Source organism: Arthrobacter sp. TJ-58 (assembly GCF_058269295.1).
Genome location: NZ_JBZCNM010000003.1, coordinates 171,274 through 632,646 on the forward strand (window position 1 = coordinate 171,274; position 461,373 = coordinate 632,646).

General features: G+C 65.1%; 402 protein-coding genes, 5 tRNA genes, 2 pseudogenes and 3 riboswitches (2 of these 412 cut by a window edge). Of the genes and pseudogenes, 270 read left to right on the plus strand and 139 right to left on the minus strand.

All coding sequences use genetic code 11. The features are described 5' to 3' along the window. The 3 genes in view from dmpG to AC4D2W_RS11195 are tightly spaced (at most 2 nt apart) and all read right to left on the minus strand, a layout consistent with a single transcriptional unit that may run on beyond the window. Positions 1 to 193: the beginning of a 4-hydroxy-2-oxovalerate aldolase gene (gene dmpG / locus AC4D2W_RS11185; RefSeq protein WP_490926982.1), read on the minus strand. The gene continues 815 nt to the left of window position 1, outside the view; the window shows 193 of its 1,008 coding nt (coding positions 1-193); its start codon is at positions 191 to 193; its stop codon lies off the left edge, out of view. A 2-nt stretch (positions 194 to 195) separates the two neighbouring features. Further along, the gene (locus AC4D2W_RS11190) at positions 196 to 1,170 is read right to left on the minus strand and encodes an acetaldehyde dehydrogenase (acetylating) (protein ID WP_490926983.1); all 975 of its coding nucleotides are present in this window, start codon (positions 1,168 to 1,170) and stop codon (positions 196 to 198) included. After that, positions 1,170 to 1,985, minus strand: coding sequence for a 2-keto-4-pentenoate hydratase (locus tag AC4D2W_RS11195; protein WP_490926984.1), 816 nt, complete (start codon positions 1,983 to 1,985; stop codon positions 1,170 to 1,172). Before AC4D2W_RS11195 ends, AC4D2W_RS11190 begins: the two co-directional genes overlap by 1 nt. A gap of 254 nt (positions 1,986 to 2,239) precedes the next feature. Here AC4D2W_RS11195 and AC4D2W_RS11200 point away from each other — a divergent pair, with 254 nt between their 5' ends. Then, on the plus strand, positions 2,240 to 3,055 hold the full coding sequence (locus AC4D2W_RS11200) for an IclR family transcriptional regulator (protein WP_490926985.1): 816 nt from the start codon (positions 2,240 to 2,242) through the stop codon (positions 3,053 to 3,055). 19 nt (positions 3,056 to 3,074) lie between these two features. Here the strand turns inward: AC4D2W_RS11200 and AC4D2W_RS11205 are convergent, their stop codons facing one another. From AC4D2W_RS11205 to AC4D2W_RS11215, 3 genes are all read right to left on the minus strand, one after another. After that, complete coding sequence (locus AC4D2W_RS11205; RefSeq protein ID WP_490926986.1) at positions 3,075 to 3,530, minus strand: nuclear transport factor 2 family protein; 456 nt, start codon at positions 3,528 to 3,530, stop codon at positions 3,075 to 3,077. Positions 3,531 to 3,620: 90 nt separating this feature from the next. Beyond that, a complete protein-coding gene (locus tag AC4D2W_RS11210; RefSeq protein WP_490926987.1) occupies positions 3,621 to 4,547 on the minus strand; it encodes a VOC family protein in 927 nt (308 codons plus the stop codon). 45 nt (positions 4,548 to 4,592) lie between these two features. Continuing rightward, positions 4,593 to 5,777: an acyl-CoA dehydrogenase family protein gene (locus AC4D2W_RS11215; protein WP_490926988.1), complete on the minus strand. Its 1,185-nt coding sequence runs from the start codon at positions 5,775 to 5,777 to the stop codon at positions 4,593 to 4,595. A gap of 222 nt (positions 5,778 to 5,999) precedes the next feature. On the opposite strand from AC4D2W_RS11215, the gene AC4D2W_RS11220 reads away from it, so the two are divergent. Further along, on the plus strand, positions 6,000 to 6,902 hold the full coding sequence (locus AC4D2W_RS11220; protein ID WP_490926989.1) for an alpha/beta fold hydrolase: 903 nt from the start codon (positions 6,000 to 6,002) through the stop codon (positions 6,900 to 6,902). Beyond that, positions 6,899 to 7,945 (plus strand): 2Fe-2S iron-sulfur cluster-binding protein, encoded by a 1,047-nt coding sequence (locus AC4D2W_RS11225; protein ID WP_490926990.1) that lies wholly within the window; start codon positions 6,899 to 6,901, stop codon positions 7,943 to 7,945. Before AC4D2W_RS11220 ends, AC4D2W_RS11225 begins: the two co-directional genes overlap by 4 nt. Before the next feature lie 95 nt (positions 7,946 to 8,040). Here AC4D2W_RS11225 and AC4D2W_RS11230 read toward each other — a convergent pair whose 3' ends face one another. Both AC4D2W_RS11230 and AC4D2W_RS11235 read right to left on the minus strand, forming a co-directional pair. Further along, positions 8,041 to 8,322: a hypothetical protein gene (locus AC4D2W_RS11230; protein ID WP_490926991.1), complete on the minus strand. Its 282-nt coding sequence runs from the start codon at positions 8,320 to 8,322 to the stop codon at positions 8,041 to 8,043. Continuing rightward, positions 8,322 to 9,479 (minus strand): 3-ketosteroid-9-alpha-monooxygenase, oxygenase component, encoded by a 1,158-nt coding sequence (locus tag AC4D2W_RS11235; protein ID WP_490926992.1) that lies wholly within the window; start codon positions 9,477 to 9,479, stop codon positions 8,322 to 8,324. Before AC4D2W_RS11235 ends, AC4D2W_RS11230 begins: the two co-directional genes overlap by 1 nt. A 195-nt stretch (positions 9,480 to 9,674) precedes the next feature. Between AC4D2W_RS11235 and AC4D2W_RS11240 the strand changes: the two genes are divergently transcribed. From AC4D2W_RS11240 to AC4D2W_RS11250, 3 genes are all read left to right on the plus strand, one after another. Then, positions 9,675 to 11,228: an FAD-binding protein gene (locus tag AC4D2W_RS11240; RefSeq protein WP_490926993.1), complete on the plus strand. Its 1,554-nt coding sequence runs from the start codon at positions 9,675 to 9,677 to the stop codon at positions 11,226 to 11,228. Positions 11,229 to 11,412: 184 nt separating this feature from the next. Beyond that, positions 11,413 to 11,961: a DUF421 domain-containing protein gene (locus AC4D2W_RS11245; RefSeq protein ID WP_490926994.1), complete on the plus strand. Its 549-nt coding sequence runs from the start codon at positions 11,413 to 11,415 to the stop codon at positions 11,959 to 11,961. A 206-nt stretch (positions 11,962 to 12,167) separates the two neighbouring features. Continuing rightward, complete coding sequence (locus tag AC4D2W_RS11250; protein ID WP_104055090.1) at positions 12,168 to 12,371, plus strand: cold-shock protein; 204 nt, start codon at positions 12,168 to 12,170, stop codon at positions 12,369 to 12,371. Positions 12,372 to 12,530: 159 nt separating this feature from the next. Here the strand turns inward: AC4D2W_RS11250 and glsA are convergent, their stop codons facing one another. Continuing rightward, positions 12,531 to 14,402, minus strand: coding sequence for a glutaminase A (glsA, locus tag AC4D2W_RS11255; RefSeq protein ID WP_490926995.1), 1,872 nt, complete (start codon positions 14,400 to 14,402; stop codon positions 12,531 to 12,533). Between the two features lie 212 nt (positions 14,403 to 14,614). On the opposite strand from glsA, the gene AC4D2W_RS11260 reads away from it, so the two are divergent. Beyond that, a complete protein-coding gene (locus tag AC4D2W_RS11260; RefSeq protein WP_104055094.1) occupies positions 14,615 to 14,818 on the plus strand; it encodes a cold-shock protein in 204 nt (67 codons plus the stop codon). Positions 14,819 to 15,115: 297 nt separating this feature from the next. On the opposite strand, the gene AC4D2W_RS11265 is transcribed toward AC4D2W_RS11260, so the two are convergent. From AC4D2W_RS11265 to AC4D2W_RS11275, 3 genes are read right to left on the minus strand one after another with little or no spacing between them, the layout of a single operon-like run. After that, positions 15,116 to 16,918: an ABC transporter permease gene (locus tag AC4D2W_RS11265; protein ID WP_490926996.1), complete on the minus strand. Its 1,803-nt coding sequence runs from the start codon at positions 16,916 to 16,918 to the stop codon at positions 15,116 to 15,118. A 10-nt stretch (positions 16,919 to 16,928) separates the two neighbouring features. Beyond that, positions 16,929 to 17,942, minus strand: a complete 1,014-nt coding sequence (locus AC4D2W_RS11270; protein WP_490926997.1) for an ABC transporter ATP-binding protein — start codon at positions 17,940 to 17,942, stop codon at positions 16,929 to 16,931. A 14-nt stretch (positions 17,943 to 17,956) separates the two neighbouring features. Beyond that, positions 17,957 to 19,006 carry an extracellular solute-binding protein gene (locus AC4D2W_RS11275; protein WP_490926998.1) on the minus strand — a complete coding sequence of 350 codons (1,050 nt, stop codon included), beginning with the start codon at positions 19,004 to 19,006 and terminating at the stop codon, positions 17,957 to 17,959. 213 nt (positions 19,007 to 19,219) lie between these two features. Between AC4D2W_RS11275 and AC4D2W_RS11280 the strand changes: the two genes are divergently transcribed. From AC4D2W_RS11280 to AC4D2W_RS11335, 12 genes are all read left to right on the plus strand, one after another. Next, positions 19,220 to 20,749 (plus strand): ABC transporter substrate-binding protein, encoded by a 1,530-nt coding sequence (locus AC4D2W_RS11280; RefSeq protein WP_490926999.1) that lies wholly within the window; start codon positions 19,220 to 19,222, stop codon positions 20,747 to 20,749. Between the two features lie 6 nt (positions 20,750 to 20,755). Beyond that, on the plus strand, positions 20,756 to 21,703 hold the full coding sequence (locus AC4D2W_RS11285; RefSeq protein WP_490927000.1) for an ABC transporter permease: 948 nt from the start codon (positions 20,756 to 20,758) through the stop codon (positions 21,701 to 21,703). After that, positions 21,700 to 22,527, plus strand: a complete 828-nt coding sequence (locus AC4D2W_RS11290) for an ABC transporter permease (RefSeq protein ID WP_490927001.1) — start codon at positions 21,700 to 21,702, stop codon at positions 22,525 to 22,527. The genes AC4D2W_RS11285 and AC4D2W_RS11290 overlap by 4 nt, the downstream gene beginning before the upstream one ends. Next, complete coding sequence (locus AC4D2W_RS11295; protein WP_490927002.1) at positions 22,527 to 24,365, plus strand: dipeptide ABC transporter ATP-binding protein; 1,839 nt, start codon at positions 22,527 to 22,529, stop codon at positions 24,363 to 24,365. Before AC4D2W_RS11290 ends, AC4D2W_RS11295 begins: the two co-directional genes overlap by 1 nt. A 49-nt stretch (positions 24,366 to 24,414) precedes the next feature. Continuing rightward, positions 24,415 to 24,538, plus strand: a riboswitch (SAM riboswitch). Positions 24,539 to 24,568: 30 nt separating this feature from the next. Beyond that, positions 24,569 to 24,745 carry a hypothetical protein gene (locus tag AC4D2W_RS11300; RefSeq protein ID WP_490927003.1) on the plus strand — a complete coding sequence of 59 codons (177 nt, stop codon included), beginning with the start codon at positions 24,569 to 24,571 and terminating at the stop codon, positions 24,743 to 24,745. A 17-nt stretch (positions 24,746 to 24,762) separates the two neighbouring features. Beyond that, entirely contained in the window at positions 24,763 to 25,131 is a 369-nt protein-coding gene (locus tag AC4D2W_RS11305; RefSeq protein ID WP_490927004.1) for a PIN domain-containing protein, read from the plus strand. Between the two features lie 127 nt (positions 25,132 to 25,258). After that, complete coding sequence (locus tag AC4D2W_RS11310) at positions 25,259 to 26,560, plus strand: Nramp family divalent metal transporter (protein ID WP_490927005.1); 1,302 nt, start codon at positions 25,259 to 25,261, stop codon at positions 26,558 to 26,560. Positions 26,561 to 26,743: 183 nt separating this feature from the next. After that, positions 26,744 to 28,150, plus strand: coding sequence for a serine/threonine-protein kinase (locus tag AC4D2W_RS11315; RefSeq protein WP_490927006.1), 1,407 nt, complete (start codon positions 26,744 to 26,746; stop codon positions 28,148 to 28,150). Next, complete coding sequence (locus AC4D2W_RS11320; protein ID WP_490927007.1) at positions 28,147 to 28,452, plus strand: hypothetical protein; 306 nt, start codon at positions 28,147 to 28,149, stop codon at positions 28,450 to 28,452. Before AC4D2W_RS11315 ends, AC4D2W_RS11320 begins: the two co-directional genes overlap by 4 nt. 53 nt (positions 28,453 to 28,505) lie before the next feature. Then, positions 28,506 to 28,919, plus strand: a complete 414-nt coding sequence (locus tag AC4D2W_RS11325; protein ID WP_490927008.1) for a YchJ family protein — start codon at positions 28,506 to 28,508, stop codon at positions 28,917 to 28,919. 76 nt (positions 28,920 to 28,995) lie between these two features. Further along, positions 28,996 to 30,051 carry a zinc-dependent alcohol dehydrogenase family protein gene (locus AC4D2W_RS11330; protein ID WP_490927009.1) on the plus strand — a complete coding sequence of 352 codons (1,056 nt, stop codon included), beginning with the start codon at positions 28,996 to 28,998 and terminating at the stop codon, positions 30,049 to 30,051. Positions 30,052 to 30,187: 136 nt separating this feature from the next. Then, positions 30,188 to 31,231, plus strand: coding sequence for a zinc-binding dehydrogenase (locus AC4D2W_RS11335; RefSeq protein WP_490927010.1), 1,044 nt, complete (start codon positions 30,188 to 30,190; stop codon positions 31,229 to 31,231). A gap of 72 nt (positions 31,232 to 31,303) precedes the next feature. Here AC4D2W_RS11335 and AC4D2W_RS11340 read toward each other — a convergent pair whose 3' ends face one another. Beyond that, positions 31,304 to 31,981 carry an NADPH-dependent F420 reductase gene (locus AC4D2W_RS11340; RefSeq protein WP_490927011.1) on the minus strand — a complete coding sequence of 226 codons (678 nt, stop codon included), beginning with the start codon at positions 31,979 to 31,981 and terminating at the stop codon, positions 31,304 to 31,306. A gap of 91 nt (positions 31,982 to 32,072) precedes the next feature. On the opposite strand from AC4D2W_RS11340, the gene AC4D2W_RS11345 reads away from it, so the two are divergent. From AC4D2W_RS11345 to AC4D2W_RS11365, 5 genes are all read left to right on the plus strand, one after another. Then, positions 32,073 to 33,728 (plus strand): glycoside hydrolase family 13 protein, encoded by a 1,656-nt coding sequence (locus AC4D2W_RS11345; RefSeq protein ID WP_490927012.1) that lies wholly within the window; start codon positions 32,073 to 32,075, stop codon positions 33,726 to 33,728. A gap of 74 nt (positions 33,729 to 33,802) precedes the next feature. Continuing rightward, positions 33,803 to 34,444 carry an ABC transporter permease gene (locus AC4D2W_RS11350; protein WP_490927014.1) on the plus strand — a complete coding sequence of 214 codons (642 nt, stop codon included), beginning with the start codon at positions 33,803 to 33,805 and terminating at the stop codon, positions 34,442 to 34,444. Positions 34,445 to 34,493: 49 nt separating this feature from the next. Next, complete coding sequence (locus AC4D2W_RS11355) at positions 34,494 to 35,633, plus strand: betaine/proline/choline family ABC transporter ATP-binding protein (RefSeq protein ID WP_490927015.1); 1,140 nt, start codon at positions 34,494 to 34,496, stop codon at positions 35,631 to 35,633. Between the two features lie 68 nt (positions 35,634 to 35,701). Continuing rightward, positions 35,702 to 36,448, plus strand: coding sequence for an ABC transporter permease (locus tag AC4D2W_RS11360; RefSeq protein ID WP_490927427.1), 747 nt, complete (start codon positions 35,702 to 35,704; stop codon positions 36,446 to 36,448). Then, a complete protein-coding gene (locus tag AC4D2W_RS11365) occupies positions 36,449 to 37,453 on the plus strand; it encodes a glycine betaine ABC transporter substrate-binding protein (RefSeq protein ID WP_490927016.1) in 1,005 nt (334 codons plus the stop codon). Here the strand turns inward: AC4D2W_RS11365 and AC4D2W_RS11370 are convergent. Together AC4D2W_RS11370 and AC4D2W_RS11375 are read right to left on the minus strand one after the other, a co-directional pair. Continuing rightward, positions 37,450 to 38,430, minus strand: a complete 981-nt coding sequence (locus AC4D2W_RS11370; RefSeq protein WP_490927018.1) for an alpha/beta fold hydrolase — start codon at positions 38,428 to 38,430, stop codon at positions 37,450 to 37,452. The genes AC4D2W_RS11365 and AC4D2W_RS11370 overlap by 4 nt on opposite strands. A gap of 65 nt (positions 38,431 to 38,495) precedes the next feature. Continuing rightward, a complete protein-coding gene (locus AC4D2W_RS11375) occupies positions 38,496 to 39,059 on the minus strand; it encodes a hypothetical protein (RefSeq protein ID WP_490927019.1) in 564 nt (187 codons plus the stop codon). Positions 39,060 to 39,302: 243 nt separating this feature from the next. Between AC4D2W_RS11375 and AC4D2W_RS11380 the strand changes: the two genes are divergently transcribed. After that, a complete protein-coding gene (locus tag AC4D2W_RS11380; RefSeq protein ID WP_490927020.1) occupies positions 39,303 to 40,199 on the plus strand; it encodes a phosphodiesterase in 897 nt (298 codons plus the stop codon). 56 nt (positions 40,200 to 40,255) lie between these two features. On the opposite strand, the gene AC4D2W_RS11385 is transcribed toward AC4D2W_RS11380, so the two are convergent. Continuing rightward, positions 40,256 to 40,693 carry a pyridoxamine 5'-phosphate oxidase family protein gene (locus AC4D2W_RS11385; protein ID WP_490927021.1) on the minus strand — a complete coding sequence of 146 codons (438 nt, stop codon included), beginning with the start codon at positions 40,691 to 40,693 and terminating at the stop codon, positions 40,256 to 40,258. A gap of 144 nt (positions 40,694 to 40,837) precedes the next feature. Between AC4D2W_RS11385 and AC4D2W_RS11390 the strand changes: the two genes are divergently transcribed. Continuing rightward, positions 40,838 to 42,514 (plus strand): catalase, encoded by a 1,677-nt coding sequence (locus AC4D2W_RS11390; protein WP_490927428.1) that lies wholly within the window; start codon positions 40,838 to 40,840, stop codon positions 42,512 to 42,514. Positions 42,515 to 42,601: 87 nt separating this feature from the next. On the opposite strand, the gene AC4D2W_RS11395 is transcribed toward AC4D2W_RS11390, so the two are convergent. Further along, positions 42,602 to 44,047, minus strand: a complete 1,446-nt coding sequence (locus AC4D2W_RS11395) for a stealth family protein (protein WP_490927429.1) — start codon at positions 44,045 to 44,047, stop codon at positions 42,602 to 42,604. Positions 44,048 to 44,413: 366 nt separating this feature from the next. Here AC4D2W_RS11395 and AC4D2W_RS11400 point away from each other — a divergent pair, with 366 nt between their 5' ends. From AC4D2W_RS11400 to AC4D2W_RS11410, 3 genes are all read left to right on the plus strand, one after another. Next, on the plus strand, positions 44,414 to 45,061 hold the full coding sequence (locus tag AC4D2W_RS11400) for a hypothetical protein (RefSeq protein ID WP_490927022.1): 648 nt from the start codon (positions 44,414 to 44,416) through the stop codon (positions 45,059 to 45,061). 132 nt (positions 45,062 to 45,193) lie between these two features. Beyond that, the gene (locus AC4D2W_RS11405; protein ID WP_490927023.1) at positions 45,194 to 45,901 is read left to right on the plus strand and encodes a DUF6318 family protein; all 708 of its coding nucleotides are present in this window, start codon (positions 45,194 to 45,196) and stop codon (positions 45,899 to 45,901) included. Between the two features lie 66 nt (positions 45,902 to 45,967). Continuing rightward, positions 45,968 to 46,804: a hypothetical protein gene (locus tag AC4D2W_RS11410; RefSeq protein WP_490927024.1), complete on the plus strand. Its 837-nt coding sequence runs from the start codon at positions 45,968 to 45,970 to the stop codon at positions 46,802 to 46,804. A gap of 275 nt (positions 46,805 to 47,079) precedes the next feature. Here the strand turns inward: AC4D2W_RS11410 and AC4D2W_RS11415 are convergent, their stop codons facing one another. Together AC4D2W_RS11415 and AC4D2W_RS11420 are read right to left on the minus strand one after the other, a co-directional pair. Continuing rightward, a complete protein-coding gene (locus AC4D2W_RS11415; protein ID WP_490927025.1) occupies positions 47,080 to 47,874 on the minus strand; it encodes an MSMEG_6728 family protein in 795 nt (264 codons plus the stop codon). A 394-nt stretch (positions 47,875 to 48,268) separates the two neighbouring features. Next, on the minus strand, positions 48,269 to 48,904 hold the full coding sequence (locus AC4D2W_RS11420) for a DUF1684 domain-containing protein (protein WP_490927026.1): 636 nt from the start codon (positions 48,902 to 48,904) through the stop codon (positions 48,269 to 48,271). Between the two features lie 22 nt (positions 48,905 to 48,926). Between AC4D2W_RS11420 and AC4D2W_RS11425 the strand changes: the two genes are divergently transcribed. Further along, entirely contained in the window at positions 48,927 to 49,679 is a 753-nt protein-coding gene (locus AC4D2W_RS11425; protein WP_490927027.1) for a TSUP family transporter, read from the plus strand. A gap of 122 nt (positions 49,680 to 49,801) precedes the next feature. Beyond that, a complete protein-coding gene (locus tag AC4D2W_RS11430) occupies positions 49,802 to 51,046 on the plus strand; it encodes a cell division protein PerM (RefSeq protein WP_490927028.1) in 1,245 nt (414 codons plus the stop codon). On the opposite strand, the gene AC4D2W_RS11435 is transcribed toward AC4D2W_RS11430, so the two are convergent. Both AC4D2W_RS11435 and AC4D2W_RS11440 read right to left on the minus strand, forming a co-directional pair. Then, positions 51,004 to 51,453 (minus strand): signal peptidase I, encoded by a 450-nt coding sequence (locus tag AC4D2W_RS11435; RefSeq protein WP_490927430.1) that lies wholly within the window; start codon positions 51,451 to 51,453, stop codon positions 51,004 to 51,006. The two genes, AC4D2W_RS11430 and AC4D2W_RS11435, sit on opposite strands and share 43 nt — an antisense overlap. A gap of 92 nt (positions 51,454 to 51,545) precedes the next feature. Continuing rightward, positions 51,546 to 51,983, minus strand: a complete 438-nt coding sequence (locus AC4D2W_RS11440) for a hypothetical protein (protein ID WP_490927029.1) — start codon at positions 51,981 to 51,983, stop codon at positions 51,546 to 51,548. Positions 51,984 to 52,022: 39 nt separating this feature from the next. On the opposite strand from AC4D2W_RS11440, the gene purN reads away from it, so the two are divergent. Continuing rightward, a complete protein-coding gene (gene purN, locus AC4D2W_RS11445) occupies positions 52,023 to 52,607 on the plus strand; it encodes a phosphoribosylglycinamide formyltransferase (RefSeq protein WP_490927030.1) in 585 nt (194 codons plus the stop codon). A gap of 48 nt (positions 52,608 to 52,655) precedes the next feature. Here purN and AC4D2W_RS11450 read toward each other — a convergent pair whose 3' ends face one another. Further along, positions 52,656 to 54,008 carry an MFS transporter gene (locus tag AC4D2W_RS11450; protein ID WP_490927031.1) on the minus strand — a complete coding sequence of 451 codons (1,353 nt, stop codon included), beginning with the start codon at positions 54,006 to 54,008 and terminating at the stop codon, positions 52,656 to 52,658. A gap of 303 nt (positions 54,009 to 54,311) precedes the next feature. Here AC4D2W_RS11450 and AC4D2W_RS11455 point away from each other — a divergent pair, with 303 nt between their 5' ends. The 3 genes from AC4D2W_RS11455 (at position 54,312) to AC4D2W_RS11465 (ending at position 59,496) form a co-directional block, all read left to right on the plus strand. After that, complete coding sequence (locus tag AC4D2W_RS11455; protein ID WP_490927032.1) at positions 54,312 to 56,159, plus strand: HNH endonuclease; 1,848 nt, start codon at positions 54,312 to 54,314, stop codon at positions 56,157 to 56,159. A gap of 308 nt (positions 56,160 to 56,467) precedes the next feature. Then, entirely contained in the window at positions 56,468 to 58,081 is a 1,614-nt protein-coding gene (purH, locus tag AC4D2W_RS11460; RefSeq protein ID WP_490927033.1) for a bifunctional phosphoribosylaminoimidazolecarboxamide formyltransferase/IMP cyclohydrolase, read from the plus strand. 155 nt (positions 58,082 to 58,236) lie between these two features. After that, entirely contained in the window at positions 58,237 to 59,496 is a 1,260-nt protein-coding gene (locus tag AC4D2W_RS11465) for an NADP-dependent isocitrate dehydrogenase (RefSeq protein WP_400926975.1), read from the plus strand. Between the two features lie 81 nt (positions 59,497 to 59,577). On the opposite strand, the gene AC4D2W_RS11470 is transcribed toward AC4D2W_RS11465, so the two are convergent. From AC4D2W_RS11470 to AC4D2W_RS11480, 3 genes are all read right to left on the minus strand, one after another. Beyond that, a complete protein-coding gene (locus AC4D2W_RS11470) occupies positions 59,578 to 60,144 on the minus strand; it encodes an Hsp20/alpha crystallin family protein (protein WP_490927034.1) in 567 nt (188 codons plus the stop codon). Positions 60,145 to 60,333: 189 nt separating this feature from the next. Beyond that, entirely contained in the window at positions 60,334 to 61,803 is a 1,470-nt protein-coding gene (locus tag AC4D2W_RS11475) for a glutamate-cysteine ligase family protein (protein ID WP_490927035.1), read from the minus strand. A gap of 94 nt (positions 61,804 to 61,897) precedes the next feature. Next, positions 61,898 to 62,437 carry a hypothetical protein gene (locus AC4D2W_RS11480; RefSeq protein ID WP_490927036.1) on the minus strand — a complete coding sequence of 180 codons (540 nt, stop codon included), beginning with the start codon at positions 62,435 to 62,437 and terminating at the stop codon, positions 61,898 to 61,900. Between the two features lie 262 nt (positions 62,438 to 62,699). Here AC4D2W_RS11480 and AC4D2W_RS11485 point away from each other — a divergent pair, with 262 nt between their 5' ends. From AC4D2W_RS11485 to AC4D2W_RS11495, 3 genes are read left to right on the plus strand one after another with little or no spacing between them, the layout of a single operon-like run. Next, entirely contained in the window at positions 62,700 to 63,506 is an 807-nt protein-coding gene (locus AC4D2W_RS11485) for a hypothetical protein (RefSeq protein ID WP_490927037.1), read from the plus strand. Then, complete coding sequence (locus AC4D2W_RS11490) at positions 63,506 to 63,925, plus strand: phage holin family protein (protein ID WP_490927038.1); 420 nt, start codon at positions 63,506 to 63,508, stop codon at positions 63,923 to 63,925. The genes AC4D2W_RS11485 and AC4D2W_RS11490 overlap by 1 nt, the downstream gene beginning before the upstream one ends. Beyond that, positions 63,922 to 64,530 carry a DUF3618 domain-containing protein gene (locus tag AC4D2W_RS11495; protein ID WP_490927039.1) on the plus strand — a complete coding sequence of 203 codons (609 nt, stop codon included), beginning with the start codon at positions 63,922 to 63,924 and terminating at the stop codon, positions 64,528 to 64,530. Before AC4D2W_RS11490 ends, AC4D2W_RS11495 begins: the two co-directional genes overlap by 4 nt. 64 nt (positions 64,531 to 64,594) lie before the next feature. On the opposite strand, the gene AC4D2W_RS11500 is transcribed toward AC4D2W_RS11495, so the two are convergent. The 3 genes from AC4D2W_RS11500 to purU all read right to left on the minus strand — a co-directional run bounded on the left by AC4D2W_RS11500 (position 64,595) and on the right by purU (position 67,319). Then, a complete protein-coding gene (locus AC4D2W_RS11500; protein ID WP_490927040.1) occupies positions 64,595 to 65,623 on the minus strand; it encodes a Gfo/Idh/MocA family protein in 1,029 nt (342 codons plus the stop codon). A gap of 266 nt (positions 65,624 to 65,889) precedes the next feature. Next, a complete protein-coding gene (locus AC4D2W_RS11505; protein ID WP_490927041.1) occupies positions 65,890 to 66,414 on the minus strand; it encodes a gamma carbonic anhydrase family protein in 525 nt (174 codons plus the stop codon). Positions 66,415 to 66,458: 44 nt separating this feature from the next. Beyond that, the gene (gene purU, locus AC4D2W_RS11510) at positions 66,459 to 67,319 is read right to left on the minus strand and encodes a formyltetrahydrofolate deformylase (protein WP_490927042.1); all 861 of its coding nucleotides are present in this window, start codon (positions 67,317 to 67,319) and stop codon (positions 66,459 to 66,461) included. 46 nt (positions 67,320 to 67,365) lie between these two features. Here purU and AC4D2W_RS11515 point away from each other — a divergent pair, with 46 nt between their 5' ends. Next, a complete protein-coding gene (locus tag AC4D2W_RS11515) occupies positions 67,366 to 67,908 on the plus strand; it encodes a GNAT family N-acetyltransferase (protein WP_490927043.1) in 543 nt (180 codons plus the stop codon). On the opposite strand, the gene AC4D2W_RS11520 is transcribed toward AC4D2W_RS11515, so the two are convergent. Beyond that, positions 67,833 to 68,954: an NAD(P)-binding domain-containing protein gene (locus tag AC4D2W_RS11520; protein ID WP_490927044.1), complete on the minus strand. Its 1,122-nt coding sequence runs from the start codon at positions 68,952 to 68,954 to the stop codon at positions 67,833 to 67,835. The two genes, AC4D2W_RS11515 and AC4D2W_RS11520, sit on opposite strands and share 76 nt — an antisense overlap. 133 nt (positions 68,955 to 69,087) lie before the next feature. Further along, a riboswitch (ZMP/ZTP riboswitch) is annotated at positions 69,088 to 69,175 on the plus strand. Between the two features lie 47 nt (positions 69,176 to 69,222). Here AC4D2W_RS11520 and glyA point away from each other — a divergent pair. From glyA to AC4D2W_RS11545, 5 genes are all read left to right on the plus strand, one after another. Continuing rightward, on the plus strand, positions 69,223 to 70,506 hold the full coding sequence (gene glyA / locus AC4D2W_RS11525; protein WP_490927045.1) for a serine hydroxymethyltransferase: 1,284 nt from the start codon (positions 69,223 to 69,225) through the stop codon (positions 70,504 to 70,506). Positions 70,507 to 70,616: 110 nt separating this feature from the next. Further along, positions 70,617 to 71,510 carry a bifunctional methylenetetrahydrofolate dehydrogenase/methenyltetrahydrofolate cyclohydrolase gene (locus AC4D2W_RS11530; protein ID WP_490927431.1) on the plus strand — a complete coding sequence of 298 codons (894 nt, stop codon included), beginning with the start codon at positions 70,617 to 70,619 and terminating at the stop codon, positions 71,508 to 71,510. A 99-nt stretch (positions 71,511 to 71,609) separates the two neighbouring features. Then, a complete protein-coding gene (locus AC4D2W_RS11535) occupies positions 71,610 to 72,575 on the plus strand; it encodes an ABC transporter ATP-binding protein (RefSeq protein WP_490927047.1) in 966 nt (321 codons plus the stop codon). Beyond that, positions 72,568 to 73,473, plus strand: a complete 906-nt coding sequence (locus AC4D2W_RS11540) for an ABC transporter permease (RefSeq protein WP_490927048.1) — start codon at positions 72,568 to 72,570, stop codon at positions 73,471 to 73,473. Before AC4D2W_RS11535 ends, AC4D2W_RS11540 begins: the two co-directional genes overlap by 8 nt. After that, entirely contained in the window at positions 73,470 to 74,318 is an 849-nt protein-coding gene (locus AC4D2W_RS11545; protein WP_490927049.1) for an ABC transporter permease, read from the plus strand. Before AC4D2W_RS11540 ends, AC4D2W_RS11545 begins: the two co-directional genes overlap by 4 nt. On the opposite strand, the gene AC4D2W_RS11550 is transcribed toward AC4D2W_RS11545, so the two are convergent. Next, on the minus strand, positions 74,281 to 74,835 hold the full coding sequence (locus tag AC4D2W_RS11550) for an O-acetyl-ADP-ribose deacetylase (protein ID WP_490927050.1): 555 nt from the start codon (positions 74,833 to 74,835) through the stop codon (positions 74,281 to 74,283). The genes AC4D2W_RS11545 and AC4D2W_RS11550 overlap by 38 nt on opposite strands. 195 nt (positions 74,836 to 75,030) lie before the next feature. Here AC4D2W_RS11550 and AC4D2W_RS11555 point away from each other — a divergent pair, with 195 nt between their 5' ends. The 6 genes from AC4D2W_RS11555 to AC4D2W_RS11580 all read left to right on the plus strand — a co-directional run bounded on the left by AC4D2W_RS11555 (position 75,031) and on the right by AC4D2W_RS11580 (position 79,385). Next, complete coding sequence (locus AC4D2W_RS11555) at positions 75,031 to 75,783, plus strand: SDR family NAD(P)-dependent oxidoreductase (protein WP_490927051.1); 753 nt, start codon at positions 75,031 to 75,033, stop codon at positions 75,781 to 75,783. A gap of 78 nt (positions 75,784 to 75,861) precedes the next feature. After that, positions 75,862 to 76,224 carry a VOC family protein gene (locus tag AC4D2W_RS11560; protein WP_490927052.1) on the plus strand — a complete coding sequence of 121 codons (363 nt, stop codon included), beginning with the start codon at positions 75,862 to 75,864 and terminating at the stop codon, positions 76,222 to 76,224. Positions 76,225 to 76,285: 61 nt separating this feature from the next. Continuing rightward, positions 76,286 to 76,801, plus strand: coding sequence for a hypothetical protein (locus tag AC4D2W_RS11565; RefSeq protein ID WP_490927053.1), 516 nt, complete (start codon positions 76,286 to 76,288; stop codon positions 76,799 to 76,801). 109 nt (positions 76,802 to 76,910) lie between these two features. After that, on the plus strand, positions 76,911 to 77,759 hold the full coding sequence (locus AC4D2W_RS11570) for an exodeoxyribonuclease III (RefSeq protein ID WP_490927054.1): 849 nt from the start codon (positions 76,911 to 76,913) through the stop codon (positions 77,757 to 77,759). A gap of 12 nt (positions 77,760 to 77,771) precedes the next feature. After that, positions 77,772 to 78,806, plus strand: coding sequence for a tryptophan--tRNA ligase (gene trpS, locus AC4D2W_RS11575; protein WP_490927055.1), 1,035 nt, complete (start codon positions 77,772 to 77,774; stop codon positions 78,804 to 78,806). A gap of 21 nt (positions 78,807 to 78,827) precedes the next feature. Then, on the plus strand, positions 78,828 to 79,385 hold the full coding sequence (locus AC4D2W_RS11580) for a 2'-5' RNA ligase family protein (RefSeq protein WP_490927056.1): 558 nt from the start codon (positions 78,828 to 78,830) through the stop codon (positions 79,383 to 79,385). Here the strand turns inward: AC4D2W_RS11580 and AC4D2W_RS11585 are convergent. The 5 genes from AC4D2W_RS11585 to sdhC form a co-directional block, all read right to left on the minus strand. Further along, a complete protein-coding gene (locus AC4D2W_RS11585; protein WP_490927057.1) occupies positions 79,382 to 80,176 on the minus strand; it encodes an alpha/beta hydrolase family protein in 795 nt (264 codons plus the stop codon). The genes AC4D2W_RS11580 and AC4D2W_RS11585 overlap by 4 nt on opposite strands. A 100-nt stretch (positions 80,177 to 80,276) precedes the next feature. After that, positions 80,277 to 81,053, minus strand: coding sequence for a succinate dehydrogenase iron-sulfur subunit (locus tag AC4D2W_RS11590; protein ID WP_490927058.1), 777 nt, complete (start codon positions 81,051 to 81,053; stop codon positions 80,277 to 80,279). Beyond that, positions 81,053 to 82,819 carry a succinate dehydrogenase flavoprotein subunit gene (gene sdhA / locus AC4D2W_RS11595; RefSeq protein WP_490927059.1) on the minus strand — a complete coding sequence of 589 codons (1,767 nt, stop codon included), beginning with the start codon at positions 82,817 to 82,819 and terminating at the stop codon, positions 81,053 to 81,055. The genes AC4D2W_RS11590 and sdhA overlap by 1 nt, the downstream gene beginning before the upstream one ends. Positions 82,820 to 82,907: 88 nt before the next feature. Then, complete coding sequence (locus AC4D2W_RS11600) at positions 82,908 to 83,387, minus strand: succinate dehydrogenase hydrophobic membrane anchor subunit (RefSeq protein WP_400926909.1); 480 nt, start codon at positions 83,385 to 83,387, stop codon at positions 82,908 to 82,910. Between the two features lie 3 nt (positions 83,388 to 83,390). After that, a complete protein-coding gene (gene sdhC / locus AC4D2W_RS11605; protein WP_400926906.1) occupies positions 83,391 to 83,771 on the minus strand; it encodes a succinate dehydrogenase, cytochrome b556 subunit in 381 nt (126 codons plus the stop codon). A gap of 235 nt (positions 83,772 to 84,006) precedes the next feature. Here sdhC and AC4D2W_RS11610 point away from each other — a divergent pair, with 235 nt between their 5' ends. The 18 genes from AC4D2W_RS11610 (at position 84,007) to AC4D2W_RS11695 (ending at position 104,060) form a co-directional block, all read left to right on the plus strand. Continuing rightward, positions 84,007 to 85,143 (plus strand): mannose-1-phosphate guanylyltransferase, encoded by a 1,137-nt coding sequence (locus AC4D2W_RS11610; protein ID WP_490927060.1) that lies wholly within the window; start codon positions 84,007 to 84,009, stop codon positions 85,141 to 85,143. A gap of 153 nt (positions 85,144 to 85,296) precedes the next feature. Continuing rightward, positions 85,297 to 86,463, plus strand: coding sequence for an amidohydrolase (locus tag AC4D2W_RS11615; RefSeq protein ID WP_490927432.1), 1,167 nt, complete (start codon positions 85,297 to 85,299; stop codon positions 86,461 to 86,463). Positions 86,464 to 86,761: 298 nt separating this feature from the next. After that, positions 86,762 to 87,844 (plus strand): BMP family lipoprotein, encoded by a 1,083-nt coding sequence (locus AC4D2W_RS11620; protein ID WP_490927061.1) that lies wholly within the window; start codon positions 86,762 to 86,764, stop codon positions 87,842 to 87,844. Between the two features lie 168 nt (positions 87,845 to 88,012). Beyond that, a complete protein-coding gene (locus tag AC4D2W_RS11625; protein WP_490927062.1) occupies positions 88,013 to 89,557 on the plus strand; it encodes an ABC transporter ATP-binding protein in 1,545 nt (514 codons plus the stop codon). Then, complete coding sequence (locus tag AC4D2W_RS11630; RefSeq protein WP_490927063.1) at positions 89,554 to 90,915, plus strand: ABC transporter permease; 1,362 nt, start codon at positions 89,554 to 89,556, stop codon at positions 90,913 to 90,915. The genes AC4D2W_RS11625 and AC4D2W_RS11630 overlap by 4 nt, the downstream gene beginning before the upstream one ends. Next, on the plus strand, positions 90,912 to 92,195 hold the full coding sequence (locus tag AC4D2W_RS11635) for an ABC transporter permease (RefSeq protein WP_490927064.1): 1,284 nt from the start codon (positions 90,912 to 90,914) through the stop codon (positions 92,193 to 92,195). The genes AC4D2W_RS11630 and AC4D2W_RS11635 overlap by 4 nt, the downstream gene beginning before the upstream one ends. 49 nt (positions 92,196 to 92,244) lie before the next feature. After that, positions 92,245 to 92,670, plus strand: coding sequence for a cytidine deaminase (locus AC4D2W_RS11640; protein ID WP_490927065.1), 426 nt, complete (start codon positions 92,245 to 92,247; stop codon positions 92,668 to 92,670). Continuing rightward, positions 92,667 to 93,956, plus strand: coding sequence for a thymidine phosphorylase (locus tag AC4D2W_RS11645; protein WP_490927066.1), 1,290 nt, complete (start codon positions 92,667 to 92,669; stop codon positions 93,954 to 93,956). Before AC4D2W_RS11640 ends, AC4D2W_RS11645 begins: the two co-directional genes overlap by 4 nt. Before the next feature lie 125 nt (positions 93,957 to 94,081). Continuing rightward, the gene (locus tag AC4D2W_RS11650) at positions 94,082 to 94,804 is read left to right on the plus strand and encodes a DedA family protein (protein ID WP_490927433.1); all 723 of its coding nucleotides are present in this window, start codon (positions 94,082 to 94,084) and stop codon (positions 94,802 to 94,804) included. Positions 94,805 to 94,865: 61 nt separating this feature from the next. Beyond that, positions 94,866 to 96,047, plus strand: coding sequence for an adenosine deaminase (locus AC4D2W_RS11655; protein WP_490927067.1), 1,182 nt, complete (start codon positions 94,866 to 94,868; stop codon positions 96,045 to 96,047). After that, positions 96,040 to 96,732: a MazG nucleotide pyrophosphohydrolase domain-containing protein gene (locus AC4D2W_RS11660; RefSeq protein ID WP_490927068.1), complete on the plus strand. Its 693-nt coding sequence runs from the start codon at positions 96,040 to 96,042 to the stop codon at positions 96,730 to 96,732. The genes AC4D2W_RS11655 and AC4D2W_RS11660 overlap by 8 nt, the downstream gene beginning before the upstream one ends. Before the next feature lie 159 nt (positions 96,733 to 96,891). Further along, positions 96,892 to 98,175 (plus strand): phosphopyruvate hydratase, encoded by a 1,284-nt coding sequence (eno, locus tag AC4D2W_RS11665; protein WP_490927069.1) that lies wholly within the window; start codon positions 96,892 to 96,894, stop codon positions 98,173 to 98,175. Between the two features lie 144 nt (positions 98,176 to 98,319). Next, a complete protein-coding gene (locus AC4D2W_RS11670; protein ID WP_490927070.1) occupies positions 98,320 to 99,186 on the plus strand; it encodes an FtsB family cell division protein in 867 nt (288 codons plus the stop codon). A 125-nt stretch (positions 99,187 to 99,311) separates the two neighbouring features. Further along, the gene (locus AC4D2W_RS11675) at positions 99,312 to 99,986 is read left to right on the plus strand and encodes a DUF501 domain-containing protein (protein WP_490927071.1); all 675 of its coding nucleotides are present in this window, start codon (positions 99,312 to 99,314) and stop codon (positions 99,984 to 99,986) included. A 20-nt stretch (positions 99,987 to 100,006) separates the two neighbouring features. Continuing rightward, a complete protein-coding gene (locus AC4D2W_RS11680; RefSeq protein WP_490927434.1) occupies positions 100,007 to 101,002 on the plus strand; it encodes a Ppx/GppA phosphatase family protein in 996 nt (331 codons plus the stop codon). A 62-nt stretch (positions 101,003 to 101,064) separates the two neighbouring features. Continuing rightward, positions 101,065 to 102,450: a S8 family serine peptidase gene (locus tag AC4D2W_RS11685; protein WP_490927072.1), complete on the plus strand. Its 1,386-nt coding sequence runs from the start codon at positions 101,065 to 101,067 to the stop codon at positions 102,448 to 102,450. 31 nt (positions 102,451 to 102,481) lie between these two features. Continuing rightward, on the plus strand, positions 102,482 to 103,870 hold the full coding sequence (locus AC4D2W_RS11690; protein WP_490927073.1) for an NAD(P)/FAD-dependent oxidoreductase: 1,389 nt from the start codon (positions 102,482 to 102,484) through the stop codon (positions 103,868 to 103,870). 117 nt (positions 103,871 to 103,987) lie between these two features. After that, positions 103,988 to 104,060: transfer RNA gene (locus AC4D2W_RS11695), tRNA-Leu, on the plus strand. Between the two features lie 9 nt (positions 104,061 to 104,069). On the opposite strand, the gene AC4D2W_RS11700 is transcribed toward AC4D2W_RS11695, so the two are convergent. Then, a complete protein-coding gene (locus AC4D2W_RS11700; protein WP_490927074.1) occupies positions 104,070 to 104,342 on the minus strand; it encodes a hypothetical protein in 273 nt (90 codons plus the stop codon). Positions 104,343 to 104,632: 290 nt separating this feature from the next. Between AC4D2W_RS11700 and AC4D2W_RS11705 the strand changes: the two genes are divergently transcribed. From AC4D2W_RS11705 to AC4D2W_RS11730, 6 genes are all read left to right on the plus strand, one after another. Then, positions 104,633 to 105,622, plus strand: a complete 990-nt coding sequence (locus tag AC4D2W_RS11705) for a LacI family DNA-binding transcriptional regulator (RefSeq protein WP_490927075.1) — start codon at positions 104,633 to 104,635, stop codon at positions 105,620 to 105,622. Then, entirely contained in the window at positions 105,619 to 107,151 is a 1,533-nt protein-coding gene (locus AC4D2W_RS11710; RefSeq protein WP_490927076.1) for a sugar ABC transporter ATP-binding protein, read from the plus strand. Before AC4D2W_RS11705 ends, AC4D2W_RS11710 begins: the two co-directional genes overlap by 4 nt. Continuing rightward, a complete protein-coding gene (locus tag AC4D2W_RS11715; protein WP_490927077.1) occupies positions 107,148 to 108,161 on the plus strand; it encodes an ABC transporter permease in 1,014 nt (337 codons plus the stop codon). Before AC4D2W_RS11710 ends, AC4D2W_RS11715 begins: the two co-directional genes overlap by 4 nt. Positions 108,162 to 108,208: 47 nt before the next feature. After that, complete coding sequence (locus tag AC4D2W_RS11720) at positions 108,209 to 109,150, plus strand: substrate-binding domain-containing protein (RefSeq protein WP_490927078.1); 942 nt, start codon at positions 108,209 to 108,211, stop codon at positions 109,148 to 109,150. Further along, the gene (gene rbsD, locus AC4D2W_RS11725) at positions 109,147 to 109,530 is read left to right on the plus strand and encodes a D-ribose pyranase (protein ID WP_490927079.1); all 384 of its coding nucleotides are present in this window, start codon (positions 109,147 to 109,149) and stop codon (positions 109,528 to 109,530) included. Before AC4D2W_RS11720 ends, rbsD begins: the two co-directional genes overlap by 4 nt. Positions 109,531 to 109,703: 173 nt before the next feature. Beyond that, entirely contained in the window at positions 109,704 to 111,104 is a 1,401-nt protein-coding gene (locus AC4D2W_RS11730; protein ID WP_490927080.1) for an ABC transporter substrate-binding protein, read from the plus strand. A 123-nt stretch (positions 111,105 to 111,227) separates the two neighbouring features. Here the strand turns inward: AC4D2W_RS11730 and AC4D2W_RS11735 are convergent, their stop codons facing one another. The 4 genes from AC4D2W_RS11735 to AC4D2W_RS11750 form a co-directional block, all read right to left on the minus strand. Continuing rightward, complete coding sequence (locus tag AC4D2W_RS11735; protein ID WP_490927081.1) at positions 111,228 to 111,974, minus strand: ABC transporter ATP-binding protein; 747 nt, start codon at positions 111,972 to 111,974, stop codon at positions 111,228 to 111,230. Continuing rightward, positions 111,971 to 112,918, minus strand: a complete 948-nt coding sequence (locus AC4D2W_RS11740; RefSeq protein ID WP_490927435.1) for an ABC transporter ATP-binding protein — start codon at positions 112,916 to 112,918, stop codon at positions 111,971 to 111,973. Before AC4D2W_RS11740 ends, AC4D2W_RS11735 begins: the two co-directional genes overlap by 4 nt. Before the next feature lie 107 nt (positions 112,919 to 113,025). Continuing rightward, positions 113,026 to 114,006 (minus strand): branched-chain amino acid ABC transporter permease, encoded by a 981-nt coding sequence (locus tag AC4D2W_RS11745; RefSeq protein ID WP_490927082.1) that lies wholly within the window; start codon positions 114,004 to 114,006, stop codon positions 113,026 to 113,028. Between the two features lie 13 nt (positions 114,007 to 114,019). After that, a complete protein-coding gene (locus tag AC4D2W_RS11750; protein ID WP_490927436.1) occupies positions 114,020 to 115,348 on the minus strand; it encodes a branched-chain amino acid ABC transporter permease in 1,329 nt (442 codons plus the stop codon). A gap of 353 nt (positions 115,349 to 115,701) precedes the next feature. On the opposite strand from AC4D2W_RS11750, the gene AC4D2W_RS11755 reads away from it, so the two are divergent. The 6 genes from AC4D2W_RS11755 to AC4D2W_RS11780 all read left to right on the plus strand — a co-directional run bounded on the left by AC4D2W_RS11755 (position 115,702) and on the right by AC4D2W_RS11780 (position 121,586). Then, positions 115,702 to 116,550, plus strand: a complete 849-nt coding sequence (locus AC4D2W_RS11755; protein WP_490927083.1) for a Bax inhibitor-1/YccA family protein — start codon at positions 115,702 to 115,704, stop codon at positions 116,548 to 116,550. Between the two features lie 198 nt (positions 116,551 to 116,748). Then, positions 116,749 to 117,483, plus strand: a complete 735-nt coding sequence (locus AC4D2W_RS11760) for a GAF and ANTAR domain-containing protein (protein ID WP_490927084.1) — start codon at positions 116,749 to 116,751, stop codon at positions 117,481 to 117,483. Positions 117,484 to 117,502: 19 nt separating this feature from the next. Continuing rightward, positions 117,503 to 118,459 carry an aldose 1-epimerase family protein gene (locus AC4D2W_RS11765; RefSeq protein WP_490927085.1) on the plus strand — a complete coding sequence of 319 codons (957 nt, stop codon included), beginning with the start codon at positions 117,503 to 117,505 and terminating at the stop codon, positions 118,457 to 118,459. A 53-nt stretch (positions 118,460 to 118,512) separates the two neighbouring features. Beyond that, a complete protein-coding gene (locus AC4D2W_RS11770) occupies positions 118,513 to 119,742 on the plus strand; it encodes an AI-2E family transporter (protein ID WP_490927086.1) in 1,230 nt (409 codons plus the stop codon). After that, a complete protein-coding gene (gene ilvA, locus AC4D2W_RS11775; protein ID WP_490927087.1) occupies positions 119,739 to 120,980 on the plus strand; it encodes a threonine ammonia-lyase in 1,242 nt (413 codons plus the stop codon). Before AC4D2W_RS11770 ends, ilvA begins: the two co-directional genes overlap by 4 nt. Positions 120,981 to 120,983: 3 nt before the next feature. Further along, positions 120,984 to 121,586, plus strand: a complete 603-nt coding sequence (locus tag AC4D2W_RS11780; RefSeq protein WP_490927088.1) for a rhomboid family intramembrane serine protease — start codon at positions 120,984 to 120,986, stop codon at positions 121,584 to 121,586. Between the two features lie 11 nt (positions 121,587 to 121,597). Here the strand turns inward: AC4D2W_RS11780 and greA are convergent, their stop codons facing one another. Together greA and AC4D2W_RS11790 are read right to left on the minus strand one after the other, a co-directional pair. After that, positions 121,598 to 122,089, minus strand: a complete 492-nt coding sequence (greA, locus tag AC4D2W_RS11785; protein ID WP_490927089.1) for a transcription elongation factor GreA — start codon at positions 122,087 to 122,089, stop codon at positions 121,598 to 121,600. A gap of 236 nt (positions 122,090 to 122,325) precedes the next feature. Continuing rightward, complete coding sequence (locus tag AC4D2W_RS11790) at positions 122,326 to 122,790, minus strand: DUF4307 domain-containing protein (protein WP_490927090.1); 465 nt, start codon at positions 122,788 to 122,790, stop codon at positions 122,326 to 122,328. A gap of 60 nt (positions 122,791 to 122,850) precedes the next feature. On the opposite strand from AC4D2W_RS11790, the gene mca reads away from it, so the two are divergent. The 3 genes from mca to AC4D2W_RS11805 are packed head-to-tail and all read left to right on the plus strand — an operon-like array spanning position 122,851 to position 126,362. After that, the gene (gene mca / locus AC4D2W_RS11795; protein ID WP_490927091.1) at positions 122,851 to 123,768 is read left to right on the plus strand and encodes a mycothiol conjugate amidase Mca; all 918 of its coding nucleotides are present in this window, start codon (positions 122,851 to 122,853) and stop codon (positions 123,766 to 123,768) included. A gap of 48 nt (positions 123,769 to 123,816) precedes the next feature. Further along, entirely contained in the window at positions 123,817 to 124,143 is a 327-nt protein-coding gene (locus AC4D2W_RS11800) for a hypothetical protein (protein ID WP_490927092.1), read from the plus strand. An 8-nt stretch (positions 124,144 to 124,151) separates the two neighbouring features. Then, positions 124,152 to 126,362: a thioredoxin domain-containing protein gene (locus tag AC4D2W_RS11805; protein WP_490927093.1), complete on the plus strand. Its 2,211-nt coding sequence runs from the start codon at positions 124,152 to 124,154 to the stop codon at positions 126,360 to 126,362. 67 nt (positions 126,363 to 126,429) lie between these two features. On the opposite strand, the gene trhA is transcribed toward AC4D2W_RS11805, so the two are convergent. Continuing rightward, the gene (gene trhA / locus AC4D2W_RS11810; protein ID WP_490927094.1) at positions 126,430 to 127,170 is read right to left on the minus strand and encodes a PAQR family membrane homeostasis protein TrhA; all 741 of its coding nucleotides are present in this window, start codon (positions 127,168 to 127,170) and stop codon (positions 126,430 to 126,432) included. Positions 127,171 to 127,355: 185 nt separating this feature from the next. Between trhA and AC4D2W_RS11815 the strand changes: the two genes are divergently transcribed. Both AC4D2W_RS11815 and phoH2 read left to right on the plus strand, forming a co-directional pair. Further along, the gene (locus tag AC4D2W_RS11815; RefSeq protein WP_490927095.1) at positions 127,356 to 128,117 is read left to right on the plus strand and encodes an isoprenyl transferase; all 762 of its coding nucleotides are present in this window, start codon (positions 127,356 to 127,358) and stop codon (positions 128,115 to 128,117) included. Positions 128,118 to 128,287: 170 nt separating this feature from the next. After that, complete coding sequence (gene phoH2 / locus AC4D2W_RS11820) at positions 128,288 to 129,661, plus strand: RNA 5'-3' helicase PhoH2 (RefSeq protein ID WP_490927437.1); 1,374 nt, start codon at positions 128,288 to 128,290, stop codon at positions 129,659 to 129,661. Between the two features lie 18 nt (positions 129,662 to 129,679). Here the strand turns inward: phoH2 and AC4D2W_RS11825 are convergent, their stop codons facing one another. Beyond that, a complete protein-coding gene (locus tag AC4D2W_RS11825) occupies positions 129,680 to 130,606 on the minus strand; it encodes a DUF1206 domain-containing protein (RefSeq protein WP_490927096.1) in 927 nt (308 codons plus the stop codon). A 135-nt stretch (positions 130,607 to 130,741) separates the two neighbouring features. Here AC4D2W_RS11825 and AC4D2W_RS11830 point away from each other — a divergent pair, with 135 nt between their 5' ends. Then, positions 130,742 to 131,254: a prepilin peptidase gene (locus AC4D2W_RS11830; protein WP_490927097.1), complete on the plus strand. Its 513-nt coding sequence runs from the start codon at positions 130,742 to 130,744 to the stop codon at positions 131,252 to 131,254. 4 nt (positions 131,255 to 131,258) lie between these two features. Next, on the plus strand, positions 131,259 to 131,729 hold the full coding sequence (locus AC4D2W_RS11835; RefSeq protein WP_490927098.1) for an NUDIX hydrolase: 471 nt from the start codon (positions 131,259 to 131,261) through the stop codon (positions 131,727 to 131,729). Positions 131,730 to 131,820: 91 nt separating this feature from the next. Here AC4D2W_RS11835 and AC4D2W_RS11840 read toward each other — a convergent pair whose 3' ends face one another. The 5 genes from AC4D2W_RS11840 to AC4D2W_RS11860 form a co-directional block, all read right to left on the minus strand. After that, positions 131,821 to 133,584 (minus strand): MDR family MFS transporter, encoded by a 1,764-nt coding sequence (locus tag AC4D2W_RS11840; protein ID WP_490927099.1) that lies wholly within the window; start codon positions 133,582 to 133,584, stop codon positions 131,821 to 131,823. Then, on the minus strand, positions 133,581 to 134,252 hold the full coding sequence (locus tag AC4D2W_RS11845; RefSeq protein ID WP_490927100.1) for a TetR/AcrR family transcriptional regulator: 672 nt from the start codon (positions 134,250 to 134,252) through the stop codon (positions 133,581 to 133,583). The genes AC4D2W_RS11840 and AC4D2W_RS11845 overlap by 4 nt, the downstream gene beginning before the upstream one ends. Positions 134,253 to 134,407: 155 nt before the next feature. Continuing rightward, positions 134,408 to 135,829 (minus strand): class II fumarate hydratase, encoded by a 1,422-nt coding sequence (locus AC4D2W_RS11850; RefSeq protein ID WP_490927101.1) that lies wholly within the window; start codon positions 135,827 to 135,829, stop codon positions 134,408 to 134,410. A 109-nt stretch (positions 135,830 to 135,938) separates the two neighbouring features. Beyond that, a complete protein-coding gene (locus AC4D2W_RS11855) occupies positions 135,939 to 136,601 on the minus strand; it encodes a carbonic anhydrase (RefSeq protein ID WP_490927102.1) in 663 nt (220 codons plus the stop codon). 35 nt (positions 136,602 to 136,636) lie between these two features. Beyond that, positions 136,637 to 137,221: a DUF4245 domain-containing protein gene (locus tag AC4D2W_RS11860; RefSeq protein WP_490927103.1), complete on the minus strand. Its 585-nt coding sequence runs from the start codon at positions 137,219 to 137,221 to the stop codon at positions 136,637 to 136,639. A gap of 165 nt (positions 137,222 to 137,386) precedes the next feature. On the opposite strand from AC4D2W_RS11860, the gene glpX reads away from it, so the two are divergent. Beyond that, positions 137,387 to 138,427 (plus strand): class II fructose-bisphosphatase, encoded by a 1,041-nt coding sequence (glpX, locus tag AC4D2W_RS11865; protein WP_490927104.1) that lies wholly within the window; start codon positions 137,387 to 137,389, stop codon positions 138,425 to 138,427. A 117-nt stretch (positions 138,428 to 138,544) separates the two neighbouring features. Here the strand turns inward: glpX and AC4D2W_RS11870 are convergent, their stop codons facing one another. After that, the gene (locus tag AC4D2W_RS11870) at positions 138,545 to 139,393 is read right to left on the minus strand and encodes a TspO/MBR family protein (RefSeq protein WP_490927105.1); all 849 of its coding nucleotides are present in this window, start codon (positions 139,391 to 139,393) and stop codon (positions 138,545 to 138,547) included. 77 nt (positions 139,394 to 139,470) lie between these two features. On the opposite strand from AC4D2W_RS11870, the gene AC4D2W_RS11875 reads away from it, so the two are divergent. Then, on the plus strand, positions 139,471 to 140,499 hold the full coding sequence (locus AC4D2W_RS11875) for a lipid II:glycine glycyltransferase FemX (protein WP_490927106.1): 1,029 nt from the start codon (positions 139,471 to 139,473) through the stop codon (positions 140,497 to 140,499). 410 nt (positions 140,500 to 140,909) lie between these two features. Here the strand turns inward: AC4D2W_RS11875 and manA are convergent, their stop codons facing one another. The 4 genes from manA to AC4D2W_RS11895 all read right to left on the minus strand — a co-directional run bounded on the left by manA (position 140,910) and on the right by AC4D2W_RS11895 (position 145,682). After that, a complete protein-coding gene (manA, locus tag AC4D2W_RS11880; protein WP_490927108.1) occupies positions 140,910 to 142,262 on the minus strand; it encodes a mannose-6-phosphate isomerase, class I in 1,353 nt (450 codons plus the stop codon). A gap of 74 nt (positions 142,263 to 142,336) precedes the next feature. Further along, positions 142,337 to 143,977, minus strand: a complete 1,641-nt coding sequence (locus AC4D2W_RS11885; protein ID WP_490927109.1) for an LCP family protein — start codon at positions 143,975 to 143,977, stop codon at positions 142,337 to 142,339. Positions 143,978 to 143,985: 8 nt separating this feature from the next. Beyond that, positions 143,986 to 144,513 carry a 5-(carboxyamino)imidazole ribonucleotide mutase gene (purE, locus tag AC4D2W_RS11890; protein WP_490927111.1) on the minus strand — a complete coding sequence of 176 codons (528 nt, stop codon included), beginning with the start codon at positions 144,511 to 144,513 and terminating at the stop codon, positions 143,986 to 143,988. Then, a complete protein-coding gene (locus AC4D2W_RS11895; protein WP_490927112.1) occupies positions 144,510 to 145,682 on the minus strand; it encodes a 5-(carboxyamino)imidazole ribonucleotide synthase in 1,173 nt (390 codons plus the stop codon). The genes purE and AC4D2W_RS11895 overlap by 4 nt, the downstream gene beginning before the upstream one ends. Positions 145,683 to 145,869: 187 nt before the next feature. Here AC4D2W_RS11895 and AC4D2W_RS11900 point away from each other — a divergent pair, with 187 nt between their 5' ends. Next, positions 145,870 to 146,463 (plus strand): GtrA family protein, encoded by a 594-nt coding sequence (locus tag AC4D2W_RS11900; RefSeq protein WP_490927113.1) that lies wholly within the window; start codon positions 145,870 to 145,872, stop codon positions 146,461 to 146,463. On the opposite strand, the gene AC4D2W_RS11905 is transcribed toward AC4D2W_RS11900, so the two are convergent. Then, positions 146,441 to 147,169: a TIGR03089 family protein gene (locus tag AC4D2W_RS11905; RefSeq protein ID WP_490927114.1), complete on the minus strand. Its 729-nt coding sequence runs from the start codon at positions 147,167 to 147,169 to the stop codon at positions 146,441 to 146,443. The genes AC4D2W_RS11900 and AC4D2W_RS11905 overlap by 23 nt on opposite strands. Positions 147,170 to 147,498: 329 nt before the next feature. Here AC4D2W_RS11905 and AC4D2W_RS11910 point away from each other — a divergent pair, with 329 nt between their 5' ends. The 3 genes from AC4D2W_RS11910 to AC4D2W_RS11920 are packed head-to-tail and all read left to right on the plus strand — an operon-like array spanning position 147,499 to position 153,571. Beyond that, positions 147,499 to 148,029: a WhiB family transcriptional regulator gene (locus tag AC4D2W_RS11910; protein WP_490927115.1), complete on the plus strand. Its 531-nt coding sequence runs from the start codon at positions 147,499 to 147,501 to the stop codon at positions 148,027 to 148,029. Between the two features lie 29 nt (positions 148,030 to 148,058). After that, a complete protein-coding gene (locus AC4D2W_RS11915; RefSeq protein ID WP_490927116.1) occupies positions 148,059 to 151,550 on the plus strand; it encodes a glycosyltransferase family 2 protein in 3,492 nt (1,163 codons plus the stop codon). Beyond that, complete coding sequence (locus AC4D2W_RS11920) at positions 151,550 to 153,571, plus strand: DUF5719 family protein (RefSeq protein WP_490927117.1); 2,022 nt, start codon at positions 151,550 to 151,552, stop codon at positions 153,569 to 153,571. Before AC4D2W_RS11915 ends, AC4D2W_RS11920 begins: the two co-directional genes overlap by 1 nt. A gap of 11 nt (positions 153,572 to 153,582) precedes the next feature. Here AC4D2W_RS11920 and AC4D2W_RS11925 read toward each other — a convergent pair whose 3' ends face one another. Further along, positions 153,583 to 154,092, minus strand: coding sequence for a metallopeptidase family protein (locus AC4D2W_RS11925; protein WP_490927118.1), 510 nt, complete (start codon positions 154,090 to 154,092; stop codon positions 153,583 to 153,585). A 109-nt stretch (positions 154,093 to 154,201) separates the two neighbouring features. Between AC4D2W_RS11925 and AC4D2W_RS11930 the strand changes: the two genes are divergently transcribed. The 4 genes from AC4D2W_RS11930 (at position 154,202) to AC4D2W_RS11945 (ending at position 157,749) form a co-directional block, all read left to right on the plus strand. Next, positions 154,202 to 154,582, plus strand: a complete 381-nt coding sequence (locus AC4D2W_RS11930; RefSeq protein WP_490927119.1) for a DUF3499 domain-containing protein — start codon at positions 154,202 to 154,204, stop codon at positions 154,580 to 154,582. A 94-nt stretch (positions 154,583 to 154,676) separates the two neighbouring features. Further along, positions 154,677 to 154,859: a hypothetical protein gene (locus AC4D2W_RS11935; RefSeq protein ID WP_490927120.1), complete on the plus strand. Its 183-nt coding sequence runs from the start codon at positions 154,677 to 154,679 to the stop codon at positions 154,857 to 154,859. A gap of 32 nt (positions 154,860 to 154,891) precedes the next feature. Further along, positions 154,892 to 156,370, plus strand: coding sequence for an adenosylhomocysteinase (gene ahcY, locus AC4D2W_RS11940; RefSeq protein ID WP_490927121.1), 1,479 nt, complete (start codon positions 154,892 to 154,894; stop codon positions 156,368 to 156,370). Between the two features lie 140 nt (positions 156,371 to 156,510). After that, positions 156,511 to 157,749 (plus strand): L,D-transpeptidase, encoded by a 1,239-nt coding sequence (locus AC4D2W_RS11945; protein ID WP_490927122.1) that lies wholly within the window; start codon positions 156,511 to 156,513, stop codon positions 157,747 to 157,749. 21 nt (positions 157,750 to 157,770) lie between these two features. Here the strand turns inward: AC4D2W_RS11945 and AC4D2W_RS11950 are convergent, their stop codons facing one another. Further along, positions 157,771 to 158,574 (minus strand): RDD family protein, encoded by an 804-nt coding sequence (locus AC4D2W_RS11950; RefSeq protein WP_490927123.1) that lies wholly within the window; start codon positions 158,572 to 158,574, stop codon positions 157,771 to 157,773. Positions 158,575 to 158,639: 65 nt separating this feature from the next. On the opposite strand from AC4D2W_RS11950, the gene AC4D2W_RS11955 reads away from it, so the two are divergent. Then, entirely contained in the window at positions 158,640 to 159,635 is a 996-nt protein-coding gene (locus AC4D2W_RS11955; protein WP_490927124.1) for a stage II sporulation protein M, read from the plus strand. 190 nt (positions 159,636 to 159,825) lie between these two features. Further along, complete coding sequence (locus tag AC4D2W_RS11960) at positions 159,826 to 161,574, plus strand: TIGR01906 family membrane protein (protein ID WP_490927125.1); 1,749 nt, start codon at positions 159,826 to 159,828, stop codon at positions 161,572 to 161,574. Between the two features lie 103 nt (positions 161,575 to 161,677). Here AC4D2W_RS11960 and AC4D2W_RS11965 read toward each other — a convergent pair whose 3' ends face one another. Beyond that, entirely contained in the window at positions 161,678 to 163,492 is a 1,815-nt protein-coding gene (locus AC4D2W_RS11965; RefSeq protein WP_490927126.1) for an AMP-dependent synthetase/ligase, read from the minus strand. Positions 163,493 to 163,533: 41 nt separating this feature from the next. After that, on the minus strand, positions 163,534 to 165,171 hold the full coding sequence (locus AC4D2W_RS11970; RefSeq protein WP_490927127.1) for a dolichyl-phosphate-mannose--protein mannosyltransferase: 1,638 nt from the start codon (positions 165,169 to 165,171) through the stop codon (positions 163,534 to 163,536). A 69-nt stretch (positions 165,172 to 165,240) separates the two neighbouring features. Here AC4D2W_RS11970 and rsmI point away from each other — a divergent pair, with 69 nt between their 5' ends. Together rsmI and AC4D2W_RS11980 are read left to right on the plus strand one after the other, a co-directional pair. After that, a complete protein-coding gene (gene rsmI / locus AC4D2W_RS11975; RefSeq protein ID WP_490927128.1) occupies positions 165,241 to 166,167 on the plus strand; it encodes a 16S rRNA (cytidine(1402)-2'-O)-methyltransferase in 927 nt (308 codons plus the stop codon). A 156-nt stretch (positions 166,168 to 166,323) separates the two neighbouring features. Further along, positions 166,324 to 167,805, plus strand: a complete 1,482-nt coding sequence (locus AC4D2W_RS11980; protein WP_490927129.1) for an NAD-dependent succinate-semialdehyde dehydrogenase — start codon at positions 166,324 to 166,326, stop codon at positions 167,803 to 167,805. 43 nt (positions 167,806 to 167,848) lie between these two features. Here the strand turns inward: AC4D2W_RS11980 and AC4D2W_RS11985 are convergent, their stop codons facing one another. Genes AC4D2W_RS11985 through AC4D2W_RS11995 form a run of 3 tightly spaced genes read right to left on the minus strand, consistent with a single transcriptional unit; the run spans position 167,849 to position 172,965 of the window. Beyond that, positions 167,849 to 170,398, minus strand: a complete 2,550-nt coding sequence (locus tag AC4D2W_RS11985) for a transglutaminase TgpA family protein (RefSeq protein ID WP_490927438.1) — start codon at positions 170,396 to 170,398, stop codon at positions 167,849 to 167,851. A 5-nt stretch (positions 170,399 to 170,403) separates the two neighbouring features. Further along, positions 170,404 to 171,840 carry a DUF58 domain-containing protein gene (locus AC4D2W_RS11990; protein ID WP_490927130.1) on the minus strand — a complete coding sequence of 479 codons (1,437 nt, stop codon included), beginning with the start codon at positions 171,838 to 171,840 and terminating at the stop codon, positions 170,404 to 170,406. 48 nt (positions 171,841 to 171,888) lie between these two features. Beyond that, positions 171,889 to 172,965 (minus strand): AAA family ATPase, encoded by a 1,077-nt coding sequence (locus tag AC4D2W_RS11995; protein WP_490927131.1) that lies wholly within the window; start codon positions 172,963 to 172,965, stop codon positions 171,889 to 171,891. Positions 172,966 to 173,103: 138 nt separating this feature from the next. Between AC4D2W_RS11995 and AC4D2W_RS12000 the strand changes: the two genes are divergently transcribed. Beyond that, positions 173,104 to 174,006 (plus strand): TatD family hydrolase, encoded by a 903-nt coding sequence (locus tag AC4D2W_RS12000; RefSeq protein ID WP_490927132.1) that lies wholly within the window; start codon positions 173,104 to 173,106, stop codon positions 174,004 to 174,006. 371 nt (positions 174,007 to 174,377) lie between these two features. Continuing rightward, positions 174,378 to 175,544, plus strand: coding sequence for a resuscitation-promoting factor (locus AC4D2W_RS12005; RefSeq protein WP_490927133.1), 1,167 nt, complete (start codon positions 174,378 to 174,380; stop codon positions 175,542 to 175,544). Between the two features lie 84 nt (positions 175,545 to 175,628). On the opposite strand, the gene AC4D2W_RS12010 is transcribed toward AC4D2W_RS12005, so the two are convergent. After that, positions 175,629 to 176,873 carry a hypothetical protein gene (locus tag AC4D2W_RS12010; protein WP_490927134.1) on the minus strand — a complete coding sequence of 415 codons (1,245 nt, stop codon included), beginning with the start codon at positions 176,871 to 176,873 and terminating at the stop codon, positions 175,629 to 175,631. A 254-nt stretch (positions 176,874 to 177,127) separates the two neighbouring features. Here AC4D2W_RS12010 and rsmA point away from each other — a divergent pair, with 254 nt between their 5' ends. The 3 genes from rsmA to AC4D2W_RS12025 all read left to right on the plus strand — a co-directional run bounded on the left by rsmA (position 177,128) and on the right by AC4D2W_RS12025 (position 181,031). Then, positions 177,128 to 178,057, plus strand: coding sequence for a 16S rRNA (adenine(1518)-N(6)/adenine(1519)-N(6))-dimethyltransferase RsmA (gene rsmA / locus AC4D2W_RS12015; RefSeq protein WP_490927135.1), 930 nt, complete (start codon positions 177,128 to 177,130; stop codon positions 178,055 to 178,057). Positions 178,058 to 178,123: 66 nt separating this feature from the next. Continuing rightward, positions 178,124 to 179,104, plus strand: coding sequence for a 4-(cytidine 5'-diphospho)-2-C-methyl-D-erythritol kinase (locus AC4D2W_RS12020; RefSeq protein WP_490927136.1), 981 nt, complete (start codon positions 178,124 to 178,126; stop codon positions 179,102 to 179,104). 61 nt (positions 179,105 to 179,165) lie between these two features. Then, positions 179,166 to 181,031 carry an ABC-F family ATP-binding cassette domain-containing protein gene (locus AC4D2W_RS12025; RefSeq protein WP_490927137.1) on the plus strand — a complete coding sequence of 622 codons (1,866 nt, stop codon included), beginning with the start codon at positions 179,166 to 179,168 and terminating at the stop codon, positions 181,029 to 181,031. Positions 181,032 to 181,472: 441 nt separating this feature from the next. Here AC4D2W_RS12025 and AC4D2W_RS12030 read toward each other — a convergent pair whose 3' ends face one another. Both AC4D2W_RS12030 and AC4D2W_RS12035 read right to left on the minus strand, forming a co-directional pair. Continuing rightward, positions 181,473 to 181,907, minus strand: coding sequence for an NUDIX hydrolase (locus AC4D2W_RS12030; protein WP_490927439.1), 435 nt, complete (start codon positions 181,905 to 181,907; stop codon positions 181,473 to 181,475). 3 nt (positions 181,908 to 181,910) lie between these two features. Beyond that, a pseudogene (locus tag AC4D2W_RS12035) lies at positions 181,911 to 182,498 on the minus strand (TetR/AcrR family transcriptional regulator); the annotation flags it as partial. Between the two features lie 199 nt (positions 182,499 to 182,697). Between AC4D2W_RS12035 and AC4D2W_RS12040 the strand changes: the two are divergent. The 14 genes from AC4D2W_RS12040 (at position 182,698) to AC4D2W_RS12105 (ending at position 206,582) form a co-directional block, all read left to right on the plus strand. Further along, positions 182,698 to 182,769 (plus strand) — tRNA-Gln (locus tag AC4D2W_RS12040). Between the two features lie 72 nt (positions 182,770 to 182,841). Continuing rightward, entirely contained in the window at positions 182,842 to 184,353 is a 1,512-nt protein-coding gene (gene glmU / locus AC4D2W_RS12045) for a bifunctional UDP-N-acetylglucosamine diphosphorylase/glucosamine-1-phosphate N-acetyltransferase GlmU (protein ID WP_490927138.1), read from the plus strand. After that, complete coding sequence (locus AC4D2W_RS12050) at positions 184,353 to 185,336, plus strand: ribose-phosphate diphosphokinase (RefSeq protein WP_400926514.1); 984 nt, start codon at positions 184,353 to 184,355, stop codon at positions 185,334 to 185,336. Before glmU ends, AC4D2W_RS12050 begins: the two co-directional genes overlap by 1 nt. Before the next feature lie 295 nt (positions 185,337 to 185,631). After that, the gene (locus tag AC4D2W_RS12055; protein WP_490927139.1) at positions 185,632 to 186,240 is read left to right on the plus strand and encodes a 50S ribosomal protein L25/general stress protein Ctc; all 609 of its coding nucleotides are present in this window, start codon (positions 185,632 to 185,634) and stop codon (positions 186,238 to 186,240) included. A gap of 66 nt (positions 186,241 to 186,306) precedes the next feature. Then, positions 186,307 to 186,891, plus strand: a complete 585-nt coding sequence (gene pth, locus AC4D2W_RS12060) for an aminoacyl-tRNA hydrolase (RefSeq protein ID WP_490927140.1) — start codon at positions 186,307 to 186,309, stop codon at positions 186,889 to 186,891. A 396-nt stretch (positions 186,892 to 187,287) separates the two neighbouring features. After that, the gene (locus AC4D2W_RS12065) at positions 187,288 to 189,906 is read left to right on the plus strand and encodes a helix-turn-helix transcriptional regulator (protein ID WP_490927141.1); all 2,619 of its coding nucleotides are present in this window, start codon (positions 187,288 to 187,290) and stop codon (positions 189,904 to 189,906) included. A 34-nt stretch (positions 189,907 to 189,940) separates the two neighbouring features. Beyond that, positions 189,941 to 192,646, plus strand: a complete 2,706-nt coding sequence (locus AC4D2W_RS12070) for a helix-turn-helix transcriptional regulator (RefSeq protein WP_490927142.1) — start codon at positions 189,941 to 189,943, stop codon at positions 192,644 to 192,646. Positions 192,647 to 192,845: 199 nt separating this feature from the next. Beyond that, positions 192,846 to 195,590: an AAA family ATPase gene (locus AC4D2W_RS12075; RefSeq protein ID WP_490927143.1), complete on the plus strand. Its 2,745-nt coding sequence runs from the start codon at positions 192,846 to 192,848 to the stop codon at positions 195,588 to 195,590. A 243-nt stretch (positions 195,591 to 195,833) separates the two neighbouring features. Next, entirely contained in the window at positions 195,834 to 198,710 is a 2,877-nt protein-coding gene (locus tag AC4D2W_RS12080; RefSeq protein ID WP_490927144.1) for a helix-turn-helix transcriptional regulator, read from the plus strand. Next, positions 198,707 to 201,511, plus strand: coding sequence for an AAA family ATPase (locus AC4D2W_RS12085; RefSeq protein WP_490927146.1), 2,805 nt, complete (start codon positions 198,707 to 198,709; stop codon positions 201,509 to 201,511). The genes AC4D2W_RS12080 and AC4D2W_RS12085 overlap by 4 nt, the downstream gene beginning before the upstream one ends. Before the next feature lie 472 nt (positions 201,512 to 201,983). Next, entirely contained in the window at positions 201,984 to 203,516 is a 1,533-nt protein-coding gene (locus AC4D2W_RS12090; RefSeq protein ID WP_490927147.1) for a sugar transferase, read from the plus strand. A gap of 49 nt (positions 203,517 to 203,565) precedes the next feature. Further along, complete coding sequence (locus tag AC4D2W_RS12095; protein ID WP_490927148.1) at positions 203,566 to 204,534, plus strand: NAD-dependent epimerase/dehydratase family protein; 969 nt, start codon at positions 203,566 to 203,568, stop codon at positions 204,532 to 204,534. Between the two features lie 3 nt (positions 204,535 to 204,537). Further along, positions 204,538 to 205,914, plus strand: coding sequence for a glycosyltransferase (locus AC4D2W_RS12100; RefSeq protein ID WP_490927149.1), 1,377 nt, complete (start codon positions 204,538 to 204,540; stop codon positions 205,912 to 205,914). After that, the gene (locus AC4D2W_RS12105; protein WP_490927150.1) at positions 205,911 to 206,582 is read left to right on the plus strand and encodes an LbetaH domain-containing protein; all 672 of its coding nucleotides are present in this window, start codon (positions 205,911 to 205,913) and stop codon (positions 206,580 to 206,582) included. The genes AC4D2W_RS12100 and AC4D2W_RS12105 overlap by 4 nt, the downstream gene beginning before the upstream one ends. Positions 206,583 to 206,602: 20 nt before the next feature. On the opposite strand, the gene AC4D2W_RS12110 is transcribed toward AC4D2W_RS12105, so the two are convergent. Further along, positions 206,603 to 207,385, minus strand: a complete 783-nt coding sequence (locus tag AC4D2W_RS12110) for an SGNH/GDSL hydrolase family protein (RefSeq protein ID WP_490927151.1) — start codon at positions 207,383 to 207,385, stop codon at positions 206,603 to 206,605. Between the two features lie 100 nt (positions 207,386 to 207,485). Here AC4D2W_RS12110 and AC4D2W_RS12115 point away from each other — a divergent pair, with 100 nt between their 5' ends. The 5 genes from AC4D2W_RS12115 to AC4D2W_RS12135 are packed head-to-tail and all read left to right on the plus strand — an operon-like array spanning position 207,486 to position 212,931. Then, on the plus strand, positions 207,486 to 208,322 hold the full coding sequence (locus AC4D2W_RS12115) for a glycosyltransferase family 2 protein (protein WP_490927152.1): 837 nt from the start codon (positions 207,486 to 207,488) through the stop codon (positions 208,320 to 208,322). Continuing rightward, a complete protein-coding gene (locus AC4D2W_RS12120) occupies positions 208,315 to 209,445 on the plus strand; it encodes a glycosyltransferase family 4 protein (protein WP_490927153.1) in 1,131 nt (376 codons plus the stop codon). Before AC4D2W_RS12115 ends, AC4D2W_RS12120 begins: the two co-directional genes overlap by 8 nt. After that, on the plus strand, positions 209,435 to 210,913 hold the full coding sequence (locus AC4D2W_RS12125; protein WP_490927154.1) for a hypothetical protein: 1,479 nt from the start codon (positions 209,435 to 209,437) through the stop codon (positions 210,911 to 210,913). Before AC4D2W_RS12120 ends, AC4D2W_RS12125 begins: the two co-directional genes overlap by 11 nt. Further along, positions 210,910 to 211,698 carry a CDP-alcohol phosphatidyltransferase family protein gene (locus tag AC4D2W_RS12130; protein ID WP_490927155.1) on the plus strand — a complete coding sequence of 263 codons (789 nt, stop codon included), beginning with the start codon at positions 210,910 to 210,912 and terminating at the stop codon, positions 211,696 to 211,698. The genes AC4D2W_RS12125 and AC4D2W_RS12130 overlap by 4 nt, the downstream gene beginning before the upstream one ends. Beyond that, a complete protein-coding gene (locus AC4D2W_RS12135) occupies positions 211,699 to 212,931 on the plus strand; it encodes an MATE family efflux transporter (RefSeq protein WP_490927156.1) in 1,233 nt (410 codons plus the stop codon). It abuts the gene before it with no gap. 242 nt (positions 212,932 to 213,173) lie between these two features. Here the strand turns inward: AC4D2W_RS12135 and AC4D2W_RS12140 are convergent, their stop codons facing one another. The 3 genes from AC4D2W_RS12140 to AC4D2W_RS12150 all read right to left on the minus strand — a co-directional run bounded on the left by AC4D2W_RS12140 (position 213,174) and on the right by AC4D2W_RS12150 (position 218,686). Continuing rightward, on the minus strand, positions 213,174 to 214,649 hold the full coding sequence (locus AC4D2W_RS12140; RefSeq protein WP_490927157.1) for a tyrosine-protein kinase domain-containing protein: 1,476 nt from the start codon (positions 214,647 to 214,649) through the stop codon (positions 213,174 to 213,176). A gap of 56 nt (positions 214,650 to 214,705) precedes the next feature. Further along, on the minus strand, positions 214,706 to 215,461 hold the full coding sequence (locus AC4D2W_RS12145) for an Rv1352/Rv1906c domain-containing protein (RefSeq protein ID WP_490927158.1): 756 nt from the start codon (positions 215,459 to 215,461) through the stop codon (positions 214,706 to 214,708). A 111-nt stretch (positions 215,462 to 215,572) separates the two neighbouring features. Then, complete coding sequence (locus AC4D2W_RS12150) at positions 215,573 to 218,686, minus strand: CBM96 family carbohydrate-binding protein (RefSeq protein ID WP_490927159.1); 3,114 nt, start codon at positions 218,684 to 218,686, stop codon at positions 215,573 to 215,575. Positions 218,687 to 218,933: 247 nt separating this feature from the next. Here AC4D2W_RS12150 and AC4D2W_RS12155 point away from each other — a divergent pair, with 247 nt between their 5' ends. Together AC4D2W_RS12155 and AC4D2W_RS12160 are read left to right on the plus strand one after the other, a co-directional pair. Next, entirely contained in the window at positions 218,934 to 219,386 is a 453-nt protein-coding gene (locus AC4D2W_RS12155; RefSeq protein ID WP_490927160.1) for an FAD synthase family protein, read from the plus strand. Continuing rightward, on the plus strand, positions 219,383 to 220,873 hold the full coding sequence (locus AC4D2W_RS12160; RefSeq protein ID WP_490927161.1) for a glycerophosphodiester phosphodiesterase: 1,491 nt from the start codon (positions 219,383 to 219,385) through the stop codon (positions 220,871 to 220,873). Before AC4D2W_RS12155 ends, AC4D2W_RS12160 begins: the two co-directional genes overlap by 4 nt. Here the strand turns inward: AC4D2W_RS12160 and AC4D2W_RS12165 are convergent. Further along, a complete protein-coding gene (locus AC4D2W_RS12165) occupies positions 220,866 to 221,291 on the minus strand; it encodes a VanZ family protein (RefSeq protein ID WP_490927162.1) in 426 nt (141 codons plus the stop codon). The two genes, AC4D2W_RS12160 and AC4D2W_RS12165, sit on opposite strands and share 8 nt — an antisense overlap. Before the next feature lie 99 nt (positions 221,292 to 221,390). Continuing rightward, positions 221,391 to 223,640, minus strand: a complete 2,250-nt coding sequence (locus AC4D2W_RS12170) for a LamG domain-containing protein (RefSeq protein WP_490927163.1) — start codon at positions 223,638 to 223,640, stop codon at positions 221,391 to 221,393. 298 nt (positions 223,641 to 223,938) lie between these two features. Between AC4D2W_RS12170 and AC4D2W_RS12175 the strand changes: the two genes are divergently transcribed. From AC4D2W_RS12175 to AC4D2W_RS12185, 3 genes are all read left to right on the plus strand, one after another. Further along, positions 223,939 to 225,255, plus strand: a complete 1,317-nt coding sequence (locus tag AC4D2W_RS12175; protein ID WP_490927164.1) for a cysteine desulfurase — start codon at positions 223,939 to 223,941, stop codon at positions 225,253 to 225,255. Beyond that, positions 225,256 to 225,720, plus strand: coding sequence for a Fe-S cluster assembly sulfur transfer protein SufU (gene sufU, locus AC4D2W_RS12180; RefSeq protein ID WP_490927165.1), 465 nt, complete (start codon positions 225,256 to 225,258; stop codon positions 225,718 to 225,720). A gap of 127 nt (positions 225,721 to 225,847) precedes the next feature. Continuing rightward, complete coding sequence (locus AC4D2W_RS12185; protein WP_490927166.1) at positions 225,848 to 225,985, plus strand: hypothetical protein; 138 nt, start codon at positions 225,848 to 225,850, stop codon at positions 225,983 to 225,985. 32 nt (positions 225,986 to 226,017) lie between these two features. Here the strand turns inward: AC4D2W_RS12185 and AC4D2W_RS12190 are convergent, their stop codons facing one another. From AC4D2W_RS12190 to AC4D2W_RS12210, 5 genes are all read right to left on the minus strand, one after another. Then, positions 226,018 to 226,221, minus strand: a complete 204-nt coding sequence (locus AC4D2W_RS12190; RefSeq protein WP_490927167.1) for a hypothetical protein — start codon at positions 226,219 to 226,221, stop codon at positions 226,018 to 226,020. 303 nt (positions 226,222 to 226,524) lie between these two features. Further along, positions 226,525 to 227,082, minus strand: a complete 558-nt coding sequence (locus tag AC4D2W_RS12195; RefSeq protein WP_490927169.1) for an LPXTG cell wall anchor domain-containing protein — start codon at positions 227,080 to 227,082, stop codon at positions 226,525 to 226,527. Positions 227,083 to 227,324: 242 nt separating this feature from the next. Next, positions 227,325 to 229,211, minus strand: a complete 1,887-nt coding sequence (locus AC4D2W_RS12200; RefSeq protein WP_490927170.1) for a DUF4012 domain-containing protein — start codon at positions 229,209 to 229,211, stop codon at positions 227,325 to 227,327. Positions 229,212 to 229,245: 34 nt separating this feature from the next. Beyond that, positions 229,246 to 230,721 carry a sugar transferase gene (locus AC4D2W_RS12205; protein ID WP_490927171.1) on the minus strand — a complete coding sequence of 492 codons (1,476 nt, stop codon included), beginning with the start codon at positions 230,719 to 230,721 and terminating at the stop codon, positions 229,246 to 229,248. Then, the gene (locus AC4D2W_RS12210) at positions 230,721 to 232,187 is read right to left on the minus strand and encodes a tyrosine-protein kinase domain-containing protein (protein WP_490927172.1); all 1,467 of its coding nucleotides are present in this window, start codon (positions 232,185 to 232,187) and stop codon (positions 230,721 to 230,723) included. Before AC4D2W_RS12210 ends, AC4D2W_RS12205 begins: the two co-directional genes overlap by 1 nt. Positions 232,188 to 232,823: 636 nt before the next feature. Between AC4D2W_RS12210 and AC4D2W_RS12215 the strand changes: the two genes are divergently transcribed. The 5 genes from AC4D2W_RS12215 to AC4D2W_RS12235 are packed head-to-tail and all read left to right on the plus strand — an operon-like array spanning position 232,824 to position 238,439. Further along, positions 232,824 to 233,954, plus strand: a complete 1,131-nt coding sequence (locus tag AC4D2W_RS12215) for a hypothetical protein (RefSeq protein WP_490927173.1) — start codon at positions 232,824 to 232,826, stop codon at positions 233,952 to 233,954. Then, positions 233,923 to 235,023: a glycosyltransferase gene (locus AC4D2W_RS12220; protein WP_490927174.1), complete on the plus strand. Its 1,101-nt coding sequence runs from the start codon at positions 233,923 to 233,925 to the stop codon at positions 235,021 to 235,023. Before AC4D2W_RS12215 ends, AC4D2W_RS12220 begins: the two co-directional genes overlap by 32 nt. Before the next feature lie 18 nt (positions 235,024 to 235,041). Continuing rightward, a complete protein-coding gene (locus tag AC4D2W_RS12225; RefSeq protein WP_490927440.1) occupies positions 235,042 to 236,139 on the plus strand; it encodes a glycosyltransferase in 1,098 nt (365 codons plus the stop codon). A 19-nt stretch (positions 236,140 to 236,158) separates the two neighbouring features. Then, positions 236,159 to 237,430 (plus strand): hypothetical protein, encoded by a 1,272-nt coding sequence (locus tag AC4D2W_RS12230; RefSeq protein WP_490927175.1) that lies wholly within the window; start codon positions 236,159 to 236,161, stop codon positions 237,428 to 237,430. Then, positions 237,417 to 238,439 carry an acyltransferase family protein gene (locus AC4D2W_RS12235; RefSeq protein ID WP_490927176.1) on the plus strand — a complete coding sequence of 341 codons (1,023 nt, stop codon included), beginning with the start codon at positions 237,417 to 237,419 and terminating at the stop codon, positions 238,437 to 238,439. Before AC4D2W_RS12230 ends, AC4D2W_RS12235 begins: the two co-directional genes overlap by 14 nt. Positions 238,440 to 238,453: 14 nt before the next feature. On the opposite strand, the gene AC4D2W_RS12240 is transcribed toward AC4D2W_RS12235, so the two are convergent. Next, on the minus strand, positions 238,454 to 240,121 hold the full coding sequence (locus AC4D2W_RS12240; RefSeq protein WP_490927177.1) for a sensor histidine kinase: 1,668 nt from the start codon (positions 240,119 to 240,121) through the stop codon (positions 238,454 to 238,456). A gap of 115 nt (positions 240,122 to 240,236) precedes the next feature. Here AC4D2W_RS12240 and AC4D2W_RS12245 point away from each other — a divergent pair, with 115 nt between their 5' ends. After that, positions 240,237 to 241,097 (plus strand): response regulator transcription factor, encoded by an 861-nt coding sequence (locus tag AC4D2W_RS12245; protein WP_490927178.1) that lies wholly within the window; start codon positions 240,237 to 240,239, stop codon positions 241,095 to 241,097. A gap of 842 nt (positions 241,098 to 241,939) precedes the next feature. On the opposite strand, the gene AC4D2W_RS12250 is transcribed toward AC4D2W_RS12245, so the two are convergent. The 5 genes from AC4D2W_RS12250 to AC4D2W_RS12270 all read right to left on the minus strand — a co-directional run bounded on the left by AC4D2W_RS12250 (position 241,940) and on the right by AC4D2W_RS12270 (position 248,048). Then, positions 241,940 to 244,000, minus strand: coding sequence for an acyltransferase family protein (locus AC4D2W_RS12250; protein WP_490927179.1), 2,061 nt, complete (start codon positions 243,998 to 244,000; stop codon positions 241,940 to 241,942). Between the two features lie 512 nt (positions 244,001 to 244,512). Further along, the gene (locus tag AC4D2W_RS12255) at positions 244,513 to 246,216 is read right to left on the minus strand and encodes a sensor histidine kinase (protein WP_490927180.1); all 1,704 of its coding nucleotides are present in this window, start codon (positions 246,214 to 246,216) and stop codon (positions 244,513 to 244,515) included. A 100-nt stretch (positions 246,217 to 246,316) separates the two neighbouring features. Further along, positions 246,317 to 246,679, minus strand: a complete 363-nt coding sequence (locus tag AC4D2W_RS12260; protein ID WP_490927181.1) for a hypothetical protein — start codon at positions 246,677 to 246,679, stop codon at positions 246,317 to 246,319. A gap of 242 nt (positions 246,680 to 246,921) precedes the next feature. Continuing rightward, on the minus strand, positions 246,922 to 247,476 hold the full coding sequence (locus tag AC4D2W_RS12265) for a VanZ family protein (RefSeq protein ID WP_490927182.1): 555 nt from the start codon (positions 247,474 to 247,476) through the stop codon (positions 246,922 to 246,924). Beyond that, positions 247,473 to 248,048 (minus strand): arsenate reductase/protein-tyrosine-phosphatase family protein, encoded by a 576-nt coding sequence (locus AC4D2W_RS12270; RefSeq protein WP_490927183.1) that lies wholly within the window; start codon positions 248,046 to 248,048, stop codon positions 247,473 to 247,475. The genes AC4D2W_RS12265 and AC4D2W_RS12270 overlap by 4 nt, the downstream gene beginning before the upstream one ends. Positions 248,049 to 248,343: 295 nt before the next feature. On the opposite strand from AC4D2W_RS12270, the gene AC4D2W_RS12275 reads away from it, so the two are divergent. From AC4D2W_RS12275 to AC4D2W_RS12300, 6 genes are all read left to right on the plus strand, one after another. Then, positions 248,344 to 248,892: an alternate-type signal peptide domain-containing protein gene (locus AC4D2W_RS12275; RefSeq protein ID WP_490927184.1), complete on the plus strand. Its 549-nt coding sequence runs from the start codon at positions 248,344 to 248,346 to the stop codon at positions 248,890 to 248,892. Positions 248,893 to 248,975: 83 nt separating this feature from the next. Then, positions 248,976 to 249,533: a hypothetical protein gene (locus tag AC4D2W_RS12280; protein WP_490927185.1), complete on the plus strand. Its 558-nt coding sequence runs from the start codon at positions 248,976 to 248,978 to the stop codon at positions 249,531 to 249,533. 20 nt (positions 249,534 to 249,553) lie between these two features. Further along, positions 249,554 to 250,303, plus strand: a complete 750-nt coding sequence (locus tag AC4D2W_RS12285) for a signal peptidase I (RefSeq protein ID WP_490927186.1) — start codon at positions 249,554 to 249,556, stop codon at positions 250,301 to 250,303. Beyond that, positions 250,303 to 251,241 (plus strand): hypothetical protein, encoded by a 939-nt coding sequence (locus AC4D2W_RS12290; RefSeq protein ID WP_490927187.1) that lies wholly within the window; start codon positions 250,303 to 250,305, stop codon positions 251,239 to 251,241. The genes AC4D2W_RS12285 and AC4D2W_RS12290 overlap by 1 nt, the downstream gene beginning before the upstream one ends. Beyond that, the gene (locus tag AC4D2W_RS12295; protein WP_490927188.1) at positions 251,234 to 251,755 is read left to right on the plus strand and encodes a hypothetical protein; all 522 of its coding nucleotides are present in this window, start codon (positions 251,234 to 251,236) and stop codon (positions 251,753 to 251,755) included. Before AC4D2W_RS12290 ends, AC4D2W_RS12295 begins: the two co-directional genes overlap by 8 nt. Before the next feature lie 139 nt (positions 251,756 to 251,894). Further along, on the plus strand, positions 251,895 to 252,758 hold the full coding sequence (locus AC4D2W_RS12300; protein ID WP_490927189.1) for a hypothetical protein: 864 nt from the start codon (positions 251,895 to 251,897) through the stop codon (positions 252,756 to 252,758). A 25-nt stretch (positions 252,759 to 252,783) separates the two neighbouring features. Here the strand turns inward: AC4D2W_RS12300 and nhaA are convergent, their stop codons facing one another. From nhaA to AC4D2W_RS12320, 4 genes are all read right to left on the minus strand, one after another. After that, on the minus strand, positions 252,784 to 254,193 hold the full coding sequence (nhaA, locus tag AC4D2W_RS12305) for a Na+/H+ antiporter NhaA (RefSeq protein WP_490927190.1): 1,410 nt from the start codon (positions 254,191 to 254,193) through the stop codon (positions 252,784 to 252,786). A 69-nt stretch (positions 254,194 to 254,262) separates the two neighbouring features. Beyond that, positions 254,263 to 254,496, minus strand: coding sequence for an SCO4848 family membrane protein (locus AC4D2W_RS12310; protein WP_490927191.1), 234 nt, complete (start codon positions 254,494 to 254,496; stop codon positions 254,263 to 254,265). A gap of 12 nt (positions 254,497 to 254,508) precedes the next feature. Next, on the minus strand, positions 254,509 to 255,006 hold the full coding sequence (locus AC4D2W_RS12315) for a DUF2505 domain-containing protein (RefSeq protein ID WP_490927192.1): 498 nt from the start codon (positions 255,004 to 255,006) through the stop codon (positions 254,509 to 254,511). Positions 255,007 to 255,152: 146 nt separating this feature from the next. Continuing rightward, on the minus strand, positions 255,153 to 255,881 hold the full coding sequence (locus tag AC4D2W_RS12320) for a hypothetical protein (protein WP_490927193.1): 729 nt from the start codon (positions 255,879 to 255,881) through the stop codon (positions 255,153 to 255,155). A gap of 339 nt (positions 255,882 to 256,220) precedes the next feature. On the opposite strand from AC4D2W_RS12320, the gene AC4D2W_RS12325 reads away from it, so the two are divergent. Next, positions 256,221 to 257,936 (plus strand): M28 family peptidase, encoded by a 1,716-nt coding sequence (locus AC4D2W_RS12325; protein ID WP_490927194.1) that lies wholly within the window; start codon positions 256,221 to 256,223, stop codon positions 257,934 to 257,936. A gap of 122 nt (positions 257,937 to 258,058) precedes the next feature. Continuing rightward, on the plus strand, positions 258,059 to 258,187 hold the full coding sequence (locus AC4D2W_RS12330) for a hypothetical protein (protein ID WP_490927195.1): 129 nt from the start codon (positions 258,059 to 258,061) through the stop codon (positions 258,185 to 258,187). A 200-nt stretch (positions 258,188 to 258,387) separates the two neighbouring features. Here AC4D2W_RS12330 and AC4D2W_RS12335 read toward each other — a convergent pair whose 3' ends face one another. Next, positions 258,388 to 259,980: a carboxylesterase/lipase family protein gene (locus tag AC4D2W_RS12335; RefSeq protein ID WP_490927196.1), complete on the minus strand. Its 1,593-nt coding sequence runs from the start codon at positions 259,978 to 259,980 to the stop codon at positions 258,388 to 258,390. A 612-nt stretch (positions 259,981 to 260,592) separates the two neighbouring features. Between AC4D2W_RS12335 and mfd the strand changes: the two genes are divergently transcribed. Continuing rightward, on the plus strand, positions 260,593 to 264,222 hold the full coding sequence (gene mfd / locus AC4D2W_RS12340; protein WP_490927197.1) for a transcription-repair coupling factor: 3,630 nt from the start codon (positions 260,593 to 260,595) through the stop codon (positions 264,220 to 264,222). A gap of 98 nt (positions 264,223 to 264,320) precedes the next feature. Here the strand turns inward: mfd and AC4D2W_RS12345 are convergent, their stop codons facing one another. The 3 genes from AC4D2W_RS12345 to AC4D2W_RS12355 form a co-directional block, all read right to left on the minus strand. Next, complete coding sequence (locus tag AC4D2W_RS12345; protein ID WP_490927198.1) at positions 264,321 to 264,572, minus strand: hypothetical protein; 252 nt, start codon at positions 264,570 to 264,572, stop codon at positions 264,321 to 264,323. Between the two features lie 39 nt (positions 264,573 to 264,611). Next, positions 264,612 to 265,286, minus strand: coding sequence for a deoxyribose-phosphate aldolase (deoC, locus tag AC4D2W_RS12350; protein WP_490927199.1), 675 nt, complete (start codon positions 265,284 to 265,286; stop codon positions 264,612 to 264,614). A 110-nt stretch (positions 265,287 to 265,396) separates the two neighbouring features. Then, positions 265,397 to 265,537, minus strand: a complete 141-nt coding sequence (locus tag AC4D2W_RS12355; protein ID WP_490927200.1) for a hypothetical protein — start codon at positions 265,535 to 265,537, stop codon at positions 265,397 to 265,399. A gap of 219 nt (positions 265,538 to 265,756) precedes the next feature. On the opposite strand from AC4D2W_RS12355, the gene AC4D2W_RS12360 reads away from it, so the two are divergent. The 3 genes from AC4D2W_RS12360 (at position 265,757) to AC4D2W_RS12370 (ending at position 268,895) form a co-directional block, all read left to right on the plus strand. Further along, positions 265,757 to 266,797, plus strand: a complete 1,041-nt coding sequence (locus AC4D2W_RS12360; RefSeq protein WP_490927201.1) for a hypothetical protein — start codon at positions 265,757 to 265,759, stop codon at positions 266,795 to 266,797. Between the two features lie 102 nt (positions 266,798 to 266,899). Next, positions 266,900 to 267,337 carry a SpoIIAA family protein gene (locus AC4D2W_RS12365; protein ID WP_490927202.1) on the plus strand — a complete coding sequence of 146 codons (438 nt, stop codon included), beginning with the start codon at positions 266,900 to 266,902 and terminating at the stop codon, positions 267,335 to 267,337. Continuing rightward, on the plus strand, positions 267,330 to 268,895 hold the full coding sequence (locus AC4D2W_RS12370; RefSeq protein ID WP_490927203.1) for a putative bifunctional diguanylate cyclase/phosphodiesterase: 1,566 nt from the start codon (positions 267,330 to 267,332) through the stop codon (positions 268,893 to 268,895). The genes AC4D2W_RS12365 and AC4D2W_RS12370 overlap by 8 nt, the downstream gene beginning before the upstream one ends. A gap of 24 nt (positions 268,896 to 268,919) precedes the next feature. Here AC4D2W_RS12370 and AC4D2W_RS12375 read toward each other — a convergent pair whose 3' ends face one another. After that, entirely contained in the window at positions 268,920 to 270,680 is a 1,761-nt protein-coding gene (locus tag AC4D2W_RS12375) for a phospho-sugar mutase (protein WP_490927204.1), read from the minus strand. Positions 270,681 to 270,733: 53 nt separating this feature from the next. Continuing rightward, a complete protein-coding gene (locus AC4D2W_RS12380; protein ID WP_490927205.1) occupies positions 270,734 to 271,534 on the minus strand; it encodes a purine-nucleoside phosphorylase in 801 nt (266 codons plus the stop codon). Positions 271,535 to 271,628: 94 nt separating this feature from the next. On the opposite strand from AC4D2W_RS12380, the gene AC4D2W_RS12385 reads away from it, so the two are divergent. Then, positions 271,629 to 273,032, plus strand: a complete 1,404-nt coding sequence (locus tag AC4D2W_RS12385; protein WP_490927206.1) for an NAD(P)H-quinone dehydrogenase — start codon at positions 271,629 to 271,631, stop codon at positions 273,030 to 273,032. Positions 273,033 to 273,749: 717 nt separating this feature from the next. Continuing rightward, positions 273,750 to 275,147: an MFS transporter gene (locus tag AC4D2W_RS12390; RefSeq protein WP_490927207.1), complete on the plus strand. Its 1,398-nt coding sequence runs from the start codon at positions 273,750 to 273,752 to the stop codon at positions 275,145 to 275,147. A gap of 71 nt (positions 275,148 to 275,218) precedes the next feature. Here the strand turns inward: AC4D2W_RS12390 and AC4D2W_RS12395 are convergent, their stop codons facing one another. Next, entirely contained in the window at positions 275,219 to 277,099 is a 1,881-nt protein-coding gene (locus AC4D2W_RS12395; protein WP_490927208.1) for an acetyl/propionyl/methylcrotonyl-CoA carboxylase subunit alpha, read from the minus strand. A 494-nt stretch (positions 277,100 to 277,593) separates the two neighbouring features. Here AC4D2W_RS12395 and AC4D2W_RS12400 point away from each other — a divergent pair, with 494 nt between their 5' ends. Next, positions 277,594 to 278,262 carry an endonuclease domain-containing protein gene (locus AC4D2W_RS12400; protein ID WP_490927209.1) on the plus strand — a complete coding sequence of 223 codons (669 nt, stop codon included), beginning with the start codon at positions 277,594 to 277,596 and terminating at the stop codon, positions 278,260 to 278,262. A 181-nt stretch (positions 278,263 to 278,443) separates the two neighbouring features. On the opposite strand, the gene AC4D2W_RS12405 is transcribed toward AC4D2W_RS12400, so the two are convergent. The 5 genes from AC4D2W_RS12405 to AC4D2W_RS12425 form a co-directional block, all read right to left on the minus strand. After that, entirely contained in the window at positions 278,444 to 279,079 is a 636-nt protein-coding gene (locus AC4D2W_RS12405; protein ID WP_400926312.1) for a Maf family protein, read from the minus strand. 93 nt (positions 279,080 to 279,172) lie between these two features. Continuing rightward, positions 279,173 to 280,528, minus strand: a complete 1,356-nt coding sequence (locus AC4D2W_RS12410; RefSeq protein ID WP_490927441.1) for a dicarboxylate/amino acid:cation symporter — start codon at positions 280,526 to 280,528, stop codon at positions 279,173 to 279,175. Between the two features lie 260 nt (positions 280,529 to 280,788). Then, positions 280,789 to 282,513: a DUF885 domain-containing protein gene (locus AC4D2W_RS12415; RefSeq protein ID WP_490927210.1), complete on the minus strand. Its 1,725-nt coding sequence runs from the start codon at positions 282,511 to 282,513 to the stop codon at positions 280,789 to 280,791. A gap of 84 nt (positions 282,514 to 282,597) precedes the next feature. After that, positions 282,598 to 282,858, minus strand: coding sequence for an acyl-CoA carboxylase subunit epsilon (locus AC4D2W_RS12420; protein WP_490927211.1), 261 nt, complete (start codon positions 282,856 to 282,858; stop codon positions 282,598 to 282,600). Further along, positions 282,855 to 284,450 carry an acyl-CoA carboxylase subunit beta gene (locus AC4D2W_RS12425; protein ID WP_490927212.1) on the minus strand — a complete coding sequence of 532 codons (1,596 nt, stop codon included), beginning with the start codon at positions 284,448 to 284,450 and terminating at the stop codon, positions 282,855 to 282,857. Before AC4D2W_RS12425 ends, AC4D2W_RS12420 begins: the two co-directional genes overlap by 4 nt. A gap of 876 nt (positions 284,451 to 285,326) precedes the next feature. On the opposite strand from AC4D2W_RS12425, the gene AC4D2W_RS12430 reads away from it, so the two are divergent. From AC4D2W_RS12430 to AC4D2W_RS12450, 5 genes are all read left to right on the plus strand, one after another. Continuing rightward, positions 285,327 to 286,175: an SDR family oxidoreductase gene (locus AC4D2W_RS12430; RefSeq protein WP_490927213.1), complete on the plus strand. Its 849-nt coding sequence runs from the start codon at positions 285,327 to 285,329 to the stop codon at positions 286,173 to 286,175. Between the two features lie 143 nt (positions 286,176 to 286,318). After that, positions 286,319 to 287,203 (plus strand): biotin--[acetyl-CoA-carboxylase] ligase, encoded by an 885-nt coding sequence (locus tag AC4D2W_RS12435; protein WP_490927214.1) that lies wholly within the window; start codon positions 286,319 to 286,321, stop codon positions 287,201 to 287,203. After that, positions 287,200 to 287,775 (plus strand): PH domain-containing protein, encoded by a 576-nt coding sequence (locus AC4D2W_RS12440; protein WP_490927215.1) that lies wholly within the window; start codon positions 287,200 to 287,202, stop codon positions 287,773 to 287,775. The genes AC4D2W_RS12435 and AC4D2W_RS12440 overlap by 4 nt, the downstream gene beginning before the upstream one ends. Next, a complete protein-coding gene (locus AC4D2W_RS12445) occupies positions 287,768 to 288,955 on the plus strand; it encodes an adenylate/guanylate cyclase domain-containing protein (protein WP_490927216.1) in 1,188 nt (395 codons plus the stop codon). The genes AC4D2W_RS12440 and AC4D2W_RS12445 overlap by 8 nt, the downstream gene beginning before the upstream one ends. Before the next feature lie 131 nt (positions 288,956 to 289,086). Continuing rightward, complete coding sequence (locus AC4D2W_RS12450; protein WP_490927217.1) at positions 289,087 to 289,890, plus strand: PP2C family protein-serine/threonine phosphatase; 804 nt, start codon at positions 289,087 to 289,089, stop codon at positions 289,888 to 289,890. Positions 289,891 to 289,919: 29 nt separating this feature from the next. Here the strand turns inward: AC4D2W_RS12450 and eccCa are convergent, their stop codons facing one another. From eccCa to AC4D2W_RS12470, 4 genes are read right to left on the minus strand one after another with little or no spacing between them, the layout of a single operon-like run. Further along, positions 289,920 to 293,993 (minus strand): type VII secretion protein EccCa, encoded by a 4,074-nt coding sequence (eccCa, locus tag AC4D2W_RS12455; RefSeq protein WP_490927218.1) that lies wholly within the window; start codon positions 293,991 to 293,993, stop codon positions 289,920 to 289,922. Beyond that, positions 293,990 to 295,069, minus strand: coding sequence for a hypothetical protein (locus AC4D2W_RS12460; RefSeq protein ID WP_490927219.1), 1,080 nt, complete (start codon positions 295,067 to 295,069; stop codon positions 293,990 to 293,992). The genes eccCa and AC4D2W_RS12460 overlap by 4 nt, the downstream gene beginning before the upstream one ends. Next, the gene (eccD, locus tag AC4D2W_RS12465) at positions 295,066 to 296,406 is read right to left on the minus strand and encodes a type VII secretion integral membrane protein EccD (protein ID WP_490927220.1); all 1,341 of its coding nucleotides are present in this window, start codon (positions 296,404 to 296,406) and stop codon (positions 295,066 to 295,068) included. Before eccD ends, AC4D2W_RS12460 begins: the two co-directional genes overlap by 4 nt. Positions 296,407 to 296,411: 5 nt before the next feature. Further along, positions 296,412 to 296,654 (minus strand): hypothetical protein, encoded by a 243-nt coding sequence (locus AC4D2W_RS12470; protein WP_490927221.1) that lies wholly within the window; start codon positions 296,652 to 296,654, stop codon positions 296,412 to 296,414. Positions 296,655 to 296,795: 141 nt separating this feature from the next. Between AC4D2W_RS12470 and AC4D2W_RS12475 the strand changes: the two genes are divergently transcribed. Next, complete coding sequence (locus AC4D2W_RS12475; protein ID WP_490927222.1) at positions 296,796 to 297,113, plus strand: DUF6457 domain-containing protein; 318 nt, start codon at positions 296,796 to 296,798, stop codon at positions 297,111 to 297,113. Between the two features lie 66 nt (positions 297,114 to 297,179). Here AC4D2W_RS12475 and AC4D2W_RS12480 read toward each other — a convergent pair whose 3' ends face one another. Further along, positions 297,180 to 299,522, minus strand: a complete 2,343-nt coding sequence (locus AC4D2W_RS12480) for an FdhF/YdeP family oxidoreductase (protein WP_490927223.1) — start codon at positions 299,520 to 299,522, stop codon at positions 297,180 to 297,182. Positions 299,523 to 299,882: 360 nt separating this feature from the next. On the opposite strand from AC4D2W_RS12480, the gene AC4D2W_RS12485 reads away from it, so the two are divergent. From AC4D2W_RS12485 to AC4D2W_RS12500, 4 genes are all read left to right on the plus strand, one after another. Beyond that, the gene (locus AC4D2W_RS12485; RefSeq protein ID WP_490927224.1) at positions 299,883 to 300,218 is read left to right on the plus strand and encodes a hypothetical protein; all 336 of its coding nucleotides are present in this window, start codon (positions 299,883 to 299,885) and stop codon (positions 300,216 to 300,218) included. A 50-nt stretch (positions 300,219 to 300,268) separates the two neighbouring features. After that, positions 300,269 to 300,574, plus strand: coding sequence for a pore-forming ESAT-6 family protein (locus AC4D2W_RS12490; RefSeq protein ID WP_490927225.1), 306 nt, complete (start codon positions 300,269 to 300,271; stop codon positions 300,572 to 300,574). A 130-nt stretch (positions 300,575 to 300,704) separates the two neighbouring features. Continuing rightward, the gene (gene ligA, locus AC4D2W_RS12495) at positions 300,705 to 302,942 is read left to right on the plus strand and encodes an NAD-dependent DNA ligase LigA (RefSeq protein WP_490927226.1); all 2,238 of its coding nucleotides are present in this window, start codon (positions 300,705 to 300,707) and stop codon (positions 302,940 to 302,942) included. Next, positions 302,939 to 303,739 carry an inositol monophosphatase family protein gene (locus AC4D2W_RS12500; RefSeq protein ID WP_490927227.1) on the plus strand — a complete coding sequence of 267 codons (801 nt, stop codon included), beginning with the start codon at positions 302,939 to 302,941 and terminating at the stop codon, positions 303,737 to 303,739. Before ligA ends, AC4D2W_RS12500 begins: the two co-directional genes overlap by 4 nt. A gap of 60 nt (positions 303,740 to 303,799) precedes the next feature. Here the strand turns inward: AC4D2W_RS12500 and AC4D2W_RS12505 are convergent, their stop codons facing one another. Together AC4D2W_RS12505 and AC4D2W_RS12510 are read right to left on the minus strand one after the other, a co-directional pair. Then, positions 303,800 to 304,564: a class I SAM-dependent methyltransferase gene (locus AC4D2W_RS12505; RefSeq protein ID WP_490927228.1), complete on the minus strand. Its 765-nt coding sequence runs from the start codon at positions 304,562 to 304,564 to the stop codon at positions 303,800 to 303,802. A 68-nt stretch (positions 304,565 to 304,632) separates the two neighbouring features. Continuing rightward, positions 304,633 to 304,965: an ArsR/SmtB family transcription factor gene (locus AC4D2W_RS12510; protein ID WP_490927229.1), complete on the minus strand. Its 333-nt coding sequence runs from the start codon at positions 304,963 to 304,965 to the stop codon at positions 304,633 to 304,635. A gap of 163 nt (positions 304,966 to 305,128) precedes the next feature. Between AC4D2W_RS12510 and AC4D2W_RS12515 the strand changes: the two genes are divergently transcribed. The 18 genes from AC4D2W_RS12515 to AC4D2W_RS12600 all read left to right on the plus strand — a co-directional run bounded on the left by AC4D2W_RS12515 (position 305,129) and on the right by AC4D2W_RS12600 (position 323,917). Beyond that, positions 305,129 to 306,742 (plus strand): ABC transporter substrate-binding protein, encoded by a 1,614-nt coding sequence (locus AC4D2W_RS12515; RefSeq protein WP_490927230.1) that lies wholly within the window; start codon positions 305,129 to 305,131, stop codon positions 306,740 to 306,742. A 3-nt stretch (positions 306,743 to 306,745) separates the two neighbouring features. Next, positions 306,746 to 307,762, plus strand: a complete 1,017-nt coding sequence (locus AC4D2W_RS12520; protein WP_490927231.1) for an ABC transporter permease — start codon at positions 306,746 to 306,748, stop codon at positions 307,760 to 307,762. Further along, complete coding sequence (locus tag AC4D2W_RS12525) at positions 307,755 to 308,636, plus strand: ABC transporter permease (protein ID WP_490927232.1); 882 nt, start codon at positions 307,755 to 307,757, stop codon at positions 308,634 to 308,636. Before AC4D2W_RS12520 ends, AC4D2W_RS12525 begins: the two co-directional genes overlap by 8 nt. Further along, positions 308,633 to 309,541, plus strand: a complete 909-nt coding sequence (locus tag AC4D2W_RS12530) for an ATP-binding cassette domain-containing protein (RefSeq protein ID WP_490927233.1) — start codon at positions 308,633 to 308,635, stop codon at positions 309,539 to 309,541. Before AC4D2W_RS12525 ends, AC4D2W_RS12530 begins: the two co-directional genes overlap by 4 nt. After that, complete coding sequence (locus tag AC4D2W_RS12535; RefSeq protein ID WP_490927234.1) at positions 309,531 to 310,169, plus strand: ABC transporter ATP-binding protein; 639 nt, start codon at positions 309,531 to 309,533, stop codon at positions 310,167 to 310,169. Before AC4D2W_RS12530 ends, AC4D2W_RS12535 begins: the two co-directional genes overlap by 11 nt. 190 nt (positions 310,170 to 310,359) lie before the next feature. After that, on the plus strand, positions 310,360 to 310,806 hold the full coding sequence (locus AC4D2W_RS12540) for a TraR/DksA family transcriptional regulator (RefSeq protein WP_490927235.1): 447 nt from the start codon (positions 310,360 to 310,362) through the stop codon (positions 310,804 to 310,806). Positions 310,807 to 310,941: 135 nt separating this feature from the next. Continuing rightward, complete coding sequence (locus tag AC4D2W_RS12545) at positions 310,942 to 311,436, plus strand: GNAT family N-acetyltransferase (RefSeq protein WP_490927236.1); 495 nt, start codon at positions 310,942 to 310,944, stop codon at positions 311,434 to 311,436. A 220-nt stretch (positions 311,437 to 311,656) separates the two neighbouring features. Next, on the plus strand, positions 311,657 to 311,953 hold the full coding sequence (gatC, locus tag AC4D2W_RS12550) for an Asp-tRNA(Asn)/Glu-tRNA(Gln) amidotransferase subunit GatC (RefSeq protein ID WP_210230431.1): 297 nt from the start codon (positions 311,657 to 311,659) through the stop codon (positions 311,951 to 311,953). Between the two features lie 8 nt (positions 311,954 to 311,961). Beyond that, entirely contained in the window at positions 311,962 to 313,464 is a 1,503-nt protein-coding gene (gatA, locus tag AC4D2W_RS12555) for an Asp-tRNA(Asn)/Glu-tRNA(Gln) amidotransferase subunit GatA (RefSeq protein WP_490927237.1), read from the plus strand. Continuing rightward, on the plus strand, positions 313,464 to 314,981 hold the full coding sequence (gene gatB, locus AC4D2W_RS12560) for an Asp-tRNA(Asn)/Glu-tRNA(Gln) amidotransferase subunit GatB (RefSeq protein WP_490927238.1): 1,518 nt from the start codon (positions 313,464 to 313,466) through the stop codon (positions 314,979 to 314,981). Before gatA ends, gatB begins: the two co-directional genes overlap by 1 nt. A gap of 119 nt (positions 314,982 to 315,100) precedes the next feature. Further along, complete coding sequence (locus tag AC4D2W_RS12565) at positions 315,101 to 316,006, plus strand: aminoglycoside phosphotransferase family protein (protein ID WP_490927239.1); 906 nt, start codon at positions 315,101 to 315,103, stop codon at positions 316,004 to 316,006. A gap of 35 nt (positions 316,007 to 316,041) precedes the next feature. Beyond that, positions 316,042 to 317,115, plus strand: coding sequence for an NAD(P)/FAD-dependent oxidoreductase (locus AC4D2W_RS12570; RefSeq protein ID WP_490927240.1), 1,074 nt, complete (start codon positions 316,042 to 316,044; stop codon positions 317,113 to 317,115). A 220-nt stretch (positions 317,116 to 317,335) separates the two neighbouring features. Further along, positions 317,336 to 317,971 carry a hypothetical protein gene (locus tag AC4D2W_RS12575; RefSeq protein WP_490927241.1) on the plus strand — a complete coding sequence of 212 codons (636 nt, stop codon included), beginning with the start codon at positions 317,336 to 317,338 and terminating at the stop codon, positions 317,969 to 317,971. Between the two features lie 359 nt (positions 317,972 to 318,330). Then, positions 318,331 to 319,872, plus strand: a complete 1,542-nt coding sequence (locus AC4D2W_RS12580; RefSeq protein ID WP_490927242.1) for a glycoside hydrolase family 3 N-terminal domain-containing protein — start codon at positions 318,331 to 318,333, stop codon at positions 319,870 to 319,872. Next, entirely contained in the window at positions 319,869 to 321,068 is a 1,200-nt protein-coding gene (locus AC4D2W_RS12585) for an anhydro-N-acetylmuramic acid kinase (protein ID WP_490927243.1), read from the plus strand. Before AC4D2W_RS12580 ends, AC4D2W_RS12585 begins: the two co-directional genes overlap by 4 nt. After that, entirely contained in the window at positions 321,062 to 321,973 is a 912-nt protein-coding gene (locus AC4D2W_RS12590) for an N-acetylglucosamine kinase (protein WP_490927244.1), read from the plus strand. The genes AC4D2W_RS12585 and AC4D2W_RS12590 overlap by 7 nt, the downstream gene beginning before the upstream one ends. Beyond that, positions 321,966 to 322,913 carry an N-acetylmuramic acid 6-phosphate etherase gene (gene murQ / locus AC4D2W_RS12595; protein ID WP_490927245.1) on the plus strand — a complete coding sequence of 316 codons (948 nt, stop codon included), beginning with the start codon at positions 321,966 to 321,968 and terminating at the stop codon, positions 322,911 to 322,913. The genes AC4D2W_RS12590 and murQ overlap by 8 nt, the downstream gene beginning before the upstream one ends. Next, on the plus strand, positions 322,913 to 323,917 hold the full coding sequence (locus AC4D2W_RS12600) for a MurR/RpiR family transcriptional regulator (protein WP_490927246.1): 1,005 nt from the start codon (positions 322,913 to 322,915) through the stop codon (positions 323,915 to 323,917). The genes murQ and AC4D2W_RS12600 overlap by 1 nt, the downstream gene beginning before the upstream one ends. Here AC4D2W_RS12600 and AC4D2W_RS12605 read toward each other — a convergent pair. Both AC4D2W_RS12605 and hutH read right to left on the minus strand, forming a co-directional pair. Beyond that, on the minus strand, positions 323,818 to 324,114 hold the full coding sequence (locus AC4D2W_RS12605; RefSeq protein WP_490927247.1) for an acylphosphatase: 297 nt from the start codon (positions 324,112 to 324,114) through the stop codon (positions 323,818 to 323,820). The two genes, AC4D2W_RS12600 and AC4D2W_RS12605, sit on opposite strands and share 100 nt — an antisense overlap. A 5-nt stretch (positions 324,115 to 324,119) precedes the next feature. Continuing rightward, positions 324,120 to 325,694 (minus strand): histidine ammonia-lyase, encoded by a 1,575-nt coding sequence (hutH, locus tag AC4D2W_RS12610; RefSeq protein ID WP_490927248.1) that lies wholly within the window; start codon positions 325,692 to 325,694, stop codon positions 324,120 to 324,122. 87 nt (positions 325,695 to 325,781) lie between these two features. Between hutH and AC4D2W_RS12615 the strand changes: the two genes are divergently transcribed. The 7 genes from AC4D2W_RS12615 to AC4D2W_RS12645 all read left to right on the plus strand — a co-directional run bounded on the left by AC4D2W_RS12615 (position 325,782) and on the right by AC4D2W_RS12645 (position 335,172). Further along, a complete protein-coding gene (locus tag AC4D2W_RS12615; RefSeq protein WP_490927249.1) occupies positions 325,782 to 326,606 on the plus strand; it encodes an IclR family transcriptional regulator in 825 nt (274 codons plus the stop codon). 131 nt (positions 326,607 to 326,737) lie between these two features. Continuing rightward, positions 326,738 to 328,423 (plus strand): urocanate hydratase, encoded by a 1,686-nt coding sequence (hutU, locus tag AC4D2W_RS12620; protein WP_490927250.1) that lies wholly within the window; start codon positions 326,738 to 326,740, stop codon positions 328,421 to 328,423. A gap of 4 nt (positions 328,424 to 328,427) precedes the next feature. After that, positions 328,428 to 329,735, plus strand: coding sequence for an allantoate amidohydrolase (locus AC4D2W_RS12625; protein ID WP_490927251.1), 1,308 nt, complete (start codon positions 328,428 to 328,430; stop codon positions 329,733 to 329,735). Beyond that, positions 329,732 to 331,126, plus strand: coding sequence for a formimidoylglutamate deiminase (locus tag AC4D2W_RS12630; RefSeq protein ID WP_490927252.1), 1,395 nt, complete (start codon positions 329,732 to 329,734; stop codon positions 331,124 to 331,126). The genes AC4D2W_RS12625 and AC4D2W_RS12630 overlap by 4 nt, the downstream gene beginning before the upstream one ends. After that, positions 331,123 to 332,439 carry an amidohydrolase family protein gene (locus AC4D2W_RS12635; protein WP_490927253.1) on the plus strand — a complete coding sequence of 439 codons (1,317 nt, stop codon included), beginning with the start codon at positions 331,123 to 331,125 and terminating at the stop codon, positions 332,437 to 332,439. The genes AC4D2W_RS12630 and AC4D2W_RS12635 overlap by 4 nt, the downstream gene beginning before the upstream one ends. 89 nt (positions 332,440 to 332,528) lie before the next feature. After that, entirely contained in the window at positions 332,529 to 333,317 is a 789-nt protein-coding gene (locus tag AC4D2W_RS12640; RefSeq protein WP_490927254.1) for a CPBP family intramembrane glutamic endopeptidase, read from the plus strand. Positions 333,318 to 333,351: 34 nt separating this feature from the next. After that, entirely contained in the window at positions 333,352 to 335,172 is a 1,821-nt protein-coding gene (locus AC4D2W_RS12645) for a glycoside hydrolase family 2 protein (RefSeq protein ID WP_490927255.1), read from the plus strand. A gap of 110 nt (positions 335,173 to 335,282) precedes the next feature. Here AC4D2W_RS12645 and AC4D2W_RS12650 read toward each other — a convergent pair whose 3' ends face one another. Then, positions 335,283 to 336,227, minus strand: a complete 945-nt coding sequence (locus AC4D2W_RS12650) for a hypothetical protein (RefSeq protein WP_490927256.1) — start codon at positions 336,225 to 336,227, stop codon at positions 335,283 to 335,285. Between the two features lie 170 nt (positions 336,228 to 336,397). Beyond that, entirely contained in the window at positions 336,398 to 337,048 is a 651-nt protein-coding gene (locus AC4D2W_RS12655; protein ID WP_490927257.1) for a VOC family protein, read from the minus strand. 205 nt (positions 337,049 to 337,253) lie between these two features. Further along, positions 337,254 to 337,369: riboswitch (SAM riboswitch) on the plus strand. A gap of 70 nt (positions 337,370 to 337,439) precedes the next feature. On the opposite strand from AC4D2W_RS12655, the gene AC4D2W_RS12660 reads away from it, so the two are divergent. The 4 genes from AC4D2W_RS12660 to AC4D2W_RS12675 all read left to right on the plus strand — a co-directional run bounded on the left by AC4D2W_RS12660 (position 337,440) and on the right by AC4D2W_RS12675 (position 340,877). Beyond that, the gene (locus tag AC4D2W_RS12660) at positions 337,440 to 338,756 is read left to right on the plus strand and encodes a bifunctional o-acetylhomoserine/o-acetylserine sulfhydrylase (protein WP_490927258.1); all 1,317 of its coding nucleotides are present in this window, start codon (positions 337,440 to 337,442) and stop codon (positions 338,754 to 338,756) included. 92 nt (positions 338,757 to 338,848) lie between these two features. Next, the gene (metX, locus tag AC4D2W_RS12665) at positions 338,849 to 339,961 is read left to right on the plus strand and encodes a homoserine O-acetyltransferase MetX (RefSeq protein WP_490927259.1); all 1,113 of its coding nucleotides are present in this window, start codon (positions 338,849 to 338,851) and stop codon (positions 339,959 to 339,961) included. Positions 339,962 to 340,056: 95 nt separating this feature from the next. After that, entirely contained in the window at positions 340,057 to 340,488 is a 432-nt protein-coding gene (locus AC4D2W_RS12670; protein ID WP_490927260.1) for an SRPBCC family protein, read from the plus strand. Between the two features lie 65 nt (positions 340,489 to 340,553). Then, a complete protein-coding gene (locus AC4D2W_RS12675; protein WP_490927261.1) occupies positions 340,554 to 340,877 on the plus strand; it encodes a hypothetical protein in 324 nt (107 codons plus the stop codon). On the opposite strand, the gene AC4D2W_RS12680 is transcribed toward AC4D2W_RS12675, so the two are convergent. Then, complete coding sequence (locus tag AC4D2W_RS12680; RefSeq protein WP_490927442.1) at positions 340,874 to 341,650, minus strand: SGNH/GDSL hydrolase family protein; 777 nt, start codon at positions 341,648 to 341,650, stop codon at positions 340,874 to 340,876. The genes AC4D2W_RS12675 and AC4D2W_RS12680 overlap by 4 nt on opposite strands. A gap of 224 nt (positions 341,651 to 341,874) precedes the next feature. Here AC4D2W_RS12680 and AC4D2W_RS12685 point away from each other — a divergent pair, with 224 nt between their 5' ends. Further along, positions 341,875 to 342,525, plus strand: coding sequence for an alpha/beta hydrolase (locus tag AC4D2W_RS12685; RefSeq protein ID WP_490927262.1), 651 nt, complete (start codon positions 341,875 to 341,877; stop codon positions 342,523 to 342,525). A 92-nt stretch (positions 342,526 to 342,617) separates the two neighbouring features. On the opposite strand, the gene AC4D2W_RS12690 is transcribed toward AC4D2W_RS12685, so the two are convergent. Further along, positions 342,618 to 342,848: an RNA-binding S4 domain-containing protein gene (locus tag AC4D2W_RS12690; protein WP_490927263.1), complete on the minus strand. Its 231-nt coding sequence runs from the start codon at positions 342,846 to 342,848 to the stop codon at positions 342,618 to 342,620. A 70-nt stretch (positions 342,849 to 342,918) separates the two neighbouring features. Between AC4D2W_RS12690 and AC4D2W_RS12695 the strand changes: the two genes are divergently transcribed. The 3 genes from AC4D2W_RS12695 (at position 342,919) to AC4D2W_RS12705 (ending at position 346,424) form a co-directional block, all read left to right on the plus strand. Further along, positions 342,919 to 343,902 carry a DMT family transporter gene (locus tag AC4D2W_RS12695; RefSeq protein WP_490927264.1) on the plus strand — a complete coding sequence of 328 codons (984 nt, stop codon included), beginning with the start codon at positions 342,919 to 342,921 and terminating at the stop codon, positions 343,900 to 343,902. A gap of 225 nt (positions 343,903 to 344,127) precedes the next feature. After that, on the plus strand, positions 344,128 to 345,516 hold the full coding sequence (locus tag AC4D2W_RS12700; protein WP_490927265.1) for a glycine--tRNA ligase: 1,389 nt from the start codon (positions 344,128 to 344,130) through the stop codon (positions 345,514 to 345,516). Then, positions 345,516 to 346,424 (plus strand): GNAT family N-acetyltransferase, encoded by a 909-nt coding sequence (locus tag AC4D2W_RS12705; protein WP_490927266.1) that lies wholly within the window; start codon positions 345,516 to 345,518, stop codon positions 346,422 to 346,424. Before AC4D2W_RS12700 ends, AC4D2W_RS12705 begins: the two co-directional genes overlap by 1 nt. 151 nt (positions 346,425 to 346,575) lie before the next feature. Here the strand turns inward: AC4D2W_RS12705 and AC4D2W_RS12710 are convergent, their stop codons facing one another. Further along, positions 346,576 to 346,896, minus strand: coding sequence for a hypothetical protein (locus AC4D2W_RS12710; protein ID WP_490927267.1), 321 nt, complete (start codon positions 346,894 to 346,896; stop codon positions 346,576 to 346,578). 23 nt (positions 346,897 to 346,919) lie between these two features. Beyond that, a pseudogene (locus AC4D2W_RS12715) lies at positions 346,920 to 347,039 on the minus strand (TetR family transcriptional regulator); the annotation flags it as partial. Positions 347,040 to 347,183: 144 nt separating this feature from the next. Here AC4D2W_RS12715 and AC4D2W_RS12720 point away from each other — a divergent pair. After that, a complete protein-coding gene (locus tag AC4D2W_RS12720; RefSeq protein WP_490927268.1) occupies positions 347,184 to 348,539 on the plus strand; it encodes a YibE/F family protein in 1,356 nt (451 codons plus the stop codon). Positions 348,540 to 348,596: 57 nt separating this feature from the next. Here AC4D2W_RS12720 and AC4D2W_RS12725 read toward each other — a convergent pair whose 3' ends face one another. The 3 genes from AC4D2W_RS12725 to AC4D2W_RS12735 all read right to left on the minus strand — a co-directional run bounded on the left by AC4D2W_RS12725 (position 348,597) and on the right by AC4D2W_RS12735 (position 352,140). Beyond that, on the minus strand, positions 348,597 to 349,169 hold the full coding sequence (locus AC4D2W_RS12725; protein ID WP_490927269.1) for a TetR/AcrR family transcriptional regulator: 573 nt from the start codon (positions 349,167 to 349,169) through the stop codon (positions 348,597 to 348,599). A gap of 179 nt (positions 349,170 to 349,348) precedes the next feature. Further along, positions 349,349 to 351,472 carry a YhgE/Pip family protein gene (locus tag AC4D2W_RS12730; protein WP_490927270.1) on the minus strand — a complete coding sequence of 708 codons (2,124 nt, stop codon included), beginning with the start codon at positions 351,470 to 351,472 and terminating at the stop codon, positions 349,349 to 349,351. After that, entirely contained in the window at positions 351,472 to 352,140 is a 669-nt protein-coding gene (locus AC4D2W_RS12735) for an ATP-binding cassette domain-containing protein (protein WP_490927271.1), read from the minus strand. The genes AC4D2W_RS12730 and AC4D2W_RS12735 overlap by 1 nt, the downstream gene beginning before the upstream one ends. Positions 352,141 to 352,318: 178 nt before the next feature. Between AC4D2W_RS12735 and dusB the strand changes: the two genes are divergently transcribed. The 5 genes from dusB (at position 352,319) to AC4D2W_RS12760 (ending at position 361,155) form a co-directional block, all read left to right on the plus strand. After that, on the plus strand, positions 352,319 to 353,491 hold the full coding sequence (gene dusB / locus AC4D2W_RS12740) for a tRNA dihydrouridine synthase DusB (RefSeq protein WP_490927272.1): 1,173 nt from the start codon (positions 352,319 to 352,321) through the stop codon (positions 353,489 to 353,491). 6 nt (positions 353,492 to 353,497) lie between these two features. After that, entirely contained in the window at positions 353,498 to 354,781 is a 1,284-nt protein-coding gene (locus AC4D2W_RS12745; protein ID WP_490927273.1) for a deoxyguanosinetriphosphate triphosphohydrolase, read from the plus strand. A gap of 374 nt (positions 354,782 to 355,155) precedes the next feature. Next, positions 355,156 to 358,857, plus strand: a complete 3,702-nt coding sequence (locus AC4D2W_RS12750) for a thioester domain-containing protein (RefSeq protein WP_490927274.1) — start codon at positions 355,156 to 355,158, stop codon at positions 358,855 to 358,857. A 143-nt stretch (positions 358,858 to 359,000) separates the two neighbouring features. After that, positions 359,001 to 361,019 (plus strand): DNA primase, encoded by a 2,019-nt coding sequence (gene dnaG, locus AC4D2W_RS12755; RefSeq protein ID WP_490927275.1) that lies wholly within the window; start codon positions 359,001 to 359,003, stop codon positions 361,017 to 361,019. A 63-nt stretch (positions 361,020 to 361,082) separates the two neighbouring features. Then, a tRNA-Asn gene (locus AC4D2W_RS12760) sits at positions 361,083 to 361,155 on the plus strand. A gap of 68 nt (positions 361,156 to 361,223) precedes the next feature. Here the strand turns inward: AC4D2W_RS12760 and AC4D2W_RS12765 are convergent. Further along, on the minus strand, positions 361,224 to 364,862 hold the full coding sequence (locus AC4D2W_RS12765; RefSeq protein WP_490927276.1) for an endo-1,4-beta-xylanase: 3,639 nt from the start codon (positions 364,860 to 364,862) through the stop codon (positions 361,224 to 361,226). Between the two features lie 295 nt (positions 364,863 to 365,157). On the opposite strand from AC4D2W_RS12765, the gene AC4D2W_RS12770 reads away from it, so the two are divergent. From AC4D2W_RS12770 to AC4D2W_RS12810, 9 genes are all read left to right on the plus strand, one after another. After that, positions 365,158 to 365,230, plus strand: a tRNA-Asn gene (locus AC4D2W_RS12770). A gap of 270 nt (positions 365,231 to 365,500) precedes the next feature. Beyond that, complete coding sequence (locus AC4D2W_RS12775) at positions 365,501 to 366,928, plus strand: sugar porter family MFS transporter (protein WP_490927277.1); 1,428 nt, start codon at positions 365,501 to 365,503, stop codon at positions 366,926 to 366,928. 123 nt (positions 366,929 to 367,051) lie between these two features. Further along, positions 367,052 to 368,488 (plus strand): sugar porter family MFS transporter, encoded by a 1,437-nt coding sequence (locus AC4D2W_RS12780; RefSeq protein WP_490927278.1) that lies wholly within the window; start codon positions 367,052 to 367,054, stop codon positions 368,486 to 368,488. A 97-nt stretch (positions 368,489 to 368,585) separates the two neighbouring features. Continuing rightward, positions 368,586 to 369,368, plus strand: coding sequence for a phage holin family protein (locus AC4D2W_RS12785; RefSeq protein WP_490927279.1), 783 nt, complete (start codon positions 368,586 to 368,588; stop codon positions 369,366 to 369,368). 31 nt (positions 369,369 to 369,399) lie between these two features. Beyond that, a complete protein-coding gene (locus tag AC4D2W_RS12790; RefSeq protein WP_490927280.1) occupies positions 369,400 to 370,014 on the plus strand; it encodes a CDP-alcohol phosphatidyltransferase family protein in 615 nt (204 codons plus the stop codon). Continuing rightward, positions 370,014 to 370,955 (plus strand): DMT family transporter, encoded by a 942-nt coding sequence (locus AC4D2W_RS12795; protein ID WP_490927281.1) that lies wholly within the window; start codon positions 370,014 to 370,016, stop codon positions 370,953 to 370,955. The genes AC4D2W_RS12790 and AC4D2W_RS12795 overlap by 1 nt, the downstream gene beginning before the upstream one ends. Next, entirely contained in the window at positions 370,952 to 372,151 is a 1,200-nt protein-coding gene (locus tag AC4D2W_RS12800) for a glycosyltransferase (RefSeq protein ID WP_490927282.1), read from the plus strand. The genes AC4D2W_RS12795 and AC4D2W_RS12800 overlap by 4 nt, the downstream gene beginning before the upstream one ends. A gap of 99 nt (positions 372,152 to 372,250) precedes the next feature. Continuing rightward, a tRNA-Ile gene (locus AC4D2W_RS12805) sits at positions 372,251 to 372,324 on the plus strand. A gap of 135 nt (positions 372,325 to 372,459) precedes the next feature. Further along, positions 372,460 to 373,671: an acyl-CoA dehydrogenase family protein gene (locus AC4D2W_RS12810; protein ID WP_490927283.1), complete on the plus strand. Its 1,212-nt coding sequence runs from the start codon at positions 372,460 to 372,462 to the stop codon at positions 373,669 to 373,671. Positions 373,672 to 373,765: 94 nt separating this feature from the next. On the opposite strand, the gene AC4D2W_RS12815 is transcribed toward AC4D2W_RS12810, so the two are convergent. Then, entirely contained in the window at positions 373,766 to 374,305 is a 540-nt protein-coding gene (locus AC4D2W_RS12815; RefSeq protein ID WP_490927284.1) for a M23 family metallopeptidase, read from the minus strand. 550 nt (positions 374,306 to 374,855) lie between these two features. Between AC4D2W_RS12815 and rpsB the strand changes: the two genes are divergently transcribed. The 6 genes from rpsB to AC4D2W_RS12845 all read left to right on the plus strand — a co-directional run bounded on the left by rpsB (position 374,856) and on the right by AC4D2W_RS12845 (position 380,174). After that, complete coding sequence (gene rpsB, locus AC4D2W_RS12820) at positions 374,856 to 375,737, plus strand: 30S ribosomal protein S2 (RefSeq protein WP_490927285.1); 882 nt, start codon at positions 374,856 to 374,858, stop codon at positions 375,735 to 375,737. 133 nt (positions 375,738 to 375,870) lie between these two features. Beyond that, a complete protein-coding gene (gene tsf, locus AC4D2W_RS12825) occupies positions 375,871 to 376,710 on the plus strand; it encodes a translation elongation factor Ts (protein ID WP_490927286.1) in 840 nt (279 codons plus the stop codon). A 135-nt stretch (positions 376,711 to 376,845) separates the two neighbouring features. Continuing rightward, the gene (gene pyrH, locus AC4D2W_RS12830) at positions 376,846 to 377,577 is read left to right on the plus strand and encodes a UMP kinase (RefSeq protein ID WP_400926088.1); all 732 of its coding nucleotides are present in this window, start codon (positions 376,846 to 376,848) and stop codon (positions 377,575 to 377,577) included. A 380-nt stretch (positions 377,578 to 377,957) separates the two neighbouring features. Beyond that, the gene (frr, locus tag AC4D2W_RS12835; RefSeq protein ID WP_490927287.1) at positions 377,958 to 378,515 is read left to right on the plus strand and encodes a ribosome recycling factor; all 558 of its coding nucleotides are present in this window, start codon (positions 377,958 to 377,960) and stop codon (positions 378,513 to 378,515) included. A gap of 74 nt (positions 378,516 to 378,589) precedes the next feature. After that, on the plus strand, positions 378,590 to 379,507 hold the full coding sequence (locus AC4D2W_RS12840) for a phosphatidate cytidylyltransferase (protein WP_490927288.1): 918 nt from the start codon (positions 378,590 to 378,592) through the stop codon (positions 379,505 to 379,507). Positions 379,508 to 379,595: 88 nt separating this feature from the next. Next, positions 379,596 to 380,174 (plus strand): DivIVA domain-containing protein, encoded by a 579-nt coding sequence (locus tag AC4D2W_RS12845; protein ID WP_490927289.1) that lies wholly within the window; start codon positions 379,596 to 379,598, stop codon positions 380,172 to 380,174. A 9-nt stretch (positions 380,175 to 380,183) separates the two neighbouring features. Here the strand turns inward: AC4D2W_RS12845 and AC4D2W_RS12850 are convergent, their stop codons facing one another. The 4 genes from AC4D2W_RS12850 to AC4D2W_RS12865 are packed head-to-tail and all read right to left on the minus strand — an operon-like array spanning position 380,184 to position 384,035. Continuing rightward, positions 380,184 to 381,650: a sodium/solute symporter gene (locus tag AC4D2W_RS12850; protein ID WP_490927290.1), complete on the minus strand. Its 1,467-nt coding sequence runs from the start codon at positions 381,648 to 381,650 to the stop codon at positions 380,184 to 380,186. An 18-nt stretch (positions 381,651 to 381,668) separates the two neighbouring features. After that, positions 381,669 to 382,061, minus strand: a complete 393-nt coding sequence (locus AC4D2W_RS12855; RefSeq protein ID WP_490927291.1) for a DUF485 domain-containing protein — start codon at positions 382,059 to 382,061, stop codon at positions 381,669 to 381,671. Continuing rightward, positions 382,058 to 382,810, minus strand: a complete 753-nt coding sequence (locus AC4D2W_RS12860; protein ID WP_490927292.1) for a LytR/AlgR family response regulator transcription factor — start codon at positions 382,808 to 382,810, stop codon at positions 382,058 to 382,060. The genes AC4D2W_RS12855 and AC4D2W_RS12860 overlap by 4 nt, the downstream gene beginning before the upstream one ends. A 19-nt stretch (positions 382,811 to 382,829) precedes the next feature. Further along, positions 382,830 to 384,035, minus strand: coding sequence for a sensor histidine kinase (locus AC4D2W_RS12865; protein ID WP_490927293.1), 1,206 nt, complete (start codon positions 384,033 to 384,035; stop codon positions 382,830 to 382,832). 254 nt (positions 384,036 to 384,289) lie between these two features. Here AC4D2W_RS12865 and AC4D2W_RS12870 point away from each other — a divergent pair, with 254 nt between their 5' ends. Together AC4D2W_RS12870 and AC4D2W_RS12875 are read left to right on the plus strand one after the other, a co-directional pair. Continuing rightward, entirely contained in the window at positions 384,290 to 384,661 is a 372-nt protein-coding gene (locus AC4D2W_RS12870) for a DUF485 domain-containing protein (protein ID WP_490927294.1), read from the plus strand. Positions 384,662 to 384,744: 83 nt separating this feature from the next. Further along, positions 384,745 to 386,301 carry a solute symporter family protein gene (locus AC4D2W_RS12875; protein WP_490927443.1) on the plus strand — a complete coding sequence of 519 codons (1,557 nt, stop codon included), beginning with the start codon at positions 384,745 to 384,747 and terminating at the stop codon, positions 386,299 to 386,301. Between the two features lie 126 nt (positions 386,302 to 386,427). Here the strand turns inward: AC4D2W_RS12875 and AC4D2W_RS12880 are convergent, their stop codons facing one another. Beyond that, positions 386,428 to 386,898 (minus strand): Lrp/AsnC family transcriptional regulator, encoded by a 471-nt coding sequence (locus AC4D2W_RS12880; RefSeq protein WP_490927295.1) that lies wholly within the window; start codon positions 386,896 to 386,898, stop codon positions 386,428 to 386,430. 166 nt (positions 386,899 to 387,064) lie between these two features. On the opposite strand from AC4D2W_RS12880, the gene pdhA reads away from it, so the two are divergent. From pdhA to AC4D2W_RS12895, 3 genes are read left to right on the plus strand one after another with little or no spacing between them, the layout of a single operon-like run. Beyond that, positions 387,065 to 388,243, plus strand: a complete 1,179-nt coding sequence (gene pdhA / locus AC4D2W_RS12885; protein ID WP_490927296.1) for a pyruvate dehydrogenase (acetyl-transferring) E1 component subunit alpha — start codon at positions 387,065 to 387,067, stop codon at positions 388,241 to 388,243. After that, a complete protein-coding gene (locus AC4D2W_RS12890) occupies positions 388,240 to 389,283 on the plus strand; it encodes an alpha-ketoacid dehydrogenase subunit beta (RefSeq protein WP_490927297.1) in 1,044 nt (347 codons plus the stop codon). Before pdhA ends, AC4D2W_RS12890 begins: the two co-directional genes overlap by 4 nt. Beyond that, a complete protein-coding gene (locus AC4D2W_RS12895; RefSeq protein ID WP_490927298.1) occupies positions 389,280 to 390,707 on the plus strand; it encodes a dihydrolipoamide acetyltransferase family protein in 1,428 nt (475 codons plus the stop codon). Before AC4D2W_RS12890 ends, AC4D2W_RS12895 begins: the two co-directional genes overlap by 4 nt. A 248-nt stretch (positions 390,708 to 390,955) precedes the next feature. Here the strand turns inward: AC4D2W_RS12895 and AC4D2W_RS12900 are convergent, their stop codons facing one another. Both AC4D2W_RS12900 and AC4D2W_RS12905 read right to left on the minus strand, forming a co-directional pair. Beyond that, positions 390,956 to 391,423: a GNAT family N-acetyltransferase gene (locus AC4D2W_RS12900; protein ID WP_490927299.1), complete on the minus strand. Its 468-nt coding sequence runs from the start codon at positions 391,421 to 391,423 to the stop codon at positions 390,956 to 390,958. 37 nt (positions 391,424 to 391,460) lie between these two features. After that, a complete protein-coding gene (locus AC4D2W_RS12905; protein WP_490927300.1) occupies positions 391,461 to 392,159 on the minus strand; it encodes a TetR/AcrR family transcriptional regulator in 699 nt (232 codons plus the stop codon). Between the two features lie 159 nt (positions 392,160 to 392,318). Between AC4D2W_RS12905 and AC4D2W_RS12910 the strand changes: the two genes are divergently transcribed. From AC4D2W_RS12910 to AC4D2W_RS12955, 10 genes are all read left to right on the plus strand, one after another. Beyond that, a complete protein-coding gene (locus AC4D2W_RS12910; protein WP_490927301.1) occupies positions 392,319 to 393,923 on the plus strand; it encodes a carboxyl transferase domain-containing protein in 1,605 nt (534 codons plus the stop codon). A 7-nt stretch (positions 393,924 to 393,930) separates the two neighbouring features. Further along, positions 393,931 to 396,051, plus strand: coding sequence for an acetyl/propionyl/methylcrotonyl-CoA carboxylase subunit alpha (locus AC4D2W_RS12915; RefSeq protein WP_490927302.1), 2,121 nt, complete (start codon positions 393,931 to 393,933; stop codon positions 396,049 to 396,051). After that, positions 396,038 to 397,213 (plus strand): acyl-CoA dehydrogenase family protein, encoded by a 1,176-nt coding sequence (locus AC4D2W_RS12920; protein ID WP_490927303.1) that lies wholly within the window; start codon positions 396,038 to 396,040, stop codon positions 397,211 to 397,213. The genes AC4D2W_RS12915 and AC4D2W_RS12920 overlap by 14 nt, the downstream gene beginning before the upstream one ends. 82 nt (positions 397,214 to 397,295) lie before the next feature. After that, on the plus strand, positions 397,296 to 398,069 hold the full coding sequence (locus tag AC4D2W_RS12925) for a CoA transferase subunit A (RefSeq protein ID WP_490927305.1): 774 nt from the start codon (positions 397,296 to 397,298) through the stop codon (positions 398,067 to 398,069). Position 398,070: 1 nt separating this feature from the next. Beyond that, entirely contained in the window at positions 398,071 to 398,712 is a 642-nt protein-coding gene (locus tag AC4D2W_RS12930; RefSeq protein WP_490927306.1) for a 3-oxoacid CoA-transferase subunit B, read from the plus strand. A gap of 31 nt (positions 398,713 to 398,743) precedes the next feature. Continuing rightward, the gene (locus AC4D2W_RS12935; RefSeq protein WP_490927444.1) at positions 398,744 to 399,238 is read left to right on the plus strand and encodes a MaoC family dehydratase; all 495 of its coding nucleotides are present in this window, start codon (positions 398,744 to 398,746) and stop codon (positions 399,236 to 399,238) included. A gap of 62 nt (positions 399,239 to 399,300) precedes the next feature. Next, positions 399,301 to 400,098: an HpcH/HpaI aldolase/citrate lyase family protein gene (locus AC4D2W_RS12940; RefSeq protein WP_490927445.1), complete on the plus strand. Its 798-nt coding sequence runs from the start codon at positions 399,301 to 399,303 to the stop codon at positions 400,096 to 400,098. Positions 400,099 to 400,164: 66 nt separating this feature from the next. Further along, positions 400,165 to 400,839 carry an SDR family oxidoreductase gene (locus tag AC4D2W_RS12945; RefSeq protein ID WP_490927307.1) on the plus strand — a complete coding sequence of 225 codons (675 nt, stop codon included), beginning with the start codon at positions 400,165 to 400,167 and terminating at the stop codon, positions 400,837 to 400,839. Positions 400,840 to 401,244: 405 nt separating this feature from the next. Then, positions 401,245 to 402,489 (plus strand): 1-deoxy-D-xylulose-5-phosphate reductoisomerase, encoded by a 1,245-nt coding sequence (gene dxr, locus AC4D2W_RS12950; protein WP_490927308.1) that lies wholly within the window; start codon positions 401,245 to 401,247, stop codon positions 402,487 to 402,489. 39 nt (positions 402,490 to 402,528) lie between these two features. Then, positions 402,529 to 403,875, plus strand: coding sequence for a M50 family metallopeptidase (locus AC4D2W_RS12955; RefSeq protein WP_490927309.1), 1,347 nt, complete (start codon positions 402,529 to 402,531; stop codon positions 403,873 to 403,875). A gap of 65 nt (positions 403,876 to 403,940) precedes the next feature. Here AC4D2W_RS12955 and AC4D2W_RS12960 read toward each other — a convergent pair whose 3' ends face one another. Further along, positions 403,941 to 404,483 (minus strand): HAAS signaling domain-containing protein, encoded by a 543-nt coding sequence (locus AC4D2W_RS12960; protein WP_490927310.1) that lies wholly within the window; start codon positions 404,481 to 404,483, stop codon positions 403,941 to 403,943. Next, entirely contained in the window at positions 404,476 to 404,826 is a 351-nt protein-coding gene (locus tag AC4D2W_RS12965; protein WP_490927311.1) for a PadR family transcriptional regulator, read from the minus strand. The genes AC4D2W_RS12960 and AC4D2W_RS12965 overlap by 8 nt, the downstream gene beginning before the upstream one ends. A 127-nt stretch (positions 404,827 to 404,953) precedes the next feature. Here AC4D2W_RS12965 and AC4D2W_RS12970 point away from each other — a divergent pair, with 127 nt between their 5' ends. From AC4D2W_RS12970 to AC4D2W_RS13005, 8 genes are all read left to right on the plus strand, one after another. Further along, positions 404,954 to 405,622: a MarR family transcriptional regulator gene (locus tag AC4D2W_RS12970; protein WP_490927312.1), complete on the plus strand. Its 669-nt coding sequence runs from the start codon at positions 404,954 to 404,956 to the stop codon at positions 405,620 to 405,622. Next, positions 405,622 to 406,119, plus strand: a complete 498-nt coding sequence (locus tag AC4D2W_RS12975; protein ID WP_490927313.1) for a hypothetical protein — start codon at positions 405,622 to 405,624, stop codon at positions 406,117 to 406,119. Before AC4D2W_RS12970 ends, AC4D2W_RS12975 begins: the two co-directional genes overlap by 1 nt. Positions 406,120 to 406,144: 25 nt before the next feature. Next, complete coding sequence (locus AC4D2W_RS12980; protein ID WP_490927314.1) at positions 406,145 to 406,435, plus strand: YciI family protein; 291 nt, start codon at positions 406,145 to 406,147, stop codon at positions 406,433 to 406,435. A gap of 131 nt (positions 406,436 to 406,566) precedes the next feature. Further along, positions 406,567 to 407,733: a flavodoxin-dependent (E)-4-hydroxy-3-methylbut-2-enyl-diphosphate synthase gene (gene ispG, locus AC4D2W_RS12985; protein ID WP_490927446.1), complete on the plus strand. Its 1,167-nt coding sequence runs from the start codon at positions 406,567 to 406,569 to the stop codon at positions 407,731 to 407,733. Then, positions 407,696 to 408,610 (plus strand): GNAT family N-acetyltransferase, encoded by a 915-nt coding sequence (locus tag AC4D2W_RS12990; protein WP_490927447.1) that lies wholly within the window; start codon positions 407,696 to 407,698, stop codon positions 408,608 to 408,610. Before ispG ends, AC4D2W_RS12990 begins: the two co-directional genes overlap by 38 nt. Positions 408,611 to 408,656: 46 nt before the next feature. After that, positions 408,657 to 409,406: a hypothetical protein gene (locus AC4D2W_RS12995; protein ID WP_490927315.1), complete on the plus strand. Its 750-nt coding sequence runs from the start codon at positions 408,657 to 408,659 to the stop codon at positions 409,404 to 409,406. 193 nt (positions 409,407 to 409,599) lie between these two features. Beyond that, entirely contained in the window at positions 409,600 to 411,399 is a 1,800-nt protein-coding gene (locus AC4D2W_RS13000) for a proline--tRNA ligase (protein ID WP_490927316.1), read from the plus strand. Between the two features lie 9 nt (positions 411,400 to 411,408). Continuing rightward, complete coding sequence (locus tag AC4D2W_RS13005; RefSeq protein ID WP_490927318.1) at positions 411,409 to 412,206, plus strand: sulfite exporter TauE/SafE family protein; 798 nt, start codon at positions 411,409 to 411,411, stop codon at positions 412,204 to 412,206. A gap of 12 nt (positions 412,207 to 412,218) precedes the next feature. Here the strand turns inward: AC4D2W_RS13005 and AC4D2W_RS13010 are convergent, their stop codons facing one another. Together AC4D2W_RS13010 and AC4D2W_RS13015 are read right to left on the minus strand one after the other, a co-directional pair. Further along, complete coding sequence (locus AC4D2W_RS13010; RefSeq protein WP_490927319.1) at positions 412,219 to 413,169, minus strand: aminoglycoside phosphotransferase family protein; 951 nt, start codon at positions 413,167 to 413,169, stop codon at positions 412,219 to 412,221. A gap of 2 nt (positions 413,170 to 413,171) precedes the next feature. Continuing rightward, positions 413,172 to 414,389 carry a DUF4439 domain-containing protein gene (locus AC4D2W_RS13015; RefSeq protein ID WP_490927320.1) on the minus strand — a complete coding sequence of 406 codons (1,218 nt, stop codon included), beginning with the start codon at positions 414,387 to 414,389 and terminating at the stop codon, positions 413,172 to 413,174. Between the two features lie 88 nt (positions 414,390 to 414,477). Here AC4D2W_RS13015 and rimP point away from each other — a divergent pair, with 88 nt between their 5' ends. The 5 genes from rimP (at position 414,478) to rbfA (ending at position 420,271) form a co-directional block, all read left to right on the plus strand. After that, on the plus strand, positions 414,478 to 415,107 hold the full coding sequence (gene rimP, locus AC4D2W_RS13020) for a ribosome maturation factor RimP (RefSeq protein WP_490927322.1): 630 nt from the start codon (positions 414,478 to 414,480) through the stop codon (positions 415,105 to 415,107). Then, a complete protein-coding gene (gene nusA, locus AC4D2W_RS13025) occupies positions 415,108 to 416,079 on the plus strand; it encodes a transcription termination factor NusA (RefSeq protein WP_490927323.1) in 972 nt (323 codons plus the stop codon). It abuts the gene before it with no gap. Positions 416,080 to 416,128: 49 nt separating this feature from the next. Continuing rightward, on the plus strand, positions 416,129 to 416,506 hold the full coding sequence (locus AC4D2W_RS13030) for a YlxR family protein (protein ID WP_490927324.1): 378 nt from the start codon (positions 416,129 to 416,131) through the stop codon (positions 416,504 to 416,506). A gap of 146 nt (positions 416,507 to 416,652) precedes the next feature. Then, positions 416,653 to 419,595, plus strand: a complete 2,943-nt coding sequence (gene infB / locus AC4D2W_RS13035) for a translation initiation factor IF-2 (protein ID WP_490927325.1) — start codon at positions 416,653 to 416,655, stop codon at positions 419,593 to 419,595. A gap of 199 nt (positions 419,596 to 419,794) precedes the next feature. Further along, positions 419,795 to 420,271, plus strand: a complete 477-nt coding sequence (gene rbfA, locus AC4D2W_RS13040) for a 30S ribosome-binding factor RbfA (protein WP_490927326.1) — start codon at positions 419,795 to 419,797, stop codon at positions 420,269 to 420,271. A gap of 459 nt (positions 420,272 to 420,730) precedes the next feature. On the opposite strand, the gene AC4D2W_RS13045 is transcribed toward rbfA, so the two are convergent. Further along, complete coding sequence (locus AC4D2W_RS13045; protein ID WP_490927327.1) at positions 420,731 to 421,948, minus strand: pyridoxal phosphate-dependent aminotransferase; 1,218 nt, start codon at positions 421,946 to 421,948, stop codon at positions 420,731 to 420,733. 64 nt (positions 421,949 to 422,012) lie between these two features. Between AC4D2W_RS13045 and truB the strand changes: the two genes are divergently transcribed. The 9 genes from truB (at position 422,013) to AC4D2W_RS13090 (ending at position 430,764) form a co-directional block, all read left to right on the plus strand. After that, positions 422,013 to 422,954, plus strand: a complete 942-nt coding sequence (gene truB, locus AC4D2W_RS13050) for a tRNA pseudouridine(55) synthase TruB (RefSeq protein WP_490927328.1) — start codon at positions 422,013 to 422,015, stop codon at positions 422,952 to 422,954. Continuing rightward, positions 422,955 to 423,329 carry a hypothetical protein gene (locus AC4D2W_RS13055; RefSeq protein ID WP_490927329.1) on the plus strand — a complete coding sequence of 125 codons (375 nt, stop codon included), beginning with the start codon at positions 422,955 to 422,957 and terminating at the stop codon, positions 423,327 to 423,329. Further along, the gene (locus tag AC4D2W_RS13060) at positions 423,326 to 423,784 is read left to right on the plus strand and encodes a hypothetical protein (RefSeq protein WP_490927330.1); all 459 of its coding nucleotides are present in this window, start codon (positions 423,326 to 423,328) and stop codon (positions 423,782 to 423,784) included. Before AC4D2W_RS13055 ends, AC4D2W_RS13060 begins: the two co-directional genes overlap by 4 nt. A 114-nt stretch (positions 423,785 to 423,898) precedes the next feature. Further along, complete coding sequence (locus tag AC4D2W_RS13065; RefSeq protein ID WP_490927331.1) at positions 423,899 to 424,630, plus strand: DUF4345 family protein; 732 nt, start codon at positions 423,899 to 423,901, stop codon at positions 424,628 to 424,630. A gap of 106 nt (positions 424,631 to 424,736) precedes the next feature. After that, positions 424,737 to 425,741 carry a bifunctional riboflavin kinase/FAD synthetase gene (locus AC4D2W_RS13070; protein WP_490927332.1) on the plus strand — a complete coding sequence of 335 codons (1,005 nt, stop codon included), beginning with the start codon at positions 424,737 to 424,739 and terminating at the stop codon, positions 425,739 to 425,741. A gap of 134 nt (positions 425,742 to 425,875) precedes the next feature. Further along, positions 425,876 to 426,145: a 30S ribosomal protein S15 gene (rpsO, locus tag AC4D2W_RS13075; protein ID WP_104055387.1), complete on the plus strand. Its 270-nt coding sequence runs from the start codon at positions 425,876 to 425,878 to the stop codon at positions 426,143 to 426,145. Positions 426,146 to 426,461: 316 nt separating this feature from the next. Further along, complete coding sequence (locus AC4D2W_RS13080; protein ID WP_490927333.1) at positions 426,462 to 428,687, plus strand: polyribonucleotide nucleotidyltransferase; 2,226 nt, start codon at positions 426,462 to 426,464, stop codon at positions 428,685 to 428,687. Continuing rightward, positions 428,688 to 430,085, plus strand: coding sequence for a M16 family metallopeptidase (locus AC4D2W_RS13085; protein WP_490927334.1), 1,398 nt, complete (start codon positions 428,688 to 428,690; stop codon positions 430,083 to 430,085). 157 nt (positions 430,086 to 430,242) lie between these two features. Beyond that, positions 430,243 to 430,764 carry a MarR family winged helix-turn-helix transcriptional regulator gene (locus AC4D2W_RS13090; protein WP_490927335.1) on the plus strand — a complete coding sequence of 174 codons (522 nt, stop codon included), beginning with the start codon at positions 430,243 to 430,245 and terminating at the stop codon, positions 430,762 to 430,764. Positions 430,765 to 430,767: 3 nt separating this feature from the next. On the opposite strand, the gene AC4D2W_RS13095 is transcribed toward AC4D2W_RS13090, so the two are convergent. From AC4D2W_RS13095 to AC4D2W_RS13105, 3 genes are read right to left on the minus strand one after another with little or no spacing between them, the layout of a single operon-like run. Then, positions 430,768 to 432,444 (minus strand): AMP-binding protein, encoded by a 1,677-nt coding sequence (locus AC4D2W_RS13095; RefSeq protein ID WP_490927336.1) that lies wholly within the window; start codon positions 432,442 to 432,444, stop codon positions 430,768 to 430,770. Positions 432,445 to 432,479: 35 nt separating this feature from the next. Beyond that, a complete protein-coding gene (locus tag AC4D2W_RS13100) occupies positions 432,480 to 433,673 on the minus strand; it encodes an acyl-CoA dehydrogenase family protein (protein ID WP_490927337.1) in 1,194 nt (397 codons plus the stop codon). A gap of 29 nt (positions 433,674 to 433,702) precedes the next feature. Further along, positions 433,703 to 434,914 (minus strand): acetyl-CoA C-acyltransferase, encoded by a 1,212-nt coding sequence (locus AC4D2W_RS13105; RefSeq protein ID WP_490927338.1) that lies wholly within the window; start codon positions 434,912 to 434,914, stop codon positions 433,703 to 433,705. Positions 434,915 to 435,041: 127 nt separating this feature from the next. On the opposite strand from AC4D2W_RS13105, the gene AC4D2W_RS13110 reads away from it, so the two are divergent. The 5 genes from AC4D2W_RS13110 to AC4D2W_RS13130 all read left to right on the plus strand — a co-directional run bounded on the left by AC4D2W_RS13110 (position 435,042) and on the right by AC4D2W_RS13130 (position 440,636). Next, positions 435,042 to 435,938: a 3-hydroxyacyl-CoA dehydrogenase family protein gene (locus AC4D2W_RS13110; RefSeq protein WP_490927339.1), complete on the plus strand. Its 897-nt coding sequence runs from the start codon at positions 435,042 to 435,044 to the stop codon at positions 435,936 to 435,938. Next, the gene (locus AC4D2W_RS13115; protein ID WP_490927340.1) at positions 435,935 to 436,744 is read left to right on the plus strand and encodes an enoyl-CoA hydratase-related protein; all 810 of its coding nucleotides are present in this window, start codon (positions 435,935 to 435,937) and stop codon (positions 436,742 to 436,744) included. The genes AC4D2W_RS13110 and AC4D2W_RS13115 overlap by 4 nt, the downstream gene beginning before the upstream one ends. Then, positions 436,741 to 437,181 (plus strand): PaaI family thioesterase, encoded by a 441-nt coding sequence (locus AC4D2W_RS13120; protein WP_490927341.1) that lies wholly within the window; start codon positions 436,741 to 436,743, stop codon positions 437,179 to 437,181. Before AC4D2W_RS13115 ends, AC4D2W_RS13120 begins: the two co-directional genes overlap by 4 nt. Beyond that, positions 437,178 to 438,500, plus strand: coding sequence for an MFS transporter (locus tag AC4D2W_RS13125; protein WP_490927342.1), 1,323 nt, complete (start codon positions 437,178 to 437,180; stop codon positions 438,498 to 438,500). Before AC4D2W_RS13120 ends, AC4D2W_RS13125 begins: the two co-directional genes overlap by 4 nt. 165 nt (positions 438,501 to 438,665) lie before the next feature. Next, positions 438,666 to 440,636 carry an FAD-binding monooxygenase gene (locus tag AC4D2W_RS13130; RefSeq protein ID WP_490927343.1) on the plus strand — a complete coding sequence of 657 codons (1,971 nt, stop codon included), beginning with the start codon at positions 438,666 to 438,668 and terminating at the stop codon, positions 440,634 to 440,636. A 116-nt stretch (positions 440,637 to 440,752) separates the two neighbouring features. On the opposite strand, the gene AC4D2W_RS13135 is transcribed toward AC4D2W_RS13130, so the two are convergent. From AC4D2W_RS13135 to AC4D2W_RS13145, 3 genes are all read right to left on the minus strand, one after another. Continuing rightward, on the minus strand, positions 440,753 to 441,829 hold the full coding sequence (locus AC4D2W_RS13135; protein ID WP_490927344.1) for an alcohol dehydrogenase catalytic domain-containing protein: 1,077 nt from the start codon (positions 441,827 to 441,829) through the stop codon (positions 440,753 to 440,755). 86 nt (positions 441,830 to 441,915) lie between these two features. Next, the gene (locus AC4D2W_RS13140; protein WP_490927345.1) at positions 441,916 to 443,295 is read right to left on the minus strand and encodes an NAD-dependent succinate-semialdehyde dehydrogenase; all 1,380 of its coding nucleotides are present in this window, start codon (positions 443,293 to 443,295) and stop codon (positions 441,916 to 441,918) included. A 290-nt stretch (positions 443,296 to 443,585) separates the two neighbouring features. Continuing rightward, positions 443,586 to 444,311: a FadR/GntR family transcriptional regulator gene (locus tag AC4D2W_RS13145; protein ID WP_490927346.1), complete on the minus strand. Its 726-nt coding sequence runs from the start codon at positions 444,309 to 444,311 to the stop codon at positions 443,586 to 443,588. 190 nt (positions 444,312 to 444,501) lie between these two features. Between AC4D2W_RS13145 and AC4D2W_RS13150 the strand changes: the two genes are divergently transcribed. Then, positions 444,502 to 446,856 (plus strand): alpha/beta fold hydrolase, encoded by a 2,355-nt coding sequence (locus tag AC4D2W_RS13150; protein WP_490927347.1) that lies wholly within the window; start codon positions 444,502 to 444,504, stop codon positions 446,854 to 446,856. A gap of 173 nt (positions 446,857 to 447,029) precedes the next feature. On the opposite strand, the gene AC4D2W_RS13155 is transcribed toward AC4D2W_RS13150, so the two are convergent. Together AC4D2W_RS13155 and moaA are read right to left on the minus strand one after the other, a co-directional pair. Beyond that, complete coding sequence (locus AC4D2W_RS13155; RefSeq protein ID WP_490927348.1) at positions 447,030 to 447,290, minus strand: MoaD/ThiS family protein; 261 nt, start codon at positions 447,288 to 447,290, stop codon at positions 447,030 to 447,032. Then, a complete protein-coding gene (gene moaA, locus AC4D2W_RS13160) occupies positions 447,291 to 448,493 on the minus strand; it encodes a GTP 3',8-cyclase MoaA (RefSeq protein ID WP_490927349.1) in 1,203 nt (400 codons plus the stop codon). It abuts the gene before it with no gap. 38 nt (positions 448,494 to 448,531) lie between these two features. Here moaA and modA point away from each other — a divergent pair, with 38 nt between their 5' ends. From modA to AC4D2W_RS13205, 9 genes are all read left to right on the plus strand, one after another. After that, positions 448,532 to 449,308 carry a molybdate ABC transporter substrate-binding protein gene (gene modA, locus AC4D2W_RS13165; protein ID WP_490927351.1) on the plus strand — a complete coding sequence of 259 codons (777 nt, stop codon included), beginning with the start codon at positions 448,532 to 448,534 and terminating at the stop codon, positions 449,306 to 449,308. A 91-nt stretch (positions 449,309 to 449,399) separates the two neighbouring features. Continuing rightward, on the plus strand, positions 449,400 to 450,200 hold the full coding sequence (locus AC4D2W_RS13170) for a molybdate ABC transporter permease subunit (RefSeq protein WP_490927352.1): 801 nt from the start codon (positions 449,400 to 449,402) through the stop codon (positions 450,198 to 450,200). A 44-nt stretch (positions 450,201 to 450,244) separates the two neighbouring features. Beyond that, complete coding sequence (locus AC4D2W_RS13175; protein WP_490927353.1) at positions 450,245 to 451,837, plus strand: molybdopterin-dependent oxidoreductase; 1,593 nt, start codon at positions 450,245 to 450,247, stop codon at positions 451,835 to 451,837. Positions 451,838 to 451,865: 28 nt separating this feature from the next. Further along, positions 451,866 to 453,224: a molybdopterin molybdotransferase MoeA gene (locus AC4D2W_RS13180; protein ID WP_490927354.1), complete on the plus strand. Its 1,359-nt coding sequence runs from the start codon at positions 451,866 to 451,868 to the stop codon at positions 453,222 to 453,224. A gap of 77 nt (positions 453,225 to 453,301) precedes the next feature. Next, positions 453,302 to 453,790, plus strand: coding sequence for a cyclic pyranopterin monophosphate synthase MoaC (gene moaC / locus AC4D2W_RS13185; protein ID WP_490927355.1), 489 nt, complete (start codon positions 453,302 to 453,304; stop codon positions 453,788 to 453,790). Continuing rightward, complete coding sequence (locus AC4D2W_RS13190; RefSeq protein ID WP_490927356.1) at positions 453,787 to 454,308, plus strand: MogA/MoaB family molybdenum cofactor biosynthesis protein; 522 nt, start codon at positions 453,787 to 453,789, stop codon at positions 454,306 to 454,308. Before moaC ends, AC4D2W_RS13190 begins: the two co-directional genes overlap by 4 nt. Then, complete coding sequence (locus AC4D2W_RS13195) at positions 454,298 to 454,789, plus strand: molybdenum cofactor biosynthesis protein MoaE (RefSeq protein WP_490927357.1); 492 nt, start codon at positions 454,298 to 454,300, stop codon at positions 454,787 to 454,789. Before AC4D2W_RS13190 ends, AC4D2W_RS13195 begins: the two co-directional genes overlap by 11 nt. 16 nt (positions 454,790 to 454,805) lie before the next feature. After that, positions 454,806 to 455,573, plus strand: coding sequence for a 4-hydroxy-tetrahydrodipicolinate reductase (gene dapB, locus AC4D2W_RS13200; RefSeq protein WP_490927358.1), 768 nt, complete (start codon positions 454,806 to 454,808; stop codon positions 455,571 to 455,573). A 66-nt stretch (positions 455,574 to 455,639) separates the two neighbouring features. Then, entirely contained in the window at positions 455,640 to 456,101 is a 462-nt protein-coding gene (locus tag AC4D2W_RS13205) for a hypothetical protein (RefSeq protein WP_490927359.1), read from the plus strand. Positions 456,102 to 456,141: 40 nt separating this feature from the next. On the opposite strand, the gene AC4D2W_RS13210 is transcribed toward AC4D2W_RS13205, so the two are convergent. Continuing rightward, a complete protein-coding gene (locus AC4D2W_RS13210) occupies positions 456,142 to 457,305 on the minus strand; it encodes a heparan-alpha-glucosaminide N-acetyltransferase domain-containing protein (RefSeq protein ID WP_490927360.1) in 1,164 nt (387 codons plus the stop codon). Positions 457,306 to 457,454: 149 nt separating this feature from the next. Here AC4D2W_RS13210 and dapA point away from each other — a divergent pair, with 149 nt between their 5' ends. The 3 genes from dapA to AC4D2W_RS13225 all read left to right on the plus strand — a co-directional run. Beyond that, complete coding sequence (gene dapA / locus AC4D2W_RS13215) at positions 457,455 to 458,387, plus strand: 4-hydroxy-tetrahydrodipicolinate synthase (RefSeq protein ID WP_490927361.1); 933 nt, start codon at positions 457,455 to 457,457, stop codon at positions 458,385 to 458,387. Between the two features lie 6 nt (positions 458,388 to 458,393). Then, positions 458,394 to 460,085, plus strand: a complete 1,692-nt coding sequence (locus AC4D2W_RS13220) for a ribonuclease J (RefSeq protein ID WP_490927362.1) — start codon at positions 458,394 to 458,396, stop codon at positions 460,083 to 460,085. Between the two features lie 102 nt (positions 460,086 to 460,187). Continuing rightward, positions 460,188 to 461,373, plus strand: the 5' end (the start) of a protein-coding gene (locus AC4D2W_RS13225) for an FtsK/SpoIIIE family DNA translocase (protein ID WP_490927363.1). It continues 1,763 nt past the right edge of the window; the window shows 1,186 of its 2,949 coding nt (coding positions 1-1,186); the start codon lies at positions 460,188 to 460,190; its stop codon lies off the right edge, out of view.

The following is a 461,373-nucleotide window of genomic DNA, read 5'->3' on the forward strand; positions in this document are numbered from 1 at the left end:
GGTCGGTATGGGCGCCGAAGCCGTAAACACAGGAGGACCCGTTGATGCCGTCTCCGTGCGCCACCTCGATGGAGGCGACGCCGGCGTCGTCCAGGGCGGTGGCGATCGCCACTGCCTGGTCCACGGTGTACTGGTGCTTGATCGCATGCATGCCGTCACGAAGCGTGACGTCGGAAATGTAGAGCCTGCTCATGGTTATGCCTCCTGCATCGCCGCGGTGACGGGCTGTTCGGGGACCCCTGCGCGTTCTGCCCAGCGGTCGGCAACGGCCATGGCTGCGGAGGTCATGATGTCCAGGTTCCCTGCATAGGCAGGGAGGTAGTGCGCGGCGCCGGTCACTTCCAGCATCACCGTGACGCGGGTGCCTTCAAAGCGGCCGGTGCCTGGGATGTGAAGTGCGTTCTCCGGACCGAAGGTTTCAAACTGCACGTCCTGCTTGAGCTTGTAGCCGGGAACGTACTTCTGCACCTGCTCCGCCATGGACAGGACGGATGACTCGATGGCGGCGTGGTCCGGGGAGCCCTCCACCAGGGCGTACACCGTGTTGCGCATCAGCATCGGCGGTTCGGCTGGATTCATGATGATGATGGCTTTACCTGTCGCGGCGCCGCCCACCTCCACCAGTGCCCGGGAGGTGGTTTCGGTGAACTCGTCGATGTTCGCCCGGGTGCCGGGGCCTGCGGAGCGTGAGGCCACGGAGGACACGATCTCGGCGTAGCGTACCGGCGCCACCCGCGAGACGGCGGCCACCATGGGAACGGTGGCCTGCCCGCCGCAGGTGACCATGTTCAGGTTGGGTTCCTCAAGATGCTCCTCAAGGTTGACCACCGGCACGCAGTAGGGGCCAACGGAGGCCGGCGTCAGGTCCAGGACCCGGACGCCGGTGTCCTTGAGCAGCTCCCAGTTGCTCAGGTGCGCCGAGGCGCTGGTGGCATCAAACACCACCCTGATGTCCTTGAAGTTCGGGAGGTTGAGCAGGCCCTGAATGCCGTCGGAGGTGGTGGGGATGCCCATGCCCGCGGCCCTCCGAAGCCCGTCGGACTCCGGATCAATGCCAACCATGGCACCCATTTCCAGCCGTCCGGATCCGCGCAGCACCTTGATCATGAGATCCGTGCCGATGTTTCCGGAGCCGATGATTGCCACTGGCCAGCGTCTGTTGGATTCCACTATTTCTCCTCATGTGTGATGCGGACCTGTCCGAGTCCCTGAATGTGTGCAACTGCGTGGGAGCCCGGACCGAAATTCACCATGGGCCCAAGGGCTCCGGTCATCAGAATGTCGCCGGCGTGCAGGGGTCTTTCCAGTTCGGCCATGCGCCGAACCAGCCACAGTGCCGCCCGGTACGGATGGCCCAGGCACGCGGCGCCGGAGCCCACGGAGGCAACCGCTCCGTTGACTTCCATGACCATGCCGGCGGCCGCCAGATCCAGGGCCGCGGGGGATACGGGGCGTGTTCCGGTGACGATTTTTCCGCTGGAGGCGTTGTCCGCGATGGTGTCCAGAATGGAGATGTTCCAGTCCCGGATCCTGGAACCCACAATTTCGATGGCAGGCAGCAGATAATCCACGGCTGCGATGAGTTCGGGCAGGGTGGTGTCCGGTTCGGGCAGGTCCTTCTTCAGGACCAGCGCCACCTCGGCCTCCACCCGGGGCTGCAGAACGTCCCCGGCTCCCAGGGTTTCGCCGTCCGCGAGGCACATGTCAGCGAAGAGGACCCCGAAATCCGGCTGGTCAACACCCATTTGGGCTTGCACCGCCTTGGAGGTGAGGCCGATCTTGCGTCCGACGACGCGGCGGCCGGCGGCAATCCAGAGGTCTTCGTTGGCGCGCTGCACTGCATAGGCGGCAGCAATTCCGCCGTCTTCAAGTGCTTCCCGGATCGGGTCAACTGCGACGCCGTCGCGTTCGGCGCGGCGCAGGCGTGCGCCCAGTCCTGCAAGCGTCTCCGCGGAAGCGGGTGCTGTGGTGATAGGTGAAGCCATTAGTCCTCCCAAATGAGGCTTCAGTATTGCGCGGAGGCTGCAGGCCGGGCCGGGCAGTCCCGCAGAGCGGGATGGAACGGAGCGGCGGCCGCTATTGCCGCAGTCCTGTAGTGATGTGTACAGTGAAGCCACGATGTGGTTCAGTTCACATTGTTCCGTTTTAGGTTGTTGTGCCAAGGAGGTCGCTCAGCCATGTATCAGTTCCAACAGATGCCCCAAACGCTTTCAGCTGGTCCGGTTCCGGGGGAGGACCGATGAGTATTTCAACAGGTTCCCGGCGGACCGTGGCCTGGCCCTCCGCGGCCGGAACCCTGGCGCCCGTTCCCGAAGGCGGGCTGCCGCCCTCCATGGCGGGCCGGATGACGCTGATCATGGAAGCGTTCGATGCGCGCGATGTCCGGCTCCTGCTGGACGAGATTGCCACCCGGACCAGCCTGCCCCGGTCAACCACACACCGGATTCTGGACCAGCTGGTTCAGCTGGGCTGGCTCGAGCACACGCCGGAGGGATACGGCATGGGCTGGCGGTCGCTGCAGTTCTGCGGCCTCGACGACGGCCACAGCCGCATCCGCGCCGAAGCTGCGCCGTTGCTGCACACCCTGGCCATGCGCACGGGAATGGTGGTGCACCTCGCGGTCCTTAAAGGTCCCAGCATCCATTACCTGGATAAGGTTGGCGGCCGCGCTGCGGCAGCGGTTCCGTCCCGTGTGGGCGGCAGCGCTCCGGCGCATGCAACCGCGCTGGGCAAGTCCATGCTCGCCTGGATGACCCCGGAGCAGCTTGATGAGCTCTTCAAGAACGGGCTGCATCCCCATACCGGCCGGACCATCAGTGACCCCCAGAGCCTGTACGCCGAACTTCACCGCATCCGGCAGCGGGGCGGTCTGGCCTACGAGGCCGGCGAAAGCTACGAAGGCATTGCCTGCGTGGGGGCGGCGATCCGCGGCCGGCGCAGCAAGCCCGTGGCAAGCATTTCGCTGGTGGGCCGCAGCGAGGACCCTCTGGAGCGGATGGCTCCGCTGGTGATCGACGCCGCCCGCCAGATATCCGCCGCTCTGTTCCCCTGCTGATCCCGTTCACCGGCCGGCGCTAGCCCTCGGACGCCGGTGGATTCAGCACGGCCCGGACGGATCTGCGGCTGAATTTCCATTCCGAACCGATGCGCACAAACTGATCCGTGTACAGGCCGAGGGAGTCCTTCCGGGTGCCCTCCGGGTTCAGGCCGAAGGCTTGAAAATACGCGGTGGCGGAGGCGGTGTCTGAAGCTACGTCAATAATGTGGTTGAAGACCAGATGGACTGTGCCCGAACCCGCGTGGGCATTGATGGTGGCTCGGAAGAACGCACGCAGGTCTGCCCTGCCCGAAATCTCCGCGAGCCCCCACGCACTGCCGTCCCACACGCCGTCGTCCGCGAACAGGGAGACCAGCTCATCCAGCCGTCCGTTGTCCAGGCATGCGGAATACCGGTGCATCAGCTTCTGGAGCTGTTCGACGTCGGTGGCAGCAGTGTGGGTTGCCGCTGGCTGCGCCGGGAGAGTATCCATCGGGTTCCTTCGGGGAAAGGGAAGCGGAGGCCGGCGGCGGAGGTGCATCTGAGGGCTCCTCAGCCGCCGGCCTGATCTGCAGGTCGGTTCCTAGAGCGCGGCCACTGCCTGCGGCGGGGTGAAGGCAGCCAGGGGCTCACCGGCGGAATGGTCATGGCCCCAATAGCTTTCGGAGGTGATTTCCTCAGCCGTGTAATAGGACTCGTCCACGAGCATGCCGGCGGTGCCGAACTCGATGTCCCAGCCGCCGGGTGCGCGGACGTAGAAGGACACCATCTTGTCGTTGGTGTGGCGGCCCAGGGCAGCCGAGAGGCTGAAGCCCAGCTTGGTGACCTTGTCCAGTGCGCGGCCAACCGTGTCCAGGTCCTCAACCTCCACCATCAGGTGAACCAGACCCGGCTCTTCGCCGTGCGGGGCCGGGCCGATGGCCAGGCTGTGGTGGCGCTGGTTCACACCGAAGAAACGGAACCGGACGGCGGGCCGGCTCGGGCCCAGCCGTACGGCACCGCGCGGTAGGAAGCCCAGGACGTCGGTGTAGAACGACGTCGTTTCCGCCATGGCGGTGGTGGGCAGCACCACGTGGCCCATGCCCTGGGCGCCGGTGACAAACTTCTGCGCGTAGCCGGTGATCAGCGGGCTGTGGTCCAGGCGCGGACCGAAGAAGACCTCCACGGGTGTGCCGCCGGGATCGGTGAAGGTGATGACCTGCTCCAGGCCCCGCTGGTCATTTTCCTCCTCGGTCAGCCAGGTGACGCTGATGCCGGCGTCCTCCACGGCCTTGGCCACGGCAGCCAGGCCAAACTGGTCGCGGACCTCCCAGCCAACGGCCACTACTGCGTCCTTCTCGCCGGGAAGGACGATCAGGCGGGATTCCCGTTCATCCATCCGCAGGTACAGGCCGTCCGGGTCGGGGCCCACGGTCTCGGCAAAGCCAAGACCTTCCACAGTCAGTTCACGCCAGCGGTCAATGTGCTTGGTTTGGACCTTCAGATAGCCCAGTCCCTTGATGTGAGTCATGTGCTTCCTCGCTTTACTGTTGGGGGTTGATGTCATCCGGAAGTTTTAGACCATCGACGTCAGGTTGGCGGGCGGTTCCATCCCCAGTTCGGTGAGGACAGCCGCGTGGTAAGTGGGCCCGGGTACGTGGATGGCGTGGGCAAGGCCCATGTGGGCGTCGCGCCAGAAACGCTGGATGGGGTTATTCATGCGCAAACCGTTTCCGCCGGAGCGGGACAGGATGGTATCGACGGCGGCAGTGGCCCGCCACGCGGCCTGGATCTGCGTCCGGCGGCCCACGGCCCGCTGCTCCAGGGAAACGTCGCGGCCCGCAGCCACCGTGTCGTAGATGCGGCTGATGTTGTCCAGCAATGCTGCGCGTGACGCCCGGATTTCGCCGGCGGCCTCGCTGACGGCATACATGCTGTACGGGTCCTGCGTGCTCTTGGTGCCGTTGCCCTGCTGGCGGTTGCGCTGGTACTCCAAGTGGGAATGCAGGGCACCCTCGGCGATGCCGATCACGGCTGAGGTGAGCCCCAGCGGGAACAGGCAGTAGAAGGGGATGCGGTGGATGGGTTCGGTCTTACCTGCCTCGCGGGCCGTCTTGCCTTCAAAGAGCTCGGACTGCAGCACCACCCGGTATTCGGGGACAAAAGCGTCCTTAATGATGACGTCCTTGCTGCCGGTGCCTTTCAGGCCCACCACGTCCCAGGAATCTTCAACAATGGTGTAATCGGCGCGGGGAACCACAATGTGCACGGACTGGACCGGCTTCAGCGGCTTACCCTCGGCATCGCCGATGAAGGCTCCCAGAATGACCCAGCTGGCATGATCGGTGCCCGTGGAGAACTGCCAGTGACCGTTGACCTTGTAGCCGCCGTCGACCGGGGTGGCCACCCCCATGGGGGCGTAAGGGGAGGAGACCCAGGTGTCCTCGTCCCGGCCCCAGATTTCCTCCTGCAGCTTGGGGGACATGATGTCCAGTTCCCAGGGGTGGACGCCGACGACGCCGGAAACCCAGCCCGCAGCGCCGTCGAGGGCGGCGATCTTCATGACCGTCTCGGCGAACTCGGCCGGGTGCGCCCGCGTGCCGCCGTATTCCACCGGTGCAAGCAGCTTCATGACCCCGCTTTGGCGCAGGATGTCCACGGTACCGTCGCTGAGTTTGCCCAGGTCTTCGTTTACCTGGCCATAGGAGCGAAGCTCCTCACCGCGCTCGGTCAGCACATCTGAACTTGCAGTAATGGTCATTGCACGCATCTCGCTTTCTCTTCGGGGCATTTCCGCCGCCGCTGGTGAAAACCTAGGCGTGCTGCTCCCGGGGAGCCTTGAATGTCTCGGTCACTGGGATTGCCGGGCGGGCGGGTGAACAGGGCCATTCATCCCGGTGATCGGGACCTGCGCCGCTGCCGGCAGGGGTGCTGATTATGGTTTTGACAGACCTACGTAACTCGTCCATCGAGGAGCCATAAAATGACCACGGACCTTCGCCATGAAACGGGTAAAGCGGATCTCCCCAGCGCGGACATTTCCCTGCAGGAGCTGCAGACCGAACAAGGGGTGCTGCGCTACCACGAGGCAGGCGACGGACCGCCGCTGGTTTTCCTGCACGGCTCCGGACCAGGGGTTACCGGCCTGGGGAATTTCGGCGGCATTCTGAAGTCCTTCGCCGAGCACTTCCACTGCTACGTGCTGGAATTCCCGGGCTTCGGTGTCAGCGATCCCAGCGACCAGCATCCAATGCCGGCGGGCATCCAGGCAGTCACGGACCTGCTCGACGGCCTGGGCCTGGGCCAGGTGGACATCATCGGCAATTCGATGGGCGGGATGGTCGGTACACGGTACGCGATCGCCCATCCGGAACGGGTCCGCCGGCTGGTGACGCTGGGCGGCATGGGCGTGAACCTTTTCAGTTCCTCCCCGTCCGAAGGCATCAACCTGCTGGTCGCCTTTACCGAGGACCCCACCCGGGAACGGCTCATCCAGTGGCTGCAGTCCATGGTGTATGACCAGTCCCTGGTGACCGAAGAACTGATCAACCAGCGCTGGGAACAAGCCACCGACCCGCAGGCCCTGAGCAGTGCGCGGAAAATGTATACCCGGGCGGCCATGAAGGCGGCCGCAGCAGGTGCTGCGGCTTCCGACGCGGCGCCCGCCTGGGCCCAGCTCCACCGGCTCAAGGCCAAGACCCTGATCACCTGGGGCCGTGATGACCGGGTCTCCCCGCTGGACGGAGTTCTGGTGCCCATGCGGACCATCCCGGACGTGGAACTGCACGTTTTCCCCAATTGCGGCCACTGGGCCATGATCGAACAGAAAGACGCCTTTGAAAGCACGGTTCTTGCTTTCCTGCGGCGGAAAGAGGCAGAACAGTGAGCAGTTCAGCAACAGTCACCCCGCTGCGGGTGCGCGTCGTCGAGGTCATCCGGGAGACAGCGGACGCCCACACCCTGGTTCTGGAACCCGAAGGCGAAGACCACGCACCTTTCAGCTATAAGCCGGGACAGTTCCTGACCATCCGGATCCCGAGCGAACGCGACGGCGGTGCAGCCAGATGCTATTCGCTGTGCAGCACGCCGGTGCACGACGAGAAGCTCAAAGTTACCGTCAAGCGCACCAGGGAGGGCTACGGCTCAAACTGGCTTTGCGACAATGCCGTGGAGGGCAACCTCCTGGAGGTGCTCCGGCCCGCCGGAACCTTCACCCCGCGCTCGCTGACCGACGATTTCCTTCTCTTTGCCGGCGGCAGCGGAATTACTCCGGTGATGTCCATCCTCAAATCAGTGCTGGCCGCCGGAACCGGCCTGGTAACCCTGATCTACGCCAACCAGGATGAAGCATCGGTGATCTTCCGCGAGGAGCTCATTGCCCTCGGCAAGGCACATCCGGGCCGGCTCACAGTCATCCATTGGCTGGGGACCGTGCAGGGCTTGCCCGATGAAGCGGCTCTTGGCGCACTCTCCGCGCCCTATCTGAACCGCGAAGTCTTCATCTGCGGCCCGGGGCCGTTCATGGACTGCGTCGGGAGGGCACTGGAAGGCCTGGGCATGCCGTCCGGGCAGATCCATATTGAACGCTTTGCCTCGCTTGGTACCGATCCCTTTGCGCCGGTGGAAACGGCGGTCAGCGACGGCTCCGGAACAGACACAGTTGTGGATGTTCAACTCGACGGCGTCAGCCGCACCGTGCCCTGGTCCGGCGGAAACCGGCTGCTGGATGTTCTGCTCAACGCCGGACTGGATGCACCGTACTCCTGCCGGGAGGGGGCCTGCAGCGCCTGCACCTGCCGGGTTCTCCAGGGTGAAGTCCGCATGGAAAACAACGAGGTGCTGGACGCAGCGGACCTTCGGGACGGGTACGTGCTGGCGTGCCAGGCTGTGCCCGTCGCCGGGCCCGTTAAGATCACGTACGACGAATAAGGTTCGCCGGCCACAGGGCGTAAAGTTCGCCGAGCACAGAGCATAAGGAAGGAGAGCCGTTTCCGGCTCTCCTTCTTTATGCTCTGTGCGGGAGGTTAGTTCTCCGCGACGTCCCGGTTGATGACGTCAATGGTGCCCTCAAGCGAGGCAGAACGAATGCTCTCCGCCAGCGTCTGACAGCCGGGAAACTGCACCGGGGATTTCTCCCCTTGGCAGGTGAGGGCACGCTCCCTGCAGGCCTTCTGCGCCGTCTCATTCCACTGGATACTGGTCTGCTGCCAGTTCGACTTGCGGACCAGGACCGAAGCGGTGCATCCGCGGCAGCCCAGCGGCTGCATGGGGTTGTCGATGAGCCGGACATCGGTGGGGGACATCATCAGATCAGCTGCTCCTCTGCGGCCTTGCGCACTGCCACGTTCTCAGCCACCTGCCTGCGCCAGCTTTCCACCGGCTTGGTGGTGTCCAGTTCATGTTCAAAGCGGTCCGTCATCTCCGGCAGGACGTCGGCGGCGTCCACGAAGAACTGCTCGTACCAGCGGCGGATCTGGTACACGGCTCCGTCTTCCTCGCACAGGAGCGGATTGTCGACGCGGGCCTTGTTCTGCCAGATCTGCACGTCTTGGTTGAAGCCGTTCAGGATCCATTTGGCCTGGTTGCTGGCGATCTGGTCCGGGTCGCCGGGCAGTTCCGGTTTCTTCTCCACGATGATGCCGGACATGAGGACGAACGAGTCCTCATCAATGGGGTAATGCGCGTTGATGAGGACGGTCTTCATGGTGAAGGTCTCATAGGTGTAGCTGAGGTCGTCAATCATGAAGGAGGGTCCGTAATAGGACGCCACCGAACTTGTCTTCTGCATCTTCGGAGCATTGGGATCGGGGTTCGCGGGAGTGACGTCCTCGCGTGCAATTCCATCGAAATACTGGGTCGCCACATGACCTTCGAAGACATTCTTGAAATAGGTGGGGAAGTTGTTGTGGATGTAGAAGAAGTGGGCCATATCCACGATGTTGTCCATAATTTCGCGGGTGCTGGTATTGACCACCAATTCGGTCCAGACCCAGTTGGTCCAGCCCTCGTCCTCTGCACCCTCAATCCGGGGGATGACAACGCCTTCGGGCGGCGGGTTGCCTTCGGGATCATTCCAGACGAACAGGAGACCGTCCTGCTCGAGGGTCTGCCAGGTGCTGGTCCGGGCACGCATCGGAACCCTGCGCGCATAGGGAACAGCCTTGCAGCGTCCGTCGCCTCCCCACCGCCAGTCATGGAACGGGCAGGCAATTTCGTTTCCCTTGACGGTGCCCAGCGACAGGTCTCCGCCCAAGTGCCGGCAGTACGCATCCAGGACATTGACCAGGCCGTCAGACCCGGAAAAAATCACCAGCTTCTGGCCGAAGGCCTTCACCGTGTGCGGCTTGCCGTCCTTGTACTTGTCCACCAAACCGAGGCAGTGCCACCCGCGCGCGAAACGTGAGCGGGTCTGGCCCGCTTCAATCTGCCTGATTTGATCCTGATCTGACTCAACAATGCTCATGCGGAATCCGTCCCTTCAGATGCGCCTATTTGGAGCCGAACTTCTTGACGCGAATCTACGCACACATGGGCGGTGAACGGGGCCAGTCCCGATGTATGGGACAGGAGCAGACTGGCGATTTCCCTCCTGCAAGTCTTGGCCGAGGGCCCGGGGCGGACGTCCAGGGGTGGGGGCCCGGCAACGAAAAGGAAAACGATGACAATCGGGCAGATAAACGTGCAGGATTGGGACAGCGAGTACGACGTCATTGTGGTGGGTTCCGGCGCCGGAGCCATGGCCGGTGCTTTCAGCGCTGCTTCCCGTGGATTCAAAACGCTGCTGGTGGAAAAGATGCCTCTCCTCGGAGGCACCTCGTCCTACTCCGGAGCCTCCTGCTGGCTGCCTGCCACACAGGTGCAGGAGCGGGCCGGCGTGGCCGATTCCGTTGATGCTGCCCGGGCCTACCTGCAGTCCCTGCTCGGAGAGGCTGAAGCTGACCGGCGCGAAGCCTTTTTGGCCAGTGCCCCCGAACTGGTCAAAGCCCTAGAGCACGACCCGGCCATTGAATTCCGCTGGACCGCCTTCCCCGACTACTTCGCGGGCCCGGGAAGGATGGATGCCGGCCGGTCCATGATGCCGGTGGATCTTCCGCGCAGCGAGATCGGCAGCCTGGCCGATCTGGTGCGGCCGAACATTGAGAGCGACCAAAAAGGCGAATCACATCCTGTCGGTCCGTTGACTGCCGGCCAGGCACTAATCGGCCGCCTGCTGCTGGGATTCATGAATACCGGCAACGGCTCCGTACGCACCGAAACCGAGATGACCGATCTCCTCGTCGAGGACGGGAGAGTCGTAGGAATCAGTGTGGTAACCGCCGCAGGGCCGCGCACGCTGAAGGCTGCAGCGGGAGTGCTGCTGGGCGCCGGCGGATTTGAATCGAACACCCGGATGCGCACCGAGAACGGAACACCCGGTTCCGCGGAGTGGACCATGGCTCCGCGCGGTGCGAATACCGGCACCGCTATCCGAAGCGCGCAGGCTGCAGGGGCCGCAGTGGAACTGATGGATGAGGGCTGGTGGTGCCCCGGAGTTTTGCAGCCCTCCGGCGGAAGCGCCTTCACCCTGGGTTTCCGGGGCGGGTTGATGGTGAGCGGGGACGGACGGCGGTTCGCCAACGAGTCCCTGCCCTATGACCGGATGGGCCGCCAAATGGCCTTTGCCGCGGAAGACCGGATTCCCTCCTGGTTTGTGTTCGATTCCCGGTCCGGCGGCGCGCTGCCGGCCATCATGCGCCCGGACAATACCTCGCCGCAGGAGCACCTTGCCGCCGGAACCTGGGTCCAGGCTCAAACCCTCGACGAACTGGCCGAACGCACCGGGTTGCCTGCCACAACCCTGAGCCAAACAGTGGAGCGGTTCAATGGTTTTGCCGAATCCGGAGTGGACGAAGACTTCCACCGCGGTGAGGACCCCTATGACCTCTTTTTCACGGATCCTTCGCACGGGCCCAATCCGGCGCTGGTGGCGCTGGACCAGCCGCCGTACTTTGCTGCGCGGATGGTGCTCAGCGACCTGGGTACCAAGGGAGGCTTGTGTACCGACCCCGATGCACGTGTTCTCCGTGCCAACGGGGAACCCATCCCCGGGCTCTACGCTGTGGGCAACTCGAGCGCATCCTTCTCCGGCCGTTTTTATCCCGGCCCGGGCGTCCCGCTGGGCACTGCGATGGTCTTCGCTTACCGGGCAGTCCAGTCCATGACTGCCGGGTAGCGGACCGGGGAGGCTCTGCGAGCCTGTCGGAACCACAGCGCCGCGGCTAACATTTTTCTTATCGTCCAGGCGGCTGCCGGTGCCATCCTCAGTTTTTCAGCCCTGGCTGGGCCTGCCTCTCCAATCAGGCTGAAGGTCCGGGACCGGAATAAGGTCCCGTCCTTGCCCTGTAAGGAGAACGCCCGTGTGGTCCCATAATCTCGGAATTACGCCCTTGGAAGCCCTCTGGGTCATCCTGTCTGCCATTGGTATTTACGGCGCCTTTTTCATACTGATCCGGACGGCGGGCCAGCGGGCGCTGGCGAGCTGGTCCACTATGGACAAGGCCATTGTCATAGCCTTTGGTTCAGTGCTGGGGCGCGTCGTCTTGGGGTACACGCCCACCTTGGCGGCCGGCGTCATCGGGTTGGCCACCATGTTTGCGCTCTTCCGTTTGGAAGCGGTCCTGCGCCGGAGCAAGCGGGGCGCCTATTTTTCCAGCAAGCCGATTCTGCTGATGGCGGGGGACCAGGTTCTGCAGCCCGGACTGCGTGCAGCCAGGATTGTGGAGGATGAGCTGTACTTCAAGCTTCGGCAGGCCGGCATTCGAAACTTCTCGGAAGTGGCGCTTGTGATCCTGGAACCCACCGGCGACATTTCGGTCCTGCGGCGCGGGGAGCTCATCGACCCGCTGCTGCTGCGCAGGATCCCGAACAGGGACAGCATTCCGGCCCATCTGGTGTTGCCCGGATGACCGCATCCGTGCCCCGGGAGGGGGCCGGTTTCCCCTTCTGCCATATCTCGTGTAGAGTCTTACTCAGTTGTTGGTTGTTGCGCATTTTGTATTTCAAGTGGCGAAACCCAAACGGGCTAGCCGCTTTTCTGTAAAAGCGGTAAGGAACACCGCGACTGAAGCTACCCGAAAGTCGGGATCTGCTTCAATCCAGAAGGAATATTAAAATGGCTACAGGTACAGTAAAATGGTTTAACTCCGAAAAGGGCTTCGGCTTCATCGAACCCGATGACGGAAGCGCCGATGTGTTCGCTCACTACTCCGCTATCAACTCCAATGGTTACAAGTCCCTGGACGAGAACCAGAAGGTTAGCTTTGATACCGAGCAGGGCCCCAAGGGTCCCCAGGCTACGAACATCCAGGCGCTCTAATTTAGAGACTTCGGTTCAGTACTTGTACTGAATTGCCTTACAAAAGCAGGACGGGTTTCCCGTCCTGCTTTTGTGTTTAAGCAGCGTCCCTGAGCTGGCACGTCCGTTAGGAAAGGCGGCGCCGCAGAGGGTTCCGCGGCGCCGCCTTTTGCGTGCGGATTAGTCGCGGGCGCGGAGGGCGCTCTCGCGGATGTATTGCTCCACCCTCGTGTAGGCATCCCGTGTGAGCGCCTTCCACAGTTCCACGGCAAGACGCGGATTTTCCTCTTCAAGGGATTCCATGGCTTCGGCGGTGAGAACCTTAAGCCGGACCGGCCCGCTTGCCTTTACCGTTGTCTCCTGGCGTTTGTCCGTGGCCAGTGCCATTTCACCGAAAGTCATGCCCGGCCCGAGCGTGGTGAGCTTGATCCGGGTTCCGTCCTGAGCCGGCATGGACGTGTCGATGGCACCGGAGACAATGAAGAACACCCCGCCAAAACGCTGGCCCACGCGGCGGACCACATCGCCGTCCTCATACACGCGTTCCTCCATCAGGTCCTGGACAGTCCGGGCATCCTGAGGATCCAGCTGGTTCAGAGCGGGGGAATCAACGGGTTCCATAGTGTCCGGGAGGACCAGCTCGCTGCCATAGGCGTCGATCAGCTGTGTCTCACAATATTCCACGGCTGCATTGCGGGTAACGAAGGACGGTACCTCCCGGCCGCGCTCAACCAGATCGCTGGTAACGGTTCCCTCGCCGTCCACCAGGACCAGCCCGCGGCCGTTCTGTGCCAGCATGTCTGCGGATTCGGCGAACAGGCGCAGGGCCACTTCGGACACCTCGTCCACGCTCCTCAAATCCAGGACCACCATTTCGACGTCGTCGTCCAGGTTGGAGAGCGCGCGCACCACCGATTCGGCTCCGGCGAAGAGGAGGTCCCCGTTCAGCTCCAGGACCTGGGCGCGGTGGCCGTGGCTGCGCAGCACTTCAACTGCCTCATCGGTGCGGCGGACGCCGGAGGGGGCAGCGGTGATGTCATAGACGTTGCGGATGGCGGAACGGCCGGTGCGGGCGGCGCGGACAAAGTGCAGCTGCATGTCGTGGGAGATCCGCTGGCTGGTGGCCACACCGCGGACACTGGATCCGTGCGCATCCAGCGGCGGGGAATAGACGGCCAGGCCGATCTGGCCGGGCAGGACGGCAATGGTGCCCCCGCCGACGCCGGATTTGGCCGGCATGCCGACGCTGGAAAGCCAGGCGCCGGCGTCGTCGTACATCCCGCAGGTGGCCATGACGGACAGAACCCGTTCCACCGATTCGATGTCCAGCACCTGGTCGCCGGAAAGGGGGTTGCAGCCGCTGTTGGCGAGCGTGGCGGCCATCAGGGCCAGGTCGCGGGTGTTGACCATGACCGAGCACTGCCGGAAATAGTCCTTAATGACCGGGGCGGGATCGGACTCGATGATGTCGAAAGACCGCAGCAGGTAGGCCAGCGCGTGGTTGCGGTGGCCGGACTTCAGCTCCGAGCGGTAGATCCGCTCGCTCACCGAGAGCTGGCGGCCGGCAAAAGCGGAGTACGTGTTGAGGATGCGGTTGAAACGGGTGACGCCGCCCGCGCTGCGGACCAGTGAAGTAGCGGTAAGGGCACCGGCGTTGATCATGGCATTGGCCGGGCGGCCGGTGCCCTCGGCGAGGGAAATCTCGTTGAAGGAATCTCCGGACGGTTCCACGTCCACCTTGGCGTCAACCGCATCCATGCCCCTGTCAGCCAGGGCCAGCCCGTAGGTGAACGGCTTGGAGATGGACTGGATGCTGAATTCCCTGCGGGTGTCGCCCACTTCATAGACGTAGCCGTCAGCCGTGGCCAGGGCAATGCCGAAGTTGTTCGGGTCCACGTTCGCCATGGCGGGAATGTTGCTGTAAGGCTTACCGTCCTTCAGTTCAGCAATTTCAGCGTGGATCCGCCGGAGGTAAGTTTCGATGGGGGAAGAGGCGGAAGCGGATTCAGAGGACAGGGCCGGTTCGGCCGGTACAGGGGCTGTGGAACGCATGTATCCAGCCTAACGAGTAGGTGGAGAGAAGGGGTGACGCTGCCGGGGGTGCTGTGTATACTGGACGCAGTTGCAGTGTTGCGCATGTTGAAGTCCAAGCGGCGAAACCCACATCAAGGGCAAGCCGCTTTTTCTGTAACATGCCGTCTACGGCACAGCAACGTGAAACTCCCCGAAGGTCGGGGGTGGTTTCTTTAGAAGGATGATTAAAAATGGCAACAGGTACCGTGAAATGGTTCAACTCCGAAAAGGGCTTCGGCTTCATCGAGCCCGATGACGGAAGCGCCGACGTTTTCGCTCACTACTCCGCTATCAACTCGAGTGGCTACCGCTCGCTCGAAGAGAACCAGAAGGTTAGCTTCGACACCGAGCAGGGCCCCAAGGGTCCTCAGGCCGTCAACATCCAGGCCCTCTAAATATAGACTTTGGATTCCCTCGGGAATCGGCTTGAATAAGTAGCAGGACGGGAAGAAATTCCCGTCCTGCTACTGCGTTAAGGCCTCTTTCGGCGGCATCCGTGAACTGGAGCAGGCCGGCCGCTTACCCCGCCCGACGGCGGGCCATACTGTTTGGCGACTCTGCTGAAGTGTCATGAGCACCGGGTCCGCGCAGGGCTTGGAACAGCGGCTGTTTGCCTTCAAAGGTGCGGGTCCGGTAACTGCCCGCATCTTCAGGGAATGGATCCCCAAGCAGGACAACGGGACTGCTGAGGCTTACAACTTGGTCAACTGTCCGCCTTCCGGCGCCGGAGCCGGCTGCACCGCGGTGGCAGGCTGCGCCGGTGCGTCCGGCAGTACGATCGCCCGGCGCCGCTTCTTGGTCTTCACCGACCGTCCGTACACCAGGTACATGGTTGCACCCATGATGATCATCAGCAGCACCGTGTAGACGAAGGTCAGGGCCATGGCGTCGCTGATGTTCTCACCCTGAGTGCTGTTCTTGATCACGATGCCCAGGGGTTCATACAGCGGGTGGTACAGGAACACCGCGGTGTCATAGTCATCCAGCAGACTGTTGAAGTTCAGGGCAGTAATGGCCGCGGCCGTTGGCAGCACAATCGGCAGCAGGACCCGCCGGAACGTGTAGAGCGACTTCGCCCCGAGGATCGCCGCGGCGTCCTCCAAGGAATCACTGATCGAGTAGAACGCCGCCTTGAGCATGCGCAGCGTGAACGGAATCTTGATGATGATGTACGCGGCCAGCAGCACCCAAACGGTTCCGGTAAGGACCTGGCCGCCGATGAACGCCGAGGGGCGGTCGAAAGTCATGATCAGGCCGAGCGCAATCAGGGTGGAGGGCAGGATCCAGGGAATGTGGAGCAGATATTCGGCTGCAACGGTGACCGGGTTCCGGAATTTCTGGACCATGCGTGCCACGAACAGCAGTCCCAGCACGACGACGACGGCCGCCACCGCGCTGTAGATGACGCTGACGGCAAAGGGCCGGAACGCGGACTCATCGGTGAACACCGTGATGTAGTTGTCCAGAGTGAAGCGGTCCAAGGCCAGGGTGGCCGAAGAAATGCTGGCGGTGTCCGTGAAGGAAAAGACCACAATCAGCAGGATCGGAAGGGAATACACCAGGAACAGAGCGTAGGCGGCAATGTGCACCAGAACGTTGGCCACCGGGTTTTCGATCTTCTGCTTTTTCATTCCGGCAGAGACCTTGGCGACCGAGAAATACGTGCCGCCGCGTTCCACCCGGCTCATGATGGCCAGCATCACCACCGTTGCCAGTCCCAGGATCAGCGCCAGGAGTGCTGCAATGTCACGGGAGGTTGAGGTCCCGGAGAAGGTCAGAATCATGGGGCTGATGGTCTGGAAGTTTTCCCCGCCCAGCACCTGCGGAGCCGTCAGCGCGCTGAGGCCGCCCAGGAACACCAAAATGGTGATGGCAAAGAGCATGGGCCGCAGCATGGGCAGCACAATCCGCCACAGGATCCGCAGCGTTGACGCTCCCATATTCCGCGCAGCTTCGATGGTTTGGTAATCCACCTTGTTCAGGGCAGAGGACAGGAAAAGCATGTGGTTGGACGTGGTGGAGAACGTCATGACGAAGACCACCGCAAAGAAGCCGCTGAACCACCCCGGGTCCATCTCCGGGAACCAGCCCAGCAGCAGGTTGGTGACAAACCCGTTCTGGCCGTAGATGAACTTGTATCCGGCCACCAGGACGATACCGCCGTAAATGAGCGTGGTGGCATAGCCCAGCCACAGGATCCGGGCGCCCCTAATGTCGAAGTACTGGGTGACCAGGACAATGAAGATGCCAACGGCGTTGACAGTCACTGACAGCACCACGGCCAGAATGAAACTGTTGGCCAGGCTCTTCATGGCCCGGTCCGAACTCAGGAGCTTCTCCACGGCCCGCCCGGAGAACTCACCCCTGGGGAAAAAGGTTTCGGCCAGCAGGCTGATGTTGGGCAGGATCAGGAACGTGCCGATGAACCACACCAGCACCACTGAGGTCACCACCACCAGAGGGGACCGCCACATGCTCTTGACTGAAGTTTGCACGGCGTAATTCCTAATATTGCAGGACGTTGGCGGGATCGATGAACAGGTCCACTCCGGTGCCCACGTCCATGCGGGTAAGGCCGTTCTCCGTGACCAGAGCCTTGATCCGGTTCTGGCCGGCGTCCACGGTGTACCGGCTGTGCATCCCGTGGTAGCTGCGGGCGGACACCACACCGTTGACCTTCACTGCACCGGCACCGGCCGTGAGCGGATCCAGGGACACCTTTTCGACGCGCAGGTAGGAATTCTTGGCCGGGTCCAGGGCAGCAGGGGAGTGCTCATTGAGGCGGCGGACCAGTTCCTCGTCCAGGACGTTGATGTCTCCGATGAAATTACAGACAAACTCCGTCGCAGAGCGCTCGTAAATCTCCTGGGGAGGCCCCACATGTTCCACTACACCCTTGTTGAACACGGCGATGCGATCTGACATGGTCAGTGCCTCGTCCTGATCATGCGTGACATACACGGTGGTGATACCGAACTGGCTCTGCAGGTCCTTGAGCTGTCCGCGCAGCTGGACCCGCAGCTTGGCGTCCAGGTTGGACAGCGGCTCATCCAGCAACAGAATCTTGGGCTTCAGGACCAGGGCACGGGCAATGGCAACCCGCTGCTGCTGCCCGCCGGAGAGCTCCGAAACGTTCTTGTGCAGCTGCTCTTCGCTGAGCTCCATCTGCTCCGCAATATCCGCCACCAGCCGTGCCGTATCGGTTTTTGACTCCTTGCGGACCTTGAGCCCGAAGGCGATGTTCTCCCACACGTTCATGCTTGGAAAGAGCGCGTAATTCTGGAAGACCATGCCAATGCTGCGCTTGTCACTGGAGAGGTGGGTAACTCGTTTGCCGTCAACAAAGACATCGCCGCCGCTGGGGCTGATGAAGCCCGCCAGCGTGCGCAGCGCCGTCGTCTTCCCGCACCCCGATGGTCCCAGGAGGGTGAAGAACTCACCCTCCCGGATCTCCAGGTCCAGATGCGGAATGGCCACGAAGTCGTCGAACGTCACCTCAATGTTTTCGTACCGGATCATTGGTCTTTGTCCTGTCAGGGCATGTATTCGAGCTCGATTTTTTCCACCCACTGGGAGATGTTGTCCCGGATGAACAACCAGTCCAGCTCCTGCGGGGGAATGGCCTCATACGACTTGAGGACCTCGGGATCCGTCTTTTCCAGCGCTTTTTGGTTGGCGGGAAGGCTGGCGAATTCGGCAGCAAAGTCGCCTTGGACTTCACCGCTTCCAAACCAGTTAATGAAGCGCTCCACCTCTTCCTTCTTGTCCGTGCCCTTGATAATGCCCACCTGCTCCACGGCGTAGGGGACGCCGCCCTCTGGTGCCATGACCCCGGCCGTCACGCCGTACTGCTCTTCACGGGCCGGGATGCCGCTGATGGTCATCTGCCCCATGTCCACGGAGCCGGCAGCCATGCGGGCGAAGAGGTCTTCGCCTTCCACGGCCTTGAATCCGTTTTCGAAGTAACCGCGGACCTGCTCCCAGCCTTCATCCGAAATGCCCAGATCACCCGAATCGTCCCGGTAACGGGTCAGGATGCTGGCCATCACGATCTGCTGCGTGGCACCGGCCAGGGTGCTGACGGATTCGTACCGCCCCTTGAACCGGTCATCGGTCCACAGGTCGGTCCAATCGGCCGGTGCCTCGGCTTCCGGAACGGCGGCAGTGTTGTACGCCAGCACAATGCCCTGCTGCACGATCGGCCAGAACGTCTCACCGTCACCCAGGCTTTCGTCGACGTCGGCGGACCACTCAGGGGTATAGGGCTCCAGCAGGTCTTCGGCCTTGATCTGCTCGAAGTACATGTTGTTCAATCCGAAGACCACATCCGCAACCGGGTTGCCTCCCTCAGCGATGATGCGGTTGGTCAGGTCCCCGCCGCCCAGGCCCACGATTTCAAGGTCGAATCCGGCCTGCTCGGCCTGCGCCTCAAGCCATTCGCCCTTCCCGTCCGAGTTCGAGTTGGTGTAGACAACCAGGGTTGCGCCTTCAGAGCTCCCTTCGTTGCTGGATTCCGTTGAACCCCCGCAGGCGGTCAGCAGCAGCGTTGCTGCCAGCCCGGCTCCGATCAATTTATTGCGCACGTCATCGTGTCCTTTCAGATCCCCCGGCCCGGCGCCGCGATGGCCTGAACTTATCCTCATTGGCCCCTTCAGGCAACACCTGTCCCAGTTGGCCGGACGACCCAATTTCCGCTCTGTTCCTGAGCGCGTCCATACTATGTAGGACAACAATTGGCGCGGACTTCTGTCCGCAGCCGCGCGGGCACCGCCCGCCCCACCGATGGAGACCCCCAGATGCGTCGAATTCCCGTCCGCTCGTCGGCTGCCCTGCTGCTGGCAGCGTTGACCCTCAGTGCCTGCTCCGCAGGTTCAGGCGGCGGGCAGTCCAGCGGCCAGGGCGGCGCCGGCGCGCAGCCGGACAACGCCGTCGTCGTCGCACTGACCGGGGAACCCGCGAACCTGGACTTCACCACCACTGCCGGTGCTGCCATTCCGCAGGCGCTGATGTCCAATGTGTACGAGGGCCTGGTGGAGATCGACCAGGACGGACAGATCCAGCCGCTGCTCGCCAAGTCCTGGGACATCAGTGAAGACCGCACTGCCTACACCTTCACGCTCCAGCCGGGGGTGACGTTCTCCAACGGGGAAGCATTCACCGCCGAGGACGTAAAGTTCAGCCTCGAACGGGTGAAGTCCGATGCCTGGCTCTCCAGCCTGAAAACCAAGATGGATGTGGTGGACAGCGTCACCGTCCTGAGTGACACCGAGGTACGGGTGCAGCTCTCCCGGCCCTCCAACGCCTGGCTCTTTGATCTGGGCACGCCCGTGGGTGCCATGTTCGATGAAAGCGGCGTTGCCGACCTGGCCTCCACGGCCATCGGCACCGGGCCCTTCACCGTGGAAGCCTGGAACCGCGGCGAATCCATCGAACTGGCCGCGCGCTCCGACTACTGGGGTGAAGCACCCCAGGTGGAAACCGCAACGCTGCGCTACTTCGCGGATGCCGTGGCCACCACCAACGCCCTGCGCTCCGGGGACGTTGACGTGGTTTACAACATGCAGGCACCGGAGCTGCTGCCCACCTTCACCGGCGATGACTCCTTCCAGGTCCTCGAAGGAACCTCCAACGGCGAGGTCATGCTGTCCATGAACAATGCCCGGCCGCCGTTCGACGACGTGCGGGTCCGGCAGGCAGTGCTTCACGCGATTGACCGCCAGGCCGTCCTGGACACGGCGTGGAGCGGCTACGGCACACTCGTCGGTGCGCCCGTGCCGCCCACCGACCCGTATTACGAGGATCTCAACGGCGCTTACGCCTATGATCCGGAGAAGTCCCGCGCGCTGCTGGCCGAGGCCGGTGCAGAAGATCTGAACATCACCTTCACCGTACCCACGCGCCCCTACGCCACGGCCGTGTCCGAAATCGTGGTGTCCCAGCTGGCCGAAGTGGGCATCAACGCCACCATCGAGTCGGCAGAATTCCCCGCTGTCTGGCTGGACAAGGTCTTCACCAGTCACGACTACGACATGTCGGTGGTCCTGGCCGTGGAAAGCCGTGACCTGCTGACCATGTTCAACAACCCCAACTACTACCTGGGGTATGACAACGCGAAGATCAAGGACGAAGCCGCCGCTGCCGATGCGGCAGACGAGGCCGGGTACGTATCCGGCATGCAGAAGGTGGTCCGCACCATCAACGACGACGCCGCCGCTGACGTCCTGTTCCTGTTCCCCAACATTGTGGTGGCCAAGTCCGGTGTCACCGGCCTGCCAGCCAACTCGGTCACGGAAGCGCTGGACCTGGGCTCAGTAGGCTGGCAGTAACAGACCGTGGGAATCCGCCTGCTTATTAACGCCGCCCGCTTTGCCGTCACCTTCCTGGTGGCCACTGTGGCGGTGTTCCTCTTCATGCGGGCCATCCCCGGGGACCCGGCCCAGATAGCCCTCGGAGTCAACGCGACCCCCGAGCTGCTGGAGCAGACCCGCCGGGAATTCGGCACGGACCGCCCGCTGCCGGTGCAGTACTTCGACTGGGTGTCGGGACTGCTCCGCGGGAACTTTGGGGTTTCCTACGTCACCCGGCAGGACATCAGCCCCCTGCTGCTGGACCGGCTGCAGGTCTCGCTGATCCTGGTGGGACTGGCCATGGCCGTTGCACTGGCTATCGCCGTGCCGTTCGGAACCGTTGCCGCACTGCGCCACCGCAAGCCCAGCGGCGTCCTGCTCAGCGGGCTGAGCCAGCTCGGCGTGGCCGTGCCGGGCTTCCTCGCGGCCATCATGCTAGTGGTGGTTTTTGCCGTCGGACTGGGCTGGTTCCCGGCCAACGGCTGGACCCCGCCGGGTGTGGACTTTGCCGACTTCCTGCACCGGGTTACCCTGCCGGTGCTTGCCCTGGCCTCGGTGCAGGGCGCCGTCCTGACCCGTTACGTCCGGTCCGCCGTGCTGGAAGTGATGAGCGAGGACTACCTGCGCACGGCCCGGGCCAAAGGCCTGGGCAAGCTGGAGGCACTGGTCAAGCACGGGCTGCGCAATGCCGCGGTTCCGGTGCTCACCGTCGCCAGCGTCCAGCTGGCCGCCCTGATCATCGGCGCCGTCGTCATTGAACGGGTCTTTGTCATTCCCGGACTCGGATCCATGCTCCTGGACGCAGTGGGCAACCGGGACCTGCTCACCGTGCAGTCCGTGGTGATGGTGCTGGTGGCCCTCACCCTGATCATCAACCTCGTGGTTGATGTCCTTTACACGATTGTTGATCCCCGCCTGAGGAAACGCGCATGAGCTCCGAACGCAGGCTTTCTCCGACGCTGCTGGCCGGAGCCATGCTGGTCGCGGTGGTCGTGCTGGCGGCGCTGGTCTCCTTTTTCTGGACCCCCTACGATCCGCTGCAGGCCGTCCCCGCCGACCGGCTCCAGGGCTCCAGCAGCGCACACCTGATGGGCACCGACCGCTACGGGCGAGACGTTTTCTCCGGCATCCTTTACGGCGCCCGGATTACCCTGTCCGTCGGACTGGTGGCCGTGGGCATCGCCGCGCTTATCGGCACCCCGCTCGGTGTCCTGGCCGGCATGCGCCGCGGAGCGGTGGAGGAAGTAACCATGCGCGGCGCGGACATCCTGCTGGCGTTCCCCGCGCTGTTGCTGGCGATCATGTTCGGAGCGGTCTTCGGCGGGGGAACGACGACGGCGATGGTCGCCATCGGGATCGGCTCCATCCCCGGCTTTGCCCGCGTGGCCCGCTCCGGCACCCTGCAGGTCATGAGCACCGAATACGTCCTGGCCGCGCGGGCCGCCAGCCAGCCCGGGCTGCGGATTGCCCGCCGCCACGTGCTGCCGAACATTGCCGGAATGGTGGTGGTGCAGTGCTCGGTGACCTTCGGACTGGCCGTCCTTGCCGAGGCCGCACTGTCCTTCCTGGGCCTGGGCACACCGCCGCCGGTACCGTCCTGGGGCCGGATGCTGCAGGAATCCCAGCAGTTCCTGAGCACCTATCCGTCGCTGGCGATCTGGCCCGGTGCGGCGATTGCCGTGGCGGTGCTGGGCTTCAACCTGCTGGGCGACGGCCTGCGGGACCGCTTTGATCCCCGACTGAACGGAACACGCTGATGTCCGCGCCGTACTCCGTGCCCGGTTCTGCCAACGGCCGTGCATCTTCCTTGCCTTCCTTCCTGCCTGCGCCGGTGTCCGCCGCCCACGCCCAGCTGCTGACGGTCACCGGGCTGCAGGTCACGGCCGGAAACCGGGTCCTGGTGCAGGACTTCGCGCTGTCCCTGGCCCGGGGTGAACGGGTCGGCCTGATCGGGGAATCGGGATCCGGAAAGTCCGTCACCGCGGCCGCACTGACGGGATTGTTGCCGGAAGGCCTGCACGTCACCGGATCCGTCCGCCTCGACGGCGTCCCTCATGACCTGGTGGGCGCCACCGACCGCCAGATGAGCCGCATCCGGGGCAGGCGGACGGGCATGGTGTTCCAGGAACCCCTGAGTGCCCTGAACCCGCTGATGCGGGTGGGCCGGCAGGTGGCTGAGGCGCTGACCCGGCACGGAGCCGCCCGCGGGCGGGCAGCCGAGGTCCGCAGTGTTGAACTGCTGGCATCGGTGCAGCTTCCGGATCCGGCGGAGGCTGCCCGCGCGTACCCCCATCAGCTTTCCGGCGGCCAGCGGCAGCGCGTCATGCTGGCCATGGCACTGGCCAATGATCCGGACCTGCTGATCTGCGATGAACCAACCACCGCACTGGACGTGAGCGTCCAGCGCCAAATGCTGGAGCTGATCTCCGACGGTGTGGCCCGGCGGGGGAGCGGGCTGCTCTTTATCACCCATGACCTGGCCGTTGCCGCGAGTATTTGCGACCGGATCCTGGTGATGCGCAAGGGCGTCCTGGTGGAACAAGGCCCCACCGCTGACGTTTTTTCCCGGCCACGGCATGAGTACACGCGCGGACTGCTGGCCGCCTCGGATCTGGAAGCCACCGATGCCGCCGGCAGGCTGTTCACGGTTTCCTCAGCAGCGGGTTATGTTCCGGGCGGTGCGCGCGCTTCCGGTGCCGTGACCCCCGCCGTCGTCGTGCCCGAACCGCAGCCCGCGGCCGCCCTTTCTGTTCCCGCCCCCGCGCAGTCCCTGCCCGAACCCCTGATCCGGGTGCGCGGACTTCACCGGACCTACCGCCGCGGACGCAGCTCGCTCTTCCGCGCCCCGGCCGAAGTGGCGGCGCTTCAGGACGTGTCCTTCGACGTGGCCGCAGGGCAGCGGTTCGGAATTGTGGGCGAATCCGGGTCCGGCAAATCCACGCTGCTGCGGATCCTCGCCGGACTGGATCTGCCGACGTCGGGCTCCGTAAAGGTGGCAGGCAATGAAGTGGCCGGCTCTCGGGAGGGTCAGCTGCTGGAGCTGCGCCGGCAGCTGCAGATAGTTTTTCAGGACCCCATGGGATCGCTCGATCCGCGGATGCGGGTGCGGGACCTCGTGGCCGAACCGCTGCTGCTTCCCGGGGAGCCCGTCGGTGCCCGCCACCATGCTGCCCGGATTGCTGAAATGCTCCACGCCGTCGGGCTGCCGGAGGACGCCGCGGACCGTTTCCCGCACCAGTTCTCCGGAGGCCAGCGGCAGCGCATTGCCATAGCCCGCGCCCTGATCTGTGAGCCGCGCATTCTGGTGGCCGATGAACCGGTGAGCGCCCTGGACGTTTCCGTGCGGGCGCAGGTACTGAACCTGCTGTCTGACCTGGTGGACAAATACCAGCTCACGCTCGTGTTCGTTTCCCATGATCTGGGTGTGGTTAAGCACCTCTGCGACACAGTGGCGGTAATGCACCGGGGGCGCATCGTGGAGTCCGGTGCCACCGAACAGGTCTATGCCGCGCCGCAGCATGACTACACCAAACAGCTCGTGGCGTCCTCGCTCTCTCTGCACGCCACCCCGGGTGCAGAAGCGAAGAAGACATAATCAGCAACACGGCGGGGGAGCCCGGATAGCTGGCTATACTTCCAAACAGCTTCAAGAACTGCGGCCGCCAAGCTCCGACTTGGCCGCATACCAACCCTGCGCTCGTTGGGTGGTTCGGATGAAGAAGTGGCCTGCACTCGCCTCACGGCACCCGGTGCGGGCAAGAGCACGCTGAAAGGACCGGCGCCCGGCGCCGTACTCCCATGGACAATGCCTCCTACCCCAATGACCGCCCGGCCGGCACCCGGCCCGCCGACGACGCCGTGCCTCTTCCCGGCCTGAAACCGCGGGCTGTTTCCCTGCAGGATTACCAGGTCATCACCCGCGCCCGGGAAGAGTTCCTCGAATTCCTGCTCGCCGGCACCGGGCACCCCGAGTGAACGGACAGTCGGGGCTCTTGCTGGACACCCCTGTGCTGGCCGAAATCCGCAGTTCCCGCTGCAGTTCCGTCCTGACGGATTTCCTGCGCCGCCGCAGCTCCCTCCGGATTTTCATCTCGGCGCTGACGCTGGGTGACCTGCCCTGTCCGGACAGCTCCTGGCTGCAGGAGCTCGCCGGCCGTTTCGGGTGCCATATTCTGCCGGTGGACCAGGGCGTCGTCCTTGCCTCGGCAGGGTTGGAGCGCGACGCCGGCACACTCACGGTGGTGCTGGCCGCCACGGCGCTGCGCAGCGATCTGACCGTAGTGACGGACCGCCCGGACGATTTCCGCCGGCTCGGAGCTCCCGCCGTCAACCCCTGGACCGCCGGGAGAACACAGGAATAACCCGAAGTACACGGCAGGTAACGGAGCAGGCTTCAGGAAGGGGCCGTGAGAAGATGCCTATGTCCCGTGACCGACAGCACATACGGCTTTCGGCTGCCCCAAACACTGACGTAAGGATTGCTGGCCCATGGCCGACGAAGGCACCATTCCCCGACCAAGAATCGCGCACGCCGACCGGATAGATGACGACGGCGGGGCACCCGCCAAGTGGAAGGTCGTTGGCCCCGGGCTGGTGGTGGCTGCCACCGGTGTTGGCGCCGCGGACATGGTTGCCACCCTGGTGGCCGGATCCAAATACGGCTACGGCCTGCTGTGGGCCGTGATTCTCGGCGTCATTCTCAAGATCATCCTGGTGGAGGGTGCCGGCCGCTACACGCTCGCCACCGGCAAAACCATTTTTGAGGGCTGGCGCTCGCTCGGAAAATGGACCACGTGGTACTTCGGTCCCTACATCATGGTTTGGGGCTTCGTCTACGGAGCCACCGCCATGTCTTCGGCGGCCCTGCCGCTGGCAGCACTGTTTCCGGCCATCGATCTGTGGATCTTTGCCATCCTGATGGGCCTGGCCGGCCTGGGCATGGTGTGGTTCGGGAAGTATGCCACCTTCGAAAAGATCACCGCCGCGCTGGTGGGCATCATGTTCGTCACCGTGGTGGGGCTGGCCGTCATTGCGGCTCCGAACATCCCGGAGATGATGTCCGGGCTGGTTCCGCTGATTCCCGAAGGCGGAGTGGTCTACACGCTGGCGCTGGCCGGCGGCGTGGGCGGAACCATCACGCTGGCCGCCTACGGCTACTGGCTGAGGGAAAAGGGCTGGTACACGCCCAAGTGGATGAAGGTCATGCGGATCGACAATTCCATGGCGTACGTCATGACCGGCATCTTCGTGATCGCCATGCTGATTGTCGGTGCCGAAGTTGTCCGTTCGGCCGGTGTCTCCCTCAGCTCCGGTGACGAAGGCCTGCTGGACCTTTACGACGTGCTCAAGGCCGAGTACGGCGATGTTGTGGGAACCGGATTCCTGGTTGGTTTCTGGGCTGCCTCCTTCTCGTCCATCATCGGCGTCTGGAACGGCGTCTCCCTGATGTTCGCGGACTTCTGGGGCAACATGCGCGGCAAGGAGTCCGGACACGAGGACACCCGCGTCGGCGGAAAGTACTTCAAGTTTTACCTTCTGTGGCTGACCTTCCCGCCGATGCTGCTGTTCCTGCTGGGCAAGCCCATCGGGCTGATCCTGGCCTACGGCGTCCTGGGTTCGCTGTTCATGCCGTTCCTGGCCGTGACGCTGCTGGGGCTGCTTAACGGCCGGCGCGTGCCCAAGGCCTGGGCGAACAAACTGCATACCAACCTTGCCCTCGGCATCACGGCTTTGCTGTTCATTGTGCTGGGCATCCAGCAGGTTGTGGACGCCATCATCAAGGCATTCTGACCTTCTCGGCCGCTGCCGAATCCCACCTGAAACTGCCCTGCCGCGCTCCATCGCGGCAGGGCAGTTTAGCGCACAGGGAACGCTTACGGGAGGTGCTCCACAGGGGGTAAAAAAACTCGTTCCGCGCCATCTACGCCATGTTCCCCCCTCGGCTACGCTTGAAAGGCGAGAAGAGGTTGCAGCATGGAAAGTTTCGCGTCAGAGGGGCCTCACAGGCTCATTTCAGGGCGTTACCGACTCAATGAACCCATAGGCCACGGTGGCATGGCCACCGTCTATCGTGGACAGGACGAGGCTCTCGGCCGCGACATTGCCGTGAAACTCTTCCGGGCCAGCGCCGTCGCCCCAGACGACGTCGGCCGCCAGGAAACAGAAATGCGTTTACTGGCGTCTCTTTCCCATCCGGGCCTGGTAACACTGTTTGACGCCGGCAAGGACGACGCCGGCCGGGACGACGGCGAAGCCGGCGAACCCCGTGCCTTTCTGGTGATGGAACTGGTGGAGGGGCCGGACCTGCGCAAACGCCTGCGCGAGGAGGAGCCGCTCAGCCCCGCCGACGTTGCATACATTGGAGCTGAGCTTGCGGGCGCGCTGGCCTATATCCACGGCCGCGGCGTCATCCACCGCGATGTAAAGCCCGCCAACATCCTTCTTCCACCGATCATCGCCGGCACGCTGCCGCGGGCCAAGCTGACTGACTTCGGCATCGCCCGGATGCTGGACGGTGACAGGCTGACAGCGGCAAACGCGACGCTGGGCACTGCCAACTATCTGAGTCCGGAGCAGGCCAGCGGCCAGGAGGTGGGTTTCTCCAGCGATATCTACTCCCTTGGCCTCGTGCTCCTGGAAGCCGTAACCGGGCACATTGAATACGGGGGCAGCGCGGTGGAAGCGGCGCTTGCCCGGCTCAGCCGCAGCCCCGATGTGCCCGAAGCGCTGGGACACCACTGGTGTTCCCTGCTGACGGCAATGACCGCCCGCGATCCCGATCAGCGGCCCACGGCGGCGGAAGTCTCCGCCGGGCTGCTCGAGTACCGCTGGTCTTCCCTGGATGTGTCGGCGCCGGTGCAGTCTCCCCGTGTGCGGGAAGAAGGCACGCGGGAGGATATGGGGGAAGCCACGGGGGAAGACACAGGGGAGGCCACGGGTGCTGAGACCAGCGGGCTCGACGACGGCGGGCCGGCAACCGTGGACAGCGGGGCGGCGGTCCCGGAAGATCCGATTGTCCACGAGCCGGCAGCAGAGATCGCTCCGGAGCCGGAGCCGGAGCCGGAGCCGGAACCGGTGGAAGTGAAGCCGCCCTCCGGACCTGTGATCCTCGTTCCGCCGCAGATGCCGCCCAAGATCGGACCCGGGAGACTGCAGACCGCAGCTGGCCGGGCGGCATCGCTGGCCATTCCCAGACGGCCGTCAAACCTCGCCCTGGCCGGACGAACGCTGCTCGGCCTGGTTGCCGTGGCAGTCCTGGCCATGACCATCATGGTCGTCGCCGACAGGATGGGGATCTTTCCGCAGGACCAGGGCTATCCGGCCGTTCCCGGACAACTCGGTGAGCACCTGCGCGAACTGCAGGAAAGTGTCACTCCGTGATGCGCCTGCGCCTGATTCCGGCGGCGGCGGCCCTGCTGGCAGCCGGCGCGTTGTCCGGGTGTGAAGTTCCGGGGATCGATTCGGGCGCCGCCCGGGAGCTGCAGGGTCAGGTTGCCGAGGTGGCCGAGGCCGCCGCAGCAGGGGACTACGAAGCAGCGCTGGAGGACCTGGACGGCTTGGCGGCCCGCTTGGAGACGGCAGTCAAGGACGGGGAAGTATCCGAGCGCCGGCAGGAACGGATCAGCGCGGCCATCGAAGCAGTGCGCCAGGACCTCCAGATGGAACTCGGCCTGCGGAAATAACCGTGTCCGGCGCCGGCACCCGCGCCGCAGGGAGGACCGGGGATAATTGCCTCATGACTTCAGTCTCCGACGCCCTGCCCTCCGTTCCTGCACCGGATGAGCGCTGCCCCTGCCTGAGCGGTGAAACGTATTCCGCCTGCTGCGGCAAGTACCATTCCGGAATCCGGAACGCTCCCACTGCCGAGGCATTGATGCGCTCCCGGTATTCCGCGTTCGCCGTCGGCGACAAGGCTTATCTGCTGAAAACCTGGCATCCCTCCACCCGCCCTTCAACCCTCGATCTGGACGCCGGATTGCAGTGGCGCCGACTGGACATCGTGGAAACGTCCGCCGGCGGTCCGCTGGACGAGACGGGAGTAGTACGCTTCAGGGCGCACTACCGGGACGGAGCAGGGCGCGGTGTCCAGGAGGAGACCAGCCGGTTTGTCCGCGTCGGCGGAGTCTGGCTCTATGTGGACGGTGAATAGGCTGGGGCCCTTCCGCAGCTTCCGCCTCCGCTTCTAGGCTGAAGGGGACCTATCAGTCTGAGCAGGCGAGGACACCATGAAAGCACTCGTGTATGAAGGCCCCGGACAAAAAGCATGGAAGGACGTTCCGGATCCGACTATCCAGGAGCCGCGGGACGCCATCGTAAAAATCGATTCCACCACCATCTGCGGCACGGACCTGCACATCCTCAAGGGTGATGTCCCGGCCGTAACCCCCGGCCGGATCCTCGGGCATGAAGGTGTTGGCACCATTACCGAAATCGGCAGCGGCGTCAGCAACTTCAAAGTGGGGGATAAGGTCATCCTGTCCTGCGTATCTGCGGACGGATCCTGCATCTTCTGCCGCGACGGGCTGTACTCCCACTGTCTGGGCGAGGAAGGCAGCGCGGGCATCGGCTGGATCTTTGGCCACCTGATCGACGGCACGCAGGCGGAATATGTGCGGGCACCCTATGCGGATACTTCCCTGTATCTCCTGCCGGAGAGCGTTTCCGACGAGCACGGTGTGCTGCTGAGCGACATTTTCCCCACCGGGTTTGAGATGGGGGTGCAGTACGGGCAAACGAAACCCGGGGACGTGGTGGCCGTCGTCGGCGCCGGTCCGGTGGGGCTTGCGGTTATTGCCACGGCAAAGCTCTACGGCGCGGCAAAGATCATTGCGGTGGACCTGGACGCAAACCGGGTGGAGCAGGCCCGGAATTTCGGCGCCACGCACGGGGTGAATTCCGGGGACGCTGATTGGCGCGAGCAGATCATGGCTCAGACCGATGGCTGGGGAGTGGACGTGGCCGTGGAAGCGGTGGGCATCCCCGCAACCTTCGAAATGTGCACCAACATAGTCCGACCCGGCGGCAACGTGGCGAACGTAGGTGTGCACGGGAAACCTGTCAGCCTGGAGCTGGACCGGCTGTGGATCGAGAACATTGACATCAGCATGGGGCTGGTGAACACCAACACCCTGCCCATGCTGCTGAAACTCGTGGCAGAGGGAAAGCTTCCGGCGGAGGAATTCATCAGTCACCGCTATCCGTTGCACGACATCATCCAGGCCTATGACACGTTCTCCCGCGCAGCTGAGACGAACGCGCTGAAGGTGATCCTGCAGGCCTAGAGCGGGCACGGCAACGGGGCGGGCGGAAACCGGACAGGTTGCCGCCCGCCCCGATTTTCGTGCAGTTGCTGCGCGGGCAGATAATGAAAACCGCGGCCGCGTCTGCTCCCGCAGTTCAACGCTAAAGAGGTTTTCAATGTCTAACAGCACCCCGTCCAACGGTACGTCCAGCGGCACCATGATTGCCGGACGTCTCAATGTTGAAACCGGAACTTTCGCCATGAAGGAAGTTCCCATCCCTGAGCCGGGCCCCGGATTCGTCCGGATCAAGGTCGGTGCGGCAGGGGTTTGCCTGTCCGATGTCCACCTGATCCAGGGACTGCTGCGTCCCCAGTTCCTCAAGGGCAGCGAGGTCACCCTCGGCCACGAGGTCGCAGGCACCGTGGACCTCCCCGGTGCGGGCGTCACCTCCGTGGCACCCGGTGACCGCGTCGTGGTCCAGGCCGGCTATGAATACAACGGGGTCACGCTCACCATGGGCGTGGATTACGACGGCGGCTGGGCCGAGTATCTGGTGGTCCCGGCAGGCGTGCTGGTTCCGCTGGGGGAGGACATTCCCTTCGACCAGGCCTCCATCATTCCCGACGCCGTGTCCACCCCGTGGGGTGCCATTGCCTCCACCGGCGATGTCCGCGCCGGTGAAGCAGTCGGCGTGTGGGGTATCGGCGGCCTGGGCGCACACGGCGTCCAGCTGCTGCGCCTGATCGGTGCTGCGCCCATCATCGCCGTTGATCCCCTCCCCGAAGCCCGGGAACGGGCGCTCGAATTCGGCGCCGACATTGCCCTGGATCCGATGGCCGAGGACTTCGCGGAGTCCATGAAGGCCGCCACCGGCGGCCGGGGACTCGACGTCGCACTGGACTTCGCCGGTGTGGACGCCGTCCGCACCCAGGCCATCAACTCCTTGGGCCTGCGCGGCCGCCTGGTGCTGGTGGGTCTGTCCGGCAAGCCGATGACCATCAGCGACAGCACCGGTTTCTCCTATGCCCGCAAGCAGATCCGCGGCCACTACGGCTCCGAGGCGCACCACGTGCCGCAGCTGGTGAACCTCACCCGTATGGGCCGCCTGGACTTCGCCAAATCTGTGAGTGCGCGCATTCCGCTGGCCGAAGCCGAGCGTGCCGTCAAATCCCTTGATGCCAAGGAAGGCAACCCGATCCGCCTCGTGCTGATCCCGTAGCTTTTGAGGGGCACAGAACCCTCCCGCTGATTCAGCGGGAGGGTTCTGCTGCTTTGGCTGCCCGGTTTCGAATCAGGGCATATCCGCGTACCGCACTGTGCCGGCCAGGGCCTCTTCCATTCCCTTGGCGTCCAGCGCCGTGACGTAGGCCGGGGTGTCGCGCTGCCAGCGCCAGCCCTCGGACAGCGGGCCGGCGTCCACCACGTCGAATCCGAACTCGTTGATGAGCGAGGCCACCGTCTCCTTGGCCGCTGCGTCGTCGCCTGCAATGGGCAGCGCACGGCGGCTGGCCGTGCCGGCGGGGGAGCCCTGTGTGGTCAGGTGGTCGGCCATGATGTTGTTGAATGCCTTCACCACATGTGAGTCCGGAAGGTGCTTCTGAAGCAGTTCACTGGTGGTGGTGGACTCGTCGTCGAGCTCGGCAATGTTCCCGTCCCGCTGCGGGTAGTAATTCATCGTGTCAATGACCGTCTTTCCCGCAAGGGGCCGGACCGGGACGTCACGGTAGTTCTTCAGCGGGATGGAGACGACGACGACGTCCCCGGCCTCCGCCGCCTCCGCCGGGGTGGCGGCGCGGGCGTGGTCCCCGAGTTCCATGATGAGTGCCTGCAGGGTTTCGGGACCCCGCGAGTTGCTGAGAATGACATCAAAGCCCTGCTTAACCGCGAGGCGCGCCAGCTGGGACCCGATGTTCCCGCTGCCGATGAAGCCAATGGACCGAACCGATGGGGCGCTCTCTGATGTGCTCATGGTCACTTACAACCGCGCAGCGGGCAGAATATTCCGGAGAAGCGGTCAACACATGGTCCGACCAGCACGAGGAAAAAGGGGTAACCAGTCCGTGCAGAATCTCTTCAGCACCCGGCCCGAGGAGACGCCATGGTGGCGGGACGCGCTGATCTACCAGGTGTACGTGCGCAGCTTCGCGGACTCCAACGGCGACGGGATCGGAGACCTGCCGGGGGTGAGGGCCAAACTGGACTACCTTTCCGGACTGGGCATTGACGCCCTGTGGCTGACACCTTTCTTCCCCTCCCCGCAGGCCGACGGCGGCTACGACGTCAGCGACTACCGGGACGTGGACCCGATGTACGGCACCCTGGCGGACTTCAGGGAGCTGCTGGACGCCGTGCATGAGCGGAACATCCGGATGATCGTGGACATTGTGCCCAACCACTGCTCCGACCAGCATCCGGACTTTCAGGCAGCACTGGCCGCGGGACCCGGCTCTCCGGAACGGGAAAAGTTCATCTTCCGGAACGGAGGCGGGGAGAACGGCGAGCTGCCGCCGTCGGACTGGCAGTCCAAATTCGGCGGCCCGGCCTGGGAGCAGGTGCCGGACGGACAGTGGTACATGCACATCTTTTCCCGGGAACAGCCGGACTTTAACTGGCATCATCCCGAAGTCCGGGCCGACTTCGAACGGACCCTGCGCTTTTGGTCCGATCTGGGGGTCGACGGCTTCCGGATTGATGTGGCGCACGGGCTGATCAAGGACCTGTTCTTGCCGCTGCGCAACACCAACGGGTCAGACTCCGCACCCCTGCTCTCGCCTCCGGAGGGGGATAACCACCCCTTCTGGGACCGGGACGAAGTGCACGGCATCTACCGCCAGTGGCGGAAAATCCTGGATGAGTACGATCCGCCGCGCCTGGCCGTGGCCGAGGCCGGGGTGAGCCTGGAACGCCTGCCGCTGTACGTCCGCCGGGATGAACTGGACCAGGCCTTCAACTTCTTTTATCTGCGCAGCCCCTGGAACCGGGACGCGTTCCGCACGGTCATTGAGGCAGCGCTCGCGGGTGTCGCGAAGGTGGATGCGGCCACCTCCTGGGTCCTTTCCAACCACGACGTGGTCCGCCACCGCACCCGCTACGGACTGCCCGCGGGAACCGACCTGCTCCGCTGGCTGGCAACCGGCGGCACGGACCCGGTGCCCGACGACGCCGCGGGCCGGCGCCGTGCCCGGGCGTCCCTGCTGCTGACCTTGTCGCTGCCGGGGGCGGCCTATCTGTACCAGGGTGAGGAACTCGGGTTGCCGGAAGTTCCGGATCTGCCCGCGGCCTCCCTGCGCGACCCGATCTTTGAACGTACCGGGGGAACGGAGAAGGGCAGGGACGGCTGCCGCGTGCCGATTCCCTGGGACGCCGCGGCACCGGGGCTGGGCTTCACCGACGGCGCCCCCTGGCTCCCGCAGCCCCGGGACTGGAGCAAATATGCCGCCTCGGAGCAGGAGCACGACGCCGGGTCCTTCCTCACGCTGTATCGGCAGGCGGCCGCCGCCCGCCGCAAGATGCTGGCGCTCTCGCCGGGGCCGCAGATCATCTGGCAGGACCTCGGCGAGAAGATCCTCGCCTTCCGCCGCGGACGGCTGCTGTGCCTGCTGAATTTCGGAACCGATGAACTGCCCCTGCCGGCCGGGGAACTTCTGCTGGCCAGTGAACCGGGTGTCAGCACCGTGCTGGGAACCGACGTGTCCGCCTGGCTGCTGGTGCCCTAAGCCCTGCCCATCTGCGGAGGGCCGGTTTAGGCTGGAAGGACAGCGGGCCACCCAACATATGAAGTGGGTTTGGTGTGAATGACTTCATCGCGCAGCGTTTCAACGACATCCTGTTTTCCAGCTGGCAGCACTTCAGCCTGGTCCTGCAGTGCCTGGTGGTCGCAGCCGTCCTGGCGGTACTGATAGCGGCGCTGACCTATCGGCAGCCCTGGCTGCGGTCAGCAGTGGACAGCATCAGCGCGGTGGGACTGACCATTCCGTCCTTCGCCCTGATCGGCCTGCTCATTGCGCCGCTGGGCTTCGGAGTCCTTCCGGCCGTCGTCGTCGTGGGCTTTTATGCCCTGCTGCCCATTCTCCGCAACGCCGTCGTCGGCCTGACCGGGGTACCGGGCAGCACCGTGGAAGCCGCCCGCGGCCTGGGCATGGGAAGAATCCGCATCTTCTTCCGGATAGAACTGCCCCTGGCCTGGCCGGTGATCCTGACCGGAATCCGGGTTTCCGGGCAGATGGTCATGGGGATAGCCGCCGTGGCCGCCTACGCCCTTGGACCGGGCCTGGGCGGTTATATCTTCTCCGGGCTGTCCCGTCTGGGCGGAGCCAACTCCCTTGAGTCCGTGCTGACCGGCGTGGTGGGCGTGGTGCTGCTGGCAATCATCCTGGACCTGCTGCTGATCGTCGTCGGCCGCCTGAGCATACCGAGAGGCATCCGTGTCTGAAACGCCATTTTCCTCCGCCCCGCACGCCGCAGGAATCCTGCTCCGGGACGTGACGAAACAATTTCCCGGCCAGGACCGCCCGGCCGTGGACAGCCTGAGCATGGAGATTCCGGCCGGTGACATGGTCATGCTGGTGGGTCCCTCCGGCTGCGGAAAGACCACCACACTGAAAATGATCAACCGGCTTATCGAGCCGACGTCGGGCCAAATCCTGCTGGGCGGGGACGACATCACTGGAGTTGATGCCGACCAGCTGCGCCGCGGCATCGGGTATGTCATTCAGGCCGGGGGGCTCTTTCCGCACATGACCGTGGCAGCGAATATCGCCGTCGTGCCCTCCATGCTCGGCTGGGACAAGGCCCGCACGGCCCAGCGGATCGATGAACTGCTGGAGCTGGTCTCGCTGGATCCGGCGCGGTACCGCGACCGCTATCCCAAGGAACTCTCCGGCGGCCAGCAGCAGCGCGTGGGAGTGGCGCGCGCACTGGCGGCCGACCCGCCGGTACTGCTGATGGACGAACCGTTTGGTGCCGTGGATCCGATTGTCCGGGAGCGGCTGCAGGACGAGCTGCTCAGCATCCACGCGAACCTGCACAAGACAGTGGTTTTTGTGACCCATGACTTCGACGAGGCCGTGAAGCTCGGGGACCGGATCGCCGTATTCGCCGAGGGCGGCCACCTCGTCCAATATGACACCCCGGAGCGCATCCTTACCCACCCCGCCAATGACTTTGTGCGGCAGTTCATCGGTTCCGGAGCAGGCCTCAAACAACTCGGCCTGGCCCGCGTCAACGATGTTCCGGCCCTGCCCGTAGTCAGCGGCACCCCCGGTGAGACCCCGCGGAACCTGCTGGCGCGGACACTGTCCGCCGGGCAGGACGCTGCGGCAGTGGTCGACGGCGCCGGGAGGCCGCTGGCCTGGCTGTCCGTTGCTGAGCTGGATGGGCTCAGCCGGCTGCCCGCGGAACGGAGTCCGCAGCTGGCGGTCGTTGCGCACGATGACACCCTCGCCGAAGCCCTGAACACCGTCCTGATATCGGACCGGGGTGCGGTGCTGGTCACGGACAACGAAGGGCGCCTGGCGGGAAGGATCGACGCACCCTTGATCCTGCAGGCCGTGCGGACGCGGCGGCTGGGAATCAACCGCGAGCAGGAAAGCGGAATGATCAGGGAAGCAGGACGGCCATGAGCAGTGTGGCGGGTGCACGGGGAACGCCGGGAGCAGCGGATCCGGCGAGTGACCACCTGTTGGGCGAGATGGATGCCGTTTCCGCCGTGCGGGAAAGCTCACCCCGGGGCCTTGTCTGGCAGCTGGCCGGGATTGCCGCCGCGTTGGGGATCCTGCTGTTTTGGCTATCAGCTGCAGAACTGACGCAAACCGAACTGACGACGCTGGATCCGGCCACCCTCTGGGCCTACACGCTGGAACACCTGCGGCTGACGGTTCTGGCAGCCGTCATCGTGCTTGTGGTGGCCCTCCCGCTGGGCGTGCTGCTGACGCGCCGGCCCCTGCGGTTCCTGACCGGTCCGGTGCTGGCCGTGGTCAACATCGGCCAGGCGGCACCGGCCATTGGACTGGTGGTGCTGCTGGCCTTCTGGCTGGGCTTTGGTTTCCGGACCGCGGTGGTGTCTCTGGTTCTGTACGCCCTGCTGCCCGTGCTGCGCAACACGATGGTGGGACTGGACAACGTGGACCCGCGGCTGGTGGAGGCCGGCCGCGGCATGGGCATGAGCGCCGTGCGGGTGCTGTTTCGGGTGGAGCTTCCCCTGGCCGTGCCGCTGATGCTGGCTGGAATCCGCACCGCCCTCGTGCTTTTGGTGGGAACGGCCGCCCTGGCCACCTTCATCAACGGCGGCGGACTGGGCGTGCTGATCACCACCGGCGTGAACCTGAACCTTCCCCGGGTGCTCATCAGCGGTGCCGTCATGGTGGCCCTGCTGGCGCTGACCGTGGACTGGCTGGGACGGGTCGTGGAGTATCTTGCCCGCCCGAAGGGGCTCTGAATGAGAGACGCGAACCAGATGCTGCGAGCCCGGGCCGCTGCCGCGCTGACGGCACTGCTTGCCGCCGTCCTGCTGCTGGCCGGATGCGGACTGCAGCCGGCCGGTTCCTACGTTCCGCCGGTGTCCCCGGGCAGCATTCAGCCCATTGAAGGGCTGCCGGACGGTGCAGCCGTGACGGTAACTTCCAAGAACTTCACAGAGCAGCTCATCCTCGGCAAGATGTCAGTGCTGGCTTCGAAGGCCGCAGGGTTTGAGGTTACGGACTTGAGTAACGTGCCGGGCAGCCTTCCTGCCCGCGAGCTGCTGCGCAGCGGCCAGGCGGACGTGATGTGGGAATACACCGGCACCACCTGGCTGACCTATCTGGGCAACGAACTCGGTATCCCGGATCAGCAGGAACAGTGGCAGGCGGTGCATGATGCAGACCTTGCCAACGGCCTGACCTGGGGAGCGCCGGCGGAACTGAACAACACCTATGCGCTGGCGATGAGCCGGCAACGGGCCGGAGAGCTGGGCATCACCAGCATCTCAGACCTGTCAAAGCTTCCGCCGGAAGAGCTGACCTTCTGCGTGGACGCAGAATTCAACTCAAGGCAGGACGGGTTCAATCCGCTGCTTGAGCTGTACGGTCTGCCCCGGGGCAGTGTGGTTCCGGAGCAGAACGTGGGCATCTATGACACCGGTGCCATCTACGGCGCGGTGGACCAGGGACAGTGCACCGTGGGCGAAGTCTTCGCCACCGACGGCCGGATCGCGGCTCTGGACCTGCTCGTCCTGGAGGATGACCTGAACTACTTTCCGGCATACAACGCCGCCCCGGTGATCTACACCGAAACACTGCAGAAGTACCCGGAACTGGAAGCTGTCCTTGAGCAGGTGGCCGACAAACTCAACGATGAAACCATGCGGTCGCTCAACCTGAAAGTGGACGTACAGGGCGAGGAACCGGAGCAGGTGGCCTACGACTGGATGGTGTCCGAGGGGCTCGTCAGCCCGGCGGACTAGGCCCGGTGGAAGAAACCGCGGATTTCCTCCAGGACATCCTCCGGAGCTTCCTCGGGCAGGTAATGCCCGGCATCCACGGCTCGGCCGGTAACTCCCGGGACTGCCTTTTCCCAAAGCGCCAGCGGATCAAACTGCGCCTCGATGACTCCGTGCCGCCCCCACAGGACCCGCAAAGGCACCTCAGGCGTGAGGCCGGCATCGCGGTCCGCAGAATCATGTTCCAGATCGATGGTGGCCGCGGCCCGGTAATCCTCACACATGGCGTGTACAGCCCCGGGGGAGGACAGCGCGGAAACGTAGGCATGCAGCACCTCGGAAGGAAACGGACCCAGCCCGGCGTAGCGGCTGCCGATGATGTTTTCCACGTAGGCCCGCGGACTGGCTTCGATCAGGGCTTCCGGCAGCGGCTCCGGCTGGATCAGGAAAAACCAGTGGAAATAGGCCTCAGCAAAGTCCCGGTCCGTTGCTGCGTACATGTCCACTGTGGGAGCAATGTCCAGAAACATTGCCTGTGACACCAGGCCCGGGTAGTCGGCCAGCATCCGATGCCCCACCCGGGCCCCGCGGTCGTGGGCACACAGCGCAAAGCTGCTGAAGCCGCGTTCGGCACCGAAATGCTCCATCAGCAAAACTGCGTCTTTCGCCATCTCGCGCTTGCTGTACGTGGAGTGATCCGCTTCCCCGGCCGGCTTGGAGGAGCCGCCGTATCCGCGCAGGTCCGGAGCTATGACCGTGAAGTCTTCAGCCAGGGCATCGGCAATCCGGTGCCACATCAGGTGAGTTTCCGGATGCCCGTGCAAGAGAAGCAGCGGCGGTCGGGCTTCGGCATTACCGCTTCCCTCACCGCCGCCCCCGGCGGTATCACCGCTGCCGCCCCCGCCGTCGTCGTCCCGGGATATTCGCCCGGTGACCGTAATGCCGTTGACTTCCACAGCAAACGGTTCAAACCGGGTAAACCCGGGCACGCCCTCGGCCATTGTGTTGTTTCCTTTGATTGTGTTCCCTGTGAGCAACTGTTCCGGGCGTCCGCTCCGGCCGATGCCTACTGGGACTTTTTGCCGTGTTTGCCGCGCTTGTCATCCTTGCCGCGGCTCTTGTGGCCCTTGACATCCTTTGCCACCTTGATGGCGGCAGCTGCCGCCCCGGCCTTGACCGGAGCAGGCACCTTGACTTCCTTGACCTTGGTGACTTCCTTAACCTTGGTCCGGTTCTTCCGGTCCAGGATCAGGGAGGCAGCGATGCCGGCCATCCAGATGTCCTTCGCCAGCGGCGTGCCCTGAGCGGTGGGCCGGATGCCGTCCTCCTCGGTGAGCCCGGGAGTCTTGAGATACATCGTCACCATGCCGCCGGAGAAGGCGCCGAGCACCAAACCGGCGAGCCGGCTTGGAATGATGGGGATCAACAGGGTCAGCCCTACGGCGATCTCCGCTGCACTGAGCAGTTTTCCGAACCGGACAGGGTCCAGGTCCATCACCTGGGGAAAGGCGTTGCCGGCCATTTGCTGCAGCCCGGCGGCGGATTCCTCGTCCAAGTTGCGCTTGCCCAGGCCGGAGTTGAGGATGTAGGCGCCGGTGGTTAGGCGCAGCGGAATGTGGCTGATTCTCATGAGGGGTCCTCCCGTGAAGTCACTGACATCCCTGAGCCTACGGGCGACGGGGGCAGCACGCCAGAGCAGGCAATCCAACGAGTGAAAGGAATCGGGCATGGTAACCGCGTGCACTGCCTCAAGCAGCTACCTGTGCCGCCTAGCGCGGAACACGCGCCGTATGGTTCACCCTCAGCCGGAAACTCTGCTTTGATGGAAAGGAAGGAACGCAGGAGCAGCTGTCGTCGACACTAGAAGGTCTTCATGGATTTCCTCCCGGCCGAACATCCCCGGCCGCGACATTTCATTCTTCATCTCAGCGACACGCACCTGGTCGCCGGACCGGATCCCCTGTACGGGGCGGTGGACAGCCGGGGCAGACTGGCGGAACTCTTCGCCAGACTGGAAACATCCGGGCAAAAGCCGGAGGCCATTGTCTTCACGGGAGACCTGGCAGACAAAGGCGAACCGCAGGCATATGCCAAACTCCGCGACATTGTGGCCCCCGTGGCCGAGCGCATGGGAGCCCGCCTGATCTGGGCCATGGGTAACCACGACAACCGCGAACATTTTAAGAGCGGGCTGCTGGATGAGGCTCCGGACATGGCACCGGTTGACCGCGTTTACATGGTCAACGGCCTGCGGATCATCACCCTGGATTCCACGGTGCCGGGATACCATCACGGCGAGCTGAGCGGGGCGCAGCTGGACTGGCTTCGAAACGTGCTGGAGACGCCGGCCCCGGACGGAACGATCCTGGCCCTGCATCATCCGCCGGTTCCGAGCGTCCAGGACCTGACCGTGCTCGTGGAGCTGCGCCATCAGCGGGACCTCGCAGCAGCCCTTAAGGGTTCCGATGTCCGCTCCATTATTGCCGGGCACCTGCACTACTCCACCTTCGCCACGTTCGCCGGGATTCCCGTGTCCGTGGCCTCGGCAACCTGTTACACACAGGATCTGTCCACACCGGGCAGCCGGGGCCAGGATGCCGGGCAGGGGTACAACATGGTCCACGTCTACGCGGATTCGGTGGTGCACTCCGTGGTTCCCATAGCTGCGGACAAGACCGTCGGGGAGCGCGTAGACGAGGCAGAAACCGCCCGCCGCCTGAAAGCAGCGGGCGTACGGATTGTGGATGCCCAGCAGCTGACCTCAGCGTAGGGCGCGGTCCGGACTGAGACTGCGCCCCATCGCCTGCGCGCCATCGCCGCAGCGGCTCAGGCTTCTTCGGGATACCGTTCCGGCTCCGGGCCCAGGTTGAAGAACCGGCCTTCAACACTCTCCGGCTGGATTTCCACGTACCGGTACTTCAGCGTCCGGACCCACGGCCGCAGCGGAAGCTCATCGGCGGCGTCAATCTCACTTTGCTTTTCGAGGTGGCGCGTGGTGCCCTTGACCACCACAGACCAGGCCTGGTCGCTGAGGATCCCGTCCGCCTCAAACGCAACATGGTCATTCACCGTAAGCTCCGCCAACTTGGTGCCGGGGCTCGTGCGGAACAGGATGACGCCGTCGTGTGCGTAGTAGTTCAGCGGATAGATACTCGGCCGGTTGGCCACGCTCACCGCCAGCCGTCCGTGGTACGTCTTCTCCAAATACTTCCAGCACTGCTCGGGGCTGAGTTGCACAACGGGCGGCCGCTCTTCGGTAGTCATGGGCCCCAGTCTGCCAAGGACCCTGCGATGCCGCCAGCGCTTCGCCTGCAAACCCCGCTTGACTAGTGATGCGGGCCACCATAAGAGTGGATGAAGGAATACCCTCACCCTGATCAGCTAGGACTCCGGAAAGAGAGCACCGTGATGACAGACGCAGAGAATCCGAACCCCGCAGAAGCCGACAGTGACGGACAGGACGCCGCCCGGCATCTGACCACCCGCCAGGGGCACCCGGTCTACGACAACCAGAACAGCCGGACCGTGGGACCCCGCGGGCCGGCGACGCTGGAGAACTACCCCTTCCTTGAAAAGATCAGCCACTTTGACCGTGAACGTATCCCCGAACGCGTGGTCCATGCCCGCGGCTTCGTGGCCTACGGTGAGTTTGAGGCCTCCGGCAAGTGGGGCGACGAGCCGATTGCCCGCTACACCCGGGCCCGGCTGTTCTCTGAGCCGGGGAAGAAAACCGACCTTGCCATCCGCTTTTCCACGGTGATCGGCGGCCGGGACTCGTCCGAAACCGCCCGCGATCCGCGCGGTTTCGCCGTGAAGTTCTACACCGAGGACGGCAACTGGGACCTGGTGGGCAACAACCTCGGCGTTTTCTTCATCCGTGATGCCATCAAGTTCCCGGACGTGATCCACTCCCTGAAGCCGGATCCCATCACCTTCCGCCAGGAACCGGCCCGGATCTACGACTTCATGTCCCAGACCCCCGAGTCCATGCACATGCTGGTCAATCTCTTCAGCCCGCGCGGCATCCCGGCGGATTACCGCCATATGCAGGGCTTCGGCGTCAACACCTACAAGTGGGTGAACGAGCAGGGTGAGACCAAGCTGATCAAGTATCACTGGTTGCCGCAGCAGGGCGTGAAGTCGATGACGGAAGAGGACGCCGCCAACATCCAGGCCGGGGACCTCGGCCACGCGTCGAAGGACCTCTACGAGGCCATTGAGAGCGGCAACTATCCCAAGTGGGACCTCTATGTGCAGATGATGGATGACCACGACCATCCGGAATTGGACTGGGATCCGCTGGATGACACCAAGACCTGGCCGGAGCAGGACTTCGAGCCCAAGTTCGTGGGCACCATGACCCTGAATCGGAACATCACCGACCACCACAATGAGGCCGAGCAGATTTCCTTCGGCACCGGTGTGCTCGTGGACGGGCTGGACTTCTCGGATGACAAGATGCTGGTGGGCCGGACCTTCAGCTATTCGGATACCCAGCGCTACCGGGTGGGACCGAACTACCTGCAGCTTCCAGTGAATTCACCCAAGCATGCCCCGGTAGCCACCAACCAGCGCGGCGGACAGATGTCCTACTTCACCGATCTGGCTCCGGGACAGAATCCGCACGTGAACTATGAGCCGTCCATCACCGGCGGAGTTCCTGAAGCGCCCAAACCGGCCCACGAGGAGCAGGGCCCGGATCTCACCGGAAAACTGACCCGGGCACGAATTCCGCGAACCAATGACTACCTCCAGGCCGGCCAGCGCTACCAGCTGATGGAGCAGTGGGAGAAGGATGATCTTGTGGGCAACTTTGTTGCCAATATCGGGGAAGCGGTACGCGCGGTCCAGGAGCGCATGCTGTGGCACTTCTACATGTGCGACGACGAACTCGGCTCGCGCGTGGGCGAGGGCCTGGGCATCGGGCTGGACGAGGTCCGGGATCTGGGTCCCCTGGCCACGCAGACCCTGTCCGAGGCCGAGAAGGACTGGATGAAGAACCTGGGATCCAACGGCCCCCGGAACGTGGAGGGGCTGACCATGACACATTGTGTTCCCAACGAGCACGTGGTGGTCACGCGCTAAGGGCCCCGGCCGGAAAACGACGACGGCGGGGCCCACCTCAGGCGGGCCCCGCCGTCGTCGTTCCGGCGCTTGATTCTGCTGGAACCCCTATTTCTCCCAGGGGGCCTTGATCGGGAAGAACTTCTCCAGGAAGTCAGTGACGCGCTCGGCGCGTTCCTGGGCCGGAACCTCCGGGAAGCTGCCGTCATTGAGGCAGAACAGATCCATGTTCCGTTTGGCCAGCAGCTTGTCCATCATTTTCAGGCCGGCGTAGGACGTGGTGTCCACGTACTTTACCTTGGCGGTTTCCTGCGTGACGGCACGCCCGGTGAGCAGCGCGTAGTAGTGGTAGAGCGAGTTGGTGACCGAGATGTTGTCCTTGGCGCGGAACGTGCTTGCCGCCGTGGCCGCGAACTCGCGAGGGAACTCCTCTTCCATTTCCAGCAGGACGCTTTTGCGCAGGGGTGCGGCGGTATGTTCCAGGTGCCTGGTGGTGATCCGGCCAAACCGCTCCCAGAGCAGGCGCCTGTTGACCCGCGCCGCGTTCTCGAAGCCGCTGCGCTCGGAGTCATTGGCACCAAGGCCAATCCGGGTGCTGGCTTCAATGAACTTGGTGATGCCGCCGGGGGAGAAGAACAGGTCAGGTCCCACCGGGCGGCCAAAGAACATGTCGTCATTGGAGTACAGGAAGTGCTCGGCCAGACCGGGAATGTGCTGCAGCTGGGATTCAACCGCCTGCGAGTTGTGGGTCGGCAGGACGGAGGGATCCTTGAAGTGTTCCTCGGCGCGCACGAAGGTCACCGACGGATGGTCTGCCAGCCATTCCGGCCGCTCCGAGTCAGTGGCGATGAAGATCCGCCGGATCCACGGGGCAAACATGTAGACCGAGCGCAGTGCGTACTTGAGTTCGTTGATCTGGCGGAAGCGGGCTTCATGGTCATCGCCCTCGCCGACGACGGCGTCCTTCATCCGCGCGGCGCGGGCCGCCTGGTATTCGGCAGAGCTGCCGTCCACCCAGGAGAAGACCAGGTCCACGTCAAAGTCGATGTCCGTGGCGTGGTCGGCGAACATGTTCTCGATGGTCGGCCAGGTCAATCCGTGCTTTTCCACCGTGCCGCGCACCACTTCATTGGCCGGCAGGGTGCGGCGGGTCAGGGAATTCTCCACCGGGAGGGTGATCTCCGGACCGGTGAGGTCCCAAAGTTCCAGCTGCACGCCGGCGGAGGGGCCGAAGGTGAGGTTGGTGCCGCTGACGCTGCGGGGACGGTAAACCCGGATGATCCGGGACTTGTTGGACGGCGAGAGCTCACCGTCGGCGATCAGCAGGGTTCGCGTCTTCTTCGTGTCCACACTGCGCGAATAGAAGGGCTCGTCGCGGCAGGCCTCCACCATGGCGCGGCGCAGCTGCGCGCGGTGCGCCAGATCGACGGCGATGACCGGGCGCTGGTCATTGCCCCGCACCAGCAGATAGGTGACGCCGGCGTCCTCCAGAACCTTGCGGACAAACATGAGGTCCTCAACCATGGCCTGGTGGGGAGTCAGCCCGGTGTCCATCAGGGTCAGGCGGCCCTTGACCAGGGCGACGTCGGGCCGGTGTTCCACCCGCTGGATGACGGCCAGCGACGCCGTTTGGAGGTCTTCGCTCTCATGATCAGGTTCGGGGGTGCCGAAATACACGTCATGTTCTGCTGCTGTATCTGTAATCGGAACCTCCAATAAGTTTTCATGCGGGGTCGGGCCGCGGCATAAATGCGCGGCGCGTGCGGCTCTGCACATGTATGTACTGCTGGTTTGTACTGCTGATCGGCGGGACCGTGACCGGGCATTGCCGTGCGCGTCCCCGAACGACCGGATGCACTGGGCGGGAGCGCCGCTGCTGAGTAGCATTGAGTGCTACCGAGGACATCTCCGGGAGCCGATGTGAGCTACCGTAACACCACGCTGGCGGCGGCTGCGCTGCTTGTGTTCAGTATGTCATCCTGTGCCGTTTCTCCGGACACCGGCGGGTCTTCGGACGCTCCGGTCGCCTGGCCGTCGTATACAACTTCGGACGGAGCGCTCGCTTTCGACCACCCGGGGAACTGGACAGTGGAAGAAGTTCCGCCGCTGGCCAACGATCCCGCCGGCGGCGTCTCTGTCCGGGTGCACGACGCCGGGGGAGGGCTGGTTGCGCAGCTGGACACCGGGCTCATTGCCGACCTTATCTGTGCCGATCCCGATGAGGGTGTGCAGTACACGGAGTACGACTCCCAGCCGATGCCGGAGCTGGATTCGGTCCAGGGCACGGACCAGCGCTTTGTCTACCGCTCCGTCGCCTTCTCAAATGCGGAGCGGGGCGAGCCCGTGGCCACCTACGCGGTGATCAGCGAGATCGGTGACCGCGGACAGTGCGGGCTGTTCGACTTCTTCACCTTCACGGAATCCAGCGGCGGACGTTTTGCGGGCAGGTACCCGGCAGAGGAGGTTGCCGCGGGCCAGTCCTATTTGGACGCTGCTGCGGCCTACAAGAACAGTGCCGAGTTCAGTGATGTGAAGCGGATGCTGACCTCGTTGCGGGACCAGGACTAACCGCCGAGCCTCCGGCCGGAAATTAGCGGTTTCCGGTTTTCTCTGGCGTGCTGTGGATAACTCCGTATGCTGTGCCGCAGCCACGTACTGTTGGCGTCACGTCCAGTCCCGCACCACTTTTGTCCTGGGGGTATGTCGATGTTCCGCACTCGCGCCTGTTCTGCTGTATCCGCTTCTGTCCGTCTCAGCGCTGCTGGGTTAGCGGCCGTGCTGGTCTTGGGCGGATGTTCCGGCTCCGGTGGTGATTCTGATGCGGAGGCTGCCGAGAACCGTTCTTCCAGTCCTTCACCCAGCGGGAGTGCCAGTCCCAGTGAAACTGCCACTGCCACTGCCACCGCGACTCCATCACCGACTCCTACTCCCGCGGCTTACAAGCCGGCATCCGCTGAGGGTCCTGCAGAGAACGTTCCGTTGCCTGTGATGCCTGACCTTGCGAAGCAAGAGTCCAAGGAAGGGTTGGAGGCTTTTGCTGAGTACTGGTACGTGCTGGCCAATTATGGGTATGAAACCGGGGATCTTGACCCAATCAGGGAGATAAGTGGCGAAGATTGTGTTAGCTGCAATAGCTATTTTCGCGTGGTTGAAGGCGGATATAGAGATGGTGATTGGATGACGGGCGCAAAGATTACCATGCAAGATGTCAATTCTAATTTTGTGAAAACGGAACAGGGATATTATCAGGCGACCGCGATGTTTTTGCAGGAAGATCTACATTTTTATGAGGTAGAAGGCTTCATTGGAACTCAACCTGGCTCTCTTGCACCAGTCGTCCAGCTTATAGAGGCTTCTTACACCTCGAAGGGCTGGTACGCCATTCATATTGAGACACTCGAGATGTGATGTCTCCTCATGAAGAATAGAAACAGAGTAGCCGCACTCATAACGCTTATAGGAGTATTTTGCGGAATGCAGTTAGTGTCCGCTTATGCAGAGATTGAGGGTGAGGGGCAAATTGGTTCCGGCGGTGTAGTTGGGGTTGTACGACAGAAGGATCCCGAGACTGGAAATATGGTTCCTGTCAACGTAGGCACGCCTGAAAGTTTGTTTGGTTTTTACTATCGACAAGTCTGCTTCGATGAGGACAATGGTGATATTGATTGCTTGGCCGGCCAGCCCGAACGATGTGATGCTGCACCCGACGGACAGTACGTGTGGTGGTTCAGCGGCTTAAAGGCAACTCCTCGTGAGACTTGGCCCAGATATGGAGACAAGCCGACGTGCATTTACACCTCGGACCCCGAGGAAGTCGCTGCAGAGTTGGTTGGACTGGTAATCGAAGAATTCCAAACGGCACCGATTGATCCTGGACAGTTCACGTTACAGCCGAGCCCATACACGTTAGTCAACAAGCCTATGAACCTATATGTAGAGGCTCGCGAGCAGACGTTCGACATGAACTTGTTAGGGCAGAACGTGCGGATCCAGGTTCGACCTACAGAGTATGAATGGAATTATGGGGACGGAACGGTATATGGGCCGGCGTCCCGGCCTGGAACGCCGCTCCCAGAGGACCTCATCGGGGAAGCAACGGAAACAAGTCATACTTATGTAAAATCTGGTGATTATTTCGTGTCAGTCGCCATTTATTTTTCCGGTAGATATTCAATCAACGGCGGCCCAATGATACCTATTGACGGACGCGCATTGACATTCCCTCCAGCGCAGACGATCAGTGTCTGGAAGTCCGAGTCGCGCAATGTCGCGGACGACTGTTCTCTGAACCCGAGTGGCTTCGGGTGCTAACTGGGGCATCTCCAAGCGGATGTGAAACGAAGCTTATCTGAGTCCGAAGTCTAGAACGCTTGCTTATTCATCTTGCTTGCTCTTGCTGGGGACGAATAGCTCCGCTTGCTGCGGCGCAGCCCCTGTCATGCTGGCGTCATGTACATTAGCGAATTATTCCTGCCCTCAGGGTTCTTGATGTTCTGCACCATTGCGGTGCGCCTCTAAAAGGGCGGTGGAGACTATCTGACTCGTCCGGCTAAAGCCGGCGTCAAATTCAGGGAGCCCGCTGTGCGTTATAGGGCAGCAGGGCGGGGCACCCGAAACAGGGTTCGGGGATCCTGAAGCAAAGCCGGGTACTGGAAACAGTCACGGGAAACTCTGCCGTGAACCATGACCGACCGCCGCGCGGTGTCGTTGGTCAACGTCACTGGACCAACAGTGCCGACATCCAGTACAGAACGATCTGCACCCAGCAGGACCACGTCGTCGCCGTCGTCCAGGTCCTCCAAAAACCGCACCAGTTGGCGGCTCTTCTTCCCGATTATCGGAGTTCCCTTCACGGAGAGCATCGGCAGCTCGATCACCGGTTCTCCAGTTGTTTTGTCCGTCAGGGGGCGGGCGACCCACAGGGCATCGCCGGAGGGTTCGGAGGGGAGCGCGGGATGTTCTGGCTCGGGCCATACGTAGGGCAGGCCCGCGCGGGTATCGGGGAACAACGGCGCGTAAAAGTCCGGAGACTTCGTGATGAGGTTTGAACGGTGGCTCTCGTGAAAGGCAGCGTCGCCAAACCAAGCGGGAAGCACGACGTCGCCATCCGCGGCCTCCGGCGCAAACTCCTCGAGCTGCTCGAAGACTGTGTCGGCATGCCCGCGGGATGTCCACTCACGGGTCATGGCCAGCCCATACGCGGTCAGAGCAGGAATGTAGCCCATCCACATTTTCATCGCCGGATGGCTTTGCCAGCCGTAGTCGGGGATGACGAGAGCCCGGAGCACCTGCAGCGTTTCCACGCGCTGCTTACCGAGCCGGGCCTGGTCCAGAACCGCAGCACTGCGGCTGAAGCTGTCATAAGGAAGGAACGTTTGCACCGAATCAGTGTGTCACTCGTCCGCAGGCGGAAGCGGCAGGGCAAGAATGAAGTCGCGGAATACGTGCCTGCCTTTGGTAAAGGTTCGCCTGCCCGCCTCCTGAAACCGGTCTTGCGTAAAGGCCGCTGTTCCGATGCAGCTGGGAGGCATAGGCCGGGGTTGAAGGGAGCACTGGTGCGGTCAATCCGTCGTGCAGGTCTCGGGCCTTGCAAAAATCCTTCGTGCAGATCAGGGGCTTAAAAGCGCGTTTTCGGGGATTTTGGGCCCGTCATGTGTACGAAGGATTGGAAGGGGCCCGGTTTGGGCCCGTCATGTGTACGAAGGATTGGAAGGGGCCCGGTTTGGGCCCGTTATCCGCACGAAGGATGTCCCGTCCCACGGTGCAGCCGCGCCGCTAGTACTCGGCGTACATTTCCCCAACGGGTAACGGCACGGCGGTCCGGTTGTCCGGTCCCGGCAGCGGGCAGGCCCACGCCTCGTCGTAGGCGCATGACGGGTTATAGAGGAAGTTGAAATCCAGGATCAGGCTGCCCGGAGCAGCGCCGGCGCCCAGGTCCGCACCCTTGATGGTGTCCAGCAGGTACCGGCCGCCGCCGTAACTTCCGCCGTCGGTGCCGGAGAGGCCATCGCGGACGGGCAGGAAAATCCCGCCGCCGTAGGAGGCCAGCCGCCACACGGCCAGCCGGCCCACGCCGTCGGCCGTGACGGTGCCCAGCCGGACAAAGGGAACCACACCGTCCGTTCCGGTGGGTACGTCCATCCGTTCGCCTGCGCCGTCGTCGTCGATGAGCGCATCGCTGCGCAGCTCGGGGTTGTAGGCGGCCACCTCCAAACCGCGGAAGCGCTCCCGGGCGTGCGGCTTCAGCGGCGACGCGGGGTGGTCGGCAAACAGCCGGTCCCGCTCGGCCCGCCACAATTCGTGGGCGTACGACGGCGACACCTCCTGGGCGGTAAGGCGCACCTGGGCATACAGCCCGAAGACGCGCTGGCGCCAATCTGCTGTCTGCAGGACCGTGACGGGGGAGATCATCTGTTCAGCGTAGTGTGTTCGGGTGACTACCGGACTTTTGATCGTTGTACTCGTGGCAGTATTCATCGGCGCCATTGCCCAGCGCATTGCCGGCCTCGGTTTTGCCCTGCTCATCTCTCCGTTCCTGGTGATCCTGCTCGGCTCCCACGGAGGCGTTCTGATGGTGAATGTGTGCGGCCTGGTGTCTTCAGCGATGATCATGTTCCGGGTCAAGAAGGACATCGACTGGAGCATGTACCGGTGGCTGGCGATTCCTGCGGTCTGCGGCAGCATCCCGGCCTCGGTTGCGGCGGTGTACCTGCCGGCCGGTCCCATGGCGGTGGTGGTGGGCGTCATCGTGCTCGTGGCCCTGACCGTTTCGCTGCTGATGCAGCGCACCCCGGTCACTGTGACCGGAAATGCGCCGAAGGCCGTCGCCGGATTTATTGCGGGAGTGACCAACGCCGTGGCCGGCGTCGGCGGGCCGGCGGTCAGTGCGTACGCGTTGATGGCGCGCTGGCCGCAACGCCAGTTTGCCGCCACCCTGCAGCCGTTCTTTGTCACCATTGCCCTGGTGACCCTGACGTCCAAACTCTCCCTCGATGCGAGTCAGATGCTGCCGTTCGCGGCCTGGGCGTGGGGGCTTGTGGCCCTGATGATCATCATCGGCATTTACACCGGCGAAAAACTGCAGCGCTTCATCCGCGATGACCAGGCGCGCGCCGCCGTCGTTATTCTTGCCTTTTTCGGGGCTGCCGCCGCTCTCGTGAAGGGCATTTTTGACCTGGCTGCCTAGCGGCGCCGGGCGAAGCAGCGCAGCCGACTCACGGCCCCTCCTGAACGGCCCGCCGTGCCTCGGATGGGACGATAGTAGGGATGAAACTTCTTACCCGCCCGAAAACTCCGGGTGTCCTACCTATGCCCCTGTGGCTGCAGGGCGCGGTCGAACTCGGCCAGGCTGCAGTCCTATCCGCCCTGCTGATATTCCTTCCGCTGATCGGCGTCTGGTTTGCCGACGGCTTTACCGACCGGAATTTCGCGTCGCTGGCCCGGCTGGGCGGACAGGGCTGGCTCCTGATCCACGGTGTGCCGCTGACCCTGAACTTCCCCGCCGGCACACTCGCGACCGGCGCGACGTCCGGCGTGCTGTCCCTGTTTCCCCTGGGCCTGACGCTCATTCCGTTCTTCCTGTCCTGGCGTGCAGGGCGGCGGCTGGCCAGGGCATCGTATGCGGACCAACTGTGGCAGGCAATGCTGGGGGCGCTGGGCACCTACGCCATCCTCGGCGGCGTGGCCGCCTACTTCTCGGCAAATGAAGACGTCTCCATCTCGGTGGCCGCGGGAGCACTGATTCCGCTGGGTTCGGCCGGACTGGGCATCTTTGTCGGTGCCCGCAGGGAAGCCGGATCCTGGGTGCGGCTGATCGGCATGGACCTGACGGACTGGATTTCCCGCACCAGCCAGCACTCGCGCTGGGCCGGCTCCTATGTCTGGGCCGTCGTTCGCGCCGGCGCGGTGGGCGTGACTGCGGCGCTGGGCTTCTCGGCCCTGCTGGTTGCCGTGGCCCTGGCCATGAGCTGGGCGGAAATTGTCACTGTTTACCAGTACCTCGACGCCGGAATCGTTGGCAGTGCGGTACTGACCGTCGTCGAACTGGGGCTCGTCCCGAACTTTATGGGCTGGGCACTGGGCTGGACCTCGGGCGCCGGGTTCTCCATCGGGACCGGAAGCCTCATCAGCCCGCTGGAAACGACGGTGGGTCCGCTTCCGGCCGTTCCGGTGCTGGCCGCGCTCCCTGCCGGCGGGGGAGAGTACGCCATTGCTGCGCTCATCCTGCCCGTGATTGCCGGATTCCTGGCCGGCTGGTGGTTCCTGCGCGAAGGCGAAAACCACTTTGACGAGTGGCTGTCCCTGAAGATCAGGGCCCGCTGGTTCACCGCCCCGGTTTCCACGCTCCTGCTGGGCGTGTTCGTGGGTCTGGTCTCGGGGATCCTGGCCGCGGGTGCGGTCCTCATTTCGGGAGGATCAGCGGGGATCGGCCGGTTTGTTGATGTAGGGGCAGATCCGCTGTGGACCGGCCTCTGGATTGCCGCGGAAGTGGCTGTGGGCGTGGTGGTGGGCTACGCCGTCGGCCCCTTCCTGGAGCGTGAAGAACGCCGCTGACGGAAGTACTGGAAAAACAGCAGCGCGGCGTAGCCAAACATCCCCAGGGCCAGCGCCGGGCGGATCCAGGCCAGGTCGCCGCGCTGCGCCGGCAGGTCCAACAGCCCGAGGTTGGGAATCGTGGCCACCACCCTGCCCTGCAGGGCTGAGAGCGGAAGCGGCGCGTCAGGCAGCGAATTGGCGTCGCCCCGGAGGATCAGCTCCCTCGCCCCGTCGGGGCCGGCAGTGAAACCGGTCAGCCGGTGGGTGACGGGAAGTGCATCCGCCGGACTTCCCGGCGGCAGGTAGGTCAGCACGTCACCTATCCGGAGGGCAGCAGGATCGACGCCGCGCACCAGGACCACGTCCCCGGGGTGCAGCGCGGGCTCCATGGAGGAACTGAGAACGGTTAGCGGCCGCAGCCCCACCAGCGCCGGCCCGGCCAACAGGCCCAGCAGGGTTACCAGAATGCAGACGGCGGCCAGATTCCCCAGCTTTGCGAGGGTCCGCCGGAGATTTTTCAGCGAGGGAAGATGCCGTTGCTGAAGTCGGACTGGCAGTTCTTTTCCGCTTCCAGGGTGAGCGCATTGCCCAGGCAGGTCTCAAGCTTTTGCGTGCTGTCCCAGGTGGCCACCGCCAGTCCCAGGCCCACCACCATCATCACGGACGCCACCAGGCCGAGAGTCGTGACAAAGACCGGCACGGAACCGAGCTTGGAGCGCAGCACCTTCAGGAGCGTCATAATGCCGACGACGACGGCGGCAACTCCCAGCACCAGCGGCACCAGCTTCCAGGGCAGCGCGAGCCCGGATGTGAGCAGCACGGCAATGACCAGCGCCACGAAAATCCGCAGGTAGCCGCGGGCACTCTGCTTCTGTTCGTCGGTGGCAGCGGGCTTTTCGGGCGCCTGCTGCAACGGCGGAGGAGTCTGGTCAGGGGCGCGGCCGTCGTTGTTCATGGTTTAACCCTAGGCGACGGCTGAGCCTAAGGTTGACGCATGCGCATTGTTGTTCTCGTGTCCGGTACCGGATCCAACCTTCAGGCTGTGCTGGACGCCGTGGCGGCTGGGACACTCGACGTCGAAATTGCCGCCGTCGGTGCGGACCGCCCCGGAACCCTCGGAGTGCAGCGGGCCGCCGATGCCGGTTATGACACCTTCGTGGTGAACTTCCGCGATTACGCCGAGCGGTCCCAGTGGAATCTGGCGTTGACGGACCAGGTGGCATCCTATGCACCGGACCTCGTACTGTCTTCCGGGTTCATGCGCATCGTCGATGAGCACTTCATCAAGACATTCGAGGGCCGCTACCTGAATACGCACCCTGCCCTGCTGCCGTCCTTCCCGGGCGCGCACGGGGTGCGCGACGCGCTGGCCTACGGAGTGAAGGTCACCGGCTGCACCGTGCACATTGCCGACGCAGGCGTGGACACCGGTCCGATCCTCGCGCAGGCCGCCGTCGAAGTGCTCGACGGTGATACCGAGGAAACCCTGCATGAGCGGATCAAGGTTCAGGAACGCCGGCTGCTGATCGAAACCCTGCATCGAATCAGCAGCGAGGGACTGCCCACCCTCGAGGTTTAGGAATGCCGCCCGCGCACGCCGGGCCAGCCCGGCACGGCACACGCCGGACTAGTCCAGTGCGGCGCCCTTGGTCTCCGGTGCAAAGCGCATCATCCACAGCACGGCCAGCACCACGAGTACTCCGGCCAGCCCGAAGGACAGCGGCAGGCCCAAATATGGCCATGCGATGGAGACGAAAATCAGCGGCCCGAATCCGGCACCGATGCGGCTCACCGTGGAGGCCCAGCCAAACCCGCTGCCCCGCAGCTCAGTGGGATACAGCTCCGAAACGTAGGCGTACAGCACCGGGATGGCCACCTGCACCACAAATCCGTAGGCCAGCAACCAACCCGTAGCTGCGGCGGGAACGTCCAGGACCAGCGCCACAACCACCAGGATCAGCGCGGACAGCGGACCGGTGACGGTCAGGATCCATTTGCGTCCCACGCGTTCCACCAGCAGGGCGGCAGCGATTACTCCCAGGAGCCCGACGGCGGCCATCCCCGACGTGGTCAGGAATGCGGCGTATTCCTTGAAGCCGGAGTCCACGAGAATTTTCGGCATCCAGGTCAGCGCCAGATAGTAGACCAGCAGGATGGTGAAGAAGAGGGACCAGGAGGCCACAGTGATTTTCCAGCTGTACCGCCAGAGGTCGCGCAACTGGGTTCCCACAGCGCGCATTGACAGGGCTGCAGGCTCTTCGGGTTCAGGCAGCCGCCAGTTGGTCACCGTGGAACCGGTGCTCCTGATGAGCCCGTTTATGACTGTTTCGGCTTCAGCGGTGCGGCCCTTGCGGACCAGGAACAGGGGAGATTCCGGGACGGAGCGCCGGACCCAGAAAACCAGCAGTGCGGGCAGCACCATGACCAGCATGGTGAAACGCCAGTCAGCGAGCGTTGCCATGATCAGGGCAGAGGTGGCGCCGCACAGGGCTGCCCCCACCGGCCACCAGCCGTCCATTGCCGTCAGTACCCGGCCGCGCTGCTTCCGCGGCGTGAACTCACCCACCAATGCGTAGTCCACCGGGACGCAGCCGCCCAGCCCAAAGCCTGCCATGAACCTGAAGATGCAGAACCAGATGATGTCCGGGGAAAACGCGCCCAGCACCGTGAAGAGTGAAAAGACCAGCAGCGTGGCTGTGAAGGCTTTCCTGCGTCCGATGGAGTCGGCAATGGACCCCCACACAAACGCCCCGATGGCCATGCCCAGCAGGTTTGCCGTGCCAATCCAGGCTGCCTGGCCCAGCGCCAGATCCCAGTGTTTGGAGAGCAGGGGAATCAGGACCCCGTTCAGGGTCACATCCCAGGCATCGAACATGAAACCGAGGCCGCCGATAATAAAAATCCGGCCTTGAACCTTCCACTTCCAGGGCAGGTTCTGGACTACCTCGTCGCCCGTGGGCAGGGTGCTTGTCGTTGTCATGGGCGCGCGCTTTCGAAGGGGCGGAATATCGTGGGTTGGACAGGCTGAGCGGCGGTCCGAAGAAACTGTACCCCGCGGGCCGGACTATGGGGGAACCCCTGACGACGGGAAAACTTAGAAGCGGGAGACCGGACCCGGGCCGTGTTTCCATATAGGGCAGTCCTGGCGAACGGAGGTGACGGCGTTCCGGTTTGCGTGGCTCCCGGTTCGGGCGCGGGATGGTGGCGAGCGGAGCGCATTAGAGTATCTTTCCCGTATCGCGATTCCGCTCATTATGTGCTCCCGATCACTAAAATAGAAGGTATGTACTATCCACCAGCCGAGGATCGACACAGCATGGATGCGAGTCCGGACCGGCGAGCAGCGTCGGGTGGCGAGGTCTTGGACGGTGCTGTGTCGGATGCCGAGGTCATGGGCGGTCCGGTACCGGACGGCGTGGTCGTGGGTCGTGCTGTCTTGGGCGACGTGGTCGTGGATGGTCCGGTGTTGGATGCCGCTGGTTTGGAAGTTGCGGAAGCAGCGGTACGGCTGCAGCTGATCGATCACATTCGCATGTTGGAGGAACTCAAGGGCTCCATTTGTGCCGCGCAGGCACGGGCAGCCGCGGTTTTTGACGAGTCTTCCCGTCGCAGCCAGGCTCGTGCAGGAGTGAAAGCAGACCAGCTCGGTCGGGGCGTGGCAGCTCAAATTGGGTTAGCCCGGCGCGAATCACCGCACACCGGTACCCGGTTGCTGGGGCTGGCGAGGATCCTGAGCGCTGAGATGCCGCATACCCTGCGGGCGCTGAGCCTCGGAGTCATCAGTGAATGGCGCGCCACAATTTTAGTGCGGGAGACGGCGTGTTTAACGCTGTCCCACCGGCAGAAGGTCGACGAACTGATCGCGGGGGACCAAGCGGCGCTGGGACAGCTGGGGGATCGGAAACTCATTGCCGCCATCAAGACCCTGGCCTACGGACTGGATCCGCTCAGCGTGGTGAATCGAGCGGCGAAAGCAGCCTCGGATCGTTTCGTTTCCTGCCGCCCGGCACCGGACACCATGGCGTACGTGAGCGCACTGCTGCCGGTGGCTCAGGGCGTGGGAGTGATGGCTGCGTTGACGCGGAAGGCGGATCAGGCGCGTGCCTCGGGCGATCCCCGCTCTAAGGGGCAAGTCATGGCCGACACCTTTGTTGAGCTGCTGACGGGTCAGGCCCGAGCGGAGGACCTGCGGGTGGAGGTGCAGCTGATTATGACGGACAGGACGCTGCTCCACGGCATTCTGCCAAAGGGTGAAGCGGGAAATTGCGTGGCTGGCAACAGCGGAGCCGGGAGCGGAGGTGCCGGAAACTGCAGCGGCGGAAATTGTGGGGTCGGGAGCCACAGCACCGGAAAGGGCGGAGACCCGGTCCGGACAGTTTCCGGCGATCCGGATGAGTCCGCTGGTGAGTCCGCTGGTGTGCACATTCCCGACGGCGCCGAACCGGCCCTGCTGGCCGGATATGGAGTGGTTCCGGCACAGTGGGCACGGGACCTGTTGCGCAGCAGTGACGAGACCACGGGCAGGGATAGTGACAAAACCAAAGCTGTGGGCGGGAACACAATCCAGGGCGTGGGCGGGAACACAATCCAGGGCGTGGGTTGGGACGGAATCCAGGGCTTGGGTTGGGACGGAATCCAAGGCGTGGACAGTGGCAAAACCCGAGGAATGGATAGGGGAGAGCCTCGGGGAGTCCGAAGAAAGCCCCGCACGGAAGTATGGCTTCGCCGGCTTTACACAGCACCGGGCAGCGGCAGGCTCACTGCCATGGACTCCCGGGCCAGGCTGGTTCCGGAAGGATTGGCCCGGGTGATAGCGGCCCGCGACCAGATCTGCCGGACACCTTGGTGCGGTGCGCCGATTCGGCATTATGACCACGTAAAACCCTTCCGCGACGGAGGCCCCACGAGCATCGAGAATATCCAGGGGCTGTGCGAGGCCTGCAACCAAGCCAAAGAAGCACCCGGGTGGGCGGCCCGATGTGAAGAAACACCGGCGCCCTGTAGGGAAAGGGATCGGGCGGGCGTGGATAAAAGGAGTATGGACCGGACGGGCCGGCACACGGTAGTAACGACTACGCCAACAGGCCACAGCTACCGCTCAATCGCGCCGCCGCTTCCAGGCCAGCGATAGATCGCTTGCGGAGCAGCGGCGGATATTGGCAGGCCAGAGGTGAATATGGGCAATCCTGCGGTGGATATGGGACAGTCCCGTGGTGGATATGGGCAGTCCGGCGGCGAATATTGGCAGGCCAGCAGTGGATAGGAGGCAGTCCAGCGGGAGGGATGGAGCGGCCGGCGGGAGCAGGGACAGGACAAGAGACAGGACAAGAGCCAGCAGGGGTCAACCGGGGATCACCCGTCTCAGCTTCACACTCCGTCCGACGGGGCCGTGTGACCTAAACTGTAGCCACCGACACCCTCTTACTTTGGAGATATTGCGTGAGCTCTCAGCCGCTGAACCGTGTACCCATCCGCCGGGCCTTGATTTCGGTCTATGACAAGACCGGTTTGACGGAACTGGCTCAGGGCCTCTCCGCAGCCGGTGTCAGCATTGTTTCCACCGGTTCCACAGCCAGGCAGATTGCCGCTGCAGGTGTAGCCGTCACGGAAGTTTCCGAGGTAACGGGCTTCGCTGAATGCCTGGACGGACGGGTCAAGACGCTGCACCCGCGTGTCCATGCCGGCATTCTCGCGGACCGGCGACGTGCGGATCATGTGGCCCAGCTTGAGGAAATGGAGATTGAACCCTTCGACCTCGTGGTGGTGAACCTTTACCCGTTCGTGGAAACCGTAAAGTCAGGCGCCAGCCCGGATGAGGTGGTGGAGCAGATCGATATCGGCGGTCCCTCAATGGTCCGTGCCGCTGCAAAGAATCACCCCTCTGTGGCCGTGATCGTCAACCCGGCCAAGTATGCCGAGGTTGTCACGGCAGCCGCCGAAGGCGGGTTTGACCTGGAGCAGCGACGCCGTCTTGCTGCTGAGGCCTTCGCCTCTACTGCCGCCTATGACACGGCAGTGGCGGCCTGGACGGCAGAACAGTTCGGCGACGGAACCGACGAAGGCACCACTTGGCCGGCTTACACCGGGCTCGCGCTGGAGCGGTCCGAGGTTTTGCGCTACGGCGAGAATCCGCATCAGGAAGCGGCCCTCTATGCAGACAAGAGTGCGCAGCCCGGGGTGGCGCAGGCAGACCAGCTGCACGGTAAGGAGATGTCCTACAACAACTATGTAGACGCCGATGCCGCCCTGCGTGCAGCCTTCGATTTCAGCGAACCGGCCGTGGCCGTCGTGAAGCATGCCAACCCGTGCGGGGTTGCGGTCGCCTCCCCGGATGCTGCCGATCCCATCGCCGATGCGCACGCCAAGGCACACGCCTGCGATCCCGTATCGGCCTTCGGCGGAGTGATTGCGGCCAACCGGACAGTCACTGCCGGCATGGCCGAGACGGTCAAGGACATCTTTACCGAGGTGGTGATCGCCCCGGACTTCGAACCCGCAGCAGTGGAGATCCTCTCCGCAAAGAAGAACATCCGCTTGCTGACCCTGCCCGACGGGTACGGGCGCAGCGCGGCCGAGTTCCGCCAGGTCTCGGGTGGCATGCTGGTCCAGAAATCGGACAAGATGCAGGCAGACGGCGACCAGCCGGAGAACTGGACCCTGGTGTCCGGTCCCGCCGCCGACGATTCAACGCTGGCCGACCTTGCCTTCGCCTGGACAGCTGTGCGGGCGGCGAAATCCAACGCCATCCTGCTGGCCAACAACGGTGCGTCAGTGGGCGTTGGCATGGGTCAGGTAAACCGGGTTGATTCGTGCCGGCTTGCCGTGGAACGGGCCAATACCCTCGGCGGGCCGGAAGAAGAACGTGCCCGCGGCGCCGTGGCGGCGTCGGATGCGTTCTTCCCGTTTGCCGACGGCCTGCAGATTCTGCTCGATGCCGGAGTCCGCGCCGTGGTCCAGCCCGGCGGGTCCATCCGTGACAACGAAGTTATCGAAGCAGCCAACGCTGCCGGAGTCACGATGTACTTCACCGGCGCACGCCACTTCTTCCACTAAGCGCCTCGCAGAGCGTGCCGGGATGCTCTTCCGGCACCACCCAACCTCCGGGGCGGCGGGCTTAAGCGGCCGTCCCGGAGTTTAGGGAGCCTCGAGTGGGCTGTGGCATAGTTGGACTCAAATACAAGCCAAAAAGACGGGTTCCGTCATGCCGCATGACATGTTCGGTGCCCACCAACACACAAGGAGATCGTGTGGCTGAGAAAATCAAGGTTGTGGGTTCTGTCGTAGAACTCGACGGCGACGAAATGACCCGCATCATCTGGCAGTTCATCAAGGACCGCCTGATCAATCCGTACCTGGACGTAGACCTGAAGTACTACGACCTCTCCATCCAGAACCGCGATGCCACCGATGACCAGGTCACTGTTGACGCTGCCAACGCCATCAAGGAACACGGTGTGGGCGTCAAGTGCGCCACCATCACCCCGGATGAGGCCCGTGTTGAAGAATTCGGCCTGAAGAAGATGTGGGTTTCCCCGAACGGGACCATCCGCAACATCCTCGGCGGCGTGGTGTTCCGCGAGCCGATCATCATCTCCAACATCCCGCGCCTGGTGCCGGGTTGGAACAAGCCGATCATCATTGGCCGCCACGCTCACGGTGACCAGTACAAGGCAACGAACTTCAAGGTTCCCGGTGCCGGTACCCTGACGCTGACCTACACGCCCAAAGACGGCGGCGAGGAAATCAAGACCGAGGTTGTCACCTACGGTGACGACGGCGGCGTCGCCATGGGTATGTACAACTTCAACGATTCCATCAAGGACTTCGCCCGCGCTTCCTTCGCCTACGGCCTGCAGCGCAACTACCCGGTGTACCTCTCCACCAAGAACACGATCCTGAAGGCCTACGACGGCCAGTTCAAGGACCTGTTCCAGGAAGTCTTCGACGCCGAGTTCAAGGACCAGTTCGAAGCAGCCGGCCTCACCTACGAGCACCGTCTGATCGATGACATGGTTGCCTCCGCGATGAAGTGGGAAGGCGGCTACGTCTGGGCCTGCAAGAACTACGACGGCGACGTCCAGTCCGACACCGTGGCACAGGGCTTCGGCTCGCTGGGACTGATGACCTCCGTGCTGATGACCCCGGACGGCAAGACCGTTGAGGCCGAAGCTGCACACGGTACGGTCACCCGCCACTACCGCCAGCACCAGCAGGGCAAGCCCACCTCCACGAACCCGATCGCCTCGATCTTCGCGTGGACCCGTGGCCTGATGCACCGCGGCAAGCTGGACAACACCCCCGAGGTCATCAACTTCGCCGAGACCCTTGAAGACGTTGTCATCAAGACCGTCGAGTCCGGCAAGATGACCAAGGACCTGGCTGCCCTGGTCGGCCCGGACCAGGCATACCTGACCACCGAGGAATTCCTCGCTGAGCTCGATGCCAACCTGAAGACCCGCCTGGGCTAATTCCCAGCTGCTTCAGCGCATAACGACGGCGGCGCCCCACCTTCACGGGTGGGGCGCCGCCGTCGTTATGTTCAAGACCCGCTAGATGCCGGAGCCCTGGTCTCCGCCGGAGCCCATCGAGCCGGATCCGGATGAACCCGATCCCATGGAGCCGGAACCCGAGGAGCCTGAATCGGAGCCGGAGCTGCTCGAGGTTGATGAGGTCACCGATTCAGAACTGGACTGGCCGCTGATGGTGTTCGAATCCTTGTAGGAGGAGGACACCTCAATCTTGCGAGGCTTGGACCGTTCGCTGACCGGGATCAGGACACTGAGGACACCGTTTTCATAGGTGGCGGAAATTCCCTCAATGTCGATTCCCTGGCCCAGGTTGAGCTGGCGGAGGAAGGTGCCTGATTCGCGCTCCCGGGTCAGCCATGTGACGCCGTCGGAAGCCTGGATGGTTCGCTCGGCCCGGATGGTGAGCAGCTGGCCGTCCACATCCACGTCCACCGAACCCGGATCGATGCCCGGCAGATCGGCATTCAGAATGTAGTGGTCGCCCTCGCGGTAAAGATCTATGGGCATCAGCCGCAGCCGCTGCCGGGGATCGAGAAGGGCTCCTGCCATCCGGTCGAGCTCGCGGAATGGATCGAACTTCATCGCCATTATCATCAACTCCTTTGACGCCCACCTGCCAGGCAGGCGAATCATTAATCGGAACTTCAGAAGGTCGGTAACTTGAGTCAGCTCGACTCAAGTTATGAAATTAGGCTAGCAGTCACACAATCTGACTGCCAGAACCGAGGCCGAAATTGATGCCAAAAATGCAGAACCAAAAATCCGCGGCAGAGGGCCTCAGTCCACCGGCCACTCGTGGACGGGGGCATTCGTGTGCATGTTTTCCCAGTATCTGCGGGTGAGTTCTACAAGTGCAGGCCTGCGTTCCATGCCCTGACTCTCCAAGCGGCGCAGATACGCGATCTGCCAGGAGGCGCCGTTCTGCTCGGTGCGGGCACGCTCCCGGATGACGTCCAGATAGCGGCCGATTAATTCCTGGTCCACGCCCAGTTCCGCCAGCCCGGTTGCTGCCTGGGGGATCAGGTGGCGGAGAATCAGTTCGGCCACCGGCGTCTCGCCGATGCCGGGCCAGTACACCGTAGCTTCCAGACCGTTGCGTGCGCAGGCCAGGAAGTTGTCTGCGGCGCTCTTGAAGGCCAGTCGGGTCCAGAGCGGGCGCTCGGAGGTGCGCAGATGCTGGACCAGACCGTAGAAGAACGCTGCGTTGGCCACGACGTCCAGCACTGTGGGGCCGGCCGGGAGAACCCGATTCTCCAGCCGCAGGTTGGGTGTGTGCTCGCCGGGATCATAAATGGGCCGGTTCCAGCGGTAGACGGTGCCGTTGTGAAGGCGGAGCTCCGGGAGCAGAGGGGCTCCGGCGGCCGTGGACCCGCCGCTGCTGCGGGAGAGTTCAGGGAGCAGCGCGGGAAAGTACCGGACATTCTCCTCGAAGAGGTCGAAGATTGAGGTTATCCAGCGTTCTCCGAACCACACGCGGGGCCGCACTCCCTGGTTGCGCATTTCGGGAGGCCTGGTGTCGATGGCTTGCTTGAAAAGCTCAACCCGGGTTTCATGCCACAGGATTCGTTCCATGAAGACGGGCGAATTTGCAGCGAGCGCCACCTGGGGAGCGGCGATCATCTGGGCGGCGTTCCAGGCTGGTGCAAAGTCCTCCGGGCTCACCTCCAGGTGCAGCTGCACTGACGTGCAGGCGGCTTCGGGGGAAATGTTTTTAGCGTAGAAGGACAGCGACTCAATGCCGCGCAGGTCCACGTGCACGTCTTCGCCGCGTGCCTGGAGCACCGAGGTGTTCAGCGCGGCATAGCGTTTGCCGGCGCTGAGCCATTCCTTGTCTTCCAAAAGGTTTGGCCGGAGGGTGGGCAGGATTCCCGCCATGAGAATATCCGTATTCACCTCGGCCGCACGGGAGTCTGCCCGGTTCAGCTGGAAGCGGAGGCTGTCCTCGAGATCCCGCAGGCCTGAGCCGCCGATAGACAGTGCGGGGTGGTTCATCTCAATGTTGAAAGCGCCGATTTCCGTTTGGAACGCAGGATCGGCGATCTGCTCCAGAACGGCGGCGTTGCGCAGCGCGGGGGTGAAGTCCGTGTTTGTCAGGTTCAGCTCCAGTTCCAAGCCAATACTGGCAGTGTCTGCGAACTGCGCCGTTGAAAGGTAACCGGCAAACCGGTCAAGGTTTTCAAGGAGTCGCTGGCGGTACCGTGTCCGCTGCTCCCGGCTGTATGTCTTGCTGTTAACTTCGGCGCCCATCGTCTGAAGATAACCATGGGCGCCGAAGGATGTATAGCGTGTTTCGGGGGGTGAGACAGAACGTGCGTCCGGCTCCGCTTCCGGGACGGGGAACCTAGGATTTCATCAGGCCCTTGAGGACGTTGGAAGCGCGCTGCATCTCACCGTGCTGGGCTCCCATGACGATCACTGCTCCGGAGAAAACGGGGATGCACCACTGCAGCAGCTTCAACTGCCGCTGGGCCGACTGCAGTTCCTTGGACGCCGTGGGATTCGGCTCGGTTGCACCAACCGCACCCTCCTCCGAATACTTTTCAACCTTCCGTCCCACCATCCCTGCGTAGAACGTCACCAGGGCGCCGATCACTGTGACGCCGGTCTTGTAAACGGTCAGGGATCCAACGCCGTCCTGCTTGGCCACGCGGCCCTTGTTTTCCCCGACAATGGCCAGGCCTGCCACAAAATGGCCGATGATGGCGGCCGCCTGAAGCGGTGCCCATTTCTTCCAGCCCAAGCTGGAGAGCCTGGCCCGTTCCGTCGGGTCCTTCGCCTCTGCAGCAGCCCCGTTGAGGCCTACCGCACCCATCAGCGAGCCGCCGAACCAGGCTGCCGCGGTGAGGTCGTGAACAGATCGAGCGAACAAATTTCCTGCCACTGGAATCTCCCTTGTAACTGCGGACATATGGGGCGGCACCTCTGTCCGTAGAATAGGTGCCCGCCGTGAATGCCACCCAACCACGCCCTGGCCACCGTCCACAAGAGTGCAGCGGTTCCCCGGCAGAATGAAGCTAAGTCTGCTTAGCTTCAACTTTACGAATCCATACTAAGTGTGCTTATGATCATGTCATCAGTAACGGTAATCCTCATCGGCAGGATTCTGATTCTTCATCCGCAACGATTTAGGAGAGAGAGTGACGATGACAGAGAACGAGTGGCCCAGAGACGGAAGCCATGCTGCTACCCCCACCCAGGGCAGTTCAGCGGATCCCAAGGCAGCAAAGGCCGGAGCTGCCAAGGACGAGGCATCAGGTGTGGCCCGGGATGCAGCCGGAAGCGCTGCTCACGTTGCCGAAACAGCCAAGACGGAAGCAGCCGGCGTTGCCTCCGAAGCCGCAGCAAATGCCCGCGACCTGTTTGACCAGGCGCGGAGCGACCTGACGGAGCAGGCAGGAGTGCAGCAGCAGAAGGTTGCTGAAGGACTCCGATCGGTCGCCGGCGAGCTGCACTCCATGGCGGAGAATTCCGAACAGTCCGGTGTTGCCACCGATCTGGTGCGCCAGGCCGCTGAGCGTTCCTCATCTGTGGCCTCGTGGTTGGATAACCGCAACCCGGGTTCGCTGGTGGAGGAAGTCAAGGGCTTCGCCCGTCGCCGCCCCGTCGCCTTCCTGGCCATGGCTGCAGGAGCAGGTTTCCTGGCCGGCCGTATGAACAAGGGTCTTAGCGCAGGAGTTCCCAGCCAGACTGCAGGAACCGGCGCGCCGACGGCAACCGGTACCGGTGCCGCCACGGGCAGCACCACCATCCCGGAAACGATCTACCCTCCGGAACCCGCCGTGCAGCCCACCTACGCAGCCGGTACAGGGACAGTGAACCCCGGGGGAGTCTCCCAGGATCCGTTCGGCACAGAGCCCACTGTCCCGACTGGCCGTCCTCCGGTATCCGATGATCAGCTTCCCGGATCGGGAACCCGCGCGGCTGATCCCTTTAACGGTGGTCGGCACTAATGAGTACCGAAATCCCTGAACCGCCGCCCACAGCAGCTGAAAGCACGTCACTGGGCGATCTTCTCGGCCAGGTGACGGCGGATATGTCCACCCTCATGCGCCAAGAGGTGGAGCTGGCCAAGGTTGAGCTGAAGCAGTCAGCCACCCGGGCCGGCAAGGGAGCGGGCATGTTTGCCGGTGCTGCACTGGCCGGTTACTTTGTGCTCCTGTTCCTGTCCATCGCGCTCTGGCAGGCACTCGGTGACCTGATCGGCCTTGGCTGGTCGGGGTTGATTGTCGCCGTGATCTGGGGCATCGTTGCCGCGATCCTCGCTATGCGCGGACGCAAGGAGATGCGAAAGATCAAGGGCATGCCGCAGACCTCCGAAACGCTGCAGGAAATACCCGGAACCCTGAAACCGAATGAGGACGCACGATGAGCGATAACCCGGACGCAATACGCGCAGACATTGAAGAGACCCGCCGCCGCCTCGGAACCAACGTGGACGCCGTGGCTGACAAGGTGACGCCTTCCCACATTGTCCAGCGACAGACGGACAAGGTTAAGGACGCAGTTTTCGGCGTCAAGGACAGTGTCAAGGACAAAGTGATGGGAGCAGCAGATCAGATGACAGACAAAATGCACTCCGGCACCGATTCGGCCGCCAGCGGCATGTCCCGTGCCGGCTCCGCAGTGGGCGATGCGCCGCAGAACCTTGCCAATAAGGCCCAGGGCAACCCGATCGCCGCAGGCCTGATTGCTTTCGGCGCCGGACTGCTGGCGGCTTCGCTGATCCCGGCCACAGACAAGGAGCGCGTCGCAGCGGACAACCTCAAGACCGCTGCCGAGCCCCTCACGAACCAGGTCACCGACGCAGCCAAGGAAATGGCGCAGGGGCTCAAGGAGCCCGCGCAGGAAGCCATGGAGAACGTCAAGGCAACAGCAACTGACGCCGCCCAGAACGTCAAGCAGGAAGGCCAGTCCGCTGCTGAAGACGTCAAGGGGAGCGCAACAGAGGCCAAGGACAACGTCCGCAACGCCTGAGTAGCCATACACATCAAAAGCGGTCCTGCACTTTGCGGGACCGCTTTTGCGTGCCGTATTTCCGTTAGCCGGAGCGGGCCGGGGTATCACTGACGTATTTCAGGCCCATCTGGCGCCGGGCTTCATCGAACAGACGCATGCTTGCCAGCGAGTGTTCCCAGCTCATGGTCGGTGATTCGGCCAGACCGGACTGGATGCACCGGGTCGCTTCGCGCAGCTCATAGGTGTATCCGTTGCCTATCTGGGGGAAGCGTTCGACCCGCTGCTCTCCGCCGCGCGGCTGCACGGTGAGTTCCACCGGGTTGTGCAGGGGAGTTCCGGTGCGAAGCCACCCTTCGGTCCCGGAGATCGTGGCCGTGCGCGTGCATTCCGAAACCAGCGAAGAGGCCAGCTGCGCCGAGGCCCCCGAAGCGTAGGTGAGCAGGAGAGCATTCTGGATGTCCACGCCGTCGTCGTTCAAGGTGCCGACGGCGGATATGTGCAGGGGGAACCCCAGTGCGCCCAGTGCCAGCGTCAGGGGATAAACGGTCAGGTCCAGCAAAGCTCCGCCGCCGGCTGCCGCATCCCAGAGACGGCTGGCGGGATCAGGCGGAGCCCGGAATCCCAGATCAGCCTGGACCCAGCGCACCTCGCCCAGTTCGCCCTGGCTCAGGATGTCCCAGATGCGGTTGATGCAGGGCAGGAACCGGGTCCAGACCGCCTCCATCAAGAACAGTCCGCTGGAGGAGGCCAGTGCGATCAGGTCTTCGGATTCCCGGGCGTTGACCGTCAGGGATTTTTCACAGAGGACGTGCTTTCCTCCCAGCAGGGCCTCCCGGGCAATGTCGTAGTGCTGTGCGTGCGGGGCAGCAATGTAGACAACGTCCACCTCGGGATCATCAATCAGGATGCGGTAGCCCTTAACCCCTCCCTCGTCGAAATAGGTCCGGGTGAATCCGAAGTGTTCTGCGAACTGCGCTGCTGCCTCCTCGGTGCAGGAGCTGACCGCATGCAGGACCGCATCTTCGAGCCGGGCAATATCCTCGGTGACCTTCGTTGCCACATTGCCCGTGGCAACGACACCCCACCGCAGGGTCCGGCCGGTTTTTTGCACCGGACTGGGCGCCCCTGTGTACACGCACGGCGGTGCGGGGATGTGCCGGCTGCCGGGGGTGCTGTCCTCGCCGGGTTGTGGCACTGATGCTCGCGCTCGCATGGTGATACCCAGCCCTCCCGGAAAGACGCCGTTGTCATTTCTGCAGCCCGTGAGAACCAACGATGAATCGCAGAGGCGTGCTACGTCAGTACAACGCCCGGGGAACGTTCGGTCAAGACGGGAACCGGTTCCCCGGTCCCGGGGGTTTCTATTGCCACCCGTGCTCAGGCGGTTTGGACCGCTTCGCGGTGCGCGGCGGCGGTGGCCAGGTACCTGACGGCGTTCTGCCGCACGCCGTCGAACTCCTCCTCGGTGAGTTCACGCCGAACCTTGGCCGGTACGCCTGCCACCAGGGAACGCGGCGGAATGACGGTTCCCTCCAGCACCACCGCTCCGGCCGCCACCAGTGAGCCGGCACCTACCACGGCGCCGTTCATGACCGTAGCGCTCATGCCGATGAGGCAGTCGTCCTCAATGGTGCAGCCGTGGACAACAGCGCTGTGACCAATGCTGACCCGCTGGCCCACGGTGGTGGGGAAACCGGGGTCTGCGTGCAGCACCACGTTGTCCTGCAGGTTGCTGCCGGCGCCGACCCGGATGGAGTTGGAATCTCCCCGGACACAGACGCCGTAAAAGGCGCTGGAATCCTCAGCCATGACCACGTCGCCTATCAGCGAGGCGGTGGGGGCGAGGAAAACGGACGGATCTGCCTGCGGAGTCTTGCCCCGGAGCGGGATGAGGTATGCCATCCCGCCAGCCTAGCGGCGCGCCGGGCAGGATGCGTCACCGAACCTCAGTTGAAGACGATGGTCCGCTTGCCGTCCAGCAGGACCCGGTGCTCGGCGTGCCACTGCACGGCCTTGGACAGGGTGCGGCCCTCGACGTCGCTGCCCAGGGCCGCCAGCTGCGCGGCGGACCGGGAGTGGTCCACCCGGATCACTTCCTGCTCGATGATGGGGCCTTCATCCAGGTCCGAGGTGACGTAGTGGGCGGTGGCGCCGATCAGCTTCACGCCACGGGCATGGGCCTGGTGATACGGCCGTGCGCCCTTGAAGGAGGGCAGGAAGGAGTGGTGGATGTTGATGGCCCGGCCGGCGAGGTCGCGGCACAGGTCGTTGCTGAGGATCTGCATGTAGCGGGCCAGCACCACCAGGTCGATGTCCAGGTCCTGCATCAGGGCACGCAGCTGGTCCTCGGCGCTGTCCTTGGTGTCCGGCGTGACGGGGATGTGGTGGAACGGTATGCCGTAGAAGGCGGCCAGTTCGGCCAGGTCCCGGTGGTTGGACACGATGGCGGGAATCTCGATGGGCAGGGTGCCCGACCGCTGCCGGAACAGGAGGTCATTGAGGCAGTGTCCGGATTTGGACACCATGATCAGGGTGCGCTCCGGGCTCCCGGCCTCATGCAGCTGCCACTCCATGCCGAAGTCCGCTGCCACGGGTGCCAGCGCGGCCTGCACGTCTGCATGGGAACCTGGGGCGGTGAAGTCCACCCGCATGAAGAACGTGCCCGTTTCCGGGCTGCCGTACTGCTGGGATTCGGTGATGTTGCCCCGGGCGGCGGCCAGGCCTCCGGACACGGCGTGGACGATGCCCGGCTGGTCCGGGCAGGACAGGGTCAGGGTGAACGCGGAAGCGGCGGAGAAATCAGTCACGGTTCCTAGGTTACCCGCCCGGGAAGCGCTCGCTTAGGCTAGGGAAATGGACGTAACCTTCATGCCCCTTTCCGATAAGGACGTCGAAGAGCTGGTCAAATTCCTGACCACCAACAGTTTTCCCTTTCACCGGATTACGGCTCCGTCCGAGGAGCTGGTCCGGCAGCTGATTGTTGACGGCCGCTTTGATGCCGACGGCGTCCGCACCTACTGGGTGTTCGGGGACAACCAGCGGCTTGGGCTGGCGATCCTGGAGCGGCTTGAGAGCCACTGTCCCGTCTTTGACCTTCGGCTGGTGGAAGAGGCCCGGGGTCAGGGCAGCGGTGTTCCCGTGCTGCAGGCCCTGACTTCGCTCGTCTTCAATGAGGCGCCCAGGGCGCACCGGTTTGCCGGGCGGACCCGGGAAGACAACATTGCCATGCGCAAGACCTTTTTGCGGTCGGGGTTTCTGAAGGAGGCCCACTACCGGGACGACTGGCCGCTGGACGACGGGCGGTGGATTGCCTCCGTCACCTATGCCGTGCTGCGACGCGACTGGGAGCTGGGAACCGTGACCGAGTTCTCCCGGGAGGACGTGGACCTGCCCTGAAGCGCGGCCAGAGCTGCGGCCCGTCCGGCACGGGTGGCGCCAAGGGTCGAGGCGGATTCCCCGTAGCCCACCAGGAACAGCTGCGGAACCTTCACAACCCTTGGCCCGTCCATGCGGATGCCCCCGCCGGGTTCGCGCAGGTGCAGGGGAGCCAGATGGTCCAGGGAGGCCCGGAAGCCGGTGGCCCAGAGCACCACGTCGGCAGCGGCGGAGCTGCCGTCCGCGAACACCGCCCCGTCCGGAGTCAGTCGGGCAAGCGGACCGCGCGACACCAGGACGCCGTCGTCAATGCCCTTTTGATATTGCGGGGTCAGAAGAATCTTGGTGGTGGAAACCACGCTGACGGGAGGAAGCCCGGCACGGGTGCGCTCGCGGACTGCGCGTTCAACGCCGCGGCCCCATTCGGCGTCGAAGGGGCGGCTGGTGAACTCCGGAGGCCGCCGCGTGGACCACACGGTGCGGGCGCCGGCGTCGTGCAGCTGGAGCAGGAACTGCACCGCAGAGGTTCCGCCGCCCACCACCAGGACCCTGCGGCCGGCAAAATCGCCGGCCCTGCGGAAATCCCGGGTATGCAGCTGTTTCCCGCGGAACTCCCGCTGGCCCGGATAGCTTGGCCAATAGGGCTTGTCCCAGGTTCCGGTGGCGTTGATGACCTGCCGTGCACGCCACACTCCGAGGTCGGTGCTGATGTGCAGCCGGTCATCAGCCGCACGGGTGACTGCCAGCACGCGGACGGGCCGCTGCACCTCCAACCCGAATTCCGCCTCATAGGCGCCGTAATACCGGGTGACCACGGAAGACGCCGGTTCACGGGGATCCGGCGTCCCCAGCGGAAAGCGCGGCAGGTCGTGGATGCCGTGGGCAGATCCGAGCGTGAGTGAATCCCAGCGGTGGCGCCAGGCTCCGCCGGGGCCCTCATTGGCGTCCAGCACCACAAAACCGGGCCCTGCAGCCAACCCGCGGTGCTGGAGATAAAAGGCAGCGCTCAGGCCGGCCTGGCCGGCACCGATCACCGCCACCTCAACGTCCCGGTCCTCCACGGTCACCTGTCCTCCGCCCGCTGGCTGCCTCGACGAGGCAACATCCATGCATTTGTGTATCAACCGGCTCGCCCGGACACCTATTCCACCCGCCCGCGCCAAGTCATATTCGGCAGCGGCAGACCGCCGTCCGATAGGATGATTACGTCGCAACTGGCGTTAGGTGGGTCACCACCAGGGAGCGGCCAAGCAGCACAGACCACGGATCGCACGCCTGGGCCGAAGGTCAAGCCTTAGTCGCCTGACCCCTAAACGCCGTCCCCAGGAGATCTTTGTGAGACTATCCACCCAGCCCGTCACGGACGCGAAGTTATCCGACGTCGACCCGGAAATCGCCGCCGTCCTGAACGATGAACTGGCCCGCCAGCGCAGCACCTTGGAAATGATCGCTTCGGAGAACTTCGCCCCGCGGTCCGTCCTCGAAGCGCAGGGCTCGGTCCTGACCAACAAGTACGCCGAGGGATACCCCGGACGCCGGTACTACGGCGGCTGCGAGCATGTGGATGTGGCGGAGAACCTGGCCATCGAGCGGGCCAAGGCCCTGTTCGGCGCAGAGTTCGCCAACGTGCAGCCGCATTCCGGGGCACAGGCCAACGCCGCGGCACTCGCAGCACTCATCAAGCCCGGGGACAAGCTGATGGGACTGAACCTGGCCCACGGCGGGCACCTGACCCACGGCATGAAGCTGAACTTCTCCGGCAAGCTCTATGAAGTGGCCGCCTACGGCGTGGACGAGGAAACCTACCGGGTGGACATGGACAAGGTCCGGGAGCAGGCCAAAGCCGAGCGCCCGCAGGTCCTCATCGCCGGCTGGAGCGCCTATCCCCGCCAGCTGGATTTTGACGCGTTCCGTTCCATTGCCGATGAAGTCGGCGCCTATCTGTGGACGGACATGGCGCACTTCGCCGGCCTCGTGGCCGCCGGCCTGCACCCCACCCCGGTGCCCGCGTCCGACGTCGTCACCTCCACGGTGCACAAGACGCTGGCCGGCCCGCGCTCAGGAATGATTTTGGCCAAGCAGGAATACGCGAAGAAGCTGAACTCCGCAGTTTTCCCGGGCCAGCAGGGTGGTCCGCTGATGCACGTCATTGCCGCCAAGGCGGTGGCGTTCCGGATCGCCGGCACGGACGAATTCCGGAAGCGGCAGGAACGGGTGCTGGAAGGCGCCCGGATTATTGCGGAGCGCCTCAGCGCGCCCGACGTCGCCGGCCACGGCGTCTCGGTGCTCACCGGCGGCACCGACGTCCACCTGATCCTGGTGGACCTGCGGCATTCGGCTCTGGACGGCAAACAGGCCGAAGACCTGCTGCACTCCGTGGGAATCACGGTAAACCGCAATTCCGTACCGTTTGATCCCCGTCCGCCAATGGTTACGTCGGGCCTGCGGATCGGCACACCCGCACTGGCCACCCGCGGCTTCGGGGCTGCAGAGTTCACTGAGGTGGGCGAAATTATTGCCGCGGCGCTGAAGCCGTCCCCCGACGTCGACGCGCTGCGCGCACGGGTCAGCGCGCTGGCAGAAGATTTTCCGCTGTATCCCGGACAGGAAGAGTGGTAACGAGTATGGAGAAGGGAAATAACATGGAAGGTTCCGTCACGGAAACCCCCGAAAATGACAGCGTTAACCTCGGCTGGGAGAAGAAAGAGAAAACTCCCTTCGGAACGCCGGTGGCCGCCCGGATCCTCGACGGGCGCAAGGCCGCCCGCGAGATCAAGGATGAACTCACCGAGCGGGTGCGCGTGCTGAAAGACGAGCACGGGATCACCCCGGGACTGGGGACCGTGCTGGTGGGCGATGACCCGGCCAGCCATTCCTATGTGGGCGGCAAGCACAAGGACTGCGCGCAGGTGGGGATTAATTCCATCCGCCGGGACCTGCCGGCGGACATCAGCCAGGCGGACCTGGAAAAGGTCATCGATGAGCTGAACGCGGACCCGGCTACCACCGGATACATTGTGCAGCTGCCGCTGCCCGCGCATCTGGACACCAATGCCATCCTGGAGCGGATCGCCCCGGAAAAGGACGCCGACGGCCTGCATCCGGTGAACCTGGGCCGGCTGGTCCTGAACGTGAGCGAACCGATGACGTCGCCGCTGCCCTGCACCCCGCACGGGATTGTGCAGCTGCTGGTGCGCAACGGGATCGCTCTGACCGGCAAGAAGGTGCTCGTCGTGGGCCGCGGTGTCACCGTGGGCCGTCCGCTGGGGCTGTTGCTGACCCGCCGTCCGATCAACGCCACCGTGACCCTTGCCCACACCGGCACCGTGGACCTGTTTGAGCACCTGCGCGAGGCCGACGTGGTGGTGGCCGCCGCCGGATTCCCGGAAATGATCAAGGCCGAGGACCTCAAACCCGGAGCCATTGTCCTGGATGTGGGAGTCACCCGGGTCACCGACCCCGACACCGGCAAGACCACCCTCACCGGAGACGTGGAGAAGGCAGCCGCAGATGTGGCCGGCTGGATTTCCCCGAACCCCGGGGGAGTGGGGCCCATGACCCGGGCCATGCTCCTGTCCAACGTGGTGGAAGCTGCGGAGCGCACGGCAGGCATTCTCGCCTAGGGAGTTACCTGCACGACGGCGGCCGGGCAGCGGGAGCAGCATCCCGCCGCCCGGCCGCAAATGTTCCGCGACAGCACACCGGTGCACTAGGCTGTTCGAGTGCCGCAGATCACACCCTCTCCGACTGTCCCCAAGACCGCCTCTTCCACCGTCATTTCGGCCCGGAACCTACGCAAGACCTACGGCGATTTTCATGCCGTGGACGGCATCAGCTTCGACGTCCCCGCGGGGGAGTCCTTTGGGCTTCTCGGCCCCAACGGCGCCGGCAAGTCCACCACCATGAAAATGATCGGCGGCGTGTCAACGCGCACCTCCGGGGACCTCACCGTCATGGGGCTGGACCCGGACCGGTACGGGCCCGAGGTGCGCGCCCACTTGGGGGTGGTGCCGCAGCAGGACAACCTCGATGAAGACCTGCGCGTGCGCGAGAACCTCATGGCCTATGGCCGGTACTTCGGCCTGCCCAAGAGCTATCTGGGGCCCAAGGCCGACGAGCTGCTGGAATTCGCCCAGCTCGCCGACAAGGCCAAGGCCAAGATTGAATCCCTCTCCGGCGGCATGAAGCGCCGCCTGACCATCGCCCGGTCGCTCATCAGCGATCCCAAGATCCTGCTGCTGGATGAACCCACCACGGGACTGGATCCCCAGGCACGCCACATCCTCTGGGACCGGCTGTTCCGGCTCAAGGAAGCCGGGGTCACGCTGATCCTGACCACCCACTACATGGACGAAGCGGAGCAGCTCTGCGACCGCCTGGTGGTGGTGGACAAGGGACAGATCATGGCGGAAGGATCTCCTGCTGCCCTGATCCGTGAATACTCCACCCGGGAAGTGCTGGAACTGCGCTTTGGTTCCGAACGCAACACTACGGTGGCCGCCGAACTGGAAGGAATCGGGAGCCGGGTTGAAACCCTCCCGGACCGCGTCCTGATTTACGCAGACGACGGCGAGACCGCTTTGGAAGCGGTCGGCTCCCGCGGGCTGCGTCCCATCACCTCGCTGGTGCGCCGCTCATCCCTGGAAGACGTGTTCCTCCGGTTGACCGGTAGGAGCCTCGTTGACTGAGCGGCAGCTATCAGGCACGCCTGCGGCGAAAGCGGGGGCAAACCGGCACGACGTGCTGGGGCTGCGCTCTCCGCTGACACCGGAGCAGGCCGCGTCCCGGGCACGGCGCTTTGGTGCCGTGTATTACGCCGAGCACTGGATCCGGCGCATGCGCGGCTACGGGTGGACCGTGCTCATGACCGCGGTGGGCACCCCTCTGGTGTACCTCTTTGGTATGGGCGTGGGGCTGGCGTCGCTGGTGGACACCGGCGATGCGGCGTTTGACGCCGGCAACGGGGCTACGGTCTCTTACCTCGTCTTCGTGGCACCGGCCCTGCTGGCCACAGCCGCCATCATGGTGTCGACCGAAGAAAACACCTACATGGTGTTGGGCGGCTTCAAATGGCAGCGCACCTACTACGGTCCCAACGCGTCGCCGCTGTCCAGTAACCAGCTGGTGGACGGGCATCTGATCGGTTTCTCAGTCCGGATGCTGATCACCACCGCCCCGTACTTTGTGTTCCTGCTGCTCTTCGGTGCAGTGGGGCAGCCGGGTACGGCGTGGCTAATGATTTTCACCGCGATTCTTGGCGGCGTGGCCTTCGGCATGCCGCTGATGGCCTACAGCGCGTCACTGGAGCAGGACAAGGGGCAGTTCTCCATGGTGCAGCGCTTTATTGTGATGCCGCTGTTCCTGTTCTCCGGCACCTTCTTTCCGCTGGAGTCCCTGCCCGGGGCCATCCGCTGGATCGGCTGGATTTCTCCGCTGTGGCACTCCACCGAGCTCGGCCGGGTCCTCAGCTACGGTTACGCCGAGGCTCCGGCGCTGACAGCGGTCCATGTGGCGTATCTGCTGCTTCTCGGCTTTGTCGGCTGGGTCCTGGCGCGCCGGAACGTCACCCGGAGGCTGGGAAAATGACCGTAGAAAAAACGACGGCGCCGACGCGCCTGGCACCCGCACAGCTGGACCCGAAGGGCCGTTTCCTGGGGTCCCTTTATGCCCGGAACGTCCGGTCAGTGTTCGCCCGCGGGCTGAAGGCCACGTGGGGCAGCAACTGGGCCGTCATGATCAGCGGGTTCGTGGAACCGGTGCTCTACCTGGTGGCCATGGGTATTGGACTGGGTTCCCTGATCGGTACCGTTGCCGGCCCGGGAGGCGAAGAGATCGGGTACGCCAACTACATTGCCCCGGCACTGCTGGCCGTTTCAGCAATGAACGGAGCGGTGTACGACTCCACGATGAATGTGTTCTTCAAGCTCCATTACGCCAAGCTCTACGAAGGCATGCTCGCCACCTCGCTGGGCCCGCTCGACGTCGCGCTCGGGGAAATCCTGCTTGCCCTGCTGCGCGGTGCCATGTATGCAACCGGCTTCACGGCCGTCATGGCGGCCATGGGCCTGGTGACCTCGCCCTGGGCGCTGCTCATGATTCCCGCCGCCGTGGTGGTGGCCTTTGGCTTTGCCTCCTTCGGCATGGCGATCACCAGCTGTATGAAGACCTTCCAGCAGCTGGAGTGGGTGAACTTTGTCATGCTGCCCATGTTCCTGTTCTCCGCAACGTTCTATCCGCTGAGCGTGTACCCCCAGGCCATCCAATGGGTAGTTCAGGCGATGCCGCTCTGGCACGGCGTGGAAATGATGCGGCAGCTCAGCGTGGGCATGCTGACCTGGGCAACCGCCGGACACCTGCTCTACTTCGTGGTCATGATTTGTTTGGGCCTGGTGGTCACGACGGGTCGTCTTCGGTCCCTGTTTTTGAAGTAGCAGCCAGTTCCTGCTCCGCCCTGCGGAAGACCTGCTCGACGGGTTCGCTGAAAAGCACGAACTCCACGGACCGGACGGTTCGGGCCGGATAGTCCCGAACGGTGCGCAGGGCCACCGCGGCCACGGTTGCCGGGTTCCAGCCGTAGACGCCGGCGCTGACGGCGGGGAAGGCCACCGTTTCGGCGCCGAGTTCCTCGGCAACATCCAGGGAACGGCGGAAGCAGGATGCCAACAGCTCCGGGTCGGTCTCCCCGGCCCGGGCGTTCGGGCCGACGGTGTGGATGACCCACCGGGCCGGAAGCTGGAAGCCTGGAGTGGCCACCGCCTCTCCGACGGGGAGGCCGCTTGCCCAGGTCCCCGCGCGCAGTTCCCGGCAGGCTGCCAGCAAGCCCGGTCCCGCTGCACGGTGGATGGCTCCGTCCACACCGCCGCCGCCGAGCAGGGAAGAGTTCGCGGCGTTCACGATGGCGTCCGCAGTGTTGGTGGTGATATCTCCGGTGGAAATCAGGATCTGCATGCGGCCCAGTGTGGCACTCGAAGTTCCCTGCCCGCCAGTTTCCTCACCAACAGTTAGGCGGCGCCCGGCCCGTACCCCGGTTTGATGTCTTCCGCATCCGCAGGCAGGACGGGACCATGGAGGGGGACGAGCCGGGCCGGTACCCCTCGGGACGATTGCGGCCAGGCAATGAAGCAACCAACCGGAGGAGTTCCCATGGCTGATCGGTTCGCAGGAAAGACCGCCCTTGTGACAGGCGCAGGGTCGGGCATCGGAAAAGCTGCGGCGGTGGCGCTGGCAGCGGAGGGCGCCAGCGTCGTCGTCAACGATTTGGACCTGGAAGCCGCACAGGCTGTGGTGAACTCCATCTCGGAAGCGGGCGGCACCGCGGTTCCTTCCGTGGGTGACGTGGGGACGGCCGAGGATGTGAAGGGCGCCGTGGACACCGCCGTCAGCGAGTTCGGCGGACTGCACCTGGCCTTCAACAACGCGGGGATCAGCGGTCCGCTGGGGCTGCTGACAGAGATTGATCTGGAGGGGTACCGCCGGGTCATTGACGTGAACCTCAATTCGGTCTTCTACGGAATGTATTTCCAGATCCCCGAAATGCAGAAGGCCGGGGGAGGAGCGATCGTGAACATGTCCTCCATCCTGGGAGTGGTTGGCTCAGCCACTGCCGTTCCCTACGTCACGGCTAAACACGGGGTGACGGGCATGACCCGCGCCGCGGCACTCGGCTACGCGGACCAGAACATCCGGGTGAACTCGGTGCATCCCGGGTACATCGACACCCCGCTCCTGGAGGCCCTGCCCCGGGACGTCTATGCGTCCCTCGTGGGACTGCACCCCGCCGGCAGGCTGGGCACCGCGGAGGAGGTGGCCCACGTGGTCCTCTTCCTGCTCTCCGAGCAGGCGGCCTTCGTCACGGGCGCCCAATACTCGGTGGACGGCGCGTACACCACCCAGTAGGCTCCGGGGCAAGTACCCGCTGCCTGCCGTCCGCTTACAGGGCAGCGGGTACTTGCCTTTTGAGAAAGGAAAGCACCGATGATCGGATCATGGCACGCAACCGTCATCGACTGCCCGGACCCGGACTCGCTGGCATCTTTCTACGAATCCCTGCTGGGCATGATCCGGGTTGACCATGAAGACGACGGATCCTGGATCACCATCGGGGATGCCCCGGACCGTCCTGCGCTCGCGTTTGCGCGGGTGCCCGGATACACCCCGCCGCAGTGGCCCGGACAGGATATTCCCCAGCAGATGCACCTGGACGTCCGCGTGGCGGACCTGGATCTGGCGGAGGCCCAGGCCGTAGCGCTGGGCGCCACCGGCATGGACCGCGGAAGTGAGACCTTCCGGGTATTCCTGGACCCTGCCGGACATCCCTTCTGCCTTGTCGCCTGGTAGGAGATTTCGCCGGGGGAGGACGGTTTAACGGCTTCGCTTCCGAGTTTGAGACAATGAAGCCATGCAGTCGCTCCCTAACGGCAAGAAGCCGCAGCCCTCGTCCAAGCCCCGCCGCGGGGTGAGCCAGAAAATGGCAACCTTCGGCATGTCCCTGATGCTTTTGGTTTTCCTGGTTGCCGTGGTTTTCGCAGCCAATGAAAACGACTTCATCGGGTGGGCGGTTGTCATCATCTCGCTGGGCTGGCTGTGCCTCTTTTCGTTTGTGGTCTTCAGTGTCCGCGGTGCCGCCCGCAAGGCCGGCGCCAAGATTGCCCAGGCCCAGGACTCCCTGAACATGGCAGCCGGCATTACCCCCGGCGTCCAGGTCGTTGACGAAGCCACCACCATCAGGGACCAGAAGCTGGACCACAGCTTCAAGATCGTCCAGGTTCAGGCCCGCGTTATCCGGGAAAACCTCGGCCGGGATGAAGAACAGGTGAACCGTGCCCTGGAGACCATCGAAATCACCTCGCACAACGCCCGGTCCATGATCAAGAAGGACGACGGCGGCCCGGTGGAGGGCACCCTGGTGGACTAACAGTCCCGGAACCGGGTCCCTGCAGGAGAACCGGAACCAGCCGCGCGGAACGCAACGCCCCCCGCGCCCCAACATGAACCGCAGGCTACTGAGGAGTATGGTTATTCGCGTGAGTTTGGCATCAGCAGGAGAATCATCCGGGCCGGCAAAGCCACTGCGCATTGCCACGGTGAACGTGAACGGAATCCGCGCCGCGTACAAGCGCGGAATGGCAGATTGGCTGGCGGAACGGGACATCGACATCCTGTGCCTGCAGGAAGTGCGTGCCCCCGATGCGGTGGTCCGTGAACTCCTCGGCGACGAGTGGCACATCCTGCATGCCGAGGCCGAAGCCAAAGGACGCGCCGGTGTTGCCATTGCCTCCCGCATGGAGCCGGTGGCTACCCGTGAACACATTGGTGACGAGTACTTTGCGCTCTCCGGCCGCTGGGTGGAGGCAGACTTCAAAGTCAGCGTTGAGGGTGCCGAAAAGACGCTCACCGTGGTGAGCGCCTATGTGCATTCCGGCGAGGTGGATACCCCCAAACAGGTGGACAAATACCGCTTCCTCGACGTGATGACCGAGCGGCTGCCCGCATTGAAGCAGGAGAGTGACTTTGTCCTGCTGGTGGGTGACCTGAACGTGGGCCACACTCCCCTGGACATCAAGAACTGGAAGGGCAACGTCAAGCGGGCAGGCTTCCTGCCGGAGGAACGCGCCTACTTTGACCGGTTCTTCAGCGAGGAAATCGGCTACACGGACGTAGCCCGCAAGCTGGCCGGCGAGGTTCCCGGGCCGTACACCTGGTGGTCCTGGCGCGGGCAGGCCTTCGACAATGACAGCGGTTGGCGCATCGACTACCACCTCGCAACTACCGGGCTGGCCGAACGCGCCGTATCCGCCGTCGTCGACCGTGCCGCCACCTATGACAGCCGCTTCTCAGACCACGCCCCCGTTGTGGTCGACTACCAGTTCTAAGGGCCCCACATCATGAGCACATCCATTCCCTCCGGCCGCCAGCGCATCCTCTCCGGAATGCAGCCCTCCGCGGACTCCCTGCACCTGGGCAACTACCTCGGCGCCCTGGTGAACTGGGTCCGGCTGCAGGACGAGTACGACGCCTACTTCTTCATTCCCGATCTGCATGCCATCACCGTGCCGCAGGACCCTGCCGACCTGCGCCAGCGCACCCGGGTCACCGCGGCCCAGTACATCGCCGGCGGCGTGGACGTGAACAAGGCAACGCTGTTTGTGCAGTCGCAGGTTCCCGAGCACGCCCAGCTCGCCTGGGTCCTGAACTGCCTCACCGGATTCGGCGAAGCCTCCCGCATGACGCAGTTCAAGGACAAGCAGCAGCGCTTCGGTGCCGACGCCGCGTCCGTTGGTCTGTTCACCTACCCCATCCTCCAGGTTGCGGACATCCTGCTCTACAACCCGCACGGCGTCCCCGTGGGCGAGGACCAGCGCCAGCACGTTGAACTGAGCCGCGACCTGGCCAAGCGCTTCAACTCCCGTTTCGGGGAAACATTCATTGTTCCCGAGGTGTTTGTGCAGAAGGAAGCCGCAAAGATCTACGACCTGCAGAATCCAACAGCCAAGATGTCCAAGTCTGCGGCGTCGCCGGCGGGACTGATCAACCTGCTGGATACGGATAAGGTCATTGCCAAGCGCATCAAGTCCGCAGTGACCGACGACGGCACGGAAATCCGCTTCGACCGGGAAGCCAAGCCCGGGGTCTCCAATCTCCTGTCCATCTACTCGCTGATTTCGGGCCGGAGCGTGGAAACCCTGGTGAAGGAATACGAAGGAAAGATGTACGGACACCTCAAGGGCGATCTGGCAGAGGTTGTGACCGAGCATGTCCGTCCCATCCGGGAACGGGCTCTGAGCCTGCTCGAAGATCCTGCCGAACTGGACCGGCTGCTCGCGGTAGGCGCCGCGAAGGCCCGGGAGACGGCGTCGGCTACACTGGCCGATGTGTACAACAAAGTTGGTTTCCTGCCTTTGGGTTCCTCCGCGGTCTGACCGATGAGTCTTTCGAATCCTATGATTCAAGCCGCCGTCGGTGATGACGACGGCGGCCCGGACGCGTCCGCGTCCGCGTGCGTGGGTATCGTGATCGGCGTCCCGGAGCCGATGGCCTCGGAACTGCGCCGGGCACGGGCCTCCTTCGGGGACCCGATGGCCGCCGTCATTCCGGCGCATATCACCGTGGTCACCACCACCTACACGGATGATTGGGAAGCCACCGCAGCGCATGTGCGCGCGGTGGCCCGGAGCCATGCACCGTTCGAGGTTGCCCTGCGGGGTACGGGCACCTTCCGCCCGGTCTCGCCCGTGGTCTACGTGCAGCTCGACGGCGGACACGAGGAATGCATTGCCCTGCACAGGGAAATGCAGAGCGGCCCGCTCGCCCGGGACCTGCCCTTCCCCTACCACCCGCACGTTACCGTGGCCCACGATGTCAGCGAGGCCGGCATGGACAGTGCATTGGAGGCCCTGCGGGACTACGAGGCACGTTTCACGGTACGCACCGTGGGGCTGTACGAGCATGATGCCGCGGGCCTCTGGAAACTGCGCGAGAACGTCCCGCTGCGGGGCTAGGCGTCCTTGGCGGTACCGTCCGGGGCGGACCCGGGCAGGTAGATGCCGGCCCAGGCGGCAATGATGTCCGCAGCGCGGCGTGTCTGGGCACGGTCCACCATCAGGTGATTGCTGCCTTCCAGCGAGATGAAGTTCCGCGGATGCCGGGCGGTGGAGAAAATCTCGCTGGCATTGTCGATCCCCACGGTGTTGTCCGTGGGGGAGTGCATGATCAGCAGCGGCAGGTTCAGTTCCCGGATGGATTCGGTCAGGTCGTACGCGGCCAGGTCCTTCAGCAGCTCTTCCCGGATCCGCAGGCTTCCGCCGCCCAGGTCCACCTCCGCCGAACCTTCTTCCCGGATGGTCTGGACCTCTTCTTCAAAGAGGTGCTGGACATGGGAGGGCCGGAAAGGAGCAGCGATGGTGACCACGGCACGAAGCCCCGGAATCTCACCGGCCGCCACCAAAACCGCAGCACCGCCGAGGGAATGGCCGATCAGCAGCGAGACCTCACGTCCCTGGCCGCGCAGGAAGGCGGCAGCGCTGGAAATGTCCGCCACTTTGGTGGTGAAGGTTCCGTCTTCCCACGCGCCCGTGGATCCGCCCAAACCTGCGGCGTCGTAGCGCAGGACGCCGATGCCGTGCTTGGCCAGCGCCTTGGAAATCCGGGAAGCAGCGGCGCTGTTCTTGCCCAGCGTGAATCCGTGGCAGAACACCGCCCAGGCCCGGGCACCGCCGTCGGGCACGTCAATGGTGCCGGCCAGAGTGGTGTTGTTGACGCCGGGAAAGGATACGGACTCGGATACGGGCATAGGGGGGAAACCAACCTTAGATCTGTGGAACGGCCGGAGGCGGCGTCCGGCAGCCGCAAGGGACTGCCCGACGCCGCCTCCGGCGGGTGGAGCGTAAATGCTAGACGGAACGGCTCAGGATAGCTTGCTTGACCTCGGCAATTGCCTTGGTCACCTGGATGCCGCGGGGGCATGCTTCGGAGCAGTTGAAGGTGGTGCGGCAGCGCCACACGCCTTCCTTGTCATTGAGGATTTCCAGGCGCATGTCTCCGGCGTCGTCGCGCGAGTCGAAGATGAAGCGGTGGGCGTTCACAATGGCGGCCGGGCCGAAGTACTGGCCGTCGGTCCAGAACACCGGGCAGGAGGACGTGCACGCAGCGCACAGGATGCACTTGGTGGTGTCGTCGAACCGTTCACGGTCCTCTGCGGACTGCAGGCGTTCCTTCGTGGGCTCGTGGCCCTTGGTGATCAGGAACGGCATGATTTCGCGGTAGGACTGGAAGAACGGTTCCATGTCCACGATCAGGTCCTTTTCCACGGGGAGGCCCTTGATGGGTTCCACGAGGATGGGCTTGGACGTGTCCAGGTCCTTCAGCAGGGTCTTGCAGGCCAGGCGGTTGCGGCCGTTGATGCGCATGGCATCGGATCCGCAAACACCGTGGGCGCAGGAGCGGCGGAAGGAAACCGAGCCGTCATGCTCCCACTTGACCTTATGCAGGGCGTCCAGCACGCGGTCCGTGCCGTACATGGTCAGCTTCCACTCGTCCCAGTATCCTTCGTCAGATACCTCGGGGTTGTAGCGGCGGACCTTGAGCGTGATCTCGAACGAGGGGATTTCCCCGCCCACAGATTCCGGAAGATCAATCTTGGAGGCTGGCTCCGCAATTTCGGTTGTCATTAGTACTTCCTCACCATCGGCTCGTAGCGCGTGAAGATGACCGGCTTGGTGTCCAGTCGAATGCCGGCGGTGTGCTCGTCATTGGCTGCTTCGTCAACCTTGTACGCCATCGAGTGCTTCATGAAATTCTCGTCGTCGCGCTCCGGGAAGTCCTCGCGGAAGTGCCCGCCGCGTGATTCCTCGCGGTGCAGGGCCGCCACGGTCATGACCTTGGCCAGCTCCAGCAGGAAGCCCAGTTCCACGGCTTCCAGGAGGTCCAGGTTGAAGCGCTTGCCCTTGTCCTGGACGCTGATCTTCTTGTACCGCTCTTCGAGCGAGGCAATGTCGGTCAGGACCTGGTTCAGGGTGTCTGCGGTGCGGAACACCTGCATGTTGGCATCCATGGTGTTCTGCAGGTCCCGGCGGATTTCGGCAACCCGTTCGGTTCCTTCGGAGTTGCGGACCAGGTCCAGCAGCTCGATCGTGGTGGCTTCCGGGTTTTCTGGCAGGTCCACGAAATCAGCGGTCAGGGCGTACTCGGCGGCGTTGATGCCGGCGCGCTTGCCGAAGACGTTGATGTCCAGCAGGGAGTTGGTGCCAAGGCGGTTGGAACCGTGCACGGAAACGCAGGCGACTTCACCGGCGGCGTACAGACCCGGAATAACGGTGTCGTTGTCCTGGAGGACCTCGGCCTTGATATTGGTGGGGATGCCGCCCATGGCGTAGTGCGCGGTCGGGAACACCGGAACCGGCTCCGTGTAGGGCTCCACACCGAGGTAGGTGCGGGCGAACTCGGTGATGTCCGGGAGCTTGGCATCAATGTGTGCCGGCTCCAGGTGCGTCAGGTCCAGCAGGACGTAGTCCTTGTTCGGGCCGCAGCCGCGGCCTTCACGGACTTCATTGGCCATGGAGCGGGCCACGATGTCACGGGGAGCGAGGTCCTTGATGGTGGGGGCGTAGCGCTCCATGAAGCGCTCACCCTCCGAGTTGCGCAGGATGGCACCTTCACCGCGGGCTGCTTCGGAAAGCAGGATGCCCAGGCCGGCGAGGCCTGTCGGGTGGAACTGGAAGAACTCCATGTCTTCCAGGGGGATGCCGCGCCGGAACGCGATGCCCATGCCGTCACCGGTGAGGGTGTGTGCGTTGGAGGTGGTCTTGAAGACCTTGCCGGCACCGCCGGAAGCGAAGACCACGGACTTGGCCTGGAAGACGTGCAGCTCGCCGCTGGCCAGGTCATAGGAGACGACGCCGGAGACGCGCTTCTGGCCGAAGCTGTCCTCGACGGTCAGCAGGTCCAGCACGTAGTACTCGTTGTAGAACTCCACGTTGTGCTTGACGCAGTTTTGGTAGAGCGTCTGGAGGATCATGTGGCCGGTGCGGTCAGCGGCGTAGCAGGCGCGGCGGACCGGAGCCTTGCCGTGATCGCGGGTGTGGCCGCCGAAACGCCGCTGGTCGATGCGTCCCTCGGGTGTGCGGTTGAACGGCAGACCCATCTTTTCCAGGTCCAGCACGGCGTCGATGGCTTCCTTCGCCATAACCTCCGCAGCGTCCTGATCCACCAGGTAATCGCCGCCCTTGACGGTGTCAAAGGTGTGCCATTCCCAGTTATCTTCTTCGACGTTGGCCAGTGCTGCACACATGCCGCCCTGTGCCGCACCGGTGTGCGAACGCGTGGGGTACAGCTTGGTCAGTACAGCCGTACGTGCGCGCTGGCCTGATTCGATGGCGGCACGCATACCGGCGCCGCCGGCGCCGACAATTACGACGTCGTACTTATGGACCTGCATACCAGATGCTCTTTCTGTTGAAACTGAGAAAACTTAGTAGTGCTCCGTGGCTCCGTGTCCGGACCCGGCTCTTACGCCTAGAAGGAAGTTACGCCTTGCAGAAATCGGCGATGAGGTCAGCGGGGGCGCCGGCGGGGCACGGATCGAAGGTGAAGATCACCAGGGTGCCGAGCACAATGATCACCAGGGATGCGATGTAGAGAATGCTCTTCAGCGTCATCCGGGTGGTGTTCTTGTCCGCGTAGTCATTGATGATCACGCGGACGCCGTTGGTGCCGTGCAGCATGGCCAGCCACAGCATGACCAGGTCCCAGACCTGCCAGAGCGGGCTGGCCCACTTGCCGGCAACGAAGCCGAAGTCGATGGCATGGACGCCGTCGCCCACCATGAGGTTGACGAAGAGGTGGGTGAAGATCAGCACGATCAGGATGGCGCCGGAGATGCGCATGAAGAGCCATGCCAGCATCTCGAAGTTGCCTTTGCCGCCCGGGGTGCGGACGTACTTGGGGGAGATGCGGCCGGACCGCGGAGCCTCGATGGAGACGGCCTCGTTGGTTGTTGTACTCATGGCTTAGTGACCCCCGAAAACGATGGGAAGGTGGCGAACGGAGAAACCGATCATGGTGATCACCCATAGGCCGACGACGCTCCACAGCATCTGGCGCTGGTACTTCGGGCCCTTCTTCCAAAAATCGATCAGGATAACGCGCACGCCGTTGAAAGCGTGGAACACAATGGCGCCGACGAGGCCGAGCTCGCCGAGGCCCATGATGGGGTTCTTGTACGCGCCAATCACAACGTTGTAGGCCTCAGGCGAAACTCGCACCAGTGAGGTATCCAAAACGTGGACCAACAGGAAGAAGAAAATCACCACGCCGGTAATGCGGTGGGCAACCCAGGACCACTGGCCTTCACGGCCGCGGTAGAGAGTGCCTGCTGGTAACTTCGACACTGAATTTTCCTCCCTGCGACGCAGCGGCGCTGGCGTGTCTTCCACGCAGTGATGACGCCGGTGCGACAGCAATATAAGCTCAAGCATAATCTAGGTGTCCGTGACGGCGCTTTCAATTTAGGTCGCCCTATCATGTGACCCTCGTTACACTACGGCGGCATTCAGCGGCCGTGCCGAACAGAACACGAGCGTCCTTCCGGTTCGCAGGCCCGTGCGTCGGCTAATCTTGGCACTGATGAGTACAGAACCGAGCCCCAATACTTCCTCCGCGGACTTTGACCGCTTCTACGGCGTAATCCCGGCCGGCGGCGTGGGTACCCGCCTGTGGCCGCTGTCCCGTGCCGCTGCCCCCAAGTTCCTGCATGACCTGACGGGTTCGGGATCCACCCTCATCCGGGCCACGTATGACCGGCTGCGCCCGCTCAGCGGTGACCGGGTCATGGTGGTGACGGGCACCCTGCACCGCCAGGCGGTCCGGAAGCAGCTGCCGGAAATCACCAACGAAAACCTGGTGCTGGAACTGGAGCCCAAGGATTCCGCGGCCGCGATCGGTCTTGCGGCGGCCATCCTCTACAAGAGGGATCCCAGCATCATCATGGGTTCCTTCGCTGCGGACCAGGTCATTGCGCCCGTGGACGTTTTCCAGGACGCCGTCCGGGAGGCCATCCACACCGCGGCGCAGGGGTACATCGTGACCATCGGCATCCACCCCACGCATGCTGCAACCGGGTTCGGCTACATCCGTGCCGGGGAGCCCCTGGACATTGCCGGCGCACCCAGCGCGCACGCCGTCGTCGAATTCGTGGAGAAGCCCTCGGAAGAAGTGGCCCGCACCTACCTGAAGAACGGCCACTACAGCTGGAACGCAGGGATGTTCGTGGCTCCGGTGGACCTGATGCTCAAGCACCTGGAAGCCAATGAGCCCGAACTCCACGTAGGGCTGATGGAAATTGCCGAGGCCTGGGACACCCCCAACCGGCGCGCCGTGGTTCGCCGCGTCTGGCCCACTCTGCCCAAGACCGCCATCGACTACGCGGTGGCGGAGCCCGCTGCGGCGGCCGGCGATGTTGCCATGATTCCGGGCATCTTCAATTGGGACGACGTCGGAGACTTCGCCGCGATCGGCCGCCTGAACCCCGCTGCCGAAAACAGCGAGCTGACCGTAATGGGCGAGGGCGCCCGGGTCTACTCGGAAAACGCCTCAGGCATTGTGGTCTCCGATACCAAGCGGGTGATCGCCCTGATCGGCATCGAGGATGTTGTCATCGTGGACACCTTGGATGCCCTGCTGGTGACCACCAAGGAACATGCCCAGGAAGTCAAGAAGGCAGTGGAGCACCTGAAGGCCAGCGGCGACACCGACGTCCTGTAGGGGGGCCTCCAAAGCGGCGCCGCGGTTCTTCCGCGGCGCCGCTTTGGCGTCCGTATGGCGGAACATCGTCACACTGTTCCCGCAACAGCAGCCTCAGTGGCTAACCTTTAAGTTGTGCCTACCATCCCACTGAACAGTTCATCGGTTCCTTCCATGCGGGGCAGCGTTGCCCCCATCCTGGGCGAGCTGATCTCGTTCCGCCGGGACCTGCACCAGCACCCGGAGCTGTCGACGAAGGAAATCCGTACCACTGACAGGATTGTGGACGCGCTGCAGGACGCAGGGCTGAAGCCCGTCCGGCTCGAAGGCACCGGCGCTTACGTGGATATCGGCGAGGGTCCGCTGCGGATCGGCCTGCGTGCGGACATCGATGCACTGCCGGTGCTCGAAGAGACCGGGCTGCCCTATGCCTCCGTCAATACCGGCATTACCCATGCCTGCGGCCACGATATCCATACCACTGTCATGGTGGGCGTCGCACGGATCCTGGCGAAGCTCGACGCCGCCGGCACACTCGGCGGGCGGGTCCGGGTCATCTTCCAGCCCGCTGAAGAGGTAATGCCCGGCGGGGCGCTGGGCGTCATCGCCCAGGGCATCCTCGACGGAGTGCCGCGGATCCTGGCGCTGCACTGTGACCCGAGGATCGACGTCGGGCAGGTGGGCACCCGCATCGGGGCCATCACCTCCGCCTCCGACACCATCCGCATTGAACTGGCCGGACGCGGCGGGCACACCTCCCGGCCGCACCTCACCGAGGACCTCGTGTTTGCGCTGGCGGAAATTGCCGTCAGCGTCCCCGCAGTTCTTTCCCGGCGCATCGACGTGCGCAGCGGCGTCTCAGTTGTCTGGGGGCAGATGCATGCCGGATCCGCGCCCAACGCCATCCCCGCACACGGTTTCATGTCCGGCACCATGCGCTGCCTCGATGCAGAGGCCTGGCATGCTGCAGGTGTTCTCCTTGATGACGTTGTACGGCAGACCGCGGCACCGTTCGGCGTGGATGTCACCTTGGAACACATCAGGGGAGTGCCTCCGGTTATCAACGCCGACGCCGAAACCAGCCTGATCGAGGCGGCAGCCCGGGCGGAGCTGGGCGACGACTCCATTGTGCTGGCCCCCCAGTCCATGGGCGGAGAGGACTTCGCCTGGATGACCCAGGAAGTCCCCGGAGCCCTCATGCGGCTGGGAACCCGGACGCCCGGCGGTGAAACCTACGACCTGCACCGCGGTGACTACAACCCCGATGAACTTGCGGTCAGCACCGGAGTAAGCGTGATGGCAGCAGCGGCTGTCCGCGCGACCCGGGGGCTGCGGCACTAGCCCCGCCGCCTGCTGCAGTGCGGGGCCGGATAACTCTTTGGAGGTCATGCGCAGACGATCTGCGTATTTTGCTTGCAAAAAATAACAACATGTAAACAATGTGCCCTCCAACACGTCATCTGGCTCAGGCAGTGTGTTCCAGGCCATAGGATTGGGGGTGCTGCGATCCGACGATGTGCGGAGCGCCGCACCACGCGACGGCCGGCCCTCATTGAGCGGCGGGTACCGCCAGCCCTCTTTGAGCGGCAGGAACAGAGTATTTCTGCGCGTGGCACCCCATTTCTTTTCTGGAGGAACATTGAAGAACTTCCCGCGCAGCTTCAAGCGCAATGCCGGCGTCTCCGCCGCCATGCTCGGCGTTTCGGCACTCCTGCTCTCCGGCTGCGGCGCGGCCCCCGAGGAAGAAGGCAGCTCCGCTGAGGGAGCCACCGATTTCCTGGGCTGCATGGTTTCCGACTCCGGCGGATTCGATGACAACTCGTTCAACGAATCCACGTACAACGGTCTGATGAAGGCCAAGGATGACCTCAAGATCGAAACCAAGGAAGCCGAGTCGCAGTCTGAAACGGACTTCACGCCGAACCTGGACAGCATGGTCCAGGCCAACTGCGACCTGACCATCACGGTTGGCTACCTGCTCGCGGACGCCACCAAGGCTACGGCTGAGGCCAACCCGGACCTGAACTTCGCGATCGTTGACGACCAGTCCATCGAGGCTGACAACGTCAAGCCGATCATCTACGACACGGCCCAGGCTGCGTTCCTGGCAGGTTACGTCGCCGCCGGCTCCACCCAGACCGGCAAGGTTGCCACGTACGGCGGCCTGGACATTCCCACGGTGACCATCTTCATGGACGGCTTCGACCAGGGCGTGAAGTACTACAACGAGCAGAACGGCACCGATGTTGCCGTCCTCGGCATGGATTCCTTCACGGGCAGCTTTGACGACGTCTCTGCAGGTAAGACCACCACGCAGAACTTCCTTAACGAGGGCGCGGACATCATCATGCCCGTCGCCGGTCCGGTTGGCGCCGGCACCATCGACGCCGTAGTGGCTGCCAACGCCTCCGGCAAGGACGCCAAGGTCATCTGGGTGGACTCCGACGGTTACGAGACCGTTTCCTCCGGCAACGAGGTCATCCTGACCTCCGTCATGAAGCTCATGGGCGAAGCCGTGGAAGACGTCATCAGCACCGACGTCGAGGGCAACTTCGACAACACTCCGTACATCGGCACCCTCGAGAACGGCGGCGTTTCACTGGCACCGTTCCACGACCAGGAAGCCAACGTTCCGGACGAGGTGAAGACCTCCGTCGAGGACATCAAGGCCAAGATCATCTCCGGAGAGATCACGGTCGAATCCGCTTCAAGCCCGAAGTAACCCCCGGGCGCTTTTCCCCGGTGCCCGGACAGTGGTCCGGACACCGAAAGCACCGAACGCACCAAATGACCGCCGTTTTCCCGGCAGCCTTGCCTGCCGGGAAAACGGCGTTTGTTCTGTGTCGGTAATGTTCTCCCTTATTTACCCAAAAACAGATTGGTTGGGGTTTTGAAACTCGAACTCAAGGGCATCACGAAGCGGTTTGGCACGTTCGTGGCCAATGACCACATTGATTTGGTGGTTGAACCCGGGCAGGTCCACAGCCTGCTCGGCGAAAACGGCGCAGGCAAGTCCACGCTCATGAATGTGCTGTACGGACTGTACGAGCCCACCGAGGGCGAAATCCTGGTTGATGACAAGCCCGTCACCTTCAGCGGACCCTCTGACGCCATGGCCGCAGGAATCGGAATGGTGCACCAGCACTTCATGCTGGTGCCCGTCTTCACTGTCGCGGAAAACGTGGCCCTCGGCGACGAGAAAACCACGTTCGGCGGGATGCTGAACCTGGACCAGACGCGCCGGCGCATCCGGGAAATTTCCGACCAGTACGGGTTCGACGTTGATCCCGACGCTGTGGTGGAAGACCTGCCGGTGGGCGTGCAGCAGCGGGTGGAAATCATCAAGGCCCTGATCCGGGACGCCCGCGTCCTGATCCTGGATGAACCAACCGCCGTCTTGACGCCGCGGGAAACGGACGAGCTGCTCGGCATCATGCGCCAGCTCACCGACGACGGCAAATCGGTGGTCTTCATCTCGCACAAGCTGCGGGAAGTGAAGGCCGTATCGGATGTCATCACGGTGATCCGCCGGGGCAAGGTGGTCGGCTCCGCCGATCCCGGCGCCTCCACCACGGAACTGGCTTCCCTGATGGTTGGACGCTCCGTCAGCCTGAACCTCAACAAGGAACCGGCCACTCCGGGGGATGAGACCTTCGTGGTTGAAAACCTCACTGTCGCCTCCGCAGCCGGACCGGCCTTCCTCAACTCAGTCAGCTTTGGCATCCGGCGCGGTGAGATCCTCGCCCTGGCCGGAGTTCAGGGCAACGGGCAGACCGAACTGACCGAGGCCATCATGGGCCTGCAGGACCACGTCAGCGGGTCCATCCGCCTCAACGGTGAGGAACTGGTGGGACGCAAGACCCGCGAGATCATCGATGCCGGCGTGGGCTTTGTGCCCGAAGACCGCAATGTTGACGGCCTGGTGGGAACCTTCTCGGTGGCCGAAAACCTGATCTTGAACCGCTACGACACAGCCCCCTTCGCCCGGGGCCTGTCCATGCGTCCGGCAGTGATCCAGGAGAACGCAGCCGAAAAGATCTCCGAGTTCGACATCCGCACGCAGTCGGCCGACGCCGCTGCCGGCACCCTGTCCGGCGGAAACCAGCAAAAGGTGGTGATGGCCCGCGAACTTTCCCGCCCGCTGGAGCTCTTCATCGCCTCACAGCCCACCCGGGGCGTGGACGTGGGGTCCATCGAATTCCTGCACCGGCGCATCATCTCCGAACGCGACGTCGGCACTCCGGTGCTGATCGTGTCCACGGAGCTGGACGAGGTACTGGAATTGGCGGACCGGATTGCCGTGCTCTACGGCGGACGGCTGATGGGCATTGTTCCGGCCAACACCTCCCGCGACGTGCTGGGCCTGATGATGGCCGGCATGCACGCGGATGAAGCGACAGCGCACCACACAGATTCCAAGGGAGGGGCCCAATGAGCCCGGACGATTCCACCAAGCAGGACCCGCCGGGGGAGGCCAGCGTAGCCGCTGCCGAAATCGCCCGGCTCGAGAGTGCAGCAGACGAACCGGGCACGGCGGCACCTCCGCCGGTGATCCCGCCAACGCCTGCGGACAGCGAGGCCGGAGGTCCCCAGCAGTCAGCCCTGCGGCGGATGCTGTCCAGCCACACCATGGTCTCGGTCCTCTCCGTTCTGCTGGCCCTCATTGTGGGCGGCATCCTGATTGCGGCCACAGATGAGGAAGTGGGCGCCTCGGCGTCGTACTTCTTCTCCCGGCCCACCGATCTGCTCTCCGCAGCCTGGTCGGCCGCGTCGGGCGCCTACATGGCCCTGTTCCAGGGATCAGTCCTGAACTTCGAGGCTGAAACCCCGGCGCGCTTCTTCTATCCGCTGACCCAGACCCTCACGGTGGCAACCCCGCTGATCCTGGCCGGGCTCGGCGTCGCCGTCGCCTTCCGCACCGGTCTGTTCAACATCGGTGCGCAGGGCCAGATCATCATCGGTGCCGCCATGGCTGCCTGGGTGGGCTTCGCCGTCCACCTGCCCGCCGGCCTGCACCTGCTGCTGGTCATCGTCGCAGGTATGCTCGGCGGCGCCATCTGGGCAGGCATCGCCGGTGTCCTGAAGGCCAAGACCGGTGCCCACGAGGTCATTGTGACCATCATGCTCAACTACGTGGCCATCAACTTGGTGCTGTTCATGCTCAGCACCCCCGCTTTCCAGCGCCCCGGGTCCTCGAACCCGATCAGCCCCCAGCTGGATGCGAACGCCATGTTCCCGCCGCTGCTGGGCAGCGGGTTCCGCCTGCATTGGGGCTTTGTGCTGGCCGTCCTGGCCACCATCTTCATCTGGTGGCTGATGAACCGTTCCACCGTGGGCTTTGAGCTCAAGGCCGTGGGCGCCAACCCGTCGGCCGCCCGCAACGCAGGCATCAGCACCACCAAGGGCTACATCGTCGTGATGCTGATCGCCGGCGCCCTGTCCGGCCTGGCCGGCGTGGCCCAGGTATCCGGCACGGAAAAGGTGCTGACCTCCGGCGTCGCTGCCAGCTTCGGCTTCGACGCCATCACGGTTGCCCTGCTGGGCCGCTCCAGCCCCTGGGGCACCTTCGCGGCAGGCGTGCTGTTCGGCGCTTTCCGTGCCGGCGGCGTGACCATGCAGACCAACACCGGCACCAGCATCGACATTGTCCTGGTGGTGCAGTCACTGATCGTGCTGTTTATTGCGGCCCCGCCGCTGGTGCGGTCGCTGTTCCGCATCCCGGCACCCGGAGCGTTCAAGACGTCCGGCAAGAGAACGTCCACGAAGACCAAGTCCGCCGGAGGCGCAGCATGAGTACCGCAACAACGCGTCTGGAACCAAAGCCGGCCGCCGTCGGCGTCCGCAGCTGGAAGACTCCGGTCATCCTCATTGTCCTGGCCCTGCTGGGGCTGGCCGTCTTCGCTCTGGGTGCGCCGTCCAATGACGTCACCTTCCGTCTCTCCGACCCCGGGGAGGCTCTGGTGCTGCCCGCCGCGGTGGTCTCGGCGCCCCTGGTTGGCTGGATCACCGCCCTGGTGATGCTCGCTGCCGCAGCGTGGGCTTTCCTGCTGACCCGCCGCGGGGACCGGGTGCCCGGATGGCTGGTGGCCGTCTTCGGAGTGGCCTTCGTCGTCGGCTTCCTGACCTGGGTCGTCGGCAGCGCCGAGACCCCCAACGTGGCCCTGTACGGACTGCTCTCGGGCTCCTTTGCCCTGGCCATCCCGCTGATCTTTGGTTCGCTCTCCGGCGTGCTCTGCGAACGCTCCGGCGTGGTGAACATCGCCATTGAAGGGCAGCTGCTCTTCGGCGCCTTCGCTGCCGCCGTGGCGGGATCGCTGTCCGGCAATGCCTTCGTGGGGCTCTTCGCCGCTGCGGTGGCCGGCGCCCTTGTATCGCTGGTTCTGGCAGTGTTCAGCATCAAGTACCTGGTCAACCAGGTCATTGTGGGCGTGGTCCTGAACGTGCTGGTCTCCGGCCTGACCGGCTTCCTGTTCTCCACCCTGCTGTCCTCGGACACCGCCAAATGGAACAGCCCGCCGTCGCTGCCGCCCATCCGGATCCCGCTGCTGGCGGACATCCCGATCATCGGACCGATCCTGTTCAACCAGTCCGTCGTCGGCTACCTCATGTACATTGCCCTGGCTGCGGTCTACTTCGGCCTGTTCCACTCCAAGTGGGGCCTGCGCACCCGCGCCGTCGGAGAGCATCCCAAGGCTGCCGACACGCTCGGTGTCAATGTGAACCGCATCCGGTTCGTCAACGTCCTGCTGGCCGGTGTGGTCGCCGGAATCGGCGGTGCCTTCTTCACCCTGGTCTCCGTGTCCGCCTTCAACCGGGACATGACCGGCGGCCAGGGCTACATTGCCCTGGCAGCGCTGATCCTGGGCCGCTGGAACCCGCTCGGAGCACTGCTGGCAGCGCTCCTGTTTGGCTTCGCCACCAACCTCCAGTACGTCCTGAGCCTGCTGGGCACCTCGGTGCCCAACCAGTTCCTGGCCATGCTGCCGTACGTCGTGACGATCTTTGCGGTGGCCGGCGTGGTCGGGAAGTCCCGGGGACCGGCGGCCAGCGGAGTGCCGTACGTCAAGGAATAAGTTCAACCCGGCGGGCGGCTTCGGCCGCCCGCCACTAGCTAGGACTGTTATGACCAACGAAGAAACCCCGGCCGCATCCATCGACTGGGATGTTCTGCAGGACACCGCACGGGCCGCGCTGGCCCACGCCTACGTGCCCTATTCGAAGTACCCCGTGGGAGCAGCCGCGCTCACCGACGACGGCCGGATCATCTCCGGCTGCAACGTGGAGAATGCCTCCTACGGACTGACCCTCTGCGCCGAGTGTGCCCTGGTCAGCTCACTGCACATGACCGGCGGCGGGCGCCTGGCGGCGTTCGTGTGCGTGGACGGTGCCGGGGAAATCCTGATGCCGTGCGGCCGGTGCCGGCAGCTGCTGTACGAGTTCCGAGCACCAACCATGCAGCTAATGACCGTAAGCGGCATCCGGACCATGGACGAAGTCCTGCCGGATGCCTTTGGACCCCAGCACCTGGAAGGGCAGGACAACGCATGAAAAGCGAACAATTCGACGCCGTGGACATCATCGGCATCAAGCGGGACAAGGGCACCCTCTCTCCGGAACAGATCGACTGGACCATTGACGCCTACACCCGCGGCGCCATCGCCGACGAGCAGATGGCCGCGCTGAACATGGCCATCCTGCTCAACGGCATGAGCCGGCAGGAAATCTCCCGCTGGACGGCCGCCATGATCGCTTCCGGCATCCGGATGGACTTCTCCTCCCTGGGCAAGCCGACCACCGACAAGCACTCCACCGGAGGCGTGGGGGACAAGATCACTCTGCCGCTGGCACCGCTCGTCGCCGTTTTCGGCGTGGCTGTTCCGCAGCTTTCCGGCCGCGGGCTGGGCCACACCGGCGGCACCCTGGACAAGCTGGAGGCCATCCCCGGGTGGCGCGCCAATCTGTCCAATGACGAGATCATGGCCCAGCTGGCCGACGTCGGCGCGGTCATCTGTGCCGCCGGCACCGGCCTGGCTCCGGCGGACAAGAAACTGTACGCACTGCGCGACGTGACGGGGACGGTCGAGGCCATCCCGCTCATTGCCTCCTCCATCATGAGCAAGAAGATCGCCGAAGGCACCGGCTCCCTGATCCTGGACGTCAAGGTGGGATCCGGCGCCTTCATGAAGGATGTTGCCAACGCCCGCGAACTGGCCGAAACCATGGTGGCCCTGGGCAAGGACGCCGGAGTCAACACCGTGGCGCTGCTGACGAACATGTCTACTCCGCTGGGCCTCACGGCAGGCAATGCCATTGAGGTGGAGGAATCCGTTGAGGTCCTCGCCGGCGGCGGTCCGGCGGATGTCGTGGAACTGACGGTCCGGCTGGCCGAAGAAATGCTGGCAGCTGCCGGCCTGCCCGACGCCGATCCGGCAGCCGCGCTGAAGGACGGCCGGGCCATGGACGTCTGGCGGCGCATGATTTCCGCACAGGGCGGCGATCCGGACGCCAAGCTGCCGCAGGCGCGGGAGTCCGAAACCATCTACGCACCCGCAGACGGTGTCCTGGTGGAACTCGATGCCCTGTCCGTTGGCGTGGCTGCCTGGCGGCTCGGCGCGGGCCGGGCCCGCAAAGAGGACGAGGTCCAGGCCGGCGCGGGCGTCCGCATGCACGCCAAGCCCGGCGCCCCGGTCCGCGCGGGCCAGCCGCTGATGACCCTGCTGACGGATACACCGGAGAAGTTTGAGCGTGCCCGCGAAGCCCTGGCGGACGCCGTCGTTATCGCTCCCGAGGGATCACGTCCGGTGCAGAAGCTGATTCTCGACCGCATCAGCTGACCATTGGCTGACCGGCGCGCCCCTGGGCGGGCGCGCCGGTTGGCGGGCACCGATGTGTTGGTGGCATCGTTGTAGGTACCAGAGACCGAGCCGAGGAGACCCGTCTGGACGTGCTGAGCACCGCAATGGACAGCATCAACAACTTCATCCTGATTTCCGCCGATGCATGGTGGGTCTACTTGGCGTTGTTCGCGTTCTGCCTGATTGACGGTTTCTTCCCGCCCGTCCCGAGCGAATCCCTGGTGGTGGGACTGGCAGCCCTGGTGGCCACCGGTGCCGGCCCCAACCCCTGGCTGGTCATGGCCGCTGCCGCGTGCGGTGCCTTCCTGGGCGACAACTTCGCCTATCTGCTGGGCCGGCGGATCGGCGTCGAACGGTTCCGGTGGATGCGCGGGCCCCGGATGCAGCGCGGATTCGTCTGGGCCCGGAAGGAGCTGGACCACCGCTCCGTCTCACTCATCCTGGTGGCCCGCTTCATTCCCATCGGGCGCGTGGTGGTTAACCTCACCGCTGGAGGCACAGGTTTTCCGCGGCGCGTCTTTGTCTCGCTGACCGCCATGTCAGCGGTGGCCTGGGCCGGTTACAGCGTTGCCATCGGAGCGCTGGCCGGAAGATGGTTCAAGGAAAACCACCTTCTGGGCGTGGTGGTGGCCATTGCGGTTGCCATGGTCCTGGGCCTGATCATTGACCGGATCATCACCAAGCTGCGCGGCCCGACGCCGCTGGGAACCAGCCGCGAGGAAGCCCGGCTCCGCCATGAAGCGGCCCAGGCAGCTCGGAAGGCACACCCAGCCCGGACCTCCGGCAGCGGCGCCCCGAAAGCCGAAGACAGGTCCGAAGCCCCCTGATCCCGCCGGACGAACCCGGCGGACTCGGAAGGCGTGCCGCAGCTCACGTAGAGTTGGCACCGTGACTGAGCCCATACTGCTTCCTGCCTCTGACCCGACTCTCGATATCCGCAGCCTGCCGAAGGTGTCGCTGCATGACCATCTCGACGGCGGTCTGCGCCCGGAGACCATCATTGAACTTGCCGCGCTGGCGGGACACGAGCTTCCCTCCACGGATCCCGTGGCACTGGGGGAGTGGTTCCGCGAGTCTGCCGACTCCGGGTCGCTGGAGCGCTACCTGGAAACCTTTGACCACACGATTGCCGTGATGCAGACCCGCGAAGGCCTTATCCGGGTGGCACGCGAGTTCGTTGAAGACCTGGCCGATGACGGCGTGGTGTACGCCGAGATCCGCTGGGCTCCCGAGCAGCACCTGAGCGGCGGCCTGAGCCTGGACGAAGCGGTGGAAGCGGTGCAGGAAGGCCTGGAGGCCGGCGTGGAAGCCGTTGAAGAAGGCGGGCACCTGATCCAGGTGGGCCAGCTCATCACCGCCATGCGGCATGCCGACCGTGCGATGGAACTCGCCGAACTGGCCGTCCGGCACCGCTACAACGGAGCCGTTGGCTTTGACATAGCCGGCGCCGAGGACGGCTTCCCGGCCTCCCGCTTTGCCGACACCTTCACGTACCTGGCCGAAAACCAGTTCCCTGTCACCGTCCATGCCGGCGAGGCTGCCGGAGTAGACAGCATCAGGGATGCCCTGGTGCACGGGCGGGCACTGCGGCTGGGCCACGGCGTCCGGATTGCCGAGGACATTGACGTGGAGTTCGACGCCGAGTTCGACGCCGATGTCGAAGAGGGCGTGGACGGCGCCGCCGGGCAGGAGACGGACGCCGAGGTGGGCTTGGTTTCCATCGGCCAGGTGGCCGCATGGGTCCGGGACCGGGGAATTCCGCTGGAGATCTGCCCTTCCTCCAACCTGCAGACCGGTGCCGTCGCCTCTTTCGGCGAGGATATCGAGGCCCACCCCATCGACCTGCTGTACCAGACCGGTTTCCAGGTCACGGTGAACACCGACAACCGGCTGATGAGCGGTGTCACGCTGACCGGCGAATTCGAGCTGCTGGCGGACGCCTTTGATTATGACCTGGACGACATCCTGGAGCTCACCATGAACGCAGTGGATGCCGCCTTCCTTCCGCTGGAAGAGCGCGATGCCCTGGCCGCCTACGTGACGGACGGCTTCAACCAGGCCCGTGGCTGAACAGGAGCCCACCAGCGACGGCGGTGACCTGGGCCGGCGGTTCACCCGCCTGGCCCAGGTTGTCGCCATCCTGCGCGAGCGCTGCCCGTGGACCGGGGCGCTGACACATCAGTCCCTGCTGGAGTACCTCATTGAGGAAGCCTATGAAGTGGCGGAGGCGGTGGAGACCGGACACACCGGCCCCGAAGACGCCCGGGAACTTGCCGGAGAACTGGGCGATGTCCTGTTCCAGGTGCTGCTGCATGCACGGCTGCAGGAGGAATCCGGCCACTTTGGCATTGTCGATGTAGTGGAATCGCTCACAGCCAAAATGATTCGCCGCAATCCGCACGTCTTTGCCCCCGACGGCTCGGTGCGCGCCGCCACCACAGCGGATACCGCCGAAATAGAGCAGGCCTGGGACGCAGCGAAGCGCCGGGAAAAGCCGGAACGGACCTCACCCTTCGACGGAATTCCCGCCGGTCTGCCGGCGCTCCTGCTGGCCGCCAAAACGCAGGAGCGGGCCCGCCGTGCCGGGCTGGAGGTGCCTTCGGCCACCCCGGAAGCCGCATCCGGGCGCACCTGGCAGGGGTCCGAGGAGCTGGGAGATCACCTGTTCGCCGTCGTTGCGCAGGCCCAGGCGCAGGGACTGGATGCGGAAGCTGCCCTCCGGGAGGCAGTGCGCCGGTTCACGGCCGGCCGCTAAGGCACACAGGGCCCGTCCGCAGCCCAACAGAACGCCGGATTGGCACCAAGGGGCCTTACGGCGGCGCCGGTTTCAACTAGGCTGGAAGCAGACAGCGTGGCCCGCTTCATAGGCCGGGCTGTAGTTACCCCTAGCGTTCCAACGAACAGGAGCATTCCCATGGCAATCATCGATGCCATTCACGCCCGCGAAATCCTGGATTCCCGCGGTAACCCGACCGTTGAGGTAGAGGTTCTGCTGGATGATGACACGTTTGGCCGCGCCGCGGTTCCCTCCGGCGCCTCCACCGGTGCCTTCGAAGCCAACGAGCGCCGCGACGGCGAGAAGACCCGTTACCAGGGCAAGGGTGTCCTGCAGGCCGTTGAAGCCGTCATCGAGCAGATTCAGCCGGCGCTGCTGGGCTTCGATGCTGCCGATCAGCGCGCCATCGATCAGGCCATGATTGACCTGGACGGCACGGAGAACAAGTCCGGCCTGGGCGCCAACGCCATGCTTGGTGTGTCCCTGGCCGTGGCCCGCGCCGCAGCAGAATCCGCAGCCCTGCCGCTGTACCGCTACCTGGGCGGCCCCAACGCTCACATCCTGCCGGTGCCGCTGATGAACATCCTCAACGGCGGATCGCACGCCGATTCCGACGTCGACATCCAGGAATTCATGATTGTTCCCCTGGGTGCGCAGACCTACTCCGAGGGCCTGCGCTGGGGCGTCGAGGTCTACCACAACCTCAAGTCCGTCCTCAAGGAAAAGAACCTGTCCACCGGTCTGGGCGACGAGGGCGGCTTCGCTCCGAACCTGCCTTCCAACCGTGCAGCCCTGGACCTGATCCTCGAGGCCATCACCCGCGCCGGCTACACCCCGGGCACGGACATCGCCCTGGCCCTGGACGTTGCCTCCTCTGAGTTCTTCAAGGACGGCGCCTACGTCTTCGAAGGACAGAACCGCACCGCCGAGGAAATGTCCGCGTACTACGAGGAACTGGTCCGCGACTACCCGCTGGTTTCCATCGAAGATCCGCTGGATGAGAATGACTGGGAAGGCTGGGCAGCACTGACCGCCCGTCTGGGCGACAAGGTGCAGCTGGTGGGTGACGATCTCTTCGTCACCAACCCCACCCGCCTGGAGACCGGCATCAAGATGAACGCCGCCAACTCCCTGCTGGTCAAGGTCAACCAGATCGGCACCCTTTCCGAAACCCTGGACGCCATCACCATGGCCCAGCGTGCCGGTTTCACCACCATCACCTCGCACCGCTCCGGCGAAACCGAGGACACCACCATTGCTGACATCTGCGTTGCCACCAACGCGGGCCAGATCAAGACCGGTGCCCCCGCCCGCTCCGAGCGCGTTGCCAAGTACAACCAGCTGCTGCGCATCGAAGAAGAGCTCGACGACGCCGCACGCTACGCAGGACGCAGCGCGTTCCCGCGTTTCACGGCAGAGTAAGCCTGCTGCTGGTGGGTACCCTCTTTATAGAGGGTGCCCGCCGGTTGTGTTTAAGCCCTTTTACATAATCCGTTCCACAGCCGACGCCGAGACCGCCGTCTCTGCCGGGCGCGCCAAGCCAGTTCCGCTGCACCAAGGAGTTCCATGCCCACCCGACGTCCGAAAGTTCCCAAGGCAGGCTCCGCTCCTGACGGTTCCGGCACCGGCGGGGACACCGCCGGCCGCAGCGCGGCCCGGTCCGTTCGACGAAAGACCGCCGCAGCGGATCCGGACGTCATCAGTGCCACCAAGCCGGTGGATGCCGCCTCAGACCAGGCACCCCGCGCAACGGCGGCCCCTGCTGCTAAGACATCCGCTGCTAAGACATCCACCGTCAAGACATCCGCCGCGAAGGCATCCTCGGCTGCGACCTCTTCCGCGAAGGAATCCGCACCCAAGGCTGCGGGCTCCCAGGCGAAGACTGCCGGCAAGGCTGCCGGTAAGGCGGCCGGCGCTGACACCTCGGACACCTCGGCGCGGAGCAGGGCAGCCGCTGCGGCCGGCCGGCTGCGGCAGCGTTCCCGGATCCTCGCCGAAGGTTCCTCTGTGGCTTCCGCTTCCTCCGCGGACGAATCCTCGGACCATTTGCGTCCGGTTCCGGCGAAGGCCTTCTCCGGCAGGCTGCTGGTCCTCGCCATGGTGATGATCGTGGTGATCGTCCTCCTGACACCGTCAGTGAACACTTATGTGCACCAGCGGTCGGACATCACGGCCCTGCAGACGGAGATTGCCGAGCAGAAAGAGAAGTCCGCCACCCTGGAGTCCCAGCTTCAGCGCTGGGAGGACCCCAATTACATCAAGCAGCAGGCGCGGGAACGGATTTTCCTGGTGATGCCCGGTGAGACGCGCTATCTCGTCAAGGGCGAGGATGGCGTGGAAACCGTGGAGCAGGAGGCACAGGAAGAGGAAACGGACCTGAAGTGGGTGGACTCCCTGTGGGACTCCGTCAAGCGGTCCGCCAACGCACCTTAGCCGGGCAGCTGCAGCACCGGAATCCCGCGGCTGCGGCTCCGGCGTCCTTCTGCGCACAGTAATCTTAGAAGCGCAGACATTATTCACCCGGGGCTTGTTCAGGCCCCCAGGAAGGAACCTCCGGCATGACCCAGGAGCAGCTCACCCCCACCTCCGAAGATCTGGAGACACTGAGCCGTCAGCTCGGCAGGCCGGCACGCGACGTCGTGGAAATCGGCGCCCGCTGCGTGTGCGGCAATCCGCTTGTTGCCACCACGGCTCCGCGCCTGAGCAACGGCATTCCGTTCCCCACCACCTACTATCTGGCGCACCCGGTCATCACTGCTGCGGTCTCGCGGTTGGAAGCTGCCGGCGTCATGAATGAAATGACCGAGCGGCTGGAGCAGGATCCCGAGCTTGCGGACCGCTACCGGGCCGCCCACGAGGCGTACCTGCAGGTGCGCGACGAAATCGGCGCCCGCACCGGCGTCGGCCCTGTTCCGGAGATCGACGGCGTTTCAGCCGGCGGCATGCCCACCCGCGTGAAGTGCCTGCATGTGCTGGTGGGCCACTCCCTGGCCGCCGGCCCCGGCGTGAACCCGCTGGGTGACGAAGCTTTGGAACGCATTTCGCCGTGGTGGACCCGCGACCGCTGCTACTGTGAGGGCGCGTGGGACACCACAGGAGCAGTGCCGAGCCGCGACCTGAGCCGGCACACCAAGACCCAGGGCCTCACAGCAGAGGAACTGGACGCCAAGCGTGCCGCCCGCCGAGAGGCCGTCCAGGCCGCAGCCGACGCCGACCAGCAGGGGAAGCCGTGAACAATTCAGCCAGCGCACCGATCCAGCCGGGCGCCGACAGTGCGGAGGCCGAAGCCTCCCGTCCCACTGTCCGCGTAGCCGCCGTCGACTGCGGGACCAATTCCATCCGCCTGCTGATCGCCGACGTCACGCAGGACGACGGTGTGCCCCGGCTGACCGACGTCGTGCGCCTGATGCGGGTCAACCGGCTCGGGCAGGGCGTGGACGCTACCGGACGCCTGGCTCCCGAGGCGCTGGAACGCACCTTCGAGGCAGCTGACGAATACGCCGCCCTGATCCGTGAACACGGAGCCGAGCGCGTCCGCTTCGTCGCTACGTCCGCCAGCCGGGATGCCGAAAACCGCGAGGAGTTCGTGGCCGGCATCCGCGAGCGGCTGGGCGTGGAGCCCGAGGTCATCTCCGGAGACGAAGAAGCGGGCCTGTCCTTCGCCGGGGCTACCAGCGTCCTGGGCAGCAGCAACGGGTCCAAGACTTTGGTTGTGGATCTGGGCGGCGGCAGCACGGAGTTTGTGCTGGGCACCGCTGACGGAGTTTTGGCGGCCAAGAGCACCAACATGGGCTGCGTCCGCTTCACCGAGCGCCACCTCACGTCCAATCCGCCCACCGAAGCGGAAATTGCGATGGCCCGCGGAGACATCCTGGACATCATTGCCCAGGTCCTGTCCACCGTTCCGCTGGCCGAGGCCGACCGCCTGGTGGGCGTCGCCGGTACCATCACCACGGTCACCGCCCACGCCCTGCGCCTGCCGGAATACTCCGCCGAGGCGATCCACGGCGCCGAGCTGGACGAAGCCCGGATTGACCAGGCTGCCGGTGAACTGCTGCACATGGACCGGGACGCACGGGCGGAACTGCCCTACATGCATCCGGGCCGGGTGGACGTGATCGGCGCCGGCGCCCTGATCTGGCAGACCATCGTGGACCGGGTCTCGGAGCTGACCGACGGCAAGGTTGCTTCAGCGGTGACCAGTGAACACGACATTTTGGACGGCATCGCCCTGAGCGCTGCCCGGTGACCCGTGCGTCGGCGGTTTTAAGGCCGGGACACCGGAAGGGCAGGGGAGCTGTCCTCACGGCGGTGCTCCTTCTGCTGGCCTTCCTTCCGGCCGGTCCGGCTGCCGCCGACCAATGGCGGGACAAGCAGTACTGGCTGGCCGATTACGGTTTTGATGAAGCCTGGGCCGTCAGCCAGGGCGAGGGCGTGAAGGTCGCGGTCATCGACACCGGAATCGATCCGACCCATCCCGATCTGGCCGGCGCGGTCACCGGCGGTACAGATGTGTCCGGCGCCGGAGATCCGGCCGGAGGCAGAGGGCTCGGAAGCAACCCCTCGCACGGGACGCTCGTGGCCACCCTGCTCGCGGGGCGCGGACACGCCCCAGCCGCCCCGGCCGCCCCGCCGTCGCCCGCCCAGACCGGCAAGAACCCAGCCGAGAACGGCAAGACTACGGACAAAGCTCCGAAAGACCCGTCACCGTCACCCGCCGCGGAACAGGCCAAGTCCGACGGCATCATCGGTGTGGCGCCCAAAGCCGAGCTGCTGGCGGTCTCAGCATGGATCGGTCCGGAGAATCCGGCCGGAATTCCGATCGAAGACCAGATCCCGGTGGCCATTCGGTGGGCCGTGGACAACGGCGCCCAAGTCATCAACATGTCCCTGGGCAGCACCTCTCCCTCCTGGCCGGAAAGCTGGGATGAGGCCTTCCTGTACGCCGAGGAGCAGGACGTGGTGGTGGTGGCTGCCGCCGGAAACCGCGGCGTGGGCATGGTCCAGGTGGGCGCTCCGGCCACCATTCCCGGCGTCCTCACGGTCGCCGGACTGGACCGCTTGGGTGCAGCCAGCCGGGATTCCTCCTCGGAGGGGATCAGCATCGGCGTGGCCGCGCCGGCGGAGGACCTCGTGGGCGGACTGCCCGGAGGCCCGGCCCGCTATGCGGATTGGAGCGGAACCTCCGGGGCCGCGCCGCTGGTGGCAGGAACCGCTGCGCTCATCCGGTCCGCGTATCCGGACCTCAGCGCCGCGGATGTCATCAACCGGATCACCGCCACTGCCCGCGAGGCCGGTGCCCCGGGCCAGGACACCCTCTACGGATACGGGCTGTTGGATGCCGGTGCCGCTCTGACCGCCGACGTTCCCTCCGTGGCCGCGAATCCGCTGGGCAGCATTGCGGACTGGATCCGCATCCACCGCCGCGACACCGCTCCGGCTCCGGCCGGCGAGGTTCCGGACGCGGCGCAACCCATGGCGCCGGACCTGCCGGAACCGACGGTACCGGCAGCACTGGCCCCCGGAACCGAGACTGATTTGCTGCCCGGAACCATTGTGATCGGTTTCGGCGCGCTGCTGATTTTGGTCACAGCCGCAGGGGCGGTCGCCATTGCCCGGGCACGCCGCCGGGGGCAGGAGAATCCGGCCTTTGACGAGACGAAAATACTGCCTCCGGAGCAGCCAAATCTCTCGTGAAGCTTTTCACAAACTCAGGTACCATGTAGGCATGGCATCTACAACACAGTTTTCAGACCGTCCGCGCGTCCTGGTGGTAGGCGGTGGCTACGTAGGACTCTACGTAGCCAAGAACCTCCAGAATAAGGTCAAGGCTGAGGGTGGCATCGTCACTGTTGTGGACCCGCTGCCTTACATGACGTACCAGCCCTTCCTTCCCGAGGTGGCCGCAGGCACCATCGAAGCCCGCGACGCCGTGGTTTCCCACCGCATGCACCTCAAGGACACGGAACTGATCACCGGCAAGGTGACCTCCATCAACCACGCGGCCCGCACGGCCGTTGTTGAACCGGCTGACGGCAGCGAGCCGTTTGAACTGCCGTACCAGGACGTTGTCCTGGCTGCAGGTTCCATCACCCGCACCTTCCCGATCCCGGGCCTCGCCGAGGCCGGCATCGGCATGAAGACCATCGAAGAAGCCGTGGCCACCCGCAACCACGTGCTCGAGCGCATCGAAACCGCTTCCCTGATGCCCGCAGGTCCGGAGCGCGAGCGCGCCCTGACGTTCGTCGTCGTCGGCGGCGGCTTTGCCGGCATCGAAACCCTGACTGAAATCGAGGACATGGCGCGCGACGCCGTCCGCGAGAACAGCCGCCTGAAGCGTGAAGACCTCCGTTTTGTCATGATCGAAGCCATGGGCCGCGTTATGCCCGAGGTCAAGCCGGAGCAGGCCGAATGGGTTGTCTCCAGCATGCGTGCCCGCGGCATCGAGGTCCTGCTGAACACCTCCCTGGCTTCGGCTGAGGACGGCGTCCTCAAGCTGATCAACATGGCGGATAAGTCCCCGGCCGGTGAATTCGGTGCAGACACCCTCATCTGGACTGCCGGTGTGCAGGCCAACCCGATGGTCCGCGCCACCGACTTCCCGGTTGACGAGCGCGGCCGCGTCCGTGCCAACGCCGAACTGCGCATCACCGGCGACGACGGCCCCATCGACGGCGCCTGGGCTGCCGGCGACGTCTCTGCTGTTCCGGATCTTTCCGGCGGCGGAGTCGGCGGGTTCTGCGTTCCCAACGCACAGCACGCCGTCCGCCAGGCCAAGCTGCTCGCCAAGAACCTTCTGGCAGCACGCTACGGCGAAGGCAGCATCGAAGAGTACAACCACAAGAACCTCGGCGCCGTGGCCGGTCTGGGCCAGTACAAGGGCATTGCCAACATCATGGGCTTCGGCATGAAGGGCTTCCCGGCCTGGCTGGCACACCGCGGCTACCACGGCCTGGCCATGCCGATGTTCGAGCGCAAGTTCCGCGTGATCTCCGGCTGGCTGCTGAACGTGAGCTTCGGCCGCGACCTCACCGGTCTGCGCAACCTGAAGAACCCGCGTTCGGCGTTCGTTGCGGCCGCCACCCCGGCCAAGAAGAAGGAAATGGCCGGCAAGTAGGCCCTTCCTTCTCGCAATAACATGCACGACGGCGGTTCCTCCTTCGGGAGGGGCCGCCGCTGCTGTTTCCGGCTCCATGTGCGCATCCAGTAGGCTTGAGCAGAAGCTTTCGCTTCAGCCCCAGTAGCCCAATGGCAGAGGCAACAGACTTAAAATCTGCGTGTTGTCGGTTCGAGTCCGACCTGGGGTACCGCTGGACTTACGCTTCACCCGACGGCCGGTCGGAGGGGTTCACGACACCGGGCTGGTCGGGGTGGGCCACCCGCAGGTGTGCGGTGAGCATCCGGACCGCTTCTTCCTCGGTTGTGGCGTCGTGTTCCCAGCTGCAGGAACAGCAGCGGGCCTGCGGGCTGCCGTCCGGCGCCGTCGAGACACCCCACGCATCGCCGGGAAGCAGATAGAACCCGCCGTAGGTGCCGGACCATTCCCGAAGCGGAGGCTGGGCGTTGTTGCTTGCATGCTGCTGGGTCATGACTCTTATTCGGTGGCGCGGCGTGCATAGATGGTTGGCGTGCGGATCTTTGTCCACCAGTATTTCTGTGGTGCTCCGGGCCGAGGGCGAGACGATGGGATTTCCGTCTGACCTGCGCCTTTACTGAAGCACCCGTCCGTATTCCAGGGCTTGCCCTCCGGCCCGCAGTGCGGCCTGAACTCGACGTGTTTGACGCCACACCATGATCTGCCCCATACTTGGAATCGATTCCATGGAATCGATTCCACAACGGTGTAGGGAGCAGTGTGCGGTCAACGACGATCAGGGACGTGGCGCAGAAGGCCGGCGTCTCCGCGGCCACTGCCTCCCGCGTTCTTTCGGGGCACTCCGCCACGTCGGAGGAAGCCCGCCGGGCCGTTCGCACAGCTGCCGCGGAGCTCGGCTTCCGTCCCAACGCCCAGGCCCGCTCCCTGCGCAAGACCAGCACGCAGACCATCGGTCTGCTGCTGCCCGACATCCGCAACCCGTTCTTCGCTGACCTGGCCCACGCCGTCGAACAGCGCGCCCGGGACTTTGGCTACCTGACCCTCTTCGGCAATGCCAACGAGAGCCAGACACAGCAGGACAGCTACGTGGAGGTCATGCTGTCCCAGCGCGTGGACGGACTGATCGCCGCGCCGCAGGGCAACGCACAGGACCTGCCCGGGCTGCTCGCCGGCGAGGTGCCCACGGTCTTCGTGGACCGCGTGGTCGACGGTGCCGAGGTTCCCTCCGTCACGGCGGACAACACCGGCGGGATCGCCGACGCCGTCCATCACCTCATGCAGCGCGGCCACCGCCGGATCGGCTACATCGCCGGACCCCAGTCCACCTCCACCGGACGCCAGCGCCTGCAGGCCTATCGCGCCGCTGTTGCCGAAACCGGCGCCGACGACGACGGCAGCCTCATCTATCAGGGCGACTTCCAGTCCGCCAGCGGCGCGGCCGGCGCACGGTGCCTGTTGGACCTCGCCGAACCGCCCACCGCCCTGCTGGCGGCGGACAGCCTGATGAGCATTGGCGCCATAGCGGTCTGCAACGAACGCTCACTCACCATCGGCCGGGATGTCGCCTTCGTGGCCTACGACGACATTGAAGCCTTCACGCTGCTGAACCCGGCGCTGACCGTCATTGCGCACGACGTCCATGCCATGGGGCGTTTGGCCGTCGACCTGTTGATCGCGGAAATTGCCGGAGAATCACCGGAATCCGCGGTGCTGCCAAGTCGGCTCATCATCCGTGGTTCCACACCATCCCGTCCAGAAGGAAAACGACCATGAGCGAGAACCCCATCCTGACGCTTGAGGGCGTCAGCAAATCCTTCGGACCGGTGACGGTGATCGACGGCGTCACCGTGCAGGTGCGTCCCGGCAAGGTCCAGGTGCTCCTGGGCGAAAACGGCGCCGGCAAATCCACCCTGATCAAAATGATGTCCGGCGTTTACCAGCCCGACGGCGGCCGGATCCTTGTGGACGGCCAGCCGGTGTCCCTGCCGGACACCAAGGCGGCCGAGGCCCTGGGGATTGCCACCATCCACCAGGAACTGAACCTTGTGGGTTCCATGAGCGTGGCCGAGAACATCTGTCTGGGCCGGATGCCGCGGAAGTACGGGATGGTGGACCGCCGTGCCATGAAGGCCCGTGCCCGGGCTGCCCTGGATCTGATCGGCCTGGACGTGGATCTGGACCAGCCGGTGGGGGAGCTGGGCATTGCCCGCCAGCAGCTGGTGGAAATCGCCAAGGCGCTGAGCCTCAACGCCCGCATGCTCATCCTGGATGAGCCGACGGCGGCCCTGACCAACCGCGAAATCGCCGCCCTGTTCGCCGTCGTCGAGGACCTGCGCCGGAAGGGCGTGGGCATGGTGTTTATTTCCCACCACCTGGACGAGATTGCGGCCATCGGTGATTCAGTGTCCGTGCTGCGTGACGGAAAGTTCATTGCCGAGGTGCCTGCGGACACCCACGAAGACGAACTCGTCCGCCTGATGGTGGGCCGCGACATTGACCAGCAGTTTCCCCGCCGCCGTGACTTCACCGGGCCGGCCGAAACGCTGCTTGAGGTCAAGGGCCTGTCCACCAAGGGCCTCATCCACGATGTGTCCTTCTCGGTCCGTGCCGGAGAAGTGGTTTCCCTGGCCGGACTCATGGGGGCGGGACGGACGGAAGTGGTGCGCGCCATCGCGGGTGCGGATTCCTATGCCGCAGGCTCCGTCCGGGTACGGGACGCCCTGCTGCCCAAGGGCGACATCGGTGCCGCGATCCGCGCCGGCATTGGACATGTGCCCGAAGACCGCAAGGTCCAGGGACTGGTCCTCGGTGCGGCGGTGAACGACAACATTGGCTACGCCACCCTGAACTCAACCGCCAAGGCAGGCGTGGTGGACTTTGCCGGCCAGCGGCGGCGCGCCCAGGAAGTGGCGGACCGGCTCCGGATCCGCATGCACAACCTGGACCAGGCGGTGGGCTCGCTTTCGGGCGGCAACCAGCAGAAGGCCGTGTTTGCCCGCTGGATCGTTGCCGGCTCAACCGTGCTGCTGCTGGACGAGCCGACCCGCGGTGTGGACGTGGGCGCCAAGGTGGAGATTTACGAACTGATCAATGCCATCACCGCAGCCGGCGGCGCCGTCGTCATGGTGTCCAGCGAGCTCCCTGAGGTCCTGGGCATGAGCGACCGGATCCTCGTCATGAGCGGCGGGCACATAGCCGGCGAACTTGACGCGGCCGGGGCAACCCAGGACGCAGTGATGTCGCTGGCGGTGCGGGATGTACAGCGTGATGTGGAAGACCAACTGATGAAGGACGGATCATGAACAAGGCAGCTGTGCAGGCACCGGAAACGGTTGCGCGGAAGCAGGCACCGGAAAAGAGTGCCCGGGCGAAGAAATTCCTCGCCGACAACGGTGCCCTGGTGGGACTCGTGGTCCTTGGGCTGGCGCTCTTCATTGCCACCCCGGACTTCCTCACCGGCCCGAACCTATTGAACATCGGCATCCAGGCCTCCGTGATTGCGGTGCTGGCCTTCGGCATGACCTTTGTGATCGTGGCCGCCGGCATTGACCTCTCGGTGGGATCGGTGGCCGCACTGTCCGCCATGGGGTCGGCCTGGATGTTTACCCAGGGCAGCATGCCCGGGTGGATCGCGCTGCTTGGCGGACTGCTGATCGGCGCCCTCAGCGGCGCGGTCAGCGGCTTTGCCGTTGCCTACGGCCGGCTGCCCTCATTCATCGCCACCCTGGCCATGCTCAGCGTGGCCCGCGGCCTGACCCTGGTCCTTTCCGACGGCAGGCCGATTGCGACGGCGGATGAGGTTTCCTTCCTGGGCGGCAACGTCGGCCCGATCCCCATGCCCATCGTGGTCCTGATCATTGCCGGCATCGTTGCCGCGCTGATCCTGAACTACACGGTTATTGGCCGGTACATGTACGCCGTTGGCGGCAACACCGAAGCCGCCCGGCTCTCCGGCATCCCCGTACGCCGGGTCCTGGTGACCGTGTTCGCCCTCTCGGGGCTGTTTGCCGCACTGGCCGGGCTCCTGCTCTCCGGGCTCCTGCTCTCCGGGCGCCTGGACTCGGCCCAGCCGCAGGCCGCCTCCGGCTACGAACTGGACGCCATTGCCGCCGTCGTTATTGGCGGTGCTTCACTGGCCGGCGGCGTCGGCCGCATCAGCGGCACACTGATCGGCGCCCTGGTGCTGGTGGTCATCCGCAACGGCCTGAACCTGCTGAACGATTCCTCGTTCTGGCAGCAGGTGGTGATCGGTCTGGTCATCGCCCTGGCCGTGGGCGCAGACGCACTGCGCCGCAAAAACTCCACCCATTGACGCACACCTCTCTTCACCTGCCCAACCCATATCCAAAGGAACCAACAATGAAGTTCTCCTCAGCACGCAAGACTGCGGCCGTCACCGTTTCACTCGGCCTCCTCCTGGGCGCCACCGCCTGCAACCGGGGCGACGACGCCGCCGCTTCGGGCGGAACCGTCACCCTGGCCGTGTCCACCCTGAACAACCCGTTCTTCGTCGAACTGCGCGACGGAGCGCAAACCGCCGCCGAAGCCGCCGGCCTGGAGCTCGATGTCCTGGACGCGCAGAACGACTCGGCCACCCAGACCAACCAGCTGGCCACCGCCGCGACCTCGGGCACGGAGGGAGTCATCATTAATCCGGTCGATTCCGACGCCGCAGCCGCTTCCGTGAGCCCCCTGCTGGCCAACGAAACCCCGATTGTTGCCGTGGACCGCACGGTGAACGGCGCGGACGTGCAGTCCCTGGTCTCCAGCGACAATGAGGCCGGCGGACGCCAGGCGGCAGACGAACTGGCCAAGGCCATGGGCGGGGAGGGTGAAATCATCATCCTGCAGGGTGTTGCCGGAACATCGGCCAGCCGTGACCGCGGCGCCGGTTTCACCGAAGGGCTCAAGGCCTACCCGGGCATCAAGATCGCCGCACAGCAGACGGCCAACTTTGACCGGGCCGAGGCCTTGAACGTTGCCACCAACCTGCTGCAGGCACACCCCGGCGTGACCGGCGTCTTCGCAGAAAACGATGAAATGGCCCTGGGCGCCATCCAGGCGCTCGGCAGCCGCGCCGGCGCCGAGGTCAGCGTCGTGGGCTTCGACGGCACCGAGGGCGGATTCGCCGCCATCAAGGACGGCACGCTCACGGCCACCATCGCCCAGCAGCCCGCCGAGCTCGGCAAGCGCTCGGTTGAAGTCCTGGCCCAGCTCCTTGAGGGCGAGACCGTGGAAAAGACCATCCCCGTTCCGGTCACGACCGTGAACACCGAGAACCTGGCCGACTTCGCCTCATGAAAAAGACCGGTATTCTCAACGCACCCCTGAACGCCGCCATTGCCCGGTTGGGGCACGGGCATCTGGTAGCGATTGCCGACTGCGGCCTGCCCGTCCCGGACGGGGTTCAGACAGTGGACCTGGCGCTGGTGAAGGGCATTCCGTCCTTTGAACAAGTGCTGACCGCAGTGCTGGCCGACGTAGAGGTTGAAGGAGCCGTCATGGCTGCGGAAGCCGCGGGCACCGGCGTCGAGCGGGTGCTGGCGGATGCCGGGCTGGCGCCGGAAACGGTGAGCCATGAGGAGTTCAAGGCCCTTCTTCCGTCCGTACGGCTGATCGTGCGGACGGGAGAAGCCACGCCCTTTGCCAACGTCCTGCTGCGCAGCGGCGTCACGTTCTAACCCGCGGCCCGTCTCCAGTGCAAGAGGCGGGAGTGCGTAGTGTGATGAGTGTTACAAGGACGTAACCCTAAACCCTTATGTTTGACTCATTATTCAACTAGCTTTTCTTCTAATCAGGAACACCTGACAAGAGCATCAAAGGCCTCCGCCTTTCGATCGGGGAGAAAAAATCTATGACTGCACTACGCACCAAGGGCCGTCCCGGCCTGGACGGTTACAGCCGGGCGGCCAGAATCGCGGCGGTGGGGCTCGGATTGGTACTTGTCGCCTCCGGCTGCAGCGGGGGAGATACCCCTTCCGACCCGGCGACGGGTTCGGAATCATCTTCGGGGTCCTCCGCTCCCGCTGCCGCCTCGCCCATCACCTGCCCGCCGAACGAGGGCGGCAAGGGTACGGACCCCGGAGCCAAGGGCGATGCCGCGGCCGTTCCCGCCTCCACCGGCACCACGGAAACCCCGCTGAAAATCGGTTCGCTGCTTCCGGCCACAGGTGCACTCGCCTTCCTGGGCCCGCCGGAAGTTGCCGGCGTGAACCTGGCCATCAATGAAGTGAACGCGGCAGGGGGTGTTCTGGGCAAGGATGTGGAGGTTCTTCACCGCGATTCCGGTGACACCACCACTGACATCGCCACCCAGTCGGTCACGGACATGCTGGGCCAGGGCGTAAGCGCCATTGTTGGTGCCGCATCCTCGGGCGTTTCCAAGACGGTCATCGGCCAGATCACCGGAGCCGGCGTCATTCAGTTCTCGCCGGCCAACACGTCCCCGGACTTCACCACCTGGGACGACAACGGGCTGTACTGGCGCACCGCTCCTTCGGACGTGCTGCAGGGACGGACGCTGGGCAACTACATCATGAGCTGCGGCGCGCAGACAGTGGGCATGATTGTCCTCAACGACGCGTACGGCACCGGCCTGCAGGGCAACATCAAGAGCTCGGTGGAAGCCGCCGGCGGCCAGGTTGTTGCCGAAGAAATGTTCAACGAGGGCGAATCCCAGTTCAGCAGCCAGGTGGACAAGGTTGCCGCTGCCAAGCCGGATGCCATTGTGGTTATCAGCTTTGAACAGGCCAAGAGCATTGTTCCGCTGCTGACCGCAAAGGGTGTTGACCCCAGCCAGCTGTTCTTTGTGGACGGCAACACCTCCGACTACAGTGCCGACCTGGAAGCCGGAACGCTCGAAGGGGCGCAGGGCACCATTCCGGGTCCGTTCGCTTCGGACAACTTCAAGGAATCCCTGCTGGCGGTGGATCCGGCCCTTAAGGACTGGTCCTACGCCGGTGAAAGCTACGACGCCGTGACCATGCTGGCTTTGGCTGCGGAAGCTGCCGGAAGCACCGACGGCAAGGCAATGGCTGCGGAGCTGCAGGGCGTATCAGAGGAGGGCGAGAAGTGCTACGACTTCGCGGGTTGCGTGACCATCCTGCGCGGCGGCGGGGACATCGACTATGACGGCTACTCAGGCCCGGTGACCTTCGACGAGAACGGCGACCCCACCGAGGCGTACATCGGCATTTACCAGTTCGACGCCGACAACAAGCCGGTGCCGAGCCGCTCCGAAGAGGGCAAGCTCTAACGTTTCACACAGTTCCACCCGTTTCACACAGTTTTCCCGTTTCACACAGTTCCACCCGTTCCAGATAAAGCAGCCCCCGCCGTACCGGCGGGGGCTGCTTTATGCCCTGCTGGATCATTGCGGTCAGGCGGTGTCGGCCAGGGTTCCCAGATAAAGCTGGATGACCTTGGGGTCCTTCATCAGGTCACGGCCCGTGCCGGTGTAGGCATCGCGGCCCTGGTCCAGTACGTAGGCACGGTCGCAGATCTGCAGGCAGCGGCGTGCATTCTGCTCCACCATAATGACGGACACACCGGCGCGGTTGATCTCATGCACCCGCAGGAACGCCTCGTCCTGCTTGACGGGGGAGAGGCCGGCCGAGGGCTCGTCGAGCAGCAGCACGGCGGGGTCCATCATCAGTGCCCGGCCCATGGCGACCATCTGCCGTTCACCGCCGGACAGCGAGCCGGCACGCTGGGCGCGGCGCTTGGCGAGCTCCGGAAAAACCCCGGCCACAAAGTCGAAGCGGTCCCGGAACGTCTTGGGTGCCTGGAAGACACCCATCTGCAGGTTTTCTTCGATCGTCAGCGAGGGGAACACATTGTTGTTCTGCGGTACAAACCCCACCCCGCGGCTGACCAGCTTGTTGGCCTTCATGCCGGTGAGGTCCTGCCCGCGGACCACAACGGTTCCGGAGTGCACCTTCACCAGGCCGAACATCGCCTTGAGCAGGGTGGACTTGCCGGCGCCGTTGGGGCCGATGATCCCGATGAGCTCTCCGCGGCGGGCCTCGATGCTGCAGCCGTTGAGGATGTTGACGCCCGGGATATAGCCGGCCACCAGATCAGTCACTTTGACGACGGAATCGCCGTCGAACGCCTCGGCTGTCATGCCTGTTCCTTCCGCTCATCAATACGCCTGCCGACTACGCCGTCAGGTTCGGTGCCCACCGAGGATTCGGCGTCGTGTTCCAGCTCGGCTTCCAGCTTCTCGAAGCCCTCGGAATCGCCCAGGTCCACGTCGTGATGCGCGCCCAGATAGGCGTCAATGACGGCCTGGTCCTTCATGACCTCGCCCGGAGGGCCCTCGGCCACCACCTTGCCCTCGGCCATCACAATGACCCAGTCGGCGATATGCCGCACCATGTGCATGTCGTGCTCCACGAACAGGACCGTCATGCCCTCGGCCTTGAGGTTCTTGATGTGGTCCAGCAGGGACTGGGTCAGGGCAGGGTTCACGCCGGCCATGGGCTCGTCCAGCATGACCAGCTTGGGCCGCACCATCAGCGCGCGGGCCATTTCCAACAGCTTGCGCTGGCCGCCGGAGAGCGACGCCGCGTAGTCGCTGCGCTTGGTATCGAGTTTGAACTTGGCCAGCAGCACGTCGGCCTGCTCTGTGATCTCCCGTTCCCGGCTGCGCCACAGCGGCGGCAGGAACGCCCGCCACAGGGACTCGCCGGGCTGGGAAGCAGCGCCGAGGCGCATGTTTTCAATCACGGTGAGCTTGCCCATGACCTTGGTCAGCTGGAAGGTGCGGACCATGCCCAGCCGCGCCACTTTATAGGCGGAAACCCCGGCCAGGTCCCGGCCCTCGAACTGCCAGTCGCCGGACTGCGGCGTGTCAAAGCCGGTGAGCAGGTTGAACAGTGTGGTCTTGCCGGCGCCGTTGGGGCCGATCAGGGCAGTGATTTTGTTGCGCGGTATCTCCACGTGGTCGACGTCGACGGCGTTAATGCCGCCGTAGGTCCGGGTCACGTTCCGGGCCACCAGGATGGGATCACGCTTGCGGCAGCCCGGTTCGGCCGGGCCGTCGGCGATGGGGCGGGTGTCGGTCATGTACTCGGTGCCGGTGTCACCGGCGGGCCCGGCGGCCGATGTGCCGGAAGGAACGGCGTGCGCGCCTCCGGCGGGGACCGAGGCCCGTGGTTCGTTTGCCTGGGAACTCATGCGAACGCCAGCTCCTTCTTATTGCCCAGGATGCCCTGGGGCCTGAAGATCATCAGCAGCATCAATGCCACACCAACAAGGATGTAGCGGATCTGACCTGCCTGGGAAGTGCTAATGAAAGTGATGTAGCCGGCTTCAATGGCTCCGTAGAGCAGGCCCTGTGTCACGGAGAGGAGAACCCAGAAAATCATGGCGCCGATAACCGGTCCCAGGACCGTGGACATGCCGCCCAGCAGCAGGGCGGTGTAGAGGTAGAAGGTCAGCTCGGTGCCGTAGTTGGCCGGCTGCACGGCATCACGGGGGAGGGTGAAGATGATGCCGGCCAGTGAACCGAGCAGGCCGCCGATTACCAGCGCCTGCATCTTGTAGGCGTAAACGTTCTTGCCCAGGGCGCGGACGGCGTTCTCATCCTCGCGGATGCCCTTGACCACACGGCCCCAGGGGCTGCGGATCAGCATCCATACCAGGAGGCAGGCAACGATGACCAGGAGCCAGGCAACAATGCGGACCCAGACATCGCGCTCATTCATGGCGAACGGACCCAGGTCGTAGCTGCCCGGAGGCACCGGGTTGAGGCTGTAGAAGTCTCCGGTGAACGCGGCCAGGCCGTTGGCCGAACCGGTAACTGACGTCATGCCGTTGGTGGTCACGATGTAGCGGATGATTTCTGCGGCGGCAATGGTCACGATGGCCAGATAGTCCGCCCGTAGGCGCAGTGTGGGAATGCCGAGGATCACCGCGAAGATGACGGATGCAGCGAGGGCGATCAGCAGTGCCACCGGCAGGGGAGCGTTGTAGGACAGGATCGGGATGGCGAAGCCGTAGGCGCCCACTGCCATGAACCCGGCCTGGCCAAAGTTCAGCAGCCCGGTATAGCCGAAGTGCACGGCCAGTCCCAGCGCCGCCAGGGCGTAGGCCGCCGTGGTGGGGCTGATGATCTCGTTGAGTGCACCGAGGAGAATGTTTGCGAAGTCCATCTGAGCTAAGCCCCTAACCTATGCGCTCGCGGCGGCCGAGGATTCCCTGCGGCCGGACGAGGAGGACAAGAATCATGATGACCAGCGCGCCTACGTATTTAAGGTCCGCCTCCAGCCAAAGTGTGGAGATTTCCACGAAAAGACCCACGAGCACGGAGCCGATCAGGGCGCCGAATACGGTACCCAGTCCGCCAAGCGTGACGCCGGCGAAGATCAGCAGCAGGATTTGCTGGCCCATATTAAAGGAGACGCCGGGGCGGTAGTACGCCCACAGAATGCCGCCCATGGCGGCCAGCGCCCCGCCGAGGACCCAGACAATGCGGATGACGCGGTCCACGTCGATGCCTGATGCGGCCGCCAGGGCAGGGTTGTCGGCGACGGCGCGGGTGGCCTTTCCGATGCGGGTGCGCAGCAGCAGCACCGCAATCAGGAGAATGACGGCCAGGCTCACGAACAGGGAAATCAGGGTGTTCCGCGGAATGGATACCGGGCCCAGTTCCAGCAGCGGGCTCTGCGAACCCGGCAGCTGCTGGGTGCCGCCGCCAAAGAAGAACAGCACGGTGTAGCGCACGGCAACCGCCAGACCGATGCTGACGATCATCATGGGCACCAGTCCCGTGCCGCGGCGCCGCAGTGGCTTCCAGAGGCCCGCATCCTGGACGTAGCCGAAGGCGCCGCCTCCGATCACCGCCAACGGCAGGGCGATCCAGGCCGGCATGCCCATCGCAGCGAAGGTAAAGGCCAGGACCGCGCCAAAGGTCACCATCTCGCCGTGGGCGAAGTTGGTCAGGCCTGTGGTGCCGAAGATCAGGGAAAGCCCGACGGCGCTCAGCGCCAGCAGCAGGCCGAAGCTCAGTCCGGCGACCATGCGCTCGGTGAGGATGGTTCCAAAGCTGTCCTGCTGCAGGACGATGCCCTCGCCCAGCAGGAACAGCGTGGTGATGTTGGACGTTCCCGCGAAGGTCACGGTGCGGGGATTCTCCTGGCCCTCCGCCAGCGCCACGCCCTCCGGGAGGGTGGACTCATCCAGTTCCACCTCGAAGGCGCCCTGTTCCGGAACGCCGATGGACCAGGAGCCGTTGGCAGCCGTAACGGTTTCGCCCTCGTACCCGTTGGCTGAAGCCGTGATGGTCACGCCTTCAACCGGAACGCCTTCGTTGCGGACGACGCCGCTGATCCGGTCGCTGAATTCGGCACCGTCAGTGGGGGCGCCCGAGGCGGGGCCGCCGGCGGGCGGGGATGCGCTCTCCGACGCGGTCGGCGCCGGGGTTGCTGTGGTTGCCTGCACGGCTGGAGCAGACAGCAGCAGGCCGGCGAACATCGCCGCCACCGCCGCCAGCAATCCCAGATACCGGGCAATGGCCGATGTTTTTAACAAATTCTGATTCCTCCGCGCCCAGGCCGTGCGCACCGAGAAAATCGGCACTTAGGCGGTTCCGTGTGTGACACCTGTCACTGATTGGGGATCATGCTACCCACTGTTTGTTTCAGGGAGACGCGTTTGCCCCGGCCCGAATGTCGCGATCGGATAACGACTTCCCGCCGCGGCCATCGCGCCAGTGGGCGTCCCCGCCAGAGTGCCGCCTATGCGGAACTGTTACCGCAGCTCACCTCCCGCCAAGGAATCTTCAGTGCGTGTTACCCGTTGACATTGGTAGGCTCTAGGTAAACGGCCCCCCAGATGGAGGACATTTCATGGCAGTTGGCGGCAATCCGGTCTTTAACGGAAAGAATTTCAAGACCCAGGTTCGAGGTAACGGGATGAACCGCGGTTCCCTGGCTACTCAGAGCTCGGGACAGATGACTCCGCAGCAGCTTCAGGAGCTGTACACGGCTCCGTCAGCAGGCCCCAGCCAGACGGGTCGGATGACGTACGACGACGTCATCATGAAGACGCTCGCCTGCCTGGCGGTGGTGCTGGTTGGTGCTGCCATCCCGATGCTGGTGCTGCAGAGCGCCGCGGCACCGCTGATGATCATCGGCGCGCTGGGCGGATTTGTACTCGGCCTGGTGAACTCGTTCAAGCGGGAACCGTCTCCGGCACTCATTCTGGCCTACGCCGCGCTTGAGGGGTTGTTCCTCGGCGGCCTGACCCTGGTGCTGGACAACCTGTACCCGGGAATTGGCCTCCAGGCAGTCCTGGGTACGCTCTCGGTCTTTGCCGTCACCCTGGTGCTCTTTAGGAGCGGCAAGGTCCGCGCGACTCCCAAGGCCATGCGGTTCTTCATGATCGCCATGATCGGCTACGCGGTCTTCTCGCTCGTCAATGTGGGCATGATGATCTTCGGTGCAACTGACACCATGTTCGGCATGCGCGACTCGGTCACGATCATGGGCATTCCGCTGGGTGTCCTTATTGGACTGCTCGCCGTGGGCCTGGCCGCCTTCTCCCTGATCGTGGACTTCACGTCCATCGAGCAGGGCGTGCAGGCCGGTGCACCGGTGCGCTATTCCTGGACGGCCGCCTTCGGCCTGACCGTGACCCTGGTTTGGCTGTACGTGGAAATCCTGCGGATTCTGGCTATTCTCCGCGGCGACGACTAACTTCGGCTGCTCCGGGTTTTTCCGGATGCGACCCCCAGAGAGGCCAGCAGGCATTCGTGCCTGCTGGCCTCTTTTTTGTGGATCCGCCTCCCTTTCGTCCCGACCGGAAGGAAAGGGGGCGATCACTCTGTGCACCCCGGGCGCCGGCCCGTACGATCTGGCGGAGCTGAAACATTCGGCAGACGAAGGGGGCGCACGTTGGGGGAGCCGGGAACGGAACCATACTGGTCAGAGCTATCACCGGTCCGCCTGCAGGAGCTGCTGCTGGAGCACCGGGACCTGGATGAGTTCCTGGCGGCGCTGGCCGGCGAGTTTGCTGACTACCTTGCCCGGTGGCACGTTGCCGGAGCCACCCTTACCGTGGTCCGTCCGCGTCGGCAGGTGGTGCACGCGGGCAGCGAACCCCGCTTCGCGGCATCGGTTCCCCGGCAGACCGAGCTGGAACCGGCCTTCGGCGTACTGGCCACCGGCCTGCCCGTGGTGGTGCGCCATCTCGACCCCCGTTCTGCACGGGCAGGCGGCGCGAACCCCCTGCTGCCGGACCGCACGGCCGCCTTCGCCTCCGTTCCGGTGCCGGTCGAAAAACCGGCAGGAGCGGTGCTCAGCGTGTATTCGCCCCGTCCGGGAGCCTTTGATCCGGAAGCCGTGCGTGCGGTGGAGCGGGCGGCGCGGGATGCTGCCGCCTCCCTGACACTTGCCCTCCGGACAGATGCGCAGGCACACCGGGCCGCCAACCTGCAGGCTGCGCTGGAATCGCGGACCGTGGTGGACCTTGCAGCGGGCATCATCATGGGCCAGAACAACTGCAGTCAGCAGAGTGCCGTGGATATCCTGCGCAACGTTTCCAACAGCCGCAACGTCAAGGTCCGCGATGTCGCCGCCGGTGTGGTGGCGGTTGTCTCGGACCGGGTCAGCACGCACTTCGAAGAGTGAGCGGCTGTAGGCTGGAGTGATGAGCGCTACACCCGCGGTCCCGGGAACCCACCCCGCCACCGGCAGCCAGTATCAGATCACGCGTTCCACGTCCCGCGGCAGGGCGGAAGCCGGCATCGCCTCCCTCGCCGGCGCCCTCCGCAGCTATTCGGTGGCCGGAACCGAGTACGTGGAGACCTACCCGGACGCCTCGCTGCCGCCGTCGGCCTGCGGTATTCTGCTGGCGCCCTGGCCCAACCGGGTGGCGGACGGCAAATGGACACTGGACGGAAAGCTCCAGCAGCTGGACATCACGGAGCCGGCCACCGGCAACGCGAGCCACGGGCTGCTCCGGAACACCGGCTACCGGCGCATTGACGACGGCGGCGAGTTCGGCAGCAGCGTGACGCTTCGCGCCGAAATCTTTCCCCAGCACGGGTATCCGTTCCACCTTCTCCACGAGGCCGCCTACAGCCTGGACGACGACGGCGGCCTCCGCGTGCGCCAAAGCCTCACCAACGTGGGGGAGAGCCGGGCCCCGTTTGCCCTAGGTGCACATCCCTTCCTGCGGATCGGATCGGTTCCGGCGGAGGAACTGACACTGACCGTCTCCGGCGACACCCGGCTGACATCCAACGAACGGCTGATTCCGGTGGGAAGCGAGCCGGTGTCCGGGGACTTCGACTTCAGGACCGGCCGCCCCATCGGGAACCGGGACCTGGACAGCGCCTACACCGGCCTTACGCTCGAAGACGGGGAATACCGGCACCGGCTGGCTGCTCCGGACGGCAGGACCGTCATGCTGTGGGGCGGTCCCGAGTTCGGTTATGTCCACGTCTTCCTCACCGACAAAATCCCCGGCCGCAGCCGTGCAGTGGCACTGGAACCCATGACGGCCCCGGCCAACGCCCTGAACTCCGGGGAAGGCCTGCGCTGGCTCGAGCCGGAAAACACCTTCGCCGCGGAGTGGGGAATCCGGCCCGGATTCCCCGGCTGAGCGGGGGACGTATTGGTGGGAACTGCAGCCATCGAGTGTGGAAAGATGAGCCCATGAGACCTCATGCGCGCCGCATTGTTGCGCCCAAAGCGGTGCAGGCTGCGGCCGTCCGCTCCAGCCGGAACAACGACGACGTCCCCTTTGCGCTGCGCGTCAGTGCAGCCTGGGCCTGGCGCCTGGGTGTGGTGCTGATAGTCGCCGCCGGACTGGTCTGGATTCTGCGGAACTTCTCGCTGCTGATCATCCCGCTGATGATTGCCGCGCTGCTGGCCGGCCTGCTCTCTCCTGTCACCACCTGGCTGCGACGCAACAAGGTACCCGGCGGACTGGCAGTGGCCGTCACCATCGTGACCTTCCTGGGCGTGATCGTGGCCGCCCTGACACTGGTGGGCCGGCAGCTGGCCCTGGGGTTCCGGGACCTCTGGGGCGAGACACTGTCCGGGGTGGCGCAGGTCCAGGACTGGCTTGCCTCCGGGCCGCTGCAGATTACCAACAGCCAGATGGACAACCTGGTGCAGGAAGCGACGAACGCCCTGCAGTCGAATTCCGGCAATATCCTTTCCGGTGCCTTGTCAGTGGGCACCGGCGCCGGGCACTTTGCCGCAGGAGTCCTGCTGACCCTGTTCGCCCTGGTGTTCTTCCTGCTGGACGGCCACCGAATCTGGCGCTTCACCGCAGGCCTGCTGCCGCGGCGTGCCCGTGCCGGTGGCTACGGCGCAGGAATGCACGGCTGGGATTCCATGGTCAACTACGTCCGGGTGCAACTGCTGGTGGCGTTTATCGATGCCGTCGGAATTGGTGCCGGTGCCGCCATCATCGGAGTTCCGCTGGCACTGCCGCTGTCGGTCCTGGTGTTCCTGGGCTCCTTTGTGCCGCTGGTGGGCGCCTTTGTCACCGGGTTTGTTGCCGTGCTCCTGGCCCTGGTTGCCAACGGCTGGGTCAACGCGCTGATCATGCTCGGCATCGTGCTGCTGGTCCAGCAGCTGGAGTCCCACATCCTGCAGCCGCTGATCATGGGACGGGCCGTTGCGCTGCATCCCCTGGCAGTCATCCTCGCCGTCACCGGCGGCACCCTGGCCGCCGGGATTCCGGGTGCACTGTTCTCCGTGCCGCTGCTGGCCATCCTGAACACCGTGGTGCGCTACATTGCCGCCCGGGGATGGGAGCATGACCCGGCACTGGCCCGGGACCCGGTCTTCGCGGCCCTGGGCGGAGTGGCTCCGCGCACCGGTGAACCCGGGGACGACTCCGAAGATGACGCCTACGAAGAGAAGCAACCGTGACTGATTTCCCCGAGCTGCCCGTGACCCTGGACGACATCGAGGCAGCGGCCAAGCTGCTGGACGGCGTCGTTGAACGCACACCCATCGAAGTGTCCCGGGCACTGGGCCGCCAAACCGGCTCCAACGTGTACTTCAAGTGCGAAAACCTTCAGCGCGCCGGGTCCTTCAAGGTCCGCGGAGCCTACGTCCGGATGGCCAAGCTCACGCCGTCTGAGCGGGATCGGGGAGTGGTGGCGGCCTCCGCCGGAAACCATGCGCAGGGCGTGGCGGTTGCCGCTGCGCGCCTGGGCATCAAAGCCCGGATCTTCATGCCGCTGGGAGTGGCGCTGCCGAAGCTCGCCGCCACCCGCGGCCACGGAGCCGAAGTGGTGCTGCACGGACACAACGTGGACGAGGCCCTCGCGGAAGCCCAGCGCTATTCGGACGAGACCGGCGCCGTGTTCGTCCACCCGTTCGACAACGTGGACGTGGTGGCCGGACAGGGAACAATCGGCCTGGAACTGCTCGACCAGATCCCGGACCTGGACACCGTCCTGATCGGAGTGGGCGGCGGCGGGCTGCTGGCCGGGGTTGCCGTTGCCATCAAGACCCGGGCCCGGGAACTGGGCCGCGAAGTGCGGATCATCGGCGTGCAGGCCGAAAACGCCGCCGCCTATCCGCCGTCGCTGGCCGCGGATGCCCTGGTGCCGCTGACCAAGGTGTCCACGATTGCCGACGGCATCGCCGTGGGCAGGCCCGGTCAGCTGCCCTTCTCCATCATCAGGGAGCTGGTGGATGACGTGGTGACCGTCAGCGAGGATGCGCTGGCCAGGGCGCTGATTTTCCTGCTCGAGCGCTCAAAGATGGTGGTTGAACCGGCTGGTGCCGTGGGGGTGGCTGCCCTCATGGAAGGCAAAATCACCAACCCGGGGAACACCGCCGTCGTCCTCTCCGGAGGAAACATTGATCCGATGCTGATGCTCAAGGTGATCCAGCGCGGCCTCGCCGCCGCGGGACGGTACCTGGTGGTGCGGATGCTGCTGGATGACCGGCCCGGCTCGCTGGCCACCATTTCCCGGATCATTGCCGAATCCGACGCCAATGTCACCGGCGTGGACCACACCCGGGTTGGCGGCTCCATCAGCATGGGGGACGTGGCCATCACCATCAACATGGAGACCAAGGGACATGAACACTGTGAGCTGGTGCTGAACAACCTGCGCGCCGAAGGCTTCCAGCCGATCGTGCTGCACGGGTAACCGGTGCTAGCCAAGCGGGCCAGGACCGCCCTTGTCGTTTCCCTCGGACTCGCCGCCCTGATATGGCTCTGCTATTTTTTGGCCCTGGCCGTGGGTCCTGCCTCGCTGCGGGAGTTTGGCATCCTGCCGCGGCGGGTGGACGGGCTGGACGGGATCCTGATGGCCCCGCTGCTGCATGCCGGCGTCAACCACCTGCTGGGCAATACCCTGCCGCTGGTGGTCTTTTCCTTCCTGACCCTGCTGGAAGGCGTGCGCCGCTTTTTTGTGGTGCTTGCCTCGTCCTGGCTGGCATCGGGCCTGGGAGTGTGGCTTTTCGGCGGCGGCCTGACAGTGGGAATTTCCGGCGTCGTGTTTGGATTGTTCGCCTATCTGATGGTCCGGGGAATCTACAACCGGGACATTGTCCAGCTGCTGCTGGCCGGTGTCCTGTTCCTGATCTACGGATCCCTGCTGTGGGGAGTCCTGCCGGTGAACATCGGCGTTTCCTGGCAGGCGCACCTGTTCGGAGCTGCCGGCGGGGTGCTGGCAGCGGTGCTGCTGCGCCGGAACCGGCAGGGGCGTCGGACAAGCAAAAGCGGGCCCTCCCGATGGGAAGGCCCGCAGTAGTTCAAAGGATATTAGCCCGCGTAGGGCTTCGCGGAAATGATTTCCACGGAGATGTCCTTGCCGTTCGGGGCGGTGTAGGTGGCGGTGTCGCCGGCCTTCATGCCCTGGATGGCAGCGCCCAGCGGCGACTTTTCGCTGTAGACGTTGATGTCCGAGTCGCCGGCAATTTCGCGGCTTCCCAGCAGGAAGGTCTCAACGTCACCGGCAACCTTCGCCTCAACGAGCATGCCGGGTTCCACCACGCCGTCATCGGCGGGGGCTTCACCCACGTGCGCGGTCTCCAGCAGTTGAGTGAGCTGGCGGATACGGGCCTCAGCCTTGCCCTGCTCTTCCTTGGCAGCGTGGTACCCGCCGTTTTCCTTCAAGTCGCCCTCGGACCGGGCCTGCTCAATGCGGGCAACAATTTCCGTGCGGCCGGGACCGGACAGGTGCTCCAGTTCAGCCTTCAGGCGGTCGTAAGACTCCTGAGTGAGCCAAGCGGCAGGTGCGCTGTTGGTAGACACGGATCTCTCCTTTTAGTGACGACCGGACCACAAAAACCGGTCCGGCAGGCTGATTTTGCTCGAAGCCCAGTGGCCTGACAAGCAAAGACCCCGCCGGACGGTGACCGGTAATGCGGTTGATCACCTAAGCGGGGCATAACGTAGGGTCCATACTAGTCAGCCAAACCGAATAACCCAAGAACCGGAAAAACCGGCTTCCCGGAGGCTGGCCGCCGCGGGACGGGGTGGGCGGAAAGTCAGGCGTCGTCGCCCAGCAGCCAGCAGGCATTGACTCCGCCGGTGACGCCCAGGGAATCAGTACGGATATCAAGGTGCTGGTTGGTGGTGGCTTCCTCAGCCGGACCGATGGTGACCTGTTTCCAACCCACCACGGCGTAGCTGTCATTCAGTACCTGAACGGCGCAGGACGCGGTGTCCTCCGGATCTTTGGTGACCTGGAAGTCAACCGTGGCGTTTCCGGCATCGGTGATGCTGAACCCCACGTCCTTGAAGCTCACTTCCCCGCCGGGGGAGGGCATCGCCATGTAGGCCGCGGCACCGCATCCAAGCACAAGGGCAGCGCCGACGGCGGTTGCCTTGGCTCGGCGCGACAGACCCGGCTTGGGAGCTCCGTACCGATTGGCTAATCTTGTTTCGGACGGAAAACTATCGGGGGCCTGCCCGGGGGCTGGCTGCTTGTCAGGACCTTCCTCAGTGCTCACCGCTCCATTTTATCCGAGTTTCCCCGTCTGATTTCCGCTGACCATCTCAGGAGCTGCAACGTGTCGACCGCCTCATCGAATACTTCCCGCCGTCAGGAACCGCTGCGGCTGCTGGCCGTGCACGCCCATCCCGACGACGAAGCCAGCAAGGGTGCGGCGATGATGGCTTCCTACGCCGCTCAAGGCGTGGAGGTGATGGTGGCAACCTGCACCGGCGGCGAGCGCGGCAGCGTGCTGAATCCCGCCATGGAATCCAATGCCGCCGCCAAGCGGGACCTCGCCGGGCTTCGCCGCTCGGAAATGGCCAACGCCCGCCGGGAGCTGGGTATTCAGCACCGCTGGCTGGGATTCATGGACTCCGGCCTGCCGGAGGGGGATCCGCTGCCTGACCTGCCCTTTGGCTGCTTCGCCCTGGAGCCATTGGAGCACGCCGCTGCGCCCTTGGTGAAGCTCGTGCGTGAGTTCCGCCCGCACGTGATCATCAGCTACGACGAAAACGGCGGTTATCCGCATCCGGATCACATCATGGCTCATAAGGTGGCGGTTGAAGCCTTCAACGCCGCGGGGGACCCTGAACGCTACCCCGGGACCGGAGAGCCCTGGGAGCCGCTGAAGCTGTACTACGACCGCGCTTTCAACCCCGAACGGTTCACCGCGCTGCACCACGCACTGGTGGACGCTGGCATGGACTCGCCGTACGCGGAGCGCATTGCCGCCTGGCAGGAAGCCGACACGGAGGGACACCAGCCTCCCGCTCCCACGCATCCCACCACCACGCAGATTCAGTGCGGAGATTTCTTCGAAGCGCGGGACCGGGCATTGAAGAGCCACCGCACGCAGGTGGATCCGGAGGGATTCTTTTTTGCCGTGGACGCCGACACCCAGCGGAAGGTTTGGCCCTGGGAAGATTATTCGCTGATCCAGTCCAAAGTGGAGACCGAGCTGCCTGAGACGGACCTGTTCGCTGGCATACGATAGAGGTCAGGGACAGCGTAATGCTGCCCGCTGCCAAGAGAGAGAAACACCGTGAACTTCCTGTACAGCCTGCCCCTGAACGTTTCCCCCGGCGCCGAGGATGACGAGCTGAAAACCGGCCTGAGCATCGCGGATGTCACTCCGGGCCTGCTGGGCTTCCTGGTGACCCTCTTCATGGTGCTCGTGGTGTTCTTTCTCATCAGGGACATGGTCAAGCGCATCCGCCGGGTCCGTTACCGCGAGCAGGCCCGCACCGGCGTCGGCTCCGACGTCTTCATTCCCAGCGCCGAATCCGCAGCGGGAGCCGCTGATGCGCAGCCCGCTGCGAAAGCTTCGGACGGCGGGGACACTGCTCCGGGTTACTACAAGCGCGGCTAGGAGAAGTCATGGCCGGCAGACTGCTTACGGAGGCTTCGGCCTATTTGCGCCAGCATGCCGGCAATCCCGTGGACTGGTGGCCGTTCGGGGACGAGGCGTTCGCCGAGGCCCGGCGGCGCAACGTCCCGGTTTTCATCTCGGTGGGTTACGCCGCCTGCCACTGGTGCCACGTCATGGCGCACGAGTCCTTCGAAGATCCGGTGACGGCGGACTACCTGAACGAGCACTTCGTCTCCATCAAGGTGGACCGCGAAGAACGCCCGGACGTGGATGCCGTCTACATGGCCGCCACCCAAGCCATGACGGGCCAGGGCGGCTGGCCCATGAGCGTTTTCGCCCTGCCCGACGGACGCACTTTCTACGCCGGCACGTACTTCCCTCCGCTGCCGGTGCAGGGCATGCCCGCCTTTCGGGACGTCCTGGCTGCGGTCACCTCTGCCTGGGAGGACCGGCCGGAGGAAGTCCGGCAGAGCGCCGCCCAACTGGCCGCGCATCTTGCCTCGGCCCAGGACGGAAACCGGCGCCTGCTGGGACCGCTCCGGGGTTCCGCGGCTCCGGAGGCCGGAAGCGAAGATGCCGCAGAGTTTGCCGCCGAGTCCGGCCGGACACTGTCTGCAGCTGTGGAAACGCTGGCCGGACTGGAAGACCGCCAATTCGGCGGTTTTGGCGGTGCACCGAAGTTTCCGCCTTCCACGGTGCTGCGGTTCCTGCTGGCCCACGCCGGCAGCGGAAGCTCAACCGCGCAGGAAGCCGCAGCGCTGGCTGGCCGGACCCTTGATGCGATGGCGCGCAGCGCACTCTATGACCAGCTCGAGGGCGGTTTCGCCCGGTATACCGTGGACCGCCGCTGGGCCGTCCCGCACTTCGAAAAAATGCTTTATGACAACGTCCAGCTGCTGGCGCTGTACGCGCAAAGGGTCCGGACGGCCGTTGATCCCGCGGAGCGCCGGCTTGCCCTACGGGTGACCCGCGAGACGGCGGAGTGGATGATTCACCGGCTGCGTGTTCAGGAGGGCGGATTTGCCTCCTCGCTGGACGCGGACACGCTGATGGAGGGCCGCCGCGTGGAAGGCGGCACGTACGTCTGGACGCCGAAGCAGCTGACCGACGTTCTGGGACCCGAGGACGCCTCCGCCGTCATGGCCCTGCTGGATCTGGTCTCCGGAAACATGGCATCCCACGGCGGAACACCGGACGATGACGGTGGCAGCGCCAGCACGCTGCATTTTGGACGGGCCCTGAGCGAAGCAGAGGAAGAACTGTGGCTGCGGCACCGGCCGGCGCTGCTGGCGGCCCGGAACCTGCGCCCGCAGCCCGAGCGCGATGACAAGGTGGTGGCCGGATGGAACGGGCTGGCGGTGGCCGCGCTGGCTTCGGCCGCCGTCGTGCTCTCAGACACGGAACAGAAGGACACCGCGGAGGATGCCGCGGAGCAGGAGGACGCGCGGCGCATCCTGAGCGCGGCCGAAGACGCGGCAGCCTATCTGCTGCGCGTTCACCGAACCGGAGCCACGCTGCGCCGGGTTTCGTTCAACGGCGTCGCACAGGGCATAGAAGGCCTGCTGGAGGACTACGCCGGAGTAGCCGAGGGGCTCTTCACCCTCTATGCCGCCACGGGCAATGAGGAATGGTATGCGGCGGCCGAGTCCCTGGTTCTAGCCGCAGAGAGCCGTTTTTTGGCCGGCGGTGTCCTGCAGGACACGGCCCTCCGGCCCAACCAGCTGGTGAACGCCCAGGGAGCGCAGGCTGCCGCTGATCCGCTGGACGGGCCGACTCCCAGCGGTGCTGCACTTTTTGCCGGGGTCCTGCTGACGTATTCCGCGTATTCGGGATCGCTGAGGCACCGGGCCCTGGCACAGTCCCTGCTGAAGTATGTGCAGGTGGTGGGTGCCCAGGCACCGCAGGCCGCGGGGTGGGCCATGTCCGTGCTGCAGTTCCTGCTCGAGGGCCCACGTGAGCTGGCCGTGACCGGAACGGACCCTGAAGCGGTCGGCGAGCTCCTGCGGGCGGCCCGCGACGCCGGCGGGCCGGGGCTCGTGGTGGCCGCGCGGATCGGAACGGACACAGCCGGCGGCCCTGCCGGAGAAGCCCGGGTGCCGCTGCTGGAGGGACGGGATCCGGGCTCCAATCCTGCGGTGGCCTACCTCTGCCGTGGCATGGTGTGTCTTCGGCCCGTCAGCACCGCGGCGGAACTTCGGGACCTGATCGCCGGGCAGTGACCGGGCAGTGACCGGGCAGGGACCGGCGAGGTGCCGGTGGGTGGCCTAAGGCGGGCCGGAGGGCGGGCTAGGAAGCGCTGACCGAAAGTACGGCCATCAGGATCGCCGCGTAATGGCAGGCGAATCCGACCAGCGTAAAGGCATGGAAGACTTCGTGGAACCCAAACCAGTCCAGGGACGGATTGGGCTTCTTCAGGGCGTAGATCACGGCGCCGGCAATATAGAAGGCCCCGCCCACGCAGACCAGGACGGCGGCCGGAGGATTCACCGCGAAGAAATCGGGAATGTAGACCAGGGCCGCCAGCCCCAGGGCAATGTAAACGGGCGTGTAAAGCCAGCGCGGCGCATTCAGCCAGAGCAGCCGGAACAGAACTCCGGCCAGGGCACCGCACCAGATAAACCAGAGCAGGACTTTCGCCTTCTCCGGCGGCAGCAGGGACCAAGCCAGCGGAGTGTAGGACCCGGCAATGACCAGCACGATGTTGGTGTGGTCCAGGCGTTTGAGGATCTTTTTGACCTTCGGCGTCCAGTTTCCGCGGTGATAGACCGCAGACACTCCGAACAGCAGGACCCCCGTGAACGCATACACGGCGGAGGCGATGCGCGTGCCGGTGTTGGGAGCCAGGACGATCAGGAGAATGCCCCCTGCCAGAGCAAACGGAGTTGCGCCGGCGTGCAGCCAGCCCCGGAATTTCGGCTTGATCTCCAGGATGTCTGCTACCTGCTCGACCGCGGATTCCACCGGGCCGGGAGCTTTTCGTGAACTGGGATTCTGCTCCGGGGGAGCGGACGACGATGACGATGCCATGGAAAAATCGTAGCCTACGAGCAGGTAAGTTACGGATCGGTAGGTTCGGGGCAGACGCCGCCGCGCGCTTCGCTGGAGCCGATCGGAAGTATGCGGTCCTTTTTGGGAATACACTTTTTAGTGCGCCTCCCGCTGCAGCGGAGACGTTTCATTCCGCCATCAAGGACAGGCAGGTGCGGCTCCGCATGAGGTTCCCGGGCGTTGTATATGCCTACTACGAGCGCAAGCTGCGCCGCAGCCTCAGCCCTGACCGCATCCCCGCGCACATCGGCGTCATGGTGGACGGCAACCGCCGGTGGGCGAAGCTGGCCGGAGCACCCACCAGCGACGGCCATCAGGCAGGGGCGGACAAGATCCTCGAATTCCTCGGCTGGTGCCAGGAGGTGGGCGTACGCCGGGTGACCCTGTACATGCTCTCCACGGACAACCTCAACCGGGATCCGGATGAGCTCGACCCGCTGCTGGACATCATCGGCAACACCCTGGACCGGCTGGGCGAGAAGGGCGACCTGCGGGTCAATGCCGTGGGTGCCCTGGACATCCTTCCCACCAACCTTGCCGACAAGCTCAACGCCCTGGGTGAAAGCACCAAGGATGCCGAAGGTCTGCACGTCAACGTCGCCATCGGTTACGGGGGACGCCGGGAAATTGTGGACGCCGTCAAGGAACTCCTGAGCGACGCCACCGCGCAGGGCAAGTCCGTGGCGGAAATTACCGAGGAACTGTGCGACACGCAGATCTCCGAATACCTCTACACCCGCGGCCAGCCGGATCCGGAGCTCGTGATCCGCACCTCGGGTGAACAGCGGCTCTCCGGATTCCTGATGTGGCAGAGCGCGTACAGCGAGTTCTACTTCTGTGAAGCACTCTGGCCGGACTTCCGCCGGGTGGATTTCCTGCGGGCACTGCGTGACTACGCGAGCAGGCAGCGCCGCTTCGGTTCCTGAAACCGGCGGATGAACGGCAGGCAAACTCGCCGCAAAGACGCCGAAACAGGGCCGTGTCCTGCTGCGGCGCCGGGCGCCTCCGGCGTACCTTGGTGCTATTGAACAGCGACCAGCTGATCTCCCCGCCCAGCGATCCGGGGCACCGCCCCTGACTGGAGTTTCCCGTGGCCATGTCCTCCTCCCCGCGAACCTCTTCCTCTTCCTCCGCCGCTACGGCGGCGGCCGCAGCAGCAGCGCCCGGTGCCGGCGGCGGACCGGCAGGCTACGTGCTGGACACCTCAGTGCTCCTCTCGGACCCGAAGGCCATCCTGCGGTTTGCCGAACACGAGGTCATCCTGCCGCTGGTGGTGATTACCGAATTGGAGAAGAAACGCCACGATCCGGAACTGGGGTATTTTGCCCGGGCGGCCCTGCGCCTGCTGGACGACCTGCGGATTGAGCACGGCGGGCTGAGCGTCCCCATCCCCCTGGGCGCCTCCGGCGGAACCCTGCGCGTGGAACTGAACCATGTGTCAGTGGACGTCCTGCCGGCGGGCATCCGGGGCACCGACAACGACAGCCGGATCCTCGCCGTCGCACGGAACCTGGCGGATGAGGGACGGAACATCACCGTTGTTTCCAAGGATCTGCCGATGCGGGTCAAAGCATCGGCCGTGGGCCTGAACGCCGACGAATACCGCAGCGACCTGGTCCGTGACAGCGGTTGGACCGGCGTCGTCGAACTGGACGTGGCCGAAGCCGACATCGACGGACTGTACGAGCATCATCCGGTGTTCATTCCGGCAGCCGCCGAGCAGCCGGTGAACACCGGCGTCGTCCTGCTCTCCAGCCGGGGCTCGGCCCTCGGCCGGGTGGGAGCCGACAAACAGGTGCGGCTGGTGCGCGGCGACCGCGACGTGTTCGGCCTGCACGGACGCTCAGCGGAACAGCGGCTGGCCATAGATCTGCTGATGGACCCCGAGGTGGGCATCGTCTCACTGGGCGGCCGGGCCGGCACCGGCAAGTCCGCACTGGCCCTCTGCGCGGGACTGGAAGCGGTGCTGGAGCGCCGCGAACACCGCAAGGTGGTGGTCTTCCGTCCGCTCTACGCCGTCGGCGGCCAGGAGCTGGGCTACCTGCCCGGCACCGAGACGGAAAAAATGGGCCCGTGGGGGCAGGCAGTCTTCGACACGCTCGAGGCCCTGGTTTCCAAGGAAGTGCTGGAGGAAGTCCTGGACCGGGGCATGCTGGAGGTCCTGCCGCTGACCCACATCCGGGGCCGGTCCCTGCACGACTCGTTCGTGATTGTGGATGAGGCGCAGTCGCTCGAGAAGAATGTGCTGCTGACCGTGCTGTCCCGGATCGGGCAGAACTCACGCGTGGTCCTCACCCACGACGTCGCCCAGCGCGACAATCTGCGGGTGGGACGCCATGACGGGGTGGCCGCCGTCGTTGAAACGCTCAAGGGTCATCCGTTGTTCGGGCACATCACCCTGACCCGGTCCGAACGCTCGCCGATCGCTGCCCTGGTGACCGAACTGCTGGAAGAGGGACAGATCAACTGAAACGCGGGCAGGGTCCCGTTACATCCGGCCGTAGCGGGCCCGCACCAGGGCAAAGAGTCCGTAGAAGATCAGGCCGGCGGCAATCACCGTCACGACGGGCGGGCCGGCGGGTGTGTCCAGGAGGCGTTTGAGGCTGCCGTCGAGTCCGGTGGACTGGCCGGGGCTGTTCTGGGCCGCGGCGAGGATAAACAGTCCGCCGGCCAGGATCAGGGAAATGCCTTTGGCGATATGGCCGGTGAGTCCCAGCAGGTCAATGACGCGGCCGCGTTTGGTGCCTTCGAAGTGCCGCAGTTCGCTGCGGAACTTGCGCCGGCTGCCCTTGTAGATGAAATAGATTCCGATGCCGAGGATGAGCAGGCCGACGGCGGTCAGCGCCGGCATGCCTGCCGGCGAGGCAAGGACGGTGGTGCTGAACTGTGCCGTGGAGTCGCCTGAGTCCCCGCCCCGGCCGCGGGCAAAGGCGGCGAAAGTCAGGGCAACACTGCCGTAGATCAGCACCAGTGCGCCCGAAGAGACCGCCTTGGACAGCCGCTTCCCCGCTGATTCCCGGCGGACCCGGACCGTGGCTTCCCCCAGCTGCCACAGGGCCAGCGCCGCGCAGGCGGCGAATCCTCCCCACATCAGGAGCGGCCCTGCGGCGGAAGCGGCCAGCGGACGCAGAGCACCGCTGGTGTCCGCGTCGCCGTATCCGCCCAGCACCAGGCGCAGGGCCACCGAACCGATCAGGATGTGCAGCAGTGCCATGACGGCGAACCCCGCGCGGGCCAGCACATTCAGCCCTTCACTGTTGGACGCGCGTTCCAGCGACGCGGCGGTGCTCTCCGACGGGTCAGTGCTCTCCGACGGGTCTTCCGGCGGAGTTCCGGAGGCGTTGCTTTCCGGCGGGGCTGTGTCTGCCTGATCTCCGGGTCGGCTGGGGACGTGGTGCTGCCGGCCAATGCTCATGCCGCCAGTGTATTCCGCAGCAGTCTTCGGAGCATCTTGCCCTGTTTTCTCCCCGGAGGTGCTTTTCGCAGAGGGTGTTTTCCACAACCGCGCCAGGGCGGGAAGAAGCGGAGGCTATGGCGTACCGTGAGGCCCATGGTGGGGATTTTGGGGGAGTACCGGTCGCTGGGCGGCGCAGCCTTCTGGGTGCTGTGCGCTGCCGCCGCTTACTTTGTGGTGCTGGCTGTGAGGCTGTCGGCGGCGGATGCTGCGACTCACCGCCTGCCCAACCGGATCCTGCTGCCGGCCTACCCGGTGTCCGTGGTGCTGCTCGGAGCCGCCGCGCTCGCGGCAGGGGATATGTTCCGGATTGCCGGGATGCTGGTGGCCGGCATCGTTCTGTGGAGCGCCTACTTCCTGCTGAGGTTCAGCAACCCCTCGGGCCTGGGATTCGGGGACGTAAAACTGGCCGGAGTCCTGGGCCTGTGGCTGGGATTTCTGGGCTGGGGACATGTTCTGGCAGGCACCTTTGCCGCCTTCCTCCTGGGCGGGGCATGGGGGATGTGGCTGATCCTCTCCAAACGCGGAACGGCTAAGACGGCCATTGCCTTTGGTCCGTTCATGCTGGCCGGTGCCGCGTTGGCCATGGCGCTGCCTGGCCTACAGTAGAACAATGCCTACGCCAGATTTTGTCCTGTCCCTGCGGAAAAAAATCGGCCACGAGCTGCTGTGGCTGCCGGGGATTACCGGCGTCGTCTTCAACGATGCGGGACAGGTGCTGCTGGTGCGGCGTTCCGACGACGGCCGCTGGACCCTGGTCACCGGAATGCTGGATCCGGGTGAAGAACCCGCGGCGGGAACGCTGCGGGAGATCCAGGAGGAAACCGGCGTCACCGCCGAAATCGAGCACCTGATCCACGTTGGTTCACACGGACCCATCACCTTCCCCAACGGAGACCGGTGCTCGTTCCTGAATGTGGGGTTCCGCTGCCGCTACCTCAGCGGCGAGGCGAGGGTGAACGATGATGAGTCCACCGACGTCGGCTGGTTTGCCCCGGACAACCTTCCCGAACTGAGCGAACGGCACCGCTGGCTGTTGGACCTGGCACTGAAGGCCGACGGCGTCCCCGCCTTCGCGCGCTAACGACTCGGACCTTAAAGGCCGTCGGCCCCGTCCACCTGGAGCGGAGAACGAGGCCGACGGGATCCGGCACGGGAACAACCGGTGGTTAGGGTTAGTGCTGGTCCGCGTCGGGGCGGCCGGTACCTGAGGCGGAGCCGCTGCCTGAGGTGGACCCGGTCCCTGAGGCGGAACCGGTGCCGGGCTCGGACGGGCTGCCCGAATCCGAGTCCGCCGCAGCGGAAGCCTTGCCGGTTCCGGGAGCTCCGCCCTGCAGAGCTGCCAGGCGTTCGGCCTCCAGCCGGTCCGCCTCGGCGCCGCCCACTGCCTCGCCGCGGGCCACCATCCCGGCCACGTCGGAGAGCGGAATCTGCTTCAGGAACAGGGCCAGCACCAGGGCGATCACCAGGAACGGGATGAGGTACCAGAACACCGGTGCCAGCGAATCCGCGTACGCGGTGACGATGCCGTCCCGGACAGGCTCCGGAAGGGCGTCCAGCGACGACGGCTCGAGCGTGGCGGTGGCCTGGCCTGCGGCGGCCGGATCGAATCCTGCCTTGCTGAAGACCTCCAGCAGGTTTTCCGACAGCCGGGAGGTGAACATCGCGCCGAAGATGGCTACGCCCAGGGACGCTCCCACTTCACGGAAGTAGTTGTTGCTGGAGGTGGCCGTGCCGATCTGGTCCACGGGCACTGAGTTCTGCACCACCAGCACCACCACCTGCATGATGTAGCCCAGGCCGGCACCGAACACGAACAGCTGGGCGCAGATGACCCAGACCGGGGTATCGGCGGACAGGGTGGTCATCCACAGCATGGCGGCGATCACCAGCACGGCGCCCATGATCGGGTACTTCTTGTACTTCCCGGTTTTGGTGATGGCCAGACCGGAGTAGATCGAGGTGCCCATCAGGCCCACCATCATCGGAAGCATCAGCAGGCCGGACACGGCGGCGGAGGTGCCGGTGGACATCTGCAGGAACGTCGGCACAAAGGCCAGGGCTGCGAACATGCCCATACCCAGGGTGAAGCCGATGGCGGTGGCGTTCACAAAGATCGGGTTCTTGAACAGGCTCAGCGGAATGATCGGATCTTCGACCCGGCGCTCGATCATCACAAAGAGGAAGGCAGCAGCCAGCAGGCCGGCACCGAACGCCAGGGTCAGCGGATCCGTCCAGCCGTGGTCGTCGCGGCCGCCGAAGTCGGTGAAGAAGATCAGGCAGGTGGTGGCGATGGAAAGGGAAACGACGCCGCCCACGTCAATGCGCTTGGTGGCCTTCTTAGTCGGCAGCGTGAGGGTGAAGAACGCAACCAGGAAGGCGATGATGCCGATCGGGATGTTGATGTAGAACGCCCACTGCCAGGTCAGGTGATCCACGAAGAAGCCGCCGAGCAGGGGGCCGGCAACGGCGGAGAGGCCGAAGATGCCGCCGAGCGGGCCGAGGTACTTGCCGCGCTCGTTGGCCGGGACAATGTCGGCGATGACGGCCTGGGAGAGGATCATCAAGCCGCCGCCGCCCAGGCCCTGGATGGCGCGGAAAATGACGAAGCCCCAGAAATCGGTGGCAAAGGCACAGCCCACCGATGCCAGTGTAAACAGGGCAATGGCGAACAGGAAGAGGTTGCGCCGGCCCAGCACGTCGCCGAACTTGCCGTAGATCGGCATCACGATGGTGGTGGCCAGCAGATAGGCAGTGGTGATCCAGGTCTGGTGCTCGACGCCGCCCAGCTCGCCCACGATGGTGGGCATGGCGGTGGACACGATGGTTTGGTCAAGGCTGGAAAGCAGCATGCCTGCGATCAGCGCGGAGAAGATGATCCAGATGCGTCTCTGGGTCAGCAGCAGCGGCTGGGAGCCCTGCGTGGCGGTGGCGGTCATGAAGGGTCCTTGGATGAGGGATCGGTCAGGGGGGATGCGGAGGTGAACACCTCGTGCATGGCGTTTACGGCTTCAGTGAGTATCTGGCGGTACGGACGTGTGTTTCCCGGCGCGAAGAAGGCCGGTCCGGCGCGCTGGCCCAGAGCGGTGACCAGGGCCAGGGCGGCCTGGATCCTTGGGTCGGAGGGCGGCAGGCCCTCCCGGGCTGACAGGATGGCCGCGAAGGTGTGCTCGGCTTCCTGCGTCCCGTACATGACTCTCTCCAGGAGACGCGGCTCCGCGGCAACGGCAAGCTTGAGCTGCACCATCTGGTCCCGGGACATGACCATCCGGTCCATCATCTCTGCGGCGAAATCCACAAAGTCGGACAGCAGGGAGGAAGAAATCCGGCCCGGGTCGGAGCCGGCACCGCGGGCAATGAACTCCTCGGCCAGATCAGCCGGGATTTCATCTGCCGGGGAGCCGAGGACGGCATCTTCCTTGGCCGGGAAATAGTTGAAGAACGTACGCCGGGAGATGCCGACTTCCTCGCAGAGTTCCTCCACCGTGTATCCGGAAAAACCGCGTTCCGCGGTCAGGATACGGGCCGCGGTGATGATGGCCAGCTTGGTGGCGCTGCGTTTTCGTTCACGGAGGCCGCCGCCGTCGCTACATGCACTATCAGTCACAGAGTAAAGTTTTGCACCCTGAAGACTGAAGTGCAATTCGCAGCGGGGTTGCCGCAACGCAGCAGGGCACCCGGCCCACCGGCCGGATGCCCTGCTGATGCCGTCCCGCCGTGAAGGCGGAAGACGTGCGGTGATGCTGGAGAGATGCTGCGGAACTAGGCCTGCGGGGGCTTCGTCATCGACAGCACATCCAGGGCTGTGTCCAGCTGCTCCACGGTCAGTTCGCCGCGCTCCACGTAGCCGAGTTCCTCGACGGCCTGGCGGATGGTCTTGCCTTCCTTGACCGCGTACTTGGCGATCTTGGCGGCGTTCTCGTAGCCGATGTACTTGTTCAGCGGAGTCACGATGGACGGGGAGGCCTCGGCCAGGTAGCGGGCGCGCTCCACGTTGGCCTCAATGCCGTCAATCATCTTGTCCGCCATGATCCGGGAGGAATTGGCGAGCAGGCGGATGGATTCGAGCAGGTTCGAGGCAATGACGGGGATGCCGACATTGAGCTCGAAGTAACCGAAGGTGCCCGCCCAGGCGATGGCGGCGTCGTTGCCCACCACCTGTGCGGCCACCTGCATGACAGCCTCGGAGATGACCGGGTTGACCTTGCCCGGCATGATCGAGGAGCCCGGCTGCAGGTCGGGGATCGCAATTTCGCCCAGGCCGGTGTTGGGGCCCGACCCCATCCAGCGCAGGTCATTGGCGATCTTGGAGAAGGAGACGGCGATGGTGCGCAGCATGCCGGAAACCTCAACGAGGGCGTCGCGGTTGGCCTGAGCCTCGAAGTGGTCGCGTGCTTCGGTCAGGGGCAGGCCGGTGTCCTCGGCGAGGATCGCGATGACGCGCTGCGGGAAGCCGGCGGGGGTGTTGATGCCGGTGCCGACGGCGGTGCCGCCCAGCGGAACCTCGGCGACACGGGGCAGGGATGCCTGCACGCGCTCGATGCCGTAACGGACCTGCGCTGCGTAGCCGCCGAATTCCTGGCCCAGGGTCACCGGGGTGGCGTCCATCAGGTGGGTGCGGCCGGACTTGACGACGTCCTTGAATTCCACGGCCTTGCGCTCCAGCGAAGCGGCCAGGTAATCGAGGGCGGGGATGAGGTTGTTCATCAGGGCCGACGTTGCAGCAACGTGAACGGACGTCGGGAAAACGTCGTTGGAGGACTGCGAGGCGTTGACGTGGTCATTCGGGTGGACCGTGGTCTTGCTGCCGGCCTCCGCCAGGGCGCGGGTCGCCAGTTCGGCCAGGACCTCGTTGGTGTTCATGTTCGAGGACGTGCCGGAACCGGTCTGGAACACGTCGATCGGGAAGTGGTGATCGTGGATTCCGCTTGCGACCAGGTCGGCGGCCTTCTCGATTGCCCGGGCGCGCTCGGCGTCGAGCACTCCCAACTCGGCGTTCGCAGTGGCTGCGGCCTTCTTGATCCGGGCCAGTGCCTCGATGTGGGCGCTGTCCAGCGGCTTGCCCGAGATGGGGAAGTTTTCGACGGCGCGCTGGGTCTGTGCGCGGTACAGGGCGTTGACCGGGACCCGGACCTCGCCCATGGTGTCATGTTCGATGCGGTATTCAGGAGTGTCAGAAGTCATGGTCCCAAGCCTAGTATCCGCAGCGCCGGGGCAGAAACGCGCCGTCACGCGGGGAGCGGGGCGGAGCCCCGGCGCCGGGATTCGGGACTTGGGACTGGGGGCCGGGGACCTAGGAGATGCGGGAGCGTACGACGGCGGGGTGGGTGAGCGCGCCGTAGCCGGACACGAGATCCGCTGCGCCTTCGGCCAGCCGGTAGGACACGCCGACGACGGCGGTGCGGCCTTCTTCGACGGCTGCGGCGATGATCGAGGAGCTCTCCACCAGGCGCTCAGCAGTCTGCTTGGTGTGCTCCACCACCATGTCGTTGACCTCGGTGAGCCCGTTGCGCTGGGCAGTCAGGACCGAGGGCGTGATGCGCTCTACGAGGTTGCGCAGGTGGCCGCCGGGCATTTCGCCGGTGTCCACGGTGCGCTTGGCTTCGGTCACGGCCCCGCAACTGTCATGGCCGAGGACCACGATCAGCGGTACGCCGAGCTTGGCGATGCTGTATTCCAGGGAGCCCAGGACGGCGTCGTCAATCACCTGGCCGGCCGTGCGGATGACAAAAGCGTCCCCGAGGCCAAGGTCAAAGATGATTTCAGCGGCGAGCCGTGAATCCGAGCAGCCGAAGATGACGGCAAACGGGTTCTGCTCGTGCACGAGCGAACTGCGCCTGTTGGCATCCTGATTGGGGTGGGAGGACGTGCCGGCAACAAAGCGGGCATTGCCTTCATGCAGCGTCTGCCATGCCTGGGCCGGGGTGGTTATTGCGGTAGCAGTGGGTTCATTCACAATCTTTACCATAACCCCCGTGCTGCAGTCGGTGCTTATTCTTTACCGAGGTCCCGGACCACTGCTTCGGCAAGAACATCAAACTCGGCGAGGTCGGCTTTTCCGGTCAGGACCACGGTCAGGCCGTCCTTCTCCAGCACCATGCTGGCTTCGCCTTCGGGGGAGTCCCGCAGCTCCCAGGTCTGGCCGCCGGCGGTGCGCTCCCCGGCGACGCTCGCATCGCCGGAAACCTGTGCGATCCAGGTGGGATTGCCCGCGTTGGTCTCCGAGAGGCGGATAAAGGCGGTTTCAGGCGTGAGATAACCCACTTCCCAGACCGGAACGCCGCTGCTGTTGGATGCTTCCCAGCGGGCGTAGTTTGAGCTCCAGCCCTCGGGAAGTTCGGGCGCCAGGGGAGCATAACCGGCGTCGCCGGCTGCCTGATTGGCGATCGCCGGGACGTCCACGTTGAGGGTCTGCATTTTGGGGGCGGGGTTCAGCAGCACCGGAACCAGCACCAGCAGCACGGTAATGCCGGTGGCAATCAGCATCCCAATCACTGTGGCATTGGCACGTTTGGCCTGCTTGGCGGTCAGTACCGGGGTTACGGGCGTCTCTTGGTCCTGCTGCTGCTCACTCACCTTTCCATGATCCCTTATCCGGGCCTCCAACTCCTAGTTGGGCCGGTAACTGCCTCATCTTCATTGCGGCGGCGCTGGCGGTGGCGCGGACCACTCAGACTATGATCGGAGCAAGGATCATCCGTTTCTCATAATCGGCAAACGGTTCGCATCGAAATTTCAAAGATGAGGTTAGACGTGTCCAAAGGCGCTCAGTACTCCACCCTTTCCCCCGCCCTGGCAGTCGGTGACGACGAGCCGGACCGGAACCTGGCCCTCGAACTGGTCCGGGTCACCGAAGCTGCTGCCATTGCCGGCGGCCACTGGGTGGGCTTCGGTGATAAGAACTCGGCAGACGGCGCCGCCGTCGACGCCATGCGCTCCCTGATTTCCACGGTGCACTTCAACGGCGTCGTGGTCATTGGTGAAGGTGAAAAAGACGAAGCTCCCATGCTCTACAACGGTGAGCACGTGGGTGACGGCACCGGCGCACTGTGCGACGTCGCCGTGGATCCGATCGACGGCACCCGCCTGACCGCCCTGGGCATCAACAACGCCCTTGCCGTGCTGGCCGTGGCAGAACGCGGCACCATGTTTGATCCCTCCGCCGTGTTCTACATGGAAAAGCTGATCACCGGACCCGAAGCTGCCGACATGGTGGATCTGCGCCTGCCGGTCAAGCAGAACCTGCACCTCATTGCCAAGGCCAAGGGCAAGAAGATCAACCAGCTCAACGTCATGATCCTGGACCGTGACCGCCATAAGCCTCTGGTGCAGGAAATCCGCGACGCCGGTGCCCGCACCCGGATGCTGATGGACGGCGACGTTGCCGGCGGCATTGCCGCTGCCCGCGAGGGAACCGACGTCGACGCCCTGATGGGAATCGGCGGCACTCCCGAAGGCATCATCACGGCCTGCGCCATCAAGACCCTTGGCGGCGTCATCCAGGGCCGGCTGTGGCCCACCTCCGATGATGAGAAGCAGAAGGCCATCGACGCCGGCCATGACCTGGACCGCGTCATGACCACCAATGACCTGGTGACCAGCGACAACTGCTACTTCGCCGCCACCGGCATCACCGACGGCGACCTGGTCCGCGGCGTGCGCTACAAGAAGGACCGCGTGCTGACCCAGTCCATCGTCATGCGTTCCAAGTCCGGAACCATCCGCGTGGTGGACGGCGAGCACCAGTCGCACAAGTGGGAGTCCTACGCCCGCCTGAAGTAGGCCGTACCGCAACAAGCAGAAGAAGCCCCGGAACCAGCAGGTTCCGGGGCTTCTGTGCTGTCGCGGCCAGGGAAATTGTCCGAGCCAAGGGTTGTCGAGGCCAGGGGTTGTCCGGCGCTAGGCGAGGGCGGGGGCTCCCGAGCGGATCCGGTTGCGGCCGACAATCCGGTAGGCGACGGCGGCCAGGGCAACGACGGCGGCCGCAGCCACCGCCGCAACGGCCGTACCCGTGGAGAGCAGCTCGCCGTTGAGGCGGGACACGGCAATCCAGGACAGCCCCCAGACGAGCGCCGCCGCAGGGGCCAGACGTCCCCGGCCGTAGGCGGCCAGTGCCACGCCCAGCGCCGCGACCACTGCCAGGATGGCGATGGACCAGACCTCCGGGGCGAGGCCGAAGCCGTCGAAGCCGGCGTCGGTCAGTGCTGCTGCCGTGTTGGCGCAGGTGGCCACGGACACCCAGCCCAGGTACAGGCCCAGCGTGCCGTCCACCACCACCGCTTCAATCCAGTTGGCGGCGGGGGTGCGGGAATACCGCGCAAAGCATGCCGCGAGGACCACGAGCAGGGCAGCGATCACGAGGACGCTGACGGCCACCCAGCCCGCCTGGACGCTCAAAATCCAGGCCGCGTTCAGGAGCAGTGACGCCGCAACCAGCCAGCCGAGGGACCGCTGGCGTTCGGAGCTTCGCTGGGAGGGAAGCCACTGCCAGATCGTGTAGGCGCCGAGTCCGGTGTAGATCACCGACCAGATGGAGAAGGCGCCGCTGGCCGGGGCCAGATAGGTGGCGTCGGCATTCAACGCACCGCCGGCCGCCTCTGCAATGGGAGTGCCGCCGAAGACGCCGACGCCAATCATTGAGCCAACAATGCAGATTACAAAGCAGACGGTGACCGTGAGCTGCCGGGACAGGTCCGAACTTCGGGGACCGGAGACCGCGGAGCGGGTGCCGGGGGTTGAAGGAGTCATAGTCGAGGGTAACAAGTGGCCGGGACCACAGGGGAGGCGCAACGGCAGGTCCGTGAACCCCCGGTAGGCTGGAAAGCATGACACTGCGCGTTACACCCTGTTCCGATTCCGCCCGCTGGAATGAAACCGTCAATGGTTTCAACGGACATCCGCAGCAGTTGTGGGGCTGGGGCAAGACCAAAGCAGAACACAACTGGAGTGTGGACCGTCTGCTGGTTGCTGACGAGGACGGCAAGACCGTGGGCTCAGCCCAGGTGCTGCTGCGCCGTCTGCCGTTCCCGTTCAAGGCGCTCGCCTACATCCCGCGCGGCCCGCAGTCAGTCCCCGGCCGTGAGCTCGAGGTCCTCGGCGCGGTCAGCGACTATGTCAAGAACGCACACGGCCCGGTGGCGCTGAGCATTGAGCCGGACTGGGACGCCGACGGCGAGATTGCCGCCGGTCTGCCTGGCGCCGGGTTCAAGGCTTCCCCCAATACCATCTTGATTGGCCGCACCCTGATCCTGGATCTTTCCCGGACGGAGGATGAACTGCTTGCGGACATGTCCAAGAAACACCGCCAGTACATCCGCAAGTCCGGGCGGGAGGCGTTGGAGTACCGCCGCGTGACGCGGGACGAGATTTCCAAGTGCCTGGCCGTGTACAAGCAGACGGCCGAGCGCGCCGGGTTCGGCATCCACGAAGACGGCTACTACCTGGACATCTTCGACAACCTGGGCGAGGACTCGCCTGTGTACGCAGCTTTCAGCGGGGACGACGTCGTTGCCTTCCTGTGGCTGTCCACCAGCGCCTACACCTCCTTTGAGCTTTACGGCGGCATGACCGAACAGGGCGAGCACCTGCGCGCCAACTATGCGCTGAAGTGGCACGCCATTCAGGAGATGAAGGAACGCGGAATCACCCGCTACGACTTCAACGGACTGCTCAATGACGGAGTGTCCAAGTTCAAGATGGGCTGGGCCAAGCACGAAAACCAGCTCGCAGGCACCTGGGACAAGCCGCTGTCGCCGCTGTATCCGGTCTTCACCACGGCACTGCCGGTGGCCAAGAACGGGCTGCGGAAGGCACGCGGCCTCGCGGGAGCGGTCAAGGCCAAGATCCGCCGCTAGCGCGCTGCAGGGATTGTTGCGTTCGTGGGGCTTGGTTCCTTCGACTGTCGCATTCGTGCCGGAATCGAGCGTGTATTGCGGCGTCGTCCCGACACTCGGCGGGCGGGTGGGGACAGTTCGGTGCGGGTGGGGACAGTTCGGGGCGGAGGGTTGTCCGCGCCCGGTGCGGTCGGCGGTCGCCTGCCGTAATTGCTCACCTCATGCGGCCGCAGGCATCCTTTGGGCAGGTAATGGGGTTTGCCGAGATCCTTCGTGCAGGTCAGGGGCCTATTTGCGCCCAAAGGACGGGTTTGAGCCCGTGATCTGCCCAAAGGATTCGCGAAGCGGTGCTGAGAGCCCGTGATCTGCCCGAAGGATTTGCGAAGCGGTGCTGAGAGCCCGTGATCTGCCCGAAGGATCAGCCTGAGCCGCTAGATGTCCAGGCGGGGTTCCGCGGGATCCGCCAATTCGGCATCAGCGGAGCCGACCGTCACCGCGAAAGCCAGTGCGCCGTCGTCGTGCTGGGCGGAATGGGCCGACAGCTTGGCAATTACCGGCGCCTCGGCGGACGGAATGAAGGCGCTCTGGCCCGTCTCCAGCACCAGGTCGCCCTTCGGGGAATCCAGGACAACGGTGCCGCGCACCACGATGACCACAGTGGGTCCGTTCTGCAGCACCGACACGTCGGAGCCTGACATGGAAGCCGCGGGGGAGTAGCCCTCGCCCAGATCCGAGGCCCGCTGTTCCAGTTCGATCCGCTGCAGGGCAAACTCGCTGAACGGCGGCCGGTACAGCTCCTGTCCCATCTGCGTGAAGACCGGTTTCAGCGACGGGACACCCATCGGACGGAAATCCACCGTCTTGAGCAGCTCCGGAACATCAACGTGCTTGGGCGTGAGTCCGCCGCGCAGCACGTTGTCGGAAGAGGCCATGACCTCGATGCCCAACCCGCTCAGGTAGGCATGGACGTTGCCGGCGGGCAGGTACACGGCCTCGCCGGGCTGCAGGGAGGCTCGGTTCAGCAGCAGGGAGAGCAGCACCCCGGGATCCCCGGGGTAATAGGCATTGAGCTCCACTGCTGTGGCCAGCTCCTTGGCATACGGTTCCAGCAGGTCGGCCGCGGCCTCCTCCAGCGCCCCGGCGGTGACCTCAACTGCTTCACGGACGTCGCTGCCGCCGCTGATCAGCGTACGGAATACACTCTGGAGCCGGTCTGTAGCGGGATGCCCGCTGGACAGCTCGTCCACGGCCCAGGACAGCAGAGCGGGAACGTCCGTTCCGCCGGCGGAAACGGCACGCACGGCAGTCCGGAAGATCTCCGCCGCCTGGTCGGGTTCGCGGAAACCGCAGAGCGCCTCGAACGGCGTCAGGGCAAAGATCATTTCCGGCTTGTGGTTTTCATCCTTGTAATTGCGGTCCGCCGCGCCCCGGTCCAGGCCCGCGGCCTCCTCGGCGGCGAAGCCGGCACGGGCCTGCTCCTGGCTGGGATGGACCTGCAGGGACAGCGGAGAACCGGCTGCCAGGACCTTGGCGAGAAAGGGCAGGACCCCGCCATAGGTTTCAGCGGTCTCCCGGCCGAGCATCTGCTGCGGGTCCGCCGCAATGAGCTCATCCAGTGTTTGCGCGTCCGGCACCGGGGGCACCAGGGCCGACGGCGCTCCCGGGTGGGCGCCGATCCACAGCTCCGCCTCGGGCGAGCCGGAGGGCTCCCGGCCGAAAAGTTCCGCCATGGCAGTGAGCGAACCCCAGGCGTAGGGCCGGAGGGTGTTGTTCAGCAAGTACATGGCTCTCTTTTCAACAGGTTGTGGGACTGCGTGGGACCGTCTGGGCGACGGCTGCGGATCAGGGGCTGGTCCGCTTAGCCGGGGGTGCAGTCTCCGTTGTTGTTCAGCAGGGTCGCCAGCGTGGCGTCGTCCTGAATCTCCGCGAGGTACTGCAGGTATTCCTGAGTAATTTCCTCCTGTTCGGGCGCCGACGGCGCCGGTTCAGCGATCTGTCCGGTTTCCGTCCCGAGGTCGGTGCTGTCCGTTTCCGGTTCCGGCGCAATCTCCGGTGCTGCGCCGCCGTCTTCTGCGGCGGGAGCTTCGGCCGGAGCTTTGGCCGGTTCTTCGGCGGGCTTTTTGGGCTCTGCTTCCTGACCGGCAATCATCGCGGCCACACGGGTCCGGATTTGATCGAAGTCCGGATAGGTCACAAAGTTGTCCTCTGCGGTGCCGAAGTCCGGCGGGCCGATGGTTAGGCGCTCCATCTGCTGCGACTTCGCCTTCAGGGCCAGGTCAAGGAAGCTGCCGAGCTGGTCCTGCGGGATGTCTGTCTTGACGATCTGCTGTCCGGCCGAAGCAATGGCCTGGAAGCGGGTCAGGAGCGTAGCGGGGTCCAGCTGCGCCACCATGGCCTGCTGGACGCACTGCTGGCGGGCGATGCGGTGGTAGTCGGTGACGAACTCCCGCGAGCGGGCATACCAGAGGGCCGTATAGCCGTCCATCTTCTGCGTGCCCGGGGCAATCCAGCCGTCCGGCGGGTAGTGCCGGTTGGTTCCGGGGATTTCACCGGCCGTGATGGGAACCCACCCGCCGGCGTTGACGGTGATGCCGCCCATGGCATCGATGAGTTTGGAGAAACCTTCCATGTCCACAATCACATAGGCCTGAACATCCAGGTCCAGGATGCCGGACGCGGCGTCCATCATCGCCTCGGCGCCGGGATCGGCCGAGTCCGGGTACAGGTCCTGATGGTTCTCCATCACGTTCTGGTAGAGGCTGTTCAGGATGCAGTCGTCGCCGCAGTTGTAGCCGTCCGGGTAGACCTCCGCCAGGGGGGAATCCTCCGGGAACGGAGCGTTCTGGAAGTTGCGGGGAAGGCTGAAAGTAATGGACTTGCCGGTCTTGGCATCAACGCTGATGACGGACATGCTGTCCGGGCGCAGCCCGGTGCGGTCCTCGCCGGCGTCGCCGCCCATCAGCATGAAGTTGTAGCGGCCGTCCACAGGGTCAAAGGAGGGGCCGGAGGAGAAAATGCTGCCGAATGCGTTCCGGCTGACATTGAGCATGTAGGCGCCGTAGGCCAGGCCGCCGCTGGTGCACACCACCAGCGCCGCCAGCATGCCGGCGATCAGGGGACGCACCCGTCTCTCCAGCAGGGGCGGCCGGATGATGCGCAGGGTATTGAGGAACAGGAAGGCCCAGCCCACCGCCAGCAGGGCCAGGATCACCATGAGCAGGAAAGAGGACCAGCCGTTGGTGAGAAGGTTCACCAGCATGGCGCGGTTGGTCAGGGCCAGCACCAGTGCAGCTGCGGCAAGCGCCCAGACCGTGAAGGTTACCTGCAGGGCCCGGCGGCCGAGTTTGCGGTTGCCGGCCACAACCTGGGCTGAGCCGGGCAGTACCAGTGTCAGCAGGAGAAGGATGAAGGCCCGTTTGGTGCGTGTGCGCGGCGGTGCCGACTGCGGATTCCGGACCGGGTCCGTCAGCATGGCGTCGGTGTTGTTCCTCGGGTCCATGGAAGGCCCTAGTCGCTGACCGTAACAGAGGTGCGCAGCTTGGCGCCCTTGGCCAGTGCCGTCTGGCGCAGCCCGGAGGCAAAGTCGAGCAGCTGCTGCTGAAGTTTGGCCGCCAGCGGGTCGGTGCCGGCGGCCAGCATCCGCACTGCCAGCAGTCCCGCGTTGCGTGCCCCGCCAATAGAAACGGTCGCCACGGGGATGCCGGCGGGCATCTGCACGATCGACAGCAGCGAATCCATGCCGTCCAGGTGCTTGAGGGGAACCGGAACACCGATGACGGGCAGGGGAGTGACCGCTGCCAGCATCCCGGGCAGGTGCGCGGCGCCGCCGGCGCCGGCAATAATCACCCGCAGGCCGCGCTGGTGGGCGCGCTGGCCGTAGTCGATCATCTCCGTGGGCATCCGGTGGGCGGACACGACGTCGGCCTCATACGGGATGCCAAACTCGGCCAGGGCCGCGGCAGCGGCGTCCATGACGGGCCAGTCGGAGTCCGAGCCCATGACGAGTCCTACCAGGGGGGTGTCGCGGATGCTCATGAATTCTCCTTCTGGGAATCGGAACCGTCACGGAGGATGGAAGCTGCGCGATCAGCGCTGCTCCGCACCCGGGTCAGGTCCGCAGCGCTGCGGCCCACCACGTTGACATGCCCGATCTTGCGGCCCGGTCGGACCGATTTACCGTAATTATGGATTTTGGCGGCCGGCTCGGCAGCCAGTGCAGAAGCATAGCTGCTGAACAGATCCGAATTTGCGCCGCCAAGGTAGTTCTTCATGACGACGACGCCGCCCAGGACATCGGTTGCGCCCAGCGGAAGGTCCAGGACGGCCCGCAGATGCTGCTCAAACTGGCCCGTGACAGAACCGTCCATGGTCCAGTGGCCGGAGTTATGGGGCCGCATCGCCAACTCGTTAATGAGGAATCCCTCGCCCCGTCCGGGTGTTTCGAACAGCTCAACGGCCATCACGCCGGTGACGCCAAGCTCCGAGGCGATCCGCAGGGCGGCCTGCTGGGCGGCCTCCGCCACCTGCGGGTCCAGCTCCTGGGCCGGGGCAATGACTTCATCGCAGACGCCGTTGACCTGAATGGAATGCACCACCGGCCAGGGAAGCGCGGTGCCACCGGGGGTTCGGGCAACCAGGGCGGAAAGTTCGCGGCTGAAAGGCACTTTTTCTTCGGCCAGAAGCGGTTCACCCGTGAACCAGTCGGCCGCTTGGGCCGCTTCATCAGCGTCGGCAATGATCCGCACGCCCTTGCCGTCGTAACCTCCGCGCGGGGTTTTCAGGACCACGGGCCATTCCGCGGCCTTGGCGAAGTCCACGAGGTCCTCGACGCTGGACACCGCTGCCCAGCGCGGATTGGGAAGGCCCAGCCGGTCAACGGCCGCCCGCATGACCAGCTTGTCCTGGGCATGGACCAGGGCGTCCGGCGAGGGCTGCACGTTCACTCCTTCGCCGGCCAGGACGCGCAGGTGTGCTCCGGGCACATGCTCGTGGTCGAACGTGAGCACATCCACGCCAGCTGCGAATTCGCGCAGCGTTTCCAAATCGGTGTAGTCACCAACCGTGGAGGAGGCGACGGCGGGCACGGCGGACACGTCAGGGCCCTCGGCCAAAACTCGAAGTTCGAAACCAAGGGCCACTGCTGCGGGGGCCATCATCCGGGCCAGCTGGCCACCGCCGACGACGCCAATTATAGGAAAGGTCACAGCATTAGGTTACCGAAAAGTTACCGCAAACCTCTTTTGGCCGGAGGGGTTCCTCCTGCGTGTTCAGGGAACTCCCAAAATACGGGAGTAATATTGGTTCTTACCGTCTGCCTGTCCATACGCAGCGGATTACTGTGTCCAGCTTCGGCAATCCCGGCCGGCGGCGCACCAACGGCCTCGGAGGATCATGTTTTCATCACTGTCTGCGCGTATCAGGGGCTTGGCCTCGCTGTTTTGGCGGGAAGTAGCCAAGTTTGGGACTGTGGGCGCTTTCGCCTTTGTTGTGGACAACGGGCTGTGGTGGCTCCTCTACCACGGACCCCTGGAAGGCAGTGCCACCAAGGCGCGCATCATCAGCGCCGTTGTGGCAACTTTGTTCTCGTGGGTGGCAAACCGCTTCTGGACTTTCCGGCGCCGCCGCCAGAACAATGTGAGCCGCGAACTGGTGCTGTTCCTCATTATTAACGGCGTAGGCATTGTCATATCCAGTGGTTTCACCTGGGTGGCCCAGTACCCGATGGGCATCACCGACGCGAAATGGCTTGGCTTCGCCGGCATCGTGGGTATTGGCGTGGCCACCATCCTGCGGTTCTTCGCATACCGTTTCTGGGTTTTCAACGCCGAGCTGGATGAAGAGCCCGGATTCCAGAAAGACTACGAACTGCTGGACGAAGACTCACCGAAGCAGGCCGGAACCCGCGGCGCTGCCAACCGCACCGCAGGCCGCGCATCCGGTGAGCCTCGCCTCAAGAGCGAATCTACGCCTCCAGCTGCGCCGTAACCTTTTCGGCAGCCAGCAGGCGGTCCGTCAGTTCGACGCCGGCCCCCGCGAGCACCACCGTTCCGCCGGCAGCCCATACGCGGAGCGCAGCTGACAATACCTCCGGCAGGTCCGCCGCCGCGGAAACCAGCAGCGTCTGTGCGCTGCCGCCGTCGGCTGTTTCGGCCAGCTGCGCGTAAGTCAGGGTTGTGCCGGTTCCCAGCGAACTGTGCAGGGCAGTGTATCCATCTTCGGCGTCGTCCCCGCCCGTATAAGTGTCTGCGTAGCTGCGCACTTCGGCCGCGTAATCCACCGCAGCGGCGGGAAGTTCCCCGGACCAGCGCAGCTCCAGCGCGCCCGGTGCCACTGCCACAACCGTCCCCTCGGCTGCGTCCAGCACCTGCTGCGAGTCCGTGACCGTAACGTCCGCGGCAGCTGTGCCGGCGGGCTCGTCACTGAGAACCACCGTGCACCCTGTCTGCCACGAGGCCAGGGCCCACACCAGAGTTTTCCAGTGCACCGGAAGGTCCAGCCGGATCCGGATGCCCGGTTCCGCGTCAAGTTCATCAACCAGCAGGTTTGATGTCTTGGCCACCCAGTTGTCCAGCACCTTGCCGGAGAGCTCAATCCGCTCAGAATTCGGACCGTACCAAATGAGTGCAGGGGAGGTTGCCTGATGGGTGCGCAGTGTGGACAAGATGGCGGGAACGGTTTTTTTGCCGGTCATGGGGGCTCTTTTCTGTGATGATTGCGGTGGAATGCTGCCCTGCGTGTGAGGGAAGCGGGCGCTTGGCCGCCCCGCACCGAATTGTGACGTGAGGGCGCCAGCCGCGACGCGCCGGTAAAAATGGCGGTATTCCGGGCGTGGCGTGCCCGGGTTCTGAGGTCCCGACTCTATAAGATGCCGAAACAGCTTGACGGCATCGTATTACACGCGTGTAATTAGGTATCGGATTTGTTCCAGCAATCCACCACAATATGCATTCCACGCAGGCTGATTGTGCCTGGCAGGGCTCAAAGATCCGCTGCAGGGACAATAACACCGGGAGGACTTCCATGGGGCAGGCAGAATACACACACGACCAGTCCATCGCCGCGCAGGCATCCGCCAGCTACGGCTCTCGAGGCGTGCCCGTGGACTGGTACGTGGACCCCGCGGACCCGGGAGCAGCAGAGCGTTACCGCCGGGACAGCGCAGGGCTGGAAGACCAGGCCACTGCCTTCCTGGCCGCCCATGAAGCCCTGGCTCCGGACACCGAGGAAGCCGATCTGCTGGATCCGCCCGTGGCACTGTTCTCCACCCCTGCGGAGAAGGACACCCGGCCGGTCTGGATCGGACTGCCCGGCCTTAGCGATTACGACGACGGCGAACTGGGATGGCAGTCGGATGCGCTCTGCGCCCAAACAGATCCCGAAGCCTTCTTTCCGGAAAAGGGCGGCTCCACCCGCGACGCGAAAAAGGTTTGCGCCGCCTGCAACGTGCGGTCCCAGTGCCTGGAATACGCGCTGGCCAATGACGAGCGGTTTGGCATCTGGGGCGGGCTTTCCGAGCGGGAACGCCGCCGGCTCCGGAAGCAGGCAGTCTAATTCCTTCGCACTTCCGCGTTTGTGCCGTTGTGGTTGCCCACAACGGCGCGCACTACCTCCCCACCACGCTTGAGTCGCTGGCCGGACAAACCCGGCCCGCTCAGCTGTACGTAGGCGTGGACGCCGGTTCCACCGACAATTCCGCTGCGCTGCTTCGCCGCGGGCTGCCGGCCGGCAGCCCCGTTGCAGCCGCCCCTCCGGGCGCCGGATTCGGGGCCGCGGTCCGGGCCGGACTGGCCGAGCTTTCAGCGCCGGATCCGGCCGCGGGAACCGTGGACTGGCTCTGGCTTCTCCATGATGATTCAGCCCCCGCCCCCCAGGCACTTGAAGAGCTGCTCCTGGCCGTGGAGCGGGCACCGTCGGTGACGATCGCCGGCACCAAGCAGGTTGACTGGAACAACGACCGCCTGCTGGTGGACGTGGGGCTGTCGATCAGCCGGTGGGCGGAACGCCTCACCCTGATCGACGCCGATGAGCTGGACCAGGGCCAGTATGACGGGCGCAGCGACGTCTTCGCCGTAAACTCCGCCGGCATGCTGGTGCGCCGTGACGTCTGGGAAGCGCTGGAAGGGTTCGACCCCGCACTGCCCGGCTCCGGTGACGACGTTGACCTCTGCTGGCGGAACCGCCTGGCCGGGAACCGCGTCGTCGTTGTGCCGGCCGCGAAGGTGCGCCACGCCGGCAGCCGACCCAATACCGCAGCCTCCGCCCGGGTTTCCCGGCGGGCCGAGATTTTCCTGCGGCTCAAGCACGCGCCGCTGTGGCAGGTTCCGTTCCTGGCTGCCGGAGCGGTGCTGGGCGGTTTCGGCAGGCTCTTTCTGGGCATGCTTGCCAAGGACCCCGGCTACGCCTTCGGTTCCCTTGCCGCCAGCGTCGGTGCGGTGCTGCGCCCCATTGACCTGTACCGCTCCCGCCGCTGCGCAGCAGCTACCCGGATCCGGTCGCGCAAGGCGGTCCGTTCCCTGCGGGCCCGCCGGCGAGAGGTGCGTGAACACCACCGCTCACTCTTTGAGTCTTCGGCCGCTCCGTTTTCGGCGCCGGGAGCGGTGCCCGCGCCGCCGCCTGCCGAGCCTTTGCTTCCCGGTGCATCCAGCCTGGATCCCGCTTCGCTGGAGCCCACCGGTGATCTCCATGATGATTTCGTCTCCCTGGCACCGGCCCGGTCCTGGACAGGCACCGGCGCCGTAGCTGCTGTGCTGATATTGCTGGCTGCCTCGCTGGTTGGCCTGTACCGCCTGATCGGGGCATCCGCTGTGGCGGGAGGCGCGCTGCTGCCGCTCTCCGGCAGTCTCGGAGATATCTGGTCCAACGCCTCGGGATGGTGGATTGAACTCGGCTCCGGCTTCCCGGGGCACGGGGATCCCTTTGACTATGTTCTCTGGCTGCTCGGAGCGGCCGGACTCGGAAACACCAACACCGCCGTCGTCATTCTCCTGCTGACCGCCATGCCTCTGGCCGGACTCACCGCCTGGATTGCCGCCGGAGCACTGACCGGCCGGCGGGGCCTGCGCTTCTGGGCTGCACTGCTCTGGGGCGGAGCGCCTGCTCTGCAGGTTGCTCTGGGGGAGGGCCGGCTCGGAGCGCTGCTTGCGCACATTCTGATGCCACTGCTGGTGCTGGCTGTGATCCGTGCTGTCGGCGCTGCCCGGAGTGCGGAACGGAACGAGCCGCGCCGGGCCCTGGGTCCGCACCCCGGCACCGGCAAGCAGCCCAGCTGGGCGGCCGCCGGTGCCGCCGGGCTCCTGCTGGCTGCCGTAAGTGCCTCCGCACCGGTACTGCTCGTGGTTGCCGCGGTTGCGGTGCTGCTGCTGTCCATGCGCCTGGGACGACGGGCGCGCACGCTGTGGTGGGCCCTGATCTTGCCAGCGGTCCTCCTGCTTCCGGTTGCCGTGTCCACGCTGGATAACCCCCGTGCCCTTGCCGCGGATCCCGGGACGCCGCTGGGTTTCGACGCCGCCGCGCTGTGGCAGCAGCTCCTGGGTTTCCCCCTGGCCTTTGATGTTCACGGCACTCTGCCGCTGATGGATACGGCCGGGCCCTGGCCGCTGGTGGTTGCGTTGGTGATCGGCGCTCCGGTGCTGTTCCTTTCGGCTGCTGCACTGTTTTCCGGTGCCCGGGCACGATTTGCCCGGCTGGCCTGGATCCTCAGTCTCACCGCCCTTGCCGTGAGCTGGCTGTCCGCGTTTGTTGCCACCGGTGCCGCCCCGGGCGAGCTGGTGACGCCTTTCCCCGGCCCGCTGGTCTCCGCCGTCGTTTTCCTCCAACTGTGCGCGGCCCTGTTGGCCGGCGATGCACTTCTTCGCGCCGGTCCGAAGCGGAAGATCAGTGCTTCGGGCAAGATACGGGGTGTGCGTCCCACAGCAGTCCTGCTGGGTGTCGTGCTTGTGCTGGGCCCCGTTGCAGGCCTGGTCCTGTTCAGCGGTCCACTAACCACAGGTACCGCAACGGCACAGGGTATTGGCGGCGCCCTTGGGGCTGAACCGCTGGTGTCCCCGGCCGCCGAACGGACGCTTCCTGCCACCGCTGCGGACCGGGGCAGCAGCGACGAGCGCACCCGTACCCTGCTGCTGCAAACCGACGACAACGATGACGTCACAGCTGCCCTGATGCGCGACGGCGGGACCACCTTGGACAGTCTGTCCACCGTTTACGCCGCGCGTTCCATCACGGGCCCGGCCAACGGCGAAGAACTTATCAGCGATGACGCTGCTGCAGCGGATCTGCGCCGTGCAGTGGCAGTCATCACGGCAGGCGCCGGCTCCGACCCCCGTGCGGAGTTGTCCCGTCTGGGGGTTGGGTACGTGGTCCTGCAGGAATCCGACACGTCTGCCGAACTGCTGGCGGACAAGATGGATTCCGTTCCGGGCCTGGCGTCGGTGGGGCAAACCGGCTCCGGCTGGCTGTGGCGGGTTGTCGGCCAGCTCGACGAGCAGGGCACCGAGGCGCTGTCCGGTCAGACGGGCAGAGTCCGCATCCTTGCCGCTGACGGCAGCGTTGAAGCGGTGGTTCCGTCCGAACGAACCGCTGTCAGGACTTCCATTCCTGCCGGATCCGAGGGCCGGATGCTGGTCCTGGCCGAACGGGCCGATCCCGGCTGGGAAGCCACACTGAACGGGGTGCCGCTAAAGGCGACAGCGGAAGACTGGACCCAGGCATGGGAGCTTCCTGCCGAAGGCGGCGAGCTGGATATCGAGTACGCCGTCGTGTGGGAGCCCTGGCTTGAGGCCGCCCAGATCCTGTTCCTGGCGCTCACGGTGCTTCTGGCTGTGCCGATCCGTGCACACAGCGGTGCCGTTCGGCTGCCCGGACTGCAGGGGCCCGTGCGCAGCGAACCGAAAGCCGCGGCGGAGGCCGGCACCGCAACCGACGCATCCGGGGCAGCCGTGGCGGTTGCTGTGGAGCCGGATTCCGAACAGGCTGTTCCCGTTGGCGCAGAAGAAGCAGTAACGGTTTCCGCTGGCGGCGGGGCTGAGCAAGTCAATGCATCCGGAAACTCCGGCGCAACGGAAGGACAGCGCTGATGAGCCGCAAAGATAAATCCACCGGACGCCGGGCCCGGAAGCAAGCGAGTGGATCGCCTGCGCCGCAGAGTGAGGCAGTAGCGGACGGCGAGGCCGCACCGGTTGATGAAGTAACGCCGGACAGTGAAATAACGCCGAACAGCGAAGCAGCCCCGGACGGTGAAGCAGCGCCGGAAAGTGAAGTAACGCCGAACAGCGAGACCGCACCGGCTGATGAAGTAACGCCGGACGGTGAAGCACCCCTGGAGACCGCCGGAACCGACCAGACTGCGGAAGACGCCACAAAGACCAACGGATCCCATGAGGAGACCGGCAAGACTTCGCTGTTCGAAAAGACTGTGCCGATCGAAAAGACTGCGGCTGAGGAAAAGGCCGCGGCTAAGGAGGAGCCTGCAGCCAAGGAAAAAGCTGCAGCAAAGAAAGATACTCCGGAGCGCCGGGTGGAGCTGCTCGTCCGTCGGAAGCGTCGCCGGCAGCAGGCCGGCACCGCCGCGGCTGCTGTCCTGGTTTTAGCCGCAGGTGGTGCCGTAGTGGGCGGGTCCCTCGCGGTTGATCCCGGCAGCGCGGGCAAATCCGTGCAGATTCCCGCCGCCGATGTTCCTGCCGCACCGCTGACTGCCGTCTGCCCTGAACCGCTGCGCCTGCTGGCCGGCAGCGTGGCCGGAACGGATCCCCAGTTCAATCCGGTGTCCGGGTCTGCCAAAACCTCGCTCAGTGCCGTCGTTCTCAGCGGTGCAGGCACCCCCGTTCCGACCTCTTCGCTGCTGAAGGCGGACGGCAGCACTGAACTGAAAACAATCGCCGAGGACGCCCCGGATGCCGAGCCGCTGGCAGGCGTGCGAAGCGCAGGCATTCTGGGCAACTTCCCTGTTGGTGAGGTCTCTGTCCTCAGCGCCGAACCGTCCGGGACACTGCAGGCAACTGCCAATGCCGTGGTGGGCTTCTCCGCCGGGGACGGGGATCTTGCCGGTCTTGCCGCAGCAAACTGCCAGACCCCGGGCAACGATATGTGGATCATGGGCGCTCGGACGACGGTGGGGGCCACCGCAGTGCTGCGCCTGACCAACGCATCGGAGAGCGCCGCCACGGTTGACCTGGAACTATACGGTTCGAAGGGCCGCGTGGAAGGAACCGGTACCCGCGGAATCCTGGTGCCGCCGGGGCAGACCAAATCCATTGTGCTGGCAGGCCTTGCGGCAAACGAACCGGCCCTGGCTGTTCGGGTGCGCAGCTCGGGCGGTCCGGTAACTGCGTTGGTGCAGCAAAGCATCCTCCGCGGCCTGACGCCCGGAGGAGTGGAACTCATTCAGCCGGCGGCCGCTGCGGCTCCCCAGCAGGTGATAACCGGGGTGCGCATCCAGGATCCGGCGGCCACCAAGAAGCTAACCGCAGAACGCGGCTATGAATCAGCTGCGCCGGCCGTCCAGGTGGCCGTACCCGGCAGCACCAACGCGGTGGTTTCGGTGAGGGTCCTGGGCACGGGCGGGGAGGCCCCGCTTCCCGGCGGCGGCGTCTTCACTGTTCCTGCCGGCAGCGTAGGCCAGCTGCCCCTGGACGCCCTGCCCGAAGGGACCTACGCCGTGGAGGTTACCGCGGACGTGTCAGTGACAGCCGACACCGTGACCAGCCGCGGCAGCAAAGCTGACGCACCGGTTGACCTTGCCGTAGCACCGGCCGGAGAGCGGCTGGGCAGTGATCATCTGGCAGTCCTGCCCCCGGATTCCGTGTCTGACCTGAGCTTTTCGGCTCCCGCCGGTGCCGCCGAGGTGCGCCTGACCGGGGTTGCCGCGGACGGCAGCCTCGGGGCCGAGCAAATCATCAGTGTTGCTGCGGGAACCACTGTCACCATGCCTGCTGCCGGCGTCGGCCCGGGTCTTGCCGCTGTGCTGATTAATGCCACCGGCGACGCGGTGTATGGTGCGCAGGTCCTCACCGCCTCCAAGGGCGACGGGCTCTCCGTGCTGCCGCTGCCGAAGGGGAGCGTAGGCGGCACCAGCGTCCCGGTGGGACTGGGCTACTAAGGCCGGCGGACCTACAGCGGGCGGAACCGTCCGTACGTCGGGTCAACGGTTTCCGGGTCCATCCCCAGCAGCGTGGCCAGCTGTTCCACTACGACGTCGTGAATCAGTTCGCTGACCGGCACCAGTCCGCGCGCTGCAGACTCCACCGGATGCCGGTACACCGTAATGACGGCGGGTTTGGGACCGGCCGCCGGAGAACCCGCGCCGAAGGGGATATTCCCGCCGGATGCAGCCAGCTCCTCAAGTCCGGGCGGAATATCCTGCACCACAAACTGGTAGGACTGAATGTCCTCGCCCCAAAGCCGTTCCAGCCGCTGGGCTGACTCAAGCACCCACGTGTCAAAACGCTCCGAACGTGAGCGGAAACCGGCCAGGTGAGCGGGAATGAGCTCCCCGCGCAGGCCGCGGCCGTGCCGGTTGCGGCGGCGGAGCCGGAAGGGACGCCCCGCTGACACGGGATCGGACTCGGACGGCTCTTCGCCGGGGCCGAGGTACACCCTGAGAGTTGGTCCGGTGGACATATAAGAACTGTAACCGCTGAAACCCGTCCTGGGGCACCGGTTTTAAGCAGTCCATTCCTCCGGCGTGCCTGACCGGGGCGGATGCCTGCTGCAGGTAAAGTGATCCTCCGTGGAATCCTTAAGATTGTGCTCCAGGTCAGCGTGCCGAGAGGCGGCTGCAGCCACCCTCACCTACGTATATGCCGATTCCACGGCGGTGTTGGGGCCCCTGGCAACGTACGCCGAGCCCCATTGCTACGACTTGTGCCACGCCCATGCCGACCGCCTGACGGTGCCGCTGGGATGGGAAGTCGTCCGCCTGGACCTTGACGGCCAGCCCCGCATCCCCACCAGCGATGAGCTGTCGGCGATAGTCGATGCCGTACGGGAAGCCGGTGAGTATTCGGCTGACGATGCCCCCAAACGCAACGGCAAACAGCCCCTGGAACCGCCCGCAGAGACTCCGGGGGCCCGGCGCTCCCACTTGCGTCTCCTTCGCGAAGAGGGCTGAGAGCCGCACCGGGTCCCTGCGGAAGGGATAGTCTGGGGGTCAGCGCCGTGCCTTAATGCGCGGCTTCAACGTATCCAAGGAAGTGCTGCAATCCATGGCTAAACTCACTGCCAACATCATGGCTGTTTTACGCTGTCCGGTCACCGGTTCGGCGCTCCGGCAGGAAGACGGCGGACTGGTCTCGACCGCCCCTGATGCCCACGGCAACCTGGTCCATTACGTTTTGGTGGAAGGCATCCCCGTATTGCTGGCACCTGGAGTAGCGTCAACGGCCTAGGGTTCTGACACTCCAACCTGAGGAGTCCGCGCGTGGGTATCGATTTCAAGGTAGCTGACCTGTCCCTGGCTGAAGCCGGACGCCACCAGATCCGTCTGGCGGAGCATGAGATGCCCGGACTGATGGCGCTCCGCCGCGAATACGGGCCGTCCCAGCCGCTGAGCGGCGCACGGATCGCCGGCTCCCTGCACATGACAGTGCAGACGGCGGTGCTCATTGAAACGCTTACTGCGCTGGGAGCCGAGGTGCGGTGGGCCTCCTGCAACATTTTCTCCACCCAGGACGAGGCAGCGGCAGCCGTGGTTGTCGGCAGCGGTACCCCCGAGGCGCCGGCCGGTGTTCCCGTGTTCGCCTGGAAAAACGAGTCCCTCGAAGAATACTGGTGGACCGCCCGGCAGATCCTCACCTGGCCGGAGGGCTCCGGGGGACCGAACATGATCCTGGACGACGGCGGCGACGCGACCATTCTGCTGCACAAGGGAGTGGAGTTCGAGGCTGCCGGCGGCGTTCCGGAGAACCCTGTGGAGGGGGACCCCGGTTACTCCCACGAATACACCGTGATCCTCGACGTGCTGCGCCGCTCCCTGGAGCAGGAACCGGGTAAGTGGACGGAAATCGCCGGGAACATCCGCGGCGTCACGGAGGAAACCACCACCGGAGTGCTGCGGCTGTACCAGCTGGCCGCCGCGGGCAAGCTCCTTTTTCCGGCGATCAACGTCAATGACTCGGTCACCAAATCAAAGTTCGACAACAGATACGGCATCCGCCATTCCCTTCCGGACGGCCTGAACCGCGCCACTGACACGCTGATCGGCGGAAAAGTTGCAGTGATCTGCGGGTACGGGGACGTCGGCAAGGGCGCCGCCGAGGCACTGCGGGGGCAGGGGGCGCGGGTGATCGTCACGGAAATCGATCCGATCTGCGCGCTGCAGGCGGCAATGGACGGCTACCAGGTGGCCAAACTGGAATCAGTCCTGGCAACCGGTGACATCTTCATCACTGCCACCGGTAATAAGGACATCATCGGAGCTCATCACATGGCCCGGATGAAGCACCAGGCAATCGTGGGCAACGTCGGTCATTTCGACAACGAAATTGACATGGCCGGCCTCGCCGGGATCCCGGGAATCCGCAAGGTGGAGATCAAGCCGCAGGTGCACGAGTGGATCTTCGATGAAGGCACCGACGCCCGGCGCAGCATCATTGTGCTCTCCGATGGCAGGCTGCTGAACCTGGGCAATGCCACCGGACACCCGTCCTTCGTCATGAGCAACTCCTTTGCGAATCAGACCATCGCGCAGATCGAGCTGTTCACCAAGCACGGCACGTCCGCTGACGACGGCGGCTACGCCCATCAGGTGTACGTCCTGCCGAAGATCCTGGATGAAAAGGTGGCCCGCCTTCATCTGGACGCCCTCGGCGTGGAACTCACCGAACTGGCCAAGGAACAGGCCGAATATCTGGGTGTGGACGCGGCCGGACCCTACAAAGCGGAGCATTATCGCTACTAGTTTGGGCACTACTTGGAACACGCCAACCCGCCGTGGCACGGCGGACTTCATTCCGGACGCCATGACGTAAAATTTCGCAGGGGGAGCTTATGGACGCTCCACATCTGTCGAGAGCACCCGGGAAGCATTGGTTAGCGGTTATGGCAAAGGCTACAAACTGGCGCAGGAGCTGGCTCATCAGTTCCGTGCTTGCAGGATCCGTTCTTCTGGGCGGCGGCGCCCTCACATCGTGTTCCGTTGTTGCAGAGGACTCCGGAAACTCCGGCTCGGCGGCGACGTCTTCGGCAAAGCCCACGGCGTCCAAACCCGCCGTGCCCGAGCCGGTAGCCGTTGTCACACCGGAAGCGGACGCCCTGGAAGTGAACCCGACAACGGTTCCGGCCATCACCGTGCAGCAGGGGACCCTGAAGGAAGCCAAGCTGGTACCCGCCGCCGGCGGAGAACCGGTTCCCGGTGAGCTGAGCGAGGACGGCACGGTCTGGACCGCCACGGGTGCGCTCGCCTTCAATACGCCGTACACCCTCACGTATTCACTGGCCGATGCGAACGGTGACACCACCTCGCAGACCCGGAAGTTCAGCACCGTCTCCACCGCCAATGAGGCAAACGCCGTCATGTATCCCTCGCCTGGGTCCACGGTGGGAACCGGGCAGCCTCTGGAGCTGACCTTCAGCGAGCCCGTCCTGAACAAGGAAGCCGTGGAGAAGGCCATTACCGTTACGTCCTCCTCGGGCCAGACGGGCGCGTTCTACTGGATCAGCGACACCAAGGTGCGGTACCGGGCCGAGGAATTCTGGGCGCCGCAGAGCACAATTACCGTGGACATGTTGCTTCTGGGCGTGGACTTCGGCAACGGAATGATCGGGAACTTCAACCAGACCTCCAGCTTCACCACCCATAACAACCGGCTGGCCGTGGTGGACAACGCGGACAAGATGATGCGCGTGTATATCGACGGCGTACTCACCGAGACCTTCCCCGTCACCCTGGGCACTGAAGACTGGCCGTCCACCACGGGCTACCACGTGATCATGGACCAGCACGAGTCCATCCCGTTCCGGGCGGAATCGATCGGGCTCAAGCCCGGCGACGAACACTATTACGAGCCGGTCACGGCGCACAGTGCCTCCCGCCTTTCCCTTGGCGGGGCGTTTATCCACGAGGCGCTCCCCTCCGCGCAGCCGGTGCTTGGCCGCGCCAACGTTTCCCACGGCTGCATTGGAATGAGCCCCGAAGGCGCCAAATACATCTACGACAATTTCGACGCCGGAGACGTGGTCCAGGTGCTGAACACCGGCTACGGTCCCATGTTCGTATGGGACGGTTTCGGTGATTGGAACGTGCCGTGGTCGGAATGGATCAGCCAGCCCAAGCAGTAGCCCCTGCTGGGTGAGTACTTCCTACTGATCGAACGGCAGCCGGTGCAGGCGCTGTCCCACCTGTTCGGAGTGCTGCCGCTGCCGGGCCATCCGGGCGTAATCCCGGTCCCGGCGTTCGGACACCACGGCACTGAGGAAGTCCTCGGCCGCGGTTCCGGGAGGCGGCTGCGGCGACACGATGGCCGAGACCTCCGCGGCGAGTTCGGCAGCACGGTCGGCGCGTGCCTGCGGCGAGAGCCGGGGCGCCTGCACCAGGAACCGGGACACCCGCCGGGCCAGGGCATCCGGGAACCTGCCCATGTCCGCAAGACCTGCCCAGCCCCGCAGCCACGGGGGCATGGAAACCTGCCGCGGCGGGGGAGCTGTGACCCGCTCCCGGAGCGCGTAGGTGCCGGCCATCAGGTCTCCCACCCGCTTGGACTTGTCATTGAACAGGGCCACGATAAACGCGACGGAGCCCGCCGTCAGGTAGATCTCCAGCACGGCCGTCATGCTGCGGATGAGGCAGTGGCGGAAGCGCACGGCGCCGCCGTCGTCGCGCACTATGCGCAGTCCCATGGCCAGGCGGCCCAGCGACTTGCCGCGGGTCACCGTCTCCACCGCTGCCGGAACCCCCACCAGGACGAGGACAACGAGGGTCAGAATCAGGGCCTGGGCCAGGGCGGGATCAACCGACTCGCCCAGCGTCTGTCCCAGAAGCAGCAGCAGCCCGAAGAGCACCACCGCCTGGGCAGCGACGTCGATGATGGAACTTAGCGCACGGGCGGCAAATGACGCCGGGCGCAGCTCCAGGACAACCGCCTCTCCGGTGACGATGGAACTCAAAAGTCCTCCTGCTGGCCGGCAGTTGGTGATGGGAACTCCACTGTACCCAGCGTTAGGGTGTAACCGTGGATATGGATGCGTTCAGTGCCGTGCACGCCCCGGACTGGAAACGGCTCGATGAACTCGCCGCCCGCCGCCGTCTGAGCGGAGAAGAAGCGGACGAGCTGCTGACCCTGTACCAGCGCGCCTCGGCCCATTTGTCCATGGTCCGGTCGGTGGCACCGGAAGGGGCACTGTCCGCTGCGCTGTCCATGCGGCTCTCCCGCGCCCGCACCCGTTTTACGGGTGCCCGTTCCAACTTTGCCGAAGATCTGGCGAACTTCTTTGTCTTTGCGCTGCCGGCCGCCTTCTACCGCATCCGCTGGCTGACCGTGGCCGTGGGTGCAGCCTTCATCCTGGCCGCCTGGCTCTTCGGTCTCTGGGCAGCGACCACCCCCGGTGTCATTTCCGCCGCCCTGGGCTCGGACGAGCAGGTGGCACAGTATGTGCAGAGCGGTTTTGCCGGCTATTACACGGAGAATCCGGCGGCGTCCTTCGCCGGACAGGTGTGGACCAACAACGCCTGGATTGCGCTGCAGGCAGTCGCCTTTGGGATCAGCGGCATCTGGGGTCCGTACGTCCTCTACCAAAATGCCCTCAACGTGGGCGTGGCCGGCGGCACCATGGCGGCCTACGGCCAGCTGGATGTCTTTTTCAGCTACATCCTGCCGCACGGCCTCATGGAACTGACGGCAGTGTTCATTGCCGTGGCTGCCGGCCTGCGGATTTTCTGGGCCTGGGTGGCGCCGGGCCGGCGGACGCGAAGCGTGTCAGTTGCCGCGGAGGGACGGTCGCTGTTCACGGTGGCCCTGGGACTCGTGATCGTCTTGTTCCTCTCCGGCCTGGTGGAAGGCTTCGTCACCGCCTCGCCCCTGCCGGCCTGGCTGCGGATCGGGATCGGAGCGGCCCTGCTCGGTGCATACTGGGCGTACACCCTCATCCTGGGCCGGCGGGCGTACCTTGCCGGCCACCGCGGTGACCTGTCCCGCCGCGACAGCTCAGATGCCCTGCGTACTGCGTGAACGCCGGGACGCACAACCGGGGACAGCACCAGTCGAAGACACCGCAAAAGATCGCCGGGTCCAATCACTGTGCCGGTGATGCGGGGTGGCGACGGCTTGGGCGATGCCTCTCCCGGTAGGCTCGAAGATGAATGGAACCGCAAAAGCCCATCGGTATCCGCAAACAGGCCATGATGCACAGGCCAGGTAAGTGAAAGAGGAAGTAGTGGCAAGCCAGGACGACACCCCCCAGCAACACCCCACGCCCAAAGGCTCCGCCGAACCCGGGCCGGACCGGCCGGAGCAGGGCGCCGGCGCCGGCCGCGAGCTCAGCGATGCGAGCGAAACCATTGTGAGCGGGGACCACGCCGAAGGCTCCGGTTCCGAAGCAGCCGACGGCGTTTCCGGAGCTTCCGCTGACAAGGACGGTTCCGCGGCGGAAGCCCGCAACAAGAACTTGGAACATGATGACTGGGATGCTGCCTTCGCCGGAGGCCATCCCGCCTCCGCTCAGAGCAGTGCGCTGCCGATGCGCAGCGCCGGTACCCTGCCCAGCTTCAGCGAGTATGAGGACCTCCCCGAGGACGAGCGGAACAGGGCCGGGAACACTGATCCCGGTGACACCATCTCCGCATCAAAGCCGGCGGGGGCCGCCGCAGCGGAGCACACGGATACCGAGGCACTCCCCGTGCCCAAGACGGCGGCCGCCCCCCGGGTGACCAAGGTTGACGGTGCACCTCAACCGGAGGCTGCCCCTGAAACGGAGCCTGCCTCTGAAACGGAGCCTGCCTCTGAAACGGAGCCTGCCTCTGAAACGGAGGCCGCGCCTGCAACAGCAGCGCCCACAACGGACGCCGCACGCAAGAACGGCCAAGCACGCAAAACTGATGCAGCACCGGCAGCACCCGTATCTGCTTCCGTGGCAGCACCCGTGTCCGCAGCTTCGGCTGCTTCGCTCCGGACTGCGCCCATCAGCACTGCACCTTTCAGCACCGCACCGGTCTCCGATTCCCGCCGCCCGGGCAATTCCGAAGCAGGAAAAACCGCTGACGTTCGTGGCGCTGAAGTTCGCACAGCTGCAGCTGGGCGGGCTGAAGCTCCCAAGGCCGTAAAGACCGACAAAGCGGCTGCAGCGGAAATCCCGGCCGCAGCCCGTCTCCGGCCTGCCGATGACGACATTTCCGAAGAGGAAATCCGCCGCCGCGCCGAGGAGCGTGAGCGGGCTGGCACCACCAAGCCCGTGCTGGCCCGTATCCTGCAGGTCATGATCGCCGTCTTCTTCCCGGTCATGCTGCTGGCTGCCGCTATCCGGGCGGTGGCCACTCCGCTGTTCCTGTGGGCCGAGTACCACCGTCCGGGCTTCCCGGCGGACAGCTACGGGTTCACCACGGATGACCGGGTGACCTATGGGTCCTACGCGGTGGACTACCTGCTGAACTTCTCCGGTGCCCGCTACCTGGGCGATCTGGTGACGGCGGGCGGCGAACCGCTGTACCTGGAGAGCGAAGTCAGCCATATGGCGGACGTCAAGACGGTTCTGACCGTTGTCTTTGTGACCGCACTGGTCATGGCGGTGCTGAGCCTGCTCGGGTGCCTGTACCTGGCGAAGCGCAGGCCGGGCGGAATCCGGCGTGCACTCTTTTCCGGATCCGTGGTGACCCTGGTGCTGGTGGGCGGACTGATTGTCCTGGCCGTCATGGGCTGGGAGAGCTTCTTCACCCAGGTCCACTCGATCTTCTTCGCCAACGGCAACTGGACCTTCCGCATGGATGACACCCTCATCCGGCTCTTCCCGGCCCAGTTCTGGATGGACGCGGGGATTGTCATTGCCGCGCTGGTGCTCGTGGTCTGCATCGTCGTGATGATCGCCGCCTGGCCTACCAAGGCCCGCCGCGAACGCTCACGCCGGAAGCAGGAAGAAGCCCGCCGCCGGTACCTCGACTCGCTCGAAGCGGTCTAGGCGACACACCCGCAGCACCCCGCACAACAAAAAGCACACAGCACAACAAAAAACTGCACGTTCCCGCTTGGGGGACGTGCAGTTTTTTGTGCGGCCGGAAGGCCTACTTGAGGTAGAGCTTTTCCACCTCAGCGGAGTAGTCGGCAATAACAGCATTGCGGCGCAGCTTCAGGGTTGCCGTCAGATGGCCGGATTCCAGCGAGAAGTCCTTCGGCAGGACCGCGAACTTCCGGATCTGCTCCGCCTGGGAAACCGTGGCGTTGGCTGCGTCCACGGCTTCCTGCAGTGCGGCGCGGATCCGGGGATCGTCTCCGGCGGATGCGGGCGTCGTCGATGAGCCGTTTTCCCGTCCCCACGCAGCCAGTGCGTCTTCATCCAGGGTCAGCAGCGCCGTCACAAACGGGCGCCCTTCGCCCACCACCACCACCTGGGATACCAGGCGGTGCTCACGGATTTTCTCCTCCAGCGGGCCCGGGGCAACATTCTTGCCGCCGGCGGTGACCAGGATGTCCTTTTTCCGGCCGGTGATGGTCAGGAAACCGTCGTCGTCCAGAGAACCGACATCACCGGAATGGAACCACTCGCCGCTGAAAGCGGCAGCGTTGGCTTCAGGGTTGTTGTGGTATCCCTTGAAGACGCCGGCGCCGCCGATCAGGACCTCGCCGTCGTCGGCAATGCGGATCCGGCTGCCGGGCAGCGGCAGTCCCACCGAGCCCACTCGGGCCAGCGGGACGGTGTTTACCGTTGCCGGCGCCGTGGTTTCGGTCAGACCGTAACCTTCCAGGACCATGACACCCGCACCCCGGAAGAAGTGCGAGAGCTGCGGGCTCAGGGCAGAGGCGCCGCTGATCGCAAAGGCCGCCTTGCCGCCGAACGCGTTGCGGACCTTGGGGTAGAGCGTTTTGTCGAAGAAGGCGTGGCGCGCCTTCAGGGCCAGGGAAGGTCCCTTGCCCCCGCGGGCTGCGGAATCGAGGGCCGTTGAGTATGCGACGGCGGTGTCCGCGGCAGCGGTGAACAGCTTGCCCTTGCCGGCGGCTTCCGCGGACTGCTGGGCTCCGGCGTAGATCTTCTCGAAGATCCGGGGCACGGCCAGCAGGAAGGTCGGCTGGAAGCTCTTCAGATCGCTCATCAGGTCTGCGGCGCTGCCGGAGTGGCCCACCCGCACTCCTGCTGCCAGGCAGCCCACCTGGACGGCGCGTGCCAGCACATGGGCCAGCGGCAGGAACATCAGCGTGCTGACGTCCTTGGCCTTAAGCATTTCCGGAAGGAACTGCACAATGTTCACGCCAAACAGGGCAAAGTTGCCGTGCGTGATTTCGCAGCCCTTGGGCCGTCCCGTGGTTCCGGAGGTGTAGACCATGGAGGCCACGGTCTGAAGTCCGGCCGCGGTCCGTGCCGCTTCGAGGCGGTCATCATCAACATCTGAGCCCGCGGCGATGAGCTCGGCAAAGGAGGCTTCTGCTCCGTCGGCCTTCATCATCCACAGTGAGACGTCAAAATCTCCGGAATCCGCAGCAGCCGAAACAATCGCGGCTTTGCGGGCATCCTGGACAAAGACATGGGCTGCGCCGGAGTCTTCCAGGATCCACTCCACCTGCGAGGGGGATGAGGTTTCGTATATGGGCACTGTGACGGCGCCGGCAAACCATACGGCGAGGTCCACCAGGGTCCACTCGTAGCAGGTCTTGGACATGACAGCCACGCTGTCACCGGGCTTCACCCCGAGGCCGATCAGGCCCTTGGCCAGTGCACTCACGGAGGTCAGGAAGTCATCGGCAGTGATGTCTTTCCAGCCGCTGTCACTCTTCAGCGAGAACAGGGGATGGTTGGGGGTCTTTGCATGCAGTCCCACCAGGATGTCAGTGATGTTCGACTTCTCGGGGAGATGGACCAGTAAATCAGTGGCGGATTCGCGCACCGTTGGCCTCTCTTTCTGTGCAGGGCACATGGGTAATGAGACTAAATCCAGCTGCGCATCCACATGCGGAGCCGCCAGTCAGAATACGGGATTGTTTCGGCCGTCCAGACCGGAAGGAAGAATGCGGTCACTAAAACGGCCGCCAGGATGAAGAGTGCAACCACTGCCGCACCGGTCCATTTGCGCACTTCGGGGGCGGAATCCGGGCCCAGAATCAGCCCCAGCACATAGGTCAGGGCAAGAATCAGGAACGGCTCAAAAGAAACGGCGTAGAAGAAGAACGTGGTGCGTTCCGGATACGCGAACCAGGGAAGATAGCCCGCCGCGATTCCGGCGAGAAGGGCCCCGGCCCGCCAGTCACGGCGGCCCAGCCAGCAGAAGAGCAGAACCAGCAGGGACACGGCGGCGGACCACCAGATCAGCGGATTGCCCACCGAGGTGATGGCCGTGGAGCAGCTGTCCACAGTGCACCCGCTGACGCCGTTGGTGGCGGATTCGTAGAAGAAGGACGTGGGGCGGCCCATGACCAGCCAGGTCCAGGGGCTGGCTTCGTAGTCATGGTCGGAACTGAGCCCGTTGTGGAAGGCGTACGCGCTGCGGTGGTACTCCGCCAGCGACCGCAGCCAGTCCGGCAGCCAGCCCCAGGTATCGGACGGGTGGTCCTGCGCCCAGTTCCGTCCGTACGCGTCAGTGGAGCGCAGCCATCCGGTCCAGGCGGCCAGGTAGGTCAATGCCGCTGCGGGGATGACGGTGAAGAACGCCGGCACCCCGTCTTTGAACAGTCCGGCCGCGGGCCATGACCGGATGCCCGCGACGCGGCGGGCGTTGACGTCCCACAGCACGGTCATCAGGCCAAAGACTGCCACGAAGGCCAGCGCGGACCATTTGGTTCCCACCGCCAGGCCCAGGCAGATTCCTGCGGCCAGGCGCCAGGGGCGCCAGAGCAGCCACGGTCCGTACATCAGGGCGTCCGACGACGGCGGGCCGCCTCCGCGGCCGCCCCCCGGCCCGGCGGCGAGGGCGCGCGCCAGCCGTCGCCGGCCGTCGTCGCGGTCCAGCAGCAGGGCGCCGAAGGCGGCCACCAGCCAGAAGGTCAGGAAAACATCCAGCAGCGAGGCACGCGAGAGCACCAGGTGGTGGCCGTCGACAGCCAGGAGCAACCCGGCCACCCCGCCCAGCAGCGGGGAGCGGAACAGCCGGACGGCAATCAGGCCCACCAGCAGGACAGTCAGGGCGCCCGTCAGCGCGGCGGAGAAGCGCCAGCCGAAACTGTTGTCCGAGCCGAAAAGTTCCATCCCCGCGGCGATCATCCACTTTCCGACCGGCGGATGCACCACGTATTCGGGGTCGGTAAGCAACACATCGGGGATGCCCGAGTTGAAGGAATCGTTCGCGTTTTCGGGCCACTGCCGTTCGTAGCCGGAGACCAGATAGGAGTAGGCATCCTTGACGTAGTACGTCTCGTCAAAGACCAGCGAGCGGGGTTCCCCGAGCCGGACAAAACGCAGCACTGCGCCGATCACGGCAGAGATCAGCGGCAGCAGCCAGCCCCACACACCCAGCGTCAGGGTGGTGCCCGGCGCCCAGCCCAGCAGCCTGTTGCGCAGCTGGCCGACGCTGAAGGCGCTCCGAGGATCCTGCACCAGCGGTGCTGCTCCGGCGGCTGGAGTCTCGCTCACGGTCGGGTTCACCCGCCCACTCTATCGGGGCCGCCGGGCGTGCGGCGTCCCCAACTCGCGTAGGGTTAGATGGTGAATTCCAGCAAGCAGACTCCCGGCCCGGACACCTCCAAAAGCACCCAGCACGACGGCGGCAAGACCGGCGCTGCCGCCGGCACCGGCGGCGGACAGATTGTCCTGGCCGCCACGCCCATCGGCAACATGGGGGACGCCACCAACCGTTTGATCGCGCTGCTGGAGACCGCCGACGTCATTGCCGCCGAGGACACCCGGCGCCTCCACCGTCTGGTCTCGGCCCTGAAGATCACCACCACCGGCAAGATCATCAGCTACCACGAGCACAATGAGGCAACCCGCACTGCGGATCTGCTGGAGATGGTGCGCGGCGGCGCCACCTTGCTGATGGTGACCGACGCCGGTATGCCGGCAGTCTCCGATCCCGGCTTCCGGCTGGTGGAGGCGGCTGCCAAGGAAGGCCTGACCGTCACCGCGGCTCCGGGTCCGTCGGCAGTCTTGACCGCATTGGCGCTGTCCGGGCTGCCGACCGACCGTTTCTGCTTTGAGGGCTTCCTGCCCCGCAAGGCAGGTGAGCGCAGTGCCCGGCTGGCGGAACTGGCCGTGGAACAGCGCACCATGGTGTTCTTCGAGGCTCCGCACCGCCTGGAACCCATGCTGCGTGCGCTGGACGCTGCGTTCGGCGGCGACCGCCGGGCCGCCGTCGCCCGCGAGCTGACCAAGCTGCACGAACAGGTGCTCCGCGCACCGCTGCGCGAACTGCTGGAATGGGCCGAGGCGGCCGAAATCCGCGGCGAGATCGCCGTCGTCGTGGCCGGCGCCGGTGAAGCCGCACCGGAACTGCCCGAAGACCATGTGGCCGCAGTGAACGGACTGGTTGCCCAGGGCGCACGCCTCAAGGATGCCGTGGCCACCGTGGCCGAGGATGCCCGGATCAGCAAGCGTGAACTCTATTCGGCGGTGCTGGCCGCCCGGGCATAGGCTCAATCCGGTCCTTTCCTTTTGGCCAACTGCACAGCGGAAGCCCGTTCCCGTGGTGCAGTTCCGTATTTACAGCCCCATCAGAACGCGCATACGGTGAACACAGATAACGGGCCTTTCCGGCCCGGGCAATGACGTCAATCTTGGAGGCATCCCATGGGTATTACCGCTGACCGCGAAGCCGAACTGCTGGCCCGCGTTCCCACCGGCCTGTTGATCAACGGCGAGTGGAGGGATGCTGCCGGCGGCAAGACTTTTGACGTCGAAGACCCCGCCACCGGCAAGGTGCTGCTGAGCATCGCCGACGCCAGTGCCGAAGACGGCGCCCTGGCCATGGACGCTGCCGCCGCTGCACAGGACTCCTGGGCCAAGACCGCGCCGCGGGAGCGCGGGGAAATCCTGCGCCGCGCCTTTGAACTGGTCACCGAACGGGCGGAAGACTTTGCCCTGCTGATGACCCTGGAAATGGGCAAGCCGCTGGCCGAAGCCCGGGGCGAAGTCACCTACGGCGCCGAATTCCTGCGCTGGTTCTCCGAGGAAGCCGTCCGGATTTCCGGCCGCTACGGCACCTCCCCGGACGGCAAGTCCCGGCTGATGGTGAACAAGAAGCCGGTGGGACCCTGCCTGCTGATCACCCCGTGGAACTTCCCGCTGGCCATGGCCACCCGCAAGATTGCCCCCGCTGTGGCCGCGGGCTGCACCATGGTGCTCAAGCCGGCCAAGCTCACCCCGCTGACCTCCCAGCTTTTTGCCGCCGTGATGCTCGAAGCCGGATTGCCGGCCGGCGTCCTGAACGTGGTGTCCACCACTTCCGCCGGTGATGTCACCGGTCCGATCATGAAGGACGAGCGCCTGCGCAAGGTCTCCTTCACCGGCTCCACCCCCGTGGGCCAGGGCCTGATCCGTGACGCCGCGGACCGGGTGCTGCGCACCTCCATGGAGCTCGGCGGCAACGCTCCGTTTGTGGTCTTCGAGGACGCTGACATGGACAAGGCCGTCACCGGTGCCATGGCTGCCAAGCTGCGGAACATGGGCGAGGCCTGCACCGCCGCGAACCGCTTCATTGTGCACGAGTCCGTTGCCGATGAGTTCGCCGAGAAGTTCGCGGCCAAGGTGGGGGCCATGACCACGGCGCGCGGCACCGAGGACGAGTCCAAGATCGGCCCGCTGATCGACGCCAAGTCCCGCGACAAGGTGCACTCCCTGGTCTCGGACGCGGTCGACGGCGGTGCCGAGGCAGTGGTGGGCGGCGCACCGGTGGACGGGCCGGGCTACTTCTACCAGCCCACTGTGCTGAAGAATGTGGCTGCCGACGCCCGGATCCTCAAAGAGGAAATCTTTGGCCCGGTAGCCCCGATTGTCACTTTCTCCACCGAGGAGGAAGCCGTGGCCCTGGCCAACAACACCGAATACGGCCTGGTTGCGTATGTCTTCACGGAGGACCTGAACCGGGGCCTGCGGATTGGCGAGTTGCTGGAAACCGGCATGCTCGGCCTCAACGCCGGTGTCGTTTCCAACGCTGCAGCACCCTTTGGCGGCGTGAAGCAGTCCGGTCTGGGGCGTGAAGGCGGCGCCGAAGGCATCGAAGAATACCTCTACACGCAGTACATCGGCATCGCCGACCCCACCGCGGAGTAGCAGATTCGCGGATGAGGGAGGTTCCGCCGCCGGCCGCTCCCGGCTAGTGGCGGAACCTGGCTGCGAGCGATGCAGGGAAAAAGCGCGCCCGCAGCCGGGCGCCTCTGGACGCCGAAGCACCAAGCCCGGCCTGGACTGCTTCAACGTCCCTCCAGAGCCGGTCCCGCTGCTCGTCTGCGGGGTCGGCGGAGGGTGCTGCCGGGCGGGAGAGCCCGGATCCCACGGGTGAGGACGCAGTGTCCGAGGAAACGGAATCCAAGGGAACAGTGCCCAAGGAAACGGCGTCCCGCGCCCCGGTGCTGGGCGCGGCATACACAGCGCGTTCGTACGCAGCCCGAAGGTTATCCAAGGCACCGGCGGCGCTTTCCGGCAGCCCTGCCTCGGCCGCCAGTCGCTGCGCATACGCGCGCGGAGACTCCGACTTCTGCGGCACATAGCCGTAGTCCACGCCAGTGTCTGCTGCTTCATCCCACGCCAGCGCAGCGGGCGCACCGCTCGGATATCCGGCGCCGCCGCGGCTCTGCGAACTTTCCAAACTTCCCGGACTTCCCGGACTTCCCGAACTTCCCGGGCCCGTCCCGGCGGTGACCACTGCGCGGCGCCGGAGGCTGTGCCTGCGCCGGCGCAGCATCCAGGGGCTCAGCAGGGCGGCGGCGGCGACGGCCAGCCCGAGGCCCACTCCGGCATACCGGCCGGCCTCTGTCTGCTCAGGCTGAGCCGGTGCGGCGGCAGGGGGCGGGGCAGCTGCCTCGGTGGAACGCTGGGGCGTGGATCCCGGGACCGCCGGATTCACGCTGCGGAGATCGTCGTCGTCGTCGCGCGTCTGGGCAAGGCTGGGCAGCGGCGCCAGCGCGTAGGAGGGGACCGAACCGCGCGAGGGAGTGGGCTCAAACCGCACCCAGCCCACGCCGTCGAAATACAACTCAGGCCAGGCATGGGCGTCGCGGGAATCGACCTCGTATTCCCGCAGCTCCTGCCCTTGCTCACCGGTGACGGATTCCCCGGTGGACCGCCCCGGCGCAAAGCCCAGGGCCATGCGGCTGGGAATGCCCGCTTCCCGCGCCATGACGGCCATGGCGGCGGCAAAGTGCACGCAGTAGCCGGACTTTTCCTGCAGGAACCGGTCCAGGACGTCAATGCCGTTGCCGTCATAGCCGCCATCCACCGGTGCGTCCAGGGAGTAGCTGAACTGGTTCCCGCGCAGGAAGGCCTGGATGGCCATGGCCTGCGCATACGGGCCCACGGCGCCCTTTGTGGCCTCCGCCGACGCATCCCGGATGCTGGCCGGCAGGTCATCCGGCAGGGACGTGAACATCGGGTCCACCGCATCTTTGGGCGCCGGCCTTACGGCCTGCAGGGAAGCCGTGGATACGTCGAGGGCAGAGCTCTGCACCTCGTAGTTCAGGCTGGGCGTGCTCTTGTTTTCCTCGGCGATGACCGTCATGGTCTTCGGATCCCAGCTGTACTTTCCGTTCGCCCCGGACACCTGCAGCGGTGCATACGGGGCCAGCAGCCACGGGCTGGCATATGACGTGGAGCTGACCCGCGTGGTGTAGACGGAGGCTCCCGCCGGTGAAGTGCCGCCCTCCGCCGGGACCATGTCCTGCAACCCGCCCCGCCTGCTGTCCTCGCGCAGATCAGGCGCCCAGCGCCGGCCGGAGAAATCTTCCAGCGTGGTGGACCGCAGGTAGACCGGCTGCTTGGAATCGGTGGCGTACCGGATCCGGCCCCCGGCGGTGGGCTGGCGCAGGTCCGCGCCCAGGGCCACCACCGGGTTCAGCCCGGACTGGCCTGTCCAGATGTTCAGCCGGGAGCCCTGCGGAAACGAGCCCTGGGTGAACCCCGGGAGCGCTGCGGGCAGGACCAGAGCAACCACGAGGGCGGCTGCACCGATCCCCGCCGCCGTACCCACCTGGCTTCGCGGCGGGGAGAGGACTGCGTCGTTTCCGCTGCGCGGCCGCTCCTGCCAGGTGCCGGCGGCCAGGAGAATCAGGTAGCCGGCCGCAGCCAGGAGAAAGGGAACCACGCCAACACTCTCGGGCTTCAGCACGGCCGGAGCAATCAGCAGGGACAGCAGCCCCAGTCCGCTCGCCGCCGGCATGCGCAGCGTGGTGGCCAGCGTGTCCACCAGCAGGGCAATAAGGCCGGTGCCAAGACACGCGATGAATACGATCCCGGGATCGGACAGCACGGGAGGCACCTGGTTCATGATGGTGGCCTGGGCTTCGGTGATCAGCTGGTTGACCCGGTCCAGCGATCCGCCGGTGGGCAGCAGGCCAAGGAAAGCGGTGGAGGCTGCGAACAGCCAAGTCAGCACGACGACGAGCGCTGCAAGGCCCGCGGCCGGCACCAGGGCGGTGGGGAACCGGAACCGGCGTGCCGCTGCCATGGCCGAAACCACAACGGCAGTGGTGAGGGCCATTGGCGGGAGCCAGGACCAGCCGTCAAAGACCCCGTGCAGGCTGATGGTGCAGAGCAGGACTGCAATGATGCTTGCTCCGGCAGACGGCCAGTCCCAGGGCGCCCGGGGCCGGGAAGACCGGGAGGCGGGCGGTGGAGGGGGCGGAACGCTGGGTGAGGGACGGGAGAGCATTGCGGTCACGGACGATCCTCCCGCGTGCGGGTTGCAGGAACAGGCATAACGGGAGCGGAGGAAAAGGCGGCCCACGTTTGTGCCAGATCCGATTCGGGTGTTGCAGCCACTGCTTCCCAGCCGCCGGAACGCAGGATGGCCATGGCCTGCGCCGCATCCTGCAGCCGGTCCACTACCAAGACGGCGCACGCCCGGGTGGCGTAGTCGGCGGCGGGTGCCAGCCGGGCGGCGTCGTCGGGGCTCAATCTTCCCAGAACTGCCAGCAGGGGACCGCGGCGGCGCTGGGCCAATGAATCCAGGAGGGCGGTGCCAAAGGCTCCGCGGTCTTCCGGCACGGGGGCCGGGCCCGGCGTTCCAGTCCGTGCACGGCGCCGGGCGCGGACTGCGTCGTCGGCGTCGTTCTGGCGATCCGGGGAGCCGGACTCCAGCTCCAGCGCGGCGAGCCCGTCCGCGAGGTCCTGCAGCCCGGCAGGTCCACTGAAATCGCGCTGCGCGGGGTTGCGGGCGGACGGCGAGCGGGACAGCCCCGGACGGGCATACGCGTCCACAAGGTGCAGCGAATAACCCTGGTCCACCAGATACGCGGCCTCGGAGACGGCAGCAGTCACGGCCCATTCGAAGGACTCCGAGGTGGACAGTCCGTTGCCGCCGGCCGGTTCCATCCACACCGAGGAACCATAGCGGCCCGCATAGCAGGACTCCCGGGCATCCAGCAGAAGGGTGGCGCTGGGGGAGGTGACGGGCTCTTCCTGCCGGACCATCAGTTCTCCGTGCCGGGCGGTGGCCGCCCAATGCACCCGCCGCATCGGATCTCCGGCCCGGTATTCGCGGGTGGACACGTCGTCCTCGCTCGGGCTGCCCCGGAGCGGACTGAAAACGGAGCCCTCCGCACCGCGCGGTCCGCCCAGCACGGAGGCGGGCAGTTCCCGGGGCGCCGGGGAAACCACCAGGGGATGTGTGGAGCCCAGAGTGTGCAGCCGCCGGGAGAGGCCAAACAAATCGGTGAACTCGGCGGTCACCGGGCCAATGACAAACATGCCGCGCCGCGCTGACCGCAGCTGGTACTCATAGGTGCTGGCGCCGTCGGCGTCCGGGTTGCGCGCCGGAAAGCGGAACACCGGGCTCTCGCCAAAGCGGAGCGGCAGCCCTTCGCGCATGGCGGCGCTCTGCCGCACCGGCCGCGGCGGCCGCAGCGAGAGGAGAACCCGGACGGGAACGCCGGTCTCCACCGTGACCGGATGGAACGTGCGCTCCACGTCGATGACCGGCTTGACCATCCGCAGTGCCAGCGCGGAAAGCAGCGGCAGGGCCAGGAGGAAGACGGCGAGCACCAGTATGTCGCGGCGCCCCATGATCTGGGCGGTCAGCAGCGCGGCGACGCCGGCCAGAATAAGGCCCCAGCCGCGCGGAGTCAGCAGCCGGGCGGTAGTAGCGAAGTCCATGGAGCCTTCCCGAAGGGTCGTGCCGGGTGATGCGGGCCGAACTGCCGGTTAGCGCCGCATTCGTTCCCCGGCGGGACTGCGCGGAACGGGCACCCGGGACAGCAGGTGGGCCAGCAGGTCCGAGGGCGTGTCACCGGAGCTGGCTGCCTTGCGGTCCAGGATCAGGCGGTGGGCCAGGACCGGGTCAGCCAGATGCGAAATGTCATCGGGGAGGACAAAGTCGCGGCCGGCCAGGGCTGCGTGCGCCTTCGCCGCGCGCAGCAGCTGCAGCAGTGCGCGGGGGCTGGCTCCGAGGCGAAGATGCGCGTGTTCGCGGGTGGCCTGCCCAATGGCCACCGTGTATTCCTTCACTGCGGAGGACACGAAGATGTCCCGCACCCGGGCAGTCATGGCGGCAACGTCACGGACGTCGACGACGGCGCCCACCTTGTCCAGGGGCGACGTGGACTGGTGGGTCTCCAGCATCTCTATTTCGGATGCCGTGTCCGGGTAGCCCATGGAGATGCGGGCCATGAATCGGTCGCGCTGGGCCTCGGGAAGCGGGTAGGTGCCTTCCATTTCAATCGGATTCTGGGTGGCCACCACCATGAACGGCTCAGCCAGCCGGTAGGTGCCGCCGTCCACGGTGACCTGCCGTTCCTCCATGCATTCGAGCAGGGCCGACTGCGTCTTTGCAGAGGCCCGGTTGATCTCATCGCCGATCACGATGTTTGCGAAAATGGGGCCCTGGCGGAATTCGAACCGGTGGGCGTCCTGGTTGTAGATGGAGACGCCCGTGACGTCGGAGGGCAGCAGGTCAGGGGTGAACTGGATCCGGCTGACGGAACAGTCGATGGTCCGGGCAAGGGTCTTGGCGAGCAGGGTTTTTCCCACGCCGGGCACGTCTTCCAGCAGCACATGGCCCTGGGCGAGGAGAACGGTCAGCACCAGCATGGCCGCTTCTTTCTTGCCGTCAATCACCGTGCTGACAGCGGAAAGGATGCCCGAGGCTGCCTCATGGAAGGCTTCCGCATCCTGCACTGCTCCGGGGGCACGAGCCCAGGAAACCGGTGATACGGGTGCCGCGGCGCCGGGGGAATCCGTCTCAAAAGGGGCGGCGGCTGCAGCTGGATTTCGAGCGTCCATGGATACCTTCCAAGCCTCGGTGAATCGCAGCCCCGAACCCGGTGGTCAGGGACCCGTGGTGCGACATGACTGCCTTCCGCCCCGTTGGGCGGCGGCCTCACGTGAATACAGGTTACAAGCTCACTTAGGGTTAAAGACATGTGTAATGACAGTGCTTATGTTCCGGGCGATATCCCTGCGGCTTATCTGGACTTTGGATCGGAGAGCGGGAAGCCTTACCCTCCGGGTCCTGAGCCGCTTCCGGTGCCCGTGATCGACAACCATACACATCTGGACTTCGCTCCGGGCAAGGCCGGTACCGCAGGAGTCCGGGCAGCGATGGACGCCGCCCAGGCTGCGGGGGTGCGCGGTGCCGTCCAGGTGGGCACCGACCTTGAGTCCTCCCGCTTTACCGTGCGGATCCTGGACGAGGAGCCGCGGCTGCTGGGAGCGGTGGCCATCCATCCCAATGACGCTCCGGTCCTGGCTGCCGAAGGAACACTGGAAGCGGCCCTGGCGGAAATTGAAGAGCTGGCCCGGCATCCGAGGGTGCGGGGGATCGGGGAAACGGGACTGGACTATTTCCGCACCGGTTCCGACGGCGTCGAACGCCAGCAGTATTCCTTCCGGCGGCACATTGACATTGCCAAGCGGCTGGACCTGGCCCTGCAGATCCATGACCGGGATGCGCACGAGGACGTGGTGCGGGTGCTGGAAGAAGAAGGTGCCCCGGAGAAAGTGGTGTTCCACTGTTTCTCCGGTGACGCGGAACTGGCCCGGATCTGCAACGAGCGGGGCTGGAACATGTCCTTCGCCGGGACCGTCACGTTCAAGAATGCAGGGAACCTCCGGGAAGCGCTCGCGGTGGCTGACCGCCGGCTGCTGCTGGTGGAAACAGACTCGCCGTTCCTGACTCCGCACCCGTTCCGCGGCCGCCCCAACGCCAGTTACATGGTGCCCTACACCGTCCGGTTCATGGCCGCTGAGCTCGGTGCGGACCTCGCCGAACTGGGGTCGGAGCTGGTGGCGAACACGGTCCGGATTTACGGCGACTGGAACTAGTTCCGGGCCGCCGGCGGTCCCCGGGAACTGTACGGACTACTTGGGCGGCCAAAACCCCGGGTTGCCCTCACATCACGGTTCGATTACGGTAAGGACCTATTAGCCGGGGTCGGGGAAGGCACCGGAACTGATATCGAACCACACACCGTCCCGGGGACAGTTGTGCGCGTGCTTCGCCTGAAGCACCGCAATACACCTGTGCCCGGTTTCGGCAGAGGTTCCTTGCCTGCGCAAAGAGTCGCCCCGTGAGATCCGGGGGCATCGGCTGCCACGCGCCCTGATCCCCGTGCCCGGAAACTGTGAACGTTTGGGATTCCGTGGCAAATGCATTTGTGAGGCGTGGGTTGAAACTCACCGGGCAGGCTGTTGTGATGGTCGCCCTCATTCTGGGACTGGTGGCCTTTGTCGGTACCAACAAATCCGTTGTCCTAAGCGTCGACGGCGCCAGCACCAACGTCAAGACCTTCGGCGGAACCGTAGCCGAAGTCCTTGAAAAGGCCGATGTTTCCGTGACCGAGGCGGACAAGGTTCTTCCCGATCTGGGGACCGAGGTCACCGACGGAACCACCATCGAAGTCTTCAAGGCCAAGAACGTGGACCTGACCCTCGACGGCGAAGAAACGACCGTCAGCACCACCGGACAGACCGTTGCGGACCTGGTGTCCGAACTGCGGGTCTCCGCCAACTCCGCCGTTTCAGCGGCGCTGGACACATCGCTCACCGGAATGGATGACAAGCTGTCCATCTCCACCCCGAAAACCGTCACCATTGTGATCGACGGCGCCCCGTATGAGCGCTTCACCACTGCGGAGACCGTGGCAGACGTACTCAAGCAGGCAGGCGTCAAGCTTTCTGCGACGGACCGGGTTTCAGCCCCCGAATCTGCTGCACTCGTGGACGGAATGGCACTGAAGGTCACCCGTGTCCAGACCGGCCAGAAGGACACCGTTACTGAAGCCCTCCCGTTTGAGACCACCCAGGTACCCGACCCGCTCCTTTATGAGGGCGAGGAAAAGGTGACGGTTGAAGGCACTCCGGGGGAGAAGGTCAAAGTCTTTGAGACCGTAATGGTGGACGGCCGTGAGGCCAGCCGGACCCTGGTCAGCGAAAGCGTTTCCCGGGAGCCGGTTGCGGCAAAGATTGCCGTCGGCACCAAGAAGAAGGAAGCTGCACCGGCTCCGGCAGCTCCCGCAAAGCCTGCAACTCCCGCTGCACCCGCCGCACCGGCGGCGCCTGCAGCACCGGCCGCACCGGCGCCGGAAGCACCGTCACCGGGCGGCGCGGCACCGTCGGGCGGCACCTGGGCCGCACTGGCCCAGTGTGAATCCGGCGGCGACTGGCACATCAACACCGGCAACGGTTACTCCGGCGGTCTGCAGTTCAGCGTTTCCAGCTGGCTCGGTGCCGGCGGCGGCCAGTACGCCCCCATTGCGGCAGGGGCCACCCCCGAGCAGCAGATCGCCGTGGCTGAAAAGCTTCGGGCCAACGGCGGCTGGGGTCATTGGCCGGCCTGCGCCGCCAAGCTCGGACTGCTCTAAACCAGCCGTTGCCCTTAGCCGGCAGACTGGGCGGAACAGCTCAATGAAAGGACCGGACCTGGAATCAGGCTCCGGTCCTTTCGTTTAACCCCACGGCGTCACCACGGTGTCACCGCTGCGCGTCCGGGCGGCCAGCCGGGCCGCATGGCCGGCACGGTCCAGCGCTCCGGCCGTCAGGAACGCCGCTGCACTGGCCTCCAGGAGCTGCGCCGCCTCCTGGCTGCTTCCCAATGCCGCCCGGCTCAGCCCGAGGTGCAGTGCCACTTCCGCTCCGCCCTGCGGAGTGAGGGCAGCGCGGCGGGCGTAAACCCCGGCCAGCACCTTCACCGCGGAGCCGTGGTCGCCGCCGAGCTGCAGCCACCGCCCGCGGCTGTGCAGGTCCTCCAGCTCGTCTTCCTCGGTGCCGCCCATCACTGACAGCGCTGTTTCGGCATGCACCATGCACTCATGCGTGGCGGCGTCGTGCAGTCCCGCAGCCAGGCGCATGGAGGCCGAATTGCGGTTGAACGCACTCCACACTTCCAAATCCGCATCCGGAGTCAGAAGGTTCTGGGCTTTGGCATGGTGGCGCAGGCCCGCGGCGGCGTCTCCGCGGCGGAACGCCACATTCCCCACCTCCGAGTACCCTTTTCCGGCCCGCTGCGGATCCGTTGCCGCTTCGAGCAGGGGAATCAGCAGGGCACGGCAGTGCCCCCATGCTTCCTCCTGCAGCCCGCTTTCGGACAACGCAGCTATCAGCGCCGAGTACACCTCAAGCAGCTGATCCACTCCGAGCCTCAGGGACAGGCCCAGCTCCAGCGCACGCCGGGCATGGAGAACGGCCTCGGGCAGTCTGCCTGCGCCCCGGCAGGCCACGGCCAGCAGTGTCTCGGCCTCCGGGCGCAGCGGCTGGCCCTGCGCTGCCAGCGGGTGCCGGGCAAGTACTTCCGCCTCAGCCATGCATCGGGGATAGTCGTGCAGCCGCCCCAGGCAGGCCGCCGCCATGAATGCCATTTCCCACCATTCATTGGGCTCGTCCTCGGCCAGCGCCTCATCCGCGGCCAACCGGGAGTAACGACGCGCGGTGAGGTAGTCGCGCTCATCCCAGGCCTGTGCGGCCGAGAGCGCCAGAAAGATCCGGCTGTCCGCTCCCGGCCGGGCCAGGGGATACCCGGGGACGGAGGAAAGCCGATCAGCCAGGAAGCGGACGGCCCCGCCGCCGGGTTCACGGCGTCCTTTTTCCAGCTGAGATACATCACGTGCCCGGATCACGTCGCCGCCAAGCTCTTCCTGGGTGAGCCGCCGCTCGCGGCGCGCTTCCTCCAGCCGAATTCCAAACGCATTGCCCATACTGATATCCGTCCATCCTGGACTGCGGGTTTTGTTGCGGGCCCAGCAGCGATGCTACCGACCCTGTCCGGGCGCCGGCAGGGTGCTCGCCCATTCTGGAAGCGAACAGCAGGAAGACGGGCACCGGCGGGCAGTCCACGTGCAGACGCACGAACATAACCGCCGGTCAGCCCTGCCAAAGCAGGGCATCCGACGGCCGGCGGACCAGGGGGAGCGGCCCCTGCCTGCGGCCTGCGCTCGGCTAGTATTGCTAAGTGACTGAATCCCCCTCCGCTTCCCGTCCCCAGGTCAAACCGCTGCTGGGTGCCACTGACATCCGCGCCCTGGCCGAGGAACTGGGAGTCCGCCCCACCAAGACCCTCGGCCAGAACTTCGTGATTGACGGCAACACCATCCGGCGGATCGTCGCAGCTGCCGGCGTTGGCCCGGAAGAGACGGTCCTGGAAGTCGGTCCCGGCCTGGGCTCCCTCACGCTGGGGCTGCTGGACGCGGCCAAGTCCGTGGTCGCCGTCGAAATTGATCCGGTGCTGGCCGAACGCCTGCCGGCCACGGTGGCGTCCTGGCGGCCCGAGAAGGCTGACCAGCTGCACGTGGTCCTTGGCGACGCCATGCGCATAACGGAGCTTCCGGTGGAACCCACGGCACTGGTGGCCAACCTCCCGTACAACGTGGCGGTGCCCGTGGTGCTGCACCTGCTGGAACGCTTCCCTTCCCTGCAGCACGGGCTGGTGATGGTCCAGGACGAAGTGGCGGACCGGCTGGCCGCGGTGCCCGGATCCAAGGTCTACGGCGTGCCCTCGGTCAAGGCTGCCTGGTACACCACCATGCGCAAGGCCGGAGTGATCGGCATGAACGTCTTCTGGCCCGCACCCAAGATTGCGTCCGGCCTGGTCGGCTTCACCCGCCACGAGCCGCTGCCCACCACCGCCAGCCGCGAAGAGGTCTTCGCCGTCATTGATGCCGCATTTGCGCAGCGGCGGAAGACCCTGCGCGCCGCACTGTCCGGCTGGGCCGGCAGCCCGGCCCAGGCTGAAAACGCGCTCCGCGCAGCCGGCGTCGATCCGCGTGCCCGCGGCGAGGTCATCGACATCACCGCCTTCGCCCGGATTGCCGAGTCCAAAGACGCCGAAGCTCCTGCCGACGCCGACGCCGACGCCGGGGCCGACGGCGCCCCGCAGCAGTAAGCGCACACCGGCACCGGCAGCTGCTGCATTAACGGCGGGGACCGCCCTTCCTCTAAGTTGGAAGATATGAGCGCAGCGAAGTTTTCATCCGTATCGGCCCCGCCGGCAGCCCCTGCGTCCGTGCGCGTGCGGGCCCCGGGGAAGATCAACGCATCCCTGCGCGTCGGTCCCCTCCGGCCCGACGGCTACCACGGGGTCGCCAGCGTGTACCTGGCCGTCTCGCTGTTCGAAGAGGTGCAGGCAACGGCCACCGAGGCTCCCGGCATCACCGTCACGGTGGACAGTGACGGCCCCCTGCACGTTCCGGTGGCCGATATTCCGCTGGGACCGGACAACCTGGCGGCTCGTGCCGCCCAGGCGCTGGCAGGCTTCGCAGAAAACCCCACCGGGGTGCACCTGCACATCACCAAGCGGGTACCGGTGGCCGGCGGCATGGGCGGCGGTTCAGCCGACGCCGCTGCCGCACTCGTGGCGTGCGACGCCCTGTGGAACACACATCTGTCCCGCGAAGAGCTGGCGGACATTGCCGCCGGCCTCGGCGCTGACGTTCCCTTTTCGCTCCTCGGCGGCACCGCCGTCGGGCTGGGCGTGGGGGACCGCCTAACCCCGGCCATTTCCAAGACACCGCTGCACTGGGTGCTGGTGGCCTCCGACTCCGGGCTCTCGACGCCGGCCGTCTACGGTGCACTCGATGCCCTCCGCGCGGAAGCACAGGAAGAGGCCGAGGAACCGGCGGAAGTCGATCCGGCCGTCCTGGCCGCGATGCGGTCCGGGAATGCCCGGGAGCTGGCAGCCGTTATTTCCAATGACCTGCAGGCTGCCGCGCTCCGGCTGGCTCCGGAACTGGCGGACCTGCTGAGCACCGGCGAACGGCTCGGCGCCCTGGCCGGCATGGTGTCCGGCTCCGGACCCACCGTCGCCTTCCTGGTTGAAGACACCGGCGCCGCGGCTGAGCTGGAAGCGGCACTGCGTTCAGAGGGCCACCGCGCCCTCGCCGTAGAGGGACCGGCGCCGGGCGCCCGGCTGCTGCCCGCCGTCGTTGGCTGACTGTTCCCTCCTGAGACATCACTGATAAAAACCCACCGACACCTCAAGAAAGTAGTACCGATTGGCACACCTGCTTGGTGCTGAGAATCTCAGCATTTCCTTTGGCACCCGCACCATCCTGGACGGGGTTTCCCTGGGCCTGGAAGAGGGGGACCGCATTGGCGTCGTCGGGCGCAACGGTGACGGCAAGTCCACCCTGATGCGCCTGCTGGCCGAGCGGCAGACCCCCGACGAAGGCCGCGTCACCCGCCGCCGCGACGTCACCGTGGGCTATCTGGACCAGTCCGACGTGCTCGACGGCGACCTCACCGTTGGGCAGGCGATCGTGGGCGACGCCGCTGACTACGAGTGGGCCTCCAACGCCCGCATCCGCGACGTCATGAGCGGCCTGATCCAGGAAGTGGATTGGAACGCCTCTGTCTCCTCGCTGTCCGGCGGGCAAAAGCGCCGCGTGGCCCTGGCCAAGCTGCTGACCGGGGACGACGACGTCGTCATGCTGGATGAGCCCACCAACCACCTGGACGTGGAAGGTGTGGCGTGGCTGGCCCAGCACCTGAAGAACCGCTGGCGCACCGATGCCGGCGGCCTGCTGGTGGTCACCCACGACCGGTGGTTCCTGGACGAAATCTGCACCCGCACCTGGGAAGTGCACGACGCCGTGATCGATCCGTTCGACGGCGGTTACGCAGCGTATGTGCTGGCCCGCGCGGAGCGTGACCGCATGGCCAACGTGGTGGAGGGCAAGCGCCAGCAGCTGGTCAAGAAGGAACTGGCCTGGCTGCGCCGCGGCGCACCGGCCCGCACCGCCAAGCCCAAGTTCCGCATCGAGGCGGCCAACAACCTCATTGCCGATGTGCCCGAACCCCGCGACACCCTGTCACTGAACAAGATGGCCACCGCCCGCCTGGGCAAGGACGTCCTGGACCTTGAGGAAGTGTCCCTGACCCTGGGCGACACCGAACTGTTCAAGAACGTCACCCTGCGCCTGGCACCGGGGGAGCGGCTCGGCCTGGTGGGCGTCAACGGCGCCGGCAAGACCACGCTGCTGCGCCTGCTCAACGGCGAAATCGAGCCGACGAAGGGCCGGCTGAAGCGCGGTACCACCGTGCAGACGGCCGTGCTGACGCAGGAAGTCAAGGAACTCGACGAGGTGGCGGACATGCGCGTCATCGAGGTCATCGAAAACGAGAAGCGGGTCTTCAGCGTGGGCGGCCGGGAACTTTCCGCCGGCCAGCTCGTGGAGCAGCTGGGCTTCAACGCCCAGCGCCAGTGGACCCCCGTGAAGGAACTGTCCGGCGGTGAGCGCCGCCGCCTGCAGCTGCTGCGCCTGCTCGTAGGTGAGCCCAACGTGCTGATGCTCGATGAGCCCACCAATGACCTGGACACCGACACCCTGGCTGCCGTGGAAGACGTTCTGGACGGCTGGCCCGGCACACTCGTGGTGGTCTCGCACGACCGGTACCTGCTGGAGCGCGTCACCGACCATCAGATGGCACTGCTGGGTGACGGCAAGCTGCGCGGCCTGCCCGGCGGAGTGGACCAGTACCTTGAGCTGCGCAACGCAGCCCTGGTGGCCAACTCTTCGGCGTCGACGGCGGCCCGCGGATCCTCGCAGGCTGCCCGCGCGGCGGCGGCCGGGTCCTCGCGTCCGGGTTCCGGCGGCGGGGTTGCGACGGCGGTGGCCTCCGGTGCCTCCGAGGCGGAGAAGAGGATTGCCAAGAAGGACCTGACCCGCATTGACCGGCAGATGTCCAAGCTGAAGCAGCAGGTGGAAAAGGTCAACGCGCAGATGACGGCCGCTACGGAGAAATCCGGCGGCGCTGACTTTGAGCAGCTGGCCGAGCTGAACAAGAAGCTGCAGTCGCTGGCGGCCGATCAGGAGGACCTGGAAATGCAGTGGCTCGAGGCGTCGGAAAAGCTCGAGTAGCTTTCCGGGGTGCTCCGGGGCGTCGAGTGTGGCGATCCTGCCGCTTTGGCTCCTCGAGTGTGGCGATCCTGCCGCTTTGGCGTGCTGGAACGGGCATGGTCGCGACTCTCGGTGGTCCTGCGCCGGATAGCCCGTTTGCACGACACGAAATTCCTGTGTGCAGATAACGGGGTTCGCCTAATTTCATAGTGCAGCTCCCGGGCTCAAAGCGGCGAAATCAGCCGTTTTGGGCCCGTGTGCTGGACGGAGGATTTTGGGGTGGGCTGTTTGGGCCCGTGTGCTGCACGGAGGATTTTGGGGCGGGCTGTTTGGGTCCGTGTGCTGCACGAAGGATCTCTTGGTGTGCCGGAAAGAGCGTTATCCCTGCTGCGGATGAACAGATGCCGGACGCAGGGATACTGGCGGGAGGCCTGCCTGGAACGCCTGCCCGGAACGCCCCGCTCAGGCCCCGGCCAGCAGCTGCGGCAGGATGTGGTCGCGCAGCAGCGGTGCAATGTCGTCGCGTTCCAGCGCCTGTGCCGGATCCAGCCAGAGCAGTTCCTCAATTTCGGCCGCGGCCACGGGCCCGCTCCCGAACGCACCGTCCGCCGGCAGCGTGTACGCAAACAGTCCGGCGTCAATGAAGGTGTTTTCTTCGTTCGCGGCCGGGCCGTACCAGTCGCCGAGCGCTTCCAGATCCGACTCCGAAACCGAGAGACCCAGTTCTTCCTGCATCTCCCGCACCGCGGCGGCGCTGAAGGATTCACCGGGTTCCAGCTTGCCGCCGGGCTGCATGAACTTCACGGTTCCGCGCTTGCGGACCAGCAGGATCCGCCCGGCCGCATCGCGGACGAGCACGGCCGAGAGCGTGAGGACCTCCGGAGTGGACTGCTGCATATGGCGAAGCTGCGGATCCTTTTGCAGCCCGGTGAGGCCGTTCCAGGACAGGTTCACCAGATGCGCTGCCACGGTTGCCTTGTCAGGGGTGCGGGCATCCAGCCACCACTGGCCGGTCATCGCAACCATCCCCACCAGCATCTGTGCATACATGCCGCCCACTTCTGCGCTGAGTCCCCGGTTGCTGAACTCCTTGGCCAGGATGTGCTCCACATCGCCGGTGACCTGGGAGAGCAGGGTGGCAAAGGTGCCTTCAGGCTGTGACGGTGGGGCGTCCCGGACCAGGATGCGGAAGCCGTCGGTGTGAGATTCGATATAGTCCAGCAGCGCGTAGGCTGCGCGTTCAATCAGGATCCGGGGACCGGCGTCGGCTCCCAGTGCGTTGGTGATGACGGCGAGCAGCCGGTTGAACTCGGCGTCCACCACTTCTGTGTAGAGCGCCTCTTTGGAACCGAAGTGTTCGTAGACCACCGGTTTGGAGACACCCGCCGCAGCGGCAATGTCCTCGATGGTTGCTCCGTCGAGGCCGCGCAGGGCGAACATCCCCCGGGCCACCTCAATCAGCTGTGCGCGCCGCTGCACGCCGGTCATGCGAAGGCGGGCGCCTGCCGCCGGATTTCTTGCCACTCCCACAGTCTAAGGCCTGCAAACTTCGGCCGATCCGGCTGCAAAACCGGTGCCGGGAGGCTCGCGCGCGCCGTACGCGGAACACGTGCCGGGGACTCAAGTCGCGAAGGCATCGGCCGGCATGGCAAACTAAACTCTTGTGTGCGGGGCAACCGGCACATTTTCCGCCCTGGTGTAATGGCAGCACCCCGGCCTTTGGAGCCGTGGAGTATAGGTTCGAATCCTATGGGCGGAACGGCAGGAGCACCGGGCCGGACCCGGTCTGCAGCCCCCACCAGCGGCCGTACCACCACAGGAGCGCTTTTTCGTGACCACACAGGATCTTGAATCCACAGAGAGCTCCCGCGGCGGCGGGCCCGCAGCGGTTATCGTCTTGGCGGCGGGGGCCGGCACGCGGATGAAATCGCGGACACCCAAAATTCTGCACCCCGTCGGGGGAACCTCCATGGTGGGCCACGCCCTGGCAGCCGCACAGGCACTGGCACCGCGCGCCCTCGCCGTGGTGGTCCGGCACGAGCGGGACCGGGTGGCTGAGCACGTTGCGGCCGCCGCGCCGGAGGCCGTGATCGTGGACCAGGATGAGATCCCCGGAACCGGCCGGGCCGTCCAGGTGGCACTGCAGGCGCTGGAGGCCTTCAACGAACTGGTTGGCACCGTCGTCGTCACCTACGGAGACGTGCCCCTGCTGGAGGCGGACACCCTCCGCGAACTCGTTGCCGTGCATGAACTCGATGCCAACGCCGTCACCGTGCTCACCGCCCGGCTGGAGGATCCCACCGGCTACGGCCGGATTCTGCGCGCCGAAGACGGCACCGTCACGGCCATCGTGGAACACAAGGACGCCGACGACGCCCAGCGGGCCATCACGGAAATCAACTCCGGCATCTACGCTTTTGACGCAGCCGTGCTGCGCGCCGCGCTGTCGGAAGTGACCTCGGACAACTCGCAGGGCGAGATGTACCTGACCGACGTGCTCGGGATCGCCCGTGCCCGCGGCGGCCGCGTCGCCGCCGTCGTTACCGACGATTTCTGGCAGGTGGAGGGCGCCAATGACCGCGTCCAGCTCGCCGCCCTGAACGCCGAACACAACCGCCGCAACCTCATCCGCTGGATGCGCGCCGGCGTCACCATCGCGGACCCGGCCACCACCTGGATCGATGCCTCCGTCACCCTCGACGAAGACGTCACCATCCTGCCCGGCACCCAGCTGCACGGCTCCACCACGGTGGCGCGCGACGCCGTCGTCGGCCCGGACACCACCCTCACCAACGTGGTGGTGGGGGAGGGTGCCAAAGTGGTGCGCACCCACGGCTCCGATGCACGCCTCGGCGCCGGGTCCGACGTCGGTCCCTTCGCTTATCTGCGCCCCGGCACGGTCCTGGGGGCCAAGGGCAAGATCGGCACCTTCGTGGAAACCAAGAATGCTCAGATCGGCGCGGGCTCCAAGGTTCCGCATCTTTCCTATGTGGGGGATGCCACTATCGGTGAGCAGTCCAACATCGGCGCAGCATCCGTTTTCGTGAACTACGACGGCGTCAACAAGCACCACACGACCATCGGATCGCATGTGCGGATGGGCAGCGACAACATGTATGTGGCCCCCGTTACAGTGGGCGACGGCGCGTACAGTGGAGCTGGAACCGTGGTCCGCAAGGATGTTCCGGCCGGCTCCCTGGCCATCAACGTAGCGCCTCAGCGCAACCTCGACGGCTGGGTGCTGACCAACCGTCCCGGCACAGCCGCAGCCGATGCTGCGGCGGCGGCCGCTTCCAAAACCTCCTCAGAAACTGATACCCCCACGCGAGAAAGCGATCATTAATGAGCAGCGAAATCACCGCACAAGGTGAAAAGAAGCTTGTCCTTGCCACCGGCCGGGCACACCCGGAGCTGGCCGAGGAAATTGCACGCTGTCTCGACACGGACCTGCTTCCGCTGGCTTCCTATGACTTCGCCAACGGCGAGATCTACGTCCGCCCCGGAGAAAGCGTCCGCGGAACCGATGCCTTTGTCATCCAGGCCCATCCGGCCCCGATGAACAACTGGCTGATGGAACAGCTGATCACCGTTGACGCACTGAAGCGCGCCTCCGCTAAGCGCATCACCGTAGTGTCGCCGTTCTACCCGTACGCCCGCCAGGATAAGAAGGGCCGCGGCCGCGAGCCGATCTCCGCCCGCCTGATCGCGGACCTGTACAAGACCGCCGGCGCGGACCGCATCATGAGCGTTGACCTGCACACCTCGCAGATCCAGGGCTTCTTTGACGGCCCCGTGGACCACCTGATGGCCATCCCGCTGCTGGCGGACTACATCCGCACCCGCGTGGACGTTTCCAACGTCACAGTGGTCTCCCCGGACACCGGCCGCGTCCGCGTTGCCGAGCAGTGGGCCGAACGCCTCGGCGGCTCCCCGCTGGCCTTCGTGCACAAGAGCCGCGACCTGACGGTTCCCAACCAGGCCGTGTCCAAGCAGGTTGTGGGCCAGGTTGCCGGCCGCACCTGCGTGCTCATCGATGACATGATCGACACCGGCGGAACCATCGCCGGAGCCGTGCGTGTCCTCAAGGAAGCCGGCGCCAAGGACGTCATCATCGCAGCCACCCACGCTGTGTTCTCCGATCCCGCCGCGCGTACGCTGGCCGAGTCCGGTGCCCGCGAAGTGGTGGTCACCAACACGCTGCCGATCCCCGCGGCAAAGCGCTTTGAACAGCTGACTGTCCTCTCCATCGCACCGCTGATCGCCCGGGCCATCAAGGAAGTCTTCGAAGACGGTTCCGTCACCAGCCTGTTCGACGGCAAGGCATAACTCCTTCCGCCGCGGCATCTCCAATCGAATAACTGCACCACCGGCGCTGCCCGTCCAATCATCCGCTCCTTCCGGGGCGGTGGTTCGGACGGGCAGCGCTGTGCTGGTAGGATTGTCTGCGATGCCTAGGCGAGGGAGAGGCCCGAAAATATTCGGGCAGTACTCCGTTATCGACGGTGGCTGGCAACTTCTGACTGCAACGCACTGATCAATGGATCAGCGAACTGCAGCGCTGTTCCCATAACCGGCGCCTTCGTCCCGGCAACCACGGAACATCCAATATCAGGAGTTTGAAATGTCTGAGCAGAAGCTCGCAGGAACCGTCCGCACCGAATTCGGCAAGGGTGCAGCCCGCAAGGCACGCGTTGCCAACATGATCCCCGCAGTCATCTACGGACACGGCGCCGAGGTCATGCACATCCTGCTGCCGGCCAAGGCAACCACCCTGGCAGTCCGCACGTCCAACGCCCTGCTGGAAATCGACGTCGACGGCGAGTCCCACCTGGCCCTGGCCAAGGACATCCAGCGCGATCCGATCAAGCAGATCATCGAGCACATCGACCTCCTGACCGTCCGCAAGGGCGAAAAGGTTGAGGTTGAGGTCAACGTTCACGTTGAGGGCGAACTGGCACCGGGTTCCGACGTCTTCAACCAGGAAGCCAACACGGTTCTGGTTTCCGCCGATGCCACCAACCTGCCGGAAACCATCGTGGTCAGCATCGAAGGCCGCACGGCCGGCGAGCACATCTACGCCAAGGACCTGGAACTGCCGGCCGGCGTTGAGCTGCTGCTGGACCCCGAGACCATGATCATCAACATCTCCGAGTCCGTCGTCCAGGACCTGGGCGCGCCGTCTGATGAGCAGATTGCCGTTGCAGCTGCCGAAGTTGACGCAGAGGTCTAATTCATCTCCGGGGTCTGCTCCCCGTAACGGAGCCGTCCGGTTCTTGTCGAAGGAGCAGTACCTGCAGTGAACAGCAACACCTGGCTTGTAGTCGGGCTCGGGAACCCCGGGCCCGACTACAGTCGCAACCGGCACAATATCGGCCAGATGGTTCTGGATGATCTGGCCTCCCGCGTGGGCGGGAATTTCAAGAGCCACAAATCCCGCGCCCTGATTCTGGAGGGGCGCCTGGGCATCGGCGGACCCCGCGTCATCCTGGCCAAGCCGCAGACCTACATGAATCTCTCCGGCGGCCCCGTCTCGGCGCTGACCAAGTTTTTCGATGTTCCGGCGGACCACGTGGTGGCCGTACACGATGAAATCGATATCCCCTTCAACACCATCAAACTCAAAGCCGGCGGCGGCGAAGGCGGGCACAACGGTCTCCGCGACATGAGCCGGGCGCTGGGCACAAAGGACTACTTCCGGGTCCGCGTTGGAGTGGGACGTCCACCCGGCCGCATGGATACTGCCGACTACGTCCTCAAAAACTTCCCGCCCGCCGAGGCCAAGGAACTGCCCTTCCTCATTGGAGATGCGGCGGACGCCGTAGAGCTGCTGCTAACCGAAGGGCTCACCGCCGCCCAGCAGAAATTCCACACCCCGGCCTAGTTGGGCAGGTAGTCCGGCTGGGAAGACAGGTAAGGCTCCCGTTCCACCAAAAGCCCGCAGACCCATTGTTGGACCCGTTTCCCGTGCCTAAGATTGAGTCATGCCTTAGGGCACTCAAAAGCTGGGGCCGGCGTCGGGAGGCCTCCGAGACTGGGCCACCCCCATCCCGGCGCCGGTCCCTTTTCTTTTATCACCTGCATTTGCTGTGACGCAAAAGTCCATGACTTTCTATCTTGTGGACGAAACCCGGCATCCCGCGTACGCTCACACCAATGACAGGTGCCCTCGCCGTCGTAATACGTTTCAAGCTCCCAGCCGCCCACCAGCTGCTGGGAGCTTTGGCGAGAGGCACCTGTAAGTAGAGCATTCGACGGCCGGGGGGCGTGGAGCTACAAGATGTTCAATGTGCAAAGTGACGGCAGATCCGGTTATCTCATCGGCAGGGAGAATTCCCTGGCGGAACTGGCGGACGCGCTGGATTCCGGCAGCGGCGCCGTCGTCGTGGGCGCCTTTGGCCTGGGGAAGACCACCCTTGTCCGCGCGGCGGCAGGACCGGAATTCCATGCGGTGGCCATTCGCGGAAGCGTCGTGTCCCAGCGGACTTCGTTCGGTGCCCTCGCCTCGCTGATTTCAGGCCTGTCCGTGGGACTGGCCGCCCGCCCCGCCCAGCTCCTGCAGGATTTGGAGCAGCTTTTGCTCGACCAGGCGGACGGGAAGCGGCTGCTGCTGCTGGTGGACCGGGCGGAGCACCTCGATCACCTGACCGCAATGGTGGTCTCCCAATTGGTTCGGCGCTCCTCGGCTCTTGTCCTGGCTTCTGCCGAATCGCTGTACGGCGCCGCCCCGGAGTTTCTTGCGCTATGGACTGAAGGCCTGCTCCACCGAATAGACCTTGCTCCCTACACCCGCGCGCAGACCGGGGAGCTGATGGAGAGCATTCTCGGAGGCAGCGTTTCATCGCTTGCCGCGCACGCGGTGCACGTTTATTCCGGCGGAAACCCGTACTACACCAGGCTGCTCACCCGCGAACAGGCAGCGGAAGGCAACCTCATTGAGCGGGACGGAGTATGGGTCCTGGTCAAGCCGCTGCAGTTTTCTGCGCAGGTGGCGGAGGTGGTGGCGGTCCGGCTGAAGCGGCGTCCCCCGGCTGAGCGCTCATTGATCCAGCTCCTGGCGCTCTGCGAGGAGCTTCCGCTGGACACAGCGCTCCAGCTGATTCCCGCAGAAACCGTTGACGCGCTGGAAGAGGAACGCCTGACCTGCGTTTCTCCTGCGGGAAACATCCGTCTTGCTCCGGGAAGTTCAACGGCAGCCATCGCCGGAAGCATAGCGCCGGGCAGGAGCCGGGAACTCTGGGAAGAAGTTGCTGCGATTGTTGACCCCGCAAGACTTGGGCCCGCAGCCCTGGCCGGCTTTGCCTGCTGGACGCTGGGGTGCTCCGGAACAATGGATCCGGAGACCGCAGAGCGGGCGGCGGGAATGGCCGTCGCCGCCGGAAATACGGACCTGGCCCTGCGCTATGTCTCTTCCGTAGCCCCGGACCGGCGTACCCCCGGGATGCTGCTGCAGGAAGTGCGGGCGCTCTTCGCCTCCAGTGACAACCACGGAGCCCTGCGTGTGCTGGAACAGCTGAGCGAAACGGATGGCTTCCGGGATGAGGACCGCCGGGCCGAGCTGCTGCAGTACAAGATTGGGCTGCTGAGGGGGCTTCCCAACGCCGGGGACCCGCACGAGGCGCTGGAAAAGGCGCAGGCCGCTCTTGACGCAGACCGCCCCGGAGCCCATAGCCGCACGAGGGAGGCAGCGCTGGTTCTGGCGCGCGGTGCACTTGCCGTGGACTCCGGCCGCTTGGGGGACGTGCCGGAAGAACTGGCCGCCATGGGAACGGATTTGCTGCTTCCGCCTGCTCTTCGGGCCAGGGCCATGGCCCTGCAGGCTCAGTTCCTGGCTTTGTCCGGCCGGGGGGATGACGCAGTGGACCTCATGGAGTCGGGACCTGTTGGTTTCGCCCTCACCTTGCCGCGCACTGTTTCCGTTGCCGTCCATGCGCGAATGGTTCTGGCGCTGGTTGCCGCCGGAGAGTATGCCCGAGCCCTTGACCTGGTGGCACGGACCTGGGGTGCGGACGACGAAGGAACCGTTCCGGGGGGCATCGACGAAGCGGCCGCCGGTCTGGTGCATACGCTGGCGGGACGTGCAGACCGTGCACGCTCGGTGCTGGTACCTTTCGCCGCCCAGCTGCGGATGAGCGATCCGGGGGATCTGCTGCCTCTGACCCGGACGTTAACAGCGTACGTACAGTTGCTGTTGGGCTCTCCGGCGGAGGCCGGGAAGCTTGCCGCGGACATCCCGGAGTACCGGTATCTTCCGTTGGCCCACCTGCAGTTCCTTGACCGGCTGCTGCGGCTGCAGGCGGAACTGGCCGCAGACCCACAGCTGCTGGGACGTGAACTGCGTGTCCTGGCGGCCAGCTGCCGGGAGCAGGGACTGGTGATGCCGGCCCTTGAATGCCTGGCGGCAGCAGCACGCCACGGGGACCCTGAGGCAGCAGGTGAGCTGGCCGCCACCGGAACAGGTGCCAGCGGGAAGTGGGCTCGGGCACTGTGTTGCTTTGGCGCAGGACTGGACCAAAAGAACCCTGCACTGCTGGTGGAATCGGCCGAGCTGGCCTCCTCGCTGGGAAATGTCCTGATGGCCTGCACAGCTGCCGGCTCCGCACTCCGCCTCCTGAACGGCCGGACCGATACCGAAGGCCGCACCCAGGCCAAGGCCGCCCGAAGCATTGAACACCTCAGCTTTCGTGAACTCTGCGACGCCAACACCATCCCCGTCCTGATGGAGTCACTGACACCGTTTGAAGCAGATTTAGCCCGGCTGGCCGCAGGTCCGGCAACCCGAACAGAAATTGGCGGTGAATTGAACCTGTCTCCCCGTACGATCGACTGGCACCTGGGTAAGATCTTCGACAAGCTGCATGTTTCGGGGCGCTCCGAGCTCAGCGAAGTCCTGGCTTAGGCGAAACAGGACAGGACGGTCAGGGGGGAGGCTGATGAAACAGGAGTTTGGCGAGCGGCCGCTGGTGGGCAGAGAGGCAGTTCTCGATGCCGTGATGGCCAGCATCCTGCGCCCCGGCGGTTACGGCGCGGTGGTGGTGGCCGACGCCGGCATGGGCAAAAGTGCTCTGGCGTCAGCGGTTGCCGCAAAGGTGAACGGCCGCTTCCCCGTGCACCGCATCCACACAAGTTCATCCCTGGCGCAGGTTCCCTTCGGTTCGCTGGCACCCCTGATCTCAGACCTGGCTCCGGGGGACGCTGATTCCCCTTTTGCCGTGATGCGCTCACTGCTGCACCGTTTGTTCCCGGACGGGAACGAGCCGGGCCCTTTGGGCGCACCGCTGCTGATAGTCGACGACGCCGACTGCCTGGACGAGGCCGGAGCGGACCTTTTGGTACAGCTTGTTGCCGCTTCCCGTATTCGTCTCCTGCTCCTGGCCCGGCGGATTGCCGACATCCCCGCCGCGGCGTCCAACCTGGTCTGGGAGGGGTCACTTTCCCGGCATGAATTGTTTCCGCTGACCGAAGACCAGGTCCACGAACTCTGCGTCCAGGTACTGGGCGGTCCGGTGCTGACCAGCACCAGCAGTGATTTGGCCCGGGTCAGCGGCGGAAACCCCATGCTCGTGCTGGCGTTGCTGTCCGAAACCGTCCGGGTGGACAGCCTCGTGTTCCGGCACGGTGTCTGGCTGCTGCATGAACAGATGCATCCGCCGGAGGGGCGGCTTGGTGATCTGCTCCGCGCGCAGCTCTGGGGGTTGACCGAAGAGGAACGCGACGCGCTGGAAATTATTGCTCTGGCAGAACCGCTGCCCGCGGCCGCGGCCTTTGAGCTCGGCCTGCACCGCGCGGTGGACTCCCTGACCGAAGCCAAACTGGTGACCATCTCCGCGGAGCCGGCCAGACTGCTGCGGCCTCTGCACCCTTTGTACGGCGACGTGGTCCGCCAACTGGTGCCCGCCGCCCGCAGCGCCCGCCTGCGCCGTCGGCTGCTCACCGTCTCCGCTCCGATTCGGGAGAGCTCCGACAACCTGCTGCGGCTGGTGACCTGGTCCCTGGACTGCGGCGCGGACGTGCCGGACTCCGCCCTCGTGGCCGCCGCCTACCGCGCGAACAACCACTTTGACAGTGCCGCCGCGCTGCGTTTGGCCACGGCCGTCAAGGGCCCGAAACAGACGATGGCTGCCAGAGTGCAGGCCGCCCGTGCCTGGCTTCAGGACGGGAACCTTGAGATGGCCCATGAACTGGTCAGTGGGGTAACTGATGCCGCCGCTGACCTGACCACCCTTAAAATGGCGGTGCTCATCAGGGTGGAACTGGCCCGCCGGAACCGAAGCGGCAGGGGTGGTCTCCCTGGCGTCTCTGCGGACTGGCTGGCCGGCGTGGAGCGTATTGAGGCCGCTGCCGGGGGAAACCCCGGCGAGGAACTGATCGCGGATATCGTTTCCTCGCGGCGCGGCGGACGCCTGCTGGCTCTGGTCGGCATGGTCAGCGCAGGTAGTTTTCGCCCTGCGGAGGAGGAACTGCATTCCATTCTCGAGGACGCGCGGCAGGCCGGCGATGATGAAGCCACGCTCATCGCCGGAACGCTGCTGGCCGAGATCATGGCGGAAACGGGCCGTGCCCGGAGTGCCTACAGGATTTCGCTTGAGGCATTGCAGATCCTTGACGCCGGCGGACAGCGGTTTCTCTCCTACTACCAGTTTGTCCTCCAGCGCCATCTGACCGCGCTCCTGTGGCTGGGGGAGTGGGAAGAGGTCCAGGCCATTGCGCAGCGCGGCATCGCCGGGGTTTTTGGCGGAATTGTGCATGTGGCCGGCGCCGTGGAGTTCTCCCTTGCCGTGATGCATCTGCGAAAGAATGACAACGCCGCGGGACTCACCCACCTCCTGGCTGCCGTCGAGGGGCTGCGTGCGAGTGACTCGGAGGGACTCTTTGAACTCGCCCTGGCACTGGCCGCCCTGATAGCCGCGATGGAAGGGCAGATGCCCGCGGCGGAGGAACTGCTGGCCGACGGCGCTGGGCCGTCTTCCCGGGGACCCGCCAGCTACCGCGTGCTGTCAAACGGGTACCGGGCGGCTGCCCGGTCGTTGATCCTGATGGAACGGGAACCCTCGAAAACACTCCGGGAAGTTGCAGACCAGGCGGAGGAAGCGGGTTTTATGGCCGTGGAACTGGAGCTGCGGTACCTGGCCGTATCCCTCGGGGACCTGGACGGACTGAACCGGCTGCTGAAGATCACCGAGGAATTCGAGGGTCCGCAGGCGCCAATACTGAACCGTTTTGCCCGGGCAGTCCTGGATGAGGACGTGGATGAGCTGCTCAGCTGCGGCTCCACCAGTGACCCGGAATGGGAGCGGCTGGCCCAGCAATGCGCAGAGGAAGCGCTCCGGCTGGCAAAGGCAGGCGGAGACCGTGCACTGCTCCAGCGGGTCCAGCGGACCCTCGGCAAGCAGGACATCGGGCTGCCCGCCGGCCGGAATTCCAGTACGGGACTGCCTGTGCTCACCCGCCGGGAGCGTGACGTCGCCTCACTCGTAATGCAGGGCTACCGCAATGCTGAGATTGCCGAGCGGCTCTTCCTCTCGGTGCGCACGGTCGAAGGACACATCTACCGGACCTTCGAAAAGCTGGGCATCAGCAAGCGGGAAGAACTGAAACAGGAGCTTCTGGGAAGCGGGCAGCCCGGGAAAAACCAGTAGCCTGCCAGTTGCGCAACAGTAGGTCCACGCAGTGTCCTCCGGTACATCCGGGTACTCCTTACGCGTGTCCGGCGAATTGCCGGGAGCATAAGGTGGGGATGCTTCCCGCGCCGCTGACGGTCCGGGAGATGTTAGGTCTCGCCGAACACCCGGCTGAGAACCGCCAGCCGGGTCACACGCTGCCATATTGAGGTCCCCGATGAGCACTCTCCAGCATTCAGGTCCGTCCCGCGAGTCCCTGGTTTCAAATATTCGAATAAAACCCACCCCGGCCCCTGCCCGGGTTCCAGTTCGCGGCCCGTCCGGGCAGCCGCGGCGGGAGGACCCGAGGGATGCCGCACGCGCGGCCGTTCTTACTGCACTCGACGGATCCGGCGCGGTCATCCTTGGCCCGGCCGGAATCGGCAAAACCACCCTCGCGAGGGAAGTTGTGGGGCTCTGCGGGCATGCATTTACCGTGCATCTTCGCGGCAGCAGCCTCTCTGCGCGGACTCCGTACGGCGCCCTGGCCTGGCTGCTGAGCGACCTGCCGCCCGAGGAGCTGGCTAATCCGGTCCTCGTGCTGCGGGCGCTGGAGTCACTGCTGATCCGCGACGCAGCGGGCCGGCGGATCATCATTGTCATTGACAACGCCGAGATGGTCGATGACCTGACGGTTCTCGTCACGGCGGAACTCTGCCGCCGCGGAACCGCTGTGCTCCTGCTGGTCTGCGGGGACCTGATCCGGTGCCACCGCGAATATGTCCGGCTGTGGACCGACGGTGCCCTTCGGCGGGTGGATCTGAGTGCACTGGATGTGCACCGGACAGGAGAGCTGCTCGCTGCCGCGGCCGGGGCGCCCCTCACCGCCCTGGCCCAAGAGATGCTCTGGCAGCACAGCCGAGGAAATCCGCTGTTGGCCCTGCTTCTTTGCCGCGACCACCTTGCCACCAAGTCGCTCGTTCGACGCCGCGGTTACTGGACCTGGGCCGGCCCGCTCATCCATTCCGGTGAACTGCCGGAACGGGTGGAGTCGCTGCTTCGCCGGTTCACGGAGGAGGAACGGCGGGCCGTGGAGATCCTGGCGCTTTGCCGGGAGCTGCCGCTGGAGGTTCTGCTCTCCTTGGTGCCGGCCCGCATTGTGGACGCCCTGGAAGAAGGAACACTGATCACCATCAACGGCGGCCGCGGCCAGCCGGTCCGCCTCGCCTGGAATCTCCAGCCGGGAACCATCGCAGCCCGGATTCCCTACGGCCGCAGCCGGGATCTTTGGTCGGAGGTCTCCCTGGTCGCCGCTCCGCACGGGCTGAACGGAGCGGCTGCTGCCGGTCTGGCGGCGTGGTCGCTGTCCGTTGGCCTCGCCCTGGACCCCGGCGTGGCGCTGGCAGCGGCGCACTGGTCCAATGAGATCGGAGACACGGAGGAGGCCCTGCGGTTCTCGCGGGCCGGGGCGTCCCCGCGGCCGCTGCCCCTGATCCTGGAGGAAGCCACCGCCCTGCGCGCCGCCGGAAACCATGCCGGGGCTCACCGGGTCCTCGCTGCCGCGGAGCCGGACGGCGACGGCGCCCCGGAGGAGCTGCAGTTACGGCTGCTGGGGGCCCGTGCCCTGGCCGCAGCCCGTATCCACGGACGCCCGGAGGACCCGTGGCCCCTGCTGGAGCAGGCCGAACGGCTGCTGCCCGAGGACACCGGCGCCAGTCCCGGACCCAGGGTGGAGGCAACGCTGGCACGGGCGGAGCTTCTGTCCCTGGACAACAGGCTTCATCAGTTGCCGGCATCCCTGGCCGATGATCTGGAGGATCCCGCCGTTACTCCCGCCTCACGGCTGTGGGCAGCAATCCGGCTGGCGGAGCAGCATACTGCTGCCGGCCGTTTCGCCGAGGCCATGGAACTGGTGACGCTGGTCCGGTCCAGACTGGCAGCAGGCCTGGAAGCGGACGCGCGGAGCCGCGAGCTTTTCTTCCACCATCTTTTCTTCCTGTTGATTCGCTGCGGGGAATTGGGCGAAGCCCTGGAGCTCACCGATGCGGCTGCCGACCCGGGCGGCAGATCCGGGCTCCGCACCTCCGCCGGAACGGAACTGCCCACCGGACTGGTGCACGCCTATGCCGGCCGGGGAGATGCTGCCCTGGAGTTCCTGACGCCGGCGCTGGCGCAGCTGGAATCCTCCGATCCGGATGAAATGCTTCCCCTGGCGTTCGCAGCCGCAGCGTACTGCGGCGAATTGAAGCGGCAGACGGGAAAGGCCCCGGAGGTGGAGTTTCCGCCGGAACCCCGGTACCGGGCAGATCCTCCCGTGGATGCCGCTGTCAGATATTTCCGGATCCTGTCGGGTCTGTCAGGTTCGGCGGGGGAACCGGACACGAAGGCGGAGGAACTGCGCATGTCCGCCGTGCAGGCACTGGCCGAGGAGAACGTGCCCGACGCGCTCCTGAGCTACGCCGCTGCCGCCCTGCTGGGGTCAGAGCCGGCGGCGTCGGCACTTGCTGCGGCAGCCGCCGACGCCACGGGCACCCTGGCCACCGGGCTGCACGAGCTGGCAGCCGGGTTGCTGAACAATGACATCCCGGCCCTGATCGAAGCCAGCGGAACAGCCCGAAGGCAGCAGAACACCCGGCTTGTCCACGGAGCGGCCTGCGCAGCCGGCGCACTGGGAGCAGCCGGCGGCACCAGCCGCGCCCTGCTGCGGCGGGCGCGGCATCTGGAATATGAATCCTTCCGTGACCTCTCGCCGGCCAACAGTGTTCAGCTCAGGCTCGCCCAGCTGGGGGATATGGAGCGTGAGCTGGCCCTGCGGGCAGCTGCCGGGGAAACCAGCGCAGCTCTCGGCCGGCGATTCCACCTGTCGGCGCGGACGGTGGACTGGCACCTGGGCCGGGTATTTGCACACCTGCACGTTTCCGGCCGCAGCGACTTGCGCGCCATCCTCGGCACGCCGGAAGAAAGCGCCGGAAGCGGCACATAGCGCCGTCGGGCCAGCGGCCTCGGCCGAACGGCACTACTGAGCAATTTCCCGGCCGGGTACTCAAGAACCAAGTGGTTCCGGTTCGTGCGTGTACCCGAATCTAAGTAGTGGCTCTGCTCGACTGGTACACGGTACTCGTGTTCGCACTCTGTTCTGCTCCTACTCTGGCGGCAGGTATAGAACATGATCTGTGTTGCTGACCTTGGGGCAGGGCACAGATCACCGGCAGAAACGGGTCTCACCGTGCAGAACAGCAGTACACCGTCCCATGTCCTACGTCAGCCCGCTTCCCGCCCGGAGTTCCTGGGCGCCGCCTCCTCCCTGCCCGGAATCCCGGGACCGGACGCGGCAGCACGGGAAGAATCCGCGCCGCCACTGTTCGTGGGCCGCAGGGCAGTCACCCGGACCATCCTCGACCGGCTGACCTCCGGCGGCGGCGCCGGCTGCATCCTGGTGGGGGAGGCCGGAAGCGGGAAGACCGCCCTCATCCACCACGTACTGCGGCAGTGCGGGCCGGATACCTATGTGGTCCACGTCCGGGGCTCGGCGTTCTCCGGGCGTACTCCCTTCGGCGCGCTGACGTTCCTTCTGTCGGACCTTGATCCGGACGTTTCATCGCATCCGGTCCTGATCCTGCGCGGACTCACCCGCCTGATCCAGGAACGCGCCCACGGCCGAACTGTTCTGCTCGCAGTGGACAACGCCGAAGAACTCGATGAATTCTCCGCCATGGCACTGAGCCAAATGGTGCTGAGCCGTACCGCCGGCCTGCTGGCCTGCTTCCGTGATTTCAGCCGGGCACCGGCGGAATTCGCCGGTCTCTGGCGTGAGGGCATCCTGTCCCGCGTGGATCTGGAACCGCTGAATCTTCCCGAAACGGCAGAACTGCTGTCAGCTCAGCTGGGCGGCCCCGTCTCCGGGTCCGCAGTGGCCAACCTGCACCGCCATACCGGCGGAAACCCGCATCTGCTGGCGCTGGGCTGCGCCGATTACCGGGAGTCCGGCAGGCTTCGCAGCAGCGGAAAGGTTTGGGTCCTGCAGCCGCGGATACCCGTAGCCGCCGGGCGCGTCACGGACACCGTGCTGGCCCGGCTGGACGAGCTGACGGACCGGCAGCTGGTGTTGGTGCGGACCATTGCCCTGGCCGGTTCGCTGCCGCTGGCCACTGCCGTGCATGACGTGGAGCCCGGGGAAGTGGACACCCTGCAGGAGCAGGGAATCCTCTCCGTTGAACAGCACGGCGTTCCGCACGTCATGATCCGTGACCAGGTGCTGGCCGGCGCCGTCTGCCTTTCCCTGAGCGAGAGCACCCGAAAGAGTCTCCTGAACCGGTTGCGGGAGGCGGTTCCGGCCGCGGGGCGTGCCGATGAATCCTCCAATGCGCAGGACGACGCCGGAATCGACCGGGTTACGTCGGTTGTGGACCCGTCCCGGCTGGCCAAGTGGCAGCTGGACAGCGGTGAGGTGCTGGATACCGCCACCGCCGTCGTCGCAGCCCGGGCGGCCAATGCGGCCGGAAACCCCGCGGCCGCGGTCCGTTTCCTCACCAGCAGCAAGGGGTATGCGAAGAACCCGGAAGCAGTTTTGGAGCTGGTGACCGCCCGGATGACAGCGGGGGAGTACGGGGCGGCTCTTTCCGCCCTGGGCACCTACCGGGCCAGGGGCCAGCAGCCCGATCCGCTGGAGGAAGCGCGGCTGCTGATCGCCGAGAACAGGGTGCTGTGCATGGCAGCCACCGGCGCGCTCGCCGGTGACGGTCCCGCCGGAATGCTGCCGCCGGGCGCCGCCAAGAAACATGAAGAGCTGCTGACCAAGGCCGAGCAGCTGGCGGCAGAGCTGGCCGCCGACGGCTCCGTCGCCCGCACCGACGTCGCCGCCTTGAACCGGCAGCTGATCCTGGCCCGTGCAGAGTGCAATTCCACCCACGGCAGGTTCCTCGAAAACGCCGTGTTCCTGACGCCGCTGCAGGCGGACTCCTCCGGCCAGGACAAGGAGTTCCGTGTCCTGATCGGCTCCTGGCTCTGCGAGGCGCTGGGCATGACCGACCGGCAGGATGAGGCGGTGGAGCTGACCCAGGAAATGGCACGCCTGCTCGAGGACCCCGACGTCGGCCGCGACTGCCGCACCCGGGCCCTGGCCCGGATCATCCACGTCCATTTCGCCATCGGTGCGTTGAGCAGCGCGCGCAGCGTGCTGGAGCAGCAGATCCGCCACGGCAGCCAGACGCTGCTGCCCGGGATGTTCAGCGAACTGGCCGGCGGACTGCTGCACGCCTACGCCGGAAATCCCGGGCCGGCGCTTCGCTGCCTGGTGCCTTCCGTCGCCCAGCTGCGGCTGAGCGGACCGGAATCCATGCTCCCCATGGCGGCAGCGGCAGCGGCGTATTGCCTTGCCCTGCAAAAGGACAGGGAGGGTGCGGAGGCGCATCTGCAGCTCCGCTCCAAAGCGGCCGACGGCGGTCCCTGGACCATGCGCCGGGCGGCCCGACATTTCGCCGCCCTGGCCGAGGCAGCCCTGGGCGCACCCCAGGCCGCCCGCCGCTTCGTTGACCTGTCCGCCCATGACCACCGCCGGGGTGCGTACTCCTATGAGCTGCTTTCGCTGCTGAGCGCAGTCCGGCTGGGTGACATGGAGAACCTTGACCGCGTTCTGAGCGTAGCCGCCCACCAGCAGGGCAGCTTCGCCCGGATGTGCGAAACGTATGCCAAGGGGGTGGGAAGTTATGACGCCCAGCTGCTGATCCAGTCCGGTGAGCAGGGGGAAGCGGCCGGGCATGTCCTGTTTGCCAAGGAAGCCTCCGAACGGGCACTGGCGGTGGCCTCCGGCGCCGGCGACCGCGCCACGGTCCGGTTTATTCACCGCAGCCGGCGCGGAGCCGAAGTCCAGCCGGCCGAGGGAACCGATGTGGCGGACGAGTACTTGGGCGCCCTGACCTTCCGGGAACGTTCCATCGCGCGCATGGCTGCTGCTGGAACCAGCAACAAAGCCATTGCCGCTGAGCTGAACATTTCGGTGCGGACCGTGGAGGGGCACCTGTACCAGGTCTATTCCAAGCTCCATGTAGGGAGCCGGCGGGAGCTGGCCAAAGTCATTGCGGACAAGTCAGGGGCACGCAAATGACCGGCGCACATCCCGCAGCCAACGCCGTCCGGGCCGCCCTGTTTGGCCGGGACCGGGAAGCGCAGGAGGCTACGTCGCGGCTGCTTGAACCGGGCATGCGCGGAGTGGTCATCGTGGGAGAGGGAGGCATGGGGAAATCGGCGCTTGCGGACCACGTCCTGGAGCGCCTGGACGGAATTGTCACGCCGTCCTTCATCCACGGCAGCCCCGTCCTGTCCCGCATGCCCTACGGCGTGCTCTCGCCGTACCTGGAAGACGCCGGTCCCGAGGACATGGACTCGACCCTTGCCGTGCTCCGGACCATCCGCCGCCACTTCCGCCGGATCAGCGAGACGGGCAGCCCCCAGCCGCTGCTGGTCATCGATGACGCTCACTACCTGGATGAAGCCAGTTGCCATGTGCTGACACAGCTGGCCATGTCCGGGGAACTGCGGCTGCTGGTGCTGACCCGGCCGCGGGCCCTGAGCATCCACGAACTGCTTTCCCTGGCGCGTGACGGGCTGCTGGCGCGCATCGATCTGGGCGCGCTGTCCCCGGATGCGGTCCACGAAGTCTGCCGGGGAGTCTTGGGCGGACCTCTGCTGCGGGCCTCCAGCGCCTTGCTGGCGCGGGCATCCGGCGGCAACCCGCTGTACCTGAAAGCCCTGCTGTCACAGTCACGCAAACTGGGAGTGCTCGCCGAAGGCAACGGAGCGTGGTTCCTGCGCGGCGAACCGAACGGACTGGTCACCGGTGTGGTGGACCAGGTCAAGGGACACCTCAGCGGCAGGACCGCAGAGGAACGGGACACCCTGGAAACCCTGGCACTGGCCCAGCCGCTGCCCCGCTCCGTCCTGATTGCCGTCTGCGGGCCGGCCCCGGTGCATGCCCTCCTTGCCGAAGGGGTCCTGTCCATAGTGCCCGGCCCCTCCGAATCGCTGTCACTGGCCCGGCCCCTGCACGCGGACGCCATCCGGTTCCTGGTTCCGGCTGTCCGCAGTGCAGCCATCCGCGCCAGGGTTTTGTCCTGCCTGGACGCCGGAGCCGGGCCTGATCTCACTCATCCGTCCGAGAAGCAGGCCTGGCTGCGCCGCCTCGAGTGGGCGCTGGACTGCGGGGATGCCGTCGCGGAGGAGGAACTCCTGCAGGCGGCCCGGGCAGCGAACGACGACGGCCGGTCGTCTTTGGCTGCCCGCCTTGCGTCGGCAGTCCAAGAGGGCCCGCATCTGCTGCCGGCCCGGGTGGAAATAGCAGCCGCGCAGGTGGAAATGGGCGAGTATGCCCACGCACGGGACCTGCTCGGGGAAATCCTGGAACCCGGGCAGGCAACGCCGGTTCCGGATGAGGAGACCTTGCGCCGGGCAGCACTGGCCATGTCCCTGATCTGTGTCCGGTCAGGCCGGAACGCAGGGGAATTGGAGAATCTCGCCCGGAACTGGCTGGCCGTCTCCGCTGAATTGTCAGCCCGCGGCACAGGCACGGGGGAAGGGCCGGGGGAGGGATCAGGGGAGGGACCAGCCGAACCGGCTGCCGAGGCGGCCGCGGGTGCCGAGCTGCTGCGCATCGTGGCATTGGTCGCCGCCGGGGATCACTCCTCGGCGATGGACCGGCTCGCCCCGTTCCTTCAGGGGGCCCGCCCGGAACAGGCCGGACCGGAGGCCCTGTGGCTGGTGGCGGCCCATCAACTGATGGCGGAAATCCTGACTTCCCGGGGAAAAATCAGCAGCGCGCTGGAACACTCCGGTGCCGCGCTGGAGCTGATTTCGCGGCTGGGCGGGCCGGTGCATGTGCACTGTGGTTCCGCGGTGGTGCGTCATGCGCAGGGCCTGCTTCACGGCGGCCGCTTCGCTGAGCTGGAGCGCCTTCTTGACGCCAAGCTGGACAGCACACCGGAGCAGCTCATCGCCTACGGCGGCACCATGGGTGTCTTCGAGGGAGCGGTGGAGATCCACCAGGGCCGGCTGCGTGAGGGGCTGCAGCGGCTGCACCCGGCAGTGGAAGCACTGCGGATCTCTGACCCGGAAATGCTGCTGCCCTACGCCCTCGGGCTTGCCGGTTATGCCTCCACGGTGGTGGGGGACCGGAGCCAGACCGCCCGTTACGCCAAGGAGCTGCGCAGCATTGGCTACCCGGGGCCGCGTCCGCTGTGGCTGATGGGCCAGGCCTACGCAGCCGCGGCGCTGGCTTCACCCGAACCGGACGGCAGCGTGCCGGCAGAGCTGGCGGACTTTGCCGCACAGGCGAAGGAGCAGGGTTACCTCGCAGCGGAGAAGGACATCCTGGAACTGTGCCTCGCCGTCGGCGACCTGCGTTATGCGGCACGCCTGCAGGACGTCAGCGCGGAGTTTGAAGGCGGAGAGGCGCAGGCGCTGAACGCCTACGCCCGTGCGGTTGTTTCGGGCAACCCGGATCTCATGGTGGCGGCAGCGGATGAAGCCGTGCGGCACCGCAAGTATCTGCTCGCCGTGGAAAGCATTGGCCATGCCATCCGGTTTTACGGTGTCCACGGCAACCTGCGCCGCCAGCGTGCGCTGATTCAGCAGCTGCGCCGCCGCCGGGGAGAGTTGGCCGGCGTGACGGTGTCCTACCTGAGCCCGTCGCTGCACCTGGTCCGGCTGACCCGCCGCGAGCATGAGATTGTCGATCTGCTGCTCGGCGGTGCCAGCACCAAGGATGTGGCGGCGCACTTCACCCTCTCCCAGCGGACGGTGGAGGGCCACGTCTACCGGATTTACGTCAAGCTTGGCATCAGCCGGCGCGCGGACCTGGAAGCTGCTTATCTGGCGCTGGAACCCGGTGCGAGTTCGGCGGCCGTGGAATAGCCCGGACGTCCGCATAGGTCCTGCCCCATCAGCCCCGCTGTGCCCCTGAAATCCAGGGCCGCAGCGGGGCTTTTGGGGGTTAAAACCCTCAAGGTGCGGCGGTTCGGTTGTCCGGCCAAGTAGCGCTAGGTATCCCTCCCGCAGAGGGAGAAATTGGCCTGAGGAGTCGAGTAACCATTACTCGTGCAGGGCCTAAATGCCCCTCCTAGTCTTTGGTGTGTTGATTGATTTGCAGGGAAAAGATGCGGGCTATCACCGCACGGACGGCTGGGAGTTTCCGGTCCGAGTGCGCGGTGCTCCCGGTGGGAATATCCCGGTGGAAACCGATAGACCGCCCCGCAAATCAATCTTCCGGCGCCCTCGGCGCCGGTCCCCCGAGCGGGGTCGACGGTGTCGAAGCCTCTTGAGACCAAGGCTTCCCCCCAGCCGCCGTCGGCCCCTTCGGACGTTTTAGCAACATAGGAGAGTCTCGGTGACCGACCTTAAAGATGCTGGACTCCGGCCAAAACGGGCACTGTCCTCCACCATTTCCCCTTCCGCTTTCAAGCTCGCGGGACCTGCGCCGCGCCAGGCCAGCGACGGCGTCCGCTGGACCAACAAGTACCGAAAAATTCTCCACGTCTCTGACCTGGTGTCAGTAACCCTGGCCGTGACCCTGGCCCACCTGACGCGGTTTGGCGTGAGCACCGAGTACATGTCCGGCGGCGGGAGGCTGAACATCCCCTACCTGGCAGTTTCCACCGGAATCTGGATGGCCTGGATGTCTTCGCTGGCCGTATACCGCACCCGGGATGCGCGGATCGTGGGCTCGGGCGTGGACGAGTACAAACGCGTCATCAGCTCCACGGTGATCGTGATGGGACTGATCGCCGTCTTCTGCCTCACCTTCCAGGTGGACATCTCCCGCGGATACTTTGCCCTTGCCTTCCCTGTGGGCCTCAGCAGCCTCATCCTTTGCCGGCTGCTGCTTCGGCAGTGGCTGAAAGGCCAGCGTGCCAAAGGCCGCTATCTGTCCAAGGTGATCATCCTGGGCCGGCCCAAAGATGTCCGTTACGTGGCCAAGCAGATCCAGCGCCGGGAAAACTCTGTCTACCAGGTGATCGGTGTTGCGCTGACGTCAACAGGTAACCGGGAATGCGGCACTGCCGCGAAACCGATTCCCGTGGTGGCGGACCAGAACACCATTGTCAGCGCCGTCCGGCGGCTGCGGGCGGATGCCGTGATCGTGGCAGGCCGGGTCAAGGGCCCCAGCTCTTATGTGCAGGAACTGGGCTGGGAACTGGAAGAGTCCGCCACCCAGCTCATCCTCACCACCGGCCTGACCAACGTTGCCGGCCCCCGCATCCACACCCGCCCGGTGGAGGGCCTTCCGTTGATGCATGTGGAGCTGCCGCAGTTCTCGGGCAGCAAGCACGTGCTCAAGCGCGGCCTGGACGTGGTTCTCTCCCTTGCCGCCCTGGTGATGCTGATTCCGGTTTTCGCGGTGCTGGCCGTCCTGGTCAAAAGGGACAGCCCCGGTCCGGTGATCTTCCGCCAGGAACGGGTGGGCCGCGACGGGAAGTCCTTCGAGATGCTCAAGTTCCGGTCCATGGTGCAGTCCGCCGAAGACGATCTGGCCGGCCTGCTGGACCGCAACGAAGGTTCCGGGGTGCTCTTCAAGATGGAACACGATCCCCGGGTGACTTCGGTGGGCAGATGGATGCGCAAACACTCCCTGGACGAGCTTCCGCAGTTCTGGAATGTCTTCCGGGGCCACATGTCCCTCGTCGGCCCCCGTCCGCCGCTGCCCCGTGAAGTGGCGCAGTACGACGGCCGGGTGCACCGCCGGCTCTACATCAAGCCGGGACTGACCGGGATGTGGCAAATCAACGGCCGGTCCGAACTCGACTGGAAAGAGGGCGTGCGAATGGACCTCTACTACGTCGAAAACTGGTCGCTGGCCGGCGACCTCCGAATCCTTTGGCGCACGGTGGGCGTTGTCCGCCGGCCAGTGGGCGCTTACTAAAAACTTCCTCCGGCTTCGGCTGGTCCCCTCTAGAGAAAGCGAAACAACCATGAAATCTCTTGTTACCGGAGCCGGCGGATTCATCGGCGGCCACCTTGTGGCGCGGCTCATCAGTGAAGGCCATGAAGTGCGGGCCGTGGACTGCAAGCCCCTCGACGAGTGGTATCAGGTCCACGACTCGGCAGAGAACATCCAGGGCGACTGCTCGCTGCTGGAAACGGCACACGAGGTGAGCCGGGGGATGCAGCACGTGTACAACCTGGCCGCGGACATGGGCGGCATGGGGTTCATCGAGAACAACAAGGCGCTGTGCATGCTCACCGTCCTGACCAGCACCCACATGCTGGTTGCCGCCCGCGACGCCGGAGTGGAGCGCTTCTTCTACAGCAGCTCGGCGTGCGTCTACGCCGCGGACCACCAGACCTCCGCTGATGTTGTGGCCCTGAAGGAAGAACACGCCTACCCGGCGCAGCCCGAAGACGGCTACGGGTGGGAGAAGCTCTTTACCGAGCGGATGTGCCGGCACTTCCAGGAGGATTACGGCATGCAGACCCGGGTGGCACGCTTTCACAACGTGTACGGCCCGGAAGGAACCTGGGAAGGCGGCAGGGAAAAGGCGCCGGCCGCTCTGTGCCGGAAGTTTGCCCATGCCTCCCTGACCGGTGAACTGGACCTGGAAATCTGGGGAGACGGGGAGCAGACCCGCAGCTTCATGTACATCGATGACTGTGTCCGCGGCATCCTCGAAATCATGAACGGAGATTCCGCGGAACCCGTCAACCTCGGCTCGGCCGAACTGGTGTCCATCAACCAGATGGCTGACAAGCTGGAGCAGATTTCCGGAACCATCGTGAACCGCCGCTACAAGCTGGATGCACCGCAGGGTGTCCGCGGACGCAACAGCGACAACACCCTGTTCAAGGCCACCTACGGGTGGGAACCGTCCATCAGCCTGCAGGAGGGACTGGAGCGGACCTACGAGTGGATCCAGGACCAGGTCAAGGCGCAGAGGGTCTGAGCCATGCGAATCCAAGTGCATGACTTTTCCGGCCATCCTTTCCAGGCCGAACTGTCCCGGGAACTGGCTGCGCGCGGACACTCGGTGGATCACGTGTATTCCACGCAGTACGGCAGCGGAAAGGGAACGCTGGAACGCACGGCGGCGGATTCGGAGCTGCTGGACTTCTCGCCGCTGACCGCAAAACAGCCGTTCCAAAAATACAGCGCGGTGGGCCGCATCCGGTTTGAACGCTCCTATGCCGCGGCCTGGCTGGCCCACACCAAGGAAACCGTTCCCGACTGCGTGGTTGCCTGCAACGTGCCGCTCTTTGCCCTCGCGGACTTCCGGCGGGCTGCTGCCCGGCGGGGACTGCCGTGGGTGCTCTGGCACCAGGACCTGTTCAGTAATGCGATCTCCGAGGAACTGGGCCGCAAACTCCCCGGCGCTGCTGCCGGCACAGGCGGCGCCGTGGTGCGCCGGATGGAGGCAGGTGTGGTCAGCGGTGCCCGCCAGGTTGTGGCGATCGGTGAGGAGTTCCGCCAGGCCTACCGGCAGTGGGGATTGGACACCGGCCACGTGACGATCATTCCCAACTGGGCACCCATCGATGAAATCACGCCCCGTCCGCGGGACAACGCGTGGTCAGCGGCCCACCTTCCGCACGAAGGGGAGCTGCGGCTGCTCTACGCGGGAACCCTGGGCCGGAAGCACAATCCGCTGTTGCTCGGTGCGCTGCTGCGGGAATCGCTCTCCGCTGGTTTGCCGGTGCGGCTGATTGTGGCCTCCGAAGGCGAGGGCATCGACATGCTGCGCGAGGATCTGGCCCGGGAACCGGAACTTCCGGTCACCCTGCTGCCGTTCCAGCCGGCGGCAGACCTGCCGGAGATGCTGGGCTCCGCGGACGTCCTGGTGACCATTCTGGAACCGGGGGCCTCCCGGTTCTCGATTCCCAGCAAGGTCCTCTCCTCGCTCGCGGCAGGCCGCCCCATCCTGGGGCTCATGCCGGAGGACAACCCGGCGGCGGATGACATCAAGGAAGCCTCCGGGTTTGTGGGTCCGCCCACCGACTACGGGGTGGCAGCAGCGGTGGGCTGGCTGCGCAGGCTGGATGAGGACCCGGCGGCAGCGAAGGCGGCTGGGGCACGCGGACGGCGCATAGCCGAAAACCGTTTTGGCATCGGTCCCATTGCGGACCGCTTTGAAGCGGTGCTTAAGCATGCCGTGGCGGGGCTCCCCGGTGCTCCGGCAGGGTTGGCCGAGCGCCCGGCCCGGGCGGCGGGTTTTCCCGACGGCCTGGCGGAAGCCGCGGCCCAGCAGTCCGACGGTGTTCCGCCGCGGGTCCGCCCCGCGCATGCGGCGGCCCCCGGGCTCCGGGACAGTACACGAAAGGTCTCATGATGCTCGAACATGCACAGCGTTCAGCCCGGCAGCCGCCGGCGGGGATCCCGCAGGAGGACGACGGCGGCAGCCGCCGGCGCCGTCGTCCTCCGATTGACCTGTCCCTTGCCCCCGGTGCCGGGGAATCGTGGGGGAAGCCGCGTGCCGTGGTGTATCTCTGGTCCGCCTGCGAACTGGTGTTCGTCACCAACCCGTGGCAGATCAGTTCACGCCTGCGCGTGGCCGTGCTTCGGGCGTTTGGCGCGGAAATCGCGGAGGGCGTGATTTTCCGTCCGCGCACGCGGGTGAAGTCGCCGTGGAAGCTGCACATCGGGGAGCGCACCTGGATTGGCGAGGGCGTCTGGTTCCACAACCAGGACCACGTCTACGTGGGATCGGACGTCGTGATCTCGCAGGAGACCTTCCTGACGACGGGCAGCCACCGCGTCCGGACGGACATGGGACTGGTCACCAGTCCCATTCGGATTGACGACGGCGCCTGGATTACCTCGCGCTGCATGGTGCTGGGCGGGTCCAGCATCGGGGAGTCCGCCGTCGTCCAGCCGATGACCGTGGTCAAGGGAACCGTGGGCGCAAACCGTGTGTACGGGTCCACGGCCCAGCCCGCGGAACTGGGCAACAGGTTCCCCGCGGAGCCCGGTGCCGAAGATGCCGGCGGGCCGGCATGAACTTCGGAGAGCGGGGCGGATTAGGCGGCCGGCGGGAGGTTCCGGATGACCTCGTTGAGAATGGGGAAGATCTTCTCGGCCAGGTAAGCGTGGCCAACATCGGTGGGGTGGATGCCGTCCTCGCCGATCAGTCCTTGCTCCGAGCCGGCAAACCAGCCTTCGGCCAGGGCATCGATGTACTGGACGTCTTCCTCGGCAGCTGCCCGGGCCATGGCCGCGTTGTTGGCGGAGATGAAGTCCGGGACATCGGCGTCCACCCACACCGGACCGAAAACCACCACCTTGGCCTGAGGGGCAATGTCGTGGATGTCGGAGTACAGCATCTTGGCCGCCTGGTACATGGCCATGTCCGTCTGCCGGCCGTCGTTGCGGCTGCCGAAGACCACCACCACGTCGGCGGTGGAGCGAAGCCGGAGCGTGGCGGCTTCCCGGAACACCAGATCAGTGGCGCCGCGGGTGAGGTAACCGGAGCCGGGCTGGGCCATGACGCTCATCTCCACCTGGGGGCCCTGCTCGTAGAAGCGGGTTCCCACCAGCCGGGTCCAGTTGGCCGGTCCGATGCCGCCCTCGGAGGAGCCGGCCACGTAGGAGTCTCCCAGGATGTCCAGCTGGGGAACCTTCGGGACAGCGGGTCCTTCCGCAGCCGTTCCGGTGCGCGGGTCACCGATCGCCTGATCCGAATTGGAAAGGGCGTAAAAGGACAGCAGGGAGGCTGCGGCGAGCAGCACCAGAAAGCCCAGGGCACGGGGCCATCGGCGACGGGAGAAATAGGATGTGCGGCGAACCTCACGGCTAGTTGGCATTTCTAAATGATAACTGAGCGGTCTCTGGAATGAATGCTCCAATAAAAAACATGAAATACCTGCTTCAGGGGGAGAGTACGTGAATAAAATACCTGTTTCCGTGTTGGTTCAAACAAAGAATGAAGAAGAGGGAATTAACAAATGCCTTGCGGCCTTGACAGAGTTTGATGAGGTTATTGTTGTAGATTCAAACAGCACGGACCGCACTGCGGAATTAGCCAAGGAAGCAGGAGCAACAGTCATTAATTTCACGTGGGACGGGAAGTTCCCGCAGAAGAAGCAGTGGCAGCTGGAACAGGTGGAAACCCGCAACGAGTGGCTGCTCATGCTGGATGCGGACGAATACCCCACACCGGAACTTGCGCAGGAGCTGCGGGCCATCGCCGAAGACCCTGAGCAGACCCGGGTTGCCTACGACCTGCCCGTTGCCTATCACTTTGCCGGCACCGGCCTGCGCCACGGACACCGGGTGGTCAAGCGCTCCTTCCTGCGCCGGGGACACAACGCGTTCCGGAACATCGACCTGCTCCATCTGCCCGGCATGGGCGAAGTTGAAGCGCATTACCAGCCTGAACCGGACGGACCCGTGGGGTGCACCGAGGCCCTGCTGGTCCACCATGACGTTGACCCGGTGCGGACCTGGTTTGACCGGCACAACCGCTACTCCGACTGGGAAGCGTATATCCGCACCCATCCTGAGACCCGGGGCAGTGTCCGCGAGTCCAAGAGCAGCCAGGGCCGGCGGTTCGATGCCGTTCCGCTGAAGCCCCTGGTGTTCTTTCTGTACAGCTACGTGCTGCGCCGCGGTTTCCTGGACGGCCGGGCGGGCTTTGACTACGCCCTGGCTCTTTCCACCTATTACTGGCAGATCGGCCTCAAGAGCCGTGAACTGCAGCGCGCGGGCGCCAACGGAGCCGGGGGCACGGACCGTGGCTAGTACCTCAAGCGCCAAGGTCATTCAGCTTGGCGGCCTGGCCGGTCCGGGGGCCGCCGCCGGCGGAGTCTGGGCTGTTGCCCGGACGCAGAGCGCGGCGCTGCGCCGTGCGGGCATGCAGGTGGAACTCATCGGCGGATGGCTGGGCAAGCTCCCGGCGTCCTCCGACGGCACCGCGAAGTTCTTCCGGGTCCGCCGTCCGCTGCCCGGAGCGCGGCTGAGGGGACTGGCGAGCCTGCAGCTGCCCCGCTACGTTGCTTCCCGCGCCCGCACGGCCGACGTAGTCCAGGTGCACCTGTGCCGGGACTTCATCACCACGTCCACCACCGCGCTGCTGCGGCGGGGGAGGGCCCCGGTGATCGCCCAGTCGCACGGCATGCTGGCCCCCTCCTCCGCGCTGCCGGTGCGCCTGTTCGACGCCGTCATCACGCGCTGGCTGGTACGGATACCGCAGCTTTGGCTGACTCTGACCGCAGAAGAAGAAGACGGACTCCAGCAGCTTGGCGTGGACCGGACGCGGATGCGCCGGGTGGTCAACGCCAGCGCAGAGACGACGCTGCGCTGGTCAGACCCGGAACAGACAGTTTTCCTGTTTGCCGCGCGGCTTTCCGCCCGCAAGCAGCCCGCCGTTTTTGTCCAGGCTGCATTGGCAGCCCTCGACGCCGGACTCGAGGCCCGCTTTGTCCTCGCCGGCCCGGACCAGGGCGAAGAAGCCCGCGTCCGCGCCCTGATCGAAGCTTCGGCACACGCCGATCGGTTCACGTTGACCGGGGAGCTGGCCCCGGAACAGCTGCAGGCAGCCATGGCCGGCAGCACCGCCTACGTTTTGCCGGCACTGAAGGAGCCCTATCCAATGTCAGTCCTTGAAGCGGCTGCGGTGGGAACACCGCTGATCATCACCAACGACTGCGGACTGTCGGCAGATCTGCGTGCCGGTGACGCCGCTGAGCTCGCGGAACCGTCAGCTGATGCCTTTTGCGAAGCCATGCGCAAGCTGGCCGTGGACCCGCAGCGGCGGGCCGAGCTGGGCGCCAATGCCCGTCGGCTGCACCACCGGCTTTGGTCCGCCGAACGGCTCGCGGAAAGCCTCGCTGCCCACTATGCGGAGGCCACCGATGCACGCTGAACCCATGCCCGTGCGGCGCTCCGCCCTCATCCTGCCGGACCCGGCTGACGGAGCGCCAAGTGACTCGCGCCGCTCAGGTGTCCGCACCGCCGTCGCACTGGTTGCCTTTTTGCTGTTTGCGGTGGTGCTGCCGCTGCAGGTGCGCGGTGCCGCGGCCGTGTTCTATACGGACACCAACTTCCTCATCCGCTACGCCGTGCTGGTATACGCCGCCACCAAGCTGGCCACCCTCCTCTGGCAGACGGATATCCGGCCGGTCGCCGGCGTGTTTTGGATCTTCGTCTACACGGGAATGGGGTTGGCGCCGCTGGCGCAGCTGACCACCGGCCGCAGCACCGCCCTGGCCATCCAGGTGGATGAAACCCTGCTGACCATGGCCAGCCTGCTCACGCTGCTGGGATGCGTCTGCTTCGACCTCGCCTACCATGTGCGGGCGCGGCGGCGGAGTTTCCGCGGGCCCCGCCTGCGCTTCCGGACGCTGCGCAGCCTGGACGTGCTGCGCGTGTTCTCGGTCGCGTCACTGGTGGCAGCCCTGGTGTACATCGTCCAGGTTGGCGGGCCGCAGGTGTTCTTCCTGAGCCGCCAGGAAACCAGCCAGGCACTGGATGCGATCAGCCCCGACAGCGGGCAGGCCCTGCGCGCGATCGTCTCTGCCTTGGGCTCCGTAGCCTGCCTCACTGCGCTGATTTTCTACCTGCACGTCTGGCGCACGCGTGACCGCACCCTGGCCGCCGTCGACGGTTTCATTGTCGCGGCCCTGGTGATCATCAACGTCATCGTCAACAACCCCGTTTCCAACTCCCGGTACTGGACCCTGGCCGTGCTCTTCGGCTTGATGCTGCCGCTGATCCGCGGCAGGAAGGGCCTGTTCAACGCTGCCGTGGCCGGCGGCGTCATTGCTTCCGTGGTGGTCTTCCCGCTGGCGGACGTCACCCGGCGGGCTGCCGGCGCGGGCGTACCCCTGCAGGTGGACTCCATCTGGACCACCATCGCCACCAAGGATTACGACCAGTTCACCATGCTGGCCAATACCCTGGGGTACACCCTGGACCACGGATACTCGTGGGGCATGCAGATGCTGGGCCCGATTCTGTTCTGGGTGCCCCGGGTGGTCTGGACGGACAAACCGCTGGACACCGGCGTTGAGGTGGGGCTGTGGATGAACAGCAACAACCTCAACCTCTCGGCTCCGCTGTGGGCCGAAGCCTGGATCAATTTTGGACTGCTGGGCCTGATCGTCACGTTTGTGGGACTGGGCCTGCTGGCCCGGCGGCTGGACACGGGCTTCCGGGCGGAAATCCTCAGCAAGGGCTCGGTGGGTTACCTGGGCATTTCCATCTTTGCCGGGTACCTGTTCATCCTCCTGCGCGGATCCCTGCTGCAGTCCATGGGACGGTTGGTGGTCCTGGTGCTCTCCATCCTGATCCTGACAGCCGTGACCAACCGCCAAGAAAGGCTGCAATCATGAGCCGGACCGTACCGCCGCCCTCTGCCCGGGCCACCTTCCAGGAATCTTTCAGCGAGCTCAAACAGGCACAAAAAACGCGCAAGGGCGTCCCGCTCTACCTCCTGTACGTCAACCGGCCCGCGGGCCGGGCCGTTGCCGCTGCCCTGCGCCACAGCCGGTTCACGCCCAACCACGTCACTTTTGCCGGCGCACTGCTGACGTACGGATCACTGCTGTGGCTGGCGTTCGGCGCGCAGGCCAACCTCTCCACGGCACTGGTGGGCGTCCTGCTCGCCCTGGGGTACGTGCTGGATTCCGCCGACGGGCAGCTTGCCCGGCTGCAGGGCGCCAGCTCCGCCTTCGGAGAATGGCTGGACCATGCCCTGGACAACGGGCGCATCACCGTGATGCATGTGGCGGCCTTCTGCTTCCTGGCCCGGACCACCGACTATGACCATGTGCTCCTGGCAGCCGGCTGCGGACTGTTTCTCCTGTCCAGTTCCTGCATCTTCTTCGGCGGAGCGCTGGTGGATCAGCTGCGCCGCAACGCCCGCCGGACGGAGACGGCCGCGGCTGCATCTTCAGGTGCCGCGTCACCTGCTGCGGACCGGGAAAACAACCGGCGCCTGCTCCGGCGCTCCATCATGACCCTGCCCGTGGACTACGGCATGACGTGTTTGGCCTTCCTGCTGCTGCCCTGGCCCACGGTCTTCCTTGCCGCATATGCGGTGCTGGCCGCGGCCCATGTGCTGATGTGCCTGGCGTTCCTGCCCAAGTGGCGGTCCGAGCTCCTGGCGCTGGACTAAGTGAGCGGTGTCCGGCGGCTCGTAACCTTTGCAGACCAGGGTGTTTCGAGTGTTTCCAACTTCGTGGCCGTGGCGATTGCCGCCAACGTAGCCACCGCTGTTGATTTTGGCCAGTTCTCCCTCGCGTATGCGGGGTTATTGCTGTTCCTGGGCGCGCAGCGCGCACTGGTGGGGGAGACCCTCCTGGTGCGCTACTCCCGGACGGGTGACCTGACCCCGGCCACTCCTTCCGCGAGCCTGGGTGCAACAGTGCTGGTTGCCGTTCCAGCCGTTCTGTTCCTGCTGGCCGGGGCACTGTTGGGCGGAGCGGACCATGCCGAGCTCTGGCTGCTCATGGCTGCCCTCTCACCCTTTGTCCTGCTGCAGGACGCTGTTCGCTACCTGTTTATCTGCCAGGCCCGGCCCGTCCTTGCCCTTCTCATCGACGGGATCTGGGCCGTCGGATCGATCACTGCGATGCTGCTGGCAGTACGGTCCGGCGGGAGTCTGATGCTGGTCCTGCTGTGGTGGGGGATCGGGGCCGCCGCCTCCCTTGCGATCGGTCTGCTGCTGGCCCGCTGTGTTCCGGCGGTTGTCTCCGGGGCGCGCTGGCTCTGGCTGAACCGGGATTTCTCGTTCCGCTACCTGGCCGAGTTCCTCACCCTGAATGCCTCCACCTTTGCTGTGCTGTATCTGCTGGTGTTTCCCCTGGGGGCGGCCGGCGTGGGTGCTCTCCGCGCGGCCCAGCTGCTCTTCTCTCCGCTGAACACCGTGTTTGGCGCCATCAAGACCGCCGTCATTCCGGAACTGGTCCGCACCCGGGGGACCTCGGCCTTCCGCAGCAGGCTGCTTGAAACACTGGCCATTGTGCTGGTCCTGGCCGTGGGATGGGGAGCGGCTGTGCTGCTGCTGCCGGCGTCCGCGGGGGAGTTCGTGCTCGGAGACACGTGGCGCAATGCCGAGGATCTCCGGCTGCCGTACGCCCTGCAGTACCTGGCGATGGTGCCGTACACGGTGCTGCTGGCGTATTTCCGCGCATCGCAGGCAAACCAGCTTTCCACCCTGATGCGCGGCGTCCTCGCCGCCCTGACCCTGGCCCTGCCGCTGGGCTTTGCCGCCACCGGATCTGCTGCCGCGTCCGCCTGGGGCTTTGCGGCCGCCGTGGCTGTGGCTGCGGTGTCCGGCCTGATGGCGGTGCGCATCCGGAACCGCCCTGTACAGACGGCGGATGCCGCGCTCGAACCGGCAGACTGACCAGGCGCTTCCCGCCCGGCACTGGGATCCACCCACCCGCCCGGCAGGCAGCCCACCGCCCGGCGGATGCACAGCCCGTCGGAATCGTGAACCCACGAGCCCGCACGGACAACGGCCCTCCAACGCAAACAACCCCAAAGGTAAACGCCCTCCAACGCAAACAGCCCCCAACACAAACAGCCCCCCGGACGGTGCGCAGGTAACCTGCACATCGTCCGGAGGGCTGTTTGCGGCTGTCGGCCTTAGGCGGTGTGTGCTCCGGAGCGCAGCGGCTGGTCCGAGGCGTTGTCGCTGTCGCGCAGAATGGCTGCTTCAGCTTCGGCCACCGGAGACGCGGGGCCGCCGTCGCTGTCCCGGAGTACCGGCAGCGGAGTCACGCCGTACTCGGACAGGTAAGCGGAATTGGCATCCGGTCCGGTGCGCGGAATGCGGTTGAGGACTACGCCCACCACATTCGCGTTGACCAGGCTCAGCTGTTCCACGGCCTTGGACAGGTTGTGCTGGCTGACCCGGGTGGCGCCGACCACCAGAAGGATGCTGTCGGTCTGCCGGGTCAGGATGGCAGCATCGGCCACCGGAAGCACCGGCGGAGCATCCAGGATGATGGTGTCATATTCCAACTCGAGCTCGGCGATCAGCTCCGACATGGCGGCGGATCCCAGGAGCTCGGTGGGGTTGGGGGGCAGGGGCCCGGAGGTCAGGACCGACAGGCCGCCGGAGCCCCAGTGCTGGGTAGCTTCGGTCAGCGTGGTCCGGCCAATCAAAACCGTTGTCAGACCAATGTTGCCTTCCAATCCGGTAGCCGCGGCCACGGACGGAAGCCGCAGGTCCGCGTCCACCAGAATCACTTTCTGGCCGCTCTGCGCAATGCTCAGGGCCAGGTTCAGCGCCACGGTGCTCTTGCCCTCCCCGGCCTGGGAGGAGGTCACCACCAGCGACTTCATCTGCTGGCTCACGGCGGCAAACTCAAGGTTGGTCCGCAGCTGGCGGAAGGCATCAGTACCGGGGCCGCCCAGGACGATCGGCCGTGAACTGTGCCGCGTGGCCGGGGACTCCGTGATTCCGCCCAGGAGCGGCAGCGACGTGGACTTGCGGACATCGGCTTCGGACCGCACATGCCGGTCCAGGACGTGGCGCAGGATTGCCACCACCAGTCCGACGGCGAGCCCGTACAACAGGCCCAGCAGCAGGTTCAAAGAAGTCTGGGGGCTGGAGGCCGAGGTGGGCGGCTGGGCCGTGTCCACCGAGCTCATGCGCACCGGAGACGGCAGTCCGTTGGTGGGCCGCTCCAAATCAGCAACTGAGGAAATCAGGTTCGCCACCACGCCGTTGGCAATATCCGCTGCCCCTTCGGGTGATGAATCCACCGCCTGAATATCGATGAGGACGGTGTTGCGGGACGTTGATGCCTTGATTTTGGTGGCCAGCTCCTGGGGGGTCATATCCAGTTCCAGATTCTCGATCACGGGATCCAGGACCTGCGGCTTGGTGGCCAGATCAACATAGGACTGTACCCGTGCCAGGGCAAAGTCGCTGCCCTGCTGGAGTTCAGCGGAGGTTCCCACGTTTTGGGTGGAAACAAACACGCTGCTTGTTGCTGTGTATGTTTTTGGCATTACCACCGAAACAATGCCGGCAGTGATGAGCCCGATGAGGGCCAGTGAGACTATGAGCATCCAATTGCGGCGAAGAATAAGTATTTGTTCTCGCATATCCATTGGTTACCCCTTCCCTAGGATAGGCAGGTGAATGTGAAGTAAATTCTGGGCCGGTGTCATGACCGGAACCAGGAATAGCATTGATCCGATTCCACGCGCGCTGCTCCGGCAGTGATTTCCACCGGCGAGGAGCCGTCGTAGGCGCCGATCAGGCTGCCGTTTCCGGCGTAGACGGAGATGGTGCAGCCCTCGGGGGCGCCGTAGGCACGGTAGGTGCCCGGTGCAATCGAGGGTTTCTCGCTGTGCGGAGCGGCCTGGCCAACGGTGAATGTGCCGTCGGGGAATCCCCGGGCCGCCGCATCCAGCTCGGGCTGCATCTCCGGGCACAGCGAGCCAATGGCATCCATGGTGTCGGAAGCCGGGTTCATGATCAGTTCGCTGATCACTGATTCGGGATCCATGGCTTTGGCGCTGATCAGCTGGTCGCAGCGTTCCTGCCCCACCTGCAGCACCGCATTGGGATCGGTGCCTTCGGGCACTTTGTCCGCCAGGAACTGTGCCTGCGGCGCGTCGAAGGTGGGTTCCGGAGCGGGTTGCGGCGACTGGACGACGGCGCCGGGGTCGGGCCCGGAGCTGGCGCCGGAGTCAGCACCGGGTTCAGTTCCCGGCCCCGGCTCCTGGCTGGCAGCAGCGGACTTACCAGCAGCCGGCTTATCGGCTGCCGGCGAACCGGTGGCGGTTCCGGCGGAGGAGGACGGCGTTGCCCCTGGCTTTACCGCAGACGGGGGCACGGTGGCTGGGGCCGCCGCATCGGGTGAAGAATCCTGGGAGCTGCACCCTGTTGCCGCACCCAGCAGCGGCAACAGCAGCAATCCCAGAGCATATCTTTTGAGACCTGGTTTCATGAAGGGGACTTTCTATCGAGGGGACCAACTGGCAAAACTAGGGGCCGCGGTTTCCGGCCGGACGGTGGGCTAGGGGGTTCATTGGGGACCGAACTCCAAGGTGAGGACAGGCCGCCGGGTGGAGGTTGCCTCCTTGGTGTAGAACCAGGCGTTGTCTGTACCCGCACTGGTGACGGCCAGGTCCACAGAGTTCTCCAGCATCGCGGAGACAGCTGCGGGGTCCAGGCTCACGCTGTAGGGCGTATTGCCTGCAACGGGGGACAGGGTTCCCAGCACCGCGGAGCTGAGCTCGGGCCGGGTGCGGTAGGTGGTGCCGGCTTCCGTCCAGCTGCCGGTCACCGGCTGGACCGTGTGCTGGTCAAGAGATCCGCTGATCGAGTCGGCAACGGTGTAGAGCCGCAGCGAGGCAGAGATCAGGCGCATGCCGGCCGGCACCTGGGTGCCGGGAGTGAACCGCAGGTACGAGGTGTAGGCGGACGTGCCCCGGGATGCCATGGAGTTGGCGGTTCCGTTGGTGGCGCTGGGCGCACCCTGGTTGACGTAGGTGTCCTCGGCGGGCGTCAGTGAGAGCGTCACCGGCTTCGCGGGCGGCGGAGCAGCCACCACCGTGGCACTGGCCGGGGCGGACGGGGCACCGGCGTTGCCGGCGGCGTCGACCGCGGCTACCCGGTAGTAGTACGTTCCCGGGGCCAGCCCCGCATCGGTGTAGGAAAGTACCGACTCCGGGGTGGTGGTCAGCAGGGTGTCCGCGGACGGGCTGAAGTCCCCGGCCGTGGAGCGGTACACGCGGTAACCGGTGACGCCCACGTTGTCCGTGGCGGCATTCCAGCTCAGCGAGGCGGTGGTGCCGCTGACGGCAACTGCGGCACCGGTGACCGCGGCCGGAGCCGTGGTGTCGGGAGCAGGAGCCGGCGGGGCGATGGTGCCGCCCCCGGCCACGTAATGCTTTGCCACCTGAGCGGCGCTCAGCGCCGTGGGGTAGACGGAGAACTCGTCCATGGCACCGGCGAAGTAGTTGGCGACCGGCCGTCCCGGGAAACCTGTGGTCGGGTCCGCTGCGGCGGCGGGGAGAGTATCTCCGCCCACCCGCCAGGAACCGGTGTAGGTTTGCGCCGCAGCGCTCCGGCTGCTGGCTGCAACGTTGCCGTCCACGTACAGGGTGGCTCCTGCCGGTGTTTGGGTGACGACGGCGTGGTGCCAGGCATTGTTGTTGTAGGTCCCGGCGGTGGTGAGGTTGACCCGCTCATTGGCGTCGTTGAGGACGCCGTAAACGAGCGTGCCGGAGGCCGTCATGGAGAGGTTGCGGTCCACGGTGCCGGTGCTGTTCCGGTCGCCTTTGCGGTTGGGCTGGCCGGAGGCGAAGCCCATGATCTCGCCGCCGTTGACGGTGTCTGTCTTGAACCAGACCTCTTCGCTGAAGCTGGTGGGTGCCGCGGACCGCTGCTGGCCGGACACCTGGTCATCCACGCCGTCGAACACGGCGGCGGTGCTGCCGGCTACGGCGCCGTCGGTGCCGCCCAGAAGGGGAGAGCTGTAGGTGACGCCGCGGTTGTTGCCCGGTGAGCTGTCCACGGGGGCGGTGGCCGGAGTGTCGTCAAGACGCCAGTAGGTCGAAGCGCCGTCGCCGAGTACTTCCGCGGGATAGGGCTGGGTGCTGGTGGCGGTGGTGACGGAGACCTGGGCGGAGAGGGCGCTGACGTTCGTTCCGTCGCTGGCCCGCACCCGGTAGCTGTACGCCGTGCCCGGAGTTGCGGTGCGGTCCGTGAAGGTGAGCTGGGGCGTTTCAAACAGGACGGAGTTTCCGGACACGGTGCCCAGGGCGGTGGAGCTGCCGTTGCGGTACACGCTGTAGGTGAGCTGCGAATCGTCGTTGTCCACGCTCTGGGTCCAGCGGATCTGGTTCTGGCCCGCGGTCAGGCTTGCTGCCCGGACGTTGGCCGGAGTGCCGGGCGCGGCCGACGCCGGCCCGGGGCCAAAGCGGGTCAGCGACTGCTGGGCGGTGCTGTTGGCGGTGGTGAATTCACCGGCTACCCACAGGACATCTCCGTTGCCGGTGTTCGTGGTTTCCAGGGCCCGCGGGCCAAGGCCTTCGCCGGCGCCGTCGTTGGTGTCCGGGCTCCAGCCCAGGAAGGGATAGGGATTGTTGATGTCCTGGGCTGTGAGGTGCCGGCGCACTCCGTCGGCAAACCCGCCCATGCTGGAGCAGTCGTGCGCGTGGTGCGCACCGTAGAGGACGTCCTTGTACGGCAGCACGGCCTGCGTGGCGCCCTGGCAGGTGTCTTTCCAGATCTGCTCATAGTTGTTGCTCAGCGAGAGCCGGGCCCGGCCGTCGAAGGACCGTGACCCCATGCCCTCGCCGGCCACATAGAAACTGGTCCCGTCACTGGTGATGTCCTTGAGTACGGCGGTGGCGGGGATGTAGCCCGCTGCCGGATAGGTGCGCACGTTGGCGCCGGAGGCGTTGTCCACCACGGCCATGGCACGGGACTCGGCGCCGTTGACGTTGCTGAAGTCCCCGGCAATGAGGACCACGCTGCGGCCGGCCGGCACATCGATCGCCCGGCCCACGCCGTCGGCTGCCGGAGCCCAGGGCAGAAGCGCTCCGGCGGGGGTCACGGCGGCGAAGCGGCTGCGTGCGGTTCCGTTGACGGTGGTGAAGTCCCCGCCGAAATAGACGGCATTGGCCGTAGCGGCAATGGTGCGCACGGTGCTGTTGACGGTTCCCGGGCGGAAAGTGGTGTCCACGGTGCAGTCCGGAAGGTTGATCGCGGCAATCCGGTTGGCGGCCACGCCGTTCACGGTGGTGAAGTTGCCGCCCACGTACAGCTTCCGGCCGTCGGGGGAGGTGTCCATGGCACGCACCGTGGCGCCCGTTCCGCCGGTGAAGGACAGGGAGCAGGAAGCGGGGCTGCCGGTGTAGGCGTCAAAGGCGGCGAAGTTCACTGCTGCCTGGGACTGGCTGCTGCCGGCGGCGGTGCCCGGCGGCCTGACCTGGGTGAAGGTTCCGCCCACGTACATCACGCCGTTGGCCTCGGCCATGGCCCAGGCAATGCCGTTGGTCTGCCACGTGGGCAGGGCAATTGCGGAGAACGCCACACCGGGGGACAGCGCGGATGCGGGAGCGGCCAGGCCGATCAATGATGCTGCTGCAACAGCTGCAGCTGAACAAACTGCCGCCAGTTTTTTGTACACGGCCAGACCACCTTATGGAAAGAAGGACGGACCCACGGCCCGAATCTGTTGGAATCGTAGCGGCGGCGCGTCGCAGGGCACACGGTGGCCTTTACTCGACTAATTGCGGTGCCTACCCGCCGGTAAGTTGCTTCTACTCATGTTTTCCGGGGTGCTACGTGAATCCGGGATAAACGCTTTACCGGCACCCCCTGCGCCCCGCACGATGATCTCGGAAACCACAGATCAAACGCGGGGGTAGGGACACATGGCGGTTAGGATCGGCTACGCCTCGGGCGCCTATGACCTCTTCCATATCGGGCATCTGAATCTGCTGAAGCACGCCCGCAGCCAGTGCGACTATTTGATTGCAGGAGTTGCCTCTCCGGAAATGACGCAGCGCCTGAAAGGAACCACACCGGTCATTCCGCTGGCGGAGCGGATGGAAATTGTCCGCAGCGTCCGTTATGTGGATGCGGTGGTGGTGGACACGCACCTGAACAAGGCGGACACCTGGCGCGAGGTGGGGTTCAACATCTTCTTCAAGGGCGATGACTGGAAGGGCACCGAGAAGGGCGAGCGCCTGGAGCGGGACATGGCCCTGATCGGAGTGGAAGTGGTCTACTTCCCGTACACCGTCAGCACCTCTTCGACAGTGCTCCGCCGAGCCTTGACGATTCTTGACGGCGGCCGTGCCGAGGACGCAGCCCGTCAGGCATGAATCCGCTGGACCGCATGAATCCGCCGGGAAACTCCCGCGACCCGTCCGGGCCGTCCCGGCGTCAGGTGCTTGGTCTGGGTGCGTTGGGCCTGTTCCTGGCCGGCTGCACCGGCAGGCTTACTCCCGGCGCGGCAACCGAACCCACCCCTGAACCGCCTCCCGTCCACACCGTGGAATCGATGCTTGCCGCCACGCCGTTCCTGGTGGCGCACCGCGGATCCTGGGACAACTGGCCCGAGCACACCATGACCGCGTACCGGGAGTCCGTGAAGGCGGGAGCCGTTGCCCTGGAGGTATCGGTCAGTGCCACCCTGGACGGGCAGCTGGTCTGCCACCATGACCTGACCACCGAACGCACCACCGGAACCAAGCTGGTCATCAAGGATTCCACCTACGCCCAGCTCTCCGAGGTGCTTGTTGATGCACGGGCATGGCTCGGCCCGGAGTCGAAGCCGGAAAAGATTCCCCTGCTCAAGGACGTCCTGGACGCCTTCGCCGCCACCCATGTGCTGTTCCTTGAGGACAAGCAGGGCACCAATGCCAAGGCGCTGCTGGATTTGATGGACAGCTATCCCGACTCAAACAGCCACTTCATCTGGAAACAGTCCGCCCAGGCCGGGCAGGTGGAGGCGGCAACCAAGCGCGGCTACACCAGCTGGGGCTATTTCACCGCGGAGCAGCTGGAACTGGTTCCGGCGCTCGCAGACCAGTTCACTCTTCTGGGCGTTCATCACTCCGCGTCCGACGCCGAACTGGCCGCCGTGGTGGCCACCGGCAAACCCGTGATCTGCTGGGAGGTCCACACCCGCGAGCTGCGGGACCGGCTCCTGGACCTGGGAGCCTCGGGGCTGATGTGCGCAAACCTGCCGTATCTTGCCGCGGACGAGCCGCTGGAGACCTCCGATTGTTTTGCCGACGGCCTCCGGGCTGCGGGGGACCTGCCCTGGCAGGTGGGCGCCGGCTGGGACCTGCAGCCTGCGCTGATCCCGGCCGAGGGAACCCTGCTGATGGCGGCCAAGGCCAACAGCAGTTACCGGCTGGGCTCCATGGGCCCGGTGAAGCGGGAGCTGTACAGTATTCAGTTCGACATGCGCTGGCCGGACATCCTGCCGCCGGACAACGCCCTGCATGCCGGAATCATTTTCGGCCAGGACGATGACCGCCCCTACCGGGTGCTGATTCCCAGCGACGTGGGCGGCTACCACCTGATCGTCCGCCCCACCGGGGAAATGTCGCTGCTGCTGCGCAGCCCCGGGGAGGCCGGCGGCCTGCGCCTGAGCTCCGTGGACACGCAGCCGGTGACGGCGGGTGAATGGATGACCTTCAGAATCGACATTGCTCCGGACAGCATCCGCTACACGCGGCTGGACGGCATCGGCTGGTCCGGCCAGGCCTCGGACCGCAAGTTCCGCGGCGGCTACTTTGGCCTCTCCCGCAACTATTCCGATGATGCGCCGGTGGAGTTCCGCCGCGTGAAGGTCACCTAGGCACCCTCCCGCCCGCATCCCGGGACAGCACAGAACGACGACGGCGGCGCCTCCGGTAAGCGCTGCCGAGCTGCCGCACCACGGATAAGGCCAGTGCACCGAGCAGCGCGCCGCAGGTATTGAGGATGACGTCGTGGACATCGCCCTGCCGGCCGGCAAGGAACACGTCCTGGAACCCTTCCACGGCCACCGTGAGCCCGGCGCACAGCAGCACCGCCAGCCACCAGCGGCGCACCGGCAGGAAAGCAGCCGCGAGGACACCCAGCGGAACAAACAGGAGCACATTGGCGGCGGACTCCACGGCTGCGTAGTCCACCCAGCCGGGCAGCCCGTGGCCCTGCAGCCGCCGGATCAGGCGCAGGATGGTGCCGTACAGCGGGCGGTCCACCGGTGCCGGCCACAGCAGGACAGCGGCCATGCCGGCCAGTACGACGGCGGCGGCAGCCAGCAGCGCAATGCGCCGTCCCCGTGTGCTGCCGCCGTCCGCCCCGTCAGCGCTGATGCTGCTGTCCCATGCTTACCGGCGCCCCTGCTGGTTGTGCGCCGCCACCTGCGCGGCCGTGAGCGCCGTGGGGTAGACGGCAAACTCGTCAATGGCGCCCCTGAAGTGGCGACTGCTCGGAGCACTCGGCCAGGTGGACGGAATCGAATCCCCGCCAATCCGCCAGGAACCCAGGCTCACGGTGTTCGCCGAAACCGTATTGGAAGCAACCTGCACGCCGTCCACGTACAGCACCATGCCGCGCGGACCCTGAGTGGCCACCACATGATGCCACGCGTTGTCGTTGTAGCTGGCAGGGGAGGTAATCACCACCCGGGAGCCCGTCCAGACGCCGAACACCAGTTTCCCGGCGTCCGTCATGTACACATGGCGGTCGTACGCGGAGCTGTAGCCCGCGTAGGTTCCGTTGCGCCGGGGCTGTCCGTTGCCGAAGCCCAGGATCTTGCCGCCCTGCACCGTGTCCGTGCGGAACCAGGCTTCGGCACTGTAAACCGACGGCGCGTTGATCCGCTGGGGTGCGTAGATGAGGTCATCCGTGCCGTCAAAGGTGGCGGCCCGGTTGCTGTCTCCGGCCAGGGCTCCGGCTGCACCGGCAATTCCGGGTCCGCCGAAGGGCAGCCCCATCCGGTTTCCAACGGAGGAATCCGCGGCCGCAGTGAAGCCGTCGTTTAGCCGCCAGTAGGTGGTGGCGCCGTCGGCCCGCACCAGGGCGGGATAGGGGGCCGCCGAGGACGCGGTGGTGAGCTGCACCTGCGCGGAGAGGGCGCCGGTGTGCCCGCTGGGATCGGTGGCGCGGACCCGGTAGGTGTACACGGTGCCGGGCACCGCCGTCGTATCCGTGAAGGACACCTGCGGAAGGTCCCACCACAGTGACGACGCCGCCACCGTGCCCAGCGCAGTGGAGGACCCGTTCCGGTAGATGCTGTAGGTGAGGTTCGAATCGTCCGGATCCGAGGCGGCCTGCCAGGTGACGGTGTTCTGGCCGGAGGCACGGGACTCGCCGCTGACAAACTGGGGTGTGCCGGGACCTGCGGTTCCCGGCCCGGGCCCGAACCGGGTCAGGCTTTGCTGCGCGGAACCGTTGACGGTGGTGAACTCCCCGCCCGTCCAGAGGACGTCCCTGCCGCCGCCGGCCGTGGTGTGGGCCAGCGCCCGCGGGCCCAGGCCTTCGCCCTGGCCGTCATTGGTGATCGGATTCCACTGCATCATGGGGGAGGGGCTGTCCACGCTCTGCGCACTGAGGTGGACCCGCACGCCGTCGGTGAAGGCGTCCATGCTGGAGCAGTCATGCGCGTGGTGCGCGGCATAGAGGGTTTTGCCGTACACGGACACCGCCTGCGTGGCACCCAGGCAGGTGTCGCGCCACACCTGGTTGTAGGTGGTCAGGTCCAGCCGGGCGCGGCCGTCAAAGACGCCGCCGCCGGTGCCCTCGTTGCCGATGTAGAAGCCGGTGGCGTCGGAGTCGATGGACTTGACGCTGGAGGTTTTGGGAATGAAGAAGTTGGGGTAGGTGCGCACATTGGCGCCCGTGGTGCTGTCCAGCACCGCCAGCGCCTTGGAATCGGCGCCGTTCATGGTCAGGAAGTCACCGCCGGCAATGACCGTGCCGCGCCCTGCCGGAGCGTGCAGCGCCCGCACGGGCTGGTCCGCCGACGGCGCCCACGGCAGCAGTGCGCCGGTGCCGGGGGACACGGCGGCCAGGCCGTTGCGGGTGGCGCTTTCCGCGGTCTTGAAGTCCCCGCCGAGGTAGACCGCGGTGTTCGTGGCTTCGATGGCGCGGACGGTAGCGGAGAGACCCGGCGGCCGGAAGTTGGTGTTCACGGTGCAGGAGGGCAGGTTGACGGCGGCGATGCGGCTGGTGCTGACTCCGTTGACGTTGCTGAAGCTGCCGCCGATGTACAGGGTGCGCCCGTCGGGGGAGACGTCCATGGCCCGCACCGTGGCGCCGCTGCCGGTGACCGACAGGGAGCACTGGATCGGGTTGCCGGTGTACGCGTCAAAGGCGGCGAAGTTCACCGCGCTTTGGGTTCCGGCACCTCCGGCGGAAACGCCGGGCGGGCGGATGGCGGTGAAGGTTCCTCCCGCATAGACCACCCCGTTGGATTCGGCCATGGTCCAGACAATGCCGTTGGTCTGCCAGGTGGGGAGGTTGTTGGCGGAGAAGTCCACTCCGGGGGACAGTGCGGACGCCGGCGGGGTAAATCCGATCAGCGACGAAACGGCGAGAACGAGCCCGCCCAGAATGGCCGTCAGTTTTTTGTTCATGCCCAAACCCCTGCCTCTGCGCCCCAGCGGCACTTCAGTGGGCGCAATCCGGCACCCATCAAGGAAGCTACTCCCGGCAGCAGGCGGGCAGCACGAGTACGCGGTACCTGTATTCCGGAGCACGCCACGCTAAGTTCCTCCGCACCTTGCCTGCGGGGTACCCGTGCCCTCAACTAAGGCGCAGCTCACGTGCGCTCGCGGCCGCGCAGTGGGATGATTAGCACAGACTTGTGTTGCGTAATGGTCTCCGTCACCCTGCGCACCCCGCACCAGCCCCCGCCAGCCAAGGAGTTTCCCCGTGCCTGTGGTTTCCACCCCCGAGACCCTTCAGCCCGCCGCCGGGCTGATGGACAACGCCGAGGTCCTGCGCATCCGCAACGACTTCCCGATCCTGCACCAGCAGGTCAACGGCCATCCGCTGGTGTACCTGGACTCGGGCGCCACCTCGCAGAATCCGCTCAGCGTGATCGAGGCGGAGCAGGAATTCTATGAACAGCGCAACTCAGCGGTGCACCGCGGCGCGCACACCCTCGCCGTCGCCGCCACCGACGTGTATGAGGACGCCCGCGCCAAGGTGGCCGCGTTCATCAACGCCCGGCCCAATGAGATTGTGTGGACCTCCAACGCCACCGAGGCCCTGAACCTGGTGGCCTACGCCTTCTCCAACGCCGCCGCCGGCCGCGGGGGAGAGGCCGCCCGCCGCTTCGCGCTGGGCGAGGGGGACGAGATTGTGGTCACCGAAATGGAGCACCACGCCAACCTGATTCCCTGGCAGGAGCTGGCCGCCCGCACCGGCGCCACGCTGAAGTTCATTCCGGTGGACGACGACGGCGCGCTGCGGCTGGAGGAGGCCGAGCGGCTGATCACCGGGCGCACCAAGATCGTGGCGTTCACGCACGCCTCCAACGTGCTCGGCACCATCAACCCGGTGGAAACCCTGGTGACGCTGGCACACAACGTTGGGGCGCTCGTCGTGCTCGATGCCTGTCAGTCCGTGCCGCACCTGCCGGTGGACGTGAAGGCGCTGGACGTGGATTTTGCCGCGTTCTCCGGGCACAAGATGTTGGGCCCCACAGGCATCGGTGCGCTGTACGGCAAGGCGGAGCTGCTCAACGCGATGCCGACCTTCCTCACGGGCGGCTCCATGATCACCACGGTGACCATGGAGAAGGCCGAGTACCTGCCGGCCCCGCAGCGCTTTGAGGCCGGCACGCAGCGCATTTCCCAGGCCATGGCGCTGGGCACCGCGGTGGATTACCTGAGCGAAACCGGCATGGACCGCATCCACGCGTGGGAGGCCACGCTCGGCCAGCGGCTGGTTTCCGGTTTGGAGGCGATCGAGGGCATCCGCGTGCTCGGCCCTCGCTCCGGCGTGGAACGGATCGGGCTGGCGGCGTTCGACGTCGACGGCGTCCACTCCCACGACGTGGGCCAGTTCCTGGATGACCAGGGGATCGCCGTGCGCGTGGGCCACCACTGCGCGCAGCCGCTGCACCGCCGGCTGGGCCTGGTGTCCACCACCCGTGCCAGCACCTACCTGTACAACACCACCGACGACGTCGACGCGTTCCTGAACGCGGTGGCCGGCGTCCGTCCCTTCTTTGGAGTGAAGTAAATGAGCGCCGAGCTGCAGCAGCTGTACCAGCAGATCATCCTGGACCACGCCAAGGCCCGGCACGGCGCCGGCCTGGTGGAGGCCCCGGCGGGGGCGAAGGCGGGGGAGAGCCACCAGCTGAACCCCACCTGCGGGGACGAGATCACGCTGCGTGCGGTGCTGGACGGATCCGGCGCGGGTGCGCCCTCGGTGGAGGGCATCAGCTGGGAGGGCCAGGGGTGTTCCATTTCGATGGCCTCGGCCTCGGTGCTCACCGATCTGGCCGCCGGACTGTCCCGGGATGAGGTGATGGACCTGGTGGAGAACTTCCGCGAGGTGATGCGCTCCCGCGGCACAGTGGAGGCCGATGAAGAGGTGCTCGGGGACGCTGCGGCGTTCTCCGGGGTCTCCCGCTATCCGGCACGGGTCAAGTGCGCCATGCTCGCGTGGGTTGCGCTGGAGGAAGCGCTGCTGGCGGCGAACTGACGCACTCGTGCGGCGGCCGACGACGGCGGGACTGGCGGGCAGCGTGCCGGGGCACGTAGGTCTTTTGCGAGAAGCGAGTATCGACTACGGTTCTGCGCGCTGAAGACATGTCCGTATGTTCGAACGCATGGATACAGTTGAGCCCACCAGAGAATGGCGCCGGAAGCACTATCGTCGCAGCCGCCGTGAGTGGATCAGCTACGCCGGACTGGCACTGTTGACGATGGTGACAGCAGTTGTGGTTGCGGCAGTGTTGATGCAGTGACGAACGGGTCCGAAGCCGACAGTAATGGCGGTCTAAGCGGCCTGAGTCATGCTGTCCTGCGGAACCGGTTCCGCCTCAGCACCCGGAGTATCCTGCGGTGCCCTGTCCGCGGGTGCAGCGGTAACGGTCGGCTCGGCAAGCTGGCTTCGGCGTCGGGCGGCGCGGACGGTCAGAAGACCACTCAGCATGCCTGCGAGCCCGATGAGGGCCCAGATGATCATGCCGGTGCTGGCCATGGCACCGGAAAATGGAAGTGCAGAGATAAAGGCTGCTGAAAGCAAGAATTCCCCCAGGAATCTAGTAATGCAAATGAGACGATTGGCTCTAACCGGTTCGCGGAGGAACGGTGAGCAGGTTGATCGTAGCAGGGCTTGCGCGCTGCGGATAGGGTTAAACGTCGGTGGGCTGCAAGCCAAGTAATTGGTCCTGCAGCCCACCGAGGTTGCGAGGAGATCACCCGTCGCTTAGCCGTTACCAGAACAAATAGGGGCAGGGCGCAAACCAAACGGTTTGCGCCCTGCCCCTAAATTGAAGACTAGTTATGCGTTCTTGCGACGTGCAACTGCCACCGAGGCTACGCCGGCACCAACAGCTACGATGCCCGCGGCACCCCAAAGGAGCATGGCCGAGTCAGCACCGGTGTTAGCCAAGCCGTTGTCTTCCCCAGCGCTTGCTCCTGTCCCCTTAACCGTGACGGTAGCCGTCACCTGGTGACCCGAGGTCTGGCCTGTGGCCGTCAAGGTGTAGGTGCCGGGAGCATTTCCCAGAGTTACGTCAGCGGCAAAGGTGCCATCTGCGTTGGCCGTGACGGTGTTGCTGCTAATGAGCTGATTAAGGATGATCGGTCCGTTGATGCCGGTTCCGCCAACAACCTGGGGATCGTTGTTGTAGGTTACGTCGATGACGATTCGTTCTCCGCCGGTGAATCCGGATCCACTGAAGACAATCGTGGCACCAGGTGTAACGATTGTTGCACTGACTGAGCCGGTGACCGAGCCGGCGGGAGGAGCTGGGTAGCTATTGACGGCGTTGGCAGCTCCGGCGCCGACGAAGGCGAGGGATCCGGCTAGGGCCAGTGCGGATACGGTTTTTTTCATGTGTGAGACTCCCCGGTACATTTGATAAAGACTGCGGTATGTTAGTCGGTCGGTTGCCACCACTGAATCCGTGAAACCAAGCCAAAATTATAGAATTCTGTGTTATGTCCCGGCGCTCTCCCATAATAACCGGTGACATGCGCCCGTCCGCGAAGCTTTTACGAAGCGGAAACACTCTTACGGTAACAGGTATAAGGGCTTCCTCCAAGCCTCATGTGTTATGTAATCCCTTCATCACTTATTTATTGACAGCTATCTTCTCGAATCATGGGGAGTACCACGTCCTTGACGGGCTGGACCGTGGGCGTAACGTGAAGGCGTGGCTCAGAATCCTGAACCACCCGGGTGAAATCAACCTCTATGACTGCTGTTTCTCCCGGGGCCAGTTCCTGGGTAACCGTTCCGACCGGGCGTTGTCCGTGTTTTCCGGAGCCCACCGCCACAGTCTCGCCATTTACTCGGGCCGATTCCACAAATGATTTTGCCGGTCCGTACAGCACGTAATTGGTACGTACCCGACCTGGTTCCACGCCAAAGACGCCGCCCCCGGTCACATAGTTCGGCAGGCTGGAGGCAGCATCCCCTGGAGCATTATTGGTTACGGTTACACGGACGGTGTATTGGCCATAATCGCCCACGGGGCAGGCCTGGATAAGCTGTACGCTTCGCGTGACGTAGTAGTCCATTTTGGCGCCTGTGCCGTCGTTAAAATACACGCCAAAAGCAGTGCCTCCTGCACCGGGGCCGTTTATGGATCCAGACAACGCTGTTGACTCTATCGTGTCTTGCTCGTCCGCGCGGCTTGACCAGATATACATTCTATGTTCTGCCGCGCTCGTCGTCAGAGCTTTCAGCATGGTACCGCTGTCGCTGTCACCGGTGGTAAACGCGCTGAAAATACGTTCCGCGACTGCCGCAAAATAGGCATCCTGTGTTTTTGGATCGACAACTTCTCGGTAGACGTTCGAGAGCAGCGTCGCGACAACGTTGTCTGTCGTCAATGAGGTAGGCAGGGAAGTCCCCTCAATTAGTCGGAGAATATCTGCATCCGTGACGTCCACCGGCCCGGTTGCCTTCAGGAGGTACGAGAGCGCAACAGGATCGAGAGCAAGTACGCCATCCAATGTCTCGTTAGGATGGCGAGTTTCCCACATTAGCCTGGCTGTTGCCGCCGCGGTGGGGAAATCTGGTGTGAGATTGACGTTTTGCATTTGGGTGCCAAGGCGAGCGGTGTAGATGGATTCCTGTTCTGCGTCGACCGGTACGGATGGCTTGAAACTCCCGAGTTCACTTGCGCTGCTCTGGGCCCCCAGAGAGATTCGTCCGCCGTTTGTGTTTAAAATGACCAACGCCCCCGGAATGCCACCCGTCGCCCGTGCTTCCGCATTGTTCTGCACAAGAACCAGATATGTCCGCGCTTCCTCGGCGCCGAGCATGGACGGCAAAAGCTGTGCGGCAGATGAAGCCGTCCGTAGTAAACCACTCGCTTCGCGGAGTTGGTCCGTGGCTGAACGAATCGGGTTGGCGATCTGAGGGATTAATCCTCCCAGGTCTATGGATGCGAGACGCTCGGATGAAAGAGTGACAGTACCGCTCGCGCTGAGAAGGCTGGGCGCTACCTCTTGCAACCGATCTATGTCAATTTGCCCCTGGGCGGACAAGAGGCTACTCACGTTTAAAGAATCAGATTTCTCTAACAAAGGCTCGACTGCATTTAAAACAATGTCATCGGCAGTGACGGCTAATTCCGTTATAGCCCGAAAATTCGCACCTATCCAGGGAATTACGGAAGCCGCTTTCCAAAGGGGTCCTGTGGCCGTTTCCTTCGCAGCCGCAGCCTCTCCGCGAATTAATACATATGTGGACTCGGACTCGTCCTTATTTCCGGTTGCGAGTTGAGAACGGAGTTCTGGAAGAAGTTCCACTGTTTGTTCGAGGCGGCTCTTCACGGAAGCTGCTTGATACGCCAGCAAACCAACACCTGTGGCAGCAGTTACTACAAGGGCGAGGGCAACTGTCGCCAACCCGACCAGAACTTTGCTGCGCTGCAACTTTGGAGGACGACTGCTTTGCCGTGGCGTCCCGAGAAGTGGGTGATCCTGGTTCGAACCGGTATTAATGGGGGTCATGGTTCAGCCTTTGCAAAGGGAATCAAATCCGAGGTCAGAACGCCCCTTGACGGGCGAGCACGGCTCGGAACGTCTTGAGGAGAATGGCAATGTCGCCGGCGATGGACCAGTTTTCTACGTAGTACAGGTCAAGACGAACTGTATCGTCCCAAGACAGGAGCGAGCGCCCACTGACCTGCCAGAGTCCCGTGAGCCCGGGACGAACCATAAGGCGGCGATGTACGTGTCTCTGATACAGCTCCACTTCAGAGGGTAAGGGGGGGCGTGGCCCTACAAGGCTCATGGAGCCCTCAAGAACATTGAATAGCTGTGGCAGCTCGTCGAGACTGTAGCGTCGTAAGAAACTACCTGCCCGGGTGACCCTCGGATCGGCCTTCAGCTTGAACAAGACTCCATTACCCTCGCTCTGGGCTTGAAGCGCCTCTAGACGAGACTCTGCATCTACCACCATGGAACGGAACTTATACATTCGGAAGCGTTCCCCTCTCGCGCCAACGCGTTCCTGTTTGAAAAAAACCGGTCCAGAGGAATCAAGTTTCACGACGCAGGCAACGACCAACAGCACAGGAGATAAGGCGATCAGCAGAATCACGGCGATAAAGAGGTCGAAGGCCCTTTTAAGAAGACGTTTTCCGCTTCCTAGGTTGGGTGTCGATACATGAATTAGAGGGAGCCCCGCTACGGGCTGTGTATGAATGCGGGGACCCGCCACGTCTGTTAGGGCAGGGGCCATGATCAACTTAACATTCAGGTCTGCCAGAGCCCACCCCAATTCTCTGATTACGCGGGGAGGAAGAGGTACCCCAGTCGATAAGGCAACCGCGTCCGGACGTGCCATGCCAATCGCTGTCAGTATCGCTGAGGCGGAGGGTTCATCGCCCAGGTTCGGCAGCTTGAGCTCGGCCGCTATGGTTTTTCCCTCGGAAATACCTGGGAGATAAGTTGCAATTGGACGGTAGCCAGCCATGGGTTGACTTAGGAGGGCGCGCGCTAAATGCTCAACTCCGTAGACACCGCCGATCAGCAAAACGGTGTCACTGCTTTTCCCTACTTTTCGCTCACTCCGCAGATACGCCCGTATGAGTATCCGTGTGATGAGCAAAGATAAAAGACCTGCCGGCAGTGCTAGACCAACGTATCCACGAGCGATGTCTAGACGGAAAACATAGGAGACGATCGCAACTGCCCCAAACAACCAGAATGAGGCACTAAATAAGCGTTTAAACTCCTCAGTCCCGTATCCCAGCACGGTTGTGTCGCGACTCCCAGAGAACCCGAGTAATGCCCACCAGCATGCAGAGAGAATCACGGTAGCTGCAATATAAGGCTCGCCATCTGTAGCTATCAACTCCATACCTTGAGCTGTACCGAAACGAAGTATAAGAGCTCCAGCCATTGCCCAGAGGACTGCGCCTGCATCGATTATCGCGAGAAGTTTCGTATACTGCTTTCCCCAGTCAGAAGCCTTCGGATCCGCGAGTGATGCGGGGCTCCCCAGCTTAGAAGACATTAGCGCGTTTCCTTCGGTTCCGCCCCAGCATTGCTGCCCGTCGGCTCTAATCTTCTCGATGCATTCTTGTCGGTATACGTGGCAACCGGTGCCATTTGAACGGAAGTCTTCGCATCTGACGAGTAAGAGTAATAACTTTGGGCATAACCATCTGGCCCATTGGTCGGTAGAAGATTTAGTACCACACCAAGGACATTTGCATTAATGAGCTCCAGGGACTCCATTGATTTTTCGAGCTCTAGCTTTCGAATTTTTCCCGATCCCACAATTACAACTACGCCACCAACCTTCTGGGCTAGTACCGCAGCATCAGTTACCGGAATAAGGGGCGGAGCGTCGATAATCACGGTGTCGAATTCTGCTTCAAGGAGGTGCAGAAGATTCGACATAGCGGTGGAACCAAGTAGCTCACTTGGGTTGGGCGGAATCTGTCCAGATGTCAACACATAAAGTTCATCATTTCCCCACGGCTGCAACACGTCGTCCAAGGTAGCTTTTCCCACTAGGACTGTAGTAAGACCTGCCTTGCCTTCGAGCCCCAGGTAGTCAGCAACTGTGGGTCGGCGCAAGTCGGCATCGACCAGTGCCACCCGTTGTCCCGCTTGCGCCATCGCAATAGCCATATTTGTAGCCGTTGTACTTTTGCCTTCACCGGGAATAGACGAGGTGACGAGAAGAGTTCTCGATGTGGCGTTAAAGTTCGCAAACTGTAGGTTAGTGCGTATTTGGCGAAACGACTCCGCGCGGGGTCCTTGTGGGTCGCCCTGGGTTAGAAGAGGCTTCTCTACGGCGTCCGGATCGAAAGCGACGCCCCCTAGCACTGGTGCCTCGGATATTAGTTTGTAGTCTGACTCTCCGCGGATCTTAGTGTCCAACAGGGTGCGGAGAACTGAGAGCACCAGCCCTGCCACAAGCCCGCCCATAAGGCCAATGGCCAAGTTCATTTTCGTATTCGGGGACGTGGGATCCATGGGTGCCACGGCCGGGGTAACGACCGACAGTTTGATCGGAGACGGGTTCCCCGAGTTGGGGTTTTCCAGGGCGCTGACAGTGATGATTAAGTTTTCGGCAACCGATTGTGCGATTGCAGCAGCCTGTACCGGAGATGAGTCGTCGGCGGAAATGGTTATGAGGACTGTGTCGAGATCAGCCTTCGCACTCACATTTTGCGCGAGAACAGCAGGTGTTTTATCCAATCCAAGGCTGTCGATGACAGGCTGCAATACTGCTGGGGTCTTTACCGTTTGTACATAGGATTGAACCCGAGCCTGAGTGAAGCTATTTCCTTGTTGTAATTCCGCAACACTGCCTGTGCTCTGGATCGCTACAAATAGCTGGGTCTTGGCCGAATATATCGGCTTGACGAGTAGCGATACAGCTAGCCCAACCAGCAGCCCGAGCAGAGTGCAAGCAATAATGGCCTTCCAATTTCGCCTTAGCACTCGCCCATAATCCTTGAGATCCACGTTTCTACCCTTCGTCGCAGCAGTGCATCTGATGAGCATCTGTCGGCAAATCGCTGCAACTACCTAGTGGTGGCTAGATAACTATAACCGGAACCAAAACGCCAAGAATAACTAGGGCACTCCGGCTACTCCGAGCCCCACAGTCTGACCGAGCTGTGAATCGGCGTAACAGAACCTTCACTCGGGGTGAGCGGAACTTGACCGCAGTATCCTCGCACAGTCAAGCCTTCAGGCATGCTGTGACTCAGAGACTATGCCTGGTCCCCGGTTCAACCACCCCGCCTAGCCGGCAGGTCTGCAGTTCTAAATATTAGGACAGCGACACCATGGACTTCCGGCACCCTTAATCCTTAGTACTAACGCCGACGGCGGGCTGGTATTGGGTCGCGCGGCTGAGCGCCTGCTGGGTCGGTCCGCTGGCAGGCGTGCGTAACTTTGTTATTCGGTGCCGGGTTACACTGGTTGTTGCCTTATGCCAGATAAATTATCCGTGTTCAGCAGGGCGCCCGGAGCATGGGACCATGGCGGAAGTCCTCGGCGTTGGCGAGGCAAGTTTCAGTTGGTGAGCCTGCGGCTCTAGAATAAATAAATGTGAGCCGAGGCCGAGCCCGCGGTATGTAACGAATTGGAGATCTGGTGGGTGGTCTAGCAAGAAGCGCTCGTCAGACCGCCTTTGCAGTGCGAAAGCAACTTCTCATCTCAGATTGTTGCCTGTTGATAGCAGTCACACTTGGATTATTGATTGTCCTTTGGCGCCCAATAATACTTCCTGAGCGTTTTATGGGGGACGAGCAGACAATACAAGAGTTGGCTCAGGGGTTGTGGTCATCGGATGGGGACAGCTCCTATACTCAAGTTTCGCTTATATATCGTTACTTAGGGATGGCGAATAAAGAAATCTTTGCCGGCGTAACTGGATATATTCTAGCTTGCCTTCCTTATCTGTTGATATGCATCCGATTCCGCCAATATGGAAGCAATATTAATGCGGCGTTCACCTCAAGTATAGGTATCTTGCTTAGCGCTGTATATATGGGCAGCTACTCAAAGGAAGTATTTGTTGTACCGGTTGTCCTGGCAATTCTCTTATGCCCGCGTGGATTGGTTGGATTCTCGGTCGTGTCTGCACTAGTAATAGCATATGCGACTTACTTCAGAAGTTATTGGTTTTTGATACTCGTTTTTTTTGTGTTGTTTAGCTGTATTCTTCGATCCGCTTCAGGGTTCAAAAAGCAAGTTATTGTCGGCTTGTCGGGGGTATTCTTTGGCTCGTTTGTCTTCAGCATGATTATGGGTGTCCAGGCTGATTACTTCCGATTGTCGGTAAATGTGAAGAGATCTGCAATCGGGGACGTGGGCACATTGATCCCCCGATATGTTGAGATATGGCCTTTTATAGACGGCCCACTTAACAATTTGGTAAGCTTTATTTTCTTGCAGCTCCCCATTCCACTTCTTTTGAAGTTTTCGCCTTACTACCTTCTGCTTTCTATTGTTCTAGGCGTAATTTGGGTGGGGTATTACAAATCGGTAAACCAAGTTTTAGCCTCAGGGCAGACGGAGTCAAAGGGAATGCTTCTGAGGATTATTTCGTTTGTTCTGGCTTTTGTGGTCACACAGGCTTTCTTTGAACCTGACTATGGATCAGCTCTGAAACACCTGACTCCGTTCTTCCCGCTATTCTATGTATTACATCTCCAAGCCAAAAAGACTAGATCTGACCTACTAGCCGCGAATGGATCCTATTACGTTGAACGCGTCCATTAAAGTCCTTCATGTAGTTGAAAGTTTCGGTGGGGGAGTGGCCACTGCCCTTGCCCAGTACGCCGAGGCGACACCTGAAGTAGAGCACCATTTGCTAAGGGGAGAACGCCCTGGGGATTTTATAGACGAAGGCGAGTTAGGGGCTTTCGCGACCGTGAAAAGGCTGCCAAGGAACCCATTTAGGGCACGTCGAGTTATCCGTTCCGTAACACGACAGACTAATCCTGCTGTAGTGCATGCACACTCAAGCTTCGGGGGCGCATACGTAAGATTGTCCCTACGGTCCTCTAGAAAGACCCCCATCGTTTATACACCGCACGGATTTTCTTTTGAGCGTGGAGATATAAGCGCAGCATCAAAGTTGGCTTTTCTGGCGGCGGAGACTCTGCTGTCGAAGAACACGGCGGCGTATGCGGCATGTTCTCCACGGGAGGCTGAGCTGAGCCATTTTCGTAACTTTAGTGGCGACATTGTTCACGTCCCGAATGTCGTTGAATATCTGGAAACGCAGAGTACTAAAGTTGACACTGAAATTTATACTAACGCCGCTTATGGCACTGAGGATTTGCGGCTTTCAGTTGTGAGCGTTGGTCGCCTCACGCCTGCAAGAGACCCGCTTTTTTTTGCGGAAGTAGTTAGAATAGTTCAAAGCCGCGTGCGGAATATTGATTTTACCTGGGTTGGGGGAGGCGACGAAAAATATGCCGAAGTTCTTCGCGACCTCGGTGTTCATGTCACAGGTTGGCTTCCACGTTCCGAAGCGATGGCTATTTTAAGCTCGTCAGACCTGCACGTACACACTGCCTCCTGGGACGGTTTTCCGATGGTCTTACTTGAGGCAAATGCAAGACGCATACCGAGTCTCGTCCGGACGATAGTCCCATTTTCTGCAGTCCCATCTTCGCTGTGCTGCGAGACGCCGGCAGCTATGGCTGAACGCATTCTCGGTATGCGTCAACCATTTGCGAGAACCGAGCCCTTGGGGCTCTGGGACAATTATCTAGCAGATAACAAACCGCATGTACAGCGGGAGCGTCTGATGGCTCTCTACACTCAAAACCCCATCAATTAGGAGCCACTAGTGCGTATCGTGCATGTAATCAACAGCCTCAACATTGGAGGGGCTGAGACACTTTTGAGGGGGCTATTGAATGAGTGGGACGATGAGCACCACGTGGTCGTACTTCAAGGCCGCGGAGAGCTATCGGAAGACATTGAAAAGCTAGCGACGAGTTTGACACATCTAGGGTGCAGTAAAGCAACTTCTGCGGTCGGAAAAATGGTTTATGGCTTATGGTCGACTGTCCGAAGACTTCGTCCTGATGTGGTTCACTCTCATCTCGTCCAATCGGATTTGGTCTCACTTCTGTGCCCCATGGGTGGGGTCAAGCGGTATACTTCGATCCACATATCCGGTATGGGAACTCAGGATCCGGCTAGAAGCCACTTCATCGCGAAGGTGGTGGGACGCTTTTCCCACCGTTTCACAAGAGCGATAGCCACCAGTGAAGAGTCTAAGCAGTATATGAGTGACTTTGGATACAAGTGCCCGGTAACAGTTATCCACAATGGGACCCCGAAAGTTGAGCCAGTCGCTTACGAGGCGGACCAGGGCATAACGTTTTTGTCGCTTGCCCGATTTCACGAGGTCAAGGGACATGCCCACCTCATATCCGCTTTCGCGGAACACTTCGCGGATCACCCCACGTCTGCACTAATTTGTGCAGGAGCCGGCGTGAGTCTTGAAAATGCCGAATTTGTAACTGCTGTCGGGCCAGAGGCTGCAGCTCTTTGCGATGCAGGAGTCCTTCATTTCGTAGGACCTCAGCGCGATATCAGATCACTGTTCGCTCGCGCACAAGCGCTTGTGATCTCAAGCACCGGTACAGAAACCTTTCCGATGGTTGGGTCGGAAGCCTGTATGCATGGTGTCCCTGTGATCACAACTGATGTCGGCGCAGCGAAATCCTTTGCTATTGACGAGAGGTGGGTGGTAAATCCAGGGTCTCCCAGCGAACTGGCTGACGCGATGAACCAATTCGCCAGCATCACAAGTGATGAGCGTGCTCTATTGTCGAAGCTGAGTAGGGAGCGCGCACTGGCAGAATTTGACATTTCTAGGATTGCTGAGCAATACACGCAAGCCTACAGGCAAAGCTCAATTTCACAGCTGTCTTTTCCAAACTGATAGCGCAAGGGCAAACACCGTGAAGGATCGAAACCTAGTAAAAAAATCATGGTACTTGGCTCCAACTGCCTTGAACGGAGTTGTTTCTATAGCTTCAGTTCCTGTACTTATCTATTCTATCGGTGCGGACGGCTGGGCCGAAATTGCGCTTGGGCAGGCTGTAGGGCTGTTTGGCTCAGTGCTCGTGAGTTTGGGATGGCCTGTTGTCGGCCCCGCTCTCATTGCAAACTCGTCAGTAAGCGAACAAGGAAGGCACTTTAATGTTTCGCTTTATGCGCGGGTGCTCGTTGCACTCCTCGTAGTTGTCCTAATTTCGACTACAATATTGATCTTGTATCCTGAGAGGACCCTCCTTCTCTGGACTGCCTTAGCTAGTACCGCACTTGGATGCGCATCGAGCTGGTATTTCCTCGGAATCGATGATCCACGCAGTCTTTTCTGGGTGGATGCATTTATAAGGTCAATGGGGACCATTGTGGGCCTATTGGGTGTAGTTGCGACCGGAACTGGCGAGTTATTTGCGGGAGGTCTCGTCTTAGGCCTGGTTCTTTCTATCGTTTTGACCTTACGGAAAGTACAGGAAAGAACTGCGGAGAAGCTCAATCGGCCAACGATGAGTGAAGTCCTAAGATCGGTGCGTGTTCAGTCGAAAGGCCTGGGGACTAACGTTCTCTACGTGACTCTTTCTTCGATTGCACTTCCGTTGAGTGCGGTAATTGGGGGTAACGTTTTCGTAGTCTTTGCAGTTGTAGACAAAGTGCAGAAACAGTTAATGTCGGTGGCACTGCCGCTTACTCAACTCATCACCGGAAAAATGGCAGGCGATCTAGGGCGCGGTTCGGGAGCTGTTGAGACTGCGGGACGAATGTTTCGGAGTGTGATCATTTCCGGACTGATTTTGATTTTGTTGATGATCCCTTTGGGCCCGGTTGTAATCTCTGTTTTGTCGATCGGGCTTGTTTCGGTCACTTTCGTGGAGTCGTTGCTATTGGCGGCTGCAGTGGGACTAGCTTTTATTTCCCAGTGTTTGCCGATAGCTGTTCTGGCACCTATTAACAAGCTCAGGTACGCTATTGTCGGCATGGGCATCGGCCTCATATTTGGAATCCCTTCGATACTCTACGGGGGCCATAGATTTGGCCTTCCAATGCTATTGCTTTCAGTCGTTGGGATGTACTTAATTCCAATACTGACCTCTTCTTGGGCTATTATATCTGCTAAGCGCGTCAACAATTCGTCTAGCCAAGCGGGCACGGCGCCAATGTTTAAGGAAGCCAATGACGGAGCATAAATGCTCTCCTATAGGGGAGCAAAAGGATCGTGTCGCATGGATGGATGTTTCGCGAGGTATCGCCATTGTTTTGGTTATAGCGTTTCATTCAGTATCAGAAGTTGATAAACAAATAGGCTTGCCGCAATGGCTGGTTATTCTGAACAATATAGTGGCACCTGCTCGTATGCCATTAATGGTTTTTCTATCTGGATTATTGCTAACGAAGTCGTTGAAGCGACCAAGCTTGCAGTATCTTCGTGGAAAGTTTAGTAGAATTCTTTGGCCTTTTTTCATTTGGTCGCTTCTGCTGTTTGGCCTTTTAGTCGTTTCGGGAACGGGCGACTACGCATTTGGGGTCAACATGATTGTTAAGAGCGTAACTATCGCACCTATCGACCACTTGTGGTTTCTTCGCGATTTGTTTTTGTTTTATTTGATTTCTCTTTGCGTATGTCGACTGTCGCCGAAGTTTGTACTTCTCGGGGCCCTGGTGGTTCTATTGCTAATTGGCTCGCTCAATTCCGAGCAACTCAGTCGGTCAGCATACCTGTATTTCTTTTTTGTAATTGGGTGGGTCGTCAGTTCGTTCCGTCCAAGATTTGTTTCGTTCGTAACTAACAATAAAGTTTCCTATGTATATGCCGGAATATCTCTTCTGATCATGCCTCTAGTTATTGCGTTTGGCGATATAAGGTATGATGTCGTCGTTCTGCCGGTTGTGGCCTGCCTGGCATTGAGTGTTCTTCGACTTGCGATGGTTTTCGGGCGCTCGGGGCGCGTTCTTAGCTTCATTGGAAAGAACTCTTTGATTTATTATCTTGTCCATTGGCCCGTACTATTGGTGCTTGTTCGCATTTTTTCTGAGTCGGCTTCACTTATCGATTCGTTCTGGGTATTTGTAGCAGTGTTTTGTGCATCCTTTGCAGCATGCACCGTTGCTGTTTTCGCGGGCAGGTCATACGGGCCGCTGTGCTTCCTGTTTTCCTTTACATGGCCGAGAAGGCTCGCCCCCACTCCTGTGTCCTAGGTGATAAGCAGCGGTTATCTAAGAGGAACTTCAACTCGAAACGTCGTTCCCGCACCCAGCTCCGACTGGAACGTGATCCGCCCACCGTGGGCCTCCACAATGGACTTGGTGATCACAAGGCCGAGGCCCACGCCGGGGATTGCGGCCTTACGGACCGGACCCGTGCGGAAGAACTTGGTGAAAACCTCCAGCTGGTCCACCACGCTCATGCCCATTCCAGTGTCGACCAGCTCCAGAATGACTGATTCCGTCTCCGCCCAGGCACGGACGGTGACCACGCCGCCGTCGGGAGAGTACTTGATGGCGTTGGAGAGCAGGTTGTCCAGCACCTGCAGGATGCGTCCCGGATCGGCCCAGAGAATGGGCTCCCCGGTAAGTTCGCGGCGAAGTTTCACGCTGCCGGCAGCCGCCCGCGGGCCGGCGGAATGCAGGGCAATATCCACCAGCTCGGCCAGTTTCACCTCGGACTTGTCCAGCGTCACGGAATCGGAGGCAGTGTTGAGCAGATCCGAGACCAGAGCGAGCAGCCGCTCCGCATTGCGCTGGACCACTACAAGTGCCGAGGGAATGGGACCGGTCATATTCCGGTCTCCGGCCTCCTCCAGCGCCAGGTCCAGATAACCGATGATCGAGGTCAGGGGAGTGCGCAGCTCGTGGGACACGTTGGCTACGAAGTCGTCCTTGCTCTGCAGGGCGGTGACCATGTCCGTGACATCGGAGAAGACGAGCACTGAACCGTTGAAGGCATGGCACTCGTCCAGCACTGGACGGGCGGCAACAGCCAGGGCGCGCTGTCGTTCCCCGGAGCCCACCCAAAGCACGGAATTCGTGAAGGATTCCCCGCGCATGGCGCGCTGCGCGGGGCGGGATTCTGGCGGCAGCGTGGTTTTGCGGTCCAGCCCGTAGATTTCCAGCTCGTCCTCCGCAAAGCTGCTCGCTCCCGGGGGCAGTGTGAGTTCGTGGTTCACCTGCTGGCGGCTGTTCATCAGAATAATCTGGGCGTCCCGGTTCAGCGCCAAGACTCCCACGTCCACGGTGTCCAGCACAGCGCTGAGCAAACCGGAGCTGCGCGTGCTCTCCTGCAGGCTGTCCTGCAGTTTCGTCTCTGCGGCCCGCAACTGCTGCTGCTGCACCGCGGTGTCCCGTTCTACGATGGCCACTGTGCCGAAGACAGCCAGCATGATTATGGGAATCAGCAGGGGTGCGGCCAGGGCCTTCAAATCCGTTTGCCCGGCGGCGAACAGCGGAGTCCACACCACCAGCAGGGAACCGGCAAGGCTGAGCAGCCCGGCCAGCCGCCGGGCGGCCCCGGACCAGGCCAGCCAAAACACCGGCAACACGCACAGCAGGCTCAAGCCGGTTACGGTGGTCCGCCCGCCCGTGTATAGCAAGCTGATGGCGCCGAAATCCAGCAGTGGAATAACCCAGTGGGCCGGCACGAACAGCCGTTTCCAAGGGACGGCAACGGCAGCGGCGGTGGTTGCGGCCAGTAGGACCAGCCCTCGCTGGAAGGCCGGTACCTCGAAGGTCGCGGGGCTGACCACGGCAACTAGAGGAAGCGCGATAAGCACTGAGGCGACCAGCGGCAGCTGGTTGACCACCACCCACATACGCAGTGACAGTTCACGGAAATGAGTGCGGATACCCAACATGGCTAGGAACCGACGCTCGAAAGTGGACATTAAAACGAACCCCTGATCCCCATGGCTGTAGATGCGATTATAGCGGGAGCCTGTAGTATTTCTGGTAAAGGGAGCGGTTATCAGAAGGTCTCGCAGGACGGAAAAACAGCACCATATGGAAACACAGCGCGTTGCAGTCATCATTGAGGACGACAAGGATATTCGCGATCTGTTAAACGCGGTATTGCAACAGTCCGGCTTTAAGGTTTTCACCGCACCTAACGGTACCGAGGGAGTGGAAGCGGTCCGGACGCACAATCCCACTGTGGTCACTCTGGATCTGGGGCTGCCGGACATTGACGGCTTCGAAGTGATCCGCCAGCTGCGCCTGTTTTCCGACGCTTATATTGTGATGCTCACGGCCCGAGCCGAGGAACTGGACACCCTGATGGGACTGGAAGCCGGTGCGGACGACTACATCACCAAACCCTTCCGCCCGCGCGAACTGCGCGCCCGCATCTCCGCTATGCTGCGCCGCCCCCGTTCCGGCGAGGACAGCCAAGACGCCGCCGGCACCGACGAGAGAACGATGGCGGCTCCGGCCGCCGCACCCAGCGCACCGGACGTTGCGGCACCCGCCGGCGGGACACTGTCGACCGCCGGCGCCGTCGCTTACGCCCCAACTGGGGTCGCCGAAACCCGCGAATCGGGCCACTTCCGCCACAACGGGCTGAGCTTGGATTTCCGAACCCGCACCACCGAGATTGACGGTCGAGCGGTAGATCTTACTCGCACCGAGTTTGAGCTACTGCATGCCGTGCTGGAAAGCGGCCGCCGGGTGCGGACCAAGACCTATCTGGTGCGCCGCTTACGCGGGGACGAATACGACGCCGGAGGATTCATCAGCGAAGCCGACGAGCGCACCGTTGAGGTGCATGTGGGCAACGTCCGCCGCAAGCTCGGCGACGACTCGCGCTCACCGCGCTGGCTGGAAACGGTCCGCGGCGTCGGCTACAGGCTGGCCCCGCCCCGCTGACTCGGTTCTCCTAGCTAGGACAAACCTGAGGGAGTACTCTAGCCTGCACGTCGGGCGGCGGCGAGCTGGCCATCATGACTAACCGATGATGCCGCTTTTCTGGACTATGGTGTCTCTTTAATCAGGTTGCCATAAGACTCGGACTGCACCAGAACGCATCGGCAATTGCATTGTTGCCACCAACCTGGCGGAGACCAAGGTGGTATTACATTGCATTACAGTGATTGATAGCGGTTGCCCGAGTGGTGGAGGGGGCTGCTGACCTAACTCGAGGCCATGGGACGCGCAGTGAAGGACGTGCGCGGCGCGGTACTGACGCACGGAGGACAGCGGACGACCGGGTCTCGTGTTGCGGCTGCGGCGCATGCATGGCGTTTCCGTCTAGAGGCGGAGCGGTGTCTACACCGCTCCGCCTCGGAAAGAAGCGCTAACGGGCTCTTGACGGTTAGCGGGAATTAGACCGGCGAAAGCCTGTTAGTCCTCGGACGCGCCGTACTCCTGAAGGTTCCTCGAGCTTTAATCCCGCGGCCGCAGCATCTTCCGATGATTCGGTGTGCACTCGTTCCTTCACCTTCGAGGCCCTTGGCAGGTTTCGGTCGAATGATCGATCACGAACACTTCCTTCAGCTGGCGTGTGGCCTTGCCAGTGAGTGCGACCGGCGCGCAGATACGTGAACGGTAAAGGTTTCACACCTGGCCCTGCCAACTAACTCCTGAAAAGCCACGGTGGCCCAATCAAGATAGACTCGCCCCCGAATTGGGCACCGCAAGATTGGGGACGAGAACCATCTATATTGCCTCACCTCCGAATTCCCTGATATGCGTTCCAGAGCGAAGAACGCCTATTCGGAGATAATCGGTTCCAATGCCGCTGCGAATTGTGTATGCATGGTCTTGGAGTATGTCGCGGTCAGGTGATTGCCGTCTCGATATATCTGCACCCCCCCAATGACTGCAGGACACATGTCTCCGGGGCATACGGCGCTCGTCACGTCTAGGACATGCGCCCCGTCCAGACCCTTCGCCGCTTCCACTTCCGGCGTTGATTCTTCCAGGATCTCGTCCCGAGGCATGGCGCATTTGGTTAGAGACGACTCATTCTGAGCTACGCAGTCGGGAACTAAAACCCCCGGCCGAGGCATGTCTCGTACAGATATGACAGGAACGTTTGCGTCGAGGAACGGCCCCCATGCATCGCGCATGCCTTGAGCCAGAGCGGCGTCGCTCTCGTCCTTTCCCTCGATCCCCGCAACGTGATAAGACCAACTGGAGCCAACGACAAGCGCACTTGGGCGCTCTTTGAGGATGTATTCAGAGACCGCCTTCCCCCAAGACTGACAACTGTCGAAGGGGCGTCCGTCCATGCGAACAGCCACCGCCGTTAGTGGGCAGGACCCCTTCGTGTACACGTCTAGCCGCCACCCCTTTTCACGAGCAGCAGCTGCCATGCCCGGCACGTACATGGCAGCATGTGAATCGCCTACAACTGCCAATACGGTGGTGGAGTCAGGGTCGCCGAACACACAGCGAACTACGGCGTCACTCTGACCATCTTGTAGGCATGTTTCCGGCACATCCTTGGGAGCCGCAAGGGCGCTTGGCACTATGGAATCGAAACTATCCTGTGGGTTTCCCGAATTTATATCCGCCAACAGCACCTCGGCGCCGGCCGGAGCTGCTTCGGCCGTCGTGCTTTGCATGGGTTTGGACGCAACGAAGTCAATGTTTGATACCGGTGGAACCGGCGGAACGCTGACCGCTAGGAGTGCTCCGGCCGTCAAAGCTACAAGGGAGAGCAGCCCTCCAGTCTTGAGCGCGGGAGCTGTGCCGGGTGCGGACTTCGACCATTTCAGAAAAGGGCGTTCTACGTACTGCAAGCTGAGCCACGCCGGGACGAAGGCGAAGAGGACCACTAGGAGACCGGTAAGCGCACTGAGATCTCCCAGTACTGCGCCGGCAAGAACGAGCAAAGGCCAGTGCCAGAGATATAGCGAGTAGGAGACTGCGCCTATTCGTACCATCACATCCCGTGATAGAAAGACCGTCGGCCCAATATTACCCGCCATAGGTCCCGCCCAAATGATCAGGGCAGCACCAACCGTCGGTAGGGCAGCTGTGAAACTCGGAAATGGCACTGCGTCCGTGTATGTCACGGCCGCCAATCCGATTGCGCCTAACCCAGCCCAGCCGAGGATAGCGGCAGGTACTTTTGGAGTTCCGGCCCCGAAACCAGCGAATATTGCGAGTCCTGCTCCTATTGCTAGTTCCCACATCCTCGTAGTGGTGACAAAGTATGCTGGTCCCGGGTTTGTAGATGTCAGATGGACCGACCAAAGAAGTGAAGCGACTCCTACTGCTGCGGCAGCCACTCCGAACCCGACGACCCGATTTGCACCGCATCGAACGGCAATCCATCCTGCTACGACAAGAAGGACTGGCCACACTAAATAGAACTGCTCCTCCACTGCTAACGACCAAAAATGCTGGAGCGGACTAGGCGATTGGTCCCGAGCTAAGTAATCGAGGGAGCTGTCAGCCAAAACCCAGTTAATCATGTAGATCCCGCTGGCCATAGCGTCCTTGCCCACCTGCAACCATTGAGTGATCGGCATGACGAGATAGCTCAGGATGGTAGTGCCTATGAGGGTGAGTGTCGCTGCTGGCAAAATCCTGGCGGCTCGACGGCTCCAGAAATCTACCATAGACAAACGTCCGGTGCGGTTAATCTCACGGACAATACCACTGGTAATCAAGAACCCTGAAATAACAAAGAAGACGTCGACGCCGACATAGCCTCCTGGAATCCATGTGAATCCCGCGTGATAAAGGAGGACGATTCCGACGGCTATCGCCCTGAGCCCTTGAATATCGAGACGTAGGTCTTTTGCACCCCGCTTAGACACATTTGAAACCGACGCATGCTTACTGGCACTTCTTGGCATAGTTTTTCCCCGTGTTATTGAACCTGAGGAAAGTATATTGCGTAATTCATGCACCGTTTGACCAAAGGATATCGCGGTCTCTGGAGGAGCGCAGACCTTTCGCCCCACCTAGTGGGAGTGACAACGCTCATCAGCATCACTTAGGACCTGTTCGTGTGCTAGAAGGGGCGGCCACTTGTCTATCCATGCCGTGTCACTCGGCCAACAGGGTTCCCGCGCATGTTCCCGTACCGAATCTCTGTTGTGGGTGGTGCGCTCCGGGCACGCGCGGCATGCATATTGGAAGTTCTGTCTGCCGTCCGGCGCCTTTTACTGACGAATGGGCGTTGCCGCTGGAAACCCTGCCGGCCTTACCCGTATTGACACCCCACGTCCGTTCGAGGACATGCCGCGACGTGGTGTGAGAACCCAGTCCGGCGCCACCCCCCCCGGTCGGTGTGAAAGCGCACCTTTATAAGATTAGACGTAGGCTGCTAGGAGGTGTGTGCTGCCGCCGAAAGTGCCGTCGGCTGCGGCAGGGACACCGTGAATGCGGATCCGGCCCCCGGTGTGCTGGTCAGGGAAATGCTGCCGCCGTGGGCTTCCACAATGTTCTTAGAAATGGCCAGACCGAGTCCCGCGCCGGGGATGCCTGCCTGCCGGACGGCGCCGGTGCGGTAGAACTTGGTAAACAGTTCCTTTTGATCCTCCTCGGTCATGCCCATGCCGGTGTCCCGGACTTCCACGAAAGTGCAGGCGCCTTCGTCGTCGGTCCAGGCACTCACAGTGACCGTTCCGCCGTCGGGCGAGTATTTGATGGCGTTGGAGAGCAGGTTGTCCAGCACCTGCCCCAGCCGCACCGCATCCGCCTGCACCGCCAGCGCGGGGGAGCAGCTGGCCCTTAACTCCACGCCGGAGGCGGCGGCCCGCGGCCCGGCTGACCGCAGGCAGACGGAGATCAGCTCTGCCACCTCCACCGGGCGGGGATCCAGTGCGACGCTGCCCGACGCGGCGGCGAGAAGGTCGGAGACCAGGCGCAGCAGCCGTTCGCTGTTGCGCTGTGCCACGGAAACCGCGTGCGGAATGGCTCCGGTCAGCCCGGTGTCCTCCGCCTCCTCCTGGGCCAGATCCAGGTAGCCGATGATGGAGGTCAGGGGAGTGCGCAGCTCGTGCGACACATTGGACACAAAATCGTCCTTGGCCCGGAGCGCGTCGGTCAGGGCGGTGACATCGTGGAAGGCAATCACGGCGCCATTGAAGCCGCGGTCATTGCGCAGGACCCGCGCGGAGCAGGACAGGGCCATCTGGTTTCCCCGCGGACCTGCCCAGAGCAGCACATCGTGGAAGGCCTCGCCCTGCAGGGCCCGGGCGATAGGCCGCTGGTCCATGGGAAGGGGCGTGCAGCGGTCCGCGGCGAAGAACAGCAGATCCGCCTCCTGTGTGTGTTTCATGCCGGCGGGCCGCACCCGGTCATCCAGTGCACCCATGGCGTTGTTTTTGTGCACTACAACTCCTGAGGCGCCCACCACCAGCACGCCCACGTCGATCGCGTTCAGGACACCGTCCAGCAGCTCGGAACGTTCGGTGCTCTGGCTCAGGGCGTTCTCCAGCTGCTCATCTTTGGCCTGCAGCGCCGCCTGCTGGGACGCCATGTCCTGGCGCAGCAGCGTCACCGTAACGGCCACTGCCAGGGTGACCAGCGGGGCGAGGATGGGTGCGGCCAGCCGCGGCCCGGTCACGGGAAAGTCCGAGGCGAAGACCGGATACCAGACAATGGCCAGCGGACCGAGGAAGCTCAGGATGCGGGTGCCGGCGGCGGACACCCGGGACCAGGCCAGCCAGAAGACGGGGAAAACGGAGAGCAGATAAAGGCCCATGGCCAGGCCCATGCTGCCAACGTACAGGAGTCCGACGGCGGCAAAGTCCAGGATCGGCAGGATCCAGTAGGAGGGATACCAGAGGCGGTCCCAGGGAACGATGGCGGTGGCCACCGTGATCAGCGCCAGCAGTGCCAGCCCGGCTTGGAACAGGGGCCGGGTGAAGATCTCCGGAATCAGCGGGGCGAAAATGAGGGAGAGCAGCACCACGGTGATGACCAGCGGCGCCTGGCTGATCCGGACTCGCTGGGCCAGAGTCAGCTCATGAAAATCAGCTTTCAATCCCAGACCGGACAGCAACCGTTTGGAGAAGCGTGACATTTGGCGGTTGAACTCTCCCCAGATCAGCGAACTTGCTAGGTCTCACAGTACCGGCTCCGACCAGCGCTTAAATCCGGGGTCTCGGCGTGGTGCGGTGCGGCTAGCCCAGGGCGGCCAGCAGGCAGGCCATGGTTTCCCGGCCGCAGGCGGCGAAGAGGGCGAGCATGGAGACGAGTCCGGCGGCACCGGAGTGCGCCAGGCGCTGCTGGGCGCAGCGGGCCAGCTCGGCCAGGCGGTTAGCACCGGCCATTTCGCTGGAGATCTTGATGCTGAGCACGACATCCATGGTGGCGGCGTCGTCCGCTCCCGTGACCGCACGGAGCAGGCGCTCATAGCGGGACTCCCACATGTTGATGAAGTTGCCGATGAACTCGCGGCAGGACGCCGGACCGAGCTGGTCGGTCAGGTCCCGGAGCTGCTCGCGGGCAATCAGGTCCGGGCCGTGCTCGGCCGTGGCCATCATCGGCCGGCTCCGGATAGCAGCGGAGTGCAGCTGGTTGAAGCGGATACTGTCAGAACCATAAGGGGTCCTCCGCTCTGGGAGCCGCTGTGATGTGCGGCGGGGCTGGGTGCTCTGTAAGGCTGCTTGATATCTACGACAATGCCAGCACTTGCTCAGGAACTGCCCCGGGGAAGACGCAAGATCGGGGCAAGATTGTGCGGCGGGGTCTTTCCCACCCCGCGAGATGGCAATAGGTGCATCTCTCAGCGCTCAGACGCGCACTTACTGCCGTCTCGGCGGTTCCGCCATGCGTAGACCGCAATGCAGCCCAGAGCGGCGCCGAGGGAATTGGCGGTCACGTCGTAAATGGTGGCGAAGCGGTTTGGCAGCAGCAGGGCCTGCGCGGATTCAATCAGGCAGGAGGCCGCGATGCCGCCGGCGGCAGCCAGCCAGATCCGCCGCTCGGGCAGCCAAGCCGCGCCGATCAGCCCAAAGGGCACAAACATCAGGACGTTCGCCAGATTCTCCACGAAGGAGTAATTGACCCAGCCGGGCACCCCGATGCCGTGCAGCCTGCTCAGGATCGCCTTCAGGGTGCCGGCGGATCCCTGGTCCACGGGGGAGGGCCACAGCACGATGAATGCGAGTACCGCTATATAGAGGAGAAAGAGAGCAGCCAGAGTCCTGCGCTGCCGCACCCGCCGGGACGGACCCGCGGGGCGGGACGGGGCCGGCCGGGACCGCGGTTTCGGGGCCGACCGGGCCAGGCGAGGCGGGTACGGCGGGGGAGGGGGAGGCTGCTGTCCTGCTCCTGTCACCGGTACTGCCGTTCCCAGGCCAGCAGGGTGTTCACCGCCGGGGTCAGTTCCTGCACCATCTGCTGGTAGGTCTCCTCGCTGCGGCGGTAGGGGTCCACCACGTCGTCCTCGCCCGGGCCTCCGGGGTTGGCGCTGCGCAGGCGAAGCGCCCTGCCCAGGGCGGCCGTCCAGCGTTCGGAGGCGCCGACGTCGTCCTGCCCCTCCACCTCGGGCAGCAGCCGCGCCAGTTCGCGCAGGGTAAAGGTGCGGCGCAGCAGGCCCGGGGCCAGTTCCACAATCTTGCTGCGGTGCGCCCGGCTCAGGGCCAGCACCAGGTCCTGGCCGGCGAGGATATCGGAGCTGAGCTGGCGGGACACAAAGTTGGTGGAATCCCCGCCGAAAACATTCACGAACCCCGCCACGTGCGGTTCAATGCCGGAGCCCACCAGGGCGCCGGTGCCGGCGCTGGCGACGGTGAACTCTCCCGGCGCCATCTCATCGAAGCCGGCCTGGAGCAGACGCTCGGCCATGGGGGAACGGCAGATATTGCCGGTGCAGACGGTCAGGATGCGGAACGGGGTATTGGTGCTCATGTCTCCGGGCTTCGAATTGCGCGTTCTAACGGGTGCTTTTGCGGTTACTGCGACTGCTTTGGAATGCTTTTGGGGCGCTGAAACGGGCTTTTGCGGACAAATCCACGGTTCATTGCGTTGATCTTGAGGTTACCTTGTGCCGGCCTTGCGCATTGGCCAAACGTTGCATCAACCCTGCGGGAAGAGCGCGTTGTTTCTTGAGGACCGGGCGGCAAAGTAATACCCAGCGGCAAGGAAAACCTTCCTGGGCCGAAAAGCTTGAAGCAAAACAAACAAGGGGAACACAATGAACAAGATGGCTAAAGGCGCACTGGCAATCGGCGTAGGCGCAGCACTCCTCCTCGGCGGCGGCGGAACCCTCGCCACCTGGAACGCGACGCAGAACGCCTCGGCGGGAACGATTGCAGCCGGTGACCTGAACTTGGAAGCCGTAGCGGGAACCTGGACCAGCAACATCAGTGGCTTGATCCAGCCGACTGCAGTCGCAACCTACAAGATGGTCCCCGGCGAGAAGCTGACCTTCACCCAGAAGGTCAACGTGACCCTGACCGGCGCAAACATCTCGGCCAACCTCGCCGTCACCGGCGGCAAGGGCACCAACGGCAGCGGTCCCGGCTTGGAAGAATTCAAGACCGCGAACATTGCGGTTAGCGACGTCACCCTCACGAAGGACAGCAAGGCCGTTGCCAACCCGCTCAAGACAAGCGTGTCCGGCATCGACGCCACCGTCACCTTCGAATTCCTGGGCACCACCACCGGCCGCGACAGCACCAACGCCAAGTACAACCTGGGCGCCATCGGCTACTCCCTGGTCCAGAACGCCCCCACGGTCACCACCCCGTAGTACCCCGCACCATCTTGTTCTAACTCCTGGCTGTGCGCGGTGCGCATGCTCCGTGCACAGCCTGTTCCCTGAAGAAGGAATTCATGAAAAGCCTTCGAGCGCTGAAAGCGGCGGGTTTGATTCTCGCCGCGGTGGTGCTCGGGCTCATGGCGGTTCAGGGAACATACGCACTGTGGAATGCAGCAGTGCCTTCCAAAGCCGGCAGCGTTCAGTCTGCGAACTTCAGCATCCTGGTCAACAACGCAGAGATGACCAGTACCCCCGTTGCCCTGAACATCGGGGAATTGACCCGGGGCAGCGCCGCATTCACCTCGCTGACGGTCACGAACAACGTGAACGCCGGTTCGGCCCTTCGCGTTCAGCCCAGCTTGGCGGGCCTGGTCCCCACGGATAACTTCGGCGGCAACCTGACTGTGAAGACAGTTCTGGCAACGGTCGGAACCCAGTGTGCAGCGATTCCGGCAGCAACATATGACTCGGCGCCCCGGATTCCCGTTATGCCGGCCCTGGCTATCGGAATCACCCAGAACGTCTGCTTCAAGGTTGAGCTGAAGGCCGGCACTCCGGCGGCCCTGCTCGGCACGCCGATAGACATCCCCGTCACCCTCAACGTGGCGCAAATTGCGCCGACCAAACAGTAACCGAGGAAAAGGAAAAAACCATGAGCGCTCGCAGGAAAGCAGAAGCCACCAGCCCCCTGAGCTTCATCGGCACCTGCGTGAGCTACGTTGCCCTCTGCCTTGCCGCTCTGGCTGCCCTGATCCTGGTTGTCATCCCCATGGCCACCGGATCACAGACATACAGCGTCCTCACCAGCTCCATGGCCCCGAAGTATGCACCCGGTACGTTCCTGGTAGTCAAACCCATCCCGTTCAATGAGCTCAGCGTCGGCGACATCATCACCTACCAGATCGATTCCGGCGCACCCGCCGTTATCAGCCACCGGATCACGTCGGTCAGTACGGAGCAGAGCGGCGAAACGGTGTACACCACCAAGGGCGATAACAACGATGTGGATGACGCGCTGCCCGTCCGTCAGGTCCAGATCAAGGGAAAGCTCTTCTACGCCGTTCCCTACGTAGGTTTTGTAGCCAACAGCCTCGGAAATTCTGACCGCGGTGCCATGGCCCAGTGGGGCGCCGTGGCCCTCATGGGATACGGCGTGATTGCTCTTGTCCGCGGCGCACTGGCCAAGAAGCGCAACGAGGGCGAATCGGATGAAGACAGCCGCGGCAACGATAATGACCCGTTTGTTTTCCCGGACTTCGGCCCGGCCGAAGGCGCCGGCAGCGCGCCCCGCCACGACGATTCCATCCTGACGGACTGCGACGGCTGCGATCACGACGATGCTCGGGGTGTCCGGAACAACCATGCACACCGCATTGAGGCCCGGAAGCACGCGACCGTCTGATGAGCCGGCACACAGCACCCGCTGCGGGATGGCGCCGGAATTTGGTCGGAGCATCTGTTGCCGGTGTTGTCGGCACGGTGGTGTCCCTGGCCGGAGCGCCCGGTGCTTTCGCAGCCGGCGATTACCTGGAGTTCAGCCTAGACGGCGTGACCTACGCACCGTCGATCGCCGGCCCCCTCTTCAATGAAGCCGTTGTCTACGTTCCCGGGGCCACGAGCAGCGCCACGGTCTGGGTCCGCAACAACAGTGCGGAACCCGCGGCGCTGTCCTCGGCCGCCGTCGTCGTCCGCTCTGATCCGGAGATGAACAACTATCTGGGTCTTCGAACCGGTGAGGAAACCGGCCTTTCGCCCCGCGCTTCGCTTGGCGGCCCCGGCAGCTGCACCGATCTGCAGGATGCCTGGGAACTCAAGCCTGGGGAAGAACGTGAGATGCGACTGGTCCTCGACCTGGCTGTGGATGCTCCGAATGACACGATGAACCGCTCGGCGGATTTCGACGTTGTCTTCTTGCTGGAATCCATGGACGCTGTATCCCGGACTGCCTGTGCTGCTCTGGGGAATCCCACGCAGCCGCCGGACGAATCAGGAACAACCGCCAATAACCCCGATCCGATGGCAGCGGGCAAGCCTTCAGAAGTCGCAGCCCTGCAAGGAACACGCGGGACTCCGCAGCCAGCACCTAACAGCGTCTTCCCGGCAGCTCTGCCCGAACGCGCTGATAGCGGCGGTCAAGCCAACGCGCCATTTGAAGCCAACCCGCCGCAGGCAGGCGGTCAGGCCGAGCAGAATCCCCAAGCCGCCATTATCCCGGCGGGTTTCCAGAGCACGGTGGAACCAATTATTCGGACGCTGCAGGGCACGCTCCTGATAGCCATGTCCGTGCTGCTGACTGCTGCTGTGGTTCTTCGTTTCCGGAAGCGGCAGTTGGATGAGTAGAAAGCTTCCGGGACTGCGGGCCGCCGCAGTGGCCTTTGTCCTGACCGTTGTACTGGGAACTGGCGGCACAGCCGCATTTGCCTACTGGAGTCAGCAGGCCAGCGTGAGTATTTCCGGACAGACAACGCGGCCGCAAACCCCTGTTCCTACAGATGTCAGGTGCCAATCAAGCTTCGTCAACCGGATTGAATGGCCGAACACTGCCGGGATCGATCCGGAAGCGCGTTACATCGTCACCTTTGACTCCAAGCTTTTGAGCAGCCCGCTATCGTACGCGCTTCCCCGGGGAGCTGTCCGGGTTGAGCCGTATCACCTCGATCTAAAGGACGAGCTGGGTTATTCCTTTCGCGAATATCCACTGACCGTGACTGTTCAAACGGCCCTTGTCCGATCTCCATCAACTGCAACAGTGCGCATTACGCCTGCGGACCTGTTGTTTTCTTCTGAACCCAGCACTCCTGTAATGATGGGATACCAGAACCTGGGAATTGCAGGCTTTCCCTGCAGGTCCTAGTCCTGGCCGCACCCGTAGAACTGCACGAAATTGAGGAAGAACCATTTCTGCCAATGAGCCGGGACCACCGCCGCCGCCGGACAACCGCCGCCGCCTGTTTCAGCGGCTGCGTGCCCTCCCCGGCTTCCGGACCGCGGCTGTGGCCTTTGTCCTGACCGTGGTGCTGGGCGCGGGCAGCACCATTGCCTACGCCTACTGGAGCCAGTCCACATCGGTTGCCATCACCGGAACCACCCGTTCGGAGGTCCCGGCGGGAACCTCGCCGGTAACGGCCACCCCCGTGCTGGCGCCGCGGCCGACAACGCCTTCCGCTCCCACCTGCGCGGCGGTCCTCAGCGATCTGGAGATGCGCCCCAACAGCTTTGCGGACGTCCGGTTCGGCTGGAGCCCCGCCGCAGCAGCCACCAGCTACGTCGTCACGGTAAGGAGCACGGCGGCGAAATACGACCAGACCCAGACCGTCAATGCAACCCAAGCCAACTTTCGGTTTGGACGGCTTCCCTCTGACCAGGACGGGAAGCCTGTAGGCAGCTCCTCGCCGTTCTACACCAAGTACACGGTTCGCGTGATGCCCATGAACGGCACGGTTGCAGGAGACCCGCTCTACTTCACTTACGAGTATGAGCATTACAAGAGCAACAACTGCTACTACAGTGATCCAACCGGCGCAGCACCGCTGGGCGATATCCAGCCATCCTGTGACCTGCCCCCGTTCGACTCCGGCACGGACTACGTCCAGGCCCGGTTTACCTGGTCCGCTTCCAGCGGGGCCAAAAACTATCTGGTCACCATGACGGCGCAAAACGGTTCCGGCTACGGCGGAGAACAGGTTGTCACCGCAGGCAGCGCGACCTTCAGCATGCTGATGCCCAAGCCCGTCCCCGGCAGCGCACCTTATCTGAGTCGGTACACCATCCGAGTCCAGCCCCTGAACGGGGCGCTGGCAGGCGATCCGCGATATCTGACCTACCAACTGGGAGCCAACAGCCACCAGTGCTGGTGATGACCGGTGCAGGGCACCGTCCGGGCTAGCGCCCGCTAACGCCCCCTTTGTCGCCGTCGCCGTCGTCGTCGTAAACGTCCGGAATCCCGTCCCGGTCCGCATCCGCCGTCTCCTGTGCCTCCACGAGCCGGTAACGCCGGTTGCGGATCCGCAGCAGGACCGCGGCCAGCACCGCTGCGGTCACCGACGCCGTCAGGATCGCCACCTTCGCGTGGTCGTTGTGCACGCTGCCCGGATCGAAGCTGAGGTCATTGACCAGCAGTGACACGGTGAAGCCGATGCCGGCGAGGATGCCGATGCCCAGCAGGTCGATCCATTTCACGGTGGAGTCCAGCCGGGCGCGGGTGGCGGCGGTGATGGCCCAGGTGGTGGCCAGAATGCCCAGCGGCTTGCCGGCCACCAGTCCGGCCACAATTCCCAGTGCCACCGGATCGGTCAGCGCCGAACCCAGCCCGCTGACGCCGCCGATCGCCACGCCGGCGGAAAAGAACGCGAACACCGGCACCGCAAAACCGGTGGAGACCGGCCGGAAGCGGTGCTCGAAGATTTCGGCCAGGCCCGGCTTGCCCGGCTGCGGCAGCACCGGTGTGCCGTCCGGGCCGCGGCGCAGCACCGGGATGCAGAAGCCCAGCAGCACTCCGGCGACGGTGGCGTGCACGCCGGAGGCATGCATCAGTGCCCACACGGCCACCCCGACCGGCAGCAGGATCAGCCAGGCCGCCGCGGGACGGGTGGCGAAGAACCGCCGCTTGGTCTGCGCCAGAAACAGGAACAGGGCCAGCGGGGCGAGCATGATCAGCAGGTAGAGCAGATGCACGTCTTCGGAATAGAAGAACGCGATGATTGTGATGGCAATCAGGTCATCCACCACCGCCAGGGTCAGCAGGAAGATCCGCAGCGCCGAGGGCAGGTGGGAACTGATCACCGCGAGCACCGCCAGGGCAAAGGCAATGTCGGTGGCGGTGGGAATGGCCCAGCCGCGCAGCGCGTCCGTGCCGGTGGCGAGGTTGACGGCCGTATAGATCAGGGCGGGAACGACGACGCCGCCCGCTGCCGCGGCCACCGGCACGATCGCCTTGCTGATCTGGCGCAGGTCTCCGGCCACGAACTCGCGCTTGAGTTCCAGCCCCACCAGGAAGAAGAAGATGGCCAGCAGGCCGTCCGCGGCCCAGGCGCCGACGCTGAGCCGCAGGTGCCAGGGTTCGTAGCCGAACTCAAAGTCGCGGACGGCAAAGTAGGAGTCCGACGCCGGGGAGTTGGCCCAGACCAGGGCGGCCACCGTGGCGATCAGCAGGAGCACCCCGCCCACGGTTTCCTTGCGCAGGATCTCGCCGATGCGCAGGAGCTCCGGATAGCTGGAGCGGGCCAGGACCGTGCCGCCCGGCCGGCGCGGCACGGGCCGGCCGGCGGGGGTATTCTGCGGATCCGGTGCCATGGAGCTCCTCGGACAGAAAAACGGGATATCCGAAGTCTGGCACCATCCGGGGCGGTTAGCCCACGGGCGTCAGCCGATCAGGGCGCGGAAACCCACGATGACGGTGACCAGGCCAAAGACCATGGACGTGGTGACCTTCATCAGGTTCACGGTCAGGTACCGGGTGGGGGCACCCTTCTCGTCGCGGGCCTTCGGGCTCTTGTAGGCCTCAACCAGGTACGGCGGCCAGACGACCAGGCTCCACAGCCCGGCGATGATGAGGATGACGGAAAGTGCGGTGGGCAGGGCAAAGCTGTTGTCCATTGCTGCGCGGTCCTAGCGGTTTTCGATCCATTTGCCGGCCTGGCCGGCCTGGATGGTCAGGGCCTTGCCGATCATGGGCTCGGCGGACTTGGCGATCTTGTCGCCCAGGAACGGAATGGAGGAGCTGACCTTGCCGTCCACGTCCACGCGGGTTCCCCCGTTCAGGGGCACCAGGCGCTGGGTGGCGGAAACCTTCAGCGGAACACCGCCCACGGAGAGGTCAACGGAGGCCTCCCGGGAACCGTCGGCCGCCGGAGCCGCCCAGTGTTCCTTCTGCGTGACGGTGAGCGTGGCGCCCACGAACTTCTTGGCCATGTCCGGCAGCCGGTCGGTGGGCAGGGTGCGCACTGCGGTCAGGACAAATGCCCCGGCGGTGTCGCCGTCCACGGTGGCCGAGACCAGGGAGCCGCCAACGTGTTCGCTGACGCTGCGCAGGAAGTCCTCATTGGTGAACGTGTCGGTGACGGTGCGGACGTCGTGGGGCAGGGTGGTCGAGGCGTTCAGGGCCATGGGTCCTCCAGATAGGTAAGTCGCTTTGCCGGCGTGCGGTGCGCAGGTGCGCACAGCTCAACCGGCCCGCAATCATCCTAATCTGCGGCGGTCCCCAGCTCCGAAACGGTCCGTTCTCACCTGGGTACCGGCGCGGCCCGGAACCGCTAGCGTTCCAGGCTCACGCAGGCCACGGCGCGGTCGTCATCCGACGCGTCCGGGCTCGCGCTGGCGGTCTCGTCGTCGTCGAGGGTGATCAGCAGCGAGCGGCCAATGCCGTCGTCGGGCAGGACCCACGGCACGGTGACGCTGGCGGTGGAGCCGCCGTCGCGGTCGGTGGTGAAGTCCAAGCTCAGGTCATCCGAGTCCTCGTTCCGGGTGTCCTCGTATTCCTCGCCGGCATCGGAGGGATTGGGGCCGCACAGCTTCTGATGCAGCTCGGCGGTGAATTCCGTGTTCGGCGCGAAGCCGCGCACGATCATCTCCAGCGTGGTGTTCGCTTCGGTGTCATTGACCGTGATGGTGGTGTCAGCGCCGTCGGGCACGAAGGAGGTGTCGTAGGTGCTGGCGATGGCGTTCTCGCAGTAGGTGCCGAACGTGCCCTGGATGATGCCGCTGGCAATGGGGCTGGGGGTGGTGGTGCCGCAGCGGTTGGGGTCCTCGGTCACTCCCGGGATGCCCTGCGCCTCGCAGCTTTCCTGCGCCGCGCTCCCCGGAGAAGCAGACGCACAGGCCGCCGCCGTGTCCCCGCCCGAGGGCTCCGGACTGGCCGTTGAGGTTGCCTCTTCATTGTCGGCCGAGTACGAGCCGCCCCCGGATTCATTGTCATTGCAGCCGGCCAGGGCGAACAGGGACAGGAGAAGTGCGCTGGCCAGGAGGAAGGCTTTGCGTGCCATGGGGCAGTCCTTACGTATGTTGGGATCCGACGTGTGCCCGTGCCATTCCAGCGTGGCAGGGCAGGGAATGAAACACCAGAACACTGCCGCGCATTGGGTGCCGGCGGGCGATGCCCGGGCAAAACTCCCCAACCTAGCCGCCGCCGTCGCCGTTGAGAACAGGTACGACGGCGGGAGGAGGGTTTTTTGCCCAAGTGCGGCCCGGTTGCCGGGTTTTCGCTTCCCGGACACGGTTCCGTGCCTTACCGTCTGCGGCACGGCTTCCTGGGGAGGGGCCGGAACCCGGTGGCTGTTCACGCACCGCCGGCACGGAAATCACTCGCACCCATGAGGGGAAGCATGAAAACACCACGTATTCTCCGCGGAACTGCGCTCGCAGCCGCTGTTGTCCTGACCGCCGGAACCGCCGGGCCGGTGTTCGCCGAGTCCGGAGCAGCCCGCACCACGGTGACGGACGGCACCGCTGCGGACGGCACTTCCGCTGCCACGGACAGCGGCAAGGGCCGCCATCCGGGCAAGCCGGGCCATCCCTGGAAGCCGGGAAAGCCCGGAAAACCAGGGAAACCGGTCAAGCCTGTGAAGGATGAGAGCGAAAAACTGCGCGCCAAGGTCACGCTTCACAATGTCTTTGACCATCTGGAGGGACTGCAGGACGCCGCCGATGCCAACGACGGCAACCGGGCCGACGGGACGCCCGGCTATGAGGCATCCGGCCAGTACATTGAGGACCAGCTGCGGCGGGCGGGATACAAGCCGGTGCGGCAGGATTTCACCTATGACCAGTTCGAATTGAACAGCGAAGCCCTGGAGCAGACCGCGCCAACGCCCACGGTCTACACTGCGGGAACCGACTTCGCCACCATGAGCTACTCCGGCGCGGGGGATGTCACGGCGGCTGTCACCCCGGTGGACCTCATCCTCACCGGAGACCGGACGGTCAACACCTCGGGCTGCGAGGCTGAAGACTTCGCCGGCTTTGCCTCCGGCGACATTGCGCTGATCCAGCGCGGGACCTGCTCCTTTGAGATTAAAGCGCTCAACGCAGCAGCGGCAGGCGCATCCGGCGTCGTGATCTTCAATATGGGTGATGCACCGGGGGCGGACCGCAGCGGGCTGCTCAACGGCACCTTGAGCGACGGGGTGGGTGAGGATGAGGTGTCAACCATCCCCGTTGTCGGCGCCACTACCGCTCTGGGGGAGGCGCTGGCCGCCGCCGAGGGCGCACAGCTGCGGATCACCGTTGACTCGAACCTGCGGACCACCAACTCGTTCAACATTCTGGCCGACACACCCCGCGGAAACGCGGCCCGCACCGTCGTCGTCGGCGCACACCTGGATTCCGTCCCGGCAGGATCCGGGATCAATGACAACGGCAGCGGCAGCGCCGCCATCTTGGAAACCGCCATCCAGCTTGCCGAATCCACTAAACGGCACCCGCTGCAAAACCGGGTCCGCTTTGCCTTCTGGGGCGGAGAAGAGAACGGACTGGTGGGCTCCAACCATTACGTGTCGCAGCTCGATCAGGCCGGACTGGACGGCACCCTCGCGAACCTGAACTTCGACATGCTGGGTTCGCCGAACCTGGTTCGTTTTGTCTACGACGGTGACGGCTCTGCATTCCCCGACAGTGACGCTCCGCGGCCGGTGGGTTCGGATGAGATTGAGCGCATCTTCGAGGAGTATTTCTCGGGGCAGCAGCTGGCCTCGGCACCCACTGAGTTCAGCGGACGCTCCGACTACTCGGCGTTCATCCAAAACGGTATTCCGGCGGGTGGCTTGTTCAGCGGTGCCGAAGGCATCAAGACCGACGAGGAAGCCGCCGTGTTTGGCGGCACGGCGGGAGAGGCCTATGACTCCTGCTACCACCAGGAATGTGATGACCTCGGGAACATCAACCGCCGCGGACTGGATCAGATGGCCGACGCGGTGGCGCATTCCGTGCTGACCTTCGCGCGGACGGACGCGGATCTGCGCGGCGGTGAGGACGTGAAGCAGCAGCGGGTGGCACCGTCCGGCGTTGACATGCAGTACCGCGGCAACGAAGCAGTGAAGTAACGCAGTGATGCTGTGATGAAGCAGTGATGTAAGGGTGCCGGGCCGAATGTAGCCCGGGTGCCGGGAAGGGCGGGAGGCCGGAGTCAGGGGCCTTCCGCCCTTCCTTTTGTACGTCTTTTCCTTTGGGTACTTCTGTCTGTTCTGCACGGCTGCCGGAGGATCAACCTCTCGTCGCCGTCGCCGTCGCCGTCGCCGCCGCCGTCGTCGTCGTCGCCGCCGTCGTCGTCGAGTGTCGAGATAGTGACGCATAGGAACATCCATTGCTGCGCTCATGCCGCTTTGACGAGCGCATTCTGGCAGGAGCTCTACACTCGGCGGGGGTCAGCGGGGGTAGGCCGCAGGAGCTCTACACTCGGCGCAGACTTTTTTCCGGAGCCTCACCCCCGGCACAGAACCGCCGCCCGTCATGAGACGGGCGGCGGTTCTGTCGAGCTGGGCTTCCGGAGATGGGTCAGGGAGCCGGGCTTACCCGGTCCCACAGGTCGCATCCGTGTTCCGCATCGATTGTCGAGTGGCTGACAACCTGGGCGCTGGGAGCGGCGAACTGCAGCAGGTTTCCCTGCGGGCGGTACTTGGGCCACCGCGGCGCGTACTTCACGTCGGGGCGTCCGTCCTCGGCGAAGCTGGACCAGTAGCTGATCATCTGGTCCGAGAGCTGCACCTGTTCGCTGCTGAACGGGAGAGCCGTTCCGAGATAGTCCCACAGGTAGCCAAGGTCATTGACGTGCGTGGCACCAAACGGGTAATCCGTGCCCAGGCGCCAAATAGAGGTGAACGCCGGACCGTTCTTCTCTGCGAACTCGTAGGCGTAGGTCCTGGTGTCCGCACCCAGCCGGTCCCGCAGGGTCTGGTCACGGCACGCGCGCTGGTCACTTTGGATGTCTCCCCAAGCGACGGTGGGGGAGGCATAGTTGGCGGCGGGGTACGCGGCGGCCACGGCAGCCGCATCGGCCGGATAGGTGGTGGAGATCAGGTCCGCGAGCATCTCCGCGGTGATCGGATTGTTGACGTAGTCGTAAGCGCCAAAGACGCTCTGCTGCGACTCGTCGGCTGTGCCGCCCACAATGACCGGAAGGTCGGTGAGCTTGCGGGCCTTCAGCAGTTCCAGCGGATCTTTCGGGAGAACGGCGTTTCCGTAGACGGGTCCGCTCTGCCGAGCTGCCGTCTGTGCAGCGAGTACCTCGGCAGGAGTCTTGCTCCGCAGGCAGGCCAGCTCCGTGGCCGGATCGGGGCAGCCGATCGCCGTCGCGAACGAGGCACCGGACTGGCGCGCTGCCTCCGGTGTCCGGGCCGAGCATCCGCCGCTCTGCAGGATGGCCCGGTCAAAGAGGCCCTTGGCTCCGGGCGAAGCCATCTGGGCGCAGGTGTTCGAGGCGCCCGCAGACTGACCGGCCAGGGTGACGTTTCGAGGGTCTCCGCCGAACTTTCGGATGTTCTCCCGGACCCACTTGAGCGCCGCCTGCTGGTCAAGAAGACCGAAGTTGCCGGCCGCACCGTCGGGGTTGTCAGCCTCCAGCCCGGCTGTATCCAACCAGCCCATGGCTCCGACGCGGTAGTTGATGGTGACGTAGACGGCCTCAGTCTTGGTGATGAACTTCGTGGGGTCGGTGTCACGCCCCGCGCCGGCAACGTTGCCTCCGCCGTGGTTCCACACGAACACCGGGAGCTTCTTGGAGGACGGCTCGCTGGGGCTGTAGACGTTGAGGTACAGGCAGTCCTCATTCAGGGTCGGCTGGTCATAGCCCGGGTCCCATCCGGTGCCCTGGGTGCAGGAACCGCCAAACTGCGTGGCGTCGAGCACCCCGTCCCATGGTGCGGCCGGTGCCGGAGCTTTCCAACGCAGATCCCCGACCGGGGGCGCCGCATAGGGGATGCCTTTATAGGACGTCACCATCGACGTCGCAACGCCTTTCACAGCGCCGTTGGTTGTGGACACCACAGGGTACTGGCCCCGGTATCCCGATCCGGACTGCGCATCGCCGTAGTCCGAATCCGCGTAATCCGAATCTTCGTACCCCGGCGAGTTGGCGACCGCACCTGTCACGGATGCAACGCCTGTGAAGGATAGGGCCGCGGCAATTCCAGCGGCCAGCCAGGGCCGCGTTCTTCTGCTTTTGATCATTGGAACCTCACTTATAGGCGGCAAGGCCCAAAGCGGGCACCATTGCCGTTCCTGAACTTCCGGTCCATCAGCGTTCCGGACTGCAGTTTTAGTGGTGCGAGTGAACGCTGCGTTCGCCGAGTATTGAGGGCGGATTCAGGGCGGGCAAGCGTTTTTTCGCTCGCGAGGCATGATTGCGCGATAAACAATGTGGGCGCTCGTGTTTCTCTACTAATGCCCGTCATCGGGGGCTAGAGTCCGGAAGCGGTGCCCTGAGTGTCGAGATAGTGGCGCATCGGAACATCCATTGCTGCGCTCATGCCGCTTTGAGGAGCGGATTCCGGCAGGAGCTCTACACTCGGCGGGGGGTAAGCCGCAGGAGCTCGACACTCGGCGGCCGGACAGGACTCGCTGAAGCGGCTGCACCGGCTCTCAGCCTGCAGCGGACGAGGCCCGAACCGCCCCGGCCCAGCGGGTAGTCTGGAACAAAAGCCCCGGGGTTCCTCAGTGAACTTCGGGTTATTTGCGTTGTTTCACGTCAAGGAGCCCCTCCCCATGAGCCTGAACGGACTGCGCGCCGCCCTGGCCGAAGACCCGTCCTACGCACGGGTGCGAACCCTCGCCTCGCGCACCCCCGAACGCCGCAGCGAAGACCTGCAGATCGGCGCCCCGCAGGGAATGCGGGCGGCGCTGCTGGCGGAAATGGTGGACGGGCTCGCCGAAGCAGCCAAGGACGCGGCCGACGACGGCGCCCTTGCCGACGCTGCGGCCGCACCTCCCGTGGTGCTCGCCGTGACGGCCACCGGCCGTGAGGCCGAGGACCTGGCCGCCGCGCTGCGCTCCTATCTGCCGCTGGCCGGCATCGAGGAATTCCCGTCGTGGGAAACCCTGCCGCATGAGCGCCTTTCGCCCCGCTCGGACACGGTGGGCCGGCGCCTGTCCGTCCTGCGCCGGCTGGCCCATCCCGAAGGCCATCCCATCTCCGTGATCGTGGCGCCGGTGCGCGCCGTCGTCCAGCCGCTGGTTGCCGGACTCGGTGATCTGCAGCCGGTGACGCTGAAGGTGGGGGAGGAGCGTCCGTTCAACGACGTCGTCAAGGCACTCTCCGCGGCCGCCTATGCCCGCGTGGACATGGTCTCCCACCGCGGCGAATTTGCCGTCCGCGGCGGCATTCTGGACGTCTTCCCGCCCACCGAGGACCATCCGATCCGCGTTGACTTCTTCGGCGACGAGGTGGACTCGATGCGCTCGTTCGCCGTCGCCGACCAGCGCACCCTCACCGGACCGCACATCACCCAGCCCACCGAGCTCTATGCCCCGCCCTGCCGCGAAATCCTGATCACGCCGTCGGTGATGAGCCGCGCCGCGAAGCTGCAGTCCCAGATGCCCGCCGCGGCGGACATGCTGGAAAAGATTGCCGGCGGCATCGCCGTGGAGGGCATGGAATCCCTGGCTCCGGTGCTGGTGGATGAAATGGTGCCGCTGATGGGCCAGCTGCCCACGGGCTCCCTGTCCGTGGTGATTGAACCCGAAAAGGTCCGCGCCCGCGCCCATGACCTGGCTGCCACGAACGAGGAATTCCTCGCCGCCGCCTGGGCCACAGCGTCCGACGGCGGTGCCGCACCCCTGGATCTGTCCGCCGGCATCAGCGCGGACCTGGAGGCAGCGAGCTTCCGGTCCCTGGCCGATACCCGCTCCGCAGCCCTGGCCAACTCGGTGGGCTGGTGGTCCATCACCTCCTTCAATCCGGACGATGAAACCGTCCTGGACATCGACACCCTGACCATCAACGCCCGCGAACCCCGCGGTTACCAGGGCGACGTGGCGGAAATGATGGAGTTCATCGGCTCCCGCGTCCGCGATGCCTGGCGCGTCGTCGTCGTCACCGAAGGCCCCGGCCCGGCCTCCCGCCTGGCCGAGCTGTTCCGCGACAATGACATTCCGGCCGCGCTGACCGAGTCCCTGGACACCGAGCCGGCGCCGGGCATCATCTCCATCACCACCGCCAGCGCCGGGCGCGGCTACGTCTTTGACGGGCTCAAGACCGGACTGCTGACCGAAGCGGATCTGCTGGGCCGGGCCAGCGCCTACTCCACCCGCGACATGCGCAAGATGCCCTCCAAACGGCGCAACGCCGTCGACCCCCTGCAGCTGCACGAGGGCGACTTTGTGGTGCACGAGCAGCACGGTGTGGGCCGGTTCGTGGAACTCATCCAGCGGGCCACCGGCGCCGGGCAGAACAAGACCGTGCGCGAGTACCTGGTGCTCGAATATGCTCCGGCCAAGCGCGGGGCCCCCGGGGACCGCCTGTTTGTGCCGACCGACCAGCTGGACCAGATCACCCGCTACGTGGGCGGGGAAACCCCGGTGCTGTCCAAGATGGGCGGCTCCGACTGGGCCAAGACCAAGTCCCGGGCGCGCAAGGCCGTCAAGGAAATTGCCGGCGAGCTGATCCGGCTCTACTCCGCGCGGATGGCGTCCAAGGGGCACGCGTTCGCGAAGGACACCCCGTGGCAGCGCGAGCTGGAAGAAGCCTTCCCGTACGTGGAAACCCCGGACCAGCTGACCACCATCAACGAGGTCAAAGCGGACATGGAGAAGGAAGTTCCCATGGACCGGCTGGTCTCCGGTGACGTGGGCTACGGCAAAACTGAGATTGCGGTGCGCGCCGCGTTCAAGGCCGTGCAGGACGGCAAGCAGGTGGCGGTGCTGGTGCCCACCACGCTGCTGGCCCAGCAGCACATGGAAACCTTCGGCGAACGCTTCTCCGGTTTCCCGGTGCGGGTGGAATCGCTGTCCCGTTTCCAGACCGCCAAGCAGGCCAAGGAAACCATTGAGGGCGTGAAGAATGGCTCAGTGGACGTGGTGATCGGAACGCACCGGCTGCTCTCGCAGGAAGTGCAGTTCAAGGACCTGGGCCTGGTGATTGTGGATGAGGAACAGCGCTTTGGCGTGGAGCACAAGGAAGCGCTGAAGAAGATGCGCACCAACGTGGACGTGCTGGCGATGAGTGCGACGCCGATTCCGCGCACCTTGGAAATGTCGCTGACCGGCATCCGGGAAACCTCCACGCTGGCCACCCCGCCGGAGGAGCGGCATCCGGTGCTCACCTACGTGGGCCCGTACACGGACCGGCAGGCCTCGGCCGCCATCCGGCGCGAGCTGATGCGCGAAGGCCAGGTGTTCTTTGTGCACAACCGGGTCTCCTCGATCGACCGCACCGCCGCGCACCTGCAGGAGCTGGTCCCGGAGGCGCGCATCGCCGTCGCGCACGGGCAGATGAGCGAATCCAAGCTCGAGCAGATCATCGTGGACTTCTGGGAAAAGCGCTTCGACGTGCTCGTGTGCACCACCATCATTGAAACCGGCCTGGACATCTCCAACGCCAACACCCTGATTGTGGACCGGGCGGACCACTTTGGCCTGTCCCAGCTGCACCAGCTGCGCGGACGCGTGGGCCGCGGCCGGGAACGTGCGTACGCGTACTTCCTGTATCCGTCGGAAAAGCCGCTGGGCGAGGTGGCGCTGGAACGGCTCAAGGCCGTGGCCACGCACAACGAGCTCGGCGCCGGCATGCAGCTGGCCATGAAGGACCTGGAGATCCGCGGGGCGGGCAACCTGCTCGGCGGGGAACAGTCGGGGCATATTGCCGGCGTCGGCTTTGACCTGTACATCCGGCTGGTGGGCGAGGCCGTGGCGGATTACCGCGGGGAGGCCGAGGAAAAGGCCGCCGAAATGAAGATCGAACTGCCGGTCAATGCGCACCTGCCGCACGATTACGTGCCGGGGGAGCGGCTGCGGCTCGAGGCCTACCGCAAGCTGGCCTCCGCGGTGACGTACGAGGCGATCGACGAGGTGCTGGCAGAGCTGGTGGACCGTTACGGCGAGCCGCCGCTGGCCGTGAAGAACCTGATTGATGTGGCCCGGTTCCGGGTGGGAGCGCGCGAGGCGGGCCTCACGGACGTGGCGCTGCAGGGCAACTTCATCAAGTTTGCCCCCGGAAACCTGCCCGAATCCCGCGTGATGCGCCTGCAGCGGATGTACCCCGGCGCCCAGGTGAAGCCGGCGCTGAACGCCGTGCTGGTGCCCAAGCCGAAGACCGCGCGGATTGGCGGCCGGGACCTGGTGGACGCCGAGATCCTGGCCTGGGCGCAGCAGGTGGTGGACGCGGTCTTCAAGGAGTGACCCTGCCGGACGGGGCCCGGATATGAGGGACCCCGTCCGTTAAACAGATCTGCACGCAGCCGGACCGGCTGCGTGCAGATGTTGTTTAAGGGGTGCTGCTACTTGCCTGCAGCCCGGCCCTCGGCCAGAACCTTGGCCGTGTCGGAGCGTCCCGTGACAAACGGCACAAAGTAAGCCAGCGTGCACAGACCCAGGCAGATAGCCATCGGCCAGACGTTGTCCAGGCTCAGCCAGGTCAGCGAGTACAGGCCGACGAGGAAGATCGCCAGGTAGATGATAAAGCTGACCAGGTTGCTGCCAAGGTGCCCTTCACCCGAGTGCGTGGGCTGCTTGACCCGTGTTCCTGCCATGGTTTTCTCCGTTTCACAAAGTGTTCAGTAGCCGGCGGATCAGTAGTCCGACGCGGCGTTCCCACCGTTAACAATAGCGATACCTGAGCTTGCTCCGATACGCGTGGCTCCGGCGTCGATCATAGCCTGCGCATCTTCGCGCGAGCGGACACCTCCGGATGCCTTTACTCCCAGGTCCGGTCCGACCGTCCGGCGCATGAGGGCGACGTCCTCAGCAGTGGCTCCGCCGCCGTTGAATCCGGTGGAGGTCTTTACGAAATCGGCGCCGGCTTCCACGGCTGCTTCGCAGGCGAGGACCTTCTGCTCGTCCGTGAGCAGGGAGGTCTCGATGATGACCTTGAGGATTCCTCCGCCGGTGTGGACCTCATCGGCGACGGCGGCGATGTCCCGGACCAGCGTTTCGCGGTCTCCGCGGCGGGCTGCGGCGATGTCGATGACCATATCGATCTCATCCGCGCCGTCCTGCAGTGCACCGCGGGCTTCGAAGACCTTCACCTCGGTGGTGGTGGCACCCAGGGGGAAACCGATGACCGAGCAGGTCAGCACGCCGCTGCCCTTGAGCGCATTGCGCACGGTGCCAACCCACAGGGGGTTGACGCAGACAGACTTGAATCCGTATTCGGCTGCTTCGGCGCAGACTTTCAGGATGTCTTCACGGCTCGCTTCGGGCTTGAGGAGCGTGTGGTCGATATAAGAGGCAATGGCATTAGACATGCCCTCTATCTTGCCACAGGGGTGCATTGCCGTTTTCGGTGCCGGATAAACGTATGGCCGGGAATCGTCTAACGACGACGCCCGGCCATACGGTTGCTGCCGAATTTTCCCTACAGGAAATTGACCGGAAACATCGTCTGCGGCTTTACCACGGACGGAGCGGAATTGAGCTCTGCTGCCGAAGCAGGAGCTGCGGCGCCAACAACTGCAATGCTTGCGGCAAGCAGCACAACGGATCCGAACTTCTTCATTTGGTTCCTCCAAGTAGTGGTTAATAACAACAGAGATAAGCATCGCCGATAGGACTGTAAAAAACGAGACCTCGGGGATATTATTCTGCACTTTTTTTAGACCGCACCGCAGGAAGAACAGAGCTGAGGCTGGCAGGGACCTTGCCAATGCCGATCTGGAGTAGTGTATGGGCAGAAAGAACCACCGGGGTTGAGCGCGTAGTAAGGGTGCACTGGGAATTGGACAACTCTGTCGATCAAATGTTGAACGAATACCGCGCGCGTCTGCACTGGGACCGCCGGGAATACAAGGATGCTTTGGCGCACGCTACTGAGGCCGCTTCGAAAGCCCTGGTCAAGGATGACGTCACAGGGTACTGGAGAATGACATTCCTCCTTGCGGAATGCCAGATGGAGCTGGGGTTGCTGCAGGAATTCGCGGCCAGCGCCAAGGAGCTCGCGGAAAACCCCTCGGTGCGGGATGACCCGGCGCTGATGGCCCGGGCCAAGGCGCTGTATTCCAGGGCACTGGAAACCCTGGGCCACATCAGCGAATCGCTCGTTGTGGCGCAGGAGGCCGCCGCTATCGATCTCACCGGTGTAACACTGGACGTAGTCGAAGAACTTGAAATGCTGCACGGGCTCGTTGCCGCCCTTGCGGAAAGCGACCAGGCAGGCGAGGCATGGAGCTATGCCTTAAGGATGGCCGAAATCGTCGCCTCGCAGGACGATCAGTTGATGGCGGGCAAGGCGTACTGGGCAGTTGGCAACGTTGCTTTCCTCAACGACGATCCTGAAAACGGTGTCCGTTATCATAAACTTGCTGCTGAAAATCTCGCTCCGGATAATGATGTTAATACGTGGGCGTTCTTTAACAAGGGATCAGCGCAGGCCCGTCTCACTGCAGGCATTGTGGACCAGGAAACCCTGGAATGTATTGAACGTGCCGAGCTTGCCAACTCGGTTACCGGAGGTAGTCCTCTCCTTGAACTGGAGATTTCCACTGCTCGTGCGCATTGGCTAACTGCTACGGGTGAGGCCGCGGCGGGAGCAGTAATGGCTGAGCGAATTCTTGAGCACCGGGATTTGCTGCCTGAACATACACTCGCCGAGGTTGAATACGTCGCGGCTCTTGCACTGCATGACCTCGGGCGGGATGATGAAGCCTTGGCATCAGCAGCTCATTCCGAAAAGGTCTTTATCGGGCTTGGTGCACGGCGCAGGGCGATCGAGGCCCGCGACCTTATCGAGAGCATTACCGGCACTTCAGCAACAGCCTAAGCAGTAGTCCGGGGGCAGCAAAAGCAGGGATTTGGTCTAAGCGCGGAACGGGATGCTGCGGAGTCAGTGTGCAGAAATGTCGTGACGCTTCTGGGGGGAAGCATGGCACAGCAAAGATCTACGGAATATGAAGTGGGGAGCGACTTTCCGGACGGCTCAACGTTTTTGCACACCGCAGCGATCAGCGTCCGCATGGCACCGGAAGGACATCTTGTCCTCATGCTGCCGCCCGGGGGAGTGGTCACCGGAGCAATGGCGGAGGCCGCCTCCGCAGAGCTGGCCAGGCTGGCAGGTTCACGGAAGGTTCCGCTGCTGCTGGTGCTGACCGGGGTGGAGGCTGTCACCCGGGAAGCCCGCAGCATTTTCAGCGCTGCGGGTTTTTTGGCCGCTGTTGCCGTTCTCGGCGTCACACCGGTAGACCGGGTCATCGCGAACTTCCGCCTCGGCGGAATGGCCGAACCCTGCCCCACCCGCTACTTTTCAACCGAGCAGGAGGCCCTGGCCTGGCTGAAGAGAAAGACAAACATTGCCTGTGGCTGAAGATGACCGGCTGAGCCAGGTTGTTGAAGGCATCATCCGCATGGCCTCCGGGGACCTCAACACGTACATTCCGGTGTCTCCGGCCCGGGACCAGGTGGACGCCGTGATCACGGGCATCAACCTGCTGGCCGGGGAACTCAACGAGGTCTATGCCGACTTTGAACAGCGGGTGGAGGTGCGGACCCGTGAGCTGCAGGAAGCACATCTGACCATGCAGCAGATGGCTATGGCGGACCCGCTCACCGGGGCCGGCAACCGTTCTTCCCTGCACCAGAAACTAGAAGCGGCAGTTCGCGAGCGAAAGGACGGGGAGCCCGGCCCGGCGATCCTGATGATCGACCTGGACAACTTCAAGGACATCAATGACAGCTTCGGCCACCACGCCGGGGATCTGGTGCTGATCGAAATCGCCGGCCGGCTGGTGGAGGCAGCGGGCGCCGGGACCTTCGTCGCCCGCTTGGGCGGAGATGAGTTTGCCGTGCTGCTGCCGGTGTCCACGGTGCAGCAGGCCCGGAAAGCGGCAGCAACAATTACGGAGGCCCTGAACCGGCACATCCTGGTGGATGACGTGGACCTGTGGCCGCGGGCGAGTATCGGCATTCATCTGGCCGCTCCCCTTGAGGATGCCGGCGGAATTCTGCTGCGCGCTGACACCGCAATGTATGCGGCGAAGGAAGACGTGCACCGGCGGATCAAGGTGTTTGAACCGGTGATGCTGTACAGCAGGCAGCTGCGCCGGGATATGGCGCAGGAGCTTCGCCGGGCCGTGCCCAATGGTGAATTCTTCCTGGAATACCAGCCCGTGGTGGATCTCGCGACCGGACGGATGCAGGGTGTTGAGGCCTTGGTGCGGTGGAACCACCCCACGCGCGGGCAGGTCATGCCGGATGCCTTTATCCCGTTGGCTGAGGAGACGGGGCTGATTGTCAGCATTGGCCGGTGGGTGCTGCGCGCCGCCCTGGAACACCATGCCCGCTGGCGGCCGCTCGTCCCTGCGGGGGAGAAGTTCCTCCTGCGGGTCAACCTGGCCGCAGCGGAACTTCAGAGCATGGATCTGGTGGACTTCGTCCGCGGGACCCTGCGGGAAACCGGATCGCAGGCCGGTGAACTCGTCCTGGAGATTACTGAAAGTGCCTTCATCTCCGGAGGTGACGTGGAGACCTACTCGCTGAGGTCTCTGCAGGCGCTGGGCGTGAGCCTGGCGATTGACGATTTCGGCACGGGTTATTCCTCGATCAGCTACCTGCGGCGGCTTCCCGTGGACACCGTGAAGGTGGACCGGACACTCATTGCGGACATCGACGACGACGACGGCCAGCTGCGGTTTGTCGACGCCGTGCACCACCTGATCCGCGCCGCCGGAATGGAAGCGGTCTTTGAAGGCATTGAAACCGCGGAGCAGGCCCGCCGGCTGCAGAAAATGGGCTGCTGCAGCGGGCAGGGCTATTACTTCAGCAGGCCGGTCCCGGCAGATCAGGTGACCGCCCTGCTGCGGGAGGGCCGCGCCCTGCCCGCTGCCGCCGTCGTACTTCCGAAAGCCGCCGGCGCCCTTCCCTGAAGGAACAGCCGGCGGCCCGCGAAGCTACAGCCCGAGGGCGGTCTTCACATCGGCGAGGACCGCATCCAGCCGGGCCCGTCCCTGCTCGCGCGCGGCCGGAAGGTCCGCGGCGGCGTCCACCGGCACAATCACCTCGAGGTAGCACTTGAGCTTGGGCTCGGTGCCGGAGGGCCGGATGATGACGCGGGTGTTGTCCGAGGTCAGGTAGAGCATGCCGTCGGTGGGCGGCAGGTCTGCGGTGCCCACCGCCAGGTCGACGGCGGAATCCACCGGCGAGCCGCCCAGAGACGCGGGCTTGTGCCAGCGCAGCCGGTTCATCATGGTCCCGATCAGGTCCAGGTTCTCCACCCGGATGGAGAGCTGGTCCGTCAGGTGCAGGCCGTGCTGCACCGCCAGGTCATCCAGCTCGTCAAAGAGGGTGCGCCCCTTGGCCTTCAGCGCTGCGGCCAGCTCGGCCAGCAGCAGGCCGGCGGAAATGCCGTCCTTGTCCCGCACCAGGCCCGGAGCCACGCAGTAGCCCAGCGCCTCCTCGTACCCGTAGGTCAGCTGCGGCACGCGGGAGATCCACTTGAATCCGGTAAGTGTTTCCACATGAGCAAACCCGGCGTCCTCGGCGATGCGGGCCAGCAGGCGGGAGGACACAATGGAGTTCGCGAAGACGACGCCGGAGCGCGCCTTGTCCCCGCGGACCTTCCAGTGGCCGGACTTGATGCGGCGGGTCAGGTGAGCGCCCAGCAGGGCACCAACCTCATCTCCGCGCAGCATCCGCCACTGCCCGTCGGCCGGATTCTTTGCGGCAATTGCCACGCGGTCGGCGTCGGGATCATTGGCGATCACCAGGTCTGCGTTGTGCTCGACGGCGGTTTCCAGTGCCATGTCCAGGGCGCCGGGCTCCTCGGGATTGGGGAACGCGACCGTAGGGAAGTCCGGGTCCGGCTCGGCCTGGGCAGCCACGGGGATGACGCTGTAGAAACCGCCGCCCTTCAGGGCCGCCTTCATGGTTGCGCCGCCCACGCCGTGCAGCGAGGTCAGGACAATCTTCAGGTCCCGCTCCGGATAGTGCTCCTGGGCCACCAGCCGGTCCACCACGCTGGTGTAGTCCGCGACGATGGATTCGGAGACATCGGTCCAGCCTTCGGGCGCCGTCTCGATGCTGTCCAGCGGCACGTCGTAGTTGATGCGCGAGGCAATTTCGGCGTCGTAGGGTGCAACAATCTGCGCCCCCTTGCCCGGGCCCTTCACCGTCCGTCCGCCCAGGTAAACCTTGTAGCCGTTGTCCGCTGCCGGGTTGTGGCTGGCGGTAACCATGACACCGGCGTCGGTGTCCAGGGCGCGGACCGCGTAGGCGAGCACCGGCGTCGGAAGCGTGCAGGGGAGCAGGAAGGTTTCGATCCCGGCGGCGCTGAACACGGCAGCGGTCTCCAGGGCGAAGGCATGGGAGTTGTGCCGTGCGTCGTAGCCGATCACGGCGCTGGGCGTGTACTTGTCGCCGGAAGCGTCCTGCAGGAAGGAAGCAATTCCGGCGGCGGTGCGGCGCACCACCACGCGGTTCATCCGGCGCGGCCCGGCACCGAGTGCGGCACGCAGGCCGGCGGTGCCGAACTCCAGGGTTCCGGCGAAGCGGTCTGCCAGCTCCTCGGCGGCCGCTGCCGCTGCGGGGGCATCGGTGCTCAGGGCTGCGAGCAGGGTCCGCAGCTCGGCGGCCGTGGCCTCATCGGGATCTTCATCCGCCCAGCTCTTGGCGGCGGTCACGAGCTCGGCGAGCTCAGTGGGGTTTAGCGTCATGGGGAATACCTACGGATCGGGGTAGTTCGGGATGTGCGGAAGAGGCAGCTGCGTTAGAGCTTGCCGATGATGTCTGCCAGCAGCCGGGAGATCCGGGGGCCGGCGGCTGCTCCGGATTCCAGGACCTCGGCGTGGCTGAGCGGCTCATCGCTGATGCCGGCGGCCAGGTTGGTGACCAGGGAAATGCCGAAAACCTCCATGCCGGCGTGCCGGGCGGCAATGGCCTCGAGGGCGGTGGACATGCCCACCAGATCGGCGCCGATGGTCTTGGCGTACCGGACCTCGGCCGGGGTTTCGTAATGCGGGCCGGTGAACTGGGCGTAGACGCCCTCATCCAGGGTGGGGTCCACGGTGCGGGCCAGATCCCGCAGGCGGGAGGAGTACAGGTCCGTCAGGTCCACGAACGTGGCGCCTTCGAGCGGGGAGGTTGCCGTGAGGTTCAGGTGGTCGCTGATCAGGACCGGGGTGCCGGGCTTCCAGCTGGGGTTCAAGCCGCCGCAGCCGTTGGTCAGGACCATCACCTTGGCGCCTGCAGCGGCTGCGGTGCGCACGCCGTGGACGACGGCGCGGACACCCTTGCCCTCGTAGTAATGGGTGCGGGCACCCAGGACCAGGGCGCGCTTGCCGGAGGGGGTGAGGACGGAGCGGATGGTGCCCACGTGGCCCTGCACGGCCGGGGCGGAGAAGCCGGGGATTTCGCTCGCGTCGAGGGTGGCGGTGGTTTCGCCGATCAGGTCGGCGGCCTCACCCCAGCCGCTGCCGAGGACCAGGGCAATGTCGTGGCTGGGCACGCCGGTTTTCTCGGCAATGTACGTGGCGGCCTGCTGGGCTAGTTCAAAAGGATCATTGTTCACCCGTCCAACTTACCGTGATATCTGCCACCCCCGGCAGAAGCAGCAAAGTCCCGGCGTTTGAGCGGGCGGCGGGGATGGGACAGAATGGACAACTGTGACGACCCAACTTGATTTCACTGCTCGAAAAATCGCAATCCTCGGCGGCGGCCCCGGCGGATATGAGGCTGCCATGGTAGCCGCATCCCTCGGAGCAGACGTCACCATCGTGGAACGCAACGGTTTGGGCGGCTCCGCCGTGCTGACCGACGTCGTTCCCTCCAAGACACTGATTGCAACCGCGGACGTGATGACCCGCTTCGCCTCTGCCTCCAGCCTCGGCGTGGACTTCGGCACCACCGGCCAGCCCGCGGTGGCCGATCTGAAGATGGTCAACAACCGCTTGCTGGCGCTGGCCAAGGAACAGTCCAATGACATCCGCACCACGCTGGAACGTGTGGGCGTGAAGGTCATCATCGGAGACGGCCGGCTGCTGGACAACCGCACCATCGAGGTCACCACGGACAGCGGCACCGAGACCGTGGAGGCCGAGGCCCTGCTGATTTCCGTGGGTGCCAACCCGCGCGAGCTGGAATCCTCCATGCCCGACGGCGAACGCATCTTCACCTGGAAGCAGATCTACAACCTCACGGAAATCCCCGAGCACCTGATCGTCATCGGCTCCGGTGTCACCGGGGCCGAATTTGCGTCCGCGTACAACGGCCTGGGCACTAAGGTCACGCTGATCTCCAGCCGCGACCGCGTGCTGCCCGGCGAAGACGCCGATGCCGCCGTCGTGCTGGAAGACGTCTTCCAGCACCGGGGGATGACCGTGCTGAACCGCTCCCGTGCGGAAAGCGTGAAGAACACCGGCGACGGCGTGGTGGTGCAGCTCGAGGACGGCCGGACCGTCGAGGGCAGCCACTGCCTCGTTGCTGTGGGTGCCATTCCCAACACTGCGGGCATCGGCCTGGAGGAAGCCGGCGTGACGCTCGACGAGCGCGGCCAGATCAAGGTCGACGGCGTCTCGCGCACCACGGCCTCCAACGTCTACGCCGCCGGCGACTGCACCGGAGTGTTCAACCTGGCCTCCGTGGCCGCCATGCAGGGCCGGATCGCCATTGCGCACCTGATGGGCGACGGCGTGAAGCCGCTGAAGCTCAAGAACGTCGCCTCGAACATCTTCACCTCGCCCGAGATTGCCTCCGTGGGCGTGTCCGAGCAGGACATTGCCGACGGACGCTACCAGGGCGACGTCATCAAGCTTTCCCTGCATACGAATGCCCGGGCCAAGATGATGGAGGTCAAGGAAGGCTTCGTGAAGATCATTGCGCGGAAGGGTTCCGGCACCGTGATCGGCGGCGTGGTGGTGGGTCCGCGTGCCTCCGAGCTGATCTTCCCGATCGCCATCGCCGTCACGCAGAAGCTGCACGTGGATGACCTGGCGAACACCTTCACGGTGTACCCGTCGCTGACCGGGTCCATTTCCGAGGCTGCCCGGCGCCTGCACGTGCACATGTAGCTTTTCCCAGCCGACTGAGATTGTTGAGCCCGCATCCGCGGCGGATTTGTTCCGCTGCGGGTGCGGGCTTTTTTGCGTCTCGGGTGTTCGTATTGCGGGTTATCCGCGCTGGGGGCTGTTGGGGGATCAAGTTCGGGGAGTGGGGAGCGGGGAGCGGGGAGCGGGGAGCGGGGAGCGATGGGAGCGATGGGGTGATGGGGAGTGGGTCGATGGGGCGACGATATTCCTTCGTGCAGGTAACGGGTCCATGAAAATTCTTTCGTGCACATAACGGGCCTATTTCGGGATAAATCCCCTGTTTGAGCCCGGTTGCTGTACGAAGGACTTGGGGAGGCCCTGTTTGAGCCCGGTTGCTGCACGAAGGACTTGGGGAGGCCCTGTTTGAGCCCGGGAGCTGCACGAAGGACTTGGGGAGGCCCTGTTTGAGCCCGGGAGCTGCACGAAGGATCGAAGCGGCAGCGGCAACCCAAACAGGCTCCGGCAGCTGTCGCAGATCTGGCGGGTAGGAGCACGGAGAAGTCCCCGGACGAACCCGCACCCTGTCTCGGCAGCTAGGGAAGGCCTCGCGGGTGGGCAGGGCAGGTGCCGGCCGCCGTCGTCGGGCCCTGAAAACTCCCGAAAAGAAACATAGTCCATACTGTGGACACAATGTCCGAATGGTGGGATGAAACTCTTAGCATTGTCGATAACCTCACTCCCACCTGAGAAAGACTCCTCATGTCTACTACGAATCCCTCTGCGGCGCCGGCACCTGCCAAGGCCAATACCAAGGGCCGGGTGATTGTTGCCAGCCTCGTTGGAACGTCCATTGAGTTTTACGACTTCTATGTTTATGCCACGGCTGCCGTCCTCGTCTTCCCGCGGTTGTTCTTCCCTAACGCGGAAGGCGTCACGGCACTGCTGAGCTCGTTCGCGGTTTTCGGCGTGGCTTTTGTTGCCCGTCCGCTGGGATCCATCATTTTCGGACACTTCGGGGACAAGGTGGGGCGCAAGGGGACCCTGGTGGCATCGCTGCTGACCATGGGAATTGCCACCTTCCTGATCGGCTGCCTGCCCACCGCCACGGACGGCTGGACCATCCTGGCCCCGGCCATGCTCGTGGTCCTGCGCTTTGCCCAGGGTCTGGCCCTTGGCGGGGAATGGTCCGGCGCCGCTCTGCTGGCCACGGAGAACGCCCCGGCGAACAAGCGCGCGGTGTGGGGAACCTTCCCGCAGCTTGGCGCGCCGATCGGCTTCATCCTGGCGAACAGCCTGTTCCTGCTGCTGAGCCTGCAGCTGGATGCCGACCAGTTCGACTCCTGGGGCTGGCGCGTACCGTTCCTGGCCAGCGCCGTCATGGTCATCATCGGCCTGTACGTGCGGCTGAAGCTCGTCGAGACCCCGGCGTTCCAGAAGGTGGTCGACTCCGGTGAAATCAGCAAGCTGCCGCTGAGCCGTGCCTTCAAGTACAGCTGGCGCCAGATGATCGCCGGCACGTTCATCATGCTGGCCACGTACGTGCTGTTCTACCTGATGACCACGTTCACCCTCTCCTACGGCACCGCCGCCAAGAGCGAGGACGCAGCCCGGGCCGCCGCAGAGAAGGCCGGAAAGGCCTTTGACCCGGACACTTTTACCGCCGGCCTGGGATACGCACGCAACGACTTCCTGCTCATGCTGATTGTGGGTGTGGTGTTCTTCGGAATCTTCACGCTGGTCTCCGGCCCGCTGGCCGAGAAGTTCGGCCGCCGCAAGACGCTGCTCGTGGTGACCGCCGGGATCTTCCTGTTCGGGTTCACCTTCTCGCCGCTGTTCGATGGCGGAACCGTGGGGGTCATGGCGCTGCTGATCATCGGCTTCACGCTGATGGGCCTGACCTTCGGACCGATGGGCGCCATGCTGCCGGAACTGTTCCCCACGAACGTGCGGTACACCGGCTCGGCCATTGCCTACAACGTCTCCTCGATCCTGGGTGCGGCCGTGGCTCCGTTCATCGCCGTGGCCCTGTGGCAGGCAGCGGACGGCAGCCCGTGGCTGGTGGGCGTGTACCTGTCCTCCATGGCAGTGCTCACGCTGATCGCCCTGTTCGTCACCAAGGACACCAAGAACGTGGATTACGCGAACCACTCCAGCTAAGTCCCTGAACTAACGAAAACGGCTCGGCTCCCGATCAAGGGGGCCGAGCCGTTTTTGCTGCTGCCTAAGAGCTAGTCCAGGATCGAGGCGATCACTGCACCCGCGGAGACAGTGGCGCCGGGAAGCGCGCTCAGCCCGGACACGGTGCCGGCCTTGTGCGCGGTCAGCGGCTGCTCCATCTTCATGGCTTCCAGCACGACGACGAGATCGCCCTCAGCGACTACCGAACCGTCCTGCACGGCCACCTTCACGATGGTTCCCTGCATGGGGGACGTCAGGTCCGCACCGGTGGCGGCCGGGTTCGCCCCGCCGCGGCTGCGTGAGGACTTGCGGGCCTTGCCGTTGGCACCGGCACCGCGGCCTGCTGCGCCGTTCGAACCGTTGCCGCCCAGTCCGGCAGGGAGCACGACGTCGAGCCGCTTGCCGCCGACCTCGACGGTGACGCGCTGGCGGCCGCCGTCGTCGTTCCGTGAATTCTGCTCACCGGACCAGGCCGGAATCTCGTTGACGAAGTCCGTCTCGATCCAGCGGGTGTGGACCTTGAACGGGCCTTCTTCGGGCGCGAAATCGGGATGCGACACCACCGCGGCATGGAAGGGCAGGACGGTGGGCATGCCGGTGATTTCCATTTCGGCCAGGGCACGGCGGGCGCGCTGGAGGGCCTGTTCGCGGGTGGCGCCGCTGATGATCAGCTTGGCCAGCATGGAATCGAAGTTCCCGCCGACGGTTTCACCGGCTTCGATGCCGGAGTCCACGCGGACGCCCGGGCCGGTGGGCAGCTTGAAGGTGTCCACGGTGCCGGGGGAGGGCATGAAGCTGCGGCCCGGATCCTCACCGTTCAGGCGGAATTCGAAGGCATGGCCGCGGATTTCCGGATCGCCGTAGCCGAGCTCCTCGCCCCGGGCCACGCGGAACTGCTCGCGGACCAGGTCCAGGCCGGTGACTTCCTCGGACACCGGATGCTCCACCTGCAGGCGCGTGTTGACCTCGAGGAAGGAAATAGTGCCGTCGGTGCCCACGAGGAACTCGCAGGTGCCCGCACCCTGGTAGCCGGCTTCGCGCAGGATCGCCTTTGATGCGGCGTACAGGCGCTGGTTCTGGTCCTCGGTGAGGAACGGGGCCGGAGCCTCCTCCACCAGTTTCTGGTTGCGGCGCTGCAGCGAGCAGTCGCGGGTGGAGACGACGACGACGTTGCCGTGCGCGTCGGCGAGGCACTGGGTTTCCACATGCCGCGGGGCATCCAGGAAGCGCTCGATGAAGCACTCGCCGCGGCCGAACGCAGCCGTGGCCTCGCGGACGGCCGACTCGAACATTTCGGGGATTTCAGCGCGGGTGCGGGCTACCTTGATGCCGCGCCCGCCGCCGCCGAAAGCTGCCTTGATGGCCAGCGGTAGGCCGTGGGTGTCCGCGAAGTCCAGGACTTCCTGTGCGTTCTTCACCGGATCGGCGGTGCCCGGAACCAGCGGTGCGCCAACCTTGGCTGCAATGTGGCGGGCCTGCACCTTGTCGCCGAGCTGGGAAATGGAGTAGGGGGAGGGACCGATCCAGGTCAGGCCGGCGTCGATGACGCGCTGGGCAAACTCCGCGTTCTCGGAGAGGAAGCCGTAGCCGGGGTGGATGGCGTCCGCGCCGGACTTGCGGGCGGCATCGATAATCTTGCCCATGTCCAGGTAAGACTCCGCTGCGGTGCTCCCGCCCAGGGAATACGCCTCATCGGCGAGGCGGACGTGTAGGGCGTCCCGGTCAGGATCGGCGTAGACGGCAACGGAGGCGAGGCCTTCATCGCGTGCTGCACGGATGACGCGGACGGCGATTTCACCGCGGTTGGCGATCAGGACCTTGGTGATGCTTCGGGTGTTCGGGGTACTGGTCTGCGGGCGGTCCTGGTCCTGCAGGGTCTCCTGCGCGGATCCCTCGGGGCTGCCGGCGGGTGCGGGGTTGAACTGGCTCATTGAATGCACTGGCTCCTTTTGATCTTCTCGGAGCCTAGCGCGATTTTGTGGTCTCCGGCCATAATGCGTGCTGTTTCTGCGTGGGACGCGGCGTTTCGTTGTGGAGACCCTACAACTGGACCTGCTGTCCGGACATCCCTGCACAGGTAGATGCCGGGACATGGCTGTACCCAGCGGCGCCCGCAGAAGGCCCGGAATCCGGCCGGAAATGATTCATGGAATGCATGAGACAGCCGAACGCCCTCCCTCCGCGGCTCGGGGAACAACCCTTTACCGTCGTCGAGGCTCAAGCGCTGGGGATCGGGGTTGGACGGCTCCGTGCCTCTGACCTCCGTACTCCTGGCCGTTCCATCCGGATTCCCCGCGATGCGGCGGGGAACCTGGCCAATAGCTGCCGACCGTACCTGGATCTGCTCCCGGACGCCGTCATCAGCCATTCCACTGCGGCAAGGCTTCATGGCCTGGTGTTGCCGCGGCGGCTGGCGGTGGAACCCGTGCTGCACCTGAGCCGCGGAGCTGGAAAGGGCAAGCCGAGGAGAAGGAATGTTGAAGGCCACCGGCTGGACCTGAGCTCCGAAGACCTGAGCACAGTTGCGGGCCTTGCCGTGACCGGCATAGCGCGAACCTGGCTGGATCTTGCGGGGCTGCTGTCCTCGGAAGAACTTATTGTCATGGGCGACCAGATAGTGAGCGCGCACCACCGGAGTTTCGGTCCTGCCCGGCATGCACTCGTTCCCTTGGATGACCTTCGAGCCTTTATTGGGGGCAAGAAGCGTGTCGCCCATCTCCGAAAGTGCCAATCCGCGCTGGCGCACCTTCGTGTCGGCGTGGACTCACCGCCCGAAACCCTGCTGCGGCTCATGTTGTCGAATGATCCGGAGATGCCGGAGTTTGTACCGAACTTCGCTATTTGCGACGAGCACGGAAAAGCGCAGATCTGGTCGGACCTGGGCTGCCATGAATTCCGTACCTGTCTGGAGTACGACGGTGCGCACCACCTCACCCCAGAGCAGCAGGCACGGGACCATTACCGGGACTTGAAAACGGCTGAACTCGGTTGGGTGCAAGTCAAAATCAGCAAAACGGATTTGGCCCTGGGACCGCGCGCCGTTGGAGCGAAGGTGCGCAGAGGTCTGTCCCTGGCCGGTTGGTGCCCGTCATAAGCCGGTCATTCGTCTAGGGAGCCATTCGTTGTACAGATAACGGGCTTCTGAACTCGGAATGGGGCCGTTAGCTGTACAACGGATGGGAGCGGAGCCGGAATGGGGCCGTTATCTGTACAACGGACGGCAGCGGAGCCGGTTTGGGGCCTTTATCTGTACAACGGACGGGAGCGGAGGGGGTTTACCGGTCCCAGAGGTCCGTGATCTTCACGCCGGCGCTCGCCAGAAGCTCGCGCAGCATCGAGACGGACAGGCCGACGACGGCGTGCGGGTCGCCCACAACCTTCTCGATGAACGCTCCGCCCAGGGAATCGATCGTGAAGGACCCTGCCACCTGGAGGGGCTCTCCGGTGGCGACATAGGCGTCGATTTCCTCGTCGGTGAGCTTGGCGAAGTGGACCGAGGCGGAACTGACGCCGCCCAGGGTGGCGCCCGAGCCGCCGTCGTCGTCCGTGTCGCGGCAGTCCACGAGCCAGTGTCCGGTGTGCAGCACGCCCACGTTGCCGCTCATCCGGCGGATGCGTTCGCGGGCCACTTCGGGCTCCCAGGGCTTGCCGTGTGCTTCGCCCTCGAATTCGAAGACCGAGTCGCAGCCCACCACGAGCGATCCCTCGGCCTCGGGCAGCGCAGCAACGGCTTCGGCCTTGGCGCGGGCGAGCAGCAGGGCGGTGTCGTGCGGGTCCGGGGTGCCGTAGCGGGCGGTGACGGCGTCTTCGTCGACGTCGGACACCATGACGCTGTGGGCGATGCCGGCGTTGGTCAGCAGCTTGGTGCGGGCGGGGGAAGCGGAAGCGAGGATCAGATTCAGGTCAGTCACCCCTCAAGCCTAGCCCGGCCGGCGCACAGTCCCGGAGCGCCAAGAAGGCCGCCCCGGACATCCGGAGCGGCCTTCGGTGACACAGTCAGAGCCTTAGCGGGCCCGGGCGGTCTCCGGCACCGGCACCTCAACGCGGGTGTCGATGTCCGCGGAGTCATCCGCGAACGGATCGCCGGTCCGCTTGGCGTTGTACATGGCCGCGTCCAGCAGGCCGTTGCGCTTGGCCACGATTGCCGGGACCACGGTCTGTCCGGCAACGTTCACCGCGGTGCGGCCCATGTCCAGGATCGGATCGATGGACAGCAGCAGGCCGACGCCGGCCAGCGGCAGGCCCAGGGTGGACAGCGTCAGGGTCAGCATGACGACGGCGCCGGTGGTGCCGGCGGTCGCGGCCGAACCCAGCACCGAAACCAGGGCAATCAGCAGGTAATCCGTGAAGCCGAGGTCAACGCCGAAGAACTGGGCCACGAAGATCGCGGAGACGGCCGGGTAGATCGAGGCGCAGCCGTCCATCTTGGTGGTGGCGCCCAGCGGCACGGCAAAGGAGGCGTAGGAGCGCGAGACGCCGAGGTTGCGCTCGGTGACGCGCTGGGTCAGCGGCAGGGTGCCCACCGAAGAACGGGAGACGAAGCCAAGCTGGATGGCAGGCCAGGCGCCGGAGAACCACTGGCGGACGGACAGGCCGTGGGACTTGATCAGCACCGGGTAGACCACAAACAGGACCAGGAACAGACCGATGTAGATGGTCAGGGCGAACATGCCCAGGGAGCCGATGGTGTCCCAGCCGTAGGTGGCCACGGCGGTGCCGATCAGGCCGATGGTGCCCACCGGGGCCAGGCGGATGATCCACCAGAGGACCTTCTGGATCACGGCGAGGGCCGAGGCATTCAGGGCCAGGAACGGTTCGGCCGGCTTGCCGACCTTCAGGGCCGCAATGCCGACGGCGATCGCGATCACCAGGATCTGCAGCACGTTGAAGCTCACGCTGGTGCTGACTTCACCGCTCTCCGCGACCTTGGAGCTGGCACCCAGACCCAGGAAGTTTCCCGGAACCAGGCCGGTCAGGAAGCCGACCCAGCTGCCCTGGCTGCCGGTGTAATCCTTCCCGGAAACGTCGGCGTTGCTGCCGGGCTGCAGGATGACGCCGAGCAGGATGCCGATGACCACGCTGATCAGCGCGGTGATGGCGAACCACAGCAGGGTCTGCCAGGCCAGCCGGGCGGCGTTGGACACGGCGCGCAGGTTCGCAATCGAGCTCACGACGGCGGTGAAGATCAGGGGGACGACGGCGGCCTTCAGCAGCGAGACGTAGCTCGTGCCGATGGTGCTCAGCGTGGTCGTCAGCCAGTTGGGCTCGCCGTCGCCGGCAGTGCCCATGTTCTTGGCCAGCAGGCCCAGCAGCAGGCCGGCCACCAGGGCGGCAATGATCTGCGGTCCGAAGGCGGTCATCCAGTGGGGCAGCCGTCGGCCGGCCGATGTCTTGGGGGAGGGGGTCTGTGTGGTCACCCTGAAACACTAGCGGGGGGCCATTAGCAGACTCGATTGCCCGTTGCGAAATGTTACGTCCGCCGATTGGGTGATTTCGCGCCAGCAAAAGCGAAAACCCCCGGAACATGGCGGTGAATCGCCCGTCCCGGGGGTTATTCCGGAGAGTGCTGTGAGGAATGTCGCACCGTGCGGCTGAGGGAAGCCGTCATCTGATGCGGATGCTAGGCCTCCAGCAGTGCCCGGCGCAGAGTGTCCAGTCCGACCGAACCCAGCTCCAGTGCCCGGGTGTGGAAGCGCTTCTGGTCGAAGTCGTCGCCCTCGCGGGTGCGCACCTCGTCGCGGATCTGCTCCCAGAGGCGCTGGCCCAGCTTGTAGGCGGGGGCCTGTCCCGGCCAGCCGAGGTAGCGGGTGAACTCGAAGTTCAGCTGACCCTCGGAGATGGCGATGTTCTGCTTCAGGAATTCGTAGCCCTTTTCGGCGGTCCAGGTGCCGGAGCCCCAGCGTTCGGGGACGTCCAGTTCCAGGTGCACGCCGATGTCGAAGACCACCCGGGCGGCCCGCATGCGCTGGGCGTCCAGCATGCCCATCTTGTCTCCGGGATCGCTGAGGTAGCCCAGCTCATCCATGAGCCGCTCGGCGTACAGGGCCCAGCCCTCACCGTGTCCGGAGACCCAGCAGATGTTGCGGCGCCAGTTGTTCAGCAGCCCGCGGGCCGCCGTCGCCGTCGCGATCTGGAGGTGATGGCCCGGCACACCCTCGTGGTAGACCGTGGTGGTTTCCCTCCACGTGGTGAAGGTGTCTTCGCCGGCGGGAACGGACCACCACATGCGGCCCGGGCGGCTGAAGTCGTCGCTGGGGCCCGTGTAGTAGATGCCGCCTTCCTGGGTGGGGGCAATCATGCACTCAATTTCGCGCATGGGGCCGTCAATCTGGAAGTGGGTGCCGGCGAGGTCGGCCACGGCGCGGTCCGCCAGGCCCTGCATCCAGGCCTGCAGCTCTGCGGTGCCGTGCAGCTGCCGTTCGGGATCCTCGTCCAGCAGGCGCATGGCCTCCTCAACGGTGGCGCCGGGTTTGATCTGCTCGGCAACGGCTTCCTGTTCCGCGATGATGCGGTCCAGCTCGGCCACGCCCCAGGCGTAGGTCTCTTCGAGGTCCACGGCGGAGCCCAGGAAGCGGCGGGACATCAGGGCGTAGCGTTCGCGGCCCACGGCGTCCTTTTCCGGAGCCTCCGGCAGCAGTTCGCTTTCCAGGAACGCGGCCAGGTTGCGGTAGGCGGCGCGCGCCGCGTCGGCACCGTCGCGCAGCGCAGCGGTGAGGCTCTCGGAGAGGGCACCGCCGTCGGCCAGCGCGGCGCCGGTGACGTAGCTGTCAAAGAAGCCGCCGTCCTCGGCGTACTTGGTGGTCTGTTCCATGACGATCAGCACCTGGCGGCGGGCCGGCAGCAGGCCGCGTTCCTTGCCGGCGCGCAGGGAGGTCATGTAGCCGGAGACAGCGTCCGGAACGTTGTGCAGGCGTCCGGCAATGTGCTGCCAGTCCTCGACGGTGGCTGCGGGCATGAGGTCGAAGATGGAACGGATTTCCTGGGCCGGGGACGCGATGTTGTTCAGGTCCGAGAGGTTCCAGCCGGAGGCGTGGATTTCCAGTTCCAGGCCCAGGCGCTCATGCATGGCGTCGAGGGTGACGCGGTCAACGTCGTCGGTCGGCTGCAGGCCGTCCAGGCGTTCCAGCGTCTCGCGGATGGCTTCGGCACCGGATTCAAGTCCGGCGGGGGAATAGTCCGCGTACTCGGTTTCGTGGCCGGGGATTCCCAGCGAGGTGGCCAGGGAGGGATCCAGCTGCAGCAGCGTCTGCGTGAACGCATCGGCAACGGCGTCGATGGCGGTCGGCTGGCGGTTGTGCGAGCCAGCGAAGGACAGGGGATCTGATGAAGGAGTCTGTTGGGTCACAGGTGAAGCCTAACGCGTCCCTCGGACATCCCCGGATGAATGAAACCCCAACGTAACGCAAACAGTTGCCCCGCGGGCCGCCGGCTAGCGGAAGCTGCGCCGCCAGGAACCGGGGCCGGGCTTGGGCGCGAGGCTGAGCATCCGACGCCGGTGCCACGTGCGGCGGGCGGACTCCGGCGCGGGGCGGGAGGCGCCGTCGTCGGCCGTGAGGCCCATGACGACGGCGGCCAGCGCCGCCAGCTCCTCGTCCGACGGATTTCCGCCGAGCACGGAGAACAGCGGCGGCTGCGGCGGTGCGGCCTGCGGTTCCCGGCCCCAGGTGTCGGGCATGTCCCAGGCCGTCACAGCGGGATGTTCCCGTGCTTCTTGGCGGGCAGCGACGCGCGCTTGTCCCGCAGGGCGCGCAGGCCGCGGATCAGCTGCAGGCGGGTTTCGGACGGTGCGACGACGGCGTCCACGTAGCCCAGCTCGGCGGCCTGGTAGGGGTTGAGCAGCTCTTCTTCGTACTGGGTGATGTAGTCCGTGCGTGCCTGCTCAACGCTCTCGCCGGCGTCGGCCGTCTGCTTGAGCTGGCCGCGGTAAAGGATGTTCACCGCGCCCTGGGCGCCCATGACGCCAATCTGGGCCGTGGGCCAGGCGAGGTTCAGGTCCGCGCCGAGCTTCTTGGAACCCATCACGATGTACGCTCCGCCGTACGCCTTGCGGGTGATGACGGTGAGTTTGGGAACGGTGGCCTCGGCATAGGCGTAGAGCAGCTTGGCGCCGCGGCGGATGATGCCGTTGAACTCCTGGTCCGTGCCCGGCAGGAAGCCCGGAACGTCCACGAAGGTGAGGATGGGAATGTTGAAGGCGTCGCAGTGGCGGACAAAGCGGGCGGCCTTTTCCGACGCGGCGATGTCCAGGGTGCCGGCGAACTGCATCGGCTGGTTCGCCACGATGCCCACCGTGTGTCCCTCCACGCGGCCGTAGCCCATCATCACGTTGGGTGCGTAGAGGGCCTGCATTTCCAGGAAGTGGCCGTCGTCGAGCACCTGTTCGACGACGGTGCGCATGTCATAGGGCTGGTTGGCGGAGTCCGGGATGAGCTCGTCCAGGGCGAGGTCGCCGTCGTTCAGTTCCATGTCCGGGGCAAAGGCGGCCAGCGGAGCCTCGGCGAGGTTGTTGGAGGGCAGGAAGTCCAGCAGTTCGCGGACAAACTCGATGGCGTCTTCTTCGTCGGAGGCCAGGTAGGTGGAGGTGCCGGTGTTGGTGTTGTGCTGCCGGGCGCCGCCGAGGGTTTCCATATCCACGTCCTCGCCGGTGACGGTCTTGATGACGTCCGGGCCGGTAATGAACATGTGGCTGGTCTTGTCCACCATGACCACAAAGTCGGTGAGCGCGGGGGAGTAGGCGGCGCCGCCGGCGGACGGACCCATGATCAGGGAAATCTGCGGGACCACGCCGGAGGCATGGACGTTGTTGCGGAAGATGTCCGCGAACATGGCCAGCGAGGCGACACCTTCCTGGATGCGGGCGCCGCCGCCGTCCAGGATGCCGACGACGGGGCAGCCGTTGCGCAGGGCATGCTCCTGGACCTTGACGATCTTTTCGCCGTTGACCTGGCTCAGCGAGCCGCCGTACACGGTGAAGTCCTGGCTGTAGACGGCGATCGGGCGGCCGTCCACCGTTGCATAACCTGAAACCAGGCCGTCGCCCAGCGGCTTCTTCTTTTCCATGCCGAACGCGGTGGAGCGGTGCACGGCCAGGGCATCGAACTCCACGAAGGATCCGGCATCAACCAGCATCTCGATGCGCTCGCGGGCGGTGTGCTTGCCCCGGGCGTGCTGCTTCTCTACGGCTGCCGGCCCGGACGGCATTTCAGCCTGTGCCTGGCGGCGGCGGTACTCCGCGATCTTGCCCGCTGTGGTCTGCAGATCAAGGTCCTGGTCGATGCTCATCTGGTCTCCGGAGTGCTGAGTGGGTGGGGCGTTCGCCGTGCGGTGTTGATGCGGGGTTACTGCGTTAAGTAGGAACTGCACAACGCACACGGCGATTTATCCAGTCTAATGACGGCAATCGTCCGCCCCCGGTGTAGGGATCCTACAATTTCGCGCCGCTGCCCTTGGCCTGAGTGGTGCGGCGGGTGTGTTGGTGGTGCTCGGATTGCTGTGGCCCGGCGAGGTTTCCAGGTGGCTGGATCGTTCGGGCAGCTTCCGGGGTCAAAACCGGGAAGCTGGGATCCTTCGTGCAGATACCGGGGTCAAAACCGGGCTGCTGGGATCTTTCGTGCAGCTTCCGGGGTCATAACGGGGAAGCTGGGATCTTTCGTGCAGCTTCCGGGCTCAAAACCGGGAGGCTGGGATCCTTCGTGCAGCTTCCGGGGTCAAAACCGGGCTGCTGGGATCCTTTGTGCAGATACCGGGGTCAAAACCGGCTTTTTGCTCGATATAAGCCCGGGAACTGCACGAAGGAATGTGGAAACCCCCGTTATCTGCACGAAGGACAGGTTTCGCCCCAGGTGTGGGCTCCTCAGGGTCTGAGAATCGGTCTCCGCGTTCCTGACCCGCTCATTGCGGGGGAGCCAGTCGGCTCGGCTTCGCGGCGGGCGTCCAACTTCGACGTTCCCACGGAACCTCGGGCAATTGTGGCAGTCTCTGGCCGGTGCTGGTGTGGACTGTTGTACAGATAACGGGCCTAAGCAGCGGATTTAGGCCCGTTATCTGTACAAACGACGGACCCGCAGGCACCGAACTGCACCGGAGTCCGCCAAACCCGGTTCGAGCCGATGTTACTGGCGAGTAACATATTCCTGCCGGGTGCATTACCCTGTCCGTATGACCTCGAATACACCTTTCGTGAATACGCGCTCGCTGTCCGGGCGCACCATCCTGATGTCCGGCGGCAGCCGCGGCATCGGCCTGGCCATTGCCCTGCGCGCAGCGGCCGACGGCGCCAACATCGCCATCATGGCTAAAACTGCCGAGCCGCACCCCAAGCTGCAGGGCACTGTCTACACCGCCGCCGAGCAGCTGCAGGCCGCCGGCGGAAAGGCTCTGCCAATCATCGGCGATGTGCGGAACGACGACGACGTCACCCGCGCCGTGGCCGAAACGGTGGAGGCATTCGGGGGCATCGACATTGTCGTCAACAATGCCTCCGCGATCGACCTGCGCGGCACCGATGACGTGACCATGAAGAGCTACGACCTCATGGCCGACATCAACGCCCGCGGCACCTTCATGCTCTCCAAGTTCTCCCTGGACGCCCTGCGCCGCTCGGAAAACCCCCACATCCTCACGCTCTCCCCGCCGCTGAACCTGGATCCCAAGTGGGCCGGTTCCTACCTCGCCTACACCATGGCCAAGTACGGCATGTCGCTGACCACGCTCGGCCTGGCTGAAGAACTCCGCAACGACGGCGTCGCGGTCAACTCACTCTGGCCGGTCACCTCGATCGACACTGCAGCCATCCGCAACCTCGGCGGCGAGACTATGGCAGCGGCCTCGCGCAGCTCCGACATCATGGCCGATGCGGCGCATGCCGTCCTGACCCGGCCCAGCCGCGAAGCCACGGGCAACTTCTATACCGATGAGCAGGTGCTGCGTGAAGAGGGGGTCACCGACTTCCGTCCCTATTCGCTCGGCGCGCCCGAGGACCAGCTCATGCAGGACTTCTTCCTCTAAAGAGCTGCCCGCGTAACGTGCAGCCCGCAGCGGCCGGGCCGGGGACAGGAACACCCCCGCCCGGCTGCGGCCGCCGGGGGCAGGAACACCCCGCCCGGCTGTCGCCGCCGGGGAAAGCCGGCCCGGCGCGTAAGATCGGAAGCATGCATTTGCGTTACTCCAGCATGGAAAGACCAGGGCTTGACCAGGAGCGCCTTCGCGCTGCTCTCACGGCACCCCACGGGCCTCTGTCCCAACTGGACGTGGTGGCGGAAACGGGCTCCACGAATACGGATCTCGCGGAGCGGGCGCGCCTGAACCCGGCCGAGGTCCCCGACCTGTCCGTGCTGACGGCCGACATGCAGACCGCCGGCAAGGGCCGGCTGGGCCGGGCCTGGATCGCGCCGCCGCGCTCTTCGCTCTTTGTGAGCGTGCTGCTGCGCCCCGTGAACGCCGACGGCCGCCCGCTGCCCACCCAGTCCTACGGCTGGCTGTCGCTGCTGGCCGCCCTGGCCCTGGCCGAGTCCGTTGCCGCGCGCACCGGCGTCGAAGCCCGGCTCAAGTGGCCCAACGACGTCATGGTCGACGGACGGAAACTCGCCGGAGTCCTGGCCCAGCTGGTGCCGGATTCGTCCGGTGCTCCGCCCGCCGTCGTCGTGGGCGCGGGCATGAACGTTTCCCTCACGGACGAGGACCTGCCGGTCCCCACGGCAACGTCGCTGCTGATGGAATATGCCGCCACCACGGACCGCAACATCCTGCTGGAGGACTATCTGCGGCAGCTGGCCCGGAGATACGAACAATTCCGGGCGGTCGACGGCGACGCTTCCCGGCCGTGGGCGGACGGGACGTCGCTGCTGGAGAAAATCAGCGCCCGCATGAATACCCTCGGCCGGGAGGTCCGGGCGGATCTTCCGGGCGGGGTCTCCCTGACGGGCCGGGCGGTTGCCCTGGACCCGCACGGCTCACTGATTCTCGTGGACGGAGCCGGCGAGCGGCACGCCGTCGTGGCCGGTGACGTGGTGCACCTGCGCGCCGTCCAGGCGTGAGCATCCGGCTGAAACTCTCTCCCGGCGAACGGATCATCGTGGCCAGCAGGCCGCATGCCCGCCAGCTGGTCTGGCCGGTGGTGCTCGCCGTCGTGGTGTGCGCCGTCGCCGGTTTTGGCTGCGGCTACCTCAGCCGTAACGGACTGCCCACCGGTCTGGCCAGCTGGAGCGGGTACCTGCAGGCCGCCGTCGTGCTCGGTGCGGCGGCAATGCTGGCGCGGTTCTGCGTTCCTCCGGTGCTGCGCTGGGCTTTTGCCTCCTACATCGTGACCAACCGGCGGCTGATCCACCGGCAGGGAGTGCTCCGCCGGCGCGAACGGGAACTGGGGCTGGCCTCGGTTGTCCAGCTTGAGGCGTGGCAGACCTTCGCCGACCGCATTCAGCGCTCCGGAACGCTGGCCGTAGACGTGGGATACAACCGGATGGTGCACTACGAACACGTTCCGGAGGTGCACAAATTCAAGGCCATTGTGGTGGGGGCGATCGACCAGCTCCCACTGACCGCCATGTTCGATGGTGTAGATATTGAAGGAGATGGGGAATACGACTACGAAGGGAGGGGAGATGAGTGAGGAAGGCCGCGACACTGCCGCGGATCCCGAACCCATGACCCTGTCCATGCCCACTATCCGCCCCCGGATTCAGCACGACGACGACGGCGCCCCCGGCACTGCGGGCAACGTGGACTCTGCGGCTGCTGACGCTGGAGCGGATTCCGCCGTCATTGACCGCGAGGACATCCGGAAGCTGGAAGCGCAGCTGATCGGCGGCCCGCGGACACTCAAGCGGCGCGAAGCTGCCGCCGAAGCAGGCGTGTCGCTGCTGTCCGCACGCAAACTGTGGCGGGCGATGGGCTTCCCCAACCTCGACGACGACGCCGTGTTCTTCACCGAACAGGACCGCGAGGCCCTGACGACCGTGATTGAACTTGTCCGGGATGAGCAGCTGACCGAAGAAGCGGCTATCTCGATCATGCGCTCCATCGGCCAGATGACGGACCGCATGGTGGTCTGGCAGATCGAAGCCCTGGTGGAGGAAATGGTGGTCCAGCGCGGCATTCCCGACGCCGAGGCACGCAAGGCTTTGGTGGCGGCGCTGCCGGCCCTGATCGAACCGCTGGAAAAAACCCTTGTCTACGCCTGGAAACGCCAGATGAACTCCGCCGTGCAGCGGCTGGCCCTGCGCGCCGAGGCCGGACTGGCCAGCCACGACGGCTCAGCCTCGGACGACAATCCGCTGCCGCTGGCCCGCGCCGTCGGGTTTGCCGATCTGGTGTCCTACACCTCCTTGTCCCGGCAAATGAACGAGAAAACCCTGGCCCACATGGTCCAGCGGTTTGAGCACAAATGCGCCGAAATCATCTCCGTGGGCGGCGGCCGGCTGGTGAAGACCATCGGCGATGAAGTGCTCTTCAACGCCGAAACCCCCGAGGCTGGAGCAGAAATCTCGCTGGCGCTGGCCAAGGCTTTCACCGAGGATGACCTCCTGCCGGCCGCTCGCGTGTCCCTGGTCTGGGGACGGGTGCTTTCACGGCTCGGCGACATTTACGGCCCCACCGTCAACCTTGCCTCCCGGCTGACTTCCCTCGCGGAGCCAGGCACCGTGCTGACCGACGCCTCCACCGCGGCGGCGCTGCGCAACAACGAGAATTTTGTTTTGATCCCGCACCAGCCGCGCAACGTTCGCGGTTTTGGGGAAATCCATCCGGTGACTCTTGCCCGCGGTACGGGGCAGGGGCTGATTCTTGACTAGTACGGGGACTGCCCCGGATTCCGCTAGGGTGATCACCACAAGGCGTAATATGTGTCACTGCTGTGGTCCACACAGCGGGCAGCTTCCGGATAGGGCGTGAATTGAACTCCGACGATACGACATCCCCGGGCATGGAACTCCGAGCAGTCTTTGGCTATGCCTCGGACCGCGGCCTGCGGCGGGAACAGAATGAAGATTCGCTGATCGCTGCGGACCCTGTATTTGCCGTGGCCGACGGCATGGGCGGACACGAGGCCGGGGAAGTGGCCAGCAGCATCTGCGTCCGTACCCTGGGCGACGCCCCTTTTGTCGGCCAGCATCTCCCGGAGATCGGGGCTGATGATTTGCGTGTGCTGCTGCGCGACGCCGACGCCGGGATCCGTGAGGCCACCGGCGGCCGTGCAGGCACCACGCTCACCGGCGCGGTCCTGGTCCGCGAAGCAGGCGTTCCGTCCTGGCTGGTCTTCAACGTGGGCGATTCCCGGACCTACCGCCTGACCGGCGGCGCGCTGGAGCAGATCACGGTGGACCACAGCGAGGTTCAGGAACTGGTGGACATGGGCCAAATTACGCCCGATGAAGCCCTGATCCATCCGCGCCGCCATGTGGTGACCAGAGCGCTGGGAACCGGCAGCGACACGGAGGCCGACTACTGGCTGATCCCGGCCGAACCCGGAGACCGGCTGCTGGTCTGCTCGGACGGACTGACCGGGGAAGTCAGCGACGGACAGCTGGAGCAGATCCTGCTCTCCGTGGACAACCCGCAGGACGCCTGCGCCTCCATGGTGGACGCGGCGCTGCGGTCCGGAGGCCGGGACAACATCACCGTCCTCGTAGTTGACGTTGAAGGCGCCGGGGAACGCAGCGGCGCGTCCGCCGCGACCCTGCCCGGCGCAGCGGAGCATCAGCCCGCGGCAGGATCCGCAGGGGCGTAGCTGCTGGTCCTTTTGGGGAAACAGCTGCCTTAGGACGTGGCCGCCGCCGAGTCGGCGGCCGCGTGTACCACTTCGTTGTGGAACAGCTGGAGTACCCGCACCGGTTTGCCGGCCTGGACCAGCTGGGCCCGCCCCGGGGGAAGCATCCGGGCACGGACGCCGTTGATCAGTGCGCCCTCCGCGCGGTCCCCCGAGAGGATCAGCGCGCTGCTGCCCGAGTCCCGCAAAGAGGTGAAGAACGGCTCGTACATGCCCCGGCTGGCTCCCCGGACCCGGCGTGTGAGGACGGCATGGAGGCCGATTTCCGCTGCCAGGGGCAGGAAAGGCGTCAACCGGGCCAGCGGCGAAGAGCCGCCGGCAGTCAGGACGTCATAGTCGTCGATGATCAGCACAATGCGCGGCAGGCCGGCCAGTTCCGCGGGAGCGGCCGAGATCCGCTTTTCGAGTTCGCCGGCGACGGCCGCGGCGAGCTGGTCTGCCAGGACGGCGCTGGTGGCATATCCGCCAACCGATGCCGCGGGCACCTCGCCGGCGAGCGAACGGCGGGGATCGAACACCGCAAAGACAATGTCCTCTGCCCGGTGCTGCTGACTGAGGCGGCGGATGACCGACCGCAGGGCATTGGTCTTACCTGTCCCGTCATCGCCCATAATCACCAGATGCCGTTCCCTGCCGTGCAGGTCCAGGATTTCGGTGCCCAGGTCGAATTCACGCAGACCCAGCGGGACCGACGCCGCTGCCTCCGGGGTGGGCACCGTTGCGGCGGACACCAGGCCGGGCAGGACCCGGACCTGCATGGCGCGTTCCCCGGTGGAAGCGGCAACGGCCGCCACCAGGTCGCGCAGACCCCGGGCTGCGGTCGTGTCTTCCGGATCCGAATCCACCCGCGGCAAAGCGAAATGTCCTTGCAGCCTGCGGTCCGTCAGTGCCCGGCCGGGGCTGCCCGGGCTGACTGCTTCGGCGAGATTGCGTCCGTGGACGGATTCCCCGGGATCGGCCAGCCGCAGCTCAATCCGGTTTCCGAAGAAGCTCTGCTGCGAAATACGGATTTCATTCATCCTCGAGCAGGTCGCAATCACATGGATCCCGTAGCCCGCGCCGCGGCTGATCAGGGCGTGGACGGGTTTTTCAATGTCCTCAAACTCGTCACCGAGCTGTCCGTAGCCGTCCAGCACCAGGATGACGTCCGCGCTGGACAGCTCAGGGATCAAGCCCTCTGCCGACATCCGCCGCAGCGTCGGCAAGGAATCCACCCCGTATTTCTCGAACACCTGCTCACGCACGGCCAGCATGGCCAGGAGCTCGTCGACGGTGCGCCTGATGACTTCCCGGTTGGTGCGGACCGCTATCCCGCCCACGTGCGGGATGCCCTCGAGCGGCATCAGCGCACTGCCGAGCAGATCAATGCCGTAGATCCCCACTTCCGACGGGCTGTGGGTCAGGGACAGCGCCGCGACGATGGTGCGCAGGGCCGTGCTCTTGCCCGTTTGGGGGCCGCCCACAATGGCAACGTTTCCGCCGTTGGCAGCCAGGTCCAGTTCCCAGATGCCCTGCCACTGTTTGGCCGGGTCATCAAGCAGCCCCACGGGTATCCGCAGGGATCCGCCCTGAGACAGTCGCAGGCCCTGCCCGGTGGAGAAACCGCCCGCAGCCCGGTCGAGGGCTATCCCCTTGGGCAGCGGCGGCAGCCAGATGGGCGCGACGGCACGCGGGAACGCCGCCAGCGTATCCATGAGCGCCGACAGGACAGTGGGCCCGGTGGTGCGTTTGGCTGCCGCCGACGCCGGGCCGGTGCCTTGGCCAGCCGGGGAGGGATCTGCGGCCTCCAGCGAGGCAGCATAGCGGGGGACCGCCAGGACCTGCGGCGGGAGTTCCTCGGCGTCCGCCCCCTCCGGCCTGCCCAGGATGCCCGACCCGTCGGATTCGTTCTCCTGCCGGTTGATGTCCTGCCGGTCGGCCTCCAGCGGCCCCGACACGTAGCCTGCCTTGAACCGCGTGTAGGTGGTGGTGTCCACCTTCAAATATCCGAATCCCGGCACCGGAGGCAGGTGGAAGGCGTCAGGGGTGTCCAGCACAGTTCGGGACTCTGCTTCGGACAGCGTCCGCAGCCCGATCCGGTAGGAGAGGTACGTGTCCAAACCGCGCAGCTTCCCGGATTCGATCCGCTGGCTGGAGAGCAGCAGATGCACGCCGATGGAGCGGCCGATCCGGCCAATGGACAGAAACAGTTCAATGAAATCCGGGCGCGCGGTCAGCAATTCTCCGAACTCATCAATGATGACCACCAGATGCGGCAGGGGAGCTGCCTCCCGGCCCTGCGCTTTCAGCTCCTGCCGGTACAGCCGGTAATCGGTGATGTTGGCGAGGTTCCCTGCGCTCTTGAGGACTTCCTGACGCCGATGGATTTCTCCGGACAGACTGGCATACACGCGCTCGATCAGGCTGACGTCGTCGGACAGGTTGGTGATCACCCCTGCCACCTGGGGTGCGCCGGCAAACGGAGCAAAGGTGGCTCCTCCCTTGTAATCCACCAGCACCATGGCGAGGACGTCGGGGGAGTGGGTGGCCAGCAGCCCCGCCACCATGCTGCGCAGCATCTCGGATTTGCCCGATCCGGTGGCACCCACACAGAGTCCGTGCGGTCCGTGCCCGGACTGGGCGGACTCCTTCAAATCCAGCAGGGCGGGCCTGCCCCGGTCATCGGGCCCCAGCGGAACCCGCAGGAAGTCCACGTCACTCCGGGGTTTCCATAACCGCCGGATATCCGCGGCATCCAGGTTGGGGGAGAGACCCAGCATCTCCAGAAATCCCTGGCCGGTGTCTTCGGCGTCGTGCTCCAGCGAATCCGGGGACAGGCGCAGCGGCGCCAGTTCCCGGGCGAGGGCCTCGGCCACAGACAGCGGAAGGGCATCCAGCGTGCCGTGCTCGACGGCGGGAAGCAACGGATCCCCGCGGTAGTTCTCCACACTGAACATCCCCGGATTGGCCGGGTCCTCGCTGATGCGCAGTGAGACCTCGCCCGGTTCCTGGGAACGTTCGGACGCCAGGAAGATGGTGGTGATCCCCAGGGACCCGGGTGTTGCCTGCTGGTCCGCCGTCTGAAGTTCCGCCGGGAGCCGGCCATAGGAATCACTGAGCACCAGCAGCCGGGGCAGGGCTGCGCCCACGCTGCCGCGGAGGAAGTTCTTGCGCGATTGCGCGGCGAGGGTGGAGCGGTGGTTCAGGTCCTCGACGAGGACGTCGCCCAGGGCATCCGCTGAGGGTGCCAACCGGCGGACCGGCCCGGTGGGATGAACTGACCGCTGGTCCGCCAAATGCGGAAGCCAGGTGGCCCAGTTCCACTCATCCCGGCGGTCAGGCGGCAGGACGAGTGCAAGATGAAGGTCCTCGGGAGAGTGGAACGCTGCGGCTTCAAGGAGCAGGAGGCGAGCCACCTGCGTCACGAAGGTCCGGGATCCCACCACCGAGACGTTTCCGACACAGTCCAGCGGAAGGGTCAGCGGCAGCTCCGGACCGGACTCGTAACGGCGTTTGAGGATTTCCGCTTCCGCCGTCATGAAGGCGTCGGTCTGGGCCAGCGCGGATCCGGCATTCTGGATGATGATGTCCCGGGCGTGCCGGGAACCGCAACCGATCCTCACCTGCAGGAAGTCCTCGTGACGGCGGCGGCGTTCCCAGATGCGCCGGGGATCCCTGACGATGTCGAACAGCGCATCCGGAGGCGGGCTGACCTTCCGCGCCACGGCCAGGGCCGTCTGCTCATCTGCGCGAAGGGAGGCCCGGGAGCGTTCCAGATATTCCAGATAGTTTTCGCGCTGCTCCCGGCGCTGCTTTCCCTGCCGGCCGCGCTGGCTGAGCATCATCAGCACCGAGGCAATAATCGTCGCGATCATCGTGAGCGCTCCCACTGCTGCCAGCGGGGATCCGCGGAACAGCATCATGACCGTCATGGACACGCCGGCTCCCAGCAGGGGAACCAGTGACATCATGTTCATGCCGGTTTTGCCGCCTTCAATCGGCGGTGGAGCGTCAAGGGTGAACGCGTCCATGGTGCGTGCCGGTGCCGTGGTCCGGGACGGCCGGTGCAGGATCTTGGTGCTCATGCGGAAGCTCTCCGGGGCGGCCGGTCTGCGGCGGCTGGTGCAGCAGCGGGTGCGGCGACGGCGGCGGACAAGACGCGCGAGGCCAGCGATGCCGCCTCCAGCCGGGTGCGGCGGGAACACCGGGCCGGGTCCACTTCCAGTCCCGCCGCCAGGTGCCGGTCATAGCCCAGTGAAGCGGCGTCGATTCCGGAGCGGCGCAGCTTGCGCGCTTCCCGGGCCGCGTTAAAGCCGCTGTCCCTGTCCGACTGAACCACCAGAACCAGCAGGGGTACACCGCCCCGAAGGGGGTCCAGCTCCCAACCGGACGCGTATTCGGCAGCATCGGCCAGGCCGGAAGCGCTCGCCGGCGTCACGAAGAGAGCCAGATGGGCCTGATCCAGGACCCGCCGAGCGTCCGGATCACCGAGGCCGGGACCGCAGTCGAAAAGAGTGACGGGACAGTAGCGGGAAATGATCCGCAGCAGCGAGGCAGCGGCGTCGTCGGGCCCGTTGTCCGTTCTTTCCCCGTTGTCCGTTTTCTCCCCATTGTCCGTTTTCCCGGTGCCGTCCGGCCGACAACCCGGGCCGCCCGCAGCGGGGCCGGGCGGTAGCCAGGCCGCCGGCACCGGCCGAACCCGGGCCGGCCCGGCTCCCGGTCCGACCACCGTCCAGGACCGGGGACGACGGCGCCCGGTGACCAGCAGGTTGGCCGGCCCTGCCACCGTCAGCAGGGCGGCGAGCTCGCGCAGTGAATCCGGGGCGGCAGGCCCACAGCGGGCAGCAACTGCGTCCAGGGACGGTGCTCCCGGAACGCCCATCCGGAACCCGAGGGTGCCGCTCTCCGGGGCATTGTCGACGGCGGCCACGGCGTCAGCGCGCAGGGCGGCGTAGATGCGGGCCAGCAGAGCTGCCGCCGTGGTTTTGCCTGCTCCGCCCCTGGAGCCCACCACGGCGATGCGGCGGCCGGTGGTGACGGGAAGCTGGGTTCCTGCCGCTGCTTCCGCCAGGCGCTGGGGATAGTCATCCCCGCGGAAGAGACCGGCCGATCCTGCCAGAACACGCAGAAGAGAGGACCCGGCGGGCCGCAGGACGGTCATGAAAAGCTCACGGACAACTGGCTGAAGATGCCGAGCATGCCTGCTGCCAGCGGGACGGATGCCAGGATGGCCGCAGTTTCCACCCGTTTGGCCAACAGCCGGAAACGGGCCTGGGCATGGTCCGGGAACGTACCTGCTAGGAAGACGCAGGCGGCGGCGGCAAGGCCCAGAACCGCCGCACCTACGGTCCAGGACGGGATGTCCGGGAGCCGAAGTCCCGCCAGCACCGCGGACACCAGCCCGACGGCGGCGGCAAAGTAAAGCGCAAACCGCTGCGCGGCCAACGGAAAGGACCTCGTACGCAGGAACACTGCCAGGGTCAGTGCCAGCAGCAGCGGAAGCGTCCAGGGTGAACGCTCCGTGTCCGTACCGAGCAGCCACAGCCCCGGCGCGAGGCACAGGCCCGCAATCACGGTTCCCAGCGTCAGCCCCTCGTGCGCAGCGGCCACGGCGTTCCGTGCATCGGTCCGCGGAACCGTGCTGCCCGTGGCCCGCTGGTCATCCAGAGCGGCCAGGCCGGAGGAGACCAGTGCCAGCCGAGGCAGCACCCCCAGGAGCACGGTCCCCGCCAGGGCCGCCAGCGCGCCGGCCTGCACCGGATCCCGGGCAACAGCGGCAGCTCCGGACCACAGCAGGGCCGCCAGAACCAAGGTTCCCGCTCCGCTGACCAGGGCGCGCGGACGGGCGGAACCGGCGGCCAGCGCCACCAGGGCGAGCGCGGACAGCCCGGCCAGCAGCAGGGCAGCAGCCGGAAGCCGGTGCGGGGCGCCGTCGTAGGCATGGAGGGCGGCGCCGAGCCCGGTGAGCCAGCCGGCGCAAACCACGGTGAACGCGAAGGCGCCCCGCCGCGGCGGACGCCCCGCGGCCGCTCCGGCAGCCAGCAGCAGCACCGAGAGCACCGGCAGCAGCCACTGCACCGATCCCGGTGCGAGGATGTCCAGCAGAATCTCCGCAGCGGACCAGAACCCCGCAGCGGTGAAGGCTCCTGCCGTCAGGGCACTGAACCGAGGGGACCATCTGCCCGCCACGGCGCTGCCCTCCTCCGACACCAGGTCCGTGACGTCATAAACCACCGCGGCGGGCGGGGCATCGGCCGCGTTGCAGAGGAGAAGCGACGAGCCGTCCAGCACCCGGGCCTGATCCAGCGACTGTTCGGCGTGAAGTTCGGTGCCGTCACCGGCCACCAGGACCTTGGCCGCTACCTGCTCCGCCGGCGCATCCTCCAGAAGGTTCAGCACCTGCGGCAGGAGCAGTCCGACCGGCTGGTCTGACGGCAGCAGCAGATCGGCGTGTTTGCGCGGTCCCACCAGCGTGACGCGGGTGAAGGAGTGTGCCATGGCGGTCACGCTTCCAGCAGGTTGCTGACGAAGGAGTAGCCCACGCAGAGGGCGGCAATCACGGCGGCGGCAGCAATACTGAGGAAAAACAGCCTGTTGCTGTCCATCCAGCGCCTTTCATGGGGGTTCTCCCCGAAGAGAAACGCGGTAAGCAGCCGGTGCCGGCGCACGGTGACCGACTCAATGAGCTGATTGTCGTAGTCGCTGGCCATGAAGGTCCCCTCGCCCTTGGACACGTTGGGCTTCATCCTTACACCGCAGGCAGGCATTCGCGGCAGGTGAGGCGCAGCTGTGGACAACCTTGTTTGCGAAGCGGCGGGACGGGGCGTTGTGCAAAACTGTGGCCGGTGCTAATGCTTGTTGCACCAGCCCGCACCTAAGGAGATGTTATGAGTACCAATCCCGACACCGAAGAGCGCACTCTGAGCGAATGGAGCCGCCGCCTGACCCAGGCGCTGCAGATCCTGGACCTGGAAGTGGACCACAAGATGCTGGTGGAGCTGGCGGACAAGTCATCCAGGGCCGTGGGTAACAATGCCGGCCCGATCAGTACTTTTTTGGTGGGGTATGCAGCGGGGCTGTCCAAGACCAGCGGACGCAAGGCGGCGGATGAAGCGGTTCAGACAGCCGCTGAGACGGTCTCCACACTCGCAGAAACCGGGCTGGATGGTCCTGACGAGCCAGGCTGGAAGAACTCGGCACAGTAGCCGCGAAAAACAACGGAGGGAGCTTCAGCCAGTGGCCGAAGCTCCCTCCGTTGTTGATTGCCGGCTTTAGGCCGGAGTGCGGGTCTTGAAGTCCTCAACCTGCTCGTGCTCGGGATCGAGGTTGCGCTCCACCCGCACCAGCACGGTTTTGGACACCGGGGTATTGCTTCCCTCTGCCACGTGGTCCATGGGGACCAGGACGTTGGCCTCGGGATAGTAGGCGGCAACACAGCCGCGGGGCGTAGGATACGAGACCACACGGAACTTCCGCAGAACCCGTTCAACGCCGTCGTGATGCACCCCGTGGATGTCCACGAACCGGCCGTCCTGCAGCCCCAGTTCCATGATGTCTTCCGGGTTCATGAACAGCACGTGGCGGCCGCCGCGGATACCCCGGTAACGGTCGTTGTGCCCGTAGATGGTGGTGTTCCACTGGTCGTGGGAGCGCAGCGACTGCAGGATAAGCGTTCCCTCGGGGCGTTCCACGGCCTCCAGGTCGTTGACCGTCAGCACCGCCTTGCCCGTGGGGGTGTGGAAGGTGCGCGAATCGCGGGGACCGTTGGGCAGGACAAAGCCGCCTTCGTGCCGGACCCTCTCGTTGTAGTTGTCGCATCCCTCCACCACGCGGGCAATGTGGTCGCGGATCAGGTCATAATTCTTCTCATATCCGGCCCAATCGGCGTCTATCCTGTCGCCGACGACGAGCGCCCCCAGCCGGGATACGATGGCCGGCTCCGAGAGCAGGTTGTCCGAGACCGGCTTGAGGTTGCCGCGCGAGGCGTGCACGTTGCACACGGTGTCCTCCACCGAAACGAACTGCGGACCGCTTTCCTGGATGTCCTGTTCGGTGCGCCCCTTGGTGGGCAGGATCAGCGCTTCCTTGCCGGTAATCAGGTGCGAGCGGTTCAGCTTGATGGAAATCTGCACGCTCATGTCGGTCTTCTGCATCGCCGCTTCGGCGAACTGGGTGTCGGAAATGGCCGAGATCAGGTTTCCGCCGAGTGCCAGGAAGAACTTGATCCGTCCCTCCTGCATCCGGTAGAAGGTGTCGACGGCGTCAACACCGTGGTCCCGGGGCGGATCAAAGTTGAATTCCTTGCCCAGCGCGTCCAGGAAGGCCGGGGGCATCTGTTCCCAGATCCCCATGGTGCGGTCACCCTGGACGTTGCTGTGTCCGCGGATGGGAGCGGCGCCGGCTCCGGGCTTTCCGATGTTCCCGCGCAGCAGCAGCAGGTTGATGATTTCCTTGATCGTGGGCACGCCCTTCTTCTGCTGCGTGATGCCCATGGCCCAGGTGATGATGACCTTGTCCGCCTTCAAGTAGCGGTCGGCGAGTTCGTTGATCTGTTCGATCGGCAGGCCGGTGGCCTCCACCACGGTCGCATCATCAAGCTGGAGCAGATGCTCCTTGAGGTCCGCCAGTCCTTCGCAGTGCATCTCGAGGAAGTCGTGGTCCAGGACGCTGCCGGGATTGCGTTCCTCGGCCTCGAAGACGCGCTTGGAGATGGCCTGCAGCAGTGCCATGTCCCCGCCAAGGCGGATTTGCAGGAACTGATCCGCCAGTTCCGTTCCCTTGCCGGCAACCCCGCGCACTTTCTGCGGATTCTTGTACCGGCGCAGGCCCGCCTCGGGCAGCGGATTCACGGCGGCAATGCTGCCTCCGTTGCGCTTGCACTCCTCCAGAGCGGTCAGCATGCGCGGATGGTTCGTTCCCGGGTTCTGGCCCATCAGGATAATCAGATCGGCCTTGCCGAAATCGTCGTAGGTCACGGTGGCCTTGCCGACGCCGATGGTCTGGCCCATGCCCCAGCCGGAGGACTCATGGCACATGTTGGAGCAGTCGGGCAGGTTGTTGGTACCGAAACCGCGCACCATCAGCTGGTAGAGGAACGCCGCCTCGTTGGAGGTGCGTCCGCTGGTGTAGAACGCCGCCTCGTGCGGAGAGTCGAGGCTGTTGAGCTTGTCGGCCACGATCCGGAACGCTTCGTCCCAGCTGACGGGGTGGTAGTGGTCGGCACCGGCCGGCTTGTACACGGGTTCGGTCAGCCTGCCCTGCATGCCCAGCCAGTATTCGGTGCGTCCGAGGAGTTCGCTGATGCTGTGCTCGGCCCAGAACTCCGAAGAGATGACGACGGGCGTCGCCTCCCAGGTAACTGCCTTGACCCCTTCTTCGCAGTATTCGAACTTGCTGCGGTGATTGGGATCCGGCCAGGCGCAGCTGGGGCAGTCGAAGCCGTCCTTCTGGTTCATCTTGAAGGTGGCGTCCAGTGTCCGCTTGACGCCCATGTGCTCAATGGCAGGCCTGAGCGAGTGATAGACCGCCGGCGTTCCCGCGGCCCACTCCCTCGGGGGTTTGACCTGAATATCCTTCTCGTCCACGTTTTCCACCCGCGGTTCTTTCCGTACCACTTATGCACTTCCCTTCACCGTCCGCCGTCGGCAGTCCGGAACCTTTTTCTCCGGGCAAACCGCCCCATCCGTAGGAACAGGCCTAGCAGGTGATGCATCTCATAGCAAGGTTTGTGCCGTCGCACCCCCGATGTGAGGCCAGCCGGAAGGGCCTGCGGACGTCTTTTCACCCTGCCGGGGTGAAGGGCCGGCGAGGCGGCGGCAGGTTTATCCACAGCCGCACGGAGCCTCGTGGTGTTGTGCGGAGCCTGCGCATTGGATGGTGCCATCGGCGGACGGACCAGACAGTCCCGGCAGGGAAGCGGGGTCCTGCGCCGGATCAACCGGATGAGGGCGCGCAGGCGCTGAAAGTGAGCAGTAATGAAATTCGACATGGGTTCGCAGACGCTGGGAACACTTGCCCGGCAGACGGGTTCTTCGAGCGAAGACCTGGGTCAGCTGGTTCGTGCGCTGGTGGAGGCGGCAGCCCCTTTGGAAGGCAAATTCAACGGTTCGGGCCGGGTGAAGTTTGACGAGTTCAAGGCCCGCACCGACGAGGTGGCGAAGGAGCTCAACGGGTCGCTGGCGGCCATCCTCGCGGGACAGTCGGAAATGGACCGTTCCTTCCGGCTCGGGGATCAGGAGGCTGCGGACAATGCCGCGCAGCAGCAGGGATCTGCCAGCTTCGATTCTGCGCGCTTCGGCTCCTCCCACTGACGGCCTGACTTCCCTGCACCCCTTTGTTTCTGATCGTGAAAGGCTTTGCCATGTCCCCGGACCGTTTGAGCTATGACACCGACACGTCCTCCGCCGTACAGGGGGAAATCCAATCCCTTGCGGGCCGCCTCGAATCGCTCATCGGCGAGCGGGAGAAAGCGGTCAATTCCGCCATGTCCGATTTCTGCGCCGACGGCGTCTCAGAGGAGTACCAGTCGGTGGAGAACCGTTTCCGCAACGCTGCCACCGAAACCCGTCACATCATCGGGCTGGTGAAACAGACCCTGAACCTGAACGACCAGACCGCGTCCGGTGCCGGGTCCCGGGCTCGGAGTGCGGTGCAGAACATCGGCTGAGGGCCGCCGTCAGCTGTGCGGCGGGGCGAGGGGACCAGGCCGGAGTGTCAGGGCTGCCACGGAGGGGGCGGAATGCGGCAAGATTGGTTAGGTGAGCATAGCCAAGACATCCCCGGAAGAATCCGGCCCCGTGAAATCGTCCTCTGCCGCCGCCGTCGATTCCGTGAGCACTGATACCCCTCCCGCTGACGCCCTGCGCGAGGAATACCAGAGCCTCGCCGACCAGGTGCGCAGGTACCGCTTTGCGTATTACAACGACGACGCCCCGCTGGTCTCGGATGCCGAGTTTGACGGGCTGTACCGCAGGCTCGAAGAACTTGAGGCGCTGCATCCTGAACTGGTCAGCAACGATTCACCCACCCAGGAAGTGGGCGGGGAGGTTTCCGCCGCGTTTGCCCCGGTGGAACATCTGGCACGCATGTACAGCCTGGAGGACGTTTTCTCGCTGGACGAGCTGGATGCGTGGGTCCGCAAGACCGAGGCATCCGTTGCGAACATCGCGCCCGGCGAGAAGATCAAATGGCTGACCGAGCTCAAGATCGACGGCCTGGCCGTGAACCTGCTCTACCGGAACGGCGAACTGGTCCGGGCAGCCACCCGCGGCGACGGAACCACCGGTGAGGACATCACTCACAACGTGCTCACCATTGCCTCCATCCCGCGGAAACTCGCCGGGGAGGATCTGCCGGCCGAGATGGAAATACGCGGCGAGGTGTTCATTCCCTCCCGGGAGTTCACCCGCCTGAACGAGTCCATGGTGGAAGCCGGGAAGGCGCCGTTCGCCAACCCGCGCAATGCCGCCGCCGGCTCGCTGCGGCAGAAAGACCCCGAGGTCACCGCACGGCGGCCGCTGAGCATGTATGTGCACGGCATCGGGGCACGCGAGGGACTGGCTGCGGGTAGCCAGTCCGAAACCTATGAGCTGCTCAAGCAGTGGGGCCTGCCGACGTCGCCCTATTACAAGGTGCTGGACACCTATGACGAGGTGCTCGACTTCATTGCCACCAACGGCGAGCACCGGCACGATCTGTCCCACGAGATCGACGGCATTGTGGTCAAGGTGGACGACTTCGCCCTGCAGCGCGCCCTGGGCAACACCTCCCGGGTGCCGCGCTGGTCCGTGGCCTACAAGTATCCGCCGGAGGAAGTGAACACCAAGCTGCTGGACATCCGGGTGAACGTGGGCCGCACCGGCCGCGTCACGCCGTACGGCATCATGGAGCCGGTGCTGGTCTCCGGCTCCACCGTGGAAATGGCCACCCTGCACAACCAGGACGTGGTCAAGGCCAAGGGCGTGAAGATCGGCGACATCGTGGTGCTGCGCAAGGCCGGCGATGTGATCCCCGAGATTGTCGGCCCGGTGATGGCACTCCGTGATGCCCAGGATCCGCCCGTCCGCGACTTCGTGATGCCCACCCACTGCCCCTCCTGCGGCACTGAACTGAAACCGGCCAAGGAAGGGGACGTGGACATCCGCTGCCCCAACGCCAAATCCTGCCCCTCCCAGCTGCGCGAACGCGTGTTCCATCTGGCCGGCCGCGGCGCCTTCGATATTGAGGCCCTCGGCTGGGAAGCGGCCATCGCGCTCACCTCGCCCACCGAACCGGAAATCCCGCCGCTGACCAGCGAGGCCGGCCTGTTCGACCTGAAAATCGAGGATTTGGCGGACGTCCGGATCGAACGGCCCAAGCGCGTCAAAGGTGTGGTGGACGGCACCGAGCTGGTCCCGTACTTCTACACCAAGGGCACGGCCAAGAAGCCGTCCGAGCCCAGCGCCACCACGCGCAAGCTCTTCACCGAACTGGAGAAGGCCAAAACCCAGCCGCTCTGGCGGGTCCTGGTGGCCCTGTCCATCCGGCACGTGGGCCCGACGGCGGCACGCGCCCTGGCCGGTGCCTTCGGTTCCATGGAGGCTATCCGGGCTGCGTCCGAGGAGCAGCTGGCGCACGTCGACGGCGTGGGCCCCACCATCGCCGCCGCCCTGACGGAATGGTTCGCCGAGGACTGGCACCGCGAAATCGTGGATGCCTGGGCTGCCGCCGGAGTGCGGATGGCGGACGAGCGCGACGAGTCCATGCCGCGGACCTTGGAGGGCCTGACCGTCGTCGTCACCGGAACCCTGCCGAACTTCAGCAGGGATGAGGCGAAGGAGGCCATCCTGACCCGCGGCGGCAAGGCCTCCGGCTCGGTCTCGAAGAAAACCGACTATGTGGTGGCCGGGGAGAACGCCGGAACCAAGCTGGACAAGGCCGAGTCCCTGGGTGTCCGGGTGATCGACGAAGACGGCTTCCGCATCCTGCTGGCCGAAGGTGCGGTGCCGCTGGACACTGCAGCTGACGGCCCCGTCCCGGAGGAAGGCACCGAATGAGCCCGCTGCCCGATCCCGCTGATCCGCTGGAGCTGCTCGATGTGGCGCGGGAGGCGGCCGCGGCAGGCGCGGCTGTCCTGGCCAGGCGGACCGCGGAGGGACTGAACGCGGTCAACAAGAGTGCCGACGGCGACTGGGTCACCGAATTCGACACGGCCGCCGAGCGGGCGGTCCGGGAGGTCCTGGCCCGGCTGCGCCCGCAGGACACCGTCACGGGTGAAGAGCTGGAGGCCAGCGTTCCGGCGAACGCCTCGGGCATCCGTTGGTCCATCGATCCGCTGGACGGCACCACCAACTTCATCCGCAACATCGTCTATTACGCCACCTCCGTGGCCGCGGTGACCGACGACGGCGTCTGGCTGGCCGGCGTCGTCCACGCACCGGCGCTGGTGCGCGTATATTCGGCCGCCCGGGGACACGGGGCCTGGCTGACCGAACACGGCACGGTCCGGAAACTGACCGGACCGGACCCGGAACGCACCGGCAAACTGCTGGGCACCGGATTTTCCTATGACGCCGGAGTGCGTGCCGAACAGTATTCCGCGCTGGGGGAGCTGGCGGCCGGATTCGCCGATGTGCGCCGGCTCGGGTCCGCAGCCCTGGATTTGTGCATGGTCGCTGACGGCACGCTGGACGCCTACGTGGAGCGCGGCCTCAACGAATACGACTACGCCGCCGGGGCACTGATTGCCGAGGAGGCCGGAGTTCCGGTCCGGCGCCCGGGAACACCGGGCAGCGATGCGGAGCGCCTGCAGGCTGTGACGGCAGCCGGAGCTGCCGTAATTTCTCAGCCGTAATTTCTGAGCCGTGATGCCTTACCCGTGTTGCCTCAGGCATGATGCCTTAGGGGAGTGATTTCAAGCGCGGGCGGCGACGATGATCTCGCGGCTGGATTGCGGGTCCAGCGGCCCGCCGTTCCAGTCGCCGTACCAGTCCACCGGTCCGAAGCCCGCCTCCTGCAGCAGTCGCGCGAGGACGTCGGCCGGTGTGAACTTCAGGGTGCTGCGGCTGGCGAAGCGCTCGCCGTCGGCCAGGAAACGGGTGCGGTCCTCGAAGGTGACCAGGACGCCGTCGGGCTCCTCCGTGACGGAAATCAGTTCCCATTCCACTTCCAGCGTTCCCGCGGAGGATTCCTGCAGTTTCGGTCCCGTGCTGGCGCTGTCCCACTGAAGCCACGCCTTCGCAGCCGGGTTCCGGGTTTCAAAATAAAAGGTTCCCCCGGGGGCCAGCCGGGCATGCACCGCTTGGAGCGAGGCGAGGATCCCGGCTTCGGAGAGCAGGCACTGAAATGCGTGCCCGGTCATCAGCGCTGCATCAAAGGGACCCGCCGGCAGATTCTCGGCGGTTCCGTGCAGCCACGTGACCAGTTCCCCGCCGTCACGTGACCGCGCGGCATCCAGCATCCCCGGTGCCGGATCAATGCCGGTCACCGCATGCCCGGCCCGGGCCAGTTCCACGGCAAAGCTGCCGGTGCCGCAGCCAACGTCGGCAATCCGCAGCGGCCCGCGCTGTTCACTGAGCGCGCCGAGCATGCCGGCATAAAAGTCGATGTCCCAGCGGCCGGCATTGTCCTCGTCGTAGAGCGCCACCAGACGGGGCTCGTTGTAGTGCGCATCAACCATTCGTGTCCCCGGTCCTGTTCGGCGCACCGCTCCTGAGGGCAGGCTGCGACTGTTGGTGTTCCGCAATGCTAGCCGGAATGCGGCGCCCCGATGGTGTGCAGCAGGGTGTGCAGCGATTCGTCCACCAGCCGGTAGCGGTGCTCACGGCCCACTTTCTCCACCACCGCCCATTCCCGGTCCCGCAGCGGGCGCAGCGATTGGCTCACCACCGTCTGTGACACCCCGGCCGCGGCGGCCAGCCGGGTCACCGAGATCTCCGGGCTGAAGTGCAGGCACAGCAACAGCTTGAGCCGGGTGGGATCGGACACCAGATCAAAACGGGCGGCCCACCCCTGCACATCAACGGCTCCGGGCACGTCCTCCACGGCGTCCACGGCAGCACCGGCCGGCAAGGGTTCCATACCTCGGAATCCTCGCAGAGCCCCGGCACGGCGCACAACCGGTTCCGGGGCAAGGAACGCAATTGGTGAATTGGTGCCGTGGACGGGCGGAAAGGATGGTGCCCGCCCAGACGCTGATTCATCATTGTCTGCACAGGCATGCATACGTCGACGGGAAGCCATCATGGTAGAAACCAGGTTCCGGAAACTGTCCCTAACGGCAGCCGCAGCCCTGCTGCTGGCGGCGTCGGCCGGCTGCGTAACGGCCCCGGAGAACTCCACGGACAGTGCCGCCCTGGTCCTTGCGGATGCAAACGAACTCGGCCGGTTCAACCCGGTGGGCGGCCACGGGGATAGCGGACAGTCGCAAATCTATGACGGACTCCTGCGGCTGGCGCCCGCGGACGGATCCTCCTCCCTGCCCGGCCTCGTTCCGTGGCTGGCCACCGACATGCCGCAGAGCAACGCCGACGGCACCCAGTGGACCGCCAGCATCCGCGACGGGGTGAAGTTCAGCGACGGCACCGCCCTGGACGCCGATGATGTTGCTGCCACATATCAGGCCGTCATCGACCCGGGCTCGGCGTCCGAGCTGGCCCCTTCCTACGACATGCTTCAGGAGGTCACCGCCGGCCCGGACGGAACCGTCACGTTCACCCTGAAGTATCCGTATGCGGGGTTTGCCAGCCGGCTGCTGCTGGGCATCGCGCCGTCGGAGCGGCTGACGCCAGGCCTCGCAGCGGAATCACCCCTGAACTCCGACCCGGTGGGAACAGGCCCCTATACTGTCACGTCGCTGCGCGCGGATGAGATGGTCCTGCGCGCCAATGAGGACTACTGGAACGGTGCGCCGGAGGTAAAGACGGTAACCATCATCCATGTGCCCGACGACAACTCGCGGGCCCAGCGGCTTCAGTCGGGGGAGATCGACGGAACCGTCCTGCCGCCGCGGCTCGCCGCCGACTATGAAGACAAACCGGGGTATTTGCACGAGGCTGTGGGCACCGCTGATTGGCGTGGGCTGTCCCTGCCGTCCGGCAACGCCTTCGCCAGTGACCCCCAGGCCGTCATGGCAATGAATCTGGCTGTTGACCGGGCGGGCATTGTGGAGCACGTGCTGGATGGCCGCGGTACTCCCGCGCACACACCGGTGGCAGCGGTTTACGGAGAAGCGTACGATCCGCAGGCCGAGTTTGCCTCCGACCCGGAGGCGGCCGCGGCGCTCCTCGATGAGGCAGGCTGGGTCACGGGCGAGGACGGAGTGCGGGCCAGGGACGGTGTCCGGGCAGCCTTTGAACTGGCCTACAACGCGAGTGACACCCTCCGCCGGGACCTGTCTCTGGCGTTTGCCTCGGACATGTCCAAACTCGGGGTGGATGTCACGCTTCTGGGCACGGACTGGAGTGTCATCGAGGAACGGCGCAACGACGTCGCAATCCTGCTGGGCGGCGGCGACAAACCCTATGATTTGGATTCGCAGCTGTTCGAGACCCTGCATACGGCGCTGCCGGGCTCCGGCTCACCGTTTGCCAACCCGGGCAATACCGGCAGCACCGCGATGGATACCCATCTGGAGGCGGCCCGGAAGAGCCCGGATCCCGCCGAACGCACCGCCCACTATCTGGCGGTCCAGGACCTGTACATGCAAGAGCCCGGCTACGTCATGCTGGCCTTCATCGACCATAACTACATCCAGCGGGAGATGGGCTGGCAGAACGTCCAGACCGTCCTGGAACCGCATGCCCACGACGTCGGGTGGGGCTTCTGGTGGAGCCTGCGCGACTGGACCCGGGACTAGCGCGTGCCTGCGGAAGCTCAGCTGCCCGCACGGCGGTCACGCCGGCGGCGCGCGGAGCTCGGAACCATCATTTTCCGGCGCTGCGCCCTGGGGCTGCCGGTTGTTCTGGGTGTGAGCCTGCTGGTTTTCCTGCTGGCCGGAATCTCGCCCTTCGATCCGCTTGCCGCCTACTTGGGGGACCGCTATGTCCAGGCCACGGTGGAACAGAGAGCGGAGCTCTCGGCAGCCCTCAGCCTGGAAACCCCCTGGTACTCCGCCTGGTGGCAGTGGATAGGTTCGGCTCTCACCGGTGACCTTGGACAGTCAAGAGTCTTCCGGCAGCCGGTGACAGCGGTCGTGTCCGAGCGGCTGCCCTGGACACTGCTGGTTGCCGGAGCAGGACTGTTCCTCGCGATGGTCAGCTCGCTCCTGATGGCCATGCAGTGCGCCCGCCGTCCGGGCGGACTGCTGGACCGGGGCGTGGGTGCTGCGGCCGCCGTCCTCCAGGGGCTGCCTCCGTTTGTCATTTCACTGGGTCTGCTGGGAGTCTTCGCCGTGGCCGCCGGATGGCTGCCCGGCGGCGGGCTGACGGATCCCGGGGCCGAGCTCAGCGCCGGACAGCTGGCCCGGCACATGGTGCTGCCCGTGCTGGCCACAGCGTTGTCGCAGCTGCCCTGGCTGCTGCTGTCCCTGCGCGTTTCCGTGACCGGGATCCTGGGCTCCGATGCGGTGCGCGGTGCCCGCCTGCGCGGGTTGCGCGAGAGGACGGTGATCCGCAACCATGTGCTGCCGGCAGCGCTGGCGCCTTTCATCGCTGTGCTCGGATCGCGGCTTCCCGAAGTGATTGTTGGGGCTGTGCTGGTTGAGACGGTGTTTTCCTGGCCTGGACTGGCCGCGGCAGTGGTGTCTTCGGCGCAGGCACTGGACTTTGCCCTGCTGGCGGCCCTCACGGTGATGACCACCGTTGCCGTGCTGGCAGCAGCCCTGCTCACGGACCTCCTGTACGTGCTGATCGATCCGAGGGTGACCGCCGATGTCTAGTTCCAAAGTTTCCAGCCATCACCTCGGACCGGTCCTGCGCCAGGTGGTTTCCCCGGAGCGCAGCCGTGCCGGCAAGCGCACGGGTGCACTCATCGGCGCGGCCGTGCTGGTGTGCATTGCTGCCTATGCAGTGTTGGTTCCCCTGCTGGCCGGCACGGACCAAAAGCTGACCGATTTCAGCTCCGGCCGCCTGCCGCCGTCGTCCTCCCACCTGTTCGGAACAGACCACGCCGGCCGTGACCTGTTTGTCCGGCTGGCCTCAGGGCTGCGGATCTCGCTCCTCATTGCTGCAGTCTGCGCCGTGCTCGCGATGGGCCTGGGAATGCTCGCGGGCTCCGTCTCCGCGGCGCTCGGCGGCCGGGCAGACCGAATCATCATGCGGTGTATCGACGCGGTCAACGCTGTTCCGCATCTGCTGCTGGGGGTGGTCATCGTGGCAATGTTCAGGGGGTCGGTCATCGCCATCATTGCCTCCATCGCTCTGACGCACTGGACCCAGGTTGCAAGGATCGTCCGGGCGGAGGTCCTGTCCGTGCGCGGCCTTGAATATGTGGAAGCGTCCTATCTTCTGGGCAGGACGCGTGCCCAGGTCCTTCGGCGGCATTTCCTGCCTGCGGCGCTGGGGCAGGGAACGGTGGCCACGGTGATGCTCCTGCCGCATGCCATCTGGCATGAGTCCACCCTCTCCTTCCTGGGACTTGGTCTCTCCCCGGACCGGGCGTCCCTGGGCACACTGCTGCAGGAAGCCCAGGCCGAGGTGATGCTGGGCGGATGGTGGGCCCTGGTGTTCCCCGCGCTGCTCCTCGTCGTTACGACCCTGGCAATTGCCGCCTGCGGGTCCGGAGTGGTGTCCGGAACGGGAGGCCGGTCGTGAGCGTCGCCATTCGGGCCGAAGGACACACTGTTCGAATACCGGTCACTGTTCGGGGAAGGGCAGCATGGGTGCATGCTGCCACTGATGTTGCCTTCACTGCCTGCCGCGGCAGGATACATGCAGTTGTAGGGGAATCAGGCTGCGGCAAGACAACTCTGGCCGCTGCCGTCCTGGGCATGCTGCCGGCGGGTACGCAGGCCGGCGGCCGGCTGGAATACGTTGACCGTGACGGAACGGCCACTGCCCTGACCGGTGCTGGGCGTGCCGCGGCTGCCCGGACGGCCGCGCTTCGGGGCCGGAAAATCGGCTATGTTCCGCAGTCCGCAGCCACCTATCTCACGCCGGTTCGACGTGTTGGCGCGCAGTTGCGGGAGACGGTCAGCGAACTTCGGGGAAAAGCCACTGCGGAGGAGCTGCTGGACCGGGTTCACCTGGATGCGGCTGCTCTGGAGGCGTTTCCGCACGAACTGAGCGGCGGCATGCTGCAACGCGCCGCCCTTGCCTTCGCCCTCGCCGGGGACCCTGACGTACTGGTGGCGGATGAACCGATCTCCGGCCTGGACCCCGGCCTGGCGCAGCTCACCCTGGGACTGCTGCGCAGCACAGCGGACTCCGGGACCGCCGTCGTCCTGATCACGCATGACCTGCAGGCGCTCGCCGCTGAAGGCACCGCAGACGAGGTCTCCGTGATGTATGCAGGGCGGATCATCGAGACCGGCCCTGCCGCCCGGATCCTGACGGCGCCCGCGGAGCCGTACACCATTGATTTGCTCGCCGCCCTTCCGGCCAACGGGCTGCATCCAATGCGGGGACTGCCGCCGGAACTGACAAATCTTCCGCCGGACTACACCTACGCGGACCGGCTGCAGGCGGCGGAAGAACTGGAGACAGACCATGCCCGGTGAACTCAGTGCCGTAAAAGTGGGGTTCTCCTACGGCGGCAGGACGGTGCTGCAGAACGTGAGCCTGAGGATCCCCGCAGGCAGTCAGGTGGGGCTGACAGGGCCTTCGGGCAGCGGTAAGACAACCCTGGCCCGGGTACTGGCCGGCGTGCTGCCGCCGTCGGCGGGGCACGTCGCCTGCAACGGTGCGATTGTCCGTGGGGCGGGCGACGGCGGCATCGCCATGCTGTTTCAGTCCCCGCGCCGGTCCTGCAGTCCCCGGATGACACTGCGCGCCGTTATCGCGGAGGGCTTTTCCGGTGTCCGCCGTTCCGCGCGGCGCAGGGAGGTGCACGCGGGCGTGGCGCAGCTCGCGGGCAGGGTGCAGCTGACCGCTGACCTGTTGGACCGGTATCCCCACGAGGTTTCCGACGGCCAGCTCCAGCGGGCCTGCCTGGCCCGCGCCTTGGCCGCCAAACCTCACTACCTCATCTGTGACGAGGCGACTGCCATGCTTGATGCCGCCACAACTGCCGCTGTGGTCCGGACCATCGGTGAGGAAGTTGCTGCCCGCGGTCTTGGAGTCCTGGCGCTGAGCCATGACAGCCGGCTGCTGGATGCCTGGTGCGGGACCGTCACGCATCTGCCGTAACCGGTTCTGCGCGCAGAGTGGTCAGTGCTGCAGCAGGCCGGCGCTTCTGGGAAGTGTCCATAGCCGGATCCGCCCGATCGGAGCCGCTTTAAGCCCTGAGGAAAGCGGCGTTCTGCGGCCGGGAGTTCGGACGGGAGGGAGCGGATAATCTATGACACTGCTTGGCATTCAGGGACCAGGAGGAACCCCCATGACACGTAAAGCACCTGCCGCTCCGCGCAAAACCTCAACAGCTGCGGCCGCAACCGTTCCGGCTCCCAAGCGTGCCACCCCCGCTGATTTGGACAAGGCCCATTTTGAGCAGCTTCTGGACGAACGCATCGACTCTGCCCGGGAAAAGATCAGCCGTGTTGTGGCGGACATCCGCGAGGTAACCCTCGCCGCCAAGGACACTCCCGCCGACGACGAGCATGATCCCGAAGGATCCACCGTCTCCGTGGAACGCAACAATGAAATGGCCCTGCTCGCGGCAGCGGAAGCCTCGCTCATTGAACTCCTTGATGCGCGGGTCCGGCTGGACGAAGGCACCTATGGAGTCTGTGAGATGTGCGGCAATCCCATTCCGGCGGAACGCCTGGAAATCCGGCCCGAGGCCCGTTTCTGCGTTGCCTGCGCGGCGGCCGCGCGCCGCCGGTAGCCGGCTGTTGCCGGGGCTGCATGCGTGCCCGTTCGCCCCGGCGGCGTCCGGCGGCACGACCGGCATTAAGGAGCTGATTTCGGCGGCTAGAATCATCGTTGGAAATCAAGACCGACGCAAGGATTCGTACCACGCATGAGCATCACAATCCGGCAGGCTACCGAGGCAGACTTCGACGACATCCGCCGGATCACCCGTGACGCGTACCTCAGAGCCAACTTCATCGAGGCGGACAACCCCTACGTCAAGGATCTGGAAAACGTAGAGGACCGCGCCGCCAACGCGCTGGTCTGGGTTGCTGAACTGGACGGCAAGGTGGCAGCTTCGGCAGCCATTACTTTTGCAGGCCAGCCCTACACCGACATTGCGATCGAGGGCGAGCTGGAGTTCCGCATGCTGGCCGTGGATCCCGCATTGCAGCGCGGCGGCGTCGGCCGGGCCCTGGTTGCAGCCATCATTGACTACGCCCGCAGCCTTGACGGCATCCATGCCGTCAGCCTGACCAGCATGACGCCCATGACCGGTGCCCACGCGCTTTACAGGTCCATGGGCTTCAAGCGCGTTCCGGAACGCGACTGGGTTGTGCCGGATGAGGACATCCTCCTCTGGGTTTTCGTTTTGGAGCTCTGACCCGCACCTCGGCGCCTTCGGGCAAGGCAGTTGCGAGACCCCCATCCGTGCTTTCTGCGGGTGGGGGTTTTCCTGTGGCCTGCTCCGGGGTGCAGGGAGAATGGTCGGAGGGGCGCGACGACGGCGCTTCCCCTCCCGCGCGCTCCGAAAAACGGCACCACCAAACGCCGTAGACTGGAACGGATACCTTTTTATCCGAAAAAAGACGCATGGGAGACTCATGTCTGAGATCAATCGTGAGGCTGTGGCGCACCTGGCGCATCTGGCCCACATTGAGATGACCGAGGATGAACTGGCCAAAATGGCCGGCGAACTCGATGTCATTGTTGATTCGATCAAATCCGTTAGCGAAGTTGCCGGTGAGGACATCCCCGCCACTTCCCACCCCATCCCGCTGGTCAATGTGTTCCGCGAGGATGTTGTAGGGCAGACCCTGACCAATGAAGAAGCGCTCTCCGGTGCTCCCGACAATGCGGCCGGCCGCTTCAAGGTCCCTGCCATCCTGGATGAGGAGTAAAGACTTCCATGAATGAACTGATTACATCGAGCGCTGCCGTCCTGGCAGACAAGCTCGCCGCCGGCGAGGTATCCGCCGTCGAGGTCACGCAGGCCCACCTGGACCGCATCTCCGAGGTGGACGGCGCCGTCAATGCCTTCCTCCACGTGAACACCGACGAAGCGCTGCAGGTTGCGGCCGACGTCGACAAGGCGCGCGCCGCCGGCGAATCGCTGCACACCTTGGCCGGCGTGCCGATCGCCATCAAGGACCTCATTGTCACCAAGGGCCAGCCCACCACGGCCGGCTCCAAGATGCTTGAGGGCTGGATGAGCCCGTACGACGCCACGGTGATCACCCGGATCCGTGCCGCCCGCATGCCGATGCTCGGCAAGACCAACCTGGACGAATTCGCCATGGGTTCCTCCACCGAGCACTCCGCCTACGGCCCCACCCGCAACCCGTGGGACCTGGACCGCATCCCCGGTGGTTCCGGCGGCGGTTCCGCAGCCGCCGTCGCCGCCTTCGAGGCTCCGCTGGCGCTGGGCACCGACACCGGCGGATCCATCCGCCAGCCGGCCGCCGTCACCGGTTCCGTGGGCGTCAAGCCGACCTACGGCGGAGTTTCCCGCTACGGTGCCATTGCCATGGCCTCCTCGCTGGACCAGATCGGCCCGGTATCGCGCACCGTCCTGGACGCTGCACTGCTGCAGGAAGTCATCGGCGGACACGACCCCCGCGACTCCACGTCGCTGCCGGATCCCGTGGGCAACCTCGTGGAAGCTGCCCGCAACGGCAGCGTCGCCGGGATGCGCATCGGCATCGTCAAGGAACTGCAGGGCGAAGGCTACGAAGCGGGCGTCCTGGCCCGTTTCTCCGAATCCCTGGAACTGCTCAAGGATGCCGGCGCGGAAATCGTTGAGGTTTCCTGCCCCAACTTCAAGTACGCGCTGGGCGCCTACTACCTGATCATGCCGTCCGAGGCTTCCTCGAACCTGGCCAAGTACGACGGCGTCCGGTACGGCATGCGTGCCCTGCCCGCCGACGGTCCCATGACCATCGAACGGGTCATGGCCGCCACCCGCGCCGCCGGTTTCGGCGACGAGGTCAAGCGCCGCATCATTCTCGGCACCTACGCCCTGTCCGCCGGCTACTACGACGCCTACTACGGCTCGGCCCAGAAGGTGCGCACCCTGATCCAGCGCGACTTCAACGCCGCGTTCGCCAAGGCTGACGTGCTGATCTCCCCGACCTCGCCCAACACGGCGTTCAAGCTGGGGGAGAAGCTGGACGATCCGCTGGCCATGTACCTGAATGACGTTGCCACCATCCCGGCCAACATGGCCGGCGTTCCGGGCATCTCCATCCCCGGCGGCCTTGCTGACGGACTGCCCGTGGGCATCCAGTTCCTGGCTCCGGTCCGGGAAGATGCCCGCCTGTACCGCGCCGGTGCCGCTCTCGAGGCCCTGCTGGAAAAGAAGTGGGGCGGCCCGCTGCTGGCCTCTGCACCCGTACTCGGAGGAGTCAAGTAATGTCTGTGCACATCCAGGACGACACCCTGTCCTTCGAAGAGGCCATGGAGAAGTATGATCCGGTGCTCGGTTTTGAGGTCCATGTGGAGCTCAGCACCAACACCAAGATGTTCTCCGATGCGCCCAACGTCTTCGGCGACGAGCCCAACACCAACGTCACGCCGGTGTGCCTGGGCATGCCCGGCGTCCTGCCCGTGGTGAACAAGACCGCCGTGGAATACTCGATCCTGATCGGCCTGGCGCTGAACTGCAAGATCGCTGAATCCTGCACCTTCGCCCGGAAGCAGTACTTCTACCCGGACACGCCCAAGAACTTCCAGACCTCGCAGTACGAAGATCCGATTGCGTACGACGGCTACCTGGATATCGAGCTGGAAGACGGGACCGTGTTCCGCGTCGAGATCGAGCGCGCGCACATGGAGGAAGACGCCGGCAAGCTCACCCACATGGGCGGCGCGACCGGCCGCATCCAGGGCGCCGACTTCTCCCTGGTGGATTACAACCGCTCCGGCGTTCCGCTGGTGGAAATTGTCACCAAGCCCATTGAGGGTGCCGGTTCCCGTGCACCCGAACTGGCCAAGGCCTACGTGGCGGCAATCCGCGAGATCGTGAAGAACCTGGGCGTTTCCGACGCCAAGATGGAACGCGGCAACGTCCGCTGCGATGCCAACGTATCGCTGCGGCCGTACGGCCAGGAGAAGTTCGGCACGCGCTCGGAAACCAAGAACGTGAACTCGCTGCGCGCCGTCGAACGCGCCGTCCGCTTCGAGATCCAGCGCCACGCTGCCGTTCTGGACTCCGGCAACAAGATTGTCCAGGAGACCCGGCACTGGCATGAGGACACCCGCTCGACGACGTCGGGCCGGCCCAAGTCCGACGCCGATGACTACCGCTACTTCCCGGAGCCCGATCTGGTTCCCGTAGTCACCACGCCGGAATGGATCGAGGAGCTGCGCTCCCGCCTCCCCGAGCCGCCCGCCGAGCGCCGCAAGCGCCTGCAGGCGGACTGGGGCTACTCGGATGCCGAGTTCCGCGACGTCGTCAACGCCGGCGTCATGGACTCCATCGAGGAAACCGTCGCCGCCGGCGCCTCCGCACAGGTGGCCCGCAAGTGGTGGATGGGTGAAGTGTCCCGCCGCGCCAAGGAAGCCGAAGTGGATCCCACCGAGGTGGGCGTGACGCCCGAACTGATCGTGGAGCTTGACCGCCTCATCCAGGCGGGCAAGATCAACGACAAGCTGGCCCGCCAGGTCCTCGACGGCGTCCTCGCCGGCGAAGGCACCCCGGAGGAAGTCATCGACGCCCGCGGCCTCGCCGTGGTGTCCGACGACGGCCCCCTGCTCGAAGCCATCGATGCCGCCCTGGCAGCCCAGCCCGACGTTGCGGACAAGATCCGCGGCGGCAAGGTCCAGGCTGTCGGCGCCATTGTTGGCGGCGTCATGAAGGCCACCCGCGGGCAGGCCGACGCCGGCCGCGTCCGCGAGCTGATCCTGGAACGCCTCGGCGTGCAGGGCTAATCACCGCAGCGCCAACCGCCATCACATTGCCGGCTCCGGGATTCCCGGGGCCGGCAGTGCTTTAACCGGACGCCGCTTGGGAGCAGACGCCGGACTTGGACGGACTGTAGGGTTCTGGCATGGCCAACCATCCCGCGGCAGAAATCTTTGTGGATGCTGATCTGGTGCAGCGGCTGCTGCGCGAACAGCATCCCTCCCTGGCTGACGAGCCGCTGTTCCCGGTCGCCAACGGCTGGGACAACTACATTTTCCGGCTCGGAACCGACCACGCCGTTAGGCTTCCGCGGCGGGTCTCGGCAGCGCAGCTGGCGGCCAATGAGCAGCAGTGGCTCCCGGGACTGACCGGCAACCTCCCGGTGGCGACCTCAGCGCCCGTCCTGGCCGGCCGGCCCTCCGAAGCATTTCCCTGGCCCTGGAACATCACCCGCTGGTTCGACGGGGTGGAGGTTTCCCTGCAGCCGAGGGACCGAAACACGGCGCTGGCCCATCAGCTGGCAGGGTTCCTGAACGCTTTCCATCAGCCTGCCCCGCCGGGCTTTCCCTACAACGCGGTGCGGGGCGTACCCCTGGAGGAACGCAATGATGCGGTGAGGGACCGGCTGGCCAGCGGCATGGTGCCGCATGCGGCCCGGGTCCGTGAACTCTGGGAGGCCGGCCTCAAGCTCCCGGCCTGGCCAGGCCCGGCACTGTGGCTCCACGGTGACCTGCATCCGGCAAACCTCGTGGGCACGGCAGACGGCAGCACACTGCAGGCCGTCATCGATTTCGGCGACCTGACCGCCGGAGACCCGGCCACTGACCTCGCAGCGGCGTGGCTGGTCTTTGATCAAAACGGGCGCAGTGCCTTCCGGGCATCCCTGGGAAGCCAGTACGACGGCGATCCGTACGTCTGGGCCCGGGCGCAGGCCTGGGCTGTCTGCATGGCCTCAGCTCTGCTGTCCAACTCCGACGACCATCCGGGCATGTACCTGCTGGGCTCGGAGACCCTGATGGAGATCCTCACCGACGTGCCGGACTGGCTGTGACAGGGATATCCGGTCTGGATAAAAAGGAGAATGCGGTGGAGTGTGATGTTTTGGTGGTCGGCGGAGGAATCGCCGGGCTGTCGCTGGCCTCGGCACTGGCCGGCCGGACCGGCGTCCTGGTGGTGGAGGCGGAGGAGACGCTGGGGTTCCACACCTCGTCCCGTTCTGCGCGGCAGCTCATTCCCAGTTACGGCCCGCCGGTCATCCAGGACCTGACCATCCGGACCCTGGCGCTGATCCGGGCACTGGAAGTCCATTTGCCGGAGCCGGTCCTCACCCCGCGGAGTTTTGTCCTGGTGGGCAGCGAAGAAACCGTACGGGACCGGGCCAGCGGCCACATGCATCCCATCACGCCTGCGCAGCTGCAGGCGCTGGCCCCGGAGCTGAAGCAGGACCGCTTTCCCGCCGCCGGCCTGGATACCTCCTCCGTTGCCTGCAACACCGATGCGCTCATGGAGTACCACCGGGAGCGGATCCTGGACCGCGGCGGCAGCATCCGGACCGGTTCACCGGTTCACAGTGCTGTGTTCGAGGACGGTGTGTGGCGGACCGAGGCGGGACAGGCGAGCATCCGGTCCAGGACAGTCGTCAACGCCGCAGGGGCCTGGGCCGACGAGCTGGCAACCCTCTACGGTGCCCGGCCGCGCGGACTGCAGCCCTACCGCCGCACCGTCGCCGTCGTCGACGCCGAGAATCCGCCGGCCGACGGCGCTCCCATGGTGGCCGCTGCCGACGAGTCCTTCTATTACCGTCCCGAAGGAAGCCGGGTCCTGATTTCGCCGTCGGAGAGTGTTCCCAGTGATCCGATGGATGCCAAGCCGCTGCCCGATGACGTGGCCGCCCTCGTGGAGCTGGTCAATTCAGTCACGACGCTGGGCATTACCGGGGTGGCAAAATCCTGGACCGGGCTGCGGACCCAGGCCGCTGACGGCCTGCCCGTGGTGGGGTACGACGACGTCGTCCCGGGTTTCTTCTGGCTTGCGGGACAGGGCGGTTACGGGTTCCAAACTTCATCCGGAATTGCCGAACTTGGTGCTGCGCTCGTGCTCGGCCAGGGGCAGGATTCACCGGCTGCTGAAGCGCTCAGCCCGGCCCGGCTCACGTTATGACCAATATCACACTCACGGTTGTATAACGAATCGCTCCGGGCCGGTGGGAATGGTCTTTTTTTCGGGCCCGGGTGCCTAGAGTTGGAGAATAAACCCAGGCGGTTGTTCTCCTCTTTTTTGATCCGCCTTTTGCTTTGAAAGGTCTGTCCCAGTGCCAGATATATTGCCGCCACAGCTGGTTGGCGTGCAGCAGCGTTCCCTCTACATAAAAGCCCGAACCGTGCTCACTGTTATTTCCTGCCTATGGCTGCTGATGGCAATAACGGGGATCGGATTCTTTTCCGGCGGAACCACATCCCTGGCCTTTTCCCTGACCCTTCTTTACGGCACCGGCATCGCGCTGATCGTGGTGCTTGCGGCAATCTACCGGTACGTCCAGAAATTCCTGCTGCAGCGGGCTGAGCGAACCCAGGAGCACACAGCGGCGGTGGCACTTGTTGATACCGCCCGTTCCGCCACCCAGGAATTCCGGGCGGCCCTGCGGCCCCCGGCGGCAACGGGACGGTATGCCCCCGCGGTCCGCAATGTCGGTCCGGGAGTGCCGATGACCGACGCCGTGGCAGCGGCACGCAGGGCCGCCGTGGCAGAGTCCGTGGCCCAGGCTGTTGCTGCCGCCCAGGCGGCGGCAGTGCGCCCGCCCCTTCAGGAGAACCCTGAACCGAACAAACTTCAGCAGAAGAACCCTGAACCGAAGAAACCTCAGCAGAAGAGCCGCGAACAGAAGACCAGCGGCACGGCCGCTTCCGAACCGAAGGCGTCTGCGGCCAAGCGCCCCAGGCTGGTCCTGGCGTCCAGCAGCGCTCCGCAGGATGTCCAAAAAGTGCGTCAGGCACCCGGGTGCCAAAAAGCTTCCTGATCTGCGGGTTTACCCGCAGGATGGGCACTCAGGAAGTTGCCAGCTTTCCTACAGTTCCCGCCCAGCCGGTGTGACTACTGTTGGAGATACCTCATAAGGGTGCGAGTGATGAATGGATAGAGTAGTGACCTATCCGGCGCCGGCAGACTAGGGATGTTCCCCCAACTTCCCCACACAGTCTGCCGGCGCTTTTCTTTTGCCCAAATCAGACCGTCTTTGAAAGTTACTTGCGCCATGATGTCACGGTGTGAATACTATTTGCAGGCCATCTCGGGCATCTGATCTCACAGGGGAGACTTCAATGAAGAAGACTGACGGATGCTCCGCTGCAGCATGTTCCCGCTCACCGCGGTGAAGGGATGAGCATCCCGGCGCTGATCCCGGACCCGGCGGTGCTTGAAGCAGTCAACGGAGTCATCGTCCCCGGCTTCTTCGGCACCGAGCTGCCCCGGTGGCTCGCCGCCGCCCTGGACGAAGGCCTTGCGGGAGTTGTCTACTTCGGCCAAAACATCTCCGAAGACACCGCGGCGCTCTCGGCCTCCGTCCGCGCCCACCGGTCCAACGCACTCATCGCCATCGATGAGGAGGGCGGTACTGTGACGCGGCTGGAAGCGGTCCACGGTTCCACCATCCCCGGCCCGGCACAGCTGGGCCGGGTGAACGACGTCGGACTCAGCACCGCTGCAGGTGCGGCGATTGCCGCCCGCGCCCGCGCCGCCGGCGTCAACCTCGTCCTTGGACCGGTTGCCGACGTGAACACCAACCCCGCCAACCCGGTCATTGGGGTGCGGTCCTTCGGCGCCGAGGCTCCCGCCGTCGCCGTCCATACTGCGGCAACGGTTCGCGGGATCCAAGCATCCGGGGATATCGCCGCCTGCGCCAAGCACTTCCCCGGGCACGGGGACACCCACTCCGACTCCCACCTTGACCTGCCGGAGCTGGACATGGGAGCCGCCGAAATTGAAGACGTCCACTTTGAGCCGTTCCGCGCGGCGATCGGTGCCGGTGTCCGGACCATCATGACGGCGCATATCCGGGTTCCGGAGTGGGGCCAGGCGCCGGCGACCCTTAATCCGCTGATCCTGGGCAAGCTCCGCGCCCTGGGGTTTGAGGGCGTCATCATCACGGATGCGCTGGACATGGCAGCCATCCGCGAAAGCGTGGGCGCCGGACCCGGTGCCGTCGCGGCAATCCGGGCCGGCGCGGATCTGCTGTGCATCGGCAATCCCCGGACCAACCCCGGCACCATGGGGGAGCCCGACGCCGATTACTCCGACTACCAAGAAGTGCGGGATGCGCTGCTCGCGTCCGTCGCCTCGGGCGAGCTCGACCTGGACCTGCTGCAGCGCGCAGCCGCCCGCGTCCGATCGCTGGCGGACGGTCTGGAAGCAGCCCGGACCCTGTCCAGGCCGCAGACTTCGGGTCCGGTCGCAGGTTCGGGGCTGAACACGGAGCCTGAACCGGACTGGGCAGCCGAAGTGGCTCCCGGAATGCAAATACAGGGCAGCCCGGCACGGCACGGTTCGCGCATTTCCCTGCTTGATCTGCGGGCCCGGGCAACCATCGCCGTGGCTTCGGAGTCCGATGCCTTCCGGCGGGCCTTCGCGGCGCGCCGGGAGCTGGATCCGGCCCTGTCTGCGGCTGCTCTTCCGGACGGCCTGGGGCAGGCAGGCGCAGATACCGACGTCGTTGTCCTGGTGGACCGCATCGGGGTTCCGGGAAGCCAGCGGGAGGCACTGGAGCAGATCGAGGCGATCCGCCCGGACGCCGTCGTCGTCAATGTGGGCGTGGCCCCGGGCGCCGGATACCGTTGCCGGCTGGACCGCATCGATGCTTTGGCCAGTTCCGCGCTGAGCGCCGGCATTGCGGCCGGGCTCATCTGCGCGGAGGGCACCGCATGATCATCGTGTCGCTGCAGTCGGGCACGAGCGCGGACGGCATCGACGTGGCTGTGGTGGAAGCGGCCACGAGCGGTGATCCGCTGGCTCCGGATGTCGCCCTGGCTCCGCTGTTGACCCGCACGGTGGACTGGGCGCCAGAACTGCAGGCCCGGATCCTGGCCTACGCCGACGGCACGGCCCTGGACGCGGGAGCGCACACCGCCCTCACGACCGCCCTCGGGCAGGGCTTCGCTGCGGCAGCGACCGCGGCGATCACCGACTGCGGTGCTGTGCCGGATCTGGTGGTCTCGCACGGACAGACGGTGTTCCACTGGGTCGAGGAAGGCCGGACCCGCGGAACCCTCCAGCTGGGCGAACCCGCGTGGATCGCTGAGGCCGCCGGCTGCCCGGTCCTGTCCAACCTGCGGGCCGCGGACATTGCTGCCGGCGGCCAGGGGGCTCCGCTCATGGGACTGTTCGACGCAGCCTTCTTTGATCCCGACGCCCGGACCGCCACCCTGAACCTCGGCGGCATCGCGAACCTGCAGATTCTGCGCGGGGACGGTTCTGCCCTCGCCTTCGACACCGGCCCGGCCAATGTCCTCCTGGACGCGGCCGTGGCGGAGCAGACGGACGGCGCCCTGGGCTTTGACCGTGACGGAACACTTGCGGCCGCCGGTACAGTGCACGACGGCGTACTCGCGGCGCTGCTGGAACACCCGTTTCTGCAGCGGCCGGCACCCAAGAGCACCGGCCGCGAAACCTTCACCCTGGCCGGCGTGCTCGCCGCTGAGGAAACCGCCGGAGTGCGGCTGGACCTTCCTGACCGGCTGGCAACCCTGACCCGGTTTACGGCAGCCACCGTCGCTGCTGCCCTGCGGAACCACGGGCCCGAGGTCCGTTCGGTGGTCGCCTCCGGCGGCGGCGTGCGGAACCCCAGCCTGCTGCGCGAGCTCTCAGCCGCCCTGGCCGTCGACGGCGTGAGCCTGCGGACCAGCGACGAGTTGGGCATCAACCCCGATTTCAAGGAGTCCCTGCTGTTCGCCTTCCTGGGTTTCTGCTCATGGCACCGTGTACCGGTAAGCCTGAACCGGGGAACCGCCCGGATCGCCGGTACCATCAGCCCGGGGCCGCTCGGATTCACCCTGCCGGCACCGTTGCACGGCATCGGCCGGCTGACCATGATTCCGCCATCAACCCGGAGAGCACAGTGCTGACACAACCCCGCCGCCTGGCGGTAGACCTGGGAAAAACCTCCTGCCGCATTCGGCTCTTCGATGCCGGCGGGATCATCGCGGAAGAGAGCGGGCCGGGTGCTCCCGGCCTGGCCGACTTTGACGGCGCGGCCAAGTCCGCCCACGCCATCCGCACCGTACTGAACCGATTCTCCCCGGAGAACCGCGCGGAGATCGAGGGCGTAGGCATTGGCGCGGCCGGCGTGGAGGCAGCCCGTACCGCGGCTCAGGACTTTGTGGCCCGGGTGCGCGCCTTCACCGGAGCACCGGTGGCCCTGATCAATGACGCCCTGGCCGCGCATGCCGGCGCCTTCGACGGCGGCGCGGGAGTCATCCTCATCATCGGAACCGGGGCGATCGCCTACGCCGTGGCGGAAGACGGCAAGACCCGCCAGATTGACGGCTGGGGGCCGTGGCTGGGGGACGAGGGAAGCGGCCGCTGGATCGGACAGGAAGGCCTGCTGGCGGCGCTGCGTCATTTCGACGGCCGCGGGGCGCCCACCGCCCTGACCCTTCGCGCCGCCGACCTGGTCGGTGACCTGGCGGCCATGCCGGCGTGGGTGGGAGCCGAAAGGAACCCGGCCCGCCGCCTGGGCCGCTTCGCCCCTGACGTACTGGACACCGCCGCCGACGGCGATCCCGTCGCCCGGGACATCGTGAGCCGGGCGTGCGCCGCCCTTGCCGCCACGGCCCGCGCTGCCGGATCCCCGGAGCTGGCAGTGTGGGGCGGCGTCGCCGGGCATCCGTATTTCTCCGCGGAGCTGACGGCGACGTTCGCCGCAGCGGGCATCACCATCATCCCGTCGCGCGGGGAGGCCCTGGACGGAGCAGCGCTCATCATCACCCGCACCGATCTGGGCTACGAAGAAAGGATCATCCGTGGATAACGCGAACCGAACCGAGGACCGTGCGCACCTGCGCGATTTTCTCGGCACCCTGCCGACCGAAACGGCGGGCGAGCGTTATCCGGACCTCGATCTGCTCACCGATGACGAATTTGTGCACGCCATGATCGACAGCGAACGTGCGGTGGCCGACGCCGTCGCCGCCCAGGCTGCCCGGATTACGGCTGCGCTCAACGGGATTGTCGCGGGCATGGCCCGCGGCGGCCGGCTCATCTACATGGGCGCCGGCACCGCCGGACGGATGGGAATCCTGGACGCAAGCGAGGCCCCGCCCACCTTTGGGATCAGCGACGACGTCATTATCGGCCGGATCGCCGGCGGTGCCGGGGCCATCCGCACCGCCGTCGAAAACGCCGAGGACGACGCCGGTTCCGGAGCCGGTGACGTGGATGCACTGGAGCTGGGACCCGATGACACCCTGGTGGGCATCTCCGCCTCGGGGCGGACTCCGTACGTGATCGGCGCACTGCACCGGGCCCGGGAGCGCGGCGCCTTCACCGTGGCGCACTCCTGCAACCCGAATTCAGCAATCGGGGCTGCGGCGCATGTGGCCATTGAAACAGAGGTTGGCCCCGAGCTTCTCACCGGCTCAACCCGGCTCAAAGCAGGTTCCGCGCAGAAGCTTGTGCTCAACACCATCAGCACCGGTGCCATGGTTCGGGCCGGCAAGGTTTACCGTAACTTTATGGTTGACCTCCGGGCTACGAATGAAAAGCTGCGCGCCCGCAGCGAGCGCACCGTTATCCTCGCCACCGGGGCCGAGCCCTGCGACGCCGCTGCTGCGCTTGAGGCCAGCGGAGGCTGGGTCAAGGCAGCCATCCTGGCGATCGAGGCCGGCATTCCCGCCGCCGACGCCGTTGCTGCGCTCCAGGCCAACGGCGGCTTCCTGCGCACCGCAATTTCCGAAGCGACCGCACGCTGATGCGCGCCCTCACTCGGATCCAGGGTTCACTGGACCGGTTCAGCACCGCCGAGGCCAAGGTGGCCAGTGCGATTCTGGCCGATCCGCACATCGTCGTCGACAACCCCATCAACCGGGTGGCCGAACTCTGCGGCACGTCGGCGGCCACGGTGGCCCGGTTCTGCCAGAGCCTGGGCTACTCCGGGTACCGCGAATTCCGGTTCGACCTGGTGGGAACCACCAGCCGGGACCAGGCGGATCTCGACCGCTCCAACGTGTCCACCGGGGACATCGATCCGGCGGACACCGTGGCCGACGTCGCCGCAAAAGTACTCTTCCAGGAGACCCAGGCCATTGAGCACACCCTCCGGGAGCTGGACCAAGAGGCCGTTGACCGGGCCCGGGACGCACTGGTGCAGGCACCGGATGTGGTTATTGCCGGGTTTGGTTCCTCCGGCCTGACGGCGCATGACCTCAACATGAAACTGCAGCGCATCGGCCGGCGCAGCTCCCATCACGCGGACGTGCACCTTGCCCTGTCTTCAACTGCCCTGCTGCGCCCGGGCGGCGTGTTCATTGCCGTGTCCCACTCCGGCGTCACCCCGGAAGTGCTCGGCCTGCTGCGCGAGGCCCGGCGCACCGGTGCCACAACCGTGGGCATCACCAACGACTCCGGGTCTCCGCTGGCGGAGATGTGCGACATCCTGCTGACCACGCAGGCACGCGAGCATGCGTTCCGTTCCGGAGCGACGGCGAGCCGGACCGCTCAGCTTGCCGTGGTCGACGTGCTTTTTGTGCGGCTGGCGCAGAGCCTGTTCGACACCGTAAACGACGCCCTCAGCCGCACCCGGGAAGCGGTGATCCGGCAGCGTTCGAACCCGGACTTTCCCCGCCGCGACCGCACCGGCAGCCAGCAGAGCTCCGTTCAGTCCGTGCGGAAATCCGGAAACTCCCCGGTGGCGTCGGACGAGGACGCCTCAACGCCGGCGACGCTGCCCGGAGCGGCCGGGGATTCCAGCCACTGAAGCAGGCTGTCCAGATCCGCCGGGGAGCCCTCCGCCACCACCTGCACCGAGCCGTCGTTCTGATTGGAAACCACCCCGGTGAGCCCTAGCCGGGTGGCCTTCTGCAGGGTGCGGTAGCGGAAGCCCACCGCCTGCACTTCGCCGGTGATCCGGGCCGTCAGGCGGCGGGCGGGGGAGCTGGAATCCGTAGGCGTCATGAGCCCTAGAGTAGCGGCCCGTCCAGCGCCGAGTCAGCAGCAGCGAGCAGGGAACCGTCCGCCACGGCCACCCGGCAGGCCTCAATCTCCGGCGCCAGGTACCGGTCCGGACCCGGCCCCGGCACCACTTCACGCAGGGCCGCCCGCACCGCGGTGACTGCCGGGGCACTGCGGGAGGTGGAGACACCGCCGTCGCGCATGTCCAGTGCCCGGGCGGCGGTCAGCACCTCGATGGCCAGGACCCGCGTCAGTCCGTCAATCGCGCGGCGCAGCTTCAGTCCGGCAGCCCAGCCCATCGACACATGGTCTTCCTGCATTGCCGAGGACGGGATGGAATCCACGGACGCCGGAACGGCCAGCCGCTTGAGCTCGGAAACGATACCGGCCTGCGTGTACTGGGCGATCATGTGCCCGGAATCGACTCCCGGGTCAAAGGCCAGGAACGCGTTGAGACCGTGGCTGCGGGAACGGTCCAGGAAACGGTCCGTGCGGCGTTCGCTCATGGAGGCGACGTCGGCGACGGCGATGGCCAGGAAGTCCAGCACGTAGCCCACCGGGGCGCCGTGGAAATTTCCGTTGGATTCCAGCCGGCCGTCCAGGGTGACCACCGGGTTGTCGATCGCCGACGCCCGCTCGCAGGCGGCCACATTCTCGGCATGGAGCAGCGTGGACCGGGCAGCGCCGTGGACGGAGGGAACGCAGCGCAGTGAATAGGCGTCCTGCACCCGGGTGAATCCGCCCGTTTTGTGCTCCTCAATCAGCGCTGATCCGGCCAGCACAGCCCGGACGTTGGCGGCAGATTCGGCCTGTCCGGGCTGGGGCCGCAGCGCCTGCAGATCCGCCGCAAACACCGCGTCGCTGCCCAGCAGGCCCTCCACGCTCATGGCCGCGGCGAGGTCGGCAGTGGAGAGCAGCAGATGCAGGTCAGCAATCGCCAGCGTGAGCATGCCCAGCATTCCGTCGGTGCCGTTGATCAGGGCCAGGCCCTCCTTTTCCTGCAGTTCCACCGGTTCCAGGCCGGCAGCTGCGAGCGCTGCAGCGGCCGGCACCCGTTCGCCGTCGGCCGTGCGGACCTCACCTTCACCCATCAGGGCCAGCGCACAGTGGGACAGGGGAGCAAGGTCACCGGAGCAGCCCAGCGACCCGTATTCGCCCACCACCGGGGTGATGCCCGCGTTGAGCAGCCCGGCATAGGCCTTGGCCACTTCCGGGCGTACACCCGTGCGGCCGGTGGCGAGGGTGGAGAGCCGGTTGAGCATCAGGGCCCGCACCACCTCCGTGTCCACTTCCGCGCCCGACGACGCCGCGTGGCTGCGGATCAGCGAGCGCTGCAGCTGCCGGCGCTGTTCGGGAATGATTTGTTTGACAGCCAGGGCACCGAAACCGGTGGACACGCCGTAGTGCGGCTTCTCATCGGCGGCGAGCTCTTCGATCACGGCGCGCGAGGTGCGCATCGCGGAGATTGCCTCGGATGCGAGCGCAACGGAAGCGCCGTGCCGGGCGACGGCGACAATATCCTCCGGCGCCAGGGCGCCGGTTCCAAGCTCGACGGCGGTGCGGGGAGTCTGCAGGGTTTCCATCGTCCTATCTGAGCACGGCAACGGCGGCGTGCCCTAGCCGGCGGCCGATTCCGTTTCTGGGATCCCAGACTGCACTAGGATCTGCATATGCCAGAGAGCTATTCCAAGGTGCAGGTTCCTGCCGCCGCGCAGGTCCTGTCCATCCTGCGTTACCTGGGGAAGCAGGCCGGACCGGTCAGTGCCACCGCCATTGCGCGGGACCTGGCGCTGCCGCGTTCCACGACTTATCACCTGCTTGCAGCCCTCGTCTCGGACGGCTTTGCCGTACATTTGCCGGAGGAACGCAAATACGCACTGGGTGCAACGGCACACGAGCTCGGCACCGGGTATGCCCGGCAGGCACCGCTGCAGCGCATCGGACGCTATCCGCTGCGGAATCTGGTGGAACGTACGAGGCTGACCGCGCATCTGGCCGTGCTGCAGGGCACCGACGTGATCTACGTGATTGAGGAACGCGCCCCCCGCCAGCTGCCGCTGGTGACCGACGCCGGGATCCGGCTTCCGGCACACCGAACCGCCAGCGGGCGGGCCCTGCTGGCGACAATGACCGACGCACAGCTGCACGCGCTTTATCCGGATCCGGCGTCGATGAGGTCCGGCCGCGCCGGGCCGGCTTTGGCCACCCTGCTGGACCAGGTGCGGGAGCTTGGTTATGCGTGGGAGGAAAACGAAGTAACCGACGGCTTCTCCTCTCTTTCAGTGCCCGTCCTGGACCGGTCCGGACGAACCGTCGCCAGCGTGACGCTGACGGCGCCGAATGACCTGGTGTCCGGTTTCCCGGCGGGACCGGGAGGACGAAAGATTGGTGAGTTTGCAGGCCGGTGGCTCCCCGAGCTGGCCAGATGTGCCGCGGAAATCTCCCGCCGGCTGGGCGTGCAGTCCGGGACAGGACACGTAACCAAAGTGTCATAGAGCGTTCTGTGAGGGCGCGGATTGCCCGGGCGGTACCCCGCCTCGTGGGTGATCGGACAGTCCCCGTCTGGGATACCAGACACTGTGACCGTGTTCACGTCCGGGAAACGCGGCGCAGTTACGGTCGGAGCATGCCTACTATCTCCGATCCCTCCCGCAGCATCCGCGCCGCCCGCGGCACCTCCCTGACCGCCAAGAGCTGGCAGACCGAAGCGCCGCTGCGCATGCTCATGAACAACCTGGACCCGGAGGTTGCTGAACGCCCCGAGGACCTGGTGGTCTACGGCGGCACCGGCCGGGCAGCCCGCAGCTGGGAGGCCTATGACGCGATCACCCGTACGCTGGCCACCCTGGAGGATGACGAAACCCTGCTGGTGCAGTCCGGCAAACCTGTGGGTGTGTTCCGCACGAACGAGTGGGCGCCGCGGGTGCTGCTTGCGAACTCCAACCTGGTGGGGGACTGGGCCACCTGGCCGGAGTTCCGCCGGCTGGAAGCCGAGGGTCTGATGATGTACGGGCAGATGACCGCCGGCTCCTGGATCTATATCGGCACGCAGGGCATCCTGCAGGGCACCTACGAGACCTTCGGCGCCGTCGCCCGGAAGCTGTTCAGCGACGAGAACGCCACCCTGGCCGGCACCCTGACCCTGACCGGCGGCTGCGGCGGCATGGGCGGCGCGCAGCCGCTGGCCGTGACCCTCAACGGGGGAGCGGTGCTGATTGTGGACGTTGACGAAACCCGGCTGCGGCGCCGCGCCGGCAAGCGCTACCTGCATGAGGTCGAAACCGACCTGGACACCGCCGTCGCCAAGGTCATGGCCGCGAAGGCGGAGAAGCGTGCGCTCTCAGTGGGCCTGGTGGGCAACGCTGCCGAGGTCTTCGAAGAACTGCTGCGCCGGCAGCTGGCCGGGGACATCACCGTGGATATCGTCACCGACCAGACTTCGGCCCATGATCCGCTGAGCTACCTGCCGGCAGGTATCCCTGTTCAGGAGTGGAAGGCGGAAGCCGCCGCCGATCCAGAAGGATTCACTAAGAAGTCCCGCGACTCCATGGCCCGCCAGGTTGCGGCCATGGTGGGCTTCCAGGACGCCGGTGCGGAGGTATTCGACTACGGCAACTCCATCCGAGACGAGGCCCGCCAGGGCGGCTATGACCGGGCCTTCGAGTTCCCCGGCTTTGTCCCGGCTTACATCCGCCCGCTCTTCTGCGAAGGCATGGGTCCGTTCCGCTGGGTTGCCCTCTCCGGCGATCCGCAGGACATCGCCGTCACTGACGCGGCCATCAAGGAGCTCTTCCCGGAGAACACGCGCCTGCACCGCTGGCTCGACGCCGCGGCGGAACACGTGGAGTTCGAGGGGCTGCCGGCCCGCATCTGCTGGCTTGGGTACGGCGACCGGGCCAGGGCAGGGCTGCTGTTCAACCGGCTCGTGGCCGAGGGCAAGGTCAGCGCACCGATCGTCATTGGCCGTGACCACCTGGACTCCGGCTCGGTGGCCTCGCCCTACCGGGAAACCGAAGCCATGGCCGACGGCTCCGACGCGGTCGCAGACTGGCCGCTGCTCAACGCGATGCTGAATACCGCCTCCGGTGCCACCTGGGTCTCGATCCACCACGGCGGCGGCGTCGGCATTGGGCGTTCCATCCACGCCGGACAGGTGTCGGTGGCCGACGGAACGGAACTGGCGGCGCGCAAGCTGGAACGGCTGTTGACCAACGATCCGGCCACCGGCGTGATCCGCCACGCCGACGCCGGTTATGACCGCGCCACCGAAGTTGCCGCCGAGCGCGGCATCCGTATTCCGATGGCAGAGTAGAGCTATGGACCCGTCACCTGCTTCGCCCGTCAACGCCCTGCTGTCCGCCATTGAGGACACCGGCCGGGATGCACGCCGCGGCGGCTACAGCCGTCCGGTCTATTCGACGGCAGAACTGGACCTGCGCGAATGGTTCACCGCCGAAGCGGGTCGCCGCGGACTTGCCGTGGAAACGGACGCCAACGGCATCCTCTGGGCCTGGTGGGACCTGCCCGGGGATTCTGCAGCGGGGATCGACGGGACGCCCGGCGTACCGGAGCGCCGCGGCGCGCTGGTCACCGGCTCCCACCTGGATTCCGTGCCCGGCGGCGGTGCCTTCGACGGACCGCTCGGAGTCGCCGGTGCCCTGGCGGCAGTGGATCTCCTGCAGGCGCGCGAAAAGGAAGGCAGCCTCGTCCGCAACCGGGCCCTCGCCGTCGCAGTGTTCCCGGAAGAGGAAGGCTCGCGTTTCGGCGTCGCCTGTCTTGGCTCCCGGCTGCTGGCCGGCACCATCGATCCGGCCAAGGCACTGTCCCTGCGCGACGCTGACGGCAACACCTTTGCCGACGTCGCCCGCGCCAACGGACTGAACCCTGACCTGATGGGACGCGATGACGCGGCCCTGGGCCGCATCGGCGACTTTGTGGAACTGCATGTGGAGCAGGGCCGCGGCCTGAACACCGAGGAGTACACAGATGCCGCCGGCCGGGGTCCGGCCGTGGCGGTGGGCAGGTCCGTGCTGGGCCACGGGCGGTGGCGGTTTTCCATCACGGGGCAGGGCAACCACGCCGGAACCACCCTGATGGCGGACCGCGCCGATCCCATGGTCGCAGCCGCGCAGCTGATCGTCGCCGTCCGTCAGGCAGCCGCAGCCCAGTCCGGCGCCCGCGCCACCGTGGGCCGGCTGGAACCGGTTCCCGGCGGCACCAACGTCATCGCCTCCCGGGTGGATCTGTGGCTGGATGTCCGCCACCCCGAGGACGCCGTCACGGCCGCCCTGGTGGAGAAGGTCCACGGGCAGGCGCAAAAGATCGCCGCATTTGAGGGCTGTACGGTGCACATGACCGAGGAGTCCTATTCCGGCACGGTTCACTTTGACGCCGCCCTGCAGCGCTCACTCGAGCAGTCGGTCGCCCGGACCGTGCCCGGTGCTCCGGTACTGGCAACCGGTGCAGGGCACGACGCCGGGGTGCTGGCCGCCCGCGTGCCCACCGGCATGCTCTTTGTCCGCAACCCCTCCGGGATCAGCCACTCGCCCGAAGAATACGTGGAGGACGACGACGCCGAGGCCGGGGCCGCCGCGCTCGCGGACGTGCTGGAGGACCTGCTGTGACGGCGCCTCAACCGGTCCGGGCTCTCTGGTGCGAGCAGGGCTGGCTGAACGGAGCCGTGAAGGACGGGATCCGGCTGGAGGTCGACGACGCCGGAACCGTCCTCTCGGCGACGCCCGGCACCGCGCCGCAGCCGGGTGACACGCAGCTGTCCGGGGTTACCTTTCCTGCGGCGTCGAACGCCCACTCCCACGCCTTTCACCGGATGCTGCGCGGACGCACGCACGACGCCGGCCCCGGCAGCTTCTGGACCTGGCGTGAGCAGATGTACGGGGCCGCCGCCGCCCTGACCCCGGACCTGTACGAGCAGCTCGCCACTGCGGTGTTCGCGGAAATGGTGGTCACCGGCTGGACGTCCGTTGCCGAGTTCCACTATGTCCACCATCAGCCCGGCGGCAGCGCCTACCCGCAGGAACATGCCATGGAACGGGCGCTGGCACGGGCCGCCGTCGCCGCCGGCATCCGGCTGACCCTGCTGGACACCTGCTATTTGGCCGGCGGGTTCGACGCGCCGCTCACTGCCGGCCAGCTGCGCTTCGGAGACCGCGACGCCGCCGCCTGGCTGCAGCGGCTGGCCTCCCTGCGCACCGCGCTGGCCGAGGAGTTTGATCCGGCGCAGGTCAGCGTGGGAGCGGCCCTGCACTCGGTGCGCGGTGTTCCCGAAGCAGCTCTGGCGGTGATCGCCGCGAACCTCCCCGCGGACCTGCCGCTGCACATCCATCTCTCCGAGCAGCCCGCCGAAAACGAAGCCTGCCTGGAAGCCACCGGACTTACCCCGGCCCAGCTGCTGGCCAGGCACGGCCTGGTCACCCGGCGGCTCTCTGCAGTCCACGCCACCCATCTGAGCCCTGACGACATCGCGGTCCTCGGAGATGCCGGGGCAACCGTGGTTCTGTGCCCCACCACGGAGGCGGACCTGGCCGACGGCATCGGCCCCGCGGCAGAGCTGCGCGCGGCCGGTGCACGGCTGGCGCTGGGCACCGACCAGCACGCCGTCGTCGATCCCTGGCTGGAGATGCGGGCGCTGGAACACGGCGAACGCCTGCGCTCAGGGGAACGCGGCCGCTTTGCCCCGGCGGATCTGCACGCCGCCGTCTCAGCTGCCGGGGCAGCCGCTCAGGGCCGGCCGGAGCCGGGGCTGACGGTCGGGAACGTCTGTGACCTCATGTCGGTCAACCCCGCCAGCCTCCGCACCGCCGGTGCACGCCCCGCCCAGCTGGCCTTTGCCGCCACCGCCGCGGATGTGCACACCGTCGTCGTCGGCGGACGCATCCTCGCCCGGAACGGACAGCACACGCTGCTCGGGGATCCGGCCGCACTGCTGTCGGCGGCCATTGGCGCCGTTGACTCCTCCCGCAACCCAACGCCCGCCACTCCAACGGAAGTTCCATGAGCACACCGACTGCACTCCCGGCATCAACACTGATCACCAACATCGGCGAACTCTCCACCCAGGACGCGTCCCGGGGGCCGGTGGGCTCCGTGCTGCGGGACGCCGCCGTGGTGTTCGAGGGCGAGCGGATCAGCTGGATCGGCGCGGCGTCCGAGGCGCCGGCCGCCGACCGGATGGTCGACGCCGGCGGCCGGGCGGGATTGCCCGGCTGGGTGGATTCACACACCCATCTGGTCTTCGCCGGGGACCGCAGCGCGGAATTCGAAGCCCGAATGGCGGGGGAGTCCTACACCGCCGGCGGCATCGCTGTCACCACCGAAGCCACCCGGGCCGCCTCGGACTATGACCTGACCCGGCTGCTGCTGGCACGCGCAGCCGAAGCGGCAGCCGGCGGCACCACCTATCTGGAGACCAAAACCGGCTACGGGCTGACTGTGGAGGAAGAGCGGCGGCACGCGCGCATCGCCTCCACCGTGGCCAACCAAGTGACCTTTCTGGGCGCCCATCTGGTCCCGGCCGGCGCTGATGCTGACGAGTACACGGATCTGGTGTCCAACGAGATGCTCGAAGCCGTGCTGCCGTATGTGCAGTGGGCGGATGTCTTCTGCGAGCGGGGTGCCTTCTCCGAGGAACAGTCGCGCCGGGTGCTGCAGGCGTGCCGGGATGCGGGCCTCGGGCTGCGGGTGCACGGCAACCAGCTGGGCCACGGGGCCGGGGTGCGCCTGGCCGTGGAGTTCGCGGCCGCCAGCGTGGACCACGTGAATTTCCTGACCGATGACGACGTCGAGGCCCTCGCGGGCACGTGGGCCGGCTGGAAATCTGACACCACCGGTGCTGCCGGTGCGGGAGCTGCGGGAGCTGACGTCCCGGGAACCGGTGTTCCCGGGACAGGTGTTCCCGGTACGGTGGCCACCTGCCTGCCGGCCTGTGATCTGTCCACCCGGGCGCCGCTGGCTCCGGCCCGGAAGCTGCTGGACGCCGGAGTGCAGGTGGCGCTCGCCTCCAACTGCAATCCCGGAACATCCTTCACCAGTTCCATGAGTTTCTGTGTGGCCACCGCGGTGCTGCAGATGGAACTGACGGTTCAGGAGGCCATCCGGGCCGCGACCTTCGGCGGTGCACTCGCGCTGCGCGTGCACACCGGAGAGGACCGGAACGGTCACCGGGCGGTGGGCTCCCTCGCCGTCGGGCACCGCGCGGACCTGCAGCTGCTCAACGCGCCCTCGGCCGCGCACCTGGCGTACCGGCCGGGGATGCCGCTGACCGGTGCCGTGTGGCGGGCCGGACAGCAGCTGGGCCTGGCTGCCCGGTAGCGCCCCTGGCCGGTGCCTCATCTGACTCCGGTGCCCCATCAGCGTCCGCCAAACGTGTGGTGCCCGCCATATCCTGCACAATGGTAGGCATGCGTGCTGCCTACCCCTCCGTGCCCGCCGAGTCCCTTGATCCGCGGGCGCGGAAGATGCTGGTTTTTGAAATCCTGATTGTGCTGGGACTGTCCCTAGGCCGCTCGGGTGTTTACGCCGTCGTCGAACTCATCGAGAAAGCGACCCAGGCACCGCTGGGGGACCAGACCACCACCCTGAACCCGGTGCTGGATGAGAGCCCGTGGTTTGACCTGACCTATCAGCTGCTCGGAATCTTCTTCTCCCTGCTGCCGGTGGCGCTGGTGCTGTTCCTGCTGACCGAGCCCGGGAAGAGCGCGTTCCGGCGGATTGGCTTCACGTTCGAGAAGCCGCTGCGCGACTTTGGGCTGGGCGTGGGGCTGGCGGCGGTGATCGGCGTCGGAACCCTGGGCGTGTACGCCGCCGGCCGGGCACTGGGCATCACCACCGCACTGGTGCCCGCAGCGCTGGACACCTACTGGTGGACGCTGCCGGTGCTGATCCTCTCCGCCGTGCGGCACGCGGTGCTGGAGGAAGTCATTGTGGTGGGATACCTGTTCCTGCGGCTGCGGCAGCTGGGCTGGGGAACACCCGCGATCATCCTCACCAGCGCCCTGATCCGGGCCAGCTACCACCTTTACCAGGGGATCGGTCCGGGGATCGGCAACTTCCTGATGGGACTGCTGTTCGGCTACGCCTACGTCAAAACCCGCCGGGTCATGCCGCTGGTCATTGCCCATGCCCTGGTGGACATCACCGGGTTTGTGGGCTTTGCGCTGTTCGGTCCCGCCATCGGCATCGGCAACTGATGTCCGTCCGCACCACTCAAGGAGAATGCTGCCCGTGACACTTTCAACCCCGTGGGGAGCGGAGCTGGATCCGACCTCCGTGCTGCAGGAATATCCCCGTCCCCAGCTGGTCCGGGACAGTTACCTGAACCTGAACGGATACTGGCAGTACGCCATCACCTCCACCCGGCAGTCCGCAATCCCCGCCGGCGACGACTGGGACGGGCAGATCCTGGTGCCGTTCTCGCCCGAAGCGCCGCTGTCCGGCGTCGGCTGCCAGCTCCAGCCCCAGCAGGTCCTGTGGTACCGGCGCACGGTCGTGCTGCCGGCGGGGTTTGCCGGCGAGCGGGTGCTGCTGCACTTCGGTGCGGTGGACCAGAGCTGCACCGTCACCCTCAACGGGACGGAGGTGGGCGGGCACGACGGCGGCTACCTGCCCTTCTCCCTTGATGTCACCGATGCGCTGGTTTCCGGCGCCGAGCAGGACCTCGTGGTCCGGGTGCGCGACATCAGCGACACCGGCTATCACAGCCGTGGCAAGCAAACCCTGGACCGCGGCGGCATTTGGTACACGGCGCAGTCGGGCATCTGGCAGACGGTGTGGCTGGAGTCGGTGCCGCGGACGAGTATCTCGCAGCTGGCCCTGGTGCCGGATCTGGACTCCGTGTCGGTGACGGTGCTGCTGGACAAGGACGACGACGGCGGGCGCGGGCGGGGAGCTGCCGACGGCGGCGGCGACCTGTCCGCGGTGATTACCGTGTCCGCGGACGGACGCACTGTGGCGGACGCCGTCGTCGTACCCGGGCAGGCGACCCGCATTCCGGTGCCGGATCCGCACCTGTGGACGCCGGAGGATCCGTTTCTGTATGACGTGGACGTGCGGCTGGTTTCCGGCGGCCGGGACATCGACAGCGTCCGCAGCTATACCGGACTGCGGACGTTCGGCACGGGACCGGATGCGGCCGGCCGGACGCGGCTGCTGCTCAACGGTGTGCCGTACTTTCATGCCGGGCTGCTGGACCAGGGGTACTGGCCGGACGGGCTGTATACGGCGCCGTCGGATGAGGCTCTGGCCTATGACATTCTGACGGCCAAGGAGCTGGGCTTCACCATGCTGCGCAAGCACATCAAGGTGGAGCCGCTGCGCTGGTATCACCACTGCGACCGGCTCGGCATGCTGGTGTGGCAGGACCTGGTCAACGGCGGCCGGAGCTACCGGCACTCCGTGGTCACGGCCCCTGCCGTGGGAGTGCCGCACCGCGATGACAGCGATTACGTTGCCTTTGGCCGCGCCGATGAAGAAGGCCGGGCGGAGTTCCTGGAGGAACTGCGGGAAACGGTGGATCTGCTGCGCAACTGCACCTCGCTGGCCGTGTGGGTTCCGTTCAATGAGGGGTGGGGCCAATTCGACGCCAACGCTGCCGCTGAGATGCTGCGCTCGCTGGATCCGACGCGCAGCATCGACCATGCCAGCGGATGGCATGACCAGGGCGGCGGAGACCTCAAGAGCGTTCATGTCTATTTCGTTCCCTTTGTGCTTCGGAACGGGTGGCTGCGGGACGGGCGTGCCGTTGCATTGTCCGAATACGGCGGCTACAGCCTGCGGCTCGAGGGCCACACGTTCAACGAGAAGGAGTTCGGATACCGGCGCTTCAAGACCAGGGAAGCCCTGCGGCGGGCGTGGATCAGGCTGCACCGGCACCAGATCGAGCCGGCGGTGGCACGGGGTTTGGCCGCAACCGTCTACACGCAGCTCACGGATGTGGAGGACGAAGTGAACGGGCTGCTCACCTATGACCGGCGGGTGGTGAAGATCGACCCCGCCACGGTGCGCCAGACCAACGCCCGGCTGATCCGGGCCGCCCGCAGCTCCTGAGCATCTCCCACTCAGCCCGAAATGCCGGATCCCTCCGGTTTGGGAAATCCCTGCATCGGCGGAGCGGAGGGATGTCCCAAACCGGAGGGAAGCCCCAAAGTGGAGCAGCATCAGCGGGCGGAACTGGTTCTGGGCAGTCCGGCGCGCATGAGCCGCTGCACAAGCCCATCGGGATGCTCCGGCGGGCGGCCTATTTCACGCCAGGACCAGCGGACAAAGCCAACGCCCGTGGCCCGGATCGCATCCTCGCGGCGTTTTTCGCGTTCCAAGGTCTCCCATGACGGAGGAAGCGCCGCCCCGTTCACGCCGTACTTGACCGCACCGTCGAACTCCCCGACGAGGGCGTGATCCTCCCAATAGAAATCGGTTCGGAACCGTCCTGAAGGAGTCATGAACTCGCGCTGCAGCTCCGGCACCGGAAAGCCGCGCCGGTGCAGAACGGCCCGTGAATAGGATTCGCCGGCCGACTCGGCGAGTGGATTGGCGCACTCGATGACGCGCAGAGCCCGCTGGCGCTTTGCCTCGGTGGGAAGCTTCCGGGCAAGGTCCCGCAACGACTCCTTATCCAGCGCAGCCAGATTGAGGGCTGAGTCGGGACGCAGCACATGGTCCATTGGCGGGAGAGCTCGGTCGAAGGCCAGATACGCAGCCATGTCCAGGACTGTCTGGGCTCTGGATGTGACTGCAAGGCCCTCCCGGACTGTTAGTGGCTCCAGCAGGCGGCGCTCGACCCAATGGAGATCCCCGCGACGATGGCCGCGCGAGGACTCCGGCGCCAGCAGCAAAACGCCGGGGGAGCGGAGGACAACAGGCAATCCCCAGATGACCGCTGCAGACTCTTGAACCAGAACGCGCCTGACATGTCCCCCTTCCGCCACCGCTCGGATGCGGAGGCGTTCTCGGTCCCACACCGGCAGCTGCTGCCAAGCTTCGGTTCGGATATACACGCCGTCGCGCACACGGGTCAGTTCACCGGCCCGGCACCGCAGAGCCAGGGAACGTCTCCCCTCGCCGTACGTCTCGGCGTCGGACGTGTAAAAGAGTTCGGGGTCCATCCCTCAAGACTGGATCGCGGTAATTGTGTCCGCGAGGGACGCAGGCACGTCTGTGGATAATTCAATAACCGGACACCATGGGAAAACGTGGTCACATTGGGAAAATCCGGACGCAGCGGACCGTCCGGGAATTCCCACAACGTCCGGGAATTCCCGAAACGGCCGGAGAACTAGATCTCGACGAGACCCTTGGCCGTATTGAAGGTGACGGACATGATGCCGGGGGTTCCCTTGGGCGAAATCCACGTGACGCCCACGTTTTCCAGCGGTTCCTCGACGGGCGTGCCCAGCCACTGGGCGACCCGGTCAGCGGAACCGGCGATGGTCAGCGAGGCCAGCTTCACGGCACCGGGCATTCCGGGCAGCGCGGCGGACGGGTGCAGCGCTTCCGTGCCGTCATCCCAGCGCAGCATGTACGGCACCTGCGGGTCGGCGATCAGACCGTTGATGCCGATCTGCTGCCAGGTCAGCTCCTGGCCGTCCGGAAACTTCCGGTTGCCCGGTACGGCATTGCGGCCCAGGCGCTCTTCGAAGGGGGAGAGATCATCCACGGCAACGCACCAGCCCATCCAGCCGCCGCCGCACTCGGAGCGCTGGCGCACGGCCTGGCCGAACGGTGCCTTGTCCGACGCCGGGTGGTTCAGGGCCTCCACCACTTCAACGTACTGATGGTTGGCCAGAGGCAGAATCATGTTCCGGGTCCCGAAACGGGGATGCACACCGCCCTTGACGAAATCTGCTCCCAGAGCGGCAGCGATCCTCTCAGTCGTGGCCAGAAGACCGTCGGATTCACAGGCATAAGATACATGGTCCAAGCGCATGCGGCCCATAATGGCACGTTGTGACTCACCTCTCGACTTAGGGGAGCCTAATTTACTCGGAACACCTGCCTTCCGCGGAAATCAACAGCATACTGACCGTTCGCCCTGCTCGGCGTGCCACTCTTTTCCGGGCCCCGACACGGCAGGACATGAGCCGTCACAGACCTTGCGGGCTTGCTGCTAATCCGTTTTCATAGGAGGCATAGGTCATGAGTGCCAGCAGATAGCCCCGGCTTGCTGGCCGGCAACCCTCCAACCGCGGTGGGGTGCCCCGGGTGAAGACCTGGCCCTGCGTCAACGGATTCAGGGCAAGCGCGGGTCCCACGTGGCTGCCGGTCACCTTTTTCCGGCCGGAAGTCTCGGGGCGGCCCCTGGTTTTAGGGAGCAAACAATGTCAGGAAACTGGTCTTTCGAAACCCGCCAGATCCATGCAGGACAGGAGCCCGACGCCGCCACCGGCGCCCGCGCCCTGCCCATCTACCAGACCTCATCCTTCGTCTTCCCCAGTGCCGAGGCGGCAGCCAACCGGTTTGCCCTGGCTGAGCTGGAGCCCATCTACACCCGGATCGGCAACCCCACCCAGGAAGCGGTGGAGAACCGGATCGCCTCGCTGGAGGGCGGCGTCGGTGCGCTGCTGCTCGCCTCCGGCCAGGCCGCTGAAACCTTCGCCCTCCTGAACGTTGCGGAGGCGGGGGACCACATTGTGGCCAGCCCTAGCCTCTACGGCGGCACGTACAACCTGCTCAAGCACACGCTGAAGAAGTTCGGCATCGAGACCACCTTCGTGTCCGATCCGGATGACCTGGAGCAGTGGCGGGCAGCGGTCCGGCCCAACACCAAGGCCTTCTTCGGCGAGGTGGTCTCCAATCCCCGCCAGGACGTGCTGGACCTTGAGGGCATCAGCGCCATCGCCCACGACGCCGGCATCCCCCTGATCGTGGACAGCACCCTTTCCACGCCGTACCTCATCCGCCCCTTCGAATGGGGCGCGGACATTGTGGTGCACTCAGCTACCAAGTACCTCGGCGGTCACGGCACTTCCATAGCCGGGGTCATCGTGGATTCGGGCAACTTTGACTTCGGCGCCGATCCGGAGAAGTTCCCCGGCTTCAACACCCCCGACGAGAGCTACAACGGCCTGGTCTACGCCCGGGACCTGGGCGTCAACGGTGCCCTCGGCGCCAACCTGGCGTACATCCTTAAGGCCCGGGTGCAGCTGCTGCGAGACCTCGGTTCCGCCGTATCGCCCTTCAACGCGTTCCTGATTGCGCAGGGTCTGGAGACCCTGAGCCTGCGCGTGGAGCGGCACGTGAGCAACGCCGTCGCGGTGGCCAACTGGCTGGAAGGGCACGACGACGTCGTCTCCGTTGCCTATGCGGGGCTGGAATCCAGCCCGTGGTTTGAGCGCGGGCGCAAATACGGGCCGCGCGGAACCGGTGCCATTGTCTCCTTCGAAATCGCCGGAGGCATCGACGCCGGCAAGCGCTTCGTCGACGCCCTTGACCTGCACTCCCATGTGGCGAACGTGGGCGACGTGCGCTCCCTGGTCATCCATCCGGCGTCGACCACCCACAGCCAGCTCGGTGCCGAGGCGCAGCTGGCAGCCGGCGTCAGCCCCGGACTGGTCCGGCTCTCCGTGGGCATCGAGCACATCGACGACATTATTGCGGACCTCGACGCCGGGTTCCGGGCCGCCAAGGGAGCGTAACGGTTAGCGTGGCGCGCCCTTCTGCCAATACCGCCGCAACCGGCTCTGTGCCGGCCTCCGTGTCCGTGCCAGACGGGCCGGCCGGGCCAGCCGTGCCGCAGCACTCCGCCCCGGCCCGGGACGGAGTGCTGCGGCACGCCCGCATCGGCGACCTGTTCCTGGAAACCGGCGGGTATCTGCCCTCCGTTTCCCTGGCCTACGAGACATGGGGGACCCTCAACCCGGATGCCTCCAATGCCGTGCTGGTGGCCCACGCCCTGACCGGCAGCACCCACGTGGCCCGCGGGGACAGCGGCGAGGACGGCTGGTGGGATGCCCTGGTGGGCCCGGGAAAAACGGTGGACACCGACCGGTTCTTTGTCGTCTCGATCAACATGCTCGGCGGCTGCTACGGGTCCACCGGCCCTTCGTCCGCTGATCCGCAGGGGCTGGCCTGGGGTTCGCGCTTTCCGTTTGTCACCATCAGGGATTCTGTCCGCGCGGAGGCCCGGCTGGCGGATCTGCTGGGGATCGGCTCCTGGCACACCGTGCTCGGCGGATCGCTGGGCGGCGCCCGGGCCCTGGAATGGGCGGTAACCGAACCCGGACGGGTGCGGCGCTGCGCAGTGATCGCCTGCACCGCCGCCAGCTCGGCGGAGCAGATCGCCTTTGGCCGGGCCCAGCTGGAAGCTATCCGGCTGGATCCGGACTTCAATGGCGGGGACTATTACAACGGCAGGCCCCCGACGGCGGGACTGGGCCTGGCCCGCCGGATTGCGCATATTACCTACCGGTCCGAGGCCGAGCTGGAGCACCGGTTCGGTCATGTTCCGCAGGCGCAGGAGGACCCGTTCGGATCACCCCTGCCGGCGTTCCGCGGACGCTATGCGGTGGAGAGCTACCTGGATCATCAGGGCAAGAAACTCTCCAGCCGGTTCGATGCCAACAGCTACCTGCTGCTGACCGAGGCGCTGATGAGCCACGACGTTGCCCGCGGCCGCGGAACGCTGCGCCAGGCACTGGCCGGAACGGACAGCGAGTTCTTCATTGCCGCTGTTGATTCGGACCGGCTCTACCTTCCCCGGCAGTCCTTCGAACTGGCAGCGGCACTTCCCCAAAAAACCGAGGTCCGGATGATTTCAGCGCCGATCGGCCACGACGGCTTCCTCACCGATGTGGAGCAGATTGGGGCGCCGCTGCGGGAACGGTTCTTCGGCTCGCCCTAGTTTCCGACTTCGTCCGAACATCGGTTGGCCCCGGAGGCAGGGCCGCCGGCGCCGTCTCCCTTGCCAAGACGGGACGAACATGGAAGAACATTCGCATGGGTGATTCCATTCGCGTGGCGGCGCAGGCACAGTGTTCTCCGGAGCAGATCTGGCATGCGCTCGTGAACAACCGGGCCGCGTGGTGGCCGGCCATGGATTTCACCCCCAGCCCCGGGTCACCGCTCGCAGAACGGGCGGCCGACGACGGCGGGCAGCGTGCCAGCGGCACTGTCCTGGCGGTGGCACGGGACAGGCTGCTGTCCTTCCGCTGGACCATGCCCGACTGGAATTCGCACACCGTGGTGAGCTTCCAGCTCGCAGCCGTGCCGGGGCCTGATCCGGAAACGGACTACACCGACGTCGTGGTCACCGAAAGCGGACTGGGCGGCCTGGCGGACGGCGCCGATGTAGGCCGGGCCCACACGGAAGACTGGGCCGACCATCTGGCGAACCTGATCGCGCTGGCCGAACGCGGATCTTCCGGCTGAGTGCTCCGGCAGATTGGTCCGGATTGCCGGCGGATTGCCGGACGCCGCGGTGCTAGCGTTGCGCCATGGCATCCGATGAGAGCCCCCGGCCGTCCGCTGCGTCCTCCGGCAGGTTCCGCCTGCGCAGGCTCTGGATGCCTGCGGGCGGCGCCCTGCTGCTGGCCGCCGGCATCGTACTCCTGGCACAGGGGCCCGGGGCCGGAATGGTGAACTACGCCTGGGTGGCATATACACCTGACGGAGGGTCTCCGGGCCCTGCGCTCCTGATCAGCCGCAGCATGCAGGCGGGTGCCCTGCTCGTGCTCGCCGGTGCCGTGGTTCTCGCGTTTTGGGGCGGCCTGCAGGCGGGCCGCCGACGCCGTCCGCCGGTGCCGCGCGCTTCGGCTTAGTCCGCAGAACCCGGCGGCATGCCCGGCCCGCCGAAGATGGGACCGGCGTCGGGACGCTTGGCAGCAATGCCGTCTCCGGAAGACCGGTGGCGCATCCGGCGCACCACCCACGGCACGAAGTACTCCCGCGCCCACGTCAGATCCTCGGTGCGGGCTGTCCGCCAGTTCCGGGCCGGGATGGGTTTGGGCTCGAACGGCTGCAGGGTGTGGGGTACGCCAAGGGTATCCAGCACCATGGCTGCAATGGTGTGGTGGCCCAGCGGAGAGAAGTGCAGCCGGTCCGGAGCCCACATCTCCCGGTTGCTCAGGTCACGCAGCGCCCAGGTATCTGCGATGACGGCGTGGTGCCGGGCAGCAACGGTGCGGAGATTCTCGTTGTAAATCGCCACACGCCCGCGGACGCTGCCGATCACCGGCGTGGTCCCGAGGTCCGGCCCGGTGAAAAGCACCACGGTGGCACCGCCCGAGGCCAGCGCTTCGATCGCCGCATCCATCTTTTCGGCCAGCTTGTCCGGGTCGCCGCCGGGACGGATGACGTCATTGCCTCCGGCACAGATGGTAATCAGATCCGGATGCAGCTCCAGGGCCGGTTCCAGCTGTTCGTCAATGATCTGGTCCAGCAGCCGCCCCCGGATGGCCAGGTTGGCGTAGGCAAAGTCCTCCCGGCTGCGTGCCAGTTCTTCGGCCACCCGGTCCGCCCATCCGCGGTGTCCGCCGGCGCTCTCCGGGCTGGGGTCACCGATTCCCTCGGTAAAGGAGTCACCGATGGCCACATAACGGGTCCAGGGGTGGAGCCAGGGCTCCTCGCCGGCAGCAGGTAACGGAGCTGCAAAACCCGATGCTGCAGCCGCGGAGGTGGACGCTGCGGCGGCTGCGGATGACGAGGGGATGGAACTGCTTTCGGGGATGGAAGGAGAAGTCACCAAACCATCCTGCCAAGGAGGGGCCCGGCTACGCGACCGTAGGTTGGACAACCGGCCGTGCCAGAATGAACATTATGCCTAAAACTGCTCCCTGGAACCCCACTGTCCTTTGGTCCAAGCCGGAAGCCGAACGTGCCGGAACTCCGCTGCTGGTCCTCTTCCACGGCTACCTCGCCAACGAGGAAGACCTGATGGGACTGGCGGACCACCTGCCCTCCGAGTTCACCATCGCCTCCGTCCGTGCACCCCAGGCACTGGGCCCCGGCTACACCTGGTTCCCGCTGATGAATGACGCGGATTTCTCCGTGGAGCGCGTGGTGGAATCCGTGTCCGACGTCGCCGACTGGCTGGACGGGGTCAAGGACGCGCACAGCAGCGTGTCCCTGCTCGGCTTCTCAATGGGCATGGCCGTGGCCAGCACGCTCCTGCGGCACCGGCCCGCGGACTTTGCCGCCGTCGTCGGCCTCTCCGGCTTTGTGGTTCCGGACGAGGGGAATGCGTTCTTCCATGACGATGAACTGCGCCCCGGCGGCGTGCCCTTCTTCTGGGGCCGGGATCAGGCGGATCCGGTGATTGACGCGCCGCGCATTGAATTCACCCACGCATGGCTGAACGAGCACACGGCGCTGACCAAGATCCTGTACGCCAACATGGGGCACGGCATTAACATGCAGGAGCTGGGCCATGTGAAGGAGTTCCTCACCCACCTGGTGCTGAAGGCCTGAGCCGCCGGTCAGGACGAGCAGCAGAACAGGACTGAGCAGCCGGTGAAGACTGCGCAGCCGGACCCGTCCGGCGGATGGGCCCCGGCGGCCGGTTAGTCTTCCTGAACGATCCGGAGAGCTTCGCCGTTGACGGTCACCACGTCACCGGGATGCAGCTGGCGTCCGCGGCGTTCTTCGATCTCGCCGTTGACCTTCACCAGGCCGTCTTCGATGAGCTGTTTGGCCTGAATACCGTCTTCAGCCAGGCTGGCAAGCTTCAGCAGCTGGCCCAGGCGGATCATTTCGTCGCGGATGGGGAGGTCTTGGGGGTCGAAATTACTCATATGTCCATTCTGCCCGACATTCAACTACGCCGATTCCTGCCCGGCCCCGGCGCTGCCGTAGGGTAAGTCCGTGCCAAATGCCCTGCGAATCACACCGATTATCGGTCTACCCGCTGCTGTTGCAGCGGGGATGGCCATTCCCGTCCAAGCCCGCATCAACGGTGCGCTCGGGGAGAGGCTCGACGACGGGCTCGCCGCAGCGCTGGTCAGCTTCTCCGTGGGGCTGGTCATCATGATCCTGATTTCCGTGCTTCTGCCGCGCGGCAGAGCCGGGGCCGCGCAGCTGCTGCCGGCGCTGCGCGAACGCAGGTTTCCGCGCTACTACGTGCTGGCCGGTGCCATTGGTGCCTACTTTGTCCTCTCCCAGACCCTGACCGTCGCCGTACTGGGCGTAGCCGTGTTCACGGTGGCCGCCGTCGCCGGCCAGACCATGACCGGGCTGGTGGTGGACCGGCTCGGCATCGGCCCGGCGGGCAAGAAAGCGCTGACCGTGATGCGGGTGGTGGGCGCTGTGCTGACTATCGCCGCCGTCGTCTGGGCCGTCAGTCCCAAGTTCAGCGGAACCTCCTCGGCCGCCGACCTGGTGCTTCCCGTGCTGCTTCCCCTGACCGCCGGCATGCTGATGAGTTTCCAGCAGGCCATGAACGGCACCACGAGCATGCATTACGGAACACCGATCACCGCCACCCTGGTGAACTTCATTTCCGGTACAGCGGTCCTGCTGGTGTTCTGGCTGGTCAAGGTGATGGTTTCCGGCTTTGGCGAGCCGCTGCCGGGGGAGTGGTACCTGTACCTCGGCGGGGCGATGGGCTGCGTGTTCATTGGTGTGAGCGCCGTGCTGGTGCGCGGCCTGGGCGTGCTCCTGACCAGCCTGGGAATGATCGGCGGCCAGCTCGTCGGGTCCCTGCTGCTGGACATTTTCCTCCCGGCGCCGGGCAGTGTTGTGGTGGCCGCAACCGTCCTGGGCACCCTGCTGACCCTGGCTGCCATCGTCGTGGCCACCCTGCCGTGGAACATGCCCGGGGTGCTGCCCCGGCGCGCCGGCCGTCGGTAACCCGGCCGGTAACCCCGCCGGCAACCCCGCCGGCAACCCCGCCGGGGAACGGCCGCAAAGGATTTCGGTAACGGGGTTTCGGCTCCATGACCTTAAGCTTGTAGTTGTAGCTTTTTCCCCTCCGCAGTTCCCCGCCGTGCAACCGCCGGCGCCGCTGCGGGCGGGACCACTTGCGGACCGCACCCAGCGGCCTGCGCAGACACGAAAGAACGGCGGTACCACTGAATGGCTTCGACCAAATCCAAACTGGATCCGATCATCTCCCTCGCCAAGCGCCGGGGGTTCGTCTTCCAGTCGGGTGAGATCTACGGCGGGTCCCGCTCCGCATGGGATTACGGCCCCCTGGGTGTCGAGCTCAAGGAAAACATCAAGAAGCAGTGGTGGCAGCACATGGTCCGGGGGCGCGACGACGTCGTCGGCCTGGATTCCGCTGTGATCCTCCCGCGCCAGGTCTGGGAGGCCTCCGGCCACGTTGAGGTGTTCTCCGACCCGCTGGTCGAGTGCCTGAGCTGCCATAAGCGCTACCGTGCAGACCACCTCGAAGAGGCATACGAGGAAAAGAAGGGCCACGCACCGGAAAACGGCCTGGCCGACATCACCTGCGCCAACTGCGGCACCAAGGGTCAGTGGACCGAGCCGCAGGAATTCTCCGGCCTGCTCAAGACCTACCTCGGCCCGGTCGCCAGCGAAGAGGGCATGCACTACCTGCGCCCGGAAACCGCGCAGGGCATCTTCGTGAACTTCAACAACGTGCTCACCACCTCGCGCAAGAAGCCGCCGTTCGGCATCGGCCAGATCGGCAAGAGCTTCCGCAACGAAATCACGCCGGGCAACTTCATCTTCCGCACCCGTGAATTCGAGCAGATGGAAATGGAGTTCTTCGTCGAGCCGGGCACTGACGAGGAATGGCACAAGTACTGGATCGAAAACCGCTTCAACTGGTACACCCAGCTGGGCATCAATCCCGATAACCTGCGTCTGTTCGAACACCCGCTGGAAAAGCTCAGCCACTACTCCAAGGGCACCACCGACGTCGAATACCGCTTCGGCTTCGCCGGCTCTGAGTGGGGCGAGCTGGAAGGCATTGCCAACCGCACCGACTTTGACCTCGGCACGCACTCCAAGCACTCCGGCACGGACCTGAGCTACTTCAACCAGGCCACCAACGAGCGCTTCACCCCGTACGTGATTGAACCTGCGGCCGGCCTGACCCGTTCCTTCATGGCCTTCCTGGTGGACGCCTACACCGAGGACGAAGCCCCCAATGCCAAGGGCGGCGTGGACAAGCGCACCGTCCTGAAGCTGGATCCGCGCCTGGCCCCGGTCAAGGCTGCCGTGCTGCCGCTGAGCCGCAACGAGGACCTTTCCCCCAAGGCCAAGGACCTCACCGCGCAGCTGCGCCGGAACTGGAACATCGACTTCGACGACGCCGGCGCCATTGGCCGCCGGTACCGCCGCCAGGATGAAATCGGCACCCCGTTCTGCATCACCGTGGACTTCGACACGCTCGAAGATCAGGCCGTCACCGTGCGCGAACGCGACACGATGGCCCAGGAGCGGGTGAGCCTGGACAAGGTTGAGGGCTACCTCGCGGAAAGGCTGATCGGCGCGTAATGGCACTGACGTTCCGCGAATGGCGCGAAGACGACGATCTTAAGCTGAACCAGCTCTGGGGAGATCCGGAAACGGTGCAGTCCGGACAGTTCCGGGCCGTGTTCCGCCCGTCCTCCAACGAACCCTGGAGCCGCTGCATCGTGGCCGAAGACGACGGTGTTCCGGTGGCAGCCGGCGTGGTCTACGAAACCTCGCTGCATCCGGACCGCCTCTGGGTCTACGTGGAGGTGGCCCGGGAGAACCGGCGCGCCGGCCTCGGCTCCATGCTGCTGGCCATGCTGCGCCGCGAAGCTGAAGCGGCGCCGTCGGGCGTCACCGCCATGCGGGCAAAGGTGGAGCCGGGTTCCTCCGGTGCCGCATTTGCCAAGGCTGCCGGGTTCTCGCGGATCCAGCGCTCCCGCATGGTTGTGGTGGAGCCGGGCCGGATCCGCCTGCCCGTCTTTGCCGACGACTCCGGCCCCCAGCTGGAGGAAGCCGCCACCGGATCGGTGGAGCTGACCCAGACCGTGGCCGAGTTCTATAACAATGTGCACGGCTGGGACCGGGCGGACATGACGCTGGGCCGGGCCCAGCAGATGTTGCTCAATGATGCCACCGGTGCCGCCGGCGCTGTGGTGCTGCGCGATGCGCCCAAGGACAAGGGCGGCAAGATCGCAGCCTTCGCCGTGAGCTACACGCACAACCGAACGGACGAGCCGGCCGACGTTTTCCTTGGTTATGACACCAAGCTGGAACGCTCGGAGCAGGAAGCGGCTCTGGAATCCATGCTGGCCATGCTGACGTACCAGTACCCGGTGCAGCTGGAGGTGGACGAGTCCATGGTTCCCGTGGCCCGGATCATCCAGGCGCTGCTGGAAAAGGGTGCGGCACGCGAAGTCGGTCCGGCCACCGAGGTTGTCAGTACCTAACCGGTACTTCGGCTTCGCGCGGCTCTGCTGCGACGGCTCAGACGACGACGGCGGGGGCCGGTTCCTACGGGAGCCGGCCCCCGCCGCTGTCGTTGGATGGGCAGAGCCGTCGTTGGATGGGCAGAGCCGTCGTTGACGGACAGAGAAGAAGCTAGGAGGCGAGTCGGCCGGACAGTCCGTACAGCACCGACTCGGCCACCTCGTCCAGGGACCGCTCCGGGCTGAATACCAGCCAGTCGAGGCCGCCGATCAGAGCTGCACCGAACACGCCGCCGGCCACCAGGCCGAGCCGGTCCTCCATTTCCGCCGGCGGTGAGGTTTCCCGGATGGCGGTGACAAACTCGGCCAGCACCTCCCGGCGGAGCAGTTCCAGGGAATGCTGCCAGGTGCGGTCGGTCCGGAAGATTTCCGCGGCGAGCAGCCGGGCCAGGGCGCGGTTGTCGGCCACCGTTTCCAGCAGCGCCCGGACCATGGCCTGCAGGGCCGGCCATCCGGTCAGTGCGGAGCGGCGCTGCGCACCGTTTCCGCCAACACCCCGACGCCCTCCAGCAGCAGTTCCTCGAACAACCGGTCCTTGGATGTGAAGTTGTAATAGACGCTGCCTTTGGCCACCCCGGCCCGCCCGGATCAGTTGACTGGGAGAAATCGTGCGGACTTGGGACAATGATGCCGATCCGTGTTTCCTGCACCCGTTCCCCAGGGCTGCAACCCTGCACAGCCTCCGCTTCAACTCCCCGCCAAAGCCGAAGGACACTTCCCATGGGACACAGCCATGCCCCGCATTCCGATGAACCGCCCTCCCCGGCAGCGCTGGCTGTCCGGCGCCGGGCGAACCTCCTGCTGACCTGGATCCTGGTTCCGCTGGGGCTGCTCGCCGTCATCGGCATGGTGTTGCTCTGGCCCTCCGGGGACCGCACCGGGGCCACGGTGTCCGATCCCTACGCCACCGCCGACGGAGTCACCTTCGACACCGGCAAGGTCCAGCTTGTCAGCGAGGAGGACTGTCCGTCCTCGCAGGCACTGGTCGATGCCGGGGGTACCGCCCAGCAGTGCCTGGTGGCCTACACGGTGCCCAGCTCCGGCGGCACCACCATCCAGGTGGAAGTTCCGCCCGAGGTCGCCAAAGGCGGAGCGATTGAAGCCGGAGACACCATCCGCTACCTGAACCTGGAAGCCATCATGGCCCAGGGCGGCGGCGCACCGCCGTATGTCTTCGTGGACTTTGTCCGGTCCATTCCCATGGCCGCGCTGACCGTGCTGTACGCGGGCGTGGTGATCGCCGTCGCGCGCTGGAGGGGGTTGCGAGCCCTGATCGGACTCGCCGGCGCTTACGCCGTGCTGGCCGGATTCATCCTGCCGGGCCTGGTGGAGGGCAAGCCGCCGCTGCTGCTGGGGCTGATCGGTTCGAGCGTGATCATGTTCGGGGTCCTGTACTTTGCGCACGGCCTGACGGCCCGGACCTCGACGGCGCTGCTGGGGACGCTGTTCGGCCTGTCCATCACGGCCTGCCTGGCTGCGTGGGCCACCGATGCCGCCCACCTGGTGGGGGTCGACGACGATAACGCCTACGCGCTCATCAACTCCTCGGACAACATTTCGGTGTCCGGCATCATCCTGTGCGGACTGATCATTTCCGGCCTCGGTGTCCTGAATGACGTCACCATCACCCAGTCCTCCGCCGTGTGGGAAATGTATGAGCTGGCACCGCGGGCGAGCGCCAAGCGGCTGTTTTCCGGCGCCATGCGGGTGGGCCGGGACCACATTGCCTCCACCGTCTACACCATTGCCTTTGCCTATGCCGGGGCGGCGCTTCCGGTGCTGATCCTCGTTTCGCTCTACGACCGGGCGCTCCTGGACAGCATCACCAGCGGCGAACTGGCCGAGGAAGTGATCCGCACGCTCGTCGGCTCCGTGGGCCTGGTGCTCGCCATCCCGGTCACCACGGCCATCGCCGTCCTGGTGGTCAAGGCGGTAGGCATCAAGGCTCCAGCCGCCGGCGCCGAGCCTGCTGCTGCGGGTTCAGCCGGTGCCCCGGATTACGCCGGGCAACCGTCCGACGCCGGAATCACCCCCACCGGCCCGCCGACCCGCCACTCACTGCGGAACCGGCCGTAACAGGGCCGGATCTGCCTGTTCCGGCTAGGGGCGGCGGTGGGGGTCAGACAGGAAGCCCTAGCGGGTCAGCCCGCCGGAAAGTCCGTACAGCACCGACTCGGCCACCTCGTCCAGGGACCGCTCCGGGCTGAATACCAGCCAGTCGAGGCCGCCGATCAGAGCTGCACCGAACACGCCGCCGGCCACCAGGCCGAGCCGGTCCTCCATTTCCGCCGGCGGTGAGGTTTCCCGGATGGCGGTGACAAACTCGGCCAGCACCTCCCGGCGGAGCAGTTCCAGGGAATGCTGCCAGGTGCGGTCGGTCCGGAAGATTTCCGCCGCCAGCAGCCTGGCCAAGGAACGGTTGTCCGCTACTGTCTCCAGCAGGCCCCGGATCATGGCCTGCAGGGCGGGCCAGCCGGCCAGAGAGGCCCGGGCGGTGCGCACGGTTTCCGCCAGTACACCCACGCCCTCAAGCAGGAGCTCTTCGAAAAGACGGTCCTTGGACGCGAAATTGTAGTAGACGCTGCCTTTGGCCACCCCGGCCCGTTCCGCCACATTCTCCATGGTGGTTCCGCTGATGCCGTGGTCGGCAGCCAACTCCAGCGCGGCGTCGAGGATTGCACGCTTGGTACCTGACTGGCGTGGCATGAAAGTTCCTTAAAGTCGTAACGGCCTTGCTTCGATCTTAGAGGTCCGGGCGGGACGGGGAGGACCCGGGCATCCGCTGCAGCCGGGGCGGTCCGCCCGGTTTTGCCCGCCATACGACGACGGCGCCGCTCCCGTGGAAGGGGGCGGCGCCGTCGTTCTGTGGAGTCGGCTCGCCGATCCTAGAGGTGCAGTTCCGGGTGCAGCCGCTTGATCGTCCACATCCGCTGTTTGCCGGCAACCAGCGAGCTGATGGCGATGCACACTGCAGCCAGGATGCCCAGGAATGCGACGGCGATCCACATCCGGGCGTCCACGCCGCCGGTGATCAGGGCACGCAGCCCGTTGACCACATAAGTTGCAGGCATGAACGGATGCAGCGCCTGGAAGAACCCGGGCGTGGTTTCCACCGGATAGGTACCGCCGGAGGAGCTCAGCTGGAGCATCAGCAGTACCAGTGACGCCACCCGGCCGGCCGCGGTGCCCAGCACAATGATCAGCATCTGCTGCAGGGCCAGGAACGCGACTGTGGTCAGGTACAGGAAGGCGCCGGTGGCAATCAGATAGGCGGGGTGGATATCCAGTCCCCACACCAGGACCGCCATCATGATGACCACCTGGCCCAGGCCGATGGCCAGCGCCGGAACCAGTCCGGTGGCCAGGGCGCGGAAACCGGAGACACCGGCGGCCAGGGCCCTGGTGGGCAGTGCCCGCAGCAGCAGCCAGGTGATCAGCGCGCCCACAAAGGTGGCCAGCGCCAGGAAGAAGGGAGCAAACCCTTCACCGAAGCTGTCCGCCTTGGTGGAGTAGTCCGCGTCCAGTTCCACCGGGGCTCCCGCAACGGAGGCCTTGGTGTCGATCAGCTCATCGGAATCCTGCGGCAGCGCCTGGGCGCCTTCGGCGAGGGCATCGGCCAGTGTGTGGCTGCCCGTGGAGAGCTGGGCAGCTCCCGCGGACAGGGCGTTTCCGCCGGTGAGCAGTTCGCCCGCTCCGGCGGCGAGGTCATTGGTGCCGCCGCTGAGCGTGTTGGCTCCGGCGGCGAGCTCGCCGGCACCGCTTTCGGCGCTGTGGGCTCCGGCATCCACCTGGGCGGCACCGGAGGCGAGGTTGGCGGCGCCGGCGGAAAGCTGGGCGGCCCCGGCCGCAGCTGACTGCGCGCCGGCTGCTACTTCACCGGCACCGCCGGCGAGGCTGGAGCTGCCGGCAGCGAGCTGTCCGGCTCCGGCTGCTGCCTCGGAAATACCTGCCTGCAGGCCCGCATTTCCGGCGGACACCTGCTGCGCGCCTGCGGCCAGCGGCTGCAGCTGGGCAAGGAGCGGGTTGGCCGGATCTGCTGCCTGGAGTCCGGCAACCACCTGGTCCAGTCCGGTGGAGACCGAGGACGCACCGGCGGCCAGGGACTCCGACTGGGGAACAGCCGCGGTCAGCCGCTCCGAGAGCGTGCCGAGGTTGGTGTTCAGGGCCGCGGCACCGGAAGCTACGCTGCCGGCACCGTCGGACAGGGTGGACGTTCCGGCAGCCAGGGACTGTGCACCGGCGGAAAGGTCATTGCTGCCCGCGGCCAGCGAGGATGTTCCCGCAGAGAGTTCGGTCAGGCCGGAGCTGAGCTGGTTGGCGCCGGTGGAGAGCCGCAGTGCTCCGTCCTGAAGGGTGACGGTGCCGGTGGCGAGGCTGTCCAGCCCGGCCACAAGTTCGCCTGCCCCGGAAACGGCGGAGTCGATGCCCGTGCTGAGTTCACCCGCGCCGTCGGCCGCGTCGCGGAGGCCGGAACCGGCGTCATTGAGTCCCACCAGCAGGGTGGAGGCAACCTGCTCGCCCAGCTGGGAGGAGACTGCTTCCTTGACCTGTGCCATGGCCTGCTTGCCCAGCACGCCGGCGAGGAAGTTGTTGGAATCGTTGTACGTGGCGCTCAGCCGGGCGGGCACGGGGTTCTCCGTGCCCACGGAGACGGCGTTGGCCGAGAAATCCTGCGGAATGGTGAGGGAAAGGTAATAGGTTCCGTCCTCCACACCCTTCGCTGCGTCGTCGGCATCCGTGGGATGCCAGTCGAGGTCCGCTCCTTCCAGGAGCTTGGTCTCCAGCTCATCGCCGGCGTTCAGGGCGTCGCCGTCCCTGGTGGTGCCCGCGTCCTCGTTCACCAGGGCAACGGAGAGGCTGTCCACGTTCTTGTCCGGAGAGTCGAAGGCCCACAGGTACAGGGCGCCGTAGATCAGGGGAATGAAGAGCATGACGACGACGGCGATCTTCGGCAGGGTGCCGCGGCGGAACCGCGCCAGTTCCGTGCCGGGGGAAAACAGGGCGAACATCAGTTGGCCTCCTGGGAAAGCAGCAGAGCGGACGGCTGGGGATCAAGGCCCTCCCACAGGCCGGTTTCAAGGGAAGCGGCGCCGACGACGACGGTGGTGCCCGCTGCGGCGATGGCAGCGAGGCGCTCCCAGACCAGCCGGCGGGCTTCTGCGCTGTGGACCTGCTCAATGTCGTCGACAAAAAGGATGCTCGGTGAGCCGAGCATCGCCAGGGAAAGGCGAAGCAGGAAGTGCTCGGCCTCCCCGAGGTTCCAGATCACAGTGGAGGCGGCGGGGATTTCGGTGGTTCCGAAAACCGAAGCGCAGGCACGGGTGACCTGGCGGTCCGTGGGCTTGCCGAGCATGCTCCACCAGGGGGCCAGCCAAGCTTCGCGTTCCCGCACAGCCTGACCCACTGTGACTCCGGGTTCCAGGACATCAATATCTTCGAAGCCGGCAATGGCCGTGTGTTTCTGGACTTCACGGGCATGACGGGGGAGGGCATGGCCCAGGACTTCCAGCGTTCCGTCCTCGGCCTTCATGCGGCCGGCAAGTGTCAGCAGGAGGCTGGTACGGCCGCTGCCCGCAGGGCCGTACAGAACGTTGAGGGGGCCGTCCACATCGAAACTCAGCGGGCCATACACGGGGCCCCGGGCGGCGGACAGGCTGAGGCCCTCCGCAGTGATCACCGGTTGCACAATTGCCTTTCAGGGAATCCGGGAGAGTCCCGGCGGGGAGACGAGCCAGTAAAACTGACCAGTCAGTACATAATCTGACCAGTCAGTCTAACACTTGGTCCGGCGGTTCCCTGCGGACACGGAATCCACAGCCGCGGCACGATTTGCACGGGTTTGGGAGAATGGGGGCGTGACTGTTTCATCTCTAGAACTCAAGCTCGAGCTGCCACCGCTGCAGCTGGGACCCATCACCGTGGACACGCCGGTGATCCTGGCACCCATGGCCGGCATTACCAACAAGGCTTTCCGGCGGCTCTGCCGCGAGTACGGCGGCGGCCTCTATGTCTCGGAGATGGTCACCTCGCGTGCCCTCGTCGAGCGCTCGCCGGAATCGCTGCGCATCATCGAGCACGATGAGGACGAAAAAGTCCGCTCCGTCCAGCTCTACGGGGTGGACCCCGTCACCGTCGGTGCCGCCGTGCGCATCCTCGTGGAGGAAGACCGCGCCGACCACATTGACCTGAACTTCGGCTGCCCCGTGCCCAAGGTCACCCGCAAGGGCGGCGGATCCGCCCTGCCCTGGAAGCTGGACCTGTTCACCGCCATCGTGCAGACCGCCGTGAAGGAAGCCTCCCGCGGCAACATCCCGCTGACCATCAAGATGCGCAAGGGCATTGACGAGGACCACCTCACTTTCCTCGAAGCCGGCCGCATCGCCCGCGACTCCGGGGTTGCCGCCGTCGCCCTGCACGGCCGCACCGCGTCCCAGTTCTACTCCGGCAAGGCCGACTGGTCAGCCATCGCCGAACTGCGCGAAGCCCTCCCTGATGTGCCGGTGCTGGGCAACGGAGACATTTGGTCCGCCGAAGACGCCATCGCCATGGTCCGCCAGACCGGCGTCGACGGCGTCGTCATCGGCCGCGGCTGCCAGGGCCGGCCGTGGCTCTTCGGTGACCTGCAGGCAGCCTTCGAAGGCAGCGACACCCGTCACCGGCCGGGCCTGAAGGAAGTTTCGGACAGCGTCTACCGGCACGCCGAACTGCTGGTGGAAACCTTCGGTGGGGAAATGATGGCGCTGCGGGACATCCGCAAGCACATGGCCTGGTACTTCAAGGGATATGTGGTGGGCGGAGACCTCCGTGCGCAGCTGGCCACCGTGCCTACGCTGGAGGTCCTGCGCGAGCTGCTCGACCAGCTGGACCCGGACGCCCCGTACCCGGGCGCCGACGCCGAAGGCCCCCGTGGCCGCGCCGGCTCACCCAAGAAAACAGCACTGCCGGAAAACTGGCTGGAATCGCGGGAACTCAACGCCGCGCAGAAGTCCATCATCTCGGCAGCCGAACTCAACGTTTCAGGCGGCTAAACACCCATGACCTTTCCGCAGGCTTTCCAAACCGCAGGCTATACCGATGTTGACCTTGCACGCTGGGTCACCGAGCCTGCCAAGAACACCAACCGCACCCAGTTCGGCCGCGACCGCGCCCGGGTGCTGCATTCCTCCGCGCTGCGCCGGCTGGGGGCCAAAACCCAGGTGGTGGCTCCGGACACCGACGACTTTGTCCGCACCCGCCTGACCCACTCCCTGGAGGTTGCCCAGGTGGGCCGCGAACTGGGCAACGCGCTGGGCTGCGATCCCGACGTCGTCGACGCCGCCTGCCTCGCCCACGATCTGGGACACCCGCCGTTCGGACACAACGGGGAAACGGCACTGAACGACATAGCCCACGCCATCGGGGGCTTCGAAGGCAACGCCCAGACCCTGCGCCTGCTCACCCGGCTGGAACCCAAGATCATCGCGCCCGACGGCAGCCCGGCCGGCCTTAACCTGACCCGGGCCTCCCTGGATGCTGCCTGCAAGTACCCGTGGTCCATCGCCGACGCTCCACTGGTCAACGGACACCGCACCACCAAGTTCGGCGTCTATGAAGACGACCTGCCGGTCTTCACCTGGCTGCGGGACGGTGCCCCGGCCGGCCGCTCCTGCCTCGAGGCGCAGGTCATGGACCTGGCTGATGACATTTCGTACTCCGTGCACGACGTCGAAGACGCCATTGTGGCCGGCCACGTCCAGCTCAAGTGGCTGGACAATCCGGACCAGCGTGCCCGCGTGGTGGGTTACACCCAGCAGTGGTACCTGCCCGGCACCGACGGCGCAGCGATCGAGGACGCACTCAAGCGGCTGGAAGCCGATCCGGTGTGGGTCCGCGAATCAGACGGCAGCCGCAGGTCCATGGCCGCACTCAAGGACATGACCAGCCAGCTGATTGGCCGGTTCTGCAACAGCGCCCTGGAAGCCACCCGCGGCATCTACGGCACTGATCCGCTGACCCGCTACAACGCGGAAATGGTGGTTCCGGAAGAGACCAAGCTGGAGATCGCCGTCATGAAGGGACTGGCCACCACCTTCGTGATGACCACCGACCAGCGGCAGCCGCTGTATGAGCGCCAGCGCGAAATCCTCACTGCGCTGGTGGCCCAGCTGGCCGCCACGGGGGACCGGCACCTGGAACCCATGTTTGCCGCGGACTGGCGCGAAGCCGCCGACGACGGCGCCCGGCTGCGCGTGGTCGTGGACCAGGTGGCCTCGCTTACGGACGGCTCCGCAGTGGCGCTGCACGAGCGCCTGGTGGGCCCGGTTCCGGCGCTCTGGTAAGGCTCGCTCTTTTTGGATTAGCGACCGGTTTTGAGGGCGCTCCATGGCTCCGGTGAATGAGTCGCGCAGCGTATGCCGTGTCGTCCGAAGGTGATGAAATTCACCAAGACGGTCGGAGGCCAACCACCGCAAATCCAGCACCGCAGTGGACAAGCAGAACGGTTAAGGAACAACTGACAGGGAAATGCCGCCCGGCTCCTGCATCCCAGGCGGAGGGACTTTCACAGATCCCGGGACGAAAAACGGGGGATGACTCTGGTGATGTCCGCGTCCCGTCGTTAGTGTTTCGGCTCTGAGGTACGCAACATCCACCCCTCCGGCTACCACCGGCCGCAGGAGTACCTCTACCGGACAACTTCCACGGGGGACTCTCTATGAGCGACCAACCATTCACCCTTCGTTCGCGGCGCAGCGGGTCGCCCGGGCGGCCTTCCCGGCTGCGGAACTGGGCAGGGATCCTGCTCGCTCTGCTGCTTGTGGCAGCCCCGCTGGGAGCTCCGGCCAACGCCACCCTGAAGCCTGGCGGCCCGGTGCGAGGCGCGCCTACGTCCGATGTGACGGACATCAGCATCAGCTCAACCGGTGAAGGACAAGCTGTCAACGGGGCATTGCCCCCGTTGGGAACCGATTGGCCGGTCACGGAATACCCGACCGCCATCCCTCCAACCTATGAGCGGGAGGACGTGTCCTTCGCCGGAATCATCAATACCCAAGATGTCACGGGCGAAAACACCGCGCAGATGTACTGCATCGATTTGCGGACGGAAACCCGGGTGGGGCTGGGATACACGAACGGCACGTGGGATGAATCCAATGTGCCGAACATCGGGTACGTGGAAAGGATCCTGAACACGTACTATCCGACTACTGATGCTCCTGCAGGCCTGGACATCAATCAGAAGGCTGCCGCCGTGCAGGCCGCCATCTGGTTCTTCACGGACGGCTTCGTCGTCAACCCGCGGCACCCGCTCTACAACACCGTGTCCAACATCGTTGCCGAGACTATTGCCGGCGGGGTGCAGCCCGAACCGCCGGCCCCCGACGTCACCATTACCCCCGCCAGCGCCGTAGGCCCAGTCAACGGAGTCGCCGGCCCGTATACGGTGGCCGCAGAGAATGCCGCTGAGGTGACGGTCATCGTGGATGACGGGTTCAGCCTATATTCTGATGCGGCAGGCAACAATCCGCTTCCGGAGACTGTTCCCAGCGGTACTCAGGTCTGGGTTCGCAGCGACTCGGGGAGCACCGGGCCCGCTGAACTCACCGCGCGGGCCGCGGTGACAGTGCCCACGGGAAACGTGTTCCTCTATGACGGAGCCACACCGGGCACAGCCGCCGCCCAAAAACTGATCCTGGCTGACACTCAGGTTCTGAGCGCAAACGCCACGGCGTCCGCCGAATTCTTCGAAACCGGTTCCCTCGAGGTCACCAAAACCATCGCCGGTGCCGCTGCCGGCAGCCAAGGTGATGTGGTCATCAACATTGACTGCGGCCCGGACTACCAGTTCACCTTCACCGTGCCGGCCGGAAGCACCGGATCCTTGACCTCCGAAACGTTCACCGACATCCCGGTGGACACCGTCTGCACCATCACCGAGCCAACCAATGGCTCCAGCACCAGCGTCTCGGTCATCACCGACCTTCCGGGGCCTCAGACCATTACTTCGGGCGACACCGTCACAGCGACCGTCACTGACACCTACACCTTTACGCCCGGAACCCTGGCAGTCCGCAAGATCGTGACCGGAACTGCAGCAGGAGCCCAGGGCGAAGTACAGATCTCAGTAGTGTGCACCTCGGACGGCGCTACGGTCCTGGACACCACCGTGACCATTGCCGCCGGTGAGACAGAGCCTGAAGCCTCGGAGTTCCCCGGCCTCGCCGCGGGCACGGAGTGCACGGTGACGGAAACTGTGAACGGTGAAACAGAAGCAGTTAGCGTCACTGTCTCCGGGGAGGGCACAGTGACTGTTCCCGCCGGCGGCAGTGTGGAAGCCACCATCACCGATACCTACGAGTTCCGTCCCGGAACTTTCGCGGTCCGCAAGGACATTGCCGGGGAGGGCGCCGGACGCCAGGGTGAAGTGGTCCTGACGGTTACCTGCACCTCCGGTCTCAGCGAGACCATCACCATTCCCGCGGGAACCATTGAATCGACCACTAGGGAGTATGAGAACCTGCCGGCGGGAACCAGCTGCACGGTCACGGAAACCTCGGACGGGACCAACGCTGAGGTCAGCGTCACCACGGTGATCGATCCCACCGGAGGAGCCGTCACCATACCGGCGGGCAACGGGGTGGAAGTCACGGTCACCGACACCTACACGGTGAACGCCGGCGCGCTCACACTGAACAAGGTGATTGCCGGGGCTTCCGCGGGGCAGCAGGGCCAGGTGGAAATTGTCGTGACCTGCACCCTGGACGGCGCCACCACCCTGGAGCAGACCATTACCATCCCGGCGAACTCCACAGGTTCCCTCGAGAACACCATCGATGGAATTCCGGAGGGCAGCACCTGCGCCGTCACGGAACCCGTCACCGGAGAGACCGAGACCATAGAGGTCTCCGTTGACCTGCCCGCCGCCGTCGTCATTTCAGCAGGGGAAACGGCAACCGCAACGGTGACCAACACCTACTCTGATCGGCCGGGAACGCTGGTCGTCACCAAGGTGATTACGGGTGAAGCAGCCGGCAACCAGGACACAATCCAGATCCGTGTCATCTGCACCTCGGACGGGGCCACGGTACTGGACGAGGTGTTCCAGGCGCCTGCCGGAGCCACCGGAGCGGGCACGGGCAGGTACACCAACATTCCGGCCGGAGCGTCCTGCGACGTCACCGAGCCTCAAACCGGCGAAACCGAGACAGTCCTGGTGGAAACCGTCCTGCCTGACCCGGTGACGATTCTTGCCGGTGACACTGTTGATTCCACTCTGACCAACACCTATACCTTCGCTCCGGGGACCTTGACGGTCACGAAGACCATCGACGGGGCCGCTGCGCTTGAGCACGGCGAGATTGTCCTGCAGGTACAGTGCGGCCCGGACGGGGCGGTGCTGGATGAGACGGTGACGATCCCGGCAGGGACGGTTGTTCCGGAGCCTGCAGTCTTCGAGGATCTGCCTGCAGGTACGGAATGCACGGTAACGGAATCCGCGGACGGCGCTACGGAGACGGTCCAGGTCAGCACGGTCCTGCCGGATCCGGTGACCATTCCCCCAGCCGGGGGCTCCGAAGCCGCGGTGACCAACACCTACACCTTCGCTCCGGGCACGTTGACGGTTACCAAGGCCTTCGCCGGGGACGCCGCCGGGCAGCAGGGTGAGGTTGTCCTGCAGGTTCTGTGCGGTCCGGACGGATCCGTGCTGAGCGAGACGGTGACGATTCCGGCGGGAACGGAAGACAGCGTCACCACCTCGTTCGAGGACCTTCCCGCCGGCGCCGAATGCACGGTTACGGAACCGACCAGTGGAGCCACTGAGACAGTTCTGGTCTCGACGGTCCTGCCGGAGCCGGTAACAGTGGTCGGTGCTCAGATCGTCGCGGCAACGGTGACCAACACCTACACTCTGGCTCCGGGAACCCTAGTGGTCACCAAGGTCATCACCGGAGACGCGGCGGGCGCGCAGGGCGAAGTTGCCCTGCGGGTCAGGTGCGGACCGGACGGCACGGTCCTGGATGAAACGGTGAGTATCCCTGCCGGAACCACGGGAAATGTCAGCACCGGGTTCGAGGACCTGCCGACCGGTACCGAGTGCACGGTGACCGAACCCGCCGGCGGCGGAACCAGTACCGTGAACGTTGCGGCGGAGCTTCCGGAGCCGGTCATCGTTCCGGCCGGCGGCGGGGCTGAAGCCATCGTCACCAACACGTACAGCCCGGTGGTCGCTCCGACGCCGAAACCCACCCCGGCACCGGTCAAGCCGGCCCGTCCGGATCTGCCCTCCACCGGCGCCAACGGAACCGTCGGCTTCCTCGCCGCCGGAGCCGGGCTGCTTCTGGTCGGTGGCCTCGCGATGGCGGCCAGCCGCCGCAGGGCAAACAGTGCGGAGGATGACAGCAGCCATCAGCAGTAATCCGCAGTAGCAGTCAGAGAGGATCCCGTGCGGCCGGTGGCCGGGCGGGATCCTCTTTGTGCGGGAGCGCCGGCAAACCGCTGCCTGAGCATCCTCTCCCGTGCTTCACCGCGGCGTTAGGGCAGGAAGAATAGACTGGAGTTATGGCCGGCCTGATTAAACGCGAAGATATTGACGAAGTACGCTCCCGCACCGACATCAAGGCCGTGATTGACGGCTACGTAACCCTCAAGTCCGCCGGCATCGGCTCCTACAAGGGGCTGTGCCCCTTCCACGACGAGCGCTCGCCGTCCTTCCACGTCCGGCCGCAGGTTGGCACCTATCACTGCTTTGGCTGCGGCGAGAGCGGCGACGTCATCTCCTTTGTCCAGAAGATGGACCACGGCACGTTCTCTGAGACGGTGGAGAAGCTCGCCGCCCGCCTCGGCTATGAACTGCACTACGAAGACGGCGGCACCGGCCCGCGCCGCGAAGACGTCGGCAAGCGCCAGCGGCTGCTGGATGCGCACAAAATTGCCGCGGAGTTCTTTGCCGCCCAGCTGCGCACCCCCGGCGCGCAGGCGGCCCGGGACTTCCTGCAGGAACGCGGCTTTGACCCCGCGGCGGCAGCCCACTTTGGTGTTGGCTACGCGCCGCAGGGCTGGGACTCGCTGCTCAAGCACCTCACCGACAAGGGCTTCACCCGCGATGAGCTGGCCGGCACCGGCATGTTCTCCACCGGCTCGGACGCCTCCCGCTTTTATGACCGCTTCCGCGGCAGGCTGATCTGGCCCATCCGCGACCTGACCGGAGCGGTGATCGGGTTCGGCGCCCGCAAGCTCTACGAAGATGACCAGGGGCCCAAGTACCTGAACACCCCGGAGACGGCCCTCTACAAGAAATCACAGGTCCTCTACGGCATTGACCTGGCCAAGCGGTCCATCGCCAAGGACCGGCAGATCGTCGTCGTCGAGGGTTACACCGACGTGATGGCCTGCCACCTCGCGGGGATCACCACCGCCGTCGCCACCTGCGGCACCGCCTTTGGCGAGGACCACGTCAAGATCGCCCGCCGGCTGTTGTCCGACGATGGTTCCGGGGGAGAGGTGATCTTTACCTTTGACGGTGACGCCGCGGGACAGAAGGCTGCGCTGAAAGCCTTCGATCTGGACCAGCGCTTCACGGCGCAGACCTATGTGGCCGTGGACCCGGAGGGCATGGATCCGTGCGACATCCGGCAGAAACACGGGGACACCGCCGTCGCTGAGCTGATCCGCTCCCGGCGTCCGCTGTTCGAGTTCTCCATCCGCTCCACGCTGCGAAAATTCGATCTCAATACGGTTGAAGGCCGGGTCCAGGCGCTGCGTGCTGCCGCCCCTGTGGTGGCGGAAATCCGCGATCCCGCCATGCGCCCGGCCTACGCCCGCGAGCTCGCCGGGTGGCTGGGGACTGACGTCGACGACGTCACCCGCGCCGTTGCCGCGGCCGCCAAGCGGCTGCGGGAGGGCGGCACGCACGGAAAGTCCGCACCGTCCTTCCAGGGGCACGACGACGCCCGCGGCTCCCAGCGCGAATCCCGTGACGTCCGGGGCTCGCAGCAGGGGCGGCAGAGCAGCTCCCAGCAGGAAAACCGCGGCGGCTACCAGCAGGAAAACCGCGGCGGCTACGTCCAGGCGGTGCCGGAACCCGTGCTGGAAGAACCCGCGTTCCTCCGCCCCGATCCCCGGGACCCCGCTGCGCGAATGGAACGCCAGGCGCTTGAGGTTGCACTGCAGCAGCCGGGCCTGCTGGACGAGGGACAGTGGGAGCGTTTCAAGGCTGCCCGGTTCTCGGTTCCGGCCTACCTGGCGGTGCACAATGCCATCATTGCCGCCGGCCATGCCGGCACCGCGCCGGCGCAGTGGGTGGAACAGGTCCGCCAGGAGCTGCCGGACACTCTGCGGGACTTCGTCAGCGAGCTCGCCGTGACTCCGCTGCATGCACGGGACAACGATGCCCTCCAGCGGTACTGCCGGGATATCCTCAACCGGCTCTTTGAACTTCAGGTCACGCATCTGAAGGCAGAGAAGCTGGGTCAGCTGCAGCGGCTGGATCCGTCCGCGGATCCGGCTCTGTTCCAGCAGCTGAACCGCGAGCTGATGGAGCTGGAAATGCAGCGCCGTGCCCTGCGCGGAGACCAGTAGCGGTCCGTTCTCCGTACCGATTTCGCTTCCCCGCAAAACCTCTGTAGAGTAGGACACGCGCTTTCCTCCGTAGCTCAATTGGCAGAGCATTCGACTGTTAATCGAAGGGTTACTGGTTCAAGTCCAGTCGGAGGAGCAAATAAATGAGGCCCGAACCGGGAATACCGGTTCGGGCCTCATTTTTTCATGTGGGTGATGCGGCGGTTAGTGCCTTCCGGAGTGCCGGTGTTTCTTCACCACCACGTCGAAGCTGCTGGTTCTCGTGTTCCCGGCGGCATCCGTGGCCGTGCAGGTGACCGTAGTCGTCCCCACGGCAAAGGTGCTGCCGCGGCGCGGGGAACAGTCCACCGGCACTTTGCCGTCCAGGGTGTCGATCGCCGAGGGCAACGGGTAAGCCACCTTCACCCGTCCGGCGCGCTTCGAATAGGCCACCACGTCCGGCTGATCGGCAATCCGGGGTGCCAGCACGTCGGCGGGCCGGGCGGGCAGTTTCGCGGGATCCACGATTCCCCAGTAGGCCGGCGCAGCCTGCAGATCATCGTCGAACGGAAGCGGCTGCTCCCAGGGCCGGGCCATCGGCCAGGTCCGCAGCCAGGTGCGGGCGTTGCTGATGCCCCAGACCGTCACCGAATCAATAGCCGAACTGTGCTTGCGCAGCATGGCGAACAAATCGCGGTAATAGTATCCGACTTCCGCGGCGGCGTCCTCGTCGTTCTCGAATGCCGGCTGGTACGGATCCACCGGGGCACCGTCCACATCCGCGCCCTGATTCTCGGTGGACGCGTTCACGTCGAGCTCAGTGATCGCCTGCATCAGGTCGGGATTGACCTTCTCCACGGCCTTGATCGAGTCCTCAAGCCACTGAACCGGACGTGCGACGTCGACGTGCGCCTGGTGGCCCACGCCGTCGATCGGTACGCCCCGGGCTTCCAGAGCACGAATCAGCTCGAGATAGTCGGCCCGCTTCTGGGGCATCTCGGTGTTGTAGTCGTTGATGAAGAGCTTTGCCTCCGGGAAGTACTTGTCCGCGAGACGGAAGGCATCATCGACAAAACGCTCACCGAGGACCTGGAACCAGCGGCTGTCCCGCATGTCGTGCGGGTTGGCCGTGTCACCGTCCGCAATGGTCTCGTTGACAACGTCCCAGGCCCAGATGGGGCTGTCCCCATCCGGGTAGCGGGCATTGATGTGATCTGCGATGCCCTTGATGTGCGCCTCCATGCGTCCCCTCAGCAGTGCCCGGTCGGACCGGCTGCTGGTCAGGTCACGGGTCCCGTCCTTGAAGAACCACTCAGGGGTCTGGGAATGCCAGACCAGCACATGTCCGTACACCTTGACATTGTTGGCGTCCGCGAAGTCCAGCAGTTGGTCCAGCTGGGTAAAGGTGAACTCTCCCTCCACGGGCTGCACGCTCTCGGGCTTGCCGGCGTTCTCGGGGGTAAAGGCGTTGAAGTGTTTCCGCAGGAGGTTCGCTGCGCTGCCCGCTGTCTCGCGTGCATCGATCGCCGCTCCCACATGCTCGATGCCCTGCAGGCCAAGGACATCTTTCAACCCGGGTATATCGGTCTGAACGGGAGGCTCAACAATCGCGGCGAGGCTGAAATCGTCCAGCAGGAAATCCACGCCGGCAGCACCTTCGATGTACACCTGTGCTTTGTCCGCAGCGGCACCGAGGGTATACGTCCCGGCAAGTTCGGTCCAGCCGTCGGAGGTGACCGAAGCTCCGGCACCGGCAACGCCTTCATAGGCACTCCCGCCGCCGTTGTCCCGCTGAATGGACATTTTCAGTGCAGCCGGCTGCTGGCCGGGAGCAAGCTTGGCCCAGACGGACATCTTTACGGCCGAGCCGACCGGCAGGGCGCCCGTGATGTCACGTGCGGCACCGTGCCAGTCCTGGGTCCGGTTACTCACCAGCAGGCTTCCGGAACCCGTGCGGGCGTCGGAGCTGAGGTTGACCGCGACTGAGTCCCCGCGCGCGGTCCAGCCATCGGTTCCGGTCTCGAAATCCGAAGACACACCGCCGGAAGGATCCGCCGCAGCGCCGCCCTGCGGAAGGTCGAACGTCCATCCCTGGGCGAGTTTTTCTGTCACGACCGTAGTAGCAGCCTTCACTGTGTTGGTCCGGTCCCCGCCGCCGACGTGCGCCAGCACCACCGCGCCCGGGGTGAACGCGGCACGGAGGTTTGCCGTGAGGGTGGCTTCGCTGAGGTCATTGCCGTCCCAGTCGAAGATGACGTTGCCCAGCCCCAGCGGCTGCATACCCAGCGCTGCAGCTACTTCGCCCGTGACTCCCCAGCTTCCGTTCGGTGCCCGGAAATAAGGGACCTGCAGGTCAGGCGTGCCTGCGGCTTCACGGATGATGCGGAGGTTTTCCAGGAGATCAGCTTCAATCTGTTCCTCCGTCCACGAGCCCATGTCCGCGTACGTGGTGCCGTGGTTGCACAGCGTGTGGCCCTCGTCGACCATGCGCTTCAGCAGCTCGGCTCCGCCGGGGGCTTGGATGTTCTGGCCGATGACGCAGAAGGTGGCGGTAATGCCCTTGTCCTTGAGGAAATCCAGGACAGCGGTGGTTTCACCGGGCTTGGGTCCGTCATCGAAGGTGAGCGCCACGGAGTTGCCGGTGCCGCGGGATGCTGCGATCGGCGTCGCTGTCGGGTTGTCGGCGCCCCCGGGGATAAAGGCAGGATCCGGGGTTGGCTGCCACGGGCCGCCGTCGTCGGGTTTCGGCACCGGATGCTTCAGCGTGTCCCGCAAGGCGTAGTACGCAGGCTTGCGCGTGAAGTCCTCCTCCATGACTGTCGCTTCACCCTCTCCGGCAAAGAAGACCGGAACCCACGAGTACTTGTCCGTGAAGCCCCAAATGGTGAATGAATTGCAGTCTGTCACTGACAGGCAGGCCTCAAGGGCACGCTGGTAATAGTCCGCCTGCTGCTCCAGCTGCTCAGCCGTCGGCTCGGTGCCGGGTGCAATATCCATGCGGACGTCTATTTCCGTAATTGCGGTTTCCAGCCCCAGGTCGTCAAAGCGCTGCAGATTGGCCTGCAGCTCTGAAGGGAAACCGTAACGGGTGCTCAGATGGCCCTGGATGGCAAAACCGTCAACCTGCACGCCCTGTGCCTGAAGCCGGGGGATGAGTTCGAGGTAGGCATCGCTCTTGGCGTTGATATCCTCAACGCCGAAATCATTGAAGAACAGCTTGGCCGCGGGGTCGGCCTCATGTGCCCAGCGGAAGACGTCGGCAATGATGTCCGGGCCCAGTTCACGAAGCCAAATGTTCTCGGTGACGCGCAGTGTTCCGTCGTCGTTGAAGATTTCGTTGGCTACGTCCCACTGCTGGATTTTGCCGGCGTACCTGCCCACGACAGTCTGGACGTGGTCCTTGAGGATTCCGCGCAGTTCTTCCTTCGAAAAGTTTCCCTGCTCCAGCCATTGAGGATTCTGGCTGTGCCAAAAGAGGGTGTGGCCGCGCACCACCTGCTTGTTTTTTTGGGCGGATCGGACAATGGCATCCATTTCCGTGAAGCGGTAGACGTCCTTTTCCGGATGGATGAATTCCCACTTTGACTGGTTCTCCGGTGATACCGAGTTGAACTCGGCGGCCAGCTGCCTGCGGTATTCCTTGTCGAACGTAAAAGGATCGGGGTAGTCCTGGGCCTCATGATGGCCTCCGCCCGCAACGGCGGAACCAATCTTGAAGTCCTTTGGGGCTGCCCGGCGCAGCGTGTCCTGTTTGGACTGGCCCGGAGGACGTTTTTCCTCCGGCTGCACGGCAAGCGCCGGAACCGCCGGCAGCAGCAGCGCCGAGGTTACAGCTAGAGCGGTTAATAAACGCGGAACCTTCATGACTCTCCTTTGAGTGCAGAGCGGCCAAATAAATGGCAGTGATCCGGCGCCGTTATGGGGAGAATCAAGAAAGCGCCGGGCGGGCAACGCTAAGAACGTTTCACGGCGGGGTCAAGGGTAATGCTGCTGCCGGCACCGGAAAACCCGTTGCCGGTTGCGGTTCCTATAAGAATCTTGATAAAGGCGAGCGTTCATGAGCTCCGCTGACCGGGCCGGAGCCTCGGAAGATGAGAGGCAGAACACATCACAATGTGTATAGGCACCCCCAAAACCCTGTATAGTAGAACTCGCGCTTTCCTCCGTAGCTCAATTGGCAGAGCATTCGACTGTTAATCGAAGGGTTACTGGTTCAAGTCCAGTCGGAGGAGCAAGAGGCCCCCTGGAAGGCAGAACATGCCTCCCAGGGGGCCGTTTTTTGTGCGCGGGGACCGCTATCCGCCGGACGCCGACCGTGAAGACTGTCTTCCGCGCGGGCCGGCCTGCAAGCCGGCGGTGTGGTGAAGTGCTTTTCGGCCCCGATTTCGGGTTCTGCTCTGCTGCGGGTCCACCCCGCAGCCGTAGAGTTTTAGGCAACGCGGCACCATGGATATTCTTCGGCGGGCTACGCCGGCCTGGGGCCTCGAATCCGAGGAGCGGCTATGGCGAGCAATCAGACGCGGGCAGAAGACGGCGGTCCCGAAAGCATCCACACCGGCCGTGTCCTGCTGGCCACCGGAGCCGCAGCCGTAGGCGGACTCCTCTTCGGTTTCGACAGTGCCGCCATCAACGGTGCGGTGAACGCGATCGGCGACACCTTCGGACTGGGGTCCGGGCTCCTCGGGTTCACAGTCGCCATAGCCCTGCTCGGCTCTGCGGTGGGCGCCTGGTTTGCGGGCAGTCTCGCGGACCGCTGGGGCCGGCGCCCAGTGATGGTGATCTCCGGCATCGTTTTTGCCGCCAACTCGCTGGGATCCGCGCTGGCCCAGAGCGACGTCGAGCTGATCCTCTGGCGCTTTGTGGGCGGTCTGGCCATCGGTGCGGCCTCGGTGATCGCTCCGGCCTACATCGGCGAAATAGCGCCCTCCCGCTGGCGCGGCGCCCTGGGCTCGGTGCAGCAGCTGGCGATTACGCTGGGCATTTTCGGCGCGCTCCTCTCGGATGCCGTCCTGGCAGACGACGGCGGCGCCCTCGCCGTGCACTGGCTTGGACTGGAAGCCTGGCGGTGGATGCTGCTGGTGGGGGTGGTTCCTGCCGTCGTGTACGGGATCCTGGCCCTCGTCATCCCGGAATCGCCGTACTACCTGGTCCGCAAGAACCAGCGGGCCAAGGCAGCCAGAATCCTGTCCACCATCAGTGGAGTGGAGGACACGGATTCAAAGATGACCGAAATCCAGCAGAGTTTTTCGGAATCCACCGGGAGTTACCGTGCCCTGAGGGGCCCTGCGCTGGGTCTGCAGCCAATTTTGTGGATAGGTATGGCTATTGCGGCGCTTCAGCAGCTCGTGGGCATCAACGTCATTTTCTATTACTCCACCACGCTCTGGGAATCCGTTGGCTTCAGCGCCTCGGATTCCTTTACGACGTCGGTCATTACCGCCGTTATCAACGTCCTGACCACCCTGGTTGCCATTGCCTTTATCGACCGGATCGGGCGTCGAAAGCTGCTGCTCACCGGTTCCATTGGCATGACGGTTGGTTTGCTGGCCACGGCCGTGTCCTTTTTCCAAGCCACCGGCACCGGAGACAACGTTTCGCTTCCGGCACCCTGGGGTGCCGTGGCGCTGGTTGGTGCAAATCTGTTCGTGATTTTCTACGGCGCGTCCTGGGGACCGGTGATGTGGGTGACGCTGGGGGAGATGTTCCCCACAACCATCCGCTCAATCGGACTGAGTATCGGCGCCATGGTGAACTGGATATTCAACTTCGCCATTACGCTGGCGTTTCCGTGGGTGAATTCGAACCTAGGGCCCGCCGCGGCCTATTCGGCCTTTACTTTCTTTGCCTTCATCTCTTTCTGGTTTGTCCGGCAGAAGCTTCCCGAGTTCTCCGGGAAGGACATCGACGACTCCAAACTCTCGCCGCACTGACAGGGTTCCGTTGGCCCATGTGTGTTCCCACGCCAGCCCAACATGCCTAGGGTTATGCGTAGGATTGCTAGGTTTGGGTCGGAAATTTTATTCACAACCATACGAGAGACAGAGGAACCTTCCATGGGCGCAAGCCAGCCAAAGCCTAATCCGGGCGAATCAGAGAAGGTGGCCCATCCCTTCAAGGTGATTGCCGTCACCGTGGCGGCAGCAGTGGGCGGCCTGCTGTTCGGGTTCGACACCGCGGTCATCAACGGTGCCGTTGATGCCATTGGCGAAGAATTTACGCTCAGTCCCGGGGTCCTCGGGTTCACGGTCGCCATCACACTCTTGGGCTGCGCCGTCGGAGCTTGGTTCGCCGGTCAGCTTGCAGACCGGCTGGGCCGGAAGAAGGTGATGGTTGGTGCCGCAGTCCTGTTTGCCGCCAACTCCATCGGTTCCGCCTATGCCTTCAGCGAGTGGGACCTGATGTGGTGGCGCCTGGTGGGCGGCCTGGCCATTGGTACCGCCTCCGTCATCGCACCGGGCTACATCGCCGAGGTTGCGCCGAGCAAATGGCGCGGGGCACTTGGCTCGGTCCAGCAGCTCGCCATCACCCTGGGCATCTTCGCAGCGCTGCTCTCTGACGCTTTCCTCGCGGATTCCGCCGGCAGTGCCATGGGACAGCTGTGGTGGGGGCTTGCCGCCTGGCGCTGGATGCTGCTGGTTGGCGTAGTTCCCGCGATCGTCTACGGCATCCTGGCACTGACCATTCCTGAATCTCCGCAGTACCTCGTCCGCAATAACCGGGATGAAGACGCAGCCAAGGTGCTCCGCTCGGTTTCCGGCGTGACGGACACGGACCTGAAAATCCGCCAGATCAGGGACAGCTTCAATAACAAGCAGCCCACCTTCCGCGATCTGCGCGGCCCGAAGCTGGGCCTCCAGCCCATCCTCTGGGTGGGCATGGCCATCGCCGCGTTCCAGCAGCTCGTGGGCATCAACGCCATCTTCTACTACTCCACCACCCTGTGGCGGTCCGTGGGCTTCAGCGAGAGCGATTCCTTCACGACCTCGGTGATCACCTCGATCATCAACGTGGTCATGACCGTCGTGGCCATTGCCTTTGTGGACAAGATCGGCCGCCGCAAGCTGCTGATGATCGGTTCGGCGGGAATGTTCGTAGGCCTGCTGATGGCCACCCTTTCCTTCTCGCAGGCAGAGGGCATGGGCGACAACGTGGAGCTGCCCGGCATGTGGGGTCCGGTTGCGCTGGTCGGCGCAAACCTTTTCGTGATTTTCTTCGCCGCCACCTGGGGACCGGTTATGTGGGTCACCTTGGGCGAAGTGTTCCCCAATAACATCCGGTCCCTCGCCCTGGGCCTGGGCGCCATGGTCAACTGGATCTTCAACTTCATCGTGACCCTGTCCTTCCCCTGGGTGAGCGATAACTTCGGGGTCTGGATCATGTACGCGATCTTCACCATCTTCGCCGTTCTTTCCTTCTGGTTCGTCAAGACAAAGCTGCCCGAATTCTCCGGCCGTGAGCTTGAAGACCGCGAAGGGCTGGAAACCACCTAGGCGGCTGCCGCCCTGTTCACAGTGTGAAAGCTGAGGAGAATGGTAATTTTGGATAATGGCAACGGCGAAGATTAATCAGGAGACGGAGGCAGGGCGCATGAATCGCTCCGCTAGCACACGAAGGGCCACGGGGAATTCCTCACTGGTCGGGTTGGCAAAGGTGATGGCCCGGCTGACCCCCCGCCAACTGAATGACGAACTAGGCCTGGCTACGGCCGAAATGAAGCAGAAGGGCATGAAGGCCGGCATTGCCGCCGCGTTCATGGTGGTGGCGCTGCTCTTTATCGCCGCCCTGGCCATCGCCTTGATTGTCGCGGCCATCCTCGGACTGGGCACGGTCATGCCTGGCTGGCTTGCCGCCCTGCTGGTGGCCCTGTTGTTCCTGATCATTGCTGCTGTGGGGGGATTCATCGGCTACAGCCGGTTCAAGAAGACCCTGCCGCTGCTGCCCGAAGAAGCAATCCACGGGCTGCGCTATGACCTTGGGGTCCTCAAGGAGGGCCGCAGCTTCGATCCCGCCACCCTGGAGAAGAAGCCGAAGGAACCCAAGGACAAGGACAAGGACAAAAAGAAGAAGGACCAGGAAGAGGACGGCCCCAAGCCGCCCACTCCCGAGGAACTGCGTACCCGCACCCGCCAGCGCCGCGAGCACATGGCAGCTGTCCGTGACGGCCTCGGTGAGAAAGCCGACGTCAAGGAACAGATCAAGGAACTCAAGGCCCGCCGTGCGGCCCAGCACCGCAAGGACGGATCCTCCCGCGGAGCCTCCGGCAGCGAGGACATCATGGCGTTGATCAAGGAACGCTGGCAGCCGCTGACCGTGCTTGCCGCTTCCCTGCTGGCCATGGTCATCATGATGCGCAGGCTCGCCAAAAAATAAGTCCCATCATCGCTGACAAGGGGAGTGGGCCGTGATCAGGTTGATCGGTGCAGGAACGCGTCCGGACCGTGTAACAGCGGAACTGGACACCTTCCGGACCGTTCCCAACCTGGTCACGGCCCTTCGTTTTCTCGGAGTGCCGCTGTTCGTTTGGCTAACGGTCCGTGAAGCCTACGGCCCGGCGTTTTTGACGCTGGTGGCGGTGGGTTCCACCGACTGGGTGGACGGCTATCTGGCCCGCCGGCTGGGACAGGTGTCCAAGACGGGCAAATGGCTTGATGCCGTCGCGGACCGCCTGGCCCTGATCATCGTCGCAGCCACGTTTGTGGTGGAGGGCATTGCCCCGGCATGGCTGGTCCTCTGCATCGTGATTCCTGACGCCGTCCTCATCCTCACCTCGCTGCTGCTGTTCCGCGGCAGCCCCGATCTTCCGGTCAGCAACATCGGCAAGATCCGCACGGCACTGCTGCTGCTGGGAGCCCCGCTGCTCCTGCTCCAGCGGGTGCCCGGGTTCGATTTCGGCTGGCTGTCCGCCGCCGGGACCGCCGTGCTGGCTCTGGGCTGCGCCGGCCATATCCTGGCAGCGGCAGGCTACCTGCAGGCTTCCCGGGCCAAGTTCGCCCGGGCACGCAGCGCGGTCGGCTGATGGTCGGAATAGCCATTGCCTGTGCTCTGGCAAGCGCCGTGTTTTTGGCCTTTGGCGCCCAGCGCCAGGGAAGTGCGGTCAGCGCCAACACCGGCGGGCTGGAACTGAATTCATCCCGGTTCCTGCGGCTGCTGCGCAATCCGAGATGGCTGCTGGGACTGTTTCTGCTGGGGGTCGGCACCGCGCTGAACGTCACGGCGCTGACACTGGCACCGCTGACAGTAGTCCAGCCGATCGGATCCATCGCCCTGGTGATCACCACTGTGGTCAACTCGCGTGACCAGGGGCTGCGGATGAACCGCATCACCGTGGCGTCGATTGTGGCGTGTGTGGTGGGAAGTGCCCTGTTTGTCTCCCTCGCCGTCGGCGTGACACGGGACGAACAGGAGGTCCGGCCTGCCCAGGAGCTGACCATCGTGCTGATCCTCGCGGTGGTCGTGGTGTTTTTCGGCACCATCAACGCTCTCTTTGGCCGGGGCATCGGCGCGATCGGGTTCATCGTGGGGGCGGGAGTCCTCTTTGGGTTCGTTGCAGTGCTGACCAAAGTGATTGCAGGCGACCTGCTCAACCCCAACGGCCGGTTCCTGCTCAACGTGCCCTGGTACACCCTCCTCGGCATCGCGGTTGCCGGCGGTCTCGGGGCCTGGTTCGTCCAGAGCGCCTATTCCAGCGGACCGCCGGACCTCGTTATCGCAGGCCTGACCGTCATCGATCCCATGGTGGGCATTGCCATCGGAATCGGCGTCCTGAACGAACTGGTGCCGGATGTGCCTGCCGTGGCTGCCGTTGCCATGGGAGTCGCAGCTTTGATTGCTATCGTGGGGGTCGTTGCCCTCTCCCGCTATCACCCCGACGTGATCCAACGCAGGGCAGAGGCACGGCGCCGGCAAAAGCAGGGCGCCGCAAAAACTCCGAAAGACCAAAAGAGGGACTCCCAGTGACCGACGACACATCGGCCGACAAACCGCTGACCATCCTCATAGCGTGCGACACCTATCCGCCGCACCTGAATGGTGCCGCCCAGTTTGGCTACCGCCTGGCCCGCGGGCTGAACGGACGCGGCCACGATGTCCATGTGCTGGCCCCCAACGACGTCGACGGCGGAAGCCGCTCGGACCTGGACGGCGAGTGGCCCGTGCACCGGCTCCGATCCCACGGCGTCCCCACCCATGAGTACTGGCGCATCTGCCTGCCGTGGGAAATCAAGAAGGAAATCAGCCTCCTCTTCGACCGGGTCCAGCCCGACGTCGTGCACATCCAGTGCCACTACATGGTGGGGGAGTACACCCTCTACGAGGCGGAAAAGCGCGGTATCCGCGTCATCGCCACCAACCACTTCATGCCCGCGAATCTTGACCCGTTCCTGCCGTTCCCGCGGTGGCTGAAGGACATTGTCGCCAAGAACTCGTGGAAGGACATGGGCAAGATCATGGGCCGGGCCGCTGCCGTCACAACTCCCACGCCGCTGGCTGCGAAGGCCATGCATGCCCATGCTTTCCTGCCGGACGTGCTGCCCCTCTCCAACGGCATCGACGCGTCGGTCTATGAACTGCAGCCGGGCGAGACGATTGAGCCGCACGAACATCCCACGGTCCTGTTTGTGGGCCGGCTGGCCGAAGAAAAGCACGTGGACGTGCTGATCGACGCAGTGGCCAAGGTTCCGGCGCATCTGCGGGTGCACGCCGAAATCATCGGCGGAGGCGAAGTCAAGGGCAGTCTGCAGGCGCAGGCGAAACAGCTGGGACTGGAAGGCCGCGTCGTCTTCCGCGGACTGGTCTCCGACGAGGAGCTGCGGCGGGCCTATCAGCGGGCGGATGTCTTTGTCATGCCCGGCACCGCCGAGCTGCAGTCGCTGGTGACGCTGGAAGCCATGTCCGCTTCCACCCCGGTACTGCTGGCCGATGCCATGGCCCTGCCGCATCTGGTGGATGCGGGCCGGAACGGATACCTGTTCCAGCCCGGCAACAGCGATGAGCTCAGCGAACGGCTGACCTCCATCCTGGAACTGGACCCGGCAGAGCGGACAGCAATGGGTGCACACAGCCGGTCCATGGTGGACCGACACAGCTTGGACGCCACGCTGGATACGTTTGAGGATCTCTACTACGGACGCCCGGTGGTGCAGGGAAGCATCTAGTTCCCTGCCGGGGGAACCCCGGATTGGTGGGACGGACGGAGGTGCCACTAGGATGGCTCTATTGCCCCTTTGGGGCACATGCGCCCCGAGGGGATCCCGGGGGCTGTAGCTCAGCTGGTCAGAGCAGCGGACTCATAATCCGTGGGTCGTGGGTTCAAGCCCCACCAGCCCTACGCAGGTGAAAGCCGCGGCACGAATTCTTCGTGCCGCGGCTTTTTTGCATCCGGAGGGACTAACGGCAGCGTGTTGTACATCATGTTACTCGTGGGTAACATGGGGGAACCCGGCCTTACGGCCCCGGATCACTGATGATCAGCAGCGAAGGATATTTCTTTATGGCAACCATCGACGCCAATAACCTCCCGTACGCGGACGGCGACTTCTACGCATTTGAGGATCTGCTCTCCGACAAGGAACGGGACCGTCTCCACGAAGTCCGTGCCTGGCTGAAGGCCGAAGTCACCCCGCATGCCGCTGATTGGTGGAACGCCGGGGAATTCCCGCACCACATGATCCCGAAGATCGCCGAGCTGGACGTCATGAGCCCGGTCTACCGCCAGGGCCACTCCAACCTTTTTGCCGGTCTCTGCCACGCCGAGTTCACCCGTGCGGACACCTCCTTTGCAACCTTCCTGGGCGTCCACGACGGTCTGTTCACCGGATCCATCGAGGCACTGGCCTCGGAGGAGCAGAAGGCCGCATGGCTGCCGGACATCTACTCCATGAAGAAGATCGGCGCGTTCGGCCTGACCGAACCGCTGGGCGGATCCGACGTCGCCGGCGGCACCCGCACCACCGCCCGCCGCGAGGGGGACAACTGGATCCTCAACGGTGAAAAGCGCTGGATCGGCAACGCCACGTTCTCCGACTGGGTAGTCATCTACGCCCGCGACCTTGCAGACAACCAGGTCAAGGGTTTCCTTGTGGACACCAAGACCGAGGGCTACAGCGCCACCAAGATCGAAAACAAGATCGCGCTGCGCACGGTACAGAACGCGGATATTGTCTTGAACAACGTGGTGGTCAGCGATGACTTCCACCTCAAGGGCGCCAACAGCTTCCGGGACACCAACAAGGTCCTGAAGGTCACGCGCCTCGCTGTTGCCTGGCAGGCAGTGGGCCAGCAGATGGCCGCCTTCGATGTGGCCCGCAAGTACGCCGTGGAGCGCCAGCAGTTCGGCAAGCCGCTGGCTTCCTTCCAGCTGGTGCAGGAGCAGCTCGTCAAGATCCTGGGCAACACCGTCGCCTCGCTGGGCATGATGGTCCGCCTGGCCCAGCTCGAGGACCTCGGCCGCGCCAAGGACGAACAGTCCGCACTGGCCAAGGCCTTCACCACCGCCCGCATGCGCGAGTCGGTGGCCCTGGGCCGCAGCATCCTGGGCGGCAACGGCATTGTCACCGACTACGGCATGGCCAAGATCTTCGCCGACGCCGAGGCGATCTACTCCTATGAGGGAACGTACGAGATCAACACACTCGTGACCGGCCGCGCCATCACGGGCGTAGCTGCCTTCGTCTAACCGGTTCTGCCGGTGCGGCCAGTCCCTGCGGGGACTGGCCGCATTTCTTTAACCGCTTCGAGCGGGCTTTATCCGCTGCTAACCGCTTCCGCTGCTAATCGCGCAGAGGCAGCAGGATGGACGGCCTGCGGTCCGTCACAAACTTCAGCGGATTGACGTACTCGCCGTGGAGCCGGACGCCCCAGTGGAGACAGGAGTCCGGGCAGTGGGACGCAGCCGTCGGTGCGGAAACAACGCCGATGGCTTCACCTTCGGCCACCCTGTCCCCGGGGGACTTTGCCGCGTCGACCGGTTCAAAACTCGCGAGCAGCCCCTCGCCCAGATCAACGGTAATGACCGGACGGTTGACCACCCACCCGGCAAACACCACTGTTCCTTCGTCAGGGCTGAGGACGGGCATCCCCGGCTGTGCGGCAAGGTCAACTCCACGGTGACCGCTCAGCCATCGCTGCGGCGGGGCCTTGAACGGTCGCACCACCCCCGGCACGGGGGAGATCGGCCAACTCCACGCCGGTTCATAGGCGGACGCGGGCTGCGCGGCAAGCCGGGGCGGCCCCAAAGCGCCGGAAGCCGGAGCGGTCCCGCTGCCGGGCAGCGCGGTGAGCACTGCGGTAAGCAGCGCCGCAAAGAGCACTGCGGCCAGGGCGGCTGGGAGCCCTGCCGAGCGAAGAACAGATAACCGGCCTCCCGCCCCGCCCGGGTGACGGCAGGATGAGAATATTCCCGAGGTTCGGGGCCAGCTCCGGAAAATGTCCATGGCTCATCGTGTGCCACCGGTCCGCCGTCGTCGGCCGTTCCGTGCGGCCTGTGGAAAACTCTGCCCCGCCGTCGCCCTCCGCGTCCTGGTGGAGGACAAAAGCCCGCGGAGGCTGGTGTATAGTTGACGAAGCAGTTTGCTGTGCCATGTTCCCTGCCCGCAGGGGGAAAGCCGACACGCGCTTCACCGAAGCGCAGGCGGTTTTCGGCACCGGAAACTGACTACGCGTGCCCCAATTATCCGTGTCCTTCTCTCGGGAAGCCGCGGGTGCCTTTCCATCGGTCCGGTAAGCCGGCAGGAAAGACATGCTGATTCAGCTGATGGGCGCCAGGAGCTTCGCCCGCCCGGGCGTACAGCTATCAACCGTCAATTGGCAGCAGGATCCATGTGCTTCGGCACGCCTACTGCTGCCGGAAGGAGTGACGACATGCCCGTCGTTACAATGCGCCAGCTGCTCGACAGCGGCGTCCACTTTGGACACCAGACCCGTCGCTGGAACCCGAAGATGAAGCGCTTCATCTTCACCGAGCGCAACGGCATCTACATCATCGACCTGCAGCAGTCGCTGTCCTACATCGACCGTGCCTACGAGTTCGTCAAGGCCACCGTTGCCCACGGCGGAACCGTTCTCTTCGTTGGTACGAAGAAGCAGGCTCAGGAAGCCATCGCCGAGCAGGCCACCCGTGTTGGCCAGCCCTACGTGAACCAGCGCTGGCTCGGCGGTATGCTCACCAACTTCCAGACCGTTGCCAAGCGCATCCAGCGTCTGAAGGAACTCGAAGAAATCGACTTCGACGATGTTGCCGGTTCCGGCCACACCAAGAAGGAACTGCTGCTGCTGAAGCGCGAGCTCACCAAGCTGCAGACCAACCTCGGCGGCATCCGCAACCTGACCAAGGCTCCGTCCGTGGTCTGGATCGTTGATACCCAGAAGGAACACCTCGCCATTGACGAGGCCAAGAAGCTGAACATCCCCGTTGTTGCCATCCTGGACAGCAACTGCGATCCCGATGACGTTGACTTCCCGATCCCGGGCAATGACGACGCCATCCGCTCCGTCAACCTGCTGACCCGCGTTATTGCCGACGCCGTTGCTGAGGGCCTGATCGCCCGCCACAACAAGTCCGGCAACACGGAAGCTGCTGCTGAGCCGCTGGCTGAGTGGGAGCGCGAACTCCTCGAAGGCGCAGCTGCCCCCGCCGCTGAAGAAGCTCCGGCTGCAGATGCTGCCGCTGAAGCAGCTCCGGCTGCAGAAGCTGAAGCTCCGGCCGAAGCTGCTGCCCCCGCCGCGGACGCAACAGAGAAGTAAATAGAAGTTCCTTGGATCACCGCTGCCTGTCAGCGGTGATTCGGGGTATCTGCTGGCGCGGCTGGCCGGATTTTCCGGCCAGCCGCTCTGGCGGAATCTCACCAAAACTTATAACGGGAGGACTGGAGTCCAAATGGCGAATTACACCGCTGCTGATATCAAGGCTCTGCGCGAGCGCACCGGCGCCGGCATGATGGATGTGAAGAAGGCTCTCGACGAGGCCAACGGCGACGCCGAGAAGGCCATGGAGCTCATCCGCATCAAGGGCCTGAAGGGCGCCACCAAGCGCGAAGGCCGTTCCACTGCCGAGGGCCTGGTTGCTGCCAAGGTCATCGACGGCACCGTGGGCGTTATGGTCGAGCTCAACTGCGAAACCGACTTCGTTGCCAAGTCCGCCAAGTTCATTGAGCTGGCTGACAAGGTCCTGGCCGCTGCTGTTGAGTCTGCTGCTGCCGACGCTGAAACGCTGCTGGCCTACAACGTCGACGGCAAGCCGCTGTCCGAGGTTGTCATCGAAGAAGGTGCAATCCTCGGCGAGAAGGTTGTTGTCCGCCGCGTAGCGCGCATCGAAGGCAAGACCGTCGACGCCTACCTGCACAAGACCTCCAAGGACCTGCCGGCCCAGGTTGGCGTTCTGTTTGCCGTTGACGGCGACAGCGAAGAAGCCAAGACCGCTGCACACGACATTGCCGTGCACACCGCTGCTTACGCTCCCACCTACCTGACGCGCGACGAAGTTCCCGCCGAAACCGTAGAGAACGAGCGCCGCATCGCTGACGAGACGGCACGCGCCGAGGGCAAGCCCGAAGCCGCGCTGAACAAGATCGTCGAAGGCCGCCTGACCGGTTTCTTCAAGGAAATCGTCCTGCTGGACCAGCCGTTCGCCAAGGACGCCAAGAAGACTGTGGCGAAGGTTCTCGAAGAGGCCGGAACCACACCGTCCGGTTTCGCCCGTTTCCGCGTAGGCGCCTAGCCTCCAAGGCTCTGGATCCGGCGGATACGTCATCATGAACACGAGGGGCAGCCACCAAGGTGGCCGCCCCTTTTGTTTGCCCAAAACCGCTATTTCACCTCTGAGAACATCTTTTCCTATGCCCCGGGAGGCACCATGGCCCACGTCCTGAAAGACACCGATTTGACGCGACGCCGCGTTCTGCTCAAGCTCTCCGGAGAGGTTTTCGGCGGCGGAAAACTCGGCGTCGACCCTGACACTGTGCGTGCCGTAGCCAAGCAGATCGCCGCAACGGTCGGTGAAGTGGAAGTGGCCATTGTTGTGGGCGGCGGAAACTTCTTCCGCGGCGCTGAACTTTCGCAGAGCGGCATGGACCGCTCCCGCGCAGATTACATGGGCATGCTCGGCACCGTCATGAACTGCCTGGCACTGCAGGACTTCCTGGAGCAGGCAGGCGTTGAAACCCGCGTCCAGAGCGCTATCACCATGGGTCAGGTGGCTGAGGCCTACATCCCGCGGCGCGCCATCCGGCACCTCGAGAAGGGCCGCGTCGTGATCTTCGGCGCCGGCGCCGGCCTGCCGTACTTCTCCACGGACACCGTGGCTGCCCAGCGTGCCCTGGAAGTGCACGCAGACGAGGTCCTCATGGCCAAGAGCGGCGTCGACGGCGTCTACACCGCCGACCCCAACAAGGATCCCAGCGCCACGCGCCTCGAGACCCTGACCTACGACGACGCCCTGCGCCAGGACATCCGCGTGATGGACCAGACGGCCATGACCATGTGCAAGGACAATGACCTGAACATGGTTGTCTTCGGCATGGAGGGCGAAGGCAACGTCACCCGCGCCATCCGCGGCGAAAAGATCGGCACCATCGTTTCGAACTAGCGGACCGACGCCGGTCCCTTAGGGTCCTCAGTGTCCCTAGGGGACCCGGAGCGGCGCGGCCGAAGGGGCCTGGAGGAAGGCGGCTTTATTGTTCCGGAGGCCGCCCGCGGCCGAGGGGACATCGTTGCCGCCGGTCCAGGTCCCGCAGGCCCCGCCCCCTCCGCCTCGCAGGCTCGGTGCAGGGAACCTAAGACCCTTTGCGCCAGAGGGGTCCCCCCTCCGCCTCGCAGGCTCGGTGCAGGGAACCCTGACCCTTTTGCGCCAGAGGGTCCACCCTCCGCCTCGCAGGCTCGGTGCAGGGATCCCTGACCCTTTTGGCTTAGGATGAATAGAGAGCCCGGCCACCAGCGCGTGGACACTTTTGGATGTTAGGAGACACCATGATCGACGAAACCTTGAAAGAGGCCACCGACAAAATGGACAAGGCGGTGGAGGTAGCCAAGGAGGATTTTTCAACGATCCGCACCGGCCGTGCCACGCCCGCTTTGTTCTCCAAGGTCCTGGTGGACTACTACGGTTCTCCCACGCAGCTGCAGCAGCTGGCTTCCTTTGCGACGCCGGATGCCCGCACCCTGCTGATCACCCCGTACGACGTTTCAGCCCTTCGCGCCATTGAGCGTGCGCTGAGCGACTCCGAGGTGGGAGCAAACCCCTCCAACGACGGCAAGGTCATCCGGGTTGTCATGCCCGAGCTGACGCAGGACCGCCGCAAGGAGTACGTCAAGATCGTCAAGACCAAGGGCGAAGACGCGAAGGTCTCGGTCCGCAACATCCGCCGCAAGGCCAAGGATGCCCTGGACCGCCTGGTCAAGGACGGCGAGATTGGCGAGGACGACGGCAACCGGGCCGAAAAGGACCTGGATGCCCTGACCAAGGCCCACACCGATTCCATCGATGATCTGCTCAAGCGCAAGGAAGCCGAGCTGCTCGAGGTCTGATGAGCAACGACCAGCCTCCAAACAGGGCTGGCGGTGCGTCCCTTGAGACTGACCCGGCAGCAAAGGCCATGGACATGAGTGCTACCGACGGAACCGGATCTCCCAAACGGGCGAAGGCCTCCAAGCGTGCAACCGCGGTGACGGGGGCAGCTGCGAAACCGCCGAAGCCCCCGGCCAAACCCTCCAAAGCAGGCCGCAACCTGCCGGCCGCCATCGCCGTCGGGGTCATCCTGCTCGGTGCGCTCCTGGCAGGACTGCTGTTCTTCCCGTTCGCGATCGTGGCCATTGCCACGGTGTTTGCCGGCGTCGGTGTCTGGGAAGTCAGCCGCGCATTGGCGGTGCGCGGCATTAAGGTGCCGATGGCACCGGTGCTGGCGGGAACCGTGGCCCTGCCGCTGGCCGCGTATTTCGGCGGCAGCGAGTCGCTGGCCTTCGCACTGGTGGCGACGGTGGTGGCGGTCCTCCTGTGGAGAACCATCGACTCGGCCGAGGACGCCGTGCGCAGCATCATGGCCGGCATCTTTGTGGTGCTGTGGGTTCCCTTCCTGCTCAGCTTTGCCATGCTCCTGCTGGGGGAGCCGGGCGGCCAGGTCCGCGTGGCCGTCCTGCTGCTTCTGGTGGTTTCAAATGACACCTTCGGTTACCTGGTGGGCGCACTCTTCGGCAAACATCCAATGGCACCCAAGATCAGCCCCAAGAAATCCTGGGAGGGATTTGCGGGTTCGGCGGCGGGAGCCACGGTTGTCGGCATTGTTGCGTCCCTGGTGTTCCTGGACCAGCCGTGGTGGTTTGGTCTTGTCCTGGCTGTTGCCACGGTCTCCGCAGCCACTGCCGGAGATTTCTCCGAATCCATGATCAAGCGGGAGCTTGGCGTCAAGGACATGTCCAACCTGCTGCCCGGCCACGGCGGCATCATGGACAGGCTGGACTCGATAGTCTTTGCCTCTCCCGTGGTCTTCATGATCTCGGTTCTGCTGGTCCCCGGCGCCTAGCCGGAACCGGACGGGCACCAACGTAAGATGACCACAGGTTTTTCATCAGTCTCGGCAAGCGGCATGACCTTCGGAGGAACAGCAGAACATGGACGAAGCCCGGCAGGCCGATGCCCCTTTTGAGCGCGTGGGGCGCAGGGAGTACGGGTACAACACCCGGCAGGTTGATGAATTCCTGACCCGGGCCCGGAGCGGCTACGACGCGGGGGGCGCGGATGCCGAGATCATTTCCAGCCGGGACATCCGGTCCGTAGCGTTCGATCCGGCCAAGGGCGGATACGAGCCCCAGGCCGTGGACGCAGCGCTGGACCGGCTTGAAGATGAATTCGCCCAGCGTGAGCGGGACCAGCTGGTCCAGGCCAAGGGCGAGGAATCATGGTTGCTGCAGATCGGGCGAATCTCCGCGGTTCTCCGCGGCCGTCTGCACCGCAAGCCCGGGGAGCGGTTCCGCCGTCCCGGCAAGCGCAACGTGCCCAGCTACAACGTTGATGATGTTGATGCGCTGTGTACCGAGCTGCTGGGCTACTTTGAAAATGACCAGCCGCTGAGCGTGGACGCGGTTCGCCGGGCCGTCTTCCGGGAGGCCAAGGGCCAGGAAGGGTACGAGGAAACACAGGTGGACGCGTTCCTGGACCGCGTGGTGGAAGTGATGGCTTCGGTCGATTAAGGCCGGCCTTTAGCGCCGCCGTTCGGGCGTGTGCAGCCGGGCCAGGGTCTTGGCAGCTCCGGCCGGAGCGAGGCCGGGCCGCAGCAGGGAAAGCCCCACGGTCACCGCGAACGCAGCCGGCACGGTCCACGCGGCCGGCTGTTCCAGCCACACGGGAATCGCCCGTCCGGCCGCCGCCAGCGTGCCGCCGGCCACCATTGAGCCTCCGCACAGCACAGCCCCGGTCACCATCCCGGCCACCGCGCCCGGAGAAGTCAGCCCCCGCCACCAGATTCCCAGCAACAGCAGCGGGCACAGAGTGGAGGCCGTAAAGGCAAACACCATGCCCACGCTTCCGGCCAGGGCCTGCGAGCTGGTCAGCAGCGCCAGCCCCAGCGGCACGACGGCGGCCAGCACGGCACAGAACCGGAACCCCCGGACACTGCCGCGGAACAATTCCTGGCTCAGTACGCCGGCCAGGGACACCACCAGGCCGCAGGTGGTGGACAGGAACGCGGCAAAAGCGCCGGCCGTCACGAGCGCCGAAAGCAGGTCTCCGGCAGCGCCGTCGAACACCCGCCCCGGCAGCAGCAATACGGTGGTATCCGCGCCTCCCGCCGCCAGCTCCGGTGTGTAAATACGCCCCAGCACCCCGTAAATAGTGGGGAAAATGTAAAACAGGGAGAGCAGACCGAGCACAATCAGGGTGGTCCGCCGGGCCGAGGCTCCGTCCGGGTTCGTGTAGAAGCGCACGAGTACATGAGGCAGGCCCAGGGTACCGAACAGCAGCGCAATGGTCAGCGAAATGTTCCGGTACAGGGAAGCGTGAGCCTGGGGATCCAGGGCCGCCGCAAGCGCTGATCCGCCGCTGCTCCAGGGCAGCCCGGCGTCGGAGATCCGGAAAAGGACAAACAGCACGGGCACGGCGATGGCCGCCAGCTTCAGCCAGTACTGGAACGCCTGCACAAAAGTGATGGAGCGCATGCCGCCGGTCATGACGCTGAGGCAGACAATCACCACCACCGCCACGGAACCGGTCCAGCCGGGAAGTCCGGTGGTGGTGCGGATGGTCAGCGCGGCGCCGTGCAGCTGCGGCACTATGTACAGCCAGCCGACGGCGATAACCAGCAGGCTCGTGACCCGGCGGGCCAGCAGCGACTCCAACCGGGCCTGGGCAAAATCCGGAATGGTGTACGCCCCGGACCGGCGCAGCGGAGCAGCCACGAAGAGCAGGAGCATCAGATAGCCGGCCGTGTAGCCGATCGGGAACCACAGGGCATCCACACCGGACACCAGAATCAGTCCGGCCACTCCCAGGAAGCTCGCCGCGGACAGGTATTCTCCGCCGATGGCCGAGGCGTTCCACCAGGGCCGGACCGTCCGGGACGCCACATAGAAGTCTCCGGTGGTCCGCGAGATGCGCAGCCCGTACGCACCGATCAGCAGCGTGGCCGCACTGACCGTTGCAAGGGCGGCGAAGCCGGCGGCCGGATTCATCTGCGCACCCCGGTCTGCTCAGGCATCATCGACCAGGTCCAGGAACCGCTGTTCATTGCGGGCAGCGCTGCGGATATACAGCGCCCCGCAGACGATCACCAGCGGATACACCCCGGCGCCCAGCAGGAACCAGGGCATCGGAATGCTAAACAGCGTCAGATCGGCAATCACCGGCAGGAATGCCAGGAGTACCGGCACGCCCAGCAGAATCAGCAGGAAACCGCCGGCAACCACCAGGGCCAGCCGCAGCTGGGAGCGGATCAGTGAACCGATGAACAGTTCACCCACTTCGGTCTGTTCATCAAGTTCCCGCGACACCGTGTAGGGGGCGGATGGCACGGGCACGCTGAGCGGGGCGGTGACCCGCACGCGCCGCGGCTGCCCGGCCCCCGCGGGAGCATCGCTGCTCATGTGCGGGACCGGACCCGGCTGGCTGAAAGGGTGCTTCGGACCCGGGGCAGGTGGCGCCTGCTGACCGGCAGTTCCGCCGCACCGACGCTGATGCTTGCGCGGCCGCCCACCATCCGCACCTGACGGATATGGGCCCGGGACACCAGGTAGGAGCGGTGGATGCGGATAAAACCCGCTTCGGCCCACTGCTCTTCCAGCTCGGCCAGCGGCACACGGATCAGGTAGGAAGCGTCCTGCGTGTGCAGGCGGGCATAGTCGCCCTGTGCCTGCACGTAGCGGATATCCTCGCGGCGGATGATGCGCGTGGTGCCGCCCTGGACCACAGTAACGACGTCGTCATCCCCGGTCGCCGCCTCCGCCGCCTGATCGCAGATCCGCCGCACGGATTCAGCCAGGCGCTCCGGCCGGACCGGTTTGAGCAGGTAGTCCACGGCGGCAAGGTCGAACGCCGCCAGTGCCTGCTCCTCGTCCGCGGTCACGAACACCAGAACCGGGGGGCGGTCTCCACTGCCCAGGGCACCAGCGAGCTCCAAGCCGGACATCCCCGGCATATGGATGTCCAGGAATACGGCATCCACCGGGTGGTCGCGCACCAGTGCCAGCGCCTGCGCCCCGCTGGTGGCCCGGTGGATCTCGCCGATCCGGGCATCGCGGCCGAGCAGGAACGCCAGCTCATTGACGGCGGGCAGCTCGTCATCAGCCACCACCACGCTCAGGTGCCGGGGAACGGATTTTCCGGGTACGGACATGTGCAACACGCTACAAGACTCAGGCCCGGTGGCCCGGCTGCGACTTGGGTATGCGCATGGTGATGAGGGTTCCGGCTCCCGGAGCGGTGTCAATCACCAGGCCGTGGTCCTCGCCGTAGACCTGGCGCAGCCGGACATCCACGTTCCGCAGGCCCACGTGATCGCCGTCGGCGTGTCCGGCCAAAACCGACCTGAGGTAATCGGGATCCATCCCCACCCCGTTGTCTTCGATGGTGATCACCGCGGAAGAACCTGCGTCGGCGGCTGTGATCGTGATGTGGCCCTCGCCGTCGTCCGCTTCCAGGCCGTGACGCACCGAATTTTCCACCAGCGGCTGCAGCGACAGGAACGGGATGACGGTTCCCAGGACTTCCGGGCCGATCTGCAGGCTGATCTTGAGGCGGTCCCCAAAGCGTGCCCGTTCCAGCAGCAGATAGCGGTTGATCGCTTCCAGCTCCTCGGCCACGGTGGTGAAGTTGCCGCTGCGGCGGAAGGAATAGCGGGTGAAATCGGCGAATTCCACCACCAGCTCGCGGGCCCGCACCGGATCCGTGGTGATGTAGGAGGCGATCGCGTTGAGCGAGTTGTAGATGAAGTGCGGGCTGATCTGGGCCCGCAGTGCACGGACCTCAGCCTCCATCAACAGCGTCCGCGAGGTGTCCAGTTCTGCCAGTTCCATCTGGCCGGACACCCAGCCGGCAACGTCGTTGACGGCACGCACCAGACCGGCACTGACAGAGGGAGTAAAGACGGCGAGCGTCCCCACCGTTTTGCGGTTCACCTGCAGCGGGCACACCAGCAGGTGCCGGCCGCCGTCATCGTCGAACCCCAGGGACCGCAGTGAGGCACCGCGGAAAACCCGGGTCCGGCCACTGTTGAGGACCGTGCGGGCCGCCGCCAGCAGCCTGGCCCGGGACGCTGGCGTGTCCGGGAGTGAACCTTCCCACGCCAGGACTGCTGCCGCGTCCGCCAGCACCAGGGTGTCGCAGCCCAGCAGTGCGCGCAGGTGGCGGGATGCCTTGCCCGCACCCGAAACGGTCAGCCCGGCGCGCAGGTGCCGGGACGCAAGGGTGGCCGTATGCAGAGCGGCGTAGGCGGCGCGCTCCGAATCCGAGCCGAGGTCCCGCTGGGACCTGCTGAGCCGGTAGCCCAGAAAACCGATGACCGCCACGGTCAGGAGCGCGACGGCGCACACCACGGCAACATCGACGGCGGGGCTGAACATGCCCCCACCCTAGCCGCCGCCGGGGCAGCACCCGTTCCGACACTGCGAAGGCCGGCCCGGCGAGCGGCGGCGGGACCGTTCACCGCAGGGAAATGACCGCTCATCGAGGCACGCGCGGTGAAACTGGTTCGGAGGTGCCAGCCATAGGACAGTGATGGGGATCACTATTCATGCGTAATGCCCGGGCCCGGTGCCGGCTCCCGACGGCGGTTCGGGACGGCCCGCGGCCGATGTGCCCCACTCAAGGAGGAGCGATGGCAAGAAAACAAGTCCCGCGATCGGGCGCCCACGCGGCGGCGGTCGATTTCACGGAGGTCCAGAAATCTCCCGAGCTGCAGGAGCTGCGCAAGCGGCAGCGCAGCTTCATTTTCCCGATGGCCGTACTCTTTCTGCTCTGGTACTTCGCGTACGTACTGCTGGCCGACTACGCCCACGACTTCATGTCTACCCCGGTCTGGGGGAACATCAACGTTGGCCTGATCCTGGGGCTGCTGCAGTTTGTCACCACCTTCGCCATCACCATGGGGTACGTGAGCTACGCCAACCGCCGGATGGATCCCATTGCCGCGGACCTGCGCGAAAAACTTGAAGCTAAGGGCGTCCGGCGTCCGGAGGAGGCCAAATGAATCCCCTGAACATTACGGCGAACCTCACATCGGCGGATACACCCGTTTCCGCCGACGCCGTCCGGGAAACCGGCTGGCTGAACATGCTCATCTTCGGCCTCTTCGTGGCCGTGACGCTGATCGTTGTGCTGCGGGCCAGCCGCAACAACAAGACCGCGGCTGACTACTACGCCGCCGGCCGGTCCTTCACCGGACCGCAGAACGGAACGGCCATTGCCGGTGACTACCTCTCGGCGGCGTCGTTCCTGGGCATCGTGGGCGCCATCGCCATCAACGGATATGACGGCTTCCTGTACTCCATCGGCTTCCTCGTGGCCTGGCTGGTGGCACTGCTGCTGGTGGCGGAAATGCTCCGCAACACCGGCAAATTCACCATGGCCGATGTGCTGTCCTTCCGCCTGAAGCAGCGCCCGGTCCGCATCGCCGCGGCCATCACCACCCTGGCCGTCTGCTTCTTCTACCTGCTGGCCCAGATGGCCGGAGCCGGCGGACTCGTCTCCCTGCTGATGGGCATCGACTCGAAGATCGGCCAGTCCCTGGTGATCACCGTCGTCGGCGCCCTGATGATCATTTACGTACTGATCGGCGGGATGAAGGGCACCACCTGGGTGCAGATCATCAAGGCCTGCCTGCTCATTGCCGGTGCCGGAGTCATGACCGTCTGGGTCCTGGCCCAGAACGGCTTCAACCTCTCCGAACTGCTCGGTGCGGCGGTGGAAACCTCCGGCAACCCGGATATCCTCAACCCCGGCCTGGCTTACGGCAAGACCGGAACCACCCGCCTGGACTTCGTATCCCTGGGCATGGCCCTGGTGCTGGGCACCGCAGCCCTGCCGCACGTGCTGATGCGCTTCTACACGGTGCCTACGGCCAAGGAAGCCCGCCGCTCCGTGGTCTGGGCCATCTGGCTGATCGGCATCTTCTACCTCTTCACCCTGGTCCTGGGCTACGGCGCTGCCGCGCTGATTCCCGCGGAGACCATCACATCCGCCCCCGGCGGCGTGAACTCGGCAGCTCCGCTTCTGGCCTTTGCGCTGGGCGGGCCGGTGCTGCTGGGCCTGATATCCGCGGTGGCATTCGCAACCATCCTGGCTGTGGTGGCCGGTCTGACCATCACGGCTGCGGCGTCCTTTGCGCATGACATCTATGCCAACGTGATCCGCAAGGGCAAGGTGGACCCCGACGGCGAGGTCAAGGTCGCCCGCCGCACGGTGCTGGTAATCGGCGTGATTTCCATTCTCGGCGGCATCGGTGCGCAGGGTCAGAACGTGGCCTTCCTGGTGGCCCTGGCCTTCGCGGTTGCCGCCAGTGCCAACCTGCCCACCATCCTGTACTCGCTGTACTGGCGCCGCTTCAACACCCAGGGTGCCATTTGGAGCATGTACGGCGGCCTCATCTCGGCGATTCTGCTGATCATCCTCTCGCCGGTGTTCTCCGGGGCCGAGACGTCCATGGTCTCGGGGATCGACATCTCGGTCTTCCCGCTGAACAACCCGGGCCTGGTGTCCATCCCGCTGGCCTTCCTGCTGGGCTGGCTCGGCACCGTCCTGGGCAAGGACGACGAGTCCCCGCAGAAGCAGGCGGAGATGGAAGTCCGGTCCCTGACCGGTGTCGGCGCGGAAAAGGCTGTGGACCACTAGCCTTCCGCGCATCTTCCCGGACCAACACCCGGTTCCCCGCTTCGGCAGGGGACCGGGTGTTTGCGTTGGCGGGGCTTTTGTGGGCGGGGCGGAAGCCTTTGGCGCGGGCCGGGCGGCGTCCGGGAGTCAGTCTTCGGCGTCGCCGCGTTCGAGCAGGGGAGTGACCCGGAACGGAATGAGCTCGCCCATGGCCAGATTGGTATCGCAGCGTTCGACGCCGGGCACCGCGAGAATGGCCTTGTTGATCCGAAACAGGTCCTCGGCGTCAACGGCGGCCACGCGCAGGAGGATGTCCGCGTCGCCGGTCAGGCCGTGGGCCTCCACTACTTCCGGGATGCCGGCCAGCTGGGCGGTGATGGCGGCCAGCTGTTGCTGCTGCACGTGCACATGGACAAAAGCCATCAGCGGATAACCCAGCGCGGCCGGGCTGATCCTGCGTTCGAAGGACAGGAACACTGCCTTCTTTTCCAGCTGCGCCAGCCGGGCCTGGACCGTGTTGCGGGAGATTCCCAGGGCCGTGGCCAGAGCTACAACCGTGCGCCGCGGATCCCGGGCCATGGCAAGGAGCAGGCGGGTGTCGGTACTGTCCAGAGGCATAGTGCGAAAGATTAGCACGGCCGAATGGCGACCCGTAGAGCATAATGCGCAGCGAATCCGGAAACGGTTGTGCCGCCTGATAAGTGTGAGTAGTGTCACAGTTATCCGGGCAACGTCGCCCGGGCATCGGTTCGGTCCCGCCACCCCTGGGGCCCAACACGGAAGGATGCGTACCGACGTGTCTCTGCATACTCCTGTTCGAATTTCCCATGACGGCGCTACCGCTGCCGGCCCCTACGTCCAGCTGATCCGTCCCGACGGTTCCCGGGCATCCTCCGACTACGACCACTGGGTCTCCGATGTTGATGCAGACCAGCTGCGTGCCCTCTACGAAGACATGGTGGTCATCCGCCGGATCGACACCGAGGCCACCGCACTGCAGCGCCAGGGTGAGCTGGGCCTCTGGCCGCCGCTCCTGGGCCAGGAAGCCGCCCAGATCGGCTCCGCCCGCACCCTGCGGGCCAGCGACTTCGTGTTCGGGAGCTACCGTGAAAACGGGGTTGCCTGGTGCCGCGGCGTGGACCCGGAGTCCCTGATGCGCATGTGGCGGGGCAACGCCGCCGCCGGCTGGGATCCGTTCACCGTCAACATGGCCCCCACCCAGGTCATCATCGGCGCCCAGGCGCTGCACGCGGCAGGCTACGGCATGGGCGTGGTTGCCGACGGAACGGACGACGCCGTCATCACCTATTTCGGCGACGGCGCCACCAGCCAGGGCGACGTGAATGAGGCGATGGTCTTCGCGGCCAGCTTCCATGCGCCCGTTGTCTTCTTCTGCTCCAACAACCAATGGGCCATTTCAGAGCCGGTGGGCCTGCAGGCACAGGTGCCCATCGCCAACCGCGCCCCGGGCTTCGGCATTCCCTCCGTCCGGGTGGACGGCAACGACGTCCTCGCCGTCATGGCCGTCACCCGCGAGGCCCTGGAACGGGCACGCAGCGGGGGAGGGCCCAGCTTCATCGAGGCCGTGACCTACCGGATGGGTCCGCACACCACCGCGGATGATCCCACCCGCTACCGCGACGCCGCGGAACTGGAGGAATGGCGGGCCAAGGATCCGATCAGCCGGGTGGAAGCCCTGCTGCGGTCCGAGGGCCTGTTCACCGGCGAGTTTGCGGAATCGGTGGCCGCCCACGCCAACGCTGTGGCCGCTGAACTGCGCCAGGCCTGCATCGGCATGGCACCGCCTGCGGCAATGGAACTCTTTGCGCATGTCTACGCCGAACCCAACTCCTGGCTGGAGAACCAGCAGGAGGAATACGCCCGCTACCTCGCCGTGTACGGCACGGAAGACGACGGCGGCACTGACCAGGCTGCGGCCCACACGAAGGGAGAGCGCGCATGAGCACCATGACTTTTGGCCGTGCCATCAACGCCGGGCTCCGCGCCGCCATGGACGCCGACCCCAAGGTCGTCCTGATGGGGGAGGACATCGGCACCCTCGGCGGCGTCTTCCGCATCACCGACGGGCTGAAGAAGGATTTCGGCGGACACCGCGTCATTGATACCCCACTGGCCGAATCCGGCATCATGGGCACCGCCGTCGGGCTGGCCTTCCGCGGTTACCGTCCGGTGGTGGAAATCCAGTTCGACGGGTTCATCTACCCGGCCTTTGACCAGATTGTCTGCCAGGTCGCCAAGATGCACTACCGCACCCGCGGTGCCGTCAACATGCCGCTGACCATCCGCGTGCCCTTCGGCGGCGGCATCGGTTCACCTGAGCACCACTCGGAGTCTCCGGAAGCATATTTCACCCACACCTCCGGACTGCGCGTGGTCAGCGTATCCAACCCGCAGGATGCGTACACCATGATCCAGCAGGCCATCATCAGCAACGACCCGGTGCTGTTCTTTGAGCCCAAGCGCCGCTATCACGTCAAGGGCGAAGTTAATGAGGACCTTGACGGCGCGCTGCCGCTGGGCTCCGCACGCGTGGTCACCGAAGGCACCGACGTGACCCTTGTGACCTACGGTCCGCTGGTCATGACCGCCGTTGACGCGGCCGTGGCCGCCTCGGATGAGGGCGTTTCCGTGGAAGTCATTGACCTGCGGTCCCTGTCACCGGTGGATTTCGCCACGGTGGAAGCCTCCGTCCGGAAGACGGGCCGGCTCGTCATCACCCATGAGGCCGGAAAATCCGGCGGCGTGGGCGCCGAAATCTCCGCCAGCATCACCGAGCGTTGCTTCGACTTCCTCGAGCATGCACCCGTTCGGGTCACCGGCTTTGATGTTCCGTACCCGTCTTCCAAGCTCGAGCACCACCACCTGCCGGATCTGGACCGGATCCTCGACGGCGTGGACCGGGCCCTGCGCCGCCCCAACTCGCTCAGTGCCCGGGATGCCGCCGGCGAAGCGCGCGCCATCCTGGAAGGAGCCGGTCTGTGATCAAGGAATTCCGCCTCCCGGACCTGGGCGAAGGACTCACCGAGTCCGAGATCGTCAGCTGGCATGTGGCAGTAGGGGACAAGGTCACCCTGAACCAGGTCATTGCCGACGTGGAAACGGCCAAGGCCGTGGTGGAACTGCCCTCACCCTACGCAGGAACCGTGGCGCTGCTGCATGAGCAGGCCGGATCCGTGGTGGAAGTCGGCGCTCCCATCGTGTCCTTCGACATCGGCGGCGGGGATGAGGGAGGACTGGCCGAGGGCGTTGTGCGGGCAGATCTGTCCGGTTCGGAACCGCTGAAGCGCACCCCCAACCTTGTCGGCTACGGGGCAGTTCCCGAGAAGACCGGCCGGCCGGCGCGGCGCCGTTGGCTGACCGGGGTGTCACCGCAGGCTGCCGCCACGGCGGTGGAACCGGCTGCCCCGGCGCCGCCTGCCCCCGCAGCGCCGGTTCGGCCTGTCGAACCGGCCCTGCCGCAGGAAGCCGCTGCGCCGCCGCGGGAGCGCCCCCGTTCGTCTCCGCCGGTGCGCAAGCTCGCCCGGGATCTCGGGGTGGATTTGGCAAACCTGGACGGAACGGGACCGGACGGCCTGATTGTCCGTTCCGATGTGTCCCGGGCCGCCGAAAACCTGGCAGATGGCACGGGCGAGGCAGCTGTGCAGCAGCCGCCGGAGGCCGGCACCCCGTCGCTGCCGCCGCCGTCGTCCGCCGTTTCCCCGGGTGTCCGGGAGGAACGGATCCCGATCGCCGGAATGCGCAAGCACACCGCCGCGGCAATGGTAGCCAGTGCCTTCACGGCACCGCACGTGACCGTCTTCCTGACCGTGGACGTCACGGCTTCGATGGAACTGCTGGCGCGCCTTCGCGGCCACAAGGCGTACGACGGCGTGAAGCTGACGCCGCTGACGCTGGCCGCCAAGGCTGTCTGCCTGGCGCTGGGACGGCATCCGTCGCTGAATTCGCGCTGGGACGAGGCCGCACGGGAAATCGTGCAGTACCGCTATGTGAACCTCGGTATTGCCGCAGCGACACCGCGGGGCCTCATGGTTCCCAATGTGAAGGACGCGCAGTCCCTGGGTCTGCGTGCCCTGGCCGACGCCGTAGGCAATCTGGCGCAGACCGCCCGCGCCGGCAAGACCACCCCGGCGGACCTGTCCGGCGGAACCTTCTCGATCTCCAATGTGGGGGTGTTCGGCATCGATGCCGGAACGCCCATCCTCAATCCGGGAGAGGCCGGCATCCTGGCACTCGGCGCGGTGCGGGAACAGCCGTGGGTCCATGAAGGGGCACTCGCGGTGCGGTCGGTCATGACCCTCAGCCTGTCCTTCGACCACCGGCTGGTCGACGGCGAGCAGGGTGCACGTTTCCTCAACGACGTGGGGACGGTGCTGGCGGATCCCGCCATGGCCCTGACCCTGATCTAGCAGTCACTGACGACAGAACCCGCCGTCCCAACTTCGGGACGGCGGGTTCTGTGCGTGCCGAACCAGTTCAGCTCACGTTGATGTGCAGTGTAGGTGCAGTGTCGGAGGTGCGGCGTCGGGTTGGTGCCCCTCACCGCCGTCGAATGACGCAGTGATGCCGCTATCCCCGCCCCCAAGCGGCATCGTCTCGACACTGGATGCGGGTAAGCGGCCGTATCTCGACACTCGGCGGAGGGAAGCGTGCCGGATTAGTTCAGTTCAAGTTCAAGTTCCCGCACGACGGCGCCGCGGGCGTTGGCGAAGCCCTGCGCCTCGCCCACCACCTTGAAGCCGTACTTCTCCAGGATGGCGATGGAACCGGCGTTGTCCGCGACGGCCCGGGCGCGGATGGGGCGCTCGTCGAACTCCTGCAGGAACTGGCCAACGGCGGCCGTGGTGATGCCCTGGCCCCACCGCTCGGTGTCGATCCAGTAGCTGATCTCCGGGATGCCGCCTTCACGGTAGGCCATGATGCCGCCAACCACGTCACCGTCGGCCACAATGGTGCGGACAGTGACGGTGGGATCGTTGAGGATGTTCTGCCAATGGTGATCGAAGACACCGCGGTCAGAGGGATTCTTGGCGGCAAAGCCAACCATATGGTTGGCGCTTGGATCCAGCTGATGGGAAAAGAATTCATCCAGGTCGGCGGGAACTACGGCACGAAGCTCAATCACAGCAGGTCTTTCTGCTCGAGGGGTTTGATTCAGGGTACTAGGCATTCAGGGCAGCCCATGCCATGGTTTCGAGCAGCGACCGCAGCCGTGCCGTGTCCCGGGCCAACATTTTTGTGTTCAGCGTGTGCGAGGTCGAATTGATCAATCCGAAGACGGCCTGGGCGCGGTCCCGCAGCAGGGGCGGAGCCGAACCGGGATGCAGAGCGGAGAGGGCATCAACCCATACTTCCACGTACTGGCGCTGGAGCTGCCGTACGGTGCGTTTGTCCGGCGCCGGCAGGCTGTTCAAATCCCGGTCCTGGACCCGGATCACGTTCGCCTGGCGCAGGGCGAAGTCCACCTGGAATTCCACCAGCCTGCGCAGCGATTCCTCGGGGGTGGAAGACTCGGCGGCTACGGCTTTTCCGCCGTGGAGCAGGTCCTCGCTCACGCCAACCAGCAGGGCTGTCAGGACCCCGGGCTTGCCGCTGAAGTGGCGGTACACGGCAGGGCCGCTGACGCCGGCGGCTGCCCCGAGCTCTTCAATGGACACGCCGTTGTAGCCGCGTTCGGCGAAGAGTGCTGCGGCGGCGTTGAGTATGGCCGTCCGGCGGGAGGCCTTGGCCAGGGTGCGCCCGGTGGGGCCGCCGGCGGAGCGCCCGGCGGGACTGGCGGGCGCTGCGGGCGTTTCCCGGTTCGGCCGGCTCGTCCCGTTGGCCGGGGCCGCGGGAAGCGCTTCTTCTGGAACTGCGTCCATGCCCGCCTTTCCGGCCGCTTCGGTTGAGGAACTGTTTCCATTGTGGTGGACAGCTGGGTTAATAACCAATAACCTGATTTGAGTTAGCCGTCATTAACCGGCGCTGGAGCTTCCGGCAAATGTGCCGAGCAGCTGTCCGCACTGAGCAGAGAGACGTCAATGGAGACCCTTGCAACCCGGCTCGACCCCGCCTCACCGGATTACGCCCGCAACGCCGTCGCGCAGGCTGAATTGGTGCAGGACCTGCGCAAGCGGCTGGAGCAGGCCGCGCTCGGGGGACCGGAGCGTTCCCGGGAACGCCACGCGGCCCGCGGAAAACTGCTGCCGCGCGAGCGCGTGGACCGGCTGCTGGACCCGGGCAGCCCGTTCCTGGAGATCTCCCCGCTGGCCGCGGACGGCATGTACGACGACGAGTGCCCCGGCGCCGGCCTGATCGCCGGCATCGGCCTGGTGCAGGGCCGGCACGTGATGGTGCTGTCCAACGACGCCACAGTCAAGGGCGGCACCTACTATCCGATGACCGTGAAGAAGCACCTGCGCGCCCAGGAAATTGCGTTGGAAAACCGCCTGCCGTGCATTTACCTGGTGGACTCCGGCGGCGCGTTCCTGCCCAAGCAGGATGATGTTTTTCCGGACCGGGACCACTTTGGCCGGATCTTCTACAACCAGGCCCAGATGTCCGCACGGAAGATCCCGCAGATTTCCGCCGTGCTGGGATCCTGCACCGCCGGCGGCGCCTACGTGCCGGCCATGAGCGATGAAACCGTCATCGTGCGCAACCAGGGGACCATCTTCCTGGGTGGACCGCCGCTGGTGAAGGCCGCCATCGGCGAGATTGTCACGGCCGAAGAGCTCGGCGGCGGTGACCTGCACTCGCGCATCAGCGGCGTCACCGACCATCTGGCGGACAATGACGCCCACGCCCTGGAGATCGTGCGTACCATCGTGGAAACCCTGCCCGTGCATCCCCCGGCCTGGGAGATTCTGCCGACCCGGCCGCCGTCGCACTCCGAAGCCGAAATCTACGGGGCCGTGCCCGCGGACCTCCAAACCCCCTACGACGTCCGGGAGCTCATTGCCCGGCTGGTGGACGGCAGCGAATTCTCCGAATTCAAGAAGGAATACGGCGCGACCCTGGTCACCGGCTTCGCCCGGCTGCACGGCCACCGGGTGGGCATCGTCGCCAACAACGGCGTTCTCTTCTCCGAATCAGCGCTCAAGGGCGCACACTTCATTGAACTGTGCGACCAGCGCGGCATTCCGCTGATCTTCCTGCAGAACATTTCCGGCTTCATGGTGGGCCGCGACTACGAGGCCGGCGGCATCGCCAAGAACGGCGCCAAGATGGTCACCGCCGTCGCCACCTGCCGGGTTCCCAAGCTCACGGTCATTGTGGGCGGCTCCTTCGGCGCCGGGAACTATTCCATGTGCGGCCGGGCCTACAGCCCGCGCTTCCTCTGGATGTGGCCGGCGGCCCGGATTTCCGTGATGGGCGGCGCCCAGGCCTCCTCAGTCCTGGCCACCGTCAAGCGCGATCAGCTCGAAGCCCGCGGCGAGGAATGGGCCGCGGAGGACGAAGAAGCATTCAAGGCACCCATCCGCGAGACCTATGAAGCCCAGGGCAGCCCGTACTACTCCACGGCGCGGCTGTGGGACGACGGCGTCATCGACCCGGCGGACACCCGCACCGTCCTGGGCCTGGCCCTGGACGTGTGCGCCAACGCCCCGCTGCCGGAGACCTCCTTCGGCCTGTTCCGGATGTGAGGCAGAAATGACCGAGAAGCTCTTTGACACCGTCCTGGTGGCCAACCGCGGCGAGATCGCGTGCCGCATCATTGCCACCCTGCGGCGGCTGGGCATCCGTTCCGCCGCCGTGTACAGCGACGACGACGCCGGCGCCCGGCACGTGCGTGAAGCCGACGTTGCGGTGCGGCTGGGTCCGGCCGCACCCCGGGAAAGCTACCTCAACGTGGACGCCGTCCTGGCTGCCTGCCGGAGCGTCGGCGCCCAGGCCGTCCACCCCGGCTACGGCTTCCTCAGCGAAAACGCCGACTTTGCCCGCGCCCTGGACGCAGCCGGGATTGTGTTCATTGGTCCCGGAGTACGCGCATTGGACCTGATGGGGGACAAGATCCGGTCCAAGAACCACGTCTCCTCGCACGGCGTGCCCGTGGTTCCCGGCATAGCCGAATCCGGGCTAAGCGATGAGCAGCTCATTGCTGCCGCGGCGGAGGTGGGGTATCCGCTGCTGATCAAACCGTCAGCCGGCGGCGGCGGCAAGGGCATGCACGTGGTGGAACACGCGGACCAGCTGCCGGAAATCCTGCCCACCGCACGCCGGGTCGCGGCGTCCGCCTTCGGCGATGACACCCTTTTCCTGGAACGGCTCATCGCGGTGCCCCGGCACATCGAGGTCCAGGTCCTGGCGGACACCCACGGCAACGTCATACACCTGGGGGAGCGGGAGTGCTCCCTGCAGCGCCGGCACCAGAAAGTCATCGAGGAAGCCCCGTCCGTGCTGCTGGACGAGGTGACCCGGGAACGGATCGGCCAGGCCGCGTGCGATGCGGCCCGCTCCGTGGACTACACCGGCGCCGGCACCGTGGAGTTCCTGGTCTCCGACGCCGCACCGGGCGAATTCTTCTTCATGGAGATGAACACCCGTCTGCAGGTGGAGCATCCGGTCACCGAAATGGTCACCGGCCTGGACCTGGTGGAGGAACAGGTACGCATTGCCGCCGGCGAAAAGCTGCAGCTGGACCAGGGCGACGTCCGCCTGAACGGACACGCCGTTGAGGCGCGCGTCTATGCGGAAAACCCTGCCTCCGGCTTCCTGCCCACCACCGGAACCGTGCATTTTTTGCAGGAGCCGGCGGGGGAAGGCATCCGGGTGGATTCCTCCCTGCTGCCGGGCCTGCCGGTTTCCTCCAGCTACGATCCGATGCTGGCGAAAATCATCGCCTGGGGTCCTGACCGGGACACCGCGCTGAGCCGGCTGGACGCGGCGCTGGCGGACACCGTCATCCTGGGCATCGGTACCAACATCGAATACCTGCGCCTGCTGATCAACGATCCCGAGGTGCGCGCCGGACGCCTGGACACCACGCTGATTGAACGCAAGCTGCCGGACCTGGCCTTCCGCCGTCCCGGTGAGCCGGAACTGGCGGCCGCTGCCCTGGCAACAGCGGCTGACCTGGCAGCCGGACCGTCCCCCTGGGGCCGGGCCGACGGCTGGCGGCTGGGGGCACGGGCGCCGCTGACCCTCGTGTTCGCCGCAGCCGATTCCCAGCTGCCGGACGACGTCGTCGTCCTCCGCGGCACCGTCTCCGGCGCCGCAGTCACCGTCAATGACGGGCCCGAGCGGCAGGCCTCGCTGCTGCGCGAGGGGAACCGCGCCATGGTGACGCTGGACGGCGTCGTGCATCCGCTCACGTTGGCTTCAGTGCCGGGGGAGGGAAGCGCCGCACCCACTCTGTGGACCGCAGGTGCCGGTTACGCCGCACCCCTGCGTCTGCGGAGCCGGACCGAGCTGCTCGCCGCCGAGCGTGCCGCTGCCGGTCGGGCGGAGGGAGCCGCCGATCCGGTGCTGCGCTCGCCGATGCCCGGCACCGTGGTGGCCGTGGCAGTGGCCGACGGCGACCGGGTCACCGCCGGAGCGCCGCTGCTGAGCGTGGAGGCCATGAAGATGGAGCACCAGCTGGTTGCTCCGGCGGACGGCTTTGTCTCCCTGAACCTGCGCCCCGGTGACCTGGTGAAGGCGGACCAGGTGCTGGCCGTGGTGACGCCGGATCCCGAAACTGAAGCACCCGCAGCACCCCAACCACGTCCGGCAGCGGAGCCCGCCGCCGGAACAACCGAACCGCTTGAAGGAGCAGGACATGCCGGACTTTGAACTGAGCGAGGACCACCAGGACCTGGTGGACATGGTGCGCGATTTCGCGGACAACGTGGTGGCACCGGTGTCCGCCCAGCATGACGAGGAGCACAGCTTCCCGTACAAGGTGGTGGCGCAGATGGGCGAGATGGGCCTGTTCGGGCTGCCGTTCCCGGAAGAGTTCGGCGGCATGGGCGGAGACTACTTTGCCCTGGCGCTGGCACTGGAGCAGCTGGCCCGGGTGGACCAGTCGGTGGCCATCACGCTCGAAGCCGGCGTGTCCCTGGGCGCCATGCCCATCTACAAGTTCGGCACCGAGGAGCAGAAGCAGCAGTGGCTGCCGATGCTGGCCTCCGGCGAGGCGCTCGCGGGCTTCGGACTGACCGAGTCCGAGGCCGGATCCGACGCCGGCGGCACCCGCACCAAGGCATACCGCGAGAACGGGCAGTGGGTGATCAACGGAACCAAGCAGTTCATCACCAACTCCGGCACCGACATCACCCGCCTGGTCACCGTCACCGCGGTCACCGGCACCTCCGAGGTGCCTGACGGGCAGGGCGGAACCAAGGTCAAAAAGCAGATCTCCACCATCTTGGTGCCCGCCGAAACCCCGGGGTTCACCGCGGAGAAGGCGTACAACAAGGTGGGCTGGAACGCCTCGGACACGCATCCGCTGACCCTGGACAACGTCCGCGTTCCGGAGGCCAACCTGCTGGGCGCCGAAGGCCGCGGCTATGCCAACTTCCTGCAGATTCTGGATGAAGGACGCATCGCCATTGCCGCACTGGCCACCGGAGCGGCGCAGGGCTGCGTGGAGGAAGCTCTGCGCTACGCCAAGGAACGCGAACAATTCGGTGCCCCAATCGGCACCAACCAGGCCATTTCCTTCCGGATCGCCCGCATGCAGACCCGTGCCCACACCGCCCGCCTGGCCTACTATGATGCCGCGGCGCGGATGCTGGCAGGCAAGCCGTTCAAGACCCAGGCCGCCATGGCCAAGCTGGTGGCCGGTGAAGCAGCCATGGACAACGCCCGCGACGCCACCCAGATCTTCGGCGGCTACGGCTTCATCAACGAGTACCGCGTGGCCCGGCATTACCGCGACTCCAAAATCCTGGAGGTGGGCGAGGGAACCACGGAGGTCCAGCTGATGCTCATCGCCCGCGAGCTGGGGCTCTAGGATAAGCGGAATACTCCGGTGAGAAGCGGCGGCTCAGGCCGGCGGCAGGTTGGTCAAGGACGATTAACGAACGGACACAGTCATGATTGACAAGGTGGTAGGCACACCCGCCGAAGCGGTGGCGGATATCGCCGACGGCGCTTCGCTGGCAGTGGGCGGCTTTGGGCTCTGCGGAATTCCCGTCGCGCTGATCGATGCCCTGCATGATCAGGGCGCCGCGGACCTGGAGACGGTCAGCAACAACTGCGGCGTGGATGACTGGGGGCTCGGCCGGTTGCTGGCCGATCACCGCATCCGCCGCACCGTCAGCTCCTATGTGGGCGAGAACAAGGAGTTCGCGCGGCAGTTCCTGGCCGGCGAGCTGGAAGTGATCCTGACTCCGCAGGGCACGCTGGCTGAAAAGCTGCGGGCCGGCGGGGCGGGCATTCCGGCCTTTTACACCAGCGCCGGAGTGGGCACCCAGGTCAGCGAGGGCGGGCTGCCGCAAAAGTACGACGGCGACGGTTCGGTCCTGCAGGCCTCCGAGCCCAAGGAGGTGCGCACCTTCAACGACGCGCCGTTTGTGCTGGAGGAAGCGCTGACCCCGGACTTTGCGCTGGTGCACGCCTGGAAGGGGGACCGGCACGGCAACCTGGTTTTCCGCGCCACGGCCATGAACTTCAATCCGCTCTGCGCCATGGCCGGACAGACCACCATTGCCGAGGTGGAGGAACTGGTGGAACCGGGCGAGTTGGACCCGGCGCAGATCCACGTCCCCGGAATCTACGTCCAGCGTGTGGTGGAAGTGGGAACCGGCGAGAAACGGATCGAAAAACGCACGGTCCGGCAGCCGTCCGATACACCGAAGGAGGCCTGACATGGCCCTGACACGTCATGAACTCGCCGCTCGGGTGGCCCGGGAACTGGAGAACGGCCAGTACGTCAATCTGGGGATCGGCATGCCCACGCTCATTCCCAACTACATTCCCGACGGCGTGGAAGTGGTGCTGCACTCCGAAAACGGGGTACTCGGCGTCGGGCCCTATCCGCTGGAAGCGGACCTGGACGCGGACCTGATCAATGCCGGCAAGGAAACCGTGACGGTGAACTCCGGTGCCTCGTTTTTTGACTCAGCGGCCTCCTTTGGCATGGTCCGGGGCGGGCATGTGGACGTTGCCGTGCTGGGAGCCATGGAAGTGGCAGCCAACGGCGATCTGGCCAACTGGATGGTTCCGGGCAAGATGGTCAAGGGAATGGGCGGTGCCATGGACCTGGTGTTCGGCGCCAAACGGCTGATCGTCATGATGGACCACACGGACCGCACGGGGCAGCCGAAGATCGTCACCGAATGCTCCCTGCCGCTCACCGGCCGGGCCTGCGTGGACCTGATTGTCACCGACCTCGCCGTGATCGAGGTGGGTCCGGAAGGGCTGATCCTGCGCGAAACCGCTCCGGGTGTCAGCGTGGATGAAGTCCTTGCCTCCACCGGCGCACCCCTGGAGGTGGACCTTGACGTATGAGGCACCGGACGCCGGCACCGAAGAACTGGCCATGGCTCCCCGGGTGGTGGAGCAGCGCGGCCTGTGGTTCGAGGAATTCGAGCCGGGAGTCATTTACCGGCACCGGCCCGGACGCACCCTGACGGAGGCGGACAACGTCCTGTTCACCACCCTGACCATGAACACCCAGGGCCTGCACCTGGATGCGGCCTACAGCGCGGACCAGCCGTTCGGGCAGCGGCTGGTGAACTCCATGCTGACCCTGGCCACAATGGTGGGCCAGTCTGTGGGACAGCTGACCCAGGGCACGCTGGTGGCGCAGCTGGGGCTGGGGGACATCAGCTTTCCGCATCCGCTCTTCCACGGGGACACCCTCTATACGGAAACCGAAGTGGTGGACAAGCGGCTCTCCGGCTCCCGGCCGGGGCAGGGAATCGTCACGCTGACGCACACAGGACGGAACCAGACCGGAGACATTGTGGGGCGGTGCACCCGGACTGCACTGGTGTGGACGCAGGCTGCCGGAACGGCCGCTGAGATAGGTTGAAGGCAACGTTCCACACTGAAAATGTTCCACACTGAAGGAGACCCCGCGTGACCACATTCCCCATGGGACCTGCACTGCTCTTCTGCCCGGGAGACCGGCCGGAACGGTTCGCCAAGGCGGCCGACCGGGCGGACGCGGTGATCCTGGACCTGGAAGACGCCGTCGCGCCCCCTGATAAGGAGGCGGCGCGCCGAAACCTCATTGCTTCCACCCTGGACCCGGCCACCACCATGGTGCGCGTCAACCCGGTGGGCACCGCGGACTTCGAGAAGGACCTGGCCGCAGTGCGGCAGACCCCGTACCGCACGCTGATGGTGGCCAAGGCCGAAGAGCCCGCGGCCATGGAGGAGGCGCTCGCCGGCTTCACCGTCCTCGCGCTCCTGGAAACGGCGCTGGGCGTGGTCCGTGCCGCGGAGATTGCACAGCTCTCCTGCGTTGCGGCCCTGATGTGGGGTGCCGAGGACCTGATGGCATCCCTCGGCGGGGACTCCAGCAGGGGACCGGACGGCAGCTACCGGGGTGTGGCACAGCACGCACGCGCCACGGTGCTGCTGGCCGCCGGTGCCTTCGGCAAAGGCGCCGTGGACTCGATCTACGGCAACATCCCGGACGTCCAGGGCCTGGAGGTCGAGGCACGTGATGCCGCGGCCTCCGGATTCGCTGCCAAGGCCTGCATCCATCCGGGCCAGGTGGCAGCTGTGCGGGCCGCCTACGCGCCGTCGGAAGAGGAGCTGGCGTACGCGCAGGACGTGACCGCAGAGGCCGCCAAGCACGGCGGGGTGTTCAGCTTCCGCGGTGAAATGATCGACGGTCCGCTGCTGAAGCAGGCCCGCCAGACCCTGCAGCGCGCCGGCCGCTGACCGGGGCTGCTGCGGGTTTTGGTCCGGCCCCGGGACACCGGGACCGCGCTGCGCTACCTTCGAAGGATGCGCATAGTCATAGCAGGAGCCCATGGACAGATTGCCCGCGAACTCGGGCGGCTGCTCGCCGCCCACGGCCACGACGTGGCTGGACTGATCCGCAACCCTGACCAGGCGGCGGACTTGGAGGCCGACGGCGTGGCGCCGGTGGTCATCGACCTGGAGAACAGCACCGCCGATGACGTCATCCAGGTCCTGACCGGCGCGGATGCAGCGGTGTTTGCTGCCGGCGCAGGACCGGGCAGCGGCGCGGAGCGCAAGGACACTGTGGACCGGGGCGCCGCCGTCCTGCTGGCGGAGGGCGCCGAACAGGCCGGTGTGGTGCGGTTCGTTCAGATTTCGTCCGTGGGACTGGACGCCGTCCGCGGAGGTGCCCGGCCCGACGGGCTTGACGATGTCATGTATGCCTACCTCACGGCAAAGCTGGCCGCGGAGGAGGACCTGGTCACCCGTGACCTGGACTGGACGATCCTGCGGCCCGGACGGCTTACCAACGATCAGGCCGAGGGGCTGGTGGATCTGGCTGAGTCCGTGTCACAGGGCAGCATTTCCCGCCACGACGTCGCTGCCGTCCTCGCGGAGCTGATCAACAGCGGCCGCGGCAGCCGGCAGATCCTGGAAGTTGTCTCCGGCTCGTCGAGCATCCCAGATGCCGTGGCGGCACTGCCCATTACCCTTTAGTCGCCGGCGCCTTCTTCGGGTTCCGGCCCGGCCGCCCGCTGCTGTGTGTGCAAATCCGGCGGGAAACCGGACTCAGCAGTCCGCGCGGGTGATCCAATCTGGCAACGGCATGCGGGGTAGCCGCCATGGCTGCCGCACCTGCGCTCGTAATGACGCTGTCGGCATCCATCGTGCAGATAACGGGCTTTGCCAAAATCCTCCGTGCAGATCAAGGGGCTAAACGGGGCGAAATCTCCTTTTTGAGCCCGGGAGCTGCACGGAGGATTGGCGGGGCTCCTTTTTGGGCCCGGGAGCTGCACGGAGGATTGGCGGGACTCCTGTTTGGGCCCGGGAGCTGCACGAAGGTTGGGGCGGGAACCGCGCAGCGGGCAATCCCCGGCGGCGCCCGTGCGCGATACTGGAAACATGCAGCTTTCAGGAACTTCCGGCACCCCGTCCGCAGCAACCGACCGGCCCTTCGGCAGCACCGAGGGGGTTCCCCGCCGCATCGTGCTCCTGGGCTCGACCGGTTCCATCGGTACCCAGGCCATTGACGTGGCCGATGCCGCACCCGAACTTTTCACCATCGTTGCCCTCGCTGCCGGCGGGTCGAACCTGGAGCTGCTGGCCCGGCAGGCCGTCCATACCCGGGCGGCCGCCGTCGGCTGCGCTCTCGTGGACAACGCAACCCTGTACAAAGCGGTGCAGGACGCCGCCCGTAACGCCGGCGTTGCGGATTACGATCCGGAGCTGTTCACCGGTCCCTCGGCCGCCACCGCCATTGCCGCCTGGCCCGAAGCCGAAGTGGTCCTCAACGGCATTACCGGCTCCATCGGACTGGAACCCACCCTGGCGGCCCTGGCCGCCGGACACCTGCTGGCCTTGGCCAACAAGGAATCCCTGATCGTCGGGGGAGAGCTGGTCAAGAAGGCCGCCGCCCCCGGACAGCTGGTTCCGGTGGACTCGGAGCACTCCGCTCTCGCCCAGGCGCTGCGCTCCGGCACCGCAGAGGAAGTGGACCGGCTCATCGTCACGGCCTCCGGCGGACCGTTCCGCGGCATGAAGCGCGCCGAGCTGGAAAACGTCACCCCCGACCAGGCGCTGGCACACCCCACCTGGAAGATGGGCCGGATGGTCACCACCAATTCGGCGTCCATGGTCAACAAGGCCCTCGAAGTGATCGAGGCGCACCTGCTCTTCGACGTCCCGCTGGAGAAGATTGACGTCGTCGTTCATCCGCAGTCCGTAGTGCATTCCATGGTTCAGTTCGTGGACGGCTCCACCATTGCGCAGGCCTCGCCGCCGGACATGCGCCTGCCGATCGCGCTCGGTATGGGGTGGCCGCACCGCGTGCCCGGTGCCGCCAAGCCCTGCGACTGGTCCAAGGCCACCGAGTGGACGTTCGAGCCGCTGGACGAGGAAGCCTTCCCCGCCGTCGCGCTGGCCAAGCGCACCGCCGCAGCCGGCGGCACCGGCATGGCCGTGTACAACGCCGCCAATGAGGAGGCCGTGGATGCCTTCCACGACGGTCTCATCGGTTTCACAGACATCGTTGATACGATCGCCGCCGTACTGGCTGAACACACCGACTCTGCGCCGCTGACGCTGGAGTCGGTGCTGGCGGCGGAGAAGTGGGCCCGCGAGGCCGCACGGAAACGCTGCGGACGCTAAGGCCATGACCCGTTGTTCCCCTGACCCGAAGGAAATCCGTTGACCGTTCTGCTCTTCATCCTGGGCGTGCTGTTCGTGGCGGTGGGAGTCGCCGTGTCCATCGCCCTGCACGAAGTGGGCCACCTGGTGCCGGCCAAGGCCTTCAAGGTCCGGGTGACGCAGTACATGATTGGCTTCGGTCCCACCGTCTTCTCCCGGCGCCGCGGGGAAACCGAATACGGATTCAAGGCGCTGCCGCTGGGCGGTTATGTGTCAATGGTGGGCATGTACCCGCCCAACAAGGCCGACGACGCCGAGGGCACAGTCCGTGCCTCCAGCACCGGAATGTTCCAGCAGCTGGCCACGGATGCCCGCGCCGCCGCGGCCGAGCAACTGCAGCCGGGCGACGAGAACCGGATGTTCTACAACCTGCCGATCTGGAAGCGCATCATCGTGATGCTCGGCGGTCCCTTCATGAACCTGGTGATCGGCACCGTTCTTTTTGCCGTCCTGCTCATGGGTTTCGGCACCGCCCAGAGCACCACCACGCTCGCCGAGGTCAACCAGTGCGTCATCACCTCCGATCAGGCAGCACAGGGCCAGACCGAGTGCACGGATGCCGACCCGGCCGCTCCCGCATATCAGGCGGGGCTGCTGCCCGGCGACACCATCACCGCATTTGACGGAAACCCCGTGTCCGGCTGGGATGACCTCTCGGCGCAGATCAAGGAAGCAGCCGGCCGCCAGGTACCGATCACTTACGAGCGCGACGGCGTGGAACAGGAAACCGTCATTACGCCGCTGCTGACGGAGCGGCCAGTGGCCGGCGACGACGGTGCGCCCGTCACGGACGACGCCGGCAACCCCGTGACGCAGGAAGTGGGCTTCATCGGAGTGGCAGCTTCCACGGAGCTGGTCCGGCAGTCCGGTGCTGCCGTCCTGCCGGCGGTGGGGGACAACCTGAAAAGCATTGCCGGCGTCATTGTCCATCTGCCGCAGCGCGTCGTGGATGTGGGCAAGGCTGCTTTCTCTTCGGAAGAGCGGGATCCCAATGGCCCCATCAGCGTGGTGGGCGTGGGCCGCATAGCCGGAGAAATTTCCGCCCTCGAAGAGGTGCCGGTTGCCAGCAAGGTGGCATCACTGGTTGGCCTGGTAGCCAGCGTGAACCTCGCTCTCTTTGTGTTCAACCTGATTCCGCTGCTGCCCCTGGACGGCGGCCACGTGGCCGGAGCCCTGTGGGAAGGGCTGCGCCGCCGCACCGCCAAGCTCTTCAAGCGGCCGGACCCCGGTCACTTTGACCTCGCCAAAATGCTGCCGGTGACCTATGTGGTGTTCGCCCTGCTGATGGGAATGAGCGTGCTGCTGATTTATGCCGACATCGTGAAGCCGGTCAGCCTCTTCAACTAGGGGGCTGGTACCGTGCTCCGGTGCGGGCGCCGTTCCGCGCGGGGGTGCGTACTCCAGCGGGGCTCCTAACGATGGAGCCGCATGGAGCCGAGGCGCCAGACACGCGCGCCCAGCAGGAAGGCCACCAGGGCGATGACAGCCGGTACAACGAGCCACGCCCATTCACTGGTCCACCCGATGCCTATCCCGTCCGCTCCGGAGAACGCCAGCACATCGACGAAGAGGAAGCGGCCGTGTGCCTCGGCTTGTCCGGTCGACTCGACGGCAGCGAGCATTCCGAAGGCAAATGCCAGAAAAACCGTCCAGTAGACCAGCAGGGCCGCGCCGGCAGTTATGGCGCCAACAGACCAAAAGGGGCGGCAGGCACCGTCCTCGGCATACTGCTGCGCGAGGGAGCGGGGCGATCCCAGATCGCGCAGGGCCGCTGCGGTGCCGCGGGGATCGGTGGCCAGAGCCTGCCGCAGTTCCCGAACGATTCCCCGGCGTTCCTTTCCCGGCATGACTCCCTCCAGATGCCATTCCAGGCGGGTCAGATACACTTCCGTTCGCCGGCGCCCGGGAAGTGAACGCCTCGAAGTTGCTGCGGGCCGCGAGCTGGTGTCAGTCATTTCGGGAGTGCTCCTTTGCAATGGTTTCCCCGACAACGGCCGACACGAGATGCCATTGTGTCTCGGCAGATGCCTTGGCAGCTTCTCCGCTTGCCGTGAGGGAAAAGCACTTCCGGGGAGGCCCGGAGGTGGACGCAACCATTCGTGAGCTGACCAGGCCGTCCCGCTCAAGACGGCTCAGCAGCGGATAAACCAGTCCCGTGGTGACCTGCAGGCCGTAATCCGCGAGCCGTTCCACGAGCTGGTAGCCATAGGACTCGTCCTGGCTGATCAGGGTGAGGATCAGCAGGGGCAGGGCGGCCCGGACGAGCTGAGCATCCTGCTGTGCCTGAATTCTGGACATAGTAGTAATGAAACATTAGTAGTGCCACTGCACAAGGGTGGTTCGGCATCGCCCCAGCTGACGGTTGAAATCACAAATGAACCCGATTTAGGTTGCAATTCGATTTGCATACGTTTACGGTTGCAGGATGTTCGTCCTCACGATCGACCAGCGCAACAGCCAGGGGAGCGGAGACCGCGTTCCGGGGCTTTTGGCTGCCTTGGCGGACCGGCCCATGGTGCTTGGGTTCGAGCGGTCGGTCGGCGACGAAATCCAGGGAATCTGTGACAGCGCCGAAACTGCCGTGGATGCCGCGCTCCAGGTCCTGCGGTACGGGAACTGGTATGTGGGGATCGGCGTCGGTCCGGTGCATGATCCCTTGCCGCGCAGTCCCCGGGAAGCCGGCGGTCCGGCCTTCGTCGCCGCCCGGCGGGCCGTTGACCGGGCCAAGAAGACGGGGGACCGGCCGCCGGTCGCGGTGGAAGGTTCCCCCGGCGCTCCGGAGGCGGAAGCGGTGCTGGTTCTCCTGGCCAGGCTGGTGGCCGAGCGTACCGAGGCTGAATGGCGGATCCTGCAACACGTCGAGCCCGGCAAATGGGGAGCTCAGACCGCTGCCGCCCGGATGCTCGGCATCAGCTCCCAGGCCGTGAGCAAAGCCGTAGCGCGCTCGGGCTGGCAGGAAGAATGGGCTGCCCGCCCGGCAGCCGCCGTCCTCCTGGCCCGTGCCGATGACCTGGCCCGTATGGACGGGTCAAGTTCTGCAGTGTCAAAGTCCGCAGCGTTGGACTCCGCAGCCGATGAGACGGAGCACAAGTGATGGAATTCATCTGGATAGTCCTGACCCTGCTGGCGGCGGCACTCCTGGGCTGGCCCGTCACGGCCGGAGTGCTCCGGCTGGCCCGCGCGGTGGAAGCGTCCGGTCCGCCGTTTACCGAAGCCGATCCCGCCGCTGATCAGGATCTGGACGGCGAACTGAGGGCCGCCGGCCGGGTGCAGGGGCCGGTTCTGTCCGGCGGGGCGTCAGCAGTTCCGCCGTCGTCGGCACCGCCTCGGACTGTCAGCCGGACTCCTGCCGCGGGCTCGGTACTCCGGGGCGGACTGGTGATCGGAGTCCTGGAACGGCTGGCCGTCGCGGCCGCCGTCCTGGCATCCGAACCGGTGGCCATCGCCTACGTGGTGGCGGTCAAGGGCCTGGGCCGGTACGCGGAGCTGAAGGAAACTCCCGCAGCAGCTGAACGGTTCATTATCGGCACCCTGGCCTCCATGCTGTGGGCGGCTGGCGTGGCGGCTGCAGCCCGCGCCTTCCTGCTGTGACGGTGACATCCCGTAGGGTGGAGCAATGAGCATTTTCGCAGTTGAATACGTGTACGACTCCGACTCCGCCTCGATCCGCGACGAGCACCGCCCCCGCCACCGTCAGTGGCTTGCCGGGCTGGCAGAGGAAGGCCGGATGCTGGCCTCCGGTCCGTTCCTGGACGGTGCGGGTGCCCTGCTGATCTTCACCGCAGAAGATGAGTCGGACCTCATGTCCCTGCTCAAGCAGGACCCCTTTGCTTCCGCCGGAGCCATCTCCGGCATGAAAACCACCGCATGGTCCCCGGCCGTGGGAGCCTTCGCACACCTGGTCTAAGCCCCAAGCTCTAAGCCCAGAACGATATTCGTACATCCCGCACCGGTGCGGGTGGATAATGGACTAGCGCATCTTTCGCGGCGCATTAGCTTCAGTCGAAATTACTGCCGATAAGGCACATGGAGGACGTTTTGACCTCGGTCAACCTTGGAATGCCAGCAGCACCGCCGCCCACCCTTGCACCGCGGCGCAAAACCCGCCAGATCAAAGTGGGCTCGGTGGGGGTTGGTTCAGACTTCCCCATCAGCGTCCAGTCCATGACCACCACGCCCACCACGGACATCAACGCCACCCTGCAGCAGATTGCGGAGCTGACGGCGTCCGGCTGTGACATTGTCCGCGTGGCATGCCCCAGCGCCGACGATGCCGCGGCCCTGCCGATCATCGCGAAGAAGTCGCAGATCCCCGTGATCGCGGACATCCACTTCCAGCCGAAGTACGTCTTTGCAGCGATTGAGGCCGGCTGTGCGGCCGTCCGGGTGAACCCGGGCAACATCCGCAAGTTCGATGACCAGATCAAGGAAATCGCCCAGGCTGCCAAGGACCACGGCACCTCCATCCGGATCGGCGTCAACGCCGGCTCGCTGGATCCCCGCCTGCTCGCGAAGTACGGCAAGGCAACCCCCGAGGCCCTGGTCGAATCTGCCGTCTGGGAAGCGTCCCTCTTTGAGGAACACGACTTCCACGACTTCAAGATCTCCGTCAAGCACAATGACCCCGTGGTCATGGTGCGCGCCTATGAGCTGCTGGCTGAACGCGGCGACTGGCCCCTGCACCTGGGCGTGACCGAGGCCGGCCCTGCGTTCCAGGGCACCATCAAGTCCGCCACCGCCTTTGGCGCGCTGCTGTCCAAGGGCATCGGCGACACCATCCGCGTCTCTCTCTCCGCTCCGCCGGTGGAGGAAGTCAAGGTCGGCAACCAGATCCTGCAGTCGCTCAACCTGCGCCCGCGCAAGCTGGAGATCGTGTCCTGCCCGTCCTGCGGCCGCGCCCAGGTGGACGTGTACACTCTCGCAGAGCAGGTAACCTCCGGTCTGGAAGGCATGGAAGTTCCGCTCCGCGTCGCCGTCATGGGCTGCGTCGTCAACGGACCGGGCGAAGCCCGCGAAGCTGACCTCGGCGTTGCCTCCGGCAACGGCAAGGGACAGATTTTTGTGAAGGGGGAAGTCATCAAGACTGTCCCTGAGGATCAGATTGTTGAGACCCTCATCGAAGAGGCTATGAAGATCGCAGAGAGCATGGGGGAGTCCGATGGCGAAAATGCTGGCACGGGTGGCCCCATGGTTGTTGTCGGCTAAGACTGCCGACTCCGGCGGACCGGACGTCCGCGGGGGCAGCTCCGGCGCGCTCCGCCTTCTGGGCAAGGAGGACACCGAAGCCCTGTGGTCCCTCGCGGAGCAGGACCCGGTAGCCAACATCTTCCTGCTCTCCCACCTCGAAACAACCCGCACCGCTGCGCCCACGCCGGCCGGCGGGCGGGTTGTCGGCGTTTTCGACGACGACGGCGCCCTGAGCGCCGCCTGCTGGGCCGGTGTCAATGTGGTTCCGGTGGGCGTGACTCCGGAAAACGGCCCCGAGATCGGGCAGTTCCTGGCCCGGTCAGGGCACCGCTATTCCTCCATCTTCGGTCCGGCCGAAGCGGTGCTGTCCATCTGGTCCGAGCTGCAGCATTCCAGCCCCCGGCCCTTCGACGTGCGCAGCGACCAGCCGCTGCTGCAGATGACCGGGCTTTCACAGGTACAGCCGGCGCCCGGGCTGCGCTATGCCCAGCCCGCCGAACTTGATGTCCTGCTCCCTGCCTGCGCTGCCATGTTTGAGGAGGAAGTGGGATATTCGCCCCTTACGGGCGGAGGCCACCACTACCGGCAGCGGGTGAAATCCCTCATTGCCCGGCGGCAGTCCCTGGTGGATTTCGATTCCTCCGGTCAGGTGGTGTTCAAGGCCGAACTGGGAACGGTTTCCAGCGGCGCGGTTCAGATCCAGGGTGTCTGGATGAACCCCGCTTACCGCGGCCGCGGCCTCAGCGCCTCCTACATGTCCGCAGTGGTGGAAGCCGCCAGGCAGGTTGCGCCGTTGGTAAGCCTCTACGTCAATTCCTACAATGCACCCGCCCGCGCCACCTACGAAGCCGTGGGCTTTGAACAGGTGGGCACTTTCGCCACCATCCTCTTCTGACGGAATGCCCTAACTGACTGCCACCAACCGGGGGAAAAGAAACACCATGAAGAACACCATGAAGACCGGCGCCCTCTGCCTGGCCGGGATCCTGGCCCTTTCTGCCTGCGGCAGCTCCGGAGAGAGCGTCTCATCGGCTTCGCCCGCCTCGCCGGATTCGCCTGCTTCCGCACCGGCCTCCTCCGCGCCCTCATCCACGCCGGCTCCGGCGGCAGGCCGGGAGCAGTACACGGCGGATGAACTTGAGGCGGCGCTCACCGCAGTCAAAGCCAGCCAGGGACTGAGCGGCGAAGTGCAGAACGACGACGCCGTGCGCCCCCTGCTGGCCGAGAATCCCCTCACGGGCGTTACCATCACGCCGGAGCACTGCAACAGCCTTGTTTCATCCTTCTTTGACGAGAAGATCTCTGACGGAAATCTCGCCGCCGTGGGAATGGACGGCACCGACCTGCTGATGCTGATCAGCTACGACGATGCGTCAGTGCCGGATCAGCAGACCGGGAGCAGCAAGCAGCTCATTAAGGACTGCGGGAACTTCACGATGGAGCTGAGCGGGACGGTAATCGACGGCTCGGTGGAAACCATTGACGCTTCCACGCAGGCACCGTCCACACAGGCTTTCCGGACTGAGCTCAGCCGGGATGGAAAGCCCGAGGGGGCGGTCCTCCAGGTCAGCGGAATCTCTGGCACCGTCACCGCCAGTGTGACCCTGTTGAACCCCGAAGATGACGACGCTGCGGTGACGGCAGCCGAGAAGACCATCAACGCGGCGCTGGCCGAGCTCGAAAAGAACTAATCTGCTTCGGGTCCGGGTCCGACGCCGGAGAAGGGCGAACCGGGGCCTGGCCTGCAGCGCAGGCCAGGCCCCGCCGTCGTCCTGCCGCTTGTCCGGGAGCGGGGGCAGCACGCGCTAGATTAGAGGGGAGCAGTATTTCCCTCATTTGTCCCAGCATGAATGCAGCCACCGGCTGCAGAAACGGATTCCCAGCGTGGTCCTTCGACTTTCCACTCTTTTCCTGCGCACTTTGCGCGACGACCCCTCCGACGCGGACGTCGCCAGCCACCGCCTGCTGGTGCGTGCCGGCTACATCCGCCGCGCCGCCCCCGGCATCTACTCGTGGCTGCCGCTGGGCCTGCGCGTCCTGAACAAGGTGGAGACCATCATCCGCGAGGAAATGGCCGCCATCGGAGCCCAGGAAGTGCACTTCCCGGCCCTGCTCCCGCGCGAACCGTACGAAGCCACCAACCGCTGGACCGAATACGGAGACAATCTCTTCCGGTTGCAGGACCGCAAGGGCGGGGACTACCTGCTGGCTCCCACCCACGAGGAAATGTTCGCGCTGCTGGTCAAGGACCTCTACAGCTCCTACAAGGACCTGCCGGTCTCACTGTTCCAGATCCAGAACAAGTACCGTGACGAAGCCCGCCCCCGCGCCGGCTTGCTGCGCGGCCGCGAATTCATCATGAAGGATTCCTACTCCTTCGACATTGACGACGAGGGCCTGGAGGCCAGTTACCAGGCGCACCGCGGCGCCTACCTGCGCATCTTCGAGCGCCTCGGCCTGGAAATTGTGGTTGTCTCCGCAGTCTCCGGTGCAATGGGAGGTTCCAAGAGCGAAGAGTTCCTGCACCCGACTCCGGTGGGCGAAGACACCTACGTGCGTTCCGCCGGCGGCTATGCAGCCAACGTTGAAGCCGTCACCACCGTGGCCCCGGCCGAGATCGACTACGCCGCTGCTCCGGCCGCGCAGGTGGTGGACACCCCGAACACTCCCACCATCGAAACCCTGGTCGCCGAGGCCAACGCACGGTTCGGCCGCGAGTCCGGCGAATGGACTGCTGCCGACACCCTGAAGAACGTGGTCCTGGCCGTGACGCTGCCCACCGGCGAACGCCGGATCGTCGTCGTCGGCGTTCCCGGAGACCGCGCCGTGGACATCAAGCGCATCGAAGCGAACATCGCCGCGCATGTGGAAATCGGCGGCGAGCTCGAAGTTGAACCCGCCACCGACGAGGACATCAAGAAGCACCCCGGCCTGGTCAAGGGCTACATCGGCCCGGGACTGTCCCTCACCGAACCCGTCCTGGGCACAGAGTCCGCCACCGGCCTGCTGTACCTGGTGGATCCCCGCGTGGTCTCCGGCACCAGCTGGATCACCGGCGCCAATATCTCCGGCAAGCACGTGATCGGGCTGGTAGCCGGCCGCGACTTCACCTGGGACGGCGTCATAGAAGCCGTTGAGGTTCGTGAAGGCGACGAAGCTCCGGACGGAACCGGCCCGCTGGAAGCCGCCCGCGGAATCGAGATGGGCCACATCTTCCAGCTTGGACGCAAGTACGCCGAGGCGCTGGGCGTGAAGGTGCTGGACAAGAACGGCAAGCTGGTCACGGTCACCATGGGCTCCTACGGAGTGGGCGTTACCCGCGCCGTCGCCGCACTGGCCGAGTCCAACCACGATGACAAGGGCATTATCTGGCCGCGCGCCGTCGCCCCGGCCGATGTCCATGTTGTTGCCACCGGACGCGGTGACGAGATCTTCGAGGCGGCTGCCAAGCTGTCCGAAGAACTCGAAGCCGCGGGACTGGAAGTCATTTACGATGACCGTCCCAAGGTCTCCCCGGGCGTGAAGTTCGGTGACGCCGAGCTCATCGGCGTTCCCACCATTCTGGTGGTTGGCCGCGGCCTGGCCGACGGCGTCGTAGAGGTCAAGGACCGCGCCACCGGCATCGCCGAAAACGTGCCCGTGGCTGAAGCGGTGGAGTACGTCCGCCGCGCAGCTGCACAGTAACGGCGCAGCGTGGTCTCCGGTCTCGAGGAGATTCAGCTCGCCACCATCCTCCTTGTGGTGGTGGCGGGCCTTGCCGCAGGCTGGATCGACGCCGTCGTGGGAGGCGGGGGGCTGCTGCAGCTTCCCGCCCTGCTGCTGATTCCGGGGATCACGCCGGTCCAGGCGCTGGCCACCAACAAGATGGGTTCCATCTTCGGCACCACCACCAGCGCCGTCACGTACTACCGCCGCGCCCACCCGGACCTGAAGACGGCGCTGCCCATGGCCGCCGTCGCGCTGCTGGGCAGCTTCGGGGGAGCGGCCCTGGCCGTCTCCCTGCCGTCGTCGCTCTTCAAGCCCATCATCGTGGTGGCGCTGATCGCCGTGGCAATCTTTACGGCGCTGCGTCCCACGGTGGGGGAGCTAACCAAACTGCGGCACACCGGACGCCGGCACTACGGCACGGCAGTCGGCATCGGCCTGGCCATCGGGTTCTATGACGGTCTGATCGGGCCCGGGACCGGATCCTTTTTGATCATCGCCATGGTCACCTTCCTGGGCTACAACTTCCTGGCCGCGAGCGCCAAGGCGAAGATCGTGAACATGGCGACCAACCTCGGTGCCCTCGCATTCTTCCTGCCCAACGGCGCCCTGCTCTGGGGCGTGGGACTCATCCTCGGTGTTGCCAACATGGTCGGCGGCTACCTTGGTGCACGGATGGCTGTAAAGCAGGGCAGCAAGTTCATCCGCGTCGTGTTCCTGGTGGTGGTGGGCGCGCTGATCTGCAAGCTCGGTTACGACGTGTGGGTGGAAAACATCAGGGCATAACCGCCCGCCGCATTACCCGGCGACGGCGGCAGCCACCCACACTGAACGGTCGGCGTCGGCCCGCTGGCCGTTCCGGATGTAGTCCAGGGCGTTCTCCACTTCCCGCAGCACACTCCACTGCCGGGCAATGTCATAATCCAGCCCCGCCGCGCTGCACAGCCGCTCCAGCCGGCCGCGCAGATCCGCCTGCGGCCGGTTCTGATCCAGCTCCTCCATCCGGTTCCACAGCATCGGAGCGGCAGCAAATTCGGCCTCCCCGATCATGGCCTGGGGATCGATGGCCACGAATCCCTGCCCGGCGGATGAGCCGTGGTTCCGGTACAGGATGTTTTCAAAGTGCAGGTCCGTGTGGACCAAAACGTCATTGCTGCTGCGGCGGCCAACGGCGCCGCGGGTCTGGCAGACCTCCAGGGCAGCCTCCAGCAGGGTCCGTTCAAAGGGCCGGCCCAGGTCCTCCCAGTCCGCGGGCAGCTCATCGGAGAGCTGTTCCACCCGTTCGGCCAGCGGCGGGATCGCGGCCCACAGCGGGGATTCCGTGACGGGGAGGGAGAGTTTGCGCATCACGGCTCCCCACGCCTCCACTGCGGTTTCCATATCCGTGCTGCGCAGGTCCCGCCGGTGGTCGAGCCGTTCCAGCAGCAGGGTGCCGCTGGAGGAATCGCTGGCGTGCAGGTGCACGGCGCCGTTGCCTGCCCACAACGCCAGCGCGGGGGCCTCTGTCAGCGCTTCCGCGTGCGGAAAGGCAACTTTCAGGACCGCAGGACCCCGGGGTGAGTGCACCGGGAGGACCAGGGCTCCGTGGCCATGCCACGGCTCGGCACCGCGAGGAAGATCCGGCGCTGCCTCCCACCGCTCCAGCGCCTCGGAAATGACGGCAGGCAGTCCCGCCAGCCAGTTCCGTCCTGCCCGGGTACGGCCATAGCGCTGCGCAAGCGCACCGGGGATGCGGATGGGAAAGGGCATGGTCATCGGCCAGGAGGCGCCGGCGGGTACGGGAGTCCGGCGGGCTCAGCGTCGAGCCCCGGAGCAGCCGGTACGGGGACAGCGGAAACGCCCGAACCGGACTCAGCAAGGACATCGGCGGCTGCTGTGTCCGCGTACAGGTCCGCACTGACCTGCACCAGGCGCTCCGCAGCCAAGGCGCGGACGCTTCCACTGCTCAAGGCGGCCAAATCTGCGTAAACGCCGGGAAGGGATCCTTCCAGCGCCGCCAGGGCAGCGGCCGGGTCCAGGGCGAACGACGGCGGCAGGGAGTAAGCAGGCACCGGAGTCAGCGCCGGCAGGCAGAACTGCGGCAGCAGCTGGACAGCGAGGGCGCCTGCCGCCACATGACCGTTTCGCGCTTCGCGAAGTGAGGCGCGTCCGGCCGCATCCGGAGTGCGTGCCATCGCCACCTCGTAGGCGTAAGCGGCGCCGTATTCAGCGTCGACGGCACCCTGGAGGGCTCCGGCCGCATCAGGACCGCTCTGCGCTTCGGCCGGAACCGAACCATCCGGCTCCCCGCGGCAGCTGCCGTCCGAAGCGGGATCCGAATCCTTGTCCGGGGCCGGCCCCGGAGCGGGTGCCGGTGTCCAAGCTTCCGGTGCGGGCAGTCCTGCGGCACCGGCGGCCCGGACGGCCAAAACCTGCTGGGCCGCACCGGTGGAAGCAAGCAGGCGCGCGGTGCCGCCGTCGGCCCGCAGCGCCGCATCCAAGCTGGCCCGGGCGGACTCGGCAAGTGCCGAAACGTACTCATCGGCAGCTCCGGCGTGCGCTTCCGGGGACGGGAGCGTGAAGGCGGGGGTTCCGTCCCGCAGGCTTTCGGGCGAGGCAAGGAGCGCTGACTGTTCAGCGAGGGTTCCCGCCTGGGTGGTGGCCTCGGCGGCCAGGGTCTGTGCGTCCTGAGTCTGTGCGTCCTGAGGTGCGGCGGACTCCGCAGGGCCCCCGGATAGCTCCCGGGCCAGCCGGGAGAGCTCGGCTGCGGAAGCGCGTGCGTCGGCCAGTGCAATCTCCGAAAAGCCGGCGGGCCGGTCCTTGGAGGTGTTGGTTCCGGCGGCGAGGTTGAAACTGAGGACCACGGCGGCCAGGACAGCCAGCAAAGTGGTACGCCTCACCCCGCCCAGGACCGTCGTCGCCCGTCCGGCGCGGCCGGCCGCGGGCTCTGCACGGTTCGGGGGCTTCTTCACTACATCTGATGATGCCATGAAACGAGCCCCCATCAGCGGCGATGCCGTAGGGACTCAGGAATGTCGGTACGCTAGTAGGTACAACATCATCTAGTGGGAGGCACCTATGGCGGTTCGGCCCAGCCCCAAAAAAGACACGTCATCGGATTACCGCAAGAAGGCCATGCACGCAGAAATAACCGCTGAAACCCAGCGCCTCAAGAACTTCCTTGCTCCCACGGTTGAACAGCAGCAGCTTTTCCTCGAGGACATCGAGATCAAAATGGCCGGTGCCACCCGCACCGTGCACGTCATTGTGGACCTTCCCGAGGGACAGGCCGGAGGCGTCAGCCTGGACCGGATCTCCGACGTTGCGCACGCCGTATCGGAAGCCATGGACGCCGATCCCAATGACGACGGGCGCGCGTACAACTTGGAGGTTTCCTCTCCCGGTGTATCGCGTCCCCTGACGGAACCGCGCCACTGGCGGCGCAACGTGGGACGCATGGTCCGGGTAAACCTGGTGGCCGGCGATGACATCATGGGCCGTTTGGTCTCCGTGGAAGAGAACGGCATCACCCTGATACCGGAACTGCCGGTGAAAAAGGGCATGAAGGCCAAGCAGGGCGCGCAGACCACTGTGCCGTTCAGCAACATCCGCAAAGGACGCGTCGAAGTCGAATTCGCGCATATTGACGACGTACCGCTGGACGGCCCTGCCGACAGCGATGAAGAAACCACAGCTGAGGAGGCCTAAATGGATATTGATATGAGTGCGCTGAGGCTGCTGGAACGCGAACGGGAGATCCCTCTGGATCTGTTGATTCCGACCATTGAGCAGGCGCTTTTGGTGGCTTACCACAAGACGTCCGGTGCGCAGGACAAAGCCCGCGCCGAACTGGACCGCAAGAATGGCCACGTCACGATCTGGGCCACGGAAGTGGACGACGACGGCGAGCCCGTGGGTGAGTTTGACGACACCCCCACCGGTTTTGGCCGGATCGCTGCCAGCACTGCCCGGCAGATCATCCTGCAGCGGCTGCGCGACGTCGAAGACGACGCCATCGTGGGGGAGTTCAAGGGCCGCGAGGGTGAAATCGTCTCCGGACAGATCCAGCAGGGCAACAACCCGCACATGATCCAGGTGAACCTGGGTGCCGTGGAAGCGCTCCTGCCTCCCACCGAGCAGGTGCCGGGCGAGAAGTACACGCACGGCTCCCGGCTGCGCGCCTTCGTCGTTGATGTGCGCCGCGGCTTCAAGGGCCCGTCCATTACGCTGTCCCGGTCCCACCCGGGCCTGGTGCGCAAGCTCTTTGAGCTGGAGGTCCCCGAAATCGCGGACGGCAGCGTGGAAATTGTGGCCCTGGCCCGCGAAGCCGGCCACCGCACCAAGATCGCTGTGAAGGGCAACGTTCCGGGCATCAACGCCAAGGGTGCCTGCATCGGAGAAATGGGTTCGCGCGTCCGTGCGGTCATGACCGAACTCCACGATGAAAAGATCGACATCGTGGACTTCAGCGAGGACCCGGCAACCTTCATTGCCAACTCCCTGTCGCCGTCGCGCGTCAACTCCGTGACCATCACGGATGAGGACACCCGCTCAGCGCAGGTTGTGGTTCCCGACTACCAGCTCTCGCTGGCAATCGGCAAGGAAGGGCAGAATGCCCGCCTGGCAGCCAAGCTGACGGGCTGGCGCATCGACATCGTTTCCGACGCGAAGACCGCCTAAGCAGGCAGGTCGGCGCGTGGATGCGGCACACGGAGAGAAACGCGTTAGAATGGACAAGGCCGGGTCACCGTCCGCTTTCTTTTTGTCCCCTGCAGCCTCAGGCGCTGCAGCGCATGTCCCGCAGAGGACGTGCATTGGGTGCAGGAAAACGGATGACCAGGCTGTACTGATGCGGCTGGTGGCCGTGAACACGGAAGGCAAAACTGCCGTCCGCGTTGACGAAAACCGCCGCATGTCTGGCCGCGGCGCCTGGGTGCACCGCGGGACAGCATGCTTTGCAGCAGCGCTTCGGCGACGCGCGTTCAACCGGGCCTTCAGGGGTCCGGTTGACACTGCGGACGCGGAAGCTTGGTTCAAGGCTCTTGAGCACGCTCCGACCGGGAGCGGACTCGAAACCGTCCAACCTGGAAGCGGGTCAGCAATCTGATGGAAACCCGATGAGTACCCAGCGATGAGTACACAACGATGAGTGCTTTGTTGTGCTCTGTGATGGGCTTTGCTGCGACTGCAGTGGAAGCCCGCAGGAAATAGACGGTTCGTACCTGGCTCGGTGCGGACCGAGACAGGAGAAATGTGGCCAAGGTCCGCGTACACGAGCTCGCCAAAGAGCTCGGCATCACCTCGAAGGACGCAGTTGCAAAACTGCAGGAGCTGGGCGAATTCGTCCGTTCCGCTTCATCAACAATTGAGGCACCCGTAGTCAAGAAACTTCGCGGCGCCTTCCCGGCGTCCGAATCGAAGTCCGATTCCAAGCCCGCGGCATCCGCAGGCACCCCCGGTCCCCGCCCGTCGGCAGCACCCGCTGCTCCGGCACCGGCGGCGCCCACCCCCGCCGCATCGGCTCCGGCAGCTCCGGCTCCCGCGGCACCGGCTCCGGCAGCTTCAGCTGCTCCGGCACCGGCGGCACCCGCCCCGGCAGCACCCGCTTCGGCTCCGGAGGCTCCGGCCCCCGCTGCGCAGAAGCCTGCCGCTGCTCCGACGTCGGGCGCCAAGCCCGGTGCCCGTCCGGCTCCCAAGGCCCCCGAGGCTGAAAAGCCTGCTGCTTCCGCCGAAACCGGCACCCGCAGCAACGCTCCCCGTCCGGGTGCACCGCGTCCCGCGGCACGTCCGGGCAACAACCCGTTCGCCCCTTCGCAGGGCATGCCGCGACCCCGCGGCCGCGGCGAGAACGACCGGGGAACCGGCGCACCGCGTCCGGGTAACAACCCGTTTGCTCCGTCCCAGGGAATGCCCCGTCCGGGCCGTCGTGACGAGAACACCGAGCGTCCGGCAGCAGCCGGCGCCGGCGGTCCCCGTCCGGCAGCAGGTTCCGGCGGACCGCGTCCGGGCGCCCCGCGTCCCGGCGCACCCCGTCCGGGCGCCCCGCGTCCGGCATCGGCACGTCCCGCCGGCCCCGGCGGTCCTCGTCCGACTCCGGGCATGATGCCCAACCGCACCGAGCGTCCGGCAGCCCCGGCACGCGGCGGTGCCGGCGGCGGTCCCCGCAGGGGACCGGGCGGCGCTCCGGGCGGAGCTCCAGGTGCAGGCGGCGGCGCACCCGTTGGCGGCGGCTTCGGCAAGGGCGGCCGCGGACGCGGCGGCACTGCCGGTGCTTTCGGCAAGGGCGGCGCAGGACGCGGCAAGCAGCGCAAGTCGAAGCGGGCAAAGCGGCAGGAACTGGAGCAGATGTCAGCTCCGTCGCTGGGCGGCGTTTCGGTGCCCCGCGGTGACGGCAACACTGTTGTCCGTCTGCGCCGCGGTGCGTCCATTACGGACTTCGCCGACAAGATTGAGGCAAACCCGGCAGCACTGGTGACCGTACTGTTCCACCTCGGTGAAATGGCAACGGCTACTCAGTCCCTGGACGAAGAGACGTTCGGCGTCCTGGGTTCGGAACTGGGCTACAAGATCCAGGTTGTCTCGCCGGAAGACGAAGAGCGCGAACTGCTGAGCACCTTCGACATCGACTTCGATGCCGAGCTGGAAGCAGAAGGCGATGAAGACCTCGAGGCACGTCCTCCGGTAGTCACCATCATGGGTCACGTTGACCACGGTAAGACGCGCCTGCTGGATGCCATCCGCAACACCAAGGTGGTTGAAGGTGAAGCCGGCGGCATCACCCAGCACATCGGTGCCTACCAGATCCAGTTCGATCACGAGGGCACTACGCGTCCGATCACCTTCATTGACACCCCGGGCCACGAGGCGTTCACCGCCATGCGTGCACGTGGTGCGAAGGTGACCGACATCGCCGTCCTGGTTGTCGCAGCCGACGACGGCGTCATGCCGCAGACGATTGAAGCGCTGAACCACGCCCAGGCAGCAGATGTGCCGATCGTGGTCGCAGTGAACAAGATCGATAAGGAAGGCGCCAACCCGGAGAAGGTCCGCGGCCAGCTGACCGAATACGGCCTGGTTCCCGAAGAATACGGTGGCGACACCATGTTCGTAGAGGTCTCTGCCCGCCAGAACCTCAACATTGACGCCCTGCTCGAGGCCGTGCTGCTCACCGCAGACGCTGCCCTGGACATGCGCGCCAACCCGAACAAGGACGCCCGCGGTATCGCCATCGAAGCGAACCTGGACAAGGGCCGCGGTGCAGTTGCCACCGTTCTGGTCCAGTCCGGAACGTTGAAGGTCGGCGACACGATCGTGGCGGGAACGGCCCACGGCCGCGTCCGTGCCATGTTCGACGAGAACGGCGAAAACGTCACCGAAGCCGGACCTTCCCGTCCGGTGCAGGTGCTGGGTCTGTCCAACGTTCCCCGCGCCGGTGACACGTTCTTCGTGACCGACGACGAGCGCACCGCCCGCCAGATCGCTGAAAAGCGTGAAGCAGCGGACCGCAACGCCGCCCTGGCCAAGCGCCGCAAGCGCATCAGCCTCGAAGACTTCGATCAGGCTGTGGCTGACGGCAAGGTCGACACCCTCAACCTCATCCTCAAGGGTGACGTTTCGGGTGCCGTGGAAGCTCTGGAAGACTCGCTGCTCAAGATCGACGTTGGCGAAGGCGTGCAGCTGCGCGTCATCCACCGCGGCGTCGGTGCCATCACGCAGAACGACGTCAACCTGGCGACTGTGGACAACGCAGTCATCATTGGCTTCAACGTCAAGCCGGCCGAGCGCGTTGCCGACCTGGCAGAGCGTGAAGGCGTGGACATGCGCTTCTACTCCGTCATCTACGCAGCAATCGATGACATTGAGCTTGCACTCAAGGGCATGCTCAAGCCCGAGTACGAAGAGGTCCAGCTCGGCACCGCCGAGGTCCGCGAAGTCTTCCGTTCCTCCAAGTTCGGAAACATCGCCGGCTCGATCGTCCGCTCCGGTGTTATCCGGCGCAACGCCAAGGCACGGGTCACCCGTGACGGCAAGGTCATCGGTGACAACCTCACCGTTGAGTCGCTCAAGCGGTTCAAGGACGACGCCACCGAGGTCCGCACGGACTTCGAGTGCGGTATCGGCCTGGGCTCGTTCAACGACGTCAACCAGGGCGACATCATCGAGACCTTCGAAATGCGGGAGAAGCCGCGCGTCTAGCAGTACCCTGCGGGGCCGCCGGTATTCCGGCGGCCCCGCCCCGGCGGGAGGGCCAGCAGCCATGGTGCGGCTGGCCTCCGCCGAGGTCGGCCCGGCTTCCGGATTGCTCCGGTCCTGCCCGCCGACACATGACGCACACGACTGACCGGCCTCCGCCGTCGTCGTGCTGCGACCCATAAAACTTAGTTAAGGAGAGGTAATGGCAGATCCAGCACGCGCTGCAAAGCTCGCTGACCGAATCAAGGTTGTAGTTGCCCAGGCGCTGGAACGGCGGATCAAGGATCCCCGGCTGGGGTTTGTGACCCTCACTGACGCCCGTGTCACCAACGACCTGCAGCACGCCACGCTGTATTACACAGTTTTCGGCGATGAAGCCCAGCAGGCAGACACCAAGGCAGCACTGGAGTCCGCCCGCGGTATCCTGCGCGCCGAGGTCGGCAAGAACATCACCGTGCGCCTGACGCCCACGCTGGAATTCGTCCCTGACGAGATCCCCGTGAACGCCAGCCACCTTGAGGAACTGATCCGGGCCGCCAAGGCCCGCGATGCAGAGCTGGAGGCCCTCAAGAAGGGCGCCACCTATGCCGGCGACGCTGACCCGTACCGCAAGGACGAGGACTTCGAAGACGACGACGAAGCCGACGAGGAAACTCAGGCCGGCTCCGACGCCAAGTAGGCTTTTCGCGCATCAGACAAAGAGGACGGTTTCCCTGCGGGGGAGCCGTCCTTTTTGCTGTGACCCCTCGCTGCCGGGCCGGCGGAGAGCTGGTTCAACCGGCGGCTCCACGGGCGGGGCGGATCCTTCGTGCAGTTCCCGGGCTCATACGGGGGTCGGCAGATTCCTTCGTGCAGTTCCCGGGCTCAAAGGCACGTTTTGGAGACGAATAAGCCCCATATCTGCCCGAAGGATCGCACCATGCCCCGTGATCTGCACGAAGGATTGCGCGAGCCCCTGATGGGCCCGACTGTCGAGTTCGTGCGGTAATGCTGCATCCACTGACGCGACGATGGCCTTCTGAGGCTCCGGAAGCGGCACTATCTCTACACTCGGGGCATCAGGAACATCAGGAACATCAGGAACATCTGGGGCAGCCGGGGTCCCGCCGCGGCGCCGGAAGCGCCGGGCACGTGGTAATTATTTCGCCTCGGGCACGGTGAGATCGGAAGGGGCGGCGGGGCCGGCGCGGTCCGGAAGCCGTCCCAGCCCGGTCACCAGCTCCTCGCGGGATCCGCACAGGGCAATCCGGATCCACCCTTCGCCGATGGAGCCGAAGGCGGTGCCCGGAGCCACGGCAACTCTCTGCTCGGCGAGGAACTTCCGCGACCACGCCCGTACGTCGCCCGCCGATGCATGGGAGACGTCCGCCCAGAGGTAGAACGCGCCCTGAGCTTTCAGATACGGAATTCCCTTGGCATCCAGGACGGCAGCGGCGGCGTCCCGGTTGGCCCGGTAGTGCTCGGCGGCTTCGCTGACGTAATCCTGCGGACCGGTCAGGGCAGCGAGAGCAGCGTACTGCGACGGCGAGGCCACGCAGGACACGATCGACTCCATGACAGTGCTCATCTGCGTTTCCAGGCCGGCCGGAGTGATCAGGGCACCGATCCGCAGGCCGGTCAGGCCGTAGGTTTTGGAAAGCGTAACGGACACGATGACGCGTTCCCCGCCGTCGGCCGGCGCATCGGAACCGGTCCCGGCGCCGTCGTACGCCAGCGGACTGACGTGGGGGACGTCGTAGGTGAACGCCTCGTAACACTCATCGGAAATGATCCACAGGTCCCGGCGGCGGGCGAGCCGGACCAGGTCCGCCACGAGGTCCGCGCTGAATACGGCGCCCAGCGGATTGGACGGGGAGTTCAGCAGCAGGACTCGGGTCCGCGGGGTAATCAGCGCCTCAATGTCGTCGATGCGCGGCTGGAAATCGTGTTCGGGGTACAGCGGATACTCCACCGGCGTCGCGTGCAGCAGCCGGGCCGTCATGGCGAAGGTGGGATAGCCGGGATTCGGAATGAGAATTTCATCGCCTGCGTCCAGCAGCATGCTCATGGCCAGGTGCAGGCCCTGCTGGGCGCCGGACGTCACAAAGGCCCGACCCGGGGCAACCTCGACACCGTTCTGCCGGCCGGCGCGCTCCGCGAAGGCTGCGCGCAGCGGCATGATGCCGGCGTTGGGGGTGTACCCGGTCTCGTCCCGGCCCAGCGTTGCGGCGGCGGCTTCGAGGATGTGCGGCGGTGTGGGAAAGCCGGGTTCGCCGATGCTGAGCACAATCGAATTCGGCTGCGCCCAGGCCGACTGGGTGATTTCCCGGATCTGGTTGGCGGACGCATTCCGGACGTGGGGTGAGAGCTCAGGCATCTGTGCATCGTATCGCCACTGCGGCGTCAGGAACCTTAGGCCGGGGCCGCATATACTGAAAGGCGTGAATTCCGGGCAGGTCCGTTCAGGGCTGATTATTGTGGACAAGCCGCAGGGATGGACCAGCCACGATGTGGTCGGCCGCCTGCGGAAACTAGCGGGAACCCGAAAAGTGGGGCATGCAGGGACATTGGATCCCATGGCCACCGGAGTGCTGGTGGTGGGCATTAACAAGGCCACCCGGCTGCTGACGTACATTGTGGGCACCTCCAAGACCTATGAAGCCACCATCCGGCTGGGCCAATCAACGGTCACCGATGATGCCGAAGGCGAGATCACGGCCGAGACCATTCCGGCTGCGGTCACCGACGAGGACATCATGGCAGCCGTCGCGGATTTGACCGGCGACATCCAGCAGGTCCCCAGCAGCGTGAGCGCCATCAAGGTCAACGGCGAGCGTTCCTACGCCCGCGTCCGCGCCGGGGGAGAGGTCAACCTGCCCTCCCGCCCGGTGACCGTGTCCCGCTTCGAGGTGCACGATATCCGCCGCGAACACGGCGGGAAACTGCGCGACGTCGACGTCACCGTTGACTGCTCCTCCGGTACCTACATCCGTGCGCTGGCACGCGACCTGGGAGCGGCCCTCGGCGTCGGCGGCCACCTGACCGCCCTGCGCCGCACCTGCGTGGGCCCGTACAGCCTGGAGCAGGCCGCCACGCTGGAGCAGCTGGCCACGGACCTTTCGGTCCTGGAGCTCGACGACGCCGCCCGGGCCCTGTTCCCGGTTCGTGAACTCAGCGACGCCGAAGCAGCCGATCTTTCCCACGGCCGCCGCATCCCGCCGTCGGACATTGCAGGCGTGGACGCCGCCACCCCGGTGGCCGCGTTTGCCCCCAGCGGCACGCTGGTGGGACTGCTGGAGAACAGGGGCCAGGCCACAGCGTCCTTCCCCGCCGCTTATGCCAAGGCCCTGCTGGTCTTCGCTCCGGGAAACGAGGCGGCGTAAGTGGTAGTCGACCCGCTGTTCATTGTGGGCACCGTCGTGTGCCTTGTATCGGTGGTGCTGTGCTTCGGTGCAGCCATCCTGAAGCACGGACCCAATGACCTCACCATTCTTTCCGTGGCGGCCGTGGAGCTCTTCCTCATCGTCTACGGTGTGGCTGCTGTTATCCGCCAGGTTGGCGGCGAAGGGGTTGCCGGAGAAGTCTGGGAGTTCTGGGGATACCTTTTCACTGCCCTCATCGTTCCGATCGGCGCAACGTGGTGGTCCCTCATGGACCGCAGCCGCTGGAGCAACCTTGTCCTTGGTGCCGTGGGCATCACGGTATTTGTCATGCTGTTCCGGATGGAACAGATCTGGGATGGAGCCCCCCTCGCATGAATGTGAATAAGTCCGAACAGGGTGCCGCCTCCGGCCAGGACGCGGCGCAGCCTGCAGCCCGCAACACCGGAGCAGGCCGCCTGCTGGTGGCTGTCTACGCGGTTTTTGCACTGTCCTCGACAGCCCGCGCCGTGTTCCAGATAGCCACCAAGTTTGACCAGGCGCCGCTGGCGTACCTGCTCTCTGCCCTGGCTGCCGTGGTCTACATCATTGCCACCGTGGGACTGTCCAAATCCGGGGCGTCGTCCTACCGGGTTTCAGTGGCCGCCGTCGGCATTGAAATGTTTGGTGTGCTGGCCGTGGGCATCTTCGGACTGGTGGATCCCGCCGCACTGCCCGATGACACCGTCTGGTCAGGGTTTGGAGCCGGATACGGCTACGTCCCGCTGATCCTTCCCGTGCTTGGCCTGTGGTGGCTTTACCGGCACCGGGCGGACGCGTCAGCCCGCGGCTGAGTCAACCCGCCTAAATCAACCCGCGGCACCCTGGCCGCCGGGATGCCTGATGCGTGAGACGATGGCAGAAGAATGCATCACATCCGCACGTTTTCCATTCCTCCAGGGGGAAAAATGAGCAACTCGGCTTCCACACCCAGCGACCGCCAAAGCGGGACCGGCCCCGGGCAGTCCGCCCAGGGTGCAGCCGCGCAGTCTTCCGGCCAGCAGCCTGTCGCCGGAGGCCGGAAACCGCATGTTCCCGGCGTCAGCCAGGAGGCCCGGCCCACCGAGCGGCTGCAGGTTCCTCCGGCGGGCAAGCCGTCCGGGACCACCCCGGCCGGACCCGCATCCGGCACCGGCGGCAAGCAGCGGACCAAGACCCGCAACAAGCCCTACAAGAGCAGCGATGACTGGGGCGTCTTCCGCGCCGTCGTCATTGGCGTGGGTGTCCTCATCGCCGGCGTCGGTGTCTACTACCTGACCACCGGAACGGCGGGGGTAGCGGACACCGGCGGAGGAGAAGTCAACGCCTCCCTGGAATCCCAGTTCCGCTTCTTCTCGGCCATGATGGTGGGTGTCGGCGCGGCCTTCATCGCCATTGCCGTGAAGTTCCAGTGGGCCAACATGCTGTGGCTGGTCTGCCTGATGGTCTTCCTTGGAGGCATTGGACGCGTGCTGTCCTGGGCGTTCAGCGGCACACCGCACTACACGATGATCATCCTCATGATCCTGGAGCTGGCGTTCCCGCCGGCCCTGCTGGTATGGCACCGCTTCATTGCCAAGACGAGCGAGCTGAAGCGGGAGTACAGCGAGGGTGCATCCGGCCCGCAGGGGACCGCTTCCGCCGGCGGTACGCAGGGCTGAACCTTTTTCGGCCATAATGGATAGGTCCGGTGCAGCCATGTGCTGCTCGGGCCGTATCTTCCGCGGCTCCGCCGCGACCCCGGAACGCCCGTTTTAAGGAGCTTGTGTGCACTACTGGAATGGCCTGGCAGAGGTTCCTGCCGGCATTGGTCCGACAGTAGTCACGCTCGGCAACTTCGACGGTGTCCACGTGGGCCACCAGCACGTGCTGGACCGGCTGGTGAAGGTGGCCCGCGAAAAGGACGCCGCCGCGGTGGCGATTTCCTTCGACCCGCATCCGGCCCAGGTGCACCGCCCCGAGGCGGCCCCGGAGCTGATCATGGGAGCAGTGGACCGGCGCGAGGCGCTGGCCGCCACCGGTCTGGACGGGCTGCTGATGATGCACTATGACCTGCAGCTGGCGTCCCTGACCGCTGAAGAATTTGTCCGCACGGTCTTCGTGGACGGACTCCATGTCCGCGCCGTGGTCATTGGACATGACGTGCGCTTTGGACGCGGCAACGCCGGCGACCTGCAGACAATGCGCGAGCTGGGCGACAAGCTCGGCTTTGAGGTCCAGGCAGTCGAGGACTTCGGTGCCCTGCCGCAGGGGACCGGTGCCGAGGGTTCAGCAGCGTCCGAAGGCCGCCGCTGCTCCTCCACCTGGATCCGCGAAGCGCTTCGCAGCGGCGACGTGCGCACCGCCGCCCGGCTGCTGGGCCGCACCCACCGCATGCGCGGAGAAGTCATTCACGGCGCTGCCCGGGGGCGGGAGCTCGGTTTCCCCACCGCAAACCTGGCCCCCGAAGCCAGCGGCCTGATCCCCGCTGACGGAATTTATGCCGGTTGGCTGGTCGATGAAGCCGGCATCCGCTGGCCCGCCGCCATCTCCGTTGGATCCAATCCCACCTTTGACGGTGTCAGCCGGCAGGTGGAAGCCCATGTGATTGACCGGCCGGACGAGAAGATCACCGATTTTGATCTGTACGGCCAGCACGTGGTGGTGGAATTCGTGGAACGGCTCCGCGGCATGGTGGCGTATACGGGCCCGGAGGCCCTGATTGAGCAGATGCGCCTTGACGTGGCGCGCACAAGGGATGTGCTTTCGACAGATAGCAGCGGGGACAGGTAAACTGTTATCAAATTCGGCTGCGGTCCGTGGCGGCTGAATTTCTTTGTGTCTTTCAGGATTTATCCTAAGGCGCCAAGATCCCCGGCAGCGCAGTGCTGACTCGGGCCTCACGGCACAACTCTAGGAGAGTTACATTGGCACTTGATCCCGTAGTCAAGCAGGAAATCATCAAGGAATACGCTCGGGCCGAAGGCGACACCGGTTCGCCCGAGGTTCAGGTTGCAGTGCTTTCGCGCCGCATCCTCGACTTGACTGAACACCTGAAGACGCACAAGCACGACCACCACACCCGCCGCGGCCTGATGGCCATGGTTGGTCGCCGTCGTCGTATGCTTTCGTACCTCAAGGATACGGACATCACCCGCTACCGTGCGCTCATCGAGCGCCTCGGCCTGCGCAAGTAGTCTTTGGAGAGGGCGGCCCCTGCGTTTCGTGGGTGCCGCCCTTTTTCAGGCAGACATGGACACCGGCTCTGACCGGAAGCGCACCTGCCCTCGAATGATCCAGGCACTACGGCAGTAACCAAGCAGTACAGCACATATCAACAGGAGTCAGCCAGCATCGCAGCATTCGCGGTCCTCGGTAGTGGTCTCCGGGAGTTTCTGCCCGTGGACCTCGATCGAAGACCGGGTGTTGAACCGAACCGCTTACCAGCGGCGAACGCGTTTATTGGGACGGTGCTGGATGCCTCCGCCAACAAAGAAACGGAGGTGACTCTCTATGGAGGGTCCCGAAATTCAGTTCTCAGAAGCCGTCATTGACAACGGCAAGTACGGTCAGCGCGTCATCCGCTTCGAAACCGGCCGTCTGGCCCAGCAGGCTGCAGGCGCAGCCACTGTGTACATCGACGATGACACCGTCCTGCTGTCGGCCACGTCCGCCGGCAAGTCCCCGCGTGAAGGCTTTGACTTCTTCCCGCTGACCGTGGATGTCGAAGAGCGGATGTACGCCGCAGGCCGCATCCCGGGCTCGTTCTTCCGCCGCGAAGGCCGCCCGTCCACCGAAGCCATCCTGGCCTGCCGCCTGATGGACCGCCCGCTGCGCCCCGCCTTCGTGAAGGGCCTGCGCAACGAGGTCCAGATTGTGGTCACCGTTCTGGCGATCAACCCCGACGTGCTGTATGACGTCGTTGCGATCAACGCTTCCTCCATGTCCACCCAGCTGAGCGGCCTGCCGTTCTCCGGTCCGATCGGCGGCGTCCGCGTTGCCCTGATCGACGACCAGTGGGTTGCCTTCCCGAAGCACTCCGAACTGGATCGCGCAGTGTTCTCCATGGTGGTTGCCGGCCGCATCGCCGGTGACGACGTTGCCATCATGATGGTGGAAGCCGAAGCCACCGACGCCGCCTGGAACCTCATCAAGGAAGAGGGCGCCACCGCCCCGACCGAAGAGGTTGTCGCCGAGGGCCTGGAAGCTGCCAAGCCGTTCATCAAGGTTCTGTGCGAAGCACAGTCGGACCTGGCTGCCCGCGCCGCCAAGCCCACCGTCGAGTTCCCGATCTTCCTGGACTACCAGGACGATGTCTACGAAGCCGTGGAAGCCGCAGCCGCTGACAAGCTGGCCAAGGTCTTCTCCATCGCTGACAAGCAGGAGCGCGACATTGCCGCCGACGAGCTCAAGGACGAAGTTGTTGCTTCACTCTCCGGCCAGTTCGAAGGCCGCGAGAAGGAAATCTCCGCAGCATTCCGCTCCGTCACCAAGCAGGTTGTGCGCCAGCGCATCCTGAAGGACCAGGTCCGCATCGACGGCCGCGGTCTGACGGATATCCGCCAGCTGACCGCCGAGGTTGAGGTTCTGCCCCGCGTGCACGGTTCGGCCATCTTCGAGCGCGGCGAAACCCAGATCCTGGGCGTCACCACGCTGAACATGCTCAAGATGGAACAGCAGATTGACTCGCTGTCGCCGGTAACGCGCAAGCGCTACATGCACAACTACAACTTCCCGCCGTACTCCACCGGTGAAACCGGCCGCGTGGGTTCGCCCAAGCGCCGCGAAATCGGCCACGGCGCCCTGGCAGAGCGCGCGCTCATGCCGGTGCTGCCGACGCGTGAAGAATTCCCCTACGCCATCCGCCAGGTCTCCGAAGCCCTGAGCTCCAACGGTTCCACCTCCATGGGTTCGGTCTGCGCCTCGACGCTGTCCATGCTCAATGCCGGTGTTCCGCTGCGCGCTCCGGTTGCCGGTATCGCCATGGGCCTGGTCTCCGACCAGGTTGACGGCGAAACCCGCTACGCCGCCCTGACCGATATCCTCGGCGCCGAAGATGCTTTCGGTGACATGGACTTCAAGGTTGCCGGTACCTCCGAGTTCGTTACGGCCATCCAGCTGGACACGAAGCTCGACGGCATCCCCGCTTCTGTGCTGGCAGCAGCACTGAAGCAGGCCCGCGAAGCCCGCCTGCACATCCTCGGTGTCATGGACGCTGCGATCGATACCCCGGACGAGCTCTCCGAGTACGCCCCGCGCATCATCTCGGTGAAGATCCCCGTGGATAAGATCGGCGAGGTCATTGGCCCGAAGGGCAAGATGATCAACCAGATCCAGGAGGACACCGGCGCTGACATCTCCATTGAAGATGACGGCACGGTCCTCATCGGTGCAACCAACGGCGAATCCGCCGAGGCTGCCCGTGCGGCGGTCAACGCGATCGCCAACCCGCAGGTCCCTGAGATCGGCGAGCGTTACCTGGGTACGGTTGTGAAGACCACCACGTTCGGTGCCTTCGTTTCCCTGACACCGGGCAAGGACGGCCTGCTGCACATCTCCGAGCTGCGCAAGCTCGCCGGCGGCAAGCGCGTGGACAACGTTGACGAGGTTGTCTCCGTCGGCCAGAAGATCCAGGTGGAAATCACCAAGATCGATGACCGCGGAAAGCTCTCCCTGTCTCCGGTAGTTGCTGACGACGCCGAAGGCGCAGAAGCAGCGGAAGCCGAGTCCGCAGAGTAAATGCCGCATATTACTGATGGAAACCGTCCCGATGCCGGACACGCTCCGGCATCCGGGACGGTTGTCCGCCTTCCGCTGACCACTCTTCCCGGCGAACCGTCCCTGGTGACGGGAACTCCGGGAGGCGCCGTCGTACGCCGTTCCGTCCTTCCGGGCGGGGTACGCGTGCTGACCGAGGCCATGCCGGGCCAGCGGAGCGCCACCATCGGTTTTTGGGTTGGTGTCGGCTCGCGGGATGAAGCCGCGGGCCGGCACGGCTCAACCCACTTCCTTGAACACCTGCTGTTCAAGGGCACCACGCGCCGTTCCGCGCTGGACATCGCACTGGCCTTTGACGAGGTCGGCGGCGAATCCAACGCAGCCACGGCCAAGGAAAGCACCTGCTACTACGCACGGGTGCTGGACAGCGATCTGCCGATGGCCATCGACGTCATCACGGACATGATCACCTCCGCGGTCCTTGACCCGGAGGAACTGGAGCAGGAACGCGACGTCATCCTGGAAGAAATCGCCATGGATGCCGACGACCCCGCGGATCTGTGCCACGAAAAGTTTGCCGAAGCCGTGCTGGGCGACCATGCCCTGGGCCGGCCCATCGGCGGCACTCCCGAAGCCATTATGAGCGTTCCGCGCGAAGCCGTGCTGGAACACTACCGGCGCTACTACCGGCCCACCGAACTGGTGGTCACTGCTGCGGGCGGCCTGGAGCACGACGACGTCTGCGCCATGGTGCTCGACGCCCTGAAGAAGGCCGGCTGGGATCTTTCCGAGGATGCCTCGCCCGCCCCGCGCCGCAACACCGACCCGGCTGTCATCTCCGGTACCGCCGGAGTGCAGGTCATCAACCGGCCTGTGGAACAGGCAAACGTGGTGATGGGGTGCCCGTCCCTGACGGCCACTGATGACCGACGCTTTGCCATGAGTGTCCTGAACACCATATTGGGCGGCGGCATGTCCTCGCGGCTGTTCCAGGAGATCCGCGAAAAGCGCGGCCTGGTGTACTCCACCTATTCCTTCTCCGCGTCCTACGCAGATGCCGGCTACTTTGGCATGTATGCAGGCTGCTCACCGGCCAAAACCCGTCAGGTGATCGACCTGATGGGCAGCGAGCTGGAACGCCTGGCAGCGGACGGCGTGGACGAGGCTGAGCTGAAGAAGGCCCGCGGCCAGATTGCCGGCGGCATGGTCATGGCACTGGAAGACTCCAGCTCCCGCATGTCCCGCCTCGGCCGGGCCGAGCTCGTCAGCGGAGAGTTCATCGATATTGACGAGTCCCTCGCCCGCATCGGTGCCGTCACCGCGGAGCAGGTGCAGGCGCTGGCTGCCGAACTCGCTGCCGCACCGCGCACCATCACGATTGTCGGACCGTTCAAGTCGAAGGAAGAACTGGGCTTTTAGTCTTCCCCTCGTGTTTGCTCGGCATCGGGCAGGAGTGGAATGCGCGAGCAACGTTCGGCGCAGTTGAGGTACCCGGTTCGGGGTGCCATGAAACCATTGGCCCGGACGGGCAGTGTCTGATTACCGGCAACCGGGGCTCCGTGCTTGAATGGTCTGGATGAAACCACAGGAAAAGAAGCCAGATTCCGCCGAGGAAGTAACGGCGGAATCTCTGAGCAGGTTGGCCGCCCGCCATGTGAACGAACTGACTTCTTCAGCTGACGAAAACCTGATGGACCTTGGTCTCAACCTGGTGCGTGCTTCGGGAAATTATGTCCAGATGGCAGAACGCAGGGGCTTGAGGCTGCGCGATCTTCGATGGGCAAGTTTCAGCACGCTCTTCATGGCCTCCCTCTTTCCCGGCATCGAAGCCCGTTCCATTGCCAAATTGACCGGGGTCACCCGTCAGGCAACCTCACAGGTGCTCATTTCCTTGGAACGGGCCAAGCGTATTTCGCGACGGAATACGGATCCCACCGATAAACGGCTCATCGAGATCCAGCTCACCCCGGAGGGGCGAACGGATCTCCAAGAGGCCATGAGGCAGCATATGAAGGTCTCCGGGGAGTGGTTCAGCAGACTGTCGTCTGAAGAGCAGCTTGAACTCAACCGACTGTTGAAAAAGCTACTCGCAGGCTGAGCATCAGCCCTTGGCTTTAGCGGCCAGACCGCGAAGGTCCCGATGCAGGATCTTCCCATTTGCGTTCTTCGGCAGTTCCTCCAGGAGCTCCACGCTGCCGGGCACCTTGTAGGCGGCCAGGTTTTTGCGGCAGTGCGCGATGATCTCCTCGGAGGAAAGCCGCGCCCCCTCCCTGACTGAGACGAAGGCTTTCACCGTCTCTCCGCGGTAGTCATCCGGCACGCCGACCACGGCCACCTCAAGGACCGTGGGGATCAGACCAATGACTTCCTCAACTTCCCGCGGCCAAACCTTGTAGCCTGAGGCTACAATCATGTTCTTGGTGCGGTCGACGACGTAGACCCACCCTTCGTCGTCCATGAATCCGACGTCGCCGGTATGCAACCATCCGTTGCGGAACGTCGAGGCCGTGGCCTCGTCACTGTGCCAGTAGCCGGCAACCACCCCGGGTCCGCGGAGACACACCTCGCCGCGCTCCCCGCGCTCCAGAACCTCCTCATTCGGCCCGAGGATGGTGACTGCAGCCCCTGGATGCACTACACCTGCCGAGGGCACGCCCGTTGCCGGATCGATTTTGGGGCCCCGGTCGAAGGGAGTCGAACAAATGCTGCCCGTGGTTTCGGTCATCCCGAACCCCGGGAGGAGAGCGAACCCAAAGTGCCCTTCAAAGCGTTCCAGCATGGCAGCGGGAACCGCCGCGCCACCGGAGGCGGCCCTGCGGAACGAGGACGTGTCGAGTGTGGATTTCTCCGCCTCTGAAAGCAGTGCCCCGAAGGCGGTGGAAGCCCCCGCCGTCCAGGTAACCTGCCAGCGTGAGATGTCCTCCACGGCTTGCCCGGGGTGGAAACGATAGCCCAGCACCATAGTGGTTCCCGACAACAACCACGCGAGCACATTTACGCCAATACCGGTGATGTGGACCAGGGGGGCGATGCAAAGCAGTACCTCGCGCTCTCCTTGGACGCCGTTGAACACGGCAAACGCCCAAGCGGATTCGACCAGGTTGCGGTGGCTGACCATCGCACCCTTCGGAGGACCTGTGGTTCCCGAGGTGTAAGCCAGAAGAGCGGTGGCGTCGGCATCCGGCACTTCTGCGATGACTTCGAGCGGTCCCGAGGAGACCGATGCCCCCTGGCGCAATGCGGCGGTGAGGTCAACGATCTGCACGGACGGATCATCCGGCAGGGAGGAGACGTTTTCCCGAAATGTGGAAAGCGGTGGTGGAACTTCGGCGGCGAAGTCTTCCATGGCCGTGAGGAACACCGTGCCGAGCAGCGAGTCCTCGACGACGTCGGCCCCCTGGGACACCCACAGCGCCGGGCTCATCACGATGGCCTTGGCACCTGAATCAGAGGACAGCTTGCGGACCTCACGAGCCCGGTACATCGGGCTGACCGGGACGACCACAATGCCGCGGCTCCATGCCCCCAGCAACGCCACGACGAACTGAGGCACGTTTTGGAGCTGGATGATCATGCGATCACCGGCAACCAGTCCCGCCCGGTCAAAAGCTGCGGCTGCCGCGGTGCACATGCCCATCAGCTCGGCATAAGTGAAGGCTCGCCCAAAGTAGGCGAGGGCCGTTTTGTCCGGGGTGGTTCCGGTGGCCGAGACGAACGCGGCCACCGGGTCGCTGAAAGGTGGTGCGAGATGGCCGGGGGTCTCGATGTGGGAAAGCATGGTTACTCCTGGAATGGATCCGAATTCGGATATGTCTAGATGAATGCGGAGTGGCCCGTGATGGACCGCCCAATGATGAGCGTGTTCATCTCCCGAGTGCCTTCAAAGGAATATAGGGCCTCGGCATCGAGGAAATGGCGAATGACGTCATGCTCGAGGGTGATTCCGTTGCCGCCCATGACTTCCCGGCATCGGGCTACGGTTTCGCGTGCCGTGGAGGTCGTGAACAACTTCGCCATGGCGGAGAACTCGTCGCTTTCGATGCCTTGTTCGAGCATCTCGGTGGCACGGATCGTCATGGCCAGCCCGGCAGTGACGTTCGACAGCGCCGTCACCAGGTGCTGCTGCACCATCTGGTTGGCGGCAATGGGGCGCCCGAACTGCTCGCGTTCCAGGGTGTAGCGGAGGGCAGCCTCGTACGCACCCATCGCGTTGCCGATCGCCGCCCAGGCCACATCCACCCGGGTCTGGCGCAGGATCCGGGTGGTGTCGGCAAACGAGTTGGCATGGGCGAGCTTGAGGGAATGGGGGATGCGCACGTTGTCCAGGACGATGTCGGCATTCTGGACGGGCCGGTGGCTCATTTTCCCTTCGATTTTCGTGGCGGTGTAGCCCGGGGTATTGGTGGGGACGATAAATCCCTTGACCTGTCCGTCCTGCTCGTCACGGGCCCAAATAATGACAATCCGGCTCCATGTGGCGTTTCCGATCCAGCGTTTTTCACCGGTAAGCACCCAGTGGTCGCCGTCGCGCCTGGCCACTGTCTGTAGACCCCGGGCTGCGTCCGAACCCGAATGCGGTTCGGTCAGCCCGAAAGCCCCGACGCAGTGGCCGGCTGCCATGGCCGGCAGCCAGTCGGCTTTCTGCTCCTCGGAGCCCAAGATGTGGATAGACCCCATGGCCAGACCGCGATGCACGCCCAGGAAGGTGGAAAGGGAAGCATCAACGCGGGCGAGTTCCAAGGTCACGAACCCGCGGAACACCGCGGAGTCCTCGACCGCGCTCAAATCACCAAAGCCCGTGCCGAGCAGTCCAAGGGTGGCCAGGGCCTTTGGCAGGCCGATGGGAAATTCGGCGTCTTCCCACAACCGGGGAAGATGCGGACGGATTTCGGTAGCCAGGTACGCGCGCAGGCGCTGGATGACATCTTGCTGCGATTCGGTGAGGTCGTTCTCGAATCCGTAGAAGTCGCCGTTCAGCTGAGGGGGAGCGGTGGTGGTGATCGTCATTATGTGGTCCTCGGTTCTAGCAGCGCGGGTCAGTTGAGTCGTTCGAGCAGCACGGCCATGCCCTGGCCACCACCGATGCAGAGCGTGGCAACACCCAGGTGACCGTCGCGTTCGTTGAGCCCATGGATAAGCGTCTGCACCAGGCGGGCACCGGTGGCGCCGAAGGGATGCCCCAGTGCCAGGGCGCCTCCGTGTGGGTTGACGCGTTCCGGATCAAGGCCAAGTTCGCGAATGGTGGGAACTGTTTGGGCGGCGAAGGCCTCGTTGAGCTCCACCACGTCCAGGTCGGCGGCGGTCAACTGGTGCCGGTCCAGCAGCTGGCGGGTAGCCTCCACTGGTCCAAGCCCCATGATTTCCGGCGACAGGGCGGTGACCGTGCTGCCCAGCACCCGGGCGATTGGTTGCACGCCCTCGGCACGTGCACGGCCGGCACTCATGACCAACAACGCGGCGGCGCCGTCGTTAAGGGGGCAGGCATTGCCGGCGGTGACCGTGCCCTGCTCCGCGAACACCGGATTAAGTCCGGCCAGCTTCTCCACAGTGGTTCCGGGACGGGGGGAATCATCCGTATCAACGATGCCGCCGGCGGCAAGAGCTACCGGAACGATCTCCTGCGCGAAGTAGCCACTGCTCATTGCCTTGGCGGCACGGAGTTGGGACTGTGCGGCGAACTCGTCCTGGTCGGCGCGTGTGGTGCCGGTGACTCGTGCCACGAACTCGGCAGTGGCCCCCATGGAGATGTAATAGTCGGGAAGAAGGTCCAGCTCCCGGGGATTCTTCCAGCTGTTGCTCTCCAACTGGCGGCGTGCATGTTCCGCGGCATCCGCGAATGCCGGATGGGCCTGCGGAGGGTCCGGCTGGGTCCGGGACACCGACTCCGTTCCGGCGACAACGAAACAATCTCCCTCGCCCGACCGGATTGTGTGGAAGGCCATGCGCAGGGCCTGCAGCGATGATGCGCAGAACCGGTTTACCGACGTCCCGGGCAGCGTATCTGCGCCCAGCAGCAGCGCCACGCGGCGTGCCACGTTTTGTCCTTGCTCCCCCCGCGGCTCGGCACAGCCCATGATCAGGTCGTCCATCCTCAGGCCGGAATCGACGCCGGCCCGCCGCAACGCGCCCTCGATGGCGGTCACGGCCAAGTCGTCGGGGCGCACCGTAATGAGGGATCCCTTGTGGGCCCGTCCGATGGGCGTGCGGGCAGCGGACACTATCACTGCGTCCTGGTCGGTGGGCTGCATGATCTCTCCTGCTTGGAATGGCGTGTGGCTCTGATCACACAGTAGAGTGCCACTAGCAAACAAGTCAAAGGCTTGACAACAGGTGGGCGGGTCGCATCAGATGGACCCCCTCAGTGAAAGGACTTCCATGCACCAGCAAAGTACCCTCCCGCACCAGGCCGCCCGGCGGCTTGGCGTCGTAGGCTCCGGCCTTATGGGCGGGGGAATAGCCCAGGTTGCCCTGCAATCCGGCTTCGAAGTTGTGCTCTTCGATTCCGCCGACGGGGCGGCGGACCTGCGCCGCACGGCCATCCTCAAGAGCATTGCGACCGCCGTCGAAAGGAACCGCATCGCCGCCGCCGACGTCGCAGATGCGGCGGAACGGATCTCGGTGGCGGCCACCCTTGCAGACCTGGCAGGCGTCCAGACTGTCGTGGAGGCAATAGTCGAGGATCCCGACATCAAGAACCAGGTATTCCGGGAGCTCGAGACCATCGTGTCCGATGACACGCTCCTGGCGACCAATACCAGCGCCATTCCCATCACCCGGCTGGCAGCGGGCCTTCGCGCCCCCGAGCGCGTGATTGGTATGCATTTCTTCTCGCCGGTTCCTGCAACCCGGCTGTGTGAAATCGTGCAGGGCCTGCAGACCAGCGACCGCACCCTCGATCGTGCCCGCCGTTTGGCTCAGGACCTGGGCAAGGATTCGATTACGGTGTCCCGGGATGATGCCGGGTTCGTCACCTCCCGGCTGATGACGGTCCTGGGTCAGGAGGCCGTCCGCCTGGTGGAAGAAGGACTGGCCACCGCCGAGGATGTAGACAAAGCCTGCGTGCTGGCCTTCGGCCACCGAATGGGCCCCCTGGCCACCTTGGACTTGACCGGGCTGGATGTCGCGCTGCGGGCTGGCGACGGGATGCACCGGGAGACCGGCAATGCCTCCTATGCCCCGCCCCAGCTGCTGCGCCGCCTGGTCTCCGCAGGCCGGCTGGGGCGCAAAAGCGGCCGGGGTTTCCATGACTACACCGAGGACAAGAAACCATGACCACTCCCGCAACCCAAGAACAGGCAGTCTCCAGAGAACACCGCGGCCAGGTGCTGGTCCTGCGCATCAACCGCCCAGCGGCCCTGAATGCCGTCAACCAGGGCGTATCCACCGGCATTGCAGCAGGGCTTCTCCACGCCCAAGGCAATCCGACCGTGCGCGCGGTGGTCATCACCGGAACCGGGGAGAAGGCATTCTGTGCCGGAGCGGACCTCAAGGCCCTGGACCGAGGGGAATCCCTGGTCCCCGACGATCCCGAACTGGCCTCGTTCGGTTTCGCCGGCTGCACCGAGCGGCTCATCGATCTTCCCGTCATCGCGGCGGTGAACGGACTTGCCTACGGAGGTGGAATGGAGATTGCACTGGCCGCCGATATCATCGTGGCTGACCCGCGGGCACGCTTCGCCCTGCCGGAAGTGACCCGGGGAATCGTTCCGGGTGCCGGCGGTGCCCTGCGGCTGCCGCGCCAACTGCCCGAAAAGGTGGCGCAGTGGATGCTCCTGACCGGAGAGCCCATCGACGCCCAGCGTGCGTACAACCTCGGACTCGTGAGCGTGCTCTCCGAGGAAGGCAGCGCACTGGAACGAGCCCTGGAAATCGCGGAAGCCATCGCCCGCAACGCCCCATTGGCAGTCAGCGCCACCCAGCAGATCTACCGCGAACCGGTGGCCGGGCTGCCGGCCCGGGAACTGGGGGCGTGGCGCATCAACAATGAGGCAGTCCCACGTGTCCAGGCGTCGCTTGACGCCGGCGAAGGCGCGCGTGCCTTCGCGGAACGCCGCTCTCCGGTATGGGAGGGAAAATGACCGTCGTCGACGAAACCATTCTGTCCCTAAGGGAGAGACTGGACGCAATCCACCAAACCGACGAGGCCGTGCTGGGCCTGGGGATCGAGCTGAATGAGGTCGAGCACGGCCGCGTGTCCATGACCATGGCAGTGGCCGGCACCATGGCAAATGGGCATGGCGTCTGCCATGGCGGGTTTCTTTTCACGCTGGCCGATTCAGCCTTGGCCTACTGCTGCGCCACGGCGGGCAGCACAGTCCTCACCCGCAATGCGGAGATTACCTTCATCGCACCCGCCCGGCTGGGCCAGACCATTACCGCGACCGCGACCCAACGCGTGGTCTTCGGGCGCAACCAAATCTGCGACGTGATCCTACAGGCAGACGGCGCCACCGTTGCCTACTTCACCGGCCAGGGAACCACTCTTCCATCCGATCCCTCAAGGAATAATTCGTGAGTAACAAAATGATGGGTACACGACAGCAACCGGTGACGGGGCCGAAAACAGGCGTGCGTGGCTGGGTCGTGCTGGTGATGCTGTTTATCTTCTATGTCATCAACTTCGCCGACAAATCAGTCCTGGGGTTGGCAGCCGGACCGATTATGAAGGAACTGAGCATTACGCCGACGCAGTACGGGTTGATTTCAAGTGCTTTCTTCCTTGTCTTCAGCATTTCGGCACTGCTCGTGGGCTTCCTCGTAGACTCTTTCCGCACTAAACCGATCCTCGTCATCATGGCTCTGGTGTGGACAGTCGCCCAAGCACTCCTCCTGGCACCGATGGCGGGTCTCGGGGCACTGGTGGCCAGCCGCATGCTGCTTGGAGCCGGAGAGGGTCCCGCTTTCGGGGTGACCAACCACGCCGCTCTAAAATGGTTCCCGCCCGAGAAGCGTTCACTGGCAGTTACCGGCATTGCGCTGGGCGTCCCCATCGGAACCATGGTCGCCATACCCGTCCTGTCCTGGATGATCAGCGGATATTCCTGGAAGATCACGTTCGGCGCGTTGGCCTTTGTGAGTCTGCTCTGGGCCGTCGTCTGGGCGATCGTGGGCAAGGAGGGCCCCTTCGTCGAAGGACCTGCCGCAGACAAGACAGACCAGACCCCGAGAAGAGCCGCCGGTTATCTTCAAATCCTCATGACCCCTTCCTTTATCGGTGTACTGGTTGCCGGCATTGCCAGCTACTGGTCAGTCACTCTGTTGCTGGCATGGGTTCCCTCGTACCTGAGCACGACCGTGGGATATTCCATGACCGAAACGGCCGGCTTCACCATGTTCGCCTGGTTGGTCCAGGCACTGTCAATCTTCATCATCGTGGGTGTCGTCTCCACGATGATGGTCAGGCGCAAGATCGACACACGCTGGGCCCGAGGAACACTGGGCGGCTCGATGGTCCTGCTGTCGGGGTTGGCCATGCTGGGCTTCTACTTCGCGCCCCGGGGCATACTCTCGGTAGTACTCATGGCGCTGGCTTTTGGCCTGAGCGCGTGCATCATCCCGATGTCCCAGGCCGTGATCAGCGAGCTCGCACCAACCGGAATTCGCGGCGGAGTGCTTGGTGTCTATACGGCGATCTACTCCCTGACCGGCGTCATCGCCCCGGCCCTGACCGGCTTCCTGGTCGATCGTTCCGAGACCCCGCAAGCGGGATTCAGCATCATCTTCATGTTCTCATCCGTTCTCCTCGTCGGGGCGGGGGCCCTGTGCATGATCCTGACAAACCCCGGGCGGGACAACGCGCGTTTGCTCGAAAAACAATCACGGCTACGGCCCTGACCCACCCCGGGCCGCGACCCGGCGTCCCTGCGCATCACCTACTGTCCTCCAGAGTGTTCGCGTACAGCCCTGCCCGGTTGCAAGTGCGAATCGTCAAATTCTTAGACCATGCGTCCGGTTCTGCGGAACTTCGATGCCAACCGCTAACAGCGAAGTGAGGAAACGGTGCAGTTTCACCATCACGGTTACGTGTCCGAGGACCCCCGGGTCCAGCCAGCAGCAGGAACCGGATTTAACAGGCCGGCCAAGCTGCCGGACCAGGTCGATGTCTTGATCGTGGGCACTGGTCCCGCCGGTATGCTCGCGGCCGCGCAGTTGTCCCAGTTCCCAGGTATCACCACCCGCATCGTGGAGCGCCGCCCCGGCAGGCTCGCCATCGGCCAGGCCGACGGAATCCAGGCCCGAACCGTCGAGACCTTTCAGGCCTTCGGCTTTGCCGAGAGAATTATCGCTGAGGCCTACCGGATCAACGAGACGGCGTTCTGGAAGCCGGACCCAGCGGATCCCTCCCGCATCATCCGCGCTGCCCGTACCCCGGATGACCCGGCCGAGATCAGCGAATTTCCTCACCTCGTCGTAAACCAGGCCCGTGTACTGGACTACTTCGCCGAGTTCATGGCCAACTCGCCCACGCGCATGACACCGGACTACGGCTTCGAATTCCGTTCCCTCAACGTCGCGGACGAGGGGGAGTACCCCGTTACCGTGACTCTTCTCCACACCTCCGGTCCCCACGAGGGCCAGGAGCGGATTGTCCGGGCCAAATACGTTGTCGGTGCGGACGGAGCACGCAGTAAGGTACGGGAGTCAATTGGCAGCACTCTCGCAGGAGACCAGGCCAACCACGCCTGGGGGGTCATGGATGTCCTGGCCGTTACCGACTTCCCGGATATTCGTCTCAAGTCCGCCATCCAGTCCGGTACAGGCGGAAGCATCCTCCTGATTCCGAGGGAAGGGGGTCACCTTTTCAGGATGTACGTTGATCTGGGCGAGGTGGACCCCGGCAACAAGGGTGCAGTGCGCCGCACCTCCATCGAGGACATAATCGCCAAAGCCAACACCATCCTTCACCCCTATACCCTCGACGTTCGCGACGTAGCCTGGCACAGCGTCTACGAAGTGGGTCACCGCCTCACCGATCGGTTCGACGACGTGCCGCCGGAGGAACTAGGGACCCGCGCGCCGCGCGTGTTCATCACCGGCGACGCCTGCCACACCCACAGTGCCAAGGCTGGCCAGGGCATGAATGTCTCGATGCAGGACGGCTTCAACTTGGCTTGGAAACTCGGCCATGTTCTTGAGGGACGCAGCCCCGAAAGCCTGTTGGGGACCTACTCAGCGGAGCGCCAGGTGGTCGCGCAAAACCTCATCAATTTCGACAAAGAGTGGTCCACGCTCATGGCGAAGAAGCCGGAGGACTTCGAGAACCCCTCCGATCTGGAGGATTTTTACGTCCGCACCGCCGAGTTCCCGGCCGGATTCATGACCGAGTACACCCCCTCCATGCTCATTGCTGAACCTCAGCATCAGGAGCTGGCTGCCGGATTCCCTCTCGGCAAGCGCTTCAAGTCTGCGCCCGTGATGCGTGTCGCGGACGCCAGCCGCATCCACCTTGGCCATCACGCGACCGCGGACGGCCGGTGGCGAATCTACGTCTTCGCCGACGGGGCACAGCCCGGCACCAGATCGGCCACCGACCTGCTCGCCGACTGGTTCATCAACTCCCCGGAGTCCCCCCTGGCAGCCATCCCGGAAAGGGCGGACGCGGATGCGTGGTTCGATGTGAAGGTCATCTACCAGCAGCCGTACAGCGCCATCGACATTGGAGCGGTTGCGACCGTCTTCCGACCCCAGGTCGGCCCGTTCCAGCTCACCGATTATGAAAAGGTTTACGCGGCAGATCCGAACGCGGATATCTTCGAACTGCGCGGTCTGGACCGTAGCGGCGTCGTCGTGATTGTGCGTCCTGACCAGTACGTGGCAAACGTCCTGCCGCTCACGGCGACGGCGGAGCTGGCCGCGTTCTTCGAACCCCTCCTCAGCCGCCGCAGCCGGAGGAGCTCTCATCCTGCACATGTTCCGTTCGCGGACACAGCGGCTGCAGCTACCGCACCATCATTCCCAGCGAAGACCTGAAATGTAGGCGCTTAGTGGTCGGTCTTTATGCTGGCCTCGAAAATGAGAGGGTCATGGTGAGGAGCGCTGCTCTTCACCATGACCCTCTATTCCACCGTATGGGTGGATTAGCGTTGTTAGACGGCAGCGGACTGCGTCAGAACCGTTCGACCGCGGGACGTACCGTTCTCAAGTCCGTCGAGTGCCTCGGTAACAGCGTCGAGTGACATTTCGGCTTCGATGAGCGGGATTTTCGGAAGCTTGCCGTCTCTGGCCAATTTGATCACCTGGTGGAGATCATTGAGGCCGCCCACATAGTTGCCGATCATCCGGATCTGGCGCAGTGACGTGAGGGCGGTTGGCAGCGTCACTTCGCCGCCGAACAGGCCCACTTGCACCAAAGTACCCGCTGTTCGCAGCGATCCGTACGCGAGTGAAGCGGTTGCTCCGCTGTTGACGAAGTCGATTATGACGGCTGGTGCACTTCCTACCAAGTTCGTGAGCTCCTCGGGTGTGGTCGAGTCGCTAGTGACGCCGGTCTTGCGGGCACCGAGGGCGCTGGCGCGCTCGAGGTTGCCATCATTCCGGTCGACAACGACGATATTGCGATGTCCGAGTGCGGTCAGGGTGGCGATGGCCATGAAACCCACGCCGCCAGCACCAATGACGACTACGGGATCCTCCGGATCCTGGGGGAGGGCCGTGGTGGCAGCGGCGTACGCGGTGATACCTGAGCAGGTGAGGACGGCACCCCATGCGGGGTCGAGCCCTTCGAGGGGAATCACGTATCGGTCATGGGGGACCAGTACCCGTTCGGCGTAGCCGCCCGGCTGCGAGATGCCCAGGGCGTTGGTGACGTTAGGGCAGCGGTTTTCGTTTCCGCTTTGGCACGCGGTGCAAGATCCACAGCCAAGCCACGGGTAAATAACGACGGCATCTCCGACGGCAACGTCGGTGACTTCGTCTCCAACCGCTGCGACGATTCCTGCCATCTCGTGTCCCATCACAATCGGGTACGAGTTGCCGAGGGCGTCAATGGTCAGGAACCCGGCGGATCCGAGGTCAAACCCGCCAAGGCGGATGTGGACGTCACTGTGGCAAACGCCTGAATGGGTCAGATCGACGAGGACTTCATGCGACTCAGGAGACGGCTCCTTGAGGTCGATCTCGACAATTTCGGGGCTGTCCGGGGACAGAACGGCAAATGCTTTCATGAGGCATTCCTCTTCTAATAGTGCGAAAACTGTGAATAGCGATGCATTGCACGACCGGGTTTCAGCACACGGACGCGAGCACACGGTCAGCCGTCGATGGAGCGGACGAGCTTCCGGTTTGAGAATTCCTCGAGACCGAGCAGGCCAAGCTCGCGACCACTGCCCGAGCCCTTCACTCCGCCAAAGGGAAGCTCGGGTGAAGTCATCGCGATGCTGTTGATGAACACCATGCCGGCTTCTATCCGCGCTGCGAGGTCGTGAGCGTGATCGAGGTCAGTGGTGTAGATGGAGCTCGAGAGCCCGTAGGGCGAGTCGTTAGCCATGCGAATCGCCTCGTCCTCGTCGGCAACGCGATGGACTACCGCGACTGGGCCGAAGAGTTCTTCTCGGAAGGCCCGGGCATCAGGAGTGACGCCTGTCAGTACGGATGCCGGATAGAAGTATCCCGGACCAGCTGGAATCTCACCGCCAACGAGCACCTGTGCGCCCTTGCTCACTGCATCACGAACCTGTTCGTGCAGGTCGGTGCGTCCGCGCTCGCTCGACAGCGGCCCCATCATGCTTCCGGGCAGCATCGGGTCGCCGGGCTGAACCTGCTTCATCCCCTCGACAAATGCGGTCAGGAACTGGTCGTATACAGAGTCGACCACGATGAAGCGCTTCGACGCGACGCAGGTCTGGCCGGAGTTTTGCACACGGCCGATGACGGCGTCCCGTGCAGCCCGCTGCACATCAGCGGATTCAAGAACAATGAAGGGATCTGATCCACCTAGTTCCAGGGCAACTTTCTTCACGTACTTCCCGGCAACCGCGGCAACAGCGGCGCCGGCCGCATCGGACCCGGTGAGGGCAACGCCCTGCACGCGATCGTCTGCGATGATCTGCTCAATCTGGCTGTGGTCGACGAAGAGGTTGATGTAAACATCGGCAGGGAGATCCGCTTCCTGGAACAGGCCTTCGATGGCCTGTGCGCTTGGGCCACAGATCGAGGCGTGCTTGAGGACGACCGTGTTTCCAAGGAGGAGATTAGGTGCGACGAAACGCGCGACTTGGTAGTGCGGAAAGTTCCACGGCATGATCCCGAGGAGCACGCCTAGCGGGTCGCGGCGGAGGTACGCCGAGCCTCCGCCGCGGGCGGCGATCGGCTCATTTTGGATTGACTCGACCACCTCGTTGGATGCGTAGTATCGGTAGATGTCGATGACGATTTGAAGTTCGAGGCGGGATTCGGTGAGGGTCTTCCCCATCTCCTGTGTCACCGTTTCCGCCAGTTCCTCGAGGCGCTTTTCGTAGCGGTCAGCGATTGCCGAGAGAGCTGCAGCGCGGTGTTCGATGGGGGTCGCTCTCCAGTCCGTGAATGCTGTGTGCGCACGGGCGACGGAGGCCTCCACCTCCTCGTTGGTCAGTGTGGCAAAGGTTTGGACCTCGTCGCCTGTGGCGGGATTTATGGTTCGGTACGGGGACATGCTGGGGTTGCTCCTTCATCGTTGAAGTGGACTGCTGGTGACCCGGGTAGACGCTGATGACGTTCGACGGCTCATCCGTTCTGGTAACGATAGTCAAGACATTGACAAATGTATACGCCGAATGGTCCGTCGTGTGATTTTGGAATTCGGTACGAGTAATCCAGCAGACTGGATTGATGCCGTACGGAGGTCGGCGCAGCGGTGCGTTCCGTCTTGAGGAGCGAGTCCGCCTGCTCCCGGATCTTGGCTGCTTGCCCGCAAAGGGCGGCATTCAGTGCCGTTGATGCAGGTCAGGGGTGTTGGCTGGGTGCGCTGTTCTCGCGGGGAAGGTATGGGCGCCAGCCCACTGTGGATTCCTCCATGACGGCGTACGCAGCTTCGCGGTCCCGGCTTTCCAGGGCCGTGGTCATTCGAGTGAAGAATGCCAGGCGAGCACGAAGACCTTCTTCGGTTAGGGCACGGCTCATGGTTGAGACCGGCACCCCTTCACGTTCCAGGATGTCCAGTAGTGCACCGAAGACCGGGCGCAGCATGGCGTTTGGCGACAGCGAGAGCACATGTCTTTGATGGTTGGTGCATGCCTTCATGAAGCCGTTTATATCCCAGGTTTCAATTGCCTGTTCCATTCGGCTTAGCTGTTCGCGCAATAAGGCGATGTCGGCCATGGTGGCATGATCCAGTGCATCTGACACAACGAGCGGATCGAGGGTATTGCGCATTCGCAGAGCCTCAGCCACGCTGGGGTCGCCGGTGTCCAGGGTCATCAGCTCGTTGCCGAGACGGCCAAGGATGGTCCGCTCCACAGCAAAGATGCCCCCGCCGGGCCCCCGGCGGACTTCCACGGCACCTCGGTCCTGTGCGATTTTGAGACCCTCGTTGAAGGATCCGGAAGACGCTCCGCTGCGTTCGCGGAGCTCATCCTTCTGCCCCAACCGAGCCCCAGGGCGGGAGCTCTCGGAAAGGGACGACAGCAGGGCAGCCACGGCCTGGGCTCGACTGCTTGGTTGGGTTGTCATCCGATCCTCTTTTTGACCCCAGAGTTTCGGGCCGCTTGCGTTACCCGCCCCATTTGACGGGAGTCTGTGCTCAGTTTATGGTGGAATTCATAGTGATGAATATGGTATTCATCATACTCTATTTGGTTGTCCCTCACGTAGCCGGTCTAAGGCCTGTGTCAACCCGAGAGCATATTTCCTAGGAGAGACGATGGCTGAAGCCGCTAACCACCTGGACGTCCTGATTATCGGAGCCGGCCTTTCCGGTATTGGTGCCGCCGCCCATCTCGTCAGGGAGTGTCCGGGTAAGCGGTACGCCGTCCTGGAGTCGCGCGGTGCCATTGGCGGGACTTGGGACCTTTTCCGTTACCCCGGCATCCGGTCGGATTCGGACATGTACACCTTCGGCTACTCCTTCAAACCGTGGCAGGAGCCGAAAGCGATATCCGAGGGGGAATCGATCAGGCGCTACGTCGAGGAGACCGCTGACGAGTACGGAATTACCAGCCACATCCGGTTCCACCACAGAGTCTTGTCCGCGGACTGGTCCACGGCCGACGCCCAATGGACGGTGGCCGCAGAGCGGACAGACACGGGGGAGACCATTCACTTCACCGCCTCGTGGGTCATCGGTGCCACCGGGTACTACCGATACGACGAGGGCCACCGCCCGGTGTTTGCAGGCCAAGAGGGTTTCCGCGGCCAGATCGTGCATCCCCAGCACTGGCCTGAGGATCTTGATTACACGGACAAGCGTGTGGTTGTCATCGGCAGCGGTGCCACCGCTGTGACGCTGCTCCCGAGCATGGCCGAGAAGGCTGCACACGTCACCATGCTGCAACGCACTCCCACGTACATCGCGTCCGTGCCGGCCGCCGATCCTCTGGCAGATGTGCTGCGGCGCGTGCTCCCTGCATCCGGAGCCTATTCGGTCCTGCGGTGGAAGAACTGGCTGAACCTGCACCTGCGGTACACACTGAGCCGCAGTAAGCCCGACATGGTTCGTGCCAAGATCCGTCGGGACGCCATCAAGCTGCTTCCCGCGGGGTACGACGTCGATACGCACTTCAATCCGCCCTACAACCCTTGGGACCAGCGCATATGTGCGGTCCCTGACGGCGACCTGTTTACTGTCTTGCGCGGCGGCAAAGCCTCAATCGTCACCGGCAACACCCGGACCTTTACCGAGGACGGGATCGAGCTTGAGTCCGGCGAGCAGCTTCCCGCCGACATTATCGTGACTGCCACCGGGCTGAATCTGCAGTGGCTGGGCGGCATGACGTTGAGCATCGACGGCGCGAAGGTCAACGTTGGCGAGCGGTTCGCTTATAAGGGCATGATGATCTCGGGTGTTCCCAACCTGAGCGTGGTCTCGGGATACACCAACGTTTCCTGGACAATGAAGGCTGACCTGATCAGCCGATACGCCTGCCGCCTGCTGCAGCATTTGGACGCGAACGGGTATGCCAGTGCAACCCCGCTCACCCCCGACGATGAAACTCCCCATCCTTTCCTCGATCTCAACGCCGGCTACATCCGGCGGGGAGTCGACGGAATGCCTAAGCAGGGTTCGCGGGTGCCTTGGCGGCTGCACCAAAACTATATAAAGGACATCCGGCTTTTCAGCGGCCGCCGGCTTGAGGATGGGTCCATAAGCTTCCAGCGCAGGGACGGGGCTCCGGTCCCGCCGTCGGTGCTGGCAGAGGGGCTCAACACTCCTCATACGCAGAGCGTCCTGGTCGGCGGCGGCCGGGTCCGGTACCGCGATGAGGGGGACGGCACCCCGGTCGTGCTGGTGCACGGAATTGGCCGCAGCCTCGAGGACTGGACTGAGCAGCACGAGTTGCTCGCGGGCCAAGGCTACCGCGTGGTAAGTGTCGACTTGGCTGGCTTCGGGGAATCCGCGCCTTTGCGGGAACCGTACACGCTGCCGGCCCTGGCCCGCTTCCTGGAGGCCTTCCTGGACGCGGTGGGTATTGCATCGCCCGCGCATTTTGTGGGCAACTCCCTTGGTGGAGCCGTCGCCATGCAACTGTCGCTGCAGTCTCCCGAGCGGGTGAGCAGCCTCGTGCTCGCCGGCAGCGCCGGTTTCGGCCGCGAGGTCGCTCTGCCGGTTCGGCTGGCGTCGGTCCGGCCGCTGGGTAAACTGCTCATGGGCAAGCCCAGTCCGGCCTCGGCGCGACGGGTCGAGCTCAACCTCTTCCACGACCCTGCACGGGTCACAGCCGAGAGGGTTAGCCGTGGGTTCCTTTTGGCCTCGAGACCGGACGCCACCCGTGTCTTCCTGGACACCGCTGCGGCACTCGGCACATTCCGTGGTTCCCGCGGGGCCTGGCGCGAGGAGTTGATGACTGGAATCGCAGCACAGGACGTGCCGGCCCTGGTCGTGTGGGGCGATAAGGACAGGATCTTTCCGTTCGCCCACCTCGCCGCCGCCGGCAAGCACTTGCCACAGGCCCGCACGCACGCTTTCCGAGACACCGGGCACATGCCGCAGATTGAGCGGGCAGAGGAGTTTGCCAGTCTGATCCGCGACTTCTGGGCCGAGACACCCCTCCGGCTCTAACCCGCTGGGGAAGGTGCCCCGTAATTCAGGAATCGGGTTCTGGCGTGGAGCCACGGCCTGTTGCTCTCCGAGACGCTGGATTCCCCGGAACAAGAGGTGCTCGGCAAAAAAAGAACGAAGAGTCTCTGCAAAGGCTAAAGCAGGCGATGGTTCCTGCTTCCGGTGTGCTGCGGCTACCCGCCGGCGAACGGCGGCAGGATATCAACGACGTCGTCCGCCTGCAGCAGCAGATCGGGGTTCCGTGCTGCGATCTCGTTGACCAGGAACGTGCTGCGCGCAATGACGGTAGCCAGGGCGGGGACCCCTCCTCCGGATGACGGATACCGGGCGGAGAGTTTCTCCGTCAGTTCGGCCAGCGTCAGCGGTCCTTCGTCCAGGGTTTCCTCTTCCGTGCCGGAGGCCGCCTTGGCTGCCCCAAAGTATCGAATCAGCACTTAGCCGCCTATCGCGCTCATGGTCCGGTCCGGCTGCACATAGTCAGCGTCGCCCAGGCCTGTATGGTCCATTCCGTGTGCCTTGGGTTTGCCCCACATGGCGTCCTGCCAGCGTTCCGCAACTGCGGCGTCTCCGGCCTCGGGAGACCGGAGCAGCTCCAGCAGATCCGTTTCCTCGTGCGAGAACAGGCAGCTGCGCACCCTGCCCTCGGCGGTAATCCGGGTCCGGCGGCAGTCCGCGCAGAACGGCTCGGTCACCGAGGCAATGATGCCCACGGTGCCCGCGAGGACGTCAGGGGCGCTGCGGCGGCGGACTTCCCAGCGTTCGGCCGGGGCGCCGTCGCGCTGCCGCGGATCCGGGGTGAGGATAAAGTCCCGCTCCATCCGACCGCGGATTTCCGCGGCCGTGATCATTCCGTCGCGGGTCCAGCCGTGGTCTGCGTCCAGCGGCATCTGCTCAATGAAGCGCAGCTCAAAACCGTGGCTGACGGCCCATTCGAGCAGCTCGGGGGAGTCGACGTCGTTAATCCCCCGCATGAGGACGGCGTTGATCTTGATCAGCCCCAGCCCCACCCGTGCTGCTTCCTCCACGCCGGCCAGTACCCGGGTCAGGAACGGACGGCGGGTCAGCTGTGCAAAGGTGTCCGGATGCAGGGTGTCCAGTGACACGTTGATGCGCGTCAGGCCCGCGTCTTTGAGCGCCTGGGCTTTCTTGTCCAGCCCCAAGCCGTTGGTGGTCAGGGAGATGGGAAGCTCCGGGTGGTTGCTCCGGATGCCGGCGATGATGTCCACCAGATCGGCCCTCACCAGCGGCTCGCCGCCGGTGAGCCGCAGCTCCCGGACCCCCAGCATCTCGACGCCGATCCGTACCAGCCGGATGATCTCGGCCCCGGACAGCACCTTGTCCTTTGCCAGCCAATCCAGCCCTTCGGCGGGCATGCAGTAGGTGCAGCGCAGGTTGCATTTATCGGTAAGGGACAGGCGCATGTCCGTGGCCCGCCGGCCATAGCGGTCCAGCAGTCCGTCAGCGGCACGGATCCCGGCCGCAGCGGCGGAGCCCGAAACCACCGCCCCGGCGGAGTCGGCAGGTGCTGCTCCCGCATCGGCTGTGGTGGAAACGCCGCAGCCGGCGGAAGCGGACACGCCGGAGCCCGCCGCGTTCAGCGGCGCACCAATGGACGGCATTCCCAGCTGGATACCCATGGGTCGAGGTTACGCCCTTTCACGGTTAGGCTCTATCAATGCGTTTTATCTGTCGAAGCAGCAGAGCCCTGGCTCTCTCCGCCGCCCTGCTGGCGGTGGCCGCCGGCTGTTCGGCGCCCGGGACCGGCAGCGGGTCCGAGGACTCGCCGGAGCCCGACATAACAGTCTTCGCAGCTGCCTCGCTCACGGATGTGATCGGAGCCCTGAATGAAGCCTACGACGGCGGCGGCCGGCTGCGCATCAATCTGGGCTCCAGCGCTCAGCTCTCGGGACAGCTTTTGTCCGGCGCTCCGGCCGACGTCGTCATCACCGCGGATATGGAGTCCCTGGACGCAGCCCGCGACGGGGGTCTGATTTCCGCCGAACAAGTGGTGGCCGGCAATACGACAGTGCTTGCGCTGGCACCGGGCAACCCTGGCCGGGTAGCGTCGCTGGCTGACCTGGCCTCGCCCGGAGTGCAGGCTGCGGTGTGTGCTGCTTCGGTTCCGTGCGGCCGTGCTGCCGGGCGCGTGCTGGATTCCGCCGGGGTGGCATTGTCCGGGGAAAGCCGGGAGGACAGCGTCCGGTCGGTCTTGACCAAAGTGGCCACGGGACAGGCCGATGCCGGGCTGGTGTACCAAACCGATGCGCTCTCGGCTGCGAATCAAGGGGTGACGTATCTTGAAGTGAGCGATCCAGACCCCAACCAGTACCCCGCGGCACTGACCGCGGAGGGAGCAGAGCATGAGGCAGCTGTCCGATTCTACGAGTGGCTTACAGGGGAGGACGCCGCCCGGATCTTCCGCGAGGCGGGCTTCCGGCCTCCCGGACAGTGACCGGGACCGTGACCCGAACGGTGACGCGGGCAGCGGCGCCGGCAGCGGTGCCGGCCGGAACAGGCGCACGACGGCGGAACGGGGTTCCGCTGTGAACCGCGGCGCGCGCGCCACCACTCCGGCCTGGCTGTGGGTGCCGGCGTCCCTGGCTCTGCTGTTTTGTGCCGGACCCGTGGCCGCACTGCTGCTGAATGTGCCCTGGACGTCCCTGGGGTCGCTGCTGACAGCCTCCGAAGCACGCACCGCTCTGGGGCTGTCATTGGCCACGTCCGTGGGCTCAACGCTGATCTGCGTGGTGCTGGGCCTGCCGCTGGCCGTGCTGTTCAGCAAGCTGGCAGGTCCGTGGATGCAGCTGCTGCGCGGCATCCTGCTGATACCGCTCGTGCTCTCGCCGGTGGTGTCCGGAATTGCCCTGCTGTACTTCTGGGGACGGCAGGGCCTGGCCGGGCGGGTGCTGGAATCCGCAGGCCTCGGCGTCGGGTATTCACCGGCCGCCGTGCTGATTGTCCAGGTCTTTGTCTCGCTGCCGTTCTTTGTGGTGGCGTCCCTGAGCAGCCTGCGGGCCGTGGACCATGACCTGGAAATGGCAGCCGCCACGTCCGGGGCCGGACCCACGGCCATCCTCCGGTACATCACGGTTCCGCTGGCTTTGCCGGGCATCATCGTGGGCGCACTGCTGGCCTTTGCCCGGTCGCTTGGGGAGTACGGCGCCACCATCACGTTTGCCGGCAGCATCGAGGGCCGCACCCGGACCCTCCCGCTGCAGATTGAACTGAGCCTCAATTCCAACCAGCCCGAAATTGCGCTGGGCATTTGCCTCATCCTGATCTCCCTGTATCTGGTGCTCGTGGCGGTGGCCCGCTTTGGAGTGGCACTGCTGCTGCCGCGCTGAATCCACCCCTCCCGGCACCCCTCTCCCCAACGAAAGCGTGCAGCATGATCCCGCAGGGCAGCAGAACACCCAGCAGAAAACCCACCGGAAACCCCGCCAGGGAATTCACGGCCCGGCACCTGTCCCTGTGGTCCGCCGCCGCCGGAGTGGTGGCCGCGGGCCTGGGCGTGGCGGCGGGGGAGCTGTCCGCAGCACTGATGAGCCCGTCGCTCTCCCCAGTCTCCGCAGTGGGCTCGGTTGTCATCGATGGCATGCCCGCTCCGGTGAAGGAATGGGCCATCGGTTTGTTCGGAACGGCCGACAAGACAGCGTTCCTGGTGTCCATGGCAGCCCTTATTGCCGTCTGCGGTGCGGTTGCCGGCATCCTGCAGCTGCGCCGCCCACCCAGCGGCAGCGTACTCATCGGCCTCCTGGGCGCGGCGGGGCTGGCGTCCGTAGTGACCCGGCTGCAGATGGGCGCACTTTCGCTGGTGCCTCCGGGAATTGCGGCAATCGTCGGGATTGTTGTGCTGCGCGCCCTGCTGGCCCGCATCGAGGCATGGCGGGACGCCGTCCCCGAGGAGGCCGGCCCCCGGCGGCGGGAGGTGCTCCTGGGCGTGGGAGGAGGAGCCGCCGTCGGCGTGGTGGCCGGCGCTCTGGCGGGAGGCTCCCGCGCGGGGCAGGTCACTACGGCGGCCCTGCGCGACGGCGTGGCCCTGCCTGCCGCCGTCACTCCGGCAGCACCAATCCCCGCCGGGGCGGAACTGGGAATTGCCGGACTGGACCCGGTGCTGACTCCGGCAGCCGACTTCTACCGCATTGACACCGCCCTGAGCGTGCCGCTGGTGAACCCCGACCAGTGGACCCTCAGGGTCACCGGCCTGGTGGACCGTGAGGTGGAGATCAACTTTGCCCAGCTGCTGGCCAAGCCGCTGCAGGAAAGCTACGTCACCCTCGCCTGCGTCTCGAACGAGGTGGGCGGAAGCCTGGTCGGCAACGCCAAATGGCTGGGCTGGCCGGTGCGCAACCTGCTGGCCGCCGCCGGTGTGCAGTCCGGTGCGGACATGGTGCTGTCCACCAGTAAGGACGGCTGGACGGCCTCCACGCCGCTGGAAGCCCTGACGGACAACCGTGACGCACTGCTGGCCGTGGGCATGAACGGGGCAGCGCTTCCCCTGGAGCACGGTTTCCCGGTCCGTCTGGTGGTCCCCGGACTGTACGGCTACGTCTCGGCCACCAAGTGGGTCACCGAGCTCAAGGTCACCCGCTTCGCCGACGAGGTGGCCTACTGGACACAGCGCGGCTGGACTGAACGCGGCCCCGTCAAGCTCTCTTCACGCATCGACACGCCCGCGCGCGGCGCCGCGGCGGACGCCGGCACTGTCACCGTGGCAGGGATGGCCTGGGCACAGCACACCGGTATCAAGGGAGTGCAGGTACGGGTCGACGGCGGCGCCTGGCAGGACGCGGACCTGGCCTCTTCGATCTCGGCGGACACCTGGGTCCAGTGGTCCGCCCGCCTTGACCTTGAGCCGGGGGAGCATGACATCACCGTGCGCGCCATCGACGCCAACGGCACCGAGCAGGATGAAACGGAACGGCCGGTTGTTCCCGACGGTGCCACCGGCCTGCATACAATTCGGGTGAAGGTCCGCTAGGAACTGTTCCCGCCAGCAAAGGAATCCGGTGTCCACTCCCAACACCCCGCCCGCCGATGAGCCCGGCGGCCGCCCGGCACAGCGTTCGCCGCGCAGCGTGGCCGAGCACCAGGACACCGTGCGGAACCTGCTGGCAGCAGGATTCCGCGAGCGCCCCCCGGGCACTGAGGACACGGACCTCATCAGCGCCCGCGGACGGATCCTCGCGGCCGATGTTGCGGCACCCGGGAGCCTGCCGCCGTTCGCGAATTCCCAAATGGACGGGTACGCCGTGCATTCGGCAGACCTGGCTGCGGCCGGCACCGGGACAGGGGAACCTGCCGCACTGGTGGAACTGGCCGTTGCGGCACCCATCCCCGCCGGTTCCGATCCGCCCGCCCTGGCCCGCGGCACAGCTGCCCCCATCATGACCGGTGCCATGCTCCCGCCCGGTGCGGACGCCGTCGTCCCCATTGAGCAGGCGGTACCGGATTCGTTTCCGGCGCCGGAGAGCACATCTCCCGCGGAGTCAGGAGTTCCCTCCCCGCCCGCCGTCCGGCTTCCCGCCGGCGTGCCCGCAGGGCAGTATGTGCGCGGCGCCGGCAGCGACATCAAGGCCGGAGACCCCGCGCTGACCGCCGGCACGGTCCTGGGACCCGGGCAGCTGGGTCTGCTGGCGGCACTGGGACTGGACCGCGTTACCGTGCTGGCCCGGCCCCGGGTGCTGCTGCTGACCACCGGAGACGAGGTGGTGCCGCCGGGACATCCGCTGCAGCCGGGCCAGATCCACGACGCCAACACCACCTTGCTGCGCTCGCTGCTGGAGGAAGCCGGAGCGCAGGTGCAGCTCACCCGGGTGCTGGCCGACTCGCCGCAGGAGTTGAGCGCCCGGCTGCACGCCGACCTCGCCGAAGGGCAGCCCGATCTGGTGATTACCTCCGGCGGCATCAGCAAAGGCGCCTACGAAGTGGTGAAGCAGGGCCTGGAGGCGGAAGACGTGCACTTCCTGTCCGTCGCCATGCAGCCCGGCGGCCCGCAGGGGATCGGCCGCGTTGCCGGCATTCCCTTCCTTGCCTTTCCCGGCAATCCGGTCAGCTGCGTGGTGTCCTTTGAGATGTTCCTGCGCCCGGCGCTGAGCAGCGTCACGGGCCTGCCCCGGCCGCGGCTGCAGCTGCCGGCCGCACTGCGCGAGGACACCCGCAGCCCCGCCGGCAAGCATCAGGTCCGCCGCGGCCGGTATCTGCCGCCGGCCGTCCCCGGCGGCACCGGCGAGGTGGAACTGGTGGGGGGCCCGAGCTCGCACCTGGTCCATGCCCTGGCCGCTTCCAACGCGCTGGTGCACCTGCCCGCCGGCCGGGAGTCCTTTCCCGCCGGCACCGAAGTGACAGTATGGCTGTTGGACCGGTAACTCTTCCGGGCTCCGAAGCGTTGACGAAAGACTTATTTGCCTGCGGGGTCCGCCCGCATCTTTGAAGGGATTTATCCATGGCCGGCAGCAACGAGCAGCAGCTCGGGCTCACCCATGTCCGCGACGACGGCACCGCCCACATGGTGGACGTGTCCGCCAAGACTGAGACCGCGCGGGAAGCCACAGCCGCGGCACGGCTGCGCACCACCCCCGAGGTCCTCAAGCTGATCTCCGACGGCGGACTGCCCAAGGGCGACGCCCTGGCCGTGGCCCGCATCGCCGGGATCATGGGCGCCAAACAAACCTCCACGCTGATTCCGCTGTGCCATCCGCTGCCCCTGACCAAGGTGACAGTCGACTTTGACACGGAAGAATCCGACGTCGTCATCCGGGCCACCGTGAAGACCAAGGCGCTCACCGGCGTCGAAATGGAAGCCCTGACCGCCGTGTCCGTGGCCGCGCTGACGCTGTACGACATGATCAAGGCCGTGGACAAGCACGCCTCTATTACGGATATCCGGGTCCTCGCCAAATCCGGCGGCAAGAGCGGAGACTGGACGCTGTGAGTTCCCATCCGGGCGGCCGGCACGAGCCGCCGCACCAGCAGCCGCGCCGCACCGCCGCCGTCCTGATCGCTTCCACCCGCGCGGCCCGCGGGGCATACGAGGATGAATGCGGTCCGCTGGCCGCGGACTGGCTGTACGCGCTGGGGTTCGACGTCGTGCTCGCCGAGGTGGTGCCCGACGGCATTGCCGTAGGCGAATCGCTGCGCCGGATGCTCGCGCTGGAACCGGCCGTGATCCTGACCAGCGGCGGCACCGGGCTGAGCCCCGACGACCTCACGCCGGAACAGACCCTGCCGCTGCTGGACCGGGAGGTGCCCGGGGTGATGGAGGCGCTGCGCGCGGACGGGCGCACCAAGACGCCCATGGCGGCCATCAGCCGCGGCCATGCCGGCACCGCGGGACGGACGTTCATCGTGAACCTGCCCGGTTCACCCGGGGCCGTGGCGGACGGACTCGCGGTACTGGAACCGGTCATCGGACATATCTGCGGACAGCTGGAAGGACGAAATGAGCACTGAAACTCCGGCGCCGGGAGGCGCCAACGCCATGTCAGAGGTCATCAACGCCACCGTTTCAGACCTGCCGCTGAATGCCGAACATGCCAACGGTGCCGCCTGGAGCCCCGAGTGCGGGGCGGTGGTGGGCTTCAGCGGAATTGTCCGCAACCACGACGGCGGCCGCGGGGTGGCCACCCTGTCCTACAGTGCCCATCCGAGTGCGGAGGAAGTCCTCGCCGCAGTGGCGGCGGACATCGCGGACAAGTACGACGGCGTGCGGATCTGGGTGGGGCACCGCACCGGCCCGCTGCAGATCGGTGAGGCGGCCCTGGTGGCTGCCGTCGCCTCGGCGCACCGCGGCGTGGCCTTCGCCGCCTGCTCGGAACTGGTGGACACCGTTAAGGCACGGGTGCCCATCTGGAAGGAACAGGGATTCTCGGACGGAACCACGGAGTGGGTGGGAGTCGGCGAGTCAGACGGTGTTCAGGACGCTCCGCTGTGACCGGTAATCTGGGGGTATGACTGAGCAACTAGCCGTAGCGGTCCTCGGTGCCGGCGGCCGCATGGGATCCGAAGCCGTTAAGGCCGTTGAAGCGGCCCCCGATCTTCGCCTGGCAGCCGCCCTGGGCCGCGGGGATTCCCTCGAGACCCTGGTCTCCGCCGGGGCTCAGTACGTCATTGACCTCACCGTTCCGGACAGCACGGAAGCCAACGTCCGGTTCGCCGTCGAACACGGCATGCACGCCGTCGTAGGCACCACCGGCTGGGACGCGGACCGGCTGGAGCGGCTCGCGGCGCTGCTGCAGAAGCATCCCGGCACCGCCGTCCTGATCGCCCCCAACTTTGCCCTCGGCTCCGTCCTGGCCTCGGCCTTCGCTGCGCAGGCCGCCCGGTACTTCGAATCGGTGGAAGTCATTGAACTGCACCATCCGGACAAGATCGACGCTCCGTCCGGCACCGCCGTCCGCACCGCGGGAATGATCGCGCAGGCCCGTGCCGACGCCGGCGTCGGACCCTCTCCGGATGCCACCACCAAGGAAGTTCCCGGCGCCCGCGGCGCGGACATTGACGGTGTCCGCGTGCATTCCGTGCGGCTGCGCGGCCTGGTGGCCCACCAGGAGGTGCTGTTCGGCGGTGCGGGGGAGCAGCTGACCATCCGCCACGACTCCTTTGACCGGGCCTCCTTCATGCCCGGCGTCCTGCTGGGCGTGCGGGAAGCGGCGGCCCATCCCGGCCTCACCGTTGGCCTTGACGGCTACCTGAACCTGAACGCTCCGAACTCCTAAACGACTGCACGGCTAAACGACTGCGCGGCACTGATGCCGTGGCTCACTGATTGCTAAAGGAACACCTTGTCTTTTTTTACCGGGCTTTTCACGAACAAAGCCAAGATCGGCGTCCTGCTGGTCACCCTCCTGCTGGTGTTCTACCTGGTGATTTCCTTCCAGCGCGGCTGGACGCTGCTGAGCGCCGATGAGTTCAGCGCCAAGGCCCTGGGCGCGGCCTACCTGGTGCTTCCGATCGTGGGAGCCTGGGCACTGATCCGGGAACTGCAGTTTGGCGGGCGGACCGAGAAGATGGCACACATCCTGGCCGGCGAGGGCGGGCTGCCGGTGGATAACCTGCCGCGCACCCCGGGCGGCCGGATCATCCGCGAGGCTGCGGATGCCGAGTTCCCCAAATACCAGGCCGAGGTGGAGGCCCAGCCGGATTCCTGGCGCGCCTGGTTCCGCCTCTCCTGCGCCTACGACGCCGCCGGGGACCGCAAGCGGGCACGCGACGCGATGCGCCGCGCGGGCCGGCTCTTCAAATAGCACCTCCCCGCCAACAGTCCCACCCGCGAGGGAACCGTGCCTATCTCGTGAGGGAACCGTGGCGGGCCAGCGAGGACGCTCCGTGGGTCACCATTTCCAGCGGCCCGCGCGAGCCGAGCTTGGCAAAGGCGATGCCAATCGCCGCCGCCGCCACCGCCGAGATCCAGAAAAGCCACACCGGCTCCGGCGGCACGGGCAGGGCGTCGGTGACGCTCATGATCCACACATGCACGCTGTAGAGGGTCAGGGTCATGGCTCCCGCTGCGGACAGCGGCAGCAGCAGGTTGGGCCGCGCCCGGGTCAGCAGCAGGCACACACCGACGACGGCGGCTGCCGTGCCGGCCGTGTGCAGCAGGTCCAGCGGGGTGCCCGAGTGCGGGCCGCTGACCGCCAGCCACCACCAGGAACCGGTCTGTTTTACTCCGGCGAGATTGACTTCCATCATCTGCTCCAGCGGCCAGATCCGTCCGGAGTTGGTGGCCAGGATGGCCTCCAGGCCGCCCTTGTCCAGCAGCAGGTAGTAGCTCAGGAACTTTGCCCCCGCAGCAGCGGTAATGCCGGCCGCCACCAGTCCCGTCTGCACCGGCAGCTCGCCCAGCCGCAGGCGGCCGATGAGCATGCCGATGAGCAGGTAGCTCAGCCACTGGACCACGGGGTAAAAGCCGGTAAACAGGACGTCGGCGGCCAGGGTGGCCGGCTGCAGGAACGCATCCCAGGTGATGTTGGTGTCCAGCGTGGGCGGCGAGACGTGCTCATAGAGCCAAGGCCGGATGAGGTACGCGGCCACGGGGGAAAGCAGCAGCCAGCCGCCCGCCCAGAGGGCCAGCTTCGGCACGCGCATGCCCACAAACGGCAGGGCCAGCAGGAACAGGACGCCGTAGTGGAACAGGATAATGGCGATTGACGTGTCCAGCCCGCCCAGCGTCAGCCCCGCCAGCGCAATAATGAGGGCCCGCACGGCGATGCCCCGGCGGTCTGCAGCCAGCGCGCTTCCGGAGCGGGGCTGGCTGCCGCCGGTGAGCAGCGCCAGGCCGATCCCGGCCACCACCGCGAACAGTGCCGAAGAGCGTCCGGACAGCACGAGGCCCGTCCAGGACGGTACGCCCGTCTGCTCGTTGTACAGGGGAAAAATGTGGGTCGCCATCATGCCCAGAAGCGCTATGCCCCGGGCCGCGTCAATGCCCGTAAGCCGCCGTCCGATCATGCTCCGATCGTCTCACAGCAGTACCGGACTTCCGCAGTGCGTCCACGGTGCGGGCAGATACGGAAACCGCGCGTCATCCCGGGCCCTCCGCCGGGCTGGAACAGTGCCGCGTTGTCCCAAGGCCGTGTGCAGCGGGTAACGTTTTACCCATGGCTGACTCTGATATTCGTGCACTTCCGTTTGGAACCCTCGTCACCGCAATGGTGACACCGTTCACCGAGGACGGTGCCGTGGACTTCGAGGCCACGGCCACCCTCGCCAACAAGCTTGTCGAAGACGGCTGCGACGGTCTCGTGGTTTCCGGAACCACGGGGGAGACCTCCACGCTGGAGGACAGTGAAAAGGAAGACCTGTTCCGGGTCGTCGCCGAAACAGTGGGCGGCCGCGCGAAGGTCATTGCCGGCACCGGCACCAACCACACCTCCCACTCAGTGGAAATGGCCCGGCGCGCGCTCCGGGCAGGCGCGGACGCGCAGCTGGTCGTTACGCCCTATTACAACAAGCCCACCCAGGCCGGCGTCGTCGCCCACTTTGAAGCCGTGGCCGCCGCCACCGACCTGCCGATCATGGTCTATGACATCCCCGGCCGCGCCGGCATTGCCATCTCCACCGACACCATGGTGCGCCTGGCCAACATTCCCACGGTCCTGGCCCTGAAGGACGCCAAAGCGGACTTTGCCGCGGTCACGCAGGTCCTGGCGAACACGACTTTGGACGTCTATGCCGGCGATGACAGCCTGACCCTTCCGTGGATGGCCGCAGGAGCCGTGGGAGTTGTCAGCGTTACCGCCCACGTTGCCACCGCACAGTTCCGCGCCCTGGTGGACGCCGCAGCAGCAGGTGACCTGGCCACCGCACGCCGGATCCACTTCGAGCTGGACCCCGTGGTGCGTGCCGTGATGACCCACATCCCCGGCGCCGTGTCCGCCAAGCAGATCCTGAGGATGCAGGGAGTTATTCCGAACGCTGCCGTACGGCTGCCGCTGGTGGCCCCCGACGCCGTCGAAATGGAAACTGTCCTGACTGATCTGGCCGAAGCGGGCTGGGACTTTTCCCGGGCCCTTTCCACCAACGAGGCGTAAGGCACCATGACTGAAACAGCGGACTCCGCACTGAGAACCCCTCCGGCCCTGGAAGAAGGGACCCTGCGGATTGTTCCGCTGGGCGGCCTCGGAGAAATCGGCCGCAACATGGCCGTGTTCGAGATCAACGGCAAGCTGCTGATCGTGGACTGCGGCGTCCTTTTTCCGGAAGAGAACCAGCCCGGCGTTGACCTGATCCTTCCGGATTTCTCCTATATTGAAGACCGGCTCGACGACGTGGTGGGCGTGGTCCTGACCCACGGCCACGAGGACCACATCGGCGCCGTGCCGTATCTGCTGCGCCTGAAGCAGGACATTCCGCTGATCGGTTCCCAGCTGACACTGGCCCTGGTGGAAGCGAAGCTGCAGGAACACCGGATCAAGCCGTTCAGCTTCACCGTCACTGAGGGCCAGGTGGAGCAGTTTGGCCCGTTCGAGTGTGAATTCGTGGCCGTGAACCACTCCATTCCGGATGCCCTGGCGGTTTTCATCCGCACCGAGGGCGGCACCGTCCTGCACACCGGTGACTTCAAGATGGACCAGCTCCCGCTGGACGGCCGGATCACCGACCTGCGCGCCTTCGCCCGGCTGGGACAGGAGGGCGTGGACCTGTACATGGCGGACTCCACCAACGCCGATGTCCCCGGTTTCACCACGGCCGAGCGGGAAATCGGTCCGGTGCTGGAGGCCCTGTTCGGCAAGGTCAAGAAGCGTATCATCGTGGCGTCCTTCTCCTCGCACATCCACCGGGTCCAGCAGGTGCTGGACGCCGCGGCCGTGCACAACCGCAAGGTCTGCTTTGTGGGCCGGTCCATGGTCCGCAACATGGCCATTGCCGAGAAACTCGGATACCTCCACGTGCCCGACGGCATCCTGGTGGATTTGAAGAACGTCGATGACATGCCCGATGACCGGCTGGTGCTGATGTCCACCGGATCCCAGGGCGAGCCGATGGCAGCCCTGTCCCGCATGGCCAACGGCGACCACCGGATCCGGGTTGGCCGGGGTGACACGGTGATCCTTGCGTCGTCGCTGATTCCGGGCAATGAGAACGCCGTCTTCCGGGTCATCAACGGCCTGATGAAGCTCGGTGCCGACGTGGTGCACAAGGGCAACGCCAAGATCCACGTTTCCGGCCACGCTTCGGCCGGCGAACTGCTGTACACGTACAACATCCTCAAGCCCAGGAACGCCATGCCCGTGCACGGCGAGACCCGGCACCTGATTGCCAACGGCAAGCTCGCCGAGGCCACCGGCGTGCCGGCGGAGAACGTGATCCTGGCCGATGACGGCACGGTGGTGGACCTGCGCGAGGGCAAAGCCAGAGTGGTGGGCGCCGTCGACTGCGGTTTTGTCTACGTGGACGGCTCCAGCGTTGGCGAGATCACCGACACGGACATCAAGGACCGCGTCATCCTCGGCGAGGAAGGCTTCATTTCCGTCATCACCGTGGTCAACCGCAGCACCGGCACCATAGTTTCCGGGCCGGAAATCCATGCCCGGGGCTTCGCCGAAGAGGACGCGGTGTTTGACGAGATCAAGCCCAAGATCAGCTCTGCGCTGGAGGAAGCGGTGACGTCCAACAAGGACCACACCACGTACCAGCTCCAGCAGGTGGTCCGCCGCGTGGTGGGCACCTGGGTCAACCGGCGCCTGCGCCGGCGTCCCATGATCGTTCCCGTGGTTCTGGAAGCCTAGGCGGGAAACCCTTTCCAGCGACTCCAAAGTACGGTATCCGGCGGGGCCGGGCAGACGCGTAAATCCGCGGTTTGCCCGGCCCCATCGGGTACGGTGGAGCGTATGGCCACTCGTACTTCCCCTGCCGCACGCGGCGGTGCTTCCGGCCGGCCCACCAGCCGGAACACCGGGGGCACCTCAGGAAAAAACTCCGGCAAAACCCAGCCGCGGGGAAAAGCGACCGGCCGCTCGGGTGCTGCCGCCAAAGCACAGGCCGACGCCGAGCAGGTTCCGCTGCCGCTGCGCGCTGTCCAGGGTGCCTGGATGGGCATGGCCCGGCTGGCCGGAGCGGGCATCCGCAAACTTGGTGCCGACGTCAGCCCGGACCGCGACGTCCGGCGGGACGGCACCGGATTCTTCCTCATCCTCACGGCACTTGCCGTGGCCACCGTTGAGTGGTGGGCGCTGCGCGGCCCGGTGGCGGACATCATCCACGCCGGCGCCGCAGGCACTTTCGGCTGGATGGCCGTGGTCCTGCCCTTCCTGCTCCTGACCGGCGCCGTGCGGCTTTTCCGCTATCCGGAGCGCCACCGCGCCAACAGCCGCATCAGCATTGGGCTGACCCTCATTCTTTTCGCCGGCTCCGGCATCACGCACATTGTGGGCGGCTCGCCGGCCCTGTCCGACGGTTTTGACCGGCTCTGGGAATCCGGCGGCATTGTCGGATTCCTGGTTGCCGGCCCGCTGTCCGCGGCGCTGACCACCTGGCCCGTGGCCATCCTGCTTGGCCTGCTGGTTTTTGTTGGCCTGCTCATCATTACGGCCACGCCGTTCCGCCACATTCCGCTGCGCCTTCGCGCCCTCTACGAACACCTGATGGGGCAGGACCTTGCCCCGGATGATCCCGAGGCGCATGACCAGAGCTATCTCTACGAACGCGACCACCTCCCGAAAAAGGCACCGAAAAAGAAGTCACGGATGTTCAGCCGCGGCCCCGAAACTCAGGAGCATCTTGCCCCTGAAGGTTTTGCCGGCGACGAGGCCTTTGAACGCGCCGTGCTCGCGGACGAAGAGGAACAGGCATCAGCGGCTGCAGCGGCTGCAGCGGAACCGGCTGTTCCGCCGGGCGTGCGCCGCCCCACCCGGTCCGAACTGGCCACCCAGAAGATCCGCCGGGCGCAGGGTCTGCCCGCGAAGGGTGCCTTCGACGGCGGTTTTGACGGCGCCGAACCTCCCACCGAGGCCATCGCCCTGGTTCCTGAGGCCGCAGCGGAGCTCACCGCAGTGGAAGGGCTGCCTCCCGTTCCGG

Coding starts and splice junctions, on each gene's coding strand:
- AC4D2W_RS11700 (WP_490927074.1), bottom strand. CDS start 104,342: ATGACCCAGCAGCATGCAAGCAACAACGCCCAGCCTCCGCTTCGGGAA.
- AC4D2W_RS13030 (WP_490927324.1), top strand. CDS start 416,129: ATGGACAAGGCCGGGTCACCGTCCGCTTTCTTTTTGTCCCCTGCAGCC.
- AC4D2W_RS11260 (WP_104055094.1), top strand. CDS start 14,615: ATGGCAACAGGTACCGTGAAATGGTTCAACTCCGAAAAGGGCTTCGGC.
- rsmI (WP_490927128.1), top strand. CDS start 165,241: ATGGTGAATTCCAGCAAGCAGACTCCCGGCCCGGACACCTCCAAAAGC.
- AC4D2W_RS11900 (WP_490927113.1), top strand. CDS start 145,870: ATGTTTTCATCACTGTCTGCGCGTATCAGGGGCTTGGCCTCGCTGTTT.
- AC4D2W_RS11395 (WP_490927429.1), bottom strand. CDS start 44,047: ATGGACACCGGGCTGACTCCCCACCAGGCCATGGTTGAGGACCTCATG.
- AC4D2W_RS11280 (WP_490926999.1), top strand. CDS start 19,220: ATGCGTCGAATTCCCGTCCGCTCGTCGGCTGCCCTGCTGCTGGCAGCG.
- AC4D2W_RS12875 (WP_490927443.1), top strand. CDS start 384,745: ATGCTCATCTTCGGCCTCTTCGTGGCCGTGACGCTGATCGTTGTGCTG.
- AC4D2W_RS12730 (WP_490927270.1), bottom strand. CDS start 351,472: ATGTTCGCCCTGTTTTCCCCCGGCACGGAACTGGCGCGGTTCCGCCGC.
- AC4D2W_RS12160 (WP_490927161.1), top strand. CDS start 219,383: ATGAATCCGCTGGACCGCATGAATCCGCCGGGAAACTCCCGCGACCCG.
- AC4D2W_RS11490 (WP_490927038.1), top strand. CDS start 63,506: ATGAGTACCGAAATCCCTGAACCGCCGCCCACAGCAGCTGAAAGCACG.
- gatC (WP_210230431.1), top strand. CDS start 311,657: ATGTCTGAGATCAATCGTGAGGCTGTGGCGCACCTGGCGCATCTGGCC.
- gatA (WP_490927237.1), top strand. CDS start 311,962: ATGAATGAACTGATTACATCGAGCGCTGCCGTCCTGGCAGACAAGCTC.
- AC4D2W_RS12110 (WP_490927151.1), bottom strand. CDS start 207,385: ATGCCAACTAGCCGTGAGGTTCGCCGCACATCCTATTTCTCCCGTCGC.
- AC4D2W_RS11830 (WP_490927097.1), top strand. CDS start 130,742: ATGGTGGGGATTTTGGGGGAGTACCGGTCGCTGGGCGGCGCAGCCTTC.
- AC4D2W_RS11730 (WP_490927080.1), top strand. CDS start 109,704: ATGACTGCACTACGCACCAAGGGCCGTCCCGGCCTGGACGGTTACAGC.
- AC4D2W_RS12005 (WP_490927133.1), top strand. CDS start 174,378: ATGGTCGCCCTCATTCTGGGACTGGTGGCCTTTGTCGGTACCAACAAA.
- AC4D2W_RS13195 (WP_490927357.1), top strand. CDS start 454,298: ATGAGCACTGAAACTCCGGCGCCGGGAGGCGCCAACGCCATGTCAGAG.
- AC4D2W_RS12785 (WP_490927279.1), top strand. CDS start 368,586: ATGAATCGCTCCGCTAGCACACGAAGGGCCACGGGGAATTCCTCACTG.
- AC4D2W_RS11840 (WP_490927099.1), bottom strand. CDS start 133,584: ATGACCGCCACCGCCACGCAGGGCTCCCAGCCGCTGCTGCTGACCCAG.
- AC4D2W_RS12725 (WP_490927269.1), bottom strand. CDS start 349,169: ATGCCACGCCAGTCAGGTACCAAGCGTGCAATCCTCGACGCCGCGCTG.
- AC4D2W_RS12935 (WP_490927444.1), top strand. CDS start 398,744: ATGGCTCCCCGGGTGGTGGAGCAGCGCGGCCTGTGGTTCGAGGAATTC.
- AC4D2W_RS13210 (WP_490927360.1), bottom strand. CDS start 457,305: ATGATCGGACGGCGGCTTACGGGCATTGACGCGGCCCGGGGCATAGCG.
- AC4D2W_RS11985 (WP_490927438.1), bottom strand. CDS start 170,398: ATGCTCTCCCGTCCCTCACCCAGCGTTCCGCCCCCTCCACCGCCCGCC.
- AC4D2W_RS12965 (WP_490927311.1), bottom strand. CDS start 404,826: ATGTCCAGAATTCAGGCACAGCAGGATGCTCAGCTCGTCCGGGCCGCC.
- AC4D2W_RS12640 (WP_490927254.1), top strand. CDS start 332,529: ATGCGTGCTGCCTACCCCTCCGTGCCCGCCGAGTCCCTTGATCCGCGG.
- AC4D2W_RS12460 (WP_490927219.1), bottom strand. CDS start 295,069: ATGACCGTCCTGCGGCCCGCCGGGTCCTCTCTTCTGCGTGTTCTGGCA.
- AC4D2W_RS13085 (WP_490927334.1), top strand. CDS start 428,688: ATGCCGCATATTACTGATGGAAACCGTCCCGATGCCGGACACGCTCCG.
- AC4D2W_RS12255 (WP_490927180.1), bottom strand. CDS start 246,216: ATGTCACGCTTCTCCAAACGGTTGCTGTCCGGTCTGGGATTGAAAGCT.
- AC4D2W_RS13060 (WP_490927330.1), top strand. CDS start 423,326: ATGAATGTGAATAAGTCCGAACAGGGTGCCGCCTCCGGCCAGGACGCG.
- AC4D2W_RS12185 (WP_490927166.1), top strand. CDS start 225,848: ATGGATACAGTTGAGCCCACCAGAGAATGGCGCCGGAAGCACTATCGT.
- moaC (WP_490927355.1), top strand. CDS start 453,302: ATGGCCGGCAGCAACGAGCAGCAGCTCGGGCTCACCCATGTCCGCGAC.
- AC4D2W_RS11585 (WP_490927057.1), bottom strand. CDS start 80,176: ATGCCCGTATCCGAGTCCGTATCCTTTCCCGGCGTCAACAACACCACT.
- AC4D2W_RS12615 (WP_490927249.1), top strand. CDS start 325,782: ATGCCAGAGAGCTATTCCAAGGTGCAGGTTCCTGCCGCCGCGCAGGTC.
- gatB (WP_490927238.1), top strand. CDS start 313,464: ATGTCTGTGCACATCCAGGACGACACCCTGTCCTTCGAAGAGGCCATG.
- AC4D2W_RS12980 (WP_490927314.1), top strand. CDS start 406,145: ATGAGCATTTTCGCAGTTGAATACGTGTACGACTCCGACTCCGCCTCG.
- AC4D2W_RS11420 (WP_490927026.1), bottom strand. CDS start 48,904: ATGATCTCCCCCGTCACGGTCCTGCAGACAGCAGATTGGCGCCAGCGC.
- AC4D2W_RS13115 (WP_490927340.1), top strand. CDS start 435,935: ATGACCACTCCCGCAACCCAAGAACAGGCAGTCTCCAGAGAACACCGC.
- AC4D2W_RS12995 (WP_490927315.1), top strand. CDS start 408,657: ATGAAGAACACCATGAAGACCGGCGCCCTCTGCCTGGCCGGGATCCTG.
- AC4D2W_RS11710 (WP_490927076.1), top strand. CDS start 105,619: ATGAGCGAGAACCCCATCCTGACGCTTGAGGGCGTCAGCAAATCCTTC.
- AC4D2W_RS12945 (WP_490927307.1), top strand. CDS start 400,165: ATGCGCATAGTCATAGCAGGAGCCCATGGACAGATTGCCCGCGAACTC.
- AC4D2W_RS12355 (WP_490927200.1), bottom strand. CDS start 265,537: ATGAAGAAGTTCGGATCCGTTGTGCTGCTTGCCGCAAGCATTGCAGTT.
- AC4D2W_RS12435 (WP_490927214.1), top strand. CDS start 286,319: ATGCATTTGCGTTACTCCAGCATGGAAAGACCAGGGCTTGACCAGGAG.
- AC4D2W_RS11755 (WP_490927083.1), top strand. CDS start 115,702: ATGGCAGTTGGCGGCAATCCGGTCTTTAACGGAAAGAATTTCAAGACC.
- AC4D2W_RS11765 (WP_490927085.1), top strand. CDS start 117,503: ATGAGCGCTACACCCGCGGTCCCGGGAACCCACCCCGCCACCGGCAGC.
- AC4D2W_RS11875 (WP_490927106.1), top strand. CDS start 139,471: ATGACACTGCGCGTTACACCCTGTTCCGATTCCGCCCGCTGGAATGAA.
- AC4D2W_RS12525 (WP_490927232.1), top strand. CDS start 307,755: ATGTCTAGTTCCAAAGTTTCCAGCCATCACCTCGGACCGGTCCTGCGC.
- AC4D2W_RS11945 (WP_490927122.1), top strand. CDS start 156,511: ATGGCAAAGGCTACAAACTGGCGCAGGAGCTGGCTCATCAGTTCCGTG.
- AC4D2W_RS12125 (WP_490927154.1), top strand. CDS start 209,435: ATGCACGCTGAACCCATGCCCGTGCGGCGCTCCGCCCTCATCCTGCCG.
- AC4D2W_RS11925 (WP_490927118.1), bottom strand. CDS start 154,092: ATGTCCACCGGACCAACTCTCAGGGTGTACCTCGGCCCCGGCGAAGAG.
- AC4D2W_RS12450 (WP_490927217.1), top strand. CDS start 289,087: ATGGAACTCCGAGCAGTCTTTGGCTATGCCTCGGACCGCGGCCTGCGG.
- AC4D2W_RS12660 (WP_490927258.1), top strand. CDS start 337,440: ATGTCAGGAAACTGGTCTTTCGAAACCCGCCAGATCCATGCAGGACAG.
- AC4D2W_RS12200 (WP_490927170.1), bottom strand. CDS start 229,211: ATGACCCCCATTAATACCGGTTCGAACCAGGATCACCCACTTCTCGGG.
- AC4D2W_RS12130 (WP_490927155.1), top strand. CDS start 210,910: ATGAGCCGGACCGTACCGCCGCCCTCTGCCCGGGCCACCTTCCAGGAA.
- AC4D2W_RS11770 (WP_490927086.1), top strand. CDS start 118,513: ATGAGACCTCATGCGCGCCGCATTGTTGCGCCCAAAGCGGTGCAGGCT.
- tsf (WP_490927286.1), top strand. CDS start 375,871: ATGGCGAATTACACCGCTGCTGATATCAAGGCTCTGCGCGAGCGCACC.
- AC4D2W_RS12490 (WP_490927225.1), top strand. CDS start 300,269: ATGTCCCCGGACCGTTTGAGCTATGACACCGACACGTCCTCCGCCGTA.
- AC4D2W_RS12795 (WP_490927281.1), top strand. CDS start 370,014: ATGGTCGGAATAGCCATTGCCTGTGCTCTGGCAAGCGCCGTGTTTTTG.
- AC4D2W_RS11315 (WP_490927006.1), top strand. CDS start 26,744: ATGGAAAGTTTCGCGTCAGAGGGGCCTCACAGGCTCATTTCAGGGCGT.
- AC4D2W_RS13095 (WP_490927336.1), bottom strand. CDS start 432,444: ATGCTTTCCCACATCGAGACCCCCGGCCATCTCGCACCACCTTTCAGC.
- AC4D2W_RS11270 (WP_490926997.1), bottom strand. CDS start 17,942: ATGATCCGGTACGAAAACATTGAGGTGACGTTCGACGACTTCGTGGCC.
- AC4D2W_RS12235 (WP_490927176.1), top strand. CDS start 237,417: ATGACGGAGCATAAATGCTCTCCTATAGGGGAGCAAAAGGATCGTGTC.
- AC4D2W_RS13120 (WP_490927341.1), top strand. CDS start 436,741: ATGACCGTCGTCGACGAAACCATTCTGTCCCTAAGGGAGAGACTGGAC.
- AC4D2W_RS11560 (WP_490927052.1), top strand. CDS start 75,862: ATGATCGGATCATGGCACGCAACCGTCATCGACTGCCCGGACCCGGAC.
- AC4D2W_RS11195 (WP_490926984.1), bottom strand. CDS start 1,985: ATGGCTTCACCTATCACCACAGCACCCGCTTCCGCGGAGACGCTTGCA.
- AC4D2W_RS12650 (WP_490927256.1), bottom strand. CDS start 336,227: ATGGACCCCGAACTCTTTTACACGTCCGACGCCGAGACGTACGGCGAG.
- AC4D2W_RS12065 (WP_490927141.1), top strand. CDS start 187,288: ATGTTCAATGTGCAAAGTGACGGCAGATCCGGTTATCTCATCGGCAGG.
- AC4D2W_RS11495 (WP_490927039.1), top strand. CDS start 63,922: ATGAGCGATAACCCGGACGCAATACGCGCAGACATTGAAGAGACCCGC.
- AC4D2W_RS11600 (WP_400926909.1), bottom strand. CDS start 83,387: ATGAGTACAACAACCAACGAGGCCGTCTCCATCGAGGCTCCGCGGTCC.
- AC4D2W_RS11885 (WP_490927109.1), bottom strand. CDS start 143,977: ATGGACCCGAGGAACAACACCGACGCCATGCTGACGGACCCGGTCCGG.
- AC4D2W_RS12325 (WP_490927194.1), top strand. CDS start 256,221: ATGAAAACACCACGTATTCTCCGCGGAACTGCGCTCGCAGCCGCTGTT.
- AC4D2W_RS11300 (WP_490927003.1), top strand. CDS start 24,569: ATGGACAATGCCTCCTACCCCAATGACCGCCCGGCCGGCACCCGGCCC.
- AC4D2W_RS12535 (WP_490927234.1), top strand. CDS start 309,531: ATGCCCGGTGAACTCAGTGCCGTAAAAGTGGGGTTCTCCTACGGCGGC.
- AC4D2W_RS12720 (WP_490927268.1), top strand. CDS start 347,184: ATGGGACACAGCCATGCCCCGCATTCCGATGAACCGCCCTCCCCGGCA.
- rbsD (WP_490927079.1), top strand. CDS start 109,147: ATGAAAAAGACCGGTATTCTCAACGCACCCCTGAACGCCGCCATTGCC.
- AC4D2W_RS11205 (WP_490926986.1), bottom strand. CDS start 3,530: ATGGATACTCTCCCGGCGCAGCCAGCGGCAACCCACACTGCTGCCACC.
- AC4D2W_RS11230 (WP_490926991.1), bottom strand. CDS start 8,322: ATGATGTCCCCCACCGATGTCCGGCTCATCGACAACCCCATGCAGCCG.
- AC4D2W_RS12625 (WP_490927251.1), top strand. CDS start 328,428: ATGGACCCGTCACCTGCTTCGCCCGTCAACGCCCTGCTGTCCGCCATT.
- AC4D2W_RS11745 (WP_490927082.1), bottom strand. CDS start 114,006: ATGGACTTCGCAAACATTCTCCTCGGTGCACTCAACGAGATCATCAGC.
- AC4D2W_RS11735 (WP_490927081.1), bottom strand. CDS start 111,974: ATGACAGCCGAGGCGTTCGACGGCGATTCCGTCGTCAAAGTGACTGAT.
- sdhA (WP_490927059.1), bottom strand. CDS start 82,819: ATGCAGGTCCATAAGTACGACGTCGTAATTGTCGGCGCCGGCGGCGCC.
- AC4D2W_RS12905 (WP_490927300.1), bottom strand. CDS start 392,159: ATGGACGCAGTTCCAGAAGAAGCGCTTCCCGCGGCCCCGGCCAACGGG.
- AC4D2W_RS12270 (WP_490927183.1), bottom strand. CDS start 248,048: ATGAGCACCAATACCCCGTTCCGCATCCTGACCGTCTGCACCGGCAAT.
- AC4D2W_RS12710 (WP_490927267.1), bottom strand. CDS start 346,896: ATGGTCCGGGCGCTGCTGGAAACGGTGGCCGACAACCGCGCCCTGGCC.
- AC4D2W_RS12990 (WP_490927447.1), top strand. CDS start 407,696: ATGCTGGCACGGGTGGCCCCATGGTTGTTGTCGGCTAAGACTGCCGAC.
- nusA (WP_490927323.1), top strand. CDS start 415,108: ATGGATATTGATATGAGTGCGCTGAGGCTGCTGGAACGCGAACGGGAG.
- AC4D2W_RS11365 (WP_490927016.1), top strand. CDS start 36,449: ATGAGAGACGCGAACCAGATGCTGCGAGCCCGGGCCGCTGCCGCGCTG.
- AC4D2W_RS11325 (WP_490927008.1), top strand. CDS start 28,506: ATGACTTCAGTCTCCGACGCCCTGCCCTCCGTTCCTGCACCGGATGAG.
- dapA (WP_490927361.1), top strand. CDS start 457,455: ATGGCTGACTCTGATATTCGTGCACTTCCGTTTGGAACCCTCGTCACC.
- AC4D2W_RS12910 (WP_490927301.1), top strand. CDS start 392,319: ATGGAGACCCTTGCAACCCGGCTCGACCCCGCCTCACCGGATTACGCC.
- purE (WP_490927111.1), bottom strand. CDS start 144,513: ATGAGCATCCGCGACACCCCCCTGGTAGGACTCGTCATGGGCTCGGAC.
- AC4D2W_RS12765 (WP_490927276.1), bottom strand. CDS start 364,862: ATGAAGGTTCCGCGTTTATTAACCGCTCTAGCTGTAACCTCGGCGCTG.
- AC4D2W_RS12580 (WP_490927242.1), top strand. CDS start 318,331: ATGAGCATCCCGGCGCTGATCCCGGACCCGGCGGTGCTTGAAGCAGTC.
- AC4D2W_RS11580 (WP_490927056.1), top strand. CDS start 78,828: ATGATTCAAGCCGCCGTCGGTGATGACGACGGCGGCCCGGACGCGTCC.
- AC4D2W_RS11515 (WP_490927043.1), top strand. CDS start 67,366: ATGGACGTAACCTTCATGCCCCTTTCCGATAAGGACGTCGAAGAGCTG.
- AC4D2W_RS12870 (WP_490927294.1), top strand. CDS start 384,290: ATGGCAAGAAAACAAGTCCCGCGATCGGGCGCCCACGCGGCGGCGGTC.
- AC4D2W_RS11545 (WP_490927049.1), top strand. CDS start 73,470: ATGACCGTAGAAAAAACGACGGCGCCGACGCGCCTGGCACCCGCACAG.
- AC4D2W_RS11630 (WP_490927063.1), top strand. CDS start 89,554: ATGAGCCCGGACGATTCCACCAAGCAGGACCCGCCGGGGGAGGCCAGC.
- glsA (WP_490926995.1), bottom strand. CDS start 14,402: ATGCGTTCCACAGCCCCTGTACCGGCCGAACCGGCCCTGTCCTCTGAA.
- AC4D2W_RS12320 (WP_490927193.1), bottom strand. CDS start 255,881: ATGGCACGCAAAGCCTTCCTCCTGGCCAGCGCACTTCTCCTGTCCCTG.
- AC4D2W_RS11470 (WP_490927034.1), bottom strand. CDS start 60,144: ATGGCGATGAAGTTCGATCCATTCCGCGAGCTCGACCGGATGGCAGGA.
- AC4D2W_RS12970 (WP_490927312.1), top strand. CDS start 404,954: ATGTTCGTCCTCACGATCGACCAGCGCAACAGCCAGGGGAGCGGAGAC.
- AC4D2W_RS12515 (WP_490927230.1), top strand. CDS start 305,129: ATGGTAGAAACCAGGTTCCGGAAACTGTCCCTAACGGCAGCCGCAGCC.
- AC4D2W_RS12170 (WP_490927163.1), bottom strand. CDS start 223,640: ATGAACAAAAAACTGACGGCCATTCTGGGCGGGCTCGTTCTCGCCGTT.
- AC4D2W_RS11200 (WP_490926985.1), top strand. CDS start 2,240: ATGAGTATTTCAACAGGTTCCCGGCGGACCGTGGCCTGGCCCTCCGCG.
- AC4D2W_RS12375 (WP_490927204.1), bottom strand. CDS start 270,680: ATGACGCTAAACCCCACTGAGCTCGCCGAGCTCGTGACCGCCGCCAAG.
- AC4D2W_RS12315 (WP_490927192.1), bottom strand. CDS start 255,006: ATGGCCCTGAACGCCTCGACCACCCTGCCCCACGACGTCCGCACCGTC.
- AC4D2W_RS11240 (WP_490926993.1), top strand. CDS start 9,675: ATGACAATCGGGCAGATAAACGTGCAGGATTGGGACAGCGAGTACGAC.
- AC4D2W_RS11720 (WP_490927078.1), top strand. CDS start 108,209: ATGAAGTTCTCCTCAGCACGCAAGACTGCGGCCGTCACCGTTTCACTC.
- pyrH (WP_400926088.1), top strand. CDS start 376,846: ATGGCCCACGTCCTGAAAGACACCGATTTGACGCGACGCCGCGTTCTG.
- AC4D2W_RS12445 (WP_490927216.1), top strand. CDS start 287,768: ATGAGTGAGGAAGGCCGCGACACTGCCGCGGATCCCGAACCCATGACC.
- AC4D2W_RS12310 (WP_490927191.1), bottom strand. CDS start 254,496: ATGGACAACAGCTTTGCCCTGCCCACCGCACTTTCCGTCATCCTCATC.
- AC4D2W_RS12030 (WP_490927439.1), bottom strand. CDS start 181,907: ATGCAGCAGTCCACTCCGGAGGTCCTCACGCTCTCGGCCGTGCTCGTC.
- AC4D2W_RS12000 (WP_490927132.1), top strand. CDS start 173,104: ATGTGTAATGACAGTGCTTATGTTCCGGGCGATATCCCTGCGGCTTAT.
- AC4D2W_RS12155 (WP_490927160.1), top strand. CDS start 218,934: ATGGCGGTTAGGATCGGCTACGCCTCGGGCGCCTATGACCTCTTCCAT.
- eccCa (WP_490927218.1), bottom strand. CDS start 293,993: ATGAGCACCAAGATCCTGCACCGGCCGTCCCGGACCACGGCACCGGCA.
- trhA (WP_490927094.1), bottom strand. CDS start 127,170: ATGGCATCGTCATCGTCGTCCGCTCCCCCGGAGCAGAATCCCAGTTCA.
- AC4D2W_RS12940 (WP_490927445.1), top strand. CDS start 399,301: ATGGGACCTGCACTGCTCTTCTGCCCGGGAGACCGGCCGGAACGGTTC.
- AC4D2W_RS11215 (WP_490926988.1), bottom strand. CDS start 5,777: ATGACCATTACTGCAAGTTCAGATGTGCTGACCGAGCGCGGTGAGGAG.
- AC4D2W_RS12540 (WP_490927235.1), top strand. CDS start 310,360: ATGACACGTAAAGCACCTGCCGCTCCGCGCAAAACCTCAACAGCTGCG.
- AC4D2W_RS11740 (WP_490927435.1), bottom strand. CDS start 112,918: ATGACCGACACCCGCCCCATCGCCGACGGCCCGGCCGAACCGGGCTGC.
- AC4D2W_RS12140 (WP_490927157.1), bottom strand. CDS start 214,649: ATGGATATGCGAGAACAAATACTTATTCTTCGCCGCAATTGGATGCTC.
- rbfA (WP_490927326.1), top strand. CDS start 419,795: ATGGCAGATCCAGCACGCGCTGCAAAGCTCGCTGACCGAATCAAGGTT.
- AC4D2W_RS12085 (WP_490927146.1), top strand. CDS start 198,707: ATGACCGGCGCACATCCCGCAGCCAACGCCGTCCGGGCCGCCCTGTTT.
- AC4D2W_RS12240 (WP_490927177.1), bottom strand. CDS start 240,121: ATGTCCACTTTCGAGCGTCGGTTCCTAGCCATGTTGGGTATCCGCACT.
- AC4D2W_RS11385 (WP_490927021.1), bottom strand. CDS start 40,693: ATGACTACCGAAGAGCGGCCGCCCGTTGTGCAACTCAGCCCCGAGCAG.
- AC4D2W_RS12070 (WP_490927142.1), top strand. CDS start 189,941: ATGAAACAGGAGTTTGGCGAGCGGCCGCTGGTGGGCAGAGAGGCAGTT.
- AC4D2W_RS12345 (WP_490927198.1), bottom strand. CDS start 264,572: ATGGCAGGAACACGGGTCAAGCAGCCCACGCACTCGGGTGAAGGGCAC.
- AC4D2W_RS11250 (WP_104055090.1), top strand. CDS start 12,168: ATGGCTACAGGTACAGTAAAATGGTTTAACTCCGAAAAGGGCTTCGGC.
- AC4D2W_RS12855 (WP_490927291.1), bottom strand. CDS start 382,061: ATGAGCAGCGATGCTCCCGCGGGGGCCGGGCAGCCGCGGCGCGTGCGG.
- eno (WP_490927069.1), top strand. CDS start 96,892: ATGGCAATCATCGATGCCATTCACGCCCGCGAAATCCTGGATTCCCGC.
- hutH (WP_490927248.1), bottom strand. CDS start 325,694: ATGGAAACCCTGCAGACTCCCCGCACCGCCGTCGAGCTTGGAACCGGC.
- AC4D2W_RS12655 (WP_490927257.1), bottom strand. CDS start 337,048: ATGCGCTTGGACCATGTATCTTATGCCTGTGAATCCGACGGTCTTCTG.
- dnaG (WP_490927275.1), top strand. CDS start 359,001: ATGGCCGGCCTGATTAAACGCGAAGATATTGACGAAGTACGCTCCCGC.
- AC4D2W_RS12500 (WP_490927227.1), top strand. CDS start 302,939: ATGAGCCCGCTGCCCGATCCCGCTGATCCGCTGGAGCTGCTCGATGTG.
- AC4D2W_RS11550 (WP_490927050.1), bottom strand. CDS start 74,835: ATGCAGATCCTGATTTCCACCGGAGATATCACCACCAACACTGCGGAC.
- AC4D2W_RS11335 (WP_490927010.1), top strand. CDS start 30,188: ATGTCTAACAGCACCCCGTCCAACGGTACGTCCAGCGGCACCATGATT.
- trpS (WP_490927055.1), top strand. CDS start 77,772: ATGAGCACATCCATTCCCTCCGGCCGCCAGCGCATCCTCTCCGGAATG.
- AC4D2W_RS11405 (WP_490927023.1), top strand. CDS start 45,194: ATGTCGATGTTCCGCACTCGCGCCTGTTCTGCTGTATCCGCTTCTGTC.
- AC4D2W_RS12470 (WP_490927221.1), bottom strand. CDS start 296,654: ATGAAGCCCAACGTGTCCAAGGGCGAGGGGACCTTCATGGCCAGCGAC.
- AC4D2W_RS11650 (WP_490927433.1), top strand. CDS start 94,082: ATGGACAGCATCAACAACTTCATCCTGATTTCCGCCGATGCATGGTGG.
- AC4D2W_RS12295 (WP_490927188.1), top strand. CDS start 251,234: ATGAGTAGAAAGCTTCCGGGACTGCGGGCCGCCGCAGTGGCCTTTGTC.
- AC4D2W_RS12475 (WP_490927222.1), top strand. CDS start 296,796: ATGAGTACCAATCCCGACACCGAAGAGCGCACTCTGAGCGAATGGAGC.
- AC4D2W_RS11675 (WP_490927071.1), top strand. CDS start 99,312: ATGACCCAGGAGCAGCTCACCCCCACCTCCGAAGATCTGGAGACACTG.
- AC4D2W_RS12675 (WP_490927261.1), top strand. CDS start 340,554: ATGGCATCCGATGAGAGCCCCCGGCCGTCCGCTGCGTCCTCCGGCAGG.
- AC4D2W_RS13220 (WP_490927362.1), top strand. CDS start 458,394: ATGACTGAAACAGCGGACTCCGCACTGAGAACCCCTCCGGCCCTGGAA.
- AC4D2W_RS12390 (WP_490927207.1), top strand. CDS start 273,750: ATGTCTACTACGAATCCCTCTGCGGCGCCGGCACCTGCCAAGGCCAAT.
- AC4D2W_RS11825 (WP_490927096.1), bottom strand. CDS start 130,606: ATGAGCATTGGCCGGCAGCACCACGTCCCCAGCCGACCCGGAGATCAG.
- AC4D2W_RS13150 (WP_490927347.1), top strand. CDS start 444,502: ATGGCTGAAGCCGCTAACCACCTGGACGTCCTGATTATCGGAGCCGGC.
- AC4D2W_RS12055 (WP_490927139.1), top strand. CDS start 185,632: ATGTCTGAGCAGAAGCTCGCAGGAACCGTCCGCACCGAATTCGGCAAG.
- manA (WP_490927108.1), bottom strand. CDS start 142,262: ATGTACTTGCTGAACAACACCCTCCGGCCCTACGCCTGGGGTTCGCTC.
- AC4D2W_RS12600 (WP_490927246.1), top strand. CDS start 322,913: ATGCGCGCCCTCACTCGGATCCAGGGTTCACTGGACCGGTTCAGCACC.
- AC4D2W_RS11920 (WP_490927117.1), top strand. CDS start 151,550: ATGAGCCGCAAAGATAAATCCACCGGACGCCGGGCCCGGAAGCAAGCG.
- AC4D2W_RS13010 (WP_490927319.1), bottom strand. CDS start 413,169: ATGCCCTTTCCCATCCGCATCCCCGGTGCGCTTGCGCAGCGCTATGGC.
- AC4D2W_RS11295 (WP_490927002.1), top strand. CDS start 22,527: ATGTCCGCGCCGTACTCCGTGCCCGGTTCTGCCAACGGCCGTGCATCT.
- AC4D2W_RS11370 (WP_490927018.1), bottom strand. CDS start 38,430: ATGGCCGAGGGCGTGCCCGGGTTTACCCGGTTTGAACCGTTTGCTGTG.
- AC4D2W_RS12505 (WP_490927228.1), bottom strand. CDS start 304,564: ATGGTTGATGCGCACTACAACGAGCCCCGTCTGGTGGCGCTCTACGAC.
- AC4D2W_RS12635 (WP_490927253.1), top strand. CDS start 331,123: ATGAGCACACCGACTGCACTCCCGGCATCAACACTGATCACCAACATC.
- AC4D2W_RS12280 (WP_490927185.1), top strand. CDS start 248,976: ATGAAAAGCCTTCGAGCGCTGAAAGCGGCGGGTTTGATTCTCGCCGCG.
- frr (WP_490927287.1), top strand. CDS start 377,958: ATGATCGACGAAACCTTGAAAGAGGCCACCGACAAAATGGACAAGGCG.
- AC4D2W_RS12510 (WP_490927229.1), bottom strand. CDS start 304,965: ATGGAACCCTTGCCGGCCGGTGCTGCCGTGGACGCCGTGGAGGACGTG.
- mfd (WP_490927197.1), top strand. CDS start 260,593: ATGAGCCTGAACGGACTGCGCGCCGCCCTGGCCGAAGACCCGTCCTAC.
- AC4D2W_RS13065 (WP_490927331.1), top strand. CDS start 423,899: ATGAGCAACTCGGCTTCCACACCCAGCGACCGCCAAAGCGGGACCGGC.
- AC4D2W_RS11805 (WP_490927093.1), top strand. CDS start 124,152: ATGGCCGGCAGACTGCTTACGGAGGCTTCGGCCTATTTGCGCCAGCAT.
- AC4D2W_RS12745 (WP_490927273.1), top strand. CDS start 353,498: ATGACCTTTCCGCAGGCTTTCCAAACCGCAGGCTATACCGATGTTGAC.
- AC4D2W_RS11715 (WP_490927077.1), top strand. CDS start 107,148: ATGAACAAGGCAGCTGTGCAGGCACCGGAAACGGTTGCGCGGAAGCAG.
- AC4D2W_RS11340 (WP_490927011.1), bottom strand. CDS start 31,981: ATGAGCACATCAGAGAGCGCCCCATCGGTTCGGTCCATTGGCTTCATC.
- dxr (WP_490927308.1), top strand. CDS start 401,245: ATGCAGCTTTCAGGAACTTCCGGCACCCCGTCCGCAGCAACCGACCGG.
- AC4D2W_RS11615 (WP_490927432.1), top strand. CDS start 85,297: ATGCGGGGCAGCGTTGCCCCCATCCTGGGCGAGCTGATCTCGTTCCGC.
- AC4D2W_RS12260 (WP_490927181.1), bottom strand. CDS start 246,679: ATGATGGCCACGGCCGAGCACGGCCCGGACCTGATTGCCCGCGAGCAG.
- AC4D2W_RS12860 (WP_490927292.1), bottom strand. CDS start 382,810: ATGTCCGTACCCGGAAAATCCGTTCCCCGGCACCTGAGCGTGGTGGTG.
- AC4D2W_RS13105 (WP_490927338.1), bottom strand. CDS start 434,914: ATGCAGCCCACCGACCAGGACGCAGTGATAGTGTCCGCTGCCCGCACG.
- AC4D2W_RS12395 (WP_490927208.1), bottom strand. CDS start 277,099: ATGAGCCAGTTCAACCCCGCACCCGCCGGCAGCCCCGAGGGATCCGCG.
- AC4D2W_RS11330 (WP_490927009.1), top strand. CDS start 28,996: ATGAAAGCACTCGTGTATGAAGGCCCCGGACAAAAAGCATGGAAGGAC.
- AC4D2W_RS11440 (WP_490927029.1), bottom strand. CDS start 51,983: ATGAACAACGACGGCCGCGCCCCTGACCAGACTCCTCCGCCGTTGCAG.
- AC4D2W_RS13015 (WP_490927320.1), bottom strand. CDS start 414,389: ATGGCATCATCAGATGTAGTGAAGAAGCCCCCGAACCGTGCAGAGCCC.
- AC4D2W_RS11565 (WP_490927053.1), top strand. CDS start 76,286: ATGCAGTCGCTCCCTAACGGCAAGAAGCCGCAGCCCTCGTCCAAGCCC.
- AC4D2W_RS11390 (WP_490927428.1), top strand. CDS start 40,838: ATGACAGACGCAGAGAATCCGAACCCCGCAGAAGCCGACAGTGACGGA.
- AC4D2W_RS11310 (WP_490927005.1), top strand. CDS start 25,259: ATGGCCGACGAAGGCACCATTCCCCGACCAAGAATCGCGCACGCCGAC.
- AC4D2W_RS12975 (WP_490927313.1), top strand. CDS start 405,622: ATGGAATTCATCTGGATAGTCCTGACCCTGCTGGCGGCGGCACTCCTG.
- AC4D2W_RS12690 (WP_490927263.1), bottom strand. CDS start 342,848: ATGAGTAATTTCGACCCCCAAGACCTCCCCATCCGCGACGAAATGATC.
- glpX (WP_490927104.1), top strand. CDS start 137,387: ATGAGGTTAGACGTGTCCAAAGGCGCTCAGTACTCCACCCTTTCCCCC.
- AC4D2W_RS12190 (WP_490927167.1), bottom strand. CDS start 226,221: ATGGCCAGCACCGGCATGATCATCTGGGCCCTCATCGGGCTCGCAGGC.
- AC4D2W_RS11485 (WP_490927037.1), top strand. CDS start 62,700: ATGACAGAGAACGAGTGGCCCAGAGACGGAAGCCATGCTGCTACCCCC.
- AC4D2W_RS12960 (WP_490927310.1), bottom strand. CDS start 404,483: ATGACTGACACCAGCTCGCGGCCCGCAGCAACTTCGAGGCGTTCACTT.
- AC4D2W_RS12930 (WP_490927306.1), top strand. CDS start 398,071: ATGGCCCTGACACGTCATGAACTCGCCGCTCGGGTGGCCCGGGAACTG.
- AC4D2W_RS12775 (WP_490927277.1), top strand. CDS start 365,501: ATGGCGAGCAATCAGACGCGGGCAGAAGACGGCGGTCCCGAAAGCATC.
- deoC (WP_490927199.1), bottom strand. CDS start 265,286: ATGTCTAATGCCATTGCCTCTTATATCGACCACACGCTCCTCAAGCCC.
- AC4D2W_RS11450 (WP_490927031.1), bottom strand. CDS start 54,008: ATGACAACGACAAGCACCCTGCCCACGGGCGACGAGGTAGTCCAGAAC.
- AC4D2W_RS11980 (WP_490927129.1), top strand. CDS start 166,324: ATGGGTATTACCGCTGACCGCGAAGCCGAACTGCTGGCCCGCGTTCCC.
- purN (WP_490927030.1), top strand. CDS start 52,023: ATGCGCATTGTTGTTCTCGTGTCCGGTACCGGATCCAACCTTCAGGCT.
- AC4D2W_RS12165 (WP_490927162.1), bottom strand. CDS start 221,291: ATGGCCGCTGTCCTGCTGTGGCCGGCACCGGTGGACCGCCCGCTGTAC.
- AC4D2W_RS12705 (WP_490927266.1), top strand. CDS start 345,516: ATGGCACTGACGTTCCGCGAATGGCGCGAAGACGACGATCTTAAGCTG.
- AC4D2W_RS12100 (WP_490927149.1), top strand. CDS start 204,538: ATGCGAATCCAAGTGCATGACTTTTCCGGCCATCCTTTCCAGGCCGAA.
- AC4D2W_RS13175 (WP_490927353.1), top strand. CDS start 450,245: ATGATCCCGCAGGGCAGCAGAACACCCAGCAGAAAACCCACCGGAAAC.
- AC4D2W_RS11835 (WP_490927098.1), top strand. CDS start 131,259: ATGCCTACGCCAGATTTTGTCCTGTCCCTGCGGAAAAAAATCGGCCAC.
- AC4D2W_RS12275 (WP_490927184.1), top strand. CDS start 248,344: ATGGCTAAAGGCGCACTGGCAATCGGCGTAGGCGCAGCACTCCTCCTC.
- AC4D2W_RS12685 (WP_490927262.1), top strand. CDS start 341,875: ATGCCTAAAACTGCTCCCTGGAACCCCACTGTCCTTTGGTCCAAGCCG.
- AC4D2W_RS12050 (WP_400926514.1), top strand. CDS start 184,353: ATGAGCAGCGAAATCACCGCACAAGGTGAAAAGAAGCTTGTCCTTGCC.
- AC4D2W_RS12925 (WP_490927305.1), top strand. CDS start 397,296: ATGATTGACAAGGTGGTAGGCACACCCGCCGAAGCGGTGGCGGATATC.
- pdhA (WP_490927296.1), top strand. CDS start 387,065: ATGCGTACCGACGTGTCTCTGCATACTCCTGTTCGAATTTCCCATGAC.
- AC4D2W_RS12205 (WP_490927171.1), bottom strand. CDS start 230,721: ATGTCTTCTAAGCTGGGGAGCCCCGCATCACTCGCGGATCCGAAGGCT.
- AC4D2W_RS12545 (WP_490927236.1), top strand. CDS start 310,942: ATGAGCATCACAATCCGGCAGGCTACCGAGGCAGACTTCGACGACATC.
- AC4D2W_RS11690 (WP_490927073.1), top strand. CDS start 102,482: ATGGCATCTACAACACAGTTTTCAGACCGTCCGCGCGTCCTGGTGGTA.
- AC4D2W_RS12095 (WP_490927148.1), top strand. CDS start 203,566: ATGAAATCTCTTGTTACCGGAGCCGGCGGATTCATCGGCGGCCACCTT.
- AC4D2W_RS11870 (WP_490927105.1), bottom strand. CDS start 139,393: ATGACTCCTTCAACCCCCGGCACCCGCTCCGCGGTCTCCGGTCCCCGA.
- AC4D2W_RS12365 (WP_490927202.1), top strand. CDS start 266,900: ATGGCACAGCAAAGATCTACGGAATATGAAGTGGGGAGCGACTTTCCG.
- AC4D2W_RS12485 (WP_490927224.1), top strand. CDS start 299,883: ATGAAATTCGACATGGGTTCGCAGACGCTGGGAACACTTGCCCGGCAG.
- AC4D2W_RS12285 (WP_490927186.1), top strand. CDS start 249,554: ATGAGCGCTCGCAGGAAAGCAGAAGCCACCAGCCCCCTGAGCTTCATC.
- AC4D2W_RS11905 (WP_490927114.1), bottom strand. CDS start 147,169: ATGACCGGCAAAAAAACCGTTCCCGCCATCTTGTCCACACTGCGCACC.
- AC4D2W_RS12810 (WP_490927283.1), top strand. CDS start 372,460: ATGATCAGCAGCGAAGGATATTTCTTTATGGCAACCATCGACGCCAAT.
- AC4D2W_RS12425 (WP_490927212.1), bottom strand. CDS start 284,450: ATGAGCATCGACCAGGACCTTGATCTGCAGACCACAGCGGGCAAGATC.
- AC4D2W_RS11505 (WP_490927041.1), bottom strand. CDS start 66,414: ATGGCATACCTCATCCCGCTCCGGGGCAAGACTCCGCAGGCAGATCCG.
- AC4D2W_RS12845 (WP_490927289.1), top strand. CDS start 379,596: ATGGACGAAGCCCGGCAGGCCGATGCCCCTTTTGAGCGCGTGGGGCGC.
- AC4D2W_RS12605 (WP_490927247.1), bottom strand. CDS start 324,114: ATGACGCCTACGGATTCCAGCTCCCCCGCCCGCCGCCTGACGGCCCGG.
- dapB (WP_490927358.1), top strand. CDS start 454,806: ATGACTGAGCAACTAGCCGTAGCGGTCCTCGGTGCCGGCGGCCGCATG.
- AC4D2W_RS11590 (WP_490927058.1), bottom strand. CDS start 81,053: ATGACAACCGAAATTGCGGAGCCAGCCTCCAAGATTGATCTTCCGGAA.
- AC4D2W_RS12195 (WP_490927169.1), bottom strand. CDS start 227,082: ATGAAAAAAACCGTATCCGCACTGGCCCTAGCCGGATCCCTCGCCTTC.
- AC4D2W_RS13090 (WP_490927335.1), top strand. CDS start 430,243: ATGAAACCACAGGAAAAGAAGCCAGATTCCGCCGAGGAAGTAACGGCG.
- AC4D2W_RS11210 (WP_490926987.1), bottom strand. CDS start 4,547: ATGACTCACATCAAGGGACTGGGCTATCTGAAGGTCCAAACCAAGCAC.
- hutU (WP_490927250.1), top strand. CDS start 326,738: ATGCCTACTATCTCCGATCCCTCCCGCAGCATCCGCGCCGCCCGCGGC.
- AC4D2W_RS12410 (WP_490927441.1), bottom strand. CDS start 280,528: ATGACCGCCTTCGGACCGCAGATCATTGCCGCCCTGGTGGCCGGCCTG.
- AC4D2W_RS11555 (WP_490927051.1), top strand. CDS start 75,031: ATGGCTGATCGGTTCGCAGGAAAGACCGCCCTTGTGACAGGCGCAGGG.
- modA (WP_490927351.1), top strand. CDS start 448,532: ATGCGTTTTATCTGTCGAAGCAGCAGAGCCCTGGCTCTCTCCGCCGCC.
- AC4D2W_RS12105 (WP_490927150.1), top strand. CDS start 205,911: ATGATGCTCGAACATGCACAGCGTTCAGCCCGGCAGCCGCCGGCGGGG.
- AC4D2W_RS12220 (WP_490927174.1), top strand. CDS start 233,923: ATGGATCCTATTACGTTGAACGCGTCCATTAAAGTCCTTCATGTAGTT.
- AC4D2W_RS12020 (WP_490927136.1), top strand. CDS start 178,124: ATGAGCGCAGCGAAGTTTTCATCCGTATCGGCCCCGCCGGCAGCCCCT.
- AC4D2W_RS12780 (WP_490927278.1), top strand. CDS start 367,052: ATGGGCGCAAGCCAGCCAAAGCCTAATCCGGGCGAATCAGAGAAGGTG.
- AC4D2W_RS13140 (WP_490927345.1), bottom strand. CDS start 443,295: ATGTCCCCGTACCGAACCATAAATCCCGCCACAGGCGACGAGGTCCAA.
- AC4D2W_RS13080 (WP_490927333.1), top strand. CDS start 426,462: ATGGAGGGTCCCGAAATTCAGTTCTCAGAAGCCGTCATTGACAACGGC.
- AC4D2W_RS11645 (WP_490927066.1), top strand. CDS start 92,667: ATGAAAAGCGAACAATTCGACGCCGTGGACATCATCGGCATCAAGCGG.
- AC4D2W_RS11475 (WP_490927035.1), bottom strand. CDS start 61,803: ATGGGCGCCGAAGTTAACAGCAAGACATACAGCCGGGAGCAGCGGACA.
- AC4D2W_RS11455 (WP_490927032.1), top strand. CDS start 54,312: ATGTACTATCCACCAGCCGAGGATCGACACAGCATGGATGCGAGTCCG.
- AC4D2W_RS11910 (WP_490927115.1), top strand. CDS start 147,499: ATGGGGCAGGCAGAATACACACACGACCAGTCCATCGCCGCGCAGGCA.
- AC4D2W_RS13110 (WP_490927339.1), top strand. CDS start 435,042: ATGCACCAGCAAAGTACCCTCCCGCACCAGGCCGCCCGGCGGCTTGGC.
- AC4D2W_RS11375 (WP_490927019.1), bottom strand. CDS start 39,059: ATGAGAATCAGCCACATTCCGCTGCGCCTAACCACCGGCGCCTACATC.
- AC4D2W_RS11410 (WP_490927024.1), top strand. CDS start 45,968: ATGCAGTTAGTGTCCGCTTATGCAGAGATTGAGGGTGAGGGGCAAATT.
- AC4D2W_RS12890 (WP_490927297.1), top strand. CDS start 388,240: ATGAGCACCATGACTTTTGGCCGTGCCATCAACGCCGGGCTCCGCGCC.
- AC4D2W_RS11670 (WP_490927070.1), top strand. CDS start 98,320: ATGCCCACCCGACGTCCGAAAGTTCCCAAGGCAGGCTCCGCTCCTGAC.
- AC4D2W_RS11610 (WP_490927060.1), top strand. CDS start 84,007: ATGAGTACAGAACCGAGCCCCAATACTTCCTCCGCGGACTTTGACCGC.
- AC4D2W_RS11995 (WP_490927131.1), bottom strand. CDS start 172,965: ATGGACGCTCGAAATCCAGCTGCAGCCGCCGCCCCTTTTGAGACGGAT.
- AC4D2W_RS11290 (WP_490927001.1), top strand. CDS start 21,700: ATGAGCTCCGAACGCAGGCTTTCTCCGACGCTGCTGGCCGGAGCCATG.
- AC4D2W_RS11850 (WP_490927101.1), bottom strand. CDS start 135,829: ATGACTTCTGACACTCCTGAATACCGCATCGAACATGACACCATGGGC.
- AC4D2W_RS12075 (WP_490927143.1), top strand. CDS start 192,846: ATGAGCACTCTCCAGCATTCAGGTCCGTCCCGCGAGTCCCTGGTTTCA.
- AC4D2W_RS12245 (WP_490927178.1), top strand. CDS start 240,237: ATGGAAACACAGCGCGTTGCAGTCATCATTGAGGACGACAAGGATATT.
- AC4D2W_RS11220 (WP_490926989.1), top strand. CDS start 6,000: ATGACCACGGACCTTCGCCATGAAACGGGTAAAGCGGATCTCCCCAGC.
- rpsB (WP_490927285.1), top strand. CDS start 374,856: ATGCCCGTCGTTACAATGCGCCAGCTGCTCGACAGCGGCGTCCACTTT.
- AC4D2W_RS11465 (WP_400926975.1), top strand. CDS start 58,237: ATGACATGTTCGGTGCCCACCAACACACAAGGAGATCGTGTGGCTGAG.
- AC4D2W_RS11990 (WP_490927130.1), bottom strand. CDS start 171,840: ATGGACTTCGCTACTACCGCCCGGCTGCTGACTCCGCGCGGCTGGGGC.
- AC4D2W_RS12430 (WP_490927213.1), top strand. CDS start 285,327: ATGACCTCGAATACACCTTTCGTGAATACGCGCTCGCTGTCCGGGCGC.
- AC4D2W_RS11935 (WP_490927120.1), top strand. CDS start 154,677: ATGGCTAAACTCACTGCCAACATCATGGCTGTTTTACGCTGTCCGGTC.
- AC4D2W_RS12700 (WP_490927265.1), top strand. CDS start 344,128: ATGGCTTCGACCAAATCCAAACTGGATCCGATCATCTCCCTCGCCAAG.
- AC4D2W_RS11815 (WP_490927095.1), top strand. CDS start 127,356: ATGAGGTTCCCGGGCGTTGTATATGCCTACTACGAGCGCAAGCTGCGC.
- AC4D2W_RS13135 (WP_490927344.1), bottom strand. CDS start 441,829: ATGAAAGCATTTGCCGTTCTGTCCCCGGACAGCCCCGAAATTGTCGAG.
- rimP (WP_490927322.1), top strand. CDS start 414,478: ATGGCGGTTCGGCCCAGCCCCAAAAAAGACACGTCATCGGATTACCGC.
- AC4D2W_RS12565 (WP_490927239.1), top strand. CDS start 315,101: ATGGCCAACCATCCCGCGGCAGAAATCTTTGTGGATGCTGATCTGGTG.
- AC4D2W_RS12290 (WP_490927187.1), top strand. CDS start 250,303: ATGAGCCGGCACACAGCACCCGCTGCGGGATGGCGCCGGAATTTGGTC.
- moaA (WP_490927349.1), bottom strand. CDS start 448,493: ATGGGTATCCAGCTGGGAATGCCGTCCATTGGTGCGCCGCTGAACGCG.
- AC4D2W_RS12850 (WP_490927290.1), bottom strand. CDS start 381,650: ATGAATCCGGCCGCCGGCTTCGCCGCCCTTGCAACGGTCAGTGCGGCC.
- AC4D2W_RS11235 (WP_490926992.1), bottom strand. CDS start 9,479: ATGAGCATTGTTGAGTCAGATCAGGATCAAATCAGGCAGATTGAAGCG.
- AC4D2W_RS11380 (WP_490927020.1), top strand. CDS start 39,303: ATGGATTTCCTCCCGGCCGAACATCCCCGGCCGCGACATTTCATTCTT.
- phoH2 (WP_490927437.1), top strand. CDS start 128,288: ATGTCCTCCTCCCCGCGAACCTCTTCCTCTTCCTCCGCCGCTACGGCG.
- AC4D2W_RS12840 (WP_490927288.1), top strand. CDS start 378,590: ATGAGTGCTACCGACGGAACCGGATCTCCCAAACGGGCGAAGGCCTCC.
- AC4D2W_RS11635 (WP_490927064.1), top strand. CDS start 90,912: ATGAGTACCGCAACAACGCGTCTGGAACCAAAGCCGGCCGCCGTCGGC.
- nhaA (WP_490927190.1), bottom strand. CDS start 254,193: ATGGCACCGGATCCGCAGAATACCCCCGCCGGCCGGCCCGTGCCGCGC.
- AC4D2W_RS12920 (WP_490927303.1), top strand. CDS start 396,038: ATGCCGGACTTTGAACTGAGCGAGGACCACCAGGACCTGGTGGACATG.
- AC4D2W_RS11430 (WP_490927028.1), top strand. CDS start 49,802: ATGCCCCTGTGGCTGCAGGGCGCGGTCGAACTCGGCCAGGCTGCAGTC.
- AC4D2W_RS12865 (WP_490927293.1), bottom strand. CDS start 384,035: ATGTTCAGCCCCGCCGTCGATGTTGCCGTGGTGTGCGCCGTCGCGCTC.
- AC4D2W_RS11360 (WP_490927427.1), top strand. CDS start 35,702: ATGGATGCCGTTTCCGCCGTGCGGGAAAGCTCACCCCGGGGCCTTGTC.
- AC4D2W_RS12010 (WP_490927134.1), bottom strand. CDS start 176,873: ATGGGCAATGCGTTTGGAATTCGGCTGGAGGAAGCGCGCCGCGAGCGG.
- AC4D2W_RS11640 (WP_490927065.1), top strand. CDS start 92,245: ATGACCAACGAAGAAACCCCGGCCGCATCCATCGACTGGGATGTTCTG.
- AC4D2W_RS12750 (WP_490927274.1), top strand. CDS start 355,156: ATGAGCGACCAACCATTCACCCTTCGTTCGCGGCGCAGCGGGTCGCCC.
- eccD (WP_490927220.1), bottom strand. CDS start 296,406: ATGGCACACTCCTTCACCCGCGTCACGCTGGTGGGACCGCGCAAACAC.
- AC4D2W_RS13100 (WP_490927337.1), bottom strand. CDS start 433,673: ATGACGATCACCACCACCGCTCCCCCTCAGCTGAACGGCGACTTCTAC.
- AC4D2W_RS12585 (WP_490927243.1), top strand. CDS start 319,869: ATGATCATCGTGTCGCTGCAGTCGGGCACGAGCGCGGACGGCATCGAC.
- AC4D2W_RS13145 (WP_490927346.1), bottom strand. CDS start 444,311: ATGACAACCCAACCAAGCAGTCGAGCCCAGGCCGTGGCTGCCCTGCTG.
- AC4D2W_RS12880 (WP_490927295.1), bottom strand. CDS start 386,898: ATGCCTCTGGACAGTACCGACACCCGCCTGCTCCTTGCCATGGCCCGG.
- AC4D2W_RS12915 (WP_490927302.1), top strand. CDS start 393,931: ATGACCGAGAAGCTCTTTGACACCGTCCTGGTGGCCAACCGCGGCGAG.
- AC4D2W_RS12670 (WP_490927260.1), top strand. CDS start 340,057: ATGGGTGATTCCATTCGCGTGGCGGCGCAGGCACAGTGTTCTCCGGAG.
- sufU (WP_490927165.1), top strand. CDS start 225,256: ATGAGCGCCGAGCTGCAGCAGCTGTACCAGCAGATCATCCTGGACCAC.
- AC4D2W_RS13045 (WP_490927327.1), bottom strand. CDS start 421,948: ATGCCTGAGCTCTCACCCCACGTCCGGAATGCGTCCGCCAACCAGATC.